336 protein-coding genes, 9 tRNA genes and 1 pseudogene (1 of these 346 cut by a window edge) are annotated in these 396,543 nt (G+C 42.7%); 167 read left to right on the top strand and 179 right to left on the bottom strand.

The window, feature by feature from the left end; translation table 11 throughout:
• Positions 1–50 precede the first annotated feature (50 nt).
• Both ACSLUR_RS06700 and ACSLUR_RS06695 read right to left on the bottom strand, forming a co-directional pair.
• Positions 51–126: transfer RNA gene (locus ACSLUR_RS06700), tRNA-Glu, on the bottom strand.
• Between the two features lie 61 nt (positions 127–187).
• Positions 188–263 (bottom strand) — tRNA-Ala (locus ACSLUR_RS06695).
• A gap of 333 nt (positions 264–596) precedes the next feature.
• On the opposite strand from ACSLUR_RS06695, the gene ACSLUR_RS06690 reads away from it, so the two are divergent.
• Positions 597–1,523 carry a gluconeogenesis factor YvcK family protein gene (locus tag ACSLUR_RS06690; RefSeq protein ID WP_448552933.1) on the top strand — a complete coding sequence of 309 codons (927 nt, stop codon included), beginning with the start codon at positions 597–599 and terminating at the stop codon, positions 1,521–1,523.
• A gap of 38 nt (positions 1,524–1,561) precedes the next feature.
• Here the strand turns inward: ACSLUR_RS06690 and dcd are convergent, their stop codons facing one another.
• Both dcd and apbC read right to left on the bottom strand, forming a co-directional pair.
• Positions 1,562–2,155, bottom strand: coding sequence for a dCTP deaminase (gene dcd / locus ACSLUR_RS06685; RefSeq protein ID WP_448552931.1), 594 nt, complete (start codon positions 2,153–2,155; stop codon positions 1,562–1,564).
• Between the two features lie 91 nt (positions 2,156–2,246).
• Positions 2,247–3,350 carry an iron-sulfur cluster carrier protein ApbC gene (gene apbC / locus ACSLUR_RS06680; RefSeq protein ID WP_448552929.1) on the bottom strand — a complete coding sequence of 368 codons (1,104 nt, stop codon included), beginning with the start codon at positions 3,348–3,350 and terminating at the stop codon, positions 2,247–2,249.
• A gap of 144 nt (positions 3,351–3,494) precedes the next feature.
• Here apbC and metG point away from each other — a divergent pair, with 144 nt between their 5' ends.
• The 3 genes from metG to ACSLUR_RS06665 all read left to right on the top strand — a co-directional run bounded on the left by metG (position 3,495) and on the right by ACSLUR_RS06665 (position 6,794).
• Entirely contained in the window at positions 3,495–5,561 is a 2,067-nt protein-coding gene (gene metG / locus ACSLUR_RS06675; RefSeq protein ID WP_448552927.1) for a methionine--tRNA ligase, read from the top strand.
• A 155-nt stretch (positions 5,562–5,716) separates the two neighbouring features.
• A complete protein-coding gene (locus ACSLUR_RS06670) occupies positions 5,717–6,115 on the top strand; it encodes a VOC family protein (RefSeq protein ID WP_448552925.1) in 399 nt (132 codons plus the stop codon).
• 49 nt (positions 6,116–6,164) lie between these two features.
• A complete protein-coding gene (locus ACSLUR_RS06665) occupies positions 6,165–6,794 on the top strand; it encodes an HAD-IB family phosphatase (RefSeq protein WP_448552923.1) in 630 nt (209 codons plus the stop codon).
• Between the two features lie 33 nt (positions 6,795–6,827).
• Here ACSLUR_RS06665 and ACSLUR_RS06660 read toward each other — a convergent pair whose 3' ends face one another.
• A complete protein-coding gene (locus tag ACSLUR_RS06660) occupies positions 6,828–7,811 on the bottom strand; it encodes a GlxA family transcriptional regulator (RefSeq protein WP_448552921.1) in 984 nt (327 codons plus the stop codon).
• 191 nt (positions 7,812–8,002) lie between these two features.
• Here ACSLUR_RS06660 and ACSLUR_RS06655 point away from each other — a divergent pair, with 191 nt between their 5' ends.
• From ACSLUR_RS06655 to ACSLUR_RS06610, 10 genes are all read left to right on the top strand, one after another.
• A complete protein-coding gene (locus tag ACSLUR_RS06655; RefSeq protein ID WP_448552919.1) occupies positions 8,003–10,126 on the top strand; it encodes a molybdopterin-dependent oxidoreductase in 2,124 nt (707 codons plus the stop codon).
• Positions 10,127–10,163: 37 nt separating this feature from the next.
• On the top strand, positions 10,164–11,120 hold the full coding sequence (locus tag ACSLUR_RS06650; protein WP_448552917.1) for a DUF1295 domain-containing protein: 957 nt from the start codon (positions 10,164–10,166) through the stop codon (positions 11,118–11,120).
• Between the two features lie 59 nt (positions 11,121–11,179).
• Positions 11,180–11,560, top strand: a complete 381-nt coding sequence (locus ACSLUR_RS06645) for a VOC family protein (protein ID WP_448552915.1) — start codon at positions 11,180–11,182, stop codon at positions 11,558–11,560.
• Positions 11,561–11,918: 358 nt separating this feature from the next.
• Positions 11,919–12,902 (top strand): oxygen-dependent tRNA uridine(34) hydroxylase TrhO, encoded by a 984-nt coding sequence (gene trhO, locus ACSLUR_RS06640; RefSeq protein WP_448552913.1) that lies wholly within the window; start codon positions 11,919–11,921, stop codon positions 12,900–12,902.
• Between the two features lie 346 nt (positions 12,903–13,248).
• A complete protein-coding gene (locus ACSLUR_RS06635) occupies positions 13,249–14,184 on the top strand; it encodes an alpha/beta fold hydrolase (protein ID WP_448552911.1) in 936 nt (311 codons plus the stop codon).
• 100 nt (positions 14,185–14,284) lie between these two features.
• Positions 14,285–14,680, top strand: a complete 396-nt coding sequence (locus ACSLUR_RS06630; protein WP_448552909.1) for a hypothetical protein — start codon at positions 14,285–14,287, stop codon at positions 14,678–14,680.
• 80 nt (positions 14,681–14,760) lie between these two features.
• Positions 14,761–15,027 (top strand): hypothetical protein, encoded by a 267-nt coding sequence (locus tag ACSLUR_RS06625; RefSeq protein WP_115999958.1) that lies wholly within the window; start codon positions 14,761–14,763, stop codon positions 15,025–15,027.
• Positions 15,028–15,121: 94 nt separating this feature from the next.
• Positions 15,122–15,523, top strand: coding sequence for an Rcs stress response system protein RcsF (rcsF, locus tag ACSLUR_RS06620; RefSeq protein ID WP_448552907.1), 402 nt, complete (start codon positions 15,122–15,124; stop codon positions 15,521–15,523).
• Positions 15,524–15,536: 13 nt separating this feature from the next.
• Positions 15,537–16,286, top strand: coding sequence for a tRNA (N6-threonylcarbamoyladenosine(37)-N6)-methyltransferase TrmO (gene tsaA, locus ACSLUR_RS06615; RefSeq protein ID WP_448552905.1), 750 nt, complete (start codon positions 15,537–15,539; stop codon positions 16,284–16,286).
• 8 nt (positions 16,287–16,294) lie between these two features.
• Positions 16,295–17,164: a DMT family transporter gene (locus tag ACSLUR_RS06610; RefSeq protein WP_448552903.1), complete on the top strand. Its 870-nt coding sequence runs from the start codon at positions 16,295–16,297 to the stop codon at positions 17,162–17,164.
• Positions 17,165–17,201: 37 nt separating this feature from the next.
• Here ACSLUR_RS06610 and ACSLUR_RS06605 read toward each other — a convergent pair whose 3' ends face one another.
• The 3 genes from ACSLUR_RS06605 to ACSLUR_RS06595 all read right to left on the bottom strand — a co-directional run bounded on the left by ACSLUR_RS06605 (position 17,202) and on the right by ACSLUR_RS06595 (position 21,179).
• Positions 17,202–18,365: a GNAT family N-acetyltransferase gene (locus tag ACSLUR_RS06605; protein WP_448552901.1), complete on the bottom strand. Its 1,164-nt coding sequence runs from the start codon at positions 18,363–18,365 to the stop codon at positions 17,202–17,204.
• A gap of 176 nt (positions 18,366–18,541) precedes the next feature.
• On the bottom strand, positions 18,542–19,912 hold the full coding sequence (locus ACSLUR_RS06600) for a metal-dependent hydrolase family protein (protein ID WP_448552898.1): 1,371 nt from the start codon (positions 19,910–19,912) through the stop codon (positions 18,542–18,544).
• A 313-nt stretch (positions 19,913–20,225) separates the two neighbouring features.
• Positions 20,226–21,179 (bottom strand): LysR family transcriptional regulator, encoded by a 954-nt coding sequence (locus ACSLUR_RS06595; RefSeq protein ID WP_448552896.1) that lies wholly within the window; start codon positions 21,177–21,179, stop codon positions 20,226–20,228.
• 171 nt (positions 21,180–21,350) lie between these two features.
• Here ACSLUR_RS06595 and ACSLUR_RS06590 point away from each other — a divergent pair, with 171 nt between their 5' ends.
• Positions 21,351–22,160 carry a hypothetical protein gene (locus ACSLUR_RS06590; protein ID WP_448552894.1) on the top strand — a complete coding sequence of 270 codons (810 nt, stop codon included), beginning with the start codon at positions 21,351–21,353 and terminating at the stop codon, positions 22,158–22,160.
• A gap of 3 nt (positions 22,161–22,163) precedes the next feature.
• Here ACSLUR_RS06590 and ACSLUR_RS06585 read toward each other — a convergent pair whose 3' ends face one another.
• Entirely contained in the window at positions 22,164–23,261 is a 1,098-nt protein-coding gene (locus ACSLUR_RS06585) for a sensor domain-containing diguanylate cyclase (protein WP_448552892.1), read from the bottom strand.
• 233 nt (positions 23,262–23,494) lie between these two features.
• Between ACSLUR_RS06585 and ACSLUR_RS06580 the strand changes: the two genes are divergently transcribed.
• Positions 23,495–23,746 carry a TIGR03643 family protein gene (locus ACSLUR_RS06580; RefSeq protein WP_448552890.1) on the top strand — a complete coding sequence of 84 codons (252 nt, stop codon included), beginning with the start codon at positions 23,495–23,497 and terminating at the stop codon, positions 23,744–23,746.
• Positions 23,747–23,877: 131 nt separating this feature from the next.
• On the opposite strand, the gene ACSLUR_RS06575 is transcribed toward ACSLUR_RS06580, so the two are convergent.
• From ACSLUR_RS06575 to sbcD, 5 genes are all read right to left on the bottom strand, one after another.
• Complete coding sequence (locus ACSLUR_RS06575) at positions 23,878–25,947, bottom strand: methyl-accepting chemotaxis protein (RefSeq protein WP_448552888.1); 2,070 nt, start codon at positions 25,945–25,947, stop codon at positions 23,878–23,880.
• Positions 25,948–26,872: 925 nt separating this feature from the next.
• Positions 26,873–27,355: an FKBP-type peptidyl-prolyl cis-trans isomerase gene (locus ACSLUR_RS06570; protein ID WP_448552886.1), complete on the bottom strand. Its 483-nt coding sequence runs from the start codon at positions 27,353–27,355 to the stop codon at positions 26,873–26,875.
• Positions 27,356–27,445: 90 nt separating this feature from the next.
• On the bottom strand, positions 27,446–28,333 hold the full coding sequence (locus tag ACSLUR_RS06565; protein WP_448552884.1) for a DMT family transporter: 888 nt from the start codon (positions 28,331–28,333) through the stop codon (positions 27,446–27,448).
• Between the two features lie 165 nt (positions 28,334–28,498).
• Positions 28,499–32,296, bottom strand: a complete 3,798-nt coding sequence (locus ACSLUR_RS06560; RefSeq protein WP_448552882.1) for an SbcC/MukB-like Walker B domain-containing protein — start codon at positions 32,294–32,296, stop codon at positions 28,499–28,501.
• Entirely contained in the window at positions 32,296–33,558 is a 1,263-nt protein-coding gene (sbcD, locus tag ACSLUR_RS06555) for an exonuclease subunit SbcD (protein ID WP_448552880.1), read from the bottom strand. The genes ACSLUR_RS06560 and sbcD overlap by 1 nt, the downstream gene beginning before the upstream one ends.
• Before the next feature lie 210 nt (positions 33,559–33,768).
• On the opposite strand from sbcD, the gene ACSLUR_RS06550 reads away from it, so the two are divergent.
• Complete coding sequence (locus ACSLUR_RS06550) at positions 33,769–34,224, top strand: methylglyoxal synthase (RefSeq protein WP_448552878.1); 456 nt, start codon at positions 33,769–33,771, stop codon at positions 34,222–34,224.
• A gap of 420 nt (positions 34,225–34,644) precedes the next feature.
• On the opposite strand, the gene ACSLUR_RS06545 is transcribed toward ACSLUR_RS06550, so the two are convergent.
• Complete coding sequence (locus tag ACSLUR_RS06545; RefSeq protein WP_116013849.1) at positions 34,645–35,406, bottom strand: LytR/AlgR family response regulator transcription factor; 762 nt, start codon at positions 35,404–35,406, stop codon at positions 34,645–34,647.
• A complete protein-coding gene (locus tag ACSLUR_RS06540) occupies positions 35,399–36,496 on the bottom strand; it encodes a sensor histidine kinase (RefSeq protein ID WP_448552875.1) in 1,098 nt (365 codons plus the stop codon). Before ACSLUR_RS06540 ends, ACSLUR_RS06545 begins: the two co-directional genes overlap by 8 nt.
• Before the next feature lie 465 nt (positions 36,497–36,961).
• Here ACSLUR_RS06540 and ACSLUR_RS06535 point away from each other — a divergent pair, with 465 nt between their 5' ends.
• The 8 genes from ACSLUR_RS06535 (at position 36,962) to ACSLUR_RS06500 (ending at position 49,305) form a co-directional block, all read left to right on the top strand.
• Positions 36,962–39,940: a TonB-dependent receptor domain-containing protein gene (locus tag ACSLUR_RS06535; protein ID WP_448552873.1), complete on the top strand. Its 2,979-nt coding sequence runs from the start codon at positions 36,962–36,964 to the stop codon at positions 39,938–39,940.
• Positions 39,941–40,394: 454 nt separating this feature from the next.
• Positions 40,395–41,528: a porin gene (locus tag ACSLUR_RS06530; RefSeq protein ID WP_448552871.1), complete on the top strand. Its 1,134-nt coding sequence runs from the start codon at positions 40,395–40,397 to the stop codon at positions 41,526–41,528.
• A gap of 766 nt (positions 41,529–42,294) precedes the next feature.
• Positions 42,295–43,812, top strand: coding sequence for a methyl-accepting chemotaxis protein (locus ACSLUR_RS06525; protein WP_448552868.1), 1,518 nt, complete (start codon positions 42,295–42,297; stop codon positions 43,810–43,812).
• A gap of 315 nt (positions 43,813–44,127) precedes the next feature.
• Positions 44,128–45,264: a porin gene (locus tag ACSLUR_RS06520; RefSeq protein WP_448552866.1), complete on the top strand. Its 1,137-nt coding sequence runs from the start codon at positions 44,128–44,130 to the stop codon at positions 45,262–45,264.
• A 17-nt stretch (positions 45,265–45,281) separates the two neighbouring features.
• Positions 45,282–45,701 (top strand): type 2 periplasmic-binding domain-containing protein, encoded by a 420-nt coding sequence (locus ACSLUR_RS06515; protein ID WP_448552864.1) that lies wholly within the window; start codon positions 45,282–45,284, stop codon positions 45,699–45,701.
• Between the two features lie 508 nt (positions 45,702–46,209).
• Positions 46,210–47,346: a porin gene (locus ACSLUR_RS06510; protein ID WP_448552862.1), complete on the top strand. Its 1,137-nt coding sequence runs from the start codon at positions 46,210–46,212 to the stop codon at positions 47,344–47,346.
• 9 nt (positions 47,347–47,355) lie between these two features.
• Entirely contained in the window at positions 47,356–47,772 is a 417-nt protein-coding gene (locus tag ACSLUR_RS06505; protein WP_448552861.1) for a type 2 periplasmic-binding domain-containing protein, read from the top strand.
• 396 nt (positions 47,773–48,168) lie between these two features.
• A complete protein-coding gene (locus ACSLUR_RS06500) occupies positions 48,169–49,305 on the top strand; it encodes a porin (protein WP_448552858.1) in 1,137 nt (378 codons plus the stop codon).
• Positions 49,306–49,469: 164 nt separating this feature from the next.
• On the opposite strand, the gene ACSLUR_RS06495 is transcribed toward ACSLUR_RS06500, so the two are convergent.
• The 7 genes from ACSLUR_RS06495 to ACSLUR_RS06465 form a co-directional block, all read right to left on the bottom strand.
• Positions 49,470–49,982, bottom strand: coding sequence for an outer membrane lipoprotein (locus ACSLUR_RS06495; protein WP_448552856.1), 513 nt, complete (start codon positions 49,980–49,982; stop codon positions 49,470–49,472).
• Between the two features lie 76 nt (positions 49,983–50,058).
• Positions 50,059–50,658, bottom strand: coding sequence for a penicillin-binding protein activator LpoB (lpoB, locus tag ACSLUR_RS06490; protein ID WP_448552854.1), 600 nt, complete (start codon positions 50,656–50,658; stop codon positions 50,059–50,061).
• Between the two features lie 62 nt (positions 50,659–50,720).
• Positions 50,721–52,265, bottom strand: coding sequence for a COG3014 family protein (locus ACSLUR_RS06485; protein WP_448552852.1), 1,545 nt, complete (start codon positions 52,263–52,265; stop codon positions 50,721–50,723).
• 215 nt (positions 52,266–52,480) lie between these two features.
• Positions 52,481–53,695 carry an ABC transporter permease gene (locus tag ACSLUR_RS06480; protein ID WP_115999936.1) on the bottom strand — a complete coding sequence of 405 codons (1,215 nt, stop codon included), beginning with the start codon at positions 53,693–53,695 and terminating at the stop codon, positions 52,481–52,483.
• 39 nt (positions 53,696–53,734) lie between these two features.
• Positions 53,735–55,051, bottom strand: coding sequence for an ABC transporter permease (locus ACSLUR_RS06475; protein WP_448552849.1), 1,317 nt, complete (start codon positions 55,049–55,051; stop codon positions 53,735–53,737).
• A gap of 56 nt (positions 55,052–55,107) precedes the next feature.
• On the bottom strand, positions 55,108–55,833 hold the full coding sequence (locus ACSLUR_RS06470) for an ABC transporter ATP-binding protein (RefSeq protein WP_115999934.1): 726 nt from the start codon (positions 55,831–55,833) through the stop codon (positions 55,108–55,110).
• 92 nt (positions 55,834–55,925) lie between these two features.
• Positions 55,926–57,209, bottom strand: a complete 1,284-nt coding sequence (locus tag ACSLUR_RS06465; protein WP_448552846.1) for an efflux RND transporter periplasmic adaptor subunit — start codon at positions 57,207–57,209, stop codon at positions 55,926–55,928.
• 210 nt (positions 57,210–57,419) lie between these two features.
• Between ACSLUR_RS06465 and ACSLUR_RS06460 the strand changes: the two genes are divergently transcribed.
• Positions 57,420–57,929, top strand: coding sequence for a GrpB family protein (locus tag ACSLUR_RS06460; protein WP_448552844.1), 510 nt, complete (start codon positions 57,420–57,422; stop codon positions 57,927–57,929).
• Between the two features lie 161 nt (positions 57,930–58,090).
• Here ACSLUR_RS06460 and ACSLUR_RS06455 read toward each other — a convergent pair whose 3' ends face one another.
• From ACSLUR_RS06455 to ACSLUR_RS06425, 7 genes are all read right to left on the bottom strand, one after another.
• The gene (locus ACSLUR_RS06455; protein ID WP_448552842.1) at positions 58,091–59,695 is read right to left on the bottom strand and encodes a methyl-accepting chemotaxis protein; all 1,605 of its coding nucleotides are present in this window, start codon (positions 59,693–59,695) and stop codon (positions 58,091–58,093) included.
• Between the two features lie 20 nt (positions 59,696–59,715).
• The gene (locus ACSLUR_RS06450) at positions 59,716–60,717 is read right to left on the bottom strand and encodes a cytochrome-c peroxidase (RefSeq protein WP_448552840.1); all 1,002 of its coding nucleotides are present in this window, start codon (positions 60,715–60,717) and stop codon (positions 59,716–59,718) included.
• A gap of 388 nt (positions 60,718–61,105) precedes the next feature.
• Positions 61,106–61,354 carry a hypothetical protein gene (locus ACSLUR_RS06445; protein WP_448552838.1) on the bottom strand — a complete coding sequence of 83 codons (249 nt, stop codon included), beginning with the start codon at positions 61,352–61,354 and terminating at the stop codon, positions 61,106–61,108.
• Positions 61,355–63,061 carry a PepSY-associated TM helix domain-containing protein gene (locus ACSLUR_RS06440; RefSeq protein WP_448552836.1) on the bottom strand — a complete coding sequence of 569 codons (1,707 nt, stop codon included), beginning with the start codon at positions 63,059–63,061 and terminating at the stop codon, positions 61,355–61,357.
• A gap of 24 nt (positions 63,062–63,085) precedes the next feature.
• On the bottom strand, positions 63,086–63,469 hold the full coding sequence (locus tag ACSLUR_RS06435) for a hypothetical protein (protein ID WP_448552834.1): 384 nt from the start codon (positions 63,467–63,469) through the stop codon (positions 63,086–63,088).
• A 243-nt stretch (positions 63,470–63,712) separates the two neighbouring features.
• On the bottom strand, positions 63,713–66,055 hold the full coding sequence (locus ACSLUR_RS06430; protein WP_448552832.1) for a TonB-dependent receptor: 2,343 nt from the start codon (positions 66,053–66,055) through the stop codon (positions 63,713–63,715).
• Positions 66,056–66,600: 545 nt separating this feature from the next.
• Positions 66,601–67,806 carry a PepSY-associated TM helix domain-containing protein gene (locus ACSLUR_RS06425; protein WP_448552830.1) on the bottom strand — a complete coding sequence of 402 codons (1,206 nt, stop codon included), beginning with the start codon at positions 67,804–67,806 and terminating at the stop codon, positions 66,601–66,603.
• 248 nt (positions 67,807–68,054) lie between these two features.
• Here ACSLUR_RS06425 and ACSLUR_RS06420 point away from each other — a divergent pair, with 248 nt between their 5' ends.
• Positions 68,055–69,422, top strand: coding sequence for an ABC1 kinase family protein (locus ACSLUR_RS06420; protein ID WP_448552828.1), 1,368 nt, complete (start codon positions 68,055–68,057; stop codon positions 69,420–69,422).
• A 268-nt stretch (positions 69,423–69,690) separates the two neighbouring features.
• On the opposite strand, the gene ACSLUR_RS06415 is transcribed toward ACSLUR_RS06420, so the two are convergent.
• The gene (locus ACSLUR_RS06415) at positions 69,691–70,179 is read right to left on the bottom strand and encodes a fasciclin domain-containing protein (protein ID WP_448552997.1); all 489 of its coding nucleotides are present in this window, start codon (positions 70,177–70,179) and stop codon (positions 69,691–69,693) included.
• Between the two features lie 244 nt (positions 70,180–70,423).
• On the bottom strand, positions 70,424–71,014 hold the full coding sequence (locus ACSLUR_RS06410; RefSeq protein WP_448552827.1) for a hypothetical protein: 591 nt from the start codon (positions 71,012–71,014) through the stop codon (positions 70,424–70,426).
• A gap of 279 nt (positions 71,015–71,293) precedes the next feature.
• Between ACSLUR_RS06410 and ACSLUR_RS06405 the strand changes: the two genes are divergently transcribed.
• Complete coding sequence (locus ACSLUR_RS06405; protein ID WP_448552826.1) at positions 71,294–71,476, top strand: DUF6435 family protein; 183 nt, start codon at positions 71,294–71,296, stop codon at positions 71,474–71,476.
• 103 nt (positions 71,477–71,579) lie between these two features.
• Here ACSLUR_RS06405 and ACSLUR_RS06400 read toward each other — a convergent pair whose 3' ends face one another.
• Positions 71,580–71,963: a winged helix-turn-helix transcriptional regulator gene (locus tag ACSLUR_RS06400; protein ID WP_448552825.1), complete on the bottom strand. Its 384-nt coding sequence runs from the start codon at positions 71,961–71,963 to the stop codon at positions 71,580–71,582.
• Positions 71,964–72,214: 251 nt separating this feature from the next.
• On the opposite strand from ACSLUR_RS06400, the gene ACSLUR_RS06395 reads away from it, so the two are divergent.
• Positions 72,215–73,135 (top strand): alpha/beta fold hydrolase, encoded by a 921-nt coding sequence (locus tag ACSLUR_RS06395; RefSeq protein ID WP_448552824.1) that lies wholly within the window; start codon positions 72,215–72,217, stop codon positions 73,133–73,135.
• A 145-nt stretch (positions 73,136–73,280) separates the two neighbouring features.
• On the opposite strand, the gene ACSLUR_RS06390 is transcribed toward ACSLUR_RS06395, so the two are convergent.
• The 7 genes from ACSLUR_RS06390 to rlmE all read right to left on the bottom strand — a co-directional run bounded on the left by ACSLUR_RS06390 (position 73,281) and on the right by rlmE (position 79,616).
• A tRNA-Leu gene (locus ACSLUR_RS06390) sits at positions 73,281–73,365 on the bottom strand.
• Positions 73,366–73,389: 24 nt separating this feature from the next.
• Positions 73,390–73,767, bottom strand: coding sequence for a preprotein translocase subunit SecG (gene secG / locus ACSLUR_RS06385; RefSeq protein WP_181901593.1), 378 nt, complete (start codon positions 73,765–73,767; stop codon positions 73,390–73,392).
• 3 nt (positions 73,768–73,770) lie between these two features.
• Positions 73,771–74,544 (bottom strand): triose-phosphate isomerase, encoded by a 774-nt coding sequence (gene tpiA, locus ACSLUR_RS06380; protein WP_448552823.1) that lies wholly within the window; start codon positions 74,542–74,544, stop codon positions 73,771–73,773.
• A 97-nt stretch (positions 74,545–74,641) separates the two neighbouring features.
• Positions 74,642–75,979: a phosphoglucosamine mutase gene (gene glmM, locus ACSLUR_RS06375; protein WP_116013889.1), complete on the bottom strand. Its 1,338-nt coding sequence runs from the start codon at positions 75,977–75,979 to the stop codon at positions 74,642–74,644.
• 2 nt (positions 75,980–75,981) lie between these two features.
• Positions 75,982–76,833, bottom strand: coding sequence for a dihydropteroate synthase (gene folP, locus ACSLUR_RS06370; RefSeq protein ID WP_448552822.1), 852 nt, complete (start codon positions 76,831–76,833; stop codon positions 75,982–75,984).
• A gap of 156 nt (positions 76,834–76,989) precedes the next feature.
• Positions 76,990–78,921 carry an ATP-dependent zinc metalloprotease FtsH gene (gene ftsH, locus ACSLUR_RS06365; protein ID WP_448552821.1) on the bottom strand — a complete coding sequence of 644 codons (1,932 nt, stop codon included), beginning with the start codon at positions 78,919–78,921 and terminating at the stop codon, positions 76,990–76,992.
• Between the two features lie 65 nt (positions 78,922–78,986).
• A complete protein-coding gene (gene rlmE / locus ACSLUR_RS06360) occupies positions 78,987–79,616 on the bottom strand; it encodes a 23S rRNA (uridine(2552)-2'-O)-methyltransferase RlmE (protein WP_448552820.1) in 630 nt (209 codons plus the stop codon).
• A gap of 138 nt (positions 79,617–79,754) precedes the next feature.
• Here rlmE and yhbY point away from each other — a divergent pair, with 138 nt between their 5' ends.
• Entirely contained in the window at positions 79,755–80,051 is a 297-nt protein-coding gene (gene yhbY, locus ACSLUR_RS06355) for a ribosome assembly RNA-binding protein YhbY (RefSeq protein WP_115999916.1), read from the top strand.
• Between the two features lie 218 nt (positions 80,052–80,269).
• Here yhbY and adk read toward each other — a convergent pair whose 3' ends face one another.
• From adk to ACSLUR_RS06320, 7 genes are all read right to left on the bottom strand, one after another.
• Positions 80,270–80,914 carry an adenylate kinase gene (adk, locus tag ACSLUR_RS06350; RefSeq protein WP_448552819.1) on the bottom strand — a complete coding sequence of 215 codons (645 nt, stop codon included), beginning with the start codon at positions 80,912–80,914 and terminating at the stop codon, positions 80,270–80,272.
• A 329-nt stretch (positions 80,915–81,243) separates the two neighbouring features.
• Entirely contained in the window at positions 81,244–82,455 is a 1,212-nt protein-coding gene (locus ACSLUR_RS06345) for a putative manganese transporter (protein ID WP_448552818.1), read from the bottom strand.
• Positions 82,456–82,587: 132 nt separating this feature from the next.
• Positions 82,588–82,887 carry a S24/S26 family peptidase gene (locus tag ACSLUR_RS06340; RefSeq protein ID WP_115999913.1) on the bottom strand — a complete coding sequence of 100 codons (300 nt, stop codon included), beginning with the start codon at positions 82,885–82,887 and terminating at the stop codon, positions 82,588–82,590.
• 30 nt (positions 82,888–82,917) lie between these two features.
• Positions 82,918–83,427 carry a superoxide dismutase, Ni gene (gene sodN, locus ACSLUR_RS06335; protein ID WP_115999912.1) on the bottom strand — a complete coding sequence of 170 codons (510 nt, stop codon included), beginning with the start codon at positions 83,425–83,427 and terminating at the stop codon, positions 82,918–82,920.
• Positions 83,428–83,455: 28 nt separating this feature from the next.
• Entirely contained in the window at positions 83,456–83,650 is a 195-nt protein-coding gene (locus ACSLUR_RS06330) for a hypothetical protein (RefSeq protein ID WP_448552816.1), read from the bottom strand.
• Positions 83,651–83,814: 164 nt separating this feature from the next.
• Positions 83,815–84,279 carry a DUF2753 family protein gene (locus ACSLUR_RS06325; protein WP_448552814.1) on the bottom strand — a complete coding sequence of 155 codons (465 nt, stop codon included), beginning with the start codon at positions 84,277–84,279 and terminating at the stop codon, positions 83,815–83,817.
• 10 nt (positions 84,280–84,289) lie between these two features.
• The gene (locus tag ACSLUR_RS06320; RefSeq protein WP_448552812.1) at positions 84,290–84,775 is read right to left on the bottom strand and encodes a plastocyanin/azurin family copper-binding protein; all 486 of its coding nucleotides are present in this window, start codon (positions 84,773–84,775) and stop codon (positions 84,290–84,292) included.
• 481 nt (positions 84,776–85,256) lie between these two features.
• On the opposite strand from ACSLUR_RS06320, the gene ACSLUR_RS06315 reads away from it, so the two are divergent.
• Positions 85,257–85,727 carry a GNAT family N-acetyltransferase gene (locus ACSLUR_RS06315; RefSeq protein WP_448552810.1) on the top strand — a complete coding sequence of 157 codons (471 nt, stop codon included), beginning with the start codon at positions 85,257–85,259 and terminating at the stop codon, positions 85,725–85,727.
• A 134-nt stretch (positions 85,728–85,861) separates the two neighbouring features.
• Here the strand turns inward: ACSLUR_RS06315 and htpG are convergent, their stop codons facing one another.
• From htpG to nhaR, 3 genes are all read right to left on the bottom strand, one after another.
• Positions 85,862–87,823: a molecular chaperone HtpG gene (gene htpG, locus ACSLUR_RS06310; protein WP_448552808.1), complete on the bottom strand. Its 1,962-nt coding sequence runs from the start codon at positions 87,821–87,823 to the stop codon at positions 85,862–85,864.
• A gap of 204 nt (positions 87,824–88,027) precedes the next feature.
• Positions 88,028–88,312: a hypothetical protein gene (locus ACSLUR_RS06305; RefSeq protein ID WP_448552806.1), complete on the bottom strand. Its 285-nt coding sequence runs from the start codon at positions 88,310–88,312 to the stop codon at positions 88,028–88,030.
• A 49-nt stretch (positions 88,313–88,361) separates the two neighbouring features.
• A complete protein-coding gene (gene nhaR / locus ACSLUR_RS06300) occupies positions 88,362–89,267 on the bottom strand; it encodes a transcriptional activator NhaR (RefSeq protein WP_448552804.1) in 906 nt (301 codons plus the stop codon).
• A 182-nt stretch (positions 89,268–89,449) separates the two neighbouring features.
• On the opposite strand from nhaR, the gene ACSLUR_RS06295 reads away from it, so the two are divergent.
• Both ACSLUR_RS06295 and nhaA read left to right on the top strand, forming a co-directional pair.
• A complete protein-coding gene (locus ACSLUR_RS06295) occupies positions 89,450–89,866 on the top strand; it encodes a hypothetical protein (RefSeq protein WP_448552802.1) in 417 nt (138 codons plus the stop codon).
• 198 nt (positions 89,867–90,064) lie between these two features.
• Positions 90,065–91,360 carry a Na+/H+ antiporter NhaA gene (gene nhaA, locus ACSLUR_RS06290; protein WP_448552800.1) on the top strand — a complete coding sequence of 432 codons (1,296 nt, stop codon included), beginning with the start codon at positions 90,065–90,067 and terminating at the stop codon, positions 91,358–91,360.
• Between the two features lie 57 nt (positions 91,361–91,417).
• Here nhaA and norR read toward each other — a convergent pair whose 3' ends face one another.
• On the bottom strand, positions 91,418–93,082 hold the full coding sequence (gene norR, locus ACSLUR_RS06285; RefSeq protein ID WP_448552798.1) for a nitric oxide reductase transcriptional regulator NorR: 1,665 nt from the start codon (positions 93,080–93,082) through the stop codon (positions 91,418–91,420).
• Positions 93,083–93,575: 493 nt separating this feature from the next.
• On the opposite strand from norR, the gene ACSLUR_RS06280 reads away from it, so the two are divergent.
• The 3 genes from ACSLUR_RS06280 to hmpA are packed head-to-tail and all read left to right on the top strand — an operon-like array spanning position 93,576 to position 96,335.
• Positions 93,576–93,860, top strand: coding sequence for a hypothetical protein (locus tag ACSLUR_RS06280; RefSeq protein ID WP_448552796.1), 285 nt, complete (start codon positions 93,576–93,578; stop codon positions 93,858–93,860).
• A gap of 1 nt (position 93,861) precedes the next feature.
• A complete protein-coding gene (locus ACSLUR_RS06275) occupies positions 93,862–95,091 on the top strand; it encodes an NnrS family protein (protein WP_448552794.1) in 1,230 nt (409 codons plus the stop codon).
• Positions 95,092–95,126: 35 nt separating this feature from the next.
• Positions 95,127–96,335, top strand: a complete 1,209-nt coding sequence (hmpA, locus tag ACSLUR_RS06270) for an NO-inducible flavohemoprotein (RefSeq protein WP_448552792.1) — start codon at positions 95,127–95,129, stop codon at positions 96,333–96,335.
• 176 nt (positions 96,336–96,511) lie between these two features.
• Here the strand turns inward: hmpA and recR are convergent, their stop codons facing one another.
• The 3 genes from recR to ACSLUR_RS06255 all read right to left on the bottom strand — a co-directional run bounded on the left by recR (position 96,512) and on the right by ACSLUR_RS06255 (position 98,295).
• Positions 96,512–97,117 carry a recombination mediator RecR gene (gene recR, locus ACSLUR_RS06265; RefSeq protein WP_116013919.1) on the bottom strand — a complete coding sequence of 202 codons (606 nt, stop codon included), beginning with the start codon at positions 97,115–97,117 and terminating at the stop codon, positions 96,512–96,514.
• A gap of 201 nt (positions 97,118–97,318) precedes the next feature.
• Positions 97,319–97,636, bottom strand: coding sequence for an Mpo1-like protein (locus ACSLUR_RS06260; protein WP_116013920.1), 318 nt, complete (start codon positions 97,634–97,636; stop codon positions 97,319–97,321).
• Positions 97,637–97,638: 2 nt separating this feature from the next.
• Positions 97,639–98,295, bottom strand: a complete 657-nt coding sequence (locus ACSLUR_RS06255) for a GNAT family N-acetyltransferase (protein WP_448552790.1) — start codon at positions 98,293–98,295, stop codon at positions 97,639–97,641.
• Positions 98,296–98,602: 307 nt separating this feature from the next.
• Between ACSLUR_RS06255 and ACSLUR_RS06250 the strand changes: the two genes are divergently transcribed.
• Positions 98,603–98,833: a DUF2789 domain-containing protein gene (locus ACSLUR_RS06250; RefSeq protein WP_448552788.1), complete on the top strand. Its 231-nt coding sequence runs from the start codon at positions 98,603–98,605 to the stop codon at positions 98,831–98,833.
• Between the two features lie 123 nt (positions 98,834–98,956).
• Here the strand turns inward: ACSLUR_RS06250 and ACSLUR_RS06245 are convergent, their stop codons facing one another.
• On the bottom strand, positions 98,957–99,322 hold the full coding sequence (locus ACSLUR_RS06245; protein WP_115999897.1) for a DUF3192 domain-containing protein: 366 nt from the start codon (positions 99,320–99,322) through the stop codon (positions 98,957–98,959).
• 171 nt (positions 99,323–99,493) lie between these two features.
• Between ACSLUR_RS06245 and ACSLUR_RS06240 the strand changes: the two genes are divergently transcribed.
• Positions 99,494–99,850, top strand: a complete 357-nt coding sequence (locus ACSLUR_RS06240) for a DNA-binding protein (RefSeq protein WP_448552785.1) — start codon at positions 99,494–99,496, stop codon at positions 99,848–99,850.
• Between the two features lie 40 nt (positions 99,851–99,890).
• Here ACSLUR_RS06240 and syd read toward each other — a convergent pair whose 3' ends face one another.
• Positions 99,891–100,463 (bottom strand): SecY-interacting protein, encoded by a 573-nt coding sequence (syd, locus tag ACSLUR_RS06235; RefSeq protein ID WP_448552783.1) that lies wholly within the window; start codon positions 100,461–100,463, stop codon positions 99,891–99,893.
• A gap of 67 nt (positions 100,464–100,530) precedes the next feature.
• Between syd and queF the strand changes: the two genes are divergently transcribed.
• Both queF and ACSLUR_RS06225 read left to right on the top strand, forming a co-directional pair.
• Positions 100,531–101,382 (top strand): NADPH-dependent 7-cyano-7-deazaguanine reductase QueF, encoded by an 852-nt coding sequence (gene queF, locus ACSLUR_RS06230; protein WP_448552781.1) that lies wholly within the window; start codon positions 100,531–100,533, stop codon positions 101,380–101,382.
• Between the two features lie 154 nt (positions 101,383–101,536).
• Positions 101,537–102,709 (top strand): GGDEF domain-containing protein, encoded by a 1,173-nt coding sequence (locus ACSLUR_RS06225; protein WP_448552779.1) that lies wholly within the window; start codon positions 101,537–101,539, stop codon positions 102,707–102,709.
• Between the two features lie 132 nt (positions 102,710–102,841).
• Here the strand turns inward: ACSLUR_RS06225 and ACSLUR_RS06220 are convergent, their stop codons facing one another.
• Complete coding sequence (locus ACSLUR_RS06220) at positions 102,842–104,629, bottom strand: M61 family metallopeptidase (protein WP_448552777.1); 1,788 nt, start codon at positions 104,627–104,629, stop codon at positions 102,842–102,844.
• A 339-nt stretch (positions 104,630–104,968) separates the two neighbouring features.
• Between ACSLUR_RS06220 and ACSLUR_RS06215 the strand changes: the two genes are divergently transcribed.
• From ACSLUR_RS06215 to ACSLUR_RS06195, 5 genes are all read left to right on the top strand, one after another.
• Positions 104,969–106,594 carry a GGDEF domain-containing protein gene (locus ACSLUR_RS06215; protein WP_448552775.1) on the top strand — a complete coding sequence of 542 codons (1,626 nt, stop codon included), beginning with the start codon at positions 104,969–104,971 and terminating at the stop codon, positions 106,592–106,594.
• A gap of 91 nt (positions 106,595–106,685) precedes the next feature.
• The gene (gene ppnN, locus ACSLUR_RS06210; RefSeq protein ID WP_448552773.1) at positions 106,686–108,080 is read left to right on the top strand and encodes a nucleotide 5'-monophosphate nucleosidase PpnN; all 1,395 of its coding nucleotides are present in this window, start codon (positions 106,686–106,688) and stop codon (positions 108,078–108,080) included.
• On the top strand, positions 108,077–108,880 hold the full coding sequence (gene xni, locus ACSLUR_RS06205) for a flap endonuclease Xni (protein ID WP_115999890.1): 804 nt from the start codon (positions 108,077–108,079) through the stop codon (positions 108,878–108,880). Before ppnN ends, xni begins: the two co-directional genes overlap by 4 nt.
• 169 nt (positions 108,881–109,049) lie before the next feature.
• Complete coding sequence (locus ACSLUR_RS06200; RefSeq protein ID WP_115999889.1) at positions 109,050–109,427, top strand: DUF3192 domain-containing protein; 378 nt, start codon at positions 109,050–109,052, stop codon at positions 109,425–109,427.
• A gap of 278 nt (positions 109,428–109,705) precedes the next feature.
• Complete coding sequence (locus tag ACSLUR_RS06195) at positions 109,706–110,713, top strand: isocitrate dehydrogenase (RefSeq protein ID WP_115999888.1); 1,008 nt, start codon at positions 109,706–109,708, stop codon at positions 110,711–110,713.
• Positions 110,714–110,869: 156 nt separating this feature from the next.
• On the opposite strand, the gene rlmM is transcribed toward ACSLUR_RS06195, so the two are convergent.
• The 4 genes from rlmM to gcvA form a co-directional block, all read right to left on the bottom strand.
• Entirely contained in the window at positions 110,870–111,958 is a 1,089-nt protein-coding gene (gene rlmM, locus ACSLUR_RS06190) for a 23S rRNA (cytidine(2498)-2'-O)-methyltransferase RlmM (protein ID WP_448552770.1), read from the bottom strand.
• A 10-nt stretch (positions 111,959–111,968) separates the two neighbouring features.
• Complete coding sequence (locus ACSLUR_RS06185; RefSeq protein WP_448552768.1) at positions 111,969–112,379, bottom strand: DUF423 domain-containing protein; 411 nt, start codon at positions 112,377–112,379, stop codon at positions 111,969–111,971.
• Between the two features lie 62 nt (positions 112,380–112,441).
• Entirely contained in the window at positions 112,442–113,188 is a 747-nt protein-coding gene (locus tag ACSLUR_RS06180) for an alpha/beta family hydrolase (RefSeq protein ID WP_448552766.1), read from the bottom strand.
• A gap of 38 nt (positions 113,189–113,226) precedes the next feature.
• A complete protein-coding gene (gene gcvA, locus ACSLUR_RS06175) occupies positions 113,227–114,144 on the bottom strand; it encodes a transcriptional regulator GcvA (protein ID WP_115999885.1) in 918 nt (305 codons plus the stop codon).
• Between the two features lie 307 nt (positions 114,145–114,451).
• Between gcvA and ACSLUR_RS06170 the strand changes: the two genes are divergently transcribed.
• Positions 114,452–114,736: a hypothetical protein gene (locus tag ACSLUR_RS06170; RefSeq protein WP_448552764.1), complete on the top strand. Its 285-nt coding sequence runs from the start codon at positions 114,452–114,454 to the stop codon at positions 114,734–114,736.
• A gap of 269 nt (positions 114,737–115,005) precedes the next feature.
• Here ACSLUR_RS06170 and ACSLUR_RS06165 read toward each other — a convergent pair whose 3' ends face one another.
• The 10 genes from ACSLUR_RS06165 to ACSLUR_RS06120 form a co-directional block, all read right to left on the bottom strand.
• Complete coding sequence (locus ACSLUR_RS06165; protein ID WP_448552762.1) at positions 115,006–118,263, bottom strand: WD40/YVTN/BNR-like repeat-containing protein; 3,258 nt, start codon at positions 118,261–118,263, stop codon at positions 115,006–115,008.
• A 97-nt stretch (positions 118,264–118,360) separates the two neighbouring features.
• Positions 118,361–121,630 carry a WD40/YVTN/BNR-like repeat-containing protein gene (locus ACSLUR_RS06160; RefSeq protein ID WP_448552760.1) on the bottom strand — a complete coding sequence of 1,090 codons (3,270 nt, stop codon included), beginning with the start codon at positions 121,628–121,630 and terminating at the stop codon, positions 118,361–118,363.
• Positions 121,631–121,975: 345 nt separating this feature from the next.
• Complete coding sequence (locus tag ACSLUR_RS06155; RefSeq protein WP_448552758.1) at positions 121,976–122,851, bottom strand: transporter substrate-binding domain-containing protein; 876 nt, start codon at positions 122,849–122,851, stop codon at positions 121,976–121,978.
• Between the two features lie 292 nt (positions 122,852–123,143).
• Complete coding sequence (locus tag ACSLUR_RS06150) at positions 123,144–124,808, bottom strand: reprolysin-like metallopeptidase (RefSeq protein ID WP_448552756.1); 1,665 nt, start codon at positions 124,806–124,808, stop codon at positions 123,144–123,146.
• Between the two features lie 698 nt (positions 124,809–125,506).
• Entirely contained in the window at positions 125,507–125,983 is a 477-nt protein-coding gene (gene greA, locus ACSLUR_RS06145) for a transcription elongation factor GreA (protein WP_115999879.1), read from the bottom strand.
• Positions 125,984–126,151: 168 nt separating this feature from the next.
• Positions 126,152–129,367, bottom strand: a complete 3,216-nt coding sequence (carB, locus tag ACSLUR_RS06140; RefSeq protein WP_448552753.1) for a carbamoyl-phosphate synthase large subunit — start codon at positions 129,365–129,367, stop codon at positions 126,152–126,154.
• A 22-nt stretch (positions 129,368–129,389) separates the two neighbouring features.
• Positions 129,390–130,541, bottom strand: a complete 1,152-nt coding sequence (carA, locus tag ACSLUR_RS06135) for a glutamine-hydrolyzing carbamoyl-phosphate synthase small subunit (RefSeq protein WP_448552751.1) — start codon at positions 130,539–130,541, stop codon at positions 129,390–129,392.
• Positions 130,542–130,885: 344 nt separating this feature from the next.
• Complete coding sequence (gene dapB, locus ACSLUR_RS06130; protein ID WP_448552749.1) at positions 130,886–131,689, bottom strand: 4-hydroxy-tetrahydrodipicolinate reductase; 804 nt, start codon at positions 131,687–131,689, stop codon at positions 130,886–130,888.
• Positions 131,686–132,177, bottom strand: a complete 492-nt coding sequence (locus tag ACSLUR_RS06125; protein WP_448552747.1) for a DUF6841 family protein — start codon at positions 132,175–132,177, stop codon at positions 131,686–131,688. Before ACSLUR_RS06125 ends, dapB begins: the two co-directional genes overlap by 4 nt.
• A gap of 112 nt (positions 132,178–132,289) precedes the next feature.
• Positions 132,290–132,910, bottom strand: coding sequence for an FKBP-type peptidyl-prolyl cis-trans isomerase (locus ACSLUR_RS06120; protein ID WP_448552745.1), 621 nt, complete (start codon positions 132,908–132,910; stop codon positions 132,290–132,292).
• 453 nt (positions 132,911–133,363) lie between these two features.
• On the opposite strand from ACSLUR_RS06120, the gene ACSLUR_RS06115 reads away from it, so the two are divergent.
• Positions 133,364–134,674, top strand: coding sequence for a Na+/H+ antiporter NhaC family protein (locus ACSLUR_RS06115; protein ID WP_448552743.1), 1,311 nt, complete (start codon positions 133,364–133,366; stop codon positions 134,672–134,674).
• 192 nt (positions 134,675–134,866) lie between these two features.
• Here ACSLUR_RS06115 and ACSLUR_RS06110 read toward each other — a convergent pair whose 3' ends face one another.
• Entirely contained in the window at positions 134,867–136,951 is a 2,085-nt protein-coding gene (locus ACSLUR_RS06110; protein WP_448552741.1) for a bifunctional metallophosphatase/5'-nucleotidase, read from the bottom strand.
• Between the two features lie 57 nt (positions 136,952–137,008).
• Between ACSLUR_RS06110 and ACSLUR_RS06105 the strand changes: the two genes are divergently transcribed.
• The gene (locus ACSLUR_RS06105) at positions 137,009–137,299 is read left to right on the top strand and encodes a protein-tyrosine phosphatase family protein (RefSeq protein ID WP_448552995.1); all 291 of its coding nucleotides are present in this window, start codon (positions 137,009–137,011) and stop codon (positions 137,297–137,299) included.
• A 102-nt stretch (positions 137,300–137,401) separates the two neighbouring features.
• Here the strand turns inward: ACSLUR_RS06105 and sohB are convergent, their stop codons facing one another.
• Both sohB and ACSLUR_RS06095 read right to left on the bottom strand, forming a co-directional pair.
• Positions 137,402–138,448, bottom strand: coding sequence for a protease SohB (sohB, locus tag ACSLUR_RS06100; RefSeq protein WP_448552739.1), 1,047 nt, complete (start codon positions 138,446–138,448; stop codon positions 137,402–137,404).
• A 136-nt stretch (positions 138,449–138,584) separates the two neighbouring features.
• Positions 138,585–141,005, bottom strand: a complete 2,421-nt coding sequence (locus tag ACSLUR_RS06095) for a VolA/Pla-1 family phospholipase (protein WP_448552737.1) — start codon at positions 141,003–141,005, stop codon at positions 138,585–138,587.
• Positions 141,006–141,275: 270 nt separating this feature from the next.
• Between ACSLUR_RS06095 and ACSLUR_RS06090 the strand changes: the two genes are divergently transcribed.
• Complete coding sequence (locus tag ACSLUR_RS06090) at positions 141,276–142,013, top strand: YciK family oxidoreductase (RefSeq protein ID WP_448552735.1); 738 nt, start codon at positions 141,276–141,278, stop codon at positions 142,011–142,013.
• A 216-nt stretch (positions 142,014–142,229) separates the two neighbouring features.
• On the opposite strand, the gene fadD is transcribed toward ACSLUR_RS06090, so the two are convergent.
• The 7 genes from fadD to ACSLUR_RS06055 form a co-directional block, all read right to left on the bottom strand.
• On the bottom strand, positions 142,230–143,885 hold the full coding sequence (gene fadD, locus ACSLUR_RS06085; RefSeq protein WP_448552733.1) for a long-chain-fatty-acid--CoA ligase FadD: 1,656 nt from the start codon (positions 143,883–143,885) through the stop codon (positions 142,230–142,232).
• Positions 143,886–144,106: 221 nt separating this feature from the next.
• A complete protein-coding gene (locus ACSLUR_RS06080) occupies positions 144,107–144,976 on the bottom strand; it encodes an alpha/beta fold hydrolase (protein WP_448552732.1) in 870 nt (289 codons plus the stop codon).
• A complete protein-coding gene (locus ACSLUR_RS06075) occupies positions 144,973–145,647 on the bottom strand; it encodes a M50 family metallopeptidase (RefSeq protein ID WP_448552730.1) in 675 nt (224 codons plus the stop codon). Before ACSLUR_RS06075 ends, ACSLUR_RS06080 begins: the two co-directional genes overlap by 4 nt.
• A 119-nt stretch (positions 145,648–145,766) precedes the next feature.
• Entirely contained in the window at positions 145,767–146,369 is a 603-nt protein-coding gene (locus ACSLUR_RS06070) for a Sec-independent protein translocase family protein (RefSeq protein ID WP_448552728.1), read from the bottom strand.
• A gap of 107 nt (positions 146,370–146,476) precedes the next feature.
• The gene (tsaB, locus tag ACSLUR_RS06065; RefSeq protein ID WP_448552726.1) at positions 146,477–147,169 is read right to left on the bottom strand and encodes a tRNA (adenosine(37)-N6)-threonylcarbamoyltransferase complex dimerization subunit type 1 TsaB; all 693 of its coding nucleotides are present in this window, start codon (positions 147,167–147,169) and stop codon (positions 146,477–146,479) included.
• Entirely contained in the window at positions 147,166–149,097 is a 1,932-nt protein-coding gene (gene yoaA, locus ACSLUR_RS06060) for a DNA repair helicase YoaA (protein ID WP_448552724.1), read from the bottom strand. The genes tsaB and yoaA overlap by 4 nt, the downstream gene beginning before the upstream one ends.
• Before the next feature lie 58 nt (positions 149,098–149,155).
• Positions 149,156–149,671, bottom strand: a complete 516-nt coding sequence (locus tag ACSLUR_RS06055) for a hypothetical protein (RefSeq protein WP_448552722.1) — start codon at positions 149,669–149,671, stop codon at positions 149,156–149,158.
• Positions 149,672–150,236: 565 nt separating this feature from the next.
• Here ACSLUR_RS06055 and hisG point away from each other — a divergent pair.
• The 9 genes from hisG to ACSLUR_RS06010 all read left to right on the top strand — a co-directional run bounded on the left by hisG (position 150,237) and on the right by ACSLUR_RS06010 (position 158,633).
• Positions 150,237–151,133, top strand: a complete 897-nt coding sequence (gene hisG, locus ACSLUR_RS06050; RefSeq protein ID WP_116013974.1) for an ATP phosphoribosyltransferase — start codon at positions 150,237–150,239, stop codon at positions 151,131–151,133.
• An 11-nt stretch (positions 151,134–151,144) separates the two neighbouring features.
• Positions 151,145–152,470 (top strand): histidinol dehydrogenase, encoded by a 1,326-nt coding sequence (gene hisD, locus ACSLUR_RS06045; protein ID WP_448552719.1) that lies wholly within the window; start codon positions 151,145–151,147, stop codon positions 152,468–152,470.
• Positions 152,470–153,624 (top strand): histidinol-phosphate transaminase, encoded by a 1,155-nt coding sequence (gene hisC / locus ACSLUR_RS06040; RefSeq protein ID WP_448552717.1) that lies wholly within the window; start codon positions 152,470–152,472, stop codon positions 153,622–153,624. Before hisD ends, hisC begins: the two co-directional genes overlap by 1 nt.
• Complete coding sequence (gene hisB, locus ACSLUR_RS06035; RefSeq protein WP_448552715.1) at positions 153,624–154,691, top strand: bifunctional histidinol-phosphatase/imidazoleglycerol-phosphate dehydratase HisB; 1,068 nt, start codon at positions 153,624–153,626, stop codon at positions 154,689–154,691. The genes hisC and hisB overlap by 1 nt, the downstream gene beginning before the upstream one ends.
• Positions 154,691–155,353 (top strand): imidazole glycerol phosphate synthase subunit HisH, encoded by a 663-nt coding sequence (hisH, locus tag ACSLUR_RS06030; protein ID WP_448552713.1) that lies wholly within the window; start codon positions 154,691–154,693, stop codon positions 155,351–155,353. The genes hisB and hisH overlap by 1 nt, the downstream gene beginning before the upstream one ends.
• A gap of 1 nt (position 155,354) precedes the next feature.
• On the top strand, positions 155,355–156,170 hold the full coding sequence (gene hisA, locus ACSLUR_RS06025) for a 1-(5-phosphoribosyl)-5-[(5-phosphoribosylamino)methylideneamino]imidazole-4-carboxamide isomerase (RefSeq protein ID WP_448552711.1): 816 nt from the start codon (positions 155,355–155,357) through the stop codon (positions 156,168–156,170).
• Complete coding sequence (gene hisF, locus ACSLUR_RS06020; protein ID WP_448552709.1) at positions 156,170–156,943, top strand: imidazole glycerol phosphate synthase subunit HisF; 774 nt, start codon at positions 156,170–156,172, stop codon at positions 156,941–156,943. Before hisA ends, hisF begins: the two co-directional genes overlap by 1 nt.
• A gap of 2 nt (positions 156,944–156,945) precedes the next feature.
• Positions 156,946–157,566, top strand: a complete 621-nt coding sequence (gene hisIE, locus ACSLUR_RS06015; protein WP_448552707.1) for a bifunctional phosphoribosyl-AMP cyclohydrolase/phosphoribosyl-ATP diphosphatase HisIE — start codon at positions 156,946–156,948, stop codon at positions 157,564–157,566.
• Positions 157,567–157,895: 329 nt separating this feature from the next.
• A complete protein-coding gene (locus ACSLUR_RS06010; protein ID WP_448552705.1) occupies positions 157,896–158,633 on the top strand; it encodes an abortive infection system antitoxin AbiGi family protein in 738 nt (245 codons plus the stop codon).
• Between the two features lie 185 nt (positions 158,634–158,818).
• Here the strand turns inward: ACSLUR_RS06010 and ACSLUR_RS06005 are convergent.
• A pseudogene (locus ACSLUR_RS06005) lies at positions 158,819–159,180 on the bottom strand (IS110 family transposase); the annotation flags it as partial.
• A 445-nt stretch (positions 159,181–159,625) separates the two neighbouring features.
• On the opposite strand from ACSLUR_RS06005, the gene ACSLUR_RS06000 reads away from it, so the two are divergent.
• From ACSLUR_RS06000 to ACSLUR_RS05970, 7 genes are all read left to right on the top strand, one after another.
• Complete coding sequence (locus tag ACSLUR_RS06000; protein ID WP_448552703.1) at positions 159,626–160,393, top strand: hypothetical protein; 768 nt, start codon at positions 159,626–159,628, stop codon at positions 160,391–160,393.
• Positions 160,394–160,707: 314 nt separating this feature from the next.
• Positions 160,708–161,025 (top strand): hypothetical protein, encoded by a 318-nt coding sequence (locus ACSLUR_RS05995; RefSeq protein ID WP_448552701.1) that lies wholly within the window; start codon positions 160,708–160,710, stop codon positions 161,023–161,025.
• A gap of 112 nt (positions 161,026–161,137) precedes the next feature.
• Positions 161,138–161,491, top strand: coding sequence for a hypothetical protein (locus ACSLUR_RS05990; RefSeq protein ID WP_448552699.1), 354 nt, complete (start codon positions 161,138–161,140; stop codon positions 161,489–161,491).
• Between the two features lie 59 nt (positions 161,492–161,550).
• Positions 161,551–161,952 (top strand): ACT domain-containing protein, encoded by a 402-nt coding sequence (locus ACSLUR_RS05985; protein WP_448552697.1) that lies wholly within the window; start codon positions 161,551–161,553, stop codon positions 161,950–161,952.
• 227 nt (positions 161,953–162,179) lie between these two features.
• Positions 162,180–162,503: a hypothetical protein gene (locus ACSLUR_RS05980; protein WP_448552695.1), complete on the top strand. Its 324-nt coding sequence runs from the start codon at positions 162,180–162,182 to the stop codon at positions 162,501–162,503.
• A gap of 277 nt (positions 162,504–162,780) precedes the next feature.
• The gene (locus tag ACSLUR_RS05975) at positions 162,781–163,083 is read left to right on the top strand and encodes a DUF6559 family protein (protein ID WP_448552693.1); all 303 of its coding nucleotides are present in this window, start codon (positions 162,781–162,783) and stop codon (positions 163,081–163,083) included.
• Positions 163,084–163,140: 57 nt separating this feature from the next.
• Positions 163,141–163,599, top strand: a complete 459-nt coding sequence (locus ACSLUR_RS05970; protein WP_448552691.1) for a GNAT family N-acetyltransferase — start codon at positions 163,141–163,143, stop codon at positions 163,597–163,599.
• A 218-nt stretch (positions 163,600–163,817) separates the two neighbouring features.
• Here the strand turns inward: ACSLUR_RS05970 and ACSLUR_RS05965 are convergent, their stop codons facing one another.
• From ACSLUR_RS05965 to rppH, 6 genes are all read right to left on the bottom strand, one after another.
• Complete coding sequence (locus ACSLUR_RS05965; RefSeq protein ID WP_448552689.1) at positions 163,818–164,219, bottom strand: MAPEG family protein; 402 nt, start codon at positions 164,217–164,219, stop codon at positions 163,818–163,820.
• Between the two features lie 188 nt (positions 164,220–164,407).
• Complete coding sequence (locus ACSLUR_RS05960; protein ID WP_448552687.1) at positions 164,408–165,259, bottom strand: thymidylate synthase; 852 nt, start codon at positions 165,257–165,259, stop codon at positions 164,408–164,410.
• Entirely contained in the window at positions 165,256–166,077 is an 822-nt protein-coding gene (lgt, locus tag ACSLUR_RS05955) for a prolipoprotein diacylglyceryl transferase (protein ID WP_448552685.1), read from the bottom strand. The genes ACSLUR_RS05960 and lgt overlap by 4 nt, the downstream gene beginning before the upstream one ends.
• Positions 166,078–166,229: 152 nt before the next feature.
• Positions 166,230–167,021, bottom strand: coding sequence for a sulfite exporter TauE/SafE family protein (locus tag ACSLUR_RS05950; RefSeq protein ID WP_115999841.1), 792 nt, complete (start codon positions 167,019–167,021; stop codon positions 166,230–166,232).
• Positions 167,022–167,094: 73 nt separating this feature from the next.
• Positions 167,095–169,353 (bottom strand): phosphoenolpyruvate--protein phosphotransferase, encoded by a 2,259-nt coding sequence (gene ptsP / locus ACSLUR_RS05945; protein ID WP_448552682.1) that lies wholly within the window; start codon positions 169,351–169,353, stop codon positions 167,095–167,097.
• A gap of 188 nt (positions 169,354–169,541) precedes the next feature.
• The gene (rppH, locus tag ACSLUR_RS05940; protein ID WP_116002335.1) at positions 169,542–170,048 is read right to left on the bottom strand and encodes an RNA pyrophosphohydrolase; all 507 of its coding nucleotides are present in this window, start codon (positions 170,046–170,048) and stop codon (positions 169,542–169,544) included.
• Positions 170,049–170,197: 149 nt separating this feature from the next.
• Between rppH and mutH the strand changes: the two genes are divergently transcribed.
• Entirely contained in the window at positions 170,198–170,881 is a 684-nt protein-coding gene (mutH, locus tag ACSLUR_RS05935) for a DNA mismatch repair endonuclease MutH (RefSeq protein ID WP_448552680.1), read from the top strand.
• A gap of 136 nt (positions 170,882–171,017) precedes the next feature.
• On the top strand, positions 171,018–172,445 hold the full coding sequence (locus ACSLUR_RS05930; RefSeq protein ID WP_448552677.1) for a sensor domain-containing diguanylate cyclase: 1,428 nt from the start codon (positions 171,018–171,020) through the stop codon (positions 172,443–172,445).
• Between the two features lie 18 nt (positions 172,446–172,463).
• Here the strand turns inward: ACSLUR_RS05930 and ACSLUR_RS05925 are convergent, their stop codons facing one another.
• The 3 genes from ACSLUR_RS05925 to ACSLUR_RS05915 all read right to left on the bottom strand — a co-directional run bounded on the left by ACSLUR_RS05925 (position 172,464) and on the right by ACSLUR_RS05915 (position 175,420).
• Positions 172,464–173,339 carry a D-hexose-6-phosphate mutarotase gene (locus ACSLUR_RS05925; RefSeq protein ID WP_448552675.1) on the bottom strand — a complete coding sequence of 292 codons (876 nt, stop codon included), beginning with the start codon at positions 173,337–173,339 and terminating at the stop codon, positions 172,464–172,466.
• Positions 173,340–173,406: 67 nt separating this feature from the next.
• Complete coding sequence (locus tag ACSLUR_RS05920; protein ID WP_115999836.1) at positions 173,407–174,582, bottom strand: mandelate racemase/muconate lactonizing enzyme family protein; 1,176 nt, start codon at positions 174,580–174,582, stop codon at positions 173,407–173,409.
• A 67-nt stretch (positions 174,583–174,649) separates the two neighbouring features.
• Positions 174,650–175,420, bottom strand: a complete 771-nt coding sequence (locus ACSLUR_RS05915; protein WP_448552673.1) for a class II aldolase/adducin family protein — start codon at positions 175,418–175,420, stop codon at positions 174,650–174,652.
• A gap of 118 nt (positions 175,421–175,538) precedes the next feature.
• Here ACSLUR_RS05915 and ACSLUR_RS05910 point away from each other — a divergent pair, with 118 nt between their 5' ends.
• Positions 175,539–176,330 (top strand): NRDE family protein, encoded by a 792-nt coding sequence (locus tag ACSLUR_RS05910; protein ID WP_448552671.1) that lies wholly within the window; start codon positions 175,539–175,541, stop codon positions 176,328–176,330.
• 32 nt (positions 176,331–176,362) lie between these two features.
• Here ACSLUR_RS05910 and ACSLUR_RS05905 read toward each other — a convergent pair whose 3' ends face one another.
• Entirely contained in the window at positions 176,363–176,539 is a 177-nt protein-coding gene (locus ACSLUR_RS05905; RefSeq protein WP_181901713.1) for a hypothetical protein, read from the bottom strand.
• A 270-nt stretch (positions 176,540–176,809) separates the two neighbouring features.
• On the opposite strand from ACSLUR_RS05905, the gene ACSLUR_RS05900 reads away from it, so the two are divergent.
• From ACSLUR_RS05900 to ACSLUR_RS05885, 4 genes are all read left to right on the top strand, one after another.
• Positions 176,810–178,033 (top strand): threonine/serine exporter family protein, encoded by a 1,224-nt coding sequence (locus ACSLUR_RS05900; RefSeq protein ID WP_448552668.1) that lies wholly within the window; start codon positions 176,810–176,812, stop codon positions 178,031–178,033.
• A 22-nt stretch (positions 178,034–178,055) separates the two neighbouring features.
• A complete protein-coding gene (locus ACSLUR_RS05895; RefSeq protein ID WP_448552666.1) occupies positions 178,056–178,721 on the top strand; it encodes a TetR/AcrR family transcriptional regulator in 666 nt (221 codons plus the stop codon).
• A gap of 172 nt (positions 178,722–178,893) precedes the next feature.
• The gene (locus tag ACSLUR_RS05890) at positions 178,894–180,954 is read left to right on the top strand and encodes a M13 family metallopeptidase (protein WP_448552664.1); all 2,061 of its coding nucleotides are present in this window, start codon (positions 178,894–178,896) and stop codon (positions 180,952–180,954) included.
• A gap of 328 nt (positions 180,955–181,282) precedes the next feature.
• The gene (locus ACSLUR_RS05885) at positions 181,283–182,107 is read left to right on the top strand and encodes an L-type lectin-domain containing protein (RefSeq protein ID WP_448552662.1); all 825 of its coding nucleotides are present in this window, start codon (positions 181,283–181,285) and stop codon (positions 182,105–182,107) included.
• A 142-nt stretch (positions 182,108–182,249) separates the two neighbouring features.
• Here ACSLUR_RS05885 and ACSLUR_RS05880 read toward each other — a convergent pair whose 3' ends face one another.
• Entirely contained in the window at positions 182,250–183,044 is a 795-nt protein-coding gene (locus ACSLUR_RS05880; protein WP_448552660.1) for a substrate-binding periplasmic protein, read from the bottom strand.
• Between the two features lie 503 nt (positions 183,045–183,547).
• Between ACSLUR_RS05880 and ahpC the strand changes: the two genes are divergently transcribed.
• From ahpC to ACSLUR_RS05860, 4 genes are all read left to right on the top strand, one after another.
• Positions 183,548–184,117: an alkyl hydroperoxide reductase subunit C gene (gene ahpC / locus ACSLUR_RS05875; RefSeq protein WP_115999828.1), complete on the top strand. Its 570-nt coding sequence runs from the start codon at positions 183,548–183,550 to the stop codon at positions 184,115–184,117.
• Positions 184,118–184,326: 209 nt separating this feature from the next.
• The gene (ahpF, locus tag ACSLUR_RS05870; RefSeq protein ID WP_448552658.1) at positions 184,327–185,907 is read left to right on the top strand and encodes an alkyl hydroperoxide reductase subunit F; all 1,581 of its coding nucleotides are present in this window, start codon (positions 184,327–184,329) and stop codon (positions 185,905–185,907) included.
• Between the two features lie 231 nt (positions 185,908–186,138).
• Entirely contained in the window at positions 186,139–186,573 is a 435-nt protein-coding gene (locus ACSLUR_RS05865; protein ID WP_448552656.1) for a CBS domain-containing protein, read from the top strand.
• A 28-nt stretch (positions 186,574–186,601) separates the two neighbouring features.
• Complete coding sequence (locus ACSLUR_RS05860; protein WP_448552654.1) at positions 186,602–187,063, top strand: GNAT family N-acetyltransferase; 462 nt, start codon at positions 186,602–186,604, stop codon at positions 187,061–187,063.
• 89 nt (positions 187,064–187,152) lie between these two features.
• Here ACSLUR_RS05860 and ACSLUR_RS05855 read toward each other — a convergent pair whose 3' ends face one another.
• The 3 genes from ACSLUR_RS05855 to ACSLUR_RS05845 all read right to left on the bottom strand — a co-directional run bounded on the left by ACSLUR_RS05855 (position 187,153) and on the right by ACSLUR_RS05845 (position 188,997).
• Positions 187,153–187,341, bottom strand: a complete 189-nt coding sequence (locus ACSLUR_RS05855) for a YgaP family membrane protein (RefSeq protein ID WP_448552652.1) — start codon at positions 187,339–187,341, stop codon at positions 187,153–187,155.
• A 91-nt stretch (positions 187,342–187,432) separates the two neighbouring features.
• On the bottom strand, positions 187,433–188,071 hold the full coding sequence (locus ACSLUR_RS05850) for a Crp/Fnr family transcriptional regulator (protein ID WP_448552650.1): 639 nt from the start codon (positions 188,069–188,071) through the stop codon (positions 187,433–187,435).
• Positions 188,072–188,154: 83 nt separating this feature from the next.
• Entirely contained in the window at positions 188,155–188,997 is an 843-nt protein-coding gene (locus ACSLUR_RS05845) for an AraC family transcriptional regulator (RefSeq protein WP_448552648.1), read from the bottom strand.
• A gap of 180 nt (positions 188,998–189,177) precedes the next feature.
• Between ACSLUR_RS05845 and ACSLUR_RS05840 the strand changes: the two genes are divergently transcribed.
• The 6 genes from ACSLUR_RS05840 to ACSLUR_RS05815 all read left to right on the top strand — a co-directional run bounded on the left by ACSLUR_RS05840 (position 189,178) and on the right by ACSLUR_RS05815 (position 192,798).
• Complete coding sequence (locus ACSLUR_RS05840; RefSeq protein WP_115999821.1) at positions 189,178–189,654, top strand: YHS domain-containing (seleno)protein; 477 nt, start codon at positions 189,178–189,180, stop codon at positions 189,652–189,654.
• 2 nt (positions 189,655–189,656) lie between these two features.
• Positions 189,657–189,968 carry a thioredoxin gene (gene trxA, locus ACSLUR_RS05835; RefSeq protein WP_115999820.1) on the top strand — a complete coding sequence of 104 codons (312 nt, stop codon included), beginning with the start codon at positions 189,657–189,659 and terminating at the stop codon, positions 189,966–189,968.
• A gap of 40 nt (positions 189,969–190,008) precedes the next feature.
• Positions 190,009–190,311 (top strand): BufA1 family periplasmic bufferin-type metallophore, encoded by a 303-nt coding sequence (gene bufA1, locus ACSLUR_RS05830; RefSeq protein WP_115999819.1) that lies wholly within the window; start codon positions 190,009–190,011, stop codon positions 190,309–190,311.
• Positions 190,312–190,386: 75 nt separating this feature from the next.
• Positions 190,387–191,334, top strand: a complete 948-nt coding sequence (locus ACSLUR_RS05825; RefSeq protein WP_448552645.1) for an MbnB/TglH/ChrH family RiPP precursor modification enzyme — start codon at positions 190,387–190,389, stop codon at positions 191,332–191,334.
• Positions 191,277–192,263, top strand: a complete 987-nt coding sequence (locus tag ACSLUR_RS05820) for an HvfC/BufC family peptide modification chaperone (protein WP_448552643.1) — start codon at positions 191,277–191,279, stop codon at positions 192,261–192,263. The genes ACSLUR_RS05825 and ACSLUR_RS05820 overlap by 58 nt, the downstream gene beginning before the upstream one ends.
• Before the next feature lie 91 nt (positions 192,264–192,354).
• A complete protein-coding gene (locus ACSLUR_RS05815) occupies positions 192,355–192,798 on the top strand; it encodes a DoxX family protein (protein ID WP_115999817.1) in 444 nt (147 codons plus the stop codon).
• A gap of 396 nt (positions 192,799–193,194) precedes the next feature.
• Here the strand turns inward: ACSLUR_RS05815 and kdsA are convergent, their stop codons facing one another.
• From kdsA to hemA, 7 genes are all read right to left on the bottom strand, one after another.
• On the bottom strand, positions 193,195–194,040 hold the full coding sequence (kdsA, locus tag ACSLUR_RS05810) for a 3-deoxy-8-phosphooctulonate synthase (protein ID WP_448552641.1): 846 nt from the start codon (positions 194,038–194,040) through the stop codon (positions 193,195–193,197).
• 16 nt (positions 194,041–194,056) lie between these two features.
• Complete coding sequence (locus tag ACSLUR_RS05805) at positions 194,057–195,304, bottom strand: DUF819 family protein (protein WP_448552639.1); 1,248 nt, start codon at positions 195,302–195,304, stop codon at positions 194,057–194,059.
• 14 nt (positions 195,305–195,318) lie between these two features.
• Positions 195,319–196,116 carry a SirB1 family protein gene (locus tag ACSLUR_RS05800; protein WP_448552637.1) on the bottom strand — a complete coding sequence of 266 codons (798 nt, stop codon included), beginning with the start codon at positions 196,114–196,116 and terminating at the stop codon, positions 195,319–195,321.
• Between the two features lie 129 nt (positions 196,117–196,245).
• Entirely contained in the window at positions 196,246–196,608 is a 363-nt protein-coding gene (locus tag ACSLUR_RS05795) for a SirB2 family protein (RefSeq protein WP_115999813.1), read from the bottom strand.
• Positions 196,609–196,715: 107 nt separating this feature from the next.
• Positions 196,716–197,591, bottom strand: coding sequence for a peptide chain release factor N(5)-glutamine methyltransferase (gene prmC, locus ACSLUR_RS05790; RefSeq protein WP_448552634.1), 876 nt, complete (start codon positions 197,589–197,591; stop codon positions 196,716–196,718).
• A 17-nt stretch (positions 197,592–197,608) separates the two neighbouring features.
• Positions 197,609–198,697 (bottom strand): peptide chain release factor 1, encoded by a 1,089-nt coding sequence (prfA, locus tag ACSLUR_RS05785; protein WP_448552632.1) that lies wholly within the window; start codon positions 198,695–198,697, stop codon positions 197,609–197,611.
• A 33-nt stretch (positions 198,698–198,730) separates the two neighbouring features.
• Entirely contained in the window at positions 198,731–200,002 is a 1,272-nt protein-coding gene (gene hemA, locus ACSLUR_RS05780; RefSeq protein WP_448552630.1) for a glutamyl-tRNA reductase, read from the bottom strand.
• Positions 200,003–200,805: 803 nt separating this feature from the next.
• Here hemA and lolB point away from each other — a divergent pair.
• The 3 genes from lolB to ACSLUR_RS05765 all read left to right on the top strand — a co-directional run bounded on the left by lolB (position 200,806) and on the right by ACSLUR_RS05765 (position 203,430).
• Positions 200,806–201,414: a lipoprotein insertase outer membrane protein LolB gene (gene lolB / locus ACSLUR_RS05775; RefSeq protein ID WP_448552628.1), complete on the top strand. Its 609-nt coding sequence runs from the start codon at positions 200,806–200,808 to the stop codon at positions 201,412–201,414.
• Between the two features lie 108 nt (positions 201,415–201,522).
• Positions 201,523–202,386, top strand: coding sequence for a 4-(cytidine 5'-diphospho)-2-C-methyl-D-erythritol kinase (gene ispE / locus ACSLUR_RS05770; protein ID WP_448552626.1), 864 nt, complete (start codon positions 201,523–201,525; stop codon positions 202,384–202,386).
• A 93-nt stretch (positions 202,387–202,479) separates the two neighbouring features.
• Complete coding sequence (locus tag ACSLUR_RS05765; protein WP_115999808.1) at positions 202,480–203,430, top strand: ribose-phosphate pyrophosphokinase; 951 nt, start codon at positions 202,480–202,482, stop codon at positions 203,428–203,430.
• Positions 203,431–203,705: 275 nt separating this feature from the next.
• On the opposite strand, the gene topA is transcribed toward ACSLUR_RS05765, so the two are convergent.
• The 4 genes from topA to ACSLUR_RS05745 all read right to left on the bottom strand — a co-directional run bounded on the left by topA (position 203,706) and on the right by ACSLUR_RS05745 (position 213,093).
• A complete protein-coding gene (gene topA / locus ACSLUR_RS05760; protein WP_448552623.1) occupies positions 203,706–206,390 on the bottom strand; it encodes a type I DNA topoisomerase in 2,685 nt (894 codons plus the stop codon).
• Positions 206,391–206,959: 569 nt separating this feature from the next.
• Positions 206,960–208,003, bottom strand: a complete 1,044-nt coding sequence (gene hppD, locus ACSLUR_RS05755; protein WP_448552993.1) for a 4-hydroxyphenylpyruvate dioxygenase — start codon at positions 208,001–208,003, stop codon at positions 206,960–206,962.
• A gap of 623 nt (positions 208,004–208,626) precedes the next feature.
• On the bottom strand, positions 208,627–210,396 hold the full coding sequence (locus tag ACSLUR_RS05750) for a DEAD/DEAH box helicase (RefSeq protein WP_448552621.1): 1,770 nt from the start codon (positions 210,394–210,396) through the stop codon (positions 208,627–208,629).
• 429 nt (positions 210,397–210,825) lie between these two features.
• The gene (locus ACSLUR_RS05745; RefSeq protein ID WP_448552619.1) at positions 210,826–213,093 is read right to left on the bottom strand and encodes an Ig-like domain-containing protein; all 2,268 of its coding nucleotides are present in this window, start codon (positions 213,091–213,093) and stop codon (positions 210,826–210,828) included.
• A 185-nt stretch (positions 213,094–213,278) separates the two neighbouring features.
• Here ACSLUR_RS05745 and ACSLUR_RS05740 point away from each other — a divergent pair, with 185 nt between their 5' ends.
• Positions 213,279–214,616 (top strand): dicarboxylate/amino acid:cation symporter, encoded by a 1,338-nt coding sequence (locus tag ACSLUR_RS05740; protein ID WP_448552617.1) that lies wholly within the window; start codon positions 213,279–213,281, stop codon positions 214,614–214,616.
• Positions 214,617–214,830: 214 nt separating this feature from the next.
• Here the strand turns inward: ACSLUR_RS05740 and ACSLUR_RS05735 are convergent, their stop codons facing one another.
• The 10 genes from ACSLUR_RS05735 to smc all read right to left on the bottom strand — a co-directional run bounded on the left by ACSLUR_RS05735 (position 214,831) and on the right by smc (position 227,615).
• Entirely contained in the window at positions 214,831–215,160 is a 330-nt protein-coding gene (locus ACSLUR_RS05735) for a YbaB/EbfC family nucleoid-associated protein (protein ID WP_116002332.1), read from the bottom strand.
• Between the two features lie 99 nt (positions 215,161–215,259).
• Positions 215,260–217,455: a DNA polymerase III subunit gamma/tau gene (gene dnaX, locus ACSLUR_RS05730; protein WP_448552615.1), complete on the bottom strand. Its 2,196-nt coding sequence runs from the start codon at positions 217,453–217,455 to the stop codon at positions 215,260–215,262.
• Between the two features lie 6 nt (positions 217,456–217,461).
• Positions 217,462–218,007, bottom strand: a complete 546-nt coding sequence (apt, locus tag ACSLUR_RS05725; protein ID WP_115999801.1) for an adenine phosphoribosyltransferase — start codon at positions 218,005–218,007, stop codon at positions 217,462–217,464.
• A 55-nt stretch (positions 218,008–218,062) separates the two neighbouring features.
• On the bottom strand, positions 218,063–218,440 hold the full coding sequence (locus ACSLUR_RS05720) for a response regulator (RefSeq protein WP_115999800.1): 378 nt from the start codon (positions 218,438–218,440) through the stop codon (positions 218,063–218,065).
• A 505-nt stretch (positions 218,441–218,945) separates the two neighbouring features.
• On the bottom strand, positions 218,946–219,731 hold the full coding sequence (locus tag ACSLUR_RS05715) for a M48 family metallopeptidase (RefSeq protein WP_448552612.1): 786 nt from the start codon (positions 219,729–219,731) through the stop codon (positions 218,946–218,948).
• A gap of 97 nt (positions 219,732–219,828) precedes the next feature.
• On the bottom strand, positions 219,829–220,398 hold the full coding sequence (locus ACSLUR_RS05710; RefSeq protein WP_448552610.1) for a hypothetical protein: 570 nt from the start codon (positions 220,396–220,398) through the stop codon (positions 219,829–219,831).
• 76 nt (positions 220,399–220,474) lie between these two features.
• Complete coding sequence (locus ACSLUR_RS05705; RefSeq protein ID WP_448552608.1) at positions 220,475–220,810, bottom strand: DUF3392 domain-containing protein; 336 nt, start codon at positions 220,808–220,810, stop codon at positions 220,475–220,477.
• Positions 220,811–220,812: 2 nt separating this feature from the next.
• Positions 220,813–222,846 carry an NAD-dependent DNA ligase LigA gene (ligA, locus tag ACSLUR_RS05700; protein WP_448552606.1) on the bottom strand — a complete coding sequence of 678 codons (2,034 nt, stop codon included), beginning with the start codon at positions 222,844–222,846 and terminating at the stop codon, positions 220,813–220,815.
• Between the two features lie 77 nt (positions 222,847–222,923).
• Positions 222,924–223,994 (bottom strand): cell division protein ZipA, encoded by a 1,071-nt coding sequence (gene zipA, locus ACSLUR_RS05695; RefSeq protein ID WP_448552604.1) that lies wholly within the window; start codon positions 223,992–223,994, stop codon positions 222,924–222,926.
• Positions 223,995–224,006: 12 nt separating this feature from the next.
• Complete coding sequence (gene smc / locus ACSLUR_RS05690; protein ID WP_448552602.1) at positions 224,007–227,615, bottom strand: chromosome segregation protein SMC; 3,609 nt, start codon at positions 227,613–227,615, stop codon at positions 224,007–224,009.
• Between the two features lie 194 nt (positions 227,616–227,809).
• Between smc and cysZ the strand changes: the two genes are divergently transcribed.
• A complete protein-coding gene (gene cysZ / locus ACSLUR_RS05685; protein WP_448552600.1) occupies positions 227,810–228,565 on the top strand; it encodes a sulfate transporter CysZ in 756 nt (251 codons plus the stop codon).
• 110 nt (positions 228,566–228,675) lie between these two features.
• The gene (locus ACSLUR_RS05680) at positions 228,676–229,377 is read left to right on the top strand and encodes a hypothetical protein (protein ID WP_448552598.1); all 702 of its coding nucleotides are present in this window, start codon (positions 228,676–228,678) and stop codon (positions 229,375–229,377) included.
• A gap of 143 nt (positions 229,378–229,520) precedes the next feature.
• On the opposite strand, the gene cysS is transcribed toward ACSLUR_RS05680, so the two are convergent.
• Positions 229,521–230,909: a cysteine--tRNA ligase gene (gene cysS / locus ACSLUR_RS05675; protein WP_448552596.1), complete on the bottom strand. Its 1,389-nt coding sequence runs from the start codon at positions 230,907–230,909 to the stop codon at positions 229,521–229,523.
• A gap of 205 nt (positions 230,910–231,114) precedes the next feature.
• Here cysS and ACSLUR_RS05670 point away from each other — a divergent pair, with 205 nt between their 5' ends.
• Both ACSLUR_RS05670 and ACSLUR_RS05665 read left to right on the top strand, forming a co-directional pair.
• The gene (locus ACSLUR_RS05670) at positions 231,115–231,606 is read left to right on the top strand and encodes a peptidylprolyl isomerase (protein WP_115999792.1); all 492 of its coding nucleotides are present in this window, start codon (positions 231,115–231,117) and stop codon (positions 231,604–231,606) included.
• Positions 231,607–231,668: 62 nt separating this feature from the next.
• A complete protein-coding gene (locus ACSLUR_RS05665; RefSeq protein ID WP_448552593.1) occupies positions 231,669–232,421 on the top strand; it encodes a UDP-2,3-diacylglucosamine diphosphatase in 753 nt (250 codons plus the stop codon).
• A gap of 115 nt (positions 232,422–232,536) precedes the next feature.
• Here the strand turns inward: ACSLUR_RS05665 and ACSLUR_RS05660 are convergent, their stop codons facing one another.
• The gene (locus ACSLUR_RS05660) at positions 232,537–234,432 is read right to left on the bottom strand and encodes a DUF885 domain-containing protein (protein ID WP_448552591.1); all 1,896 of its coding nucleotides are present in this window, start codon (positions 234,430–234,432) and stop codon (positions 232,537–232,539) included.
• 264 nt (positions 234,433–234,696) lie between these two features.
• Here ACSLUR_RS05660 and miaE point away from each other — a divergent pair, with 264 nt between their 5' ends.
• Positions 234,697–235,473 (top strand): tRNA isopentenyl-2-thiomethyl-A-37 hydroxylase MiaE, encoded by a 777-nt coding sequence (miaE, locus tag ACSLUR_RS05655; protein ID WP_115999789.1) that lies wholly within the window; start codon positions 234,697–234,699, stop codon positions 235,471–235,473.
• Between the two features lie 182 nt (positions 235,474–235,655).
• Here the strand turns inward: miaE and ACSLUR_RS05650 are convergent, their stop codons facing one another.
• From ACSLUR_RS05650 to ACSLUR_RS05640, 3 genes are all read right to left on the bottom strand, one after another.
• Positions 235,656–236,456, bottom strand: a complete 801-nt coding sequence (locus tag ACSLUR_RS05650; protein WP_448552589.1) for a hypothetical protein — start codon at positions 236,454–236,456, stop codon at positions 235,656–235,658.
• A gap of 123 nt (positions 236,457–236,579) precedes the next feature.
• The gene (locus ACSLUR_RS05645; protein ID WP_448552587.1) at positions 236,580–238,421 is read right to left on the bottom strand and encodes a M1 family metallopeptidase; all 1,842 of its coding nucleotides are present in this window, start codon (positions 238,419–238,421) and stop codon (positions 236,580–236,582) included.
• Between the two features lie 94 nt (positions 238,422–238,515).
• Positions 238,516–239,454, bottom strand: a complete 939-nt coding sequence (locus ACSLUR_RS05640; protein ID WP_448552585.1) for a flagellar protein MotY — start codon at positions 239,452–239,454, stop codon at positions 238,516–238,518.
• A gap of 197 nt (positions 239,455–239,651) precedes the next feature.
• On the opposite strand from ACSLUR_RS05640, the gene rnt reads away from it, so the two are divergent.
• Entirely contained in the window at positions 239,652–240,311 is a 660-nt protein-coding gene (gene rnt / locus ACSLUR_RS05635; RefSeq protein ID WP_448552583.1) for a ribonuclease T, read from the top strand.
• Between the two features lie 396 nt (positions 240,312–240,707).
• On the opposite strand, the gene ACSLUR_RS05630 is transcribed toward rnt, so the two are convergent.
• The gene (locus ACSLUR_RS05630) at positions 240,708–241,046 is read right to left on the bottom strand and encodes a Grx4 family monothiol glutaredoxin (RefSeq protein WP_115999785.1); all 339 of its coding nucleotides are present in this window, start codon (positions 241,044–241,046) and stop codon (positions 240,708–240,710) included.
• Positions 241,047–241,338: 292 nt separating this feature from the next.
• Here ACSLUR_RS05630 and sodB point away from each other — a divergent pair, with 292 nt between their 5' ends.
• The 4 genes from sodB to ACSLUR_RS05610 all read left to right on the top strand — a co-directional run bounded on the left by sodB (position 241,339) and on the right by ACSLUR_RS05610 (position 246,993).
• Positions 241,339–241,920: a superoxide dismutase [Fe] gene (gene sodB / locus ACSLUR_RS05625; RefSeq protein ID WP_115999784.1), complete on the top strand. Its 582-nt coding sequence runs from the start codon at positions 241,339–241,341 to the stop codon at positions 241,918–241,920.
• A gap of 257 nt (positions 241,921–242,177) precedes the next feature.
• The gene (locus tag ACSLUR_RS05620) at positions 242,178–244,112 is read left to right on the top strand and encodes a PrkA family serine protein kinase (RefSeq protein ID WP_115999783.1); all 1,935 of its coding nucleotides are present in this window, start codon (positions 242,178–242,180) and stop codon (positions 244,110–244,112) included.
• Between the two features lie 37 nt (positions 244,113–244,149).
• The gene (locus ACSLUR_RS05615; protein WP_448552580.1) at positions 244,150–245,427 is read left to right on the top strand and encodes a YeaH/YhbH family protein; all 1,278 of its coding nucleotides are present in this window, start codon (positions 244,150–244,152) and stop codon (positions 245,425–245,427) included.
• Between the two features lie 54 nt (positions 245,428–245,481).
• Positions 245,482–246,993: a SpoVR family protein gene (locus tag ACSLUR_RS05610; RefSeq protein ID WP_448552578.1), complete on the top strand. Its 1,512-nt coding sequence runs from the start codon at positions 245,482–245,484 to the stop codon at positions 246,991–246,993.
• 288 nt (positions 246,994–247,281) lie between these two features.
• Here the strand turns inward: ACSLUR_RS05610 and ACSLUR_RS05605 are convergent, their stop codons facing one another.
• From ACSLUR_RS05605 to ACSLUR_RS05575, 7 genes are all read right to left on the bottom strand, one after another.
• Complete coding sequence (locus ACSLUR_RS05605; protein ID WP_448552576.1) at positions 247,282–248,112, bottom strand: tetratricopeptide repeat protein; 831 nt, start codon at positions 248,110–248,112, stop codon at positions 247,282–247,284.
• Positions 248,113–248,198: 86 nt separating this feature from the next.
• The gene (locus ACSLUR_RS05600) at positions 248,199–249,026 is read right to left on the bottom strand and encodes a tetratricopeptide repeat protein (protein ID WP_448552574.1); all 828 of its coding nucleotides are present in this window, start codon (positions 249,024–249,026) and stop codon (positions 248,199–248,201) included.
• A gap of 219 nt (positions 249,027–249,245) precedes the next feature.
• Positions 249,246–249,956 (bottom strand): fatty acid metabolism transcriptional regulator FadR, encoded by a 711-nt coding sequence (fadR, locus tag ACSLUR_RS05595; RefSeq protein ID WP_116002328.1) that lies wholly within the window; start codon positions 249,954–249,956, stop codon positions 249,246–249,248.
• A gap of 272 nt (positions 249,957–250,228) precedes the next feature.
• Positions 250,229–250,609 carry a hypothetical protein gene (locus tag ACSLUR_RS05590; protein WP_448552572.1) on the bottom strand — a complete coding sequence of 127 codons (381 nt, stop codon included), beginning with the start codon at positions 250,607–250,609 and terminating at the stop codon, positions 250,229–250,231.
• A gap of 168 nt (positions 250,610–250,777) precedes the next feature.
• Positions 250,778–252,013: a sensor histidine kinase gene (locus tag ACSLUR_RS05585; RefSeq protein ID WP_448552570.1), complete on the bottom strand. Its 1,236-nt coding sequence runs from the start codon at positions 252,011–252,013 to the stop codon at positions 250,778–250,780.
• Between the two features lie 27 nt (positions 252,014–252,040).
• Entirely contained in the window at positions 252,041–252,736 is a 696-nt protein-coding gene (locus tag ACSLUR_RS05580; RefSeq protein WP_448552568.1) for a response regulator transcription factor, read from the bottom strand.
• 36 nt (positions 252,737–252,772) lie between these two features.
• The gene (locus ACSLUR_RS05575) at positions 252,773–254,038 is read right to left on the bottom strand and encodes a serine hydrolase domain-containing protein (protein WP_448552566.1); all 1,266 of its coding nucleotides are present in this window, start codon (positions 254,036–254,038) and stop codon (positions 252,773–252,775) included.
• Positions 254,039–254,157: 119 nt separating this feature from the next.
• Between ACSLUR_RS05575 and ACSLUR_RS05570 the strand changes: the two genes are divergently transcribed.
• The 4 genes from ACSLUR_RS05570 to dsbB all read left to right on the top strand — a co-directional run bounded on the left by ACSLUR_RS05570 (position 254,158) and on the right by dsbB (position 258,810).
• Complete coding sequence (locus tag ACSLUR_RS05570) at positions 254,158–254,352, top strand: hypothetical protein (RefSeq protein ID WP_448552564.1); 195 nt, start codon at positions 254,158–254,160, stop codon at positions 254,350–254,352.
• Between the two features lie 94 nt (positions 254,353–254,446).
• Positions 254,447–256,120: an AMP-binding protein gene (locus ACSLUR_RS05565; protein ID WP_448552562.1), complete on the top strand. Its 1,674-nt coding sequence runs from the start codon at positions 254,447–254,449 to the stop codon at positions 256,118–256,120.
• A 428-nt stretch (positions 256,121–256,548) separates the two neighbouring features.
• Entirely contained in the window at positions 256,549–258,135 is a 1,587-nt protein-coding gene (nhaB, locus tag ACSLUR_RS05560) for a sodium/proton antiporter NhaB (RefSeq protein WP_448552560.1), read from the top strand.
• Positions 258,136–258,291: 156 nt separating this feature from the next.
• Positions 258,292–258,810, top strand: coding sequence for a disulfide bond formation protein DsbB (gene dsbB / locus ACSLUR_RS05555; protein WP_448552558.1), 519 nt, complete (start codon positions 258,292–258,294; stop codon positions 258,808–258,810).
• 96 nt (positions 258,811–258,906) lie between these two features.
• Here the strand turns inward: dsbB and ACSLUR_RS05550 are convergent, their stop codons facing one another.
• The 3 genes from ACSLUR_RS05550 to psrA all read right to left on the bottom strand — a co-directional run bounded on the left by ACSLUR_RS05550 (position 258,907) and on the right by psrA (position 262,134).
• A complete protein-coding gene (locus tag ACSLUR_RS05550; protein ID WP_448552556.1) occupies positions 258,907–260,319 on the bottom strand; it encodes an SLC13 family permease in 1,413 nt (470 codons plus the stop codon).
• Between the two features lies 1 nt (position 260,320).
• Positions 260,321–261,331 (bottom strand): beta-N-acetylhexosaminidase, encoded by a 1,011-nt coding sequence (nagZ, locus tag ACSLUR_RS05545; RefSeq protein ID WP_448552990.1) that lies wholly within the window; start codon positions 261,329–261,331, stop codon positions 260,321–260,323.
• A gap of 182 nt (positions 261,332–261,513) precedes the next feature.
• The gene (gene psrA / locus ACSLUR_RS05540; protein WP_115999770.1) at positions 261,514–262,134 is read right to left on the bottom strand and encodes a TetR family transcriptional repressor PsrA; all 621 of its coding nucleotides are present in this window, start codon (positions 262,132–262,134) and stop codon (positions 261,514–261,516) included.
• A 1,311-nt stretch (positions 262,135–263,445) separates the two neighbouring features.
• Between psrA and ACSLUR_RS05535 the strand changes: the two genes are divergently transcribed.
• From ACSLUR_RS05535 to ACSLUR_RS05500, 8 genes are all read left to right on the top strand, one after another.
• The gene (locus ACSLUR_RS05535) at positions 263,446–265,305 is read left to right on the top strand and encodes a M2 family metallopeptidase (protein WP_448552553.1); all 1,860 of its coding nucleotides are present in this window, start codon (positions 263,446–263,448) and stop codon (positions 265,303–265,305) included.
• Between the two features lie 281 nt (positions 265,306–265,586).
• Positions 265,587–266,999 carry a pepsin-like aspartic protease gene (locus ACSLUR_RS05530; protein ID WP_448552551.1) on the top strand — a complete coding sequence of 471 codons (1,413 nt, stop codon included), beginning with the start codon at positions 265,587–265,589 and terminating at the stop codon, positions 266,997–266,999.
• Positions 266,983–267,567, top strand: coding sequence for a GNAT family N-acetyltransferase (locus tag ACSLUR_RS05525; protein ID WP_448552549.1), 585 nt, complete (start codon positions 266,983–266,985; stop codon positions 267,565–267,567). Before ACSLUR_RS05530 ends, ACSLUR_RS05525 begins: the two co-directional genes overlap by 17 nt.
• A 96-nt stretch (positions 267,568–267,663) precedes the next feature.
• A complete protein-coding gene (locus tag ACSLUR_RS05520) occupies positions 267,664–268,464 on the top strand; it encodes an SAM-dependent methyltransferase (protein ID WP_448552547.1) in 801 nt (266 codons plus the stop codon).
• 17 nt (positions 268,465–268,481) lie between these two features.
• The gene (locus ACSLUR_RS05515) at positions 268,482–268,748 is read left to right on the top strand and encodes a hypothetical protein (protein ID WP_448552545.1); all 267 of its coding nucleotides are present in this window, start codon (positions 268,482–268,484) and stop codon (positions 268,746–268,748) included.
• Positions 268,749–268,796: 48 nt separating this feature from the next.
• The gene (locus ACSLUR_RS05510; protein WP_448552543.1) at positions 268,797–270,542 is read left to right on the top strand and encodes a GGDEF domain-containing protein; all 1,746 of its coding nucleotides are present in this window, start codon (positions 268,797–268,799) and stop codon (positions 270,540–270,542) included.
• A gap of 353 nt (positions 270,543–270,895) precedes the next feature.
• A complete protein-coding gene (locus ACSLUR_RS05505) occupies positions 270,896–275,539 on the top strand; it encodes a PAS domain S-box protein (protein ID WP_448552541.1) in 4,644 nt (1,547 codons plus the stop codon).
• Positions 275,540–276,022: 483 nt separating this feature from the next.
• Positions 276,023–277,888 (top strand): methyl-accepting chemotaxis protein, encoded by a 1,866-nt coding sequence (locus ACSLUR_RS05500; protein ID WP_448552539.1) that lies wholly within the window; start codon positions 276,023–276,025, stop codon positions 277,886–277,888.
• Between the two features lie 223 nt (positions 277,889–278,111).
• Here ACSLUR_RS05500 and rimO read toward each other — a convergent pair whose 3' ends face one another.
• A complete protein-coding gene (rimO, locus tag ACSLUR_RS05495) occupies positions 278,112–279,563 on the bottom strand; it encodes a 30S ribosomal protein S12 methylthiotransferase RimO (RefSeq protein WP_115999760.1) in 1,452 nt (483 codons plus the stop codon).
• A 209-nt stretch (positions 279,564–279,772) separates the two neighbouring features.
• Here rimO and ACSLUR_RS05490 point away from each other — a divergent pair, with 209 nt between their 5' ends.
• Positions 279,773–280,561, top strand: coding sequence for an enoyl-CoA hydratase/isomerase family protein (locus tag ACSLUR_RS05490; protein ID WP_448552536.1), 789 nt, complete (start codon positions 279,773–279,775; stop codon positions 280,559–280,561).
• Between the two features lie 16 nt (positions 280,562–280,577).
• On the opposite strand, the gene ACSLUR_RS05485 is transcribed toward ACSLUR_RS05490, so the two are convergent.
• Complete coding sequence (locus ACSLUR_RS05485; protein ID WP_448552534.1) at positions 280,578–282,383, bottom strand: mechanosensitive ion channel family protein; 1,806 nt, start codon at positions 282,381–282,383, stop codon at positions 280,578–280,580.
• A 332-nt stretch (positions 282,384–282,715) separates the two neighbouring features.
• Positions 282,716–284,020, bottom strand: coding sequence for a methyl-accepting chemotaxis protein (locus ACSLUR_RS05480; protein WP_448552532.1), 1,305 nt, complete (start codon positions 284,018–284,020; stop codon positions 282,716–282,718).
• Between the two features lie 338 nt (positions 284,021–284,358).
• On the opposite strand from ACSLUR_RS05480, the gene ACSLUR_RS05475 reads away from it, so the two are divergent.
• Positions 284,359–284,538: a hypothetical protein gene (locus tag ACSLUR_RS05475; protein WP_448552530.1), complete on the top strand. Its 180-nt coding sequence runs from the start codon at positions 284,359–284,361 to the stop codon at positions 284,536–284,538.
• Positions 284,539–284,724: 186 nt separating this feature from the next.
• On the opposite strand, the gene ACSLUR_RS05470 is transcribed toward ACSLUR_RS05475, so the two are convergent.
• Positions 284,725–286,035, bottom strand: coding sequence for a methyl-accepting chemotaxis protein (locus ACSLUR_RS05470; RefSeq protein ID WP_448552528.1), 1,311 nt, complete (start codon positions 286,033–286,035; stop codon positions 284,725–284,727).
• Positions 286,036–286,432: 397 nt separating this feature from the next.
• Between ACSLUR_RS05470 and ACSLUR_RS05465 the strand changes: the two genes are divergently transcribed.
• Both ACSLUR_RS05465 and ACSLUR_RS05460 read left to right on the top strand, forming a co-directional pair.
• The gene (locus ACSLUR_RS05465; RefSeq protein ID WP_448552526.1) at positions 286,433–286,882 is read left to right on the top strand and encodes a hypothetical protein; all 450 of its coding nucleotides are present in this window, start codon (positions 286,433–286,435) and stop codon (positions 286,880–286,882) included.
• 145 nt (positions 286,883–287,027) lie between these two features.
• Positions 287,028–288,494 carry a S41 family peptidase gene (locus ACSLUR_RS05460; RefSeq protein WP_448552524.1) on the top strand — a complete coding sequence of 489 codons (1,467 nt, stop codon included), beginning with the start codon at positions 287,028–287,030 and terminating at the stop codon, positions 288,492–288,494.
• A 281-nt stretch (positions 288,495–288,775) separates the two neighbouring features.
• Here ACSLUR_RS05460 and speA read toward each other — a convergent pair whose 3' ends face one another.
• Both speA and speB read right to left on the bottom strand, forming a co-directional pair.
• Positions 288,776–290,734 (bottom strand): biosynthetic arginine decarboxylase, encoded by a 1,959-nt coding sequence (speA, locus tag ACSLUR_RS05455; RefSeq protein WP_448552522.1) that lies wholly within the window; start codon positions 290,732–290,734, stop codon positions 288,776–288,778.
• The gene (gene speB, locus ACSLUR_RS05450) at positions 290,734–291,702 is read right to left on the bottom strand and encodes an agmatinase (protein WP_448552520.1); all 969 of its coding nucleotides are present in this window, start codon (positions 291,700–291,702) and stop codon (positions 290,734–290,736) included. The genes speA and speB overlap by 1 nt, the downstream gene beginning before the upstream one ends.
• Positions 291,703–291,909: 207 nt before the next feature.
• Between speB and ACSLUR_RS05445 the strand changes: the two genes are divergently transcribed.
• Together ACSLUR_RS05445 and speE are read left to right on the top strand one after the other, a co-directional pair.
• Complete coding sequence (locus tag ACSLUR_RS05445; protein ID WP_448552518.1) at positions 291,910–292,872, top strand: adenosylmethionine decarboxylase; 963 nt, start codon at positions 291,910–291,912, stop codon at positions 292,870–292,872.
• Positions 292,862–293,725, top strand: coding sequence for a polyamine aminopropyltransferase (speE, locus tag ACSLUR_RS05440; RefSeq protein WP_448552516.1), 864 nt, complete (start codon positions 292,862–292,864; stop codon positions 293,723–293,725). The genes ACSLUR_RS05445 and speE overlap by 11 nt, the downstream gene beginning before the upstream one ends.
• A gap of 129 nt (positions 293,726–293,854) precedes the next feature.
• Here speE and ACSLUR_RS05435 read toward each other — a convergent pair whose 3' ends face one another.
• Entirely contained in the window at positions 293,855–295,927 is a 2,073-nt protein-coding gene (locus tag ACSLUR_RS05435) for a TonB-dependent receptor plug domain-containing protein (protein WP_448552514.1), read from the bottom strand.
• A 170-nt stretch (positions 295,928–296,097) separates the two neighbouring features.
• Positions 296,098–296,556: a hypothetical protein gene (locus ACSLUR_RS05430; RefSeq protein WP_448552512.1), complete on the bottom strand. Its 459-nt coding sequence runs from the start codon at positions 296,554–296,556 to the stop codon at positions 296,098–296,100.
• 370 nt (positions 296,557–296,926) lie between these two features.
• Here ACSLUR_RS05430 and ACSLUR_RS05425 point away from each other — a divergent pair, with 370 nt between their 5' ends.
• The 9 genes from ACSLUR_RS05425 (at position 296,927) to ACSLUR_RS05385 (ending at position 300,543) form a co-directional block, all read left to right on the top strand.
• Positions 296,927–297,541, top strand: a complete 615-nt coding sequence (locus tag ACSLUR_RS05425; RefSeq protein ID WP_448552510.1) for a 50S ribosomal protein L25/general stress protein Ctc — start codon at positions 296,927–296,929, stop codon at positions 297,539–297,541.
• Positions 297,542–297,556: 15 nt separating this feature from the next.
• A complete protein-coding gene (gene pth, locus ACSLUR_RS05420; RefSeq protein ID WP_448552508.1) occupies positions 297,557–298,141 on the top strand; it encodes an aminoacyl-tRNA hydrolase in 585 nt (194 codons plus the stop codon).
• Between the two features lie 80 nt (positions 298,142–298,221).
• Positions 298,222–299,313, top strand: a complete 1,092-nt coding sequence (gene ychF, locus ACSLUR_RS05415) for a redox-regulated ATPase YchF (protein WP_115999747.1) — start codon at positions 298,222–298,224, stop codon at positions 299,311–299,313.
• A 533-nt stretch (positions 299,314–299,846) separates the two neighbouring features.
• Positions 299,847–299,923: transfer RNA gene (locus tag ACSLUR_RS05410), tRNA-Met, on the top strand.
• Positions 299,924–299,931: 8 nt separating this feature from the next.
• A tRNA-Leu gene (locus ACSLUR_RS05405) sits at positions 299,932–300,016 on the top strand.
• A gap of 42 nt (positions 300,017–300,058) precedes the next feature.
• A tRNA-Gln gene (locus ACSLUR_RS05400) sits at positions 300,059–300,133 on the top strand.
• Between the two features lie 61 nt (positions 300,134–300,194).
• A tRNA-Gln gene (locus tag ACSLUR_RS05395) sits at positions 300,195–300,269 on the top strand.
• A gap of 65 nt (positions 300,270–300,334) precedes the next feature.
• Positions 300,335–300,419 (top strand) — tRNA-Leu (locus ACSLUR_RS05390).
• Positions 300,420–300,468: 49 nt separating this feature from the next.
• Positions 300,469–300,543 (top strand) — tRNA-Gln (locus ACSLUR_RS05385).
• A gap of 378 nt (positions 300,544–300,921) precedes the next feature.
• Here the strand turns inward: ACSLUR_RS05385 and ACSLUR_RS05380 are convergent.
• Complete coding sequence (locus tag ACSLUR_RS05380; RefSeq protein ID WP_448552506.1) at positions 300,922–302,091, bottom strand: FAD-dependent oxidoreductase; 1,170 nt, start codon at positions 302,089–302,091, stop codon at positions 300,922–300,924.
• 205 nt (positions 302,092–302,296) lie between these two features.
• On the opposite strand from ACSLUR_RS05380, the gene ACSLUR_RS05375 reads away from it, so the two are divergent.
• The 10 genes from ACSLUR_RS05375 to prsT all read left to right on the top strand — a co-directional run bounded on the left by ACSLUR_RS05375 (position 302,297) and on the right by prsT (position 317,161).
• On the top strand, positions 302,297–302,746 hold the full coding sequence (locus ACSLUR_RS05375; RefSeq protein WP_116014129.1) for a hypothetical protein: 450 nt from the start codon (positions 302,297–302,299) through the stop codon (positions 302,744–302,746).
• Positions 302,688–305,516: a ligand-binding sensor domain-containing protein gene (locus tag ACSLUR_RS05370; RefSeq protein ID WP_448552503.1), complete on the top strand. Its 2,829-nt coding sequence runs from the start codon at positions 302,688–302,690 to the stop codon at positions 305,514–305,516. The genes ACSLUR_RS05375 and ACSLUR_RS05370 overlap by 59 nt, the downstream gene beginning before the upstream one ends.
• A 100-nt stretch (positions 305,517–305,616) precedes the next feature.
• The gene (gene miaB / locus ACSLUR_RS05365; protein ID WP_115999743.1) at positions 305,617–307,071 is read left to right on the top strand and encodes a tRNA (N6-isopentenyl adenosine(37)-C2)-methylthiotransferase MiaB; all 1,455 of its coding nucleotides are present in this window, start codon (positions 305,617–305,619) and stop codon (positions 307,069–307,071) included.
• Positions 307,072–307,184: 113 nt separating this feature from the next.
• Positions 307,185–308,345, top strand: coding sequence for a PhoH family protein (locus tag ACSLUR_RS05360; protein WP_448552500.1), 1,161 nt, complete (start codon positions 307,185–307,187; stop codon positions 308,343–308,345).
• The gene (gene ybeY / locus ACSLUR_RS05355; RefSeq protein ID WP_448552497.1) at positions 308,329–308,811 is read left to right on the top strand and encodes an rRNA maturation RNase YbeY; all 483 of its coding nucleotides are present in this window, start codon (positions 308,329–308,331) and stop codon (positions 308,809–308,811) included. The genes ACSLUR_RS05360 and ybeY overlap by 17 nt, the downstream gene beginning before the upstream one ends.
• Positions 308,812–308,827: 16 nt before the next feature.
• Complete coding sequence (locus tag ACSLUR_RS05350; protein WP_115999740.1) at positions 308,828–309,706, top strand: CorC family transporter; 879 nt, start codon at positions 308,828–308,830, stop codon at positions 309,704–309,706.
• 29 nt (positions 309,707–309,735) lie between these two features.
• The gene (gene lnt / locus ACSLUR_RS05345; protein ID WP_448552494.1) at positions 309,736–311,295 is read left to right on the top strand and encodes an apolipoprotein N-acyltransferase; all 1,560 of its coding nucleotides are present in this window, start codon (positions 309,736–309,738) and stop codon (positions 311,293–311,295) included.
• Between the two features lie 123 nt (positions 311,296–311,418).
• Positions 311,419–313,107 (top strand): amidohydrolase, encoded by a 1,689-nt coding sequence (locus ACSLUR_RS05340; RefSeq protein ID WP_448552492.1) that lies wholly within the window; start codon positions 311,419–311,421, stop codon positions 313,105–313,107.
• Positions 313,108–313,442: 335 nt separating this feature from the next.
• Positions 313,443–314,246: an exosortase-dependent surface protein XDP1 gene (gene xdp1 / locus ACSLUR_RS05335; RefSeq protein ID WP_448552490.1), complete on the top strand. Its 804-nt coding sequence runs from the start codon at positions 313,443–313,445 to the stop codon at positions 314,244–314,246.
• Between the two features lie 131 nt (positions 314,247–314,377).
• Positions 314,378–317,161 (top strand): XrtA/PEP-CTERM system TPR-repeat protein PrsT, encoded by a 2,784-nt coding sequence (gene prsT / locus ACSLUR_RS05330; protein ID WP_448552488.1) that lies wholly within the window; start codon positions 314,378–314,380, stop codon positions 317,159–317,161.
• Between the two features lie 196 nt (positions 317,162–317,357).
• On the opposite strand, the gene ACSLUR_RS05325 is transcribed toward prsT, so the two are convergent.
• The 3 genes from ACSLUR_RS05325 to ACSLUR_RS05315 all read right to left on the bottom strand — a co-directional run bounded on the left by ACSLUR_RS05325 (position 317,358) and on the right by ACSLUR_RS05315 (position 326,595).
• Entirely contained in the window at positions 317,358–320,474 is a 3,117-nt protein-coding gene (locus ACSLUR_RS05325; protein WP_448552486.1) for an efflux RND transporter permease subunit, read from the bottom strand.
• A 24-nt stretch (positions 320,475–320,498) separates the two neighbouring features.
• Positions 320,499–321,731 carry an efflux RND transporter periplasmic adaptor subunit gene (locus tag ACSLUR_RS05320; RefSeq protein WP_448552484.1) on the bottom strand — a complete coding sequence of 411 codons (1,233 nt, stop codon included), beginning with the start codon at positions 321,729–321,731 and terminating at the stop codon, positions 320,499–320,501.
• Between the two features lie 334 nt (positions 321,732–322,065).
• Positions 322,066–326,595 carry a hypothetical protein gene (locus ACSLUR_RS05315; protein WP_448552482.1) on the bottom strand — a complete coding sequence of 1,510 codons (4,530 nt, stop codon included), beginning with the start codon at positions 326,593–326,595 and terminating at the stop codon, positions 322,066–322,068.
• 139 nt (positions 326,596–326,734) lie between these two features.
• Here ACSLUR_RS05315 and ACSLUR_RS05310 point away from each other — a divergent pair, with 139 nt between their 5' ends.
• From ACSLUR_RS05310 to ACSLUR_RS05275, 8 genes are all read left to right on the top strand, one after another.
• Positions 326,735–327,277 (top strand): N-acetylmuramoyl-L-alanine amidase, encoded by a 543-nt coding sequence (locus ACSLUR_RS05310; protein ID WP_448552480.1) that lies wholly within the window; start codon positions 326,735–326,737, stop codon positions 327,275–327,277.
• 177 nt (positions 327,278–327,454) lie between these two features.
• On the top strand, positions 327,455–327,709 hold the full coding sequence (locus ACSLUR_RS05305) for a hypothetical protein (RefSeq protein WP_448552478.1): 255 nt from the start codon (positions 327,455–327,457) through the stop codon (positions 327,707–327,709).
• 282 nt (positions 327,710–327,991) lie between these two features.
• Positions 327,992–328,948, top strand: coding sequence for a glycerophosphodiester phosphodiesterase (glpQ, locus tag ACSLUR_RS05300; protein WP_448552476.1), 957 nt, complete (start codon positions 327,992–327,994; stop codon positions 328,946–328,948).
• A 138-nt stretch (positions 328,949–329,086) separates the two neighbouring features.
• Positions 329,087–329,566, top strand: coding sequence for a hypothetical protein (locus tag ACSLUR_RS05295; RefSeq protein ID WP_448552474.1), 480 nt, complete (start codon positions 329,087–329,089; stop codon positions 329,564–329,566).
• Positions 329,567–329,757: 191 nt separating this feature from the next.
• Positions 329,758–330,348 (top strand): TetR/AcrR family transcriptional regulator, encoded by a 591-nt coding sequence (locus tag ACSLUR_RS05290; protein WP_448552472.1) that lies wholly within the window; start codon positions 329,758–329,760, stop codon positions 330,346–330,348.
• A 105-nt stretch (positions 330,349–330,453) separates the two neighbouring features.
• Entirely contained in the window at positions 330,454–331,053 is a 600-nt protein-coding gene (locus tag ACSLUR_RS05285; protein ID WP_116014157.1) for an MlaC/ttg2D family ABC transporter substrate-binding protein, read from the top strand.
• Between the two features lie 237 nt (positions 331,054–331,290).
• Positions 331,291–331,533: a hypothetical protein gene (locus ACSLUR_RS05280; protein ID WP_448552469.1), complete on the top strand. Its 243-nt coding sequence runs from the start codon at positions 331,291–331,293 to the stop codon at positions 331,531–331,533.
• Positions 331,534–331,592: 59 nt separating this feature from the next.
• On the top strand, positions 331,593–331,790 hold the full coding sequence (locus ACSLUR_RS05275) for a hypothetical protein (protein WP_115999727.1): 198 nt from the start codon (positions 331,593–331,595) through the stop codon (positions 331,788–331,790).
• A gap of 117 nt (positions 331,791–331,907) precedes the next feature.
• Here ACSLUR_RS05275 and ACSLUR_RS05270 read toward each other — a convergent pair whose 3' ends face one another.
• Both ACSLUR_RS05270 and ACSLUR_RS05265 read right to left on the bottom strand, forming a co-directional pair.
• Positions 331,908–332,744, bottom strand: coding sequence for a polyphosphate kinase 2 family protein (locus ACSLUR_RS05270; protein ID WP_448552467.1), 837 nt, complete (start codon positions 332,742–332,744; stop codon positions 331,908–331,910).
• A gap of 235 nt (positions 332,745–332,979) precedes the next feature.
• A complete protein-coding gene (locus ACSLUR_RS05265; RefSeq protein ID WP_448552465.1) occupies positions 332,980–334,641 on the bottom strand; it encodes a DUF3300 domain-containing protein in 1,662 nt (553 codons plus the stop codon).
• Between the two features lie 245 nt (positions 334,642–334,886).
• Between ACSLUR_RS05265 and ACSLUR_RS05260 the strand changes: the two genes are divergently transcribed.
• Positions 334,887–335,570, top strand: a complete 684-nt coding sequence (locus ACSLUR_RS05260; protein ID WP_448552463.1) for a cupin domain-containing protein — start codon at positions 334,887–334,889, stop codon at positions 335,568–335,570.
• Positions 335,571–335,682: 112 nt separating this feature from the next.
• On the opposite strand, the gene ACSLUR_RS05255 is transcribed toward ACSLUR_RS05260, so the two are convergent.
• The 4 genes from ACSLUR_RS05255 to ACSLUR_RS05240 all read right to left on the bottom strand — a co-directional run bounded on the left by ACSLUR_RS05255 (position 335,683) and on the right by ACSLUR_RS05240 (position 338,855).
• Positions 335,683–336,330, bottom strand: coding sequence for a DUF998 domain-containing protein (locus ACSLUR_RS05255; protein WP_448552461.1), 648 nt, complete (start codon positions 336,328–336,330; stop codon positions 335,683–335,685).
• Between the two features lie 71 nt (positions 336,331–336,401).
• The gene (locus ACSLUR_RS05250) at positions 336,402–337,760 is read right to left on the bottom strand and encodes an ATP-binding protein (RefSeq protein ID WP_448552459.1); all 1,359 of its coding nucleotides are present in this window, start codon (positions 337,758–337,760) and stop codon (positions 336,402–336,404) included.
• A gap of 142 nt (positions 337,761–337,902) precedes the next feature.
• Positions 337,903–338,580 (bottom strand): response regulator transcription factor, encoded by a 678-nt coding sequence (locus tag ACSLUR_RS05245; RefSeq protein ID WP_448552457.1) that lies wholly within the window; start codon positions 338,578–338,580, stop codon positions 337,903–337,905.
• Positions 338,581–338,621: 41 nt separating this feature from the next.
• The gene (locus ACSLUR_RS05240) at positions 338,622–338,855 is read right to left on the bottom strand and encodes a PepSY domain-containing protein (protein WP_448552455.1); all 234 of its coding nucleotides are present in this window, start codon (positions 338,853–338,855) and stop codon (positions 338,622–338,624) included.
• Between the two features lie 242 nt (positions 338,856–339,097).
• Here ACSLUR_RS05240 and ACSLUR_RS05235 point away from each other — a divergent pair, with 242 nt between their 5' ends.
• Positions 339,098–340,126, top strand: a complete 1,029-nt coding sequence (locus ACSLUR_RS05235) for a choice-of-anchor H family protein (protein WP_448552453.1) — start codon at positions 339,098–339,100, stop codon at positions 340,124–340,126.
• A 227-nt stretch (positions 340,127–340,353) separates the two neighbouring features.
• On the top strand, positions 340,354–340,869 hold the full coding sequence (locus tag ACSLUR_RS05230) for a hypothetical protein (protein WP_448552451.1): 516 nt from the start codon (positions 340,354–340,356) through the stop codon (positions 340,867–340,869).
• 79 nt (positions 340,870–340,948) lie between these two features.
• Here the strand turns inward: ACSLUR_RS05230 and ACSLUR_RS05225 are convergent, their stop codons facing one another.
• Positions 340,949–342,382 carry a GAF domain-containing sensor histidine kinase gene (locus ACSLUR_RS05225; RefSeq protein WP_448552449.1) on the bottom strand — a complete coding sequence of 478 codons (1,434 nt, stop codon included), beginning with the start codon at positions 342,380–342,382 and terminating at the stop codon, positions 340,949–340,951.
• A 270-nt stretch (positions 342,383–342,652) separates the two neighbouring features.
• Entirely contained in the window at positions 342,653–342,934 is a 282-nt protein-coding gene (locus ACSLUR_RS05220) for a hypothetical protein (RefSeq protein WP_116014172.1), read from the bottom strand.
• Positions 342,935–343,087: 153 nt separating this feature from the next.
• Here ACSLUR_RS05220 and ACSLUR_RS05215 point away from each other — a divergent pair, with 153 nt between their 5' ends.
• A complete protein-coding gene (locus tag ACSLUR_RS05215; RefSeq protein ID WP_448552446.1) occupies positions 343,088–344,239 on the top strand; it encodes an iron-containing alcohol dehydrogenase in 1,152 nt (383 codons plus the stop codon).
• Positions 344,240–344,308: 69 nt separating this feature from the next.
• Here ACSLUR_RS05215 and ACSLUR_RS05210 read toward each other — a convergent pair whose 3' ends face one another.
• Positions 344,309–344,926 carry a LysE/ArgO family amino acid transporter gene (locus ACSLUR_RS05210; protein WP_448552444.1) on the bottom strand — a complete coding sequence of 206 codons (618 nt, stop codon included), beginning with the start codon at positions 344,924–344,926 and terminating at the stop codon, positions 344,309–344,311.
• Positions 344,927–345,096: 170 nt separating this feature from the next.
• On the opposite strand from ACSLUR_RS05210, the gene ACSLUR_RS05205 reads away from it, so the two are divergent.
• Positions 345,097–346,005 (top strand): LysR family transcriptional regulator ArgP, encoded by a 909-nt coding sequence (locus ACSLUR_RS05205; protein ID WP_448552442.1) that lies wholly within the window; start codon positions 345,097–345,099, stop codon positions 346,003–346,005.
• 123 nt (positions 346,006–346,128) lie between these two features.
• Positions 346,129–346,971: a DUF417 family protein gene (locus ACSLUR_RS05200; RefSeq protein ID WP_448552440.1), complete on the top strand. Its 843-nt coding sequence runs from the start codon at positions 346,129–346,131 to the stop codon at positions 346,969–346,971.
• 155 nt (positions 346,972–347,126) lie between these two features.
• Here the strand turns inward: ACSLUR_RS05200 and ACSLUR_RS05195 are convergent, their stop codons facing one another.
• The 4 genes from ACSLUR_RS05195 to ACSLUR_RS05180 all read right to left on the bottom strand — a co-directional run bounded on the left by ACSLUR_RS05195 (position 347,127) and on the right by ACSLUR_RS05180 (position 349,200).
• Entirely contained in the window at positions 347,127–347,768 is a 642-nt protein-coding gene (locus ACSLUR_RS05195) for a LiaF domain-containing protein (protein ID WP_115999713.1), read from the bottom strand.
• A gap of 208 nt (positions 347,769–347,976) precedes the next feature.
• A complete protein-coding gene (locus tag ACSLUR_RS05190; protein ID WP_448552437.1) occupies positions 347,977–348,681 on the bottom strand; it encodes a DUF2817 domain-containing protein in 705 nt (234 codons plus the stop codon).
• A gap of 10 nt (positions 348,682–348,691) precedes the next feature.
• On the bottom strand, positions 348,692–348,952 hold the full coding sequence (locus ACSLUR_RS05185) for a DUF5062 family protein (protein ID WP_115999711.1): 261 nt from the start codon (positions 348,950–348,952) through the stop codon (positions 348,692–348,694).
• 44 nt (positions 348,953–348,996) lie between these two features.
• Entirely contained in the window at positions 348,997–349,200 is a 204-nt protein-coding gene (locus ACSLUR_RS05180) for a DUF3565 domain-containing protein (RefSeq protein ID WP_448552435.1), read from the bottom strand.
• A 525-nt stretch (positions 349,201–349,725) separates the two neighbouring features.
• On the opposite strand from ACSLUR_RS05180, the gene ACSLUR_RS05175 reads away from it, so the two are divergent.
• Both ACSLUR_RS05175 and ACSLUR_RS05170 read left to right on the top strand, forming a co-directional pair.
• Complete coding sequence (locus ACSLUR_RS05175) at positions 349,726–350,199, top strand: GNAT family N-acetyltransferase (RefSeq protein ID WP_448552433.1); 474 nt, start codon at positions 349,726–349,728, stop codon at positions 350,197–350,199.
• A 397-nt stretch (positions 350,200–350,596) separates the two neighbouring features.
• Entirely contained in the window at positions 350,597–351,451 is an 855-nt protein-coding gene (locus tag ACSLUR_RS05170; protein ID WP_448552430.1) for a YDG/SRA domain-containing protein, read from the top strand.
• Between the two features lie 267 nt (positions 351,452–351,718).
• On the opposite strand, the gene ACSLUR_RS05165 is transcribed toward ACSLUR_RS05170, so the two are convergent.
• A complete protein-coding gene (locus ACSLUR_RS05165) occupies positions 351,719–353,836 on the bottom strand; it encodes a TonB-dependent receptor, heme/hemoglobin family (protein ID WP_448552428.1) in 2,118 nt (705 codons plus the stop codon).
• Positions 353,837–354,243: 407 nt separating this feature from the next.
• Between ACSLUR_RS05165 and ACSLUR_RS05160 the strand changes: the two genes are divergently transcribed.
• The 6 genes from ACSLUR_RS05160 (at position 354,244) to ACSLUR_RS05135 (ending at position 360,402) form a co-directional block, all read left to right on the top strand.
• Positions 354,244–355,275, top strand: a complete 1,032-nt coding sequence (locus ACSLUR_RS05160) for a heme/hemin ABC transporter substrate-binding protein (RefSeq protein ID WP_448552426.1) — start codon at positions 354,244–354,246, stop codon at positions 355,273–355,275.
• On the top strand, positions 355,275–356,324 hold the full coding sequence (locus ACSLUR_RS05155) for a FecCD family ABC transporter permease (protein ID WP_448552424.1): 1,050 nt from the start codon (positions 355,275–355,277) through the stop codon (positions 356,322–356,324). Before ACSLUR_RS05160 ends, ACSLUR_RS05155 begins: the two co-directional genes overlap by 1 nt.
• The gene (locus ACSLUR_RS05150) at positions 356,317–357,201 is read left to right on the top strand and encodes an ATP-binding cassette domain-containing protein (RefSeq protein WP_448552422.1); all 885 of its coding nucleotides are present in this window, start codon (positions 356,317–356,319) and stop codon (positions 357,199–357,201) included. Before ACSLUR_RS05155 ends, ACSLUR_RS05150 begins: the two co-directional genes overlap by 8 nt.
• Before the next feature lie 72 nt (positions 357,202–357,273).
• Complete coding sequence (locus ACSLUR_RS05145) at positions 357,274–357,999, top strand: HugZ family pyridoxamine 5'-phosphate oxidase (RefSeq protein WP_448552420.1); 726 nt, start codon at positions 357,274–357,276, stop codon at positions 357,997–357,999.
• A gap of 291 nt (positions 358,000–358,290) precedes the next feature.
• The gene (locus tag ACSLUR_RS05140) at positions 358,291–359,034 is read left to right on the top strand and encodes an MBL fold metallo-hydrolase (RefSeq protein ID WP_448552418.1); all 744 of its coding nucleotides are present in this window, start codon (positions 358,291–358,293) and stop codon (positions 359,032–359,034) included.
• A gap of 54 nt (positions 359,035–359,088) precedes the next feature.
• Positions 359,089–360,402, top strand: coding sequence for a DUF2252 family protein (locus ACSLUR_RS05135; protein WP_448552416.1), 1,314 nt, complete (start codon positions 359,089–359,091; stop codon positions 360,400–360,402).
• Here the strand turns inward: ACSLUR_RS05135 and ACSLUR_RS05130 are convergent.
• From ACSLUR_RS05130 to ACSLUR_RS05110, 5 genes are all read right to left on the bottom strand, one after another.
• Positions 360,386–361,321: a M14 family metallopeptidase gene (locus tag ACSLUR_RS05130; protein ID WP_448552414.1), complete on the bottom strand. Its 936-nt coding sequence runs from the start codon at positions 361,319–361,321 to the stop codon at positions 360,386–360,388. The genes ACSLUR_RS05135 and ACSLUR_RS05130 overlap by 17 nt on opposite strands.
• A gap of 113 nt (positions 361,322–361,434) precedes the next feature.
• Positions 361,435–362,007, bottom strand: a complete 573-nt coding sequence (efpL, locus tag ACSLUR_RS05125; protein ID WP_448552412.1) for an elongation factor P-like protein EfpL — start codon at positions 362,005–362,007, stop codon at positions 361,435–361,437.
• A gap of 75 nt (positions 362,008–362,082) precedes the next feature.
• Positions 362,083–362,637, bottom strand: coding sequence for a VOC family protein (locus tag ACSLUR_RS05120; RefSeq protein WP_448552410.1), 555 nt, complete (start codon positions 362,635–362,637; stop codon positions 362,083–362,085).
• A 203-nt stretch (positions 362,638–362,840) separates the two neighbouring features.
• Positions 362,841–363,248 (bottom strand): DUF4019 domain-containing protein, encoded by a 408-nt coding sequence (locus tag ACSLUR_RS05115; RefSeq protein ID WP_448552407.1) that lies wholly within the window; start codon positions 363,246–363,248, stop codon positions 362,841–362,843.
• Between the two features lie 125 nt (positions 363,249–363,373).
• On the bottom strand, positions 363,374–363,508 hold the full coding sequence (locus ACSLUR_RS05110; RefSeq protein ID WP_448552405.1) for a hypothetical protein: 135 nt from the start codon (positions 363,506–363,508) through the stop codon (positions 363,374–363,376).
• A gap of 143 nt (positions 363,509–363,651) precedes the next feature.
• On the opposite strand from ACSLUR_RS05110, the gene ACSLUR_RS05105 reads away from it, so the two are divergent.
• Entirely contained in the window at positions 363,652–364,350 is a 699-nt protein-coding gene (locus tag ACSLUR_RS05105) for a hypothetical protein (RefSeq protein WP_448552403.1), read from the top strand.
• Between the two features lie 116 nt (positions 364,351–364,466).
• Here the strand turns inward: ACSLUR_RS05105 and ACSLUR_RS05100 are convergent, their stop codons facing one another.
• The 4 genes from ACSLUR_RS05100 to ACSLUR_RS05085 form a co-directional block, all read right to left on the bottom strand.
• On the bottom strand, positions 364,467–365,000 hold the full coding sequence (locus ACSLUR_RS05100; RefSeq protein WP_448552401.1) for an SRPBCC family protein: 534 nt from the start codon (positions 364,998–365,000) through the stop codon (positions 364,467–364,469).
• Positions 365,001–365,641: 641 nt separating this feature from the next.
• Complete coding sequence (locus ACSLUR_RS05095) at positions 365,642–366,394, bottom strand: sporulation protein (RefSeq protein WP_448552399.1); 753 nt, start codon at positions 366,392–366,394, stop codon at positions 365,642–365,644.
• 29 nt (positions 366,395–366,423) lie between these two features.
• Positions 366,424–366,717: a putative quinol monooxygenase gene (locus tag ACSLUR_RS05090; RefSeq protein WP_448552397.1), complete on the bottom strand. Its 294-nt coding sequence runs from the start codon at positions 366,715–366,717 to the stop codon at positions 366,424–366,426.
• Positions 366,718–366,786: 69 nt separating this feature from the next.
• A complete protein-coding gene (locus ACSLUR_RS05085) occupies positions 366,787–367,029 on the bottom strand; it encodes a hypothetical protein (protein ID WP_448552395.1) in 243 nt (80 codons plus the stop codon).
• Positions 367,030–367,241: 212 nt separating this feature from the next.
• On the opposite strand from ACSLUR_RS05085, the gene ACSLUR_RS05080 reads away from it, so the two are divergent.
• Positions 367,242–368,600 (top strand): serine hydrolase domain-containing protein, encoded by a 1,359-nt coding sequence (locus ACSLUR_RS05080; protein ID WP_448552393.1) that lies wholly within the window; start codon positions 367,242–367,244, stop codon positions 368,598–368,600.
• A gap of 3 nt (positions 368,601–368,603) precedes the next feature.
• Here ACSLUR_RS05080 and ACSLUR_RS05075 read toward each other — a convergent pair whose 3' ends face one another.
• From ACSLUR_RS05075 to ACSLUR_RS05055, 5 genes are all read right to left on the bottom strand, one after another.
• Positions 368,604–369,428, bottom strand: a complete 825-nt coding sequence (locus ACSLUR_RS05075; RefSeq protein WP_448552391.1) for an SDR family oxidoreductase — start codon at positions 369,426–369,428, stop codon at positions 368,604–368,606.
• 71 nt (positions 369,429–369,499) lie between these two features.
• A complete protein-coding gene (locus ACSLUR_RS05070) occupies positions 369,500–369,811 on the bottom strand; it encodes a putative quinol monooxygenase (protein WP_448552389.1) in 312 nt (103 codons plus the stop codon).
• A 129-nt stretch (positions 369,812–369,940) separates the two neighbouring features.
• Entirely contained in the window at positions 369,941–371,308 is a 1,368-nt protein-coding gene (locus tag ACSLUR_RS05065) for a leucyl aminopeptidase family protein (protein WP_448552387.1), read from the bottom strand.
• A 218-nt stretch (positions 371,309–371,526) separates the two neighbouring features.
• Positions 371,527–373,899, bottom strand: coding sequence for a TonB-dependent receptor (locus ACSLUR_RS05060; protein ID WP_448552385.1), 2,373 nt, complete (start codon positions 373,897–373,899; stop codon positions 371,527–371,529).
• Between the two features lie 743 nt (positions 373,900–374,642).
• Positions 374,643–375,536 carry a LysR substrate-binding domain-containing protein gene (locus ACSLUR_RS05055; RefSeq protein WP_448552383.1) on the bottom strand — a complete coding sequence of 298 codons (894 nt, stop codon included), beginning with the start codon at positions 375,534–375,536 and terminating at the stop codon, positions 374,643–374,645.
• Positions 375,537–375,718: 182 nt separating this feature from the next.
• Between ACSLUR_RS05055 and ACSLUR_RS05050 the strand changes: the two genes are divergently transcribed.
• From ACSLUR_RS05050 to ACSLUR_RS05020, 7 genes are all read left to right on the top strand, one after another.
• Entirely contained in the window at positions 375,719–376,165 is a 447-nt protein-coding gene (locus ACSLUR_RS05050; RefSeq protein ID WP_448552381.1) for a DoxX family protein, read from the top strand.
• 116 nt (positions 376,166–376,281) lie between these two features.
• Positions 376,282–377,262, top strand: coding sequence for a glutathione S-transferase family protein (locus ACSLUR_RS05045; RefSeq protein WP_448552379.1), 981 nt, complete (start codon positions 376,282–376,284; stop codon positions 377,260–377,262).
• Between the two features lie 35 nt (positions 377,263–377,297).
• Positions 377,298–378,011 carry a pirin family protein gene (locus ACSLUR_RS05040; RefSeq protein WP_448552377.1) on the top strand — a complete coding sequence of 238 codons (714 nt, stop codon included), beginning with the start codon at positions 377,298–377,300 and terminating at the stop codon, positions 378,009–378,011.
• A gap of 599 nt (positions 378,012–378,610) precedes the next feature.
• Positions 378,611–379,288 carry a response regulator transcription factor gene (locus ACSLUR_RS05035; protein WP_448552375.1) on the top strand — a complete coding sequence of 226 codons (678 nt, stop codon included), beginning with the start codon at positions 378,611–378,613 and terminating at the stop codon, positions 379,286–379,288.
• A gap of 66 nt (positions 379,289–379,354) precedes the next feature.
• On the top strand, positions 379,355–380,779 hold the full coding sequence (locus ACSLUR_RS05030; RefSeq protein ID WP_448552373.1) for a sensor histidine kinase: 1,425 nt from the start codon (positions 379,355–379,357) through the stop codon (positions 380,777–380,779).
• Between the two features lie 285 nt (positions 380,780–381,064).
• Complete coding sequence (locus ACSLUR_RS05025; protein WP_448552371.1) at positions 381,065–382,987, top strand: DUF1800 domain-containing protein; 1,923 nt, start codon at positions 381,065–381,067, stop codon at positions 382,985–382,987.
• Between the two features lie 24 nt (positions 382,988–383,011).
• Positions 383,012–384,400: a DUF1501 domain-containing protein gene (locus ACSLUR_RS05020; protein ID WP_448552369.1), complete on the top strand. Its 1,389-nt coding sequence runs from the start codon at positions 383,012–383,014 to the stop codon at positions 384,398–384,400.
• Positions 384,401–384,581: 181 nt separating this feature from the next.
• Here ACSLUR_RS05020 and ACSLUR_RS05015 read toward each other — a convergent pair whose 3' ends face one another.
• Positions 384,582–385,472: an alpha/beta fold hydrolase gene (locus tag ACSLUR_RS05015; RefSeq protein ID WP_448552367.1), complete on the bottom strand. Its 891-nt coding sequence runs from the start codon at positions 385,470–385,472 to the stop codon at positions 384,582–384,584.
• 300 nt (positions 385,473–385,772) lie between these two features.
• Between ACSLUR_RS05015 and ACSLUR_RS05010 the strand changes: the two genes are divergently transcribed.
• Positions 385,773–386,780 (top strand): alpha/beta fold hydrolase, encoded by a 1,008-nt coding sequence (locus tag ACSLUR_RS05010; protein WP_448552365.1) that lies wholly within the window; start codon positions 385,773–385,775, stop codon positions 386,778–386,780.
• Between the two features lie 48 nt (positions 386,781–386,828).
• Here the strand turns inward: ACSLUR_RS05010 and ACSLUR_RS05005 are convergent, their stop codons facing one another.
• On the bottom strand, positions 386,829–387,512 hold the full coding sequence (locus tag ACSLUR_RS05005) for a DUF4097 family beta strand repeat-containing protein (RefSeq protein ID WP_448552363.1): 684 nt from the start codon (positions 387,510–387,512) through the stop codon (positions 386,829–386,831).
• Positions 387,513–388,133: 621 nt separating this feature from the next.
• Here ACSLUR_RS05005 and ACSLUR_RS05000 point away from each other — a divergent pair.
• Entirely contained in the window at positions 388,134–388,841 is a 708-nt protein-coding gene (locus ACSLUR_RS05000; protein ID WP_448552361.1) for a PEP-CTERM sorting domain-containing protein, read from the top strand.
• A 189-nt stretch (positions 388,842–389,030) separates the two neighbouring features.
• On the opposite strand, the gene ACSLUR_RS04995 is transcribed toward ACSLUR_RS05000, so the two are convergent.
• The 4 genes from ACSLUR_RS04995 to ACSLUR_RS04980 form a co-directional block, all read right to left on the bottom strand.
• Positions 389,031–390,191 (bottom strand): helix-turn-helix domain-containing protein, encoded by a 1,161-nt coding sequence (locus ACSLUR_RS04995; RefSeq protein ID WP_448552359.1) that lies wholly within the window; start codon positions 390,189–390,191, stop codon positions 389,031–389,033.
• A gap of 218 nt (positions 390,192–390,409) precedes the next feature.
• A complete protein-coding gene (locus tag ACSLUR_RS04990) occupies positions 390,410–391,069 on the bottom strand; it encodes a nitroreductase family protein (protein ID WP_448552357.1) in 660 nt (219 codons plus the stop codon).
• Between the two features lie 540 nt (positions 391,070–391,609).
• Positions 391,610–394,768: an efflux RND transporter permease subunit gene (locus ACSLUR_RS04985; RefSeq protein WP_448552355.1), complete on the bottom strand. Its 3,159-nt coding sequence runs from the start codon at positions 394,766–394,768 to the stop codon at positions 391,610–391,612.
• Positions 394,765–395,928 (bottom strand): efflux RND transporter periplasmic adaptor subunit, encoded by a 1,164-nt coding sequence (locus tag ACSLUR_RS04980; RefSeq protein ID WP_448552353.1) that lies wholly within the window; start codon positions 395,926–395,928, stop codon positions 394,765–394,767. The genes ACSLUR_RS04985 and ACSLUR_RS04980 overlap by 4 nt, the downstream gene beginning before the upstream one ends.
• Positions 395,929–396,142: 214 nt before the next feature.
• Here ACSLUR_RS04980 and ACSLUR_RS04975 point away from each other — a divergent pair, with 214 nt between their 5' ends.
• Positions 396,143–396,543, top strand: the start of a protein-coding gene (locus ACSLUR_RS04975) for a hypothetical protein (RefSeq protein WP_448552352.1). 724 nt of this gene lie beyond the right edge of the window; only the first 401 of its 1,125 coding nucleotides appear in the window; its start codon is at positions 396,143–396,145; the stop codon falls past the right edge of the window.

Here is a 396,543-nt window from a genome sequence, read left to right as displayed (position 1 = left end):
TTAATGCTCACTTGGTCAACTGCCTGACCTAGAAGGCAGCTCCCAGAATGTGGCATCCCGTAGGGGATTCGAACCCCTGTTACCGCCGTGAAAGGGCGGTGTCCTAGGCCTCTAGACGAACGGGACACTGTTCATGCTCGTAACCTTTATCTTAAAAGACACCTTTAATTACCAACATTCTAGAAAATGGTGGAGCTATGCGGGATCGAACCGCAGACCTCTTCGCTGCCAGCGAAGCGCTCTCCCAGCTGAGCTATAGCCCCAGTTTTAGTTCGGTAAAACACCTTACTTAAACCAGCCTTTAGACAAGCGACCTAGTACTCGTCGAAAGCGAGGCGCATTTTAGGCATGCCCCTGATAAGTGTCAACACTTAATTTTAAAATAACTCGAAAAGAATCGAATTATTTGTTTGATCGTTCACATTGAAATCAATCTGCTTATTTTTTGTGTATTCAACTAGTTAGCGAGTGTGGTTTTGCTGAACAAATTTTGAATTGTGCTAGTATTCGCGCCCACTTTGACCTTGGTAAAGAGTCAAAACTTTATTTTTAAAGGCTTTAACGTTAAGGTTTAACTAATTGGTTAAGAAACACACATGACTATGCAACTAAAAAAACTAAATATTGTTGCTATTGGTGGTGGCCATGGCCTAGGTCGTGTTCTCTCCACTCTCTCTTTTATGCAAGATCAACTCACTGGTATTGTCACTACAACCGATAATGGTGGTTCAACGGGTCGCTTAAGAAAAAGAAGCTCTTCCATTGCATGGGGCGATCTGCGCAATTGTTTAACCCAGTTAGTGGATGAAAACTCGGTCGGTAGTCAATTATTTGATTTTCGCTTTGACGGTGAAGACGAGCTAGGTGGTCACAATTTAGGGAACTTGATCCTCTATGGTTTAGGACAAATTCAATCGAGCCCTATCGATTCGATTAAATTAGTGCGTCGTTTGTTACGTGTTAGAACACCGGTATTGCCAATGTCTGAGTCCCCTACTGACTTAATGGCCTTTTACCCAGAAGGTCGTTGCCGTGTCGGTGAGCTTTCAGTAGATGACATGCCAATTATGCCAAAGAACTTAATGCTAGCACCTTTGGTTAAATCTCCTCAGCAATGTGTAGACGCCATTAACAATGCAGATTTAATTATTCTCGGCCCTGGCAGTTTCTTAACAAGTGTCGTTCCGCCACTCTTAGTACGTGATATTGCGAATGCACTTAAGCAAAGAAAAGGTCACTGTGTATTTGTCGAAAATATTGTTGCTGAAAACAGCCCTGCCGCCGCGCTTAGCCTAGACGAAAAACTGACGTGGATTGAAGAAAATATAGGTTGTCTGCCAATTGATAGTGCAATTTGCCATCATAAAGAGGTGACATCAGATAAAATCAAAGTGATAACGCACAATATGGCAAGTAATGATGTGAAACATCATCATGATAAAGCAAAGCTTATTGAAGCACTCAATAAGTGCATAGAAGGTATTGAGCCTATTGCCCCATTAAAAATAGCCAATGCTAACTAGCATTGGCTATTGTCACATAACGCTATAACAGCATTTCCCTACTCTGACGCATCATCTTGGCTAATACGACTGGCTACAGCCCCCGTTTGCCCTTTATATTTAGCATCTACACGTTTGTTGTAAGGACGATCAGCTTCGCCTGACATGGTTTCAAAATTTAAAGCTGCAATTTTCATCCCCGGACGAAGTGCAAGCGGCAACTTGCCACTGTTATAAAATTCTAAAACGATCTGACCAGACCAACCTGGGTCAATACGGTGAGCGGTAACATGAACCATTAAGCCTAAACGCGCTAATGATGAACGGCCATCAAGCCAGCCAACAATATCCGCTGGTAAGGTTACTGATTCAAAAGTCACCGCTAGTGCAAGTTCGCCAGGGTGTAAAAAGAAGGCTTCGCCGTCTGGAATCACAATCTCTTCACTCATCACCGCATTCATTTGCGCTTGCACTTCTTCGCGTGGGCCACTTAAGTCAATAAACGGCGCGGTATTGTTTTTAAACACACGAAACTCATTGCCTAAGCGAATATCAACGCTGACACCTGAGATCATCGAGGCATCTGGCTGTGGCTCAATGACTATTTTGCCGTCAGCAATGCAGCGTTCAATATCTTTATCACATAATCTCATGGCGCTTCTTCTTATTTTGTTGTGTCTATTGGGTTTTCGTTTATTTTTTATTCTTGTGCGTATACATCGAATTGCTGGTTGTTCTTTGTAGCTAATCCAGCACTTCAATGTTAGGTGTCGCAGGGCTGCGCATATCAAGTAAATGGAATACTTTACTCGCTATATTGCGCGCTATTTTACGGTATTGATCACAGATGTCACTAGCGCTTTCACTATTAAATAAGCTCTCGCCTAAATCCGCTTCTTGCCTAACTTGAATATTGAGTGGTAATTGTCCTAGTAAGTCTATCTGATTAATTTCGGCAATATCCTTGCCGCCATCAAGGCCAAATAAATGCGAATGATGACCGCAGTTTTCACAAATGTGATAACTCATGTTCTCGACCACGCCAAGCACAGGTACTTTCACTTTATCAAACATGGCAATGCCCTTTTGCGCGTCAGCTAAGGCAATATCTTGCGGCGTGGTCACAATCACAGACCCCGCAACCGGTACTTTTTGGGAAAGCGTTAGCTGAATATCACCTGTTCCCGGTGGCATATCAATCAGCAAATAATCAAGTTCTGGCCATTGGGTTTCATTTAACAGCTGACTAAACGCCGTGCTCGCCATTGGGCCACGCCAGACTGCAGCGTCACTGTCTGGCACTAGATAGCCGATTGACATTGAATAAATACCATCAGCGTCAATGGGGATCATAGTTTTACCATCAACTGAGCTCGGTTTATCGTCTTGGCAGCCCAACATAGTCGGAATTGACGGACCATAGATATCAGCATCTAAAATACCGACTCGCGCCCCTTCTTTTTGCAAGGCACGGGCAATATTGACAGTCGTTGTCGATTTTCCAACACCACCTTTGCCAGAGGCAATAGCAATAATGTTTTTTACGCCTGCTATGTCGTGCTTGCGCACCGCTTCGATATTGGTTGAGGTAGTAAACTCAACGGTTTTACCAAGCTCATCAGAAAGGGAGTGTGCAATACTTGTTAACTCATCGCCCGCATAAAAAGGTAGTGTTATGGCAATAAGCAACTTATCTTTTTGCTGTTCACCAGCTAATTCGTTGGCTAAAGCTAATACACCATACGGAAACGCATCAGAGCGATAGGCATCAAGCACTGACTCAATAAGTGAAAGGTCTTCGGGATTAATGGGTTTCTTCTTACTAAAAAATTGACTTAAGCGACTCAAATGGACACCTGTATAAATAACAGTAACTAGGGCGAGTTAATTGAAAATAGCCCAGAATTGTTAATGAAAATAGCTGGTAAATTCTGTACCATTGCGCCATTGATTTCCACCTTAAAGTGCTTAGCACGCTAGTATCTAAAGAAAATGTCAGAATCTACACCTCAAGCTAACGCCCAAACTGCTGCCGCAGACAAGCGTAAAATCTTAGTGACCTGTGCCCTGCCTTACGCCAATGGCTCTATTCATTTAGGTCATTTACTTGAACATATCCAAACCGATATTTGGGTGCGTTTCCAACGTATGCGCGGCAACGAAACCTATTTTGTTTGTGCCGACGACGCCCACGGCACGCCGATAATGCTTAAAGCGCAAGAGCTTGGCATTACGCCAGAGCAAATGATTGACGGTGTGCGCGAAGAGCACATGGCAGATTTCAACGACTTCTTGATCAGCTTTGACAACTATCACTCAACCCACAGTGATGAGAACCGTGAGTTTGCCAGTGAAATTTACAATAAGCTAAACGCTGCGGGTCACATTAAAACGCGCACTATTTCACAGCTTTACGATGAAGAAAAAGGCATGTTTTTGCCAGATCGATTCGTCAAAGGCACATGCCCCAAGTGTAAGAGTGAAGACGAAAACGGCGATAGCTGTGATAACTGTGGCGCAACTTACTCGCCAACAGAAGTCATTAACCCTCGCTCTGTGGTATCAGGTTCAACACCTGTATTGCGCGATTCAGAGCACTACTTCTTTGACCTGCCAGCATTTGAGCAAATGCTAAAAGATTGGACGACTGGTGGTTCATTGCAAGAAGAAATGGCTAACAAGTTAAATGAATGGTTTGAATCTGGCCTACAACAGTGGGATATCAGCCGCGATGCGCCATACTTTGGTTTTGAAATTCCGGGTGCACCGGGTAAGTTCTTCTACGTATGGCTAGACGCACCAATTGGTTACATGGGCAGCTTCAAAAACTTATGTGATCGCGAAAACATTGATTTTGACAGCTACTGGAACGAGAACTCAGATGCCGAGCTTTACCACTTTATCGGTAAAGACATCATCTACTTCCACAGTTTATTCTGGCCTGCCATGTTAGAAGGCGCAGGTTACCGTAAGCCGACTTCTGTTTACGCACACGGTTTTGTGACGGTGAATGGCGCGAAAATGTCTAAGTCAAAAGGTACCTTTATTAAAGGCCGTACCTACTTAGATCACCTAAACCCTGAGTACTTACGTTACTACTATGCAGCAAAATTAACCAACCGCATCGACGATTTAGACTTAAACCTAGAAGACTTTGCCCAACGCGTAAACTCTGACTTGGTTGGTAAAGTTGTTAACATTGCCTCGCGCTGTGCTAGCTTTATCACTAAGCGCTTTGACGGCATGTTATCAAGCAATGTTGAAGACCAAGCATTGGCTGATGAAGTAATGGCCGCTGGTGACAAGCTCGCTGAGCTATACGAAGGCCGTGAATTTGGTAAGGCAATGCGCGAAATCATGGCACTTGCTGACAAAGTGAATGAATACATTGCAGTTAAAGAGCCATGGCAGCTAGTTAAAGACGAAACCAAGCAGCAAGAAGTTCAAGATATTTGCTCATTAGGTATTAACCTATTCCGTATCTTAATGATTTACTTAAAGCCAGTGCTTCCTGCCCTAGCAGAAAAAACGCAAGGTTTCTTAAACGACGAATTAGTATGGGACGGCCATAAAGCCCTACTTAAAAATCACCAAATCAACAAATTCAAAGCGTTAATGCAACGTATTGAAATGGATAAAGTAAACGAAATGATTGAAGCCTCTAAAGAGTCATTAGCAACGGAAAAAGCAGCACCTGCGCCTGCTGGTCCATTAGCTGATGACCCGATTGCACCAGAAATTCAGTTTGACGATTTTGCCAAAATCGACCTGCGCGTTGCCAAAATCGTAAAAGCTGAACACGTTGAAAAAGCAGATAAATTACTTCGCTTGGAATTAGACCTTGGCGGCGAAACACGCCAAGTGTTTGCTGGTATTAAATCAGCGTACCAACCGGAAGACTTAGAAGGTAAGCTAACGGTGATGGTAGCTAACCTAGCACCGCGCAAAATGCGTTTTGGTATGTCTGAAGGTATGGTATTGGCTGCTGGTCCTGGCGGCAAAGACTTATGGATTCTTAATCCAGAAGAAGGCGCCCAGCCGGGTATGCGAGTAAAATAGTCGCTAGCCTCAACCCAATTAACTATTTTAAGCCCATCTCCGCGATGGGCTTTTTTATGCTTACTATTCAGCACCCTATTAAAATTAGCCATTGAAACATTGCTATATTCGCCGTAGGCTTTGCCAATAATAACGGTAAAAAAAGCAAAGAAAGCATGCATATTGACCATATTAATATCAGTGCCCCAAAGGCGGTATTAGACATTGAAAAAGACTTTTTCTGTGAGGTGTTTCAGTTAACCGTTGGAGATCGCCCTAAATTTTCCAGAAATGGCTATTGGCTTTATGCAGCCCAAACTGACAACAAAGATAGTTGTGCCCTAGTTCATCTAACTGAAAGCGACGAGCATTCAGCTAGCCCAGTAAAGCACTATTTTGACCATGTAGCATTTCAATTAACAGGCTTAGCTCGATTACTGGCAAAGCTCGATGAGCTAGGGATAATCTACCGCACTGACTCACTGCCTGATATTGGCATGACGCAAGTGTTTTTCCATTCACCTGCGGGTATTGGCTTAGAAGCGAACTTTCTGAATGAAATAATTTCTCCTTAGTTCCTATCCGATCTTAAAAAGTAAGGTCTTTAAAAGTTAACTCCATAAAATGAAAGCAGTAAACAACCCTAACCTTGGCCTCGCGCTTTTTGATTTTGATGGTACCATTACCACCGTAGATACTTATACCAAATTTCTCCTTAATACCACGCCACTCTATCGCATTGTCGTTGGTGCACTTGTGCTGTCACCTTTTATTTTACTGCATAAGCTTGGCCGCTATCCGACCGCTAAACTAAGGCCTAAGCTCACTTTTTTTGCCTTTTGGCGCAGAAAAGTCGCAAGCACTAAACAACAAGCTAATAATTTTTCCGCCAAGTTTATGGATTCCGTTATTTTTGACAGAGCACTTACCGAAATTCGTTGGCATCAGACACAAGGCCATGAAATAGCGGTGGTATCTGCCAACGTGAATATCTACTTAGCAGCTTGGTGTCGCCGCCATCAAGTAAACTTGATTAGCAGCGAACTAGCCGTTCAAAAGCATTGGAAAAACCTACGTTACACTGGCAAGTACCTTAATGGCGATTGCAGCAATGAAAAGAAAGCACTCGCGGTCCAATCTCACTATGAGTTAGCCAACTACTCGCATATTTATGCATACGGTGACACGCAAGAAGATATGCCAATGCTCGCCCTTGCCAATAAGAAGTACTTCCAATGGCAAGAGATAGCCTGATTCATAAAAAACGGGCTCATAAAGAAGGAATAGTCAAAGCAGATTAGCTTTATAGCGGGCACGATAGTTACTGGGTGAAAGCCCAGTTTTGCGCTTAAACAACTTGGTAAATGAGCTAATGTCGCTGTACCCGACTGCATGAGTAATTTCATCAATATGCTGGTTTGATTGCACCAATAGCTTACTCGCGGCGTCAATACGAATCGCTTGTAAATATTCGGAGGGGGTTATTTTTGCAGCCTCTTTAAAGCGTCTTATCAAAGTACGATTAGACACACCAAATTGTTGACTCACCTCGCTAATAGCAATGGTTTGACTATAGTGGCTCTCTAACCATTCTTGCACCGCTTTCACGGTTTTGTCGTTATGATATTTTTTTGCGATTAACGGTGAGTAAGTAAGCTGCGCTGTTCGGCCAGTCTCAAGTACAAACGAGCGCGCAGTGCCTTGCGCAGTCTCGTGTTCACAAAAAAGCTCAATCAAGTACAGCCCTAAGTCGAACCAAGCCATACCGCCGCTATCACAAAGAATATTGCCATCATGAGTAATATGCTGCTCGCTATTTAACGAAACGTTAGGATAACACTGACTAAATTGCTCAGCTGATGCCCAATGAGTTGTGGCACTTTTACCATCAAGTAAGCCTGCCTCAGCCAAAAAAAATGACCCTGTAGAATTACTGCCAATTATCGCGTCACTGCCTTTTAAGTGACGTAAAAACGCTATTAACTCTGGATTTTGCGCTAACGTTTTGTCTATATCGCCTGCAATACTCGGTACCAGAAAAATATCGCTTTCGATGGTGTCGCTAATTGCGCAGTGCGGGCTAATAATCACATCGTTCATGGTGTAAATCGGTTTTTTCTGCCAACTGGCAATTCTCACCTGAAAACGCTTATCAACTGGCAGTTGGTGATATTTATTCCAAGAAACACCGGCCAAATTAAATAAATCGTTAATCCCTGTAAGTGCACTGGCAAGCACATAGTCAAACGCTAGTATCGTTACTGTGATCATCCCTTTGCTTTGACACCTTAAACGGTTAAAAAATGGCTAATTTCACCCAATATATGTCAATTATTACCGTTAGTCTTGGCTTATTTTACTGTCACACTAAATCCGTTACCTAAAATACATAGTCGAAAACACAACAATAAAAATTGCAGGCAGGCGTTAACTCATCCAGCGCCGGAACGAGGGCACAAACCATGAGCGACATTAAAACCCACTATCGCAACTGTAATATTTGCGAAGCCATGTGTGGTATCGAGATTAAGTACAAAGCCGAAAGCAAAGAGATTATCTCCATTAAAGGCGATAAGAACGACCCGTTTAGCAAAGGCCATATGTGCCCTAAAGCCCTTGCACTACAAGACTTTTACGAAGATAAAGATCGCCTAAAAAGCCCAATAAAACGCACCTCGAATGGTTGGCAGGAAATAAGCTGGCAGCAAGCATTTACTGAGATTGGCGAGAAGTTCAGCGCCATTCAAAATGCTTACGGCAAAAATGCATTAGGTATTTACCTTGGTAACCCCAATGCCCATAATTTTGGCAATTCACTGGTGTTGAAGCCATTTTCTAAAGCCATGGGCACATTAAATCGCTTTAGCTCGGCATCAACCGACCAAATGCCACACCACGTAGCCGCTAATTATATGCTTGGCAATGGTATGCTGATCCCAGTGCCCGATATTGACCGCACCGACTTTATGCTGATTATCGGTGCTAACCCTGTAGTTTCCAACGGCAGTATGATGACCGCGCCCGGCGTGTTAAACCGTTTAACCGCGATTCAAAAGCGCGGCGGTAAAGTCGTTGTTGTTGACCCACAGCGCACTAAAACCGCAAAAATGGCAGATCAGCACCTGTTTATTCGCCCAGAAAAAGATGCCCTACTGCTACTTTCACTGATTCACTGTATTTTTGCTAATAACCAAGTGCGGTTGGGTCATTTAAGCGACTATGTAAATGGCTTAGCTGAAATTGAACAAGTAGCAAAAGACTATGCGCCTGAGGTGGTCGCTGAGCACATTGGTATTAGTGTTGATCACATTACAACTTTAGCTGCTGAAATGTTTGGGGCTAAATCTGCTGTTTGCTACAGCCGCATGGGCGCGTCTACTCAAAGTTTCGGTGGCCTGTGTCAATGGTTAACAATCGTCCTCAATGTGCTCACAGGTAACTTCGATCGCGAAGGTGGTGCCATGTTCCCACTTCCTGCCTTTAACTTGCTTAGAGGCAAAACCGCTGGTCACCCAACGAATTTTGGCAAATACCAATCACGCGTTCAGAAGATGCCATTTTTTAATGGTGAATTCCCGACCGCAACTTTAGCCGATGAAATACTGACTGAAGGTGACGGCCAAATTAAAGCCATGATCACCATCGCCGGTAACCCTGTGCTGTCTGCACCTGATGGGCAAAAACTCGGTCAAGCGTTTCAGTCACTAGAGTTTATGGTGGCCGTTGATATCTACCTTAATGAAACCACTAAGCATGCAGATATTATTTTGCCAGCAACAACGGGGCTAGAAAATTCTCATTACGACATTTTCTTCCATAGCTTTGCAGTGCGTAATACGGCTAAGTACTCAGCGCCTTTGTTTGAAAAAACTGAACACCAACTTGCAGATTGGGAGATTCTTAACGGTATTGCCGAAGCCGTTACCGGTAAACCTGCCCTGCCTTATGCGCCAGAAATGATCTTAGATATGGAGCTAAAAGCCGGTCCTTACGGCAAGGAAAGTGATAGCAAGCAAGCACTAGATCTAGAAAAACTTAAAGAAAGTCCACACGGTATTGATTTAGGGCCATTACAGCCAAGCCTGCCAGAGCGATTATTAACTGCCAGCGGTAAAATAGAGCTCGCTCCTAGCTTGTTTATCAATGACTTACCTCGATTAAACAAACTAGTTCAATCACCTGCCATTAACCCACAATATCCGTTTGAACTGATCAGCCGCCGCCTCGTAAAAAGCCATAATACCTGGACACAAAACTCTGCCCGTTTAATCAAAGGTAAAAACCCAGTGACTTTGGAAATTCACCCCATAGATGCGGATAAGCTAGGCATTAACCAAGGCCAGCTTGTGGTGGTGTCATCGCCTGTTGGTGAAGTTACCTTGCCCGCCAGTGTCACTGACGATGTGCTCGCCGGTGTTGTGTCGATGCCGCAAGGCTGGGGGCATAATCAAGCAGATACGCAAATGACCACTGCCGCTACACAAGCGGGGGTCAGTATTAATGATGTTACCGGTGCAGATCGTGTTGACGTGCTTACTGGCAATGCCGCGTTTAATGGCACACCTGTCGCCATTCGGGCCGCTTAGAAAGAAAAGTAGCGCACAAGATATTAGGGAAAATAGAATGAAATACTTCGCACCGCTCGTACCGTTTATCGGCGGTTGGTTGTTGCTGATGAACACGGCTAACTTTAGCCAAATGGCGTTAATCAATGGCGCCCTGCAAATGTTGTTGTTTGCCTTGGTGGTTTGCATTCCAGCTTGGAAAACAGGCCGCATGTCATATGTTGATATCGGCTGGCCTTGGGGGCTAGCAGTGATTGGTATTGTCACTTGGCTGTATAGCGATGGCGAGCCTGTGCGTGTTGCTATGGTCAGTATCGCGTACATTTTCGCTGGCAGTCGCATGGGCTTAGGTGCGATCAAGCTATTAACGTCAGGTCATTTAAACACTGAGCTACCGCGCTATGAATTTCAAAAGCGTCGTTGGCATAAGCAAGGTAAAACGAATACCGCACTTGCCATGCAAATTGAAGCCATTTTACAAGGCTTTGCTAATGCGGCCTTCTTGGCGTTTCCCGCTTTTATTATTGCCGCTAATACGTCACCGCAAATATCCCCATTTGAAATTGTCGCCATCATCCTTTGGTTGGCAGCATTTGCGATGGAATCGGTGGCTGATATGCAAAAACTTTCATTTTTAAAAGCTGCCAAAACGAGCGGAGCAATAGGTAGCGTGTGTAATGTTGGACTTTGGCGCTATAGCAGGCACCCTAATTATTTCGCTGAATGGATGGTATGGAATGCACTACTGATTGCCACTATTCCTGCGTGGTTAGCCTTGTTTGGCCAAGAAAAGTTAATCACTAACATGCTGTTAGGCTTGGGCTTACTATTTGTTTCAAGAGTTATGTACACCACGCTGGTGACTTACACAGGTGCTGTACCTGCTGAATATTATTCAGTGCAAAAGCGCCCTGCTTACCGCCAGTATCAACAAGAAACAAATATGTTTTTTCCGGGGCCAAGAAAACTAAATATTACCCACAACAGTACTAACTCTTTAAAAACAAACGATTAGTCACAAAATTAAAGTAAATAACCACATACACAACTAACGAAAATAATAAGAGAGAAGCTATGTTTAGTCATATTATGATCGGCGCTAATGATATTGAAGAGTCTAAAAAGTTTTACGATGCCGTATTGGGCGCAATGGGGCACAAAGAAGGAGTTATTGACCCACTAGGCCGTTGTTTCTATTACACCGACAAAGGTATTTTTGCCTTATCAAAACCCATTGATGGCGAGCCTGCCTGTCATGGCAATGGCTCTACCATCGGCTTTTTCGCTAAATCGCCTGAAATCGCCGATGCATGGCATGCCGCAGGTATCGCTAATGGCGGCACCACGTGTGAAGAGCCTCCGGGTATACGCGAGGGCTTTGACGTTAAACTCTACCTTGCCTACTTGCGTGATCCTGCCGGTAACAAAATCTGCGCCCTGCATCGTTTTAAATAGTCGGCGCTTTCTTAAGTTACAAACGCTCAACAAAAAGTGAGCACAAATAAGCATAAAAAGCAGCGTAATGCTGCTTTTTTAATACCTGATTCACGCTTTCAGCGATTCAATAACTAGTATTTTTCTAACTGTAATACTTTGTTCATTGGCTTCCATTTCTTGATCCAGATCAATATAATTGCGCGCAAATATTCTTAGCTGATCGTTAAATAGTCGGTTTGCCACAGAATTTATCGAAGTAAGTACGATGTACCTGGTGTGCTAATTTAGTAGTTAATTGCCTAGCTAAAGTCGCCAAATACACGTGCAATTTTATAAACAAAGCACGGGAATTACGCTCCCGCCAGCCGAGGTAAATATGCAATACGTTGTTTGCGCAATGTACAAATTTGTTGCGCTTGAAGATTTTGAAGTTATCCGTCCTAAGTTGTTAAAAACAATGGAAGACAACCAAGTTTGCGGTACCCTTTTACTTGCCAAAGAAGGCATCAACGGTACAGTCGCAGGCTCTCGTGAAGGCATCGACGCCTTACTTACATGGCTAAAAAGCGACGAGCGCTTAGCCGACATTTCTTACAAAGAATCTTTCACCGAAGAAAAACCATTTAAACGCACCAAAGTTAAGCTGAAAAAAGAAATCGTCACTATGGGCGTTGAAGGCATTGACCCGCGCCATGTGGTAGGTACTTACGTTAAACCAAAAGACTGGAACGCACTAATTTCTGATCCAGAAGTATTCGTGGTTGATACCCGTAACGATTACGAAGTGCAAATTGGTACGTTTGAAAACGCGGTTGACCCAGACACCAAAACCTTCCGTGAATTCCCAGCTTGGGCAAAAGAGAACATGGACCCGACCAAGCACAAAAAAGTGGCGATGTTCTGTACTGGCGGTATTCGCTGTGAAAAATCAACGGCTTATATGAAAGAGCAAGGCTTTGAAGAAGTCTACCACCTTGAAGGTGGTATTTTACAATACCTTGAAGACGTACCAGCTGAAGAAACTATGTGGCAAGGTGAATGTTTCGTATTCGACGATCGCGTCACCGTAGATCACAGCCTAGAAGCAGGTAAATATGACCAATGTCACGCATGTCGTATGCCGATTTTAGCAGAAGACAAAGAAAAGCCAGAATACGAAAAAGGCGTTAGCTGTCACCACTGCTTTAGCTCAACCACCGAAGCGCAACGCGCTCGTTACGCTGAACGCGAACGCCAAATGCAATTAGCAAAAGAACGTGGCGAAACGCACGTGGGTTCAGACGCTGCAAAAATTTTAGAGCAACGTAAAGCTGAGAAAAAAGCACGCATCGCAGCACAACAAGAAGCTGCTAAAAGTTAATAAAGGCTAATCTGTGGCTGCTGTCTCAATTAGAGACAAGCGCAAGCCAATAAAAATATTACAAGGCGCATAGCACGAGCTAAGCGCCTTTTTTATGTCCTGATTATTCCTATTTTTGTCGGTAGCACCGAACTTATATGGCTTAAATGATCCTATGGCTAAGCCAAATTAGCCAAATCTCCGTAATGCCATAAAAAGAATGGTTGGAAGTTTCTAGCTAAAGGGATTAGCAATACTTATTTGCAACATAACTCATTAACCAATTGATAAAGTGACGTTTTACCAGTAGGTTAATCTTTGTACACCTCATAATCATTAAGTTAGATAACAACAATAAGGTAACAACATGAAGGTATTGGGCTGGCTACTGCTTGTCATTCTTGTGACTAGTATCATTTTAATTGCGGTTTATTGGCAAGCTGACAAATCGCTTGAAGAGCTCAAACCCAAATGGGCACCATCACCTTCACAATTTGTTAATGTACAAGGAATGCAAGTACACCTGCGCGATGAAGGGCCGCGCGATGATCCAAACCCTATTGTGCTTATTCACGGCACTTCTTCATCACTGCACACATGGGATGGCTGGACAGACGAATTAAAATCAACACGCCGCGTGGTGCGCTTCGATATTCCAGCCTTTGGCTTAACCGGGCCATCTCCCGACAATAACTACACCATCGAAAGCTACGCCAGTTTTATTGTTGCGATGCTCGATCACCTAAATATCGAACAAGGGGTGTTAGCAGGTAATTCACTCGGTGGCTATGTGGCTTGGGCAACCGCTGTTATCTACCCAGAGCGTGTAAGCCAACTAGCACTGGTTGACACCAGCGGCTATCCATTTACCCCTAAATCCACACCAATTGGCTTTATCGTTGCCAATACCCCAGTATTAAACAAGCTGATGGAAAAAGTGCTACCGCGTAGCATGATTGAAAGCAGTATTATCAACCTATATGGCGATCCTAGCATTATCACTCCTGAACTCGTTGACCGCTATTTTGACCTGACCGTTCGAGCTGGGAACCGCCAAGCGCTAGCGCAACGATTTCGCCAAACCAAACCCGGCCCTTACGCCGATAAAATCAGTACCATTACCCAGCCAACACTTATTATCTGGGGCGGCCAAGACCGCTTAATACCACCTGAGCTTGGTGATCATTTCCATCGCGAAATACCTGATAGTGAACTGGTGATGTTTGAAGAGCTAGGACACCTGCCGCATGAAGAAGCACCATTGGAAACTGTAATGGTATTTAAAGAGTTTCTTAGTAAGTAGCCGTAGCTTTACTAATAACTGAAATTGAAACTCTTAGATAAAACCAATAGAGATGATAAAGTGACTGCCATTGTAAACAATAGTAAGCGTTTTATAGTTAGTGTCTTATATAGAAAAATATAGTATTGCGAGTGTTAGGCGAATAGTTTTAAAAGTTTCCGCAATACTTGTACTACTTGCTATTGTCTATCAAACTTATTTTTTCATACAGCCAAGTGTCACCATTACCAATAACTCTCCATATGTGATTGAAAAAGCAAGTGTTACGCTACCAAATAGTCACTTGAATTTTGGCACCATCGCCCCGAATAACACTAATACCATCTACTATGCTCTCGACCAAAAAGATGGTGGCTATTTGTATCAGTTTACGCTGAACGCGCCATTGGCGAGGGAAATTGCTGGCGAGTGCGGCTATGTAACGCATAGTGAATATCATAAGCGAGTATCGGTTACCTTAGCGGCCAATTTATCGGTAGACTGTCACACAAATTAGTAAAAACGCTTTTAATGAAGTTGCCACTAATTAAATTGCCATGGGCGAGTCGATAAATAATTTTACTATCAAGGACTAGGATGAGCAGGTTACAATTTGCGACCCGTTGGGGGTTGTTGGGTATTCTTTTGGGTACCATCGCGTTTTTATTTAATTACCATATGGTGCCAACATCTTTACCCGGTTATGAAATCATCGCTGCGCCAGCGATGTGGGCATTAAGTTTTTTTAGCGAAGAAACACCATTTTGGCCTAAAATGGTGATTTTTATGTCGGGCCAATATATCGCTTACACCAGCTTATTTTGGTTGATAGCTGCTGCTCGTGATAAGCATCAAGCGCCCTAGTTACAACTTGATATAACTCAAATTTACCAAGACTCATTTAATGAAACTAATTAATCTTTTGTCGAATTGCTTATCGAACCGTTGGTCGAATAGCATGTCGAATCGCATACTAGCGCTAACCAGCATTGTAACTTGTAGTTTGCTACTCAGTAGTTGTGCGAAAATCAGCACCATCAATACCAATTTAGATCGCGAAAACTTCGCCCACTATTTTTCCCCTGCTGAAGTGAAAATATTTGAGTCTGAGCAAGAATTTCCCGGTAAGCACAAAATGCTAGGTATGGTGGAGGGAGCGCATTGCCAAGCCAAAGCACACTTAGCGTCTCCTGATAAAATTGAAGCGCGCACTGAGGCGCGCCGCAGCGCATTTCAACTAGGTGCCAATGCCATTGTTTTTTCAGGTTGCGCTGAAGTTGGTAATCAAGGCGATAATAGACAATGTCATGCCAGTGTTATTTGTTATGGCAAAGCCTATCAAGTCGAAAATCTAAACTAGTCAGGCAGCGTTAATGAATACAAGTTCAAGCAGGTTCAGCATTAGCTCGATAGGCACAGTTAGCTCACCTTACAAAGAAAAGTTTGCCATTCCGCGCCAGCCTGGGCTGGTTACCGCGGCAAAAGGCTATATTGAGCTGGTAAGCGACATCGATAGCAAAAGCATGGTGGAAGGATTAGAAGGTTACAGCCATATTTGGGTGCTCTTTATGTTTCATCAAAACCTTGCCCATGGCTGGAAAGCCAAAGTTAAGCCACCACGCCTTGGTGGCAATAAAAAAGTGGGTGTATTGGCGACACGCTCCACATTTCGCCCTAATGGCATTGGCATGTCGGTGCTGCCAGTCGAGAAAGTCGAGTCAATCACGCTAAAAAACAATCAAACGCAAACTCGCATTTACGTATCGGGCTTAGACTTACTTGATGGCACACCTGTTATCGATATAAAGCCTTACATCCCATACTCTGACAGCCTCGAAGGTGCTCAGGCAGGTTTTGCTGAGCAAGCCCCCGAAGCCAAACTTAGTGTGAATTTTTCGACAGAGGCACAAGCGATGTTGCAGGCGCAGCAGCAAAGTGAAGCGCAAGAGTTAGCCGTGTTAATTGAGCAAGTACTGGCACAAGACCCCCGCCCTGCTTATCGTCAAAACAAGCCTGACGACAATACTTACGGTATGCGCTTATACAACTACAATATTACGTGGCATTGTAGCTCGCTTACTCAAGTGCAAGTCCTCAATATCACCCCTGTTACAGCTGTTTAGCCTGATTTATGTCAACCAGCGCCTTTTTTGAATTACTATTTTTAGCCTCTTTGTGGGGGGCATCGTTTCTATTTATGCGTATTGGCTCGCCAGAGTTTGGGCCGTTTTTATTAGTTGCACTGCGCACCCTAACCGCCAGTTTATTTTTACTGCCAATTTTGGTTTCCAAGCGCCAACACCATCAACTGACTGGCCGTTGGACGCAAATTTTTATCATGGGCGCGTTCAATACCGCCATTCCATTTGCGTTATTTGGCTACGCCTTGTTGTCGTTGTCAGCCGGGGTTGGTTCAGTGCTCAATGCAACCGCGCCAATATTTGCCGCCATCGTTGGCTTTTTCTGGCTAAAAGACAAAATATCATTCGCTGGCATATTTGGCTTGTTACTGGGGTTTTTCGGCGTGTATGTCTTGATGTCAGGCAAAATAGCAAATGGTGGTGAGGCGCTTATTTTGCCCACATTGGCTGCGCTTGGCGCGACCTTGTGCTATTCAATTGCCACTAACTACACCAAACAGTATTTGCATGATTTAAAGCCACTGGCGCTGGCTGCCGGAAGCCAGATCAGTGCCACCATAATGCTACTGCCATTTGCACTGATGTTTTTGCCTGAAAAAATGCCAAGCAATCAGGCATTTTACTCAGTTGCAGCGCTCGGCATATTTTGCACGGGTATCGCCTACATTATGTTCTTCCGCTTGATAGCGACAATTGGCCCGACAAAAGCGATTTCAGTAACCTACCTAATTCCGGTGTTTGGCTTGTTTTGGGGCTATTTATTCTTAAGTGAGCCAATTACGCTGACTACGCTATTAGGCAGTGGCTGTATTTTAGTTGGCGTTGGGTTAACCACAGGGTTACTCTCACGCCGCAGATAACCTAAGCAACTAACATAAACTTATTCAGTAAGAAACGTTATTGATGCTTTCTGAACGGCAACTCGGTTTTTGCCTGTTTAGTATAGCGCTCAAGGCGCTCATGCTCGCGCGCGATAAAGTCACTAATCGCTTGATGAAATACGGGTTGATAGACTTGATAACTACCATAGATGTAAACAGGTTCAAAGCCTCGCTTTAGTTTGTGCTGACCTTGCGCACCAGCGTTAAAGCGAGACAAACCAAGTTTGATACAAAGTTCAATGCCTTGATAGTAGCAAAGCTCAAAGTGTAAATTGTTGAATGCTTGCTCTGCCCCCCAATAACGGCCATAAAGTTGTTCGTTATCATAAAAAAACAAAGCAGCAGCTACCGCTTTTTGATCACGATAAGCAAAAACAATCGCACTGTTTTCGCTCATACCACTCGTTGGTTGGGCTAAGGCATCAAAAAAAGCGGGCGTTAGGTACCCTTGATGACCAGAGCGCTTCATATAGGTTGCTTGATAAAAGCGATAGAACTCTCGCCAATGATCTTTAGTTAACTGCTCACCGACAAAGCTACGTATTTCAATACCTTGGTCAACAACCGCTTGGCGTTCTTTGCTTAGTGATTTTCTTTTGCGCGCCGTTAGTTGCGCCAAAAACTCTGAAAAATCACCGTAGTTTCGGTTGAACCAATGATATTGCACATCACAGCGCTTTAACCAATCATTGTCTGCTAAGGCCTCTGCATGCTGCGGGGTTAAAAACAAGCACTGAGCGGTTTGCGCATCAATTTGCTTAGCCAGTGAATTAATTGCCTGTGTTGCCTGCGACAATATATCGTTTTGATACTCTGCGAACTCCTCAGCAATACCAAAGCGCGCGCCAGTTACTGGCGTAAACGGGATCGCCGAGACGATTTTCGGGTAGTACTCAATTCCGTGCTGATAAAACGCATCAGCCCAGCTCCAGTCGAATAAATATTCACCGTAAGAATGAGATTTAATGTAAAGGATAACAATAGCAACGACTTGCTGGCTGTCGTCACTCAGTGCAAGGTGGCAAGGTTGCCAGCCGGTTTGCTTGCTAACACAACCTGTGCATTCTAATGTCGAAATGAAATTATACTGCGTAAAGGGCTGCGAAGATGGAAAACAGCGCTGCCAATCGAACTCGTCTATTGCTGCGCAACTGGTGAAAAATTGCGGATATAACTTCATTAACTTGGTTTTTAAATGGAAACGTGAAGCTAAGTTAAACTGGGCAAAACCGATTTATTGTTTGATTTTGCCCATCTAGCTTACTAACCAAATAGCTAACATAGTTTACTTATTTGGCTAACATTGCAGGTATAGCTTCTGTAAGACAATCGCCTAATTCAATTTAACGGCGATAGTTACTGCTTATATACTTTGCCGCCTTTCATCACAAAGTCAACATCCATTAACTCTTCAATGTTTTTTAACGGGCTGGCGTCTGTGGCAATAATATCAGCGTATTTACCAGCCTCTAGTGTGCCTAGCTTATTGCTCATACCGGCTAAATCCGCGGCATTAACTGTGGCTGCTTTTAGTACATCTTGCGTTGTCATGCCTGCTTGATGCATCAGCACCGCCTCTTTAGCGTTAGTACCATGTTTAGACACACCACTGTCGGTACCATAAGCGATTTTCACGCCCGATTGGTAAGCACGAGTGAAGTTTTTCAGCATGTCGGCGCCAACGCGAATGGCCTTGGCTTTGATTGGCGCTGACATAAAGTCAGATGTTTTTGCCATATTCACCACAGTATCACCCGCCAACAGCGTCGGCACTAAATAAGCGCCGGTTTGCTTGAATAGCTTTATGCTTTCTTCATTGGCATAGCTGCCGTGTTCAACGCTGTCAACGCCAGCACGAAGCGCGGCATTTATACCGTCTGCGGCGTGTGCATGGCTGGTAACTTTGCGTCCAAGCACGTGTGCCGCATCAACAATTGCTTTCATTTCATCATCAGCCATTTGCTGGCCAGTGCCTGTGGTTGTGTCAGATAAAACACCGCCAGTAGACGCTATCTTGATAACATCGGCACCATATTTAATGGCATGACGCACTGCCTTTCGGCATTCGTATGGGCCATCGCATAATGTTTCTGGCGATTTAAGTTTTAAGATATCAGGCGCCATGCCATCGACATCCAAATGACCGCCCGTTACTGACACACCAGCACCGGCAATAATGCGCGGGCCATCAACCCAGCCTTTGTCAATCGCATCACGTAACGCATTAATTTGTTCTGGTTGATTTAATAAATCGCGCACTGTCGTAAAACCCGCCATTAGTGTTTTATTGGCAAAGTAAACACTTTTCATGGCAATGTCGGCGTCTGACATTTGCACCGTTTCTTTGTGGTTGTTAGGACCAAGCTCACCGTGCAAATGCACGTGCATATCCATCAGACCTGGCATAACAAACGAGCTAGATAAATCGATTAATTGAGCACTTTCACCGAATTGGCTAGCTGCAATAAAACCTTTTTTCACTGCTGAGATCACACCGTCTTTGATTACTAGCGTTTGCTTAGACAGCGGTTTTTCACCCGGTACAGCCAATAACTGACCAGCATGGATCACCTTAGTATCAGCAAACGCAGGCAATGAGATAGCTGCACCTAGTGCCAGTGCTAACAATGAGCGTGAAGCCACTTTCGGTTTAGGTTTAGATTTGGTTTTATTTACAGCAGCACCATCGATAGAAGCGACTGACTGAAAGGTTGAATAGTTGAACATTGAAGTTTCCTTGAAGAAGATGTGTTGGTTTACACCAACTGATTTATTGTTTTTGTTATTTGTTCTGTTTTCTATTTTTTGTTTTTCTGGTTTTCTGCTTGAAGTTTTCGTAACTATTGCCTAGGTGATAAGGCGCAATTATTCGTAACACGTAAGATAGCAGTTTCGCAGATTATCGTAATGTTAGTTCATCCTAATTATCCTGCCACTGGTCAATTAGCGACTGCTGGAAGCTTAAAATTCATTGCATATCGTTTACTTTGGTGATGATTTTCACTGGTAATAAAAGCAAATTAAGCAACACAAGTTATTACTAGTTAAAGCCGCTGCCTAACATATTAAGTAATTCGGGTTGCCAGCTAATCGCTATTTGCTGCTCAGCTTCCGTTGCTACATCGGCAATATTAAGCGCAATAAGCTGCTGCTCCCTCGCCCAATAACTAGGTACATAGCCAAGATACAAGCCACTTTTAACAAGCTGAGCTAAGACACTCAGATCATCAGCAATCACAGGTTTGTTTCGTGGAACCAACTGTTCGTTCCAACCATCACACCCGATACCACGCAGTTCACCGCAATACGGGGAACGTTGCGGCACAACAAAGTCATATTCACTTAATTCGTTAACTGAAGGGTTCGTTTTTGCCAATGGGTGCCCTACTGCGCAGGCGACAACCATATCTAGAGACCCTAATGATAAGCGGGAAATATTGTTCGGTAATTGACCATTGATTTCCTCAGCCACTTGCTCCGTAACTAAGGCAATATCAGCTGTGCCTTTTAAAACTTTATCAACCGCAAGCTGCTCAAAGCAGGTATCAAATGTGATCGACTCACAAATAAGGTTAGGTGAATTAGCCTCACGCTTTACCTCACTGTTGTTCTGCTGATTTTGTAGCTGGTTTTGTTGCTTCTTTTGCTGCTTCTCTTGCTGATGGTTACTTCTCGCGATAACACTTGCCCAGCGCGCGAGAATAATTGCGGGACCTGCAACTCGAATATGGCGACTAGACTCACTGTCAAACAAGCCTTGTATTTGCTTAGCGTTTGTTACTAATTCTACTGCCTTAGGTAACAACTGCGCTCCCTGCGAATTCAGTTGGATGTACTTGCCAACGCGGTCAAACAACTGAGTATTTAAAGAGCTTTCAAGGCGTTTTAATGCCTTAGAAATAACGCTTGGTGAACTTTGAAAATGCGCAGCTGTTTGTTGCATATTTTGATTGTTAGCAAGCACTATAAATTTTTCTAAATCCGCTGTATCCATTATTTTTGTTTCTATTATTTAGCGTTAGGTATTAACTAACCGAACAAATAATTCACCTTTAATGCAAAAACATCATTTCCAAATAGGAAACAAATTAACCACATCGTAAACGATGGTTCAGCAAAAGTTCACTATAATCAACACATCATTACTCTACGAGAAATATTAATTTTGATTACCAAACATCCCTTATTGCATCGCACTAGACTATTTATCACTAGTGCCCTTTTAACACTGTTTCTCTGCCAACACTTTGCACTTGCAAGCGAGAAAGGTGGAGAACATAAACAACATCAACACCACGACATTGGTGTGCATGGCATGGTATTAGTAATGTTGGGAGACAAGCTGATTGCATCGCACTTACCGCTACATAAATCGATGCATGAACACCAGATAATTTTTACCACAAAACTCAGTGAACGCCCTGCCACTTCAAAGCACAGCCAAAACCAAAATAAGCAACACCAGCTGCCCCAAATAGTAGCCTCGATGAAAGCAGCATTGGCTAAAGGCCAATTAATCACACTATTACCTGAAGTGTTTTCACTGAAAAAACTACGAAATGGTGAGTTAACCGACTTTACCGCGACTATTTATCAAGGGCATTTTGAGCGAGGCGGAAAGCCTATCGCTAAACAGGTGAGCTTTGCGATTGACCAAATGCTTTATCAGCGAAAATTGTCAAACAAAGGTGTTAGTAATGGCGAGTATGATTTAATTAACATGGGCGGAGGTGATGTCTTGGCTGTGCATCAAATTGGTGATAAGCCCAGCTTTGATCATTTGGTGTGGTTAACCTCTACGAGTGAGAAGTTAGTGGCATTGCTAACTTCCATCACGACTGATGGAGAAAAGCTATCAGCCCAAAATAAGGCTTCGTTAAACGTACAATCAGAACTAGGAACGAGCCTAGAGCAACATCAAGGCCAGCTAGTGTTTAAGCAATCACTATATTTTGAAACTCAAGATTTTCGATGATTGCTAGATACTTTCTTGAGCATGCAGATTGACCACTTCCACGCGATTACGGCCTTTCTCTTTTGCTTTGTAAAGGCCATCATCAGCCGTAGCTATTAGCTTTTCAGCGCTGGCGATCACGCACTCTGCTGAAGCATTATGGTCGTTGTTGTCTATTGCAACAACACCAAAGCTTGATGATATAGACACCTGTTTGCCTTCAAATTCGAACAGGTGCTCACTCACCTCTTGACGAATACGTTCAGCAATAAGCGCTCCGTAATCGGCATCAGCATTAGGTAACACAGCAATAAATTCTTCACCGCCAAATCGGGCAATCCAATCAACATCTTCTCGAATACACTTGCGTGCAATGCTGACAAAGTCAGCCAGTACTTTATCACCTAGTTGATGACCATATTTGTCGTTCACTGACTTAAAATGATCTAAGTCGGTAAAGATAACGGTTATCGGATAATTTAATCGTTGGCTACGATGAATTTCTTTGCTCAAATTTGCGTCAAGATAGCGGCGATTGTACGCGCCCGTTAGAGGGTCGGTAATCGATAAACTTTGTACTTCTTTGGTCAACGCAATCATGCGGCGCGTCAGATAATAACTTAGAATCGCAAATGTGCCGAAGTGAATAAGAATAAATAGCGTATTAACAATTTTTACTGGCCAGTCAGTTTGCACAAATCCGGCAAACGGCCACACGTAAACCATGGCAAAAACAAGCGCTGTAACATACGCCAGCATATTCTTTAACAGCAACCTAAACGCGCCTATGTACAAGGCATTTGCAATTAATACGATGGTTGCTGTTGAAAGGAAATAGTAATCAGGCAGAATGGATACAGTCATGCCCGTTAGAAACGCGTCAAAGTTCATATTCATATGCTCTTGACGTTTTCCATCTCTGCTTTTCGCCGCCAACCAATAAGTGATATGCGGGTACAAAACCCCCAATACGAATAGCCAAAGATACTGTACTTGAAGAACATCCCAGCCCAGTTTTAAACCACAAATTAGCAACATAAACTTAGCCGCAATAATGCGCGGCAAGTAGTTTATTTTAATGATGGGGTGTTGCTTTATTTTTTCTGTCACAGTACGACTCACGCGTTGGCTTCCATGCTATAGCGTTGCTAATTTTTATTAGTTGCAATCGATAGTAACTGATCAAGATTGGTGCAACAAGCAAACTGAATATTTTTGCTTTAAAAACCAATAATTGGCTGGTTTTTTCGTGGGGTTTGTTAATGGTAAGTTAACGATTTTGTGTTCTTATTTTTCCTGACATACGTAATAAGCCAAATGCAATATTTCTCCTTTTTACGTGTGTTAAGAAACCTATGAATTTTTCTAATGAAGATACCTCAAGAATTATTGAAATGGCTTGGGAAGACAGAACCCCTTTTGAAGCGATCAGAGAAAATTATGGTTTAAACGAAACTAGTCTCATCAAATTTATGAGGCGGCAATTGAAGCCATCTACCTTTAAACTATGGCGAGCGCGTGTATCGGGCCGAGTAACAAAACATAGTAAGCTTAGGCCCAGCAATGTGTTGCGCGCATACTGCCCAACACAGTATAAGCGCGGTTAGCGGTTAATTTAAACGGGCTGCTATCAACCAACCCGATAATAAGCTGTCATAAGTGTATTAGGATATACAGCCGAACATCACAGATAGCCTTTTGTGATTTTTACTCATAGTTCGGCTGCATTAATGTTTTCTTAAACCTTAAATTGGCCAATAAGCCCAGCCAATTGTTCATTGGTCGTTGCTAATTCACGGCTACTCGCCATCGTTTGTTCACCGCCATGAGAAAGATCATGGACAACGGTTTGGATGTTGTTCATGTTTTGGCTAACCTCTTCTGTTACCGCACTTTGTTGCTCAGCAGCAGTTGCAATTTGGTTGTTTAAATCATTAATTTGAACAATTGCATCGGTCATGGTCGTTAAGCTCGTTGATACTTGCGCAGTATTGTTAGAGGCCAATGCACAGCTCGCTTGCGTTGCCTGCATAGCTGCAACAGCATTAACAGCATCACCTTGGACTTTGGCAAGGATCTGGCTAATTTCCTCGGTACTTGTTTGCGTGCGCGAAGCCAGTGCTCGAACTTCATCAGCAACCACCGCAAAACCTCGGCCTTGCTCACCTGCTCGCGCCGCTTCAATCGCAGCATTTAACGCTAATAGGTTTGTCTGATCAGCGATTTCGCCAATTACAGTCAGTACATTGACAATTTCTTGAGTATTGTCGTTCATGGTATTGATATTAGCCGCTGCCTGTTCAATTTCACGCTGCAACTTTTCAACACTTTCGGTTGTTGAGATAACTAGCTGCTGTGCTTCATTCGCTTCTTGTTCCGCTTGGTTAGTACTATGCGCTGATTGATTAGCGCTGTCTGCAACACTATTGGCAGTCGCACTCATTTCAGTAATCGCGGTAACCACTTGCTCTGTTTCGTTTGCATGGTTATTTAAGGCGATATGATTCTGCTCTGACTGAGCCGATAGACTATTAATATTGTCAGTAATATGGTGAGAAGATGCGCTTAGCTCTCGTAACATTTTTTGCAAATATGCAATAAAAGCGTTGACGGCATTGGCTATGTCATTAATTTCATCTTTGCCATTCATTGTTAGTCGAGAGCGCAAATCAGCTTCGCCACTTGATAGGCTCGCAATTCGCTCTTGCAGCAATGACAATCGATACGTTACACGATTAATAAAGTAGATAAACAGGCCGATCGCGACACCAATTGCAATTAATAGCAGAACAATATTTTGCACAGTTTGGCTGTTAAAGATTTCTTGCGTCGCGTATGTTAATTGCTCTTGAGCTTCAATAATATCGCTCTCATAGGCACCCGTTACAATAGTCCAACCCCAGTCTGGAAAGACATTACGCGCATAATTAATTTTGCTTTCAACTTTATCCGTTGCCGGGTTATTAAACGTTGTGTCGATATAAGCGTCGTTTTGCGTGCTGACACGTTTGGCAATTTTTTCTGTGTTACCAATCACTTTGCCAACAATAGACGCTTTCGGGTGAGCAAGTATCACACCATGGCTATCTTGCACCCAAAAATATCCGTTTTTGCCGTATTTTGCATGTGTGATCATCGCAAGTGCATTCGCTTGCTTTTCAGCTTGCAAGCTGGAAATGTACTCACCGGTAGCAATAACAATGTTCAAAGGTGCAAATAACATTGCCGCCGTGAGCTTATCTTCTACTTGGTTAGTCGTTGGATTAACAAACGCATATTTAGTAAAACCGATGGCACTTTCTAGTGCAACGTTAACGATATTTCGCGCGTAGTAGACACCGTTTTTATCCTGTGAATCTTTCGCAGAAGTGCCAATTAATGCAGGTTTTAACGTATGAGTTACGTAGTTAATAGAGTCTTTGTCATAGCTAAATACATAGCGATTGTTACCCCACGTATAGTGGTTTAAAAAGCTATAAATATGAGCCTTTGCCGCTGATTTAGATGATGTATTTTGATAGATTGATGACATCGTTTGGTAGATGACCGTCAGCTCCTCAGCTAGCTCTTTTTTAATCTGGTCTTGCTGGGCTTGCTGATAAAAAAGTTCGGTCGAAAGCGTAACCGTGTCAATTTGTGCTTGTAAGCTTTCTTGCAATGTTTTTTTTACCGAATTGCCAACGTTTTCAGATTCCGCCGTCAACACTATATTCTTAGTAACTAGTGTTTCGACAATAGAAATCCCTCCAATTAAAAATAAAGCGATGCTAGCTAGTAAAATTAGCTTAGTTTTGATTGTAAAATTCATGATGTTTCTTCAAATTCGTGATGCTTGTTGAGAAAAATGTGCACTACAAGCGCCAACTGATGCTTCAGTAAGCACTGTTGTTTGTTGATATGGTTTGTTGCTTTCTTGGCTAGTGCTTTACTTGGCTAATGGCTTAGCTGTAACACTCTAAAAACTATATAAAAGTCGAACTCTGTTCGGAGATGAGCATGCCAAACCCTTGGCAAGAGGCTTCTTCATAACACTACCTTGATGATGCTTTTTAAGCGGGTTTTCACACTTGTTAATACAAAGTGACACCACCGTAAAACGGGTGTGAAAATTACGTGAAGATTGTGAGTTAAGTAAGGCGTAGTTACACTGAACTTTTATCAGGGTTTACCCTTACTTTTTCACGTTTTGTAATCGAAATATTAACAAAGGTAAAACACAGTAAACACTTTTGTTACGGATACGTAATTTTTGCTGTTAAAACAAGCAGGTTAGAATATACGCATTAGTCCATAAGCATGCTTAACAATTGTTTTACTCGGCAGCAAGACCGGATAAAAAATCATTACGCTAAAGCACTTCAGCGGTAAATGACTAATGCACTTTTGTCGACTATTTTTACCGTTCGCAGAGAGACCATTTATCGAAAGGAAGGGAGCGAAATTACGAGCTTCGGTGTGATATTGAGATGGCTTAGATTATAGAAATTTGCTTGTGCAGGTTGTGATAACCAACCTAGTGCTATGCAAGAAGTTACAATTGTTTGAGTTTTTAAAAACAACATTTAGATAAGGTAATTAAAATCAGTTACCTAATACCAAGTATGTTTTTAACATTGTGGATTGAATGGAAACAATAGAAATAAAGTTAAGCCTAGTACAGATTTGCCTAGGCTTAACTTAAACAGGCTTTAAGAGGCATTCACAGAGGAACTTATAAAGCCTAAAAGCAAGCCTTAGTGCTGATGTCCGCCTACACCGTGAGCATGGCCATGCTCAATTTCTTCTTCAGTGGCGTCACGTACGTCTACCACTTCTAAATCGAATGTTAACGTTTTACCAGCCAGAGGTGGATTTAAATCACATGTCACCATAAAACGACCAACCTTTAATACGGTAACTTGGCGTTGCCCTTGTTCAGTGTGAACAACCGCTACCATGCCTGGCTTCCATACTTTAGCGCCTTGCAAGTGCTTGGTAGGAATACGTTGTACGGCGTCTTCTTGGCGTTCACCGTAGGCATCTTGCGGTTCAACAGTCACTGTAAAGCTATCGCCTGCACTTTTGTCAGCCAATGCGTTCTCAACACCGACAATCATATTATTGTGGCCGTGTAAGTAAGCCATTGGATCGCCGCCAGTAGAACTTTCTACCGTTTCGCCAGTTTCGTCTTTCATGGTGTAGTGAAATTGCACTACTTTATCTTTGGTAATTTGCATGATGTTTATTGCTAGTTTTGAAAATTGCGCGGGGAGTTTAGCAGATAATAGCGAACGACAGCAGTGCTATCTTTACTCCTCTAAAGCCACCTATGCTAAAAGCAAAAGTACAACAACACTAACAACAATCAACAACATGCCCAATATCTCTGCGGGTGTGGTTTTTTCTTTAAAAAGTCGATAAGTCAGCACCAGCGTGATAAAAAATTCCACCTGCCCTAGTGCTTTTACGTAGGCCGCGGTTTGATAACTAACGGCAGTAAACCAACCAATTGAACCAAGTAAGCTCGTAATGCCAACAAACAAGGCAAGACGCCAATTAATCACCATTTTTCTGAACTGGCTCGCGTCACGCATTAACAAATACAAACCTGCTAATAATGACTGAGCACTAATTAAGAACACCAGCGTTACAGCAGCATTAACCATAGGGTGACTGCCAAGCGCTAAGTTCGATTCACGGATCAGTAGTGTGGTAATCGCTAGCCCAAGGCCTGAGGCCAAACCATAGCCTGCGCCCGGATTGGTTAATACATCTTTAAGGTGAAATTTTACTTTCGACAGCAAAATAACCCCAACAACACCCAGAATTACCGATAACCAACCATAGCCTGACAAAGGTGCAGCAAATAACAAAGCGCCGATCACCGCCACTTGAATAGCCTCGGTTTTAGCAAGGCTAGTGGCAACGGCAAAATTTCGATATTGAAATGCAACCACAAGGCAAGCTGTGCCGATTAGCTGAGCAAAACTGGCGATAATGGCATACTGTAAAAACGTTGGGTTTAGCGCAGGCAAGGCTACTTGGTAATGATTGAGCGCCCACCACAAATACAGCCATGCAAATGGTAAAGCGAATATATAGCGAACGCCGGCTGTAGCAAGTGATGATAACTGAGCCGATAATTGCTTTTGACCAGCGGTTCGTATCGCCTGCATAAAAGCGGCTAATAAAGTGAAGGCTATCCAAGTTTCCATTAAAAATTCCAGTGATGTGCCAAGTCAGAGCGAGCACTTTTGGCGATGTTCCTCGCCAAACTTGTGATTAACATGTTAGGCGGAATTAACTACCGCCACCAATAACCTGACGTTATCACGGTTATTGACGGCGAAAGGTTCAACTTTGGTATGAGCGTAGTTTCGTTATTCGTTGGGCGAATAAGCAAACTGAGATGCCAGTTTACTAACCCCTAAACCGCTTATTTTTTCCACTTTGATTTGCGTAGCGATACGTTCTTTTAGGGTATCAATATGACTGATGACCCCGATCATTTTGCCGGCCGCGTTTAGATTGTCGAGTGCGTCTAAAGCGACTTCCAGCGTATCATTATCAAGTGTGCCGAAGCCTTCATCTAAAAACAGCGAATCGATTTGCGTTTTCGCGCTCACTAAATCAGACAACGCCAGCGCCAATGCAAGTGACACCAAGAAACTCTCGCCACCGGAAAGAGTTTTCGTATCGCGGGTTAAGTCCGCTTGCCAAGTATCAACCACCTCGAGTGCAAGCGACTCATTTGTTTGTCGCGTTAGCTGGTATCGGCCATGTAGTCGCATTAATTGCTTATTCGCCAAATGAACCAAGTACTCTAGGGTTAAGCTTTGAGCAAAGCGCCTAAATTTAGCCCCGTCTGCCGAGCCAATCAGGCCATTTAGGTGACTAATATCGTTAAGTGCAATCTGCTGTTTGGCAATATCTGCCATTAAGCTTTGTTGCTCGTCACGGCGCTTTTTATCTTGCTGTAGTTCAAAATCAAGCTGCGCCAACTTCGTTTGCAGTACCTTGAGTTCAGTTTCATCTTTCACTAGCTTTTCTGTCATCTCAGACAATGAAGTATTGCTGTCAGCTTCAACAGGCAAGCTAGCCAATTGCGATTGATACTCCTGTGCAAGTGCGCTTTGTTGCTGCTCTTTAACGTTGAGTTCGTCTGCCAAAGCCGTTAAGCGGGTAAATTCCTCTGCTGGCATGTTGGCATTAATAAAAGCCGTTTCATCACTAAATTCGCTCGCCACGAGTACTTCCTGCCACTTCGCTGTGGCAAGACTAACTTGCTCGTTCAAGCTTTGCACTTGCTTCGCTAATGATGTGTGCTGCCCTTGTGCATGTTGATGTGCATTGGCCGCCTCGTTGTAGGCTTTTTCAATCTGCTGTTGTTCACCTGCGATGGCTGACTCTTCCGTCGCAATATGCTGTTGCTCTTGTTCAAGGGTTGACTCGCCAAGCAATTGTTGCAGTTGTTGCGCTAATGCTTGCAACTGACTATCAATCACTTTGCCTTCCTCGATTAGTGCAGTGACCTGTTGCTGCTCAGCAAGCTGCTGTTGCTGATAACTAATTAAGGATTTTTCTACTGATTGAATATTGAGTTGAGCTTGCTCAGAAGCGGTTAGCTGCGTTTGATAATCCTGTATTTGCTGCTCTAGTTGCAGCAACCATTGACTAAACTCGCTTGCTTGCGGCATTGGCAATTCAAGCTGTGAAACTTGCTTAGAGATGCCTTGCCATAGTTGGCCAACCTCTGCGCCGGCCGCCGATAACTGCTCGCTAAGCTTTTGCTGCTCAGCCACTCGATGACTGGCTTGCTGACGGTTAACCGCCTCACTTTGATTTAACTGAGCAATACCTTGGTCAATATCGACTAATTGCTTTTGCAAGTTATTCTCTTGCTCTGTTAGCGAGACTAACGCCGACTGGCAATTCATGGTTTGCGACAGTTGTTGTTGAACACTTTCTAGCTCACCATCAAGTTGTGCAACCGAACAGACACTAGCCGACTCATTAACTGAGTTACTAGCACAGCCGTTAGGCGAACTATTTACGGCATTATGCGCTTGGTTAACTGCACTTGGAATAGTGGCATCAAGCTGTTGAGTAACATGCTGCCATTGCTCAGTGAGTTGATGACATTCTTGCTGTAGAGCCGCTATCTGGCTTTGCTCTTGGCTTAGCGTGCGTTGCTGGTGATGAAGTTGTTCTTTAAGTTCAATACCTTGCTGTTTTAGTTGTTCAACTAGGTTTTTTTGACCTGCTAGCTGTTGTTCCTCTGCCGAGCTGGTTAACGCTTGGTACTCTGCAATTGCCGGGTGCTCAGTAGCACCGCACAATGGGCAAGCTTGCCCCATTTGAAGCTCAGCACGGTGATCCGATAACTGCTTAATTGTTTGCTGCTGAGCAACTACTTTTTCTAACAAATCTAAGGTGTGCTTAGCCGCCTTGAACTCTTCACGTTTAGCAGTTAATGAAGACTCTTGCTGGCTAATGGTTTGATTGAGTTCAGCATTTGTTTGCTGTTTATCGTGCAGGCTCTGACTGGAATTGGCAAATTGTTGCGCGATTAATTTAAGTTGATTAAGCCCTTGTTGGTGCTGCTGCAATTGCTGAATAAATGCCTGTAAACTCGCTTCCGTCACAGGTAAAACTGGCTGCTTGGCTAACACAGGTAACCTAATACCCGCTAAGGTTTCTGCTCTTTGCTGACTTAATTCTTGCAGCGATACTTGAAATGCCGCTTTCTCTTTGGCCAAGTTTTCCAGTGTTTGGCTAAGTTGCTGATCTGCTTTTTCAGCCTCAGCTTGCTGAGCACTGAGCTCTTGTATCGTCTGCTCGGTATTTTGCTTTTCTACTTCCAGCGTTTGCAAACGATTGAAATCGCTTTGCCAACGGCCAAGATAACTCGGTAGTTGCTTAACATACAGATGCTCCGTTAAGTAAGCCTGAATGTTTCTGTGCTCAGCCGTTAATGCGTCAAACTCGGCTTTTTTGCCTGTTATTAAAACTTCAACTTTAGCTAAGCTGGATTTTTTTTCTTTTATAGCACTTTGCTTATCACTTTGTTGCTCAATCATATGCTGTTGGTTTTGCAACGTTGGCAAAATTTGCTCATTTAACCTTGCGACACGCTGTTTTAAGTTGTTTTGCCGCTCAGTTAACTTGTCTTGAGCGCTTGCACGCAATGCAGTTTGCTCAGCCAGCTGCTGCTCAGTTTGAGCAAGGTTCGATTCACTCGCTGTGAGTTGCTGTTGGCTATGTAGTGATTGCTCAACCAATTGCTGTTTTGCAAGGTACTTGTCTTGAATGGCAATCGCAGGCTTTGCAGCGGCTAAGGCTGTTAGCTCATCAGCGTGTTGTTTTTTTTGCGCTGCAAGCTCGGTTTGGCTGGCATCTAATTGTTTTTGCTTGTCTTGTAATGTCATGCGTTGCTGGCGAACTTGAATATCTTTTTGTAGCTCAGCAACGCGCTTTGTTTGCTCTTTCTCAACAGCATTTAACGATTGAAGTTCAGCTTGTAAGCTCTCCGCTTGCTCATCACTTAGTAACTCAACGCCATCGAGCTTAGCTTTTAGCAGTGCTAATGCTTGTTCACTCGCTTTTGCTTCTTGGAAAACCGTTTTAGAAATATCACCATAGATATCAGTGCCGGTCAGTTCTTCAAGTAGTTCAGCACGATCGTTAGCAGAAGCATTTAAAAAGGCTGCAAACTGCCCTTGCGATAACATCATTGATTTGGTGAAACGACCAAAGTCTAAACCAGTTAACTGGGCAATTTTCTGCCTTACTGCTTGCAGCTTTTCAGCAAGTATTTCGCCCGATAGTGTGGCTAATTCAGCCTTAGCAGGTTGTAGTTTGCCGTCTGCGGCATTTTTAGCGCGACGCTGGCTCCAAAATGCACGATAGCCCTGCCCTTTCACCTCAAATTCAACTTCTGCTAAACAAGAAGCGGTGTGTCGAGTCATCAATTGGTTATTTTTATCAGAAATAGTTAACCTTGGAGTTTGATGATAAAGCGCTAAACAAATCGCATCTAAAATAGTGGTTTTACCTGCACCTGTTGGCCCAGTGATCGCAAATAACCCATTGCCAGCAAAGGGCTCTTTGCTAAAGTCGATAAACCAATGCCCTTTTAACGAGTTCAAGTTCTCAAATCGCAGTGACAAAATACGCATTAGGCTTTGCCTACCGCATTCGATTCGACATGATTAGCATTAGTTTCAGCTAGCACTTGTTGATGCACTTGCTTAAAGAGCTCGGTTAGCCGTTCTTTTTGCTTCTCTTGCTCATCTGTTTGCCACTCTTCTTGTGCTAGGCGAGCGGTAAAAACATCACTCACAGAAAGTTCTTCTAACGTGACGGTACGCTGCTCGGCGAGTATTTGCTGACGCTCTTGTTTGCTGCGACGGATGAGCAACACTTCTATCGGTAGATCTTTCACTAATTCTTGCACACGCCCAGACAAATCTGCCAAGTAGCCTTGTGCGCTAATTTCAATATCTAACCACAGAGGTAAATCGGTTGTGATTTGCTCACTATACTCTTGCGCTAGCTGTTCAATGCTTGTCGCCAGCTCGTCAACACTGGTTTTGAGCATTGCCATTGGTTGAAAGCGAGGAATTGTCAGCGCTTCGACTACAACCGTTGATTGGTCATTAACGCTTACTAAATTAACCGTTTTATCATGCGACGCTTCATCAAAACTGAGCGGTATAGGTGAACCTGAATAGCGAATCGTGTTATTACCAGCAACTTTTTGCGGGCGATGAATGTGACCAAGTGCAATATAGTCGGCTTTGGGGAATGCATTTGCCGGGAAAGCTTCTAAGGTGCCTATGTATATCTCACGAACAGAATCAGACGTTTTGCTGCCCACTGTAGTGAGATGGCCTGTCATGATCACGGGCAGTTGGTATGCATTCGCCGATTCATAAAGTGTTTGATAATGCTCGGTAATTGCTACTTGCAGTTGCAATTGCTTGTCTGTTGCGCTTTGCCCCGCTTGACTTGTCACTAAATCACGAGGACGTAAAAAAGGGATTGCGCACACAACGCCTAGCGCCTTGCCACTGGCATTTTTAATCGTGACTAACTGCTGATCACTGTCGGCTGATGCCGTTGTTATCACTTGCGTATTCAGTGCTGCTAGCAATTGTTTCGACTCATTTAACATGGCAACAGAATCATGGTTGCCCGCTAGTGCAATCAACTGACAGCCTAATGTATTCAACTTATCAATAAAGTTAAAATACAGCTCGCGAGCATAGCTTGGCGGTGCGCTGGTATCAAAAATATCACCCGCTAAAATGATGGCGTCAACGCTGTGTTCAGTAACCTGTTCAAGCAACCAATTGAGAAATTGCAGGTGTTCATTGGCGCGGCTTTTGCCATAAAAGTGTTGACCTAAATGCCAGTCAGAAGTGTGAAGGATTTTCATCAAAAGCGGAGATTATTTTTATTTTTGAAAGCCCACAATTTTACCCGAATAGTGAATTTTAGATAGCGCTATTTTTAAATAGCCAACTAAAACCTTTGATGAAATATTTTATAACTGCTTTCTGTTCATAAGTGCGCTAAAACAAGTGTTACAGCTAAAAAATTACATCACAGTTGGCTTATTAAAGAACTCATCAGGGAAAATAAAACGATGGAATATAAAACAATCCAATCTAACGCACAAAAATCCGTGGCGCTGGTAGCTCACGACAACATGAAAGCCAGTTTAATTGAGTGGTCTAATACTCACATTGAACAGTTAAGAAATCACCAGCTATACGCAACCGGAACGACAGGCGCCTTAATAGCTAAACAAACTGGCCTAAGTGTAAGCCAACTCATCAGCGGCCCGCTTGGCGGCGATCAGCAAATTGGCGCGCTGATCACAGAGCAACAAATCGATGTGTTAATTTTCTTTTGGGATCCGCTAGAAGCGCAGCCACACGACCCTGACGTTAAAGCCTTATTGCGACTTGCCGCTGTTTGGAATATTCCGGTGGCCTGTAATATTGCCAGTGCAGATTTACTCATTACCTCTAGCTTGTTTAGCCAAGTATTTGAACGTAAAGTCCCTGATTATCAACGTTATATATCAAGCAGAACATAAGGTATAATTCTAAACAAGTCGTTGTTCTGCATATAAAAACATCTGATTCTGGCGATATTGAAAGACATCAATACCAATCCTTCAGGCCTGTTTTCCATCCATGTCTGCCACTTGTCCCAAATTTCAATCAGTTTATCCCAACGCCGTTGTTGATAAGGATAGCTCTTTGCCATACTGACAACGTCAAAGAGAAATATGAGATTCAACTACTCTCTGGATACATATTTTCGATGACATTGAGGCATGTAGTTTTGTGTTTATGATCTGTCAATTTTAAACACGATGATGACTTTACAGGGGGTGAAGTTTTGCCCCCTTCTTTTTTATGCCTAGTTTGTAGGTATGCTTTTTACAGTTCAGCGCTTTTTAACCAACATTTAAAAACTAAACTTCTCGCTTTTGCACCTTTGAACCAATTGACTACTGTTCACCAATCAATGCTTCTAGTTTACCTTTGTTTCTGCGCGAAAGCGTTAACTGCTCTCCTGATTTTAAAATCACGCTATAATCGCCATTTTCATTAGGTCTAAGCTCAATAACACTTGAGCGCCTAACAATAGTTGAACGATGAATCCGAACAAACACATTCGGGTCGAGTTGCTTCTCTAAACTGGTTAGTGTTTCTCGGTGCAGCACAGGCTTGTCATCAAACAAATGAACTTCGGCATAATTTCCAGCTCCTGCAATAAAGTTAATTTGATCAACATCGACGAGTCGAATACGACCGGGATCTTTCACCACTAAACGTGTTTTATAGGCTCGGTCTTGCTCGTCAACCATATGCTGAATAAGTTGCCCAACTTTTTTGAAGTTCGTCGGCGACTTACTCGCCACTTGTTGGCGGGCACGATCGAGTGCTGCATAGAATTTGTCATCATCAAATGGCTTTAACAAGTAACCAATAGCATTTAGCTCAAATGCCGTAATAGCAAACTGATCATAGGCGGTAGCAAAAATAATCACAGTATCATTAGGCAGCTGTTCGGCTAGCTCAATGCCCGTTTTTCCCGGCATTTGAATATCAAGAAACACTATATCTGGGTGATGCTCACTAAATACATCCAGTACCTGATTTCCATCTTGCGCTTCGTAGACGTGTCCAACGTCGGTTTGATTCGCCAGTAACAATTTTATTGTTTCGCGTGCTAACGGTTCATCGTCAGCAACCAAAATATTAAGCATCCAATACTCCAATCGGCATACAAAGATAAGTTTCAAAATAACCATTTTCCATCGGCGTCAGGCTCAGCTGAAAATCCAAATGGTAGAGCTTTTCCAAACGCTTTCGACAATTACTCAGGCCGATGCCAAAGCCTTTGTGTTCGTCTTTTTCTGGAATTTTATTGATCAATTTGACGTGTAAATATTCATCCTGGCAATACACAGACAATTTTAGTTCATTTTGATCGCTTTCTAACTGAGAGCCATGCTGAACAGCGTTTTCAACTAAGGGTTGCAACAGCATAAAAGGCACATCGAGTGGCAAGCATTGATCGTCAACTTCAACCGATGTTTTCAGCTTATGGGCAAAACGCATTTGCTGAATGGTTAAGTAGCTTTGAATAAACTCGACTTCTTGCTCAAGCGAAATCAGTTGATGCCGCTGATTTTCTAATACTTTTCTCAACATAAAGCTGAGTTCACTCAAGGCTTTGATGGCATTATTTTTGTTATCTAGGCGGATCAAACTGGCAATTGTGTTCAAAGTATTAAATAAGAAGTGTGGATTAAGTTGAGATTTCAGTGACTGCAACTCCACTTGCAACAACTGCTCACTGAGCTCTTGATTACGGCGCGCTTGAATTCGTGAGTGTTTGTAATAAGTATATGAATAGCCGGAGCACAACACCGCTAAATAAACGAGAAAGTCCATATGCAAAGGACTTAGTAGGAGTTGCGAAAATGCCTCGGCAAGTACGGTTGGGTTAATGTAACCATTATTAATTAGCGAAACTTCAACAATGGTTAAACCCCAATATAAAGTGAAAAACAGCAACATCACTGCACAGGTTTTGCCAACAAAGGTCACCAATCGTTCTACATCAAACGAAATCATTTGCGTGCTGGCTATAATTAACGGCGCTAATAGCGCCCAATTTCCCCACCATGGTAAATACTCTAACCACACTTCGAACCACTCTACAGGCCTGTTAAAGTGTAGGCTCATACGGTAGCTATTGGTTGCCGCCATTGAATTTAATAACAGCCAAAACAAGGCATTAGCTAGCCAAAAATATTTAGATGGTAAGTTGTCGATAAAGGTTTTAAACATAATCTATAACGCGGATGATTCTTCCTTGTAATTAACGCTCGCCTGATTTTTGTATCTCATGCGCCTATTAGTTAGCTAAACAGTTAGTTAAACAGTTAGTTAAACAGTTAATTACATACTTTATTTATATAGTTCTCACACTAAGGCTTAAATGACGCTGTCACTTTTTGCAAATTTACCACCTGCGCACCTATAAATTTTTCAACACCCATCTTAAAACTACATTAAAAATCATGTGGTTACTACCTTTCAGAAAGCAAATAATTTTCGCCTATTTAAATCAAGCTACCGTTTAAATCAGCTATGAGGCCAATAATCACTTTATTTGCGCCACTGATGGATTGGCTAATGTCTGTGCATTGCGACAGGAGTAACGTGGCTCTGTTCATTCGTACTACTAGCTTCGTAAGTGGTGCTGCTAAACGTGCGTCTCGACAACGATTATAAAAAATCAGGGAGAATATTATGTTTACAAAAACAAGCGTAGCGAAGTCAGTTCGCTTTGCGCTGATGTTTGGTGCAACCTCAAGCGCTCTCCTCCTTCCGCAAACCACTTTTGCCCAACAAGCTGAACAAAATGCTGAAGAAGAGATCGAACGAATTGCCGTGACGGGTAGCCGAATTAGGCGACCAGGTGCGGTATCTGCTAGTCCTATCGTATCTGTTGGTGCTCAAGAAATTGAGATGATACAAACCCCACAAATAGAAGAAGTTCTGCGTAACTTGCCAGCAACTATTCCAGGCGATGGCGGCAGTGTAAATAACGGTACAGCTGGTGCTGCAACGGTCGACTTAAGGGCTCTTGGTACCGAGCGTACTTTGGTGTTGATGAACGGTCGCCGAATGATACCGTTTAACTTCAACGGTATTGTTGATACCGCATCAGTGCCTGTATCACTGATTGAAAGTGTTGACGTAGTCACTGGTGGTGCGTCAGCGGTTTACGGTTCTGATGCTATTGCAGGTGCCGTTAACTTCGTAATGAAGAATAATTTTGAAGGTGTAGAGCTACTTATTAACCATTCAGAAACAGGTGATAGTGATGGCGATACCGACAATATTTCACTAACCCTTGGTTCTTCGCTGAGTGATGGTCGCGGTAACGTTGCACTTTCTATGAACTGGACTGATCGAAAGCCTGTAATGCTGGGTGATCGTCCACTCGGTTTACTAGGTATTGCAACCGCATCTGGCGGTGGCTACCAATCCTTTTTAGATGGTGAAGGCCCGGTTCCACCGTTAGATAATTGTGGCGGCCCGAATGTAACTACCTTTGAAAGTGGCGGTGGTTCTACGACCTCTATTCCTACACGTTTTGCCATCGTTGGCGGTGGAGCAGATGCTGCAGGCCAATTTAGAGAGGATAGAACGTTAGGTGATGATTGTAGCCGCTTTAACTTCAACCCGTTTAACTTCTATCAAACCCCGCAAGAGCGCTACGGTGCAACAGCTATTGCCCACTACGATATAGCTGAAGAACACACTGTTTACACCACTGCGACCTTTACCAATACACAGGTAAGACAACAAGTTGCACCATCAGGTACATTTGGTTCAACCTTTAATTTACCAATTGCTAACCCATTTATTGGCGATCAAGCACGCCAATGGATCATTGATGCAGGTAACCAAGCACTTGCCAACGGCTTACTGAATGATGGCGTGCAAAACTGGCAAGATGTAAATGGCAACGGGGTTGTAGACCAAGAAGATTATTTGTTAGTTCAACTTCGCCGTCGTACTTTAGAGCTAGGCCCTCGTACCACTAACTTTGAAACTCAGCTATTCCAATTAGTTGCTGGTATCGAAGGGGTATTGTATGAAGATTGGGAATACAATGTATCTTTCCAATACGGTGAGTCTAACCGAACCAATATTAGTGCGGGCTACACGAATGTAAGCAACATACAAAATGCCTTAGACAGTACTGATGGTGTCACTTGTAATAACGGTGACTCGACGTGTGTTCCAATCGACTTGTTCGGTGGTTTTGGCACTATTACGCCAGCAATGGCAGCCTACTCATCAGCTACGGCACTGATTAAGCAAGAATATTCACAAGAAGTATTCAATGCGAGTGTTAATGGCCCTGTCGATGCGATTGAATTGCCTTGGGCAGGCGCACCACTATCACTTAGCTTTGGTTATGAGCATCGCCGTGAAACTGGTGAAACTATTCCGGATGAGTGTTTAAAAGAAGCACCTACTAGCTGTTTAGGTGGTGCTGGTGGTAACACTCTACCGATTGCTGGTGGTTTCAAAGTCGAAGAATTCTTCGTCGAAGGTGTGTTACCTATTGTTGAAGGTGAAAGCTTTGCTGAATCTCTGGAAATGGAATTTGCATTCCGTACAGCGGACTACGACTCAGTAGGTAGCAACGAAACCTGGAAACTTGGTTTTAGCTGGCGTCCGGTTGATAGCTTGCTAGTTCGTGTGATGCAGCAAGAAGCAACACGTGCACCAAACGTGGGTGAAATTGCATCGCCATCAGTAACGGGTTTAGACAATGCGTTAATCGATCCTTGTTCGGTTGCTAATGCCGCAAACATTGACAGTACGTTGCGTCAGCTTTGTATTTCAACAGGTATGACAGACGCGCAAGTAGGTCGTGTTCAAGATGTTATCTCTGGACAAGTTAATGCTTTCCAAGGTACTAACCCAAGCCAACTGCCAGATGCTGAAGAAGCTGAAACCTTCACGGCAGGTTTTGTCTACACCAATGAAGAACTTTGGGATCTAGAAGTTTCTGTTGACTACTACGACATTGAAGTCGACAACAGTATTGGTGAATTTACTGCACAGCAAACCTTAGATGCTTGTTATCAATTTGGCATCGCCAGCGAGTGTGCAAAAATCGTTCGTATTGGTGGTGACTTGACCATTGCAGGCTCTGGCATTCAAACCTTTACCACCAACTTAAGCTATCGATTAGCCGAAGGTGTGGAAGTAGGTATTAACTTCGCTATCGGTCTTGAGGATTGGGGTGAATTGCGTTTTAACACCGATATTAACCATTATATCGCGAATGAACGCCAGTCTTCAGAAGTACTACCTGTGATTGATTGTTTAGGTGCATACGGTAACAACTGTTCGCCAACGCCTGAAACAACGTGGAACCAACGTATTACTTGGGATATGGAAGACTTCACTGTTTCAATGTTGTGGCGTCACTTAAGTGGTATCGATATGGAGCCAGCACAGGCGGCAGGCTCATTTGAAGCATTTAGATCTATTGATGCTTATGACTACATTGACCTATTTGCCAGCTACCACATCAGCGAGCACATCAAGTTAACCTTGGGTGTTGATAACGTAACGGATGAAGATCCACCCGTTGTTGGCGGCGAAGCAGGTTCTACAACCTTCAACTCAGGTAACACTTTCCCAAGCACATACAGCGCACTAGGCCGTATTTACAAAGCGGGGGTAAAATTTACTTTCTAAGACACTTGCTAAACCATTAGCAAAAAGAAAACCTGGAAGTAATGCCTGATTGCAAATGCCGGTGAGTTAAGGTTCAGCACTAACTCACTGGCATTTTTATTGTTACTAACTCTACTGTCACTAACTTAGTTAGCTGGCCTCACTTTGCGTTTTAAGCTATTGAAAAACTTCAGCAACACAAGTACTCGTATTGCTGCTCATATTTTCTATAAAGTTACAAAAGCGTAACTCAACGGTTACATTTTATTACATCGCCATATCTTAATTCGATTAGAATTCGTTCCGCTTTGAGCGCATAGCATATTCTGTTCTAGTTCATTCACAAAGATTATAAAACGTAACAAGTCACCAGTTTATCGCGCAGATGCATACCCGTTTTTACGCAGCCATCGACTCAAGCTCAAGCATCATTTTGCATTTTCAATAAACAACAAGATAAGCAGTAAGGTAGTACATGAAAAAAACGCTTGTTACGCTCGCTCTAGCAGCAGCACTTCCACTTTCCGCTCACGCAGAATTAAACTTCAACGGTTTTGCCAATGTTGTCGCAGGTAAAGCATCAAGTGGCGACGAACAATGGGGCTATGATGACGATGTTGATTTTAAACAAGATTCATTATTTGGTTTGCAAGCAACAGCTGACTTGGGTGAAGGTCTTAGTGCTACCGTGCAATTAATCTCTCGCGGTGAAGAAGATTGGGAAACTGATTTTGAATGGGCTTACTTAGCATATGATATCAGTGAAGAGACCCGCGTCATTCTTGGCCGTCAGCGTGCCAACTTATATATCTACTCTGGTTACCTTGATGTGTCTTACGCCTACCCTTGGATTACACCACCAGAAGGCGTATACAGCTTGCAGTTTACTTCTTTTGATGGTGCGAGTATTAGCCACTCATTTAGCCTGGGTGAATTCGACACCAACGTACAAGCAATTTACGGTTCAGAAAGCCGTGATGTACTGGTATTAGACAGCGACATTTACTCAACTTTTGACAATATTCACGGCTTTAATGCGACGTTTAACCGCGATTGGTTAACACTTCGCGCTGCCTATATTTCAACTGACATTTCTATGCCTCACCCGATCGGCACAGCAATTGCCGAAGCATGGAACCAAGTACCAGGGCTTGAACATGTAGGTACTGAATTAATGCTTGAAGATGACCAAGCACAATTCGTTGAAGCTGGCTTACAAATTGACTACAACAACTGGCTTGTTATCAGTGAATACACCCACACTGATTTTGATGAATCAGCATCTGATACTGAAGAGTCTTTATATGTGACCGTAGGTTACCGTTTTGATGATGTACTTGTACACGCAACTTATGGTCGTGATAAGAATGACGCCAACCCAACGGTTAACGAGTTACCTTACGGTATTAACGCGCAACTTGACGAATTGTCAGCAACAACTGCGCGTGTATTCAATGCCCGTACTGAAGATTCAAAAAGCTACAGCTTAGGCGCACGTTGGGACTTCCACGAATCGGCTGCATTTAAAGTTGAGTACAGCCGTTTAGAAAGTGACTTGACCAACGAAGACACAAACTTAGTGCGCACTGCACTAGTAACTGTATTCTAATATCGACTTAATCTGCCAAAGTAATTTGGCCAAAATAATCGGCTGTATTGTTAATGGTGACCCCATTAGGTTTCATTTTATCAATACAGCCGCATTCATCATTACATAAGCTCTTTACATTACAACTAGTTGCATCACGGGACTTTAATCTTTGTTGCTATCCCCTTTCGCTAATCACACCATCTTACAATCCAATCGATAAGAGCCTTTTGTTTACCAAAGAGCTAATCTGCTAGTAACCTTTTCGTCAAATTGGCTAAACACAAAGTAGCAATATTGTTACAACATCTCATTAACAAAAACCTAACCATCGGACGATTTTCCGTAAAATGCACTATTTTTAATCTAATGTTAATACCTTGTATCCTCTGCCAATTAACACTGACCAAGAATCAGTCGAAATGTGCATTATTCACCCAAGTTATTCTATTTTATAAAATTTATCGTGCAATGAAATGTTATCCGTATAATATCGTTCTTGATAGATGATGTAGATCAAGCAAAGATGGTAAGCGCTTACGTTAAACTGCATTTGCCATTTCACCTCATGGATAGTTCGCCTAACTACACTTTGTTACGTAATTACTCTAATTATTTGATTATTATTTAACCTTAGCCAATTTTTGTCAGAATTAAACACAATAACAAGGCAGTACAAAAAAATATGATTTCAATTAAATCAATTTCTATAAGAACAAAAGTCTTACTTATCCCATTAGTGGGTATGATTGGATTTTGCCTGTATTTAGCAATCAGCATATTGTCGATGAATAATACTGTTGATCAGTTGGAGCAAGCCTATAAAGTTGATTATCAACTGTTACAAGGTGCAGACCGCAACTTAGTAAAATTAGATAAAATCACAGAAAATCTGGGTAACGCGGTTACTTTAGGCGAAGAAGAATTACTTGATACTGCTGCTAGCCTTGCTGACGAATTCAGAGCGGGTATCAATGAGGGTAAAAGAGTTGCCCCTCAATCTGCACAAGAACTGACCAATATTCTTGACGACTTTAACGCCTATTTCACCACTGGCCACAAGCTATCAAGCCAGCTAGTGGATGGCAGCGCAGATTTTGAAAAAATTGGCGAAATATCAAAGCAAATGACCGCGCAACTTGATACTGTTCACGCCAAATTAGAGAAGTTTCAAAGCGAACGCTACGACAGCTTTAGCAATGCGTTTGATAGTGCCGCGAAAAGTGCTAGCACCACAAGTACAATGGGTTTAATCGTCGGTGCTATTACCATTTTTGTACTCTTCCTTGTGGCTGTCCCAATTGCTAATGCGATTTACCGCAACTTAAACAGCATCATTGAATCTATGCAGGATATTGCCAAAGAAAACGGCGACCTAACCGTGCGTTTATCAACCAGTAGTAAAGATGAAATTGGTGATTTAGTTTTTTGGTTTAATAGTTTTATCGAGAAACTGCAAACCGTTATTAAAGATGTAGTTGATACGGCTACACCTGTCGCGCAAACGTCAAGCCAAATTCAAGGTTTATCAGATCAGTCATTACAAGCGTTTTCTCGCCAAACAGAAAGTGTTGTTCAATCTCGCCAATCAGTAGAAGAAATGAGCCAAAGCATTGCTAGCATCAGCCACAATGCTGCCGACGCTGCTGAAGCAGCACGATTAGCAAGTGATGAGGCAGAAAATGGTCGCAAAGTCGTTGAGTTAACGGTTAAGCAAATTCAAACATTAGCTGTTGATATTGAAAGCTCAGCGGTAACCATCAATCAACTGCAACAAGATACAGAGCGTGTAAATGTAGTGCTTGATGTGATTAAAGGAATTGCCGAGCAAACTAACCTACTAGCGCTTAATGCCGCAATTGAAGCTGCTCGTGCTGGTGAACAAGGTCGAGGTTTCGCGGTAGTTGCTGATGAAGTTCGCAGCCTGGCATCACGTACGCAAGAATCTACGGAGGAAATCAACCAAATGCTGGCACAGTTGCAATCTGCTGCGGGTGAAGCGGTTGTTAAAATGGAAAGCTCCTGTGCAAGCGTTAATACTAGTGTTGATTCTGCTCATCAGGCAGGCGAAAGCTTAATTGCGATCAATGATAAAGTTAACATTATTAACGATATGAACGGTGCAATCGCAACGGCAACTGAGCAACAACATCAAGTATCTAGCCTGATGATAAGTCATGTTGAAGATATTCAAAGCTGTGCTGACGAAGCAACGCAAGTATCAAACGATGTCGCTCAAGTAAGTGATAAACTTGCTGATTTAGCAGGCGAACTGGAAGGTGTGACTAAGCAATTTAACGTTTAGCTATTATTTAAACCCTAGCAGCTTGATCAAGTTACAAGAGTTAATACTTTTAGTTGGCTTTAAATAACAAATATTAATGGTATATAACAACTCAGTTACAGTTTAACTTGCAATATAAATCATATTAATTGAGAATCGCCCCTTGCACTTTTAGTGCAAGGGGCGATTTTTTTTGAAAGTTTTTCTTTAAATCACAGCTCTTTTAAGCTGCTGAAGTCAACTCTTCAATAATCATGCGTTTAACGCCAAGTTAAACGGCACATTCGAAAACTCGAATTACAACTCTTTACAACGCTATACAACACAAAGGTACTCATGAAAAAAGCACTTTTAAGCAGTGTGCTATGCACCCTTTTATCTGCCAATGCTGCGCAAGCAGAAGTTAGTTTTAACGGTTTTGCCAACATTGTCGCTGGTCAAGCATCAAGCGGCGACACGCTATGGGGCTATGACGATGACGTTGATTTTAAACAAGGTTCACTATTCGCTCTACAAGCAAGCTCAGACCTAGGTGAAGGTCTTTCTGCGACCGCACAAATTATTGCTCGCGGTGAAGATGATTGGGAAGCTGATTTTGAGTGGGCATACTTAACCTACAGCTTCAATGACAATACCCGTATCCTTGCCGGTCGCCAGCGCACGCCGATCTACATGCTGTCTGACTATTTAGACGTGTCATACGCATACCCTTGGATTTCTCCACCAAACGGCGTTTATGATTTTGAAATCACGCGTTTTGACGGTATTAGTGCAATTCACTCGTTCACATTAGGCGAGTTTGATTCAAGTATTCACGCTATTTACGGCTCTAATTCAGAAGATTTAGTGGTAAGTGGTGTTGAAGTTACTGATACACAAATCGAAAATATTTACGGTGCGGCATTAACCTTTAATAACGACTGGTTAACCCTACGTGGTGGTTACTTTACCGCTAACTTATCGTTCTCGCTACCTATTTTAGACCCACTGCGCAACTCATGGACTAACGCAGGCTTTGAGCAAGTCGTCGCTGACTTAACCCTAGATGACGACAGAGGTGAATTCTTAGAATTTGGCGTTCAAATTGACTACAACAATTGGTCATTTATCGCAGAATACGTTGATAACACGTACGAAGGCACGCCACTAGGTGATGAAGAGTCAATGTTCGCGACGATTGGTTACCGCTTTGATGATGTATTAGTACACCTAACTTACGGTAAAGATGAAGAAACTCCAGCAAGCGTTACCAATGGTGTACCTTCAGGTGTTGTTCCTGAACTTGATCAATTAGTAGGTTTTACTAATCAAGTACTTGATGCACAACGCGAAGATTCTTCTTACTATACACTAGGCGCTCGTTGGGACTTTCATGACTCTGCGGCATTTAAAGTTGAATTCACGCGTTTTGACAACGATTTATTGAATCAAGATACCAGCTTAGTGCGCACTGCACTTGTCACAGTATTTTAAGATAGGACGTTAATACGATGATGAAGTTTATCAAACCACTTTCTATCGCGGCGCTACTCTTTGCAAGCAATGCTAGTTTTGCTGATGTTGCCGTAATTGTTAACCCAGCGAATGCAAATACTATGTCAGATAGCGATATCTCACGCGCATTTTTGGGCAAGCTAAAAAACTTTGCAGACGGCCAAACTATTAAAGCCGTTAACGGTAAAGCAAATAGCGACTCACGCGTAGAATTTGAGAAAAAAGTGCTGAAGAAGTCGCCGGCACAAGTAAAAGCATACTGGTCTAAGCGTTTATTCACGGGTAAAGGCAAACCACTTCAAGAGTTAGACGCAGACGCACAAGTGCTATCGCTAGTTGCTTCAACTCCTAATGCCATTGGTTATGTTGATGCAAGTGCGGTTGACGGTTCGGTAAAAGTACTTAAAACATTTTAACGACTAACTGAGTTAACGTTAGAGTTTCTTAAATTCAAGGGCATAAACCTACACTAGTTTATGCCCTTTTTTTAGCATTCTCTGTACTAAATTAAATTCAATTTAGTTGAAGTAGAATTTCACAGCTAGAGCAGCACAAACTCCCTACCAATAAGCAATTACAACAAATTTAGCAGTTAAGTTCATATCAACTTCAATATTCCTCTAACAAGAGAAGAATAAATAATAATTACCTTAGCTATTTTGACACTAGTCGATTACAAGTTGATACATAGATTTTACAAGTCCACCGCACAAAATTAACAACGCCATAACAAGTCATTGATTTACATTGTTTTAAATCAATTTTTGAACATTTTAGCCCTATTTTTAGAAAGCGCTTTCAGTATAATTCACCTCCTTAAAATTCCAGAGAAGACAAATAACCTGTCTTCTCTAACTCACTTAGTTTTGCCACAAGTGAACACTTTAATTGATTTACTGTGGCATAGAAGTAAATAGGTAAATTATGAAAAGATCTTTGCTCGCGCTAGCGTTAACCGCTGCCCTGCCATTATCCTCTGCTCAAGCAGAGTTGAGTTTTAACGGATTTGCAAATATTGTCGCAGGTAAAGCCTCAAGTGGTGATAGCCAATGGGGCCACGACGATGATGTTAACTTTAAGCAAGATTCTTTATTTGCGCTGCAAGCATCAACAGATTTAGGTAAAGGTATTGGCGCGACAGTACAAATTATCTCTCGTGGTGAAAACGACTGGGATACCGAGTTCGAATGGGCATATTTAAGCTATGACCTAACAGAAAACACACGTATCTTAGCGGGTCGTCAACGTGCACCGCTTTACATGTATTCAGGCTTCTTAGACGTTTCTTACGCTTACCCGTGGATCACGCCACCACAGGGTGTTTACGACCTTGAACTTTCTCGCTTTGACGGGCTAAGCGTTAACCACAACTTTACTCTAGGCGAATTTGACAGCAGCGTTCAAGCATTCTTTGGCTCAGAGACAAACGATGTGGAAGTCATCGACCACATGGTTGAATCTGAATTTGAAGACATCTATGGAGTCAGCCTAACGTTGCAACGTGACTGGTTAACACTGCGCAGCGCCTATGTACAAACAGACTTTTCACTGCCAGATGAGGGCGCCACTGAGCTAGGCAACGCATGGCGCGCAATCCAAGGATTCGAATTTATTGGCGATGAAGTCACTTTAGTGGAAGACGAAACGAAATTTGCCGAATTTGGTATCCAAATCGATTACAATAATTGGCTGTTTATTGGTGAATACACACACGTTAAATACGATAGCATGCCGTTAAAAAATGAAAAGTCATTGTACGTGACTGGCGGCTACCGTTTCGACAACCTGCTGGTACATCTAACATACGGTCAAGATGAAAACGAAGTTAACAATGCTATTAACCAATTGCCTTTTGGTATTGCGCCTGAGCTTGATGGTTTGTCTGCAGTGACTGAGCGAGTGTTTAGATTCCGCGAACAAGACAGTTCTTATTACACATTAGGCGCGCGTTGGGACTTCCACAGTTCAGCTGCACTAAAAGTTGAATACAGCCGCTTGGAAAACGACTTATCTAATCAAGACAGTAATTTAATTCGCACTGCGTTAGTAACTGTATTTTAAGGAAGTATTATGAAGTTATTAAAAACCCTATCGTTATCACTGTTGTTAAGTTTGAGTGCAGCGGCCTCAGCTGAAGTCGCCGTTATTGTCAATTCTGCCAATGGTAATAGCTTATCGGATAGTGATATTTCTCGTGCTTTCCTTGGTAAATTAAAAACCTTTGCTGATGGCCAAACCATTAACGCAGTAAATAGTAAAGCTGGCAATCAAGCACGTGGCGAATTTGAAAAGCTAGTACTGAAAAAGTCTTCCGCACAAGTTAAAGCTTACTGGTCTAAACGCCTATTCACGGGTAAAGGCAAGCCACTGAAAGAGCTTGCTTCAGATGCCGACGTTATCAGCTTTGTTGCTTCAACACCCAATGCCATAGGTTATGTTGATGCCAGCAGTGTTGATGGCTCAGTCAAAGTACTTAAAAGCTTCTAGCAAAATCTAGTACAAATTTGCCTTGCATTAGCAAAGTCCGCTAAATCTACTAAATCAGCGAAGTACATTATGACTTCGCTAGAATCCTTGCGGCCAAAATTAACCATAAAAGTACTATTGAAGTGCTCAAGCTAACCTCCAGAAGAGAGGTTATGGTTAGGAAAAAGCGCAGTAAAACAATTAGTTTTGAGTGACGGTATAGCTTAGCGACATCTGAAAATACAAAAATATTGAAAACAAAATTATCAACAACAAGCGACACAAAGCGCGAACAAATTTTTGCCAGCTAAGTGCTGGCAATAAGTAGTAATTTTATTAGCTAATTTTATCGCTCAATTCAAAATATCAGCCATTCAATTGGCGACTGAGCGAATAAATGTAATTCAAAGGAATATCATGAAAAAGTCTCTTGTTACGCTTGCTTTAGCAGCAGCACTTCCTCTGTCATCAGCGCATGCTGAATTAACCTTCAACGGTTTTGCCAATATTGTTGCAGGTAAAGCATCAAGTGGTGATACACAATGGGGTTATGACGATGATGTCGACTTCAAAGAAGACTCATTGTTTGCCCTTCAAACATCTGCAGATTTAGGCGATGGCCTTAGTGTAACAGCTCAAATCATTGCTCGTGGTGAAGACGACTGGGAAACTGATTTTGAGTGGGCATACTTAAGCTACAGCTTAAATGACCAAACAACAATAATGGTAGGTCGTCAACGTGCGCCACTGTTTATGTACTCTGAATACCTTGACGTATCTTATGCGATGCCTTGGATTACCGTACCAGAAGGACTTTACGCAACCGAGTTTTCAAGTTACGACGGTGTTAGTGTCAGCCACAACTTCTCATTCGGAGAGTTTGAATCAAGCATCCAAGTAATTGGCGGTGCTGAAACAACAGAAATGAATATTGCCGGTGACTTTATCGATGTTGATTTCAACAATATGTACGGTGCTAACCTTACTTTAACTCGCGATTGGCTAACCTTACATACAGCATTTTTATCCGCTAAAGTAAGCGTGCCTAACTCTCGTGCCGATGGTTTAGGCAATGCATGGCTCGCCACACCAGGGTTTGAATTTGTTGCTGAGCAGATTACTGTTGAAGACGATACCATGGACTTCGCAGAAGTGGGCATTCAAATTGACTACAACAATTGGTTAGTTATTGCAGAATACTCACGTCAAAACTACGAAACCATGACCATCGATAACGAAGAAGCCATGTATGCCACCATTGGCTACCGTTTTGATGATATTTTAGTTCACGCAACGTACGGCATGGTCGAAAACGAAGTTAACTCTGTTATTGACCAGCTACCTGTTGGTGCCGCAGAGCCTTTAGCTTCACAAGTTGATCTAACTCGTCAATTCTTAAACTTCCGTATGCAAGACAACACCTACTATACAATTGGTGCGCGTTGGGACTTCCACGAATCTGCGGCATTTAAAGTAGAGTTTAGCGCTCAAGACAATGAGCTAACTAATGAAGATACTAGCTTAGTACGCACTGCCTTAGTCACGGTATTCTAATCTCGCTAGAAAGTAGTAGTTTACAAAAAATGCAAAAAGCCAGACTAATTACTTAGTCTGGCTTTTTTACTTAAAGCTTTTATTCGCTACTTTTTAATCACTATTTTTTATGCGCAATAGGTTTAGGAGAGCCTATAGGATTAGTGAAACTCGTATAATGACAGCTACAACTGCTTATCAATTCTCACACTGCCGTTAGCTAGGTAAATCATCCGTATTTCATCACCAGCACTAAATAACATACGGCGATCATAATCTTGAATCACCATATATTGACTGCCATCTTCTAAACGAATGTTTAGTTCGATCAACTCTAATACACGCTCTTGTCTACGAGAGTGGTTGTTGTCAGCAGCTGCGGCACCTAATAGTGAGCCTAAAATGGTCGCTATCGCTTGCCCTGAGCCATCGCCAAATTGGTAACCTATCGCGCCACCAATGAGTGCTCCACCAAATACCTGCCAACCATTGGCTTGGTCTTCGCGAATTTCCCGCTCAGTAATTCGACGCGTCGAGAGTACTTCACCAAACAGCACTTGCTGCACAGGCACCGCCTGATTGCGTTGGTATTCACTCGCCTTTGCCATTCCCGTTAAACTAACAAACAAAATGCTAGCGAACATCAGTGGCAATAACAAAGACAATGCCTGAAATCGAATTATCACACTATTGTTCATTTGCTCACCTCTTAATTAGTTAGCTTTTTCAATGATGTATGCTTTCAACATATTAAAGCTTATAGTAACGCTGCTGCTACCAGCCGATTGAAGCTTTCTCGCGAGTTTTGCGAATTTCAGTCTCGTCAGCCCACTCAATAATGCCACTTTTTAGATCCATTAAACGCATCGTAAATTTATAGTAGACGTCTTTCTTATCTTCGTTAGTTTTAACAATACTTGATAAGTTGCCATATAGCATATATTCAGCGCCTACTTGCTGACCAAACTGAATCGCTTTACTTGGGTCAACTAAGCCGCCCGTTTGTTGGAAATCTAACTGCTTACGCACGGCTTCAACACGACTCATATCAACAAAACGGAACTTGCCAGAGCGCAGCACTTTAGTAGAAATTGAATCGGTAATGGATTCCGTATCAATATGCTCGCTGGTTTTGTTCTTTAAACGCTCAATAAATACCACTGGACGTTTGTTTTGAGTTAATGAACCAATAATCGGCGAGGCAATGAGAGAGTCGGTCATCTGATTAGCCACAGTTTGTAAATCAGTTGAGCCAAAATTGATATCTGTTGTTTCAACAGCGGTTGCATCACCATAGCTCACAACTTGCTTGCTTGAACAACCTGCTAACGCCATTACTGACAACGCTGATGCAATAAATAATGCTTTTTTCATAGTTAATTCCTTTCCGTTTTTCTTAAAATTTCTTCTTGAGCTTTGGTAAACAGTTAAACTCGCTACAGCACAGCCTGTTTGAATTGCCATACTTGCCCAATTTCTGAGATCACCACTAAGGTTATTTTATTGGGCGCTATAGTGACCATAGTGTCATTAGCCGCTAAATTTTTGCGATTAAAGCTAAGTTGATGCTCACCAGCTGGCAGGCCAGCTTTAATAATTTGAACATCGCCTGGCAGTGTTAGCCAACTGCGTGTATCGGCACGCTCAGACGCTAGGTTATACAACCCAGCCAAAATATTACCGACATCACCGCCCTCTTTGCTTAACTTTCTTCGCACTTGCTCTTTCGCCACTAAACGCAACACTTGACGACTCACGATTGACGGCAAACTCTCTGCTAATTGTTTAGCAACTAACGCTTGTAAATTAACGATGGTCTCAGCGGTTAATGTTTCTTTGCCCAGTTGAAGTTCAATTGCTCGAGATGACGCACTATTATTCCCATCGCTTATATTTGAATAGCCTTTTACATAGCTAGGCACCGACACACTGTAAAACCTTGGGTCGCCTCCGCTCGTCCAAATCGGTAAACGCACCGCTTGCTCTTGTTTAGCTTCAATCAGTGACTGTTCATAAACAACAACTAGCTGCCCTTGTTTATGACCTAACGAGCCTTGCTTAGTGTTTTGCTCACCGACTTTCTCACTGCCTTTCTGACCGCCTTTCTTACTGCCTTTCTTACTGCCAAGGACGCTAGTGCTTAATAACTGGTTAACATAAGCTTTACCAAGCTGTTGATTGTAGTATTCAAGGTCATTATTCATCCCTAATACTGAACCAAGCCTTAATACATCTCGCTGTAAATATTGATTATCCGGGAAGATTTCTAACGCCTTTTTATAGTCAATATAGGCATCGTTAAGCTGGCCAGCCGCTTCATAAAAAATGCCCGATAAATAAAATGTGTAGGCATTTTGAAAACCATTTTTTATCTGCCCAGCTTTGCTTGTTAATGCCGACATAGTGTTATCAAGGTAACTAAAATCAACATTCTGCTGCTCAGCATTCGCCTCAATAAGCTCATCTTCATATTGGACTAGTGCAGCTTCTTGGATCTGATTGGCGCGACGAACTTCAACCAGCGCACCTTCCAAGTCATGAGCTAAGGCATAATTAAGTGCTTGATAACCATGCATCATACTTTGCTCATAAGCAGGCATTTGATAAGCGATAGCATTGTCATTAGTCACTAAGGTATTCACACGCTCTAGACCTTGACCTAACCTTAACTTTGCTTGATTTCGCTGTGTCTCAAGTGCTTGATAGCTTTGCTCAAACCACCAACGACTTTGGTTTATATCACCTTGTAAAAAGGCCAATCGCCCCTGTTCGACTAACGATAATTGATAATTAGTATCGCCTGCATGCGCTTTGGGTACCTGTTGAATAGCGCTCGCAACATTCCCTTGAGACAGTGCTGCCCGAACAGGTTGGAATTGTGACGCGTAATCTTGAAATAGGTTATTCAGCTGCAATGTCGCACAACCAGAAACAACCAACAAAGAGCAAGCAATAAAAAGTCGCTTTGCAAGCACAAGCATAGAAAAAACAATTCCTTACCGAGAAGATATCAACCACTCTAACGAGTAATTCATGAATCCTAAATGAACGAGCCTCAATATAAATAAATTAGCGTTAGAAGATAAGCGTTGGCGTGTAAAATTTCGTAAAAATACGGGTTAGATGTCAAAAAGTATATCAAGAGGTGGAGCGTGAGTACCCGCTGAACACGAGCACTCACTTTTGTCTTGGCGAATTAAACCGTTCGAGTCGCAGTTGCCGGAGCGATACTTGTTGCTTTTCGGGCTGGCCCAAATACTGCGGCTTGACCAACAAGGCAAAGCACCAACATACCCACAGGAATATAGAACCAACTCATGGGGGTCAGTGACAAAGCGTTAACTAATACCATATTAAGGCCAATAGTTAATGCCGCCCCAAGCAATACACCGAAAGCGCTAATGATCAGGTTTTCCGTCATAAAGTAGCGTAAAATATCTGCCTTCGTCGCCCCTAACGCACGACGAATACCGATCTGCTTTTTACGGCGATTAACACTAAAACTAGCTAAACCAACAATACCTAAGCTGGTCACTATGGTCAGCGTAATGATCACTGTGCTCAGAATTTTAATCATCGCGTTATGACCGCGATAACTGCGCTCTCGCACGTAGTCTACGCTGCGCATATTTTGCACGACACGAGACTTATTGGCCGATAGCAATTCCTCAACTTGCTTCATCATTTCATCTCGCTGGCCATCCTCCGTGCGAATAAAATAAGTGCTTGAGTCGCGTTCTAAATACTCAGGCGATAAGAATGAATTGTCAACGTTATTCCAACCCACCCACGGTGCTTGGAGTTTATCGATAACACCAGTGATGATCATTGGTTCAGTGTCATTGATATAAACAGTTTTACCAATAGTTTGAGCGTAATCTAGATCGGGAAACAAACGCTTTGCCATTGCCTCTGTCACAATAATTTTATCCGGCCAGTCGCTTGCGCTATTGCCACGCCAGCGGATATCAGATGCGCTAAAATTCTCACCGGCGAGTAACTGCACATCAAGCGCATTAATACCGCGTTCATCAACCATATAAACCGCAGTACCAACGCCGTCATGCTCGGCGCCAGGTTCGGTTTGTAAGCCCATTGACCAGCCACTGCCACTCACCGGAATCGCATTGATCTGAATTGCATCAATCACCCCAGGTAGCGCGCGAATATTGGCTAAGTCTTCTTCAATGGTCGCTTTGGCGCTAAAGTTTTCAGAAAATCCACTGCTGTTCACGAAAAACGAATTCGCTTCGTCAATGCCACTGGGTCGCTTAGTTTCTTGACTGCGTTCAATAATGATAAATACAGAGTTGACTATAATCGCCATGGTAAAGGCGATTTGTATCGCTATCAGCAGTGCGCCAACTTTGTTGCGCAACAAGGCGCGAAATATAGGTCCTAATGTAAGCATTGTGTTGCTCCTATTTTATGCTTCTATGTTGCTGGCCAACTATTGGCTACTTAGCTGCGTCGCAGGTGCAATATTGCATGCTCGCCAAGTTGGGTATAAACCCGCTAATACACTGGCAACTATGGCAATACCAATGCCAGTAAATGCCATCACCCAGTCAAGCGACACTAAATTTTCGACAAAGTCACCGTATAAGGTCTTGATACCAACTAAGCCAAACATTGCCAGCGCTAGGCCCAGCAAGCCCCCGAGCAAACCTATAGTTGCGGCCTCAATAATGTGCTGTATAAATACATCGCGTTTCGACGCACCAATGGCACGGCGCAAGCCAATTTCGGCTGATTTCCCCATAAATTTGGCAAGCAGCAAGCCTACGGTATTAAGCAAACACACCACCAAAAACATAAACGACATCCACATCATCATTTTGGCGTCGTCTTCTACCACTTGTTGGTTTTCCATCCAGCCCATCACATCTAGCAATTGGTTATTCATGTCTCTTGGAAAACGCCCCAATGCTTTTTGCTCACTCACATAATTGTTTAGAAACGCCAGATAATCTGACTTTTCTTGCTCGCTATTTAGCTGAACCCACATCTGGTAGTTAATACACTCAGATTGCAAGAACGCTTTAAACCCTTCACCTTCTGGGCTTTTCCAACAGTTGGTGTTGCCCCAGTTAGGCAGCTCATAGGTTTCCTTTAGGAAAAATGGAATAAACACTTCTTCGCTTTCATCAAATGCGCCGTTGTTAACATCGTAGAACTTCGGCATGGGCTGCCAAGTATCAAGCACACCAACAACTTTGTAGTTTTGCCCCGCAAGCAATACCGTGCGCCCAATCGAGTTCTCACCGCCAAACAACTTATCGTTAATGCGCTTAGTTAACACAATCACCTGCTCTCGCTGCTGATCACTCGCAAGTTGCCAACCACCGCCAAACAAAAACGGTGTGTCGAACATGGTAAAGAAGTCACCAGTGGTTAGACGAATTGATGCTTGAAACGGATTAATATCTTGATTCTCAGGAACAATAATTCCGCCTGACTTTGCCATCACGACTTGTTTGCTTGCTTGTTGCGCGTTGAACAAATTATTGGCTTCTGTCCAAGTAATTTGGTTGGGTGGATCGCCATTGTCATCATTAAATGCATTGTGCGGATCCCAGCTGTCAACCTGCACGTAAAAAAGCTGAGTGCTTTTATCTGGAATGGGATTGGCCGACATTAAATAGTTTACGGTGATCGTGGTCATGCTCGCCCCTATGCCTAAGGCGATAGCAAGCACCATTAGCATGCTTAGCAGTGCATTCTTTTTAATGCTTTTCACGGCAAGTTTTAGGTAATAACCAAACATATTGCCTCCTGTTATTTTTCTTAGTAAATGTTCTCTAGTGAATGTTTTTTCTACCGCTAAGCTTGTGCAGCTGGCATAGCGACCACATCTGCCGCACTTGCCACAACTTGCTCGGTATCGATATCGCTCACTTGGCCATCTTTAACAAAAATATTGCGCGTAGCCTGAGTTGCTAGGTGCGGATCATGGGTAACCATGACAATGGTGGTTCCTGCTTTGTTAATATTTTTCAGTAGCTCCATCACACTTTGTGCCATCGCAGAATCTAAGTTGCCGGTTGGTTCATCAGCCAGCAAAAATCTTGGCTTACCAGCCAAAGCTCTGGCAATTGCGACACGTTGTTGTTGACCACCAGATAGCTGCGAAGGCAGGTGCTTCATTCGGCTCGCTAAACCGACAATTTCAAGGCTTTCCTCAATCCGCGACTTGCGCTCTTTGGCGTTAAAACCGCGATAACGCAACGGTACATCGACATTGTCGAACAAGTTAAGATCAGGGATCAGATTGTAGCTTTGAAAAATAAAGCCAATTTTTTCATTACGCAGTTTGCTACGCTGATTGTCATTGAGGTGACTAACGTCTTCGCCATCAAGCACATAACTTCCGCTGTTAAAGGTTTCTAACATGCCAGCAATGTTGAGAAAGGTTGTTTTACCTGAGCCTGACGGGCCAGTTACGGCGACAAATTCACCTTCATTTACCTGTAAATTAAAGTCACGAAGTGCATGTGTTTCGACTACCTCAGTGCGAAATACCTTTTTTATATTGGTCATGGTGAGCATGATATTCTTCCTTCTTATGTCGTTTTCTTTTGAGCAGTGGCTGATAAGCGTATTACCAGCCTGCGTAATATTTTTGTTGTTATAACAAGTAGTTAATTCGTTAACAGAATTTTGCTGGCATCGTTGAATTGGTCAGTACTGGAAACAATAATTTGGTCACCAACAGCAAGGCCGCTGCTAATTTCCACCATAGACAAACTGCGTGCACCGGTGACAATTGCCACTTTTTCAGCGCTATCGCCGATAACTTTGAAGGCAAATCGTCCGCTTGAGCTTTCTAAAAATTGACCACGGCGCACCATTAGCACATCAGCTTTTCGCTCCATCAATATACGAGTGGTTAAGCGCTGGTTTTGGCGCAGGCCAGGTGGTTGTGAAGTATCGGAGGCGGCAAAACGTACACGCCCAGTTACTTGATTGTTCTCGATTTCGGGCGAGATAGTAACTAAGTTAGCCGCATACGTTTCGCCATTAACTGTTACCTCAGCGGCCATACCAATGGCTAGATCATCGGCGTAGCTTTCGGGTATAAACACTTCGAGTTCAAATTCAGATAAATCAACAACGCTTAGAATAGGTTGGTCGCGGCTAACTTGGTTCTTTTGTTTTACTGCCAAGTTACCCACGATGCCGCTTACGGGGGAGCGCAGTATCAACTCATCAACTTTACGCTGCAGCTCTTTAACCAAAAGCGCTTGGCGGTCAACTTGCAGTTGGTTGGTTTTAATCTCAAACGCTAAGCTTTCGGCGTTCAGCGCAGCGTCTTGCTCTGCGTGTTGAAAAACAAACTGCGCGTTTTGTAGATCGTCTTGCGCTTTTTCGAAATCAATTTGGCTGATGGATTTAAATTCGTAGGCTTTGTCTGCACGACGCTTTTCTCGGTCTGCCGCCACTAAGGTGACTTTAGCCATGTCTACTGACTTTTGGTCTTCTAGCGCCTGCTTTCTTGCCTGAATTTTTTGTCGTTCGAGTTCGAGTTTTTGCTGCTCTAGGCTCGCTTGCTCTTGTTTCAGCTCATTGGTTAATTCAGGGCTGTCGATACTCGCCAATACTTGACCTTTAGAAACTTCATCGCCGGCGTCAACAGAAAAAGTAATTGTGCCTTGCCCTGTTGCATAAAGCCTTGGGCTAACCGCGGCAACGACTCGCCCTTGCACAGATAAATCTCTGACCAAGTCGCCGCGTTCAACGGTGGCGATACGCAGCCTGTCGCGCGCAATACTGGCTTCACCTGATGACCAACTGCTGATCGCAGGAGCTGCTAAGAAAAATAAAACAAGAATTATGGCAACGGATAAACCGCTTACTAACCACGTTTTTTTACTGGATTTTGGCGTCAGGACGACATCCTGTCCGCTAGTGTCTGCAATTTTCACAACGCTTTCCCGAAATTTGAATTAAAAAGAACAATCAAAGGGTAAGTAGCGGGGCGAATTAAAAAGGTTTAAAAATTTGTGTAATTTATCTGCATTTTTTGTAAGGTGCGTTTAACAATAACGGTTGTGATTCGCTACAAATGCGGCAAAAATCATAAGCGGTAGCACATACAAGCTAGTAAGAATTTTTTAGCATGACAAGAGGTTTAGTTGATTGAAATAGTAGATTACGACGCTCGCTGGCCACAATTATTTAGCGTCGAAAAACAACATATCGAGCGCATTGTTAGCCATTGGCTTTGCGGCACCATTGAACATGTCGGTAGCACTTCCATCGTTGGATTAACGGCCAAGCCTGTGATTGATATCATGGTTGGTGTGAAGTCACTAAATCATGCTCAAGATGCTATTCAAGTATTAGTCGACAGCGGCTACTGCTATTACCCTTACAAGCCTGAAGTGATGCATTGGTTTTGCAAGCCATCGCCAGAAATTCGCACCCACCATTTACACTTAGTCCCCTATCAAAGTCCGCTTTGGCATGAGCGCACCCTCTTTCGCGATTACCTGCGAGCACATCAGTCAGTAGCAATTGAATACGCCAAACTAAAGCGACAGTTAGCCATACAATATCCAGAAGACAGAGAGCGTTACACGCAAGGTAAGTGGCAATTTATAGAGCAAGTGTTGCGCCGAGCTCAAGAGGAAGGTAAGGCTTAGTCACAGCATTTGTAACGAGTGATTTTTATCAATTAGATTTTCGTAAGTTGGATTTTCGAAAATCAGTTGAGTTGGTTAAATTAGTAGAGCAACCCAGCCTTGTAAGCTGGGTTGGCTAGTTAGGTTAATATGACAGGTTATAAATATTGAAACGCTTTAAACTAGGCTAGTTTAAAGGTCGATACATTGGCATTAACGTGCTCAATCGCACTTAATACTTCAACGCTATTATCTTTCAAACTTAAGCTGTCTTTCGCAGTTTCATTGGCTATCAGCGTAATGCGATTCAAGAACTCATTAACTTCTTTCACCGCCAATTCCTGCTCTTGGGTAAAGCGCCCTACTTCGCCATTAACCTGTTGAATTTCAGTTAGTTTGTCGAGCACTTGTGATAACGAATCCGTCAGTGACAAATTCACCTCTCGACAAGAATGAACTTGATCACGGCCAACTTCCATCAAGTCTTTAGCTTCATTCGCCATACCTTGCACTTTGGCAATGGTTTGTTGAATGCTACTTGTAGATTCTTGCGTTTTTATCGCCAGCGCGCGTACTTCTTCTGCAACCACAGCAAATCCTCGCCCTGCTTCACCTGCTCGCGCAGCCTCAATCGCAGCATTTAGTGCAAGTAAATTCGTTTGATCGGCAATAACCTGAATAACTTCGATGACCGAGTTAATTTCGCCGCTTGAATTACTCAAGGAGAAAATAACGTCGCTGGCAGCTTCGACTTTTTCGGTCAGCAAGGCCATGCGTTCATTACTTTGCTCAGTAAGTTCAACACCTTGTTTGGTGTAATCAACGATTTCGTCAGATTGACGTTGCGCCGACTCACTTGATTCTGTGACTTGTGAACCGAGCGTCAGCACTTGGCTAATCGACTCGTTAACACGTTCAATTTCTACTTTTTGCTGCTCTGTGCCTTGTTGGGTACTATCAGAAATGCGAGAAAATTCTGATAACTTGCCATGAGTATGAATAACTGAGCCCGCTATCTCACTGACAATATGCTGCACCTTATCAATAAACGAATTAAATTCTTTACTGAGCGCGTCGATTTCGTCTTTATCATTGTTAACGAGGCGACGCGTTAAGTCGCCATCACCACGTGATAACGCAATTGCCGCGTCTTTAAGGCCATCAATCGGGCGAAGTAGATTTTTCGTTAGGTAAAACGAAACAAACAAGGCTGCCAATGTGAACACTAATAAAACGATTATCGAGCCTTGTACTTCACCCTCAGTCGCCTGCTCAACGTCATCAGCGATTTTCGCAGCATCTTCAAGCGTTTGTTGCGCAAATTCAGTTAACATTTGCGCAATTTCGGTTTGTTGCTGACGCAGCAGTCGCATGTCTTGCAATGATTGGTGACCTGAGGCTGATAAATGCAGCTCAGTTTGCTCAAACCAATTGAGTGATGAAGCGAGTAATGATTGCCCAAGTCCACGTGTATTATCGGTCAATGCATTTGCTTGAGCGTTATCAACCGCTTGATTAAATTCTTGTTTGAGCGCTTGGTACTTAGTGATAACTGAATTGCTATCACTTGGCATTGTCATCGCTAGCACATTATCCGCAAGCGCCGCCGCTTGTTTAAATTTATCGGCAGCGGTCTGGCTACTGACTACCGCTTGAAGTGGCTGATGGAACGCGTATATGGTTTGTTGGCCTTGCTGGAATAGTAGGTAAACCAAATAGACCGCTAGCGTACCAAAGGCCATAATTATCACGATAAAGCTCGATAGCAGTTTCGATTTAATTGTCATGATTGCTCCGTGAAAACGTCTTAATAAGGCAAGGTAGGAAGGCTAACGGCGGTATCTTCGCCGGTGAGTGTCAGCATAAACGCCTCAAGATCGGTAATATCTTGAGCTGACAGCGCGATAGGCACCATTTTTGTCGACAGCGTTGGACGCTTTACACCACCAGGGATGTAATGACCAATAACGCCTGTTAAATTCTCAAAACGACCGTCGTGCATGTATGGCGCGCGTTGACCTATATTGCGTAAGCTAGGGGTTTTAAACGCAAAATTCTCTTGCACATTGCCAGTTAATTGGCCACGACCTAAGTCATTACCTGGTAGGCCGATATCGTGAAATTGCATATCGGTAAAATTCCAACCGGAATGACAATCAACACATTTTGCTTTACCAACAAATAAGTCAAAACCACGTTTTGCAGCCGGACTAATGGCTGATTCATCACCATTTACCCAGCGATCGAAGGGGGCTTCACCAGAAACAATGGTGCGCTCAAATGTTGCGATTGCTTTAGCGATCGTATCTGCGGTAATACCTTCACTGCCAAACACTCGACCAAACCAAGTGCGGTATTGCGGCACTTGCGATAAGCGTGCGACTGCCTCGGGTAATGGCAAGTTCATTTCAACCGCACTTTCTATTGGCCCTTTGGCCTGCTCTTCTAGCGATGCCGCTCGGCCATCCCAGAAATATCGATCGCCCCAAGCGGCATTGATAATGCTAGGAGAGTGACGATCAAGTTGAGTGTTTTGATCCCCAACTGAACGCGCTGTTGCATCTTCCCAACCAAAGCTAGGATTATGACAAGTTGCACAGGTCATATTGCGGTTATTACTTAGCCTTGGATCAAAGAAAAGCATTTTGCCCAGCGCGGCTTTTTGCACTGAGTAAGGATTATCGGCAGGAAATGGAATGGTGTCTGGACGTTTAAATTGTTCTTTCAACAATGGGTTCGCCAGTAAAGAACCCGACAGTGTGATACTGATAGATACAACACTAGTCAACAATACACGGTACAACTGCAAAATCGTTACTCAACTTTTTAACATGTGTGAAAATTGAACGGCAATGAATACACTTTATTTCAATTTATTTACATTTTTTTACGATTAAACCTTCCGTGACTATTCTTCGTAAACAGTACTGAAAGTTTACATTCTATTTTCAATGAATAACATTAAATTCACATCTGACCTCTAATATCACAATAATTATCAATAGGTTATTGTTAACAATAAAGGTATGCGGCGAGTGATTATCGACCAATGTTCACAATGAGAAAGCGATAAGCTCGCTGTGATTATTTGGAAAGATAGCCAGTAACATTTATGTTACTGGCGTTTATGTTGCTGTGGTTTATGATGCAGATATTGTTTGAGTATCAGCAGGTTTAGTAAATTTACCTGCTAAGTATTACGAAATATGTGCTGAGTTATTGATGAGTTTTGCTCTAAATAAGGTCAATAAAGTGCCCAATACACTTGCGACCCCAAGGAAAACAAACACTCCGCGCAATGTGCCGAAATGATAACAAAGCAATACAGTTGCCACTACCAAAGCTAGCACAGACACTAGCTGCTTAACGATGTTCGCTGTTAACTTACCGCTTTCATCTGCCATTAATAAGCCAAAAAACGTGACTAATATTGCAATAATCGTCATTTAAACGGTCTCCTTAGCACTAGCCCGATTAGCAACAATCTGGTCAATCAACGTTGCGTTTGTGCTAGCTTGTGGTTTAGGGAAGTTTTTCATCAGCTTAAACAGGTATAAACCGAGCACTAAGCAAACTAGATCAATACCAGAACTTAAGTAATGACCTGCCGCTAGTTCACTGATTTTTTTGGTGCCTGTGACCAATAAATCAATCGGTAATACGGCGATAAGCAATGCTGCGGTTACATAAGCTAGCTGGCGCGCAAAGTGCTTTTCACAAGGTACCAGAAATGCCGCCACTATAATTGCTAACCAACTGATAAAAAATGGCCAGCCGATGATGCTACCAACATCGTTATTCCCCATGCCAAACTTAATCATCATTTGAGTTGGGAATAACAACATAGTCGCTACCACAAGGCCGCCACAACTGCCGACAATTAATCGATTAAAGCGTTGGTAAGTTTTCATTGAACAACGAGGGTTAGCCGCATTAACGCCACGCTCCATCCACAACATCAATCCGGTCAACGGCAGCAACGCTGTTCCTAAACCAAGTACAGCCCAAATTGCTTTCACTAAAATGCCACCAAAATTACCAAAGTGTAGTGGGTACATAATATCGAGTATTTTGCCTGTAACCCCTTCGATGCGGCCAAAGTTACTATAGCGCTCTACAAACTCCCCTCCAGCTTGATAAACAGCGGTTTGCGCGGCAATATTCTGCCCGCCAGCAATACCGACATACATTTTGGCACTAGCATCACCATAGCCCATTACGGTCATTGAACGGACAATGACTTCGTCGTGTAGTTCAAAGGCATGATCAAATGCTGAACCAATCGCCGTTGGTTGCTCAATATTTTGAATAATGGGTTCAGGGATAGCGGTAAAGGTTTCGACGAGCTTTTCTTGATCACCGCCAAATGACACAAATGCCGCAGCCGGTACTAAAACAACCACAGCTAAGCCTAAAAATGCGCCTGTAAATGCGATCACAGAGTTAAATAACAGCCCCCACACACCAATCGCTTTGTGGCCGTCATTAAGCATCAAGCTATAGCTTTTTCTTGGTCTAAACGTAAAAAGCTGACCAAGAATTTTACGGTGAATAAATATTCCCGTAACGATAGATAACATCATGGTAAGGCCAAGCACACCAGTGGTTAATAAGCCAATGGGGCGACCAAGGTGTAAGTCGGCGTGAAAATCGACAATAAAATCTGCCATATCTGATTCGTAGGTGGCGAAAATCTCCGACATTAACCCAGACTTTTCGCGCACCAGCTCATAGCTACGCGGATCGAATTCAAATGAAGTGCCGACAGGTGGGCTATGTTTCTGCTTGGCTTGTTCACCTTGTTCGCTTTTGGTGCCATCGATACCTGCGTCATCTGATGTAATTGGCTCACCATGATGGGATTCAAAAATAATCGCTAGATGCTTATTACCGCCAACTCGTGGCAGAAATATTAGTATTTCTTCTTGGTAATGTTCGGGTACTTGGGTCGCATATTCAGCGACTAATTGTTCAACTTTTGCCGTATCAACTTGAGCTAAAGTACGAATTTCAGGATTCGCCCAAATTTTAATTTCAGGTCGACCAAATACCGAAACCGCGCCAGTAAAGGCAATAACAAACAACAGAATGCCTGTGATAATGCCAACCCAACTGTGTAAGGTGTAGAGTTTTTTGATTGATTTACTTTTCATTTACTGAGGTTCCTGTTCCCTTGTTTACCCTGTTAAGGCGAGATAAGAGAGCACACCATGACTGACCGATAAGGTGATCATTAATGCCCATGGTTGCCACGCTTTTTCGGCCATATAGCTATATAGGCAGAGGCCAGTCCAAATAAAAGGAAATAATAGAATTGGCACACCGATTTGGTCGGCAGCACTAAAAGGTAAGTAAGTCGTCATCCCAGGTACTAACATCACGCAGGTCAGAAAAGCCATTAACACACCAGCGAAGTTACGACTTTTTATGCTCGTAAAAACACTTTTGCGAGTTGACTCAGTTAGTTCAGCATCCATTTTTATAGTTGATTTAACCATTAACAAATTAGCAACAAATGATATGATGACAAATCCATTATTGCAAATGCTAATCATTGTCATTTTTATACACCTTAGTGAGGTGAACTTTGAGAATAAAAAGGTTTGCGAACTAGGAGCAAAGCGCTTCAAGTCAATTTCGATTTTAGATAGCTTCGTCGCAGTGCAATTCCAACATAGCCTATTTCCGCTATCGATTGATTTAGCTTAAAAGGCTGCCATTAATCGCAAAATAGGTATGAAAAATAGCATGGGAAAAGAGCAAACCTTTTCCCATGAAAAGTACATTAAGTATGTTTAACGAGATTAAAACGTCGCTAAGAAACTAATATTGGCTTGTCGCGAACGGCCTAGCTGATGTTGACCATAGCTTTCGCTATTGCCTAGGCGGTCTGCGCCTGAGAAGTGCGTTGCGATATAGTCTTTATCAAGCAGATTACTAACATCAACTCTTATAGTGTAGTTATCCCATTCGTAGCTGGCATTAGCATTGAGTAACGCTCTACTGTCGTTCGTTGGATCTGCATCAAGCGCTAACTTTTGAGGTGTTAATGAAACTGCTGAATTTAAGTAAGCTGGGCTTTCATCGCGATAATTGGCATTAATACCTGCGCTGAACCCTTCGCCAAAGTCATAAGTAATGGCTACATTAGCCGTCCATTTGGGCGCATCAGCAAAAGCAAGACCAGATAAATCGATCACTTCTCCTGTCGACGGCAATATGTATTCAAAATCAGTAAACTCAGACTTAGCGTAACCAAGGCCTGCGGTAATAGTTAGCTGATCAGTTGGGTAGTAGTAAACTTCGGTTTCAAAGCCTTTAACATTTGATTCGCCCGAGTTGACTGTCTCCCTATCAAATGTTCCCGTAGATAATTGAACACTGATCTGTTGATCTGTCCAATCTGTGTAGAAAAAGTTGGTATTCCACATTAAATCACCGCCCTGCCACACCGAGCGAATCGATAATTCATAGTTGTCAGTATATTCTGGGTCATATGTGAAAAGACGAGATTGCGCAATATTGGTACCAACACCGCCAGAGCGATAACCGCGTTGGTAGACAAAACTTGCCGTTACATCGTCACTGGCATGATAACTAACACCAAGTTTAGGTAACCAAGCATCAAAATCAGCTGATGAAGGTGGCTCTACCCCTGAAGCATTCGCCGCTAAACCGTTTAAGGTATTGTTAATCGCACCAACAACTTGGTTCAATGGTGCTGGCAGCACAGCTGGATCGGGCAATGTATTGTTTATTCGGTACAAGGCTGTTGACGCATTGCTTTGCTCTTCTTCGTCGTAGCGAAGGCCTGCAAGTAGGTCAAACTGATCGTTGATATGCCAAGTTACATCAGCATAAATCGCCATGGTCTCAACTTCTTGCGCTAAAGTAGACGATAACCCAAGCTTGACCGGGTCAATGTCAGGGTACAATGGTAAAACAGCACCAATAAGTTCAGCTGGTAAGCCAAAACCTCCCAGCGATGGCGGCGCACCAAGTAATGTTGCTAATGGCGGTAAGCCGATACTGCTAAAGTGAATAAGACGCTCGCCTGAAGCGATATCATCAACATCGAGTTTCGAATAATAAGCACCAACCACCGCCTGAACTTCATCAGTTTGATAGGTAAATCGCAGCTCTTGACTAACAGTCTCGTCATTGCGGGTATATTGCTGATCGAGCACCAATTGCTCAGCAGTCAAGTCGCCATCCCAGTTATAGCCATATTCAGAATCACTGTAGGTGGTGACTGAGTATACCGACAGCTCATCCGTTAAATCCCAAGTCAGTTCTAGGTTGTACAAATCGGTATCTGTTTTTTGCCAAACAGGAGAGTTTTGCCACGATGTGCGATCAAATGGGGAACCGCCGTAATTATACAGTGACCACTGCGGACCATATTCCGTATCCATATTTGATAGCGTTAGCAGTGCGGTAAAATCTTCTGTGGGCTGAAATAACAATTTACCGCGCACCGTTTCGGTGTTTTCGAAGTTTGCGTCTTCTTTACGAGTAACGTTATAAATATCGCCATCGTATTGTTTGTCTTCATAACTCAAACGAAATGCCAACATATCGTCAACCAACGCACCACCACCAGCGACAGCAAACTCTTGTTGACCGTGTTCACCGACAGTTAATTTACCTTTGCCAGACCACTCGTAAGTTGGATCTTGCGTGCGCATAATTATTGCTCCTGCGAGCGCATTTCGACCTTGCAGTGTTGATTGTGGGCCACGGAATACCTCGACTTGCGCTAAGTCCCAAACCGATGTTGCACCGCTGCGAAGTAAGCGGAAAGGCAAAGGCGCACCATCTAAGTACATGCTAGTTAAATAGCTATTTCCGCCACCAGATACGTTAAAGGCATTAATGCCACGCATACTGAAACCTTGACCAAAGTCACCAGAGATATTTGGCACCACGTTGTAAATATCATTAACCGTTTTAATATTCAAACGCTCGAACTCTTTTGACGTAACAACGGCAACACTATTAACGGTATCTTTTAATGAACGATCAATTTTTTGACCCGTAACCACGATTTTTTCAACGTTTTCGTCGAGCAGTTCCTCGGCGAATGTAACATGAGAGAATGTGCTACAGGCCAACATTAGGCCCATTGCAACTTTGTTATATTTCATTATTTTTACTTACTTTTTTACTGATATGAGATGAAATTAAGCCGCAAGCATAATCATGGCGGCTACGGAAACTAGCCAGTAAAGGAGAGTTAGATGATTTCCTTATCGCGGCTGTATAGGGTATCCCCTAGCGAATGCTTTGTACCTGCACTAATTCAGCGGTTGTTCCCTTAACACAACTGCCAGACAGACAAGTAGCTCACCCAATCGCACGCCAATGATAATGATTTGCATTTTGATTGTAAATACAATGTAAATACTTTTAATGGTTGAAGTGATGAGTATTTGTAATTGTAACTAGTTCTAATGAATGGAATAAAATTGTAGCTAAACAAGTGAGCTCATCACTTAATTTTGATGAATGTAAATAAAACGACTGGATTGAATTGGGTTGAGTTAAACTGTGTAAAGAGAATAAAGAAAAGTAAATAAAGACAGATAAGTACATCTATTAGTCAGCGGCACAACCGCTGTGCCACATTGAGTTCTGCTAAAAAAGTTCTATCGGTAACGAGCAAGGCACCGAGCGTTCAACACGCAAAGAATTATTCACTAACAAAGCCACCGAACAATAACACTGTGATCACTAGGCAGATTGTTATTGCTGTTAAGGAAAACCACTTTCCCCATGTCATAGTGCGAGTTGCAGCTAACCAAAACTGGCGGCGCACTTTAGGCTCATGCTTTCCAACTTTGGCGATACGCATACCGTAAATATACGTACCTGTAATCGCTAATGTGCTGAGTAAAATGCCAAACACAAAATATACTAGTTTAGATGGTAAACCCGCAAAGGTACCAAAATGCAAGGGGTCTGCTGCCTCGGAGATGCGGGCATGTATTGATAAATCTTCCCCTTTATTTTTAGCTAACAGTGCCCCTGATATGGGATCAAAGCTAAGCATATTGGCGCGAGCTCTAACGAGGAGTGCTTTCCCCTGCCCTTGCAATTGCACACCGTTGCCATTGCGCTGTGGAAAAAAAACGCGCTCTACAGCTAACTCTGGGTACAAGGTTTTGGCACTTGCCATCATCTCGGAAAATACTGCCACAGTAGGCAGTACTTTGGCATCGAGTGCTTGTTCAGATAACGCTTTACCACGGTCGGGATATTGCGCGCGCAGCCCCCACACTTCAGCAAAGTACCAAATCCCCGTGATGGCAATCACAGCAATAAACCAAATACTCCAAACACCAGCCAAGCGATGAACATCTGCCCAGAATAGCTTGCGATGACTACGCCGTGGCATTCGGAAAAAACCTGTCCACCATTTGCGATAAACCACCAAACTGGTTATTAATGCAATTGCCAATAAAAAGCCCAATGCGCCGACTATGGTCACGCCAACTTTAGTGGGCACCATTAAGTGGCGATGGCTCATGCGCAAAAAACGCTGCCAGTTATACCAGCGCCCATCACCTAAGTACTCACTGGTAGTCGGATGAAAAAACATGCGATGCCTGATCTTGTCTTGGCTAAAAAACACCACTTCAGCCGCAAACCATGGGTTAATTGGCGCACGAATATGTAACAAGTGTTTATTCGGTTGCTGTGTTATCGCTGATTGATAGATTCTCGTCCATTCCATTGTTTTTACAGTATCGGAGTCAACACGCATTGCAGGATTAGTTAGCCAATCGAGCTCGTGTGAAAGCACCGCTAAGGTGCCAGTAACTAAAGTAAAACTTAACAAAACCGAGAGTTTAAAACCGACCCAACTGTGCACTTTAAACCACTGTGCTCTGTTCAATTAAAGCTCCTTACTTGGATATAAGAAAAATACGAGAGATGAAAAAAGGAGGTTATTCTAGAGGTGCGACAAAACACAATCAATAATGATTATTATTTATGTATGCTTTTGTGTTAATTAAATTCACATCTGAACTCTGTATCTAAAAGTGTGACCCATAATTTTTTGTTAACGCAAGCAAGATCACTTCTCAATGCGAAACCGTATAAAACAGTAAATTTCATCATGTAATTTAGCGTAAGTTTTATATGTCGAACCATAGGCCACAGAATAGTTCATTGTTAACTACTTCCAGCAAATCAAATGCTAAAAAAGTACCGACGTCACGTTTTTCCAGATTAACGGCAATTGGTGGCCTAGTAGCGAAAGTTGCTACGAATACGGTTATAGACGGCGCTAGGCAATGGGCACAAGGCGAAACCACCTCAATGAAAAGCTTGGTATTGCACCCCAAAAATATTGCTTTACTGGCGGACAAATTAGCACAAATGCGCGGCGCCGCAATGAAACTTGGCCAGTTATTGTCAATGGATGCCGGCGATCTGTTGCCACCAGAGCTAAGTCAATTACTAGACAGACTTCGCGCCGATGCCAAAGCGATGCCACACAAACAACTCTTATCGGTATTAAAGGCGAATTGGGGAGATAATTGGCTCGATAATTTTAGTCATTTTGAGCTTCAACCTTTTGCCTCAGCCTCTATTGGCCAGGTCCATCTCGCGTATTTGGAAAATGGTCAAAAACTGGCAGTAAAGGTGCAGTACCCAGGGGTTGCTAAAGCCATTGAAAGTGACGTGGATAATGTCGCTACTTTGCTTAAGCTTTCTGGTTTATTTCCACAGCACATTCAAATAGATGGCCTAATTGCTGAAGCTAAAAAGCAACTGTTGGTTGAAGCAGATTATCGACAAGAAGCTGACTTTATTGGGCGTTATAAAACCCATTTAAAAAGCGAACCTTTTTGTCTGCCCGAAGTATTTATCCCGCTCAGCACCGACTCAATCCTCTCGATGAATTTTATTGAAGGTGTTTCAATTGATAAATTGAGAAACGCACCACAAGCTGCGAGAGATAAAGCCGTTGAGCAATTGATTGACTTATTCTTTCGCGAGTTATTTGATTTTAACTTGATGCAAACAGACCCCAACTTCGCTAACTTTTTATACCAAGAAGACACCGAAAAAATTGCTTTATTGGACTTTGGGGCAACACGAAATATACCCACGCATATTAGCCAAGGGTATTTATCACTCATCAATGCAGCGATGCAGGTTAACGAATCGCAAATTATCGCATCAGCTAAACAGCTTGGCTTTTTTACCGACGACATTAGCGCAGACTACCTTGCACAAATATTGGCGATTTTTAAACTCGCCAGCGAGCCACTAACTTGCGATAACAGCTATGACTTTGCCAATAGCAATTTAGCGCAACGTATTAAAACACAAGGGATGAATATTCAACGACAGCAAGATCAGTGGCATACCCCACCAGTTGACGCCATTTTCATTCATCGCAAATTGGCAGGCATTTATTTGCTGGCGGCGAAACTCGGTGCCAAAGTGAATGTTAAAGCGCTGTTTATGCCTTACTCCAAACTTGCCAACAATGCTTAAATTAGATATACCTGCGCACATTACCTTTGCGTAAAGTATCTTTGCATAAAGTACCTTTCCGCAAAGTATTTATGCGTAAAGTATCATTGCGTAAAGTTTCATTGCGTAAGGCAATAAAAAGCCCACTCTGCATAAGCGCTTAGTGGGCAATTTCAATGTGTTTGATTTTAGCGGCGAGATGCAGCAGAGGATGAAGCGTTATCTGGCTTTGCTACTGCTAAATTATTATCTGTGCTCTCATCCTCACGCTATTTGCATGTGTGTTTGTCTAGTGGTGTCTCGCCACTGTGGCTTTGTCACTTGGAATAATTACGTTGTCGATAACGTGAATCACACCATTCGATGCTTTAATGTCGGTCTTGATAACTTTAGCATTGTCAACCATCACTTTGCCGTTCATCGCAGTAATGTCGATGCTTGAGCCTTGTACCGTTTTCGCTGCGTCAATATTCACTACTTGCTTGGCGTAAAATTTACTTGGCACAACGTGATAGGTCAGAATTGCTATCAGTTTATCTTTATTTTCTGGCTTAAGTAGGCTTTCTACTGTTCCAGCAGGTAATTTTGCAAAAGCTTCATTTGTAGGTGCAAAAACCGTGTAAGGGCCTTTACTTTTGAGTGTGTCAACCAATCCTGCAGCTTTGACTGCCGCGACAAGCGTGGTGAAGCTTTGACTTGATGCAGCAACATCAACAATATCTTTATTTTTCTTGTAGCCATAGCCACCAGCAGAGACCGCAAATGCAGAAAGTAACATGACAACAGATACAGCTTTAACCCAAATTTTTTGTAACGTGATCATTGTGATTTCCCGTTGATTAAATAATTTCGTTTCGACAAATTGTGTTAACAACAAAGAACTCTTCCCTCGCCCTTTGTTGTTGCCGCTGCGGTTATTCATGTTTACGGGCTTGCCTTTGCCAAAGATTACTTTTTATCTTGTCCCACAAACTATTTGCCGTAACAAATTATTTCTGAATGCAACATCAATATGGCTGCAATTATTGCCGCGCAGTTTGCTCATTATTAGCAATAACATCACGCAGATCATTAAGCGCATCAACAGCAAAACCTCTATCGTAGAAATAGAGAATTTCATTATTGCGACCTAACAAGATAACCCGCGCGTTATTCGGGTTTTCAGTACCCGTAAGCTGGGTAATTTTCTCTGCCTCTTGATAAACGGTGATCACCCCACCCCACAATTGTTTTGGAATTCCTTTACGCATACCGTTATTGATAAAGGTTTCAAACATGCGCGGTAACATGCCTTTGATGGTGGGTAGTTCGTATGCCGTTACTGGCGTTTGTGTCATATCAAGACCAATGAGCCAGCGATCAATATCAAACTGTGAATCTTGCACATAGCCAATTAATAGCAGGCGATGCTCGCCGGTTAAGTCGCGCGGCATTAACACTTGCTCTTGGTTTAAGTTCTCGCCAGTAACGGTAGGAAAAGTTTCATTAATCGGTGTTCGATTGGCAATAGGTGAAGAGCAGGCACTTAGCAAAGTAACTAACGTAATACCAAGCGCAAGAACATAGCGTTTAGAAGCGGCGATGGATGGTGAAGTTATCGAGCGATTTATCATTTTGTTATCCTAAATAATTCAATTTATTAGGATTACGTAAGCATTGTTGAAAGTGATTAAGTGTTAAAATTGATTAGGCGCAAAAACTGATTAATGATTACTTGAGGTAAAATAGTCAGGCCACTAATCAAGCACTAAACACCGTAAGAACAAATCTTTACAGCCTACTTCAACGTAACCTCTAACACTCGATATTAGTTTACACACTGACGGTAATCTAAAGCAGTGATGTACAACTAGATAACACGACTTAAGACGACTAAAGAAAGGGCAATTAATATGTTTTCTATTTTTAAACGCGACCCGATTAAAAAGCTGACTAAGCAGCACGCAATCAAGCTTGAGCAAGCTATGCATGCACAGCGCAATGGCGACATGAAATCATACGCCATGCTAACCGCAGAGGCAGAGCAAATCGCGAGTGAAATAAAAACGTTAGAGCAAGAAAAGCAGCCAGCCTAATTGCAAATTCAGTACACAAAACTATCTTAAGCGAACGAATCAACTAAAAATTGCTAAATCCAGCTACTCATTGCCAAATGCAATGACCACTGAGTTCGATACTTTAAGGTCTGTCGTCATAACTTTTACGGGCAGTATAAACATCTTGTAGGTGGTCATTTGCCCAAGACACAAGCCCCCATGCCGGTTTAGCAATTCCTCTACCTAAATCGGTTAACTCATAAACCACTTTTACTGGCACCTCAGGGTAAACGGTTCGCTCAACGAACCCATCACGCTCTAAATCGCGCAGTGTTTGTGTCAGCATGCGCTGCGAAATACCTTCAATACGAGATTTCAGCGAATTGAAGCGATCTGGCCCGTCCACCAAGCTAAAAATAATTAACAATGACCACTTATCACCAATATGAGCAACAACATTTCGGATAGGACAATGTTCGTCTTGCACAAAGACTCGGCGATCTTGTTGTTTTGTTTTTGCATTCATTCATTTTTTCCTATTATTTGCTAAGACTTTCTTTTGCTTTCTAGCTCACGACTATTGCTATATCCATCTCTTCGCTTTTCTTAAGCCTGCTAGCCTGCAAATCCATAATTTGCTAACTAATTCACCCACCACAGCCAATGATACGGTTACCAAAAGGTAACTAGCGAAGCTAAAACTGCCTTCTTGTTAGCCAATATAATTTATCGTACCTTAGTATACAACAGTAACCAACATCAAATATGGAAACTATTATGACTCAGGTACTTCTTAATACTGCAATAGCAAATTTTTCATCAACTTCAAACACAAGCACTACTGCTAAAGATATGTTTACGCCCAGCTATGCCATGATAGGTAAACACAAGGTTAGATACGCACAGTCGATCAAAGCCAATGCACCCAACTTAGTATTGCTTAATGGCTTCCCACAAAGTATTCGCATGTGGGAAAGCGCATGGCCGGAACTCGTTAAGCACTTCAATCTACTAGCCTTTGATATTCCAGGTTTTGGCTTGAGCTCAGCTGATAAAATAGATATGTCGCCAAGAGCATTAAGCGCTAAAATCATTGAAGTATTTGACTATTTCGATATTGATAAAGCCCATTTAGTCGGGCCAGATGTTGGTGTACCAGTTACCTTAGCAACGGCGATCAATTACCCCGAACGGTTAATTAGCATTAACATATTTGACGGTCCAGGCAGTAATCCACCTGCGATGTCCCCCATTCTTAAGGCAGTAATTAACTACCGACTGGTCAGATGGTTAGCAGCAGGTCTAAACAAAAAAGCGATTATGAAAACTAACTTTAATGCTGCGGTAAAAGACGGTTATCACCATTACCAACCGAACGAGCGCGCGATTAAAGAATATTATGAGATCACCCATAACGAACAGGCGCACCAGAATTCGATTGCGTTTTTCGGCTCTTACCAGCGTGATTTGCCATGGATTGAAGAGAACCTTACAAAAATTCAAACCCCGACATTAATCACTTGGGGCAAGCACGATCCCTTTGTGCTAGCAAGCAACGCCGATTACTTAGGCTCTCAATTACCTAACAATAAAGTAAAGATATTTGAAAATGCCTCACACTTTTCAGCAGAAGACGCAGGCGATGAATATGCTGAGCTGATAAAGGACTGGTGCCTTGGCGAGCACCAATTAAAATAATATTCACTAGATTAAGCTATCGCCGCCTCTGTGCGGCTTTTTTGTGCCTAATTATAGGGATTTTGACTACTCTATAAGGTTGCACTACTTAGGAAATTTAGGCAATAAAAAAGGGCTGCATTACTGCAGCCCTTTATTTATGTATTGGTGCGGATAGTGAGACTCGAACTCACACGCCTTACGGCACATCCCCCTCAAGAATGCGTGTCTACCAATTCCACCATATCCGCGAAATTTAATTCTGGCTGAATAGCCTAGTTAGGTACGTCGCTGTCGCTCTTGTCTTCGTCAGCCGCTGGTACGTCAGCGTTTTTAGGTTCAGCGCTTGCTGCTGGTACATCAGTTGGAATTTGTTGCTCAACTGGTGTTGATAGGTCGTTCCACTCGTCAGTCGCTTTAATACGGTTAGCTGTCAAGTTACCTAAAACAAGGCTGATTGCAAAGAATGCAACTGCTAACCAAGTCGTTGTGCGGGTCATAAAGTTACCCGAACCGCTTGAACCAAAAATAGTAGCAGATGAACCAGCGCCAAATGAAGCACCCATATCTGCACCTTTGCCTTGCTGAATTAGCACTAAGCCAATCAATGCAAGCGCTACAATTAAGTAGATAACAATTAAAATTTCATACAACATCTAACGAGTTCCTTTTGCCGCCGAACAAATCGTTTTGAATTCTTCGACTTTTAAACTTGCGCCGCCAATTAGGCCACCATCAATGTCAGGTTGTGCGAACAAATCCTGACAGTTTTTAGCATTAACACTACCACCGTATAAAATTGGTGTTTTTGCTGCGATGTCTTCGCTCGCATTTGCTAAAAACTTACGAATAAATTCGTGTGTTTGCTGTGCCATTTCAGGTGAAGCTGTTTTGCCTGTACCAATTGCCCAAACAGGCTCGTATGCTACAACAATATGACTAAAACGCTCAATACCTACTTCATCAATTACCGGTTGAAGTTGGCTTGCTAACACTGTTTCGGTTTGCTCGGCAGTGCGTTCTGCTTCGCTTTCACCGATACATAAAATAGGTACTAAACCTGCGTCTAACGCAGTTTTTACCTTGTGCGCCACTTGTGTGCTTGTCTCTTTAAACAAGCTGCGACGCTCTGAGTGACCTACAATAACATATTGTACTTTGCAGGCCTGCAACATGCTCACAGAAATTTCACCTGTGTAAGCACCTTGCTCAAATTCATTTACGTTTTGTGCACCAACGCTAATATGCTCACAAGCTCTTTCTTGTTCGAAAGCATCTGTTAATGCTGCTAAAAATGGGCTGCTAGGGCAAACAACGATGCTAACATCGTTCGACAAGCCTAAATCAGCTAAACCTTGACTCATTTCAGTTACAAGACCGAAACTACCATTCATTTTCCAATTGGCTGCAACAATTGCTTGTCTTTTCATCTTGGGTTCCCATTTTAGAGCGGCGAGATAGTAACTAACCTGCCGCTAACTTACAAGTATTTCCAACGATATGTTGACTGTTTGGCGATTATTCAACCTAACAAGCTAATTTTACTTGTTCTGCAATATCGTTTGCTAGCTGAGTGACCTCTTTGCGATCTGGTCCTTCCACCATCACACGAATAAGCGGCTCTGTACCAGATTTGCGCAATAATACGCGGCCTTTACCTGTAAGTTGTTCATTTACTTGATCAACTGCAGCAATCACATTAGCGGATTCAAGCGGATCGTTATCACCTTCAAAGCGCACATTCACCAATATTTGTGGCAACTTGGTCATGCCTTGGCGCAATTCAAATAATGATTTTTCGGTGCGGCAAATCGCGGTAAGTACATTAAGCGCAGCGATAATACCATCACCTGTTGAGGTATGATTTAGGTTGATAATATGGCCTGAATTTTCAGCACCAAGCTGCCAGCCATTTTCAAGTAGCTTTTCCATCACATAGCGGTCGCCCACTTTGCTTCGAACAAAAGGCACATCCAGCTCTTTTAACGCAAGTTCTAGCCCCATGTTGCTCATTAACGTGCCAACAACACCGCCAGATAATGAACCTGCCGCTAAGTCACTGGTGGCGATCACGTAAACTAACTCATCACCATCAACCACTTCACCGGTATGATCAACCATCATCAAACGGTCGCCGTCACCATCTAGTGCAATACCTAAATCGGCACCGTGCTTAACCACAGCTTCTTGGATTTGCCCCATTGAAGTAGCGCCACATTTGTCGTTGATGTTAGTGCCATTCGGACTCGTCGCAATTTCAATAACTTCAGCACCAAGCTCTTTAAATACATTAGGTGCGATATGATATGTTGCACCATTGGCGCAATCGACAACTATTTTTAGGCCTGCAAGTGAGTACTGACTTGGGAAGTTACTTTTACAAAATTCAATATAGCGACCAGCGGCGTCATCAATACGGGTAGCCTTGCCTAGTTTGTCTGACGCTACACAGGTCATCGGCTTATCAATTTCTGCTTCTATGGCTAGTTCCACCGCATCAGGTAGCTTTTCACCGCTTTGCGAGAAGAATTTGATGCCGTTGTCGTAATACGGGTTGTGTGATGCGCTGATCACGATACCGGCTTCGGCACGAAATGTTTTGGTTAAATAAGCAATACCCGGTGTCGGCATTGGGCCTAGTAAGCCAATGTTAACACCTGCAGCAGAAAAACCTGCTTCCAGCGCAGACTCAAGCATATAGCCTGAAATTCTCGTGTCTTTACCGACTAATACTTTCTTAGTGCCTTGCGCGGCCATTACCTTGCCCGCGGCATAGCCTAGTTTCATCACAAAATCTGGGCTAATTGGCGCTTTACCTACTAAGCCTCGAACACCATCAGTGCCGAAATATTTACGTTCTGACATACTTATCCTCGCGTCAGTTCTGGCCGCTCTGCAGCCCTTAATACAGTTAGTGCATCCACGGTTGCTTTAACATCGTGAACGCGAATTATTTTAGCCCCTTGTTGGGCGCTGATAATCGCAGCTGCCAAACTACCGGCTAATCGCTCATTAACGTCCGCATTTAGCAAATTACCAATCATCGACTTACGTGATATCCCGACCAGCACTGGCAACTCCAAAGCTTGAAAAGCTTTTAGTTCATGTAACAAGCGATAATTTTGTTCAAGTGTTTTGCCAAAGCCAAAGCCAGGGTCAACCAGTAACCTTTCTTTCGCAATGCCTACTTGTTCGCACGCTTCAATGCGCTGTTGAATGAAGTTGACGATATCTTTTGTCACGTCTTGGTAGTGCGGGTTGTTTTGCATAGTGCGCGGTAAGCCTTGCATATGCATTAAACAAATTGGAATATTGCTATTGGCAACGGCTGCTAAACAACCTTCATTTTGAAGCGCTCTGACGTCATTAATCATACCTGCGCCATGAGCAATTGCTTCGCTCATAACTTGTGCTTTGCTGGTATCAATCGACACTATGGTATCAAACCGCTGGTTAATGGCGTCAAGCACAGGAATTACGCGTGCTAACTCATCATCCACTGAAACTTCTGCCGCACCGGGTCGTGTAGACTCACCGCCAATATCAATAATGGCGGCGCCATCATTAATCATTTGCTCAACTTGAAATAATGCATCATCGAAGTTAGCAAAACGGCCGCCATCTGAAAATGAATCTGGCGTGACATTTAAGATCCCCATCACTTGCGGATGAACCAGGGAAAGCTGCTTGTTGGGACATGATAGATGCGTAGGCGTCATAGCGTTCAAATTCATTAATTGTTATTAGTATTTTAAGTCTAACCTTTAGTCGCTTTTTGTTGCCACTAAAAATAAAGCCCCGATAAACGGGGCTTTATATCAATTACAAAGTGCTTTGTATCGATTGCAAAGCAATAATCAATATACTAGATCAATTTACTTAGCAGGTAAATCAGACGGCTCGTCTAAATCAGGTGATTTAGGCTCAACCGATTCCTTTTCATCCACCTTGCTACCTGAGCTTGGCTTTGAACCTGAATTAGAGTCATCAAAGTCAGCTGGAGCACGAACTTCACGGCGCGCCATCAAATCATCAATTTGATTTGCATCAATGGTTTCGTATTGCATTAACGCATCTTTCATCGCGTGCAAAATATCCATATTGTCTTTTAAGATTTGCTCAGCGCGCTGATAGTTGCGATCAATAAAGTCTTTTACTTCGTCATCGATAGCTTTGGCAGTCTCATCAGACATATGCATTGACTTAGCTGATGTACGGCCTAGGAACACTTCACCCTCTTCTTCAGCGAATAGCATAGGACCCATTTTTTCAGATAGACCCCATTGGGTGACCATTTTACGCGCTAAGCCAGTTGCACGTTCGATATCGTTTGAAGCACCTGTTGATACCTTATCAGGGCCATAGATGATTTCTTCAGCGATACGACCACCGTACAGCGATGAAATATTACTTTCTAAATGCTGCTTGCTGTGACTGAAGCGATCTTGCTCAGGTAGGTACATAGTCACACCTAACGCACGACCGCGAGGAATAATACTCACCTTGTAAACTGGATCGTGCTCGGGCACTAAGCGACCTACGATAGCGTGACCCGCTTCGTGATAAGCCGTCATTTCTTTTTCGTCTTCGCTCATGACCATTGATTTGCGCTCAGCGCCCATCAAGATTTTGTCTTTAGCTTTTTCAAACTCTTCCATAGACACTAAGCGACGTGAACCACGCGCAGCAAATAGTGCGGCTTCGTTTACTAGGTTCGCTAAGTCTGCACCAGAGAAACCTGGTGTACCACGTGCGATAACTGATGCTTTGACATCATCCGCTAACGGTACTTTACGCATGTGAACTTTTAAAATTTGCTCACGACCGCGAATGTCAGGTAAACCAACCGTTACTTGACGGTCAAAACGACCAGGACGAAGTAATGCAGGGTCTAGTACGTCAGGGCGGTTAGTTGCCGCGATAACGATAACACCTTCATTACCTTCGAAACCGTCCATTTCTACAAGCATTTGGTTAAGGGTTTGCTCACGCTCGTCGTGACCACCACCAAGACCTGCACCACGTTGGCGACCTACGGCATCAATTTCATCAATGAAGATGATACAAGGTGCAGATTTCTTCGCTTGCTCGAACATATCACGAACACGTGATGCACCCACACCAACAAACATTTCAACAAAATCTGAACCAGAAATAGAGAAGAAAGGTACTTTTGCTTCACCAGCGATTGCTTTCGCAAGTAATGTTTTACCAGTACCTGGTTGACCGACCATCAAAATACCTGATGGAATGCGGCCACCTAGTTTTTGGAATTTGGTTGGGTCACGCAAGTAATCAACAAGCTCTGCCACTTCTTCTTTCGCTTCGTCACAACCAGCAACATCAGCAAAAGTGGTTTTGATTTGATCTTCGCTTAACAGGCGCGCTTTTGATTTGCCAAATGACATTGCGCCTTTACCGCCACCGCCTTGCATTTGACGCATGAAGAAAATCCATACACCAATCAGCAGTAACATTGGGAACCAAGAGATGAAAATAGAGGTTAAAATGCTTGGCTCTTCAGGTAACTGACCCTTAGCACGTACACCTTGTTTAACAAGATCATTGATTAAGTCGCGGTCGTAACCGCCAGGGATTACAGTAACAAACTGCTCACCACTGCGTTTGGTGCCTTCGATAACACCGTTGCGGTCAACGCTCGCTTCGCGCACTTGACCTTGTCTAACATCCTGAATGAAACGGGTATAGTCCATCTGTTGTTCATTACTACCACCCGGAGAAAAAGACTGGAATACAGACATCAGGACGACGGCTATTACCAACCATAAAATAAGATTTTTTGCCATATCGCTCAACTTAACAACCTCTTGCTGTTTATAAAAATGGTGCGACCAAACTGTTCATTAATTTACTACAATTTAAAACCAGTAGCTACTAGATAAACTTCTCTTGACCGTGCACGAGAAGAATCAGGCTTACGAGTTTTAACTACCTTGAAAACGGCTTTAACGTCTTTCATAAACTGATCAAAGCCCTCTCCCTGAAATACTTTGACCACAAAAGCGCCGTTTTTCTTCAAAACTTGATGACACATATCTAATGCCAGCTCAACTAAGTACATACTGCGAGCCGAGTCTGCAGCGTCGTTACCCGTAAAGTTTGCGGCCATATCAGACATCACAACATCAATATCTTTACCATTGATACGCTCTAAAAGCGCCTCAAGTACGGCTTCTTCACGAAAGTCACCTTGCAGAAAATCAACGCCTGCTATCGGGTCCATCGGCAAAATATCACACGCGACAACCTGTCCACCATCCCCAACCTGCTTAACGGCGTATTCAGACCAGCCACCGGGCGCTGCACCAAGATCTACGACCTTCATACCGGCTTTGATCAACTTGTCTTTATTGTTAATCTCTTCAATTTTGAATACCGCTCTTGAGCGAAGGCCAAGCTTTTGCGCCTTTTTTACGTATTCATCGTCAAAGTGTTCATCTAGCCAGCGCTTACTGCTGGCACTGTGTTTTTTCTTACTCACTAAATAACCTTTTTTGCTACTTTAAGTTGAAGTGCGAGGACACAAATCCGTACACAAAAACCAAAGTGCGGACATAGTAATACAGTCTAGATAAGGGTAAAATATGCGAATTCAAGCAAACTGTAACGAAAATTGTTAATGAGCCTAAATAAAAAACAAATCCAACATTTAAAAGCCCTAGCACACGACTTAAAACCCGTTGTGTTGCTTGGCAGCAATGGTTTAACTGAAGCGGTTGTCGCAGAAGTTGACTTCGCACTAAGCCACCATGAGCTAATTAAAGTAAAAATCCCAACAGATAACCGTGAAACAAAAGGGTTAATTGTTGAAGCGATTTGCCGCGAAACTGAAGCTGAAAAAGTACAAGTTATCGGTAAAACGCTAATTATCTACCGCCAATCTGAAGACAAGAAGATTCAACTACCTAAAGGTTAACACCGACTAAGTAATTGCATCTCAGTTGCTCATTTATTGCCGATGTAGCATTAAATGGGCGACTCCCCCTTCTCTCCTCTTTCTCATCTCTTTCTCCCCTTTGCTTAGCCGCTCATCGAAATCTATTTCGATTTTGCAAACTAATCTCAAAATTTAGACATAAAAAAACGGCTCATATAGAACCGTTTTAGAATATTAATGATTAGCTTTAAATAAGCTTAACCAAGCTGCTCCGCTAAAGTATTGCTCACCAATTCTACAGGTTGCGTACCGTCAATAGTTAAGTACTTGCAGTTACCAGCATTTGCTTCTACTTGGTAGTAATCAACAAGTGGCTTAGTTTGCTCGTGGTAAATTGCTAAACGCTTACGTACAGTCGCTTCTTCATCATCTGGACGAACAACTAGGTCTTCACCTGTTTCGTCATCTTTGCCTTCAGTTTTTGGCGGATTGTATACCACATGGTAAACACGGCCAGAACCTGGGTGAACACGACGACCAGCCATACGCTCAACAATCACTTCGTCAGCAACGTCGAATTCGATAACGCTGTCTACATCAACACCGTTTTCTTTCATTGCGTCTGCTTGTGGAATTGTACGTGGGAAACCATCTAATAAGAAACCAGCTTTACAATCGTCTTGGGCAATACGCTCTTTCACTAAACCGATAATTAATTCATCTGAAACTAATTGGCCAGCATCCATCACTTCTTTTGCTTTCTTACCCAGCTCAGTGCCTGCTTTAATCGCCGCACGAAGCATGTCGCCAGTAGAAATTTGAGGAATACCGTATTTTGACATTAAGAATTGTGCTTGTGTGCCTTTACCTGCACCAGGAGCACCTAACAAAATAATGCGCATATAAATCTGCCCTTAGAGTTAAAAACTTATTTGCTTGTGTAACTTAGTTAAACATTAACCAAGCAAATAAGTATCAAAATTTGAATCGTTATTAATTTACGTTTGTATTCTTGCTTAGATATAAGTAAGCGATTATTTATTCTTTGCCTAAATACGGGGTGACACTATACATTTTCGTATCTACGCAAACAAGTGGCATTTCATTGCTTAGATCAAAAAACCAACGTATTTATTTAGTTCCATAACAACTCGTTGATTTAAATAAATATTAAGCAATTTCAATTCGATTAGTTTATGCGTTCATATCATAAAAAATACGCTAAATACCTTTATTCGAAGACAAAATAATAACCATAGGCAACAATTAGCGCAGGAATAGCCGAATATAGCGTCGCGACAATGGCAACTTTTGGTGATAAAGCAATCGCTGGAAACAGTGCATCACCATCGTTACTGATGGCATTACCAAGCTGAGCAGACAGTGGAATTGCACCAGATAAGTATAAAGAAGTGGTGATAATTTGCGGGCCACAACCGGGGATCATACCCACTAATACGCCCATCAAAGGCGCAGCAGCGCCAAAAAGCTTAAAAGCATTGGTTAAGTCAAATTGGCCATAATGCATCACTAATTCAAAGCTCAAAAACGCCATTACTACCCAGCTAGTGACAAAGTTAGTATCAAGCGCCACTTTTTGAAAAGCTTTGCTCTGTTTTAGCTTTTTATCTTCTGCAACTATTGATTCAAAGTTAGTGACTTCACGAGTAACTGACCATAGAAAAATAAAAGTGAGTGCAAATAGCGCCCCTAATGCTGTTACATGGATATCGCTAACGCTAAATACACTGGCCACATCGACTTGCGCAGCCATCATAAGCCCGACAATTGCGCCTGGCAGCATTAACCACTGCCAAGCAAGGCCTTGGTAGCGCAACCGACGAGGCACAGTTTGACTGTGAGCTGAGCCTCGGCTGCTTGAGCATTGTGAGCATTGATCACTAATGGCGTTATCGACAACCGTCTTGCGAAGGAAATCTGGCCCGTGAATACGGTTAACCGCAAGTCCCGATAAAATTCCGACAACTAAAGACATTAATGCCACACCTAGCCCAGTGGGAGGCTCGGCGGCTAGAAGCAAAAATGCCGCGTCGCCCATCGTTGAAGTGAGTACAGCGGCAACAGCGCCAAATCCCATTCGCCCACTAACGTATTGAGTAATGACAACAATTGCACCGCCACACCCCGGTAAAACCCCTAAAACGCTGGCAATAACCACTTGTCGTGTCGCCTGATGGCGCTTATTTTTGGCAATGGTGAGCTGATAAATTTTATCAGCGAATAGGTGATAAACCGCAAGTGTTGCTGCGACAAAAACCGCTACTTGCCAGAAAGCATCCGCTAACACGGAAAGAGTGAGTGAACGTGTCTCGGTATTAACCAATAACACCATAATTACAACTGGAATTAACAAACGGCGGTAGTGAGGCACTAGCGAGCGCAGCGAGAATACATTTAATTTTTCTGATAAAGAAAATGGCATAAGGTACTTATGTTGTGGCGATATGGGCAAGCAAGCAAAGCAAATTTGCGTAGTTATGGCTGGACTTTTTATAGATGGCAGTGAACGTGCGCTGACGGTTTTGGCGTAAGAATGCAGAATGATACACAATAGTTAGTTTTTGGGTTTAAATATTCTGATCACTCGGCCCAATACTTGTGTTTTATTTGCAGGGCCAAGCACCTCTACAGGCACGCTTGCAGCATTTTCTCCTTTACTCCAAATCAAGCCATTGTGATCAACCACAGCAACGGTTTTCACAATAATCCCGTATTCAGGATGATCTATAAGCAAACGTTGACCAGGCTTTATTGGCATAAAGTTGAGCCATTTGGCGGCCAAAATAAAGCACCCCTGCGGAATAACGGGCGCCATACTATGGCCTTTAACTTTCCAAATTTTTAATCCAAGCATAGTGATCTAATCCAGAGTTAGAGCCAAAGCTTAACCTTCAGCCTTTAGGTCTGGGTAAACTAAGTTCTCACTTGGCGGATAAGGGCAATTTGCCGTGTAAGTTGCTACGCCTTTAGTTTGCCAAAAAATATCAGCAAATTGATTAACCTTGTCTAGTAACTTCAACGTTGCCGTGCGATCAATATGTTGTTTAGCGAATGATGCCGCTAACATAATTTCGTGGGTTAACTGGTGCAATTGGGGATGTGCATCAAGTTGCGGCTGTTTGATATAGTCGCCCCAGATAACCCGAATTTCTTCCTTAACAGTTTTGCCGTGGCTTTCTTTTTCGGCAACTAGTCGATTGAATGTTGCTTGTTGCTCAAAGCTTAGCTGTTCATGAGCTTTTAGTTCTTCCAGCAAATCAACCATACGAATCATGGTTAATACCGCTAGCTGAGCCGACATTGGGTCATAAATTTTGCAAGGTATATCGCAATGCGCAGACGCGGTATCAAAAGGATTTTTCTTATCAAGTTGGCTTAGTATTTCAAAAATCATTTTATTATCTCCTATCAATCAAGCATCGTTACTTTTGCTCTTTCGGATTACCTGCGTGTTTTTTCTTGATACGAGACGCTATGGCGAAAGCCAATCCAATTGGTGCTAGCCATAGTAAATGTATTAACATCGCCATCGGGTCACTGTGATCGTGACCTGGGTGGGCGAAAGATAAATTTGAAAAGGTTACCGCGATTAATAAGCATAAAATGCGCATTATCATTGTTGTTCTCCGTACTAATTAGCTATGTTAACTATCTGTATTGATTGGCTCAGTTTACTGGCTTAGTTGATTCGCTTAGCTGCTTATCTGTTCTACTTATCAGAGCTACTTATATGAGCTATGAAATGCTAAGAAATGTCGCGAAGCCTGCCATTAAATCCGCTTTAATGAATCTGCGAAGCGTCTTGATTTAACAATTGCTCCATCGATTCCAGCTTATCCTTGCAGCCTTCACAGATTGGATGTTTTTGTGCGAATTGCATTATTGGCGCTAAGGTCAAACTTAAACCTTTAAACGCGATAAGCTTGATGTCTTCGTCTTGCACTTCTGATTCAGTAACTTCGATTAAGTACTCATGTGGCACCATCAAAAATCGCAAGCTCACCTCTAATTTGCCCATTTCTTCATACAGTGATGACAGGTTGTGACAAGTGCATATCCAAGCCATCAGGGTATCAGCGCACTTTGGCGAGTTGCGGTATTGGTGGGCGAGCAAGTCATACGCTTCACTGTAAAAAAACTCTGCTTGTTGAAACTGCTGTTCGTGAAAAGATTCGTTACCCAGCTTCAACAATGATTGCCACTGGCTTAGGTCTTGATAATCGTGATTTTTATGACTGTGCTCCATGCGCCCTCTCCTACTTCACTTGCGCCAAATAACTTGCCACACGTTCTTTATTCATGACGACGCCAGCACCAACCGTTTCCCATTGTTTTTTCACATCGCCTAAATTGTCTGCACTATCAACTTGAATAACACCTAGCATGCCCATGACAAAATGCGGCGTGCATTTATAGAGGTAAACACCCTGCTCATTAAATGTGTAGGTGAACTTCTGCCCCATAGTGCTAGAAAACTTCTTTGCAGCACTAGGAATGGCAACAGATTCAACATTATGGGTTACATCGGCTGGCAAAAAGGTCACCGTATCGCCTTTCGCAATTTTTAAATAACCTGGAGACATCACCATGGTTTGACCGCTACCATCGGCAGTTAACAACTGTACCTCATGGTTTTTAGCCGCAGCGACATTATTGGCACACAATGCAAGCAGCGCACATAGCCCGATAAAGGTAAAGAATTGGGTGGCTAAATCACGCGCAGAATCTAATTTGGTTCTCATAGTGGTTCTCGTATTTGTCTGATGTTGTTTCACATATAGTCGCGTCACGATTCACGTATTGACGCTTTGAAAAATAACTTATCGAAATATCAGGCACTGACTTATCTTCTCTTGGTCTCTATGCACAGTGCCAACACCTAAATAGTAATCGTTATCATTTAGATCATCAATAACTAATTTGAAATTTTTACAAAGTTGTTTTTATAGCCGTTTTTCATAGCTGCTATGACCAGCCCGCAAATAACATGTTCAACAGCATCAATCGCGTCTGTCGACTAGGGTATTGGCTGTGGAAGGTAAGAGCTGGTGGCAAGTCGGTTCATAAAGAAAACGAGTAAGAGAGGTTTGCTAACACAACTAACCTAGTAAACAAGGTGCAAGTTGCTTCTCTTTATCGCCAGCTAGCTAATTTGATAAACTGAGCGCTTGCTAACTTCTGGCTTAGTTCAGGTTTAGAACAAGTCTAATTAGAACAGAGTTTATGAGCGTTAATATCCGCACTGGCACCATCGAAGAGGTGCTTACCATTAATAGTCAAATTCCTGAGTTTGACGCTAAATTAACCAATGAGAAGCTATCAAGCCGACTGGCTCATACGCCAAGCTTAATTTTGGTCGCTACTATGCAAACACGCGCGAGTATCACTGACCGAGATAAACAAGCATTAGTTGCCTATAAAATTGGCTACGCCACCAGCGGCAGCGAATTTTACAGTTGGTTAGGCGGCGTTGTATCCGCGTATAGAAAATTAGGGATTGCCAACCAGCTCAGAGACAAGCAAGAAAAATGGGCAAGTAAAAATGGATATCGTTACCTGCGGGTAAAATCAATGAATCGGTTCCCGGCCATGCTGCAGCTGTTAATAGCAAACGGCTATCGCATTGAAGGATATGAAGATAAGGGTACGCCTGATAACAGTAAAATATTGTTCTATAAGTTGCTCTGCGAATAGCCACCGATTAAGCTGCCACAACTTTAAATAGTGGCTGTTAGCCTTATTTAGGGCGGGTCACCAATATAAAAAAGGCGCCAAATGGCGCCTTAGTGTTTTCATAAAGAGCGATTATTCTCGCGCTTTCAGCTTGGTTACTTAGCTAAGCTCATCATTAGTTTATTCAGCTTAGCAACAAATGATGCAGGGTCGCTTAAGCTGCCGCGCTCTGCTAGTGTCGCTTGCTCAAATAACACTTCAACCCACTGGTTAAATTTGTCATCGTCTTGCTCATCGGCAACGTGTTTAACTAGCTCGTGCTCAGCGTTAATTTCAAAGATTGGTTGAGTTTCTGGCACTTCTTGACCTACAGATGCCATTAACTTTTGCATCTGAATACTCATATCATCTTCGGCAGTTACGATAACGGCTGGCGAATCAGTTAAGCGGTTAGAAATTTTAACGTCTTGTACTTTGTCGCCCAATGCTTCTTTCATTCGCTTGGCTACTGAATCAAACTCTTGCTCAAGTTTTTCTTGTGCTTCTTTTGACTCTTCATCTTCCATGCCGCTTAGGTCAACACCACCGCGCGCAACAGATTGAAGCTGCTTGCCGTCAAACTCAGTTAAGTGGCTTACTAACCATTCATCGATACGATCAGACAGCAATAAGACTTCAATGCCTTTCTTGCGGAATACTTCTAAGTGCGGGCTGTTTTTCGCTGCAGCGAAACTGTCTGCAACTACGTAGTAAATTTTGTCTTGGCCTTCTTTCATACGCTCAACGTAGTCAGGTAGTGACACGTTTTGCACGCTTGAATCTTCGTTAGTTGACGCAAAACGTAATAACTTACCAATTTGCTCTTTGTTAGCCATATCTTCCGCTGGACCTTCTTTTAGCACTTGGCCAAATTCGTTCCAGAATGATTGATATTGCTCTTGGTCTTTCTTACCTAACTTCTCAAGCATTTTAAGTACGCGCTTAGTACAACCCTTGCGGATGGCTTGCGTTACTTTGTTGTCTTGTAAGATTTCACGCGATACGTTTAGTGGTAAATCGTTTGAATCTAATAAACCTTTTACGAAACGCAGGTAAGTCGGCATAAATTGCTCTGCGTCATCCATGATGAAAACGCGTTGAACGTATAGTTTTAAACCGTGTTGCTTTTCGCGATTGTATAAATCAAATGGGGCTTTGCTCGGAATATAAAGTAGTGATGTGTACTCAGTTGTACCTTCTACCTTGTTGTGCTCCCAAAGCATTGGCTCTGCGTAGTCGTGCGAAACATGCTTGTAGAATTCTTTGTATTCTTCATCGCTAACATCTGCTTTTTCACGTGTCCAAAGCGCTGTTGCTTTGTTCACTGCTTCCCACTTGGCAGGCTCGGCGTCACGCGCTTCAATGGCAGGGCGAATCACATTACCTTCGTCATCTTTCTCTTCTGGTTGTGCTTCTACCGCTGGAATTTCTGGTGTTAGCATTTCAACCGATACTGAGATGTGATCTGAGTACTTAGTGACAATTGACTTTAAGCGCCAATCATCAAGGAATTCATTTTCTTCTTCTTTTAAGTGAAGAATAATGTCGGTACCACGGCCTGACTTTTCGATTTGGCGCGTGGTAAATTCACCCTCACCTTCACTTTGCCACTCTACACCTTCGCTCGCAGCAACACCCGCGGCACGAGAGCGCACAGTGACTTTGTCAGCAACGATAAACGCCGAGTAGAAACCCACACCGAATTGACCGATTAACTGTGAGTCTGACGCTTGGTCGCCAGATAGTTTTGAGAAGAACTCAGCCGTACCTGATTTTGCAATAGTACCTAAGTGAGCGATGATCTCGTCACTTGTCATACCAATACCGTTATCAGAAATAGTAACCGTATTGTTTTCCTTATCGGCACTTACACGTACGCGTAACTCACCGTCACCTTCAAAAAGATCAGCGTTTTGTAAGGCTTTAAAACGTAATTTGTCTGACGCATCCGCCGCGTTTGATACTAACTCACGTAGAAAAATCTCTTTGTTAGAGTAAAGTGAGTGAATCATTAGTTGAAGTAGTTGCTTTACTTCAGTTTGAAAACCATGAACTTCTTTTTGACCTGTCTCAGACATCTGAAACATCTCCTATCTGAACTCAAAATAACCAATATAGCGCTAATTTAGGCAAGCTAGCCGCTACGCTACTTTTTACTTAACAGGAGATATGGGGATAGTGTTTTTGAATTCAAGAAAATTTATGAGAGATTTTTGACGTGGGCTTTGACATCAACTTGATTGAGGTAAAAACAAGCAGGCATGCACTCGCCAATACAGGTATTATTCCGTCAGTACAGAGTAACTTTCAAATTCAACTTCTGCATAACTACCATCATCAAGCTTGAGGGTATGAAACGCTGGTTCACCCTCTTCATCGACAAAGTTAATCTCTAACCATAGTTCGTTGTACTCATCAATCATCCACACTTTATGCAGCAAATTAGAGTCCGCTAAGTATTGATAAAGCTGGTAGGTAGCATATAGCTCATGTTCAGGTTTATCAGCGATAGCGAGAAGATCCGCTGGTACAGAGATGACATTGATAAGAAAGTTTACTGTTTTCATAGTCCTGTATTTATAGCTGCATAACTTAAAGAAGATAAAATCTGTTGGTCTAATCAGTCCTATTAATACCTGCGGCAATTTTAACAATATTTGACACTAGCGGGTGAACAATACTGCCTTGAGGGGTAATGAGTTGATATTCCTGAGAGATATTTTCCGCTTTACCAATGTAAGCAACATTAAATTTACCCATAATCTCTTCTTTAATCATCAGTGGCGCGGGAAATATACCAAAACCATCCCGTCCTAGTGATTTCATTAATGCGATATCGGTAGCATAGACCGTAATATCAGGCGCTATTTTATTCACATCAAACCACTGCATTAAGCTGCGGGTTAAACTGCTGTTTTGACCAGGCATTACCACTTGAGCTTGATCCAAGCAGTAAGGAAAATTAGCGATAAGCTCATCAATATCGCCATCACTATGTGAGGCAAAAAAACCGATTTCGCTGTGACCAATATGCTGACAATAAAGCGGTAGATCTACATCGGCGATCAATGGTAAATCCGTCAAAATCATATCAAGCTTGTGCAGTGCCAGTTGACCAATAAGCTCATCTAAGTTGCCATCTTGAATGCCTAACTTTACATGTTGTTCACCCGTTAAAGCTGGTGATAACCATTTACTGGCTAATGTTTTAGGCAAGCCATCTGTCACGCCAACTCGGCACATGGTCGTTACGTGTTTCTCTCCCGACGCCACTGTGTGCAACCACTCTTGTGCCTTAGCAAACATATCGTCTGCGTAAGATTTAGTTAGGGCGCCAAATTCTGTTAATTCAAGACTACGTCCACGCTTGATAAATAACGGTCGATCTAATCGACCTTCTAAAGCAGCAATTTGAGCACTCACCGTTTGGGGCGCAAGGTTAAGTTTTTGTGCAGCTCGCGAGATGCCACCTTCATTTGCTGTCACCCAAAAATAGTAGAGATGGTTGTAATTTATCTGCATTCGCTGTTCCACGTATCCAGTCTAATTAATCGGCACTATTTCGTAAATTACGAAGTAATAGTCAGAAATATTCAGATTTTATCTTAACGAGAGTTAAATTAACTTTAAAGACCACATGGCTAATAATTGACTGGTCTGAGAATTGGTTAACCACTTCTATCGGTCAATTAATGAGGTGATTTATGCGTATTTCCATTGTAGTGGTTTTAACGATATTGTTCAGCTTTTCAGCGCCTTCTCTAGCGGCTAAATTCTCAGCTGAGGCGATGATAAATGAATGTTTATCCGACAATATATCGCAGCAGCAACAGGTAGGTTGTCAGGGCTTTTTCTATGGCCTTATCAGTAAAAAGCAAGCACTGCTTGAACCAGTAAAATCAAAGGGCCTAGTCGATCGCGCCTACAACAGCAGAACCAGCACCAGTAACTACAGTGTCGTCAAAACACGTAAGTATGGTATGGATCAAGTATGTTTGCCTGACGACATTGACTATCAGACATTCAAAAGTGTGCTAAAGAAAGCTGCGATTAATTACAACGCTCAGCTTGATGTGGAATCAGTCACCGACATTTTGGCGCGACACTACAGTTGCAAATAGCACGCAGTTAATAAATAGCACGTTAGCGCCACCAACTAACTTCACAACTGCGTTCAACGTGCCTATCAGCCCCATGCACTATATTTATTAGTATAAGTCCATAAGCTATTAACTCGCTTATCGCGCTTAAGGGCTTTCTCGTGATAACAAATCTTTCCTAACCGGAACTAAAGGGTAATTTCGACAACAGGTTAAGCTATGACCACGATTAAGAAGTTTTTGCAGCTGGAAGCTGCCGCAGGATTGATTCTTTTATTTGCAACGTTGTTGGCGTTATTAGTCGCTAATAGCGCTTTGTCTGTTTACTACGAGATGCTGATCCAAATTCCAGCAGGCATTCATATCGGTGGTCTAGCGATAAATAAGCCCATTTTACTTTGGGTAAACGACGGCTTAATGGCAGCGTTTTTCTTTTTGGTCGGTTTAGAGTTAAAGCGTGAACTGCTAGAAGGACACTTATCTGAACCTAAAAACACCCTACTTCCAATTTTTGGCGCTATCGGCGGTATGGTTATACCAGCGCTCATTTATTTAGCGCTTAATTATCACGATGAAGTAAACCGCATTGGCTGGGCGATTCCAGCGGCAACCGACATCGCTTTTGCACTCGGCATTTTAATGTTACTTGGCAAGCAAGTTCCTGCCGCACTTAAAATATTCTTAGTGACCCTTGCCATTATTGATGACATTGGCGCCATTATTATCATCGCGGTTTTCTACACTCAACAAATAGAAACCGTACCGCTGTTTATCAGCGCGATATGTTTAGTGATCTTAACTTTACTGAATAAGAAAGGGGTGTCTGACATACCCGCCTATATTTTAATTGGCGGTATTCTTTGGGTAGCTGTTTTGAAGTCTGGCGTTCATGCCACTTTAGCTGGGGTGTTACTCGCTTTCTTTATCCCAATGCGCGATAGCAAGAATCCCGACCACTCACCAGTTAAGCAATTAGAATCTAGCCTACACAGCTCTGTCGCCTTTGTTATTCTGCCACTCTTCGCCTTTGCCAATGCGGGCATCGACTTTCGAGAGCTCACCTCAGAGGCGATAACTCATCCAATCACCTTAGGTATTGCGCTTGGATTAGTAATAGGTAAGCCACTGGGTATTATGTCGATGTGTTTTGTTGCCATCAAACTCGGTATTGCAAGGCTACCTAAGGGTATTGGGTGGTATCATATTTTCGGTGTATCAGTGCTTTGTGGTATTGGCTTTACCATGAGTTTGTTTATCGGCTCGCTCGCCTTTGAAACCACAGGGAGCAACATTATTGTTGATGAACGCCTTGGTATTTTATTAGCGTCATTTATTTCTGCCATTCTTGGCTTTATGATCTTAAAAAATGCGTCTGCAACACAAACGTTAAGTGATGATGGTAATGATAGTCGCCAGAAAGAAAGCGGTTTATCTGGAGACAATACCAATAACTCTGATGATCAAAGTCACTTTGCAGCTAACAGCGGTAAAACCAATACATCCAGTGAGGCATAGTATGCGTAAATTGTGTGCTTTAATTTGGCACATCATTACTTTAGCTTAACTGGTAGACTAACGAACAACTTTATCAATATGAATATCAAGCCGTTTTGCAAGGCGTGTTAAGTTAGCGCGATCAACCCCTAGGTGCTTAGCAGCCCTGCTCCAATTCCCTTGATAGAAGGATAACGCACGACGCACCAGCTGACGCTGATAAGCATCAACATTTTCTCTTAAGTTTATTGGCGTATCGTCAAATTGCTTGTAATCAAAGTGCCCTTGTTCAAAGTGCTTGTTGGCAAATTCATTGCCAATTTCTGTTTGAGTAGAAACTGCTAACAAGTCCTCTTCTGTTGCTTGTTTCGAACCACTAAAACCACCAATTGGGGCTACTAATTCACTATCGTTATCCGTAATCGTTACTATCGACTCATAACGATTAGCAGCTGGCACTTTTGCACACGCCTTTAATGCCGCTCGATTTAATAAATGTTCTAATTCCCGCACATTACCTGGCCAAGCGTAATGCGTTAGCTGCAGCATAAGTTTGGTTGATAATTTTAACTGGCCGACACCAAGCTTGCGTTTTGCACGTTCAATAAAAAAGCCAGCCAGCAAGGCGACATCACCATGGCGATCGCGCAATGCAGGTACTTTGATCGGGTAAACATTTAGTCGGTGATATAAATCAGCGCGAAAACGGCCATTTTCGACTTCATCTTTTAAATTGCGATTTGTTGCCGCAATCACGCGAACATTGACAGTGATAACTTCATCTTGCCCGACTGGCTGAACCTCTTGGCTTTGTAGCACTCGCAGTAGCTTACTCTGCGCAGCAAGCGGCAGTTCGCCCACTTCATCAAGAAAAATAGTGCCGCCATCAGCAATAATAAACTTACCAGCACGCTTACTATCGGCACCAGTAAAGGCGCCTTTAACATGTCCAAATAGCTCACTTTCAATCAAATTTTCGGGTAACGCAGCGCAATTCACGTGAATGATTGCTGCTTCAGACCGACTCGATTGCTGGTGAACACTATGGGCAATAAGCTCCTTACCTGTGCCACTTTCTCCCTCAATCAGCACTGAGTAATTGGAAGGTGCTACCATACGTATCTCATGGTTAAGCTTTTCCATCGCAACACTATGTCCAATAAGTTCGGTATGAGCACCCGACATGCTTGGTTCGTTAATGGCACGCATTACCGCTTTAGAGTGATTAATGTTCGATTCGAGAGAGTTTAAGGTAAGCGCTGTGTGCAAATTAACCGCGACCATTGCACTTACCAAAGACAGCGCACGCTCAGATAAACCATTGAATATATTCGGCATTAAGCTATCAAGCGTTAATATGCCAATTAAGTTTTCATCGAAATAAAGCGGCAACCCCATGCAAGCGTGGATCGGTAAATCGCCTTCTTTGCTACTCAGCAGGCCATCATAGGGATCGGGAAGTGGCGAGTCAGCCGCAAATCGTATCGCTTCTTTTGCGTTGCAAATTTGGCTAAACCTCGGGTGCTCATCAATGACAAAACGTCGCCCCATGGTATCAGCACTTAACCCTTGGCTAGCTATCGGTTGCAAGCAATCACCTTTGATAACGAGCAAAGCGATAGCATCACAGGTAATAACCTTGCGAATTGCCGTTAGGACATCATCAAAGCGTTGCTCGTTTGCCGCGCTCTGTGCCAATTCAATAGATAATTCTAATAATTGATTGTCAGCTAAATTGTTCATTTGATGGTCGTTCTTTTGATTGCTGTTCTTTTGAATGCTGTTTTTTTGATTATTGTATTTTTAATTTTGTGCTGTGTTCATTATGTCCGTATGGAAACGACTAACTAGCTTCTCTCTAACTTTTTTTCTAATTAACTACCTACTTAACTACCTAACTATCAACGTATCTAGTTAAACCGTTAGCAGCTTTAAGCTAACTCAATTTAACTATATCAAATACACACAACCATGTCTTTATGACTCAAATATAAACTGTGTCATTTTGACTCTACAAAATCATTAAGTTTAGATATTTATATATATTTCAATACATTAAAAGATTGGCACTAGTCTTGATATGACTCATATAGGTAACGCTTTGATAACAAAGCCTCAAAAAGCCATTGTAAGGTCAATAGCGCGCAGATAAGCCCCGCTAGCACACTTAGAGTAATGAGGCCACGCAAGTTACAGATTTTAACAAAAGCATTAAACACGAAACGTCGGAGCCATTATGTACCCAACACCATATTCAAATTTTCTAATTGCTGATGGCAGTCAATTTGAACAAGCACAACTGAATTTTCAAAAATGCATTCTTATTGGCAATTGGATGATGCTTACTTCGTTAACTGTCACCTTGATGTGCGTTGCCATTACTTTTGGTTTTGATCATTACTTTTCCATTGCAAGCCAAGTCACTGCGCATATCGCGACAATCGTTTTCGCAGGTGTTTTAAAAGTGGGTTACGTTTTACGCTGCGTTGGTGTCCACGGGTTAGGTCACAAGGTGTTTTAAGATGATGATATCTGAACCACCTGTAAATGCTGAAAACAATACCTCAACTTTATCCATATTTAATGATCACCATCCACTATGGCAATTGTCATTTCGCGCCTTCTTTTTAGCGGCAAGCTTTTTTTCTGTAGTTGCCGTTGCGCTTTGGGTGGCATCGCTATCAGGTCTCAGTTTGTCGAGTCCAATTACTACTAAAGCTTTCTACTTACCCAGCTTAGTTTGGCACGCTCATGAGATGATTTTTGGTTTTGCCGCCACTGTTGCCATTGGGTTTATCTTAACCGCGGTGCAAACTTGGACAAGTTCGCCAAGCATTAGCGGTCGTCCAGTAATGCTATTGATCGCTATTTGGGTCATGGTGAGAGCGCTTCTTTGGTACAACACAATAACAAGTCTAGCTTTTGCCATTGCACTACAGAGCCTTTGGTGGCTCGCTATTATTGGCTGCTATACGCGTATTGTGTTGCGCGCGAAGAACAAGCGAAACTACTTGTTTATGCCTCTACTGAGTGCGCTAGCAACGGTCAATTTGCTCGTATTAGGCTGTGGTTTAGCAGGGAAAACTGATTTAGCACTGCATTTTGCACGCTCTGCTGTACTCGTTTTTACCCTAGTGATGGCAGTTGTTGGTGGCCGTGTAATCCCGTTTTTTACAGTTCGCGGCACTGGTACTGAGCCCACGCAGCCGCTACCTTGGCTGGAAATGGCGTTACTGCCAGTCGCCATTGTCGGCATCACTATTTTCATCCTTGGGCAGTTTATCTCCCTGCCAATCACGCCAGCCCTATTCATGCTATCTGCTGGCATACTGCATCTGGTGCGTGGTGCTCGTTGGTCAGGCAGAAAAACGTTGAATGTACCACTGCTTTGGTCGTTGCACTTAGCTTACTTATTAATGAGCCTGGGCCTTATCGCCCTGGGTTTGAGCTATCTTACCCCAATGGTTCAATTTAGCGCTGCACTACATTTAATCACTATTGGCGCAATAGGCTTGATGATCATTTCTATGATGAGTCGAGTATCACTAGGTCACACGGGGCGTGCGTTAATCACAAAACGCCGTGTCAATTTGACATTTTCCTTGGTAGCTGCCGCCGCACTAATTCGCTTTATCTTGCCACACCTAGGCCACACCCTGCTGAGCTGGCAGCTTAGCGCCTTGCTATGGGTTATCGCGTTTAGCTTATTTTTCTTCACTTACTGGCCAATACTTACTAAACCTCGTCAGTAAGCTCATTTTTAACGTTATAGTTTGTTGGAGTAGACATGCAATCTAATCAAGCCCTTTCCGTTCAAGATATTAGCCTAGTGCAATCATCCTTACCGCTTATTGAGCAGGCCGGTGATGCTGTAACAGCGCACTTTTATCAACGAATGTTTCACCACAATCCTGAGCTGAAAGATATTTTTAATTTAACCAATCAAGAAACCGGTCGACAAAAGGCGGCATTGTTCGAGGCGATTGTCGCCTATGCGAAAAACCTAGATAACATTAGCGTGTTAAAACATGCCGTTGAGCGTATCGCCAATAAACACGTGAGCTTTCATATTAAACCAGACGACTACAAAATTGTTGGTCATCACCTTATTGAAACCATGCGCGAGCTGCTGGGCGAGCATTTCACACAAGCGATTGAAAAAGCATGGTCAACCGCATATCAAGTACTCGCCAACTTGTTTATCAACCTTGAAGAAGAATTATATGTTGACCGTGAAACTGCGACAGGTGGTTGGCGTGGTAAACGTGCCTTCAGCCTAGTAGAGAAAACTCAAGAATCTGAGTTAGTCACAAGCTTTGTTTTTGAACCGATTGATCAGCAGCCTATAATGAACTACTGTCCCGGTCAGTATATAGGCATTGAGTTAAAGCCGACTACATCACCTTACAACGAGATTCGTCAATACTCGCTGTCAACTAGCCCAAATGGTAAGAGCTACCGCATTTCGGTAAAACGTGAGTTAAGCAATGTAAGCGAGCGCAATGGTGTGATGTCGAACTATTTACACGATCATTTAAACCTAGGTGACATTGTTGATTTACACGCCCCTACTGGCGACTTTTATTGGCAAGATCGTCAACGACCTGTAGTGCTAATTTCAGCTGGTGTTGGCATTACCCCAATGCAAGCCATGTTGGATACGCTCGCTCAGAACAACTATTCAAAACAGGTTATTTATTTACATGCCTGTGAAAACAAGGCGCAACACTCTTTTGCCAATCACACAGCAAAGCAATGTAAACAACAAGGTTGGCAAGCGTATACTTGGTATCGAGAAGGAGCCGCTGATCAACCAAACATCTTCACAGGTATAATGGATTTTTCAGTAATTGATTTACCGCTAGATAATAATGGTGATTTTTATCTTTGTGGGCCAGTTGGATTTATGCAGTTTGCCAAACAGCAACTACTCAAACTTGGTGTAGAAGAGTCATGTATTCATTATGAGGTATTTGGCCCTCACGCCAACCTTTAAGGGCTATGGGGTAACAAGGATTTGCGGTGTCGAGTTAGCCACACGCCACCGCAATACTATAGTGAACTATGTCCAATCTAAACCATACCAAAGCTACCCCATATCAAAGCTAACTTATACCAAAGCTAACCCATACCGAAGTTAACTTATGCTAAATGGAGCTATACCAAATAGAACTAAACCTGATAGCTTTTTCGACCTGACAATGCATGTGACAAAGTATTGCCATCAACATACTCAAGCTCGCCGCCTACTGGCACCCCATGAGCGATACGCGATAAATTGACTTCAAATGACTTTGCCATTTCAGCGATAAAGTGCGCAGTCGCTTCCCCTTCAACTGTTGGGTTGGTGGCTAAAATCACTTCCTTAATACCGCCCTGTTGTAGTTGTGCTTCAAGCAAGTCTAACCCCAAGTCTTCTGGGCCAATACCGTCGATTGGTGATAGATGCCCCATTAAAATAAAGTATCGACCTTGAAACTCACCCGTTTGCTCGATGGCAATAACATCTGCTGGGCTTTCAACAATACATAATTGCTCAGCATGCTGGCGACGCGGGCTTTCACAAATATCGCATAAGGTTTGTTCAGTAAAGTTACGACACTGCTGACAATGCCCGACCTGCTCCATTGCTTTTGCCATCGTTTCCGCCAGCTTAGCACCACCTTGACGGTTTCGCTCTAATAAGTGAAACGCCATACGCTGAGCAGTTTTGGCACCGACACCGGGTAAGCAACGAAAAGATTCAATTAATTCTTGGACAAGTGGGCTGAACTTCATAGAGATATAAATTAGGTCATTAAGGTCAAAAACGGGCAAAGTGTAGCAAGCTAAACGTCAGCAATACAATATAAATCAAGCCTATTCACGCGCATTGACATCTATTAGCACAGAGCCTAAGTAAATGAACGTCATCAACATAAAAAAGCACCAATTGATTCCATCAATTTGGTGCTTTCACTAAATTCGCAATTTATAACACTATTGTTTTGGGCTTTGGCGGTTCGTTAAAAACTCTTTAAGCATTCGCCAGTCACCAATAAAGCTGTACCAAGGATAGGTAAAGGTTGCCGGACGATTCTTCTCAAAGAAAAAATGTCCGACCCAAGCAAAGGCATAGCCGGATACAAGGGCTAGCAATACCAGCCACCAAGTTTGCTTAACAAAGGCTAATGCGAGTAATGCAAGTGCTACTGCGCTACCGATGTAATGTAAACCTCGGCAAATTTTATTTTGATGCTGCGAAAGGTAAAACGGGTAAAATTCTTCAAAACTTTGATATTTTTTGGGCGTTGCCATGCTTAGCTCCCCGTTAGTGTATTTTCTCTGTGATGCACCATGAGCGCACCGTTTACTTTACCCACTTGCACTTCTTTGATCAGCTCGTAATCTACGTCTTTGAAAAACTCTCGATACTTATCATTAGTGGCGTATACGGCAACACCTTGGCTATCAGGGTGCTCTTCAAGCACGGTATTAACTGCAGCCATTAAATAATGACCAAAACCGTGATGTTGATGCAGAGGATGAATAGCAATAAAGCTGAGCATATGGAATTTCGTTAAGGGCACTTGCGACATGATCAGCTTTTCTTTTTCCATCATTTGTTTGGTAGAGAAGTACCCTGCGTTTAACAGCATTTTTAGGCGCCAATGCCAAAAGCGTTCAAAGCCAACGCCATCATCTGGCCCATTTAAACAAGCAACGCCCACCATGGCCTCACCGAGATACAAACCAACCATCGGCTGTTTAGCTTGCCAAAACGCACCTAATTCTTCACGAATTGACGTACGCAGCCGTTGTTCGTAATCTTCTTTGTCGCCATGGAAAATTTCTAAAAAGACAGGGTCATCGTGGTAGGCTTGATACAGTAAAGAAGCGGCAAGCTTAAGATCCTCTGCGGCTAAATAAGTTGCTCGAATATCTACATCTTGTGGTGCGGATACCGTTTGCGTCATAGACTCCCCCATTTTTTAATTGCTTGATAGCGTGTGATTTGTGCTTTTATATTCATACCAATTAAAATAAGCATCTTTATCACGGCAATAGCGTACAAACCTGTTGTTAATTTATTGTAGTAGTACGTGCACTATTCGCTAATCGTTTTTATTTTTCTTGTTTGCAATACCACCATAGCAACAAGCGAAGAATTAGGTCAATAAACAATCAGTGTTCGCTTTTATTACTTTTCCTCTCACCCTTGTTAAGCTCCACTATAATTAAATAATAAAAAACACAATCTCGTTAGCTTTGAAAGGCCTATTTATGGACACTTCCTTACATTCAACGAATACGCTGTTTGCACAATTAGGGCTTGCAAATTCACCCGCTGAAATCAATGCCTTTATAGCCAAACATAAAGGCATACCCAGTTCAGTTAGGCTGGCGCAGGCAAGTTTTTGGAGTAAAGCACAACAAGATTTTCTTGAGCAAGCGATTGCGGAAGACGCTGATTGGGCTGAAATTGTTGATAGCCTAGATTCTCAGCTAAGGTAGCTTTAACTTCTGATATCAATTTAATTAACTGAAATACCAATTCAAAATAGCCGAAAAACAAGTACAAAAAAGCGCTAACGGTAAGGTTAGCGCTTCGGCTTTAAGGTTAGCTAGTTTGTCGATTTAAAGTTGGGCGTAAGCCATTTCACCCCAGCTAACTAACAAACCATCGCGGAAAATGAGTGGTGTACATTCGTCTTTCGTGGTGATGCCGTCTTTGTGTTTACGGTTAGTGCGGTAATAAAGTACTTGCACATTTTCACCGTCTTTTTGGTAAACCTCATTAAAATCTGCCACACCTAAACGTGATTGCACATCAGCAAAAGACGCATTCAATTGTAAGCGCGCGATCTTTTTACGGTTTTCGTATTCTCGATCACCTAAATCATAACCGTAGTGACCATCGTCACCACCCACTGAAACTACACAGCCACTCAATGCCATTGTTAGCGGTAATGCAGTTAATAATAAAACAAGTGACTTTTTCATCTTCTATAATTCCCTAAGTTTGATTATTATTGTTTACCACTCAGCAAGTCATGCACCAAGATTTCAAGGTGTTGATTTTGTTAATTTTTTAATGAATTCATCAGAGCTTTGAAATTTAGAACTTGGTCATATTTGCTAATACTTGTTAATTTTTTCACACGATTAAGCATTATGACGATTAAAGACGAAATTTTAGCCATCGCTAACCAACTCGCCAACGATGGACAAAGCCCAACAGTCGCGAAAGTGAAGGCAAAACTCAGCGAAGCGGCGCCATTACCCACGATTATTAACACCCTTAAAAGCTGGCAACATCAGCCAGAGAACATCAGTGTTGATAAGGCGAATAAGGATTCAAATAGTGCTGATAAAAGTAGTGAAAATATTCAAACGGTGGAGTTATCAGAGACGCAATTGGCACTGTTACAAGATAAGCTACAAAGTCATATCGAGAAGGCGGTTGCAGCAGCGGTTAAGCCGCTGCAAGAAGAGCTTGCTGAAATACAACAGCTACTTAAAGCTAAATAACCTCTGGCCTAGGTAGCGTCACAAAAACAATATTTTGCAATTAATCATAAATCACAGGTGTTAACTGGCTTAGAAATTCCGTTAAATTGTCTGCAAGTTTTTTATGGGGCGCTTTACCGACCTGCTCTACCCACACTTCACCTGTTTGGTTATCAAGCGATAAAATAAAGTCGTCTTGATCGGTAAGTGCAAAAAATATAGTCACATCTTGTTTAAGCTTACGCTTCATTAGCACATGGCCAATAATGTTCTCTTGTAGACGACCAAAGTCGGCTTCGCTCCAAGGAAATAATAAGGTCAAGTTGCCATCATCACAGCTTAGATCGAAACTTTCGCTATAAAGTGTCGTGAAATAAGTTTTGATATCGGGGTGTAATGACAATTCAAGCGCCTGCTCAACATTATCAAAAGACAATGGACTTTCTGTGCTTTCTACACTTGCCGGCTGCCAAAAGTTAGCATCAGTTGAGTATTCCCCTGCCAAGCATGGAGATGGCCATTCTTCGTCTTTTTCAATAACAGGTAAATGACCATGTTTGTCTTGAAAAGCCGACACAAAACTTGATGCTAAGGCGTGTAATTGTCTGCTTAATTCATTGTCTGGGCGTGTCATCTTGGTCAAAATCCTAGTAAAATAGCGCCATTAATTCGTTAACATTTCAATTTTTATTAAGCAGTTCATGGCAAAGTATCAAAACAGTGGCCTATTAGAAGGTTTAACGTTAGGAAAAGCAACAGATTATAGCGACCAGTATGATCCAAGCTTGCTGCAAGGAGTGCCACGTAGTTTAAATCGCGACGATTTAGACATAGACCAAAGTAACTTACCGTTTTTTGGTGAAGATATCTGGTATGGCTACGAAGTTTCTTGGCTGAATGCTAAAGGTAAGCCAGTCGTTGCGGTTGCAGAATTCCACTTTCCTTGTTCAAGCGATAATTTAATCGAATCTAAGTCGTTCAAATTGTACCTAAACAGCTTCAATCAAACGCGTTTTGATAGCCAAGCACAAGTGCTTGAGCATATGACCAATGACTTATCGAAAGTGGCAGGTGCTCATGCCACCGTGCGTTTATTTCCTGTCGATAACTGCCCACCTCTGGCTATCGCAGCGACCAAGGCCACTTGTATTGATGAGTTAGATGTCGAGATTGAACAATACCAATATCAGCCAACACTTTTAGCTGATGCGACAGACAAGGGCAAAAAACAAGTGACCGAACAGCTGGTTAGCCATTTATTAAAGTCGAATTGTTTAATTACCAATCAGCCAGATTGGGCCAGTGTTTATATTAGCTATACGGGCAATGAAATTAATAAAGAAAAGCTACTGAAATATCTCATCTCATTTCGTGATCACAATGAATTTCACGAACAATGTGTCGAACGCATCTATTGTGATATCCAGCAGTTTTGTAACCCTAAGTATTTAACGGTTTTTGCTCGCTATACCCGTCGAGGTGGCTTAGATATTAACCCTTATCGCAGTTCGCTGCCGTCAAACGCGCCGAGCTCACGCTCGCTAAGACAATAAAAAACTTTTACCTTTGGTTAACATTATCACCCATAAATAGCTTAACTTTTAGTCTATTATTACGCCTAGCTAAACTTTGCCATAGTGATCTGCGCTGCTTACCACTATGGCATCTTTTCAATAGAAGTAATCAACGCGTAAAGCGGAGGGTGTATTGACTAATCAAAGTTTACCTAGTGCTATCAGCCCAAATTTCCTCAATTCACAATGGCGATCGTACAGTTGGTTATGGCTGTCTATTTCGATTGTCCACTGGACTGTTTTCGCGTTTGTTTACAAGTTCCAGCTAATTACTGCGCCTGCGTATTTAACGAGTTTAGCCAGCTATTTAATTGGTATTAGCCATTTTGCGTATAAATTTAAAACACTAGATAAGCTAGATAAAACAACTGCCAATATCACTGTTGGCTTATCCGTTATTAATTGGTTACTTATTGCTAGTACTTTGGCGAATTTATGGTCGGTATACAGCGCGGCCGAAAATATTCTATTAGTTGCCTTTTTCAGTTTAGCAATAAGCATAACCACAAGTTTGCGGTTGCTAGTGATCAGCACTGTGCCTGTTATTGCGTCTAGCGTTTTCTATCACGTGTTTTATCTGAATACCGCAGGTTTGGAGCTCTTTGTAGCACTTGCCTTTTACCCCTTAATATTAGCGGCTCTAATTTCAACTAAATTCAGGTTTAGTAAAACGCTAAGCAAGCAAAACAAAGAATTAAAAAGGTTGAACAAAGAGCTGACACATTTAAAGAACACTGACCCGCTCACACAGTTGAACAACCGTGGCTTTTTCGATGACAAGCTCAATTATTTGGTCGATCTGCATCATCGTAACCAACAGCCATTGTCATTGATTATTTTAGATGTTGATTTCTTCAAGAAATACAATGACTCCCTCGGCCATCCAGCTGGTGATCAATGTTTAAAAATAATTGCTAGCACTTTATCGCGTGTGGCTAAACGCGACACCGACATAGTAGCGAGAATTGGTGGTGAAGAATTTGCAATAATTTTACCAAGCACAAACAAAGCTAGTGCCTGCCAGTTGGCTGACAAACTCGCCAACGCGGTTAGAGAAGAAAATATTACACATCCACAATCATCAGTGTGTGACTATGTAACCATCAGCTTAGGTGTAACACAGCTATTTAGTGACAATGTTGAGCAACCAACAACACCCCAAGAGCTATATATTCAAGCGGACACGGCGCTATATGAAGCCAAACAAAATGGTCGTAATGGTTATCAGCCTTTTACTGACGCAACTAGCGACAAAGACAGCTGCAAAGTAAGCGAAAGAACAAGCAAAGTATCTATCGCATGTTAATCCTGCTAAACGAACTGTATTAGTGCCTCTGGTGGCTTTTAAAACTTAAAGTACACACCAAGTTCAACAGATTTGATACATTAAAAAAGCACCCTAGGGTGCTTTTTTGTTTACTTAACGTTTAAGTTAACGCTATTTTTCAGGAAATGCTAAGCCTGTCCAGGCTTTATAGAAGGCTTTTTGTGCTTCGCTCGCGTCAGCCATAGGTTGCACTTTTAGCTTACCTGCTGGTAGCTCACCAAGTTTAACTGTTTTAGTGACAAGCTGATCACGACGGAAGAAAGTAAAGGTTACTTTTTGCTTTGGCTTAAAGTTGCTTAAGCGTTTAGTTAAGTCTTTATCTTTCATGCGCAAGCCATCAACGGCAACAATAATATCATCGGTTGTTAAGCCGGCACGCCATGCAGGGCTGCCTTTTTCAACACTAGTAATTTTCAAGCCATTAGTATCGGCTTTCGTAGCAATACCTGACCACGCCTTAGTTTTATCCGTTTTACCATAGCTGATCTCTAAGCCGGCTTTGGCCAGTAACTTGTCGAAGCTTGGCTTGGCATGGCCGTCGATATTTTCTGCCCACCACGCTTGATAATCTTCACCAGTCACGCGTTGTAGGATATTGCGAACGTCTTGGTCGTTAAAAGTTTTAGGAATACTAAACTCTTTGTATAAAATGTCGTGAACATTGCGGTAACTCTGTTTTAAGCCCGTTTTTTCTAGAATGTCGAAGTCCAACATCCAAGACACCAAGAAACCTTCTGAGTAAATATTCACACTATGGTTTTTGTGGTAATCACCGCCTTCGCTGATCCACTTATCAAAGCTTGCCTCAGCCACTGATTGGCTGTCACGACCCGGCTTTCTTAAATAGCTATTAATACGACGAGCAAGGTGATCTAGCCATTCTTTGCTAGTCATAATATCACCGCGCATCAGCAGTTGATTTTGCAAGTAGCTGGTTGAGCCTTCAGATAACCACAGTAAGTTAGAGTAGTTTTCACCTTGGTAATCGTACGGCACTAGCCCTTCTGGGCGATATTGCTTTACGTTCCACGTATGAACAAACTCATGTGCGGCAGTACCTAAAAAGCTAAGGTAATCTTTGCGCTCAGCAAAGGTATAGCGATCACGCTGAATAATCGTTGAGTTAATATGCTCAGTAGCACCACGCGCACCACTTGTGGCGTGAACCATGAATACATAACGATCGAACGGGAAGTCAGACCAAATGGTGTCACCATGGCTGACGATCTTTTCCAAATCCTCAACCATTTGCTCAGCATCGTAATTTCCTTTACCCCAAATCACCAGCTCGTAATCGCGACCATCAACATCGAACTTATAAAAGTCGTTAATGCCTGTTTCAATCGGCGAGTCGATCAACAAATCGTAATCGGCGGCAATAAACTGGTGCTTGTTACGGCCTTTTTTCAAACCTGACACACTGCGCCACTTTTTCGGTACTTTCAGTTGAATCACGTGTTTGTCGTCGCGGCTTTCATCGGTGTACATAACAACACCGGAGGCATCTAAAAACGCGTGGCTGTCGTCTACGTGACGTGTGCGGTAACCCAGTTGATTGGCATACACTTGGTAACTCACATCAACGCCGTCGCTTAAGTCACCGGAGATACGCCAAGTATCTTTGTCGATTTTCTGCCAAGTAAGGTCGCTATCTTTTACGTTGAATTCACGAATACCATTGGCAAGGTTTAAAATTTCATAACGCCCTGTGCGCCATGTTGGCAGTTTTAAGTCAATTGACGCTTGTGTTGACGCTGGTAACGCCATTTTAACTTTAGCGTAGTGATGCTCAGCTTTTGATAAATCAATGTTGACCTTAACATCGGCCAATGCAGATTGAGAAAAGGCGCAGGTCAAAAATAAAGCAATGGGTGACAAACGCTTAGTAATTTTGTTCATAATCAAACTATATTCTTAAAATAAGATGTTAAATAAATGTGTCGAATCATTCGATGGCGTAAGTTTACCTGCTTTGCCAATGATTACCATGTTAGTGCGCTTGAAAATTCGGGGCTTGGTCGAAAAATCTTAAATTTTTACAAAATCTCAGTGGGACAAATAGTTTTATTAACCGTTCTTATATACAGTGATATTATAAATTGAACTATTATAGTGAAAGTAACTGCTGTCGAAATTCATCAGGCTATAACGTAATTTTCAAACTCATTTTCAGGTACGAGCAATTTTATTGCTAACCAACATATTGAAAGCCCATTTTATTCAGGAAATCATTTACCCATGAGTGAAACGTCTGTTTTTCAGAGTCAACTTCGCCAACTCAAAGCCAAACTTGATGCCTCTATTCAAGCGCGTTCAACGCTAGAAGAAGACTTTAATAAACGTTCAACCTTGTTAACCGACTTTTTGGTTAAGCTGTCGCGTTTGTGTAAAGGACAAGATCTTGAATTAGACAACCGTATGGCAAAGCTACGCGCCATGCTAAAAAAGAGTGCGCCGCTAGCAGATGTTGAAAAAGAACTCGCAAACGTTTCTAAGCTGTTAAACAAACAAGCCAGTAAAAACGAGCTTAATATTCGCGACTTACACCAAAAGTTCCACGGCGCGGGTACGACACTGCAAAAAGCGAAAGGGTTGCCACCGCAGTCAAGACGCAGTTTACGAAGCTTATTAACCGAAAACTCAGACACTAAAGACACGGTTATTCAATATGTCCCGCAGTTAAGCGAACTACTGTCAATCTATGGCGAAGTGTTGGCGGCAAAAGACAGTATTCAAGTGAGCGGACAAGCTCATGCTGCAATGCAATCTAGTGCGGCGTCGCCGAAAAATCAACCGAATGGTAACCAGCCGGAGGCCGCTAAAAGTGCCAAGGGCTTTATTGAGCGTATTACCTCAATTCTAAGCAACATTAAGTTATCTGAGCAGCTGCAACAAAAGCTGAATCACTTAAAAGATGAGCTTGGAAATACACAGCATATCGATGATAGCTTGCTCAACAACATAGTGGCAGTATTAAATCTTGTTGCTGAAGATATGGAACAAGAGCGTAAAACGGCTAAAACCTTTTTATCAACGCTCTCTGGTGCGTTATCCAAAGTGCAGCGCGCGGTTAAATCTACCCTGTCAAACTCTCAAGGCCACCGCAGTGAACAAGAAAGTATTAATGAATCACTTAACAGCCAGTTAGGTGATATCGCTGAGATGATCGAATCTGCGCCGAGCCTCACTGAAGCCAAAGCGGAGCTGATGGCAAAATTTGAAACCATCACACAAACAATTGAGCAAAAAAATAGCTTAGAGCTTGGCTATTTTGAACAGCTAGAGCAACAGCTTTTAGCCATGCGTACCAAAGTCAGTGAATTGGAAAAACAAAGTAAACACTTTGAACAACGCATGCTAGAGCAACAGCGCATTAGCCTGCAAGATGCATTAACAAAGCTAAATAATCGCGCCGCTTTTGACGAGTATTTTGCTAAGCAAATGGTGCGTTTCAATCACAAACAGTTTGAGCTCGCAGTGGCGGTTATCGATTTAGATGACTTTAAACAAATTAATGACACCTATGGCCACACTGCCGGTGATAAAACCTTGCAAGTCATTGCTGCTACCTTGACCAAAGCGCTAACCAAGAATGTATTCATTGCCCGCTATGGCGGTGAAGAGTTTGTTTTAGTGTTTAACGAGTTAAATGAAAAGGAAGTAATGGCTGCGCTGGAAAACTTCCGTAAAACGATTGCTAAACTGCCATTTAAGTTCAGAAATAACAAAGTCAATATCACCACGTCAATTGGTGTTACTCACATTAAGCATGGTGACAATATTCACCTTGCCTTCGAACGCGCCGATGAGGCGTTATATCAAGCAAAACATCAAGGTAAAAACCGAATAATCTACGCACAATAAGTAAACAGGCGCTAGCTGCTATTGGCTTATCGCCATGGCACTAGTGGGATCGTCATTGCTTTTCAATGACCAATTGAATAAGGGGATCAGGATGAAAACTTTAATTAACCCTGTTGGCAACATGAATTTATTGTCACAAATAGAGATTGATCAATTACAAGAATCTGCAGAAAGTAAGCTTTTTCAGCTGTACCGTAATTGCTCACTAGCGGTATTAAATGTAGGTAGCCATACCGATGATGCAGAAGAAATTTATCAGCAATTTCTGGACTTTCACATCAATGTATTGCGCATCGAACGCGGTGTAAAATTAGAGCTAACCAACCCGCCACAAGATGCCTTTGTCGATAACAAAATTATCCGTGGTATTCGCGAGCACTTATCTGCCGTTTTGCGTGACATTCTATTTATCAATGATAAGTACGACGGACTGTGCGATAACCTTAGCTGCGAAAGTGAAAAAACGACGCATATTGTTTTTGATATTTTGCGCAACGCCAATGCCATTTTACCTGAGTCTGTGCCCGGTTTAATTACCTGCTGGGGCGGACATTCAATCAACACAACCGAATACAAATACACCAAAGAAGTTGGCTACCAACTTGGCCTACGCGGCTTTAATATTTGTACAGGTTGTGGCCCGGGCGCCATGAAAGGCCCAATGAAAGGCGCGACTATCGGCCATGCCAAACAGCGCAACCTTACTGGCCGCTATTTAGGGCTAACCGAGCCCAGTATCATTGCTGCCGAGCCGCCAAACCCTATCGTAAATGAACTGATTATTATGCCGGATATCGAAAAGCGGTTAGAGGCGTTCGTTCGTTTATCGCATGGCATTATCATCTTTCCTGGCGGCGCTGGGACTGCAGAGGAATTTCTTTATATTCTTGGCATTATGCTCAACGAGAAAAACAAAGAGCAACACTTACCCATTATTTTAACTGGCCCGAAAGAAAGCGAAGCTTATTTCCAAGAGATTGACAAATTTGTCGTTGCCACGCTTGGCGAGCAAGTGCGTAAGCATTATCGAATTATTGTTGATGATGCGCCAAGTGTTGCCCGCGCGTTAAGCGAAGAAGTGGAGCAAGTGCTCGCCTATCGCAAAGCCAAAGGTGATGCCTTTCACTTCAATTGGTCATTAGAAATTGATCAGGAATTTCAACAACCATTTGAACCAACCCATGAGAACATGGCAAACTTAACGGTAAAAACAGATATGGATACCGCTGCTTTAGCCGCCAACTTGCGCCGAATTTTCTCCGGTATTGTGGCTGGCAATGTCAAAGCCAACGGTATTAAGGCCATTAGGGAACATGGCCCGTTTGTAATTTCTGGGGAAGAGAAAATTATGTCGTTAATGGATAAATTGCTAGATTCATTTGTAAAACAGCAGCGTATGAAGCTGCCGGGTAGTGAATACATTCCTTGCTATCGCGTTGCACAAGGCGCTGATGCCGCTTCAACCATTCAGGGTCAGCCTGCATGACAGCACATGTTGTACTCATTGATGCGCTTAATTTAATTAGGCGCATTTATGCTGTTCAAGAGCGACCATTCCTGCTCAACAATGAGTTGTCGGAAAACACGAAACAGCAAGTGCTTCACAACACAGCGCAAGCGTCGGCGACCGCTGTTGCCAATATTTTGGAATTTTTAACACCAACGCATGGGGTTGCCGTATTTGACAGCGAGCAACCCTGTTGGCGTTATCAACTCTACCCCGACTACAAAAAAGGCCGCAAAAAAATGCCTGAGCATTTAGCAGCCAAATTAAGTGACATTCAAGATGCCTTGTTAAGCAAAGGTATTGATTCTATTGAGCCCGAGGAAGACGAAGCAGACGATGTGATTGCGACCCTGGCGATCAAAGTGGCGCTGCGAAACCAAAAAGTCACCATAGTCTCAACCGATAAGTGCTTTTTATCGCTGATTAATGAAAATATTCAAGTCTATGATTACTTTAACCGCCGCTTCTTAGACGATAACTATATCGAACAAAAATTCAGTGTAAAATCGAATCAACTAATTGATTTATGGGCATTAACTGGTGATAGCACCAATAAAATTCCAGGCGTGGCTGGCATTGGCCAAATTACCGCTGCGGAGTTAATTAAAGACTATGGTTCGGTCAATGCTATTTTGGCTGCAGATAAAATAAAATCGTCGGTCAAACAAAAGCTAGATCAAGGGAAGGACATGCTCAAACTGAGCCATCAACTGCTCACTTTAAAGCAAAATATTCCCCTAGGTTTTAACCTCAAAGACATTCGGCTAATGACAATTTAGTAAGAATTGGTTGGCCTATAAAAATTGTTGCAAATCATCAACAAGCTATTTAAAACTTGCCAATAACTCGCTATGCTAAGAGTCAGCTACAATAAATATTAAGGTTAGTAAGTGGCGGTTACAGTGGCTGATATTACTAATCAAAATTCCAGCAAATTCTTCTAGAGTTATGAGTAAAAAAGTTATCTTCCGTATTTTATTGGCATTAGCAGCTTACGGCATTTTTGTGTTGTTAGTGGTCAATTTTTATAACGACGACCCCGCCAATATGAAATGGGAAGATCGCGAAGCGTTCAACCGTCAATACATTTCAAAGCTACAGCTTGATAACTTTACTTTTGAACAGGCACTTGAAAATTTGGGCAGCCCAGATATCACTGAAGCGAAAAAAGTGGATAACGTGAACTATCAAGTGATGTTCTACCGCACTCAACACGTGAAATCAGATGGTATTACCACGCAAGAAGAGTGTACGCCACTCCTGTTTAGCAATGGCCTACTTACTGCCATTGGCAATGTCGCTTACGAGCAGTTTAAATCCCTTTAAGCTGCTCACTTGCAAAGACTAATTTATTTATCTGCTGAATTTTCACTAATAAAACGCCCTCATATAAAATTTGCCCACATAAAACTCACCACGTAAGTTTTCACACTAGCTTACAGCCTTAAGCCATGGTATAAAGGCGCGCTTTTTTTCACATAGCCTAACTAAATACTTACTTTAGCGCACCAAGCGCGCGTTTATTTCTTGCCAATTTGATGCTGGAAATAACGATTAGGCTATGCTTTGAAAAGACTTCTGACAAATCTTTAAAGGTACAATAAATGGCTAAGCAAACTATCACAGTAATTCCTGGCGACGGTATCGGTCCTGATATTATCGACGCAACGATCAAAGTATTAGACAAAGCAGGTTGTGATTTTGAATATGAATACGCTGATGCAGGCCTAGTAGCACTAGAAAAGCACGGTGAATTAGTTCCAGAAGAGACTTTAGAGCTAATTAAAAAGAACAAAATCACGCTTAAAGGCCCATTAACAACACCTGTAGGCGAAGGCTTTACGTCAATCAACGTAACATTACGTAAGCAATTCCAGCTATACGCAAACATGCGCCCTGTAATTTCGTTCAAAGGCACTAAAGCTCGCTACGAAAACATCGACATTATTACCGTTCGTGAAAACACTCAAGGTATGTACTCTGGCTTAGGTCAAAACGTATCTGACTGCGGTGAAACAGCAGAAGCGATGAGCCAAATCACTCGTGAAGGTGCTGAGCGCATTGTTGAATTTGCTTACGAAACTGCTCGCAAAGAGGGCCGTAAAAAGGTAACTGCGGTTCACAAGGCTAACATTCTTAAATCAACTTCTGGTTTATTCTTAAAAGTTGCTCGTGAAGTTGGTGAGCGTTACCCAGATATCGAATCTGCAGAAATGATCGTTGATAACTGTTGTATGCAGTTAGTAATGAACCCAGAGCAGTTCGACGTTATTGTTACCACTAACCTTTTCGGTGATATTTTATCTGACTTATGTGCAGGTTTAGTTGGCGGTTTAGGTATGGCTCCTGGTGCTAACATCGGTGACGACTGTGCAATCTTTGAAGCGGTTCACGGCAGTGCACCAGATATCGCTGGTAAAAACCTAGCTAACCCGACTTCAGTTATTCTTGCCGCTATCCAAATGCTTGAGTACTTAGAAATGGGTGACAAAGCACAAGCTATTCGCAACGCAATTACTGAAGTTATTGAATCAGGCGACCGTACAACCCGCGACTTAGGCGGTTCTCACGGTACAACTGACTTCACTGACGCAGTACTAGAGCGTTTATAATTAACGCTTGTTTGTTATAGATTGAGTGCTCTAGCTTATCTAAATAGCTAAAAGCACAAAAACAAAAAAACCGACTTAATTGTCGGTTTTTTATATCTACTTTCAGGCCAATTATTTAGTCTAATGACGTAGTTCTAAACGCCTAGGGTTAACTACTTAGCGCGCTAGTGGTGCTGGCGACAATAAACGAGCGTGTACCGTGATTTCTTCACGATCGTAATATAAATGCTTTGCGTACATCTCGTACCTAACATCGTGTTCAGCAAATCGGTCTTTGATCATTTGCAGGTCTTTTTGCACTTGCTGATAACGCCCTTTCATTGGCAACTTAAGGTTGAACATCGCTTCTTTACAAAAGCCATGTAGTAACCAGTCAGTCATAAGGTAAGCAACGCGATGTGGCTTTTCCACCATATCACACACTAACCAATACACATTTTGCTTGGCCGGTTTAAATTTAAAACCATCAATTTGATAATGTTTAACTTGCCCTGTTTCCATTAAAGATTCAGCCATTGGGCCATTATCGACGGCTGATACCATCATACCGCGACGCACTAGTTGGTATGTCCAACCGCCTGGCGCAGCACCTAAATCCACCGCATTTAAACCAGAAGTTAAACGTGATTCCCAATCTTTTTTCGGCACGAAGTATAAAAACGCTTCATCAAGTTTTAAGGTTGAGCGACTTGGTGCTTGTGATGGGAATTTTAAACGTGGAATACCCATTACATGTTGTGAGGTATTCGTGCCTAACGAGAAGCCTAAAATCACTTCTTTGCCAGATAAGAACAAAGCGTGCAGCACAGCGCCGTCATCGTCACCTTGCTCAGTTAATACTTTTTGCTTTCTTAGCGCTTGGCGCAGTGGTACTGCTAATTTACGACAAAACTTAGTTAGCGCTTTACCATCATTAGTGTCTGGCGTTTCCATTCGCAAATCGGCATATTGCCAATCGGTGCCTAGGGCTTCAACAATGGCTTCAACGCGGTTGTAGTCAGGCAGTTCAATTTTTTCCGTTAAGGTAACAAACCACTGACGGGTGAAAATCAAACGCTTTAATGGCAGCTTTTCCATTAAGGTTTCGCCGTCTTCTGCGTTATGCAGATGGAAAAATACTAAGCCTTGCTTTTTAACTATTTCCAAATAGCCGTAAATTTCGTTCCATGCCGCTTTTTCCTGAATTTCCGCACCACACTCTTTTTCAAAGCCTGGGCGGCAATATAATACAATGGAGGTTTTCATTTATTACGACCTATTTCAATTCTTCAATACGCTGGCTTTTTGCTGCACCCGTAACACCATAAATAGCAATACACAGCCATGCCAGCGCTAAACTTACGCCACCAAAAGGCGCCATTTTGCCAAGCTCAGGCATCATTAGTAAGGTTTTAAAGTATAAACTACCGCTAAAACCACACATGCCAGCCACCATTAGCCAACTACTTGCCGCTAATAATCTCGATTTAGCTTGTTGACGCCAAATCAACAGTCCTAACAGCGCTAAGGTATGTAAAATATGGTATTGGTGAGCTGTTTCCAATCGGGTTATCACCTCTGGCGATAAATGCCCGCCAGCGTGAGCGAGCCAAGCGCCGAATAATACGCAAAAACACCCACTAACGCCAATAAAAACCGCTAAAACGCGATGTTGCCAAGTAAACATTATATGTGCTCTCCATTTATAGGAATCAGCTAATTAGCGAAGCCTAACTGATTGGCTTGTGCTTAAGGCAAAACAACACTATCAATATATTCACTAATCGCATTAGCTGCCGTTTGGATATGCTCAGCATGCGTAAAGCCTGATTTTACCCTAGGTTTCAAATCATGATCGCCGTCTTCGAGAAAAGTGACTTGGCATTGAGCAGGTAAGTGATAGCTTTCAATCGCTTGCTTGTCACCAAGCTTGTCGCGACTGCCCTGCACTATTAATATCGAGTTATCTTTGTGGCGCTCAGTAAGCGGCGCCAAACGAGTTTTCTCAGGCTTACCAATTGGATAAAACGGATAGCCTAGACAAAACGTGCCTGCAATGTCTCGATTTAGCTTTATATCTTCTTTTAACTCGCCAGCTAGTGTTTCGCTGGTGATGGTTGCCGCGACGCGACTCCCCATAGATTTACCGCCAATAAACAAAGGAATTTTTGCCAATTCATTGGCATCAACGTCAGTGAAGTGCTCGCTCAACTGATTGATGATATTAAGAAAACAAGGTAATAACTTTGGCATGCGATCCGGCGGACGCTTTTTACCATCCGCCAAGCGTTTATCCATATAAGGAAAGTTAAAACGCAATACCGAAATATTGCGCTCAACTAGGTGCTGGCTGACCTTTGCCATAAACTCATGGCTTTTATCGGCACCAGCACCATGGGCAAAAATCACAATGGCTTTGGGGCTTGCTGCCTGCTCAATAATCACTGATGTTTGCTCAACACCCGCTTTTTCAGAAGTAGGTTTTTGTTTTGACAACTTTTTCTCGCTTGAATGTGTTACTTTGATTGAACAGCTTATAACAGTTGTCCATCTTCAATTTGGTCTTGCTCTTCTTCCACGGTTTCTAATACCCAATCGCGAAACGCAGATATTTTACCGACATCAGCCTGATGCTCTCGACAAACAATGTAGTAGGCATTATTACTGACCAATACATCATTAAACGGCGTAACCAAACGACCAGAGTCGATATCGGGCTTGGCTAGCACACTATGTGCTAACGCCACCCCCTGACCGTGAATTGCCGCCTGCAAAACCATCGAAGAGTGACTAAATATCGGGCCATGATTCACATTCACCCCTTTTACCCCCACTTCCTTAAACCAGCGCTTCCAATCACGACGGGAAGTATCGTGCAATAAGTTGTGTTGGGCTAAATCGTTTACGGTAAATAGCGGTTTTTTACCATTGACCAGTAGCGGCGAACAGACAGGGATCAAATATTCTGTATGAAGCTTTTCCGCCAGCACATTGGTCCAACGGCCACGACCATAATAAATCGCGACATCAACATCTTCCGTTAATGAGTTATCTGGTTGGTCTACCGCTTTAATTCGCACATCAATATCTGGATGCAAAATATTAAACGCATTTAAACGCGGTACTAGCCATTGAATAGCAAAACTTGGCTGCAAACTTACGGTGATCGCACCTTTGGCGCCACGGGCAAGCAGCTTCTCAGTAGCATCATGCAGGGCGGTAAAAATATCTTTGATATCGAGAAAATACGCTTGCCCTTCTTCTGTTAACAGTAAAGCACGGTTTTTACGCATAAAGAGCTTGATACCAAGATGCTCTTCCAATGATTTAATTTGATGACTGATTGCCGCCTGCGTCACAAAAAGCTCTTCTGCCGCACGGGTAAAACTTAGGTGCCTGGCAGCTGCTTCAAAGGCGCGAAGTGCGTTTAATGGAGGTAAACGAGAGGCCAAAATAAATTCGCTTCAAAGTGAAAGACTATAGCCTGAGATTATGACAAACAAATGAAAATTCAGCAATGATTTGCATTAGTTTTTCTAATGAATAACGTGAATTTATGTCAGTGTTATTTTTTAACCACCTTGCTTAGAATATACACCGTAGATGAAGGACAACATCTCTAGGCCTTATATATCAATAGATATGGCTATAAAACTTTAGTTGTGTTCCCAACCCACAACTTAGCGCGATAGAGATTGGTCCTTTGACATCTATAAGGAATATTGACGTAACTTATGTATGTAAGATAAAGGTACCATCATGAAAACAACTCTGCTTGCACTTATCACTGGCGCGCTCGCATTTACCGCAAATGCAGAGAGTGTCTACAATTCAACAGCTGCTGAAGCTGCAGTTGCAATTAACCCAGTTCAACTACAAGTTGTGGCGCAAGATTATCTTCGCCAGAGCTTAAACAATCAAGCACCACTGACGATTAAGTTAGACAACGTGCTAGTCACACAAAAAACCGATACGCACGGTAAGCAAACGGCAAAAGTAAAAGCTGAAACCGTTGCATTAAATCAGTTAATCGAAAGCGAATAAGTTAATTAGCTAAATGTAAGCTCGTTTTTCAGTCTAGATTTTAGGAGTTAGAGTCAGACCAAGTATCCCCAACCAGCTTGGTTTGGCTCTGAATCTAATAAACTTAGGCTTACTACTCAAAAAGCGCTAAACAATGTTTAGCGCTTTTTTAATAATCCTGTCTCGATCTTCAAATTAATATAAACCATCTAAAGAACAGAGAATTGGTATATAAGGCTAGAATGGCTTAACTTAATAAGCCACTTAGCCTATCAGGGTTACCTCAGTGCCTATTTCCCATCGGCTGGCATAGTGCCCGGTAACCAGTTACCACCTGCTTTGGCAATTGCTTCTTCTGTCAATTTCACAGATTCAGCTAACTGGGCAATGCGTTGGTATATATCAGCATAGCCTTCGCTCGCACGCTTAAAGCGCAGCTTTTGCTGGCCGCTAACAGGGCTGGTGCTTTCGCTACGTGACCACATAAGATAACCAATATAGCCATTAACTGACGTTGGCGTTGGCTCAGAACGTTTTGCTACTACTGAATCACCGTTTAGATCGAGCTTGATCTCTTGCAAGTCACGCTGCATTTGGTGAGCAAGTGCAAGCGTTGCTTGGTCAAGTGCCAGTGTTTCTGTGGTTGCAACCTTGATGTGCTTAATACGTGATTCCAGCTCACCTAGGTATTTACGCGCGCCAGCAATCGCATTGCTTAATCGGCCTGCTTTCATATCAAAGGCTAAGTCGGCTTTGCGATCTGTGCTTGGGAAGGTGCGGTTATCGATAGAAACCACTTCAAAGCTTTGCTCTTGATCGTATGGCGTTTCAACACCTTTTACGAGTTTAGATAGCGAAACCGTGTATTTACCCGGCACCACTAACCAGCCTGCATCTTGGTCGCCACTGGCATCAATTGGCTCAAAACCTGGGTAGCGTAAATCCCAATGAATGCGGTTAAAGCCTTTTTTCGCAGGTGCTTTGATACGACGAACAATATTGCCTTCATCATCGCGTACTGTTAGCAACAGGCTTGGCTTTTGCTCAAAGTCTTCTTCTTTGAGTGCATCCCAGCTTGGGTAGTAAACTGGCTTTTCATCTTTACGTAGTTCGGCTTCTTTTGCCTGACGCTGCGCCTTTAACGATTTGAACTCTTCGTTAATGTAGAAACTAAACGCTGCACCGTATTCTGGGTTTTCGGCAAAGTAGAAATCAGCACCGCGCATTGCTTTACCTGGCAATCCTAGTGGGCTGTGCTCGATAAATTGGAAAGCACGGCGCACTGGGAATAGTGTTGCGTCTTGCTTTTTCACCGCTTTGGCATCTTCACGCAATGGTGAGTAGTCATCTAAGATGTAGAAACCACGACCAAACGTTGCTAACGCTAAATCGCTTTCACGGCGTTGAATTTCAATATCACGCACGGCGATTGTAGGAATACCCGACTTTAACTGTACCCAGTTTTTACCGCCATTTTGCGTGAAGAAGACACCAAATTCAGTACCGACGAAAAGTAAGTCTTTATTTTGGTGATCTTGAGCAATGGTGTAAGTTGAGCCACGCACAGGTAAATCACCTGTAATGTTTTTCCAGCTTTTACCATTGTTGTCGCTGCGGTATACGTATGGTTTGAAATCGCCACGCTTGTGGTTATCAAATACTGCAAATACGGTATTTTTGTCAAATACTGACGCTTCCATATCTGCAACATAAGAGTTGTCTGGCACTTTTGAAGGCCAGTCTAATTTTGTCCACGCTTGGCCGCCGTCTTTGGTGACATGCATTACGCCATCATCACTACCCGTGTATAGCAAGCCTTCTTGCAATGGTGATTCTGTTAGCGCGATAAGCGAGCCGTAGAATGACGTTGAGGTATTTTTCGCTACCGTATCAACGCCCCAAACTGTGTCCATCACTTCTAACTTATTGCGGTCGATATTACGTGATAAGTCACCACTGATGGTACGCCAGTCGTCACCGCGATTATCTGATTGGAACAAGGTTTGTGAGCCGTAGTAAATACGTTCATTGTTGTGTGGGCTAATCAGCAGCGGCGAGTTCCAGTTAAAACGTTGGGCAACAGCTGGATCTGGCGTAACTGGTTGCATTTGCACACGCTCACCTGATTGCTTGTCGTAACGGGCTAAACCGCCGTATTGGTATTGCGAGTAGATAATATCTGGATTTTTCGGATCGATAACCGTTTTAAAACCATCACCAAATTGAGTAAACAACCAGTCGCTGTTTTGAATACCCGACTCTGTTGTGGTGCGATGCGGAGCGCCTAGAGAGGCGTTATCCTGCGTACCACCAAACACGTTGTAGAACGGGTAGTCGTTATCCACCGTCACTTTATAGAACTGAGTTAACGGCATATTGTCTTTAAACGTCCAGTTCTTGGCGCGATCCCACGATTCATAAACACCACCGTCACTACCAATGATCAAGTGATTGGTGTTGTTCGGGTCAATCCATAATGCGTGGTTATCAACGTGCTTGTGTGCTTCGCCTGCGCGAGTAAAGTTTTTACCGCCGTCTTCTGAAACCATTAAGTAGGTATCAAGCGAGTAAACACGGTGCGGATTTTTAGGGTCAACAACAATTTCTTGGTAGTACTGCGGGCTACCCGACACATAACTGCTTTGCTTATGCCAGCTAGCACCAGCGTCGGTTGAGCGATAAAAGCCTGATTTCCCATCTGCCGCTTCAACAATGGCGTAGATAATATTGCCATCGGTAGGCGCTACATCAATACCGATACGGCCTTTATCAACGCTTGGTAAGCCCTTTTCAATCTTGTTCCACGTTTTACCGGCATCGGTTGATTTATAAATGCTTGATTCTGGGCCACCATTGATCAACGTCCAAACATGGCGGCGACGCTGGTACGAAGTAGCGTAAATCACATCTGGGTTTTGTGGGTCAAAGGCGATATCACTCACCCCGGTGTGCTCGCTAATTTCTAGCACGTTTTCCCACGTTTTACCGCCGTCCGTGGTTTTAAATAAACCACGATCGCCGCCCTTGCTCCACAATGGGCCTTGCGAGGCCACATAAACAACGTCAGAGTTTCTTGGGTCAATTAAGATCTCGCCAATATGCTCTGAATTTTTCAGGCCAACGTTTTCCCAGCTTTGACCGCCATCAACCGATTTATATACCCCGTCACCATAGGCAACTGAGCGCTGTGAATTATTTTCACCAGTACCCGCCCAAATCACATTTTTGTTGTTTGGATCCATGGTGACATCACCATACGAGTAGCTTGGCATAGTGTCAGCAACTGCTTGCCAAGTAACGCCGGCATTGTCTGTTTTCCACATACCGCCAGAGGCAGTGGCAACAAAGTATTCTGCTGGGTTTTCTGGATTAAAGGCAAAGTCACTGACTCGACCACCAGTAACTGCTGGCCCCATGTTTCTTAATTTAATACTGCTATAAATGCTAGCGTCTGCTTTCTTATCGCCTTTCGCCGCGAATGCGTCGCTTGATGCGCCCGATAAGCCAAGCACAATTGACGCTGCGAGTAAAGAAGGTAGTAATCTCATTTCACTTCCTTAGTGTTTGTAAATTCTGTTCAGGTGATTAACGAAAAAGCCCAAATTGTTATTGGGCTTTTGATTTTTAATTCTATCTAGCTAATGACTAGTTAAGCGCGATTGGTTGAGTGGTTGATAACAAGCCTAAGCCAGATGCTTGGTACGCCTGTTTAAACTCAGTTAGGTCTTGTTGAATAAACTCATTCACTTTACCTACACCTTTGTCTAACTCAATTTTCGCTTTTTCTAGGTAGATTTCAGCAGTCGGTGATGGCTTACCGTAGCGACCACCTGCATAACCCCAAGCCATAAAGACATGTGATGTTACTTTATAAGTTTCATCAACTATGCCTGTGGTTTTTGGAATAGAACGTAGGTTTTTATCTAACTCACCAATTTTCTTGATCAGCTCATCGGCAGACTTCGCTAACTTGCTCGCAGGTAACTCGTCTTTATTTTCAGCTTTACCAAGGTCTTCGAGAGCCTTATCCGCCATGGCTTTAATCACTTCAATATCTTTTTTGCTGTCGTGCAAAGCATGAACCGCTTTAGTTAGCGTGCCGTACATAGCAACTGCTTGATGCTCAAGTGCGTAGCGCGCTTTCATATCCGCCATTGTGACATCAGTAAAACGAGGGTCTTTTAACACCTTAGCCGTGGTTTCAAACTCATTATCGTTAAGTTTTACATGAATGGTGTATGTACCCGGCACCACTTCAGGGCCAGCCGGCTTGATGTCTTTATCTTCTTTTGGCTCTTGACCCGGCATACGGCCTTGACCGTCCGACTCCAAGCCCCAAACAATGCGGTTAACCCCTTGTTTTAGTTTAGTGACAAAAGTACGAACCACTTCACCATTTGCATCTTTAACCGTGACACGAGCCTTTTCTGAAAGCGGTTTTTCATCCTTCTCTTCACCTTTACCGGCATCTTTGTTAGCGGCTTTTTTTGCTTTCGCTAACTGACGAGCTTTTTCTTTGTCTGCATCTGGGTGAGCTAAGTGATCACCTGATGCCATAACATTAATGGTGACACCGTAAACTTCATTGTCACCCACATAAGCAGCATCACCCCAGAAACGGGTTGAAGGTGCGCGGCTAGATACGTATTGCTGTCCATCGCCAACGCTCAATAGTTTTAATGATGAGTTAAACGACTTTTCATTTAAACCACGTAGCGGGCTGTAATCATCAATCACAATCACAGAGCGACCATGTGTACCTAATACCAAGTCATTTTCACGTTGCTGAATGGCCATATCCATCACAGAGACGGTTGGTACGTTCTGATCGTACTTGAACCAAGAATCACCACCGTCCGTTGAGGCGTATAAACCAAGCTCTGTACCTAAGAATAATAAGTCTTCATCAACGTGATCTTGTACAACTGATAAGGCATAGCCACGAATGTTTTTAGCCGTTAAGTTGGTAAACTTGCTACCGTACTTAGACGCTTTGAACACGTAAGGCTTCATATCACCGCGTCTGTGGTTATCAAACACAATAAAGGCTTCTTCTGGGTTGTGTAGCGATGGTTGAATATGTGGCACAAACGCATTTTTCGGCGCTTTGCGCGCTTTTTTCTCTACGCTCTTCCAAGTGTCACCGCCATCTTGTGTGACATGAATACGACCATCATCCGTTGCAACCCAAATTACCCCTTGTTTAATTGGGCTCGGTGCAATAGTAATAATTGCGGTGTGATTTTCCGCAGCGGTAACATCTGGCGTTAAACCACCTGACTCCTTGTAACGCTGCCAGTCTGGATTGTTAGTCGATAAATCTTTTGAGATCACTTGCCAGGTTTCGCCACGATCTGTTGATTTATGCACGAACTGGCTACCGTAGTAGATGGTGTCAGCATCAAATGGGTCTTGGGCTAGGCCAGCATTCCAGTTAAAACGCAATTCTGTGTCGTGATCAGGTGCTGCTGGGCGGATCAGCTTTTGCTCGCCAGTCACTAAATCGTAACGGTTTAAGTAACCGCCTTGTGATTGCACATAGCCTTTGGTGACATCATCTGGGAATGGCATAGTATCGAAACCATCACCAAAGCCGACTTCTTGCCAGTGCACATTGCGAATACCTGCAGTGTGGAAAACTTCCGCAGGGCCACGCCAAGAGCCGTTATCTTGTAAGCCGCCATACACATTGTAAGGCACAGCATCATCAACACGGATATGATAGAACTGAGAAACCGCTAAGTTTTGCACAAAGCGCCAACTATCACCTTTATCTTGGGTGATGGCGATACCGCCGTCATTACCTAAAATGAGGTGCTCAGGGTTTTTCGGGTTGATCCACAAACTGTGGTTATCAATATGAATAGTGTTACCTGTTGCACAACAATCAACTTTATCGATTTTGCTAAAGGTTTTACCACCATCAATTGAGCGGCGAATAAAGGTCGCGATATTGTAGATAATATCTGGGTTGGTTGGGTCTACTTCAATTTCAGAGTAATAGAACGGGCGATCGGCAACATTGTATTCGCTGTTCACTGTCTTCCAGCTATCGCCACCATCATCGCTGCGTAGTAACGCACTTTTTTCCGCTTCAACTAACGCATAAACCGTGCTTGGCTGGCTTTCCGCAATATCAAACGTGATACGGCCTAATTCGCCTTTTGGCAAACCATCAGCAGCCGTGCGTCGTTGCCAAGTTTCACCGCCATCAATTGATACATACATGCCAGAGCCCGGACCACCTGACTCAAACTTATCAGGCCAACGTTGAAACTGCCACATTGACGCGTATAGCTTGTTTGGATTGCTAGGATCCATTTTAATATCAGACGCACCCGTGACGTTATCTACGTATAAAATTTTCTGCCACGTTTTACCACCATCGGTGGTTTTATAGATACCTCTGTCTTCATTTTTTGACCAAAGTGTACCCATAGCTGCGGCATAGGCGATATCTGGGTTAGTTGGATGCAACGCAATTCGGTTAATACGCTCAGTAGTTTTTAAGCCCATGTTTTGCCACGTTTTACCACCGTCCATTGACTTGTAAATACCGCCGCCAATCGACGTTGAGTTACGGACATTACCCTCACCCGTACCTAACCAAACAATATCAGGGATGGCTGGATGTACTGCTAGCGCCCCCGTTGACGCCCACTCTTCGTCATCAAAAATCGGCTGCCAGTTAAGGCCAGCATTTTCTGATTTCCATACGCCACCTGATGCTGCGCTGGCATAAATAATATTTGGATTAGAAGGCACGGCTTCAATATCTGAAATACGACCACTGGTTGCCGCTGGGCCGATATGGCGTGCTTTAATACCTGATAATAAATCGGTGTCGATAGCTGCATAACTGCTTGAGGCAAATAACGCCGCCGAGACAAATAGTGAGGTTAAGGATTTTTTCATTAGAATTTATAACCTTAAAGTAATGAGTGAGTTAACTAAACGAATATAAAGCAGCCACGTAAAGGTCGCTACTTCAAAAAGTAATTTTTGTTTTTGTATTAATGCGTTATCTGTTTTGCTTTCTTTACTTGGTTAACGGTTAAGCTAGCATTGCACGAACAACACGCCAACAATGCGCAATCACTTGATTCAACAACTAAAAATCAATTTGCTAGCGATTCTTGCGCCAAGTAATTCATTGCAAACACAAAATTATCAACCTTTGAATATAGCTAATAAACATGATGAATGTATTCAATACACGATAAATATTGCGGTTTAAGCGATGAATTGCAAAATCTATCGTTATTGGAACTGACGGCAACTGGTTTGATATTGCTTGGAGTTTATTACTTGCGCAGTTTGCGCGGTAAGTAGTGGGTTTTTGAGTGTGTATATTCGTCGGTTATTAATATTAGCTTTAGCGAGCACACTCTTACTGTAAGGGTTTTGATTAAAAAATTGTTCGAAGCTGCCGTCAGCCATCATTTTATTTAGCCCGTACTCAATGCGTTCAGCGAGTCGCTTATCTTCTTTACTGACAAAAAAGAAAAATGGTGCCGGATAATAAAGTAACGACGATTGCTCGACGATTAACTCAGGAAAGCGCGCGGCTTCGCTATATGCTTCGTGTAAAGCACGAGGAAAATAGTCAAATCGCTGCTTGGTTAGCATCGAAAATAAACTATTGTGCTGCTTCGCGGTAATAACATTAAAGTTATTTGCTTTTAAAATACTGGTATCTGGCCAGTCTGCTCCTTGACCAGCAAGCAGATTTTGTAGATCAGACACCTTTGTTATTTGACTAAATCGCTCTCGCTCTCCTTGTCTGATCAAGAAAATACGACAGCCACCTAAGCCTTTGAACAATGGAACACGAATCGGCAGCAACTCACGCTCACGAGCTTTTGAAGTCATGGTCCAAGCGACATTGACAATATGGCGATGCTTGATGAGCTCGATCATATTGGTTTGCGTTTTACCTGCATCAACGCCATTGAGTTGATATGGCCCGAATCGGGATGATGACTTGTTCAACGCAAGTGCTAGTAGCTCTCGATAATACTTATCATAGGGTAAATTGTCTCGACCATGAGACGAGTAATTAACGACATCTAACGCGACTGCTGACAATGTTATCAGTGCCAAAATCAAAAACACTACAGACTTCATAATCATCATTGGCAGCTATCGCCTAATATCCATTTATGCAATCCACTCATGTCATTCTCACAATTATGTGCCGCTTATTAAATTAGCGGCTTTCTCAACGGCTTTTCACAGGCTTATCTTAACTTTGAATGAACATAGACCTGACAAATGAACTATCGCTTGCACAAGTCAGCCTTTATCTAAAACTATTTATAATTCAGCGTAATACGCACAGCAGAGTTATACAATTTTTATTCAGGCTTTTATCCTTTGATGTTTTCGCTGTTTTAATAATTAATACTACCCAAGGCTACTTTTGTAATTAACTTTCCCTGCGATTTCGAGTCAATTCTCGAGTAGCAAACGCCAGCACCGCTAATAACGCCAACCAAAAGTTCACACCACCACCTGATGACTTTTCAGGTTCAATCACTACAGGTGACAATTGAATAGCAAGCTGATCAAAAACCTGGCTACCATCAATTGCTTCTAATCGAAGCATGACAGTTTCAGCGGTGTTAATATTTCCAGCTGTGATAGTTACATTTTCACTGGCATTTGCGCTGGTAAATTCCATTATTTCTGGTGTTATCGTCAAATATTCAGAATCAAAGGCGAGTGCCAATAAAACGGGAATATCAAAATCAGCAGCACGATTCACTGTTAATGCTATCGACTGATTGCTTTCTAGTTCAACACTTTCAAGAGAAAAAGACAGGTTCTCTTGGCCAGCGGCGTCATTAATCTCTACCGTCAGTTCGTTAGCGCTTCCGTTGACATAGTCCCCGTAGCGAGCACCAATTTGTAATAATTCGGTCGGCTCTTGTTCATTATCGCCCAACGTTATTACTGTAATGGACTGGGTTGACTGACCTGCTGAGAAACTTATCCGCTGTGTGGCATTGATAAAGTCAACATCAGCAAGTGCTCCATTGAAACGAATATCACCATCGCTGCCTGCATCTCCGTAGGTATATAGTTCGACGCTGACGTCACGATCTAAGGTAATAACATTATTATCGCCATCCACTAAAGTAAGTGTCACTGTAACCGACTCGCCTTCGGCAATGCTTAATTTATCTGTGCTCACTGCAACAGATGCTATTTTTTCGCTTGCAGCCTGCTTATTGCCTAAATGGTTAGGCAACGTCACTAACTCATTTAGGACGCTAATGAAGTCGGCCTCACCTACTTTGCCGCAAGCTTCGCCATTAACTGAGATATCAGGGCTAGAATAAATGTTATGACGAGTATTCCAGTTATTTGAGGTACTCATAATCGTGCCTTCACCAGCACAGTTATAGCCTCGTGCGTCTGTTCGTACCGGAGTATCAGAGCTGTTGGCAATATCGTGATCGGCACCATCATTGTGCCCCCATTCGTGAGCGCCTAAAGTAGCACTGGTGCAAAACCCACCAACTTCCATGATGGCATAAGGGTTGTCGTAATACGCCCAGCCACAGAAATTATTGTCGGTTTGTGGGCGTAAAATGGTCAAATAATCTAACCCAAATCGCTCGCGAATATTTGATAACGCTGAGAATGCTTGGTCTGAATAGACATTCGCGAGAAACAAATTGATCGCGGTATCTGGCTCATTGGCCATAGGAAACGGTCCCACGTAAGAAACTTGTCTGCGAATCGCCAAGCCGCTATTAATCATTACTTGATTCGCCGCGCTAATTTGCTCGTCAATATAACGGTCTATTTCCGCCCGTCCAATTTGAGCGAGCAGATCTTCCGTGTAGAAAAAACCAATTTCGATAACATGCTGATTAGGTTCACTATTCGCCTTTTCACCAAACTCACTAATAGCATTGATGTTCGATTGTTTTGATAACTGGCTAGTGTTATGCAAGCGCTCTAGCATGTATACAGGTGCTAGAGCCATAGAGCTGTTTGTATGCTCGTAATTAGCAGACGTTTCTCCTGATTTTTTCGCGGAAAAAGGAATTGGCGTACTTGCTATGGCGTTAAAGTGACACATGGCAAATAGCAACAATATACTACGTGAAATATGTCGACGCTGATCGCTTAAAAAGCGAGGAACTAAAGAGCAGGGAAAAAGCTTTAGAGTAATTGAAGGAAGGTTGAATAGCATGACAATTTACAACTTTTATGACTTATATAACTTTCATTTTTAGGTGGCATTGGCTTTGGGTTGAACCTGATATTAGATCAATATCGCCAATAGCTTGAGAATTGTTATCGTATCAAAACTTGGTGACTAATTAGTGACAGTAAACCAATTTATTTAACCTCAGGTTTGGATAAGAAATAGTGAATAACAAATCACTTCAAACACTTATGTAAATTGTTGTCTTCTAGCGAGAGATTTTTGCTGATATCAAGGCAAATTTGCGCGTCAATAGCTAGTCTATTGCAAGTAAATTTAACGCAGGTAGCAGTAAAAATAGCCGCTAGAAGCACATTAGATATCCAGAGCTGAGGTTATTTACATTAGTCATACCGCTTAAGCGAGTATAATGTAATTTAATATTTACAATTGTTTAACACCTCTTACGACAAGATTAAAATCAAAAAACGCCGGCATAAAAAAACCGAGCTAAGTGCTCGGCTTTTTCAAATATCACCTTACTTACTATGTAAAATTTGCTAAGTAAAATCAGCTAATAAGAATCTACCATGCAGAATCTATTAAGTAAGTCGTAACTTAAGCTCTATTTACTTGTGATCTACAGAAATAATCTCGTATTCCACTAAACCTGCTGGAGTTTTGATTTCCACTTCAGAATCAACGGTTTTACCAATTAACCCACGAGCAATCGGTGAATTGACTGAGATACGGTTATTTTTAATATCCGCTTCGTCATCACCAACGATTTGGTAAGTCACTTCTTCATCGGTATCAATGTTTAATAAACCGACTGTGACACCAAAAATCACTTTACCTGTGTTAGGAATTTTTGTGACGTCAATGATTTGTGCATTACCCAGCTTACCTTCAATTTCTTGAATACGGCCTTCACAGAAGCCTTGCTGCTCACGTGCGGCATGATATTCAGCATTTTCTTTTAAATCGCCGTGCTCACGCGCTTCGGCGATCGCTTCAATAATTTCTGGGCGCTTTACTTGCTTTAAATGGGTCAGCTCTTCGCGCAATGCTTCTGCGCCTGCTGCCGTCATTGGAATTTGATTCATTCGAGGTGTATGTTCCTAAAATAGATAAAGGTGGCTACTAACCACCTTTATAAAATAATCGTATGCGAATAAGCATAACAAAACTGTCATGATTCGACAAAACTATCTTTCTCAGCCAAGGCTTTAGCCTAGTTTGTCGAATCTTACGTTATGCCGCTAAATTAACGACTAACAGCGAGCGTGTAACTCTTGAATAGAAGTTACTTTATCGCGGTCATCAGCAGCGTGCGCCTGACATGCTGCAAAAGCCGCATTCAAGGTTGTGGTATAAGCCACTTTATAGCGCAACGCACCGCCACGTAACACTTTTGAGTCTTCAATCGCCTTACGACCTTCAGTAGTGTTGATAATGTAGCTGTACTCACCATTTTTGATTCTATCAAGAATATGTGGGCGACCTTCGTGTACTTTATTCACTAAGCGACATGGTACGCCTGCTTCACCTAACATTACCGCAGTACCGTGAGTGGCGTCTAGCTCATAGCCTAGTTCAACCAACTGCTTACCAAGCTCAACTACGCGCTCTTTATCAGAGTTACGCACAGACACTAACGCACGACCTGATTTCGGTACCACTACGTTCGCGCCTAAGTTCGCTTTGGCATACGCTTCTTCAAACGTCTCACCAACACCCATAACTTCACCAGTTGAGCGCATTTCTGGACCAACTAATGGGTCAGAGCCGTGGAACTTGTTAAACGGAATCACTACTTCTTTTACTGAGAAGAACGGTGGAATCGTTTCTTTAGTAATGCCTTGTTCAGTCAATGACTTACCAGCCATCACACGTGCCGCAACTTTCGCTAATGGAACTGATGTTGCCTTTGAAACAAATGGTACAGTACGAGCAGCACGCGGGTTAACTTCAATTAAGTAAACCTTGCCGTCTTTTACCGCCATTTGCGTATTCATTAGGCCAACAACGCCTAGCTCAAACGCAAGTTTAGTCACTTGCTCACGCATCACGTCTTGCACTTCTTGGCTTAGGCTGTAAGCCGGTAATGAACAGGCTGAGTCACCTGAGTGAACACCCGCTTGTTCAATGTGCTGCATAATGCCGCCAATCACTACGTTTTCACCGTCACAAATAGCATCGATGTCTACTTCAACGGCATCGTCAAGGAAGTGATCAAGCAATACTGGCGAGTCGTTTGACACGCTTACCGCTTCGTTCATGTAACGGCGTAAGTCGTCTTCATCGTAAACGATTTCCATCGCACGACCGCCCAATACGTAAGATGGACGAACAACCAATGGGAAGCCAATCGTTTTCGCTTCTGATACCGCTTCTTCTAATGAAGTTACTGTCGCGTTTTCTGGTTGCAATAAACCTAAACGCTCAACTGCTTGTTGGAAACGCTCACGGTCTTCCGCACGGTCAATCGCATCAGGTGACGTACCGATAATTGGTACGCCAGCCGCTTCTAATGCACGAGCAAGTTTCAGTGGTGTTTGACCGCCGTACTGCACGATAACGCCCTTAGGTTTTTCAACGTTGACGATTTCTAATACATCTTCAAAAGTGATCGGCTCGAAGTACAAGCGATCAGACGTGTCGTAGTCAGTTGAAACCGTTTCTGGGTTACAGTTAACCATAATGGTTTCGTAACCGTCTTCACGCATCGCAAGGGCTGCGTGTACACAACAGTAGTCAAACTCGATACCTTGACCGATACGGTTAGGACCACCGCCAATGATCATGATTTTTTCTTTGTCAGACGGTGCAGATTCACACTCTTCATCGTACGTTGAGTACATGTAAGCGGTATCAGATTTAAACTCTGCCGCACAGGTATCAACGCGCTTGTAAACTGGGCGAATGTCAGCCGCATGACGTTTCTTGCGAATTTCAGATTCATTAACACCAATCACATCAGCAAGACGCTTGTCTGAGAAACCTTTGCGCTTCAAGCGTTTTAATGACGCAGCGTTTAAGCCCGCCATACCACTTTCGGCTAATGCTTTTTCCTCTAAAACGATGTCTTCAATTTGTACAAGGAACCAGCGGTCAATCTTAGTAGCATTGAATACATCATCAACCGACATACCTAAACGGAAGGCATCAGCCACGTACCAGATGCGATCAGCGCCCGCTTCTTGCAACTCGTGCATAATTTCAGAGCGTGCGTCTTTGTCGTTGATATCTACTTTTGGATCAAAACCGCTAGCGCCAACTTCTAAGCCACGTAGTGCTTTTTGCATTGACTCTTGTTGGTTACGACCAATTGCCATCACCTCACCTACCGACTTCATTTGCGTCGTTAAGCGATCTTCAGAGCCGGCGAATTTCTCGAAGTTAAAGCGTGGGATTTTCGTTACCACGTAATCAATCGTCGGTTCGAACGATGCAGGTGTTGCACCACCTGTGATATCGTTTTGTAACTCGTCTAACGTGAAGCCAACCGCTAGTTTTGCTGCCACTTTAGCGATTGGGAAGCCAGTCGCTTTTGATGCTAATGCAGATGAACGCGATACACGCGGGTTCATCTCGATAATTACAACACGACCATCTTTCGGGTTAACACCAAACTGTACGTTTGAACCACCAGTTTCCACACCAATTTCACGTAGTACCGCAAGTGATGCATTACGCATGATTTGGTATTCTTTGTCGGTTAGGGTTTGCGCTGGTGCCACTGTGATTGAGTCACCGGTGTGAATACCCATAGGGTCAAAGTTTTCAATCGAACAGATAATGATACAGTTGTCGTTCTTATCGCGAACCACTTCCATTTCATACTCTTTCCAACCGATTAACGATTCATCGATAAGTAACTCGTTCGTTGGTGATAAATCTAAACCACGAGTACAAATCGTTTCGAATTCTTCTTGGTTATACGCGATACCGCCACCAGTACCACCCATGGTGAAAGACGGACGAATAATACATGGGAAACCGATGCGCTTAGCTGTTTCTTTCGCTTCTTCCATTGAGTGCACAATTTCAGCGCGTGGACATTCCAAACCAATGTTTTTCATTGCTTGGTCGAAGCGTTCACGGTTTTCCGCTTTGTCGATAGCATCAGCAGTTGCACCAATCATCTCAACGCCGAATTCAGCAAGTACACCGTTTGATTCAAGCTCTAGTGCACAGTTAAGTGCAGTTTGACCACCCATGGTTGGTAAAATCGCGTCTGGGCGTTCTTTTTCAATGATCTTGCGCACAACTTCCCAGTGAATAGGCTCGATGTAAGTTGCATCAGCCATTTCTGGATCAGTCATAATGGTGGCTGGATTTGAGTTCACCAATATAACGCGGTAACCCTCTTCGCGCAGAGCTTTACAGGCTTGTGCACCTGAATAGTCAAACTCACACGCTTGACCGATAACAATTGGGCCAGCACCTAAGATTAGAATACTTTTTATGTCAGTACGTTTTGGCATAGTCTTGTTCTCTCTTACCCTGTTACTTGGTTGCGTTAGGCTTAGCTGCTTTAGCTTCATTAATGAGTTCAATAAAGTGGTCGAATAACGGTGCTGCGTCATGTGGACCTGGGCTTGCTTCGGGGTGACCTTGGAAGCTAAAGGCTGGCTTGTCAGTGCGGTGAATACCTTGAATTGTGCCATCAAACAGTGATTTGTGAGTGACGCGCAGGTTGTCTGACATATTGTCTTCATCAACGGCGAAACCATGGTTTTGCGCCGTGATCATCACTACATCGCGGTCAATGTCTTTCACCGGATGGTTGCCACCGTGGTGACCGAACTTCATTTTAATCGTTTTAGCGCCACTCGCTAAACCAAGTAGCTGATGACCTAAACAAATACCAAACACTGGAATATCAGTTTCAAGGAAAGACTTAATTGCTGCGATTGCGTAGTCACATGGCTCTGGATCGCCTGGGCCATTAGATAGGAAGATGCCATCTGGATTCATCGCTAGTACGTCAGCCGCTGGAGTTTGCGCTGGCACAACCGTCAGCTTACAGCCTCGGTCCACTAACATACGTAAAATATTGCGTTTGGCACCAAAATCGTAAGCAACGACGTGAAAGTCGAAGTTTTCCGGCGTAAGGTGGCCTTTGCCTAGCTGCCAGCTACCTTCTGTCCACTGGTATTGTTCTTTAGTCGATACGACTTTTGCTAAGTCCATACCTTTTAAGCCCGGGAAGCCTTTTGCTTCGGCTAGTGCCTTTGCCTCATCTAGGCTATCACCCGCTAAGATACAGCCGTTTTGAGCACCTTTTTCACGTAGAATACGTGTAAGTTTACGCGTGTCGATATCAGCAATACCTAAAATATTGTTGCGCGCTAGGTAATCGCTCAAGCTTTCTTCGTTTCTAAAATTACTGGCCAGTAAAGGTAAGTCGCGGATCACTAAGCCTTTAGCCCAAATGGTGCCAGACTCTTCGTCTTCTGAGTTTGTACCAGTGTTGCCAATGTGAGGATAAGTGAGGGTAACAATTTGTTCTGCGTAGGAAGGATCAGTCAGGATTTCTTGGTAACCGGTCATGGAAGTGTTAAACACCACTTCACCAACCGCCATTCCTTCTGCACCAATGGCGGTGCCGTTAAATATAGTGCCGTCTTCTAGCACCAAAATGGCAGATTTAGTCAATTTAGCCTCCGAAAAGAAGAAAGTAAACTTAATCGCTTTTAACGTTTTTTTGCGTATTTCTCGTTAAAAGCACTAAGCGCGAAAATTGTTCAATAATCCGTCTTTTGGCTTGCGAATCGCAAATTTTTGACAAATTCCGCGCATTCTACGCCCATTAGTATTTTTCGTCTAGTAAAATTAGAAATATTTAGCTTTTAAATGATTTTTATGACCAAACGGTCAAAAACCTATGTTTTCTAACCTTAAAACCACTTAATTTGTTTAGAAAATCAAGCTAACAAAAATAACTAACAAGCTGTTTTATATGATTTATTTAATCAATTTATGCCTTACATTCGGGTGTGTTATTTCAACCCCAGAACATCTTGCATATCGTAATAACCGTGCTTAGCCTTTGCTAACCAAAGTGCTGCACGCATCGCCCCTTGGGCAAAGGTCATACGCGAGCTGGCTTTATGGGTGATTTCGAGACGCTCGCCCAAATCAGCAAAAAATGCCGTATGTTCACCAACAATATCGCCAGCACGAACCGTTGCAAAACCTATTGTTTTGTTATCGCGCTCATCAGTGATGCCCTCGCGACCATAAACGGCGCATTCATTTAAATCACGGCCTAAGGTTTCAGCGATCACTTGCCCCATCTTCATCGCGGTACCTGATGGTGCATCTTTTTTGAATCGGTGATGCGCCTCAAAAATTTCTATATCAGTATAGTCGCCAATGGCCTGAGCGGTAATTTCCAAGAGTTTAAATAGCAAGTTAACACCAACACTGGTATTTGGCGCTAATAATACTGGCATGTCTTGGCCAGCCTGTTTGATCGACTCAACTTGCGCATCTTCAAAGCCGGTAGTGCCAATCACTAACGCTTTATCGTTGGCTTTGCACCACTCAATATTGCTCAACGTAGATTCAATCGAAGTGAAGTCGATAAAGACATCGGCGCTGCTTACCGCTTCAAGCGAGGTACTTGTCACCAAATCAAGTTTGCCAATACCTGCTAACTCGCCTAAGTCAAAACCAGCAAAAGAAGAATTTTCGCGTACCGTGCCACCAACAAGTTCAATTTCATCATGCTCTACAGCTGCTTTGATCAAGTTACGGCCCATGCGGCCGCTACAGCCTAAAATTGCAACTTTGGTGGTCATTTATCGGTTTCCTTATTATTTGTATCGTTAGCACTCGGGGTTAAAGTTAACTCATGAGCTAAGTCAGCAAGCTGACACATATCATGAGAAATAACGTTAATGATTCTATAGGCTTCTTGTTGATAGCTTAAATGATAAATTGCCGAAAATTCGCTAAAAAGGTTATTAGCTTGGTCATAAAAGCGCCAATCAATTTTCACTAAACTAAGTGTTTCATTAATATGCTGATAACTGGCATTACTGGCCTTAAATCCTGTGATGTTATGTTCAGCTAACATGGCAAAAATGCCACTAAACTCTTGATTGAAGCTTTGTTCGCTATCAAGCACGAGTACTTTGTCTGGTGTGCTTAATACACAAGGGAGTTGATAGCATTTAGCCACCGAAGTAATACTGGCCGTAGAGAAAGCGTGAATGTAATTTTGGTAGAAGGTAGCCAGCTGCTGGGCTTTGTTAGGGTTGTCTTGTTCTTGGCGCTGTTCGTTCATTCTTGTCTTGCGTAGTAAAGGTGCGTAGTAAAAAGTGCTGTTTGCTTTGGGTTATGATGCGAATTAAAAGAATTCCAGGCAAAGAAAAGCCGGGCTAGCCCGGCTTAATCATTTATAGGATGTCTAATAGTTCAACATCGAATACTAACGCTGAGTATGGAGGGATCGCACCGTGCGAACCACGCTCACCGTAAGCTAAGTTGTAAGGAATGTATAAACGCCATTTTGCGCCAACACTCATTAGTTGTAATGCTTCAGTCCAACCAGCGATAACACCGCCAACTGGGAATTCAGCAGGCTGACCGCGATCAACTGAGCTATCGAATACTTCACCGTTAATGAAAGTACCGTGGTAGTGAGTGCGAACCGTTGAAGCCGCAGTTGGTTTTTCACCTTCTGCGTCTGTTAATACTTCGTACTGTAAACCAGACTCAGTCACAGTTACTTCTGCACGCTCAGCATTTTTTGCTAAGAAAGCTTCGCCTTCAGCCGCTTTTTCTTTGGCTTGTGCTTGCTCTTGCTCTTGTAGTTTCTTAGAAACAACAGCAAATGCTTCGTTTAAGTCTTGCTCGCTTACTTGGCTGTCAGCAGCTGCTAATGCGTCAGCTAAACCAGCTTGTACTGCGGTTACGTCAAACTCTTTAAATGGGTTGTTGCGTAATTGGTCGCCCAGTTGACGGCCAACGCCGTAACTTACGCGTGCTTCGATTGATTCAAATTTGTTATCAGACATTTGCACTTCTTCATTGTAAAAATTGGCGGCAAGAATAGCACAGAGCGCCACCATAAAGTAGAGCTAATTCCGCTACGATTGATAAAAATAGAGGGATTATGTCGCTAAATTATTGAACCCAGTTTTTAACGAAATTTGGTTCATTACTAGCATCAGTTTAACATTATATACTTTTAGCCATCTAAACATCTAGATTGACAATAATGCAAATCACTTTATAATTTGCGTTATTCCTGAAATTTAATTTTTCAAACTGTTGTTTTGCCTTTCCCCTGATCGAGTGGAATGATATAAAAGTTTATTATTTAAACACTTTATAGTTGCATTCATGCATCACCGTTTGCCACACATGACCTTTACGTAGGCAGAGCAAGCAAGTCAAAACCAAGCGTTTAAAATTCAGCGCTTAAAGAGAATGGTAACAACCATTAACAATAAGAATTAGAGCATTATATGACTGAACAAACCTCACCACCCCGCCTCCTCAGCCTATTGCCGTTTGGCGTATTCCTCTCGCTCTTTATTGGTACGGGGATTGTCCTAACCCTGCAAGGTGTTGAGTTTGCGTTTTACCAGCTGCCAGCCAGCGTTGCCATCATTCCTGCCATCATCGTTGCAATAATGATGGGGAAGGAAACGATCAGCGAGCAAGTTAATCAGTTTATTGAAGGTGCCGGCCATAACAATATTATTACCATGGGGGTGATTTATTTGCTGGCAGGCGCGTTTGGCATGGTTGCGAAAGCAACAGGCAGTGTTGATGCGAGTGTGCAGCTGGGGTTAGCGCTATTTCCCGACTATTTAATCATTCCTGGGCTATTTATTGTTGCCGCATTTTTATCAACTGCCATGGGGACATCGGTTGGTACCATCGCCGCTATTGCCCCGATTGCCGCAGGCTTTATTGAAGCGGCGAGCCTAAGCCCTGCATTAGTTGCAGGTAGTATCATCTCTGGCGCTATTTTCGGTGATAACTTATCGATTATCTCTGACACAACCATTGCCTCAACGCGCACGCAAGGGGCGCGAATGAAAGACAAGTTCCGCGTGAACTTTAAATTTGCTCTTCCCGCCGCACTTATCTCTCTCGTGCTATTCACTTTCTTAGGAGGTAGTGCTGACTATCAAAGCGAGCAAGCGATCGACGTAATTGGCCTATTACCTTATGTCGTTATTCTTGGCTTAGCATTGTCGGGGGTGAACGTGTTTGTGGTTTTGCTGGTCGGTATATTATTAGCCGCAGCAACAGGCTTTGTCAGCAATGGCTACCAACTGTCTGCGCTCGCGTCTGATATCAACAAAGGCTTTGCTAACGTACAAGACGTATTTATTTTAGCGCTATTTATTGGTGGTTTAAGCGAGTTAGTACGCCGCCAAGGTGGTTTGCAAGCACTTACGGTAAGCTTAAAAAAATTAGCAGGTAAACTTAGCCCCAATAACCCTAAACGCGCCGCTGGTTTAGGTATTGCTAGCCTTGCTTTTAGTGCGAACTTTTTTACCGCCAATAATACAGTGTCAATTATTATCACAGGTGAAACCGCTAAAGAGCTCGCCGAGGATGGCAACATCAAAGCAGCAGAATCTGCTAGTTTACTGGATATTTTCGCCTGTATTAACCAAGGCCTATTACCCTACGGCGCACAAGCATTATTGCTTGGCGCAACTATTGGAATTTCACCAGTGGATGTGGTGGTTTACTCGTTTTACCCAATGATTTTATTCTTTACGGCGTTGATTGCATTCTGGCGCATTACAAGAAACTAATGTTCTCTTGTCTCTCGAAAACTAACCTAGACAAAGAACCTGTACAAAACAGCTCCATGAAAAAGGCTTGCTAATGCAAGCCTTTGTTATTTTCTGTGTTTACTTTTTGCTTTTGCTTTTGCTTTTAATTGGCACAAAACAATCACAATAATCTGTGTTTCGCCGCTATTTTTGATTGGACTTAATTCAACTTTATTTTAGCTTTAGCACGCTATCTAAAGCCACTTCTGACAAATTTTGAATTCGCGTATCTTGCGCTGCAGGCAAATCTTTTTTACCAAATACGGTACCCGCTTTTAAGTAGTGACTTGATAAGTATTCCGCCAATGCATCTTGCTCTGTACCATCATCCGTTATCTTAACCATGCCTGATTTTTGCCCCGCAACTTTAAGGTTCACAAGGTTCGCTGGCGCATCTGTTGGAAATTGATAACCATCTCCGCCGTCCACTAAGAAATCAAGCGTCACTAAACGAAATGTTTGCTCAGCAGCGACCGGATTAAGTTGGCCATCTTGAACAACAGCTACCATATTACCGCCGGGCAATGCGCCATTGTCATCTAGCACTACTAAATTTTGTACGCGCGAGTTAACCGCTTTGGCAGGGTCGAAACTAAACCGTATACCAGCCACTTGTGGAAAACGGCCTGGGGTTGCGCCAGCTCTGGTTGCCGACACGCCATATTCAATAATCCCCTTTAGCTGGCTACCAGTTACCGTTAAGTTATTTAGCGCGCTGTTAAATCGCAGTGCAATTTCCATATCGAGTTGGGTAACATCGCCTGATTTATTAATACCCTGTACACCTGCTGGTGGACTGCATACGACCTTAGCGTCAGTAGAGCCAGCCGGCACAACACAAGAGCCAATTGGCGCTCGGATACCACCACCATTTTTAAGAGAAATTGCGACACTTTTATCAATGCTTTGTGCATAGGCTAAGTTTGCATCCGCGGTAAGGTTACCCAGATTCGTTTCTTGAGTTCTTACTGACACCCGATCACCATTTAAATATACCGAGGTATTGCCAAAAACTGTGCCTAGCTTTGCTTGCAATGCTTGGTTTAAGGTGTTGGTGATTGTTTGTACTTGTGGAATGGCGTCGGCTAGCGTTAAGTTATGCTCGATTAAGCTTTGTTTATCCGTCGCGTAAGCACCATTAATGGTGGTATCGAGCGAGCTGGGTACCATCACGCCGTGCTGGTCAAATGTCACCACAAAACGCCCTAAATAGGTATAGTCACCATCGGTATTAACTACCACAACAGGTTCTTTTGACGCACTTTGATAAACAAGAGGATAATCGCCTTCAGCTACATCACCGTCGCGTAACCTATCATTCTCATCAGCCAAAATGGTATTAGAGCCGCCAGCAACAATAATATCGACACCGTCAAGTAAAGGCGCAAGTTGCTGTTCAATGGCAATTTGCTGCATATGTGCCAGTAAGATAATTTTGTTAATACCACGCTTTTTCAATGGCTCGACATGTTGTTGGATTTCGGCTGCAAGCCCAGCTATATCATCTTCATCGGCCGGAAGTACAATCATACCGCCTGTTTTCGTGATACTGCTAAGCGCAGGTGTTGAGGCGCCAACAACGCCAATCATTTCGCCATTAACCTGAATTACCGTACTGGCAGCTACCTGTCCTGTCTGATCGGTATTCATTAGGCCATTGTCAGCAATTAAAGGCGCTAAGTGTTTGTCGGTAGAAAAGTCTAAATTCGCCGATAGGTAAGGAAATAGAGCTCCCTGCCACACTTTACTGTCGTGCGTTTCAGGCGCAATTAACTCGGCAAATTCGTCTGTATTTAAATCAAGTTCATGGTTGCCAACAACAGTTGCTTGCACACCCATAGCATTAAGGTAAGCCACATGTGCTCGCCCATTTGCAGCCACGCCTAAAATAGGAGCCAAGGAGTCATCCCCGCCAACATTGTATTCGGGGCCAGGGATCCAATTGTCGCCAGAACTAAGTACCAGTGTGTTAGCGTATTGAGAGCGGAACGAATCTAAAAGTGCAGAAAAACGAACGGCATTGTTCAGAATATCGCGGCCGCCGTCAATATCGGCGAAATGCAATAGCTGTAACTGAAAGGCACCATCAGAACATTGAGCGAGTTGTTGGTTATCCTGTCCACAATGTTTAACTCGAGTAGCTAACTCAACATCATCTTTAGCAGCGTTTTGACTTTGATGATTTGCGTTATCACCACAACCTGTTAGCGCCAGCACGCATAAAATCGGTAATAGTGAGCTCTTCCAGTTTTTCATTTTTCTCTCCGCAATAGCTATTTCACAAAGTCCAAGTCTGCAAAGCAGCTAGGCAACATTTGTAATGAGGCAAAGATTAGCTACATCTATTTAACAAAACAACTGCAGTACGCCGAATTTGAAAAACCTTTTTGGGGACATGAAAGCTCAATACTCAACAACCAAGGGGCAGTTGCAGTTCACTGCAAAGGCGGCTCAGGCCGCACAGGGCTTGTAATCGCACTATTACTTTTGCAGCTCGGTTATAACAAATCTGAGGTTGTGGAAATGGTGCAAACTATTCGACCCAAAGCCTTAGTTAATCCAAGTCAAAAAGCATTTTTTGAAAGATTTCAGCCCATCATTTAGGTTATTTCCATTTAGGACTGCTAATTGAAAACATAAAAAAGGCGCTTAGTACATCAGCACTAAACGCCTTTCAAGCTAATCAATATAAGTTTGACTGCTCGATTAACTCGGGAAGATACGATTGCGCTGGATTAATCGCGAGATAAAGCTATCTGCTGACATTGAAGCAGCCTTTGATAGTTTTTCCGCTAAGCCTTTTTTAGTCGCATATTTTAGGCCGACAATCTTATGAGTTTTTGCTGCTGCAAATAAATAATCGTCGCTGGTTTGAATATCATCAACTAAACCCAATACTTTGGCTTTTGTTCCAAACCAATGTTCACCGGTAGCTACTTTCGCAATATCTAGTGACGGACGATGTTCGCTAACAAAGTCTTTAAATAACTGATGCGTTTCTTCTAGCTCTTCAACAAACTTCTCACGACCTTTGTCTGTATTCTCACCAAACATAGTAAGCGTGCGCTTAAATTCACCAGCGGTTAACTGTTCAAAGTCGATATCATTCTTTTTCAGTAGTTTATTAAAGTTAGGCACTTGGGCGATCACACCAATCGAACCTAAAATCGCAAATGGCGCGGCGATAATTTTATTGGCAACGCAGGCCATCATGTAACCACCACTCGCCGCTACTTTATCAACTGAAATGGTGAGAGGAATATCTCGTTGGCGAATACGATCTAGCTGTGATGAAGCAAGACCATAACCATGCACCATGCCACCACCTGACTCCAATTTTACAAACACTTCATCTTCAGGCTTAGCAACGGCTAACACGGCTGAAACTTCTTCACGTAAACCCGATACTTCTTTTGCGTCGATACTGCCATTAAAGTCTAATACAAACATTCTCGGTTTAGTTTTAGCGGCTTCGTCACTCCCCTTGTTCGCTTTCGCTGCTTTGGCTTTCTCTTTTTCAACTTTTTTATCTTGTTTCTCTTTTTCTTTTAACTCGTCTTTAGTTAAAAGTGCATGAGTAACCTCTAGTTCAACGTCTTCAAAATGCTCTGATAAATCTTCGATTTCCAGCTCACCTTTACGACCCTTTTGCTTCATCGCAGCACCAGCCCCGACAGCGACGATCACCACAACCGCCAACACAAAAGTGACTACTTTGGCTAAGAACAAACCGTATTCGTATAAAAATTCCAATGCTATCTCCAATTTTTCTAGCAACAGCCTGCCATGGCCGTATGATTTTGACTAATGACTTTACTACTATATATGGATGTTTTAGCAAAAAAAAAGCTCCCAATTGGGAGCTTTTAGCAATATTTCTTCTTGTTGCTTACATCACAACATCGCTGTTAGTGATTGAAACTAACTGTCCCATTGTCGCAAAGAAGGTAGCCACTTGACCTTGCATCTCAGCAGTTGCTGCCGCTGTTTGTGCAGGGTTAGTTGCTTCTGGGCGAATTGATGGGTCAAGAATTGACGCATGGTGACCGTAAGTGAAGCGAACCGCACCAGAGCCTTCCGTTGTTTCGCTAACACCTGGTAGGCCAAGTAGTGCAATCGCAGCTTCAGTACCTGATAACGGTGTTGAGCTCACTGTGTTAGGAATAACTTGGTCTGATAAGTTATCAGCGCCATTACCAACCACTTCAATTAAGTGTGTCGGCGTTTGTGTCATCGCCACCATACCTGCGTAGTTAGCTGGGTCGCCAGCATCTGTCACAGTTTGTGCTGCAAAGGTAAATTGTGCAAACGCACCATTTAATTCAGCTTGTTGTGCTGGTGTTAACGCTGCAAAGAAGGTATTGAACGCTTGCACAAGCTCAGCTTCACTTGGCTGACCAGGGAAAGTTGCGGCAACAAATGCTGCAAACTCTTCTGATGTTGCTAGCGTTAAGCTTGCTTTGATAAGACCGCTAAACGCCGGTGATTCAAGCAATAAGTTGGCAACACCAACACCTGGCATCGCAAACGAAGTTGCCGAAACCTTAAATAACGGGTCAACCGCAGGATCTAACGGTAAGTTTGCTAATGCAACTGTGTTGATACCAGAGATAGCACCTAATGAGTGGCCTAAGAAGTACACTTTAGAGCCGTCTAGTGAGATAGCAGCACCAGCCGCGTCAACACCGCCAGCAAAGTTAAGACCTAAGCGTAAACCAAGTGTATCAATAGTACTTTGACGCAAGTTGTCACGCGTTGTTAGCAAGTTGCCTAGGTTCATGTAGTGTGTTGCTGAAACGGTTGAAGCATTCAAATCGTCAACACCATCACCATCTAGATCAAAACCACGGCTACCGTGAATTGGATGGTCAATCGCTGCCGTTGCAATACCTTGGATTGCCAATGCACCGGTAATCGCTAGCATGTCTTCTTTTCGAGAAGTAATGCCGTGCTGTAAAATAGCAACAGGCCAACCTGCTTCTGGTTGTGTTAACGCTGGTAAACCTAAGCTTGCGCGGACCGCATTAGCTACCGCCATGTCTGGCGTAGTTACTTGCACATCAAGCGTCATATCTGCGCGCTTTTCTGGCATTGGGTTGAATTTTGTGATGTTACGCTCTGTATCTAAATCTAATACGCCACGTAAATCACGTAACCCTGGTGCTGCTAAACCTGCAGCTGCAGAAATTGCTAAACATAGGCCGTCACCTTCACTCACTGCGTCAGCCGGAATTGCACCTGGGTTTTGTGCAGCAAGACCGGCTAGCATAGCACCTGAGTCACATTGTGCTTTCCACCAATCGTTTACTGGTGCCAATGGGTTTTCAGCACTTGGTGTACCTAAGTAATATGGCAAAGTAATTGAGCCTTGCATCAGGTTAGCTGCTTGATAAACCGGCGCCAATTCAGCTGGTAGCGTTACACCTTGCGATGTTAATGCGTCAAATACCGAAATTGAGGTATCTTGAATAGCAATAGTCGGCACGTTGCCTAGTTGTAAGCCCGCAGCCATCACTTGTTTAACCGTTGCAACCGCATCAACCGTTGATTGTGTGGTCATTGCCGCGGTGTAAATAATGCTAGATTTATCAACACCAGCACCACTTACGGCATTCTCAAAACTATTTACTGCGCCTTGAAGTGCTAACTGAGAGTCAGTTGCTAGCGGCTTAGTCGCTAAGTCTTGCTGGACAAGCTCATAAGTAAAGGAACCAGCAACTGACTTACCAGTATCGTCTTGTAGTGAATTTGTTAAAACAATGAGGTAACCCGTTTTAGCTTTGAGCGGTTTTAATGGTACAACAGCTACGCCATCACCAGACATTTGCGAGATAAAATCAACGCCAAACGTTAGTTCACCAACTACCTGACAAGCAGCGCCTTGTGGCAATGCAGCACACTCTGCTGATGATGCAGTTGGGCCGCCAAATTCTGTTTCAAAAATACGTACAGATGCTGGGTTAGCAACACTGTTTGCATCTAAACTGACGCCTGGCGGTAAATCAACATCAATTCTAAATGGTTGAACGGTAGACCAACCATCAAGCGCACTAAGCGCAAAAAACGGATCTGAAGAATCAGTAGGATCGCTAACCGGCGGGTTTAACGTACCATCAGTGGTACCTAAGAAAAGTAAATCGTTTGGAACTGAAAGATCGCCCGCTGTCGGATCAAAAATTATACGGGCTGTTGGTGTGGTTACAGGGCCGTTTTCTGCGACCTCTTGTTCTACATCGCGAATGGTTTCATCATCACAGCCACTTAATCCAAGTGCACCAGCGATAGCGATACTTAGTACTAGCTTTTTCATTGCATCTCCCCAGAGTCTAGTCTATTTATTTTTTGCTTTTATCCATTTGACTTTGTTAGCTTTTTTCCCAAAAAAATTAGAGCTTTTACACTACTTCCGCCAACATATTAGACAATTTTTAAGCTACACAAAGTTGCACAAGAGCGCTAGCGTTTTTTTGTTTTTATCTCGCTTTTTCAATAAATCTGCTGAATCTTGGGAATTTTCACTCGTCATATCTGCTTAGGAAGCGTAAAATTACAGCACTAAAATCAATGTGATAATTACTCGATGTTTGACTACACAATTCAAAATAGCTGTTTGAAAGATAAAACAATTTTGATCACTGGTGCTGGTGACGGTATTGGTAAGCAAGCAGCATTAACTTATGCCGAGCTCGGCGCGACTGTTATCTTGCTTGGCCGAACGGTTGAAAAGCTCGAAAACGTTTACGATGAAATCGTTGCCGCAGGTAATCCTGAGCCAGCTATCGTTCCACTCGATATGAAAGGTGCGACAAAGCAACACTATATCGACATGACCAGTACTATTGTTGACCAATTTGGCAAGCTCGATGGTGCACTACTTAATGCATCAGTGCTGGGTGAGTTAACCCCATTTGTGAACATTCACGAACAAACGTTTGACGATGTCATGCAAATTAATGTCAAAGCACAAATGATGATGGCGCAAGCCTTAATTACAGCGCTACAAAAAGCTGACAAAGCTTCATTAGTATTTACTACTTCAACCGTTGGTGGCAAAGGCCGAGCATTTTGGGCGACTTACAGTATGTCGAAATTCGCCACTGAAGGAATGATGGAGTTAATTGCTGACGAGTTCGAAGGGACGAATTTACGCACTAACGCAATTAACCCAGGTGGTACGCGCACAGCGATGCGTGCAACAGCCTACCCAGGTGAAAACCCAGACACGCTGGCAACACCGAAAGACATTATGCCGCTATACGTTTACTTAATGTCAGACGATAGCGCAGCAGTTAATGGCCAAGTATTAAAAGCGCAATAGCGTTTGTAAGCTAGAGTTTGTGTTTGTAAGCTAGAGTTTGTAAGGTATAGGGAGTTAAGGCGCTAAGTACTTTTGCGCCACTTAGTTTTGCGTTAAGTACTTTTTACGTTAAGTACTTTTGCATTTATAACTATTATCTGCGCCTTTCATAGTAGCCACAAAAAAGCCGACAATATGTCGGCTTTTTTATTACGAAGTTAACTAACTGTGGGAGAACTACCTTAGTTCACGACGTAAAATTTTACCTACGTTGGTTTTCGGTAGATCGTCTCTAAATTCAATCAACTTAGGTACTTTATAATTTGTTAAGTGCTTAGCACAGTGTTCAATAATGTTCTTTTGCGTAAGTGAATCGTCTTTCTTAACGATAAACAGTTTAATGATTTCACCACTAACTTCGTGAGGCACACCAACCGCAGCAGCTTCAACAACACCTTCGTGCATCATTGCCACTTCTTCAATTTCGTTAGGGAAAACATTGAAGCCCGAGACCAAGATCATATCTTTTTTACGATCAACAATTCTAAAGAAGCCTTGCTCATCCATCTCAGCAATATCACCTGTCGCTAACCAGCCGTCAGTTAATATTTCATCGGTAGCTTCTTGGCGATTGTAGTAGCCTTTCATGACTTGTGGGCCACTAACACACATTTCACCCGGCTCATTCACGCCAGCAGTTGTGCCATCTTCACGCACAATTTTAATGTGAGTAGACGGTGCAGGTAAGCCAATTGAGCCATTAAATGCGGTTTGGTTATACGGGCTAATAGTCACCATAGGTGAACATTCTGTTAGGCCATAACCTTCAAGCAAACGCGTTTTTGTAACATCTTCCCAACGCTCTGCAACTGGACGTTGCACAGCCATACCGCCACCCAGCGATAACTTCAGTTTTGAGAAGTCTAACTGCGCAAAGCCCGGTGTGTTCACTAAACCATTAAACAGTGTATTTACACCTGTAATCGCGGTGAATGGGTATTTACCTAGCTCTTTAACAAAGCTCGGCATATCGCGTGGATTAGTGATCAACAGGTTAGTACCACCTAATGTCATAAACGTTAGGCAGTTCGCCGTTAGTGCAAAAATATGGTAAAGCGGCAGTGCGGTAACCACCAACTCTTCGCCATCTTTTAATACCGGACGAATCGCGGCCTTTGCCTGCTCTAAGTTCGCCACCATATTGCGGTGCGTTAACATTGCCCCTTTTGATACACCCGTGGTGCCACCAGTGTATTGTAAGAAAGCTAAGTCTTCACCAGCAATCTCAACTGGGTCTAACGTTAAGCTCTCGCCTTTGGCAATAACGTGGTTGAATTTAACGGTGTTTGCCAGTGAGTAACTCGGCACCATTTTCTTCACGTACTTCACAGCAAAATTTACTAACTTGCCTTTTAAACCACCTAGGCGATCACCTAAACCAGTTAAGATAACTTTTTCAACAGGCGTATCTGAGATAACTTCTTGCAAGGTATGAGCGAAGTTTTCAACGATCAACATGGCTTTAGTACCAGAGTCGTTCAATTGATGCTTAAGCTCACGTGCTGTGTACAGCGGGTTAACATTAACAACGGTTAAGCCTGCTTTTAGCGCACCAAATAAAGCAACAGGGTATTGCAAGGTGTTCGGTACCATAATGGCAAACTTGTCACCTTTCACTAAACCCAATTCCTTTTGCAGGTATGCTGCAAACGCACTAGCCTGTTCGGCTAATTCACTGTAAGTGATTTCTGCGCCCATATTAATAAAGGCGGTGCGCTGCGCGTAAATGCCAACGTACTTGTCAAACATTTCGACAATTGATGAGTATTTGTCGGGGTCTATTTCGTGTGGAACACCGGGTGGGTAACTTTTTTCAAGCCAAATTTTTTCCACAGTCATCTCCTCAATTCTATTTAGACACGCGTGATAATTATAATTTTTATAGTAATACCAATATGAATTGGCATGCGTTCGTCAGGCGGTTTGCGTAAAGATTTACGGTCTACTTTTACCTGAGCTTTTACTCGAAAGTTAGAGATGATTCCACACTTTGGCTAAAAATCCTAGTTTTTTGTGGAGTAACTTAGCGACAATTTTCCCGAATTTTGTAAATTTTACGGTACTTTTGTCGCGATTTGCTGCCAAAATGCGGTTATCTTTTCAGCAACCTGCTCGGGCGCTTCCATGTGTACATGATGCCCACCAGAGACTTTATGTACCGTTAAATCACTGAATAGTGCTGAGAATTCTTTGATGCCTAAATGCACCATTTCCAACCCTTTGTCACCGTAAACTAAATTAACGGGACACTGCACATCTGAAATAAGTTGTTTGGCTTGCTCTACGGTTAACCGATATGGCGAGGCATTTCTTAATCGGCTATCAGCACGCCAAATATAGCTACCACCTTGCTGCACTAAGCCGCGTTTCACAATTAACTGTGCTTGCTCATACGCCATATCTGACACCGCGACTCTTGCCTTAACAGCTGACTCTATCGACGGATGTTGATTTTTTTGCTTCGACAACCCTTTAAGGCGGCTAGTTAAACCTTTTCGCAATTGCTCTGTGGTATTTTCCGGCTTGTCTGAAATAAGCCCTATTGAATCAAGCAAAGTTAACGATTTTACTTTTTCAGGAAATGCAGCTGCAAACGCTGTAGCTACCATGCCGCCCATCGAATGAGCCACAATATCGACAGCCGGCCATTGCGTTACATCAAATAACTGAACTAAATCATAAACCCAATCAATAAAATGGTAGTGGGCATCTAAGCTTCGGTGCGACGAAAAACCATGCCCTGGCCAATCTAAGGCAATTAGCTTACGGTTTGGCAAATATGGCATGAGTGGTAAAAAACTGGCGGCGTTATCAAGCCAACCGTGCAAACATAAAGTGATTGGCTGCTCGTCATCGCCTGTGGTTAAGCCATGCAGTGACACTTCATTAATGTCGTAACATATTTCTTCTGTTGTTATTCTCAACTCGGTCTCTTATTGGATTGTTTTGCCAGTCGATATAACAAAACTACAGCGATTGCTAGCCAGATTGCAACCCATAAAATTTCTGGCACGCCAGTTAAGCCCGCGAGCGTTGCACCATCGCCGCGATGACGGCCATCTATCAAATACAATGGACTAAACAAGGCATTTAGCAGCACTGTTAGGCCGACTAGTTGCACACTAACATTTAACCAAGGATGGTGATAAAACTTCACTTTGAGCGCAAAAAGCGCAATTAAAACAGCGAGTATAATGAGCGTAAGTATATCTCTGACCCAAAAAATACAGCTCAATACCAAGAGTATTAGAATACTAGCGGTCACTAATTGAGTGACCCGCTGATTAACTGACGACAAGGAATAAATTGCCGCTCCCCAAATAGCCGCCCCGCTATACCCCATAAACGCTGTTAGTAATCGGCTGCCGCCTTGAGTAGAACATAAGCCAGCACCGTTGGGAAAAAGCTCTATTTGAATAATTTTTCCACCTGCAATAATTGCCGCTAAACCATGACTGATTTCGTGGAAATAACTTTCTAACCAATTAAATGGCAGAGAGACTATTGGCAAGTGACGCAAAGTTGCAGCAGCTAATAACAATAACCAAAAGCGGTGTCGATAAAAGAAAGAAGGTTGATGAAGCGGGCTAGTCACGACTGGCTCGATAGATTAGTTTGCAGATCATAGTGGAGGTTAAGCCATTATTTGGCAAGCACGTTTATGTAACTGAAATTGGTAATATTTAACGATATTCGGAGGCGTGCAGAAAGTTTTTAAGCGTATAAATCTACGCCAAGAATTTGCTCAAGGTTATCCCTTTCTTCTAGGCCTTCAACTGTTTGATAGGCTGAAATAGCCGTGCGGTTAGCGGCAGATGGCCGGTCGTACCCCGCAAATTGTCCCGATGAAGTGTCTTGTTGTTGGCGGTTTCTTTGCTGAAGGTTTAATCCCTGCTGCGGGTTAACATCTTGTTGGCGATTAAATTCCTGCTCAAAGTCGAGCTCTCGCTGAAGGCCTGCATCTCGCTCACTCGCTAAATCTTGCTGACGGCTTATCTCTTGCTGACGGCTTATGCCTTGCTGACGGCTCTGCCGCTGATTGCGCTCTTCTAAAAGGGCAATCGCCGCTTCGCTATAGTCTATACGATTTTGCCGCGCTTGCGGTTGATTTTGTGGCTGGGCTGATTGTGGTTGAGAGGCAGGAAGGTTTTGTGGCGAGTTTTGATCAACTCGCTCAGTATTACGAGCACGACGTATCTGCTCTATTTGATTGCCGTTATCGGTTTCGTTATTGCCAGTAACACGCTGCTGATTAGTAGCAAAAGCTCGGCTTTGGCGTGTTAGAGGTATCGCAGTATTAGTGTTATAGATTTCCATTGCATTAAGCTGGCATCAATTCTCACAAGATGTCCTAACGCAATGGGTGTTATACCACTTAACTAATACCTTCTTTTACAATAGCGTTACAGTCGTTATATAACAGACTACTCTCGCCCTGGTAGCTTTTTCCATGACACGGTATCACGCACATAAACAGGTTGTGCTTGCTCCGCAGGTAACGCTTTGCCTGCAATAAATTCTTGTTTGGCAAGCGCCAGCATAAATTGGGCGTTAGGATACATCACACTTATCTTTTCTAGGTTAGCACAAATTGGCTGAAAAGCTTCTTGATAGGCTTGCCATCCAGTGCCTGCGCCATATTTATATTCACTTTGCTCAAGGGATTGGGCAAATTGCTCCGGTGGAAGTACTCGCTCTTCTCCTACAAGTGCCATTAGCCCTTGCTCGTTTAACTGCCAGTTACTGCAATAAACTTCCGCCATTCGCGCATCGATAGCAATACTAACGGCCTCTTTGCCTTCTTGTTCATATGCCTGCTGTGCCATTGCCTGCATGGTCGAGATACCAATGGTTGGTAAATCGGCTGCAAACGCTAACCCTTGAGCAACACCAATACCAATGCGAACACCAGTAAAACTGCCAGGGCCACGGCCATAAACTAAGGCATCAAAATCAGTTAATTTCGCGTCAGCTTTGGCAAGTAGATTGTCTACCATCGGCAACAACACAATGCTATGTGATTGCGGGCATAACTCAAAATCACTAAATACTTGATCGTCTTTTAAAATTGCGACTGAACATGCTTCAGTCGATGCATCAATAGCTAGTAAATTCACCTTGATTGGGTCTCACTATGAATAGTTGTTAAAAAAGATGCCGCTTTGTCTAAATCTCGGCTGCGTCGCATTTCCGGCAAACTGGACAAAAATACCTGCCCGTATGGGCGATTAACAATGCGGTTGTCACAAATCACCAGTACGCCGCGATCGTTTACATCACGAATTAATCGCCCAACCCCTTGTTTTAAGGCGATAACGGCTTGGGGCAATTGAATTTCAGCAAAGGGGTCTTTACCCTGCCTTCGGGCGTCTTCACTTCGAGCTTGTAACAGCGGCTCATCAGGCGAGGCAAACGGCAATTTGTCTATGATAACACAAGTTAATTTGTCGCCTCTAACATCAACCCCTTCCCAAAAACTTGCCGTTGCTAGCAATACCGCATCAGGCTGGGCAATAAATTCGGTCAGTAAGTTGCGCTTAGCCATTTGCCCTTGCACCAAAAGCGGGTTATCTATTTTATCTTCCAGTAGCTCTGCCACTTGGTTCATCATGCGATAGCTAGTGAATAGCATAAAGCAGGCACCCGCAGCACTGTTAATTAACGGCACAGCTAATTCCACTAGCGCCAACGCCCTGCCCCTATCATTAGGTTCAGGCAAATAGCGTGGCACCACAAGCTGAGACTGATTTAGATAATCAAATGGGCTATCCAGCATTAGCGTATGCTCTTGTGATAAGCCCAGTGGCTTAGCAAAATGCTCAAAACCATTATTTACCGCCAGTGTCGCACTGGTAAAAATCCAACCAGCGCCAGACTCGCTCACTACTTGGCTAAACTTGTCGGCAATCGATAACGGGGTTTGATGCAACGTAATATGTCGGCGTGTTGTTTCGTACCAAAGGCTGACTTCAAAGGCGTCGATATTAGCAACGATGTCGTACTTAGATAACAGGGTAACGGCTCGCTCAAAACAATTGTCCACCAGCTCATTACGCGAGACATTCAGTTTGAGCACTTGATATAAAAAGTCTAAATCCGTTTTTAAGTGTTCAAACGCTTGACGAATGCGGGCATTGTGCCATTTCTCTCGCCAATTGCCGCGCTCAGGATCGTGAGCAAACAGCAAGCGAAAATCTTGGCAAGTTCGCTCAAGCTTTTCTGCGGCTTTACCCAATTGTTTCACGTCCGTAACGGTAGTCTTGTAGGCTTGAATAACGTCGCTACATAGCTCTTGTACTTGCCTTGTTGAAAACGACTCACCAAAATATTCGCTGGCAATATCGGATATTTGATGCGCCTCATCAAATATCACCACATCGGCTTTCGGGATTAACTCACCAAAGCCAGTGTCTTTCAAAGCCATATCCGCAAAAAACAGATGGTGGTTAACCACAACAACATCGGCTTCTATCGCCTTTTGACGAGCTTTAACCAAGTAGCAATCTTCGAAATGAGGGCAATCTCGCGCCAAACAATTATCAGCGGTACTGGTGATATGTGGAAATATGCTTGAGTCTTCGGCAACTGAGTCTAGCTCACCGATATCGCCTGCATGCGTGCTATTCGCCCAATGTTTGACCTGCACAAAGTCAGCTAACCCTTGCGCATCCAATACACCACGCGTGTGCTGAAATTGCTCCATTCGGTAGATGCACAAGTAATTGGCACGCCCTTTTAACAGCGCCATTTGCGCGCCCGTTGCTAACGCTTTGCGGATAACCGGAATATCTTTGTGAAACAGCTGCTCTTGTAGCGTTTTAGTACCCGTAGAAACAATCACTTTTTTATCCGACATCAAAGCAGGGATCAAATAAGCAAAGGTTTTACCGGTTCCGGTACCCGCTTCAACAATTAAGGTATGTTGCTTGGCAATCGCTTGTTCAACTTCTAGCGCCATATCAAGTTGTGCTTGGCGAGGGGAAAAACCATTAATGGCTTTTGCCAATAAACCACTTGATGAAAAAGCCTGTGCAACTGTGCTCATCTGCGCAAAATTACCGAGAAAATAACAAAGGCGCTATTATATCGGTAGATTGTGAGGATTAAACAAAAATATCTAAATGCTGGTCGTGGTCATCGTCATCACTGGCGTTTTCATCGGTTTTTTCGCTAGCAACAGAGTTACCAACTGTTGGCCGCTGGTAAACAACCTGGGCTAATGCTTCATCGCTTGGCACTTCGACACCTTCTTGTTCAACGCGTTTCTGGATGTTGCTATCTATTTTCGGCTGAATGGTATGAGGATGGGCTGCTGCATTTACAGGTGAATTAGTATGTTGGGCATTTTCCGATGCTACAGAGCTTTGTTTTTTATCTACTACTCCTTCATTATCCGTATTAGCATTTTGTTGGTGCGCTAACTCAGCATCAACTACTTCAGAGAATTGCTGTTTCGCGTGTTGGAATGTGGTGGTAGTTGTATCGTGAGCATCGAGATGTTCATGCTCTTCATCAATATTTTTAGATGGGCTTTGCTTGGTTAAGCGATTGACTTTGAGTTTTTTCGGTTGCAATCGATTTGGAGCAAGCTTTGCAAGCTGAGTCGTAAAAATATCCATTGTTTACTGTGCACCTTCTCCCGCTTATGTAGCTAATATAATGAAAGAGAATATCGTTGATGATGTTTTCATATTGGTCAGCGCTAATGCCTACTATTTATGACCACTATAAAAGCTAGAAATTCTCCCCCTGTATCGGCTGGTTTTTCTACAACATTAGCGCTAGCAGCAATAACTAACAACTTTTTGTCATAAAAGAATCATTTTTAGGGGTTGCGAAGCGCAACTTTAGCCAGTATTGTTATTTGCAAGACGCATACGAACAGTTATGCACTAAAAGACAGAAACGAATACTAAGCTACTTACAAGCTAAACAAAGGCAAATTAGATGTTATTAAACCTCAGCAAAATCCATCATCATCACCATCACACGGATTAGCCGCTCAGGTTTATTCGCTGAGGGCTATGGCTCTTTCAGCGGCATGCGAATTGAAGAATTCTAAAAACCCCGAAAGAGTCAAACTCTCTCGGGGTTTTTTACGTTTTATGGCCTAACGAATTAGCACTAAACAAAATTGACAACTTACAAAGCATTTTAAATTTATAATTATTTTAGGAAGGGAAAATGACTACAGAAACACGCTTACGCATCGCCATGCAAAAGTCAGGTCGCCTGAGCGACGAAACACAGCAACTACTTAAACGTTGTGGTTTAAAACTTAATGTCGGTGATCGTCGTCTGTTAGCACATGTCACTAACATGCCTATCGACATTATGCGTGTTCGCTCTAGCGATATTCCTGGCCTAGTGATGGACGGTGTGTGTGACTTAGGTATTGTTGGCGACAACACACTTGAAGAAACCGCACTAGAGCGTGAGTTATTAGGCCAAAACTCTGCTTACACTAAAACCACAGGCTTAAACTTCGGCGGCTGTCGTTTATCACTTGCGATGCCAGAAGAATTTAATTACACCGGCCTTGCCTCACTCGACGGTTTGCGTTTTGCCACTACTTACCCGCAATTAATGAAGCGCTTTGCTAAAGAAAACGGCATTAACGTTGATTTTTGTTTATTAAAAGGCTCTGTAGAAGTTGCGCCACGTGTTGGTTTAGCCGACGGTATTTGTGACTTGGTATCAACGGGTGCAACGCTTGAAGCCAATGGCTTAAAAGAAGTGGAAGTGATTTACCGCTCGAAGGCATCGCTTATCCAAGGCGTTGAACTTGCGCCAGAAAAACAAGCGATTCTCGATACCTTATTACCGCGCATTCAAGGGGTAATGAAGGCCAAAGAAAGCAAGTACATTATGCTGCACGCGCCAAAAGACAAACTAGAAGAAGTCAGCAACTTAATGCCAGGTAAAGAAACGCCAACAGTATTGCCATTAGCCGGTCGCGATGACTTAGTGGCAGTACACGTCGTTGCCACCGAAACTTTCTTCTGGGAAACCATGGAAGCATTAAAAGCACTGGGCTGTGACTCAATTTTAGTCATGCCAATTGAAAAAATGATGGGTTAAGGGCAAACACCATGGGCACACAATCTTTATTGTCATTACTGCCAACGACAACTTGGTCAAGTATCTCTGTTCAAGAGCAGCAAAACGCGCTGGCAAGGCCAGCGATTGCTGAAAGCAGCTTACTTGCCACGCAAGTCGATAACATCGTTAACCAAGTGGCTGAGCAAGGCGACGCAGCGCTCATCAACCTAACAGAGCGCTTTGACGGTATTCGCCTTGAAGCACTGAAAGTGACCGCAGCGCAAGTACAAGCGGCAGTTGATAGCTTATCACCAGCCCGCCTTGAAGCGTTGGAAACCGCTTACGGCCAAATCAAACGCTTTCACCAAGCACAGCAACAAGAAGATATCGTGGTAGAAACCTGCCCCGGTGTCACTTGTGTATTAAAAACTGAAGCCATTGAAGCGGTGGGTTTATACATTCCAGCCGGTAGCGCGCCATTACCTTCTACAGTATTGATGCTAGGTGTGCCAGCAGAGCTTGCTAATTGCCCGCGCAAAGTATTAGTCTCACCACCAAATAAAAACGGCGATATCGCCCCCGAAGTACTGGCAGCAGCAAAGCTTTGTGGCATTGATGAAATTTATGCCGTAGGCGGCGCGCAAGCAGTAGCAGCACTAGCCCTTGGCACAGAGTCAATCAAACCCGTCAATAAAGTGTTTGGCCCAGGTAACCGTTTTGTAACCGAAGCGAAAAAACAGCTTTCCCAAAAAATCCCCGGTTTTGCCATTGATATGCCAGCCGGCCCATCTGAAGTGTTAGTGATTGCGGACAGTGGTGCGAATGCTGATTTTGTTGCTGCTGATTTACTGTCGCAAGCCGAGCACGGCGAAGACAGCCAAGTGATTTTACTGTCAGATAGCGAAACACAAATTGCCAATGTGCGCGAAGCACTAGATCGCCAATTAGCGGAATTACCACGCGCCAACATTGCCCGTGCAGCGCTGTCAAAAAGTCGTTTGATTTTAACCGACGATATCGCGATGGCAGTTGAAGTCTCAAACCTTTACGGCCCAGAGCACTTAATTGTACAAACGGCTGAACCTGAAAGCCTAGTGGGTAAACTGCGTAATGCTGGCTCTATTTTCTTAGGTGCTTACACGCCAGAATCTGCCGGTGATTACGCCAGTGGTACTAACCACGTGCTGCCCACTTACGGCTACTCAAAAGTAGTCAGTAGTTTATCGCTTGCTGATTTCTCTCGCCGTTATACGGTGCAGCAAATTACCCGTCAAGGTTTGGCAAATTTAGCGCCCGCAATCATCGAGCTCACCGATGCGGAAGGTTTGATGGCGCACCAAAAAGCGGTAACCATACGATTAGAGGGTGAAGGCTAATGGCAACGAAAGATCTATCTAGTGCAGAAAAGCTCGCACGTTCCGAGCTTATCGAGATGGTGCCTTATCAGTCGGCACGACGCTTACAAAAAGCGGATGCAGATGCCGGAGCAAAAGACAGTGGCGAGCAAACCTTTAATAGCAAAATTTGGTTAAACGCCAATGAAGCGTCGGGGCCTGGTAAATACCAGCTAAGCGCAGATTGCATTAACCGCTACCCTGATTTTCAACCAGAAAACTTGATGGAAGCGTACAGCGACTATAGCGGCTTACCTGTTGAACAGTTACTAGCAACACGCGGTGCTGATGAAGGTATTGAATTGATTATTCGCACCTTCTGCACGGCATACCAAGACAGCATTTTAATCTGTCCGCCGACATACGGCATGTACGCCATTAGCGCCGAAAATCACGGTGCAGGTATTGTTAAAGTACCACAAGTGAATAATCAGTTGGATGTTGATGGCATCATCGAGCAACTAGATGACGTCAACGTAGTGTTTTTATGTTCACCGGGCAACCCAACGGGCAACTTGCTACCGAAAGCGCAAATTAAAGCCGTGTTAAAGGCAGCGCAAGACAAAGCCATTGTCGTGGTGGATGAAGCTTACATTGAATTTTCACCGGAAGATTCAGCGCAAAGCTGGTTAGCTGACTACCCTAACTTAGTAGTGCTGCGCACGCTTTCTAAAGCCTTTGCGCTTGCCGGTTTACGCTGTGGTTTTACGCTGGCTTCAAAAGAAATTATCACGCTACTAAGCAAAGTGATCGCCCCCTACCCTATTTCAGCGCCAGTTGCAGAAATTGCCAGCCAAGCGTTAACGGGTGATAACTTGCAGCTGATGAAAGCGCGCGTTGAAGAAACAAAAATACTTCGCCAAAGCCTAGTTAGCTGGTTAGAAACGCAAAGCTGGGTTGATGAAGTGTTTGCCAGCGACGCCAACTTTGTACTGTTTCGCACGCCATTAAAAACCGAAATTTTTGATGGGCTAAAAGCACAAGGCATATTAATTCGCGATCAATCAAAACAACTGCAATTGGAAAACTGCCTACGTATTTCTATTGGCAGTGCGCGCGAGATGGACTTAGTACAAAAAACAATGACAAATCTGGTCACAAACACTTCTGCGTTATCAGTACAGGAAACAAATTAATGAGTGGACAAAATATTTTATTTATCGACCGCGACGGCACGTTAATTGAAGAGCCGCCAGTAGACTTTCAAGTCGATACCCTAGAAAAATTGGTCTTCGAGCCAAAAGTTATCCCTGTACTGCTTGCCCTACAAGCAAAAGGCTTTCGCCTTGTCATGGTATCGAACCAAGACGGTTTAGGCACCGACAGCTACCCACAAGCAGATTTTGACTTACCACATAACAAAATGATGGATTTCTTCACCTCACAAGGGGTGATTTTTGACGATGTGCTGTTGTGCCCGCATTTTGAAGAAGACAACTGTAGCTGCCGTAAACCAAAGCTTGGTATGGTGTCTGACTACTTGCAGCAAGGTAAGGTTAACTTTGCCAACTCTTATGTCATTGGCGATCGCGAAACCGATATGCAACTTGCCGCCAACATGGGGATTCAAGGGCTGCGCTACAACCGTGACACCCTAAACTGGGACAATATTGCCGAGCAACTATTAACCCAGCCGCGCAAAGCAACCGTGACTCGCACCACCAAAGAAACCGATATCACTATTGATGTTAACCTTGATGGCACAGGTAACAGCATTAACACCGGCCTTGGCTTCTTCGACCACATGCTTGAGCAAATTTCTACGCACGGTGGTTTTGCGCTAACAGTAAAAGTAGACGGCGATTACCACATCGACGAGCACCACAGCGTAGAAGACACCGCATTAGCGCTCGGCAGTGCATTAAAACAAGCACTGGGCGATAAGCGCGGTATTGGTCGCTTTGGTTTTGTCTTGCCGATGGATGAATGCCGAGCCGAATGTGCGATTGATTTATCTGGCCGCCCTTGGCTTGAATTCGATGCTAACTTTACCGACAGCCGCGTCGGCACGATGTCAACGCAAATGGTATCCCACTTTTTCCGCTCATTAGCCGACAGCATGGCGGTAACCTTGCACCTTTCTACCACAGAAGGTAACTGTCACCACCAAGTCGAAAGTTTGTTTAAAGTCTTTGGCCGCGCACTGCGCCAAGCGATTACTGTGCAAGGTAGCGAATTACCAAGCACCAAAGGAGCGCTGTAATGCCAGAGCAAGCAAACAGCCGTTTTGTGATTGTTGATACCGGCTGTGCCAATCTTTCCTCGGTAAAATTCGCCATTAAGCGCCTAGGCTTTGACGCCGAAATTACCGACGATTTAACCAAGATTAAAGCCGCAGAAAAAGTGATTTTACCTGGTGTAGGTAATGCCAAGCATGCAATGGAAAACATTCGCGAGAAAAACTTGGTGGCCTGTATTCAAGGGTTAACGCAACCTGTTTTAGGCTTTTGTTTAGGTATGCAGTTAATGTGCAGCGACTCTCGTGAAAGTTCAGCGCTGAGCCATACCCTAACTTACAGTGAGTCAGGTGCTGATGATGGCGTGGAAATTATCGACTGTTTAGATTTAATCCCAACCTCAGTTGCTCCGCTTGAAGCAAACGGCCTGCGATTACCGCATATGGGTTGGAACACGCTAACGTCAGTAATTGACCACCCCGTATTTGCTGGCATCAATGTCGGTGATTACTTCTACTTCGTACACAGCTTTGCTGCACCAGTGAGTGATTACACTGCAGCGGCCTGTGAATACGGCAGCGCGTTTTCAGCGGCGATTGTTAAAGACAATTTTGTTGGTTGTCAGTTCCACCCTGAGCGCTCAGGCGCAAACGGCAGCAAAATCATTAAAAACTTTTTGGAGATGTAAGGTGCTGATCCCTGCAATTGATTTAATTAACGGCGAAGTGGTTCGCCTATACCAAGGTGACTACGAGCAAAAAACCAGTTACCAAACCTCTGCCGCCGAGCGCCAAGCCAGCTATGCTCAAGCGGGTGCGAAAGTAATGCACTTTGTTGATTTAGACGGCGCGAAAGACAGCACTAAACGCCAACTCACCTTACTAAAAACCTTAGTGAATCACCCAAGCATGATTATTCAAGTCGGTGGCGGCGTGCGTTCCAAGCAAGACGTTGAAGATTTATTAGCACTAGGCGCAGATCGCGTGGTGATTGGCAGCCTTGCCATTAAAGAGCCGCAACTAGTGCGCGAATGGCTAATCGAATTTGGCGGCGAGAAAATTGTACTTGCGCTTGATGTAAAAATTGACGAGCAAGGCAACAAAACACTACCAACCCACGGCTGGATTAAAGACAGCGGCGTTAACCTTGAAGAATTGTTAGACGACTACCTAGCCGCAGGCTTGATTCATGTACTTTGTACTGACATCAGCAAAGACGGTACGCTCTCAGGCAGCAATGTTGGCATGTACAGCGAACTTTGCAGCCAATACCCTAGCATTCAATGGCAAGCTTCTGGCGGAATTGGTTCGCTAGCCGATATTGAAGCACTTAAACCCACAGGCGTAAGTGGCGTAATTTTAGGTCGCTCATTACTAGAGGGTAAATTCACCTTAGATGAAGCGTTAGCGTTATGGCCAAACGACTTTAACAGCGCTGAATTTGCCCAAAACAGTGCCTCACAAGACAATGCCTCACAAAGCAATGCCACACAAGGAGCACAATAATGCTAGCAAAACGTATTATTCCATGCCTTGACGTGCGTGATGGCAAAGTAGTGAAAGGGGTAAAATTCCGTAACCACGAAATTATTGGCGATATTGTGCCACTCGCGCAAAAATACGCCGAAGCGGGTGCCGACGAACTGGTGTTTTATGACATTACCGCCAGTTCTGATGGTCGCGTAGTGGATAAAAGCTGGGTGAGCCGTATTGCCGAAGTGATCGACATTCCCTTTTGTGTCGCGGGTGGTATTAAATCAGAGCAAGATGCGCGTGAAATTTTAATGATGGGCGCCGATAAAATCAGCATTAATTCCCCTGCCCTGCAAGACCCAAGTTTAATTGAACGCTTAGCAGACCGTTTCGGCGTGCAATGTGTGGTGGTGGGTATCGACAGCTATTTCGACAAGGAAATGGGCGCTTACCAAGTGTATCAATTTACCGGCGATGAAAGCCGCACGCAAAAAACCAGCTGGCAAACCTTTGATTGGATTGAACGGGTGCAACAATTGGGCGCTGGTGAAATTGTTTTAAACTGCATGAACCAAGACGGCGTGCGCCAAGGTTACGATATTGACCAACTAAGCAAAGCGCGTGCGGTTGCCAATATCCCCTTAATCGCTTCCGGTGGCGCAGGCGAAATCGCCCACTTCACTGAAGTATTTAAACAAGCAGATGTTGATGGCGCACTCGCCGCTAGCGTATTCCACAAAGGCATTATTGATATGGCAGAGCTGAAACAAACACTAAAAGCTGCCGATGTAGAAATAAGGATTTAACCGTGATTGTGACACTCGAAAATTTTAATGAATTGGCTTGGCAGAAAATGGATAACCTACTGCCCGCTATTATTCAAGACAGCGCAACCGGCGCGGTATTAATGCAAGGCTTTATGAACCAAGAAGCGCTTAAAGTGACCTTAGAATCTGGCAATGCCACTTTCTTTAGCCGCTCTAAACAGCGCCTGTGGATGAAAGGTGAAAGCTCTGGCAACGTGCTAACGGTTAAGCAAGTGCTAGCCGATTGTGATCAAGATTCTATTTTAATCGCAGCAGTACCGCATGGCCCAACATGCCACTTGGGGACAACATCTTGTTTTCCTGAAGAAAAGCTCAGCCAGCAAAACTTCCTGTCTTACCTAGAGCGCTTTATTGGTGAACGTAAAAACGACCCCGTAGAAGAAAGCTACACTGCTCGCCTGCTCGCTAGAGGCACAACAAAGGTCGCACAAAAAGTGGGAGAAGAAGGCGTAGAAGTTGCCCTTGCCGCTGTGGCAGAAACCAAAGAAGATTTACTGGGCGAATGCGCCGACCTTTTCTACCACACGCTAGTATTACTAGAAGATAAAGGCGTTGAGCTAAACGAAGTAATGGAAGTGCTTCAGAAACGCCATAGTAAGTAGGTTTTAAACAAGCTATTACTTTTTCTTATCAAGCGTAATACGGTATGTAGAGTTCGTAAGCGTGCATTAGCTAGTAAACTTCTATTTAGGCTCCTTAACAACAAACTGTAGTGGCATATAGAAACCTTATCCCCTTCCAAAATGAGCGCGCACAATAGCGCGCTTTGATCTAACACACACTTTTGCGAGTTAATTAAGCAACTGAATAGCAAAAAAAATTCCTATTCGCTAAAGTACGTATCTTTTAAATAAGTATTAAAAGCTAGATGCAGAAAGCATGCAATGCTTTCAATTATACTGTCAGAACCATACATAAACCGGTATATTTTATGAAACCTAAATCAGACACACTTTTTCACTTCACTAAGAGTTTAGATACATTAAAGTTGATGCTTAAAAATGGCTTCTGGCCTAGGTATTGCCTAGAAGATGTTGATTGGGTAGACATTGATGATGCTAAGTTTGTAGCATTTCCTATGGTTTGCTTTTGTGACATTCCATTATCAAGGGTTGATGAACATGTCGACTTTTATGGCAACTTCGGTATCGGATTAACAAAAGAGTGGGCAATTAGCAACGGATTAACACCTATTCAATACGTTTCTTCTACTAGTGGAATTCCCGAAGCTTACAGACATTTAGTTGAGCTTTTAGATGACGGTACAAGTGATGCAAATATAGAAGGCTGGGTTTCTTTAAGGTATATGTTTGCCCATACAAAACCTTTAAAGGGAAAGATGTTAATGGGTCAAGAATTAGTCGAAAAATCATTTCATCAAGAATCGGAGTGGCGTTACGTTGCTAAGAATGAAAATGTTCGAGACTTTCTCGATAAGAATCATTACGAGTCAGAAGAGTTTGTTACTGATCGAAATGCCGAGACTAAAAAGCATTCCATGCTTAAATTTACACCCAAAGACATTAGGTATGTATTTGTAAAAAATGACAGTGATATTCCAGCAATTATTAACTTTATCCAATCTGAAATGGATGAATACCCGTCAGCTGATGTTAAAGTTTTGCTTTCGAGAGTAACCTCTTTAGAAAGCATTACGCTTGACTTGTAGAGCTAACTAGAGGCTATGGCGTCAATAGCTAACTTTTAGCCGCTGGCGCTTCCCACATAACAACGCCTACGTGCTTCAATTTTCTATCGCCATCATCTTTTTGATACATGCAATAATCGCCACTTTTTAGATTTTCCCGCAGCGAGCAATCGTTGATAGATTGCTTAAAACACCGATTCACTCGGGCAAAGAACTACTTGTCTCTCTTCGCTTTTTATCGTGACAAACCGCGTTTTGGGACGAGTAACCGCCTCATAAATGGCTTCGGCGTCGTTGGCATCATTTTTTCGTTGTGGCGATAAGGAATAACTAACTTTAAGGCCATAATACGTACTTCATGCCTAAGCTTAATAAACTCCCTCGCCCAGCAGTGTGCAACAGAGCAAGCTTCCATCCCAATCAGGCACGGTGGTAACTTAACAATTTGTGCTAACAGCTTGTTTCGGTTAACTGCTTTTAGTAATTGACACTTTTCATGACTATCGACACCGTGGGTACTGAAAACAGATTTGGCTAAATCGATACCAATTGCTTTAATTAGTGACATATGGGCTTTCCTCAATTGAAGCGAATAATCAACTTGACTATGGCACACTAGCTAGAGAAAGATGCCGAGCGAGGAGTCCATATTATTCGTATTGCATTGAAGTCGTTAATATTTCATGCAATTTGCAATATCGAAGACAGGTAAACTTAAAAGAAATTTTCTTCAACGTTAATGGATTAATTCAACGCCCTCTTTCCATTGGCCAGTTAACCTTTCAAGTATTGTTAAAATTTTTAACTTAAGTGTTTTTCCATTTGCTCAGGTGTTGGCGACGAAGTCCGGAGAGCAGGGTTAAACACCTAACAAGCAGTTCAATCGGACTCGTAACGCTTGTCTCGGTTTTTGCAAAAGAAGCAAAAACGCAAGCCAATCATTATAAGCTGATTAACTAAAGCGTTATGCATCAAATCACTAATTGCAGTAAACCTAAACCAAGGAGAAGAAAATGAAAAGTAAGTCAAAAACACTTGCAACTGCATTTATTGTGCTCACACTAAGTGCATGTGCAAATATGTCAGCAGAAAAGGTTGCTCGACTTAGCGTGGCTGTTTCAGAAGCAGATATGATCCCTGTTAAGAATCCGATAGCGGTTCAAACTATAGAGGTCTATGATAAGGCGCAGAAGAAACGAATTGAAGCTGATGTATTAGCACTAGAATCCAAAACAATTCGTAGGCGCTTAACCAGTACAAGAACATTTATCTCTGTTGAGAAGCGTGACTCAAGTGGCGGATTCTCTTATGTTGGAGCTGGAGGAAAAGTTTCAAAAGGTACGTATAGAGTTACTTTTGACTATACAAACTATATGAATCGAGATATCGACATTAATGAGACGACTACTGCAATTGGGAGAGTAGGCGTTGGCTTAAGGGTAACTGCAACCTTAGATACATCCAGCAAAGAAGTAGATGTTAGTGGCCTTCTACCCATCGGGCTAGCTGCAAAGGACAACAAAGTATCAGGCCAAATAGAATATTACGTTTATGGCATGAGCAATGACAAGATATCTGTTGCCGCTCCATCTCCTAAGACTTTAGATCTCAGCTCGATTCAAGAAGCTTTTGAAGCATCTGCTAAAACAAAAGTAATGTTTAATCTTGATGAGACTGTACTAGAGCCATACCTAATAGGCTTGGCTAAGGTTGATTCAAAGGATGCTCAAGAAGTCAGTAAAATAGCAACAGAAAAACTTTCCAAAAAAGCACAGCCATAAATGCATAAAAAGGCAAGCAAGAAGGACGCGCTGAAGCGCGCCTCTTCTTGCTGCATTGGGTGTCTTTCGTATTGCATTGAAGTTGTGAATCTTTCACACAATTTGTAATATCAAATACAGGCATACTTAGAGGGAGTTTTCTTTCGCGTTAATGGATTAATTCAACGCCCTACTTCCCATTAGCTTGTTAACCTTTTAAGTATCGTTACACATTTAAACTTAGGTGTTTTTCTAATTGCTCAGGTCTCACCGAAGCCCCCTAGAGCAAAGCTAAATACCTAACAAGGAAATCACATCATACTAAGGAAACATCATTGAATTATTCAAATTGGTTACAAAAAGTCTTTCCGCAATTGAATGAGACCCCAAAGGAAACGATTGACGCTTATGTTGAAGAAGCGATATCGGGTACTGAGCTTTTTAGAGAGTTTTTAAAAGTCTTAGGTGCGTTATTTTTTATTGTGCCGTTTAATTTATATCTTTATATTTCTGGTATTAAATCTGATAACAGTATTTTGTTCTGGTTCTTAGTACTTTGTTCCTTTGGAGTTGGTAGTTTTGTTGGCCTTTATTGTGAGCAAAAGCTAATAAAAAAACGCCTAAAGAAAATAGTACGCCTAAATCTTAGCTAATCAGCAATTTAACAAGAGCAAATGCCGCTGGCTTTTGCTCTTTCTTCGTTAGTTTAACCAAGTGCTATTGGCAGTTTAACGCGGGGTTATCAATATCAAGAATTAGGTGGCAATGGAAAGCTCTCATCAACAATGTGAACACGAGAAAAATTCGAAAAAATTGGGCTTAATCGCTAAAATCTTTTTTTCATCAATTGCCGTTTTGAGCGCTTTAATTTATCAACAATATCGATTTAGCGTTGACACTATTGAAGTTGAAATCTTCTCAAAAAATATTACATGGACAGAGTTTTGTGGCGAGTACCAATGCATTGAATCTCCGCAGTTCAACATTATTACATTGGAAGAGCACTTTACGACATCAAAAGATATTTACCATCAAATAGAGCCTAACAACACGTATTTTCTCAGCATCAAAGGCTGGACTTTGTTCAAGTCTAAAAGAAAAGTTGTAAAGGTTTACTAGTAAACATAATTTTAGCACTATGTTTGACAGCACTTATAGCAAAATAACAGGAAACAACTATGTCTGGCATCACTGATTTAGACGAGTTATTACGCGCTATGCGCCCCAAACTAGTGGGTTCAGAATTTGTATTCTGCACGGTTTCTGGTGTGCTAGCAGATTATGCTCAGCTAAACCCAGTTGCTACCTTTATTGAATCTGAAGGGTTAACTTTGGTGCTAGAAAAGTCAGCGGCAGAAGCCGCAGGTTTGTCGTTTGATGGCACATATCGCCAAATTACCTTAACGGTTCATTCTAGTTTGGAAGCTGTTGGCCTTACCGCAGCAGTTGCCAGCAAGTTAGCATCAAAGGGCATAAGTGCTAATGTTATCGCCGCTTATTATCACGACCATATTTTTGTGCAAAGCAGTAAGGCGGAAGCAGCAGTTTCAGCGTTAGAAGAATTTAGTGGCCATAGTTGAACTGAATGGGTTGAAACGAATTAGTTGAGTTGAATGAGTTGAACTGGATTAGTTGAGCTAAATTAGCTGAGCTGAATTAGTTAAGCTGAATTAGCTGAGCCATATGGCTGGCTAAGCATTTGGAGTGACACTCTACTCTGAATGATTTGTCTCGCTAATTTTACGTGTGTTTCACGTCACTGGTAGCAATGCCATAGAGACTCAATCCAAATAAAGTCGCATTTAATATGACTAGACCCCACTTCCTAAACCCTAAATACATTCTACTTATTGTTCTAATATCGGTATTTATCGCATTTGCCTTCTTTGCAAACGAAGCGAGAAAAGAAGTTTACTTTTTGTGTGGGAACTTTAAACAAGGCATTTCAATTGAAAGCGTAGAGCGGCAATTGGCCACTATTAGTTTATCGAGTTATCAAGTTGAACTTGGCGATCAAGGTAAACGTATTGTGCACAGTAGCTGGCTCAATTTTAATAGCATTGGCTGCACGATTGAGTTTGACGAACAAGATAGAGCCACAACGGTAACCTACATCTCGTTTACGCGCTAAAAGGCATATGCGCTGGCTGATACTGACTCTGAACAGCTAATGATCTGGCTAACGCTTGCTCTGAATAACGCCTAGCCTGACTAACAAAACAAGGGCTAGCCAAGTAAAAACTCAATGCTAACGTTAAATTGAATACTTTATTCATTTTGTAATCAATTTGTTACCAATTTGTTTTGATTTGATCGTTGCAAACGCCTAATACAGTTGTATAATTCTTGACCTTGAATTATGGGCGGCAATATGACGTCTGCCGCGTTGTAAACGCTAAGGAATAGCTATGTTTAGATATTGGTCATTAAAAAAGTACGGCACTAAGTTGCAGCCAACACTTGAAAAACGCTACGGTAAACAAGAGTTCTACTCAGCCCACCAAATACGTGCAACCGTCTATCAAAAAGATTTTAACCCTAAGTTCCTTCCGCTCGGGTATTTGCTTTTTCTAGAGCCCAGTGAGCTTGATAACGTGTTAGCAAGAGAGTTTCCTGAGATGAACATTGAGGAATACAAACAGGAAATTATTAGTTATTTAGCTAACAAAAGTTATGAAGGACACCTGCAAGTATTAAAACAAGCCAGCTAGTTGTTAAGACAAGCAAAACTGTGATTCAATATCGCCATTCTTTGGCGATATTGAATTATGATGAACTGGCAAATTAAGTCTTTTGAGCAGCTTACCACCAACGAGCTGTACGACTTTCTCAAACTTAGAATAGATGTGTTTGTTGTTGAACAAACCTGCTACTACCCTGACCTAGACGACCTAGATCGTCACCCTCAAACCTTGCATGTATTTCAGTACAATGGCGATAACATTGTGGCCTACTTACGTATTCTTCCTAAAGGAACCACTTATCAAAAATACAACAGCATTGGCCGCGTGATTATTGCTGATAGCGCCCGTGGCACAGGCTTAGGTCATGAGCTATTAACAACAGGCATCGCCACTTGCCAAGCGCACTTTAATGAAAAGGTGATTAAAATTTCAGCGCAAGAGCATTTGGCAAAATTTTATGGCCGACATGGCTTTAAACAAGTGACCGAAATGTACCTAGAAGATGATATTCCACATATCGGTATGCTGTTAAGTGATAACTAGATACTAATTAGATATTAGCCATGAAAAAACGCGCATAAAGCGCGTTTTTTAACATTTATTGCTTGATATTGACTATATGATATTCACTGCTTGATACTTTTCTGTATAACTAATTGTTATCGCTATGCCCTATTTACTGACGATAACCAAGGAGTTGCAGAAGGCAATTGGCGGTAATAGTCAATAGACTATTAGTTACAAGCCTGTGCCTCAAACGCTTATACGTAAGTCATCACCAAGAAAGTAACTGGCATTACAAGCAAGACAATAAAAGTTGCCAAGGTACCGATTTGGCGCGCTAGAGAAACCCCTAAAGTTTTAGTTAAGCCCATGGCATGAAGTACACGTCCTAGCAAAATGGTTAAGCCAAAAATGTGTAGCCACATTTCAGCCAAGCCAGCCAATTCCAGTACGGCTAACATAATTAATGCCAACGGCACATATTCAGTAAAATTAGCTTGAATACGAATGGCTTTTTCTAATGCTCTTACCCCATCACTGCCAATGCTCACTTTATGCTTTAAGCGCAATCGGCTGACATTGAATGACAAGGCAATAAATAATATTGCTAGCAAGCTGGTGTACAAACCCGTAATTGCTAACTCTGCTGAGATACTCATAGTGAAATCCTTATTGTTGTTATGTTTTTTTATTTAATATTAAAAGCTTATTGAAATTACTACAGTAAAAGCAAGCTAAATCATACGAATCGAGCGAACTATAGTCGAGACTAGGAGCCAAGCTCAGCGGATAAAAAAATAGGAGCAGTTATGCTCCTATTAAATTCAACTAGTCAATTACCCTGCTGCTATACCGAGAACGGGTATGCAATAGCGTCGTGATGCTCATAACCTTCTACTGAGAAGTCATCTAGCGTCACCCAAGTTTCAATATCTTCTAGGGTTTTAATATCCGGATTAATATTGAGTTTTGGTGCTGCAAACGGCTCACGCTTAAGCTGCACATTCTTCATTAGGTCTAACTGGTCTTCGTAAATATGTGCGTTAACGATTTTATGATACGCCATACCAGCTTTGTGACCAGTAATTTGCGACACTAACGCCAACAACACATACACTTGAATTTGATTAAAGTTGAGCCCTAGCGGCACGTCGCACGAACGCTGATAACTTGTGAGGTAAAGCGTATCACCTAACAAAGAAAAGTTGTGTGTGTGCATACATGGGCGTAAACAACCCATATGGAATTCACCAGGGTTGTAGAAAGATAAAATTTCACCGCGATCGTCAATACCGTTTTTCAGGTCATTAACCAGTTTCGCTAGTTGATCAACCACGCCGCCATCTGGCTTTGCCCAGCCGCGACCTTGCACGCCATAAACACGCCCCATATCATCGTCGCCTTTGCGATGAGGGTTGTTCAACCAAGCGTCGTTATCATTGGCGTTGGCATTCCACGTATTACAACCAATGGCACGAAAATCGGCAGCATTGTCATAACCGCGCAAATAACCAAGCAGTTCTGCAATCGCGGCTTTCCAAAAGCTCTTGCGAGTGGTGATTAACGGAAACTCGTTGTTGCCAACATTATATTTAAGTTCAGCATCAATAACGGTTAGGCAACGTTTGCCTGTGCGTTTGTTATCAACCCAAACACCTTCATCAACAATGCGCTGGCATAAATCTAAATACTGTCTCATTTGCTTACTCCAGCAATCGCCGCTTTTGCTTGCATATTACGACCAATCAAAATAATGGCAACGCCTGTTAGGATCATCGGGAAACTCAAAATTTGGCCTTGGGTAACGTTGGCAAAAATAAAGCCTAAGTGTGCATCCGGTTCGCGGAAAAACTCGATAAAGGTTCTAAATACGCCGTAACCAATTAAGAAAGCCCCTGACGCTAAACCAAGCGTTCGGGGTTTGCGCACAATCCAGTAAAGAATGGTAAATAACACCACGCCTTCAAGTGCAAACTCATATAACTGCGAAGGATGGCGCGGCACTGCTAGCGGATCATTTGGGAAGACAACGCCCCACGGCATATCGGTTTGGCGCCCCCAAAGTTCAGCGTTAATAAAGTTACCAATACGCCCCATACCTAAACCAATTGGCACAAGCGGCGCAACAAAATCGCCAACTGCTAAGAAGCGTTTATTGGTTTTGCGGGCAAATAAGAAAATTGCGGTAATTACGCCTAGCAAGCCGCCGTGGAACGACATGCCCCCTTCCCAAATTTTAAAGAGGTACATCGGCTCAACCAGCAAATATTCAAACTGGTAGAAAAATACATACCCTAAACGACCACCTAAAATCACCCCAAGGAAACCATAAAAAAGTAAATCGCTTACTTGGTCACGTGTCCATTCGCCTTTGCTGTTATCAGCAGCGCGATTAGCGATAAACATAGCGGCAATAAAGCCAATTAAATACATCAACCCATACCAGCGGATTGCTACCGGGCCAACACTAAAAATTACCGGGTCTATAGCCGGAAATTGAATAAATTCAGAGGACATGAAAATTCTTATAATTCCACCAACTTTGCATTGGCGATAGGTTGTTAAAATTTGATTAGATTATGCCTAGTTCCACGGGCAAATTCTAGCACTGCTCTGTGCTTGCTATCGGTTATTTGTAACATTATTACTTAGCAAGGTTTCAACGACAGCTAAAATGCCATTCTTATCGCCACGAGAATTAAAAATACCGCGAACCCTTTTTTTAAGGTTCGCACGGGTAATTTCGCTGAAAGTTTTACGCCATAACGCGCGAATAAAGATGACGTTAAACTGATTCCCACCAGTGCGGGCAAATATATATAGCCTAAGCTCCAACTCGGTAAGTTAGTTTGTTCAAGCCCTGTCACGATATAGCCAAGTGAGCCAAACAGCGCGACCACTAAACCACAGGCAGTCGCAACGCCAATGCTTTGCCGCATTTGCACGCCAAAATAACTCAGTAATGGAATTAAAATTGCCCCCCCTGCAATCCCCATCAAACTTGCCATAATGCCAGTAATTAAGCCTGAAACTTGAAACACAAACGCGCTTGGCATCGCTCTAGAGGTAGGTCGTTTAATGGAAACCAGCATGTAAACCGCTAACAAGCTAACCGCAGTGGCAAAAATGTAGGTTAATGTTTGGCCTGACAAGGTATCAGCGATAAAAGCGCCAAGTAAGGCGCCAACAGCGACCACGAGCATGATTTGCCGCGCCAATTCCCAAGGAATATTGCGATTTTTATGATGTGCACGAACCGCAGAGATAGAAGTTAATACGATGGTTGCCAGCGATGTTGCCAGCGCAATTGGCATAACAACCGATGAGTCAACGCCAGCAATGGGCAGTAAATAGACGAGTGCTGGCACAATCACTAAGCCACCACCTATGCCAAGTAAACCCGCTAGCAGGCCAACGAGGGCACCTAATACCAAACAAGAAATAAAAAACGTGGTTAGCATCTCAGCTCTTTAGTTTGTGTGATTGCTACGTTATGCCAGTTATCATATGCAACATGCAATAACGCAACGAAAGCTACATACCCGCTCTAACAAACCCGCCTAGGCCAAGTGACTCCAATTGTTCGCTCAGGTAATTGTGAACTTGTTGAGCATTACTGAGGGTTAATGCGTGTGACAACATGACTTTGGCGCGTTGCAATTCAACGTGGCGGATCACCCATTTAACGCGGCTAATGTTGTACGAATTCATGCTTAATTTATCGTACCCCATCGCTAATAATAGCAGAGCTCCTGCAGGCTCACTGGCTAATTCACCACATAAACTTAACGGCACCAGATACTTATTTGATTCTTGCGCAATAAAGTTGAGCGCTCGAAGCACCGCTGGATGATAGAAATCATAAATATTGGCAACCCGCGAATTGTTGCGATCTACGGCCAACAAATATTGGGTTAAGTCGTTACTGCCAACCGAGAAAAAATCTACGCGCTGGGCTAACTCTTTTAACTGATAAAGTACCCCCGGCACTTCCAGCATAATACCGACACTCGGTTTAGTCAGCTTTTGATCATATTCAGTACACAACTCGTGATACGCCTGATTAATTAAGCGCACAGCATCATCAACTTCGCCAACGCTGGAGATCATCGGCAGCATGATTTCTAAATTATTGCAGCCAATGTTGGCGCGTATCATGGCGCGTACTTGCAGTAAAAATATTTCTGGGTGATCGAGCGTAATGCGTATGCCGCGCCAGCCCAAAAATGGATTGTCTTCTTGAATGGGGAAATAAGGCAATGCTTTATCGCCGCCCACATCTAAGGTACGCATGGTCACGTTATGGCTTGGGAAGGCTTTTAAAACTTCTTGGTACCACACCGTTTGTTCATGCTCAGACGGGAAACAACTGCGATTCATAAAAGGGATTTCAGTGCGATAAAGCCCAATACCTAGCGCTCCGACCTTTTGCGAATGCTCAAAGCCAGCACTCAAACCGGCATTAAGTACCAGTTCAATTCCCCGACCATCTGGTGTTACCGCTGGTAAACCTATTACCGCCTTTACTTTCTCGGTTAATGCCGTTTCTTCTTCAATCAGGTGACGATATTCTTGAACTAACGTGGCATCGGGCGAGATAAATAAATCGCCGCTGTAACCATCCAATATCGCTTGTTGATGATCAAGATGGCTAAGCGACAATGAGCTAATACCCATTATCGCAGGCAGCCCCATGGCACGCGCTAGAATCGCTGCGTGTGAATTGTTAGATCCTGTTACCGAAACAATCCCTTGCAGACCGCGTTGCTGGTATTCAGCGATCATAGAGGCGGTTACATCGTCGGCGACTAAAATAAACTGCTCAGGTAATTTTTCATTTTCCAACGATAGCTGCTGTAAGTTAAACAGCACACGGTTACCTAAGTCGCGAATATCGCTCGCACGTTCGCGCAGATAGGCTTCTTCAAGCGCTTCAAACTGTAAGGCATAGTGATCAATTACCAGCTTTAACGCACTTTCAGCACACCAACCTGTTTTTATCTTGGCCTCAACCTCTTTGCCAATACTGGCGTTGTCGAGCATTTGCTTGTACATCTCGAAAATATCAAGCGTGTCTTGCGCGACGATGTGGTTGAGTTTCAAGCTCATAGCTTCAAAATCAACGCGCGTTTTTAGCACCGCTTTGTGATAACGCTCAATTTGCTCGGCACTGGCATACACTTTTTGCAGCGATAGTTTTTTTAAATCAGCTCTGGGCTGCACCACTCGCATTGGCGCCATGGCAACACCGGCAGAGCCCGCAATACCCGACAACTGTTGAAACGGCTGCAAGCCTGTTTGTGCCGCTTTGCCATGCTTTTCAGCATCCGCTAACACCGTCGCTAACTGCGCCGAGAGCGTAACTAGAAAGGCTTCTTCATTCTCGTTAAAGCTACGTGATTGCTTTTGTTGAATTGACAAAATGCCAATAACTTTACGCTGATGAATAATCGGTGTGCCCAGAAACGCCCGTAAGTCGTCTTCTTGAACTTCTGGTGCTTGCTTAAAATGAGGGTGCGCATGAGCATTGGCGATATTGAGCGGCTCTTCACGTTGACCAACTAAGCCGACAAGGCCCTCAGTGAAACCGATACGAGTGTAACCCAATGAGCCTTTAGCAAGGCCATCTGAGGCCATTAATAAGAAATGCTGATGCTGATAGTCAGCTAAGTAGATAGAGCAACAGTCGGTATTCATCGCCTGTTTTACTTGCGTCACAAGCTGTTGCAGCGCGATTTCCAACTCCGGTTCGCGGCCAAACTCCAACACAATGCGGCGTAACGTGGTTAACATGCAATTCCTTTTCTAAGCGCTTACTGCGCAATTTGCTCAGATATATTTGCTCTAATGTTTCTCTATAATGAAGTCGTGGTGATGGCTCCACATTGCTGCAGAATCTTAAGCAGAAGATACGGCAGAAGATAATAAAATCGCCCGCGATAAGCAGGCGATTAACACATAATAATAATCTTTTACGACAATCAGCTACGACGTTTTCTACGGTCATGACGATGAAAAGGCATTGCGCTTGAGGCAAATTCTTTCATCACTTTGCGATAAACATCCTTCTTAAAAGATACTACCTGTCTGACAGGATACCAGTAGCTTACCCAACGCCAATCATCGAACTCGGGGTGTGATGAGTGCATTAAATTCACAGCAGAATCATCTGCTACGAGTTTTAGCAAAAACCATTTCTGTTTTTGGCCAATACATACGGGTTTACTATCGTGTCTGATAAATCTCTTTGGTAATTTGTACCTTAGCCAATGCTTGCTTGTTGCAACAATTTTAACGTGTTCTGGCTTTAAGCCCACTTCTTCGTATAGTTCGCGATAAAGTGTTTTTTCAGCAGACTCGCCCTCATCAATTCCACCTTGTGGAAATTGCCATGAATGTTGCCCAAAACGCCTTGCCCAAAATACCTGTCCCCTGTCATTGATTATTACTATGCCGACATTGGCTCGATAGCCTTCGGCATCTATCACAGGAACTCCCAGCAACAAATTCGTTATGCTTTGATTCTTCCACAAAGTCATGGCCTGAGCAAATTATTTGCCAGATTATTTTTTGCCGCTGAATAATCAGGTTAGAATGTCGGCAAACTTAACCTCGTTGTTGTACCTTACGTCACTAAATGATTACCCCAAAAGAAAATATTCCCGATTCTGAGCACACATTAATAACCAAAGCACAAAGCCTTGCGGGCTTTACCCTAGGTGAAATTGCAGCACAAGCTGGCATTGAAGTACCTGCTAATTTGCGCCGCGATAAAGGTTGGCCGGGGCTGTTACTGGAATATACTTTGGGTGCTACCGCTGGTTCAAAACCAGAGCCTGATTTTCCAGAACTTGGCATTGAACTCAAAACGATTCCCATTAATCGCCAAGGCAAACCACTAGAAACCACCTTTGTAAGCGTCGCCCCGCTCACCGGCTTAGTGGGTGCGAATTGGCAAAATAGCCATGTAAAAAATAAATTAAAGCGCGTACTTTGGGTGCCAATTGTGGCTGAACGTGAAATGCCAGTCCCTGGTCGCATTGTTGGCATGCCTTTTTTATGGTCGCCATCACCAGAAGAAGAAGCGTTACTCGCTAACGACTGGCAAGAACTAATCGACATGATAGTACTCGGTGAAGTAGAAAATATTAGCGGCAAACACGGACAAGTGATGCAGCTAAGGCCAAAAGCCGCTAACAGCAAAGCCAAAACTGATGCCTTTGATAAACATGGCCGCCGCTTTAAAACACTACCGCGAGGCTTTTATCTTAAAATACCCTTTACCCACGGCTTAATTAAAAAGTACTTAAGGGTTGGCTAGCTTTAATAGTCAACGGTTTATGGCTGAAAATACCGTTTACTGTGGGCGAGCGCATGTTTATGTATAGTTGCAACCATAAGGTATCCCCAATATGATGAGGTCTAGTTTTAAACAGCGGTAAGTGCGGGTGCGTTAGATGAGGTTAACAAAGCGATTTGATCGACATGTAACCTTAATATTTATCACCACCGTTATCGTGCTGATAATTACCTCGTATTTCACCTTTAATAAAGTGATTCGTGATCACTTTAATCATCAGCAACAAGCGGTAGTGCCGCTATTGTCACTTGCAACCAATGAAATTATTCGCCCACTGACGATTTCCCACCATATCGCCAAAAATCACTTTATTAATCAAGTGGCTCAGGCAGACACGGTTAATATCGAACAACTTGGCTCTTACCTTAAGGGTATTAGCGATGCCTACGGATTGTTGGCATTTGTTGCTTTTGAAAAGCATAACTTCATGCTTGACTCAGACTACAAGCAATCGCCACTGACCAGCGATCGTGCCGAGTGGTTTCACCGTTTGAAAGACTCAGAGCAAGAGCAAATTGCCGATATCGGCAATGTAGAAAACCCACACCTTTATTTTGATGTAAAACTGCGCGATGCACAGGGCACATTTCTAGGCTTTGCCGGTGTCGGGGTCGATCTTGACCACTTCTCTGCGAGTTTTGGCACTTTTCGCGATAAATTTGGCTACGAATTATATGTTGCTGATCAGCAGCATAATATCACCATCACCTCATCATCACTGATGAAAACCGAAAGCCACCACCGCAAAGACGAAATTGTAAATTTAACCAGTTTGCCTTGGTTCGACTCTTTTGCTGCACAAGAAAAACAAGGGCGTTCAAGCGATATGGTTGAGGTCAATGGCAGTCAATACGTGATCAGTAAAATTGCGATTCCTGAACTTAAATGGCACCTTTATCTTGTCGCTCCTCCGCCTTATAAACAAAGTACTTACTGGCAGCAACTCGTTAGTACGGTTTTTGTCTTTCTGCTGGTGGTATTGGCGTTGTATTTTGCCTTTGAATATAAAAATACGGCGTTTAAGCATGATTTAGTCAAAGACTCTGAAACTGACTTTCTAACTAAACTCCCCAATCGCAGCTTTATTAACTGGAAAGCAGAAGATATTCGCAGTAAACATCGTTTTTTGTCTGTGGTAATTGCTGATATTGATAAGTTTAAAAGTATTAACGATCAGCACGGGCATTTGGCTGGCGATGAGGTGTTAAAGGTCATCGCCACTGAGCTGTCGAACTCACTGCGACAATTTGATGTCGTGGCTCGTTGGGGCGGTGAAGAATTTATTATTATGCTACCCGATACAGGGCGTAAGCAGGCATTTGAAATTGCCGAACGCGCTCGCCAAACCATAGCGAGCCGACAAATAAGGCTAGAAAAGCAATCGCCCATGGTTAACGTAACATTGAGCTTTGGCTTAGCAGAAGGTGATTTAAACGTAGAATCGCTAAATGATATTGTTAAACGCGCTGATCGCGCCCTTTATCAAGCCAAAGAAAATGGTCGAAACTGTGTTGTTATTGGCTAGCTGCTGCTAAATCAAGGCTTACGATAACTTGGTTACACTAATCACTTGACCAAATGTCACCGATTTTCCCGATGCAACGGTAACCGGCTGAGTATTCGCCGCTTCAAGGCAAACATACTCTTTTTCGCCACCTGCATGAACATCTGCCATACCTGCCGCCGTTTTCTGCCCAGGGTTCCATAGTACCCAATTGTTCACCTGATTAGGCATTAGATTAATTACTCGCTGCTTGCCAGCGTCGATAATCTTCATTGGCTGTTCAGAATAGTAAATGCGATCCAGCGGCCCTACTGCGTTTTCTAGCGAGACTTGCTGGCCTTTTTGTTCGCTAAGTTTGCAATCAAAAGGCACATTATCAAGGTTTGGAATAGTCACTTGAGCAGGGTGACTAACAGCAAAGTAGCTATGTAATGCGCCGGTAAATTCAATCGTATCTGGCGAATGGTTTTCAATGGTTAGTTGCTGCGTAAACGTTTCACCCAAGAAAAGTTTTTGCACCACTTTGGTTTTAAAAGGCCATTGTGGGTGCTGGTTTTCCCCTTGCCATACCATTTCAAGCTTTACACCTGCTTCAGTAATTTCTGAACTGCTTAGTTGCCAGACCACATTACGAGCAAAGCCATGATTTCCAGCCCCCTCAACGTTAGGGTGTGCACCAAACCAAGGCCAACACAGCGGAATGCCACCGCGAATCGCCTTGCCTTGTGAATAATCAGACGAATTCGATAGCCAAAAGACTTCTTCTTGCCCACTTGGCTGCCAAGCAAGTACTTGGCCGCCATACAAGCTAACGCGGGCACGACAAGATTGATGTTCAATCACTAACTGCGCTAGCGACTCCCCTAGCTTTTCTTGCTTGATACGGCCAAAGTTGTTCTCACCAATCAATGTCATATTAGCTCCGCGGTCTGTTTACAAATAAAGTGTCTAATTAAATGCTAAAGAGTTGCTGGCTAAGTGCTTATTTAACCGTAACGTGCGGTGAGCGCTTAACAACTTCATCGTTAAGCTCAATGCCGATACCCGGTGTTTCAGACACTTCAAAGAAACCATCAACTGGCTGTGGATCTTGAATACAAAGTTCACGGTTCCACGCTTTAATGGCGTAGGTGTGATGCTCGTGAATCAAGAAGTTTGGAATAGCCGTTTCTAAGTGTAATGACGCAGCCGTTGCTACTGGCCCGCCACAAACATGCGCTTGTACGCGAATATCGTAAGTGTCGGCATAGTCACACACTTTTTTCGCTTCGGTGAAACCACCACACAAGCCAACATCTGGTTGTAATACATCAATACTTTGATCTTCAAAATAAGGGCGGACATCCCAACGGTGGTACAAACGTTCACCACCAGCAATTGGCACATTGACGCGATCAGACACTTTTTTGTGCACTTTTGAATTTAAGTAGTTCACTGGCTCTTCGTACATCATACAACCAACCTCTTCGATCACTTCACCCATTTGAATTGCAGAAGCGGCGCCCATTAGTGAGTGTGATTCAAAAATAATATCAACGTCTTCACCCACAGCGTCGCGAATAGCGCGCAAGCGATCACCAAATAAACGCATTTGTGGCTTAGTAAATAACTTAGTGCGATCAAACGAAGATTCGCCATTGGCGTCATAAACAATGGGGTCTACTTTTACTGCGTCATAGCCTTCGGCCATCGCCTTTAATGCAGCTTCGGCATACTCGGCAGGCTCAATCAATTTTTTACATTCTTTATCCCAGTCGAATTGTAACTGGCTCGCGTAAGTGCGCAGTTTGGTATTCGTTTTACCACCAAGTAACTGATAAACCGGTAACCCTAATGCCTTACCTTTGATGTCCCAAAGCGCGGTATCAATAGCACTCATCGCCGCATAAAGCACAGGTCCACCGCCAAGTCCCCAGAAGCTTTCACGTAACATTCGCGACCACAATAGTTCGGTTTGAAACGGGTTAAAGCCAATTAATACCGCCTCGGCAATTTCTTTGATCATCGCAGCTGCAGCGCTATGACCCCAGTCATAAGCCAAACCAGCTTCACCTACTCCGTGAATCCCCTCGTCGGTATGAATACGAACAAATACCGGATTCCATGGTGGACGCTCAGGGCAATGGATATCAAAAATTTCTACGTGGGTAATTTTCATTGGGGATTCTCTGTTATTTATCTGAATTTATCTATTTTAACTGAAGCAAGACGCTGTCGTGCAGTTATTAACTTGCAAAGCTAGGGTCAAGGCGATAAATACGGCGCAACATTGCTGGCCATGATTTTTGCCCACCAGTTAAACCTGTATGTACGACATTCGCTTGTGCTTTGATGTTGTCGACAATGCTTTGGTCAACTTCAATCACTTCTTGGCCCGTCGCTTGAACTTGTAACTGTACTTGGCAAGCACGCGTTAAGTCATACATGTGCATAAACGCATCACCAATGGTTTTACCACAAGTTAAGCCACCATGATTGCGCAGTAACATAAAGTTAGCCGTGCCTAAGTCTGCCTGTAGGCGTGCTTTTTCATCTTCGTTTACCGCTAAACCTTCATAACCGTGATAGCTCATTGATGCCAACGCAAATGCCGAATATTGGCTAAGTGGCTGTAGGCCATTTTTCAACGTTGCCACCGAAATGAGTTCATTAGTATGCAAATGCATAACGCACATAGCATCGTGGCGCACTTCGTGCACTGCGCTATGAATGGTAAAGCCTGCTGGGTTGATTTCAAACGGGCAATCTTTATCTAAAATGTTGCCTTGCAGATCAATTTTCACCAAGTTAGACGCGGTGATTTCGTCAAATGCTAAGCCAAAGGCATTAATAAGAAACTCATCAGTGCCGGGAATACGTGCTGAAATGTGGGTATAAATCAAATCATCCCAGCCGTGCAAGTAGGCTAAACGGTAACAAGCCGCCAAATCTATACGAGTCTGCCATTCGGCATCTGAAACTTTATCTTTTAGGTTAAGTTGAGGAAGTTCGAACATGTTGTTTTCCACTATATCGTGCTGGCGACAACTTTAACGCACCCCAGACTTTTGTTAAAGGCTGTGATCCGCTAAGTTATAGCGATTACTCATAAATTAGCCGCCGACTTTAACAAATATGTGCATTTTGTTTATTGCCTTACATCAACATCCTAAATATCCGTTAATCATTGCGGCAAATCGTGACGAATTTAGGCAACGCCCAACAGCGGCCATGCATTGGTGGCAATCACCAACAGCTGACATTGAACCTTGTGTACTCGCAGGTAAAGATTTAAGCGCAGGTGGCACTTGGCTGGCGATTGCCCGCTCAGGCAAATTTGCCGCACTAACCAACTTTCGCAAGCTGCCAATTGATAATTCACGTCAATACACCAGTCGCGGTGAACTTGTATTAAAAGCGCACCAATTGGGAAAAGCTGAGCTAACCCAATTACTAAGCACGCAGTACCAGCAATATCAAGGTTTTAACTTACTATATGGCGATCAACATGGTTTAACCTGCTTTGATAGCGTTAATGATCAATTTACTGAGAATAAGGCTGGATTTTTTAGCTTGTGCAATGGTGCACTAGACGACATTTGGCCAAAAATGGCACGTGGTGAGCAAGCCCTTGAGCGCTTTATCGAAAGCCAAAACACTGGGGAGCTTAACCACCAAGACTTGCTCGCTTTATTGCAAGATAACCAAACCGCACCAGATAATCTATTACCCAAAACTGGCTTACCCTATGAATGGGAAAAGCAATTAAGCGCTATTTTTATTCGCGGCGAGGAATACGGTACTCGCTCTTCGTGTGTTTATACGCTGCGCGTTGACGGCATGGCACAGGTAACCGAAGTGACCTATAACACGAGTGGCAATGTTGACAGCCAAGTTGAGTTTTCTTGGCAAACTGAAAATAACTAACTTAAATCGCTGCTAAGTTAAAACACTAACCGTTAGCCAAAGGCATTTTTTAGAATTGCGATAAATAAAGAAGCAAACACCAGCACAATTAAAATTTTGCTGTACTTTTGTTGTGTCGGCTGATCGAGCGGTTTACCAAACTTTTCCCCTAATACCACCATAATGGCAACACTGATAAACACAAGGGCAAGAATAATAAGTAACGTCATGTGGAATCCTGATTAATGCATCCTATATTTATACCAATTTCAATAAATACTTGATTAGCGGCAAATGGCTTAATTTACGGTAAAAATACGTAAATTGGTTACTTTAGCGCCGTTAGGCATACGCAGTATCAAGTTTTGACTGTAAAACTAACAAGATTTGTTTACCATACGCTAAATAATACTAAGTTGAATAATTATTTGAGCACTCAGCGACAACTTAATCAACTTGATATAAGTATCAAAGCAAGAATCATCAGGGTTTAACCAGCCATGCCACAAAGTGCAGAGTTCAAACAAAAGCGTAGATTTATCATTAGTTTAGGTAAAGCGCTTCACAAGTTTGGCACTAACTCTTTTCGCTCTGAAGCACACCTGCAAAACGTCGCCAATTTTCTTGGCGTCAAAGCATCTTTTATTATTACACCGACCTCGCTTACTTTTGTCTTAATTGATGATGAACATCGCGAACATAATTATATTGTGCGAGTAAAACCCGGTGATTTAGACCTTGGCTCGCTTGCAAGAACTGATGAGTTAGTTGACGAGTTAAGCTCAGGTCAACGCAGCTTAGCCGAAGCAACTGAACGCATTGAAGAGATCTATAACAAACCCAACCCATACGGCAAAACCATCACATTTTTAGCATTTGGTGCGTCAAGTGGTGCCTTTGCCATGTTAATGCACACCAGTTGGAATGACGTACTTTGGTCAGGCTTACTCGGTTTGGTGGTTGCCCTATTTGTTTTCTGGTCTGAGCGCTCACAGCGAATTTCAGAGTCGCTAGAGCCTTTATCGGCATTAGTTTGCGCGCTAATTGCCTCTGCTGTGACTAATTACGATCCCCACATCAACATGGCGCTAGTGATATTGTCGGCCATTATCGTGTTTATTCCCGGTTTGTCGTTAACACTGGGCTTGTCTGAACTTGCTGCTCGGCACCTTGTGTCGGGAACCGCTCGCATAATGGATGCCATTATGGTGCTCTTTAAGCTGTATTTTGGCGCCGTTTTGGGTATCGCTATTGGTAACTTAATTTGGGGAACCGCTGAATTTATCCAGCCATCAGCTATGCCCAATTGGACTTCTTGGGTTGCGGTAACCATTTTATCCATGACCCTTGTCATCATGTTCCAAGTGCGCAAAAAAGATGCACCTTGGGGGATAATATCCGGCTATATTGCTTATGGCGCGACACTTTGGGCGACACCTTATTTAGGCTATGCGCTTGGTGCCTTTGCTGGGGCGTTTGCTTTAGGCGTTTACAGCAACTTATTCTCACGCGTGATGAATTTGCCAAGCAGTATTGTTATGCTACTTGGTCTGGTTGTATTGGTACCTGGCAGTAAAGTGTATATCGGATTAAACTCCGCTGTTTCCGGCCAAAATATGTTGAATACGCCAGATACCGCCTCGCAAACTTTTTTGATTTTTATGTCGCTTGTTGCAGGCTTAATTTTCGCTAATGTTGCGGTACGTTCACGCAATACGTTGTAAACAAGAAAGCTTTGTAATTTAAATGACTGCTAAATCAATCACTGACAAAGAACAAACTAAGCCACTGACTAGTCAGACGAGCACCAATACTTCAGCCAAAGGTAGCTACCACCACGGTGACTTGCGCCCTACTTTATTGCAAGCCGCGTCAGAAATGATTAATGCGGGCGGAGTTGAAGCGCTGTCGTTACGTAAACTAGCAGAGAAAGTTGGCGTGTCGCGTACCGCCACTTACCACCATTTTAGAAACAAACACGACTTATTGTGTGCTGTTGCGGCAGAAGGATTTTTGCGCTGGCAAGCCATAGAACAAGCAATATTCAACGATACAGAGCGGCCAATTAACGACAGGTATCGTCAATTTATCTTTAAATACATCGACTTTGCTGCCAACAACCCAGCAATTTACGACTTGATGTTTGGCCATACCCTGTGGAAAAACGATCATTCCAACCAAGAACTGCGCGACATCGCTTATCCAGTATTTCAACATCAGGTAGAAATGACCAAAGCTTGGCAGCAGGCAGGCATTTTACCGAAAGAGGAAAATACCTTGCGCCTCGCCCAAGTAACATGGGGCACTATGCATGGCATTGCACGACTACTAATTGATGGTATATACGCTGACGCTAATAGCATTGAAGAAATGTGTGAGTGCGCAGTCAATGTCTTTCTTGCCAAAAAATAAATAGCGTCGTTGTCAATGCGCTAACCTGATTTTCCAATAAGTTTACATATTTTGTAACACAATTAGCACATACAAAATTAACACACCATTAACTTTTGATAGCGCTTCCAGATCAGATTCATTACTATCTGGTGCGTTAAAACATTCCAAGTAGAAAATGTAGAGTCACTATATGAAAACAATTCTATCTTCTGCAATTTGTTCATCATTGCTATTGCTAGCTGGCTGTAACGCCACATCAGAATCAGCAACTACTGAAACAAGTTTCAAACAAACCGCACTTGCCTCTGGTATTAGCCAAGCCAATATGGACATGAGTGTTCGCCCGCAAGATAACTTTTACCGTTACGTCAACGGTGGCTGGTTGAAAGCAACTGAAATTCCAGGCGATAAAACGGCTATTGGTTCGTTCTACGATTTACGCGATGAAGCTGACGAAAACGTTAAAGCGATCATCGAAGAGCTAGCTGCTACGCCTAACTTGCAAGCAGGTTCAGATGAGCAAAAAGTTGCTGACTTATTCCGCGCTTATATGGATCAAGAAAAGCGTAATGGTTTAGGCATCATGCCAATTAAACCAATTTTAAATGACATTAAGGCTTTGAAAAACAAGTCTGATTTAATGGCGTTTTTTGGTCAGTACCAATCAGTTGGCGTAACTAGCCCAATGTATTTATACATTAGCGTTGATGCCAAAGACTCTAGCCGTTATGCAACCCATGTGTGGCAAGGTGGCTTAGGTTTACCTGACAAAGATTACTACTTTAACGATGCTGAGCGCTATGTTGATTTGCGCGCTGGCTACAAAGCTCATATCGTGAAAATGTTTGCGTTAGCTGGTTTTGACAATGGTGAAAAAGCGGCCGAAACGGTATTAGCATTAGAAACCAAGATGGCTGAATACCACTGGACACGTGTGCAATCACGCGACAGTGAAAAGCGCTACAACAAATTTGAAACAGCTAACTTAAAGAGTGTTTCAGAAAACATTGATTGGTCAGCATACCTAGCAGCTCAAGGTGTTGCTTCGCAAAAAGACTTAATTGTTAACCAACCAGACTTTATCGAAGGTTTTGGTAAAGTATTAGCAGAAACGCCACTTGCTGACTGGCAAACCTACTTAAAATTCCACACGCTAAGTGCCTACTCAAGCTACTTAACGGCCGATTTAGACAACGAAAACTTTGAGTTTTTCTCAAAACAGTTAAGTGGTCGTAAAGAGCAACGTCCTCAATGGAAACGTGGCGTTAGCGTGGTAAACAGCAACTTAGGTGAAGTGATCGGTAAAGTTTACGTATCACGCCACTTCAAGCCTGAAGCCAAAGCGCGTATGAGCGAGCTAGTGGAAAACTTACGTAGCGCGTACGGTAAATCAATTGACAACCTAGCGTGGATGTCTGACGAAACCAAGCAAGCGGCACAAGTTAAACTTGCGGCGTTTACCCCAAAAATCGGCTACCCAGACAAGTGGGAAGATTACTCATCATTGATGATCAAAGGCGATGACTTAGTGGGCAATATTATTCGCTCAGGTAAAGTATCGCACCAAAAAGAAGTCGAAAAGTTAGGCGGTCCAATTCGCAACTGGGAATGGGGTATGACACCGCAAACGGTCAATGCTTACTACAACCCAACCGTTAACGAAATTGTTTTCCCTGCGGCAATTTTACAACCGCCATTCTTTAATATGAGTGCTGATGATGCCGTAAACTACGGTGGTATTGGCGCAGTAATCGGTCATGAAATGGGTCACGGCTTTGACGACCAAGGTAGCCGCTACGATGCTGACGGCAACCTGCGTAACTGGTGGACTGAAAACGATTTAGCGGAATTCCAAAAGCGCGCTGCAAACTTAGTTGAGCAGTACGATGGTTACCAAGTGTTTGAAGACTTAAACGTTAACGGTAAGTTGACGCTAGGTGAAAACATTGGTGATTTATCAGGTGTGACTATCGCTTACAAAGCTTATAAGGCGTCGCTTAACGGTAAAGAAGCGCCAGTGATTGATGGTCTAACAGGCGACCAACGCTTCTTTATGGGTTACGCGCAAATTTGGCGTTCGAAAATCGTTGAAAAATCAATGCGTAATCGCGTAGCGACTGACCCTCACGCACCGGGTGAGTTCCGTGCGTTAGGTTCACTTTCGAATATGGATGAATTCTACGAAGCGTTTGATGTAAAAGAAGGCGATGCGATGTATATCGCGCCGGAACAACGCGTGAAAATTTGGTAGTAAAACCATAACGTATAGGTCAACTAATTCAGGTTTATGCTGACTTAGTTGGCCTACTACTCCAGTTTTAACCCTTACGGTAATTTCGCCCCACAGTTCCCATTTTTATCACTTGTCTCACCTTTTTAGCTCTCTCACCACCCTCATTTAACTTTGACAAAAATCGAACAGCTAGTTGCTCGCCTATTAGGTGTATCGGCTAACTATTGTAAATAACATGTTAATGCTTTACTAAATGGCATTTTTCGATTAAATTTCGCCCTGTTTAATACGCTAGCGATATTTGCTGGCAATGTTGTTATAAACTTTAGTAATGCAAGGATGAAGTATGAAGAAGTTAGCTAGTTTCATTACCGCAACGATGCTTAGCCTACCAGCAACAGCTGGTATGATCGTAAGCCAAACGGATTTTTCCGACACCTCAGCATGGCAACTTAATGGCGATGCAACGCAAAATAATGATCGCTTGGTACTCACTCAAGGGCTCTCACAAAGTGGTAGCGCCTTTTTAAGTTCATCGATTAACTTGTTGAACGACACCTCATTTAGTGCGTTTTTTACCTTTGAAATTTCTCAACCAGTGGGTTTAACCGACGTTGATGGCATACAAGGTGCTGACGGCTTAGTGTTTGTCGTACAAACAAATGACACCAATGTGGGGAGTCAAGGTTTAGGCATTGGCTATCAAGGGATTGCCAATAGTTTAGGCATTGAGTTCGACACTTGGACAAACACAACGCTAAACGATATTGATGGCAACCATGTCGGTATCAACCTTGGCGGTAACAGCCAATCAGTTGCACAAGCATCTGAAAGCGATGCATTTAATACCGGTGGTATTTGGTCCGCATGGATTGATTACAACGGTATTAATGATTTGCTGGAAGTACGGTGGTCTAATACAGGAACCCGCTCTAGCGATGCAGGTTTATCACTAAATGTTGATTTAGCTAATGAACTGGGCAGTAGCGATGCTTTCTTTGGCTTTACCTCTGGTACCGCAGCTGGTGGCGGCTTACACGAGATTGTTAGCTTTGAATTTCGCAATGATTTTGCGCCCATCAGTGCGGCTACGGCAATTGATGCGCCGCCAGCTATTGCGTTAATGTTAGCTGGCCTGATTGGCATCGGATATCGCAGAAAAGTAAAGTAGTTATATAACGTATTGATGCCAGTCCGCATAATCTTAGGTATGACAATGCTTGCATAGCAGGCGTTGTCATATTGCTTTTACAGTGCTTACTTAATAAGCACTACATTCCTCAGACAGTTCTTTAATCAAACCAGCGGCAAGCTTAATAATTGTCTACATATTGCTTAATAATCTTATCGATATCGCCAGCTTCAGCCATCTGTTCCAGTGCCATACGCCATTCTTCAATATCTGTTGATGACATGTTTAAACCACCAGCTAAATACAATTCAGGTTTAATTAGCACTTCATGTTCAACTAAGTTTTCTACTGGATAACTAGACTTTGAGGTTAAATAACGGGCTAAGTGGAATTCAGTAAACCAATGTTTTACCAATTTTTCTGCCAGTAAGCTTAAGCAGGCTTGTTCACTGGTTACCGCAATATAGTCTGTTTCACCATGGTTTTTCAGCCACGCTTCCATTGGCGTGTCGTAATGAACACAAAGCTTTGCACGATAATGCGGCGCTTCAGAGGCGATTGAATCTAATTGATCTGACTCGATTGCGCTGCCCGCCATTAACTGCTTGCCTTGGCTAGCTTTTATATGTTCTTGCCAACTTAACAAGCCCACTTTTATTGATACAACGGGCCCAATCCAAGTGTATAGGTGCTCGCGCTCTGGGGTGCGCGCTAAGCCCGCCATCAAGGTATTTGGTTGATGTGATAGGGTTGATAGCGCGCGCTTTAGTGGCAAAATTTTACGATCAACTTGATAACCTATGCTTTGCGCTGCTTGTGCGGCAACATCCATATTAATACCAACAACCTTATTTTCCTGCTGCCATGAAAACGGAGGAACTTCCGCCCCAATTAACGTGACTTTAGGTGTCGCATAGATGGCGGTAGATGCAGGTAAAATGGTGAAAACAACCAGCGGTCGTAATAACTTTTTCAACAGCTTAATGGTCAATGGCAAAGGTACTGCACTCAAACAAATAAAGGAAAGAATCCAACCAAGAATCAACCAATGGTAGCCTTAACCCCCTTCTACTGCAATTTAAGTTGGTAGCCTACATTTATTGATATTCTAGCGCGCAGCAAAACAAAGCGATTGAAATCTAATACGGCAAAGTAGTTAATGCTTGGGTGAGGCTCAATTTTATAGTTTTTTTGTGCCAATAATTGAGCACTAAACCATCATTTAGAAAAACGGTTCATTAATCAACTATGAATTTTTTAATTCAATTAGATGACAACCGATAGTTAACCAATCAAAAACACTTAATAACTATTTATTATTCAGTATGTTAATAAACAAGTGTTCATCGTTCACTTTTTTCGATTGCAACAATCTACTCAATTAATTTTGAATTAGACACAACTTCCCCTATCATTCTCCCCGTAACAAACAAACAGACTTTTTTAGTTCATTACAGAACAACTATACGGAGAACGAAAATGACTCAATCATTAATCAATACAAAATTACAACCATTTAACTCAACAGCTTTCCACAACGGTGATTTCGTTGACGTAACTGAGCAAGACTTACTAGGTAAATGGTCTGTAGTAATGTTCTACCCAGCAGATTTCACTTTCGTATGTCCTACTGAATTAGGTGACATGGCTGACCACTACGCTAAGCTTCAAGAAATGGGCGTTGAAGTATACTCAGTATCAACTGACACTCACTTCACTCACAAAGCATGGCACGATGCGTCAGACACAATCAACAAGATCAAGTTCCCAATGCTTGCTGACCCTACAGGTAAAATCTCTCGCAACTTCGGCGTACTAATCGAAGAAGAAGGTTTAGCATTACGTGGTACTTTCGTAATCAACCCAGAAGGCGAAATCAAAGTTGCTGAAATTCACGACTTAGGTATTGGTCGCTCTGCATCTGAGCTAGTTCGTAAGGTTCAAGCTGCACAATACGTAGCTGAGCACGACGGTGAAGTATGTCCAGCAGCTTGGACTCCAGGTGAAGAGACACTTGCTCCTTCATTAGACCTAGTAGGTAAAATCTAAGCTAGCCTTTAGGTTAACGCCTAGAAAAGCTCTACTTGCAGATAAGGCTTAGGCCTAAGCCTTATCTGCTGACTCAAAGAGTTTCTAAATGGCTTAGCTAGATAACAAAGCGTAACAGTAGTTCTCACTGTCACGACTTAAGCTAAGCCACCATAATCCCAATTTTATTAGCATTGCTGCATCAATTGATGTGAGCGCAGGAGTTGATCATGTTAAATTCAGACTTAAAAACGCAGTTGAAAACTTATTTAGCGAACATCACAAAGCAAGTAACATTGAGCCTTGCCCTTGATGACAGCGCTAAATCACAAGAATTAAAGCAGTTGGCAGACGATATTGCATCGCTATCAACACTTATCAAAATTGAAAACAGTACAGACGCAGCAGCACGTAAGCCGTCTATGAATGTTATCTCAGAAACTGGCACTAAATTAGCTTTTGCCGGTATCCCATTAGGCCACGAGTTCACGTCACTAGTGTTAGCACTATTACACTCAGGTGGTCACCCGATCAAAGTATCGGAAGAAGAAATTGAACAAATTAAATCGTTAGAAGGCGAGTTCCACTTTGACACTTATATTTCTTTAAGCTGTCAAAACTGCCCAGACGTTGTCCAAGCCTTAAACATTATGGCGGCAATTAACCCGCAAATTACCAGCACTATGATTGATGGTGGCTTGTTCGAAAGCGAAGTAAAAGAGCGCAACATTATGGCGGTACCAAGTGTTTACCTAAACGGTGAAAGCTTTGGTCAAGGCCGTATGTCATTAACCGACATTTTAAAGAAAGTTGATAAAAACGCAGGTGCTAAGCAAGCACAAAAGCTTAACGAAAAAGAAGCATTTGACGTATTAATCGTCGGTGGTGGCCCAGCTGGTGCTTCAGCTGCTGTTTACGCAGCGCGTAAAGGCATTAAAACGGGTATTGTTGCTGACCGTTTCGGTGGTCAAGTTTTAGAAACTGTCGGTATTGAAAACTTTATCTCAGTGAAGAAAACCGAAGGCCCTAAATTAGTCGCTAGCCTTGAAGAGCACGTAAAAGACTACGACGTTGACATTATGACAGGTGCAAAAGGCGTTAAGTTAAGCAAAGACGAGCTAGTCAACATTGAGCTAGACAATGGTGCCACACTAAAAAGTAAGAGTGTCATTGTTGCTACGGGTGCACGCTGGAGAAAAATGAACGTACCTGGTGAAGCTGAATACAGCGGATCTGGTGTAGCTTACTGCCCACACTGTGACGGCCCACTATTTAAAGGCAAAAAAGTGGCGGTGATCGGTGGTGGTAACTCAGGTATTGAAGCGGCGATTGATTTAGCAGGTATTGTTGAGCACGTTACTGTACTAGAATTTGATTCAAAACTACGTGCTGACGATGTATTGCAACGCAAAGCAAAGTCTATGGGTAACATTACAATTCTTACCCAAGCGCAAACTACCGAAGTATTAGGCGACGGTAACAAGGTAACTGGCCTTGCTTACACAGACCGTGCAACAGGTGACAGTCACGAACTTGAACTAGCAGGTATCTTCGTTCAAATCGGCTTAGTACCGAATGCTGAATGGTTAGATGGCGACATTGATTTAACTAACCGTGGTGAAATCATTGTTAACGAGCGTGGTGAAACGTCAATGGAAGGTGTATTTGCGGCAGGCGACGTAACCACTTCACCTTACAAACAAATCGTTATCGCTATGGGTAACGGCGCCAATGCTAGCTTAGCAGCGTTTGATTACTTGATTCGCCAGGTCGATGAAAAAGGCGAAGAATCAGTTGAAAAAGTGGCTTAATTTCATTTAAAAGCCAAATACGGCGTTATCGCCAAATTGAGAAAAGTTAAAAAGCAGCCTCGGCTGCTTTTTTTGTTTTTTGCGCTATAATCGGCGAAATAGTTATTGCTAACAGCGGTTTATGTCTGCCTTTTGAAAAACTTCCTGTACGGGTAAACCAGTGGTATTGTGCCAAACAATGGCAAAACAGATACAGCCTCTATTAGATAGCAGAGTGAGTAACGTAGACGAATGCTTAGTGTTGCAGAATTCATGACTCGCGATGTCATCAAAATTAATCTTGATGAGCGCCTGAACAAAGTTAAAGAGATCTTTGACCAATATAAGTTCCACCACTTACTTGTGGTTGATAACAACAATGCGCTATGTGGTGTACTCTCGGATCGCGACTTATTCAGAGCACTGAGTCCTAATGTTGGCCTTGCTTCTGAAACCGCAAGAGACGCGGCGACGCTAAATAAGCGGGTGCATCAAATCGCTGCTCGCAATCCCATTTGCTTACCAACAAGTGCCAGTCTTACCGATGTCGTCAAGCAGTTACATGAACACCAAGTAACCTGCATGCCAATTGTGGATGACAACAAACGACCTGTGGGTATTGTGACCACCAAAGATATTATTCGCTTACTTCACGACAAAATAGAACCATCAAACACCAACCTTTAGCCAAAGCCCAAAGCCCAAAGAGAGTATAATGAATTCAATAACTATTCGACCAGCAACGCTCAATGATATAGCTACACTTGAATTATTCGAGCAAGGGGTCATCAGCGCGGAGCGCCCTGTGGCTGACAACTTGCGCAGTGGTGATATTACCTATTATGACTTAGCAGCACTTATCACAAGCGACGAATGCCAATTATTGGTAGCTGAAACTAGCAGCAAGCTAATTGCCAGCGGTTACATTAAAGTTAAACCCTCGCCTGCTCACCACAAATACACAAACCACGGCTATATTGGTTTTATTTATGTAGAACCTGAATTTCGCGGCCAAGGCATTAGCCAACAAGTGATAAAAGCGTTATTTGATTGGGCTAAACAGCAAGGAATTACTGAAGTGCTGCTCGATGTTTATAACGACAACGCCCCTGCCATTAAAGCCTATGAAAAACTAGGCTTTAAAAAAAGCCTAGTGCAAATGCGAGTTGAAGTTTAATTGAGCTTGAGCGTTGCGCTCTTGTCTTAGCGTCTTTAAGCAGCGTCTTTAAACAAAAGCGCATGGCAAAACGAGCAAGGCTCAAGTTTTTATCCTTTGGTTTTGCTGGTCTTAATACCGAATATTGCATACGCTGGGCAAAATTTAACAAGACCAGTTGCCACTAAAACAGCACCAAGCCAAGCCCATAGCGGCCCGCCCATAATCACCCAAATAATAAGTAATGAACCTAATAAAACCCGTAATATGCGATCGATCGTGCCAATATTTAACGTCATTGATTTTTCCTCTTGTTATCCAAAAACTCTTAAAAGCTGGCTTCGAGTATATGGCGGGAAAAATTAGTTTCAGTGACTAATGTCACACAAGCTAATCGACAAACAACCTTAGTTGATCTGGGTCAATAAGCTGTATTTGTTTTCTCGACAAGGCAACTATTCCCTTGTCTTCAAACTGTTTTAATAAACGACTGATGATTTCACGAACGCTACCCAATTCATCGGCAATTTTCTGATGCGAGCAAGTAATAACCGGGCCTTGCTCTAATAAGTAGTACGCTAAACGTTTATCTAATTTTTTAAACGCGACAGCATCAACTAATTGCATTAAATGGGTAATGCGATATGAAAAAGTATGAAATATTTGTGCGCTAAAGCTCGGCTCACTCGCCATCAACTCTAAGAAAAGCGATTTAGGTACGCTAATACCTGATACCTCTGTTTCGGCAATACTGCTAGCTGGATAGCGATCGCCACTAAGTAAACAACTGATTGTTAAGATACATAGTTGCTCAGGGCTAACGCGATATAGTGTAATTTCTCGGCCAGTATCACTTTGCGAAAACACCCTTATTGTACCGCTGGTGACAATTGGCATCATTTGACACTCATTGGTTGTTTCAAATAAACGAGTACCAGCAGACACACTAAAAGTGCTGGCTTGCTCTTTAACAAGACTCATACTTGACGAAGAAAGACTATCGAAAATCGGACACGCTATCAGGTTCATTCTAATTCACTAAAGAGGTTAATTTCGCATATTCCAGTAATAACAGTTAACGCAAAGCATATTGTGCAACAGTATTTTTCACACTAGGTTTGCTGTGCTTCTTCCAAGGCTTTTTTCAACCAAGCTTTCGGCGATAGTTGACACGTTTTGTTAAAGGCGCGTGACAATGTTGACGGGCTTTCATAACCGACAAGTTGAGCACAATGGTCAACACTTTTACCGCTTAGCAGATGCTTTTGTGCCAATGAAACACGCCAGCGAGTCAAATAATCGTTCGGTGTTTCACCTAATACTTGCTTAAACAAGGGAGAGAATTTAGAGCGCGACATCAATGCCACTTCAGCCATTTCATCTAGTCCCCAAGGGTGAGCAGGCTCATTGTGCACAGCGCTAATCACTTTAGATAAAAATGGATGTGATAAACCCGCAAGCAAACCTTGCTCAATTTTACGCTCAGTAATTAAATGCCTTAATAGGCACACTATAAAAACTTCCATCAAGCGATTTAAAATAGTTTGCTTGCCTAAATTCTCTGACAAAGCTTCGTTCACCATCCACGCAAAGCTATCGTTTAGTGCCGTTGCTTGACGCAAGGGAAGAATGATTGCCTCTGGTAATGCTTGGGTTAGCGGGCTTTGCTGGCCAATACCATATTGTACGGTTGCACATATCACCTCAGCATTGTCAGACTCAGTTGCGCGTAAACGGTGCTGTTTAGGCCGAGGGAAAAATACAATACTTGGCTCATCAAGCAACTGCTCGCTACCGTCTGCATCAGCAAGAGTTAGGGTACCGCTATGCAATATATGTATATGGCCTTCAACATGGCTTTCATCACCAAACGCCGATAAACCACACAATTGGCCAGTGTAAAACACCCCAGCTTGAATACTAAAATCTTGAATAATTTGTGATAGTTGATCCATTGACTTGCTTTATCTTTAATTTTCAATCACTTAACTGAAAACCGTTTAGGTTTGGACGATTTGCACGATTTTTTGGACGATTGTAGCCCAAGCCGTTTCATTTCGGCAGTACTATTTTCATCACTACGACGCAGCAGCAAATTGGCTGCAATCGAATTTAAAATGATGAGGATATACAAAATGAAAAACTTTGCACTTAAATCAATTACTGCCAGCCTTTTATTAGCAGCTTCTAGCTTCAGCTTCGCCGCTGATGTTGAGATGAACGCAGATGCTAACGACTTAGCCATTAAAGGTTTTGATCCAGTGGCTTACTTCACAATGAATAAGCCGGTTGAAGGTGACATCAATTTTACTGCAACGCATAAAGGTGCCATCTACCGCTTTAGCTCAGAGTCTAACCGCGACAAATTCAGAGCAAACCCTGATAAATACGCACCACAATACGGCGGTTACTGTGCTTTCGGTGTGACGATGGAGAAGAAATTCGACACTGATCCAACAGCTTGGAAAATCGTTGATAACAAACTTTACCTTAACCTGAACAAAAATGTACAAAACCGTTGGGTGCAAGACACGCAAGGTAACATTGATAAGTCAGACGATATTTGGGGCGATATCAAAGATAAAACATTAGAAGAGCTTGCAGAGGACTAATAATGGCAGCAATTGAAGTAACCGATATTGATCATTTTGCTGAGTTAATCGCTAACAATGACAAAATCGTAATTGACTTCTGGGCACCCTGGTGTGCGCCATGTCGCGCCATGATGCCAGTATTCGAAAAAGTATTTAGTGGTGATGCCATCGAAGCAACAGGTGTTAAAGCAAATGTAGATGAACTGCCAATGTTGGCGCAAAAATTCGGCATTCGCTCTATACCCGCAATAATTGTTATCGAAAATGGCGAAGTAAAAACCCAAAGCTCGGGTCTAATGAACGAACAGGCTTTGCGCGACCTTGTCGCCTAGCCGTTCAGCCTAAGCATTAACGTTTAACAGGAGATTTTTTATGAAAAATCAATTAGCACTTTCAGCGGCACTTGCAGCGGTCGTATCTATGGGTGTCATCAACAGCGCTGAAGCTGCTGATAACGAGCGTAAACGCGCTCCCAAAGAGCGTTGCTACGGCATTAGCCCTGCTGGCCAAAATGACTGCGGTAACTTAGCAGGTACCCACTCTTGTGCGGGTCAATCAACCATTGACAACGATCCAGGCGAGTGGCGCTTAGTGAATAAAGGTAGCTGTGAGTCATTAGGTGGCATGCTACGTAAAGAAGCGAAAGCTAAATTTAAGGCGATGCAAAACAGCTAGCCGAGCCAAGTGGCTGCCTCGGGTAGCCACCAGAAAGGTTCAATTAAGACAGTTCATCATGTTGGGAAGGAAGCGATGTCTTATCAATTAACACAACGTCAAAACCATAAAAGCATCAGCAGCGAGCAATCGCAAGTACTACCTCTTATTGGTGTTGGTTTGCGTCATGTTCATTATCAAGACGCGCTGACTTCCCCCTTTAATATTGATTTCGTTGAAGTGCACGTGGAAAACTTCTTTGCAAAAGGAGGGATCACCCAAGCGATTCTCAACGATATCAAAGCGCAATACGCGGTTAGCCTACACGCAACTTCACTTGGACTAGGTTCAACCGAGCCTGTACCTGAACCACACCTAAAACGCTTTGGTGAATTAGTGGAGCAAGTTCAGCCAATACTGGTATCAGATCATGCTTGTTTTAGTTGGGGACAACTAAACGATTTAACGGTACACGCTGGTGATTTACTGCCTGTGCCATTTAATCAAGAAAGCTTGGCTATTATGGTGGCCAATGTAAACAAAGTTCAGCAACAACTTGGCCGTCGTATTCTCGTAGAAAACCTGTCTGCTTATATCACTCCAGCAAATTCGACCATGAGTGAAAGTGAGTTCTTGATTGAGCTCTGCCGACTAACAGATTGTCGTTTATTGTTAGATTTAAACAATTTAATGGTTAACGCAATTAACACTCAAGCTGCCAATTCGAAACAAAATGGCGCCCACGACAAAGCAACAAAACCCGTTGATCTTGCCTTGGCACAGTTATATGAGTTTCCAAGTCATGTGATTGGTGAAATTCACTTGGCGGGATGCAGCCCAGTTGGCGAAACAGGCGTAATGATTGACGACCATAGTCAGCCAGTGTCTGGCGATGTTTGGCGATTATACGAAACGGCATTAACGCGTTTTGGCGCAGTGCCAACCTTGATTGAGTGGGATATGGACTTACCTGACTGGCAGACGTTATGCCAACAAGCCCAATTAGCGAGAAAAATTGCCAAGCAGGTGTTGCCATGTCATTAACTAAACCATCAAGTAAACAATCAAGCAACGCGTTAAAGCATTATCAAAATGATCTATTGGCGGCAATTATGCAGCCAAATTCTGACGGCAATGGTTTTGACAACAATGATTTCGACAACGTTGGATTAACGATTTATCAAAACAACTTTTTAGCGAGTGCCAAACGTTCACTTGCTAACAGTTTTCCCGCTGTAAAAGCCTTGTTAGAAGAAAATTTTGATGTCGCTGTTAATCATTACTTACGAGCTCACTTAAAAACAAACGCCGATTGGGCCTTGATTGGTGAGCAATTTGCCAGCTATTTAGCCAATGAACCAGCATTACGCGCGTTACCATATCTTGGCGATCTCGCCGAGTTTGAGTATGCGATGTTTATTGCAGAGCGCGCCGGTGATAAAGCACTAGCACTTAGCAGTCTGTCATTGCTTGAAAAAGTGGATAGCCAACACTTAAAGATGAATTTTGCACCTGGTTTTGCCTTGCTAAATTCACCTTTCCCGATTGCTGAACTCCATTCTCTGCTCACTGCAGAGCATGGTAATGAGCAAGATGCCGAACAAGTAGCTGAACAGGCGATAAACCAAGCGTTCAATGCCTTACTTGAACAGCCGATGCAAACACATTATTTCGCTATATATCGCGTTGGCTACCAAGCGAAATCACTATCGCTATCAGCCGTTGATTACCTAGGCTATGAAAAATTCAGCTCGTCTGAGTCCATCAATGATGCACTCGTCGCTATCGAAGCGCCCAATTCGCAAGCAGAGCGTAGCCCTGAGCAAGGCAATGAGCATAAAAATGAGCACAGCCTTGATGAATTTGACTTATCGCACTGGCTTGCCGACGCCATTAAACATCAACTATTACTGGGCATTTATGAACTGAGTGATGTTAGCAATGGTTCAAGTACTGCCAGCAATACAAGTTAATCACCGCAACAACTTTAACGCACTGTGATACAAGGCTAACTAAGTTTTAATGTCACACTGCAAACCAACAAAATTTTACAATGAGGAAATTATGAATAGCAAAATTACCCTGCTAAGGGACTACTACAACTTTTTATTCGGCTTATTTGATTACTTGCAGGCGCCAGCCTTGGCATTTGCAAGGCTCTACATTGGCTGGATTTTCTTTAAAGCCGGCTTAAGCAAAATTGACGACTGGGAATCAACATTATTTCTGTTTGAATATGAATATGTTGTGCCGTTTTTATCCTATGAAGTCGCAGCCTACATGGCAACGATTGGTGAGTTAGTATTACCTGTATTGCTCGCGGCGGGTTTACTTACACGCTTTGCTGCAGCAGGTCTAACAATTGTAAATATAGTTGCTGTTATTGCCTACTTAGACATCTCATTAGCAGCAATTAACATGCATATTGTTTGGGGATTAGCACTAGCAGCCGTGATGTTACTAGGCGGTGGCAAATTCTCACTCGATAATAAGTTAAAAATAAGCTAAACACTTATTCCATATACATTGAAAAAGGCTAATAAATTAACTTTGTTAGCCTTTTTTGTTATTAGCGCAAGGGCGTTATAAAGTTAATGGGCTAAATTAAAGTTAATGGGCTAAATAAAGCAGTTTCTCTATTGGGTAATGGTTCAATTAGGTACTGGTGTTGGCTTACCAATAGAGCCTATAGCCATTGAAATTACTCCGCTAAGCCGATTGATAATTCAGTTCAATAGATCAGAGCAATTTCTTCAATACGTAATATTCTGAACAAACAATTTTCACAAGAAACAACTTTCGCAAAAACGAGTCGCAAACAAAAAAGCCACTGGTTGTTTAACAACAAGTGGCTTTTATTTTTTAGCTTGCACCAACGGATGCTACAAAAGCAAATTAAGGGGTTTAGCTCGCAGTATCTAGCGGCTCAAAACCTTTTACCAAGTCATCAATCGCTTTCATCTGTGCTAAATAAGGCTCAAGTTTATCAAGTGGCAATGCGCAAGGGCCATCACATTTCGCTTCATTAGGATTCGGGTGTGCTTCAATAAATAAGCCTGCGATACCCAATGCCATACCGCTGCGAGCAAGCTGCGCAGCTTGTGCGCGGCGACCATCCGCAGAATCGCTACGACCACCTGGTTTTTGCAAGGCGTGAGTCGCATCAAAAATTACAGGCGCTTGTTGCGTCATTTCATCCATTGCCAGCATATCAACCACAAGATTGTTATAACCGTAACAGCTACCACGCTCACACAACATAATTTGCTCGTTACCTGCCTCGCCAAACTTTTTGATGATATGACGCATTTCGTGAGCTGCTAAAAACTGAGGTTTTTTAACATTGATTGCCGCTCCTGTTTTTGCCATCGCAACAACAAGATCAGTTTGACGAGCAAGAAACGCTGGTAGCTGAATAACATCTACTACATCAGCTACGGGCTGCGCTTGATAAGGTTCGTGAACATCCGTAATGATTGGCACATTGAAGGTCTTTTTGATTTCTTCAAAAATTTTCATACCTTCGTCAAGGCCAGGGCCACGGTATGAGTTAACTGATGAGCGGTTAGCTTTGTCAAACGATGCCTTAAACACATAAGGAATACCCAGCTTTTGAGTAACTTCCACGTAGTGCTCACAAATTTGCATAGCCAAGTCGCGTGACTCAAGCACATTCATGCCACCAAAAAGCACAAAGGGCTTGTCATTTGCAACTTCAATACCCGAGACAACAACCTTTTCAATTGTCATAAGTTTTCCTTAAAATTTAACCAGCAGCAGCTTGCATTAACAAACCACAAATGTACGCCATATAAGTACCCACACCGTAGCCCAATACTGCAAGCAGCACGCCTACTGGCGCTAATGACGGGTGGAATGCCGAAGCCACCACTGGCGCAGAAGCCGCGCCGCCAACATTTGCTTGGCTACCTACAGCCATATAAAAGAGTGGCGCTTTGATAAACTTGGCTACTGTCAGCATCAGTGTTGCGTGAATGGTCATCCAAATCGCACCAATCACAAAGTAAATTGGCGTTTCAGCGATAGCGAGTACATTCATATGCAAGCCAATTGACGCGACCAAAATATAAATAAAGCTTTGCGCCACTTTAGAAGCACCATAAGCTTCAATTTCACGCACGCGCGTGAATGACAAGCTAATACCTATTGTTGTTGCAATAACGATTAACCAGAAGAACTTACTGTTTAAGCTAAACTCTTTTGCCCAAGGGAAGGTGTCACCAAAGTACGGGCCAAGAAAGTCAGCACAGAAATGCGCAAAACCAGTAATGGTAAAGGCAATCGCAATCATACGAATATAGTCATTTAACTGCGGCGTTTTGCTGTTTTGCGCTTGGTACTCTTCTACTTTAACTTTTAGCTCTTCAATAGCTGAGGTATCGGCACCAGTTTTAGCATCAATTTCTTTGTGTTTAGCGGTCATAAACAACAGTACCGCCATCCATAAATTGGCAACAATGACATCAACGGTTACCATCGCTGAGAAGATATCGCCACCAACTTCAAACATCTCTTTCATTGAAGCTTGGTTAGCACTGCCGCCAATCCAGCTGCCCGCAACAGTTGTCATACCGCGCCATACCGCATCAGGTCCATGGCCACCAATTGCTTCCGGCACAACAGCGCTCATAATTAAAATGGCAATAGGGCCGCCAATGACAATACCTAGCGTACCTGTTAAGAACATAATTAAGGCTTTAGGGCCAAGATTAATAATAGATTTTATATCGATACTAATGGTGAGCAGTATTAGACAGGCTGGCAATAAATACCGAGAGGCAACATAGTAAACATTGGAACTATGGCCATCAACGATACCAAACGTGTTAAGTAGCGAAGGAATAAAGTAGCACAGCAATAAGGCTGGTACATACTTGTAAAACTTACGCCAAAACGGATGGCTGCTATGCGCGGTTTTGAATACTGCACCTAAAATCAAGGTCAGCAAACCGAGCACCACCGCATCGTTAGTGATTAATGGGTTATGAGTCATTAAGGCTCCGTGAACTAATGTAAAATTGTATTGGAAATTTTTATATTATCTAATTGTATTTTTAGTATTTGGGCCGCTGGATCTTGCGGACATTCATTTACAAAATATTGATAATCATCGTACGCCACTTTAAAGCAATCGAGTTGATGAAGCAAAAATCCGCGATCGCGACGCTGGAATGGATCATCAGGCTTTAAGGTAATTAACACATCAACACAACGCAGCGCTTCTGTGTATTGTTGCGCGTCAATTAGCGCATTTTTCAACGCGCTAAGGTACTCCACCAACACCGCTTTGGTGTCCATGGATTCAAGATATTCTGAAGGTTCTTGCGGTAATTCGTCTAGGCGAGTGTCTAACTCTTCCCAGTTGAGTGACTCACCATTAAGCGGATCGAAAATAATGGCAAACTGCTGATCACAAATCAGCCTTAACATGACCTTTTCTGGTACAAAAACGAGGTCAATTTCAAAGCCACATTGTTCGCCTATCGTTTTAAATACAACGGCTTTTAGTACGGGGTGAATCTCACGGTGTGAAACTGCTTCAGCAAGTTTTAATGCAGGTACAGGCCAGCTATTTCTTTTCTTTTCAATAAACAATAAATCAAGAAACAGCAAATTAATGAAATGCTCAGCTTGTGCCAACGGCTCTTCTATATCCGCCAGCTCTTGCTCGCAATATTCCACCATTTCGTCAATCAGAGGGAGTACCGATGACTTATGTTCAAAGATAAATTCTTCAACAAGCATAACTGCACGCAGCAAGTCTTCTCGTTCGGTATTTATTTCAGACAACAACAAATCATTCATGAAAAGAAAAATTAGACCCAATAAAAACTAAAGGGACAATATGGGGATGGAAAACGGCAAATTAAAGGGCTGAATAAAATTGTTCAGCCCAACTGCTTATTTACTAGACGTTAACTGTCAAAAAAACAGTTAAAAGAAGAAGGTTTCTTTGGTATGAGCAATTTTAAATACCAGCATAACCCAGCCCATTGCACCAACATAACCGAAAATTTGCATGGTGCGATTACGGGCAAATTTTAAGGCGTAGATGCCAGTAAAAATATAAGCGACTATCGCCATTAGCTTTTCAGCTAACCACAATTGCTCTGTTGGATTCAACGCGAGTTTTACCGCCATCACAACACCAATACCAAGTAAAAATGTATCAATGACGTGCGGTGAGATTTTCACCCATTTTTTGTCCAGCATCTGCGGTGATTTCAGTAACCAGAAAAAGCGCAATGTAAAAAAGCTTACGCTGATAATTGCCAGCGTCATGTGTAAGTGTTTCATATTTCTACCTTAATGGTGTGCCCTAGAAAATTATTGTTATGGTAATAGGTTAAACAGCGAAACCCAGCCTGACTATGCTAAATTGGTCTAGGCTAAGTTCTGCTAACTTAAGCTAAGCATGCCCAAGTTATTCGATCATTGCCAGCTAAGTCTTGCTCAGTCAGTGCATTTTGATAGCCGTTAGCGGTCAGAATATCTCTTACTGCTGCTCCTTGCTGATATCCGTGTTCGAGATATATTGCGCCGCCGCTAGCAAGGTAATTTTTCGCTTCACAAACGATATGTTCAATATCAGCAAGCCCCTGATTATCAGCTACCAGCGCAGATTTTGGTTCAAATCTCACATCACCGGCCACTAAATGTGGATCAGCTTCATCAATATACGGTGGATTGCTCACAATGATATCAAACTTATCTTCATTGCTTTGCGCATTGACCGCGCTAAACCAATCAGACTGATAAATCTTAACGTGATTAAGCGCTAAATTTTCAGCATTTCGCTGTGCCAGTTTTACCGCATCAGGATTAAAGTCAACTGCGTGCACTTGCCAGCTAGGATTTTCTGAGGCCAATGCTAAGGCAATTGCACCTGTTCCTGTACCTAAGTCTAATAGTCGCAGGTTGCCTGTATCATGGTTTGACGAATGGTTAGCTAAAACCAACTCAATCAAGGTTTCGGTATCTGGACGCGGAATGAGCGTTGAAGGTGCAACAAAAAATGGCAAAGACCAAAACTCTTTAACACCAACAATATAAGCAATTGGCTCGCCTGCTAAACGTCTATCGAGCATTTGCTGAAATGCGCTTAATTGAGCTTCGGTGAGCGGCTTATCGTGCCAAGTAATAAGGTAAGTTAAGGTTTGCTCAAGTGCGTCGGCAAGTAGTACTTTCGCATCAAGCAAGGGGGAGTCTGAAACATCAGCAAGCTGCTTGCTTGCTGATGTTAAAACGACTTCTATAGTAGGAAGTACTTCACTGTTCAAAACCAAAACTCAACAGATTAGTTTTGATCAGCAAGTGACGCTAATAAGTCTGCTTGGTTTTCTTGAAGGATTGGATCCATCACTAACTGCAAGTTACCTTCAATCACTTCATTTAAGCGATATAAGGTTAAGTTAATGCGATGATCTGTCATCCGGCCTTGCGGGTAGTTATAAGTGCGAATGCGCTCAGAGCGATCACCACTGGCCACTAGGCTACGGCGTGAAGATTCTTCTTCAGCGCGGCGCTTATCATCTTCTGCTTGCTGTAGGCGCGCTTGAAGTACCGACATTGCCTGAGCGCGGTTTTTGTGTTGTGAACGCTGATCCTGACATTCCACCACTAAACCAGTTGGAATATGGGTAATACGGATCGCCGAGTCAGTTTTGTTAACGTGCTGACCACCAGCACCTGAGGCGCGGAAAGTATCAACTTTTAAGTCCGCTTTGTTAATTTCAATCGCCTCTGACTCTGGAATTTCTGGCATCACAACTACAGTACACGCTGAGGTGTGTACACGGCCTTGTGATTCGGTTTCAGGTACGCGTTGCACACGGTGACCGCCCGACTCAAACTTCATTTCGCCGTACACGCCTTCGCCGTTAATTTTGGCGATAATTTCTTTGTAGCCGCCCTGCTCGCTTTCATTCATGTTCATCACTTCCACTTTCCAGCCTTTTTTCTCGGCGTAGCGGCTGTACATACGGAAAATATCACCAGCGAAAATGGCAGCTTCATCACCACCAGCACCAGCGCGAATTTCAACGAAACAGTTGTTATCGTCGTTCGGATCTTTGGGCAGTAATAAAATTTGCAGCTCTTGCTCTAGCTCTTCAATGGCTGCTTTTGCCGCTTTGTGCTCTTCTTGCGCCATTTCGCGCATGTCGGGATCACTGTCTTTAAGCATTTCATTCGACATTTCCAAATCATCTTCAGCCGTTTGGAATGACTGGAACACTTTAGTGGTGCCTTCCAGTTGAGAAAACTCTTTTGACAAGGCTTTGAACTTTTCCTGATCAGCAATAGTTTCAGGATCAGACAATAATGCCTGCACTTCTTCAAAACGCTCAACTAAACCTTCGAGCTTGCGGTATACGGATTCTTTCATTTTGTTAATTGTCTTTTCTGATATCGCGAGAGTTTAGTTATTTGGCTTATCCAAATCAAAAATGTCGCGTAAATAAATGAGTTTATCGAGTTCGCCGCCCTGAGCAGCAGATTGCAATGCACTGGTTGGTGCATGCATTAATTTGTTTGTCAGCTTAGTGGCAAGTTCTGCCACCACCGCTTCTGGGTTTTTATTGTTATTAAGCTGCGAAAGCGCCTTTTCTAACAACACGTCACGCTCAGCCATACATTGCTGGCGATAACTTAATACTGCATCTTGAGTATTTAAACCGCGCAACCATGACATAAACACGCCCGATTGCTCAGTCACGATACCTTCCGCTTGCACTGCGGCTTTACGGCGGTTTTCAATATTTTTCGCGATAATGCCCTGCAAGTCATCAACCGTGTATAAGAATACATCTTCTAAATCGGATACTTGCTCTTCGATATCACGCGGTACGGCTAAATCCACCATAAAAATAGGTTGATGCTTACGCTGTTCTAGTGCGCTTTCCACCATACCTTTACCGATAATAGGTAAAGTACTGCCGGTTGAGCTAATGACAATATCGGCTTTCGCCAAGTAGTCAGGAATTTGCGCCAGGGTGATGACATCTGCGCCAATTTGCTTTGCCATATTTTCAGCGCGAGAAATCGTGCGGTTCGCTACTGTGATGCTACCAACATTATTGTCGTATAAATGCTTGGCAACCAACTCAATGGTTTCGCCTGCACCCACAAGCAGTACACGCGCATTTTTCAGGCTGGCAAAAATATGTTTTGCAAGGTTTACTGCTGCAAAAGCTACTGAAACCGCGCTTTCGCCAATTTCCGTTTCAGTGCGCACTTGTTTGGCGACACCAAAAGTCCGCTGGAACAAACGATCCATGACTAAAGCCATTGAACCCGCCGCTTTTGCTTGCGAGTAGGCTTGTTTCATTTGACCTAGAATTTGTGGTTCACCTAAGACTAACGAATCCAAACCACAAGCAACGCGCATCATGTGATTCACGGCTTGTTTGTCGGTATGCCAATATAGGCTTGGAATAATCGCACTAGCTGGAATATTGTGGTATTGCTCTAGCCAGTTAACGACTTTCGCTTGCGTTGCTTCTAGGCTAGCGTCTTGAACCAGATAAAGTTCAGTGCGGTTACAGGTCGATAAAATTGCCGCTTCATTACATTCCACTTGCGCCAGCATCTCTTGCAAAGCTGAGCTTAATTGGTCGGGGTTGAACGAGATTTTCTCTCGAACCGACACGGGTGCAGTTTTATGATTGATACCAACAGCAACTATGGACATATTTCGTAATTTCAGCCTAACGCAGAATGTAAATTTGGTCGTTCAAACCAAATATTGGGTAAGCGAGAGTTTTTCTTTACTCAGCTAAGTTCAAAAGGTTCAGCCAAATCAGCGTTGACTGTAAAGTGAACTAACTTAAGTATAGGAAAAATACCCAGAAAAAATTTGGCGCTAATTTTACGGAAAATTGCTCGTGATTGAAAGTGGCTTACCAACACTATATTTATAGATACCCAAACCACTTCAAGATGCTCGCTTCAGTTGAAATTAAAAACGATTTAGGCAAGGCATTGATTGCCAATCATGGTTGCCCCCTTATTAAAATCAATAACGCAGTATAAATCGTTTTTAAATCAACCCTTTGGGCGCTTCACAGGAACTTACTCTCATCGTTGCAGCTAATTGAAAGGGAGTACCATTCCTGCTAGCTGCGCCTTGATACTAAGCCCCTGTGTTAGCGCTGAAGCACGTATCTTGAAATGGTTTGGGTATAAAACTATCGAAAAAAACGAATAATCACTTAAGGTAACAAGGAGTTTGACGTTGATTTAAAAATAAGAACTAACCGCATTCTTATTTACTAGGTGAAGAATTAATCCACTTTACTTTTCAAACCCCGCTTTACTTACCAAACTCAATTCATTGGTGTTAGTTGCTAGCTATTTGCGCTACCATTTCGGCTAAGTAAACTTATCATTTAGTCACTTATACATTCCATGAAACAAGCTTTGCGATTAGTTATGTCTCGCCAATATTCGCCAGTAACACTACCATTAAATTTAGAGCTATTGATAGCTAGGACGATGAACAGTCAGTTGTTAATGGGGTTAATAATGTGCTTAACGCTAATGCTTGGGGGTTGCGCCCAGCTAGGTAGCTTTGGCAAACAACAAAACTATGATCCAAGCTCAGATCGCACAGAGCTACTAAGCAGTATTAATGACTGGCAAATAAAAGGACAAATTGCCTTTATTCAGCCAAGTAAACGTGAAAAGGCCAGTATTTTTTGGCAGCATGGCGAAGATAACCAATCACTTAATTTAACCACTTATTTAGGCATCAATGTGATGTCACTGGAAAGTATCAACGGTTCACATCAACTCACTATTGATGGCAAAGATTATCAAACTCGTAACCTTGACCAACTTATTTGGCAACTTACTGGCCTTACTTTTCCTAGCGATGCGTTAACACATTGGATCAAGGCCGTACCTTATTCAGACAGCGATGAAATAAGCTTATCGACTGAAAGCCAATTACCTGCAACCATCACTAGCTATTACAATAATCAGCAATGGCGAGTGCAATACAGTCGCTACAAAGAGTTTCAAGGCGTACAACTGCCAACTAGCATCTTAATTAAACAGCAAGGCTTAACCATTAAACTGGCAATAAGACAATGGCAAATTTGATTGTGCAGCTAAAGCTTTTCCATAATCAATCCGCTAAGCGGCTTGCTTCAATGAATGAAAGCCAAACTCAGTATTAACTTCTAACTACGAACGAAAGCCACCCGTTAAATGATAAATACAACCTACACATTACCTTCTCCGGCCAAGCTTAACTTATTTTTGCACGTTAACGGTCGCAGACCAGATGGGTATCACGAACTGCAAACCTTATTTCAGTTTCTCGACTACAGCGACACCATTTCACTGACGCTAACTGACGATAATAAAATTACCCTAGCGACACCAATTGATGGTGTCGCCGAAGCAGATAACCTAATTGTTAAAGCCGCTAAAATTCTTGAGCCACTAAAAAGTAATAGTTTAGGAATCAATATTGCCATTAACAAAGTGCTACCTATGGGTGGCGGTTTGGGTGGCGGCTCGTCAAATGCCGCGACTATTTTGTTGGCATTGAATGAGCTTTGGCAGCTTAATTTACCTCTGGAAAAACTTGCTGAGTTGGGCTTGTCACTAGGGGCTGATGTGCCAATTTTTGTGCGCGGCTTTGCTGCTTTTGCGGAAGGTGTTGGCGAACAATTAGTACCCGCAGCGCCTGCAGAGTGCTGGTACCTGGTGAGCAAGCCCGATGTGCACATTTCCACTCAAGAAGTATTCCAAAGTGATGATTTACCTAGAAATACTAAGAAAATTTCGGCTTTTGAGCTAAACACTGATCACCGTCAAAATGATTGCGAAGTGGCGGTAACAAAACACTACCCTGAGGTTGCCAAGCTGTTGGCGACATTGTTAGAATACGCGCCGTCTCGAATGACGGGTACAGGGGCATGTATTTTTACCACTTGTACCAGTGAGCAAGAGGCTTGCGATATTCAAGCTCAACTGCCTAACAACATTGAGTCGTTTGTCGCTAAAGGTGTCAACCAATCGCCTACCCATTCTGCGTTAGAAACACTGCGCAAAAATCTGGGTTAATTAACTGGCGAAATATGAATAGTTTGCTGATAGTTAAATCACGCTGGCTATCAGTGTTTACGTTTAATGTCATAAGCTTCTGAGGAACTTACAGTGCCTGACATGAAGATCTTTGCGGGTAACGCCACCCCTGAACTGGCTAAAAAAATTGCCGATCGCTTATATATCGGTTTAGGTGAAGCGAAAGTAGGTAGTTTTAGTGACGGGGAAATCAGTGTTGAAATCACTGAAAATGTTCGTGGTGCCGATGTGTTTATCATCCAATCAACCTGTGCACCGACTAACAATAACCTAATGGAATTGATTGTCATGGTTGATGCCCTGCGCCGCGCTTCTGCAGGTCGTATCACCGCTGTTATGCCATACTTCGGCTACGCTCGCCAAGACCGTCGTGTACGCAGTGCTCGTGTACCAATTACCGCTAAAGTAGTAGCAGACTTCCTTTCAAGCGTTGGTGTTGACCGTGTCCTAACTGTTGACCTACACGCAGAGCAAATTCAAGGCTTCTTCGATGTACCAGTAGATAACGTTTTTGGTACACCTATTCTGTTAGAAGACATGAAAACCCGCAATTTAGAAAACCCTGTTGTGGTTTCGCCTGATATCGGCGGTGTTGTGCGTGCTCGCGCAGTAGCAAAATTACTTGATGACGCTGATTTAGCCATTATCGATAAACGTCGCCCGAAAGCCAATGTTGCACAAGTAATGCACATTATCGGTGATGTGGAAGGTCGTGATTGTATTATCGTTGACGATATGATTGATACTGGTGGCACATTAGCAAAGGCTGCTGCAGCACTTAAAGATCACGGCGCAAAAAATGTTTACGCTTATGCAACACACCCAGTACTTTCTGGTAATGCAGCGCAGAACCTACGTGAATCTGTGATTGATGAAGTTATTGTGACTGACTCAATTCCATTATCAGATGAAATTAAAGCGTTAGGCGACCGTGTGAAGCAACTAACGTTGAGCGGTATGCTATCTGAAGCTATTCGCCGCGTAAGCAACGAAGAATCTATTTCTGCAATGTTTGAAGCTTAATCGCAGTAAACATTAAAGACTTTAAAAGCCGCGCTCAAGCAAATGCTTAGCGCGGCTTTTTTGTGTCTACACCTTACCGCTTCAATCTAGAATAGGCACAAAACAGCCTTCAATACATTGCGTTAACCCAGCAATCTATTTGCAGTAAACATTCCGAGGCATAGTGACTTACTGGCTTAGTGGCTTACTTAATGTTTTGTAATTTATGTCTACGATCAAAAACGGCCTCACTTGAGGCCGTTTTTAATTATTTAAACTCTTAACACTTGTCGATATTAAGCTTTCTTCTTAGCGGGTGCTTTTTTGGTTGCCGCCTTTTTAGCTGGAGCTTTCTTCGCAGCGGTTTTCTTAGTCTGTTCTTCCTGCCATTTGCCATCAATATACTTGGCCACCCAGCCAGTCGCTTTACCTTCGACCTCTGTCATGACGTACTGCTCTTTAGTTTTACGACTAAAGCGAACAATCGCTAAATTGCCCTCAGGGTCTTGCTCTGGCGCATCTGCTAAGTAATAAAACTTAGATGAAATTCTATCTCTAAAGCGCTTTAACTCAGCCACTTTAGGAGCACGTGTTTCACGCGATTTCGGGAAAGTGCTCGCTGCAAGGAAAATACCCGCCGCACCATCACGTAACACGAAGTGTGCTTCAGACTTTTCACACGGAAGCTCAGGTAACTGTACCGGATCTTCTTTCGGTGGCGCTGCTTCACCGTTAGCTAACAACTTACGAGTGTTTTTACACTCGCTGTTAGTACAGTCGAAGTACTTACCGAATCGCCCTGATTTTAGCTCCATATCAGAGCTACAACGATCGCACTCTAAAACTGGGCCATCATAGCCTTTAATCTTGAAGTCGCCCTGCTCTAGCTCGTAGCCGTCACAAACAGGGTTATTACCACAAACATGTAGCTTGCGCTTTTCATCGATTAAGTAACTGTCCATCGCCGTTGAACATTTTGGACAGCGATGCATCGCACGTAGCGCTTCAGTTTCCTCATCTTCCGCCAGCACGCTGACCGCTTCTTCACCTGGAATAAGGTTCATGGTGGTGGTACAACGTTCTTTTGGAGGCAGTGAATAGCCAGAGCAGCCTAAGAATACACCGGTAGATGCCGTGCGAATACCCATTTTGCGAGCACAGGTTGGGCAATCAATATCTGTCAGTACCGGTTCGTTGCTGCGCATACCGCCTTCTTCCGATGGCTTATCTGCGTTTTCTAACTGGCCTTTGAAGTTGGCGTAAAACTCGTTAAGTACCGCTTTCCACTGCGCTGAGCCTTCAGCGATATCATCAAGCTCTTGCTCCATATTCGCAGTGAAGTTATAGCTCATTAGATCTTCAAAACTTTCTGACAAGCTATCAGTGACGATTTCACCCATCTTTTCAGCGTAAAAACGTTTTTTCTCTAAGCGCACATAACCGCGATCTTGAATGGTGGAAATAATGGATGCGTACGTTGACGGGCGACCAATAGAGCGCTTTTCTAGCTCTTTTACTAGCGATGCCTCACCAAAACGTGCTACTGGCTTTGTGAAGTGCTGCGTTGGGTCTAGCTTATCAAGATTAACCGTATCCCCTACCGCCAAATCTGGTAGATGCTTATCATCACCTTTGTTAAGTTGCGGGTGAACTCTTGTCCAACCGTCAAATCGCATTACGCGGCCTTTTGCTTTAAGGTCAAAATCACCTGCACCTATGGTCAAGGTCGTTACGTCGTAACGTGCTGCGGTCATTTGACAAGCTACAAACTGGCGCCAAATTAATTCATATAAGCGTTTTGCATCAGCATCAACACCGTTTAACAATGCTGCTTCTAATTTCACGTTCGATGGACGAATTGCCTCATGCGCCTCTTGCGCATTACCTTTACTGCCGTAAACTTTTGGTTTTTCCGGTAAGTAATCTGCGCCAAATTCATCGGCAATAAAATCACGCGCCATCTTCACAGCGTCAGCACTTAAGTTGGTTGAATCGGTACGCATATAAGTGATGTGACCTAATTCATACAAACGCTGCGCTAAGCCCATCGTGCGCTTAACACCATAGCCTAGTTTAGTACTCGCTGCTTGCTGCAATGTTGAAGTAATAAATGGCGCTGAAGGCGAGCTTTTCGATGGTTTGTCTTCGCGTTTGGCAACCGCAAACTGCGCTTTTTCAAGTAGCGCAACTGCTGCCATGGTTTGCGTTTCATTGGTTGGTTTAAACGCTTTACCCTTCTCGTGGGTAACCGCTAGGGTTAATGTCGTGCCATCAGCTGTAGTTGTGTCAGCACTAACTTCCCAAAACTCTTCTGGAATAAAGGCTTTAATTTCGCGCTCACGTTCAACCACAAGCTTTACTGCGACTGATTGTACACGACCTGCTGACAAGCCTCTAGCGACCTTCTTCCACAGGAGTGGGCTGACCATAAAGCCGACCACGCGATCTAAGAAGCGGCGTGCTTGCTGAGCATTAACGCCTGGCATACTTAACTCACCAGGCGTAGCAAACGCCTGTTGAATGGCATTTTCTGTAATTTCATTAAATACAACGCGCTTAAACTTATCATCGTCACCACCGATGATTTCTTTTAAGTGCCACGCGATTGCCTCTCCCTCTCTATCCAAATCGGTTGCGAGGTAGATGGTGTCAGCTTTGTCGGCTAGTTTAGTTAATTCACTGACCACTTTTTCTTTACCTGGCAAGATATGATAAGACGCTTGCCAGTCTTTTTCTGGGTCGATACCCATGCGATTAACCAATGCTTGGCGGTCACGCTTGGCTTTGTATTTAGCCTTGGCCTCAGGCGACATTTTTCGTACTTCGGCCGCTGGCTTAGTAGCGACTTTTTTCCCGGTACTGCCCGTAGGCAAGTCACGTACATGACCGACACTCGATTTAACCACGAAGTCTTTACCAAGATATTTGTTAATTGTCTTTGCTTTGGCTGGTGATTCGACAATTACCAATGATTTTGCCATATGTTCTTTAATTCCTGCTTAGACAGCCGACATTTTTATGTATAAGCGATTTAACGCCGTCGAAAAAGTTAAGATGTGTGCGAGCTACAACTGGACTAACTTTGACGCGAGGCAGATAAAGTTTGTCTTAAATATCGTGTAAATAATTATTAGTAGATATATCCATAAATATGCAAGGTGACAAGCATTTATTCAACTTGACCTATGTAAATGCCTTATTTAGCTATAATATCCACCAGTTTTCGCGCATCATAATCGACTTTGCCGAAAAACTTAAGAGGCTATCGATAATAAAATTGAATCAGTAAGATTTCTAACCAGAAAACCAACAAACATTATCCAAGTGCCAGCCAATTAAGGTTTCTTAACGTTTAAGCTAGATTTCAATTTTTAAAACGCCACAGTTGAAATAACGTAAAAAATGGCTAAATGTATCACTAAAAAATTAACAGCAAGTTTAGATATTACGACTAATTTAATAGTGAAGTAAGTTGCTAAGACTAGCTATAAAAAAGAAAAAGCTGGCATGGCCAGCTTTTGCAAATTTGGAAAGGCTCAACTGAAAACAGCTATAGCACCCCTCGCTCCATTTGGTTTAACTCAATCGATTTAAATAACGCAGTAAAGTTACCTTCGCCAAAGCCTTTATCGTCAACTCGTTGAATCATTTCGATAAAGATCGGGCCGAAAATATTTTTGGTGAATATTTGCAATAGATATGAGTTTTCTTTTTGACTGTCTACCAAAATCTGGTGCTGACGAATACGTTCATGATCTTCTTTTACCCAAGGGATGCGCTTAAACACATCATCGTAATATTCAGGCACAATATTCAAGGTATCAATAATATCGCTATCTATTTTATCTAACGAACTCACTAAATCATCGGTAATAAACGCCAAGTGTTGCACGCCTGGGCCATTATACTCATCTAAGTATTCATCTATTTGATTATTATTGGTGCCCTTACCTTCGTTTATTGGGATAGAAAAATTACCGCAAGGGGATTGCAAGGCGTAAGAGACAAGTGCTGTTTTCTCGCCTTTAATGTCGAAGTAACGCACTTCTGTAAAGCCAAATACCTCTTTGTAAAAGTTCGCCCACTTTTCCATTGTGCCTTGGTAAACATTATTGGTTAAGTGATCAACCGCTTTAAAGCCTTTGTCTTCAACTTCAACGGGCTCTGGATGATCTTCAAAATCTTGCTGGTAAATTGAGCCGCCTAAACCAAAGCGATCAATAAAGTAAATCAAGCTGTCGCCAATGCCATAAATAGCAGGGTATGGCAGCTTGTTCGCGGCATTTTCTGCTGATTTAGCACCACGTTTAATTGCTTGTTCAAACGCGAATTCAGCGTCTTCTACTCGCCACCCCATAGAACAAATTGCAGGCCCATGACTTTTCGCAAACTCTTTAGAAAAACCCGACTGTTCATTGTTCAGTAAAAAATGGATATCGTTTTGATTAAAGTAGTCGATATCACGCCCTTTAAACTTTTTGGTTTTCGAGAAGCCAAAACCGTAAAAAGCTTTTTCCATAAAATCGCTGTCAGGTGTCGCGTATTCTGTAAATTCAATACCACACAATTTTAGTGGGTTAGCAACGTCATTCATTATTATCTCTCTGTGACCTGTTGTACCTTTCCTTTTATTATTCATGGAAAAACCCTGGTGAGAAGATAACCAGTCGCTAAGCGAAATCTAGTGATGTAAATCATGTGATACGTTTGTTTTGCAAAAAAACTGGCTAACATCTGGCCAGCCTTGATAGGCTCTGCAGCGGCACCGTAAGGTTATATTTACGCTCATATGTCTGGTCACCGTTCAAGCTCAGGAAGTGAACAAATAAGTTAACTGAAGAAAGTAAACAAACGAGCGTTTAAGATGGCTTAAATCGCGTTAGTAAAGGCAGGATTCTTATACCAATTGAATTAATTAGTTGATCAATTATGACGCAGGAAAAACGCTCAGAAACACAGGTTTTATACTCCCAGCAAAACCTAAGTACCTACATCCATGTAGGCAAGGTGTTATTTTTAAGTAACTAGTTGTTCTAATTTCAGAAATAACAACGCAGTTAATGAGTGTTTTAACCAGCCAGAAAGGGCAAGTATTTATTGAAATTGGTATTATTGCTGAACGTGACAGAAACGCATTAAAAAAGGCGCTGTAGCCTAGCTAGCAGCACCTTTTTGATTCTATTGTGATATAAGGCTCTTGTTAAGCCTTAATCTTAATTAGCCGTTGCTGCGACGCTCACGACGTTTTGGACGTTCAGTGACAACTGGCGCATCAGCAACTGAGATTTCTAACGCTTGACGGCGAATGCGAACACGCTTTAATTGCTTAAATGAAGCAGTCGGCATACCTTTTGGTAGTTGTACAAAGCTGTGACGTTCATGCAAGTTAATTGCACCAATGTAGCTGCTATCCAAAGAAATTTCGTTAGCAATTGCACCAACGATATCACCTGGCTTAGCACCGTGCTCTTTACCTACCTCTAAGCGGTATGTTTGCCAGTCAATATCATTACGTACTGGTTTTGCCTTACGTGGTGCACGTTCACCGCGACCATCGCGCTCACCTCGTTGACCTCGACCATCACGCATATCGCGACGACGCCCATCACGGCCACGATCATTGCGATCATTACGGTCAAATTCACGACGAGGTTTTGGATCTTCTTTTGGCTGAAGCGGTTGTTTTAATTGCTTTAAGTAAAGCAATGCTGCAGCTAAATCCGTCATTGAAACTTCTGATGTCTCTGCCATCTGCTCGATAATAGCGCGCATACCGTCAAGCTCTTTCGACGCAATAACTTCTAACAATTGTTGCTGAGTTTTTTCGATACGTGCTTTACCAATTTCTTGAATGCTAGGAAGTTCAAATGGATTAATCACGCCAGAAGTTAAACGCTCGTAATGACGTAATTGGTACATTTCTCTTGGGCGAACAAAAGAAATAGCGGTACCACTGCGACCAGCACGACCGGTACGACCAATACGGTGAACGTATGACTCATTATCACCCGGCAAGTCGTAGTTAATAACTAAGTCGATGCGAGGAATATCTAGACCACGTGCTACCACGTCAGTTGCGATCAGAATGGAAGAGTGACCATTTTTAATTTGATCAACCGTACGTTCACGCTGTGCTTGGTTCATATCACCATTTAACGCTACTGCAGGGTAGCCTTGGCGCTCAAGTTTTTCAGCTACTTCAACGGTGTCGTTACGGGTACGCACGAAAATAATCATGGCATCGTAATCAAAGGTTTCAGCGATACGCTCTAGTGCAGTTAGTTTGTTAATACCACTCACTTTCCAAGCAAACTGTTCAATATTTGCTTTCGCTTTTTTCACTGCCGCAATTTTTACGTGCTCAGGATCAGTTAAGAAACGATTAGCCACTTTACGGATTGCTGGTGGCATTGTCGCAGAGAATAACGCCATTTGCGTATCATCGTTTAAATGCTCTAGGATCCACTCAATGTCTTCTAGGAAACCCATGTTAAGCATTTCATCAGCTTCGTCTAACACACAAAGCTTAAGCTCGTTAAGTTTTAGGCTCTTGCGACGTAAGTGATCCATTAAACGACCCGGTGTACCAACAACAACTTGCGCACCGCGCTCTAATTGTTGGAATTGCGGGCCATATGATTGACCACCGTATAGAGTAGCAACACGTAAGCCTTTAATATTGGCAGAGAACGACTCAATCGCCTCAGCCACCTGGATAGCTAATTCACGAGTAGGCGCAAGCACCATTAATTGTGGCTTGCGAATACTTGGGTCAATGGCAGCAAGTGCAGGCAAACTAAATGCCGCAGTTTTACCCGTACCTGTTTGTGCTTCACCAAGTACATCACGCCCATCTAAAAGTGGCGGAATAGTTTGGGCTTGAATAGCCGTAGCTGATTCAAAACCAAGCTTGTTTAAGGCTGAAAGAATATTTTCAGGCAAGCCTAACGCATCAAAGCCAGTGACGGCATTGTTCTGTTCACTCATAATTTTTTATCTCTTGGCAGGAAGTCCTGCGATACAACTTTGAGGAAACCACCAAGAAGACTTGAGGCACATTCGAAAGGACAGCGTTTTCGCTGAACAAGGCAAGTCTATTGGGCGGATATAACCCCTACGAAATTTGGAATCTCTACCAGTCTTCTGCGCTAGTTATCGTTAATAGCGAATGCGGTAAAGATTGAGGCGCGCATTATACAGAGACTAAGTAATTTAGCAAGGTTGTTACGGACTGTAGTTTGTTAATAAGTGTAGTTCTAAAAACTTATCGATAAATTAAAGTACTAATTTAGCAAACAATAAGTTTTAAAGTTACTAAGCTTGGATGGTCGAAATTTTCGTTGTGTTAAATAACTTCGTAATGTTAGTTAAAAGAAAAGCCCCTATTGGGGCTTTAACTTCAATCAAAAGTTGGCACTATTGGTCGGTAAAGCAGCTTTGTACGCCACCAAACGGGCCTTTAAGTCCAACATTCTGCGTAGGTGGCACGACATCTTCTTCGGTTAAATCTTCGGCAGATGTCGGTAACGTATAGATAGTGAATTCTCTGCTTTCTGTACCTGTTACTCGGGTAGTTACTGCTAATTCAATATCAACCCACGAACCATAAGTTTGTGGATAGAGCACATCAATTAATGCTCGGCCTTGGTCGTCAGTTGTAACTTGCCCCGTCGCCGCAGCAATATTACCTGGTGTTAGGATACCGTCACCGTTGGTATCTTCACCTGGATCTAAGATACCGTTGAGATTGAGATCTTCATTTATACACGAAATTGGCGAGGTTAAGGTTGGATCATCCTCAGTAGGTTGACGGCCCGTTGTTACCCAAGATACAAAACTACCTGACTCGTCAAATAATTGAGCCCAATAGCCTTTGTAATAACGAACCGGAATTGCCGTAACAGTTAAAGTCACATTATCAACTGGCGTTGAATCTGCGTCCGTAGCAAAAACCGTGTACTGCTTGTTATAGGTGGTAATATCTAATTCTTCAATATTGTTACCTGTACCTAAAGTTAAGAACAACTCACGCCCTGCAACCGTTAAATTAACAGTATCAGATTTGTCTTGCTGATCTCTGACGGTTGCAGTCACCGAGACTCCTTCTTGTGAAGAAACCGCGTTTGATGTGTATACCGTTGAAGCACTGCCGTTGCTATCGGTAATTGCACTAGCAGGGAAAATTGAGCCACCATTGGTGTCGTCCAACGTGAAGTCAACTAGCTTACCTTTAACCAAGTTATCATTAGGGTCGCGCAGTGTGACTGAGATAACTGAAGTCTCGCCATTTGGCTCTACCGAGGCTGGAGACGCTTGCGCTACAACAGTTTCAACCGTTTCAGCAACAAACTCAAATGAGATTTGATTGCTTAATGCCGTATCACCTGAACCGCCAGTAAAAGTAACAACAGCAGGGCCTGCATTGTCTGCTTGCACACTAACAGATACTTGGCCATTGACTGTAGTGCCACTTAATGCTGAAAGCGTTCCACGAGTGCTGGTAAAATCAACTCTTGTGCCGTCAGCAACAGGTGTGCCGTTATCTAACCAAGTTAACGTTATATCAGCCGATTTTGACAGTCCAACATCAGGGGCTAAGGAATTACTCGGATTAACAACTAAACCATTGTTATTATCGAAGGCTGTAAATAAAAATGAGTCTGATTGCACTGAAACTTGTAAGCTTTCAGTCGTACCTAATGCCGCTGCAACAATTGAATTTGTACCGCCAGATAAACCAGTAGCGGTAAATATAGCCTGTCCGGTAAAGTCTGTTGTCACCATTGACGGTATATCTATTTGTGCAGATGAACCATTTGCCACTGACAAATCAACCACTTGGTTAGCAATACCATTGCCGTCACTGTCTCTAAGATTTAGAACATAATCGGTAGAGTCGTTAATTGCTAATGCAGATGAGCCGTTTAGTTGAATGGCCGTACCAACAACTTGAACCAATACGCTATCAGTTATGTTGCCACTTGAAGCTGTTATTGTAACGAGTCTATTTTCAGGGTTTCGCGTTGTTAGTTTAGCTGATGCAAGACCATCGGTTTCTGTTTCTGCTTTTTCAACTTCTAATTCGCCCGATGATACTTCAAAGCTTACCGTCGCACCTTCAACCAAATTATTTCGACTGTCTTTAACGAGGGCTGTTAATTGTACTTCCCCTGCGCCGCTTGACGCTATCTGAGGACTGTCGGCAAACAAAGTTAAACTAGTTACTTCAGGTCCTTCGTTGCCAATACTATCGCCTTGGCTAGTGAACACTATGTCTGCTGTTGATTGGGAATCATCATCATTTAATACAGACGCGGTGATTGTGCCAGCACCAGCAAGAGTTCCCACAACAACCTGTATGGTCGCAATACCTTCTGCATTAGTAGATGCAGCACCATTTTCTGGATTAAATGAAGCTAGCGTTGCTTCACTGACAATAAAAGAAACGAGTTTATTTGGAACCGGTTGGTTATCTTGCGTCACAGTTGCCGTTAGTTCAATTGGCGCTGCAGCAGAGACAATATCGTTATCAAGGGCAAGGCTTATCACAATAGGAGTCGTTTGATTTCCGCCCCCATTATCAGGATCTGGGTTTCCTTCTGAACTTAGACCACCATCACCACCGCCACAACCTACCAAGGTCATAAGCGCCATGGCAAAACTTAAGCGTCGAAACAGCTCCATACTGTCATCTCCATGTACATTTTTATTATAGATCTATCCCATCTTAACTGATAAAGATCGAAAAGGTCACTACCTAAATGCAAAAAGCCAGACCAGTTCAGCAATTAATTTAGTTTTTTCAATTAAATTTAACTGTTACTCTTACAGCCAAATTTCTATAACAATAATTGGTTGTATTCGATACCATGTCGTCAGATCAAAGTTCAAATCTAACGCGCCGCATTGTTACCGCAATGGTTTCAGGCATTTTACTTGGCGCCCTGTTGCAATGGTTAATGCCCAACGGCAAAGATTTTGTTATTCCACTCGGCCTTTTTGATTTTTCACTTCGCGCCTTTTTAGTGGATGGTATTTTTGAAGTTGTCGGTAAAATCTTTATTGCCAGCTTACAAATGCTGGTTGTGCCCTTGGTATTTGTATCGCTAATTTGCGGAACTTGCTCATTAAAGGACACCTCTAAGCTTGGAAAAATAGGCGGTAAGGCCGTTGGCCTTTATCTTATTACTACAGCAATCGCGATTAGCTTCGCGATGACCTTAGCCATGGTAATTAGCCCAGGTGAAGGGGTTAATATGGCGGCAGATACCACTTTTGCCAGTCGTGAAGCACCATCGCTTGCACAAACCATTATCAACATGTTCCCAAGCAATCCGTTTGCGGCCTTTGCCGAAGGCAACATGCTGCAAGTGATCGTTTTCGCATTGCTATTTGGTATTGCGATAGCCCTTTCAGGTCAAGCGGGTGAACGTATTGCAGGAATTTTCGAAGACTTAAATGTTGTTATTATGCGCCTTGTGACCATTCTAATGAACATCGCGCCATACGGCGTATTCTGTTTATTGGCAGGCCTGTTTACCGACTTGTCTATCGAAACCTTTGGTAACTTGATTGTTTACTTTATGGTTGTATTCTTCGCTCTAGTGATTCATGGCTTACTTACCTACCCTATTTTGCTAAAAGCATTTACCGGCTTAAACCCAATTATTTTCCTTAAGAAAATGCGCGAAGCCGCTATCTTTGCTTTTTCTACATCAAGCAGTAATGCCACAATTCCTGTTACACTTGAAACAGCTACGAAAAAGATGGGGGTGAAAAACTCTATCGCTTCATTTACTGTGCCGCTTGGCGCCACCATCAATATGGACGGCACTGCAATTATGCAAGGTGTTGCCACAGTATTTATTGCGCAAGTGTTTAACCAAGACTTAACACTCGTTGATTATCTTATGGTAGTACTAACAGCAACATTAGCGTCTATTGGTACTGCAGGTGTGCCAGGCGTTGGCTTAATTATGTTAGCGATGGTGCTAGAGCAAGTTGGTTTACCTGTAGAAGGTATTGCATTGATAATCGGTGTTGACCGACTACTAGATATGACACGTACAGCCGTTAATGTGACAGGTGACAGTATGGTATCGCTTGTTGTAGGGAAATCTGAGGGACAATTCGAATCAGATACTTACCACAACTTAGATGCTGGAAAAGATATTGAAAATATCGACTTTCATCATTTAAAAGACTAATTGTCAGCACTAGGCTGTATTAGCCACTCAATACTAAGCTATGGTTAAACCAGAAAGACGGTTAAGCCAGAAATATGATTAAGCCCGATTTAGTTCGGGCTTTTTTGTATCTGCTAAATTGCCCCATTACCTTTGAACCGAGTGATTTACAGATAAAAAAATAGCGCTTTACCTAATGATAGATGAAGCGCTATTTTACGAATTAATCGCTTACTTAGAACGGCATTTTAAAACCTGGAGGCATCTGCATACCACCAGTAAGGTCTGCCATCTTAGATTTGTTTTGCTCTTCTACGCGACGCACAGCATCGTTAAATGCAGCAGCAACAAGGTCTTCAACCATGTCTTTGTCGTCTTCCATTAAACTCTCGTCAATTTCAACACGGCGTACACTGTGAGAGCCCGTCATAGTTACTTTAACCATACCTGCGCCTGATTCACCAACAACTTCCATATTTGCCAGTTCTTCTTGTGCTTTTTGCATTTTTGCTTGCATTTGCTGGGCTTGCTTCATTAAATTGCCCATGCCACCTTTCATCATAATATGTCTCCAATACGTAGTTGTTGCCAAAGATAGTGACTCTTGGTAAACAATTCAAGGGAATTAGGATTTACCAAGTGGTTTTGTTGATCGATGCTTGCACTATCTTGCCACGATACTCGATTCATCGAGCACCGCTTGAAAGTTTGTTTGTAAATAGTTAACGATAGGGTCAGAGGCTAGTACTTGCTTAGCGTAATCATATCGTTTGTCATTGATTTGACTTTGAATTTGCAGTGGATCGTCAATAGTTTCGTCTACAACAACCAAATCAACCTGCATTGGCTGACTAAAATACTCAGACACAAAGCTGCGCAGCTGGGTTAATGCCGAATCAGTGATCAAATGCTTAGCTGACTGGTTTAACTCTAGTACCAGATGATTGTCAGTGGTTGCTTTGCCAATAACTGACTGCTGAGCCAAAATTCGTAAACGGCCATTGAGCGACATGGCGTCAATCATATTCGCCCATTTATCGACCTGGTTCGCTTTTTTGATTATTGAAGGATCAACCTGCTCTATCGCGAATCCCTGCTCTGGTAAAGTTTCAGGTGCAGGAACATCAGGTTTGGGCTTAGCTTGTGCTGCAAGAGTCTGACGCTCAGTCGCGTCGTCAGGCTTTTTTACCGACTTGCTCTCCAGCTTTTTCTTACGGCTTCGAAGCATATTTCGAGTCGCTAATGCCGATTCCACACTCGCACTTAACAAACCATCTTCTGAAGAAGCTTTGGCTGTTTCTGTTGCAGGCTTACTTGCTTCGGGCAACACATCTTTCGCAACATTTTGCATAATGTTCGCTGTTGCATCTGCAGTAGTTTCGAATGTCGCCTGATTGACAACCACTTCCTGTAGTTGCTGTTCTTGCAACTGTGTGTTTTGTATATTTGCTGTTTGTGACTGAGCTTGTTGCTCTATTGCCAGCAACTCTTGAGCAAGTTGCTGCTCACTTACCTCTTCATCCTTTATTTCGGCATGTGTTTGATTGGCACTGCTGTCGCCTTCTGCGACTGAAATAGATTCAGGGTGAGTTGTCGTTTCTTGCTCATTCTCTTGAGCCACCTGGCTCACGTGAGTCGCTTGAGCCACTTGAGCAGTCTGGGTAACTTGTGTCTCAGGTAGGGTGACTTCATCAAAGTCTGTTACAGTGGTGTCTTTCTCTGCGTAGCTTTCAGTTTTTTTCGGGCTAATAGCTGGCGCAGCAATATCGGCATCTGCCATCGGCTTAAAGGCTAATAGCCTCAGCAAAGTCATATCAAATGCAGCTTGTTCATCTCCTGCATAAGGTAAGTCTTTTCTGCCATTAAGCACGAGTTGGTAATACAGCTGAATATCTTGTGCAGACATCGCACCAGCAAATTTTTTGATTAGCTTGCTGTGCTCTGACGAAAGATCAAAATGTTGCTCGGTAATTTGGTACATCGCCACATGGTGCAACAACTGCAACAACTCAGCATGCAAGCGCTGGTAACTCGGCGCATAAGCGGCAATTTCTTGCGACAACGCCATCAATCCACTGGTATCTTGCTTAACCAAGGCGATAAGGATTTTATAAGGCCAATGCTGATCCACACCACCCAGCATGTGCTGCAAATTATCAACACTGATATGGCCTTGCCCTTGAGCAATGGCTTGATCTGTCAAACTAAGTGAATCACGCATACTGCCGCGAGCGGCTTTCGCTAGCACATTTAAGCTTTCAGCTTCGAATGTCACTTGTTCGGCGTTAAGAATTTTCTCTAGTTGCTGTTCAATTTGTACAACAGACAAGGCTTTTAAATGGAACTGTAAACAGCGCGATAACACGGTTACAGGTAGTTTTTGTGGATCCGTTGTAGCGAGGATAAATTTAACGTGTTCAGGCGGCTCTTCAAGTGTTTTAAGCAGCGCATTAAAACTGCTTCTCGACAGCATATGCACTTCATCAATCAAATACACTTTGTAACGACCACGTGTTGGCGCATATTGCACGTTGTCTAAAATTTCGCGCGTATCATCAACCTTTGTTCGCGAAGCTGCGTCAATTTCCAATAAATCAACAAAGCGCCCTTGGTCGATGTCTAAGCAAGTATCACACTTGCCACAAGGTTCAGTGCTAACCCCTTGTTCACAGTTTAAACTCTTAGCAAAAATTCGAGCTATCGTAGTTTTACCAACACCGCGCGTACCGGTAAATAAGTACGCGTGGTGTAAGCGTTGCTGGCTAATTGCGTTAACAAGCACAGAAACAACGTGCTCTTGTCCCATCAACTCAGCAAAGGTTTTTGGGCGCCACTTGCGCGCCAGCACTTGATAGCTCATTGGGTATTATTCGCCTTCGTACTGAATTAGCGTAGTAATGTTCAAGCCAAGCGCAGCTAGCTTTTCTTCACCACCTAAGTCAGGTAATGAAATAACGAACGCAGCATCTTGTGTTGTTGCGCCTACGCGACGAATTAACGCGGTAGTTGCTTCAATAGTGCCGCCAGTTGCTAATAAGTCATCAACAATCAGTACTTTGTCTTCTGGTAGTAAAGCGTCTTGATGAATTTCTAAGGTATCAGTACCGTATTCTAATTCGTAGTCTTGTGCGAAGGTTTCGCGAGGTAGTTTGCCTGGTTTACGCACTGGCACAAAGCCAACGCCTAATGCTAAAGCTAATGGCGCACCGAATAAGAAGCCTCTTGCTTCCGTACCAACTATTTTGGTAATCCCTTGGTCTGCATATTTATTTTTAAGCAGTTCAATTGTTAACGAAAAAGCTTGGTGGTTCTCTAAAATCCCCGTGACATCACGAAACATAATGCCTGGTTTTGGGTAATCTTCGATGGTGTGAATGGCACTTTTTAAAAGTGAAATATCTGATTCTGTCATTGCTTCATTTGAGTCTTAATCTTGGAGGTTAAGGATAAATGAATTTAAACAATTTTTACAGAGAGGCGACGCGAGTATTTTGCTTGTTCAGTTGGGCGATTAATGTTAGGAATTTAACATCATCTATGGGCTTGTCGAGAATACAATCACAAAGCGATTGTTCGATTAAATGCTTCATTGACTCACGACCTTGGGTGGTCATAAAAATGATGGGGATCAAGTGCTCGTCTTGACTGATGTTTTTTAGCAGCTTAACACCATCCATTAATGGCATTAAGTGGTCGATAATAAGCAAATCAAAAGGCTGCTCTTGGTATTTTTTATAACCGTCTAAGCCATTTTTCGCATTGGTCACATGGTGTCCACGGCCAGCGAGTAAGCAATTGATTTGTGCCAATACGGCAGCATTATCATCTACCACTAAAATGTTCATCGAGATATGCTGTGATCCAGCAGAACCTATTAAGCTAGGTAAGTGTACCAGCCCATTAGCATAGGTAATAAAGGCATTGAAACTAGGGCAACTAGAGCTAAAAACAAATGACGCTTTGACGCACTATCTTTGAAATTCTCGTTGTGAGACATCTTCTACTTCCTACACAGGTTAAAAACGTCGCGCATTATAATAGATGATTGATTTTATGAACAGAGATTTTGATCTAGATCAAGTTTATAACCAACATGTTGGCAGTTAATATGCAGGCTAAGTTACTGAGCTATTTATGTTAGTTGGTAGCGTTTGTGAGTTAAAAATAATACTTCAATTCCTCATTTAGCCTACTCTTTACCGAGACAGTGACAAGAAAGCTAACGACAAAATCTACAATTAACGCTGTGCAATCATGTTTTTTCAGGCTGATGTTATTAGCAATTTAAGCCCAGTAGAATCAATACTGGGCTTAAAACTAACTAAGGCCAATACGAGCCTATAAAGCTTATTAACGGCGACATTGCCCTTTAACAGATGCTTGATAATCTCCATTAACATTAGGCAAATTATTGGTTAACTGACGAATTCGTGTATCACTTGACGGGTGAGTTGATAAAAACTCTGGCGGCGCGCCCTTGCTCACCTTTGCCATATTACGCCAAAGCTGAATAGCCGCTTTTGGATCATAGCCGGCTTTGGCCATTAATTTTTGACCAACAATATCAGCCTCTGACTCATGCGTGCGCCCATAAGGCATCAACACGCCATATTGTAAACCCAGACCTAACCCAGCCATCCATGCATTTCGATTTTGCACATTTTGGCTAGCCAGTGCGGCGTCAGCAGCTTGCAAACCAATTTGCGCCAATTGGCCTGAAGACATACGTTCATTAGAATGCTGCTCAATAACATGGGCAACCTCGTGACCAATAATGGCTGCTAACTGTGCAGGTGTTTCAGCAACCTTTAGAATACCAGTGTAAACACCAATTTTGCCCCCCGGTAGCGCAAAAGCATTCACTTGCTCAGAGTCAAACACCACCACTTCCCAATCACTAGCCTTAGGCTGGCCTGGTAATTGTTGAATAATGTCGTCAGAAATACAGCGAACATATTGATTAGTCTTGCTGTCTTGGTAGATTTTCTCTTTTTCTTTTAACTGCTCAAACGAAGATGCACCCATTTTATTGAGCTCACCAGCCGAAAATAAGGTGATCTGCTGGCGTCCCGTTGATGATGTAGAACAAGCATTAATGAACAAGGCCAATGAGACTACTGCCAAACTACGTTTCATATGAATTCCTTCTACCTAACGTTATCATTTGTTTTTTATTGTGTATTGTTGTGAGGCTACTCACTAGCTTAAACAACTTGCTACGGTGCAATCTTAACTAGGGCAAAACTTTAACAAGCGTGCTTTCGTCTTTACTAACCCCGTAAATGTCTGATGGCGAAAAGCCCAAGGTAATGTGAAAATCTTTTGGCGCTAAGCCAAATGCCTTACGTAAGTCATCTGCTTGCTCCGAACTAAGTACCACAAAATACGCTTTCCCTTGGTCTTTTATGACACGCCCTAACCCTTTCACCTGAAATTTAATTTGACGACCACTGGCTAATAACGCGTTAACTTGCTGCTCACTAACCTCTTTGATCTCATAAGGGTTAATTAAGGTGACGTGAAACTTGCCATGGTCGCGGTTGGCTTGGCCAGCTCTAAGTGTTTTGAAAGTATCAGTTTCAATAGCCTGTAACTGTTGCAAATAGCCAGCGATGATGTCTTGTTGAACTATGCCACCGACGTAATTTAAACCCGCACTATCACTTAGTTCGCTAGCAGTGACAGTAATTGATTTAACCAAAGCTTCCTCACTTTTGTGTACCTTATGCTGGTCAGCCATAGCGCTGCTCACCAGTGTTGAACCCCATAAAACAACTAAAATACCTATCGCTTTTACATTCATTATTCTCTTCGCTTTGCTGTTATCGTTAGCCCATTATTTTTATTTTACGTTAGGGCTAAACTATTGTGTATAAAACCTATATATGCCGCTGTTTTTGTGCGTACATGCCTAGTCCAATAAACACAGATACCACAACCGGTACTAGGTATAGATCAGAAATTTGCGCCAATAACTCAGCTAAGAATCCACTTAGCCATACAGTTGCGGCACCATAACCAAATGCACAAACTAGAACAAAAATTAATGTGCGCACTACCAAGTGCTGGTTTTTAATGAGTTGGCGAATGGATTGAGAAATTTCACCGCCAAATAGTACCAGCAATGTCGCAATGATCGCCATTGCACATTGCCCTTGATATGGTCGAAACCACTGGCCTAACTGACCCGCCAATTCAATTAACTGCGCTTGCACTATTAAGCCTCGTGCTTAGCTAGCAAATCGACTAAATCTTGCTCAGTTAATACCGTTACACCCAAATCTTGTGCCTTGGTCAATTTTGAGCCAGCCTTTTCACCTGCAACAAGATAATGCGTTTTAGCAGAAACACTACCAGAAACCTTTGCACCCAAGGCCTGAAGTTTTGCTTTAGCCTCATTTCGCCCCATTTGCGACAAGGTGCCAGTCAAGACAAAAATTTGGTCGGTAAGTGGCTGCTCATCTGCCGATTTAACGGCTATTGCTGGCCAAGTTACACCTGCATTTAGCAACTTTTCAATAACCGCTAAGTTCGTTTCTTGAGCAAAGAAAGTTGCGATGTTATTGGCAACCACTTCACCAACATCAGATACCGATTGCAAAGACTCTCGGTTAGCCTGCTGCACCGCTTCTAATGTTAGATAGTGATTAGCTAGGTTCGCAGCCGTCGCTTCGCCGACTTCACGAATACCTAACGCATAAATAAATTTAGCAAGCGTGGTCTTTTTCGCTGTTTCCAATGAAGCAACGAGTTTCTCTGCTGACTTCTTGCCCATACGTTCTAAGCTGCTAATTTGTAGTTCGTTTAAATCAAATAAGTCAGCAGGGGTTGCAATCAGGTTTTCGTCTACCAACTGCTCAACTAGCTTGTCACCTAAACCATCCACATCGAATGCTTTACGCGAAGCAAAATGTTTGATCGCCTCTTTGCGCTGAGCACCGCAAATTAAGCCACCAGTACAACGCAGCACCGCTTCACCTTCAGGTTTAGTGACCGGAGAGTCGCACACAGGGCAAGTGTTTGGGAACACTACTGGCGTGGCATCATCTGGGCGGCGATCAACAACCACGCTAACCACTTGCGGTATTACATCGCCCGCACGTCGAATGACCACTGTATCGCCTTTTTGTAGTCCTAAGCGATCAATTTCATCTTGATTGTGTAAGGTCGCATTACTTACCGTTACCCCACCAACAAATACTGGCTTTAAGCGAGCTACCGGCGTAATTGCGCCAGTGCGCCCTACTTGAAACTCAACATCTTCAAGTAATGTAATTTCCTCTTGGGCTGGGAATTTATAAGCAGTTGCCCAGCGCGGTGCTCTAGCAACGAAACCTAGTTGCTGTTGCAGCGCAATATCATCAACCTTTAATACTGTGCCATCAATTTCATAGCTTAAAGCGTCGCGTTTATTAAGAATATCCTGATAAAACGCCTCGCATTCGCTAGCATTGGCTAAGAACTTCACCTCTGGACACATTGGCATACCAACCGTTTTAAGCTGGTTTAAACGAGCGAAATGAGAGTCAGCTAACCAATCTTGACCTTCATCGCTGACATAACCAATACCATAGGCATAAAAAGCAAGGTTACGCTGTGCGGCAATTTTAGAGTCTAGCTGACGTAGGCTACCAGCAGCGGCATTACGCGGGTTAGCAAATACCTTTTCACCTTTCGCTTTGGCGCGCTCATTAAGCTGCTCAAAGCTGGCTTTGGGCATGAATACTTCACCACGCACTTCCAACACCGCTGGATAATCAGTGCCCATCAGCTTTAAGGGAATTGATTTAATCGTGCGAATATTTTCCGTGATATTTTCACCTGTTGTCCCGTCTCCTCGCGTTGCCGCTTGTACGAGCACACCTTGCTCGTAACGTAAACTAACCGCTAGGCCATCAAGTTTAGGCTCTGCACAAAACGCTAGTGTTTTACTGCTTGCCAATCGGTCATTGATACGGGTAACAAAAGCCTGCCACTCTTCTTGGGAGAAGACGTTATCAAGCGATAGCATAGGTAATTGATGAGTCACTTGCGTAAAGGCTTTTAGCGCCTCTCCACCTACCTTTTGCGACGGTGAATCAATACTTTTTAGCGCCGGAAATTCTGTTTCGATAGCAATAAGTTCGCGCATTAGTCGATCGTACTCGGCATCAGGCACCGAAGGCTGATCTAGCACGTAGTATTCGTGATTATATTGGCGGAGTTGCTCGGAAATTTTTTCCACTTGCTGCTGTGCAGTTTCTAGTGACATATTCAATTCTATTCTTTGGTATAAGCGTGGTGAAAAAAGCCTCCAACTGGAGGCTTTTTATTTTCTAACTCATTCTATTAACTTTGCGCAATACGCTGTTTGCGGTCGAACTCTCTGATTTTACTCAAGTAATGCTGTTCAGTTTGCTTGGTCATCGCGCTGCGCTTGTCATCAAGGATCTGACCATTAAACTCTTGTGCAAGCTGTTTAGCGGCCGCTAACATTTGTTCAAATACTTCAAATGGATCACCCGCATTGGGCAAGGTCATAAACATGCTGACCCCTTGCGTCGTAAAGTTTTCCATATTGTCTAAATCAAAGGTGCCAGGGTTCATCATATTCGCAAGGCTAAAGGTAACTTTTCCGTTGCCTGCACTGTCTTGATGGCGGTGGAAAATGTTCATATCACCGTACTTCATACCCAGTGTCAGCAGGCTTGGCAATAATGCAGCACCAGACATTAATTGCCCTTGCGGCATTACCACAGATAACACAATAACTTCTGTTTCAATTTCTGGTTGCTCGAGCTCTGGCGTATTGTCAGACGCTTCAACTTCGTCAATTGGCTGAGCGCCGAAGGTTGGCTCTTTGCGATCACCCGCATCTGCAGTGTCAATGCTGTCATCAAAATTTAGCTCAATTTGGTTTTTCTTGAGCGCCGCACCGCTAGGTGCCTTGGCAACATTGGCAGCAGAAGCAGGTGTGGTAACTTTCGGTTTAGCTTGAGTGACCGGAGTTTGGTAAACGCTAGGCTCAGATTCTAGAACCAGCTCTTCGGCCGCTGGTGCTGCTTTTTCTTCCTCTGGCAACTCAGGAGCAACAGTTTGTTCAGCAATATCCACCGGCAAAGGTTCATCATTGTATGCCGGTGCAGGCGCTGGCTGATTAGGAATTTCTTCGTCTGCTGGCGGGTGTTCAATTTCGCCAGTTAGCGCAGAATCGGCAACAACTCTCGCCTCGCTTACGCCATCTTGATCGAACCCTTTGCCATCAAAGTCGCGCGACATCGGCTCAACTTTGGTGTCACTTGTTTTTAACTTATACGGATTTTTGTTTTTGCGAATAGTCCACAAACCGTGGATAAAAATGGCGGCAATTACAATTGCACTGATAATGATTAATGCGTTTCGAAAATTATCTTCCATCATCGAGCCTGTTTATTATGATACTTCTGCCATGGCGATTGCTTCATCTATGTCTACTGAGACCATGCGAGACACACCGGGTTCCATCATGGTTACCCCCGTAAGATGAGAAGCCATCTCCATCGCGATTTTATTATGACTGATATATATAAATTGCACAGTTTTAGACATTTCACCAACCAGATTACAAAAACGCTCAACATTGGCGTCGTCTAGCGGTGCGTCTACTTCATCCAGCATACAAAATGGCGCTGGTGTCAGTCGGAAAATGGCGAACACTAATGATAATGCCGTTAGCGCCTTTTCTCCACCTGAGAGCAAATGAATTGTACTATTTTTTTTGCCAGGAGGACGCGCCATAATGGTCACGCCAGTATCAAGCAAATCATCTGACGTTAATGCCAAATAGGCTTGCCCGCCGCCAAACACTTTTGGGAACAGTGCAGAAAATCCGTGGTTAATCTGCTCAAAAGTGGTTTTAAACTTCTGCCGACTTTCTTTATCAATCTTTGCTATTGCAGATTCTAACGTGGCAACTGCTTGAGTTAAATCCTCAATTTGTAAATCTATTTGATTTTTTCGCGTTTGTTGCAGTTGAAACTCATCAATCGCTGCTAAATTAACCGCTCCAAGCTCTCCGAGCTGGCGTTGCACTTGTTTTAGCTGTTGCTGATAACTAGTAAGTGAACCTGTTGGCTCACCAAACACTTGCTGTTGATTAAGCTCTTTCAACTCGCTTAGTGATTCTTTTGCAGCGTTTAATTCAAAAACAAGTTGCTCTTTTTTCAACGCTTGTTGATGAGCCGTATCGTTGTGCTGGTTAACTTTTGTCTCCAATTGGGCAATTTGCTGCGCTAGCTGCGACTTCTTAGCCTTGCTTTCATCCAATTGTAATTCAGCACTAGCAAGTTTTACTTTGGCTTTTTCCACACTTTCGTTGGCAGTAACGACTTGTTGCTCAAGCGCTGCCGTTTTGGGCAATTGTGCTAATTCTTGTTGATAGTGACCTAACTGATCATCCGTACTATGGCGCTGCTCACTGGTGTGTGCCAATTGCAATTCACTTTGTCGAAGGCTTAACGAGTGCTGTTGGTGTTGAAGCTGCAACTGCTGCAATTGTTGCTGCGCATCATTGAGTGCTTGTTGCTTCGCATGTTTTTGCGCAACTAGCGCAGCTAGCTGCTCTTGCAGCGTCCGTAAAGCTTGTTCACTTTGCTCGATAGCTTCGGCGCTTAGCGCTTCACTAGCTTGCCCTGCTTTGCTTTTTTCTAATGTTGAAATAGCACTTTGTTGTTCTAGCGTTAGCGCACCAAGCTCTTGAGAAACCTGAGCTAACTGGCGATTTCGTTGATCAACTTGTGATTGAGCAAAGTCATACTCGCTTTGCGCTTTTTGTAGCGCTAATTTTTGCTCAGCAAGCTGATTAGCAACAATGGTGTTTTGCTGTGCAAGTGACTGTTGCTGACCTTGTAGCTGTTTCAGTTTTTCTGACTGTGCATCAACAATTGGCGATAGCTCAGCCATTTGCTGGTTAAGCTCATCATACTCGCATTGCAAGGCTAAGCGGTTAATGCCTTGTGAAGCTCGACCTTTTGACAATATCGCCTTTGACCACATGGTGCCATCAGTGCTAATGATGTATTGCTCATCTGTTAGCGTATCCACTGACGCTAACATGGCTTGTAGCGAGGCTTCATCTTCTGCGACTTTAACTTGGTTGAGCAAAGGCACGAACCCGAGTTGAGTCGTTACTTTACTGGCTAGACAGCCAATATTGGCATGTTGGTCGAGGTTTTCTTGGTTAATTAACCAAAATCGTTCAGCAGTTTTTTTCTCATTGTTTTGAGAACTGTTTCGAGAATTGTTTTTAGAATCGCCTGCGCCGCTCTCTAGCGAATTCGAAATATTAGCTGATATAAGCTGGTAGTCATTAGCGCTAAGTAAATAAGCGTCCAACCATTGGCCGAGTACTTTATCTACAGCGGCCTGCCAATTTTTATCAACTGAAATCGCCTCGCGATAACTATTAAATTCAGTGATGCCTTGCGCCGTAAGCCAGTGCTCACATTCGCTTTGCCACTCTTCTTTTACCGCAAGTTGCTTGGTTAATTGTGCCAATTGCAGGTTGAAAGACAATTGCAATTGCTTGTTGTCAGCTAAGGCTAGCTCAGCTTGTTTAATATCCAGTTCAAGCAGCTTGTCACTTTGGGCTTTCGCGTTTAATTGAGCTTGGCTGTTAGTAATTTGGTCTTTTAATCGCTTAATTTGCTCTGTTAGCGCGCTCAGGTCTGCTAGTGGCTGTTCATTAAGCTCTTTGAATTGTAGTTGCTTTGCTTCTAATTGAGCAGTTAACTTAGCCAATAGTTCTTGGCTCGCCAGTTGAGCTTGTTGCTGCGCCAAACGCTGTTCTTGAACGGCTAGGCGCTCTCGGCTTTGCGTTTGCACAAGCTGTTCTTGTGATGCCACTTGCTGTTCAAGGCTCAACAGCTCAGCTTTAGCGCTAACAAGTGCTTGCTCTGCCGCTAATGTTTGTGGGGCAAGTGCCGCTAGTTTTTCCTGCCAGCTAGCAATTTCTTGATGGTACTGTTCGCTTTTGGCGACAATATCTTGCTGCTTTTGCAGATAACGGGCGACTTGCTTTTCATTATTACTCAATAAATGCTGAGCGGTGGCGAGTTCTTGCTGGTAACGACTGTGTTCTTGATTTGTACTGGTTAACGTATGTTGAGCGTCGCTAAGTGTTTTGTAATCTTGCTCTATCGCTTGTTCTTGTATTGATAGGGCAAGTTTGTGTTCACCTAGTGCGTTTTTCGCCTCTGCCATGTGCAGGTTTAACTCAGCAATCACGGTATTGAGCTTATCTAGCTGCTTTTGTGCAGATTGATATTTTACCGTTGCAATAATCGATTTCAGTTCACGTTCTTGTGCTTTTAACTTGCGATATTGGCCTGCTTGCTGCGCTTGCTGATCTAAAACATTTAGGTGAATGCCAATCTCTTGACTGATATCGGCAAGGCGCGACAGATTATCGCTGGTATGGCCGAGTTTTAGTTCGGTTTCACGGCGGCGCTCCTTGTATTTTGAAACGCCTGCGGCTTCTTCCACAAAAACGCGTAACTCTTGAGGTTTCGACTCGATCAGCCGAGAAATCATGCCTTGTTCAATAATCGCGTAGCTTTTTGGACCAAGGCCTGAGCCAAGAAACACGTCGGTAATGTCTTTTTTTCGACACTTACTGCCATTTAGGTAGTAAAGATTTTGGCCATCGCGATTTACCGTGCGTCTGATCGCCACTTCATTTCGCTCTGCAAGATTAGCCGCCAGATGAAAATTATTGGTAGGTAAGTCCTGCGTGCCTTCGCCCTGTGTTTCAAAAATGAGTTCAACACTCGCCTGCCCTATAGGTTTTCGCTCAGCTGAGCCATTAAAGATGACGTCAGTCATCGCATCGCCACGCAGATTTTTAGCTGAGCTTTCGCCAAGTACCCAACGTACAGCGTCGATAATATTTGATTTACCACAACCGTTAGGGCCAACGATCGCAGTCATTTGATGAGGAAAAGGAACTTTTGTGACATCGACAAACGATTTAAAACCAGCAAGTTTGATTTGTTTTAAACGCATATCTGGGTGAAATTAAGGCGATGCCGAGTTGTTCTTGTTATAGGTGCAATTTATCAAATTTTGTCATACTTTGTCACACCTAATTGCGCTTAAAGGTGGTCTTAGCCCTTGGCTCGCAATGAAATTTTCTTATAATCGGAAATATCACATTTATCACTGCGGCACTTTGCCCGTATGACACATTAAAGGCACATATGTTAGCAAACAGCGGTTCCGGCTATTTTTTTCAAGGTTTTAACTTGATTAACTCCAAAGGGTTAAGGCGTTTTGTATTAATTCCCCTAGCCGTCAACTTGGTCATTTTTGGGATCACTTTTTATTGGCTACTGCTGCAACTCAATGATTACATCTCACAATTATTAGGCTGGCTACCAGAGGCGTTAGCTTGGCTAGAGTATATGGTGTGGCCAGTTGCTGTTGTCGCAATTTTAATCGGCTTTTCCTTTATTTTTAGCGCTATTGCTAACTGGCTCGCAGCGCCTTTTAATGGCCTACTCGCCGAAAAAGTAGAAGCAAAATTAACGGGGCAGCAAGATAACAGCGGTGGCCTATCAGATGTGTTTAAAGATATTCCCCGAACGCTCAGCCGAGAGTGGTGCAAATTGCGTTATTATCTGCCACGCGCTATTGGCTTTTTTATTATCATGTGGATTCTGCCGTTCATTGGGCAAATAATTTGGTTTTTGTTTGTTTCATGGATGATGGCGGTTCAATACTTAGACTACCCATTCGATAATCACAAAATTAACTTTGAGTTAATGCGTGGCCGTCTCAATGAGCATAAAGGTCAAAGCTACAGTTTCGGCATAACAACGGCGCTGTTTTCAATGATCCCTTTTGTTAATTTAATTGTCATGCCGGTGGCAATTTGCGGTGCTACCGCACTATGGGTTGATCACCATAAACAAGAAATGAAGGCGCAAGTTAACACCCGTGACACGCAAATGTAAAAAGGAAGTCGCAACGAGAATTCTTTTTCATTTCAGCTATTTTGCCCAAAAAGGTTGACCCTTATATCGCTAACTTTTACAGTTAAATAAAAGTGATGGAGCAATTTTTGATGAAAGCTAAATTAACCGTTGGCGCCTTGTTAGCAATATGTCCTCTGGCTTGGGCTAGCGCGCAAAACACGGATGCAAATTCTACTGAACTACAAACTGCAGAAACACCTGTAGAGCAAGTAGCAAACGAGCCACAAGCCGTTGAAGAAAAAATGATTGATTTAGCGCAAGAATCAAAAGAGCAAGAGGCTCCATCTGATAGCTCTGTGCCTCCTACTGAAGAAACGACTGAAGTAGCAATTGAGGTAACAGAAGAATTTGAATCCTCAGTAGCTGAAATGCCCACTGAAGTGCTCAGTGACGAAGAACAAACAGATTTATCAGCCACCTTAGATGACCTGTCGAGTGACGTTCAAGCTGAAGAAGCCACTATCGAAAGTTATGTAGACGATACACCTTACAATTTTGTTCGCCCTGTCCCTGAAGAAGGCGATGTTTTTATTCCTGTGCTCTCCGATGCAAAAGTCTTTGCGGAGTTTATCGATGAACTACCTGCTGTAGTGAATTTTTTTACGATGGCTAGCGAAGACGAAATTATTGCTTTTTACAGCGAAAACTATGGTGAGCCTGTTGAGCAAGAACGTAAGCGTGGTCGCTTAAATGTTACCTTTTACCTGCAAGATGTAGCGACGCGTGTGGTGATTTCGGAGCAAGATAATCGTCGCCAAGTGGATGTATTGCAAGAGAGTGCAGCACTGTAGCTTTAACCTATCTATAGCTAACAAGTTAAAACACGAATACACGAACAATAAAAAGCCGCAATTACTTATTTGAGTAATTGCGGCTTTTTTAGTTTCTGCCTCTGGCAATAGCTACTTTCGCAAAAGCTAATAGCTTTCTTTTGTTAAGCTTTGCGCCAAGTCGTTTTACCAGCGCTATCTTCTAGCACAATATTCATGGCTTTGAGCTTATCGCGTGCTTCATCGGCAAGCGCCCAGTTCTTATCTGCACGCGCTTGGTTACGTTGAGCGATCAAAGCTTCAATTTCGGCGACTTCGTCACTATCACCGCCACCTTGTAAAAACTCAGCAGGGTCTAGCTGTAAAATGCCAATTAAGCCACCTAAGCCTTTTAGGGTTCCAGCAAGCTCTACCGCTAATGATTGCTCACCTTGTTGCTTGGCAACGTTAAGCTGCTTTGCCAACTCAAATAACACAGCAATCGCTTGTGGCGTGTTGAAGTCGTCATCCATCGCGGCACAGAACTCCGCAACTTGTGGATGTGCCTTATCAAGCACAAACTCTGCTGGCACATCAACATCACGCAACGCAGTGTAAATTCGCTCAATAGAAGCTCGTGCTTGATCAAGATTTTCCGTCGAGTAATTTAACTGGCTACGGTATTGACCAGAAGTTAAGAAAAAGCGCGTTGTTTCAGTATCGTACTTTTCCAATACTTCACGAATGGTAAAGAAGTTGCCCAGTGACTTAGACATTTTCTCTTGGTCCACTTGTACCATACCCGTGTGAATCCAGTAGTTCACATAAGGTGTGTCTAATGCACAGCAGCTTTGAGCCACTTCATTTTCATGATGTGGGAATGACAAGTCAGAGCCGCCACCGTGAATATCAAAATGGTGACCAAGCTCTTTCGCATTCATCGCAGAACATTCAATGTGCCAGCCTGGGCGACCATTGCCCCAAGGTGATTCCCAGTATGGCTCGCCAGGTTTTGCCGACTTCCACAACACGAAATCTAGTGGGTTGTTCTTGGTTTCATCAACATCTACACGCGAGCCGGCTTGCAACTGTTCTAAATTTTGGCCACTTAATTTACCGTAATCTTTAAAACTTGAAACATCGAACAACACATCACCACTGCCAGCCACGTAGGCGTGTTTCTTGGCAACAAGTGTGTCGATCATCTCGATAATTTCGTTCATGTGTGTGGTAACACGTGGTTCGATATCTGGGCGCAGTAAATTCAAGGCATCAAAGTCTTGATACATTTCCGCGATATTACGCTCGACTAGCTCTAGCGGCTGCTCGCCATTTTCCTTCGCGCGCTTGATGATTTTATCTTCAACGTCAGTGATATTGCGCACGTAGTTAACATCGTAACCAGAAAACCTTAAGTAACGAACAATGTTGTCAAAGCCAATATAGGTTCTAGCGTGGCCAATGTGACACAAGTCGTAAACGGTAACACCACAAACGTATAACCCCACCTTGTTGGCTTCAATAGGTTTAAACACTTCTTTTTGTCGAGTTAGGGTGTTGTATATTTGCAACATTGTGTTTTGGTTTCCTTTAGTACAAACAAATTAATAAACATAACCTTGGTGGCAAGAAGCAAGCTTTTCAATTCATCATGCCTCAGCCCAGCGCGCCATTGTAACGTATCATTTATAGTCAAACCACAGCCTAGCTTAGACAAAACGAGAAAAAGCGAATTAATTACGCTACAATCTGCCAACACTTTTAAAACAGGATAAATTCATGATTACTTTTAAAACAAATTTAGGCGATATCAAAATCAAATTAGACTTTGACAACGCTCCTGTTACCGCAAAAAATTTCCAACAATACGCTGAAGACGGTTTCTACAATGGCACTATTTTTCACCGTGTAATTAAAGGCTTTATGGCGCAAGGCGGTGGTTTCGCTTCAGGTATGGACGAAAAAACAACGCGCGAGCCAATTCAAAACGAAGCAAACAATGGCCTAAGCAACAAGCGTGGCACATTAGCAATGGCACGTACGCAAGATCCACACTCAGCGTCTGCTCAGTACTTTATCAACTTAGTTGACAACGGCTTCTTAGACTTTAAGAGTGAAGACATTCAAGGCTGGGGCTACTGTGTATTTGGTGAAGTCGTTGAAGGCATGGAAGTGGTTGATAAAATGACCACAGTTGAAACAGGTCGTTTTGGCTTCCACGATGATGTGCCAAAAGATGAAATTATCGTTGAAGAAACCATCGTCGAATAATTCGATAGGTTAAGTACCTATGAGAGTGGTTAAGTTAAACACTTAGCCACTTTTTATAATTGATGAGCAGTTCAAACACCACCTCCCCCGTCAGCTACTTTATTGCTGACTTGCACCTCGCTGACAACAGGCCAGATATTACCGCTTGTTTTTTATCATTTATGCAAAACCAAGCACCTAACGCTGAAAAGCTGTTTATTTTGGGTGACTTATTCGAGTATTGGCTCGGTGACGATGACGATAGTCCTTTTGTCGAAACGATAGCAAACGCGTTAAAAACACTTAGCACACAAACGGATATTTTCTTTATCCAAGGCAATCGCGACTTTTTATTGGGCAAAGCATTTGCTAAACGCAGTGGTATGACACTGCTGCCGGATGTTGAAAAAATTTCACTTTACCAGCAAGAGCTAATTATTTTACATGGCGATACCTTATGTACTCGCGATCTTGCTTACCAAGCGTTTCGAAAGAAATCGCGCAGTTGGTGGTGGCAAGGCATTATGAAAAACTTGCCCTTGTTTTTACGCAAACGTATTGCTGAAAATTATCGCAAGAAAAGTGCCGCTTCCACTGCGATGAAATCTCAAGATATTATGGATGTCACTCAACAAGAAGTTGAACGCGTCATGGCAGATATGCAGGTTGATTTGATGATCCACGGCCATACCCATCGCCCTGATGTGCACCACTTTACCAGCAAAAATGTGGCACGCACGCGTGTTGTGTTGGGTGATTGGTACGACCAAGGTTCATGGCTTAAGTTTACCCCACAAGGGTACGAGTTACTAAACCAGCCATTTGACCGCAAATAGTTGAACAGTTAACTGTTGAACAGCAAGTAGTTAAGCACTGATAAAAGACAAAAGCCCGCGCATTGCCAAAACTGTATTTGTAATAACAACTTGCGGGCTATTAATCACTAATAAACTAGCCTTTTAGCTTCACGTTATTTACCCAACGTTTAACGCGTTTTTCCAATAGTGGCAGTGGCATCGCGCCGCCGCCCAGTACTGTATCGTGGAAGCCTTTGATGTCAAAACGCTCTTTTAGCGACTCTTTGGCATATTCACGCAGCTTTAGAATCTCTAGCATGCCAATTTTATAGGCTGTCGCTTGCCCCGGCCAAACAAGGTAACGACGCACTTCTGAAGTCACCGCATCTTCAGCAACTGGAGAGTTAGCTTTAAAGTAATCAATCGCTTGTTGCTCTGTCCACCCCTTGGCATGCAAGCCTGTATCTACCACTAACCTTACTGCGCGCCAAATCTCAGTAATCAAACGGCCAAAATCAGAGTAGTCATTTTCATAAGCACCCATCTCTTTCGCTAACAGCTCAGAGTATAGTGCCCAGCCTTCTACATAAGCGGTAAACTGCGCATTAGTGCGGAACTTTGGAATACCGGTTAGCTCTTTTGCTATAGAAATTTGCATGTGGTGACCTGGATTACCTTCGTGATAGGCAATGGCTTCCATTTCATTTTTCGGCATAGAGCGCATGTCTGAAAGGTGAGCGTAGTAAACACCGGGGCGAGAGCCGTCAGCGGTGCCTGGGAAGTAATGCTGAGCAGCGCCATCTTGCTCTCTAAAAGGTTCAACACGTTTTACCACTAAATCAGCTTTGGGCAAAATGCCGAAATAATTCGGCAATTGGCCTTTAATGTAGTCTAAGTACGCTTCGGAGTCGGTAATATAACCTTGGCGACCTTCATCAGTATTGGGGTAAAAGAACTGATCATCGGTTTTAATAAACTGGAAAAAGGCTTGTAAATCTCCTTCAAAACCAACCTTTTCTTTAATCGCTTTCATTTCACCAATTAAACGCTCAACCTCAGCTAAGCCAAGTGCATGGATCTCTTCTGCGGTTAAATCTGTGGTGGTGGAATGCATGAGGCGCATATTATAAAAATCAACGCCATTTGGCTGCTTAGCGACACCAGTGGCGATTTCATCAGCATTGGCGATATCTTTTTCAAACCAAGCAACTAAGGCTTGGTAAGCAGGTAAATAGTCATTAACGAGCACGGCTTTGGTTTTCGCTAGCAACTCTGCTGCCTGTGTTTCATCGAGCTTACCCGCTTCGGTCAATGCCTTTACTTTTGCTTTTGCATCGGCCCAAAGAGGCGCATCCTGTGCGTTTTCATCATTGCTAAAAGGTAGCCCCGTGATCACGTTTTTTGATTGTTCAATCACACCTTGGTAGGCAAACTTTGGAGGTCTAACACCATATTCAGCATGCTCTTTGGCGCGCGCAAGCAAACTTGTTAATGCGCTTGATAAGCCAACAATGCGTTTGTTGTACGCTTGCATGTCACTAACGTCTTCAACTTTATGAAAATTAATCATAAATTGGGTTAAAAACGCTTGTGCGCCATTCATTTGAGTAAAGACATAACCGTTTTTCGGAAACTCAGCCGCTTCTTTTGCTTGCTGATATTGATAAAGCCATAAGTCGTAAGACTCTTTTGCGTCATCGTCTAATTTTTCGTAATTAAACTTCCCCTTTAGTTCGTTCACACTCGCCGCTTGCCAATCCAATAACGCTTGTTCTTCTTCACGAGTCATGGCATTAAATTCGTCATAGCGATCTTTGCGGCCAAGGAAGGTCATCATTAACGGGTTCATTTGTAATTGCTGTTCGTATTTTTCATCGAACCATATATTTAGCTTTTCAGACTCCGTCATAACCGACTGAGCAATACTCGATGGATTTTCTGCGGCATTTTGGGCGATGGCTTGAGCATTTGAGTTTTCACCAGTGTTATTACTTGGTTGGCAAGCTGCCAATACGGCGACAGCACAGGCAGTGAAAATAAAGGTACGCATCTGACTTCCCTATATCGTTATTATCGTTTTATTGTTAGCTATTGATAATAGCCAACTTTTTAAACGCCTAGCAAGAAAATATAGACACTTATGCTTTGAAGAAAATCAAGCGTGATAGGTAAACCAGACTTACTACGGCTTTTTAACTATGCTTCTTTAATTTAGGCCGTTTAACTAAAAACGACACAGATCATTTTTTATTGGCAGCCAACAAGGTAAAATGCCGCCTCTTTTATTATCTGATCAAGCAACGAATTACTCTCTATGCAAGCTGAACACCAAGCATTACTTGAACCAATAAACCAGTTTTTACAGTGCTCAACACCTCAAGCGTGGATCGAAGCCGCGAAAAAGCCCGAAAATTTACCAATGGTGCTACTGGATCATCTGGTTTGTGAGTTAAAAGCTGGTCAGCAAGCGATGTACTTAATTCGCAAGTATGCCGTAGATAAAGAAAGTGGCGACGCTTTGCTTAAGTGGTTAGAACCATTTGAACGCTTAATTTATAAAAAAGAAGGCGATTGGCGCGAACTCGCCGATAAAAACAAATTATCTAAATCCGTGCTGCCTAAATCTAATTCGCCTTACGGCCAGGATTTAATCGATAAAATGGTCTTATTGATTAAAGAAGAGCTACATCATTTCTATCAAGTGCTAGAAATCATGGACGAATACAATATTGAATATCGAAGCATTACGCCTGCTCGCTATGCTAAAGGGCTAATCCGCAACGTGAAAACTTATGAGCCAGACACGTTAATCGATAAGCTCATTATTGGTGCCTATATCGAAGCGCGTTCATGTGAACGATTTGCCGCACTCGCGCCACACGTGGATAAGCGACTTAGCGATTTTTATATCTCGCTATTAAGAAGTGAAGCACGCCACTACCAAGATTATCTAGCACTTGCTAAACAAATCGCTGGCGAAGGGAATGAAGATAAAGTAGAAGAGCGAATTAAGTTCTTTGGTGAAATTGAAGCTGAATTAATTTCGTCGCCAGATACTGACTTTAAATTCCATAGTGGTGTGCCGGCGTAAAATTAACCTCTGCTACAAACAAGTTTTCCTGGTCGCTTGGCTAAACACACAGCACAGCACAGCACAGCACAGCACAGCACAGCACAGCACAGCAAAAGGCTAACAGCCCAGCGCGCTACTAAATCACTAATTAGCGCGCTCTTGTTGTACTCTTCTCGACTCTTATATTCTCGCCTCTTATTTTAAGGCTTTAATTGTCTTATTCGTGAAACCGACATGAGTAATAGTAAGCCCGCAGCTAAATAGCTTGGCTCTGGCACCTCAACAAGCGATGCTGATAGTGCTGTGCCATTAACCCTGATGTTTCTAAAAGCAATTGCTTCAGTGCCACCATTGGTATTAGCAGAAATTCTTATCCCAAGCGTGCTTCCAGTGTTAACTATCATTTGGCTAAATGATGTAAAACTATTGGTTAGGTTAACGCCGCTGACAGCCATAGGATCGTCCAACGTCGTCGTATTGCCATTTTCCAGTTGATAAGTTTGCTGGCCTGCGTTGTCAGCAGTACCGGAAAGCATTAACTGCCAAGCACCACCATCTAATTGGTATTCAATCGAGAAAATATCACTTGGTTCAAAATCTCCCATTGCGGCAATATCAATTGCCAAACTTAACTGATTAAAACCATTAATATCAAACTGCCAAATAGCATTAACATCGCCACTCAGATTATCGGGATTAGTGGTATCAACTATGCCAAAAAATGGCACAGCGTCTGCTGCTTTAATGATGCCTAAACTATCATTGGCTGAGGCCAATGAATCATCTAAGAAAACAAGTGGTATTGAGCCTGCTCCCCGGCGATAAATTTGAGCACCATCACTTGATGAGCCAAATGCATCTGTAAATGCATTTTGATAACTAATTAGGCCTACCGAGGCTTGGTTAGATAGGTCTCGTCCAATTAATGTAGCCGAGGCAGAGGTTGCAGTTAAGGTACAAATGAGGCACCAAAGTGCAAGCAGAAAAGCTTGTGTTTTCATAAACTAATATCCTTATTGTTGTTGATGTAATCCATTTACAACAAGCATTTTAGTCCAGAAAAATAAAACCGCCACTCGAATTAGCTCAGAGGTGGCGGTTTTGACTAGTTAAAGTAGTAATTTTTACTTTAAGATTGTATCAACTGTACCTTGGGCTAATGGATGGTAACCTGGGCGAGCTTGCTGATAAACACGTGTTGCCCACGCTTTACCTTGCTCGGTTTCTGCTAACTTTTTATAAAGTGGCACAATTAATTTACGACGACCAATGCCCACCAAGTATTTTTCCATTGCGGGATAAACGGCATCGTAACCCGTACGCAGCGCTAGTAAATACCAAGCGTGGGCTTTTTCAGCATTGGTACTATTGGTTAGGTTGAACTGCTTATCTAATGCTTGCATTTGCGCTTGGCTGATCGTTAACGGCAAGTTATTAATGAAATGCAACCATTGGTGCACAGTCCACTCAGTTGTTGGCAGTGCGTCTACTGACAATGTTCCAGTAATGAAGTCATTAATTTGCGCGTCAATGATGGTAAATGCATTTGATTTTGGCTTTGGCACGTAGCTTGGTAAACCTTGCTCAAAAATCCATTCGTTAATCTCTTCTTGAGAAACAATACCTGGGTGCTTTGCTAATAGCTCAGCGTCAATGTATTTAACGAATGCTGCAGTGCCAAGCGGTTGGAAAGCATGGTCGTCAAAATACTTGCGTACAAACTTATCAAATATTTCACGGCCAAATTTTTGCTCTAGGTAAATCAGGAATAACTGACCTTTCGTGTACGGTACACCAGAGAAAGCGTCGTCTGGGTCTCGACCCGCTAAATCAATGTATAGTTGGGTATCACCTGGCGCTAATTCTGCAATTTCATAGCTTAAGCCTTGTGCGTCTAACGATTGCTCCATCACAGCGCGATCTCGACCAAACACACGCTCCATGATGCGGTTTTCAACATAGCTGGTAAAACCTTCGTTTAACCATAAATCGCGCCAGCTCTCGTTCGTCACTAAATTACCTGACCAAGAATGTGCTAACTCGTGAGCGATTAAGTTGACCAAGCTTTTATCACCGGCAATAACGGTTGGAGTGATAAAAGATAGTCTCGGATTTTCCATGCCACCAAACGGGAAGCTAGGTGGCAAAATTAATAAATCGTAACGGCCCCAACGGTATTCACCATACATTGCTTCCGTTGCATCAATCATGGCTTGGGTGTCATTAAACTCAGCAACCGCAGAGTCAACTAAGCTAGGCTCGGCGTAAATACCGGTAATGTCACTCATTGGTTTGAACACCAAATCGCCTGCTGCAATCGCAATTAAGTAAGGCGGAACAGGTTGTGGCATATCAAAGAAATAGTCGCCATCGCGCTTAGTGTCTGGATCATTATTGGCACTCATCACCGCCAACACGTTATCAGGCGTTGAAATACGTGCTGTGTATGTCATTCGAACACTTGGCGTGTCTTGCACAGGGATCCAAGAACGAGCGTGAATTGCTTGGTTTTGGCTAAACATAAATGGCAGTTTTTTACCCGTAGTTTGCGCTGGCGTTAGCCATTGTAAACCCGAAGCCTTGGCGGTCGATTCGTAATAGATTCTGAGCTTGTCAGCTTTAATACGCGCATTGACTGTTAATTTGCTGCCCAAAACCTTGTCGCGAGGTGCCAGTGTATAGTCAGCTTTTTGCCAAGCACCACCCGTGCGCTTTGCCATCACGCGATGAACAATCAAGTCACGTGTATCTAAGTAAATTGGCTGCTTGTTATCGACTAACCACTTTAAATCTAGCTCGGCAAATCCTTTTAACGCCTTGTTGTCAAAATCAATGGCCAAATCTAGGTAAGTATGCGTGGTTATTACTTGGTCATAATTTGCGTAAGTATAAGCATCTTTCGTTTGTGCAAATGCGCTGCCAACCAGCCCAGCACAAAACACTAATGCCGTTATTATTCTTTTCATTAGTTTTTCTCGTGAATGAAGGAGACAAAAAAATATGGCTGTAAGTTAACCCTAACCTACAGCCATATTCAATATTTGTTAGCAGTATATGCTATTAGAATTCGATCGGCTTTTCCATGTGAATAACCACACGACGGTTCTGGCCGCGACCCAAGATAGTTTCATTTGATGCAATATGGCGCTTTTCACCATAGCCTTTGGCTTCGATACGGCTTGTATCAATGCCGTTTTTTACAAAATATTCGCGAATTTTATTCGCACGGCGTTTTGATAACTCTAAGTTATTCCAACGGCCACCGTAGCTGTCTGAATATGCATCAATCAACACCAGTTCTAACTCAGTGTCTAGTTTTAAGTACTGTGAGATCATCGCCATTCTGCGCTCTGATGCTTTGGTAAACTTGTCACTGTTTGATTGATAATTAAGTACGGTATACGAAATATCGTCGAAGCTATAATTTAATAAGTTGCCAACACAGCCAACAAATTCTTTGTAAGCACGCATAAAACGCGCATTGGATAAACCAACAGATATTTTGTCGTTTTCGCTATACCAATCGTTATAGTAAAACGTTGGATTCATGCCCTGCTCAAGTTCGCTTAACATAGTCCACGCAACTTTCTTATCTAAACTCGGTGAAAATTGCTTGTATAGCTTCATATCAGCGATAGTGTAACTGTTCATGCCAGGGCGATAGTTCGGCGCGACAGATCTTAACTCAGCAAGCGAGTAGTTATCTGGCAAACGCAGCATATCAAGTTCAAACAGCATGTTATTATTGCGGTTTGCTTTACTGACAAATTTAGCTTCGCCGTAATTGGGAATGTTGTGCGATAACGTACAATTTAATCGAGAATTATTGGTAACCTGCCAGTGTGAATTTTCCAAAGATGCAGTATATTGACGAACACCAGCATTAGCAGTACTTGCGGTTAAGATGGTAGCCACAGCAAGGCCAGTACCCAAAATAGTACCTAGATTTTGAGTTACTTTTGTTGAACGACAACTTGTATCTAATTTGAAAAATGACATCTTTTGCGAAACCTTGCCTAGCGTGGAAAGCAACAAATTATTCATAACAGGAACTTACATTCTTTATCCGACAGGTTTTTATCGGCATTTATTTCACTAACTTTAGCGATAATTCACGCATTTTTAAATTGCTAATGTCGAGATTAACATGATTTTTTGCGATAATGCCTCGCAATTTAGGCTAGATCAAAAAAAGCATGTCAGACGTTGTAAACACTAATGCCGAACCCATCACTGAAAAATCACTTTTTGCGCAACGGTTTCGCGGTTATTTCCCTGTTGTTATTGATGTTGAAACCGCAGGTTTTAATGCCAAAACAGATGCCCTATTAGAAATTGCAGCCAGCGTATTATCACTTGATGAAAACACTGGTGAATTGAGTATCGACGAAAGCATATGTTTTAACATTGAACCGTTCGAAGGTGCAAACTTGGAACCATCAGCACTGGCTTTTACCGGTATTGACCCTACTCACCCACTGCGCGGTAATGTCCAAGAAGCGCATGCACTCAAAGAAATATTTAAATTAGTTAGAAAGAAAATGAAGGCAGCAGGTTGCCAGCGCGCCGTGATGGTTGCCCATAATGCCGCCTTTGACTTAGGTTTTCTTAATGCAGCAGTAGAACGTTGCAACATTAAACGCAGTCCGTTTCATCCTTTTGTAAGCTTTGATACCACTACCTTATCTGGCCTTGCCTTTGGACAAACCGTATTAGCAAAAGCATGTGAAGCCGCACAAATCGATTTTGACAATAGCGAAGCCCATTCAGCCCTGTACGATACAGAAAAAACAGCAGAGCTGTTCTGCACAATTGTTAACAAGTGGCGTAGTTTAGGCGGTTGGCCATTAGGTTAATACCAAATTGAATAATTATTTGATCACTCAGCGAGAATTTAAAGGCTCATAGACAAGGTTTGGCGTGCAGAGAATGGTAATTCCCCTTTTTTGAACGAAAAGCAAACGCCATAACGCAGTATATGAGCCTTTAAAACTCGCCCTTGGGAATGCATAAGCAGCATAATAACTGCACAAAATTCACTTGATGTAGAACGACTATATCGTCATAAATTTCGTTTGTTCTAATACTGCTTATGTCATTCTGAGAGGCTAAATAATTAATCAAATTGGTATAAAGCATTTATACAAATTGTTATTGAACTCTTAATGACAGAACAGACAATAAAAAAGCCCGATTGAGCGTTTCAATCGGGCTTTTTTCTATTTATAAACTATTAGTACAACAAGAAAATACTATGAGTTTTCTTCGGTATTCATTTTAGCCGCAGCTTCTTTAATAACGGTTTGCAGCTCACCCTGTTGGAACATTTCTAGAATAATGTCACAACCGCCAATTAGCTCGCCTTCAACCCATAGTTGAGGGAATGTTGGCCAATCAGCATATTGTGGAAGTTCAGCACGAATATCTGGATTTTGTAAGATATCAACAAAAGCGAATTTTTCACCACAAGACATTAGCGCTTGAGCCGCTTGCGCTGAGAAACCACAGCTTGGTAGTTTTGGCGAACCCTTCATGTAAAGTAAAATAGAGTTCTCAGCAATTTGCTGTTTAATGCGTTCAATCGTTTCCATAATAACCTCTTGTGATAACTACGCGTTGACTATGCACATAACTATGCGATAACAATGATTGATATGGGCAGTTAACGATATTTTCAACACCAACCTACCAACAAATAAAAATCATCTATTTTATAGCGTTAAAGCCTTGATAATAGCGCTAGCAATACCTATAAATTTCGGTACACTATGCGTGGCTTCAAAAAACCTGAGTATTTTACTAGGTTTTTCAGAAAAACAAACCTATAGATGAGTTTGTTTAAGAATAAAATTTTCTAATCAATATAAATTTCTGGAGAATAACATGGCTATTGAATTACCAGCTTTACCGTATGCAATGGACGCATTAGCACCTCATATTTCACAAGAAACTTTAGAGTTCCACTACGGTAAGCATCACAACACTTACGTAGTTAAATTAAACGGCTTAATTGAAGGTACTGACTTTGCGGGTAAATCTCTAGAAGAAATCGTTAAGTCTTCAGAAGGCGGCGTATTTAACAACGCTGCACAAATCTGGAACCACACTTTCTACTGGAACAGCTTAAGCCCGAACGGTGGCGGCGAACCAACAGGTGCACTAGCTGACGCAATTAACGCTAAATTCGGTTCTTTTGAAGAATTCAAAGCGGCATTCAACGACAAAGCAGTAAACAACTTCGGCTCAAGCTGGACTTGGTTAGTTAAAACAGCTGATGGCGGTGTAGACATTGTTAACACTTCAAATGCGGCAACACCATTAACTGAAGACGGCGTAACTCCACTAATGACTGTTGATTTATGGGAACACGCTTACTACATCGACTACCGCAACTTACGTCCTAGCTACCTAGAAGCATTCTGGGCGTTAATCAACTGGGAATTTGCTTCAGCAAACTTTGCTTAATTGACCCTGTGTAAGTTGATCTTGGTTTAGCCACCAAGCGTAGCTAAACTAACACACAATATTTATCGAAAGCCGACATTGTCGGCTTTTTTTATGTCGCAAATTCAGCGTCTTAAATACACTTAGTGAGCAAAGAAAATTACAAAAAACTGTGAGTTTTTTTCGCCGAAATCTAAAATCCAACTAAGCTTATAAATATATCCCCTGTTTTGTCGGTCTTAATTATTGTTGCCTTAATTTAGGTATGGGAGACAGCTATGAGCATTTTCACGCACTACCAATCTCGCTATGAACAGGCGCAGCAAGAAGAATTTTCTCTGCAAGAATTTCTCAATATTTGTCGTTCAGACAAAATGGCCTATGCCAGCAGTGCAGAACGCTTACTCAGCGCCATTGGCGAGCCAGAAATGATTGATACTTCCACTGAGCCCACGCTCAGCCGGATATTTTCTAATCGTGTTATTGCTCGCTACCCCGCATTCAAAGATTTCTATGGTATGGAAGATGCCATAGAACAAATTGTTTCCTACCTAAAACACGCGGCACAAGGCTTAGAAGAGCAGAAGCAAATTCTTTACTTACTTGGCCCCGTTGGTGGCGGTAAATCATCTTTAGCAGAAAAGCTGAAGGCGCTAATGCAGCAAGAGCCCATATACGTATTAAGCGCTAATGGTGAGCGTAGCCCAGTTAACGATCACCCTTTTTGCTTATTTAGCCCTGACGCCGATGGCAAAATTTTACAAGAAGAATATGGCATTCCAGCCCGCTATTTAACGTCTATTATTTCGCCATGGGCAGCTAAACGTCTGCACGAATTCAAAGGCGATATTGCGCAATTTAAAGTGGTTAAAGTATACCCGTCTATCTTGGATCAAATCGCCATCGCGAAAACTGAACCTGGGGATGATAACAACCAAGATATTTCGGCATTGGTAGGTAAAGTCGATATCCGCCAATTAGAGCATTTTGCTCAGAATGACCCAGATGCCTACAGCTACTCAGGTGCGTTATGCCGCGCAAATCAGGGGGTGATGGAATTTGTTGAGATGTTTAAAGCACCAATTAAAGTGCTACACCCGCTATTAACCGCAACACAAGAAGGTAATTACAACCCAACGGAAGGATTATCGGCGCTACCTTTTAGCGGTATGATTCTAGCGCATTCCAATGAAAGCGAATGGCAGACTTTTAGAAACAATAAAAACAATGAAGCGTTTCTCGACCGCGTTTATATTGTAAAAGTGCCTTACTGTATGCGTATTTCTGAAGAAGTTAAAATTTACAGGAAACTAATTGAAAACAGTGAGTTAAAAGAGGCACAGTGCGCACCAGACACATTAGAAACCCTAGCGCAATTCTCAGTGTTATCACGCTTGAAAGAGCCTGATAATTCAAGCATTTATTCAAAAATGCGAGTTTATGATGGGGAGAGCCTAAAAGACACCGATCCTAAAGCTAAATCTTACCAAGAGTATCGCGACTATGCGGGTATTGATGAGGGTATGTCAGGGTTATCAACCCGCTTCGCCTTTAAGATTCTATCGCGTGTGTTCAACTTCGATCATTTAGAAGTGGCTGCCAACCCTGTGCACCTGTTTTACGTGCTCGAACAGCAGGTAGAACGTGAACAACTTCCCAAAGAGACCCAAGAGCGTTACTTAGAGTTTATCAAAGGCTACTTAACGCCGAAGTACATCGAGTTTATTGGTAAAGAAATTCAAACGGCATATTTAGAATCGTATTCAGAATATGGTCAAAACATATTTGACCGCTATGTCACCTATGCCGATTTCTGGATTCAAGACCAAGAGTATCGCGATGCTGAAACAGGCCAACTATTTGACCGTGAGGCATTAAATAACGAATTGGAAAAAATCGAAAAGCCGGCAGGCATTAGCAACCCCAAAGATTTTCGTAATGAAATCGTTAATTTTGTACTACGCGCAAAAGCGAACAACAATGGTAAAAACCCTAATTGGACAAGTTACGAGAAGCTGCGCACAGTCATTGAGAAGAAAATGTTCTCAAATACGGAAGACTTGCTGCCGGTTATTTCATTTAACACCAAAACTTCAACTGACGACCAACAGAAACACGACGATTTTGTCGAACGTATGATGAGCAAGGGCTACACCAAGAAGCAAGTGCGACTGCTATCTGAATGGTATTTGCGCGTAAGAAAGTCGTCTTAGCAAAGATGTAATAGCTAGGCCGTTAAGGAGTTGCAGTATGGCGAACTTTATTGACAGACGATTAAATAGTAAGAATAAAAGTACGGTTAACCGCCAACGTTTTATTCGCCGCTATAAAAGCCAGATCAAAAAGTCGGTTTCCGATGCCATCAACAAGCGCGGTGTCACTGACGTTGATAGTGGCGAAAGCATTACTATTCCTAAAAAAGACTTAAGCGAACCTATATTTCATCAAGGCAATGGTGGTATTCGCGACCGCGTTCATCCCGGTAATGACCAATTTACGCCCGGCGATCGCATTAATCGGCCACCACAAGGTGCAGGCCAAGGCTCAGGTAATGGCAACGCGAGTAACTCTGGCGAAGGGGAAGACGATTTTGTCTTTTCGATTTCCAAAGATGAATACCTTGATTTACTGTTCGAAGACTTAGCACTACCTAACCTTGAAAAGAATCAACTGGACAAGTTAGTCGAATATAAAACTGTGCGCAGTGGCTTCTGTGCTGAAGGTGTGCCAGCAAATATCGACATTGTGAAATCACTGCAAGGGTCTATTGCTCGTCGAATCGCCATGACATCAAGTAAACGCCGCGAGCTCAAAGAATGCCAAGCGGCGCTTGCTAAGCTCGAGGCCGACCCACACGATCATATTCAAGAAGAAAAGGCACTCAAGCAGCAAATAAACGAGTTAAAAGAAAAAATCAGTAAAGTGCCTTTTATTGACACCTTTGATTTACGTTATCGCAACTATGCAAAACAAGCCGTTCCAACGTCAAAGGCGGTAATGTTCTGCTTAATGGATGTCTCGGGTTCTATGGATCAAGCAACGAAAGACATCGCTAAACGGTTTTATATTTTGCTTTATCTCTTTTTAACACGAACCTACAAAGAGATTGATGTGGTTTACATACGTCACCACACCCAAGCGAAAGAAGTCGACGAACAAGAGTTTTTCTACTCACAGGAAACCGGTGGCACTATCGCGTCGAGTGCACTTGAACTGATGACTGAAATTATACAAGACAGATACAGCGCAAACGATTGGAATATTTATGGTGCGCAAGCATCTGATGGCGACAACTGGGCCGACGATTCACCGCTGTGTAAACAGTTATTAATGAATAAAATTTTACCTAAATCTCGTTATTTTAGTTATATCGAAATCACGCAACGTGCGCATCAAACCTTGTGGCACCAATATCAAGAAGTGGCTAGCCAATGTAGTTATTTTGCCATGCGCCATATAAAGTCAGTTGAAGATATTTACCCAGTATTTAGAGAGCTGTTCAAAAAAGACGAAAAATCTGCCGCATAACCAAACTCAACGCTGCAATAGCGATAGAGCGAGATAAAGTGATTAAGGAGCGTTATGACCACACGCAAACCATTAGACGACAGCCCAGATTGGACATTTGAAAAGCTCGAACAATATCAAGCGGAAATTGCGCGCGTTGCCGAGCATTACCAACTCGACACTTACCCCAACCAGATTGAAGTGATTACTGCCGAGCAAATGATGGACGCTTACGCTAGCGTTGGTATGCCTATTGGCTACAACCATTGGACCTTTGGCAAAAAGTTTATCCAAACAGAGCGCACCTACAAGCGCGGTCAAATGGGTTTAGCTTATGAAATTGTAATCAACTCAGATCCCTGTATTTCCTATTTAATGGAAGAAAACACCATGACCATGCAGGCACTTGTCATGGCGCACGCTTGTTATGGGCATAACTCATTTTTCAAAGGAAATTACCTGTTTAAATCATGGACAGATGCAAGTTCAATTATCGACTACTTACTGTTTGCAAAAAACTACGTTGCCAAATGTGAACATAAATATGGCATTGATGACGTTGAAGCAACATTGGATGCCTGCCATGCGCTCATGAATCACGGCGTTGATCGCTATAAACGTCCGCAAAAGATATCGTTAGATGAAGAATTAAAGCGCCAAGAAGAGCGGGAAGCTTACTTACAATCACAAGTGAATGACTTGTGGCGAACCCTGCCAACTCAATCAACGGAAAAACAAAAAAACAAAACCCGTTTTCCAAGTGAACCGCAGGAAAATATTTTGTATTTCATCGAGAAAAATGCCCCCTTGCTCCAGCCATGGCAACGGGAGATTGTCCGAATTGTTCGCAAAATATCTCAGTACTTTTACCCGCAAAAGCAAACTCAAGTAATGAATGAAGGTTGGGCTTGTTTTTGGCACTACACCATACTGAATCATTTGTATGATGAGGGGTTACTAAGCGACAAATTTATGTTGGAGTTCTTGCATAGTCACACCAACGTTGTTACGCAACCAGAATACAATAGCCCCTATTACTCTGGCATTAACCCCTATGCATTGGGGTTTAATATGTTTATGGATATCCGTCGAATATGTGAAAATCCAACAACTGAGGACAAACGTTGGTTTCCTGATATAGCGGGCACTAACTGGCTTGAAACAGTGCATTTTGCTATGCAAAACTTTAAAGACGAAAGTTTTATTAGCCAGTTTCTTTCCCCAAAAATCATCCGTGATTTCAAGTTATTCCATATTCATGACAACGACAAATTTAATTACATTGAAGTTGGCGCAATACACAACGATATGGGCTATCAGCAGATTCGTTCAACGCTATCTAACCAATATAATTTAAGTAATCTAGAGGCTAATATTCAGATTGTGGACGCCAATGTTAATGGCGATCGTTCACTAACGTTAAAGCATACGCCATACAACAAAGTACCACTTGATGACTCAAAAGATGAGGTACTTAAACATTTACACTACTTGTGGCAATTCGACGTTAAGCTGGTGCAAGAAGATGAGTTTGGTGATGAAATAGCGCTAGCGAGTTGCCCACTAGCGCAAGAAGGTGAAACATAAAACCAATACCTAAGAGACTTACACCTCAAAAGAAGCCACAAAGGATTTTGCTAAACAAAGATCGTTTTACAATCGACCATTGCCGCCGCCGTTACCTATTCTGCTATAGCTGACGAACAAAAAGGAGTAATCAGAAAGCCCTTCAACACCATCACTAGCAAAGTGAATCCAAACCTTTTAGTCACTGTTAACGCAAATGAGCAAATTAACGCTAATTCAAATTACCACGCAAAATCGATGCATCGCAGTGCCATTAGACTGCGATGCCCTATTCTTCGTCGGTTAACATTAACCACCGTTGACTTCTTTGCCAGTAAAGCCTTGTAAGAATAGGTTAGCAAAATCTGTTGAATCGGCGATATCTGCACGTTGCATACAAGTTAAACGCTCGGCACAAGTCTTCCCTTTGAAGCGCGTTCCTGTCGCTTTAATTCCTTGCCTAAAGGTCATCAATTGCTTATTGAAGGTTGTTTGCAGAGGAGGAGAAGTAATAGTAATAATTTCGATATTATCGTCATACCAAGCGAGTTCACCATCTTTTTTAGCCACCAACGGTTTTTCGTTCATCTTGGCATAAAGCTTTGGAAAGGCCTTTTCTGGTGTTTCGTATTTGGCAGTAATAAATTTAATAACATTCGGGATTTGCTCATACTTGCGAGCGTATGATTTAGCGAAATGATCATCGGCAAGCGCAAGATCCTGCACGCCATATTTTTCATCTAAGAACATCATACCGAGTAAAAAGTCTGCACCGTCGTATTCATACTTAGCGGCTTTTTCAAGATAGTCTTGAGCGTCATCAATATCTTGCAATTCCTTACTGGTCATAAAAATATAACCTGCTTTAAATTGCGCCGAGGTATAACCAGCACGAGCAGCCTTTTTAAAGTACTTTAACGCCATTTTTTCATTTTTAGGCGTACCATAGCCGTGGTGATAAAATTGCCCTAACGTTAGCATTGCCAGAGAATGCCCGCGTTTAGCAGCCTTTTTGTATTGCTTGAAGTAATTAATACAAGAGTCTGTATTACATTCATCTATTTTTTCTGCAAATGCCGGCGTTGAGCCAAGCATCATAATGGCGACCAGTGTGCCAATAAAGAGTGAGTGTTTTATCATCTTATGCCTATCCTTGATTAACAATTTAAAGTTCTATGTTCCTGCACGCTCATAAGTAAACATTTTAAAGCAAGTTTAGGTGTTTACTATTGCGCATAAGCATTCCCGCTAAAACCATCTAAAAACAGGTGCCTAAAATCAGTTGCGTCGGCAATCTCTGCACGTTGCAAGCACGTCAAGCGCTCGACACAGGTTTTGCCTTTAAAGCGAGTACCTGTTGATTTAATGGCTTTGCGAAAAGTGACCAGTTGTCGATTAAATGTTGTTTGCAAAGGCGGAGAAGTAATGGTGATAACCTCCACACCATCGTCATACCACGCCAATTCACCATTTTCATTCGTCACTAGCGGCTTTTGATTCAACAAACTGTAAAGTTCAGGAAAGGCTTTATCCGGCGACTCATATTTGGCATTAATAAACTTCACCACATTAGGTAGTTGCTCGTGTTTTCTTTGATAAGCATTGGCGAAATGATTGTCAGCTTTAGCCAAGTCTTGAACGCCGTATTTTTCATCTAAGTACATCATACCTAAGAGGAAGTCGGCACCGTCATACTCGTATTTTGCTGCCTTTTCTAGGTAATCTTGAGCTTTATCTAAATCTTGCAAGTCCTTGCTAGTCATATAAATATAACCAGCTCTAAATTGTGCAGAGGTATAACCAGCACGGGCAGCTTTTTTGAAAAACTTTAACGCCATTTTTTCGTTTTTAGGTGTGCCATAACCATGATGATAAAACTGACCTAAGGTCAGCATCGCCAGTGAGTGTCCGCGCTTGGCGGCCTTTCTGTATTGTTCGAAGTAGTTGATACACGTATCGGTATTGCACTCGTCTATTTTCTCTGCAAGTGCACTACCACCGAGAAATTGCATAAGCACAAATGCTGCGCCAAAGATGGTGATTCTTTTAATCATGTTCATTCCTTTACTAAATCAACAGAGTCCTTTAACAGCTTAGCTCATCGTTGATATTTTAGTCATTCCATTAAACTTTAGAGGTACTATACCCATAAATAAACACCGTTTATCACCATTAACCAACCACTTATCACAATGAAATATTTATTTACATTTACCCATAAAAAAACGGGTAAAGGCTAAGCCTTTACCCGTTTTTTTTCGAACTAATGTGTTTTATTCAGCGAGTTCTTTTAACACTTCATCTTTCAATTCAAGCCATAACTGGCCAGATTCAACACCGTATTTACGTACCGCAAATACTGATTCGTCAAATTTGCCAGCCTTAGCTAAATCGATTAAACGCTGGTAGTAGCCACGAGAAATTTCTCGACCTCTTGGGTGTTGGAAATATAAGCCACCCAAACGAGAATACAGCCCTCTAAAGCCATTTAAGATCAGTAAGTAAATAGAATTGCCCGACGCCATTACCAGCTCTTTGTTAAGTCGATAATCGAAGTCAGCAAACTTTTCACCGTCATCTTCAACTTCTTTATAAGCTTCTAATAGCTCAATAGTTTTTTCAGGATTGTTCTTAATCGCACCACGCACATAAATTGCGCTAATATTAGTGCGCGCTGACATTAAGTTATCAACTAGCTCTGGAATACCTTCGTGATCAAGCTGTGCTAAGGTTTCAAGAATGTTAAGGCTAGATGTTTCCCAGAAGTTATTTACTCTTGTTGGTTTACCGTGCTTAATCGTTAGCCAGCCATCACGTGCTAATCGCTGTAGCACTTCTCGTAAAGTTGTACGAGTAACACCAATAAGTTCAGAAAGTTCGCGCTCAGCGGGTAAAATTGAGCCAGGAGGAAAGCCACCATTCCAGATAGATTCAACAATGTACTGCTCTGCAAAACCTGCTGGACTCTGTGCTTTTATTACCATTTTTTTCTTAGCCTCAATTGCCTGCTTCTTTAATTCAGACTGATTGTACCAGAACATCCAACTTGTACAACCAGTTAAGTTATCAGCTATTGTGTGGCGAGTGCCGCTTAGAATGGCGATTCACGGTAGGTTGCAATTTTGCCCTCCACTTTTGATAGCGAATATAAGTTGAATTAATCTCCTTAATATCAACCTAGCGTGACCTAGAGTGAATATGGAGAAACTAACAACTTCGTTCCTATGCCAGCCAATACCCTACTCAATGCCATTCATTAAGTAGGAGCTTGTAGCAATTCACCTATTTTCATATGAATAAAGTAAACGGTTGTCGTTATGCCCGCGATAAAAAGCGACAAGTAAGCTGTGCCGGCAAATATTGGTGGTGAAAACAAACTACTTAGTCCTTCAACTGTGCTGACTATTCGCGCATTGCTTTCCGCTAAATATATACTAGAAGAGAGCGTTGCCATTGAAGCTAATAGATAAAGCAGCGTTACCAACCATTTGGTCTTCCTTGTCAATAAACTCCTGCCAGCAAACGTTGCGACTATGGTTGAAAACGTAATGGTTAGCCAAACTTGAAACTGGGTTGAAACTGCATCCTCATTTAGCCTGATTAGTTGCACTGCATCATGCACCGTTAATGCTTCCATAATTTACCTATTAATGTGTTTAAACCCCTAGCTGCAGTGCTTGCCAATATCTACAGCCAACTTAAGTAGATAAGTCTTAACATTCATTGAAGAGTTAACTACGCTTGTTAGCTTAACATCACAAGGTAAATTGAAAGTAAACTGATCTAAGCCAAAGCTAAGCCAAAACTAAACCAGAGAGATAATAGCGCTGAATTTGTCTTGATTCGTTTGATAAGAAGCGACTAACGAGAAGCGTTTGGTAAGGCGTGAGACTAAGGCTAATCCAATCCCAAAATGCCGCTCTTGCAGCTGATATTCAGACTGATCTGCCGCTAAATTTGAAAAAACAAGTCGTTTGTTTTTAGCCTCTATATGCCAAATAACGTTTGTTCCCTCTGCTTTGCCATGATGAACTACATTATTAAACAGGTTAAAAATAATGAGCTCTAGTACCTCTTCTGGCATTGCAACGTCATAGTTGTTGTCTGATATCAGTTCAACAGAGATACCGTGAACTTTACATGCATCATCTAGCTGAAGTATGGCTTGTTTTATTGTCTTGGTGACATTCGTTGTACCGCTGAATGGCTGCTCTGAGGTAAGCCATAATAAACCACTGCTAAGCCGATTCATTCGATTCATCGATTTCTCAAGTCTTTGTACAGCGCCAGTGCCTGCTAAATCAGGATAAGATGCAGTTAAAAGCTCAACAGAATTTTTAATCACTTGCAAAGGTGTGCGAAGCTCATGAGCCATGCCCTGATTAAACAATTCTTGTTGCGATAATAGCTCTGCTTTTTGTTGCAATGCCTGCTGCAATTCCAACGCTATATGTTTGACGTCTTGTTCTTTAAGCTCTTCGATTAACTCATTTCCTTGTTGAGAGGAGTACTCTGCATGAGTAAAGATATGGCTAAGTTGAGAAAAGGGTTTCAATGCGTAGCGTGCAGATACATTTGCCACCCAAAACGTTAACAACACCGTTGGGATAAGCAGTACCAATAGAATAAGCAGAACATCGTTTAATGCTTTATCCACCACAGAAACATCAGTGGTATCGTATAACAGGGTACCTTGCGCCGTTGTCAAATAATGATAGTGGCGTTGCTCAACACTAAACTCACCAACTTCGCTGCTTTGATCAAATTCAAAATATCGCAACTGCTGAACCAAATTCGGCGCCAACTCTCCCAAGCTGTCGATTAGCTGAATATCATAGGGCAGCGACTCACCCTCTATAACCTTGGCATGGGCCAGCGCTAATCGGTCATTAAACAAGGCATCTTCGAATGAATAGGTGATCAACAGTGTCGCTGCCGTAAACAGCAAAACAATGCTAAATGTAAGGCCGGAAATAGTAGTGACTAGTCGACTAAATAAGGTTTTGGTACGAGCCTTTTTCATCCAAGTTTCTGTTGACATATAAGCTATCTACCCTATCTACCCTATCTACCCTATTGCGCTTTCGTCTATATCAAATTTATACCCAACCCCGCGCACTGTGGTGATAAATTCTTGGCCAAACTCACTTTTAAATTGTTTTCGCATTTTATAAACATGTGCTCGCAGTGGATCACTGTCAGGGGTTTCTTCCCCCCACAAGGAACGATGAATAGCAGACGTTTTTACCGCCGACGGGTACTGCTCCATCAGCAACTTTACAAACTCAAAGCTAACCTGATGTAGTTGTGTGCAGTGACCTGCCACTGACAACGTCATGTCATCAAGTGTTAGCGTCACGCCTGCTCTTTCGATAACAGATAGCTTTTGGTGCGCATGCGCCGCCTTTGCCAAACAAACGGCAATACGCGCCGATAATTCAGCAAAGGAAAAGGGTTTAGCTAAATAATCCCATGCCCCTGAATCAAAGCCCTTCAAGATGTCAGTTTCTTTTGAACGCGCCGACATAATAATGACAGGTACCGCGGTTAAGTGTTCAGTTAATAGTGAACGGCAAACATCTAAACCGTCCACATAGGGCAAATTTAAATCAAGCAGAATAAGGTCGTAATGATTGCTTTCAATCAGGTGTAGAGCTTGTCTTCCATTGTAAGCGAAATCAAGCTCGTACCCTTTAACCGATAGGTACTCAGCAATCCCCTGAGAAATATCAATATCATCTTCGATTACTAGTATTGCCGTCATCTAATGCCTATTTATTATTTTTAGTTCTTAACTGTTTTAACTTTTCTTATTTGCATCAGCCAGTGAGCCAATCAATGGATATACGTGCTCTATCATCCATTTTTCCATGCCAACCCAGCCGTCCTCGACCTGAAACATCACGACAACTTGCAATTCATTTATTGGGTCAACCCAGAATACCGTACCGCCAAGCCCAGACCAAAAGAAGCTGCCTTGCGCTCGGCTGTCACCAGCCACCTCTTTTACACCAATACCGTAGCCAAAACCAGCACCATGGTATACGCGCGGCAAAAAGTGTTTGTCTAAGCCTTGGATGTGAGAGCTAACCATGCGAGAAACTAATTCTTCTGACAGTATTCTCCGCCCTTCGAACACGCCGCCATTTGCCAACATGTCCGCGAAATTAGCAAAATCTTGCGCGGTTGATACTAGCCCACCACCCGCTGAAATTAATCTTGGTTTAGTTAAGAATTCAGAATCTTGCGCCTTTTCGACAAACAAAATGTTCTCTTTGTTAAAGGTGTAGGCCTTTTCAAAGGTACCTGCATCATACTCATACATGTCAACCAAACGACGATGATCTGCTTGTGGTACATAGAATCCCGTATCTATCATTTTTAAGGGTTCAAACAAGTTATGTTGGAAATATTCCTCAAGTGGCTGATTGGTGACCGCTTCAATGATGGCACCTTGAATATCGCTCGCGATACTGTATTCAAATTTACTGCCTGGTATAAACTTCAAGTCAATTCCTGATAGGTCATTGATCAAGTCAGATAAGTCATTGCGCCTCGACAAGGGATTGGCGATAAGGTAGCGAAAATCCACCCAATTTTTAATACCGCCGCCATAGCCAAACCCCGCAGTATGGCTGAGTAATTGATGTACCGTGACTCTTTGGCGTTGGCCTTGATACTCAAATGGTTTAAATGCAGGTAGATAGTCTCGAATATCGGCCTCTAAGCTAACAAGTCCTTTATCAACTAGTTGCAATAGCGCTACTGCAGCTAATGGCTTAGACATAGAATAAATTCTAAAAATATCGTCTTTAGCAATGTTTCGTTCATAATTGATGTTCACTTTGCCATAGGCCCGATGTAAGACGAGTTTATCTTGATGCTCAATATGAAGGACAACCCCAGGTAGCTGGTGCTCGGCTATCAGAGCATTTAATTTCTGCTCAAAATCACCAACACCAGACACATTATTTTGATCTGCGTGCACAGAAGTCGTGCCTAACGAAAATACTGAGCATACCGCGCAGCCAACTAATAGTGCTTTCTTTAACTTTTTCGACAACATAATTTATTAATTCCCTATAGGTATTGTTTTATGTGGCCTAAGTTAACGGGTGCAATGTGAATTCAATGTAAATTGCTAGATGCTATTGCTAGTAGTGGGGAAGTTAAAAAGCTAAAGCAATGAAATTTACCTATCAGGTCTGCATTAAAACTATCAATGTGCATTTGCTGTCAAAGCAATTACCGAAAAACAATGTACAGAGAAATAAGGTACGGAGAAACAATGTACCGAGAAATAAAGCACTTAAAGACAAGGCACTGATTGATTACGAACAAGATCAAGCAGCTCTATGGAACCCTGTTAGACAAACCTAAACCATTGAATTTAAGTTTAAAAAGTTCTTGCCGTTTGCTTCATAGATAACTATTACTATATAGCGAGCAAAATTTATACAACAATGGAGTAGGCATGTCACAAGATAATTCTAACAATACCGCACAAAGCAATGTTACTTCACCTATATCGATGCTTTATCATTGGGAAAGCGAGCATCCTGATATGCTTTATATGACCCAGCCAGTTAATGGCGAATACATCGAATTCACTTGGAAAGAAGCCATCACCGAAGCACGGAAAGTCGCTGCGGCATTGCGCGCCAGTAACTACCCTAAAGGCAGTCGCATTGCTATTCTTTCTAAAAACTGTGCCCATTGGATCATTGCTGATATGGGGATAGCAATGGCAGGTCATGTGTCGGTACCAATTTTTTCAACCGCAGGCAAAGACACAATACATTACGTATTAGAACATGCGGAATGCCAAATGATTTTTGTTGGCAAACTGGATGACCCTAAAGCTTCAATTAGTTACCTTCCAGACAACGTCAAACAAGTTGCTTTTCCGTATGAAGGTGCAGATGTACCAATTTCCTGGGAAGAATTCACTAGTGTTGACCCCATCGCTGACAGCCCAGTGCCTGATATGGATGATATTTTCAGTATTATTTACACTTCTGGTAGTACTGGGCAACCCAAAGGTGTTGTTCACACATATCGAACTTTAAGCTGGGCAGCCAGTAACTCAATTCATGTGTTGGGTGTAAGTACCGAAGATCGCGTCATGAGTTACCTACCACTAGCACATATCACCGAAAGAGCCTTGATACAGCTCTCTGGGTATTACTCAGGTATTAAGTTGTACTTCGTTGAATCACTCGATACTTTTACGCGCGATGTAAAAAATTGCGAGCCAACGCTGTTTGTCTCAGTACCGCGCCTATGGACAAAATTTCAAATGGGTATTTTGTCAAAAGTTCCACAGAAAAAGCTCAACTTTTTACTAGCCTTACCTATTATTGGCAAGAAAGTCGCGTCAAAAATAAGAAAACAATTGGGGTTAGACTCCGCAAGACACTATGCCTCTGGCTCGGCACCTTTAGCACCAGCCACAATAGAGTGGTTTGGAAAAATCGGCATTGATATTTGTGAAGCATGGGGCATGACAGAGAACGCAGCCTATGGCACGAGTTGTATACCGTTTAGAAAAGAAAAAGTCGGCTCAATCGGCAAAGCCTATGACGGTGTAGACATGCGTATTGCCGAAGATGGTGAAATTCAATTGAAAGCCCCTTGCAACATGATTGGCTACTACAAGGATCAGGAAAAAACCTCTGACGTATTTACCAATGATGGCTACCTAAGAACTGGTGATAAAGGCGTTGTTGACAGTGATGGGTATTACCGCATCACAGGTCGATTAAAAGATATATTCAAAACCGCTAAAGGCAAATATGTCACACCCGCCCCCATCGAAGCGAAAATTATGGAAAACTCCAGTGTTGAGCAAGTTTGTGTAACTGGCACTAACTTAGCCCAACCAATTGGCTTACTTGTCTTGTCTGAAGATGCCAAAAAAGAAAGCAAGGCGGATAACGAGGCAAGCTTGCTTGAGACCTTAAATAGCATCAATCAAACGCTAGAAAGCCATCAACGACTTGATCGCTTAGTGGTATTTAACGAAGAGTGGTCAATTGACAATGACTTGCTGACACCAACATTAAAAGTTAAAAGGCACTCGATAGAAGAGAAATTCGCCGATATCATCGCTCACGCCCACAGCGATAAAATTGTTTGGACAAATTAACCTGCAATTAGCGCCCGCTATAAACTCGTCGAACGACAATGTTCGACGAGTTTTCATCATAAACGTTTATTTGGGAAGTCTTTAGCTAGACATAAGCATGTCAAAATGAAATTGCGGCCTATAAACCAGACTTTTAGAGTGCTTACTCACCAACTAACCATAAACAAACTTACCTTTCTCACTCTCTATATCGACAACCAAGCTTTAGAGTATTTACTCGCCAGCTACTGAAAACACAAACAATCCAATAAATACATTGACTAGCAAGCAGTCATACGACAGATCAAGTAAACTGCAAAAAATTGTAGCCAGCCCTAATTATGTCTATTTTTATATGATATATTCTGCCAACTTTGTCGAAAAAAGTATCGATAAACCTATTGTTATAGGCGCGATACTTTTCAAACTAAATATCTAAAAGGTTAGTTATGCAGCAGTCAGTTATGAGTGCGTTTTTCAAAAACTTCCTCGGTAATTCGCCGGAGTGGTACAAATACGCCATTATTGCTTTCTTAGTTATTAATCCCATCTTATTTTTCTACGTTAGTCCTTATGTTGCCGGTTGGGCACTCGTTCTAGAGTTTATTTTCACCTTAGCAATGGCACTAAAGTGTTACCCTCTGCAACCAGGCGGCTTACTCGCTATCGAAGCGGTAGTTATTGGCATGACCTCGCCAGAGCAAGTACTCCACGAACTTATTGTCAATATTGAAGTACTGCTGCTACTGATCTTTATGGTTGCAGGCATCTACTTTATGAAGAACCTGTTACTGTTTTTATTCACTAAAATCATTACGACAGTGCGCTCAAAAACGATGGTGTCTTTACTATTCTGTTTTTCTAGCGCCTTCTTATCGGCCTTCTTAGATGCGCTAACGGTTATTGCGGTAATCATCAGTGTCGCGGTTGGCTTTTACTCGGTTTATCACAAAGTTGCCTCAGGTAAAGAAATTGCACACGACCATGACCACACCCATGATGGTGATGTACATGACGTGTCACGCAACGACTTAGAAGACTTCCGCGCTTACTTGCGTAACTTGCTAATGCACGCTGGTGTCGGTACCGCGCTAGGCGGTGTTTGTACCATCGTTGGTGAGCCACAAAACCTAATTATTGGTCAACAAGCTAACTGGGAATTCGTTGAGTTCGCTATTCGTATGTCACCTGTTACTGCGCCTGTATTTATTGCTGGTATGCTCACTTGTGTGTTACTCGAAAAAGTAAAATGGTTTGGTTACGGCGCGCATTTACCAGAGAGCGTGCGTTCTATTTTGCAAGATTTCGATGCTGAGGAATCAAGAAAGCGTACGACTCGCGATAAAGTAAAACTAGTGATGCAAGGTATCGTCGGTGTTTGGTTAATTATCGCATTAGCACTTCACCTTGCGGCCGTTGGCCTAATCGGCTTAAGCGTTATTATTTTCGCAACAGTATTTACTGGGGTAAACGAAGAGCACCAAATTGGCCATGCATTTGAAGAGGCATTGCCATTTACTGCACTACTGGCCGTATTTTTTGCCGTGGTTGCAGTAATCATTGACCAACAATTATTCACGCCAGTTATTGATTGGGTATTAACCTTTGAAGGTAATATGCAGCTAGTGATGTTCTACCTAGCAAATGGTTTCTTATCAATGGTTTCTGACAATGTATTCGTTGGCACGGTGTACATTACCGAAGTTAAGAAAGCCTTGCTAGCGGGTCACATTACTCGTGATCAATTCGACATGTTAGCAGTTGCCATTAACACGGGAACAAACTTACCAAGTGTTGCAACACCAAATGGCCAAGCTGCGTTCTTGTTCTTGTTAACTTCAGCTTTAGCACCGCTGATTCGCTTATCATACGGTCGTATGGTGGTCATGGCTCTGCCATACACCTTAGTGTTAACAACGGTTGGCCTAATTACCATTTCTAGTGGTTTCTTAGAGTCAAAAACACAAGACTTCTACGATGCTGGTATTATCCATCATCATAAAGCTTCGGAAGCGCAGGTCCCTAGCGGACACTAGTCGCAAAACTTATTAACAAAAAGCACCTTTACGGTGCTTTTTTTTCGCGCCCTGTTCGATACAATGCCCTCAATACAACACCTTCAATAAAATGTCGTTAGACCAATTGAATGATTATTTAACGATTGGTATTCGCTATAACTATAAGGAAACTATGTGAATTTTATTAGTAATCTCGCCACTAAAAAACCAGCTTGGGGATTGTTAGCCATTTCGGCGTTGGGTCTAGAATTCGCGGCCCTGTATTTTCAATATGTGATGGACTTAGCACCTTGCATTATGTGCATTTATCAGCGGGTGGCAATTTGGGCGATCTTTTTTGCTGGCGTTGTTGGTTATCTCGCCCCTAATCAATTAGTTGCTCGACTAGCTGGCTATGGACTGTGGGGAACAGGCGCAATTTGGGGCCTAATTATCGCGCTTGAACATGTCGAAATGCAAAGCGCAACCTTATCACTGTTTTTTACCTGTGACTTTACACCAAACTTCCCAAGCTGGGCGCCTTTGCATGAATGGTTACCAGCATTGTTCGAAGCAACAGGCGATTGTGGTGAAATTAGCTGGCAATTTTTAGGCTATAGCATGCCGCAATGGATGGTTGTGGTTTACGGTGTTTATACTGCATTGCTTGCAGCTGTGCTAACGACACGAATTGCCGTTGCCAAAAATCTTTAATTAAAAACAAACAGTTAAAGTCAATAAGCTACTTTACAAAAAATTAGAGCGCCTTTCGGCGCTCTTTTACTAACTGCACTTTGAACTAAACAGCAATTAGACAAGCAGCCAATAACAGACACCTGTGGTGACTGTTACGGTGAGCAAACTTAATACAAAGCCTTCCCTTACCATATCTTTGATTTCCAACATATTCGTACCGTACGCAATAGCATTAGGCGCAGTCGCCACAGGCAACATAAATGCGCAGCTTGCACAAATTGTTGCTGGGATCATAAAAATACGTGGGTCCTCACCTACCGATAAAGCCGCGGCCGCTAATATTGGCAACAGTAGTGTTGCCGTGGCTGTATTGCTGGTAATTTCGGTTAAATAAGTTACTACTAAACAAATTACCAACACCATAGCGATCAACGGAATAGTTGCTAATGAAGATAGCCATTCACCAATCAGAGTACTTAAGCCAGAGCTCACAAAACCTTTTGCAATCGCAATACCACCAGCAAATAGCAATAACATCCCCCAAGGGATTGTTTGTGCCGTTTGCCAATCAAGCAGCCTTCCCTTCTGACCGGTTTCTTGGTCTACTCGGCCATTTGGCACAATAAACATGATCACCACAGCAGCGAGTGCGACAGTGCTATCACCAATACCTTTTAACCCCAATAAGCCAGTCCAGCCGCCAAAAGGCTCTTGTCTAGTGATCCAAGCTAAGGCGGTTAAGCCAAACACCCAAAGCACACGTTTTTCTTCTGTACGCCACGGCGCTAGTTTAGGTAAATCGATATCTAACGAGGTATTCACATTTCTGGTCAGCCAGAGTGCCATTAAAGGTAATGACAGCAACACTACTGGCACACCAATTTTCATCCAGGCCAGAAAGCCCATTTCTTGACCTACATTTTCTTGATAAACCCCCATGAAAATCACATTGGGCGGCGTACCTATTGGGGTTGCAACGCCACCTAAGCTAGCGGCATAGGCAATACCAAGAATAAGCGCACAAGCCAGTACTTTGTTGTCTAGTTTGCTGATAATCGCTAACGCAATTGGCAGCATTATTAACGTGGTTGCTGTGTTTGAAATCCACATACTGAGCATTGCGGCTGACAGCATAAACGCAAATACCAAGCGTTTTCCGCTGCTTAGCCCAACCATATTAATCATGTAGATTGCTAGGCGCTCATGCACTTTGCTGCGCTCAAGCGCTTTTGACAGCATAAATGCTCCCATTAGCAGTAATATCACGTGACTACCTAATGCTGATGCAGCAGTTTTATGATCTATCACGCCAAACAGTGGCAACAATGCAAAAGGTACGAGCGATGTAACTGGAATAGGTAAGGCTTCACTGACCCACCAAATCACGGTTAATAACGTAATGGCAGCGGCTGTTGCAGGTAATTGTGGTAAACCTGCGGCTAGCAACAACACATAACTGACGAGCGAGACCACAACACCCGTCAGCAAATAAAAATACTTGTTAGTCAATACAGATGCTAAGTTCATTTTATGAAATTCCTAACGCTGTTCGGGCTTGCTGCCATTCTTTAATTTGCGTTAACTGCTCATACTTAACAGGGCTTTTTGAAAGCATTCTTGCCAATCTTGGCTGGCTGGCTTGTTGCACTTGAATATTGGCTTTATCGATAACCTCAACTGCTGCGGCTCGATCATTGCAAACTAACAACATATCGCAACCTGCGGCTTGGGCGGCTTCAGTGCGTTCGACAAAGCCACCAATTGAACCAGCACCAGCCATTGACAAATCATCACTAAAAATAACACCGTCAAAATTTAATTGGGCTCTTAACACTTGTTGTAACCAGAATGACGAGAAACCAACAGATTTATCGTCAAATGCTGGGTAAATCACATGCGCTGGCATCACGGCATCAACTTTTTTAGCGTTGATAAGTTGGCGAAAGGGTTCCATATCAATACCTAAGATCTCAGCACGATCACGATTATCTATCGGCAAGGCAATATGAGAGTCTTCTTTAACACTGCCATGCCCAGGAAAATGTTTGGCGGTGCACTTCATGCCTACCGAATGCATACCATGAATAAAGGCGTCGGCGAGTTGATAAACAGCATCAGGCTGTGAATGAAAAGCTCGATCACCAATCACGTCGCTAACGTCATTGATATCCAGCACAGGAGCAAAACTGATATCAACGCCAACCGACATCACTTCCAATGCGATTAGCTGCCCACAAGCATTGGCCAGCATTGATGCCTGCGCGAGGGAGTGGCCAGCTTGTTGCCAAAGCTTTCCCATGGCTGGAATAGCAGAAAACCCATCGCGAAAACGTTGCACTCGCCCCCCCTCTTGGTCAACAGCGATTAAAATATCATGTTGCGCTGCGTGGCGAATATCGCGGGTCAGCTCGGAAACTTGGGCGAGAGACTCGTAGTTACGGCTAAATAAAATAAGCCCACCAACGAGCGGATGAGCCAAAATTTCCTTATCTTCTTCAGTGAGTGATGTCCCTTCGACATCGAGCATGATAGGTCCAATCATATCCTTGGTGCTCTTAAGGCATTAAAAAAGCGATATTTAATCATATTAAATATCGCTTGGATAATAAAAGGGTTATGCCGGGTTTATTGCAGCACTTTCGTCAACAAATAAGCGTCAACAACTAAGCATCAACAAATAATCGACAGTCAGTAGTCGATAATCAGTAGTCGACAATGAGTCTAACGAACTGGAGCCGCCACGCCTGAAGCGACATAAGGAATGACTTGTTGAATCAAATCTTCAACGCCTAAGTTTTTACTAAAATCGTTTTTCGCAATATCAAGCAAGGCATCGCTAGAAGACATAGTAAATACGATAGTGCCCATGGTGAAGTGCAGACGCCAGAACATTTGTTCTGCAGTCAAGTCTGGGTAGGCTCGTTGCACCGCTTGAACAAAACGTTCAATCACATTTGGATACTGGGTAGTTAAAAACCAACGTAAAAAGCCTTGGCTATCGGTGTAGCCACGCCCCAATAACTGCAAGAAAATGCTTGTGCCGTTTTCTCTTAATTCGTTTAACGACAGTAAGGGCTGAACAAATGCAGAAAACACTTGGTGCAGTGTTGGCGCTTCTTGGTCGTAAACATCAACTAGCGCTTTTTCTAGCTTCGGCGCCAACTCATTCATATATCTTGAAATTACTGCTTTAATCAGCTCTTTTTTCGAACCAAAATGATAATTTACCGCAGCTAAATTAACCTCAGCTTGGCTAGTAATTTCTCTTAGCGATGTTCCGTTAAAGCCCTTTATGGCAAAAAGTTCTTCCGCTGCATCTAATATTTTATTTTTTGTACTCATACCCTGCGCGCCTACTGCTTAGACAAATGCCGTTTAAACGTACAGTTAAAACGTGCGTTTAAAATAGCGTACCTAAGACGCTGCCGTCAATTAATATAGCGAAAACAAAAGAACTGAAACAAACTAGAAGTAATTAATTGGAGAGATTAAATAACACGGGCGTAAGAATGGGTTAATCGTTCTACGAAAAACTTAGGGCGTGTTGATCTTTCGAGATTGAATTTTGTTCAATCTAAACGCTTTCTGATCGCGGCGCTCGCTTTGTCGCATAGTCGTTCTATGTAAAAATCGAGCAACAATGAGCAGGAAGCGTTTAAGTGAACCGGCAGGGCAGCGTCTGTTTGAATTTTCTACTGTGTTGGCACTTATTTATGGAGAATGACTACACTGCACAAGTGCCGCCTTGTATAAAACCCAAACAGACTGCTGCAAAAACAACCCTGAAAGATCAACACGCCCTAATACTTTTTTAAATATCCGCGGAACTTTTTAGGCGTGTACACCTCAAACAGTATACACATGACTTCTCCCTGGCTCGGCGACCTGATCTGTCAATCGGCACTGAGCCATTTTTTTATTCGAAAATCGCCCTTAGCGCTCACCCAAAATGTATCAAACTGGCGACCAACTATTACACATTTAAACAAATCACCAACAGTAAAAAACACAAGACATGGCTAATATATCACCATCTTTTCAAGGTGAAGCTTGTTAAGTGACTTTGTTATACTCTCCTTCTTTTGGCCCAGCACCTATCGCTGGGCTTTTTTTTGCGTTAACGTTTTTGCTCGACATTTCAGCGCATTTTTCAAACAACTCTTGTACTAAAAGCACGCTAATAAATTTTTAACACTTTGATTTTTATGACCTTAACTCAAGGCTTGTTGAGAACTTTGTCTTTGGTTATTAGTTAGATAGAAAAAAGATGATAAAAATTCAGCCAATTAACGCATAAAGGTCTACAATTAAGTTTACTTAGTCGTAAATCAAACAAGAAAGTCTGTAAAGTAGTGAAGAATAGTTTTCACTATAGACAAATTCTTGAGGGGTTCGCTACTAAGTGACATGCAATACTTCCTTGTTTCATGAAATCCCAGCCGCGTAGCCTAAAAACTGCGCGGTTGTTCTTTATAGTTTACCTATATTTTACAGCTTACTCTTATATACTTGGCTTAAGATAGTTGGCTTAATATAGCTGGCTCAAGACTACTCAAACCAGCCTCGACAAAACCTCTAGCGCGCTTGCGATTCTTTAAAAATAATCTCACTGCTTTATACTTGCCTTACTTTTAAAATAATAAAGCTCAAACTATGAACAAACTATTCAAAGTCACAGCTGTTGCTGGTGCACTTGCATTAGCCTTAACTGGCTGCAACCCTTCAAAGCAAGCTGAATCGAACCAACAGGCAAGTGAACAGGTAAAAACTGCCACACAAACTCAAGCATTAAATGCCAAAGACGTAGATGCTTTCTTAAGCCGTGTTGAGAAAGAAATTCAAACGCTGAACGTTGAAGGTGCACGCGCTGAATGGATTTACCAAAACTTTATTACCGAAGACACCGCTGCGTTGTCCTCTGCTGCGGGCAAGCGCTCAACTGAAGCAGGTGTTAAGTATGCAATGGAAGCGGCAAAATTTGATGGTGTGGAAGTCGCCCCAGCGCAGCGTCGCAAATTAGAAGTGTTGAAACAAGCACTGGTTATTCCTGCGCCGCAAGATTCAGCAAAAACAGAAGAACTCGCTAATTTAGCTGCCGAAATGGGTAGCATGTATGGTAAAGGTACCTATACGACCAAAGCAGGTGAAGAATTAAGTTTAGTCGCAATGTCATCAAAAATGGCAACATCACGCGATTACGATGAATTACTTGAGCTTTGGCAAGGTTGGCGTACGGTTAGCCCAGACATGAAACCGCTCTATGAGCGTCAAGCAGAGCTGGGTAATGAAGGCGCACAAGCCTTAGGTTATGCCGATGTTGGCGCCATGTGGCGTTCTAAATACGATATGCCTGCGGATGAGTTTGCCAAAGAGCTAGATCGCTTATGGGGTCAAGTAAAGCCACTTTACGACGATTTACACTGTTACGTTCGCGCTGAATTAGGCGAACATTACGGTGAAGACAAAGTGCCGCAAGACCAACCTATTCCAGCTCACTTACTGGGTAATATGTGGGCTCAGCAGTGGGGCAATATTTATGATTTAGTTGCACCAGAAAATGCAGATCCTGGTTATGATGTTACTGAGCAGCTTGCCAAGCATAACTATGACGAAATTCAGATGGTGAAAGGTGCAGAAACCTTCTTCACTTCACTAGGTTTTGAGCCATTACCAGAAACATTCTGGACACGTTCGTTATTCACTAAGCCAGCGGATCGCGACGTAATGTGTCATGCATCGGCGTGGAGTATGGACGGCGCCGATGATATTCGCATTAAAATGTGTATTCAAAAAACGGGTGAGGAATTTGCCACCATTCATCACGAGTTAGGCCATAACTTCTACCAACGCGCTTACAAAAACCAACCAGTATTCTTCCAAGGCTCTGCTAACGACGGTTTCCACGAAGCCATTGGCGATACCATTGCGCTTTCTGTGACACCTAAATACCTTAAAGAGATTGGCCTAATTGATACCGTGCCAGACGAATCAAAAGACATTGGCCTATTGATGAAAATGGCATTAGACAAAGTTGCCTTTATCCCATTTGGTTTATTGGTTGATCAATGGCGTTGGAAAGTGTTCTCGGGCGAAGTAACCCCAGAGAATTACAACCAAGCTTGGTGGGAACTACGTGAGAAGTATCAAGGGGTAAGTGCTCCTGTTGAGCGCCCTGCTGATGCTTTCGACCCTGGTGCGAAATACCACGTACCGGCGAATACACCGTATAGCCGCTATTTCCTTGCGCATATTCAACAATTTGAGTTCCACCGTGCGCTGTGTGAGATTTCTGGCAATACTGACGCGATTCACCGTTGTTCGATTTACAACAATAAAGACGCAGGTGAAAAGCTTAACAAAATGCTAGAAATGGGCATGAGCCAACCATGGCAGCAAGCCTACAAAGTCGTAACTGGCAATGAGCAAATGGATGCAACCGCTATCCTTGATTACTTTGCGCCACTGCACACTTGGTTAAAAGACCAAAACAAAGGTCGCCAATGTGGCTTTTAATGACTTAAGCCTAAGTTAATTAGAACAAGCTAAACATTAATAGAAACGCCTCGAATTAATCGAGGCGTTTCTCATTGTAAGCCTTAAAAAGCTCTCCCAACGGCAACTAGTAGATTAAGAATTGAGCTTGTTCAACTATTAACAAAGCAACCATTATCAAAGCAGAAACTAACGCTAACTCCACTTTCTTTTTGCACGTCACCTCGCTATGCTTATCCGGTTTTATAGCGTCCAAAAGCGCTATTTCCAAGCAGTAACGAACGACAAAAAACAACAATAAAATGAAAAGTATTACGCTTGAACTCACCAATGTATATGCCAAAGGTGACTTTACCGCGACCGTTTATCTTGGTAGCGAGCAAAGCACGGTCAATTTAATTATTGATACCGGCAGCAGTACCTTAGTTGTCGAACCAAATAATTACCAACCCGCTCAAGATAAGAATTTAGTTGCGACACCTATCGTACAAGAAGTTAATTATGGGTTAGGAGGCTGGGCGGGTGCCGTCGTGCATAGCCAGCTATGTTTTACCTCAAGCGAGGCTAAAGCTAGCAAAGCTAAAACTACAACTAACACTCATTCAAACCTTGGCAATCAAAAGACAAACAAAGCACTGGTATGTAATACCTCAATTGCAGTAGTTGAAGCTGAGCCAACCAAAACGTTTGGTGATGCCGACGGCATTTTAGGGCTCGCCTATCACCACTTAAATAAAAGCTTTGATCTAACAGAGTTTTATAACGAAAAACAAATTAGCCCCGCACTTAGCCTACCTTGGCCGTTTTCAATCGGTGATAAAACACTAGCTACCCAATTAGCAGATATTAAAACATCGAGTAAACAATTGTTAATTGACAATTCAACACAATTTAAAAGCCTTAAGGCATTCAAAGCTTTTTTGTGGCAGCAGCCTGAGCACGATATTAAGCCGTTTTTTACTCAGATTGCCGATCAGCATTTAGTTGATAACCGTTTTAGTTTTTATGCCAAGCGCTCAAGTGTTCATGTAGCAAGCGAAAATATCAGTGCAGTCAGCCCAACCACGAAGCAAATAGAAGAGTTAGTAGCAGACCCACTTAATCAAGGGCGATTAATCTTAGGTGGCAGCGAAGCGCAGACTGACCTCTATCGTGGCACATTTAAAACTATCAAGGTTTTTCATGATGTTTATTACAACGTAAAACTGCATTCGGTGCAGGTTGGCAATAATACGCCGATACTAGCCGAGCCATTAGCACCTAAAGATGAGAAGTCTTATTTTACCAACGCCATTATAGATACTGGTGCTAGCCTAACGATATTGCCTCAAGGTTTATTCCAACAAGTTACCGAACAGCTTAGTGAAATGAACCCTAAGTTTGCTAAGTTGCTAGCACCATTTGCAGAAATCAATCAGCAATACTTGGGCGTTGACGCTAACCAATTAGAGCTAACCCAATGGCCCGATTTAACTTTTCGATTTATCGGTGAAGACGAAAAAGATAGTGAACTTGTGGCGCTAGTTTGCCCTCCTAGCCACTATTGGCAAATTAATACACCAGAAAAAGATAAAGCCTGTTTTAAACTGCTCAGCCAGTTACCTAACTGGCCAAACCAAAGCATTATTGGTTTACCGCTAATTACCAACTACTACACAGTATTTGATAGAAGTGTTAACGGCACAGGAGTGATTAGATTTGCACAGCAAAGCTAAAACTATACTGACGTCAGCCAAGACAAAGAATAGTTTTGAAACAAAAAGATTACTTGTACGCCCACTCAATAGCCAAGATAAGGCACTTTTTGTCGAAATGCACACAAATGAAAAGATCATGAAGTACACAGGGGGTGCAGTATCACCAGAGGCAGCACATGCTAAGTTTGTAACCTCGTTAAGACTTAATCAAATAAAAGATATTCAGTTTAAAACATGGACAATAGTTTCCTTACAATCGAATAGCCCAATTGGTTTTCAAGTACTGTATAAAACAGACGAATTACCAAATGACCAAGCCGTTGAAATTGGCATTATGATCGCGCGACATGCCCAAGGTAAGCAAATACCGGAAGAAGCAATGGGCGGCTTGATGCAGTTTGCTTTTAGCTACTTAAACATACAAAAGATTATTGCTCGCTTTTCAAAGCAAAATATTGCCACGAAGAGGTTTGTAAAAAAGTTGGGCTTTGTTTTCGACGACAATTTGGAAGAAGACGATAGTAGATATTCCTATTTCGATTGTCAGTCATGGAAAAAAACAATTATTAATAACACCTTTTCATAATTTCCACTTTCTTAAGTGTGACTATTTAAACAGTTCTTGATAGCTGCTATGTTAGTCGCAACACAATCATAAAAATAATAAAAAGCTACAGTTTAGATGTCTGGAAGTTTAGTTTGCGTAGGAGTTGGTATTACCCTTGGCGCACATATCAGCCCTATTAGTCGCAGTCATATCGAACAAGCCGACAAAGTTTATCTATTAATGTCTGATGGTTTTGTTGAAAGTTGGGTTAGCTCAATGAACAACAACTGCCAAAGCCTACAACCTTTTTATGACGAAGGTAAATCTAGGCATAGCACCTATCAAGAAATGACCAACGAACTAGTTTCTGCCGCTCAGTCAGGACTAAAAGTTGTGGCCGCATTTTATGGTCATCCAGGCGTTTTTGCCTGCGTTTCACACAAAGCTATCGCCGCTTTGGACAAACTAAATATTCCTGCAAAAATGGAAGCTGGCATTTCAGCAGAAGACTGTTTGTACGCCGATCTAGGCATAGACCCAGGTAAAACCGGGTGCATTCATTACGAAGCTAGCCAATTTATGCTTTACCAAAGGGCTGTAGACACTGCTGCACATATGGTTTTATGGCAAGTAGGTATTGCGGGTGACGTAAGTGTTAGCAAATATTCAACGGGCGATGAATACGCGCAAGTATTGGTGGATTTGCTGTTAAAACATTATCCTGCTGACCACCAAGTGATACTCTATGAAGCGAACACTTTACCTACTGAAAAAGTACGAAGAGATAAAGTCAAATTGAGCTTACTCGCGAAAGCCAAATTAAATATGCAAACAACTTTGGTGATTCCACCTAGTACAGACCTAATACCCAATAAACCTATTCGGGAAAGTTTGAATAAATTGGATAAAACTTCTTTTTTAACCCTAGTTCAATAACAAAGGAAAAAATAATAATGACAGATATAATTAACTTGCTAGAAAAACTGGGGAGTGATGCATCTCTAGAGTCAATTATCGAAAGCGTTCAAAACAGCGATGTGCTCTCCACTAACGAAAAAGAGCTACTAGCAAGTATTGCCAATGAAAAGTCGCTCCAGCCTGAAATAAAGTGTTTTATCATTGCCCCAGCTGAAGATGATGACGATAATCAAGAATCACCAAAAGAAGATGATGATAAAAAAGAAACAGAAAACTGTTTATCTTTAATAGCAAACGGGTAATCTCAGTAGGCACTGACACCCAGTGGCAGTGCCTAACAATTGAAATTAATGATTTTATTTAAAATTCTAGCTTTCATTTCACTATTTACTGTTTCTACAGTTTGGGGAAAAACGCCTGAGATAAATGCGTTGCTTGCGCAGGCTGAAAACGTGCGCCAAGAAAACCCTAAAAAATTTAATGAAACAATAAACCTGTTAGAGTCCAAAGCATTAAGTTTTTCTCACGAACAAAGGATGAATTACTATGTGTTAAAGGCCTACAAATTAACCATAATGGGGAATTACGCTGAAGCGGAGCAACTTCTTGATACCGTCTCAAAGAATTCATCAAACAATGAACTAATATTAAGGGCAACTTATGGCCTGATTAGTGTTTATCTAGCTAAAAAAGATTGGACTAACGGTTTCCTATTTGTAGAAAAAACATTACAGCAAATAAAGCAAGTTAATAATAGTCCTCATACCATTTATGGGTTGCTAACTGTTATTGTTTTTTATAATCAAATTCAGCAATTTGAATTATCGCTAAGTTATATCAAGACGCTAAATACAGAACAGTTAACACTAAAAAACAAATGTTTTGTGGAGCAGCTGAGATTAGAGGCAAGTCAAAACAAAAACTTTTCGTCAGTTATTCAGATATTTCAAATGGAAGAAACTATAAAAACTTGCGAAGAAGCTAATTGGCCTGTTGCTGCTTCAGTCGTCAGAGCCTATTTAGCCAAAAATCACCTTGAAAGCGGTAGTCCTCAAGAAGCTATTTTGTCATTAACCCCCTTTATTAACGATGTGCTTGCAACTAAGTTTTCATTAGCAATCATTGATTTTTACAACACATTAGCTAAGGCCTATTACCAGCTTGGTAAAGCTGAAAAAAGTAGCCATTATGCTGATTTAGCTATCGAGAATATTACTCATAGTAACACTAAACAGACAGTTGACGCTTACCACCAGAAATACCAATTGGAATATGACGCACAAAATTTTGAAACAGCACTGGATTACTACATTAAATATGCGGAAGCAGACAAAGCTTACTTAAACGATATTACAGCTAGAAATGTTGCTTTCCAGCTCGCACAGCATCAAGCTATACAACAAAAAAACCAAATAGAACTCCTCAACAACCAGAATGAGCTCTTAAACAATAAAAATGAGTTGTTGCGGGTTGAGCAATCATTAGCCAGAACTGAAGCTGAGAACACAAAACTTATTGCCTCATTATTAATGGCCATTATCGCACTGCTTGCCTTCTTTGGTTATCGTTCGTGGCGCACGCAACGACGCTTAAAAACGCTAGCTGAGTTTGACTATTTAACTAAGGTTTATAATCGCGGACACTTTATGACGCTAGCCGAAGAAACCTTAAAGCTAGCTACCAAAGCCAAACAAACTGTTACTTGCATTATTTTCGATTTAGACAAATTTAAAAAGATTAATGACCAATACGGCCACTCAGCAGGTGACCTTGCATTAAAAGCAGCGGCAAGCGCCGCGCACTCGTGTGTACGAGACAACGACATCTTCGCCCGTTTAGGTGGTGAAGAATTTGTAATTTTGCTCCCAGGCTGTGATACCAGCGCAGCTTGTTATGTCGCAGAAAAGTGCATGCGTGCCTTTGAAGCAATCGATACCAGTGATTCTGGCCATGATTTTTCAGTTACGGCAAGCTTTGGTATTACCACCAGTAAAATATCCGGCATGGCTATTGATGATTTAATTGCTGATGCCGATAAAGCGCTCTACCAAGCAAAAAATAATGGCCGTAATCAATACCGAATTTACGAACCATAATGCTTACTCACAACCACCCTGCTTAACGAGCGTAAATTCAATAAATTTCGTCATACCAAAACGAATGCAAAGCAATTGATATATCGCCGCTTTGCTGCTCTACCCACTTTATTGGTTTAAGCTTGCCTAGCTACTTGCATTTCTGGCACAAACTTTTGTAAATCAGATGTATATGTCTAAAGGGGTATCGAACTGCGAACTTCTCTCTAAGTTCAAACATAGGCTACTTGCTCTTTAAAGCACGTAACATATTCCTAAAAAATTACGCGATATAAACCCTACACACGGCTAAATATAAACTAAGCTTTTCAATAGCATCGAAAAATTTAGCGCTGCAGGTTAATTGCTTCGTAATGATCCCAAAATTCACTCACGCAACATATAAAAGCTTGTTAGCTATCCTTGTTTGGCTATTTACCAGCTCAACCATTATCGCTGGTGAAACAACGAGTCATTCAGCTCCACCCAATGTGCAGATGGCACAAGCAGGATTTAAGCCTTCAGCATCATCTGCCGCTGATCTTTTGCCCGCTAATAACAGTTCAGAAAATAGCTCTACACATAATGCACGCAAAGACGCCACTGTGTTTTGGATAATGGCACTTTTTTGCGGGATTGCAGTATTGATTATGGCTTGGCTACTTTTCGCCCATAGACGAACGCAGCAATCGTTAATTCATGCCAATTTATCGCTTGAGCAACAAGTCGCACTTCGCACAACTGAATTACTCGACAACGAACGAAACTTTCGCGGCCTGTTTGACTCTTCCCACGTCGCCTTAATGGTCATGATCCAACACAAAATGGTTGATTGTAATCAAGCGGCACTTACCCTTTATGGCATTGATGACAAAGAGCAGCTTGCCAATGTCTTTCCGTTTGGCGTTTCGCCAGAGTTCCAACCTGACGGTTCAAGCTCGCAAGAGATAGTCGATATCAATATTGCCAAAGCCAAAGAAACGGGCTTTAGTTCGTTTGAGTGGGAGCATATTCGCTTTGGTAACCAAAGATTTTATTGTGAAGTAAACCTGCAACCTATCGACTGGCAGAAACAGGCAGGCATTTTATGCACCGTACGCGATATTACTGCCAAAAAGCTCGCCGACCGACTAAACCGTAAAAATGATATTCGCCTTAAAGTTGCGGCAGAAGCGGCAGAACTCGCTGATTGGGAGTGGACACCATCGCTTAAGCGTCTTAGCGGATCAGAAATGCTCGCCAAAATCGTAGGGATAAAGCCTGGTCGTATTAACGTTAACAAAGTGCTATATCCGCTCGTTAATCGAAAAGACCTTGCGAGCGCACTGCGCAGGCTTAAACGCTTTAGAACCGGCGATGATATTTTTTGCAAATTTGAAGTAAGGCTTAAACATGCTGGCGACTCTGACTATCGATGGATTGCCACAACATTGCGCAAAGCCGCCTCGCACACTTACCAGCTGGTTGGGGTTAGCCAAGATATCACCCGTTTTAAATCTGCCGAGCAACTGTCGATAGACAATCAAAAACGGTTGAACATTGTGCTTAATGGTGCAAACGCCGGTATGTGGACTTGGGATGGCGAAAACAACACCTTTACAACCAATGAAACGTGGACGCAAGTGCTTGGCTATGAGCCTCGTCAGCTTAATTTGTCTTTAGGGGAAGATGTTGAAAAATGGGTGGAATTAATCCACGTTGATAACCGCGATGAAGTACAGCAATTATTCAACGACTATATCGACAATAAGGTTGATGAACTGCGCGTTGAGTGCCAGATGAAAACACGTCAAGGCGAATGGCGCTGGTTTCTTGTTAACGGCAGTGCGCTAGCTCGAAATGAGAAGAACAAAGCGTTAAAAATTTCAGGATTAATTGTCGATATTACCAAAGCTAAATCGATGCAATTGCAGCTTGAGTCTTCACGCGAGATTGCCGAGCAAGTCGCAAAAGAGCGGGAAATTATCATCAATACCATTCCTGGTATTGTTTACACCTGCCGCCTTGACGAAAACTGGAGTATGTTGTTTATGAGCGACATGACTGAACAGCTACTCCAAATTCCCCCCATTAAATTTTTATCTGGCGAAGTCAGTTTTGCCAGTATTATCCACCCTGATGACAACGACAGAATCACTAAAGCGGTTTATGACGCTGTTGCTCGCCATCAGCCGTATAGCGTTGAATATCGATTATTCCGCGCAGATGGCGAACAGCGCTGGGTCTATGAATGTGGTCAAGCATCGTATGATTGTGGCGGACGACCCAAAGTATTGCATGGCACCATTATCGATATTACCGATCGCAAAGAGTCAGAAGAGCTATTTCACGCGCTGATTGAGTCGGCACCAGAGTGCATGATGGTCATCAACCAAAAACGAGAAATTGTATTGGTCAATGCACTCGCGCAAGAATTGTTTGGCTATTCAAAGAAAGAGTTTTTGGGTCGCTCTATCGATATGCTGATCCCCGACAAAATAAGGCCAATACATCAAGTTCACGTTGAAAAGTACATGGATAATCCGTCGGTGCGTGATATGGGCGCTAATATGTCGCTTTCCGCACTGCACGCCAAGGGCTTTGAATTCCCTGTTGAAATTAGTTTAAGCCCGCTAAACACGGGTGAAGATATGCTGATTTGTGCTTCCATTCGTGACATTTCTGAGCGCAAGCTTGCCGAGCAGCAGTTGCTCAGTGCCAAAGATACCGCCGAACAAGCGACGCGTGCTAAGTCAGATTTTCTTGCCAATATGTCTCACGAAATTCGCACACCAATGAATGCCATTATTGGCATGTCACATTTGGCATTGCAGCAATCACTACCCACCAAAGCACAAAATTACATTCAAAAAGTAGAGCTAAGCGCGCAGTCGCTATTAGGCATCATTAACGACATACTAGATTTTTCGAAAATTGAAGCCGGCAAGCTAGATATTGAACAAGTGGACTTCAGCTTAAATGAGGTTATTGACCACTTCAGCAATACCTTTGCCCTAAAAGCTGCGCAAAAGAACATCGAATTGCTTATTGATTTACCGCGCAATACGCCAACTAGCTTGGTTGGCGATCCGCTTAGGTTAAAGCAAATTCTGATCAACCTTGGTAGCAACGCGATTAAATTTACAGACAGTGGTGAAATTAAGCTAAAAGTCAGCAGTGAATTACTACCCAAAAGCAATGCTAATGTCGCATCGGTTGACTCGCTCTCACTTAACTTTAGTGTCTCAGATACTGGCATTGGAATGACTGACGAGCAGCAAAACCGATTATTTCGAGCGTTCTCACAAGCGGATAGCTCGACCACACGAAAATACGGCGGTACGGGTTTAGGGTTAACCATTACTAAGAACTTAGTTGAGTTGATGGGTGGTAAAATCTCGGTGAGCAGTAAAAGCCTTGAAGGCACGACATTTGAATTCAACTGCACATTCAAATTAAGTGACAAAACACTAGATGAAAAAATCGTCGTGCCTGCGCATTTGTCTCAGTTACATGTATTAGTTATCGATGACAACGAAAGTGCCCGAGAAATACTGTCAGAAATGCTCAATCAACTGGGTTTTCAGGCGCAAGCCGTACACTCTGGACAACAAGCACTCGCCTTGATTAATGACAATAAAACCTTGTTTGACCTCATTTATGTTGATTGGGTTATGCCAGAAATGGACGGCCTTGCTTTTGTTAAAGCACTGGCTGAACAGCCACACTCAAATAAACTGCCGAAACTGGTGATGATGACGGCGTATGATATTCAGGATATGGCCGAAAAAGCGCAGCAACGCTCAGTAAGTTATGACGCATCCTTAACCAAGCCGACGAGCCCAAGCCATCTATATGAAAGCATTTTAGAGGCATTTAGCCACCACCAAGAAGAAGCGATTGCACCACAGCTGCAACAAAGTTCGCTAGAAGCGGTGCAACATTGGCCTGAACTTTCAGGTAAACGAATACTGCTGGTTGAAGATAACGAGTTTAACCAAGAGTTGGCAAAAGATTTACTGACTGGCGAAGGCATTATTGTTGACCTTGCTGAAAATGGCCAAATCGCATTGAACAAACTTAAACCCGATATTTATGATGCTATTTTAATGGATTGCCAAATGCCTGTAATGGATGGCTATACCGCGACCAGTCATATCCGCAAAAATACTGCATACGACCAACTTCCCATTATCGCCATGACTGCCAACGTTATGCAGCGCGATGTTGAGCGCACATTAGCGGTAGGTATGAATGCACACATTGGCAAGCCAATTGAAGTGCGTGCGCTCTTTAGCACATTATCTCAGTGTATCTTCCCAACTGAAGTAGCTACTCATTCACCGACAGAGCAACTTGCGCAGGATAAAGAGCAAACACCTGTAAAAACCGCTACAACAAAAGACGCGCATGCCCAACAAAACGCACCACTACCAATAATTGCAGGTGTTAATTCTAAACAAGGGTTAGCCACGGTTGCTGGCGATATTAAGCTCTACCATAAATTGCTTCATCGATTTATTGATGGCTACCAAAACTTCCCTGACGATTATCAACAGGCAGATCTTGAAACCAAAATCCGTATTGCTCACAGTTTAAAAGGCACTTCCGCTAACATTGGCGCCAGCGAGGTGCAACAACTAGCAGCGCAATTAGAACAAGACCTAAGCGCTGAAGTAGACACTAAGGCGTTATCACTGCTCGCGACTAAACTTGCCAACAATCTATCTCATGCATTGACATCAATAACTGAATACCTTGACCTTATTGACCAAGCAAATGCAAATCAGCAGCCTGAAAACCACCACGATCCTGCAACTAAACAAACGAGCATACTTTCAGACGTTGAAGTAACTGCACTGCTGCAAGAAATCATTGATCTGGCTGAGGAATTTGACAGTGACGCCGTTGATAAATTGGCAGCATTGTTAATGAAAATTGGTGACAGCCCTTTACGCCCCAAATTAGAACAAGCCAATCAACAACTCAGTAGTTATGATTTTGAAGCAACGGCTGCCATCTTAAAATCCATTGTTTAATTATGTATGGAATTTAGCCATTCCTAAAGTTGAACTGAGTATGATTAGGAATCGTAGCTGATTATCAAAATTCACCTGCCCTTGAACACTCAGGAAATAGTAGTTAGTTGAATATTGCAGCTAAATCATGGCTATAAGTGAGTAAAGTGTATCTAAATAGCAAAAAGTCGACTTTTCAACTATTGTTTTTTACTAGCTAAGCGCCTGAAAGCTCAGCGTAAACTTTGTTCGCTTAGTCACACTAGTGTCATTAATTTATTGAACTATATATAGAAATTATTTATTAATAAGTTATGTCTAAGTGTAAGTTGTAACTCAATCCGCTTGCAGTTTAAGCGTTAAAGGAAACACGTGGTAAGGGCAATTATGATCAAGAAAAATATCTTTAAGTACATTTCTTCACACTTGAATCTGTTTATTATACTTCCCTGTATATTGCTTGGTGGCGTGGTTTTCTACGATGTTTATCACTCCTATAATCGCATGAATAACGCGTACGATTCAGAATACAATGCATTTCTATCGCATAGCATCTTAGGTGTTGTTCACGAGGTTCAAAAAGAACGAGGCATGACTGCTGGCTTTATTGGTTCATCAGGGCAAAAGTTTGCCACTGAATTAAGGCAGCAAAGAAGCTTAGTTGACAGCGCACTTGCCAAAATTAAAACCGACAGCAAAGCATGGCCGCTCAGTGCTGATATGCAAACATCGTATGATGACTTTCTTGCTGCTTTTGCCAATCTGCAAGCAACTCGCCAATCCGTCAGTAGCTTAAATATTCCAACCGCTGATGCGCTGCGTTTTTACACCAATATTAATAATAAAGGTTTGCACGTGGTGATTATGGCTTCAAAGCTGAGCTCTAACCAAGTCATCTCGTCAGAACTTTTTAGCATTTACAACTTCTCAAGTGCCAAAGAATCGGCTGGCATAGAACGAGCTGTGCTGGCAAATGTACTAGCAAAAGACCAGTTTACGCCGCAACAACGCGCAAAACATACCGAATTGATGACCAAGCAAGAGGTATTTTTATACGAAGCGTTTGAGTCAGCAACGCCAGAGCTTTTAAACTTTTTCCAGCAAGCTACGAGTAGTTCAGCAGCGCTAAATGTTAAGCAAATTAGGCAGGCAGTCGCCGATAAAGACAGTAACTTTAACATTCAACCACAGCTTTGGTTTCAATATGCGACTGAGCGTATCAATGCCTTAAAAGACGCGGAAGAAAAAGCACTATCGGTAGTTGATAAAACCGCAATTAAGGTTCAACAAGAGGCGGTGGTTGTATTGGTGGTAGAGCTTATTGTACTGGCCATTGGCGCACTAACCACCATTGGTATTTACATTTCTCTTAGTCTGCGTAACCGTCAATCAGCCAAGATTAAAGAAGGCATCGACATTGCCCTGCACCACCGTGATTTACTGCACGAGATTAAAATTGTGAGCTACGACGAACTGGGTGAAGCTGCTCAAGGTATTAATTCACTGACCCAGTTGTTTGCCAAGGATTTAAAACAGTTTTCAAGTACGGCAAAAGATATTAGTCAATCTACAAGCGAAACTGCCTCGGCTATTGAGCAAAGCAAAGTGAATTTAACGGAGCAACACTCAGGCATTCAGTTAATTTTTTCTGCTGCTGAGCAAATGAACAGCAATGTTGCGGGAATAGCGAGTGCCATGCAAGAAAACAGCGAGTCTGTCTACAAAGTGGCTGAAGAATCTCAACAAGGCAAAATTACGGTAACAGAAGCGGTGAGCGTTATTCAAAATGCCGCGGAAGATATGGCAAAATCAGCTGAAGCGATTAATCAATTAAATGAGCGCGTTGGTAGTATTACCGACATGGTTCAACTGATTGGTGGCATCGCTGAGCAAACCAACCTGCTAGCGTTGAACGCCGCGATTGAGGCCGCTCGTGCCGGTGAGCAAGGACGAGGTTTTGCGGTTGTCGCCGATGAAGTTCGCTCGCTTGCCAGCCGCACACAGCAGTCAACCGAAGAAATATCGCTGGTGGTTGATGAGTTGCAAAAAGGCTCAACGCAGGCATTTGATATTATTAACCACGGTAAAGAAAATGCCATGGCAGCTTCCCATCAAGCCGAGCTGATCAAAGCTGCGCTAGATCGGATCACGACTCAGATTGATGAAGTGAAAAATGTTACCGATTCAGTAACCGTGAGTACTAAAGAGCAAGCGCAGTCTATTGAAGAAATTAACACTAACATTGAAAATATCTTCCAACAAGCCACAGAAAACGTGAGTGGTGCTGAGCAAATTGCTGTCGCTGCCGTTACCATTGCCGATTCAGCAGTGGATATGGACAACCAAATAGAGAAGTACAACTACTCCTAATATACAGCTGAATCCGAAGCTTGTTTCACTTTAGTTTTTTTACTGAGGTTAGCAACCAAAGTCTGGAATAAGAAAGCACAATTATAAACGCCGTTATTGGGAGCAATAACGGCGTTTTTTATCTACTCAAAACAAATATCTAGCTTAATGGCGTAGCCCTAATGCTTAGTTCTTTTAAGTAATAGAAAAGCGTGAATAACTTGCTTTCAGCGGCTTACTTTAGTTACTCGTCTTCAACTCTTACGCCCCAAACATCGTGCTCGTCGGCATGAATAATTTGCACCCAAATTTGATCGCCTGGCTGTGCATCGTAATCGTCTGATAAGTAAACCTTGCCATCAACTTCTGGTGCATCCATGTATGAGCGACCAACAATACCAAGTTCGTTTACTTCATCAACTAGTACTAGGTATTCTTGGCCAATACGATCTTGCAATTTTTGAGCACTGATTTCAGCCTGCACAGCCATAAAACGCTGTAGCCTATCTTCCATTACTTCTTCTGGCACATGATCAGGCAACTCATTGGCGGTTGCACCTTCTACTGGCGAATACTTAAAACAGCCTACGCGATCTAGGCGCGCTTCACGTAAGAAGTCCAATAGTTCTTCAAACTCTTCTTCTGTTTCACCTGGGAAGCCAACAATAAAAGTTGAACGAATCACCAACTCTGGGCAGATCTCGCGCCATTTTTGAATACGCTCAAGTACACGCTCAGAGCTGCCAGGGCGCTTCATCAATTTTAAAATACGCTTGTTGGCATGCTGAAATGGAATATCAAGGTACGGCAAAATTTTACCTTCTGCCATTAGTGGAATAATGTCATCCACGTGCGGATATGGGTAAACGTAATGCAAACGCACCCAAATACCGAGTTTTGAAAGCTGTTCACATAACTGTTTAAGATGAGTTTTTACTGGCATACCCTCGTAAAAATCCATCTTGTGTTTGACATCCACACCGTAGGCCGAGGTGTCTTGTGAAATCACTAATACTTCTTTAACGCCCGCATTCGCTAAACGCTGTGCTTCACCTAAAATATCGCCCATTGAGCGAGAGTCTAAATCTCCTCGCATTGACGGAATAATGCAGAACGTACAACGATGGTTACAGCCTTCCGATATTTTCAAATAAGCAAAATGCTTCGGTGTCAGCTTAACACCGTGATCCGGCACAAGATCAACAAACGGGTTATGCTGTGGTTTAGCTAGGTGCTCATGAACTTGCGTTAACACTTCTTCATAAGCGTGTGGGCCAGTGACGCCGAGTACATTTGGGTGAATTTCCGTAATCTCGTCTTCCTTCGCTCCTAAACACCCTGTCACCAGTACTTTGCCGTTTTCTTTCAGCGCTTCGCCAATGGTATCGAGTGATTCTTGTACGGCTGCATCAATAAAACCACAAGTATTCACAATCACCATATCAGCATCGTGATAGCTAGGCACAACGTCATACCCCTCAGTACGTAACTGAGTCAAAATGCGCTCGGAATCAACTAAGTTCTTCGGGCAGCCAAGGCTAACAAAACCGATGCGCGAGCCCTGTGTTTGGCTATGGTCAACTTCGCTGGCTTGCTCAGCAATTACTTGGTTGGGAGTATCTAGCGTAGTGGTTTGCTTGATATCAGTTTGAACAGTCGGTGCTGGATTATTCGGATCGAATTGTTCAACAGTCATAGTGTGCCCTTATGTGTCGAAGTCATAGTGATACAGAGATTTTAGGGCGCGGATTATACAGTAATCCATGACTAATATATACCAAGATAACCATTACTAATTTTGATCATCACAACGCAACCCTATGTCTCAATTGACAAGGCTTAATAGACTCAGTAACGTCACACACAAATAATTATCATCCTCTTACTGAGCAACAAGTGACCATAATGAATTATCAATACCTAACCTTCACCATCGAAGATCGCCTTGCCACTATTACCTTAAATCGTCCAAAAGCGGGTAACACCCTTAACCTAGAGTTTTCTAAAGAGCTTGAGGATGTGACTCGCCTTTGCCAAATCAACAAAGACATTGGCGCAGTGTTAATTAATGCCAATGGCCCGTTGTTCTGTGGGGGTGGCGATCTCGATTATATGGTGAATGGCGAAGATAACGTTGAGCTAGCATTGAAAAAGTTAGCCGATAGTCTTCATGTTGGATTTGCCAGTATTGCCCGTATCAATGTGCCAGTGATCGCGGCGGTAAATGGTGCGGCAGCAGGTATTGGTTTAAGCCTAGCATTAATTGCTGACATCACCATTGCGTCTGAAAAAGCGGTTTTCGTACCTGCTTATACCGCGATTGGTGTTAGCCCTGATGGCGGCTTAACGCATATGCTGCCTCGTATTATTGGCAAAAAACGTGCGCAAGAAATGCTGTTATGTAATCGTAAACTATCGGCCCAAGAAGCTGAAAGCTGGGGCATGATCAATCAAGTGACTAGCGCAGATGAATTAGCCGACGTCGCTCTGAAAACTGCGAGTCAACTTGCGCAAGGGCCAACGTTAGCACTGGCGAGCATTAAGTCATTGTTAAACGCTAGCAGCACGCAAACCATGGAATCTCAAATGCATTTAGAAGGTATTGCGTTAGCCGCAAATTCTGTGACTGAAGATGGCCAAGCCGGTATTACCGCATTCTTAAATAAAACGAAACCTGAATTTAAAGGCCGCTAATAATACCGGAAAACATTTAAGTTTCAGGTGCTTGCGCTATGGTTGAACTTTCGGGTTCGACCATATGCAAGTGCACATCTTGCTGCGGGAATGGAATGCTAATACCCTCACGATCAAAGCGCAGCTTGACCTCTTTGGTAATATCCCAATAAACATCCCAGTAAAAGTCGGTTTTCACCCACGGCCTTACAATAAAATCAACAGACGAAGTGTTTAAGGTATTCACCTTAATGATAGTTTCCGGCGATTTAAGCACGTTCGGGTGGCTGGCCACAATTTCCGCTAATACTTGTTCAGCCTTTAATAAATCGTCTTTGTAGCCAATACCAAATACCATATCAACGCGGCGAATGCGCTCTTGTGTCACATTCTTGATCACATCACCCCAAATTTTACTGTTTGGAATAATAATGATTTGATTATCGAATGTGCGTATTGTGGTATTCACCAAACTCATATGGCTAACCTTGCCATTAACGCCGCCTGCATAGACAAAGTCGCCTTCGTCAAAAGGTTTGTAGATTAACAGCATCATGCCAGAGGCCAAGTTTGACAAGGTATCTTGCAGCGCAAAACCAATAATAATACTGGCAATACCAAAACCTGCTAACACTGGGGTAATATCAATACCAATTTGTGACAGGCCAATCATAATGCCGATAATTAATACCACCTTACCCGACATATTGACGAAAAAATCTTTCATTAATCGCGACATGTTCACTTGCTTTGCACTGGTTGCGCGGTTAACTGCAACTGCGGTTAGTTTGGCGAGCTTACTGGCGATAAATACAATAAATGCGAAGATGAGTAGTTTAAACAGATACTGCACACCATTGTTCATCAGCCAATTAACAAATTTTTCTCCCAAGTTTGCGAAAATACCGCCTAGCACTTTGAAGTCGAGAATTTCGTAGGTTAGCTCCCCCGTAGATTCAAACATTAGCTGCTGATACTGTGAGGTTTCAATACCGGCATTTTTCGCCAATTTAATCATCGCTTTAAGACTTTTTAGTGCAATGGTTAATCGCTGCGACACTGCTAGCAATGACACTTCAAGATTTGCTTTTTCCGATAATGGGCTCGCTGAAATTTGCTGTTGCAGCACTTGGCGTTGACGGTGGTAGTAATTAATTGATGCCGCTAGCATTCTTATTCTACCCTGCAGTTTTACATTGAAGTTTCCTTGCGCATTCACGGTTGCCACTTTTAACGCATTTAACCAAGTAATGTTTTCTGCGCTCCACTGATAAATAAGGTCAATCAGTGCTTGCAGCTCACCATAGCTGTTTAGCACCAGTAATCTTTGCTCAGCAGGCGCATTGCTTAGGTTTTCAGAAACATCTTGTGTTTTGGTATTCAGAAAATTAATCGCACTTTCAACATATTGGACTTGGCTTCTAACAAGCTCTTGAAGAGCTTCTGTGGGAATAGTTTCACTTTTTATCGCTTCGTCAATATCGCGCCTTAATTCAAGGTTCTTATGAAACAACTGCAATTGAATAGCACTAAAGTCATCTCCTTTAGCTTGGCCTAAGCTTTCTGTTAAGGCGATCAGTTCGGCTTTCAGCGCTTCAATTTCAAGCGCTAACTTGGTCGACTGTACTGGTGTTTTTGACTGCTGCAAAGAATCATCGGGAAGATCATCTACGCGTTCTGTTATCTGCTCGCTAGACTGTTCGTTTGCAATTTTATTTGATTGTGAATTTGTTTGTTTAAGAGGGATTGCAAGTGTATGTGTGGTTAGCATAAGCACGCTAAAAGCAAGCGTGGACGCCATAACGTCGCGCATTAACCTAGTGATAATTACGTTAAACTGCATAAGCCCGGCCCTAATTACTATTTTTCTTGTCAGCCCATTGAATAGGTAACTGATTAAAATCTTTATTATTAGTAGTCTAGGACATGATCTGGGTAATTTAGCTAAGCGCGCAATTTTAATCGCTGAAAACCAAGAGTAATCTTCGCAATAAAGGTCTAAGTGGGTAGCGCTTAACTAAGTGCTGAAAATGTGAAGTGCCTAATTACTGCGTCAAGCTTGGCTGCAATTAGGCTTTACTATGGCTGTACTTAGGGTATCGTGCGCTAGTATTACTATGGAGTCGTGTTAGAGACAAACAAGACAAGGAAGGCAAAGGGTTAATCGATAAGCCATCAAGAAAGATTATCAACCGAGCTAACGATCCCTTGCATACCAGCATTAATTTCTTTAAATACCCCGTCAACTTGCGCAATTAGCGCTGCGCCTGCTTCTGACTTTTCCTGTGTCAATTGAATATCTTCATTCAACGATGTTGTCATTGCTTGGTTATTTTTCACTACCTCAGAAATTTCCGCTGTAGAAGCGCTTGTTCTCGCCGCTAAACTTCTTACTTCATCAGCAACTACCGCGAAACCTCGCCCCATCTCACCAGCTCGCGCCGCTTCAATGGCCGCGTTTAGCGCAAGTAAGTTGGTTTGATCGGCAATGGATGAAATCGTATTGACGATATCGCTAATTTTGTCTGACTGATTCGCCAATCCAGTAATATTAGCAGCCAAGTTTTCAACGTTTCCGGTAATTTCATCCATGATGTTCACCGAATCATTTAACACTTCTTTCGCCACTTCAGAGACTTGTTCGGTTTCTACAACAGTTGATTGCACGGCTTCTGACGCATTTTTCAGGTTAGCAACTCGCGCGGTAATATCAGACGCAAACTTAACAATTCGAACTAGCTTACCCGTATTGTCAAAAATAGGGTTGTAACTCGCCTCCAACCAAACCACATCGCCATTGGCTGTGCGACGCTCAAACATGCCTTGAACAAACTGACCACTGTTGAGCTTTCGCCAAAACTCAGCATACTCAGGGCTTGAAGTAAGTTCTTTTGAGCAAAAAATCTTATGATGCTTGCCTTTTATTTCATCCAAGCTGTATTGCATGGCTTGCAAAAAGTTGTCATTCGCTTCGAGAATGGTGCCATCAAGTGCAAAGGATATTGTCGCGGTAGAGCGATCCAGCGCTGAAAGCACGCCATTTTGCGTGTCCGCTCGTTCAACGAACTCTGTGATATCAGACGCAATTTTAACGATTGAATCAACCTGACCTTGCTCGTCTTTTACTGGAATATAACTGGCCTCTAGCCAAACTTCTTGATTGTTCTTAGTGATTCGTTTGAATTTATCGGTAAATGACTGACCTTGCGATAACTTTTGCCAAAAGCTTTGATAGTCACTCGATTGACTGTAAGCCCTATCGCAGAATATGCGGTGGTGTTTGCCAAGCACCTCATTGCGGGTATATCCAACAACGTTTAGAAAGTTATCGTTAACATCAATGATGGTGCCATCAGGCTTGAACTCTATAAAGGCTGTTGAGTCTTTAATGCTATCCAGTACATTTCTTGCCTTTAAATCTTCCTGATTCTGAGGAGCTATCTCTTGTTCAACTTTTTTAAACTTAGAAAATAGATTCATATAATTCCCCTAGAACGAATAAGCGGTATAAGAAGTATTGCAGTAAATAGCATTACTGGTTGAAAAAATGACCGCGGGATTCTCTACCGAGTCTGTTACAGATTTATGACAAAGCAGAGTATTTAGCGGTGGTCAAACCATTGAAGAGTCCTATACAACATATTGCTTGGCCGTTTTCATAGGCCAGAATATCTTGGGTTCTTCTTTAACATTCCAACTGAGCTTATACGCAGGCAGTCAACAATTAGTTCTTTCACTGGGAACAAATTTAGGCATACATGTGCAAGATTTACATACGCTAACTGGAACACGTTCTCTCTGCCATTGAAATTATCAACATGCAATTAACGGATGTTATTTGTCAAAACGAACACGCCTGCGATCGCTTTAGCGAAGTTGCAGAGCAAATTGACATGATGAAAGCTGGTGCGGAAAAAGCAGTGCAAGGCTCTGCCAACAATATCCAAATTGGTCAGCAAGTACTTGAGCTAATTGATGATGTCAGGGCAGCCTCGTAACTAGCAGCGAGCAATTTTAAGCTAAATGGAGATTAGTAATAACCACCATTTAGCGATTTTCGGAATTTTTTAATGCAGCGAAAAACTCAATGCAACGAGAGAGCATAAAAGCTCTCTCGTTTTTATAAATCGTCGCTTTTAAAAGTCTTATTTTGTGGCTCGATATTTTTCCGTAACTTAACCAGACTAGTTGGAAAGATTTTCCACCGCTGTAACTATCCCTGACATACCAGCATTGATTTCTCTAAACACACCATCTACTTGCGTGATCAATGCACTGCCAGCTTCTGATTTTTCTTGCGTTAATTTAATATCCTGAGAAAGTGAAGTCGTCATTGTTTGGTTGTTCTTAACCACTTCAGAGATCTCAGCGGTTGATGCACTTGTTCTTGCTGCTAGGCTTCTTACTTCATCAGCTACCACGGCAAAACCACGTCCTAAATCTCCCGCTCTTGCTGCCTCAATTGCGGCATTTAATGCCAGTAAATTAGTTTGGTCGGCAATCGACGAAATGGTATTAACAATATCGCTGATTTGATCTGATTGGTTCGATAACCCTGAAATATTAGTGGCAAGGTTTTCAACATTGGCAGTTATTTCATCCATTGTTGCCACAGAATCATCTAGCACCCCTTTGGCTAATTCTGACACTTGCTCTGTTTCTGCAACTGTTGACTGCACGGCTTCCGAAGCATTTTTCACGCTTGCTATGCGGTCGGTGATATTTGATGCAAATTTTACAATTCTGATTAATTTGCCTTGGTTATCAAAAATTGGGTTGTAGCTTGCTTCGAGCCAAACAACATCACCAGCGGCATTGCGACGTTCAAACATGCCTTGCACAAACTGCCCACTGTTCAATTGTCGCCATAATTGTGTGTACTCTGGGCTAGCAACAAGCTCTTTCGAACAAAATATTTTGTGATGCTTTCCTTTGATATCTTGAAGCGAGTATTGAACGGTTTGAAGGAAGTTTTCATTCGCGTCAAGAATGGTGCCATCAAGAGCAAAAGAAATTACCGCACTCGATCTATTTAACGCCGAAACCACACCATTTTGAATATCTGCAGCCAGCACATAGTCGGTAATATCAGTTGCAATTTTAACGATAGAAATGATCTGGCCATGCTCGTCTTTCACGGGGTTATAGCTAGCTTCTAGCCAAATCGCTTGGTTGTCTTTCGTAAAGCGTTGGAATTTATCAGTAAAAGCATGCCCTTGTGCTAGTCTTTCCCAAAAGTTTCTGTACTCACTTGAATTGCTATACGCTGGCTCACAAAAAATTTTGTGATGCTTTCCGACTATATCAGTTAAGCGGTAGCCCATCGCATTTAAAAAATTACTGTTTGCATCCACTATGGTGCCTTGTGGGGTGAACTCGATAAATGCAGTTGAACTCTTGATGCTCTCTAATATATATCTTGCCTTGATATCGGCTTGTTGCTGAGCAGTCACAGTGTGTTCAATTTTTTTTGTAGTTCTAGGAAAAAAGTTCATACAGATCCTTGATGATTATACTCACGGGGCGAGCATGAGAAGATACAGACAATTTCATCAAAATTCCTGATATAAATTAAAGATTGCTACCTTTTGTTACAATTTAATTACATCTTGAATACTTTTTGTACCAACAAGTTCAAAATATGGATTTATGAATAAGCAAGTAACAAGCAATTAACCGTCAAATCGATGCCTTTTCCTGTAATTTCGAGATAAAAACACTGAACGTATCATTTGCTTGCCAGCCATCAAAACGCTAAATATTGACCAATCGGGCAATAATATTTTTGTCTTCTATACTTGCTCCAACCTATTTTCGCGATCGCGTAATAGGCGAAGCTGTGTCGTAAAGGAGATTAAAACAAACAAAAATTCAAACAATCGGAGACTAACAATGAAAAAAGTAATGGTTTTTATCGCCAGTATTTTGCTTAGTTGTTCCGCAGTAAGCAAAGAGAGATTAAAAGTATTTACAGACTACGACCTAGGTACTGATATTTTTTCAATTACAACGGTTAAAATTGACCCAAATATGGAAGATATTTACCTAGCTGGGCTCAGTCAGAGTTGGGTAAAGGCAGTAAAAATTCAAAAAGAGCTTGGCTATATTAAAGATTGGCGAATATACGCTAGCGACCTGCCACAAAGTGGTCATTTCAACATGGTATTAATGGTGGTGTTTGAACAAGCCAATGACATGGAGCCTAACAAAAAGCGCTATGATGCCTTTATGAAGAAATGGGGCGAAGCCAATCAGAAAAAATCCCAACAAATTTCCGCTAAATACCCTGAAGTTCGCACACTAACGGGCGAATACCGAATGCGTGAAATTATTATGAAGTAACATTTCTCAAGGCTCCTTTAAATGCAAGGAGCCTCACTTAGTAAACCTTCTCTCTACAAATCGCATATAAATCAAACATTAACAGTTAACAATGGCTGTGGTAGTTTACTTATCAAAGTTGTTTAGTTTTAGGAAGTTAACGTTAATGAAAATAAGGAACACCCTACTTTTTTTATCCGGCATAGCATCATTTCACAGTTCAGCTGATACCCTTTGGTCTCATGTTTTACAAACCGATATCAAGTATATTTACCAAACCATTCAAGATAATCATCCTGGCTATATTGACGATCAAAACACCTACTTTAAAGACTGGCTAGAGCAAGGCTATAAAGAAGCAATGACGGCTTCTAAGTCCGCGTCTTCACTTAATGATGTAATGACAACTATTCAAACTTACATCGCTGGTTTTAGTGATGGCCACCTCTATTTGAATCTAAGTTATCAGCCTAAAACCATTAGCTGGGCCGGTATACAAATTAAGAAATTCGGTAACGACTATCGCGCAAATTATGTCGATGTGAATCATCAAGAAGTTATGCCCCAAAAGATGGCAAAACTGGTCTCATGTGACAATATACCCGTTGAAAATATCGTCAACGATGAGGTCTTAAAATATCGCTTTAACAACCCTAAGTTGGATTTCCCAAAAGTTTGGTTTGCACCCAAAGTTTTAGTCGATGATGGTATCGGACATAGAACCCGTTTTAGCTCATGCAAGTTTGAACAAGAAAGTGAAGCGAAAGAGATTAAACTGAGCTGGAAAAACACACATTACGCTGACTATGTTCAACACGTAACTAATAAAAGTTTAGTTCCTGATCAGTTTAGTTTTGAGCAATATGGCGATAATCAATACTGGCTTCGCCTTCCAAAGTTTTACCCGAATGCTGAAGAGCAAGAAGCACTAAGATCGGTAATCGCAAGAACAAAATTAGTGACTAAATCCAGCGCACAATTCGTGTTAGATGTGCGAGGTAATGGTGGTGGTAACTCTGAGTGGGGTGTAGAGGTTGCGCGTGCTATTTATGGTGACGACGTTATTTCGCAGCATCAGCAAGCACAGCCAGATAACAGTTATGCCCTTTGGCGAGTGAGTAAAGACAACGCCAATTACCTATCCTCGATTGAGCCAATGCTAAAGCAGCAATTTGGTGAAGATAGTGATATGTACAAGGAGTTTTCGCGGCTAGCAAGTAGAATGAAAAATGCCCTTACACAGGGGAAAAAATTGCTAAGACAAAGCGAGGAGAGTGAAGCTTCTAGTGTGACTAATAAAAATGTGAACCCTATTGAAGCAGCAAATAATCCTAAAGTATTACTGTTAACCGATAGCAGCTGCGGTAGTGCCTGTTTAGACTTTGCAGACCTTATGCTTAACATTCCCAATGTTTACCATATAGGTCAAGAAACAAGTGCCGACACTGTTTATATGGATGTACGCAGTATCGACTTGCCCAGTGGCCTAGGCAGATTTTCATTGGCACAAAAAGTGTATCGAGACAGGCTTAGAGCCCACAACCAAAGTTATAAACCAACGTTTTTCTTTGATGGTGATATTAACAATACCGAACAAGTGGTGACTTGGGTAAAAAGCTTAAGTGTAAATTAAGGGATTGCGATTAGAACTGTTCGATGGAAAGGGAGCATTAAATGCTCCCTGACATTTCTCTAAAAACTACCCTGCCTGTTCAGGAATCAAACCAATTCTGTACATTAAATAATTTGATGCTCGGCCAGCAGATTTTTCTTTAACCAGTTGGTTAGGTTTTGCTTTTACTTCGACAATTGTTTTTCATGTCTTCTTTAACTGCCGAAAAATTTAACTAGTGAATTAACTGGTGAACAAGGCGTATAAGAAGACATGAAAAAGTAAGAATACTGCTCGAAACGTTATTTCAGGTAGGTGTAACCATCTAAACAATCTTCATAGAAATCGATCCAGTTCACCCCTTCGCGTGGCTTAATTTGGCCTCGTTGAATTTGCTTGTCGATTTCTTTTTTGATCGTTTGCGCCATAATCTCTGGCGTGTATTGCATGGTTGATAGCACACCCTTGACTGACGTGCCTTTGACCACTTCTTCAATGTAAAAGTCTTTTGGATCGTCATCGTAACTGACAATATGTACTTCGTTTAAACGGCCAAACAAATTGTGCATATCACCCATTACATCTTGATACGCACCCGTTAAGAAAATACCAATAAAGTAATCTTCTTCTTTGTTAAGCGAGTGCAGCGGTACATTGCTGGCAATTGGGTTGCCTGTCGCCTCATCACCGATGAATTTGTCAATTTTGCCATCGCTGTCGCAGGTGATATCCACTAGGCTGCAAAGCTTAGTGGGTTGTTCATGATGGCGAGAGATTGGCACAATCGGCAATACTTGATCAATTGCCCAAGAGTCCGCAGCCGATTGGAAAACCGAGAAGTTAGCCAAATATTGCGACGAGAGCATTTCTGGAATTTCTTTAAGCTCTTCTGGCACAAATTCTTGTTGCTGCGCCAGCACATCAATGGTTTCCAATGTGCGCCAGTACATCACTTCCACTTTCGCCATTTCTTCAAGCGAGAGCACATCGAGCTTAAACGCTTGCATCGCCTGCTCTTTCAACTGGGCAATATCATTAAACGCTTCTTGGTAGTTATCTTGTGTTAAGCCTTTTTCGATATCACGTAAATTGCTGACAATAATATGTTCGCCCGTTTCTTTACGTGTACTGTACTCGGCGCCGCGTGGGTGAATTTCACCAATGACTTTGGTCACTACACACGAGTGATGCGCTGTCATGGCGCGACCACTTTCACTTACTAAATGCGGGTGAGCAACGCCAGCTAAGTCACAGCTTTGTTTAAAGCCATACACAATATCGGCAATATATTCTTCTAAGCCGTAGTTGCAGGAGGAATCATTGGTGGATTGTGAGCCGTCATAATCAATAGCTAGGCCACCACCGACATCCACATATTCCAGTGGCACACCTTGTTTAACAAGCCGCGAATAAACCAAAGACGCTTCTTGTACCGCTTCTTTAATGGCACGAATATCGGTTAGCTGGCTACCAATATGAAAATGCAGTAACTTTATGGTATCGGCCATGCCCTCTTGTTCAAGCAAGGTCACGGCATTTAAAAGTTCGGCAATACTCAGGCCAAACTTAGCGCGCTCACCACTTGAGCTTTCCCACTTACCACGACCTTTCACCATCATTTTTACCCGCAGTCCAATAATAGGTTTAACGCCAAGCTGTTGGGAAAGCTTGATTAGCATGGTTAGTTCGCTGAACTTCTCGACCACAATCACCATATTGCGATTGATTTTTAAGCCGAGTAAGGCAAGGCGCAAATACTCTTCGTCTTTGTAGCCGTTAAGGATCGTCAGTGAGTTTTTATTGGTGTTATAAGCAAGCGCTGCAATAAGCTCTGGTTTTGAACCTGCTTCAAGGCCATAGTCAAAACGCGCACCGGCATCGACAATTTCTTCGATGACTTCACGCATTTGGTTCACTTTGACCGGAAATACCCCTAAGTAGCGACCTTCGTAATCCGCCTCTTCAATGGTGCTGCGAAACGTGCGATTTAAGCGCTCTACTTGTGAACGTAATATATCGTGAAAACGAATAACGGCAGGAAACTCAATGCCCTCTGCGGCCATTTCATCGACGATTTCACGTAAGTTAATTTTTAGGTTGGGTTGGTCGTAGCGCGGCGTAACTTGTAAATCGCCCTGCTCACCTATAGCAAAATAACCGTTACCCCAACGGTTTACTCGGTAGATTTTCTCGGCGTCATCAATAGACCAAGGCGTAATGGTGTTCGACAATTCTTGTGTAGCTAAATCATCACGACTCATTAGTTAGCCTCCACAGTTTTTTCAGCAGCTGAATTAGTACATGAGTTTAAACAAAGCAGTAATTCACGTACCACTTTGGCAGCAAACACATCGCTGTTACCTGTGCTGTCAATTTCAGGTGAAAGCTCAACCACGTCGCAGCCCACAAAATTTTTGCGCTGTAAAATTTTGCACAAGCTGACAAACGAATGAAAATCTTCACCGCCCGGCTCAGGTGTGCCAGTGCCAGGGAAAAAGCTGGGGTCAAAATAGTCTAGATCCAGTGTTAGATAAATCGGTCTGTCATCTGCTATCGCTTCTACCGCCGACAAAAAGTCTGCGCGACTTTGCATTATGGTTTGGTTATCACGCATCCAATCATATTCTTCTTTAGTACCTGAGCGAATACCGTATTGAATCAGCTGGTTTTGCTCGGTGAAATGGTCGCTCACTCGGCGAATAATCGAAGCATGCGAGTAGTGATAGCCCAAATAGCCATCCCGTAAATCAGCATGGGCGTCTAAGTGGAGCAACACAAGATCAGAGTATTCTTGTAAATAACGTGTGATTGGCGCGTAAGAAATAGAATGCTCGCCGCCAAGGGTTACTACTCGTACCTTGTCTTTAGCTAATGAAATATCCGCAAACACTTCATTAAAGGTACTGTTGGCTTGCAGGTATTGCGTTTTAATATGCTCGGGATCTGTGTCTTCGGTGATATTTATATCAATCGGTAAGTTGCCTAAGTCGCTAAAGCGGTAGTTTTCCAAATCATCGTCTAAATATGGCGAGTATGACTCAATGCCGTCAGAAACTGCTCGTAGCGCATTGGGGCCATGTTTAGTGCCTTTGCGAAAACATGCCGTGCCATCAAACTCAAAACCAATTAAATGGGTGGTATTTGCATTGATCTCCAACTCAGTAGATGACCATTCAAACGGCACAGGTGCCTTAATTAACGGGGTGTTGATCGTTTTTAAGCTAGTCACTGATTCTACCCAAATATTAACTCACAAAATTTTGCGCAATTATGCAAAAATTCACGAATAAGTATAGTATTTTTTAGTACGCCAAATAGTAGCTAAAATAACAGCCCAATAGCGCTATTTAATGGGCGATAAAACATAGTTGTAAACCACAAAATAATTTGTAAAATACCGCACCATTTTTTTGCGTGTTGCTTTAGAGGGCAAGTCGTGTTTTTTGAAGGTTCAGAAAAAAAAGCCGAAATATTAGTTAACCCCAATACATTAAACTTGTTAACTGATATTGATAATGAATTTTGGGCAGCATTAGTCAATTGCTGCCATGCGCAGATTTTATCAAGCATTGAAAACGAGCACTGCAAGGCATTCTTATTGTCGGAGTCCAGCTTGTTTGTTTGGCATGATCGCATGCTTATTCTTACCTGTGGTGTCACTCAGCTAATTAACTCGGTGGATTACTTTGTTAAACACCAAGGCAAAGACGCCATTACGCATCTTATCTACCAGCGTAAAAACGAATATTTTGCGCAGGCGCAGCCAAGCTGTTTTGGTGATGATATTAAGCTGCTTGCCAGTCATTTTCCGGGTAAAGCCTATCGCTTTGGTGAGATGGACAGTCACCATAACTATGTGTTCCATCTCGATAACGACTTTGTTGCCGACAAAAGCGATAAAACTTATGAGTTGCTGGCTTATCAAATTAGTGAGCAAGCCTCGCAGCATTTAACCCAGCCAAATTTATCGGCTGAAGAGATCCGCGCTTATTTGAAAATAGACGAACTATTACCGGGCTTTGCAATTGACGATTTTGTGTTTGAACCATACGGTTATTCACTCAATGCCATTAAAGGCCGTGAGTATTTAACCATTCATGTCACGCCACAGGCCGATAGCAGCTATATCTCGTTTGAATCAAACCTTAATTTGGTTGCACTCGCGCCACAAATTTTAGCGGTATTAGCGCCAGCATCGTTTGATTTAATGAGCTTTAATGAAGCTGATTTTGCCGAGCAAATTCAGACAACTATCCCCTCGCAATACGTGAGTAAATCACTGGTGAGCAAAACCTTAACCAATGGCTACCTAGTTAACTTCGCCAACTTTATTTTACCGAGCGAGCAATTTTCAGCGCCAATTGAACTGGATATTTCAGGAGAAAATCATGCACTCTAATTTATGGGTAGAAGAAAAATTTGAAGACTTTTTAGGGCTAAAGTTTAAAGTCGAGAAAGTGCTATTTTCTGGCAAAAGCGAATTCCAAACCGTTGATGTGGTGGAAACTAAAGGCCACGGTAAAATGCTACTAAATGACGGTTTGATCATGGTCACTGAACGTGATGAATTTGCTTACCACGATATGATCACCCACGTACCTTTGTTTGTGCACCCTAACCCGAAAAATGTGCTGGTGATTGGTGGCGGCGATGGTGGTACCGCGCGTGAAGTGATCCGTCACCCATCCGTTGAAAAATGTACTATGGTGGAAATTGACGGCATGGTAGTTGACGCCTGTAAAGCCCATATCCCACAAACAGCCAGTGCATTAGACGATCCGCGCATTAACCTAATTATTGGCGATGGCGTTAAGTTCGTACAAGAAACAGACGAGAAGTTCGACGTGATTATTGTCGATAGCACAGATCCTATCGGCCCTGCCCAGCCATTATTTGGCGAAGCTTTTTATCGTGATGTATTTAGCTGCTTAACCGACGATGGCATTGTCGTTTCACAAGGTGAGTCTTCATGGTACGCCCTAGAAATTCAGCAATCGTTACTGAAAGTGCTCAACGCGGTATTCCCAAATAACTACCTGTATAGCTTTAGCAACCTCACCTATCCAGGCGGTTTGTGGAGCTTTACCTTCGCTTCGAAAAAGTACCACCCAGTTAATGATTTTAACCCAGCACGTGTAGCAGCAAGTGGCTTAGAGTTTGACTACTACAACGCTGCACTTCACAGCGCCGCTTTTGCCTTGCCTAGCTTTGCGCAAAAAGGATTGGCTGGCCTTATTTGCAATGGTAAATAGGGATAATAAGAAATAATCCATCGCTAGGTATGTATTCACTAGTTAGCTAGCAAATAACGAACAAGGGCATTCAAATGAATGCCCTTTTTATTATCAATTTTTCTCTTTACTTTATTTTCCTCTATGGCGTTAACCACCAAACTGAAAGCGTACACCTGCATTAACGGTAAAACCATCGTTGCGTGACCAAATATCGGTTGTCCAGCGGCCACTAGGTGCTTGTGCTGGCAGCAGTAATGGATCTTCTTTGGTTTGGCGCACATTCAGCAGATTTTCCGCATTCACAAACCAACTCACCTTACCAATAGTAATTTGTCCCAACAAACCTAAGTGCCAATAAGCATCACTTCGCTCGCGATATGGGTTGTTTTCAAGCGCTTGCGTACCGGTGTAGTATGCCTCAAAACCGAGTAAATGGCTGCCGTGCTCTTCCCACATCACCACTAATCCAGCTGAATGCTGTGGCGTTAACGTAACTGGTGAACGGCCTGATGCCAACAAATTAGGTTTAGTAGCATCGGTATATAAGTAGCTACCTGTAAATTTAATGTCGTGCCAGCGATAACGCAGCAGTAATTCTGCACCACTAATGCGGCTCTCACCTTGTGCATTAACTATCGCAACTTGTTTACCACTATTAGCTTCAGCAATGTTCGCGGCGTTTCTTTCGGCCTTGCCTTCAACAATGTCTTGTAAATTATTGAGCGTCGCTAGTTCAGTAACATTATCAATATGAGAAGCAAAGAAAGTAACGCTAGTTTCGACGTCACCAAGCGCATAGCTAACATCTATTGACGCAGTTGACGCTTGCTCTTCTTCAAGATCGGTCAATGGTGCTAAACGCGACAGCCCAGTTTCATCAATATCTTCAATAAACGGTGTTGGTGCGTAAAAGCCTTGACCGAAAGCACTGCGAATCGTCCAATTATCAGGGCTATAAAGCACAGAAATTCTCGGGCTAAATTGAGTGCCATATTCACTGTGCCAATCTGCTCTAGCGCTCAGTGATAGCGCAAGCTCGTCACTGGCATCATAATCTAGTTGCGTAAATAAACCGGGGACATCGTAGGTGTAGTTAAACTCTGAAAAAGTCTCAGAATCAAATTGCTCTGACTGAAATGCCGCACCAATTAACCATGCCGCCTGATCGCCATAGCCTGAAACGCTGGACTCGATTAAATAGCTTTGATGCGAATCATCTTCAAACACAGTGCCATATTGATGCTCATGATCTTGATTCATCGCCGAGCCACGCACATTTAAGTTCAATGTTTCATTTAGCGGTGCATCATAAATAAAGCCAAGATCGGTGCGCACTGTGTCTTGATCTTGCGCAAATGGATTTCCATCTGGCGCAGTCGCCTCTTCGCGCGTGCCACCTGTGCGCTGCTCTTTCATCGCCCCTAAGGTTAAATAAAGATTGGCACCATCTTCCCCTTGCCAGTAAAAACGCGGACGCACTGTCGCGCGGTCATAACCGGCCATATCAATCCAACCGTCATCGTCGAGATCTTCTTCTTTTTGATGGTGAACGCCAGCGGTTACCGAAGCGCTAAGCGCATCTGTGATAGGTGACGCGAAATAAGAAGTAATATCTTGCCCATCTTTTGAGGTTAAGTTGACCAGTACCTCTCCTTCAGCCTCGTTGCTAGGCGTTCGTGAAATTAAGTTGATCACACCACCTAGTGCCGAACCACCATAAAGCGACGACGCAGAGCCTTTGATAATTTCAACGTTCGCTAAATCTGTTGGGGGGATTTGTAACAACCCGATAGACGCTGTTTGACCGCCATATAGCGGCAAACCATCACTGAGCAATTGCGTGTAACGGCCATACAAGCCTTGCAAGCGAATATTGGCACTGCCAAGCGCTGGCGATGTGGTTTGCACACGCACTCCCCCAGTTTCGGCCACTAACATGGAAATATTGCCCGGACGCATTAATGCTTTTTCTTGCACTTCTTCGCCATTTATCACTTCGGTTCGAGTGGCGGATTCAGTGACAATACGCCCTAAGCGGGATGCAGTCACTTGAATACGTTCAACGCCGTTATCTGAATGCTCGTGATGGTCTTCATGATGATGAGCACTCTCTTCTTGGTGGCGGTTATGTTCATTGTGTTCGCCATGTTTTTCACTGGCGATTGATATGGCTGGCAACATCGCGACAGCAATGGCTAGGCTAATTTTATTCAAAAGCATTTTTTACCTCGTGAATGCTTAGGTATTTAACTGGGCTTACGTGTAAAGAGTTGCTCATGGCAACAAGGCACGTTTTTTAGTGTGTAGTGTTTAATGATTTAGGCGCAACGCCGTTTCTAGCGATTCATTCTAGCTATGCAGGAAAAAATCCAAAGCTTGCGCAGAAATTTTTAAGCAGCGCTTATGGGCGGGCGATAAAGCGAATTAGATATAAAATAGGTATGTGTAAACTGGTAATTATAGATTGGGTTAGCGGCAAAAATAGCTGCTGAGTTGCCAATAAAAGCCGTTAAATAAAGAGGTGCTGAGCACATACTGCCAGCACAAATACAGGCATCGTCACTACAATCGATATTGCAGCTAGGCTCACAATTCCCGTCGCAGCAGTCACTGTGTTGTTCAGTGCCGACTTCTTTGGTATGAGCTACATCATCGTTTAACTTAGCCGAAGCTAGCACATTTTGTGTTTCGCCTGCTGTCTCGTCAGGGGCGACAATGAGATCAACAGTGGCTATCGGATCAGCATTAGTGGTATCAACACTTAAGATGTCATCAACCACTGCCGCCTGAGCGACAAAAGCAAACAATAACAGTAAGGTGACAAAAGCTCTAAGTGACGGGTAATACATAAAATTCTCAAAATAACAGCGCTGTATATTCTAGTACCAAGCATTTATAAAAGGAATGGCTGGTACAAATTTATGTACTTACTAAATTTATGTGCTTACTCTTGTTAAAATCGCTGTTATTGTCATTACCCTTGTTACGATTTTCGTTTTACTGTTATCTGTTTTTTACAGTCACCGTTTCTACAGTCAGTTCGCGGCAATAATCCCTTGGCTTTTAATTGGCTAAAATGCTATGATGCCGCGCCTTTTTATTCTGGCTAAGATTTAAGCTTGGTTAACACTAAGTTTAAATTAGTTAAATTAAAAGGTTTTCAGGTTGTTCTTGGTCGCAAAGAGCAACAATTTTTGACTTATTAATAGAGTATTTATCATGACTGATTTATTTACTTTGGATGCTGAAGTACGTACTGACCTAGGGAAAGGTGCGAGCCGCCGCCTACGTCACGCGAACAAAGTTCCAGCTATCCTTTACGGTGAAGGCAAAGAGCCTGTATCTTTAACACTTGCTCACAACAAAGTATTCCGTGCGCAAGAAGAAGAAGCATTCTACTCTCACGTATTAACGTTAAACGTTGACGGTGAAAAAGTTGAGTGTTTATTAAAAGACATGCAACGTCACCCGTACAAGCCACTAGTAATGCACATGGACTTCATGCGTATTGATGCTACACACGCTGTACACACTAACGTTCCAGTTCACTTCTTAAACGAAGACGCTGCTGCGAAGAAAGGTGGTTCTGTTGCTCACCACATCGCTGAAATCGCAATTACTTGTTTACCAGGTAACTTGCCAGAGTTCATCGAAGTTGATTGTGCAGACTTAGAAGTTGGTCAAACACTTCACCTATCTGACGTTAAATTCCCAGAAGGCGTTACTTCTGACGAATTAGCTAAAGGTGAAAGCCACGACCAAGCTGTTGTTACATTAAACGCTCCTAAAGGCGGTAACGACGAAGCTGCTGAAGAAGAAGCAACTGAAGAGTAATCATAACGTTCGTTTATGACTATTCAATTAGTTGTGGGGCTGGGTAATCCCGGCCCCGAATACACAAAAACTCGCCATAACGCTGGCGTCTGGTTCGTTGAAGAACTTGCTCGCATCCATAACATCTCCTTAAAACCCGAAAAGAAATATGCTGGCCTGTATGGCAAAGGGCAAATTGCGGGTCAACTTGTTCATTTACTTATTCCAACCACTTTTATGAATCGCAGTGGTCAAGCGGTGGCACCGTTGGCGAATTTTTTCAAAATTCCCGTTAGCGAAATGCTGGTAGCACACGATGAAATGGACATGACACCGGGAGTTTGTAAAATAAAAATGGGTGGTGGCCATGGTGGTCATAATGGCTTACGAGACATTATCGCCAGAATGGCAAATAATAAAGATTTCTACCGTTTGCGCATTGGCATTGGTCACCCCGGCCATAAAGATCGCGTAACCGGACACGTACTTGGCAAAGCACCTGCTGCCGAGCAAACGTTAATTGATCAAGCGGTTGATGAAGCAAGCCGCTGCTTTGAAATTTGGCTAAAAGACGATTTAAAGAAAGCACAAAATCGCTTACACAGCTTTAAAGCTGCCTAGCTCAGCTTTCTAGTGTTAGCCAAAAGCACTGACAAAAATTAATTTGCCGCACATCGGCGATAACGAGATAGGAAAAAATCATGGGTTTTAAATGTGGTATTGTTGGTTTACCAAACGTAGGTAAATCTACTTTGTTCAACGCATTAACAAAAGCGGGTATTGAAGCAGCTAACTTCCCGTTCTGTACCATCGAACCTAACACGGGTGTGGTACCTGTACCAGATCCTCGCTTAGATCAAATTGCCAAGATTGTTAGCCCTGAGCGCGTTATCGCAACCACTATGGAATTTGTTGATATTGCGGGTCTTGTAGCTGGAGCTTCAAAAGGTGAAGGTTTAGGTAACAAGTTCTTAGCCAACATTCGTGAAACAGATGCGATTGGCCATGTGGTACGTTGTTTTGAAAACGAAAACATTGTTCACGTTGCGGGTAAAGTTAGCCCAAGCAGCGATATTGACGTAATCAACACAGAATTAGCCCTTGCTGATATGGACACGGCTGAGCGTGCTCTACAAAAACAAGCGAAAAAAGCCAAAGGTGGCGACAAAGACGCTAAATTCGAAGTACCTGTGTTAGAGAAAATCTTAGCGCACGTAGAAGAGGGCGAAATGATCCGCTCACTTGAGCTAACAAAAGAAGAGTTAGCTGCCGTTAAATACCTTAACTTCTTAACCGTTAAGCCAACTATGTACATTGCCAACGTTAATGACGATGGTTTTGAAAATAACCCATACCTTGATGAAGTTCGTGAAATTGCAGCTAAAGAAGGTGCTGTTGTAGTACCTGTATGTGCAGAAATTGAAGGTGAACTTTCGGAAATGGACGAAGAAGATCGCGAGATCTTCATGGAAGAAATGGGCTTAACTGAGCCTGGCTTAAATCGCGTGATCAACTCTGGCTACGGTTTATTAAGCTTACAAACTTACTTCACTGCTGGTGTTAAAGAAGTACGCGCTTGGACTGTGAAGCAAAATGCAACGGCACCGCAAGCGGCTGGTGTAATTCACACTGACTTTGAGAAAGGTTTTATCCGCGCTGAAGTTGTTGGTTTTGACGACTTTATCGAAAACAATGGTGAGTCTGGCGCGAAAGAAGCGGGTAAATGGCGCTTAGAAGGTAAAGACTACCTAGTAAAAGATGGTGATGTAGTTCACTTTAGATTTAACGTTTAAGTTAACGCTTAATCTAGCGTTTATCTTAATGATTGAAGAAGGAGCCTAATGGCTCCTTTTTTCTTTTCAGTATTTGAGCAATTAACTCTCTATTTGCCATAGCCTGACAGTTCTAACAAAGCGCCTGCTTATACTTATTTATATAACTGCTTATTTACATCCGCGTATATGAATACAAATCACTGGCTAAGAACAAGCTGCCAGCAGACATAATTTATTGATAGTTAAAAATAGCTAATACGGCTATTGCTCTTCTAATACTAGTTTTACCATTACTTCGTTAAATATACCGGTGCATTAACTCAAACTTCTTAACTCATCTCTTTTAACTGTGTAGTTATACTTCTAAAATATAAAAACAAATTACGCGTTAAATTGGTCGTAAAAACATGCTTCTCGCGTAGTAATTAAACGCCTTGTTGGTAATTTGTCCAAACAAACCAAAGTAGTCATATTTTTGCAAAAAAACGGTTGACGAGCTGCAATCAGATTTGCATAATACGCGCCACTTGCTGAGAGGCAAGATTGTAAATGGCTACATAGCTCAGCTGGTTAGAGCACATCACTCATAATGATGGGGTCCCAAGTTCAAATCTCGGTGTAGCCACCATTTACAATGCGGGAGTGGCGGAATTGGTAGACGCGCTGGATTTAGGTTCCAGTACCGCGAGGTGTGAGAGTTCAAGTCTCTCCTCCCGTACCATTTTAATAACAGGCTGTCTGTTATTAAAATATGAAACATCGTTGGGGTATAGCCAAGCGGTAAGGCAGCGGGTTTTGATCCCGTCATTCTCAGGTTCAAATCCTGATACCCCAGCCACTTTCATAGCCTAGGCTAAAGTTGTGGTGAGTATAAATCATCGATGTTTTGCCCTTAAGATTGGGGTATAGCCAAGCGGTAAGGCAGCGGGTTTTGATCCCGTCATTCTCAGGTTCAAATCCTGATACCCCAGCCAATCTTAAGAAACAGCATGTACTTATGCGAGAGCGGTAACTCTATAAAAATACAATATTACTAAATGCGGGAGTGGCGGAATTGGTAGACGCGCTGGATTTAGGTTCCAGTGCCGCGAGGCGTGAGAGTTCAAGTCTCTCCTCCCGTACCATTGAAAACTAGTAATATCGTTCAGATATTACAAATCATCTCAATATAATTGGGGTATAGCCAAGCGGTAAGGCAGCGGGTTTTGATCCCGTCATTCTCAGGTTCAAATCCTGATACCCCAGCCAACTTTCTCTACGTGCTTTTCAGTACTTAAATTCCAAAAAATTACTCGGTTAAATAATTGCTAAAGTTTAACCCGATAACTTTGTTCAGTTATTTTTGAACTATCTGTTTTGAGATCTACAAAGAAACTGCTACTTGTAACTGTGATCTCATTGAATTTTACGAAAAAGAATCGCAGTGTACACGATTAAGCCTCAGATTCCCTATTTAAGAATAATGCTTTATCAACGCTTCTTAGTCAGAAGGGAAAATTTAATATGACTATAGGCAGTTTGTTTGGATGGGAGAGAATAAATGCCGTTAAATACTTTTTATTAAAGATGTTTTAACAGCAAAGCGCCGAATGAAAGATAGAAGTGAGTAAATCAAAGGGCTTTAGGTTAAAGCCCACAAGCATACGCTAATACTTTGTTTTTAATCGCAGGCGTAATACGCTGCGCCGTGAATAAGCCGATATTGCGAACCGCTTTTAAAACTGGTGAGTCATTAGAGAAAGTAGCGTATAGGCCGTCCATTGCCGACATCATTAATAAGTTGTCTTTTCTGCGCATTTTTTCATAACGATTCAATACACTTGAAGCATGCCAGCTAGTGCCATTTGCAATAGCATCTGCAATCGCATTACGAAGCGCAAGCACATCTTTAAAACCAAGATTCACCCCCTGCCCCGCTAGTGGATTGATTGTATGGGCAGCATCTCCTAGTAAGACAATATTGCCTTGCACATATTTATTTGCATGTTGTCTGGTTAATGGAAAGTAGCCTTTATCAACAACTTCAACTTTACCGAGCTTCTCTGGGAAGTATTGCGAAATTTGCGCAGTTAGTTCTTTATTATCAAGCTGTGCTAATTGTTTTATGCGGTCTCTATCTTCGTACCACACTAAAGAGGCATTGTGCCCTGGCATTGGCAGCATGGCTAATGGTCCAGATGGCGTAAACTGTTGCCAGGTGATGTCTTGCTGAGACCGCTCAGTTTTCACATTTATCAACATTGCTGATTGCTGGTAATTCCAACCAGTACAGCCTATTCTTGCTTGTTTTCTAACAAACGAATTAGCGCCATCAGCAGCTACCACTAACCGCGCGATAAAATTCTCCTTCGCAGTTTCTACTAAAACACTATCGACTTGCTGATTAATATTAGTTATTGGTTGCCCCAAAACTAACTTAATCCCCTGATGTTGCTCCACTTGCTGCCATAGTGAGAGTTGAATTAATCGATTCTCTACGATATGACCAAGATGCGATTGATTAATCGCGTCGGCATTGAATTCTGCATAAGCGAGCTCTGACTCCCAAACACCCAACCGACGATAGGGGCAAGCACGCCATTGCAGTATTTGTTGCCATGCGCCTAGATCTTTGAGCAAGTTTTCAGAGGCTACCGATATCGCCGAAACGCGCAAATCGAAAGCTTGTTCATGTGAAAATTCTTGTGGCTGATGTTGCTCAAACACTACGACCTTGAGGCCAAGCTCAGCAAGAGATAAGGCAGTAGCAGCACCAATCATACCGCCACCAACAATAAGTACATCGTACTGTTGCATAATTTAGTTTTAATTAACTTAGAAAAATCGTGTTTAGTTTAAAAGGTATTAACGATCTTGGCGAGTACCATCACAGCACTGAAAGCGCTTTTTATTTGATAAGTATCAATATTTAACACTCCATGCGAGTTATCTCTTCAAGAATTGAAATTAACGATTATACTCAAGTTGGCAATTCTGCCATTTCAATAATTAAGGAAAGATTATGTCTGCATTAAAAGAAGAAAAAATTGTCGCTCCGGATATTAAACTCGTATACGACCTAACAGAGAAACCAAATCTTACTAATTTACAAGCGAAACCTGATCGCGCTGTGCTTGCCAACATGCGACTTGATTTAGTGTTACCAGAAGATAACATCATGACCGTTGATATAGATTTTGATACCACAAGTGGCTACCATGGTAATACGATGATGGTAATGGATGACTTTGGTGTCGAAATGCTAGCAACAGCATTTGCAGTGAAGTATGGACAAGAACAAGCTGACGTTGTAACAAAAGCTTGGCAACAAAAACAACAACAAGATGATCCAAGAAAACCAACTTATTTACTGGTGCAAAAGCCTGAGTCTGAAGGCGCTTTACCAAAAGTCTATGCGATTTGCGGTACGAAAAAGCACGAAAACGACATTGCGCCGGACAGTATTATCTAATTTTCCACAAGCTATGTGGCAGCGCTTGCTGCCACTTTCACTATTGCCTATTTTCGTATCTTTACTTTTCCCATCAACTGCGAATGCCCAAGTAGACAACCTAGCAAAGGTTTATAGTATAACCCAAGACAGTTACGGCTTTGTTTGGCTAGCTGGACATCAAGGGTTAACGCGATTCGATGGCACCAACAGCATAACGTTTTCCGCCAACGATCCTAACTGGCAACTTCCCTTCACTTGGACACATGAAATAGAGCCACATGGTGACAAGTTTATTGTTTCTTCAGAAAGCTTAGGCACTTGGCTTTTCGACCCTAGCAATGGTCAGTTTGAACAACTGAATATTAATACGGAGCGCTCAAGCCATTATCATAGTATCGAATTTAAAGGGAACTATTACATCTCATCTGGTAAGCGTGTATACAAACATGACAGTAACACTAGCTTAACCAAAGACATCTTCAAGGGGACAGCACCAACACATTTAGTCAAAACGTCGAACCACCTATACATGGACGCTGGTTATGAGGGTGCTTATATTCTAAAAGATGAGAAATTTAACCAATTAATTAGCGAGAAAGTAAATACGATCGCCGCGGTTGGCCAATACCTTATCGTAGTTACGCCCAACCAAATATATACGTATAACGGTGAGCGAATCGTCGCCTCGACTCCTACAACTGCTGGCATTAATGGCTTAGCAAAAGAGCACCATACAAATAACTTTTTTACCATTTCAAACGAAGGCGAAATCAAACGTTATAGAGCTGAGAACCTTACGGAACTGCCACATAACTACGAGCACGCAGATAAAGGACGTGTCAAAGCAGCCTATCATGATAGCTCTAAAGTCTTATGGCTGGCCTCTAACCTAGGTATACAAAGGCTTGTTGAAAGTTCTTTGCAAAATCATCCCGTGACTTTTGATGTCGCTAATAACTCTAATGAGATATCCGTATTTTCCGGAGAGTTAGTTATTGGTAGTTATGGTCAAGGTTTGCATGCCTTTGACCCGAAATCGACTATTTTTCCAGCCAACATTAACGAAGCATTTACGACCAGTGCAAAACGAGTCATGGATTTACAACCCGTCGGTGACGACCTGTTCATTGCGACATTTGATGGGCTTTGGCAGTTCAGTGCTAAAAATGAAAGTCTAGAGCGTGTGCCATTTACCAATAACAATAAACTACTGATAAAACTAGCATATCAAGATGGCCTACTTTATTTAGGTAGTAACTCTGATGGTCTTTATATTTATGATGTAGAAAAGCAGGTAATCATAGATCATGTCAATAAAGACAAAGGCTTAACATCAGTTGAAATCATTGACATTCTCCCTTTTGACAATGGTGATGTATGGCTAGCGGGTACCAAAGGCATTTCAATCTACAATCGCTTTAGTAAGTACATTAACAATGTGCCAAATCTTGGCCCAAACAAAGTCATTTCACTCGAACATGCTAACGGCAAAATATTTGCTGGCACATTAGGAGACGGTATAAACATACTAGACCGTCAAGGGACTTTACTATCTGTGATTGCTCAAGGTATTGAATTTACCTACAGCTCAACGATTAAAAACAAAATTTGGATCGGCTCGGCGGTTGGCCTATACACAATAGACCCAAGCACTCATGAAGTCGCCCTAATTCCTACAACAGAAAAATATTCATTTTCTGATGCTGCTCGCTTAGTTGGTGACTCAGTGTTTTATGCCCATTTTGGCGGTATATTAGAAGTCCCCATTGAGCAACGAAACACTTATAGCGCCGATGTTTATATTGGCAAAACAATTGTTTCTGGGCGTCAATATCTACAAAACCAAGAAATTAACATTTCATCTGCTAGTGACGTGGTGTCGTTTGATTTGGTCAGTTTAGATTATCGCCCAGGCCAAGCAAAAAAATTCAAGTATAAGCTCAATAATGGCGCCTGGAATCATATTAATGGTAACCAACTAACCTTAACGGGGTTGGCTTCTGGTCGCTACAACATCGAAATAATGGCAACCAATAGTTTAGGCCAGTGGAGCGAGAAACGAGCCTATGCCAATATTAATGTTGCTTACCCATGGTATTGGACACTGCAAGCTCGCATTGTATATGCTGTTACCTTAATTTGTCTTATTGCATTGTTTTCTTGGACATTTTATTTACGAACGCAATCCATTCGAAAAATCTATTTGCTGCTCGAAACAGAAGTAAAGCGCAAAGGGAAAAGCGCATTGTCAACACAACGAAACTTGCAATCAATCGTTACCTTGCTGCATGAAAACAAGCAAGAACAGGCAATTGAAATCGCCGAACAATGTATTAGCCAATTTGCTAATGAAGAATCTGAAGAAACGCCAGACGCTCTTTACGGCAGTAATTTGAATATCGCGGTGCCCTATTTCGCTGAATTTTTACATCGTAAATATCATGTCAAAATGACGTACGATTTGTATGCCAAAAACGAGCAGTTGAGCTACGAGCTCCAAGCCAATATTTATAAACTAATATACGAAGCCGTAACCTGTGCGATACTGCATGGTGACTCCAGCCACTTCCAATTAACGCTAAAAGAATTCAAAGATAAGCTATGGTTAACCATCAGCGACGACGAAGACAGCTTTACTCATTTTAATAGCAAGGTTACGTTTAATATGTCGATGTATTACATTCGACAAATAGCCAATAAGTACAAGGCATCTGTTAATACCTTTGAGCCTAAAGACGATAAAGGCAGCCAAATAGTGATTAGCTTTCCGATGCGTCTTACTAGTTAACACGAAAGCCTATTGCCCTAGAACCCTCATAAAGAGTAAAATACGCGACCTTAAATTCTCCAGCAAAAACTGGAATCAATTTTCTTATGGGCACGTAGTTATGAGTAAAAAGTTATATATTAAAACTTGGGGCTGTCAAATGAACGAGTATGACTCGCAGAAAATGGCAGATTTACTGGATTCAACACACGGTTTCTCATTAGCCGAAGAAGCAGAAGACGCCGACGTAATCTTACTCAATACCTGCTCTATCCGTGAAAAAGCGCAAGAAAAAGTATTTCACCAGTTAGGTCGCTGGAAGTTACTGAAAAATGACAACCCAGATTTGATCATTGGCGTTGGCGGCTGTGTTGCGTCGCAAGAAGGCGATGCTATTCGCGAGCGTGCACCCTATGTTGATATGGTCTTTGGTCCACAAACCCTTCACCGATTGCCAGAGATGATCCAACAAGTATCTGGCGAAAAAGCGCCAGTTGTTGATGTTAGCTTTCCAGAAATTGAAAAGTTTGATCGCCTACCTGAGCCAAAAGCAGAAGGCGCAAGTGCGTTTGTTTCTATTATGGAAGGTTGTAGTAAATACTGCACTTTCTGTGTTGTACCTTACACCCGTGGTGAAGAAGTTAGCCGTCCGTTAGATGATGTATTGTACGAAATCGCGCAATTAGCGGAGCAAGGTGTACGTGAAGTTAACCTATTAGGCCAAAACGTAAATGCTTACCGCGGTGAAAACCATGACGGTACTATCTGTCGCTTCTCTGAGTTATTGCGCTTAGTGGCAACCATTGATGGTATTGACCGTATTCGCTACACCACATCGCATCCAGTAGAATTTACTGACGATATTATTGAAGTCTACAAAGACGTACCTGAATTGGTTAGTCACCTACACTTGCCAGTACAAAGTGGCTGTGACCGTATATTAACGCAAATGAAACGTGGCCATACTGCACTTGAATACAAGTCGCAAATTCGCAAATTGCGTAAAGCGCGCCCAGACATTTGCATGTCGTCTGACTTTATTGTTGGCTTCCCGGGTGAAACTGATTTCGATTTCGAGCAAACCATGAACCTGATCAAAGATATCGACTTTGATTTAAGCTTTAGCTTTATCTATAGCGCTCGTCCAGGTACGCCAGCAGCTGATTTACCTGACGATATCAGCGAAGAAACCAAGAAACAGCGCCTACAGATCTTACAAGATCGCATTAGCCAGCAAGCGCTGCGCATTGCACGCCAAATGTTAGGCACAGAGCAACGTATTTTGGTTGAAGGTCCATCGAAGAAAAACCCAATGGAACTTCGTGGCCGTACCGAAAACAACCGTATCGTGAACTTTGAAGCACCGCACCACGTAATTGGTCAGTTCGTTGATGTTGAAATTACTGACGTATACGCTAACTCATTGCGCGGTAAGCTGGTTCGTGAAGAAAAAGACATGGGTTTACGCATTGCGCATTCACCGTCTGATATCTTGGCTAACAGCCATCATGAAGCCAATGCAGCGGCAAGCACCAATGGCACCGACGACTTGGGTGTTGGCACGTTTACGCCTTAGTAAATATGCTATCGGCATAAAAGCTTCTTTGCTTTTATGCCGCACTTTATTTAGTTACAGGCTTTTCATCTTTAACACGCACAGACAACACAAAAAGACAAACGGAAGATTTCTTGAGCACAGATAACAGCACTTTGCTAACCTTAGAGCCCGTCGACAATGCCCGTCAGGCAAACCTTTGTGGCCCACTAGACGATAACTTAAAAACCATTGAACGCCGCCTTGGTGTAGAAATTAGCTATCGTGGCAACGAGTTTAAAATTGTCGGCAGCCCATCCAACACGGAAGCGGTTTCTGACTTGCTCAAAGAGCTATACGTTGAAACTGAAACCGTTAAAGGCAAGATGAAAACCATTACTGCTGAGATGGTACATTTAGGCATTCTTAACGCCAATGTGTTAGAGCAAGCGCCAAGTAAGGTTGATGTCGACTATGAAAAAATGGTCACCATCAAAACTAAGCGCGGTATTGTAAAACCGCGTAACCTGAATCAATCGGCGTACGTGCAAAATGTTATTACGCATGATATCAGCTTTGGTATTGGCCCAGCAGGGACGGGTAAAACGTACTTAGCGGTTGCCTGTGCGGTAGATGCGTTAGAGCGCCAAGAAATTCGTCGTATATTGCTAACACGTCCAGCGGTTGAGGCCGGTGAAAAATTAGGTTTCTTACCAGGTGATTTATCACAGAAAGTCGACCCTTACCTGCGCCCACTTTACGATGCCTTGTTTGAAATGCTTGGCTTTGAAAAAGTCGAAAAACTGATTGAACGCAATGTCATTGAAATTGCACCACTCGCTTACATGCGTGGTCGTACATTAAACGATGCCTTCATTATTCTGGATGAAAGCCAGAACACGACGGTTGAGCAAATGAAAATGTTCCTGACCCGTATTGGCTTTAATTCGCGCGCGGTGATCACAGGTGACATTACCCAAGTTGATTTACCACGCGGGCAAAAATCAGGTTTACGCCATGCCATTGAGGTATTGCAAAACATTCCAGGTATTAGCTTTAACTTCTTCCAGTCAAAAGATGTTGTGCGCCACCCTGTCGTTGCGCGTATCGTTGAAGCATACGACGCCCATGACACTAAAATGGCCAAGTTAAAAGCTGAGCGTAAAGCCCAAGAAAGTGCGCAAAAGCAAGCAGAATTAGCCGTACAAGCAGCGGCAGCGAATATTGTTACTGCAGCACAAGAGAATACTCAGCAAAGCGCTAGCCAAGAACGGCCAAACACAGAGCAAAAGACATCTAATGACGATAACGCTTGATATTCAGCGAGCCGTTGCAGCGGATGTAACCGCAGGCTTAGTTGAGAATAACCAACTGCCAAGTAATGAAGACTTTCAGCGCTGGGCAGAAGCTGCGCTGCTTCAATACAACAAGCCATTTGAGCTTACCATACGCTTAGTCGATGCGGCTGAAAGTCAGTCGCTCAACCATACCTATCGCGATAAAGACAAACCCACCAATGTGCTGTCATTTCCATTTGAAGTACCTGAAGGTATTGAAATGGACTTGCTCGGCGATCTGGTTATTTGCGCGCAAGTGGTTGAAAACGAAGCAAAGGAACAAAATAAAACCCGTGCTGCCCATTGGGCACATATGACCATTCACGGATGCTTGCATTTACTTGGCTTTGATCATATAAGTGATGACGAGGCGGAAGAAATGGAAGCCTTAGAAATAGACATTCTAAAAAATCTTGGGTTTAATAACCCCTACGAATTAACATAGGAAACTAAACAGCTCCATGAGCGAAGACAACCCCCACTCTAGCAACGGCTCTGCAAGTAAATCATTTCTCGACAAAATCGTTCAAGCATTTACTGGAGAGCCGCAAAATAAAGAAGAACTCGTTGATGTGATAAATGACGCAGAAGATCGCGAGTTAATCAAACCAGAAACCAAGCAAATGATTGAGGGGGTTCTGGAAGTTTCCGAAATGCGTGTCCGTGAGATCATGATCCCACGCTCGCAAATTGTCTCATTAGACATAAACCAGCCATTGGCTGATTTCCTACCTATTATCTTAGAGTCGGCGCACTCGCGCTTTCCTGTCGTTAATGACGATATTGACCACGTAGAAGGCATTCTGCTGGCGAAAGACTTACTTGCTCACGCTTTTAAAGAAGATGGCGATAACTTTACGTTAAGTGATTTAATTCGCCCAGCCATGATTATTCCCGAGAGTAAAAAGGTTGAATCACTACTTAAAGAATTCCGCGCTAAACGCTACCACATGGCAATAGTCGTTGACGAATATGGCGGAGTTTCTGGGCTTGTAACCATTGAAGATATTCTAGAGCTAATTGTTGGTGAGATTGAAGATGAAACCGACGACGAGTTAGAAGAAGAAATCAAACACTTAGCCGGTAATGTTTATCAAGTAAAAGCGTTAACTGACTTAGAAGATTTCGACGATTACTTTAACTGTGAGTTCGATGAAGCGGATTCAGATACTATCGGTGGTATTGTCTTGCATCAATTTGGCCATATGCCGCAAAAAGGCGAAGAAGTCGCCATTGGCGACTGGGCCTTTAAAGTAATGTCTGCCGACAGCCGTCGCCTTCAGGTATTGCAAGTTACCGTCCCGAAAGATCACGAAGTGAACGGTAAAGTCGCCGACTAGTAGCTGTTTAACTTACCTATTGCCTATCAATGATCCTTAGCACACTCAAAGGTACTGCCAGCCGCGTCAAATCGGCCAGCTTAGTCTGGCAAAACTGGCTAAGCTTTATTGCTGGCTTAGCCATGGTATTCGCGTATGCCCCTTACAGCCAATGGTGGCTAAGTTTTATTGTGCTGACCTGCTGGGGCACGCTAGTACATCGCCAAACACCGAAGCTCGCCGCCGTGCGCAGCTACTTCTTCGGCCTTGGTTGGTTTGGTGCCGGGATCAGCTGGGTACATGTTAGCATTGACCAATTTGGCGGTCTGCCATTAATTGCCTCGCTTGGCTTAATGGCGCTGCTATGTGCCTATTTAGCCCTATTTCCAGCACTCGCTGGCTACCTTAGTGCAAGATGCTCAACCAACCGACAGCTTAACTTACTACTGTTCCCTAGTATTTGGCTGCTATCCGAGTGGCTGCGCGGCTGGGTATTAACTGGCTTTCCATGGCTTTCAATTGGCTATAGCCAACTCAATTCTCCGTTGGCAAGTCTCGCCCCAATAATTGGCGAAGTGGGTATCAGCTTCATAATGCTGGTCTTGGTGACCAGTGCACTTAGCCTGTATTTCAAGCAACAAATTAAACTAGCAAGTGCGCTGCTCGCGAGCTGTGTACTAGGTATTATTGTCAGCCAGCAATTAACCTTTGTGAAACCTTCAGGTGAAACGAAATCAGTCGCACTGGTGCAAGGCAATATCGCGCAAGAGCTTAAATGGGCACCAGAGCAAGAGTGGCCAAGCATGTTAAAGTATTTAGATTTAACACGTGCCAACTACGATGCCGATCTAATTGTTTGGCCAGAATCGGCGATCCCCAAAGTAGAGCCACTAGCTGGTGAATTTCTTGATATGGCTAATAGCGCTGCCGCGCTTAATGACACTGCGATTATTACCGGTATTATTAATTACAACTTTGAAACCAAAGAGTATTTCAATAGTTTAATTGTCTTAGGTAAGGAAAGCGCTACCGATACCAGCGGCAGTTATTTCTACCCAAATGCCAACCGCTTTTATAAGCACCATTTATTGCCGATTGGTGAGTTTGTGCCATTTCAAGAATGGTTACGACCTATTGCACCGTTTTTCAACCTGCCAATGTCATCCTTTAACCGTGGCAATTACATTCAACCGAATTTAAAGGCGAATGGCTTATCTATTACACCGCTAATTTGCTTTGAGATTGCCTTCCCGGAGCAACTTTACGCTAATTTTAAAGCTGACACTGACATGTTGCTGACCGTTAGTAACGACGCTTGGTTTGGCACCTCTCACGGCCCACACCAGCATATGGAAATCGCACAAATGCGCGCCTTAGAATTTGGTCGCCCATTAGTCCGTTCAACCAATACTGGCGTAACCGCAGCGGTTGATCATCAAGGTCAGTTTATTGCTCGCATTCCACAGTTTGAAGAACAGGTACTTAAAGCCGATGTAGCGCTAGTAACAGGTTACACCCCGTTCAGCCAATATCAGCGCTATCCAACCTATATTCTGGCAACACTTTTATTTTTACTTATCATTAGCGTCAGTCGAAAAACAAAACTTTAGTCAAAAAGCTGCTGCTATTCCTAACATAGTTTCTAATACAGTCACTTATTGCTTTTTTCTTTGCTTGATGGATATTTGATCATATGATGAAACGCTAAAAGGAATAACAATAAGTGAGCCACTATGAGCTTGACCTCAAGGTTTAATCTGCGCCGTCTATCTGCCCTGCTTTTATCGTCGGCAACTCTGCTAACGTCAGTGACTGGTGTAACATCAGCCAACGCAACCACAACGCTAATTCACAATGTTAAAGGCTATACCATCAACGATGGAAAGCTGACAGAATTCTCTGCCATTGAGTTTACTGACGATAAAATTGACAATATTTATGCCGCTAAGCCAAGCATCATCCATAGCTCAGTAAAACTTATCGATGGGCAAGGAAATACACTATTGCCGGGCTTAATTGACGCCCATGGTCATGTCTTAAATTACGGCTTAAGCCTAATGCAAGTGGACTTGGTCAATTCCAAAAGTGAACAAGAAGCTGTTGCGCGCGTTAAAGCGTATCGTGATAAAAATCCTGAACAGCGTTGGATACAAGGGCGAGGCTGGAACCAAGTACAATGGCCAGTTGATCAATTTCCAACGGCTGCATCACTCGATAAGCTATTTCCAGACACTCCGGTATTCTTAGGTCGTGTCGACGGTCATGCTGGCTGGGCTAACAGCAAAGCAATGGCACTCGCTGGTATTACCAAAGAGACTAAAGCCCCTGTTGGTGGCGAAATTATTAAAGATAGCCAAGGCAAGCCAACAGGTATATTCATTGATTACGCGATGAATTTGATCACAGAAAAAATTCCGCCCCTGTCTAAAGCAGAGCAAAAGCGTGTTCTAGTCAAAGCCATGAAGGCACTAGCAAAAGTTGGCTTGACCAGTGTTCATGATGCAGGCGTGACCGCAGAGCACATTGAGCTTTATCAAGAGTTAGCAAACAATAAACAAATGCCCATTCGCGTAAATGCCATGCTCTACCTACCAAGCCCTGGCTGGCAACAAAAGCTGGGTGACGGCCAATACGCCTCAGACGATCATTTCTTTCAATTTAATAGCGTAAAAATACAATCTGATGGTGCATTGGGGAGTCGCGGTGCAGCATTGCATGAAGACTACTCTGATCAACCGGGAACTAAAGGGATATTACTGCATAAAGATACAGATTTAGCACACTATATTCGCACAGCTATGGCTAAAGGCTATCAGGTAAATACTCATGCGATCGGCGATCATGCCAATACCTTAACCTTTGATCACTATGCCAAACTGATTGAGCAATCCGGCAGCCAGAAAATGCGTCATCGCATTGAACATGCACAAGTACTTCGACTCGATGATATTCCAAAATTTGCGAAGCTAAATGTTATTGCGTCTATTCAAGCCACTCATGCGACCAGCGATAAAAATATGGCGCAAGACAGAATAGGCAAAGAACGACTCAAAGGTGCCTATGCTTGGCGCAGCTTACTTAACGCTGGTGCTCGTATTGCCAATGGCTCAGATTTCCCCGTAGAGCCAACCAATCCATTTTATGGCCTTCACGCATCAATTACTCGTCAAGACAGAAACAACCAACCGTTAGGAGGCTGGATTTCGGAAGAGGCTCTAACCACGGTAGAAACCCTAAAAAGTTTCACGATTGACGCCGCTTATGCTGGCCATCAAGAAGTTATGCTAGGTAGCTTGGAAGCTGGTAAACAAGCTGACTTTATTCTCATCAAAGAAGATTTGTTTGCTCAGGAACCTAGTACGATTTGGCAAAACAAAGTGCTTGCAACTTGGGTGGCTGGGAAACCAGTTTTCACGAAATAGGCTTGTATCAGGTGTTTCTGGATTAAGTATTTTTCAATAATAAAATTGATCGTCCAAATAATTGAAAATGCATATAACAAACAATTTATGAAAAATCGTAAGTTCTCTCTATTAAAACAATGTCACAACAATGTTAATATTACGTCATTAGTTGCCAAAGCAATTGTCATACTATGTGTCAAAGTGCTTTACAATTAATGCTGTGGCTAGCTAACAAGCAAACATAGACTTATGTAAAATATAGATTTTTTATAATTTGCATATTAATTGCATTAAACAAAAAATTAACGGCGCTAATTAAAACTAAATAAAGTTTTCTGAATACGGAGTTCAGTATGTTTCTAAAGCCAAGTAAATGGATACTTTCAGGACTAGTTGTCGTAGCTAGTTCGTTCGCTAATGCGAGCACATTAACATTGAACGTTGAGAACGCAACACAAAATGGTTCGGGTTTTGGCAATAGCTTTACCAAGAATTTTAGTGCTAATGGTGAAACTCAAACACTAACAATTACTGCATGGGCTGATACAAAAAGTGCTGATGGCTCTTCCACTGATTTACTGATAGAGGCTGCAGAAATTGGTGACTATCCAGGAGGCTTAGGTATTTCTAATGACACTTCTGGGGATGGCCACACCGCCGATAACTATCAATCCAATCCAAACGAGCGTGATTACGATTTCTTCTTGCTTGATTTTGGTGATTTGAGCGTTACGTTGAATTCAATTACTTCAGGCTACTTGCAGTATGGTGCAAGTTCAACTCAGGTATCTGTGGCGGCAGTTACAACAGGAGATTTAGCCGATAAAACGTGGAGTCAGGTAGACAATAACTTTTCGTTAAGTTCAGGCTACGGTCAATTTATGGGAAATAGTGGCAGCTATTATGTTAACTCATTCACTTCTGAAGCTGGTGAAGATTTGAGCTCTGCCAGCTCAACAAGGTGGATCGTAGGTGCATTTAATCATCATTTTGGTGGTGATGCTAGCTTAGAAAGTAATGATGGTTTCAAATTAGCTAGCCTTGGTTTTACTACAACCAAACCAAACAAACCAGGCACCTCTATTCCTGAGCCAGCACCACTTGCTTTGATGATAGTTGCGCTAGTTGCTTTAGCCAGAAGAAAAATTAATAAATAAATGCAGATATAACTCAGTGTAACTCGTTGGGTTGATGCTTTGACAAAAGATGGCTAACGCCATCTTTTTTTATTTTAAGTTAGAATCACACATACTAATATTAAGTTAGCTGTTTATTGTTAGGTTATCCCATGCTCCGAAGTTTTGCTCTATTACCTTTGCTTGCTAGTTTTTCAATACTTGCATCAAACGATCTTGAAAAAGCAATTAGCGCGTATCAAGTCGATGATATTGAAGCGGCATACATCCACTTAAAAAACACGCTAAATAATAATGGTGAAAATTTGCCAGCCAAAGTACTTATGGGCAGAGTACTCTTGCGCAAGGGGTTATATTTAGAAGGTATTCAAGAATTTAATGACGCACTTGCTGCGGGTGCTGACGCGAACCAGTTTATCTTTGAGCAAGTAAGAGCAATGTTACTGTTAGGTAAAAACCAAGAGCTAATTGATTTATTAGGTAGCCTTACATTAAACAAAAAAAATCAAGTCGCTACTTTGCAAGTTAAAAGTAATGCATTCATTGCGTTAGAAAAATATGAGCAAGCATTAGGAGCACTAAAGCAGGCTGAAAAGCTAAGCCCCAAAGATATAGGCGTAATTAGTTCTCTTGCTAATTTTTTCATTGCCGAGCGCTCATTTGAGCAAGCTTGGCAGTATATCACGCTACTAACAACGCTTGTTCCTGAGAATAATAAAACATGGAAGCTTAGAGCTGATTATTTTACAGCTAAAGGTAATACACGCGAGGCGTTAGAAAATTTAGAAAGAGCACATCAGTTGGCTCCTGACGACCCTATCGTAATGCGCGCATTAGCGCACAAATACACCGATGAAAAGCAACACGAAAAAGCATTAAAGTTAGTTGAAACCATTATCGAGCTTACACCGAATGACCCCTATGCCCGCTTATTGAAAAGCCAGCTGTTAACGCGTACTAATCAACTCGATGAAGCACAACAAGTACTTGAAGATATCAGCGCAAAGCTGTCTTTACTAACAGAAGCACAAAAAAGCAGTAATGCATCTTTAGCTTATATTTCAGGGGCTGCGGCTCTTATGCAAGGTAACTTGGAGCTCGCACAAAATGAGCTCGCTTTCTACACTAGTTACCAACCTAATGACGTTGCTGGGCTTAATATGCTAAGTGCGATATATCTGCAGCTAGGTAAAGTCGACAAGGCTCAAGAGCTATTAGAGCGCAATGAAAAAGTTGTACTAAAAGATTTAGGCTTATCATTAAAGCTGTTTAAAGTGTACTTAAGTACCAATAAAATATACAAAGCTAAAAGTGTCCTTGAAAGCTTGTCGAGTACATTCAAAGACAACAGCCAAATTCTTATCGCCCAAGCTAATTACCTTGCTAAAAGTAAGCGCTACGAAGAAGCGATGACATTGCTTAATAGCCGACAGCCAAATGCACCGAGTGCAAGTTACACCCTTACAAAGGGGCTTATTTCGTTGGAAATGGGTAACTTTAAACAAGCACTCGAAGTAGCAGATAGTTTGCTTGCAATAAGCTCAGAAAACATCGACTTTATTAATTTTAAAGCTGTCACCTTACTAAAAGCCGGTAGACCAGACCAAGCAGTATCGCTGTTTACACAAGTGCTTGATAGCACGCCTGAGCATTATGCGACTAAGTTTAATCTCGCAAGCGCTTTAGCAGCAACAAATGAACACAGTGAAGCTTTGAGGATAGTTAATTCATTGACTGAACAAGGTCACGGAGGCTCAGCATTACTCCTGTTAAAAGCCAAATTAGCCCGTGACACCAATCAACCGCAACTTGCAATTACAACAGCACTTAAATTGCTGACAACCTCGCCAAATAACGTTGATACGATTGCGTTTTTAGTCGAGGTTTATTATCGTACAGGTCAATTTAAAGAAGCTTTAACACACGTAGAGCGCTTAAATGATTTAGTTTTCCTTGAACCTAATCATTTGGCATCTAAAGCGAAAATACTTATTCAATTACAAGATTATCAAGCAGCCCAACAAACATTGAAAGTACTACTTGGGCTCGCTCAGTCAGCAAATGACTTCTATCAGCTGAGCTTATTACAAAGCCAAGCACAAGATTTGGAAGCCGCTTATCATAGCATCGAGCAAGCGATAGAGAAATCGCCAGTTGAGCCTGTTTTGCACTTAACACAAGCGAAACTAGCAATTGAAATGAAACCAGTTGTTGAAAGTCAGCGCTTATTAGACAAGCTATCACAGAACTATCCAGAAGATGCCAATGTATATCTGTTGCAAGGCGACTTGCTATTTAAGCAAGGAAAGCAAAAACAGGCCTATGCTGCTTATCGCAAAGCACTCTCACTCGATAATCAATTTGAACAAGCAGCAGCTCAACTATACGTGTTGGCAAGTCAGGGAGTTAATAGCAGGCAGTTTAGCCAGCAGATGGAAAAAATATTAACGAATAAGCGAGGAACAAAGCTAATGCGAAACTTTCTTGCTGATTTTTACTTGAATCATCAACAACTTGATAAAGCTAAGCATCATTACAAATTACTCGCAGAAGCAAGCAATGGAAACAAAGCGGTTTTCTATAACAACCTGGCAAATATTTACCTTGATGAAGATATCGACACAGCTAAAGCCTATGCCGATAAAGCGTTATCTTTAATGCCAAATTCAACGGCAATCATGGATACATACGCCTGGGTGCTAGCTAAGCAAGGTAGTTACACTGAGGCACTAACAAAGCTTAGAAATGCTAATGCGCTAAACTCTGAAGATCCTGTCATCTCTTATCATATCGGCTATACCTTACATAAATTAAATCGCGATGGCGAAGCAAAGCTTGAGCTGAAAAAAGCCGTAAGTAGTACGCTAGATTTTAAAGGTAAGAGTGATGCGCAAGACTTGCTACGTTTCTTAGAAGTTGGTGAGCAAGGCAACTAAACCTTGTATTTCTTAATGACTAACATAAAGCCAAAGGTGCTACAGCTAAGGGAGCTAATAATATCTAGGCGACTGCCACACACTAGGCTTGCCAAACACTATCCAGGCTGTGAGTCAAGTCTGAATACAAAAAGCGGCAAAGATTATCTGCCGCTTTTTTGGTTTTTGGTTTTTGGTTTTTGCTTATTAGGTGCGCTTAAGCACTCCTGTTAGCTTTTGATTTCGTTGCCATTCGCATTTGCTGAATAACACTATAGAAATATGGCACTAATAAAGTACCTAAAATAGTTGCGGCTAACATGCCAGCCAAGACCGTCAAGCCAAGCGATATACGACTACCAGCGCCTGCGCCAGAGGCGAAAACCAAAGGCAGCACCCCAAGCACAAATGACAAGGCCGTCATCAACACCGCTCTGAACCTCAGTTTAGCTGCTTGCAAAGCCGCATTGAAAACGCTCTCTCCTTTAGCATGCAACTCCATAGCAAACTCAACAATTAAAATAGCCGTTTTCGTCGATAAACCAATTAACAAAATTAACCCTACTTGCGCATAAATATTATTCGCCATGCCAACGGTATACAAGGCCAACATAGCACCAAATATCGCAATAGGCACGGCTGCAATTACTGAGAAAGGAATTGTCCAACTTTCGTATTGAGCAACTAAAAATAAATACACAAACACTATGGCTAAGCCAAATAAAATAGGGGCTAAGTTACCAGCCTCTAGTTCTTGCTTTGATTGCCCCGCCCATTCAAATACATAACCGTCAGGCAATTGGCTGGCAAGCTCTTCCATCACTGAAATCGCCTGACCAGAAGAGTAACCATCGGCAGCTTGTCCAGTAATCGAAGCACTGCGATAAAGGTTAAAGTGATTAATGCTAGTTGGCCCAAGGTTTGGTGTTAACTTCGCAAGCGTTGTTAAAGGCACCATTTCACCGTCTTGATTGCGCACATAAAAATAATGTAGATCTTCTGGCTTCGCACGGTAGCTACTTTCTGCCTGAATAGTCACGCGATAGGTGCGTCCAAATTGGCTAAAGTCATTAATATATAAAGAGCCCAATTGTGCTTGCAGGGTCGTAAAAATATCTGACAGTGCAACCCCTTGCGCTTTGGCTTTGTTGCGATCCACCTCTAATTGATACTGTGGCACACTGGCGCGATATGTACTAAAAACTCTATTGAGTTCAGGGCGAGCATTAGCTTGAAAAATTAACCCATTCATTACCTGAGCAAGCTCTGCTGGGCTATTTCCTTGACTATCTTGAAGCTTAAACTCAAATCCTGAGCTATTGCCCAGCCCAGGAATAGGTGGCGGGTTGAACATCATAATTTGTGCATCCGGTATCGCCCAAAGTTGCCCCATTAATCGTCCTAACACTTGCCTTAAACCAAGCTCGGGCGTGTTGCGCTCTTCCCAGTCTTTAAGCATAACAATAGCCATTCCCTGATTCGCACCTGCACCGCCGAGCATAGATGAACCAGCCACCGTAATAACGTCAGTAACAGCAGGATCAGCCTTCAAGATAGGCGTAATTTTGTCGATAACCGCTTCAGTTCGATTGGCCGAAGCAGCATCTGGAAGTTGTATATCAACAAATAGATAACCTTGATCTTCTCCGGGAACAAATGCTGTGGGCACATTAGTCGTTAGCCACCCAGTCGCCGAAAAGCCAACTAATACCAGAATGCCTACACGTGCACTGCGTTTTAAAATGTACTGTACACCATTAGTATAACTTGCGGTGAGTTTGTTAATTGCTCGCTCTAATGGCTGCAACCAGCCAATAGGCTTCATTTGCTTTTCATCTAGCAATAAAGTGCAAAGTGCAGGGCTTAACGTTAATGCATTAAGCGATGAAATTAACACGGCAAACGAAATTGTCACTGAGAACTGTTTGTAGAGCTCCCCTGTAATGCCCGGCATAAATGCAACAGGTACAAACACCGCAAGCAACACTAAGGTGGTTGCAACAATAGGCCCTGACACTTGTGACATCGCCTTAGCAACAGCTTCTTTAATCGGCAGTTTTTCTTCTTTTAACAAACGTTCGACGTTTTCAATCACCACGATAGCGTCATCAACCACAATACCAATGGCAAGTACAAGCCCAAATAACGTAATGGTATTTATCGAATATCCCATTAGCATCATAAAGGCGAAGGTACCTATTAGTGACACAGGTATAGCGATTGAAGGAATAAGGGTTGCTCGCCAATTTTGTAAAAAGAGGAAAACAACCAGTATTACCAAGCCTACCGCTTGGTATAGCGTCACAATAACTTCATCGATAGAGCGAGTGATAAATTTAGTCGTATCGTAGGGAATCGCGTAGGCCAAGCCGTCAGGGAAGCGCTGTGAGAGCACATTCATTTGCTGTTTTACTAGCTCGGCAACTTGCGTAGCGTTTGCATCTGGCAACTGATAGATCACCAAAAATGCAGTTGGCTGGCCATTTAATCGCGCTTCTATTGCATAGTTTTCTGCACCTAACTCAATGCGCGCGATATCCGACAAGCGGATAAAGTTGCCGTTACCCTGCGCTCGAATAATAGTATTTTCAAACTCTTTAGCCGTTTTTAATCGCCCTTGTGCTTGTATCGCATACTCAAACTGTTGGTTTTCGGCAACAGGACTTGCGCCAAACTTACCTGCGGCAACAATAACGTTCTGCTCTTGTAAAGCTTGTTTAATCTCAGTAACCGTTACCCCCAAAGAGGCCATGCGATCAGGTTTTAACCAAGCCCTCATACTGTAGGTCATTTCCCCCATCACAGTCGCCGCCGCTACGCCAGGAATGCGTCCCAAAGGCTCAGTAAGTTGATTCGTTGCGTAGTTGCTCAGAAACAGTTGGTCTATGGTGTCATTTTCCGCGTAAAGGTTAATCGCCATCAACATGTTAGAAGACTTTTTCTTGACACTAACACCTTGACGCGTGACTTCTTGCGGCAAAGAACTTTCTGCCAATGCAACTCGATTTTGCACATTGACTTGGGCAATGTCGCCATCGGTACCCACTTTAAAAAACACATTAATAACTGCAGTGCCATTATTTGAGGCAGTCGATTCAATGTACATCATGTTTTCCACGCCATTGATTTGTTCTTCAATAGGGCGAATTACCGCTTCCTCGACCACTTGGGCACTAGCACCAGGATAAACAGCGCTTATTTCTACTTGTTGTGGTGTGATCTGCGGGTACATGTTGACAGGTAACAAGCCCATCGCAATAACACCCGCCAAAGAAATAACAATCGCAATAACAATGGCAAATTTAGGGCGTTGAATAAAAGTATTACTGATCATAATTGTTCTGTCCTAAGCCCTGATTTATTCCTTAACCTGATCTTGTATTGCTAAATCAGAAATCACGCCGGTGGTTGGGTCTACCTGCTTTTCTACAAGGGTAACTTCACTGCCAGAGCGGACTTTTTGCAGCCCCTCAATGATCACTTTGTCACCAGTGGCCAAGCCTGATTCAACCACTCGCATTGCGTTTATTTGGCGCCCTAAAACCAATTGTCGCTGAACCACCTTGTTGCCGTTATCAACGACCAACACCGACTCACCTTGTTGGCCTAACTGCACAGCAATTTGCGGTACCATGGGCAATGCTTGTTTGGCATTTCCTTCGACCAATAGGGTGACATATAAACCTGGAACAATAAGGCCTTCAGGGTTTTCAAATTGAGCTCTTAATTCAACGGTTCCCATACCTGCATCAATTTTAGTATCGGCAAAAACAAACTGCCCCTGACCTTGATAAATAGTATTGTTAGGGAGTTTTAGCGATAGAGTGAAGCCTGCTTGTTGTGCTTGTGTTGCTTCAGAGCGTGACTGCAAGTAGGTGATATATTCACTCTCATCTATCTGGAAATTTACGTACACGGGGTTGGTCGCTTGCAAACTCGCTAATTCACCTGAACCGGGCCCAACAATATTGCCAATATCTTGGACTATTTTACCAATCTGCCCTGCAAACGGTGCATGAATGCGAGTATAGCTAAGGTCTAATTCTGCTTTTTCTAGTGCCGCTTGTGCAGAGCTCACCGCCGCTTTTGCTTGTAAGTCTTCTGCAATCAGCTTGTCGAGATCAGATTGTGAAATAAAGCCCTGAGGAGCAACTTCCTGACCGCGAGCTAGATTGCGCTTAGCTCGCTCTGCGGCTGATTGCTTACTTTCAAGTTCAGCTTTTGCTTGGGTCAGTGAAGCTTGGTAGGTTGAATCGTCAAGCTCAAATAGCAATTGATCTTTATCTACTGTGCTGCCTTCTTCAAAATGTTTAGCAATTAACTCACCCTCTACCCTAGCCACTATACTAGCCTGCTGCGAAGCTTGCGTTCTCGCGACAAAGTCTCGCACAAAACCAACAGGTTCAGCAGTAATACGATATACCGAAACCGCTGGTTTGGGCGCGGCCGAAGGTTGCGCACTTTCTTGGCTACAAGCCAACAGCATGGCAAGCAAGCTCAGTAATATGCTGTGTTTAACAGTTTGCTTTATTCTTTGAAGAACCAAAGGCTTGGCTACGTAGACTTCAGATTGGATGCTTTTTTGCAACATTTACTCAACTCCGTGCTATTAATTAAAAGCTTGAGACTTTAGATGGGTTAAATAGAAAAAGTTCGACTTGTTTAGCGTTTTATTTAACACATTGCTTAACAAGTAAAAAACTGATTGTTAGTTCGATTATGGCACCACACGATGGCAATCGCGAGTAACAATTTTTTAACAAGCAACAAGATCACAATTGAGCGCGATAAGAACAGTCTATTGAATGTAAGTTGGATATCTAATCTAGCCTAACCTAACCATAGGGTTATGCCAAACACTTCAATCATTGAAAACAAACACTGCCTGGCTAAAGCCTGCGCTAATAACTTAACTGATAACCGCACTAGTTAAATTGGCTGCGAATTAAGTTAGCGCTATTGGTCATACTCGCAATTGTTGTTAATACCCCAGCAATTGAGCCGAAAATGATAAACAGAGATTCACCGGAAATTAAGGCGACGGCACCGAGTAACAAGGCAATACTTAACACAATTGGCACGCGATAATTCTTCCACACTCCCTGCTCACTTAGTTTGAACAGTTTTCCCATCACCTCTGGCGGCTCAGCGTTTAAGACAAAATAAGCGAAACTGTCATTCACCAAGCGAATATCGTCATTATCAACACGGATAAGCCCATTTAGAGCCAAGTGCTCAACCATTTGACTATTATTTGGATTTAAATAGCGTTTTTTTGCTAGGTTAAATAAGGCAAGTTTTTCCGCATTTGAACACAATTCCCATTTAAATCGATAAAAAGCCTCTGCATGAATTAGTATCAAATTAATCGTTGCCCATTTTTTCTGAGTTGCCAATAACGGTGAAACGTCTTCGCTGAGAGATTGCGGATAAACATAGGATTTCTTTGTTCCCGCATTTTGCTCATCGGCTAGTTCAGCCAGCGCGTCTATTGATTTAAGTTCCGGAAAATGTGCTAACTCACGCGCGAGTAATGTCTGGTCAACATCGGTTGAGAAAGCCTCTGGCAATTTAAAGTTAAAATCCATTAAGCATTCTGACCAAGATAAATACTCAATATGCTCGAGCCGCATTTCATCGCTTTCAGCTTGTGCTAGTGCATCTTTTAGAGCCACCCTTTGTAAACAGTGAAAACCACTGTACATGCAAAAATCGTTAATTTTTTTATCCAGTACTAAGCCTTTTAGATCAATGATGATAGAGAGCAAATGCTGGCGCAGCCCTCTTTGCTCCAAACAGGTTTCCAAATCCCATAATTGCACTGATAAGTTTGATACATTCTGATTATTGTCAACGTCGCCATCAACGCAAATTTTGAGGTTAGGTAATTTTATCTGCTGGTCAACAATGGCGGTAAGCGCAGGGCTTAGCGCCGCTAATTTTTTCACAAAAGGATTATCGAGTTTATCGCCTTTGAGCAGGCTGGCATATAAATTCAATTCAACCCCGTTTAAGCGAATATTATCGCCTTTAATGAGTAAGTTAGCGTTTCTCTTATCTGTTGGAATATCTGCTAAGTCTTGGCTTAATTTTTCAATATGGCGCAGAAAATCCATGCCGAAATACATAAACGTCCACAGCACCTTACTGTGCAGTAAATACCAAATAACACTCAGCAAAAATACAAGGCATATCATCAACATACTGTAACCAAGCATGGCTAAGAATGGCTTCTCTAAATTCAGCTGTACGCTCTGTGCTGCTGGCTTAGGTAACATGTAGGCTTGTAGCCAACGCCATAATTGCTGATTACCCACAGCTGTTGCGAAATTTGGAAAGTCCTCTGGAGTTACACTGTTGTTGGTGCATTTAGCATGATTTAAGTAATTTTTATCTCCTAACATCAACATTGCGGGTTGCTGTTGGTAATTGGTAATGGAATTAGGAAATAAAGTCAGCGCTTGTTTAGTGACTTCCTCTCGCTTAGCGTTAATAAGCGCACACTGGTAATTTTGTTGTTGCAAGGCGACACCGTGAAACGATGCCTCGCTGGTCGCTGAAAGGTACCAAAATACAATGACGAAAATCGCTGATACGGTTATCCAAAGCTTAGCGGGAATGTACTTCATCGCTCGTGCTAAGCGGCGAATATCTTTAAACAAATGATTCGGTAAACGCTGCCAAATAAGACTAATGCCATACAGCACCACACCTAAAATGACCAAAGTTAATGGTAAATACCAAATCATTTCATCAAGCGGTAAAAGCTTAACAACCGCACTAATGGTTACGACCATCACGATAATATTAGTGGCAATAAAACCCAGTCGGCGTTGTAACTCATAGCTAATAATAACTGGCGAGTGCATCGTCGCTTTTGCATCACTGCTAACATCAGTATTGGCGTTAGTATGAACTCTAGTACTAGCGTTAGCTGAAGAATTTGAATGCTCAGTATTTGTAACCTTGACACGGCTATTTACCGCCATGCTTAACCCTTTAACTAAGGCAAAACTGACCAGCATCAAGGTTGTGATCACTAGCATGTAATAAATAAATTTATTCGTTTGAAACCAAGTTGTTAGCTCGTTTGGCGCAAAGACCACCAGTGCCCATTCGTCAATAACAGTCGGGTACAAATAAAATGTACCCGCTTTCCCGTGGTAATTGCCTGATACCCTTACCGCCTTTTCTTCAGCTGATGACGAATAACCAGAAGACTTTATCCACTCTGTTAACCCTTGCTGGTTATTGCCACTAAAAAAGATGTTCTCGTTAAGTGCTCGATCAGCCTGTGAATGAAACAGTACTTGCCCTGAGTTTCGGTCAAGAATCATATGTCTAAGATCGGCAAATAATGGACTGGGGGTGAGTTGTGCTAGGTGCTCAAAGTTAAGGTATTTTCCCTTAGCCTGCTTGTCACTTTCTTCATCGAAAACCGCAGCCAATTGAAAATATTCCATTGCGGGTATTAATACATCGGCAATTAATACTAAGCTACCTTCGCTTTGCGCATCCAAATATTCGAACAAGGGCATGGATAAGGTGGTGCCCGTTGTGCCATTAGTAATGTTGCGCAGCCGCTGCATGTATACATTACGCATAGTTCTGGAGGCTGCCGTGATGTTTTCGTTCAATGGCAACTGCCAGCCTTGCTGATCGCGTACCTTTTTAAAGTATTGACGGTGCGACAAGTTAATAGTTCTTGGCGTACTAAAGTTTTCACGATAATAAAGCGATGGTAGCGCAGGGTTGCCATAGCGGTTCACCGCCAACAGGGAAATCAAGCCATTAGGCAGCGCTAGAGGTGCCCTTTCATCGACAAGTTTAATACCTGTTGGTTTATTGTCTGAATTTCGCGTTAGATTCAGACTTTGAGCGTAAACTCCCACAGATGGCAGATTTGCAACGCGGCACGGTAGTGTATTGGTAATATTGCTTACTACCTGTTGATATGCGAGCCCTTCTTTATCTTTATTTAACTGTTCAAATGACGTGTACTCAGCCTGTAATTTTGCTCGCTGCTCTTGTTCGTCTTTACTTTCTTTATTTTGCGTAACATTAGTTGAGTTGTCTGACTGTTGGCTAACAGCTAAACAGGTACTTAGATCGTCAGATACGCCCTTTTCTCGGTTCGCATTTACCGCATAACTTACCAGTAGACTCGTTTGTGATGTGTTGCGGCAATATGCCCCCTGCTCACTTTGTTTCACGAAAATTGGAATAGAGTGGCTGTCTTTCACATTCTTAGGAGACTGCAAATCAAGGCAATAGCTGCCGAGTTCACTTGGCTGCGCAATCAATTGGCTTAATTTCTGATAAAAAGGCCGATAACGGTGCACCGCATTAAATATGCCATATATTTCAGTATTAAACTGATCAGCAAGCGCCGTAATGTATTTTTGCGTGGCATTCGCTTTTACATGCGATAAATACTTACTTTCGACGCTGGCCAACACCAAAGCAAGTGATGCACTGAAGGCCAAATAGCAGGCAAGCACAACAAAACCGCGAAAGAATTTGGTGGTGGATTGGTTTTTAGGTTGCAGGTAAAGGCGAAGAATGGCGACTAGTACGCATAATGTTAGAACAGAGATAACGATCAGCGGAATATTCCACTTGCTAGTGGCACGCTTGGATAATTCGATGTTTTCGACAAAACCAACAAGCGTTAACGTCGTCGCTTGAACATAATTATTGTCGTTTTCTTGGTTCTTGTCTTTCGCTGACTTTGGATAGGCAAGCTCTTGCTCAAGTGTGAAGGGAAAGACATAAACCCGATAATCACCGTGCGCTAATTCAACATCAATATGCGAAGAATGTGACGGCAAATTAACTTTCTCTCTGTTTTGCAGCGCAGTTTTGTTGCTAGTTGTCGAGAAAATACTTTGCTGATTTTTAATAAAAGACTTAGCAATAAAATTCAAATCGCTAAAAGATATTTTGGTTTCATTACCTAACGTGGTTAGCACTTTGTCTTGAGCGTTGACGATCAAGATTTTACTAAAGACTGCGCCAGCTTTCGGTAGAATGTCACTATCACTTAGGCTTGCCAATTCACTCTGCTCGCTCCCTTCACCTTTTTGAACCACTAGCTTTTTAGCTTTTAACAAATAAACCGCATTTTTAAACGCCGACTTCCTATCGCTAGCATTAGCCACTTGACTTTTATAACTGGCAAATAGGCCTCGAATCGCAGTGTCTGACTCGCCATTTCGGTGGGCGCTGCGCAGTTTATTGAGGTTGTTGTTAAATTCCACCGACGCCTCGTAAAGAAGCCGATAGTTTTCATTATTTACATGACTATTGCGCTGGCCGATATCGTGAAAGAAGTAAAGTGTGACAGATATGACGATAAAAGCGGGGATTAACAACCATTTACGAGGCCGCTTTAAGGGTGCAGATGTGGCATTCGCCGCTTGTCCTGAGGATTGTGCTGCTTGGTTGGCTTCCATGCATGGTCTCCGGTCGCTTTATTAACTATCGAACAATATCGCCATAACGCAAGTAAAACGCGGGCTAGACGTGCAAAAACAAGAAAATAGATTATGCTCAATGGACAGCGATTACCGTCACGGCATAAAGGAACACACCATGAAACTATGTGCATTGGTTGTAGGACATAAAAAGAATAACCCTGGCGCTAAGAATCAAGGCGCAGGACTTAGCGAGTTTGAATTTAATGAACAGTTAGCGATTGATATTGAAAGAAAAGTATCAAGCGTCACCGTCCAACGAGTGTACCGACGTACCTACCGCCAGCTGCCATCAGACATTGATGAACTCGCCCCAGACTTTATCGTTAGCCTGCACTGTAATGCGTTTAATCAACAAGCAAGTGGCTGCGAAATGCTGTACTACCACAGATCACAAAAGGGCAAAGCCATGGCCGACATTCTCCAAACTAAAATACAAACAGCGCTTGGCAATAAAGATCGCGGCCTTAAAGCCCGGAGTGCAGAAGATCGCGGTGGATACTTGCTTCGTTATACCAGCGCCCCTTGTGTTATTACTGAGCCATTTTTTATCGATAACGACGAAGAACTCGGTAATGTTCAAACAAATTATGACCAACTGGTTGCGGCCTATGCAGAAGCTATTGAAGCAATAGCAGTGAGCGATGCAATTGTGACATAGATCTTTTACCTTAATTCACTCGTTTATTAGATATACAAGAGCTGTATAAACGCGTGCAAGGCTCAGTTGATATGCCATTTAACGGTCACTACGCTTAACAGGTTAAAGTTTGACCAGCCATTACCGATAAAGAGTTATATGTAGGCTAATCAACTGTAAGGACGCTAGGTAACTATTATGTTTAATCCGATAGAACAAACTGTTAGTACTAGGGTAACCGGTACATCGGAAACCCATAAGAAAAGGAAATCACTGCAAACTTTTTTACGAAATAAGTTTGCAGATGACGATGGCAGTAATGGACAAGAATGGAGCGGCGAAGAACGCCGTCAAGGTGATGATCGTCGCCAAAAAAACATGATAGGCCAACGCCGCCTCGACAGTCGTAACAAAACCGATCGCCGTCAAGCTCAATTTTCAATTGAAGTTTAATTCATCAGCCTGTCACAATAATTGGTTAGTAAGTTATGTATATCAGTTAGCTAGCAGAATTCCAGTCGCATTAATGCTAGCTCAACTAATCAACAAACACGTATACGATTAACAAATACTTACTTATAAATGATGAAATACCGCTCACTATCCCTATCAAAATCTCTGTTTTTTACTGTGCTTTTAACCCTAGTGATGGGTTTTCAGTCAACTGCAAGCACTGAAAAATTAGACAAGGCACACTCAAGCTCCCAGCAACCATCTGCATTCCCGCGAGTACCAATGACTATCATTGCGCATCGCGGGGCTAGTGGTCATTTGCCGGAACATACCATGGCAAGTAAAGCACTGGCTTATGGTATGGGGGCAGATTTTATCGAGCAGGACGTTGTCATGAGTAAAGACGACCATCTTATTGTTCACCACGATTTAACCCTAGATGCCACAACGAATGTCGCAGCACAGTTTCCCAATAGGCACCGCCAAGATGGTCATTTCTATGTGATTGATTTCACCTTAGCAGAGCTAAAAACCTTGTCAGTTTCAGAGCGTGTCACCACTTCCGGCAAAGCCAAATACCCTAATCGATTTCCAATTAACACTGGGGAATTCAAACTACACACATTGGCTGAGGAGCTAACGTTAATTCAAGCACTCAACACAAGCCATAATAAGCAAGTTGGCATATATCCAGAAGTGAAGTCACCATGGTTTCATCACCAAGCCGGAAAAGATATCAGCCTTGCTGTTTTGCAAACGTTAAAAGCCTTTGGTTACACACAAAAATCTGACAAGGTATTTTTGCAAAGTTTTGATGCCAATGAGCTAATGCGCATCAATAGTGAGTTGCTGCCCAAATTAAAGATGGACATTGCTTTAGTGCAGCTTATCGCATTTACTGACTGGCAAGAAACCAAACAACGTGTTGGTGGCAAATGGCAAAACTACAGCTATGACTGGATGTTCTCAGCACAAGGGGTAGCGCAAGTTGCTCGCTATGCCGATGGTATCGGCCCGTGGTTTCCAATGCTTGTCGATGACAACTGGCAAGCTTCCGCGCTGTTAACTGAGGCGCAGCGACTGAATATGACCATTCACCCATATACCTTTCGCGTTGAAGATACACCTAAGCGCTTTGCGAGTTTTGAACATTGGTTGCAGTACACCAACAAGAAACTGGGCATCACTGGAGTTTTTACTGATTTTCCTGCTCGCGCAAAGTCGGCATTGATGCACTGAGTTGTGTAAAGCATCTGACTATTTAACTTATTAACGCCGTATAAGCTGATAGAATAATGCAGATATTAGCCACACAACACTAAGTTATCGCTAGGTGCACTGCGCACTGCTAAATTAAAAACTAAATTGAAATTATCAATGAAATACCCAATTCGATTAGTAAGATATATAGCACTGGTTGCACTCGTTATTGTTACCAGCGTTAGCGGCCAAACACACACCAACGCTCCCAAACAAGAGATAACCGTTAACCCCGGCAAGTACTTCAATTACTACCATATTCAGTTTGATTTAATTCCTAACCAGTACCGCATTAATACACGTTATGGCTTTAATCCTGGTGGGCAGTTTGAAGTATTTATTCCCAAGGAGCTATTCCCTATACCCGCACCAAACTGTCGTGAACATATTATTGTACGTATGCCCTACTCTAATAACACACATCAGAAAAAAGCTTTGTTTGAAAGGCTCTCGCAAGCAAAAGAGGCAACTCGCGTAACACTTGAGCTGAACCCTTACCTCAACATTGTTACCGAATCACCACTTGCTCTTGAGTTAACTTATTGCAATGTGTTTTTTCGACATAAACATGGTGATTACTACGACAAGCTAAACTAGCACCCGCAATTAATCATTATTAATCATTAACTTAAAGCTAATTGACTGCGGTTAACTTAGGAAATCGCCGCATATGAAAACTGCACCCAAGCGACATTTCGTCCAAAACTGACTAGGTTATAACTTTTTTTCATTTCCAACAGACCGACTGGTCGGTTAATATATTATCAAGCTAGTCAAGGTAGAGACTCATGAGAGATCCAGAACAAACGCGGCAATTGATACTAGAGGTCAGTGGTGAAGAAATTCGTAAAAACGGATTTCAAGCGACGAGTCTATCGACAATTTTGTCTCGCTGTCATATCTCAAAAGGTGCGCTTTACCATCACTTTGCAAACAAGCACGAGCTTGGTTATGCGGTGATTGAAGAAATATTTACACCAATGTTCCTTGCTTCATGGGAGCCTGCGGTTACACAAGCCGATCCAATTCAAGGGCTTTGTAATTTTTTTCATGACTCAGCAAACGATATGAGCTGTGAAGACGTAGTATGTGGTTGTCCACTCAACAATTTATGCTTGGAAATGGCAAGTGTTGATGAAGGGTTTAGACTGCGTACTCTACTGATGCAACAAAAACTAAACACGCTTATTTCTGAGAACTTAAGACGAATAAGCGGTCAATTGCGAAATGATATTGATTATTCTCAGGTCGCATATTTTATTGTTTCGGTGTTTAACGGCTCAACAAGTTTGAGTAAAGGCACGCAAGAAAAAGCATTGTTCCAAACCGTGATGGCGGAACTTTGCAATTATATTCAGTCGCTTAGACGTAGCAACTAACCAAAACAAACAAGATCAATGAATTTACTGCTCGCTGTGGTCATTTTTTGTATCTAATTTTTAACAGACCAACTGGTCGGTTTAACTGATATTAAGGGTTTTATTATGTATAAGGTATTAACTACTATCGTATTGCTGATTAGCAGTATGTTTACGGTGCAAGCGGCTAGCGTGTCGCCATACCAAACACTGGAGACTACAGGCAATAGCTTGTTTAACCGCATCGCCCAACAACAGCAAGAATTAGCGAAATTCCCTGATTTAATGCGCACTATTGTTGAAGAAGAATTAATGCCACATGTCGACTACAAATATGCAGCATTTCGCATTCTAGGTAAGCAATTAAAGAAAACCACTAAAGAAGAGCGCAATAAATTTGCCGACGCAATGCGCCATTACTTAGTTAGAACTTATGCTACGGCATTAGCCAGCTATACCGACCAACAAGTGATTTATGAGCCGGAAAAATCTTTTGAAGGCAAACGTGTTGTTGCGGTTTCAACGCGCATTATTGATAAGGATGCACCTGAAATTGAGATTCAGTTCAAAATGCGTCGGAACAAGAAAACAGGCCAATGGAAAGCATTTGATATGGTCGTTGAAGGTATCTCATTGCTTGAAAGTAAAAAAGCAGAACTAAATCGTAAAATTCAACAACAAGGTTTGTCACAAGTTACGCTAGAGCTAGCATCTATCGCAAAATAACTTGGCTTAATAATTGTTAAATCAGTGTTGTTAATTGAACTTATTGATTAAAGCATTCCACCTAAACATTTTTTCCTTTACTCTCTTCGGGCCACATTACCAATTGGAAATGTGGCTCTTTTTTTACCGCAAAATGGCTATTTACCTGCTTCCACTCATTAAGAGTCCTACTCACTATGAATTTTAGATATCAGCCGATATACTGCTGATTAACAGGCAACGTAATGGAGGCTAAGAATGTCTGGAACGACTATGGTTGTGCTTATCGTGTTTATTTCTGTCGGCTTTGGTGTAATGTACGACATATATCAAAAGCACCTACGTTTTAAAGAAAAGTCACTGAAATACAACGCGGAAAATAGTAAAGAGAATGCTGCGCTCAAATCACAAGTCGCACAATTAGAAGAGCGTGTACAAGTATTAGAAAAAATCGTGACTGATGAAGGTTATACTGTGAATAAGGAAATCAACGGGCTATAGCTCGTTGCAAATGCGATATCGAAATAAATTGAGTTTTCATACCAGTTAAAGGTCTAAAATTGAAGTTAATTATGCGTAGCGAGTTTGACGACTTGCGCCTTAACGACGCCCATTGCTTTGACACAGACAGCAATGGCGATAAACAAATTGTGCGAATTTACTGCGGTGAAACATTAATAGCGAAGCGAGTGAAACATAAAAAGTCGATCCGCTACTTTGGTATCCAAGGCTATCAGCAATATCTCACCAATACCTAACCTGAACCTAACCTAGCCAACAACGACTAACTAGCCTAGCCTGCGCAACTAGTTAAGCTTATATCGGCCAGTTCAGGTGATTACTTTTCTAATGACTATTGTGAATTACTAGTATAACTACGATTCACCCAGTGCTTTTTCTGCGGCTTTAACAACGGCTTCGTCAAGCTCAGGAATACTCGTATCAACGCCCGCTTCCATCGCTTTAACCACTGCTTTTAGCACCGCAATACGCGCATACCATTTCCGGTTGCCTGGGATCACTTGCCACTGGGCATGATTTGTATTGGTAAATTTAAGCATATCGTTAATGGCAACATGATAATCATCCCACTTTTCACGATTGCGAATATCTTCTTCGGTTAGCTTCCATCGCTTAATAGGGTTGTGCAAACGTTCTTTAAAGCGCTTTAGCTGTTCATCGCCACTAATGTGCAAAAACACTTTGACAATGCGCACATCATCATCTGCCAACAAACGCTCAAACTCATTAATTTCTTGATAAGCTCGCTGCCACTCATTAGGTTTAGCAAATTCCTCAACCCGCTCTACTAATACACGGCCATAATAAGAACGATCGAAAATCGCAATACCACCTGGCGCTGGCAATTTGGTTTGGAACCGATATAAATAATGCTTTGCTTGCTCAATTGGATCCGGTGCCGCAATGGGATAAACCGTAAAGCCCCTTGGGTCTAACTTTTCCGTCAATCGACGGATAGCGCCACCTTTGCCGCTGGCATCCCAACCTTCGAAAACAATTAAAGCACGCTTACCTTGCCTAAAATACGCTTGTTGCACTTGCAACATTCGTTGCTGCCATTTTTTAAGCTGCTTTTCGTACTTGGGTTTGTCTTCAATCGCTTGCGTTAAATCTACAGCTTCAAGTTGTTCGCTTGGTAAGACTTTGATGTCAGAAGGTAAATGCATGGAACTAAAAATAAATAGGGTCAAGTAAACTGACTATAGAAGAAGACAAATCTCACCACAAGCACAGGATAAACATGCTCAGCCCTAATTATTAACTACTTGATATTTATCAAGCTATCGAAGCGTTATGGCTATAGGAGTTGATAGCAAAAGGCGAGTGCCTAGTGCTTAGTTTGCATTTTTAATTGCACTAAACACCGCCAATTACTTCCCTGAACTGAAGAATAGTTGCCCGAGATTAACTTAATGCTGGCATTACTTAATGCTGACGTTGTTTTCGACTCTGAGAGCGACTTGCACTTTGCCTGCTCGACGTATGATTGCGTTTCTTATAATTACTGCGCGCATAATTTTTTGCAGGCTTACTTGCCGACTTGCTATAGCTTTTTCGACTTTGTTTCACCTTTTTATAAGCACTGTTTTTGTAACCGCCGTTTTTACTTGCTTTTTGATACTTCTTGTTAGCATTGCCAGCAGCCTGATGACGCAATTGACTATTGATATTGGCAACTGGCTTTTTCTTGTTATTGGCGCTGGCAAAATATTTCTTAGCTGGGCGACTAGCTGATTGTTGACGAATGGTGCTATTTACTTGAGCAGGTTTCGCTTGAACACGCTTTATGCCAGCTTTAGAGCTGGTAGTGTGACGGTTTGACTGGTTGCGCTTAAAGTTGTCACGCTTAGCTGATCGGCGATCTTGTTTATGCACAAGCTTCGCACTATTTCGCTGATACTGTTTTGGCGCACTGGTTTTAATCACACTGGTTTTTGACGCACTGCTGCTTCGTTTATTCAAATCGCCTTTTACACGTTTAAAAGTGTCATGTTTACGCTTGTAGTTATGTTGCAGAGCATTGTGCTTATGGGTTTTTATCCCCCTCTTGCCGCTAGTTGAGCTTTTGCTGACATAACGCACCGCGTGATTACGCTTATGAGGGTACTGGCTGCGATATTTTTCTTTAACCACTGCCGTGCGATAGGCAACATTGCGACGGTGGTAAGGTTTATGGTGCCAGCGTTTGCTATAGCCGCTATATAAAATGTGATGGCGTTTGCGGTAATAGTGGCGATAGTGATTGTGGAAATTTCTACGATGATTGATCACCACATAGCCGTTATGCCAATGAAATGCGCTGAAAAAGAAGCCAACACCAATATGAACACCTCGGTGCCATGTAATAGGCCAATAATCATGGTGATGGCGGTGAAACTTATAGCGGTGTCGCCAGTAAACAGGTGGGTAATGACGCCAGCGCCAATCGCCATAAACCACACGAGTGTCGTAATATGGCACATAAACCACTTCTGGTTCACGCGACACAATCACTATTTTTTCTTGCTCGTATTCAACATCAACTTTATCAATCGCGTCTAAACTTCCTGCTTCTTGAGCTTGCAGGCGCAGTGACTGAATACTATCGAGCACATCTTGCTCTTGGGCTAAAAACGCATCCCCAAGTTGTCGCAGCCAAGTTAAATCTTTATTCATTTGCTCAAGCACAGTCTCAAACGGCACTAACGCGATAACACTTGCATCCCAGTCCTGCTGCGAGGCTCGTTCGCTTAGTGTTTGTGTTGAGACATCTCCTTGCAGCTCACGCCAACGGTAAGCTTCAACAACCTCTAGGGGGTAGCTAGCAGCGATCAGAATGTGGCTAAGTAAGCTGTCGGGGTACAAAGCAATGGGTGCCAAAAGCTGTGCTAATTGTGCTTGAGAAAGCAATGCTTGCTCATCACGGTTAGCAGAATTGTGTTTTTTTGATTGGTGATTGTCTGACGAGTGCTCATTCGATTGATAGGCGCTATCACTGTAATCAATTGCATAAGAATCGATTGCGAGAGCCACTGTGCTAGTGAAGGCTAATCCACTCGTTAGCGCAGCAGTCAGCAATAACCTGGGGTTGAACAAGTGAGTTTTCATAATAAAAATCCCTCTCTTGACGAGTTGCCTTTTACTATAAAAACCGCAAGCTGAATTATTGCTGAACAATTTTCGAGCAAATGCCGAGCAGCTCATATTTACTCTCTAGCTTACAACCTTCTCGCTCATAATGTTGTTGCTAAAGACATGATTTATATGAGCCAAAACAAACAAGAATAAGTCGCTGCTCAACTGCTTGTTATAATGTTTCTATACGGTAATAAATCCAATCGAAGTAGCAACACATGACTGCAATTAGCAATTTGAACATGAATTTTGAACAGCGCGTTGTTGTATCAACAGCACAGCAAAGCTGGCTGGCTAGCCCCAAGGCTGGAGTATGGCGCAAACCTTTGGCCCGAGAAGAAGCAGAACAAGGCCATGCAACTAGCATAGTGCGTTATGACGCTGGCGCTTCTTTTTCAGAGCATAATCACCCGTTAGGTGAAGAGATTCTGGTATTAGATGGCGTATTTTCAGATCAAACCGGTGACTATCCAGCGGGTACTTATATTCGTAATCCCAAAGGCTTTGTGCATGCCCCGTACTCTGAGCATGGCTGCACGTTATTCGTCAAATTACATCAATTCCAAGAGTCTGACACCGCACAAGTCAGGGTGAATACGCAAACAGCAGCTTGGTTACCTGGCCAAGGCGGATTGCAAGTGATGCCATTGCATGAACACGAAGGAGAGCACGTCGCTTTAGTGAAATGGCCTGCAGGTGAGAAATTTAAACCTCACCGCCATTTTGGTGGTGAAGAAATATTGGTGTTATCTGGTGAATTCAAAGACGAGTTAGGTAGCTACCCTATCGGAACCTGGCTGCGCAGCCCCCATATGAGTCAGCATCACCCGTTTGTAGAGCAAGAAACGATTATTTGGGTAAAAACGGGGCACCTGCCTTTTGATCCATACCAACCCGTTTAAAATGTTTAATAGCTCCATCAAGCAATAATCAGCAGATAACAAACAGCTAGTGAGCTCGCTACCTAATAAAGCAATTGCCTAATAAAGCAATTGCCTAACAAAGCGAGCAAAGCTAACTCTGGACTAATATGACTGAGAATGCACTTAGCCAGATTAATTTTATCCAGTAAGAAATTCGCTGGTATAGGCCAACCTTACTTGCTATGCCAGCATCTTTTTGAGCTTGTGATTGTTTAACTGATTTTGCCATTTTTACTAAATAGTAAGTTGCCAATATCACCGTCAGTACAGACGCAATTCTAAACCATGTTGGCAGAGCTAAATTATCACCGCTAAATGCCACCAACATGGGCGCAATTAATAACGAGAGCAACATAATAAAGCCAGCCCAAGAGTGGACTTTGCAGCTGTGGGTTGGCTCCTTTGTATACGGGTCTCTATCCATAGGGAAATAGCCCGCAACCCAAGTGCCTAGGCCATGAATAATAATTAAATAGCCAGTTGACTGTATTGCTATATCGGAGCCAGCACGCGCTTGAACGTACCAGCCAAATACACAAAAAATTGCGCCTAAAGGATAGTTATTGATCAGCGGTGATAGTTTCTCTGTTGGGCTGCCAGCCGCCCCCAGTTCGCTACAGAATTGATTGCTGTGATTGTAATTGGGATAGAACTTGGCCGCGATATAAACGCCAATGGTTATCCAAATAGTCGCAATAAGCCCAGATAAACCTGCGATAACTTCTAGAGCGTTGATCAAATTTGTCTCCATACAAAACCATGAGAACCATAAAAAACTGGGTTAACTGAGCTGCAACCCAAGCGCTAGCTTCAGTTGATGTGAAATGATAACTCAAACAGTGCTCCACCTAATTCGGCATCACGTTTGATATCAATTTTTCCTTGGTAGCTAGTCACTATATCTCTGACAATCGCTAATCCGATACCATGACCCTGTTCATAGGTGTCAGCCCGCACACCGCGCTGCATAATGCTGTCCCGTTTGTGCTCAGAAATACCGACCCCGTCATCCGCTATCGATAATGTTAAATACTTGGCACTCACATTCACCGTTACCGCCACTTTTGCTGTCGCGGCTTTGTATGCGTTGTCGAGCAGATTACCAAGAATTTCCATTAAATCGGCTTCATCGCCTTTGAATTTAGCGCCGTCAGCCACTTCAACAGCGACGGTGACTGTTTTATCACGATAAATTTTTGCCATAGCTGACAATAACTTATCGATGCAAGGCTTAACATCAACACTCAAGCGCCAAGCTGACTGGCCAGCACTTTGCGCGCGCTTCAGCTGGTGTTCGACAATATGGTTAATCTTGCTGACTTCTTGCTGAATTTCACTAGACACCGCTTCGGCACTGCTAATCGTCGCTAAGGGTGTTTTTAAGCTGTGCGCTAAGTCCGCAAGCGCATTGCGGTAACGGAGTCGTTGAGTCTGCTCGTTAGCTAGCAGATTATTGAGCTGACTAATTGCTGGCTTTACCTCTATTGGGTAATCACCTGCAACTGACTCACTGTCGCCCTGCTCGATGGTTTTTAGTTCGTGAGTTAGTTGTTTTAACGGTTTTAACGTCCACGACAGCCACCACCACATCACGGCGGCAAAAACAATGGCAATAATCGCCAGCCAGATCAGCAGTTGCTGACGAAACGCTTTTTGCGCTGCCATATAATCTTGCTGGCTTTTAGCGATGTGTAAGGTTAACGGCATATCTTGGTTAAGATCGGCAAAGTTAACAGAAAAGCTGGAAACAAACATCGCTTGCTCTGCGAAAGTCACCGAGTAAAATGCCCGCTCCCCTTGCGCAGGGTAAAACAAGTTATCCATTGAGGTAATATTAAGTGCGGAGTCAGAATGCCAAATCAAGCGCTGATTTGTTGTTTCTGTAGGCGTTCCTACTATCGGTATTTGATCGGAAATAAGCGCATACAAGCCAGAGTCAATCACATTAAACTGACTTTCTTGAAAGTTGGTTGGCGTTAAAAGTTCACCGTCGATGTAATCAGTTTCAGCCAATATGCTGTAGCTATGAGCGGTTAACTCCTGTTCAACGGCTTTTAACAAATGCTTGGCAAAAGCATCATCAAGGGTAAAGCCTATAGCCGGTAGCAATACAAATAGCATTACTACGGCACTGGCGATTAGTCGGGATTTTAACGAAGGTACGTCCATCACCTACTCTTATTGGCATAAATATTGGAATAAAAATTCTGAGCTAAGTGGCATTCGCTAGCGTAAATTTGACTCGAGCACAAATTCACTCGAATACAAGTTAACTGTCACTGGTTAGCTGCCATTAGTTAACTATCAATGTTTAACTATCAATGGTGCGCAAACGATAACCTTGACCACGTAAGGTTTCGATAAAATTATGTTCACCCTCAGGGTCAAGTTTCTTACGCAAGCGCCTGACAAACACTTCAATCACATTTGAGTCTAAGTCAAAGTCTTGATCATATAAGTGTTCGGTCAAGCTCGTTTTAGAGACTACTTTGCCTTGCTGTAGCATCAGGTAAGCAATCAGTCGGTATTCATAACTACTCAGTGACACCTCTTGATCGTTAACCAATACTTGATGGCTCGCTGTATTGATACTCAGCGCGCCGCTCGTTAATACAGGGCTTGCTTGCCCTGCACTGCGGCGAATAAGTGCGTTCAGTCGAGCGTGTAATTCTTCATACTGAAATGGTTTGGTAAGGTAATCATCAGCGCCAGCGTCTAAACCTTGCACCTTATCTTGCCAGCGATCGCGCGCTGTTAGGACAATGATCGGGAACTTAATATCAAGCTCCCTAAGCTCAGTGATCAATGAAATACCATCTCTTTTCGGTAAACCAATATCAATCACTGCAGCATCGTACGGGTGCTCACTGCCAAGGTATAAGCCTTCTTCGCCATCAAATGCCGAGTCAATACTAAACCCTTGCTTAGCCAGTGAAGATTTTAAATTTTCATGTAGCTGTTGATCGTCTTCAACAAGTAATAAACGCACAGACAACTCCTCTATTACTGTGAGTGATTAAGCAAAATCCATTAGCCTTTTATTTTGCCACTACCATCAACAAAAACACTGACAATACGGCCGTCTTTTTTGATCAACTTAACGCGATAGCCATTACCGGACTGCTGCACTTTAAGTACTTTACCGCCAAAGCGCGACTGCACCTTTTTTGCCGCTTGCTGAGCCGTAACCCCTTTCGAGCGACTTTGCCCGCCTTGCTGCTTATCAAAATAAGGCTGAGCAGTCGCCGTAGGCGTAGTCGCCAACAGCAAACAGCATGAAATGAATATTAACGCCAACCTTGTCATAACAACCTTATTTTATTGCTTTATTTTACAGAGCTTATCTAATCACTTTAGTGTAAAAGAATGCAATCGCAGATGAAATGTTTTTGCCAATTTTGCCTTAGATTAGGAGAAATAAACTGAACATTTGCTGAACTCAAAGTTCAGTTTTTATTCAGTTGTGCGTTGCTTTAATAAGCCTCAATTGCAACAGGAGGCACAAGATGAATACTGAAATTACAACTCAACATTCTGCCAACAAAGCACGCCTATTGGCCATGAAAAAACAGCATAAAGGTAAGCATGCGGCAATAAAGCAGCTACTGCGCAAGCGCCAAGCTAATCGACAAGAAGTACGCTGGTTTAAATTTGTTGCTTGTATTTGGTGTTTGCTATTTATTGCACTGACTGCCGAAGCCAACGAGCAAACTCAGCATACATCTACAACCGAAGAGGCAACAATTGAAGAGACATCAACGACGCTTGCCAATCAACTGCTAGCAGCAGAGCAGCCAAGTGAGTTTCAGCAAATTAAGGTTGTTGCTGATTACACTCGCGAGCTGCAAAGTATTGATAATGATAGTAACAGCAATATCAACGGCGTTAATCAATTACCTTCAGCAGCAAATCAAAAGCTTAGTGAAGCGCCGTTGCTACCAGTTAGCACCAGAATTTCTCGTGCCGAGCATCAAGCAGCCAAAGCACTAAGCCAATTACCGACCAGTAAGCAGAAAATCGAAATAAAGGCCGCACGTAGTTTTCGTCAAGAATTTAGTATATTTGACGCTGTTACGCGCTTGTTTGATGACATTGACGCCGACGGATTCTTTCGCACCTTTAGCGTGACTTTCGATGCCGATGTTTATACCTACAATGGTGTTAATGAAGCATTGGTATACGCCGATATCTATCTTCGCCAAAACGGCAGAGACTGGGAATACTTCTACTCGACCGATAACTTTATGATCTTTGGTGAGTCAACTGACGACCAATACGAAGTATTAAGCACGTTAGCCAGTGGCTACCAAACAGATCACTATGATGTGCTCATTGACCTTTACCAAGTGGGTTACAGCAATATTGTTGCCACCTACAGCAGTGATGACAGCAGCAGTTTATACGCTTTACCGCTTGAAAGTGAAAACTACGATGTTTATTACGAAGAAGAAATTCATGTCCATGGCGGCAGTTTTGCATGGTTTGGCCTAGCCATCATTGGAGCAATGCTGTGGCGACGCCGTTCACAGTATTAATGAAAGTTGAAATACTTGCGCTGGCGAATACCAAGTTAGTTTGAAAACTTAGGCCGGAATATTATATATTCAGTGTAGTTGTAGACTCGATTGAAAATTAGATTGTAAAGTGGGCTGCTAAGTGAGTGCCGCTAGAAAAATTGCAGGCATTAGGCACTTACTCATGCAAGCATAACCACAAGCACAATTACCCTAGGATTATTTGAATACCAATAAGGATAGCTAGCATGTCTGCCTCGGCAATTGCGTTAACCGCATATATCACTGCGCTTGGCGAAAGCATACAAGACGTAAATGATCAGCGCTTATCACTCACAGAAACATCGCTGACAATTGAATACCAAGACACTCATATTCCGTTTAGTCATAGTCAATGGCGAGTACTTAATCACACGGTATGCTTTGATAACGACCGTAACTCACCTGAATATTCTGACTGTACCGTTAAGGCCAAGTCATTATTCAATCAAATATGTTCGGCACTATCCAATCGCACAAGCCCGTACTGGCATCATCAAAATTATAAGGAAATGTATTGTCAGGCTGCGGTTAACTTCCAACCTATGGTAGCCACTATCTCTTATGGCGACAGCACGCAATTATCGGCACAAGAGAAAAAATGTAATCAACTGATTTTAAAAGCACTTGTTAACCAAGACGCCAAATCAATTCAAGAAAAAAATGCTGCTTGTGACGCTGTTCATAGTAAATCTCAAGCGCCAGTTGTCAATAAGCCCGAGTAAAGCACTCAGGCACTAAATTAGGTCCAGCTAGCTACTCTTGACTAACTTTTGTTAACGAAAAGCCCTTAACTAACCTTTGTTAACTCACTAGGCTAAGCCCTGGTAACGTAATTTCGAAGCGAGCGCCTACTGGCGAGTTTTGTAATTGAATTCGACCATTGAGCACGTTACCCATTAAGCTGCCCACTGTTGTCAAACCCAAGCCAATCTTGTTGCTATTGCGCTGCGTGGTATAGAAAGGTTCAAAAACTTTATCGCTATGTTGCTGATCAATACCACAACCATCATCTTGATAGTTAATAACAATTTCATTGCCTTTGCGTATCGCACTAATGTGAATATTGCCCTGTGCTTTGCCAATAAAGCCATGGGCCAATGAGTTTTCAATTAGCTGATAGAACACTTGCCACAAACACTCTTTCACACAAGTGATAGGCAATTCCTGCGAGTCAATAAACAATTGATGATCGCCTAATACGCTATGCAAACTTGCCTTAACTTCCGCAAAAAAAGTGCTCAATTCAAACGTTTGTTGAACATCACTGACTTGCTTGGCATCCAGCTGCTGGAATTGGCTCAGCAGCGAATCTGCTTTAATGAGGTTTTTCTTATTAATTTCAGAAAGCTGATGCAGTTGTGTAAGGTGCTCTTCAAATGCGCGGCGAGACATAACACCGTTTTCTAGCGCATCAAACAACTTCTCAATTTTATCAACAATCGCGCTAACCGTGGTCAAGCTATTGCCAATTGGCGTGCTAATTTCATGGGCAAAACCACACAATAACGCATTAGTGGTTAGCATTTTCTCTTCTTCAATTCGCTCAATTTGCTGTCGAGCTTGTCGTTCGATACGATTGGCAAGTGCTTTATTTGTCGCTTCAAGTTCGCTGGTGCGTTCATCAACCGTCAAACTCAATTTCGTATTGGCATCCAACAATTGCTGACGATTATAATCGTTCTCAAAAACAACCGCGGCGAGGTTGGCGCTTAACTCAATAAACTGAATATCTTCATCAGTAGGCTTGCAAGGTGTGCTGTAATACATTGCAAAAGTGCCATATACACGACCATCTTGACCAATAATCGGCTCAGACCAACATGATTGTAAACCAGCTTCTAGCGCCAAACCCTTGAATTGCACCCAGTATGGATGCGTATTGATGTCTTCAACGATGACGCGCTGCTCAATAAAAGCGGCTGTACCACATGAACCTACGCCCATACCAATGGTAGTGCCATTTAACGCTTCGCAATAAAAATCAGGCAGTGAAGATGAAGCAACGGAGTGCAAGGTTTTCGCTTCGTTATCCAGCAATAGCACCGAACAGTACATATTGGGGTTATACACTTGTGCTTTATGGCATAAAGTATTTAGCACAGAATCAAGCGAATCACCCGATGCCACCATGCGTAAAACTTCATTGCGCCCTTCTTCAAGCTCCATAGCTCGTTGCCAATAGGCAAGTTGTTCATTTAATGAGGCGGTATTGATTGGGCGTCGAATTTGGGTCATGGCTACAACTTAAGGTTACTACTTAACACACAGCAATTTGCTAGGCTCACATCCTAGCACTTTAGCGGATTTTAAATCTACCTTCACCAACAACACTATTTTATTTTGATATAAATCAATCGATTAACTTATTATTAGGCTAATTTCCTGTGAGCGTGACAAATGCAGTTCGAATATTGCTTTTTATAAACTTTTCAAGCATTTGCTAACTCAATACCACCAATAACGAACAGCAGCATATTTACAGGTGGCAGCAATCAGTTACAGTAGCTAACTTTTCTTCTGCTCAGGCTTTGTATTCTGAGACTTTGCTTGCTGTAAACATTGAGCTTGACGATTTTCGCGAGTAACCAGTAAAAAAGTAAGATACATTTTGGTGGGTAAACTAAATATTAAACCAAGTGCAATACATGCGGCACTAAGTACCATACCTGTAACTCCCATGGTCTGAGAAATATTAGTATAACTGATCAAGTAGTGGCCAAGTAACAACAGGCAAATACCAATAAGAATACAAATTTTAAGAACTTTTATGGTTTTTTCTTCGGACATAAGCTTCTCTCCACACGCCCTTCTAAATCACCATAACATAAGCCTGTTTAGTGACTTTGATTCATATCATCTTATTGATCTTTTCCGAATTCGCGCCATATTACTCAATAACTTCGCTCAATAATTTCTAACTTTCTGCTCAAAGGATGCGCCATGTTAAATTTTAGCTACAGCAATAACACCTGTATTCATTTTGGTACACAGCAAATTGCTAAACTTGCTTCTGCCATTGATAAAAACCACAAAGTACTGCTGGCTTATGGCGGCGGTAGTATCAAAAGTAACGGCGTACATCAGCAAGTTTGTGACGCCCTAGCAGAACACCAAGTTGTTGAATTTTCAGGAATAGAACCTAACCCAAGTTACGAAACAACAATGAAAGCTGTTGAGCTGGTCAAATCAGAGCAAGTTGACTTTATTCTTGCCGTCGGTGGCGGCTCAGTCATTGATGGCGGTAAATTCATTGCCGCAGCAGCAAAATTTGACGGTGAACCTTGGGACATTCTCGCCAAAAATGCCAAAGTGGCTGATGCTGTGCCACTAGGTGTCGTACTCACTTTACCGGCAACCGGCTCTGAATCGAACAGCTTCGCGGTCGTTTCGAAATTAGCAACGAAAGACAAATTCGCCTTTGGCTCACCACTGGTACAGCCCAAATTCGCAATTTTAGACCCAAGCGTGATGGCAAGCCTGCCAGAACGTCAAATCACCAATGGTATTGTTGATGCGTTTGTTCACGTAATGGAGCAATATCTGACGTATAGCGTTAATGCCAAAGTCCAAGACAGATTTGCCGAAGGTATATTGCAAACACTGATTGAAGAAGGCCCTAAAATGTTCGCTGAGCCCGATGCAGACACGCGCGCCAATGTGATGTGGAGTGCGACTATGGCGCTTAATGGCTTAATTGGTGCTGGCGTGCCACAAGACTGGTCAACCCATGGCATTGGCCATGAAATTACTGCGTTATACGGCCTAGATCACGCACAAACATTAGCGATTATTTTACCAAGAATGATGTGGGAAATGCGCGAGGAAAAACAAGCGAAGTTGCTGCAATTTGCACGCAGGATTTGGCACATTGAAGAAGAAAACGCCGACGATGCAATTCGTCTTGCCATTGCTAAAACCGAGCAGTTTTTCCAACAAGTAAAAATGAAAACGCGATTAAGTGACTATCAACTTGAAAGTGAAGTTGTTGATGCTTTAGTAGCGCAATTAGAGCGCCATGGTCAAACTGCGATGGGCGAAACCAAAGCGGTTACCATAGAACGTAGCCGAAAAATTATTGAGCTAAGCCTATAATAATAGGAAGTAGCTAATAAGCGCTTTGTTAAAACATGACTCTTAACAAAAGCGCTTTGCTCACCTTTTCTAGCTAAATAAAAGTGGCTTTATCAAGCTGTATGCAATTACCCACATAATCACAGCAATTATTAGGTTAATAGCTCGCTGCACATGCGCTTGAGCCAACCACGGTGAAAGTTTAGCTGCACCAAGTGATAAGGCGTAAAACCAAGCCAAAGACGCCAATATCGTGCCTAACCAAAAAATGTACTTATCATCCCCTTGGTATTGACCACTGATACTGCCAATAATCACCACAGTATCTAGGTAAACATGTGGGTTTAATAAGGTTACTGCTAACGTTGTAAAAATCACCACCTTTCGTTTACTTGGAGCGGCACTTTTAGCCGCTTCAACCGCTTGCGCATTGATTGCGTCACGAAAAAACATTGCCCCGTAAACACTAAGAAAGATAACGCCTGCCCAAGTAATAACTTGGTAGGCTAAATCGTTACTTGCAATCAAAGCTCCACCACCAAACACGCCTAACGACATCAATAAAAAGTCACAAACAATACAAACCGTTGCTGCAGTTAAGTGATGATTTTTCTTAATTGATTGGCTCAGCACATACGAGTTTTGTGCGCCAAGCGGCATAATTAGCCCCAACGTAATAACAAAGCCTTTGGCTAAGGTAGTAAACATATTTATTTCAAACCAAGAGTAATTTCGAGATGTGTGAACAATAAGCCTCGCCATAAGTTAAGTAAAATTAATAAATTTAATTTATCATTAACTTTATTAATACTATTGTTAAAACTATTGCTAATATCGGTTTAGATACATCACGTTTTCACGATTAGGCTGTCACTGCGATGAAATTACAATTTGATTATAAATTACTGGCCGCGCTTGAAGCCGTAATTGCCGAACAGAGCTTTGAAAAAGCGGCTGACAAGCTTGCCATTACGCAATCAGCAATCTCTCAGCGCATTAAACAGCTAGAACAACATGTTGCACAGCCCGTAATTATTCGAACCAGCCCGCCGGTGGCGACAAGTATTGGCGAAAAGCTGCTCAAGCACTACAAACAGGTTAGCTTGCTGGCACAAGAGCTAGTGCAAGAAATACTGCCAAATGATCAACAAGAAGCGCTGAGTATTTCAATTGCGATTAACGCCGACACCCTCGCCAGCTGGTTTATTCCAGCCATAACACCGTTACTAAAACAAGAAGCTATTGTATTAGATTTACATATTGCCAACGAAGCGGACACCCAGTCATTACTCACCAAAGGCAAGGTTTTCGCCGCCATTAGTAACCAAGCGAAAAGTGTTGCAGGTTGTAAGGTTGAGCATTTAGGGCAACTAAACTATTTACTGTGCGCCAGCCCAGAATTTACCCAACGCTATTTTCAAGATGGGCTAACACAAAATGCCTTGTGCAAAGCGCCTGCTGTAACCTTTGATGCCAGCGACAATATGCACCACCAATATCTGAATGAACAATTTGGCATGAATAAAGGACAATACCCTTGCCACCGCGTCGGTTCTTCAGAGGCATTTGTGCACTTTACCTTGTCTGGCCTTGCTTATTCATTGCTGCCGATCACCCAAGCAAAGCCCTATTTAGCCAGTGGTGAATTAATTAGCCTTGCCCCCAAAAAGCAGCTAATACAGCAACTTTATTGGCATAGCTGGGTGCTGGAGCGCGGCAGTTACAAGCGAGTCACAGAGCATGTGGTTGATTATGCTAAGCAGATACTCATTGCTAGCTCGCACTAGTTGGGTGCCATTTATCAAAGCAAGCTAAGAAAAGTAAACCCAGAAAAGTAAATTTATGTAAAGGCTGAATAGCTTTTTCAACAATCGAGGTCTTTAAGTCAAATTTTTGAAATAGTGAAAAATATGACAACTCCCCTCAACAAACTAATTTATGTGTTGTTATTAGTTGCTTCTGGACTGATGGCAGTTAGTACCCTATTGATTGGCAGTGATGCCAGCATAACCCGCGTAACAGACTTCTTTGGCCTTTCAGGTGGCTTTATCTCAGCAAATGGCCACATCATAGCAGCATTGGGTTTTGCCCTTATCTCAATGCTAGCTTTGCTTGTACTTGTCAAACCAGAGCACAAAAAACTGAGCCAATTAACGGGGCTTGCGTTAGTCGTTATTAGCCTAGTGCCTTTAATCAGCTTGTTCAGTGAGCAGCGCTGGATCGCATCACTTGGTGGCTTCCCTGCAATTGGCTCTGGTCAAGGCATTATCAAATACTTTGCATTGCTCGCGCTGGGTATTCACTTGCTTGCTGAAGATAAATTAACTCTAACTCAACAACGCTTAGTGCAAATTTTACCTGTTGTGCTGGTATTGCTATGGATTGGCGGCATGAAATTTACTGAGCTAGAAGCGAAAGGAATTGAGCCACTGGTTGCCAGCTCGCCACTGATGAGCTGGATGTACCAAGTATGGTCGGTACAAACCACCTCTAATATCATCGGTGTATACGACTTAATTGCGCTGGCAGCATTGTTACTGTCATTGCGAATTCACGCTTTATTTATTCCGGCTGTGTTGATGTCTGGTGCGGTAATGCTGACCACGCAGAGCTTTTTATTCACTTGGCCTGACGCCCTATCAGCCGAATCCCTTTTGTCATCAGGCGGTCAATTTCTGATTAAAGATTTATGGTATTTGGCGAATTTGGTGTTTTACTACCAGCTAACAAAATTAGCACGCATCATTGAGTAAAAAGTGAAGTAGAAAAATACGCTAAAAAAGGCTTAGCTGTTGTTTAAAAGTAAGTAACTTAAAACTTGCAAGCTAAGCCTTTTGTTTCTCTATTCGAAAGCCTATTCTAAAATCTATTGAAAAATCGTGTATTCGAAAACCAATAATTAACTTAGTTAGCCAAACATACCTTTTAAGCTGTCGGCAAAGGCAACAAAGCGTTCCTTCAATGATTTTTTCAACTTGATATCAATACCACCAAAAATCACCAATCCTTCAATCACTAGTGTTGGGCCATCATTGGAAACCATGGTATTGGATTTATTATCAATACCGCCAAAAATGCAAAACGCTTTAGTAACTACGTTTACACCTTCAGGAATATAAATATCGTCGCCACTGAATAAGCTAAAAATTTTAACGTGAGTTTGTCGATAGCTAAATTGCGCTTGGCTAAAGTCAATATCGGAGCCAGAGAATATACTCAACACGCGAATTTCTTTTGCGACTTTCCATGCGCCAGAGCGATCGCTACCACCAAATATACTCACTAAGGTATCGCGCTCAGCGGCTGGGTCGTTATCAAAGCTAAAGCCCAAATCTTGCTTTTTCGAATCGACGTACTCTTTATCAACGGCCAGGTCTAAATCGGCAGCTTGCTGAAAAATTTCCTCGTTATCATCACTTTCCATCGCAATATCCAAACGCCGCTCAAATGCTTCATAGCTCAGCTCGCCATGGCTGTAATTCATTATCAATTTATCAATCACTTCATCACGAACGGTTTGCGTAGGTCTGTCTTGAATGGCAACTGGCATAATCATTCCTTTACTTATTTAAGCTGATTTTAGGTTACAGCAATATTTGATAGCTTGAGAATTAAGCAACACTTAGACCAACAACATTATTACCTAATTTTCAATAAGTTAACTATTTCCAAAACAACTAAACCTAATAGGTTTTTTACGTTTTTTGGTCAATTTGACCACTTTATTCGTTTACTAGCATATTCTGAACAGGCCACTTTCAAGCTTTCATTAAATCAATTAGGCCCTGTTTAAAACGAGGAAAAATGCTTTGACTATCAGCACCTTCTTGTTCTTCAATACATATCACACCAGTACCGAGATCGTTTGCACCATACTCCCCTAAACTGCCAGGCGTTGGGTAACCAATATCAGGTTGCAATGGATAGCCAGAAGACTCAGCTAGCATGTTAGCTGCAGATTTCGCACTTTCACCAGTATAAACAATTGATGGTTGCCAACTATGAAAATGCACAATTAACCTTGGCTTGGTTTGTTCAATTAGCGTTACGAGCGCACTAATTTCAGGCTCAGAAGCTGGCGCAGTGCCTGGAAAATAGCGCTCATCTTCAAACGCTGGGCTCCAACACTTTGATGGGTAATTGCGATTTAAATCAACCCCTCGGCCATTAGTGCGTTTATTGCGCTGATAGCCATCAGGGTTCAAGCAAGGAATTAGCAGCCATGGCGGCGATATATTTTCTGATTTCAGCCACGCTAGCCATTCATTGGCGAGTACCACGCCTTCGGGCTCATCGCCATGTACGCCACCAATAAAAAGCACAGGTGATGCAGCTGACAATTGCTCAGGGGCAGCGCTGCCATAAAGCGAGATAGTTTGCCCAAGGACAGAACTTGCCCAGTTCGTTTGCTGCCAAATATTCTTAGTTCCACCTACAGTCGGCGGCTTTGAACTTATCGTCATGGAGTGTTACTTATTGCAGCAGCGGATGGTTATCCGGCAATTGATTCATTATCCATTTAACTAAGCGTTTCTTAATGTTAAGTAGGTTTTCATCCTGCGCTGGCAATGGAATAACCAACTTGTCATTAACCAAAAGCCGATAAATACACTCAATTTTTACATCGTGAGAGTCAGACGCGCTAAATTGCTGATAGCCACGCTTTTTCGCGTAAGTTTCGCCTACCGTTAGTGCTTTTTTTAGCAGCTCTTTCTCATGTTTAATTTTTTTCATTGTTATTCCTTAACTACTTTTTGCCCAGCATACTGATGCGCTAATCACCAATCACGAGGCGCTTGTTCAACACATTTCACACAAAACAGCGAAAACCCTAATTTGCTTGCTCGCCCTTGCTCTGTCGTTACCCATTCACGAACTGTCCACGGCGGCTGGTGGCGAACATGTTGATTATGACCGCAGGCTAAACGTGCCACCCAGTGCTGCTCTTCGTCTTGATGATAACCAACAATCGGTTGTTGCATTGTGCCTTGTACCTAAAAAAATATACCTAAAAAATATACCTAACAAATTGATTACAAAATCAGTTTATACAAACTATCAGTGAACAAACATTAGCAGGAGAATCAGAGATATGGAATGAAAAGGAGAAAAGTGTTGAGTTAGAAGTTATCAGCAAAAAACAAAGCCTAATTTGGGTGTCAATCACATTAAATTTTGATGAATAGCTCTAAATATCGTCTGAAAGGCAGTTATAAGCGATAAACGGACGTTAAAATCATTCTATTTAAGACTCATAAATTTCAAAACTTCTCCACTCATAATTCCTAGATGCTTACTAACATTCAGAAATCATTAGTTACTTTAACAGTCACACGAATGCTATAGTTGCAATCGCCTAACGGCGAAATACAAATGATTTTACTAGGTAATTTTTTGAACACGATTGTAATTCAATCCTAGCAACATTCGATTGCTAGATTTTACTTCCCTCGAAAACACTGTTGTTTTTGAGAAGCTTTTTATTGTCAAAATATGAGTAAACACAATTGAAAACACATACATATATTCGTGCAATGAATCCGTCTGATTTACCAGCAGTAAAGTTAATTGTTGAAGATAACCAAATGTTCCCATCTGAGTTTTTAGATGAAATGAGCCAAGCATTTTTCGGTAAAGAATCAGAAGAAAAATGGTTTGTTACTGAAGATTCAAACAAGCAAATCCTGGCATTAGCCTATTGCGCCCCTGAAAAGATGACAGAAGGAACTTGGAATCTGCTTTTAATCGCTGTATTGAAAAAGCATCAAGGTAGTGGTGTGGGTAAACAGCTCATGCAATATGTTGAGTCAATACTTATCGAGCAAAAAGTTAGAATCTTGCTGGTTGAGACGTCAGGGCTTCCAGGCTATGAATTAACTCGTGAGTTCTACCCCAAGTGCGGCTACACGCAAGTCGCAGTTATCCCTGAGTATTACGACAAGGGAGACGATAAAGTTGTGTTTTGGAAATCACTAACTTAGAACGGCAAATTTAAGGCACTTTATTAATAGTGCCTTTTTTTTTAACAATCGCTTTTTCTTGTTTGCTATGGATAGGGCTTAAAGTTACAAGACTGTAAATGGCATTTTAGCGGAGTTCGACTTAGAGCGAAGAACGGACATTGACCTAGAAATTATTGAGAATTATCTGCAAATCCCCCAAGAACACATCGCAACAGCAGTTAACACAATGAAATTGTTGAATAAAAATGGTATTTACCATGAAGTCTCTGTAATATCTCGACAAAGATAAATAAGTACTTTCATTTCTTAGGTAAGAAATTGAATTAACTGAGGTTTATGGTTGCTTAATTAGATAATCGTAGTCGGTATTACTGAGATGTCTACAAACTAAACTATTATGCATATAAGGAGTAAAATGCGAGTTTTTGGAGAAATAAAAGGAGTAAACCCCGGCGATTTATTTGAAAATCGTATAGCTCTGAGAGAAGCAGGGATTCACCCTCCAAATCAAAAAGGTATTAGTGGTTCTTCATTCGTAGGTGCTGATTCTATAGTCCTTTCAGGTGGTTACGAAGATGATGAAGATTACGGTGATGTAATAATTTATACAGGTGCTGGTGGTCAAGAAAACAATAAGCAGATTGCAGATCAAAAGCTAGAAGGTGCAAATTTAGCATTAGCTAAAAGCAAAATAGAAAACCTCCCCGTTAGGGTAACACGCGGATACAATCACAAACACGACTTAAGCCCAACTAAAGGTTATCGATATGCTGGTTTATATTATGTTGATAGTTATTGGTGCGAGACAGGAAAGTCAGGATATAAGGTTTGGAGGTATAGGTTAATTGCTCAAAAATCATTCACGGTTGAGCACGCGTTAAATGAGCCAACCGGTGAATATTACGTACCGGGGCGAAAGCCTTCAATAGTTAACCGCATAGTGAGAAATTACCAAAAAGCTCAAAACGTAAAATCATGGTACGGGCACCAATGTCAAGTGTGTGGAATAGCAGTTGAAACTAGTGCAGGTTTATATGCTGAAGCTGCACATATTAAGCCTTTAGGTGAACCGCATAACGGACCTGACATAGAAAGCAACCTTTTATGTCTATGTCCAAATCATCATGTAATGTTTGATAATGGTGGCTTTGCAATAAATGACAATTTAGAGCTTATTGGTATTGAAGGTAAGCTCCGACTTGCCAAAAAGCATCGTATTGATTTTGAATTCATAAAATACCATCGAGAGCAATATCTTAAAAATACATAATAATGCAATCAAACGGAATTATAGAAGCTGGCTCGCTGCTTCGCGCTAAGCATAGCTACCTTCTATAATCCATTTATTGTGGTGTTATCAAAGTCCACTTTTAGCACAAATCCAATGACCAGATTTGATTGCTCTCTAACAATCGATTCTAACTCAGATTTATTCAGCTAAGCTGAGCTAAGCAACAGGTGTGCTCCCTGCCCATCCTTGGGCAGTTAACTCCTGTAGAAGCACGGGTCGCTAGTAAATCGGTATATGATGCAAGTATTAGAAGCTATAGCTCACTTGCGCTGAAACATTGCGGCCAGCTTGAGTGTATTGGTTCAAGTTGGCATTCGCTGCTTGCCCCGCAATACTGCTGTAAGGGGTATATTCTTTATCAAACGCATTGGTAATTGCCATATCTAACGTCCAGTTAGCCACTTGGTAGCGCGCAAATAAGTCAACTAGTCCATAACCCGCTGCCGTGGCTAAGTCGTTTCCTTGGCTATCGGTTGGTAAGTCTGTCATGCGTTTCGCTAATCGCCATGCGGCTGTTAACTGCCAGTCATTTAAGTCGTAGTTCACACGAATATTACCGTTTAACGGGTTTACTGTGGTTAACGCTTGGTCGGTTTCTTTATTTTCACCGTCTGCATATGCCGCACTTATCGCGACTGACAAGCTGTCGTTAAACCAATATTCACCTTCTAACTCAACCCCTTGAATTTCAGTTTCGCTAACATTTTGGTATTGGAATAAGCTTTTGCTTACACCTGGGATAAAGGTTGGCTCAGTGCCAACAAGCTTAGTTTCAATAAAGTTGTCGAATTGGCTGTAGAACGCAATGGCATTAAAGCGCCAGTCATCATTACCAGCACGTAAGCCAAGTTCAAATGAGTCGCTCTCTTCAGCGTCAAGATCATTATTCGGTAAAATTTGGTAGAAAGGCTCTACCCCATGGCTTTGATACGCTTGATCATGTGGCGGAATTTTAAAGCCAGCAACATATTGCGCATAAACAGAGACTTGCTCATTTAACTGATAGATTGCCGCCAGCTTAGGTGAAAGCGCGGTTTCACTGTAATCATCTAACTCTGCGGTGTTAAAGAATTCGTTACTTTTCGCTTCTAAGTTGTAGTAATCAAAGCGAGCACCTGCCACCAAAGACAGGCCCGAATCATTAAATTTAATCGTGTCTTGTAAAAACACCCCAGCTAACGTGGTATCTGCACCAGGAAAGGCTTTTTGCGGCTCGTTGCTAAACTCTGCGCTGCCGTCTGCGCCAACGCGGGTTTTAAAGCGCGGTCTTAGCGTGTCGTATTGATCGTAATCTAGGCCGTAAACCAGTTGGTGACTAACATTATCTTGTGCGATTTGTTTGGCGAATACGTTGCGTAAACCAACAATGTCTTGCTCAAAATCGTAAGCATTGTAGTCTAGCGACGCACTGCCTCGCACCGCTCTAACTTGCTCACTTTCTTGTTCATAGCGGCTGAAATACGCCTGACTTTGCCAGCTATCGTACCAAGCTGTTTTCGCTGTTGAATGAAAATCAACACTTACCGCCCAGCTGGTATCATCATTTTCGGTACTATTGGTGGCACTAACAATTTGGTCAACATTTTGCTGATAATAATCCAAGGTAAATTTAATGCTGTGATCGTTATCTAGCTGCTTAAAGGTTTTTAGCAATAACGAGCGGCCATCACTGTCGTAACCGGGTAATTCCTCATCAAAGTTTTGTACTTCACTGCCGCTTTGTATGCCAACTACGGCACTTGTCGCCCAGTCACCTAGGTAAGTAGCACCAGTTAAGTTAAATTCCGTTTGCTCGCTTTCACCTTGATAACCCGCACTTAACGCTAAGTGTTGTTTTTCAACGCCAAGGTAGTCTAGTGGGTCTTTAGTGCTGATCACCACAATACCGCCTAAACCATCAGAGCCATACAATGATGAGGCCGCACCTTTAGCGACTTCAACTTGTTTAATGCTGTAACTGTCAAAATAGCCACGTCCAACAATTAACGAACCACCTCCGGCATAAGCATCGTTGGTGCGACGACCATCTTTAATGTAGACCAAGCGGTTGCCGCCAACACCGCGCACAGTAATACCTTGTGCCTGTGCGCCATTACCTTCAACGCTAATACTTGGATCGTAACGGAACATAGTATTTAGGTTAGTGATTAATTGGCGTTCAATATCTTCTTCGGTCACAACGGTAACACTACCGGCAACATCACCCAAGTTTTGCTCGATGCGGGCGCCAGAGACGATAATATGTTCGACGATGGCATCATCGTCTTCTGCGAATGCAGTAGGCGCTAAAACGCTGGTTGCACCCGCAAGCGCAAGTGCCAAAGGAGATAGTGAAAAAAGTGACTTATGTTTATGTTGTTTCATGATAATTCGTTAATTTATTGTTGTTATCGCGATGAGTGTTTGCTGTGTTGTTATTAACTTTGCTCATCAGCCGACAGGGCACTATCGACGCGAGCCAATTAAAAATTTTTATCAAAAACACTAGGGCGAATTTATTGCTATCTAGCTTCCCGCTGACGACATTTGCTTGAATGGCTCATTTCTCTACAGGTTGCTCTGAACTTATCAAAACGGTTCAGAAACTCCCTCTATTCCAAAATAACCACTTGTTGCAAATAATTCTCATTCCAATCTCGAGAGCTGTACGATAGCAATGAATGAAAATCAGATCAAATAAAAATCATTATCATTTGCGATTATTGGGTTTTGTTGTGATAATCCCCGTTATTGAATCCGCTCATAGCAAAAAAATAAACGAAGGAGGTTTTGTGAATTCTTTTCATCACAAGGCTAAAGCCCTTATAGAATCTACGACCAACGAATTTTTTCAGCACTTTGGCTGGCACACTATCAAACAAAAAATTAGGCACTGTATTAGGAATAAAACTGACCGAAGCTTTAGGCTTAGCGCCAGCAATAGCCAGTTGGCAAAGTTTGCGCATCAAGCCAAAACATCAATTTTACTGTTGTGTTTATTCACTAGCTTGCCAAGCTCGGCTGAGCGCCTGATCACTGCAGGTGGAACGATCACAGAAATTGTTTACGCGCTTGGCGCAGGCGACCAAATTGTCGCGGTTGATCAGTCAAGCACCTACCCTGCTGCTGCAACGAAATTACCCATGATTGGTTACTACCGCGATCTTGCGAGCGAAGGGGTATTAGCGCAAAACGCTGATATGCTGCTTGCCATCGAAGGGGTTGGCCGAGCCAATGTGCTTAAACAAATCGCCAGTGTCGGCGTGCAGGTTAAGGTGCTTAACAAACCAGAGTCGGTTGAAGAGCTTTATGCATTGATTGACGAATTGGCGCTAATTCTCAACAAATCCACTCAAGCCAAAGCATTAAAGGAAAAAATTGCAGCGTCACTGCCACAAAAACAGCAACTAGGCGGTAATGCGGTATTTTTGCTGTCGGTTGGGAGCCGAGGTTTAGTGGCGGCAGGCCAAGACACTGTGCCTAATTTGTTATTTGATTATTTAGGTATCAACAATATTGCTGGCGAGCATAACGGCTATAAAACACTTGGTCGTGAAGCCTTGCTTACCGCGAACCCTGACTTTATTGTCGCCGCTTCGCATAATGTGGTGAGTCTCGGCGGCAAGCAGGCGTTCTGCCAGCAAGCTGCATTGGCACTAGTTCCAGCAGCAACCAAGTGTCGATTACTGGTTGTCGACGGCCTTAAAGTGCTCGGCATGACCACACGACTTGCTGAAGCGTTAGCAGAGGTAAAAACTTACGCATTAACGCTTTATCAGCAAAAACCTGACGGACAATTCTCAACTAAAGTGAGCCCGCAATAATGAGCACAGTTGCTCAAGTGCTGGTAAAACAGCAACGTCACAGTTTTATTTGGCAGGCTGCAATTGTCGGCTTGATGTTGATACTAGCGGTAATTGCACTGGCGTATGGCCCTGCTGGCTGGGATTGGCGCTTGGCGTTTGCATGGCCATTTAGCCCAGAAACCTTTGGCTTTACCGAACTGCAATTGCAGGTTGTTATGCAAATTCGTCTGCCGCGCTTATTTATCGCCATATTAATCGGCGCGGTATTGGCACAATCAGGCACAGCAACTCAAAGCTTGTGCCGAAACCCACTAGCAGAGCCGAGTATTATTGGTATTAGCGCAGGTGCCGCGGTGTGTGCCGTTGCGGTGATCGCTTTCGCGCCGCGCTTTGGCTACTCGCCGGATATCATATTACCTTATGCCGCCTTTGCTGGCGCACTACTCACTACTTGCTTGGTATATTTGCTCGCCAACCGCAACGGCGATATGCAAGTGATCACCTTGATTCTGGTGGGAGTAGCGATCAACGCCTTAGCCATGGCCTTGATTGGTTTGTTTAGTTTTTATGCCGATGATAACGCGCTGCGCTTAATCAACTACTGGACGCTTGGTTCATTAGCGGGTGCTACTTGGCCTGGTATTTTACAGGCGCTACCGTTATTGCTGTTAAGCCTTGGCGGACTTTATTGGCGCCAATCCCAAATAAACATCTTGCTACTTGGTGAATCAGAAGCCAAATACTTGGGCATAGATACGGTGCGTTTAAAGCGCGAAATTATCGTTTGGGTGGCGCTAGGCATAGGTGCGGCGGTTGCACTTGCTGGCATGATTGGCTTTGTTGGTTTGGTTATGCCGCATATTGCTCGCTTGCTGGTGGGGCCTAACTTAAAACAAATGTTACCACTGGCAATGCTATTGGGTGCCTTAATGCTATTGCTTGCCGACTGGCTCGCTAAGGTGCTTGTTGCCCCTGCTGAACTGCCTATTGGTATTATCACAGCGCTGATTGGCGCACCGTTATTTGTTTACCTGCTGCTTGAACAGCAAAGGAGCAATCATGGTTAGTGAAAAAAGGCTGCTGGCCGAAATTAATCAATTGGTGATTAGCTTTCGCGAGCTCAATATAACACGTGGTCAGCAACGTATATTGAGTGATGCCACAGGTCATATCTTTAGTGGCGAATTAGTCGCCCTCATTGGCGAGAATGGCGCGGGTAAATCAACGTTACTGCATGCACTTGCAGGCCAAATTCCAGCAACTGGCTGTATTGAATTACATGGCAAAGCATTGTCTGATTGGCCAGTTCCTGAGCTGGCGAAGTACCGCGCGGTACTTAATCAGCATAACGCTTTGCCATTCGCCTTTTCAGTGCCAGAGCTTGTCGCCATGGGACGCTATCAGATGATTGAAAGCAATGCTGAGCGCAACGACAAAGTTGCGCGGTATATTGCTGAAGTAGAGCTATCGCATAAAGTCAGCCGCAAAGTGAATCAGCTCTCTGGTGGTGAATTACAGCGCTTGCAATTTGCGCGCTGCCTTGCACAACTTGACGCACCAGTTAAGTCGGCAATCCCTGAATCTAAAATAGATGAACTGCAAACAGCTGAGTCAAATAATCAGGAGCAGCAAGCACCAAAGCTAATGCTATTAGATGAACCGACCGCCGCGCTGGATTTACGCCATCAACACAGCTTACTTAAGTCAGTGAAGTACTTTACCGAGCAAGGCAATAGCGCCATTGTCGCCATTCACGACCTAAACTTAGCAGCCTTGTACGCAGATAAAGTGATGCTAATAAAAGATGGCAAACTGGCTTATCAAGGCAGCCCACAAGCGGTCTTAACTAGTGAAATTTTAAGCCAAACGTATCAAACCCCAATTAATGTAATGCCCTACCCACAGGCCAATGTGCCTATGGTCTACTCGGCAGTAAACCAATAAAAAAGCGCTAGCTGATGCTCGAACTAACACCAATATCAAGCAGAAAGCTCGCGACGAGTAAGGAGAAGAACAATGCGTAAGCAAGCTTTATTTGAAGCGAAACAATTTGTCAGAAGTACCGGAGTTGGTGTTATTGCCACTCACTCAAATAATTTAAAAGGTTACCCGTTTGGCTCAGTCAGCCCCTATTTATGCGACAGTGATGGCAGCCTTTACTTTTATATTAGCGATATTGCCCAGCATGCGAAAAACCTAACGCTAGATCCGAAAATGTCGATCACCATTTTTAACCAAGCTGAGCAAGGCGATCAAAACACCCAAGGTCGGGTCACTATTGTTGGTGATACCACTCCCGTGGATCCTGAGCTACAAACTGAGCTTATCGACAAGTACGTGCGCCTTTACCCAGCAGCCGAAAGCTACAAGCAGGCCCATGATTTCAAATTATGGCGATTGAACGTAAAGCGCGTTCGTTATATTGGCGGCTTTGGTAAGATTTTCTGGCTAGAAAAAGACGAGTGGCAGGCACCGGAAAGCCCATGGGACAACGCTAGTGAGCTACATATGATTGAGCATATGAATGAAGATCATCAAGATGCTATGGCCTTGATGTTAAAGCAACATTTTAACGTTGAAGACGAACAGCCAGTGATGGCGGGTGTGCTTGCTGACGGTTGTTTCTTACAAAGTAAAGAACGTAACTTCTGGCTCGACTTTGAACAACCTTGTGAAAACTCTACCGATGTTCGCAAAGCTTTGGTGAAATTAACGCACGATGCACGAGCGGCTTTAGCTTAATCAACTTTCTAATTTAGCAGCTCCCCTTTACTAGCAGCTAACTCACCGCAAAATATTGAGTTAGCTGCCCTACCCGCCAGTTATCAAACCATCTATCGTTGTCTTAGGGCTATTCTTTTGTCTGTTTTCTAATCTCATCCGACCAGAAATTGATGTTTAGTCGTGTTTTCGATAATAATATCGACATTAAAAACGGATAAAGACGCTTATCAACACATTATGACAATTAATGCGCCAGTCTCAGAAAACGACGCTTGCGTCTCAACTAAAGTCTTATCAAAGAACACTACTTTGTTTGAGTTAGCTGGCTATATTCAGTCAATTTATCTCGTCAAACAAGGTGACGAACTCTTGTTACTTGACGGCTGTTGCCGCGCCGATATTAAAGTGATTCGCGAATTTATTGAACACACTTTATTGCTGCCTTTAAGCGCATTAAAGCTGGTAGTCGTTACCCATATGCACCCCGATCATGCAGGTGCCGCTCATAAACTTCGCAAGCTAACTGGTTGCCAAATCGCCGCTGCGAACGTTGACGGTCATTGGTACAGTGGCCTTGATGGTAAGCTGATGCACTTAACCGACATTGCCTTAGCCAACTGGGTTGGGCAACGAAAAGGCAAAGGTAAGCGCAATTTATGGTACAACCCGAAACTCTCACCAGACATCAAACTTGATGATGGCCAGCCATTGCCAGGCTTTGGTGACTGGCAGGCATTATTTACTCAAGGCCATACCGACCGTGACTTATCCCTGTATCACCAGCCGACAGGCAAAGTTTATGTGGCTGATTTAATGGTGACGGTAAAAGGCCGCTTTATCCCGCCATTTCCTTTGTTTTACCCAAATCGCTATCAAGCTTCACTTCATCGTATTAAAGATCTGTCACCCAGCGGCATTATGCTGGCGCATGGTGGCGAAGTGCATCCTGATGATGATGATTATCAGCACTTATTTGAACGCGCCCCGAAAGTGCCACTCACTCATTGGCGTTCGGTAAAAATAAAGCTTAAAAAAGTGCTCTTTGCTCGCTAAGCTATTAACTTAGCTATTCGCTCGAAAAGACAATACTTTACAGGACGGCGCTTTATGGATCGCAGCACCTTTATCAGCCAATGTTTACAGCAAACCGATAACGCCCTGCCGCATGAGGGCATCGAAAAGCACCGCAAAATGGCAACCAGCCCGTTTGTTTTTTTTCGCGGCTCAGCACCTCTATTTTATGCAGATATTCAAGCGGGCAATTTAGCACTTCCCGAAGAGCTATCCTCACTGCCATTAACGAATATTATGGGCGATTGCCATGCCTCTAATTTTGGTTTTTTAACCGAAGAGGGGGCACACGGCGATACGGTAATTTTCAGCCCGAATGATTTTGATGATGCCTGTATTGGCCATGCGAGTTGGGATCTTGCGCGCTTTATTACCAGTTTGTTTTTAACACAACGTCATTGCCAAGGGATAAAAGCAGGAGAAATTTCCGCAGAAAAAGACTATTCAACCAAACCTGTTATTGCTATTGAAGATTGCCACAAAGCCGCCAATAGTTTTTTAACCCGCTATCTTGATACTTGTCAGCAGTGTATTGATTCTCCACAGCAGCGTAACCAGGCCCTTACCGAATTTACCGAGCAACACTTATTACACAAACATTGGCTTAAAGCACAATCGCGCGCCGCTAATGGCGACACTTTCTACAGCAAAAGTGCATTAGCTAAAGCCATTAATTTAACCGATGACGGTATTTGCTTTGCTAACTTGCCAGAGAAATTTGCCAAGCTTGACGAGGGTGATTATCAAGCGCTGTACCAACAATTTAGGCCATATGTTGACGATCACATTCACGATATTGTCGCCCGCTTAAACGCAGGTACTGGCTCAGTAAATATGGGTCGCTACTACTTATTAGTTGGCCCGAAAACATCGCCACAAAGCCAGTTATCACTCTGTCATATTGTTGAAGTAAAGCAGCAACGTAAAGCCGCACCACTCGCTTATTTTGACGACTTATCACCGGTAAATCAGCTTAACGCTGCGCATCTTACGGTAAATTGTCAACGCCGGATGCAGCGCAACCCAGATTTGGTGCTCGATGAAGTTGAATGGCAAGGGCATCATTGGTTAGTGCGCTCTCGCCACCATGCGAAAGTGGGCATCAAACCTGAACACATTGGCTTAGGTAAAAAAGCGACGAGTAAACAAGGCTTTGTGCAATACGCACAGTCATGCGGTCAGGCGTTGGCATTGGCTCATTGTAGGGGCGATCGTCGCTCAACCCTATTTGAGCAAGCGGTTGTAAATACGCTGCCAGAAGTGACCAGCAGTTTAATTAATGCTTGTCAGCACTATGCCGAGCAAGTTCAAGCAGACACAAAAGCGCTTAACGTTATGCTCGCTCAATAACATAATCCAAGCCACTCGTAATCGCTGCCACTTGCGCCAAAATACAATTTTCATCGTCGACTTTCGGGCTGTCTGGGTAAACTTCCGTTGTCGTCGCGAAATTGGCGTTGGCAAGCCCAGCACATAAACCTAACTTTTTGTAGGCATAGTTAATCACGCCGTGTTGCTCTAATGGCGCGCCGATAATCTCACCATTTTCGTCAGCAGGCGCGATATGAGTAACTTGAGCAACAGCGGCAATAATAGCTTGCTGAAATGCTGGCTGTGGATTTTCGCTATCCCCTACCAAGTAAAAACCATCAGGAATATTCCAGTTGGTTTGGGTAGCCCCTTCACGCGCAGCAAGTGCTGGTCGAAACTCACTGTTATCAGAATCTGTAGTTTCATGCAGGTCAATATGAATATCAAACTTACCCCCTAAACTTGCGACATAAGCCATGGCCAACGCCGACTCTTGCGCAGGGCTTTCTTCATAAAACGAGCGATTTGGATCAATCGCCTCAGGATTCCAGCGATTAATGGTTTCATAACCCCAAGGGCTTAAACACGGTAGTACCAGAATATTATAATGGGCAGCGTAATCAGCCATTTTGGTTTCGGCAAAACGTATCGCCCCTTGCACACCGCTGGTTTCATAACCGTGCACACCACCGGTGACTAAAACCGTTTTTTTCTCATTTGACCAGTTTGCGCTTTTAATTGCCCACAACTTGTAGCCACCTGTGTGATAGGCCAAAGTGCCATAGCTTTCAACATGAATTTCGGCATTACTTTCGACAGTTAAGTCGCTCGCTAGTTTATTAATTTTAGCTTCAACTTCATCCTGATAAGAGCGCTTAACTGACTGGTTTTCAAGCCATAAAGCGCGCTCCTCGTCGCCCCATTTCTGGCCAAGTTTGCCAATTGGATACTGTGACATGATCTATTACCTTTTTCTTTTGTTTACGCGATATAACTAACGCATAGTGTTTTAGGCAAGAAAAAGCGAGCACATGGCTCGCTTTCGAATATTTTACATTTATGCCTGCTTAGCTACTTGTCAGCACGGCTCATAAAGCGTTTTTCTTCCGTATTTACTTTAATGCGATCACCGTTAGAAATATGCTCTGGTACCTGCACGATTAGACCCGTTGATAAGGTGGCAGGCTTGGTACGAGACGTTGCTGATGCGCCTTTAATTGAAGGGTCAGTTTCAACAATATCTAACTCAACACTCGATGGTAAGTCTACGCCTACTGGGCTGCCATCAACCAAAATGACTTGCAAACCTTGGGTGCTTTCGTCGATAAATAGCACTTCCTCAGCAATTGACTCTTTGTTCATGTTGTAAGGCGTGTAGTCTTCATTGTCCATAAACACATACTCGTCACCATCAATGTATGAAAACATTGCAGGACGACGCACTAAGTCAGCCATGTTCAACATGTCTACATCTTTAAAGGTTTCATCAACTTTTTGACCAGTAACCACATTGTACATACGCATTCTGTACAAGCTACCACCAGCGCGACCTTGAGGAACAGAGCGCTCAATATCTTTAACAAAATAAACGCCACCGTTGTATTCAATTGCCGCGTTCTTCTTAATTTCACTCGCCTTTGGCATTGTGTAGATTCCCTTATTTAAAAAGCAGGTATTTATAACTGGCGCAACGTTAGCATAAAAATTTACTGATTACGATTAACGGCGAACGCGATGAATAAACTCTAGGCGGTTGCCACTTGGCTCACGAATCATCATATGTTTCGTTGGCCCTTTTCCAAGGTTTTCTGGCGCAAATTCAATTTTTACACCTGGTGCTGATTTTAGCGTTTCGTGGAGTTGATTTAACTTGGCTAAGCTGTCTACCTGAAATGCTAAATGGTGTAAGCCAACATTAGTTTTACGGTTGAATGGCGTTGCCTGCTCACCATTAGTCGTTTGCCATAACGTAACAGTTATCGAGCCATTATTTAAAAAGTAGGCGGGATAGTCTGAATCTTTACCTAGCACTTTAAAACCCAGCGTTTCAGTGAAAAATGTTTTTGAGCGCTCAAGATTAGAAACCGCAAGCCCTACGTGATCAACACCACCAATTGGGCTCGTTTGCTGGGCAACCTGCGCTTTTGGCTCAGCAGCATAAGCCTTAGTGCTGCAAACAACGGAGATTGCAGCACTAATAAGTCCAGCAGTAATCGCACCAGTAAAGACACTGGCAGTACCTAGGCGGTTTAGGCGAAAAAGATTTGTTTTCATCGGTGATCCCTTAGTTATAATTTTCCGATAAGAACAGTTTAGTTAAAAAATATATTCAACTACTTGATGAGTATGCGATGACTGGCTGGCTTTTTCCGACCAATGGTTATTACGAGTGAATTTCTCAAGGAGCCATTTTGTTCCAGCTAAAGTTTTTTTTGACAGCTAAAATCAAGTGCCGTGAAGAAGCAGTCTTATACACACTATTTAATAAAGTAACCAATTGCTCGCCAGTCGCCGCTGCTCTTAGTCAGAGTCAAAGTTTCGATGGCTTTCGCTTTATGCTCAAATTGAGTCTGAAAGGTGACTACCAGGTAGTCACCATCTGGGGCACCTGGCAGAGCTCTGTGGCTTTGTTTGGAATATGGCTCACGTAAGAGCACCTTGCCTAAAGGTGCTCTTACACTATTAAGCGCTTGTTGCCATTTTGTTGCTGATAACTGGCTTTTAAACAGCTCATCGGCCTGCTGCCAGCTCTGGCTATATTGGCCAGTATCAATTAGCTGCAACCAATCTTTACCGGCATTGATACCTGCACTAGCTTCCTCATTTGCAAATGCACTCGCAGCCAAAGACAGACTTAGCATTAAAATGAAGATAAATTTTCTCATCGTAATTCCCTTTATATTTACTTTAGGCTAGCGCGATACAACTAGCGCGCAACCTGCGCAATGACAAAATTAAGCCTAGTTTAATAATTCTCGTCCGGCAAAATCACGAACTAAACAGTAAATTTCTAGACCGCATTATTAAGCGATGTTGAAATTGTCGATAAATCGGTTGCATTGCCTGCTGACTGTTCGCACAGGCTATTAACCTCATCTACTTGCACCACCATGTTGTTAACCTGACTACTGACATCTAAGGTCACGGTAGATTTTTCTATTTGAATTAATACTATGCGCTAAACATTGCTTAACTTGACTTAGCTTGCTTTGAAAAAAATCTACCGGACTTTATATAACCGTCTATTCTTTATTGGCGGTACCCAAACGGATCACAGGAGACTGATAAATGAACATTTGTAAATTTGGATATGCAGTACTCGTCGCACTAGTAACAATAATAGGACAAGCACAAGCTAACTTGATTGTCCTAAATGAAACTGACTTTCAAGCCAACATAGGTAGTGTTGTTGTCGAACAAGAACTCTTTTTAACTAATATTGCAGGTGCGCCAAGCATAACCTTTGATTCTGGCGTGACCTCTGTGGCTGTAGGTGGTAACCCAACGTCATTTGGTGATAACAGTATTATTGACGATACGGCTTTTGGTGATGGTGATGGCGAATTTGTGAGTGCTGTCGGCCCCGCTGGCGTTTCGCCAAACTCAATTACATGGACTTTTGACTCTGATATTACTGGCTTTTTTGGAAGCTTTGAGTCAGTGACTTTTGTTCGTATGCAGTTTCTTGATGCATTGGATAATGTGCTAAGAACCGTCGATTTCGAGGATGTTTTTCCACCAAACCCTACACAGGGATTAGACGGATTCCTTGGCTATATCAATACTGCAAACCCGTTTAATCAAATTCAATTTACCGCATTACCCGGTGTAAACTTTGAAATATTCTCGGTAAATTCTTTCCAGTTTACCGATGGTACACCAGTGCCAGCGGTCGCAGTCCCCACACCAACGAGTCCACTGCTTTTCTTAATTGCTTTCATATCTGTACTTCTAGTTTCACGACAAAGTGGAGGCACACCAAGTTAGTGGTATATGACATATATTTGGAACAAGCCTAAAAGAGGTTTAACATCTAGTTAAGCCTCTTTTACTTGCAAGCTGATTCAATTCGAACAATGCCAGCAAAAACTAATGGGCATGTTCTACTCTTCCATTATCACTTTCAAATTCTCCAAGCCAAACTGCAGGTCATCACCAATCACTTGTTTAAAATCGATAAATAAAAACATGAGATTCATTGGGTAATTTAAATGCCCTTGAAAGCCCCAGCTAACTTGAGTTTCTGACCTGCTCACCGCTTCGGTGGTCATATAAGCGGGTGAAGTCGCCTCAAATGGTTTGATAAACCTAAGCTCATAGTCAATTTTTTCTCCTTCTTGGATAGCAATAATTTCTTGCTCACCAGTGCCGACATCTGGGTGCTCTGACTCCCAGCGAGAAACAAAGCCAACTTGTGCATCGTCGCCACGAAAGGTTTTTACCATGTTGGGATCAATTTGCGCCCACTTACTATAAATATTTTGATTTTTTAAATACTTTACGTAATCAAATACTTCTGCTTTAGGCTTGTTAATAATGACTTGTCGCTCTACTTCGTAGCTATTGGGTAGGAATAAGGCAACGATTAACGGAAATGCGATAATAGCGCCAATAATTAAAATGAGCTTTTTTAACATGATTTGAACATCCCGTTTCAATATTAGAATTGTTTTGGCTTGATATATGCTGAATCTAGTTAGCTTTGCTTCTTAGCAGTAAATATTTGTTATTTAAAGAACAGTTTCGCCTAGCCAACCCAGCAATCTAAAATTCAACAAGATCTGACGTATAAAGCCAATATTGTTTTAGCAGTTTGGTTGAGCAGTATTTATTTTGCAAATTTAGGTGAAATAAATGCACTTAGAAATGAACAGACAGGCGGTTATTTACCAGTAAAAAAATAGGCTTCATCCTTGAAGCACAAAGGAAGTGCGAAAAAGATAAAACGCACTGGGGTATTGGGAGAAAAAATTCATTCAAAAACACTTCGCTAACAATCGCTCGCGTTTAATTTGCGTAAAAACGTCTGCTCGCTTGGTACTGATACTATTGACCTAGCATTTGTGAAAATACTTTCACATTTTTTTATTCTTTTACCAATTACTGTAAATCCTTTAAAAACTTCCCGTTTAGTGGCTGAGCTTTGCTATTCTCAGCACTCGAAAAGCCGCCTATTCAACAACATTAAAAAAAGCGCGTTGCATCAAGCTAACGCGCTTTTTTACTATTAGTTTTTTACTACTAACGGTTAGATTAAACTCGATAGAGTTAAGTGTTTCTAAGCTAGCAGTCGCTCTACATAGGGGCGAACGGCACTTACTGTTGTGCAATGATTGGGAATAGAAACACTGCGGTAGCCATCGCCTAAAAATGCGCGGTCAATTTCAATTAATACGTCCGTTTCACTGCCGTTATCAACAAAAGTCACTTCCAGTTCGCGAGCGCCAAATAGCGAACGACTTTGCGGCTTAAACTCATATTCTTGGTAGCAAGGTAAGTGAGAAGCAAAACCATGCCCACGTACCTGCCCTGCTTCAATATCAATTTTAAATAATGAGTAGCCGCTTTGTTCCACTAACTCTAACACCGCTAATTGCGTGGCTGAAGGGTGAATAAACAAGCTGTCTTTATCTGAGCCGTCTAATCCATTTTTAATGTCTAAGCCGGTTTGCAGCCAAACTTTTGAAACATGTTGGCCAAACAGCTCAGTCGCTGGTGTTTCTGGGTGCAAGGTTAAAGTAAATTGACGGGTAATGACTTCACCCGGTGCAACCGTAATATTGAGCTCTTGATGCCAATGCTGCAGCACAATGCTTTTATTGTAAGTCACTTCTTCATCACCAACATCCGCTTCGGCTTTAGCCTGTGCCATCACCGCAAGTTCTAGCCCGTTTAGCTCTTGCGCAACTTCACCACCAGTAATGACCACTTCAACATCGAAGTCATCGCCAGCGCGCATTGTATCTGACAGTAAAATCGCATCGACTTTTGCTTTACCAATACCAACACTGGCTAATAGTTTCTTTAACATGATTAATTCCTTAATTTGACTAGAACGCGTTAATCGCTCACTTCACTTAAATCTATAATTTGATAGTGCCTTGTAACATTTTGGCTGATCTTACCCCAATGGGACTGCTTTACTCGGATTTGGTGTTGTTCGAACGCCGCTTGATCAACAAATTCTTCATACACATTAAATCGGTTCGCATATTGTTGCGCGGGCTCGATATTAAAGACCAAGCAGCCGGGTTCAGCTCTGGTCACTTCGATATGGCGTTCAAGCGCTTCTTTAACTAGGCTCAATTCACTTAAAGGCACTTCAATATAGCCTTGTAAAATTACCTTGGACATGGGGATTGGTACCTTTTTGACGTTGTTGTTATGGCAGTTAACGCTTTGATTAGTATACGAATGGTTGAATTAGCTAAAACCATTAAACACCGCAATTACAACAATGGTACCAATAAAGGTAACGACGCCAGTAAACAGGCAATGGTTTTTCATTTGCTGCGATACTGGGCTTCTTGGATACGTACCTAAACTCATCAGTTTTAACACGCTAAAGCCTACCCCGTAAAAAAGACGATCAGCTATAAGCTCAACCACAATGTAGCGAACAAGACTCATTATAAATCGACCAATAGGTGCTAGTGCTTCTTCCATAATCTTCCCTGCCTGATATTTCTTTTGGCTAGTTATTTATCTAGCCACCTCTTTATCTAGTTAACTGTATAAGGGGGGCTCATTATTTTTTCAATGGCTGAAATTGTAAAATAAATTGACCACAGCAAAGACATTCTAATGTGTAACTTTTTATTTTGTTGACTTGCCGTTAGAATGAGCGGCTTTGTTAATCATTCGCTGAGTTTCGTTTGTTGTCTTTAATTCACTTATCTTGTCGTCGCCCTATTGTTAAGCTTTCAGGTGTTAACCCAAAAAGCCTAATACAATGGCTAGGCGCGCTATCGCTAGGCTTGATGGTAAATGGCTATGCTCAAGCAAACGAGGCAAGTTCAAAGCAACGAGTACAAACGCAGTCAATTACTAGCTTTAACAACACATTAGCAAGAAAAGTTAGGCATACGCTCGATAAATACAGTATTCCCGGCGGTGCTTATGCCATTGTCCGCGGCGACCGTATCGCAGCAATTGAAACCTTTGGTCATATCAACAAAGAAAAAAGCCAAAAAGTGAATTACAGTACGGTGTTTCGATTAGCGTCAGTGTCGAAACCTTTTGCGGCAACACTCACCACCATGTTGGCACATGAACAAAAGCTATCGCTGAACGACCCGATCACAAAATACGTTCCCCATTTTCAATTAAAAACTACGGGGAAAGCAGAAAAGATAAAGCTCAAACACATTCTCAGCCATACCAGCGGCTTAATGCCAAATACTTACGATAACCTACTCCATGAAAAGTGGAGCATGGACAAGGTGATAGGCCGTTTTAATCGCCTTGATCCCATATGTGAGCCAGAAAAGTGTTATGGCTATCAGAATATTGCCTATGGATTTTTGCAACCGGCCATCGAAGCTAGCCAAGAAAAGAGCTATGCCGAGCTGCTCGAAGAAAAAGTGTTTAAGCCGCTAAACATGGCCAATGCCAGCGTTGGTATTGGGGTGTATCGCAATAACAGCAACACCGCGAAGCCTCATATTTTACGCAAACGTATTAAAACCGGTAAAAAAGACAAACAAGGTAATGCCATCAGGCGTTATGTGTGGCGTGAAGTTTATGTTTCACCTGATTACTACAAAGTTGAGCCTGCCGCTGGCGTAAATGCCAGTATCACCGATTTGGCTAACTGGTTAATTGCCAACCTAGGCCACAAACCAGAAGTGCTTTCACCGGCATTGTTGGCGGATTTGACCACGCCACGTATTCGCACTCGCAAAGACTTGAAGCGACGCCACTGGCGCTCACACCTTAAAGATGCCCACTATGGTTATGGCTGGCGCGTTTATCAATTTGATGATTACCCGATTATTTACCATTCCGGCTGGGTTGAAGGATTTCGCGCCGATATTGGCTACTCGCCTGACTTAGGTGTGGGATTTGCGATACTAATTAATGCTGAGTCTAATGCGATTAATAAAATTTCCAGCGATTTTTGGGCAAGTGCAGATAAAATTGCTGTACCCCAGCAGGCCAATAATTTCGCTCAAACAACAGAATCACACAACCAAGCTAAAAGGCATGAAGGCAAAGCATTTGCCAATCACTTTTAGCCTTTAGCCTTTAGACAAAATGCTATCTAGCCAGCGTGTTGGCAGCAGGCGCTTGAGGTAAGCAAACAAATAGGTTGGGAAAGTGACGCGATAACGAACTTTCGGGCGCTGACTTTCTAGCGAATGAATCAATGCTTTAGTCACGGCAATCGGTTCTAAAGCAAATTTTGCATTCGACTCTTCTGCCGCCAAACGCTCTAGCTGCTGTTCATAGCTAGCACGGTGAATGCTGTTTTCAATATCAATATTGGCCTTAAAGGCTTTTAGCGCGTTCGCACGAAATGCGGTATTAATAGGCCCCGGCTCAATCAATATCACTTTAATATCAGTATCTAGTAGCTCAAGGCGTAATGTATCGGTTAGCCCTTCCAGTGCATATTTTGACGCGTTGTAAGCGCCGCGATAAGGCATCGAAACAAAACCAAGCACTGAGCTACATTGAATAATACGGCCATGCCCCTGCGCGCGCATTATTGGTAAAACTTGTTTGGTCAGTTCATGCCAACCAAAAACGTTGGCATCAAATTGCGCTTTTAATGCATCGGTTGGTAAATCTTCTAATGCCCCCGGTTGACCGAATGCGCCGTTATTAAACACATAATCTAGCGTGCCACCAGTAATCGCTAAAATCGCCGCCAAAGTGCTAGATATCGAGTCTGTATCGGTATAATCAAGATGGAAGGCGTTGAGCCCTTTTGCTTGTAACACCTCTATATCTTCAGAGTTACGCACGGCCGCAAATACTTGATAGCCACGAGCATCTAGCGTTAATGCCGCATGTAAGCCAATACCGGACGAACAGCCGGTGATCAGAATCGATTTAGTCATATTAATCCAAATTAAGTGTTTAAAAATCGACTGGTTAAAGCCAAAAGTTTAAATAAGTGCGACAGGCAACCTTAGATCACTACTTGCGTCATTTCTGCAATAGTAAATGAAGCGACCGCCCCTTCCACTGCTTTTAAATAAGCTTGCAACGCTTCAGCCTCCATATGTGCTTGCCAACTTGTTCTATCTTGCCATGTTTCATAGAACATAAAGTGCGCGGCGTTCTCATTGTCTTGATGTAAGTCGTAGCGTAGACAGCCGTCTTCCGCCAATGTTGGTTTGATCAATTTCTTCAACTCAGATTTCACCAGCTCAATATGATCAGGCTGGGCATAAATATGAGCAATCACCGTTAGTGGCTTAGAGCCTTGTGAAAGTGGCATGGCCTAGTTCCTTGATACCAATTAAAATTGTTGGATAGATAAAAAAAGCGACAGGCTTATGTTAGCCTATCGCTTTATAACTTGCTGCTTTTTCTTACGATTTTTACTTAGCTAACAGCTAAACTAAAATTAACTAAAACGTGATTGTAAGTAACTAAATACCGCGCGAATACCAAAGGCTTCACCACCTTTTGGTCGGCCCGGCAAGGCACGAACGTTGTAGGCCATCACATCAAAGTGACACCAGTCAGTCTCTTTCGGTAAAAACTCTTGAAGATAAAGCGCTGCGGTAATCGCGCCGCCAAATGGGCCATTGGCACAGTTGGTCATATCGGCAATATCACTTTTTAGCATATCGCGATAAGCTTGGTGCAACGGCATACGCCATACTGGGTCTTGCACGCCTTCACCTGCTTGGCTAATACCGTTTGCCGTTTCATCGTTTGTCGCAAAAAAGCCTGGTAACTCAGTACCTAAGGCGACACGCATCGCACCTGTTAAGGTGGCAAAGTCGATAATAAGTTCAGGCTTTTCATCTGCTGCATCGGCTAATGCGTCACATAACACTAAACGCCCTTCCGCATCGGTATTATCAATCTCTACATTTAAGCCAGTGCGGGTGGTGATCACATCGCCCGGTCGAAAGGCATTACCAGCAATAGCATTTTCAACTGCGGGGATCATCACCCGCAATTGCACGTTTAAACCAAATGCCATGATCATCCGCGCTAAGCCGAGGACATGAGCTGCGCCCCCCATGTCTTTCTTCATTAAGCGCATACCTGAGGCTGGTTTTACGTCTAAACCGCCACTATCGAAACATACACCTTTACCCACTAAGGTCACTTTCGGTGCATCACTGTTGCCCCAACGTAAATCTAATAGGCGCGGTGCATGACAACTAGCGCGACCAACCGCATGAATGGTTGGGTAGTTCTCTGTCAATAACTCGTCACCAACAACTTCACTAAAGCTGGCACCAAATTCTTCTGCTAACGCCTGACACGTTTGCGCTAAATGCTGCGGCATCATATCGGCTGCTGGCGTATTGACTAAGTCACGCACTAAAGCAGTGGCTTCACTTAGCTTAATTGCGTCATCCACTAATGCCTGCTCACCAACAGCTAAGACAGGCAATGTTTTCGCATTTTTATCATTGGTAAGGTAGCGGTCGAAACGATAGCCACCCACACACCAACCAAAGGCAACCGCTGATTTATTGGCTTCATCCGTTTCCAATAAGTACTGACCGGCAGGTAGCTTATTGACCAAATCGCCACAAGCAAAGTATTCGCTGGCATCATTAACCACCATAACGGCGGCCGCTAAGCTACCCAACTCATTTGGAATTGTAGCTGCACCTTTGCCCTGATAGCCTGTAGTTGCAAGCCAAGCTTGCGTTGCTGCGGTTTGTTTAGCCAGCCATGCATCATATGCATCAATAGTCAGCACGTATAATGGAATGCCCGTGCTTTGCGCGTTAATTAGTTGTGACATAAGAATTCTCTGATTAGATGTTCTTTATAAAAATTAGTGCAACGTTAAACAAATTGCAGGCAGAGGTAAACGGTTGATGATGAAGAAACGAGTAGTTGAATGCTTTCTCTTCTACCTAGAAAGCAGATTCAATGATTTAAGCAATGAAAATTACTGCGTTAACAAAAAAAGGGAGCGACTTACTCGCTCCCTTTTTTCGCATTTAAAGCGACTTTAGGTTAAAACGATTTTCTAAAGGTTACGCCAAAAGTACGCGGCTGATTAGTGCTAAACCCTAAACGAGCGCGGCCACCACGCTCACGATCAAGTGCTAAATTAGCATTTTCATCGGTTAGGTTGTTAATGTAAGCCACTAATTCCCAGTCTTCATAGATTAAGCCAGAGCTAACATTTAGCACTTGGTAATCATCAAGCTCAATGTCTAACTCAGTCACTTCAGTACCTGTTGCCCCGCCAAATGCTAGGCCAGACACAAAATTACCGGCACCTGCTACCTGGTCACTCGGCTGAGTAATTCTATCACCAACGTATTGCAATGACGCAGAAACATAAGTGTATTCAGAGCCAAACAGTGGCTTGGCTAAGTCATAAGTACCCGCAATTGAGAATTGCACCTCAGGCACTGATGCTAAACGGTTACCGTCTTGCACCCCACCTAATACTTCACCCGCGGAGTTAAGTACCGTCGAGTCAAATTCCGCCTCTAATACTGAGCCAGAAAGGGTTAGATATAGCTGCTCGGTTGCTTGGCGTGTCACTTCAAATTCAACACCTGCGGTATGCGCTTCAGGTACGTTAAATGAAATACGTGATGAACATGAGCCCGCATCTAAGGTAACTTGTAGGTTATCAATGTCGGTATAGAACACAGCAACATTAGCGCTCCACTTTTGCGTTTGTGCTTTCGCGCCAACTTCATAGTTGACTAGCTCTTCGTCGTCATAAGACTGGAAGTCACCAAACACGGCTAAATCTTGCGGATCACACAAGCTGCGGTTAAGTGGGTCGTTAACACCACCTAAACGGAAACCTTGTGAGATTTGCGCGTTCAGGTTTACCGTTTCGTTTAAGGTGTAGTTTGCAATTAGCCTTGACGTGAAACCGTCTGACTCGGTTGAGTCAACTTGATCATCACCATTAGAGAACACACCACCTGTAGTAAAGCGTCGAGTTTCTTCATAATCGTAGAAACGAGTGCCTGCAGTTAGTACTAAGCGATCGCTGACATCGTAGTTAATTTCCGCAAAAACAGCCACTTGCTCTAAATCATAAGGCAATACGGCATTGTAAGGTGAATCACTTGGGAAACCATTGGCTGTCGCCGCAGCAACGCCTGCACCTAGTGCTTGGTCAGTAAAGGCATCGTAACCTGGCGTTGGTAAAAACTGGCCGTATTCTCGTTGAGTGTCTGAATAAAATGCACCAACTAACCACTGAAACGCGCTGTCGGTGTTTGAGCTGAATCTTAACTCAAAGGTATCTTGCTCGATATCCGTGCGATCTTGTAAGTTTGACGGTAAAACAAAAGCTTCTTCAGGAAAGCCTAAATCAATACTGATGCTACCGGTTAGCGCACTGGCATCGCGACTGACTAAAATTTCGCGATCTGTGTAGCTATAAACAAAGGTCGCATCAAAGGTATCTAAATTCAACTCGGCGGTTAAATCAACAATCGTGGTATCGTCTTCAAAGCTTTCATCTAGTAATAAAAACTGCTCACGCTCGCTAAAATCAATTGCAGTGCGTGTTGTGGTAAACGGGTTAGCATAAAGGTTAAATGCTTCCTGACGATTAAAGCCATCGGTTTCAATGCTTTGGAAAATCACCCGTGGTGTGATCGTCAGGTTATCTAACGGCTGCCATTTTAGTGCGATACGACCACCGGTGCGATTACCACTGTTCACATCATCGTCTTTGCCATCAGGTGTGAAAGCATCAATAAAACCTGCATATTCGGTTGAATAGGCAACGGCGCGAAGCGCTAAAGTATCATCCACAAGCGGCACATTGATCATACCTTTAAGGTGACCGCCAGCTTCACCGTCTGTTAGTTTATTAACATTACCTTCAAATGAGCCTTCAAAAGTATCTAACTCTGGCTGGTTGGTAATGTAACGTACGGTACCGCCAATTGAGCCTGAGCCAAATAGCGTACCTTGCGGGCCACGCAGGGTTTCAACGCGGTTTAAATCATATAAATCAATATCAGGGGTAAATAGTGATAAAGAAATCACGCTTTCATCAAGGTAAACCCCGACCTGCTCTTTTACACCGGGTTGGTCACGAACAATCTGACCGGCAGAGACACCACGAAGCGCCACTTGGCTTTGCCCTGGCCCTAAGTTTTGAATAGTAAGACCCGCAACATTACGAGAGAGCTCTTCGAGGTTAGTCGCACCAGCACGTTCAATATCCGCTTGGGTTTGCGCGTTAACAGAGAATGGTACTTCTTTAATACTGGCAGCACGTTTGGTGGCGGTTACAACGATTTTTTCAACTTCGTCGCTGTCGTTTTGCTGTGCATACACTGGAGAGGCCAATGTCCCTAAGACCGCGCTGATCAGCGCAGGCAACTTGGCTTTTTTATACATGTTTTACTTCTTCCTTCAAAGGTTACTAACTAACACCTTTCAGATAACGAGTGGAATTCCCCCCTGAAAAGTCAATACGCTATCGACTTGTTATTGTTTTTATTGTGTTGATTCTAGGGCGTGTTGATCTTTCAGAGTTGGTTTTGCAGCAGTCTGTTTGACTTTTATACAAGGCGGCATTTGTGCAGTGTAGTTACTCTCCATAAATAAATGCCAACACAGTAGAAAATTCAAACAGACGCTGCCCCTTTATTTTGTGTTGAGGGGGTTCATCTAAACGCTTCCTGCTCATTGTTGCTCGCGTTTTGCATAGAACGACTATGCGACAAAGCGAGCGCCGCGATCAGAAAGCGTTTAGATTGAACAAAATTCAATCTCGAAAGTTCAACACGCCCTAACATTTAGAGCTAAGGTTCTAATGTTGAGCGCTCGATAGATATAAATGAAAAAAATTCACCTTGCAATCATTATTTACTTATTTTCATCTTGCTAAGTCGTTGATAAATAATTGTAAATCATGATTCGCAAAATTTACAATTATTTAAGAAAGGCGCACAAAACTAGTGAATGATTGCTGTAACCGAGCCTGTAGAATGAAGATAACAGCGAATAATAGGACCCAGAGAATGTGTGTTCAGAACCCAATCTAATAGCGATTGAATTTAGCGTGCGCTAGCTGCCAATATGAGAGCTTGATGACGCGAGCAACAGCACCAAAGCAAACATTTGAAGCTCGAACACTACTAACTATTTGATTCAATAATCCTGCTTGTAAGTGCCTGTAGCCCCTTACCTTTGTTGACGACTTTCCATGCTAAATAACAATCAGCCTCAACAGGCGCATTTTCTGAGGGAATAATCACTAATGCTTTCTGGCTGACTAACTCGGCAATTCTGGCTTGTGGTAAAAAGCCAACGCCGAGACCCGCTTTAATGGCAGCGATTTTTTGATGAACGCTGGTAACGTAAAAATGTTGGCTCTGCTCAATTACATTACTGGTCCACGGAATCGCATTACGGGCAGAATCATGCACAATTACTGTACGAAAATCTTCAATATCCGTGGTACTAACCGGCTGAGATAAACGCGCAATAGGATGATTTGGTGCTGCCACTAACACTTGCGATAAGCTCCCCAGTGAAAATGTTCGAATACCTTGATGATTTGGCACAGGTGAAGGCGCACCAATCACTAAATCCACCTTATCTTCTTGTAAGGCTTCCCATGTGCCATTCATTACATGCTCGCTAATATCGACCTCAATATTGGGGTAGTCAGCCAAAAAGCCAGCCAAGGTATTCATCAGCGGCTGGCAATCTAAAATAGAGTCGATACCGATACGAATTTTCGGCTCCCAGCCATGTGCGATGGTTTGTGCCTGCTCGCTAATTTTACTGACGGCGCCAAGCACTTTTCGCCCCTCTGCCAGCAAATGTCGGCCTGCGGGCGTCAGCACAGAGCGGCGGCCTTGACGGACAAACAAGGTAATGGACAGCTGTTCTTCAAGCTTTTGAACGATATAAGACAGCGCCGATGGCACTTTGTTTAGCTGCTCTGCCGCGGCTGCAAAGCTGCCACGATTATCGATAGCATCTAGCACTAGTAAAGCTTCTAAGGTGATCGGGCTTTTATACATTTTTACTCCATTGATTAGGCGACACCCAATCATTCAAATTTTTTGAACATATTAGTCAAATAATGCCGGTTATTCCATCCAATTTAAGCTCGTAGAATACCCTCAACGCTTAAGGAGAGCAGATGTAAAACACTCCTTAACGAGCAACTAAAAGACATTAAACGAATACTGAGGATTAACTAATGAACACAGCAACAATCAAAAACTTATTCACATCAGAGCAAAATATTTCAACACTACCACTTCGCCTAATCGCCGGCATTATCTTTGCGGCCCATGGTGCACAAAAGCTTTTCGCTTGGTTTGGTGGTTATGGCCTTGATGGCACTGGTCAATGGATGGAATCAATCGGCTTAGCACCGGGCTACTTAATGGCGCTAATGGCAGGTAGCGCGGAATTCTTTGGCGGCCTGCTACTCATTGTCGGCTTATTAACTCGCCCTGCTGCATTAGCACTAGCGTTTACTATGGTGGTGGCTATTTTCAGTGTACACATTCAAAACGGCTTATTTATGAGCAACAACGGTTACGAATTTGGTTTGTCATTATTGGCCATCAGTGTCGCATTGGTTTTTCAAGGTGCTGGCCGCTTCGCGCTAGATAACTTAGTAGCAAGTCGCATTAAGTAGTTATACCAGCACTGAACTATTAATTGTAATTATCAATAGAAAGCGCGCCAATTGGCTACCTTTTATCACCAAGGCGCGTATTAATACCAAACAGAATTAACAGCAGGAGCAAGATCATGGGCTTATTAGTAAATGGTAAATGGCAAGACAAATGGTACGATACAAAAAACAGCAAAGGCTCGTTTGAGCGTCAAGAAAGCCGCTTTCGCCACCAAATTAGTGATGCACCTGATGCACTTTATCAACCAGAAGCAGGACGTTATCACCTCTATGTCTCACTGGCGTGTCCATGGGCACATCGCACCCTGATTTTTCGCGAATTAAAAGGCTTGCAAGATATTATCAGTGTCAGTGTCGTCGAAGCAGAAATGCTAGAAAACGGCTGGGAATTTGGTGAACAAGGCAGTCAAACGGCTGATCCCTTGCACAACTTTGACTACCTTTATCAAGTGTATTTAAAAGCCGCACCTGATTATGAAGGCCGCGTGACCGTGCCTGTGCTGTGGGATAAAAAAACGCAGACCATAGTTAACAACGAGTCGAGCGAAATTATCCGTATCTTTAATACCGCCTTTAATTCGCTGACCGGAAACCAGAATAATTATTACCCAGATACGCTGCAATCTCGCATCGATGAGATAAATGACGAGATCTATGACGCAATCAATAATGGGGTTTATCGCGCCGGTTTTGCTACCACTCAAGCGGCTTATGAAGAAGCCTTTTTTCAGCTATTTGAAAAACTAGACTGGCTCGAACAGCACTTAGCCAGTAATCGCTATTTGGTCGGCGATAGCTTAACCGAAGCCGATTGGCGCCTATTTACCACACTGATCCGCTTTGATGCCGTGTATCACGGCCACTTTAAGTGTAACCGCAATAAACTCAGCGAGTTTCACCATATCAGCAACTATGTGCGCGAGCTTTATCAAGTAGCGAATGTCGCCAGCACAGTGGATTTTGACCATATTAAAGTGCACTACTATGCCAGCCATCGCACCATTAACCCAACACTAGTGGTCCCTGTTGGCCCTGTGCTGGATTTTGATGCTCCACATGATCGTACGCAGTTGAATGCGCAAAGCAGTAGCGAATAGTGCAATCGTGCATAAAGCAGTTAAGAGGAGTTCCTATGATTAAACATATTCCCTATCAGCAGCTTGGCAAAGCAGATCACGGCTGGTTAAAAGCTAATCATCACTTTAGTTTTGCTCATTATTACAACCCAAAACGTATGGGCTTTGGCACTTTACGTGTGATTAATGACGACTGGGTTGCAGCAGGAACGGGGTTTCCCCCTCACCCACACAAGAATATGGAAATTATTAGCTTTATTCGCTCTGGTGCCATCACCCATCAAGACAGTGTTGGCAATAAAGGCGTAACACCAGCCGGTGAAGTACAAGTGATGAGCGCTGGCACAGGTATTGTGCATTCAGAATACAATTTGAGTAAAGAGCCACTGACCCTTTATCAAATCTGGATCGAGCCAAATCAACATAATGTTAAGCCACGCTGGGACAGCAAGCGCTTGTCGCAAAAGGCGAACAGCGATAGTTTACCTTTGCTTGTTTCTGGCTTTAAAGAAGACAAAGACAAGGCGTTATTTATTCACCAAGAAGCCAGAATATTTGGTGGCAAGCTTGCCAAAGGTACTCAGCTTGAACATGAAATTACTCACCAAGCCTATATTCTCGCGTCATCCGGCAGTGTCGATATTATTGACGGCAACAATCGCATTACCTTGGCAAAAGGTGATGGCGCTGAGGTAACTCGCCAGCAGCAAATCGTCATTGAAGCACATTCAGATGCCGAGCTAATTATTATTGATGCACCTGTGCACTAGCGTGAGTAATAGTACCTTCAACTTAATGTTGAATCAGGCATAAAAAAGGCGAACCCACTTGGAGTTCGCCTAAGTACTAAAATCAATAAATGATGAAAGCACTGCATCTTCAAACTAGCTGTTTATAAAAACAACAAAACTTCAAACATAACAACCCTTCAAAGTTGTTATGTTGTAACAATAATTTATCTATCGAAAAAACTCAACAATATTTTTGCAATATTATCACAAAATATCACCTGTAATTTATTTTACCAATGACAAACAAAACAACAAAAGTCTTTATAAATATACAGCGAAATAGAAAACAGTTAGTTAAGTACGTTACCAGCATCGTGATATAGTTACAAAAACTTAAGTGTGCAAGGTAAACGATAATAATCTCAGGTCAACTAATGTAGCAGCTAAGCTGCGTACTTTTTTACTAGCTTCTGCTAATTGACACTCTTTATTAGCCTAGTAACATCATTTTGATAAATGATGAACAGTCTTTTTATCCCTCAAATACACCAACGCCTAAACCATACAAAATTGTATTAATCTCTCGTCGCTAATTGCGTTACTATGTTGTTCAGCATTAAGTTATAAAAGCTTGAATAATGAGAGTATTACTTGTCGAAGATGATATTGACACAGCCGACTTTATCGTACGAGGCTTAAGTCAGTCGGGCGAATTTACACATCATGAAACCACAGGTAAAGGCGGCATTATTTCAGCGACAACGGCAGATTTTGACGTCATCATCTTTGATCGATTACTACCCGATATGGATGGCGTAGATGCAATTCGCGTGTTACGACAAAGCAAATTACTCACTCCCATTATTGTGTTAACCGCATTAGCAGAAACAAACGAACGAGTCGCAGGGCTTGAAGCGGGTGCCGACGACTACCTAGTTAAACCTTTTGCCTTTAGTGAGTTACACGCCAGACTAAAAGCACTAGCTCGGCGACAACCATTGCAGCCGGTTAATCAGCAGTTGCGACTTGGTGATTTAATTGTTGATCGCACAACGAGAAAAGTGACTCGTGCCGGACAATCAATCACATTGCTGCCACGAGAATATCAAATTCTGGAATATCTGCTCCTCAATACGAACCAGTTAATCACAAAAACGATGCTACTAGAAAATGTGTGGGGATTTAGTTTTGATCCCAAAACTAGCATAGTGCAAACCCATGTTAGTCGATTACGCACGAAACTGGATAAACCTTTTGCATATGATCTGATAAAAACAGTACGTGGCAGCGGTTATTTAATTAGTGATGACCACTAACTTAGTGCAAGTTAAAAAACCTTTACCAATAAACTCAAGCACAATTAACACAAGCATAGATGGCGAATGACAAAGTACAATGAACAACTAACATTTTTGCGTAGCCCCCTATTTCTTTACGCGCTTGTATTCGGCGTACTTGCTGCACTTGTCTTAACCCTTGCGCTGGGTATTCGTGCGTTGTGGTTTGTTGAGCACGAGCAACAAATGCTCAAAGAAGAGTTACTTGAATTTAAACAAGAAATTTTAGATATTTACCACGAAGACGGCGCCATGGGTGTGCGTGAAGAGTTTGGCCTTGAACGACTGCATCCTTGGAACATTGAGGATACTCGCGAACACTTCAGCGAAAATGAACTGGTATTCTCTGTCCTCAATAAACGCGGTCAGCTAATCGCAGGTGCTACGCTCGGGAGTGACTTTAACACACCTTGGCAACAACTGAGTTTCGAACTAGAAGAAGAAACTGTTGACATCATCAGCCACCACTTTGCCGTCGGAGAACAATTCCAAGTCGGCTTATCCCGTGTCACTTCATGGATAACTGAAGAAGCTTGGCATGAGTTTACGCACTTTGCTCTATGGTTATGGCTAACCATTCCGTTGCTTTTTAGCCTATTCGGTTTTTTCATCGCAAAGCGACAAATAAGAACGACTTTGCAATTAACGACAGAACTTGAACAGCTAATCACGGCCTCAAAACTGGCTCCGTTAACTATGGGTAAAAGTTCGGCAAGCAAAATAGCGTTAGAGCCTATCAGTCACGTTCGTTTTAGCATTAATCAGCTGATTGCAAAAATGTCCGCAATGCATCAAGACATTGAAACTATGTCAGTCGGCATTGCACACGATTTAAAAACTCCTCTATCGCGAGTCGCTAACCGCTTGCAGTTAATGCAGCAAGACATCGATGACCCTCGTATGACCGCCGAGCATTTGGAGCGATGCATCGAACAAGTTAATGTTGTTATTTCGACGTTTACCAGTATTGTTCGTTTAAGTGAGATTGAATCTGGCCAGCGCAAACAGAGTTTTAGCCGATTAAATTTATCCACACTCATTCAAGAAATGGCAGAAAACTATGACCCCTTGTTTTCTGATTCAGGTCGTACGCTCGACATCTCTGTCGTTGATGATGTTTATTGCTCTGGTGACAAAGACTTGTTAAATCAAATGCTGAACAATTTACTGGAAAATGCACTTGAATACAGTGAAGTAAACGCCAAAGTTTGGATTAGATTACAACACCATACCTCAGGCGTATTGTTGCAAGTAGGAGATTCAGGGCCAGGTATTAGCGCGAGTGATCAAGAACGTGTTTTCAGTCGCTTCTATCGTGGCGATATTAGCCGAAATAAGCCTGGTAATGGCCTAGGGCTCAGCATTGTTAAAGCTATTGTTAATCTGCACGATGCGCCAATTAGCATACTGCCTAAACAAGCTGGAGTAACTGGCGCAGTATTTAATATTGTTATTCCTATCTCGCACTAATAGCAATTGACTCAATAGCTGCTATTTCAGCAGATTACGCGCCGATAATGCCAAAAACAATTGCTATCCGCTCCTAGTTATCCGCACATAAATTAAATCGATAAAAGCCCAATTTTTGATTGCCACATAAATTCTGTGCCGTATGGGGATTTCTCGTTCTTACTCCACCAAGCATACAAATTTGTATGCTTGCAATCGTTGCTTTGTATAACACTTGCTCAATAAAAAGTCCTACACTGGATTTGAAACTTTGTGTTAAACGCCTTACGGTAAAGGAGTAGTAGAATGAGACAAAGAATTATCTACATTGGGCAAAAAACTGGCATCGCGGTGATGCTAAGCATCGCAATGACTATTGCCGGCTGTGGTGGTTCTTCGGGCAGCGAGAATGCAGGTGATGAAAGTGATATTAGTGGCATCAATAGCTCAATCAACACTCCTCCCACAACACAGCCAGATAATAGCAATGACAGTGACGCTTCTGGAGACAATAGCGCCAATTCTGGTTCAGAGCCGTCAACAGGCAGTGATTCAGACACCACTGTAGTCAGCGCAAACACTGCTGATGATGTTTTTTCGAGCACCAACAGCACGGCACGTTTTCTAGGGCAAGCAACATTTGGTGCAACGCCCGAACAACTGACACAACTTGTTAACACAAGTGCCTCTGAATGGTTTAAACAACAAATAAGCCTTACACCATCTTTAGTGCTACCAACAGTAGAAAGCTACCGCCCAGAAGACGAAGAAGATGACTTTAATCTATTTTACATAGAAGCGACGAGCTTTGGCTTTTGGCAAAATAGTATTATGGCAGCCGATCAATTGCGCCAGCGTATGGCTTTTGCCCTTTCGGAAATTTTAGTTGTATCAAATGGCGGCGGAGAAGTGCTTACCGATGTGCCAGAAGCTGTTGCTAGCTACCAAGATATTCTTATTCAACAGGCGTTTGGTAATTACCGAGAGCTATTAGAAGCGGTAACTTATTCTCCTGCCATGGGATACTACTTAACCTACTTGGGCAGTGAAAAAGGGGATGAAGCAACTGGGCGAATGCCTGATGAAAACTATGCACGCGAGCTAATTCAGCTTTTTACCCTGGGCGTTGTTGAATTAAATCTAGATGGCACCGTTAAATTAGACGATAACGAACAACCTATTGAAACCTACACCAATCAAGACATTACCGGATTAGCACGAGTTTTCACTGGGCTTAACTTAAACGAAACGCTAGTGGAAGAATCTATTGGTCGAGCATTTAGTGCCCCTATGCAAGGGTATGCCGAGTCGCATTCAAGCAAAGAAAAGTCATTTTTAGGCTATACGATTCCTGCTAATACAGCGCTGCAATCGTCTATTGATTTAGCGTTAGATCATATTTTCGCTCACCCTAACCTAGCTCCTTTTGTCAGTAAGCAATTAATTCAACGCTTAGTGAGTTCAAATCCAACGCCAGCATATGTTGAGCACGTAGCCAGTGCATTTAATACCGGCAGCTATCAACTGCCAGACGGAGTTGTAATTGGTGCTGGTCAGCGCGGTGATTTACAAGCAACATTGGCTGCCATTTTATTTTACTCAGAAGCACGTGCAACGCCCTCCTCTACCAGTGGAAAAATCAGAGAACCAATATTGCGCTTTACCCATTGGGCACGAGCATTTAATGTCAAAAATATTACTCCTCAATACCAATTGTTGCTATGGGATACCAGTGCAAGTAGCGCCTTAGCGCAACACCCTTATCGTTCACCCTCAGTATTTAACTTTTTCCGACCTGGTTATAAAGCCCCAGGCAGCGAATCTGCCAGCCAGGGGCTGGTATCACCGGAATTGCAAATTACCAATGCCAGCTCTATCCCAGGCTATATCAACTTTATAACTTATTTTATTACCAGCCAGCAGCAAGATGCTGACTTTGAAGAAATTGTCGCTGAATTAGCGGAGCTAGGTAGGCAAGTAAGCGAAGATGAAATTCGAAATAGCTTTCGCGTTACCTATGAAGCTGAACTCGCGCTAGCAACTGATGCTGCCGCACTACTAAATCACTTGGATACTTTGCTTGCTGCCGGCAGTTTATCCACAGACACTCGTCAGCACATTATCAGTACGATAGATACCATGAAAGATAGTGACTACGATGATATCGACATTGTACATATTGCAATTCTGATGGTAATGACCTCAACCGATTATCTATACCAACAGTAACGTGACGCAGTAAGGAATTTCAAAATGAACAGACGTAACTTTTTAAAAGCAAGCTCCCTATCTGCTAGCGCAGCAATGACGGCTTCAATGGCTGGTCTAGGCACACTGCTAAACAGCCGAAATGCGCAAGCTGCTGAAGAAGACTACAAAGCGCTAGTGTGCGTGTTTCTGTATGGCGGTATGGATAATCATGACACCATCATCCCCTATGACACTGAAGGTTATAGCCAGTGGTCACAAATTCGTTCATCTATGCTAAACAACTATAAAACACCTAGAACAAGAGAGAACCTGCTACCTATTGCTAGCTCGGCAAGTCGCTTTGGTGAGCGTACTTTTGCTTTGCCGCCAGAAATGAAAGGATTACAACAATTGTATCAACAGGGTCATATGGCGGTTGTTGGCAATGTTGGTCCTTTAGTTGAAGCAACGTCAGCAACAAGTTTCAATAACGATACAGCTCGGTTGCCAGCCCGTTTGTTTTCTCATAATGATCAGCAGTCGACGTGGATGTCGGGTGCTACTGAGGGAGCACAATTAGGTTGGGCTGGTCAATTAAATGATGCGCTTATTCAGTCAGGTCAACAGTCTGTGAACACCTTCTCAGCGATTACAACTTCGGAAACGGAGTTACTGCTCACAGGAGAACAAACGACGCCATTTCACGTGCAAGGTGATAGTGCCGTTAGCCTAGATATACTCGATGAAACTGACGGTGCTCTGCAGGCTCAATTGCTTTCACACTTTAGTGGTCAAAACGCTAATCACGGCGCAATAATTCAGCGAGACTTGGCTGGAAAAATAAATCAAGCATACCAAGCCAATAAGCTTTACAACCAAGCACTAAACTCCACTAGCAGTAGTAATCTTACGATGCCAAATACGAGATTGGGGCGTCAGCTTGGTACAGTTGCAAAAACCATTAATGCTCGCAGTCAGCTGCAAAGCAAGCGCCAGCTCTTTATGGTTGCCATCGGAGGATTTGATACCCATTCAGGTCAAGCACAAAGCCTACCTCAACTTCAACAAATGCTAGATGACGCAATACTTGGCTTTTATCAAAATATTTCAGCGTTAAATCTAGCAGACAAAGTTACTTTGTTCACCGCGTCTGATTTTGGTAGAACGCTAGCTGTTAATGGTGATGGCACCGATCATGGCTGGGGAGCACATCATTTTGTTGTTGGTGGTGCAGTAAACGGTGGTCATGTGTTTGGTGATATACCGCCAGCGAGTTTCAATCATCAGTTTGATGCTGGTAGTGGGCGATTGATTCCAACAACCTCAGTTGAGCAGTATGTCGCTAATTTCGGCGCTTGGCTGGGCCTTAGTGAAGCAGAGCTTGCGACCGTATTTCCAAACCTAACAAACTTTGCAGAACGGCCAACCCTTTTTAAAACCGAGTTGGCCTAGCAACTATAGTTAGCTGCTAGTCATAAAGTGTATATGGGGCTTGAGCAAATTTAGCCCCATTGACGTCCACAATGCTTACAACGATGCCCAAGTATTCATTGCCCCTGTATAAAATCTCTAGCTGAAAATCATCTGAAGGTTTTTATTCCTCCAATTAATCAATCAAACACATTGAAGAAGGTTAAGCAGGCTTTTCGTGAGGAGCTTGCCCATGATGAAAATCAAAAAAGGCATCCAGTACTTGTTTGGGCGCTTCTAACTGTGGATAGTGCCCAATATCGTTTAACTCACACACATCGGCGTCAGCGATTAGCTCTCCAAATCTAGCAGCCATATGTGCCCCTGAAATCGGGTCAGTCATGCCACAAATATATTTAAGCGGAACTTGAGCATTGGTTAATGCGCCCACCCAACGCTCACGATTTTGCTTGCGCTGAACAATATAGTGAATCAACTTAGGCATTATTCTTCGGCCATTATTGTGCATCAGCAATTGCCATAAGCCATCAAGCACCTCTTCACTTGGTGGCGTATTTTTCCCAAAGATTTTATGGAAATTGCGTTTTAACGCTGATTTAGTGGTGAATAAGGTAACAACTCTGCCAAGTGGCGACAGCAATAGTTTTTGCAACAATACAGGACGATGTGATTCAGGAAACAAACCACCATTAAGTAAGCAACAACTAAGAATTTTAGGGTCGGCAATTGGTTCAAGTTGGCGAGCCAACAACTCTTGAGCAACCGTGTCACCATAGTCATGAGCCAGTATATGGTAATCAGTCACATCAAGTTTTTTTAACAAGCTAGTGAACAAGCTCGCTTGCTCACGAATAAGATAGTCGACACCGATTGGTTTGTCGGAGAAACCAAAACCTAGCATGTCTAGGGTGATGAGGCGAAAGTGCTGCCCTAGTTTGTTCCAAATAGGCTGCCAATCCCAACTAGCACTGGGGTAACCATGAATAAGTACCAATGCTTGCCCATGCTTTAATCCCCCTTGGCGAACAAATATATTTTGTCCATTTAATTTAACCAGCTCGCCCGCTGCTTGCCAGGCTGATAATGTATCCATATCGCATCCTTTCGCTATACTGCTGTGATACTGAACGTATGCAACTCCTGCTTGATTATTCGCGCTGGCTAGTTTGAATTAAACTTTAGAGCATCAAGAGAAAAGCGAATAAAAGTATTATTGAGTGCATTGTTTTGTGTTAATTGTATACAGTGTAACCAATTGTCATGATGATTTCATAATTAAGATTCACAATTTGCAAAATAGTTCTGCCAACGTATCGTAGATTAATAAGGTATCTAATTTTATTGCGATTAATGGCGGTTCGTTCTTTTCATTTTGGGAATAGATTTATCATCAATGCAGTCTGTTATTACCAGCCATGGCATCAAACTAAGTTATCAAGATAGAGGAGATAGAGCCGCGCCAGTGATTATTTTGATCATGGGTTTGGGCGCACAAATGACAGTGTGGCCAGACGAATTGTACTTTGGCTTGGTTGATAAAGGTTTTCGGGTTATCCGTTTCGACAATCGTGATGTTGGCCAATCTAGTCAGCTTGATGAATTTGGCGATCCTAGCCTAGTGAAAAGCTGGCTGAGTACTCGCTTCCCTTCTCGCTTAAAAGTGCCCTATTTACTAGAGGATATGGCGGGTGACGTTTTGGCATTAATGTCATCCTTAAAAATTAAGAAAGCGCACTTAGTGGGCGCCTCTATGGGCGGGATGATTGGACAAATCTTAGCAGCGCAGCATAAAAAGCGAGTGTTAAGCTTAACATCAATTATGTCGTCTAGTTCGAGCCCGAAAATTTCTTCTACCAATATGAGCGTCTTTTTAAAACTTGCCAAAAGACCACAACCAAATGCTCGTGAAGCAGTGATCCAATATCACATGAAAATGAACCGTTTAATTGGCAGCCCTAAGTACCCTGCCAAAGAGCAGGAGCTGCGTGCACAAGCAAAGAAGAATATTGAAAGAGGCTATAATCCCGGGGGCTTTAAGCGCCAACTCGCGGCAATTACCGCAAGTGGTGATCGCCGTAAACTCGCGCAGAAAATAAAAGTGCCAACGCTAGTTATTCATGGTAGTGCGGATCCCGTCATTCCATTGAGTGCAGGAATAGAAACCGCCAAACATATCCCCAAAGCGAAACTTAAAGTTGTTTACGGCTTAGGGCATGACTTTCCAGTGCCCTTGATGCCTAAACTCGCCAAATGGATCACAAAGCACGCCGTTAAAGCCCAAGAAAAGTCACAAGAAAGAGCGCAAAAAAAGTCACAAAAAAAATCGCAAGAAAAGTCACAGGAAAAATTACAAAAAAAGGCGCTACAAAAGGCCAAGAAAAAGCAGGCTCAAGCAAACTAGCGCAGTTTACCTCTCACCTGCCATTAAATTCGATGCTTTCAATCCAACCTACATACGTTTTGCATTCACGTTAGACAAATTAACGCTGCCAGAGCCGTCGCTTAGCAAATTAAAGCTCGTGGCGTTGCTAACATTGATACTGCCTGAGCCATCTCTGACCGTCACTTGCCCTGTCACATCGGATACATGGATACTGCCGGAGCCGTCGTCAATGCGCACGTCGCCATCGATAAGTTCTATATCAATAGAGCCTGAACCATCCTCAATGGCTAAAGCGGTGTGATTGTTTGTTGTTTTAATACTGCCCGAACCGTCTTCTATCTTGCTCACACTTGCATTGTCGATAACCATACGACCTGAGCCGTCTTTTATCTCGGTAACTAGCTGTGCGGGTAAAGTAACAGTGACATCTATACGGGTATCACTGCGACAATTATTCGCAGCGAGTTGGGCGCGTTGTTTATCGCTATTTGCATAATCTAGCGACAGACAATATTCCTCACCCGCGTCTACTTGGTAAATCTCCGCAGACACATTGATATCATCCACCTGATCACCGATTACAATAAGGCTGCCTGCACCTGCGTCTATTTCAAAGTGCTCAAGTGCTGATGCATCTATTGTTAAGCGCTTAGTCTCAACATATTCATAATCATTGTTCCATCCGGCAACCGCATTCGTTGCCGATAAAAGCGCCACCGTCAACGCAGTAATAGAAACTATTTTTTTCATTATGTTTTCCTTTTCTTACTATTCAAGCCACTGATTCGAGCTAACTATTCGAGCTACTAGTTCGAGTTTTGCAGCTGACGCTCGCAGAGTTCAGTGCATTTGTTTAATACACCTTAGATGCGGTGTATTTAAGAAAGGTTTAAATACTCCCCATATTTTTTGTTGCTCTCTGCATTTAACTATTAGGGCGTGTTGACCTTTCAGGGTTGTTTTTGCAGCAGTCTGTCTGGGTTTTATACAAGGCTGCACTTGTGTAGTGTAGTTATTCTCCATAAATAAGTGCCAACACAGTAGAAAATTCAAACAGACGCTGCCCCTTTATTTTGTGTTGAGGGGGTTCATCTAAACGCTTCCTGCTCATTGTTGCTCGCTTTTTACATACGACTGCATGGATGCAGGAGGTAGAGCGACTCAGGAGACAAAGCCGAGAATGACTATGCGACAAAGCGAGCGCCGCGATCATAAAGCGTTTAGGTTGAACAAAATTCAATCTCGAAAGATCAATACGCCCTTATATTTACTATTTTTTAACAAGTTGGACAGTTTAGCCATATTTTGCCTTTAGCTGAAAATTTATACTTAGCAGCAAAGGAAGACACTAAGGTTGGATTAGGTAAGACAATGGCTACTCTATTGAAGCGCATGCTAATTGCGTCATCATTGCTAAGTGCAAGCTTCGCAGCTAATGCATCATTAATCACAAACGGAAGCTTTGAGCAGTTATTATTTGATGACAGTAGCAAAGCACAGGGGCAAATATTCAATACAAATCTTGCTGATTTCACTCAGAGAAATAGGGCTTGGGATGTGTTTTATAATTTACCCGGTTGGCAAACCAGTTATGGTAATGGCATTGAGCTACAGAAGAATGTTGTAACTAATTCACAAGATGGTCAATATCATGTTGAGCTTGATTCGCACACCAGAGGCGCCTCAAATTCAGCAATGACGCAAATCATCGATTCCTTAGTGATTGGTCAAAATTATCAGCTTGAGTTTTATTACAAGCCAAGAACTAATCGTGATAACGATAACGCTATTCATGTTTATTGGCATGATGCGGATGTTAATTTTGATCAGAGTTTGCAAGCTAAACATATTGCCGATGGCAGCCGCAGCGCGATTCCAAACTGGCAGTTGCAAACTGTGCAATTTAAAGCAACGGCAACAGAAATGGCATTAAGCTTTGCTTCGGTGGGTGCTCAAAACACACTAGGCGGTTTAATTGATAATGTTTCGCTTGTTGCAGTTAGCGAGCCCCCTGTTATTGCACTTATGCTAGGCGGCGCAGCGTTATTTGGCTTTAGACGCAGACAAGCGAATAAGTAATTTATTTACTTGTCAGTATTAACCGATTTCTCGAACTTTCTTGGTCATAGGCCAGCCCCCACATTTGGCTGATTAAGAAAGTTCACTCTCGGTTTAATGTATAAAACGTATTCAGTTATTTCCTCTTCTTTTTACTTTCCCTCTTTAGACCTCTCGCTTTAAGCTTGCTTGCCTTTTAGGCCTTAGTTATCAAGCAGTACTGCCTTGATTTATAAATTCTTGATATATCGTTTCAAAACCCTCAATACCAAGTAGCTCAGCTTTCTCAAACAAATCATCAACGCCCTGATGTTCAGTTGCGATGCGATACAAACAATTGAGCAATAACATCATCAGTTTACTTTCATGGCTCGCTTTACTTTTACCCAAACAAATTTGTTCTAGTTGATTAAGCTGTTTAATGATTCCTGCATCTAAATGCCAAATGGAAAGTAATAACGAAGACGCGCCAAATAAACTTAACGACAAGCTTTGCTGTAGGTGATGATTAAGCGTTGATAGTTCATCAATACCTAATACCGAGTGCACGATTAACGCCTGGTGCTCTGTACTTTGATGCGCGAGCAAAAAGATACCTAACAAACCAAATACCAACATTTGCTCAGCTAGCGCATGATCGGCGAACCACGCAGAAGTTGTTTGCTTGCGTGTTAGTTGCATAAGCTTGGGAGCGAGCTCAAATGCTTGGCAATAACGTTCGATAATCATAGGGTCTACATGGTGGTGCAGCGCATCTTTGACAGCGTATAAAACTGCAAGATTGACCACCGTTGTTATTCCTAAATTTCTTCCTATCGCCTCACGTAAGTCTGCTGGCGTTTTGCCATAAATGGCTTTGCTGGCAAGGCCGATAACTCGTCCGGAAAATACAGGATCTTTTTCGATAATGGCAACCGCGCAGGCCAAGTCAAGCGCCCCACTGTCGCTTTCGGCGAGCAATTTAGCACAGCTATCTGGCATTGGTGGCAAGTCGTTGGCAATAGCAATTAAATTCTGGCGGCGCTGCGCCCCGTGGTTTAACGAAAGCTCTCGAAACCTTGATGGCGTAATACCAAACTTTTGTCGAAAAGCACGTTCGAAAGTCGCGCGCTCAGAGTAGCCAAGTGATATTGCCAGAGCTTCAATCTTGGGTTTCTCAGTAAGCAAAGCCTTAACGCAAAGTTCATTAAGGTATTTTTGTTGGATTAGTTTATAGCTGGTTTCTTCTTGTGCGAGTTTGCGACGAAACGAAGTCATACTCATAGACAAAGACTGCGCGCACTGCTCAATTGTCAATGCCGCTGGCACTGAGCTTTCCGCTAATAAACGAACAACAATCTCAGTTAACACAAGGTTCGGTTGCTGATCCACAAAGTTACCCAAATTGGCGATTAAAGTGGCGATATTATGTTTGCTTAGCGACCTAACAACAAGTCCTTATTAACAAGAGATTAACTGAACAATTAGACGGCAGATAATATATATTTTTTGTGAGCTATCAACCCTACTATACAAAAATGCCTATCGATACAAACGGTACCGATAGGCATTTGATTTTTAAATATTTAAATTGATGAGCTATTAAAAGCTTATAACACAGTAATGGTTGCTTCTTGAGGCAAGCGAGCTTTTGGAAGACCGTAGTTATAATCTTCACCATCTTTGTGATAACCCATTGCTAGCGCAACGTCACACACGTGGCCGTCTAGCTCTTCAGCAAAAAGCTCACTGATAAGCGCAGGGTCAACACCTTCCATCGGTGTAGAGCCAATACCTAAACGCGCTAGCACGTGTAGTGTATTGCCTAGTGCTAAGTATGTTTGCGCTTTAGTCCAATCACTGTTGATACCATTTTCATCGGTATTTGCTTCAGCAAAACCAAACGCGCCATCTAACATGTCATTGTATCTTTCTTCAGGTAAGTGACCAGAAGACACTTCAACATCTACCACTTTACGGTAGTCATCTTTTGTATAGCTTGGGTTGTAAGCGAATAAAATCACGTGCGATGCTTCGGTTGCATGTGGTTGGTTAAACTGATGCATGTTTGCAAATGTGTCGTGGAAACGTTTTTTCGCTTCATCTGTTTCAAGAATAATAAACTTCCACGGCTGTGAGTTAATAGAAGACGCTGATAAGCGAAGTGACTCTTTAATCACTGCCATATCTTCAGCCGAAATTTTCTTGCTTGCATCGTATTTTTTAACGGTGTAACGATCGCTTAAATCTTTGATAATTTGATGAGACATATCTTTCTCCACTACTTTGTCTGCTATTGCTAATGTGACATTCACTAGCAGCGAGACCACCAGAATTTGTCAACGGCGCGCAGAATACAGAATTCAACCGTGGCGAAAAATACAGAAATTGGAAAAACTTTATAAAGGAATAATTGATAATCCCATAACCTTTTGTTTTTAAATAACAATAACAAACATGGGTTGGTATCCAAATTACAAAAAGAAACAAGTTTCATTAGCTTAGTAACGCTTTTGCAAGTAAAACTAAACAATAAGTATCGATACACCTAGGTCTTTTAATCCTTTAAGCAATAGCGATTCGCTATTGGCAATATACACTCGGTAATAAGCACTTGGCTCTGAACATTGACGCTGAACATTCCGGCACTGGAGGGTGGCTACCTTTTACCATAAACTGAACGTAAGCCAGCTAAGCTCTTTCAAACCAAACTAACTTTGACGTTATAAGAGTAAAGAGTAAATAAAAAGCCGCCCCCTAATATCAGTAAGAAGCGGCTTTCTATTTTCTCATTTCTGACAATTTATACCTTAGCTCGTTTGCGCCAATTTGGGCTGTGCGGCCATGGCAGGTTTGTCACCTATAACCGCCACCAACAAGGCAGGTAAGAAAGTTAAACTCAACAACGTAGATACCAAAATACCACTCAGCACAATAATGCCCACGCCGCGATATAACTCAGTTCCTTCGCCAGGAATTAAAACGAGCGGTGCTAGGCCAAATATGGTCGTTGCGGTTGACATTAAAATGGGCTTCAGTCGTTTGTTGACAGCTGCAATCACTGCTTCCTTCGCAGCCATACCTTGGTCAATAACAAAACGGCGCGTTTGGTCAACAATCAAAATAGGATTATTCACCACAGTCCCGAGCAAGATTAAAAAACCAAGCATGGTGATCATATCAAAGGGTTGATGGCTCGCCGAGATACCCATTGACGATATCAAGCTATTAACACCATTAACCGCAACCAACCCCAACAAGCCGCCAGCCATGCCTAATGGCACTGTTGCCAAAATGAACATAGGGTAACGCCAGTGAGTAAAAATGGCGACCAAGAGCAAATAACTTAACACCAAGGCGATTAAGAAATTTCCAGAGAGTGAGTTTTTAGTTGCCTCTAATTGATCAGCTGCACCACTGATGCTCACGTTAATACCTTGCGCGATTTTTCCATCACGCCAAAGGGTAGGCAAAAGCTGTTCACGCACAATTTGCTCAGCAGTTTCTAGGGCAACAATGCGCGGCGGAATAATATAAACAGTAACGGTTCGGTTACCATCGACACGGCGTACCGAGTTACTGTTCTTGCTCTCTTTCAAGTCAGCAAGTGCGTGTAATGGCAGTACTTGCCCAGCAGATGTAACAATCGGAGTGACGGCAAGTTCTTCCAAATTTTGCTGATTGCCCGCACCGCTAAACATGAAAATATCAATTTTATCGTCGTTGAGAATAAACTCATCGACATAGGCACCATCGCTCATTGCCGCAACCGAGTAGCCAAAATCATTATTGTTGATGTTGAGCTCAGCCAAGCGGTGCCAGCGAGGTTTAATTTCAATCAACGGCTGGTCTAGTGTTAGCGATCTTGGCTCTGAATTAATTTGCGGATTATCAAAAAAGACATTGGCCTGTTCATAAACCGCCTCTGCTGCTTGGTATAACTCGGTGATGTTGCTACCTGAGATATCAACCGCGACTGCTCGTGTACCACCGTCATTACTTGAGATAATTGAACCTCTTGCTGAGAATGCGCGCATATTGTCATAACTGCGGAACTTTTCCGTTATCGCCGTCATCATGGCATTAATATTATCAGGCTCAACAGGAGCGCTTAGCAGCCAAATTCGCCCAACCGAAACCGACATTGAATAATAAGCCAGTGGCGGCATATTGGTTTTGCCACTGGCATAGTCTTCACCACCTGCCTGCACATACTGATCAAAATAGGCTCTAAGCTCAGTGCCAATTTTTTCCATTTCCGATAAGTTATAGTTAGGCGGCGCTATCATCATAGAAAACGCTTTCGGCTCCTCACCTTCCGGCAAATACTCTGCTGCTGGCATCAGTAAATAGGCAGCGCCTAATGTGGCAACAATAAACGCAAGCGCGGCACTTCGAGCTCTTGATTTACTCTGTGTAAACCACATTGCCAAACCAAGCCATCGTTTTGATAAAGTAAACTGCTGCCCTTGTTTGAGATCTTCTTTTTTGCTGATATTGGCCAGTGCCGCTGGCACAATAAATATCGCCACTAACATTGACGCGATAATTGCGCCTGAAATGGCAATAGCAATATCTGAATACAGCTGCCCAGCTTCTTGCTCAACAAATAAAATGGGCGCAAAAACTAATACCGTTGTGGAAGTGGAAGCCAGTACCGCAGGCCATACTTCACTAACGCCAGTAATAGCCGCTTTAACTTTGCTAACCCCTTGCCGTTTCGCCTGAATAATCGCTTCTAATACAACAATGGTATTATCTACTGTCATGCCAATGGCAAAGGCAACGCCTGCTAGTGAAATCACATTGATTGTGCGACCAAACATCATTAATGCAAAAAATGCTGCAATAGTGCAAATTGGAATCCCCATCACGCCCACTAAGGTGGCTTTACCTGAGCGTAAAAAGAAGTACATGACTAAGGTGGCTAACAAGGCACCTAATATTAAGTTAACCCATACGTTATTAAGCGAACTTTGCACGTATTGCACGTCGTCACTGGTCAGCTTTAATTCCAAGCCATTTTGCGCCAGCAGCTGACGGTTAATATCGTCAACAACAGGCAGCATGGCTTCTTTAATGGCTAGTACATTCGAGCCGCTCTCTCGCCTGACTGATAAACTTAACGTGCGTTCACCATCGTTGAACGATAATCGACGTGTTTCAAAATGATCTAAGGTCACTTTTGCAACGTCTTTGAGCAGAATGTTGGCATTATCACGACGAGTAATAACTAAATTTTCTAACTGGCTAAGTTCTTCAAAGCGACCAATCACACGTAATAAATAGCGGCTAGCACCACTTTCAATATCGCCAGCTGAGCTGTCTTTATTGCGATTGCGAATTGCCGTGCGTAATTGCGGTAAACTAATGCCACGCTGTGCTAAACGAGCAGCATCAACTTTAATTTGAATCTGTCGCTGTGCCCCGCCGCGCACGCCAACTTCCGAGACTCCTGACACGCTCTCCATGCGCGGTCGAATATAATCCTCAGCAAAATCTCGTAGTAAATCCACATCCAGGTTCAACGGGTTACCTTGCACGGGTTTTAACACAAAGTACATAAAGGCATTGCCAGAAAATGAGCTAGAAAATAAGCGCGGCTGATCAACGTTTTCCGGATAGGCTGGCACTTGGCTAAGCGCATTATTCACGCGGATCAAAGCATCGTTCGCATCAACACCAAAGGGAAACTCCAACTCAATTCGCGCTTGCCCCATTTCCGCATAAGAAACCATGCGTTTAAGGTTTGATAAACTGCGCAAGTAACGTTCTTGCTCAATGAGTATTTCTTTCTCAACATCTTGCGGCGTTGCCCCCGGCCACCCCGTTTGTACTGTGATAGTACGCACTTCAAGATCAGGGATCATTTGCACAGGAATATTAAGTGCCGCCGCCAAGCCAAGAATGGTAGTGATTAATGCAATTACCGCGACTAAGGTTCCGCGACTAACCGCTGATGCTATCATTGCTTCGCTCCTTTGATGCGATTAACAGCCAATAACGCGCCATCTTTTAACAAGGCAACTCCAGTAACCACAAAGTCGCTATTGCTAGGTGCGCCAGTTACTGCAACTTGCTCCCCTTGCGTTTCAACCACTTTGACAAGGTGGCGCTTGGCGCGATTTTGCTCAACGGTAAATACGCTACGACCACCATCAGGGTGCTGTTTTATTGCCGTCTTCGGCAGCCAAATTAAACGACTAAGCTGATCTTGCGTATTAGGTAAAATAATGTCAGCACGCGCTGACATGCCAGCAACCAAATTCTCATCCAGCGGCAAGTCAACATAGCCCGTGATGGTTCGACTGGTGTTGCTGGCATCACTGACAATGCGACTTAACGTTGCCCTTATCGGTGGGTTTGCGATATTGGTTGGCGCTGCATCGGGGGTCACATTAACCCCAATTATTTGGCCATTTACACTGTTTTCACGGTTTGTGAGGTTAGCACTCGATAGCTGGCTAAAGTATTCTTGTGGAATGGCGAGTTTAAGCCTGAGCTTTGCTTGTTCAACTAAGGTGAATGCGGGGCGCTGCTGGGTAATCCATTCACCGAGATCAACATGGCGTTCACTAATCACACCATCAAACGGTGCATACAAACGATGCCGATTTACAACTTCTTGCTGCTGAGCAACTTCAGCCTGTACTCGCTTAAATTCAGCATTAGCAATCGCGACACCAGACTCCCGTTCCGCCATCAAGGTTTCAGCAACCAGTTGCTTTTTCGAAAGTGTCACCACTTCTTCATACAGCCGCTGTGCTTCAATTAACGCAGCTTGAGCAGCAGCTAGCGATGCCTCGCGCTGCGCCAAGGTTAGCGCAGCAAGTTTGTCATCAAGCACCAACAAAGGGTCACCTTTGGCTACATAGTCACCCGCTTCAACTAGCATCGCAGCAACAACGCCCGCTTCTAAGGTTGCCAGTTGTGCATGCTGACGCGCTTCAATTGTGCCTGTAAGTGACAAGGTTTGTCGCAACGCTTGCTCCTCAGCTTTTAGCACATCCACTTGCGTTGGCGTTGCGTGCCCGTTTTGCTCTGCTGCGATTGCACTTGTCATGGCGTCAATACTGCCCCCGACAGTTAGCAGCAGTAATATCGCGATCTTTGTATGTTTAGCTATCAAAGTATCCAACCTTTAAATGATAATTATTATTAAATACGCTAGTAGAGTAAAAGATCCGCATATGATTTGTAATATGCAGGTATCTTATTTACGTTTTCTTTACATAAGCTGATTGCGTTAAATCACAATTAATTGAATAAATTGCCGATTTGCTGTGCACTTATCTATAGCTTAGCTAGAATACGAGCTAACACGTCCAAAAAAAGTCGAAAACATGCTTCACACTGCAAAACCCAGAAAATTAGCCCTTGCCATAGCACTAATTACCGCTTCAACTAATTATTTTATGCCTACATACGCACAAGCTGTGAGTGCTTCACCAGAAGTTAACATTGGCGGCGCTGTCCGCCTAAATTACGGCTGGCGAGACTATGACAATGACTCTAACGGTAAATTTGAAATTGAGCTGTTTCGAATAGACGCCGATGTGAGTCAAGACAAATGGTATCTTGATGCTCAATTTCGTTGGTATCAAGACTTTGATGCCATTCATCATGCTGAAGTTGGCTACAAAGTAGATGAAAACAACACAGTTATTGCTGGTGTTACGCAAGTGCCATTTGGTATCGCACCATACGCTTCAAACAGTTTCTGGTTTACTGGTGCTTACTATGT

The sequence above is a fragment of the Thalassotalea montiporae genome (assembly GCF_053485855.1).
The sequence above is the reverse complement of the archived record's forward strand: the minus strand, read 5'-3'. Positions and strand labels throughout refer to the sequence as shown.

Excerpts from the sequence above, each read along its gene's own strand:
- ACSLUR_RS06690 (WP_448552933.1), top strand. The coding sequence starts at position 597 with ATGACTATGCAACTAAAAAAACTAAATATTGTTGCTATTGGTGGTGGC.
- dcd (WP_448552931.1), bottom strand. The coding sequence starts at position 2,155 with ATGAGATTATGTGATAAAGATATTGAACGCTGCATTGCTGACGGCAAA.
- metG (WP_448552927.1), top strand. The coding sequence starts at position 3,495 with ATGTCAGAATCTACACCTCAAGCTAACGCCCAAACTGCTGCCGCAGAC.
- ACSLUR_RS06670 (WP_448552925.1), top strand. The coding sequence starts at position 5,717 with ATGCATATTGACCATATTAATATCAGTGCCCCAAAGGCGGTATTAGAC.
- ACSLUR_RS06665 (WP_448552923.1), top strand. The coding sequence starts at position 6,165 with ATGAAAGCAGTAAACAACCCTAACCTTGGCCTCGCGCTTTTTGATTTT.
- ACSLUR_RS06660 (WP_448552921.1), bottom strand. The coding sequence starts at position 7,811 with ATGATCACAGTAACGATACTAGCGTTTGACTATGTGCTTGCCAGTGCA.
- ACSLUR_RS06655 (WP_448552919.1), top strand. The coding sequence starts at position 8,003 with ATGAGCGACATTAAAACCCACTATCGCAACTGTAATATTTGCGAAGCC.
- ACSLUR_RS06650 (WP_448552917.1), top strand. The coding sequence starts at position 10,164 with ATGAAATACTTCGCACCGCTCGTACCGTTTATCGGCGGTTGGTTGTTG.
- ACSLUR_RS06645 (WP_448552915.1), top strand. The coding sequence starts at position 11,180 with ATGTTTAGTCATATTATGATCGGCGCTAATGATATTGAAGAGTCTAAA.
- trhO (WP_448552913.1), top strand. The coding sequence starts at position 11,919 with ATGCAATACGTTGTTTGCGCAATGTACAAATTTGTTGCGCTTGAAGAT.
- ACSLUR_RS06635 (WP_448552911.1), top strand. The coding sequence starts at position 13,249 with ATGAAGGTATTGGGCTGGCTACTGCTTGTCATTCTTGTGACTAGTATC.
- ACSLUR_RS06625 (WP_115999958.1), top strand. The coding sequence starts at position 14,761 with ATGAGCAGGTTACAATTTGCGACCCGTTGGGGGTTGTTGGGTATTCTT.
- rcsF (WP_448552907.1), top strand. The coding sequence starts at position 15,122 with ATGTCGAATCGCATACTAGCGCTAACCAGCATTGTAACTTGTAGTTTG.
- tsaA (WP_448552905.1), top strand. The coding sequence starts at position 15,537 with ATGAATACAAGTTCAAGCAGGTTCAGCATTAGCTCGATAGGCACAGTT.
- ACSLUR_RS06610 (WP_448552903.1), top strand. The coding sequence starts at position 16,295 with ATGTCAACCAGCGCCTTTTTTGAATTACTATTTTTAGCCTCTTTGTGG.
- ACSLUR_RS06605 (WP_448552901.1), bottom strand. The coding sequence starts at position 18,365 with ATGAAGTTATATCCGCAATTTTTCACCAGTTGCGCAGCAATAGACGAG.
- ACSLUR_RS06600 (WP_448552898.1), bottom strand. The coding sequence starts at position 19,912 with ATGTTCAACTATTCAACCTTTCAGTCAGTCGCTTCTATCGATGGTGCT.
- ACSLUR_RS06595 (WP_448552896.1), bottom strand. The coding sequence starts at position 21,179 with ATGGATACAGCGGATTTAGAAAAATTTATAGTGCTTGCTAACAATCAA.
- ACSLUR_RS06580 (WP_448552890.1), top strand. The coding sequence starts at position 23,495 with ATGAATTTTTCTAATGAAGATACCTCAAGAATTATTGAAATGGCTTGG.
- ACSLUR_RS06575 (WP_448552888.1), bottom strand. The coding sequence starts at position 25,947 with ATGAATTTTACAATCAAAACTAAGCTAATTTTACTAGCTAGCATCGCT.
- ACSLUR_RS06570 (WP_448552886.1), bottom strand. The coding sequence starts at position 27,355 with ATGCAAATTACCAAAGATAAAGTAGTGCAATTTCACTACACCATGAAA.
- ACSLUR_RS06565 (WP_448552884.1), bottom strand. The coding sequence starts at position 28,333 with ATGGAAACTTGGATAGCCTTCACTTTATTAGCCGCTTTTATGCAGGCG.
- ACSLUR_RS06560 (WP_448552882.1), bottom strand. The coding sequence starts at position 32,296 with ATGCGTATTTTGTCACTGCGATTTGAGAACTTGAACTCGTTAAAAGGG.
- sbcD (WP_448552880.1), bottom strand. The coding sequence starts at position 33,558 with ATGAAAATCCTTCACACTTCTGACTGGCATTTAGGTCAACACTTTTAT.
- ACSLUR_RS06550 (WP_448552878.1), top strand. The coding sequence starts at position 33,769 with ATGGAATATAAAACAATCCAATCTAACGCACAAAAATCCGTGGCGCTG.
- ACSLUR_RS06545 (WP_116013849.1), bottom strand. The coding sequence starts at position 35,406 with ATGCTTAATATTTTGGTTGCTGACGATGAACCGTTAGCACGCGAAACA.
- ACSLUR_RS06540 (WP_448552875.1), bottom strand. The coding sequence starts at position 36,496 with ATGTTTAAAACCTTTATCGACAACTTACCATCTAAATATTTTTGGCTA.
- ACSLUR_RS06535 (WP_448552873.1), top strand. The coding sequence starts at position 36,962 with ATGTTTACAAAAACAAGCGTAGCGAAGTCAGTTCGCTTTGCGCTGATG.
- ACSLUR_RS06530 (WP_448552871.1), top strand. The coding sequence starts at position 40,395 with ATGAAAAAAACGCTTGTTACGCTCGCTCTAGCAGCAGCACTTCCACTT.
- ACSLUR_RS06525 (WP_448552868.1), top strand. The coding sequence starts at position 42,295 with ATGAATAATACTGTTGATCAGTTGGAGCAAGCCTATAAAGTTGATTAT.
- ACSLUR_RS06520 (WP_448552866.1), top strand. The coding sequence starts at position 44,128 with ATGAAAAAAGCACTTTTAAGCAGTGTGCTATGCACCCTTTTATCTGCC.
- ACSLUR_RS06515 (WP_448552864.1), top strand. The coding sequence starts at position 45,282 with ATGATGAAGTTTATCAAACCACTTTCTATCGCGGCGCTACTCTTTGCA.
- ACSLUR_RS06510 (WP_448552862.1), top strand. The coding sequence starts at position 46,210 with ATGAAAAGATCTTTGCTCGCGCTAGCGTTAACCGCTGCCCTGCCATTA.
- ACSLUR_RS06505 (WP_448552861.1), top strand. The coding sequence starts at position 47,356 with ATGAAGTTATTAAAAACCCTATCGTTATCACTGTTGTTAAGTTTGAGT.
- ACSLUR_RS06500 (WP_448552858.1), top strand. The coding sequence starts at position 48,169 with ATGAAAAAGTCTCTTGTTACGCTTGCTTTAGCAGCAGCACTTCCTCTG.
- ACSLUR_RS06495 (WP_448552856.1), bottom strand. The coding sequence starts at position 49,982 with ATGAACAATAGTGTGATAATTCGATTTCAGGCATTGTCTTTGTTATTG.
- lpoB (WP_448552854.1), bottom strand. The coding sequence starts at position 50,658 with ATGAAAAAAGCATTATTTATTGCATCAGCGTTGTCAGTAATGGCGTTA.
- ACSLUR_RS06485 (WP_448552852.1), bottom strand. The coding sequence starts at position 52,265 with ATGCTTGTGCTTGCAAAGCGACTTTTTATTGCTTGCTCTTTGTTGGTT.
- ACSLUR_RS06480 (WP_115999936.1), bottom strand. The coding sequence starts at position 53,695 with ATGCTTACATTAGGACCTATATTTCGCGCCTTGTTGCGCAACAAAGTT.
- ACSLUR_RS06475 (WP_448552849.1), bottom strand. The coding sequence starts at position 55,051 with ATGTTTGGTTATTACCTAAAACTTGCCGTGAAAAGCATTAAAAAGAAT.
- ACSLUR_RS06470 (WP_115999934.1), bottom strand. The coding sequence starts at position 55,833 with ATGCTCACCATGACCAATATAAAAAAGGTATTTCGCACTGAGGTAGTC.
- ACSLUR_RS06455 (WP_448552842.1), bottom strand. The coding sequence starts at position 59,695 with ATGACAATTAAATCGAAACTGCTATCGAGCTTTATCGTGATAATTATG.
- ACSLUR_RS06445 (WP_448552838.1), bottom strand. The coding sequence starts at position 61,354 with ATGACGATTATTGCAATATTAGTCACGTTTTTTGGCTTATTAATGGCA.
- ACSLUR_RS06440 (WP_448552836.1), bottom strand. The coding sequence starts at position 63,061 with ATGAAAAGTAAATCAATCAAAAAACTCTACACCTTACACAGTTGGGTT.
- ACSLUR_RS06435 (WP_448552834.1), bottom strand. The coding sequence starts at position 63,469 with ATGACAATGATTAGCATTTGCAATAATGGATTTGTCATCATATCATTT.
- ACSLUR_RS06430 (WP_448552832.1), bottom strand. The coding sequence starts at position 66,055 with ATGAAATATAACAAAGTTGCAATGGGCCTAATGTTGGCCTGTAGCACA.
- ACSLUR_RS06420 (WP_448552828.1), top strand. The coding sequence starts at position 68,055 with ATGTCGAACCATAGGCCACAGAATAGTTCATTGTTAACTACTTCCAGC.
- ACSLUR_RS06415 (WP_448552997.1), bottom strand. The coding sequence starts at position 70,179 with ATGTTACTTTCTGCATTTGCGGTCTCTGCTGGTGGCTATGGCTACAAG.
- ACSLUR_RS06410 (WP_448552827.1), bottom strand. The coding sequence starts at position 71,014 with ATGATAAATCGCTCGATAACTTCACCATCCATCGCCGCTTCTAAACGC.
- ACSLUR_RS06405 (WP_448552826.1), top strand. The coding sequence starts at position 71,294 with ATGTTTTCTATTTTTAAACGCGACCCGATTAAAAAGCTGACTAAGCAG.
- ACSLUR_RS06400 (WP_448552825.1), bottom strand. The coding sequence starts at position 71,963 with ATGAATGCAAAAACAAAACAACAAGATCGCCGAGTCTTTGTGCAAGAC.
- ACSLUR_RS06395 (WP_448552824.1), top strand. The coding sequence starts at position 72,215 with ATGACTCAGGTACTTCTTAATACTGCAATAGCAAATTTTTCATCAACT.
- tpiA (WP_448552823.1), bottom strand. The coding sequence starts at position 74,544 with ATGAAAAGACAAGCAATTGTTGCAGCCAATTGGAAAATGAATGGTAGT.
- glmM (WP_116013889.1), bottom strand. The coding sequence starts at position 75,979 with ATGTCAGAACGTAAATATTTCGGCACTGATGGTGTTCGAGGCTTAGTA.
- folP (WP_448552822.1), bottom strand. The coding sequence starts at position 76,833 with ATGACGCCTACGCATCTATCATGTCCCAACAAGCAGCTTTCCCTGGTT.
- ftsH (WP_448552821.1), bottom strand. The coding sequence starts at position 78,921 with ATGGCAAAAAATCTTATTTTATGGTTGGTAATAGCCGTCGTCCTGATG.
- yhbY (WP_115999916.1), top strand. The coding sequence starts at position 79,755 with ATGAGCCTAAATAAAAAACAAATCCAACATTTAAAAGCCCTAGCACAC.
- adk (WP_448552819.1), bottom strand. The coding sequence starts at position 80,914 with ATGCGCATTATTTTGTTAGGTGCTCCTGGTGCAGGTAAAGGCACACAA.
- ACSLUR_RS06345 (WP_448552818.1), bottom strand. The coding sequence starts at position 82,455 with ATGCCATTTTCTTTATCAGAAAAATTAAATGTATTCTCGCTGCGCTCG.
- ACSLUR_RS06340 (WP_115999913.1), bottom strand. The coding sequence starts at position 82,887 with ATGCTTGGATTAAAAATTTGGAAAGTTAAAGGCCATAGTATGGCGCCC.
- sodN (WP_115999912.1), bottom strand. The coding sequence starts at position 83,427 with ATGATTTTTGAAATACTAAGCCAACTTGATAAGAAAAATCCTTTTGAT.
- ACSLUR_RS06330 (WP_448552816.1), bottom strand. The coding sequence starts at position 83,650 with ATGATAATGCGCATTTTATGCTTATTAATCGCGGTAACCTTTTCAAAT.
- ACSLUR_RS06325 (WP_448552814.1), bottom strand. The coding sequence starts at position 84,279 with ATGGAGCACAGTCATAAAAATCACGATTATCAAGACCTAAGCCAGTGG.
- ACSLUR_RS06320 (WP_448552812.1), bottom strand. The coding sequence starts at position 84,775 with ATGAGAACCAAATTAGATTCTGCGCGTGATTTAGCCACCCAATTCTTT.
- ACSLUR_RS06315 (WP_448552810.1), top strand. The coding sequence starts at position 85,257 with ATGAGCGTTAATATCCGCACTGGCACCATCGAAGAGGTGCTTACCATT.
- htpG (WP_448552808.1), bottom strand. The coding sequence starts at position 87,823 with ATGTCTGAGACAGGTCAAAAAGAAGTTCATGGTTTTCAAACTGAAGTA.
- ACSLUR_RS06305 (WP_448552806.1), bottom strand. The coding sequence starts at position 88,312 with ATGAAAACAGTAAACTTTCTTATCAATGTCATCTCTGTACCAGCGGAT.
- nhaR (WP_448552804.1), bottom strand. The coding sequence starts at position 89,267 with ATGCAGATAAATTACAACCATCTCTACTATTTTTGGGTGACAGCAAAT.
- ACSLUR_RS06295 (WP_448552802.1), top strand. The coding sequence starts at position 89,450 with ATGCGTATTTCCATTGTAGTGGTTTTAACGATATTGTTCAGCTTTTCA.
- nhaA (WP_448552800.1), top strand. The coding sequence starts at position 90,065 with ATGACCACGATTAAGAAGTTTTTGCAGCTGGAAGCTGCCGCAGGATTG.
- norR (WP_448552798.1), bottom strand. The coding sequence starts at position 93,082 with ATGAACAATTTAGCTGACAATCAATTATTAGAATTATCTATTGAATTG.
- ACSLUR_RS06280 (WP_448552796.1), top strand. The coding sequence starts at position 93,576 with ATGTACCCAACACCATATTCAAATTTTCTAATTGCTGATGGCAGTCAA.
- ACSLUR_RS06275 (WP_448552794.1), top strand. The coding sequence starts at position 93,862 with ATGATGATATCTGAACCACCTGTAAATGCTGAAAACAATACCTCAACT.
- hmpA (WP_448552792.1), top strand. The coding sequence starts at position 95,127 with ATGCAATCTAATCAAGCCCTTTCCGTTCAAGATATTAGCCTAGTGCAA.
- recR (WP_116013919.1), bottom strand. The coding sequence starts at position 97,117 with ATGAAGTTCAGCCCACTTGTCCAAGAATTAATTGAATCTTTTCGTTGC.
- ACSLUR_RS06260 (WP_116013920.1), bottom strand. The coding sequence starts at position 97,636 with ATGGCAACGCCCAAAAAATATCAAAGTTTTGAAGAATTTTACCCGTTT.
- ACSLUR_RS06255 (WP_448552790.1), bottom strand. The coding sequence starts at position 98,295 with ATGACGCAAACGGTATCCGCACCACAAGATGTAGATATTCGAGCAACT.
- ACSLUR_RS06250 (WP_448552788.1), top strand. The coding sequence starts at position 98,603 with ATGGACACTTCCTTACATTCAACGAATACGCTGTTTGCACAATTAGGG.
- ACSLUR_RS06245 (WP_115999897.1), bottom strand. The coding sequence starts at position 99,322 with ATGAAAAAGTCACTTGTTTTATTATTAACTGCATTACCGCTAACAATG.
- ACSLUR_RS06240 (WP_448552785.1), top strand. The coding sequence starts at position 99,494 with ATGACGATTAAAGACGAAATTTTAGCCATCGCTAACCAACTCGCCAAC.
- syd (WP_448552783.1), bottom strand. The coding sequence starts at position 100,463 with ATGACACGCCCAGACAATGAATTAAGCAGACAATTACACGCCTTAGCA.
- queF (WP_448552781.1), top strand. The coding sequence starts at position 100,531 with ATGGCAAAGTATCAAAACAGTGGCCTATTAGAAGGTTTAACGTTAGGA.
- ACSLUR_RS06220 (WP_448552777.1), bottom strand. The coding sequence starts at position 104,629 with ATGAACAAAATTACTAAGCGTTTGTCACCCATTGCTTTATTTTTGACC.
- ACSLUR_RS06215 (WP_448552775.1), top strand. The coding sequence starts at position 104,969 with ATGAGTGAAACGTCTGTTTTTCAGAGTCAACTTCGCCAACTCAAAGCC.
- ppnN (WP_448552773.1), top strand. The coding sequence starts at position 106,686 with ATGAAAACTTTAATTAACCCTGTTGGCAACATGAATTTATTGTCACAA.
- xni (WP_115999890.1), top strand. The coding sequence starts at position 108,077 with ATGACAGCACATGTTGTACTCATTGATGCGCTTAATTTAATTAGGCGC.
- ACSLUR_RS06200 (WP_115999889.1), top strand. The coding sequence starts at position 109,050 with ATGAGTAAAAAAGTTATCTTCCGTATTTTATTGGCATTAGCAGCTTAC.
- ACSLUR_RS06195 (WP_115999888.1), top strand. The coding sequence starts at position 109,706 with ATGGCTAAGCAAACTATCACAGTAATTCCTGGCGACGGTATCGGTCCT.
- rlmM (WP_448552770.1), bottom strand. The coding sequence starts at position 111,958 with ATGAAAACCTCCATTGTATTATATTGCCGCCCAGGCTTTGAAAAAGAG.
- ACSLUR_RS06185 (WP_448552768.1), bottom strand. The coding sequence starts at position 112,379 with ATGTTTACTTGGCAACATCGCGTTTTAGCGGTTTTTATTGGCGTTAGT.
- ACSLUR_RS06170 (WP_448552764.1), top strand. The coding sequence starts at position 114,452 with ATGAAAACAACTCTGCTTGCACTTATCACTGGCGCGCTCGCATTTACC.
- ACSLUR_RS06165 (WP_448552762.1), bottom strand. The coding sequence starts at position 118,263 with ATGAGATTACTACCTTCTTTACTCGCAGCGTCAATTGTGCTTGGCTTA.
- ACSLUR_RS06160 (WP_448552760.1), bottom strand. The coding sequence starts at position 121,630 with ATGAAAAAATCCTTAACCTCACTATTTGTCTCGGCGGCGTTATTTGCC.
- ACSLUR_RS06155 (WP_448552758.1), bottom strand. The coding sequence starts at position 122,851 with ATGATGATTATGAAGTCTGTAGTGTTTTTGATTTTGGCACTGATAACA.
- ACSLUR_RS06150 (WP_448552756.1), bottom strand. The coding sequence starts at position 124,808 with ATGTGTCACTTTAACGCCATAGCAAGTACGCCAATTCCTTTTTCCGCG.
- greA (WP_115999879.1), bottom strand. The coding sequence starts at position 125,983 with ATGAATCAAATTCCAATGACGGCAGCAGGCGCAGAAGCATTGCGCGAA.
- carB (WP_448552753.1), bottom strand. The coding sequence starts at position 129,367 with ATGCCAAAACGTACTGACATAAAAAGTATTCTAATCTTAGGTGCTGGC.
- dapB (WP_448552749.1), bottom strand. The coding sequence starts at position 131,689 with ATGACCACCAAAGTTGCAATTTTAGGCTGTAGCGGCCGCATGGGCCGT.
- ACSLUR_RS06125 (WP_448552747.1), bottom strand. The coding sequence starts at position 132,177 with ATGAACGAACAGCGCCAAGAACAAGACAACCCTAACAAAGCCCAGCAG.
- ACSLUR_RS06120 (WP_448552745.1), bottom strand. The coding sequence starts at position 132,910 with ATGTCTGATAACAAATTTGAATCAATCGAAGCACGCGTAAGTTACGGC.
- ACSLUR_RS06115 (WP_448552743.1), top strand. The coding sequence starts at position 133,364 with ATGACTGAACAAACCTCACCACCCCGCCTCCTCAGCCTATTGCCGTTT.
- ACSLUR_RS06110 (WP_448552741.1), bottom strand. The coding sequence starts at position 136,951 with ATGAAAAACTGGAAGAGCTCACTATTACCGATTTTATGCGTGCTGGCG.
- ACSLUR_RS06095 (WP_448552737.1), bottom strand. The coding sequence starts at position 141,005 with ATGAAAAAGCTAGTACTAAGTATCGCTATCGCTGGTGCACTTGGATTA.
- ACSLUR_RS06090 (WP_448552735.1), top strand. The coding sequence starts at position 141,276 with ATGTTTGACTACACAATTCAAAATAGCTGTTTGAAAGATAAAACAATT.
- ACSLUR_RS06070 (WP_448552728.1), bottom strand. The coding sequence starts at position 146,369 with ATGGAAATCTATAACACTAATACTGCGATACCTCTAACACGCCAAAGC.
- yoaA (WP_448552724.1), bottom strand. The coding sequence starts at position 149,097 with ATGAGCACAGTTGCACAGGCTTTTTCATCAAGTGGTTTATTGGCAAAA.
- ACSLUR_RS06055 (WP_448552722.1), bottom strand. The coding sequence starts at position 149,671 with ATGGATATTTTTACGACTCAGCTTGCAAAGCTTGCTCCAAATCGATTG.
- hisG (WP_116013974.1), top strand. The coding sequence starts at position 150,237 with ATGACTACAGAAACACGCTTACGCATCGCCATGCAAAAGTCAGGTCGC.
- hisD (WP_448552719.1), top strand. The coding sequence starts at position 151,145 with ATGGGCACACAATCTTTATTGTCATTACTGCCAACGACAACTTGGTCA.
- hisC (WP_448552717.1), top strand. The coding sequence starts at position 152,470 with ATGGCAACGAAAGATCTATCTAGTGCAGAAAAGCTCGCACGTTCCGAG.
- hisB (WP_448552715.1), top strand. The coding sequence starts at position 153,624 with ATGAGTGGACAAAATATTTTATTTATCGACCGCGACGGCACGTTAATT.
- hisH (WP_448552713.1), top strand. The coding sequence starts at position 154,691 with ATGCCAGAGCAAGCAAACAGCCGTTTTGTGATTGTTGATACCGGCTGT.
- hisF (WP_448552709.1), top strand. The coding sequence starts at position 156,170 with ATGCTAGCAAAACGTATTATTCCATGCCTTGACGTGCGTGATGGCAAA.
- ACSLUR_RS06010 (WP_448552705.1), top strand. The coding sequence starts at position 157,896 with ATGAAACCTAAATCAGACACACTTTTTCACTTCACTAAGAGTTTAGAT.
- ACSLUR_RS06000 (WP_448552703.1), top strand. The coding sequence starts at position 159,626 with ATGAAAAGTAAGTCAAAAACACTTGCAACTGCATTTATTGTGCTCACA.
- ACSLUR_RS05990 (WP_448552699.1), top strand. The coding sequence starts at position 161,138 with ATGGAAAGCTCTCATCAACAATGTGAACACGAGAAAAATTCGAAAAAA.
- ACSLUR_RS05985 (WP_448552697.1), top strand. The coding sequence starts at position 161,551 with ATGTCTGGCATCACTGATTTAGACGAGTTATTACGCGCTATGCGCCCC.
- ACSLUR_RS05980 (WP_448552695.1), top strand. The coding sequence starts at position 162,180 with ATGACTAGACCCCACTTCCTAAACCCTAAATACATTCTACTTATTGTT.
- ACSLUR_RS05975 (WP_448552693.1), top strand. The coding sequence starts at position 162,781 with ATGTTTAGATATTGGTCATTAAAAAAGTACGGCACTAAGTTGCAGCCA.
- ACSLUR_RS05970 (WP_448552691.1), top strand. The coding sequence starts at position 163,141 with ATGATGAACTGGCAAATTAAGTCTTTTGAGCAGCTTACCACCAACGAG.
- ACSLUR_RS05965 (WP_448552689.1), bottom strand. The coding sequence starts at position 164,219 with ATGAGTATCTCAGCAGAGTTAGCAATTACGGGTTTGTACACCAGCTTG.
- ACSLUR_RS05960 (WP_448552687.1), bottom strand. The coding sequence starts at position 165,259 with ATGAGACAGTATTTAGATTTATGCCAGCGCATTGTTGATGAAGGTGTT.
- lgt (WP_448552685.1), bottom strand. The coding sequence starts at position 166,077 with ATGTCCTCTGAATTTATTCAATTTCCGGCTATAGACCCGGTAATTTTT.
- ACSLUR_RS05950 (WP_115999841.1), bottom strand. The coding sequence starts at position 167,021 with ATGCTAACCACGTTTTTTATTTCTTGTTTGGTATTAGGTGCCCTCGTT.
- ptsP (WP_448552682.1), bottom strand. The coding sequence starts at position 169,353 with ATGTTAACCACGTTACGCCGCATTGTGTTGGAGTTTGGCCGCGAACCG.
- mutH (WP_448552680.1), top strand. The coding sequence starts at position 170,198 with ATGATTACCCCAAAAGAAAATATTCCCGATTCTGAGCACACATTAATA.
- ACSLUR_RS05930 (WP_448552677.1), top strand. The coding sequence starts at position 171,018 with ATGAGGTTAACAAAGCGATTTGATCGACATGTAACCTTAATATTTATC.
- ACSLUR_RS05925 (WP_448552675.1), bottom strand. The coding sequence starts at position 173,339 with ATGACATTGATTGGTGAGAACAACTTTGGCCGTATCAAGCAAGAAAAG.
- ACSLUR_RS05920 (WP_115999836.1), bottom strand. The coding sequence starts at position 174,582 with ATGAAAATTACCCACGTAGAAATTTTTGATATCCATTGCCCTGAGCGT.
- ACSLUR_RS05915 (WP_448552673.1), bottom strand. The coding sequence starts at position 175,420 with ATGTTCGAACTTCCTCAACTTAACCTAAAAGATAAAGTTTCAGATGCC.
- ACSLUR_RS05910 (WP_448552671.1), top strand. The coding sequence starts at position 175,539 with ATGTGCATTTTGTTTATTGCCTTACATCAACATCCTAAATATCCGTTA.
- ACSLUR_RS05905 (WP_181901713.1), bottom strand. The coding sequence starts at position 176,539 with ATGACGTTACTTATTATTCTTGCCCTTGTGTTTATCAGTGTTGCCATT.
- ACSLUR_RS05900 (WP_448552668.1), top strand. The coding sequence starts at position 176,810 with ATGCCACAAAGTGCAGAGTTCAAACAAAAGCGTAGATTTATCATTAGT.
- ACSLUR_RS05895 (WP_448552666.1), top strand. The coding sequence starts at position 178,056 with ATGACTGCTAAATCAATCACTGACAAAGAACAAACTAAGCCACTGACT.
- ACSLUR_RS05890 (WP_448552664.1), top strand. The coding sequence starts at position 178,894 with ATGAAAACAATTCTATCTTCTGCAATTTGTTCATCATTGCTATTGCTA.
- ACSLUR_RS05885 (WP_448552662.1), top strand. The coding sequence starts at position 181,283 with ATGAAGAAGTTAGCTAGTTTCATTACCGCAACGATGCTTAGCCTACCA.
- ahpC (WP_115999828.1), top strand. The coding sequence starts at position 183,548 with ATGACTCAATCATTAATCAATACAAAATTACAACCATTTAACTCAACA.
- ahpF (WP_448552658.1), top strand. The coding sequence starts at position 184,327 with ATGTTAAATTCAGACTTAAAAACGCAGTTGAAAACTTATTTAGCGAAC.
- ACSLUR_RS05865 (WP_448552656.1), top strand. The coding sequence starts at position 186,139 with ATGCTTAGTGTTGCAGAATTCATGACTCGCGATGTCATCAAAATTAAT.
- ACSLUR_RS05860 (WP_448552654.1), top strand. The coding sequence starts at position 186,602 with ATGAATTCAATAACTATTCGACCAGCAACGCTCAATGATATAGCTACA.
- ACSLUR_RS05855 (WP_448552652.1), bottom strand. The coding sequence starts at position 187,341 with ATGACGTTAAATATTGGCACGATCGATCGCATATTACGGGTTTTATTA.
- ACSLUR_RS05850 (WP_448552650.1), bottom strand. The coding sequence starts at position 188,071 with ATGAACCTGATAGCGTGTCCGATTTTCGATAGTCTTTCTTCGTCAAGT.
- ACSLUR_RS05845 (WP_448552648.1), bottom strand. The coding sequence starts at position 188,997 with ATGGATCAACTATCACAAATTATTCAAGATTTTAGTATTCAAGCTGGG.
- ACSLUR_RS05840 (WP_115999821.1), top strand. The coding sequence starts at position 189,178 with ATGAAAAACTTTGCACTTAAATCAATTACTGCCAGCCTTTTATTAGCA.
- trxA (WP_115999820.1), top strand. The coding sequence starts at position 189,657 with ATGGCAGCAATTGAAGTAACCGATATTGATCATTTTGCTGAGTTAATC.
- bufA1 (WP_115999819.1), top strand. The coding sequence starts at position 190,009 with ATGAAAAATCAATTAGCACTTTCAGCGGCACTTGCAGCGGTCGTATCT.
- ACSLUR_RS05825 (WP_448552645.1), top strand. The coding sequence starts at position 190,387 with ATGTCTTATCAATTAACACAACGTCAAAACCATAAAAGCATCAGCAGC.
- ACSLUR_RS05820 (WP_448552643.1), top strand. The coding sequence starts at position 191,277 with ATGCCAACAAGCCCAATTAGCGAGAAAAATTGCCAAGCAGGTGTTGCC.
- ACSLUR_RS05815 (WP_115999817.1), top strand. The coding sequence starts at position 192,355 with ATGAATAGCAAAATTACCCTGCTAAGGGACTACTACAACTTTTTATTC.
- kdsA (WP_448552641.1), bottom strand. The coding sequence starts at position 194,040 with ATGACAATTGAAAAGGTTGTTGTCTCGGGTATTGAAGTTGCAAATGAC.
- ACSLUR_RS05805 (WP_448552639.1), bottom strand. The coding sequence starts at position 195,304 with ATGACTCATAACCCATTAATCACTAACGATGCGGTGGTGCTCGGTTTG.
- ACSLUR_RS05800 (WP_448552637.1), bottom strand. The coding sequence starts at position 196,116 with ATGAATGATTTGTTGTTGTCTGAAATAAATACCGAACGAGAAGACTTG.
- ACSLUR_RS05795 (WP_115999813.1), bottom strand. The coding sequence starts at position 196,608 with ATGAAACACTTACACATGACGCTGGCAATTATCAGCGTAAGCTTTTTT.
- prfA (WP_448552632.1), bottom strand. The coding sequence starts at position 198,697 with ATGAAAGAATCCGTATACCGCAAGCTCGAAGGTTTAGTTGAGCGTTTT.
- hemA (WP_448552630.1), bottom strand. The coding sequence starts at position 200,002 with ATGTCCATAGTTGCTGTTGGTATCAATCATAAAACTGCACCCGTGTCG.
- lolB (WP_448552628.1), top strand. The coding sequence starts at position 200,806 with ATGAACAGTCAGTTGTTAATGGGGTTAATAATGTGCTTAACGCTAATG.
- ispE (WP_448552626.1), top strand. The coding sequence starts at position 201,523 with ATGATAAATACAACCTACACATTACCTTCTCCGGCCAAGCTTAACTTA.
- topA (WP_448552623.1), bottom strand. The coding sequence starts at position 206,390 with ATGGCAAAATCATTGGTAATTGTCGAATCACCAGCCAAAGCAAAGACA.
- hppD (WP_448552993.1), bottom strand. The coding sequence starts at position 208,003 with ATGAATGACGTTGCTAACCCACTAAAATTGTGTGGTATTGAATTTACA.
- ACSLUR_RS05750 (WP_448552621.1), bottom strand. The coding sequence starts at position 210,396 with ATGAGTGAACAGAACAATGCCGTCACTGGCTTTGATGCGTTAGGCTTG.
- ACSLUR_RS05745 (WP_448552619.1), bottom strand. The coding sequence starts at position 213,093 with ATGGAGCTGTTTCGACGCTTAAGTTTTGCCATGGCGCTTATGACCTTG.
- ACSLUR_RS05740 (WP_448552617.1), top strand. The coding sequence starts at position 213,279 with ATGTCGTCAGATCAAAGTTCAAATCTAACGCGCCGCATTGTTACCGCA.
- dnaX (WP_448552615.1), bottom strand. The coding sequence starts at position 217,455 with ATGAGCTATCAAGTGCTGGCGCGCAAGTGGCGCCCAAAAACCTTTGCT.
- apt (WP_115999801.1), bottom strand. The coding sequence starts at position 218,007 with ATGACAGAATCAGATATTTCACTTTTAAAAAGTGCCATTCACACCATC.
- ACSLUR_RS05720 (WP_115999800.1), bottom strand. The coding sequence starts at position 218,440 with ATGAACATTTTAGTGGTAGATGATAATGCTGCCGTATTGGCACAAATC.
- ACSLUR_RS05715 (WP_448552612.1), bottom strand. The coding sequence starts at position 219,731 with ATGAAACGTAGTTTGGCAGTAGTCTCATTGGCCTTGTTCATTAATGCT.
- ACSLUR_RS05710 (WP_448552610.1), bottom strand. The coding sequence starts at position 220,398 with ATGAATGTAAAAGCGATAGGTATTTTAGTTGTTTTATGGGGTTCAACA.
- ligA (WP_448552606.1), bottom strand. The coding sequence starts at position 222,846 with ATGTCACTAGAAACTGCACAGCAGCAAGTGGAAAAAATTTCCGAGCAA.
- zipA (WP_448552604.1), bottom strand. The coding sequence starts at position 223,994 with ATGATGGAAGATAATTTTCGAAACGCATTAATCATTATCAGTGCAATT.
- smc (WP_448552602.1), bottom strand. The coding sequence starts at position 227,615 with ATGCGTTTAAAACAAATCAAACTTGCTGGTTTTAAATCGTTTGTCGAT.
- cysZ (WP_448552600.1), top strand. The coding sequence starts at position 227,810 with ATGTTAGCAAACAGCGGTTCCGGCTATTTTTTTCAAGGTTTTAACTTG.
- ACSLUR_RS05680 (WP_448552598.1), top strand. The coding sequence starts at position 228,676 with ATGAAAGCTAAATTAACCGTTGGCGCCTTGTTAGCAATATGTCCTCTG.
- cysS (WP_448552596.1), bottom strand. The coding sequence starts at position 230,909 with ATGTTGCAAATATACAACACCCTAACTCGACAAAAAGAAGTGTTTAAA.
- ACSLUR_RS05670 (WP_115999792.1), top strand. The coding sequence starts at position 231,115 with ATGATTACTTTTAAAACAAATTTAGGCGATATCAAAATCAAATTAGAC.
- ACSLUR_RS05665 (WP_448552593.1), top strand. The coding sequence starts at position 231,669 with ATGAGCAGTTCAAACACCACCTCCCCCGTCAGCTACTTTATTGCTGAC.
- ACSLUR_RS05660 (WP_448552591.1), bottom strand. The coding sequence starts at position 234,432 with ATGCGTACCTTTATTTTCACTGCCTGTGCTGTCGCCGTATTGGCAGCT.
- miaE (WP_115999789.1), top strand. The coding sequence starts at position 234,697 with ATGCAAGCTGAACACCAAGCATTACTTGAACCAATAAACCAGTTTTTA.
- ACSLUR_RS05650 (WP_448552589.1), bottom strand. The coding sequence starts at position 236,456 with ATGAAAACACAAGCTTTTCTGCTTGCACTTTGGTGCCTCATTTGTACC.
- ACSLUR_RS05645 (WP_448552587.1), bottom strand. The coding sequence starts at position 238,421 with ATGAAAAGAATAATAACGGCATTAGTGTTTTGTGCTGGGCTGGTTGGC.
- ACSLUR_RS05640 (WP_448552585.1), bottom strand. The coding sequence starts at position 239,454 with ATGTCATTTTTCAAATTAGATACAAGTTGTCGTTCAACAAAAGTAACT.
- rnt (WP_448552583.1), top strand. The coding sequence starts at position 239,652 with ATGTCAGACGTTGTAAACACTAATGCCGAACCCATCACTGAAAAATCA.
- ACSLUR_RS05630 (WP_115999785.1), bottom strand. The coding sequence starts at position 241,046 with ATGGAAACGATTGAACGCATTAAACAGCAAATTGCTGAGAACTCTATT.
- sodB (WP_115999784.1), top strand. The coding sequence starts at position 241,339 with ATGGCTATTGAATTACCAGCTTTACCGTATGCAATGGACGCATTAGCA.
- ACSLUR_RS05620 (WP_115999783.1), top strand. The coding sequence starts at position 242,178 with ATGAGCATTTTCACGCACTACCAATCTCGCTATGAACAGGCGCAGCAA.
- ACSLUR_RS05615 (WP_448552580.1), top strand. The coding sequence starts at position 244,150 with ATGGCGAACTTTATTGACAGACGATTAAATAGTAAGAATAAAAGTACG.
- ACSLUR_RS05610 (WP_448552578.1), top strand. The coding sequence starts at position 245,482 with ATGACCACACGCAAACCATTAGACGACAGCCCAGATTGGACATTTGAA.
- ACSLUR_RS05605 (WP_448552576.1), bottom strand. The coding sequence starts at position 248,112 with ATGATAAAACACTCACTCTTTATTGGCACACTGGTCGCCATTATGATG.
- ACSLUR_RS05600 (WP_448552574.1), bottom strand. The coding sequence starts at position 249,026 with ATGATTAAAAGAATCACCATCTTTGGCGCAGCATTTGTGCTTATGCAA.
- fadR (WP_116002328.1), bottom strand. The coding sequence starts at position 249,956 with ATGGTAATAAAAGCACAGAGTCCAGCAGGTTTTGCAGAGCAGTACATT.
- ACSLUR_RS05590 (WP_448552572.1), bottom strand. The coding sequence starts at position 250,609 with ATGGAAGCATTAACGGTGCATGATGCAGTGCAACTAATCAGGCTAAAT.
- ACSLUR_RS05585 (WP_448552570.1), bottom strand. The coding sequence starts at position 252,013 with ATGTCAACAGAAACTTGGATGAAAAAGGCTCGTACCAAAACCTTATTT.
- ACSLUR_RS05580 (WP_448552568.1), bottom strand. The coding sequence starts at position 252,736 with ATGACGGCAATACTAGTAATCGAAGATGATATTGATATTTCTCAGGGG.
- ACSLUR_RS05575 (WP_448552566.1), bottom strand. The coding sequence starts at position 254,038 with ATGTTGTCGAAAAAGTTAAAGAAAGCACTATTAGTTGGCTGCGCGGTA.
- ACSLUR_RS05570 (WP_448552564.1), top strand. The coding sequence starts at position 254,158 with ATGAAATTTACCTATCAGGTCTGCATTAAAACTATCAATGTGCATTTG.
- ACSLUR_RS05565 (WP_448552562.1), top strand. The coding sequence starts at position 254,447 with ATGTCACAAGATAATTCTAACAATACCGCACAAAGCAATGTTACTTCA.
- nhaB (WP_448552560.1), top strand. The coding sequence starts at position 256,549 with ATGCAGCAGTCAGTTATGAGTGCGTTTTTCAAAAACTTCCTCGGTAAT.
- ACSLUR_RS05550 (WP_448552556.1), bottom strand. The coding sequence starts at position 260,319 with ATGAACTTAGCATCTGTATTGACTAACAAGTATTTTTATTTGCTGACG.
- psrA (WP_115999770.1), bottom strand. The coding sequence starts at position 262,134 with ATGAGTACAAAAAATAAAATATTAGATGCAGCGGAAGAACTTTTTGCC.
- ACSLUR_RS05535 (WP_448552553.1), top strand. The coding sequence starts at position 263,446 with ATGAACAAACTATTCAAAGTCACAGCTGTTGCTGGTGCACTTGCATTA.
- ACSLUR_RS05530 (WP_448552551.1), top strand. The coding sequence starts at position 265,587 with ATGAAAAGTATTACGCTTGAACTCACCAATGTATATGCCAAAGGTGAC.
- ACSLUR_RS05520 (WP_448552547.1), top strand. The coding sequence starts at position 267,664 with ATGTCTGGAAGTTTAGTTTGCGTAGGAGTTGGTATTACCCTTGGCGCA.
- ACSLUR_RS05515 (WP_448552545.1), top strand. The coding sequence starts at position 268,482 with ATGACAGATATAATTAACTTGCTAGAAAAACTGGGGAGTGATGCATCT.
- ACSLUR_RS05510 (WP_448552543.1), top strand. The coding sequence starts at position 268,797 with ATGATTTTATTTAAAATTCTAGCTTTCATTTCACTATTTACTGTTTCT.
- ACSLUR_RS05505 (WP_448552541.1), top strand. The coding sequence starts at position 270,896 with ATGATCCCAAAATTCACTCACGCAACATATAAAAGCTTGTTAGCTATC.
- ACSLUR_RS05500 (WP_448552539.1), top strand. The coding sequence starts at position 276,023 with ATGAATAACGCGTACGATTCAGAATACAATGCATTTCTATCGCATAGC.
- rimO (WP_115999760.1), bottom strand. The coding sequence starts at position 279,563 with ATGACTGTTGAACAATTCGATCCGAATAATCCAGCACCGACTGTTCAA.
- ACSLUR_RS05490 (WP_448552536.1), top strand. The coding sequence starts at position 279,773 with ATGAATTATCAATACCTAACCTTCACCATCGAAGATCGCCTTGCCACT.
- ACSLUR_RS05485 (WP_448552534.1), bottom strand. The coding sequence starts at position 282,383 with ATGCAGTTTAACGTAATTATCACTAGGTTAATGCGCGACGTTATGGCG.
- ACSLUR_RS05480 (WP_448552532.1), bottom strand. The coding sequence starts at position 284,020 with ATGAATCTATTTTCTAAGTTTAAAAAAGTTGAACAAGAGATAGCTCCT.
- ACSLUR_RS05475 (WP_448552530.1), top strand. The coding sequence starts at position 284,359 with ATGCAATTAACGGATGTTATTTGTCAAAACGAACACGCCTGCGATCGC.
- ACSLUR_RS05470 (WP_448552528.1), bottom strand. The coding sequence starts at position 286,035 with ATGAACTTTTTTCCTAGAACTACAAAAAAAATTGAACACACTGTGACT.
- ACSLUR_RS05465 (WP_448552526.1), top strand. The coding sequence starts at position 286,433 with ATGAAAAAAGTAATGGTTTTTATCGCCAGTATTTTGCTTAGTTGTTCC.
- ACSLUR_RS05460 (WP_448552524.1), top strand. The coding sequence starts at position 287,028 with ATGAAAATAAGGAACACCCTACTTTTTTTATCCGGCATAGCATCATTT.
- speA (WP_448552522.1), bottom strand. The coding sequence starts at position 290,734 with ATGAGTCGTGATGATTTAGCTACACAAGAATTGTCGAACACCATTACG.
- speE (WP_448552516.1), top strand. The coding sequence starts at position 292,862 with ATGCACTCTAATTTATGGGTAGAAGAAAAATTTGAAGACTTTTTAGGG.
- ACSLUR_RS05435 (WP_448552514.1), bottom strand. The coding sequence starts at position 295,927 with ATGCTTTTGAATAAAATTAGCCTAGCCATTGCTGTCGCGATGTTGCCA.
- ACSLUR_RS05430 (WP_448552512.1), bottom strand. The coding sequence starts at position 296,556 with ATGTATTACCCGTCACTTAGAGCTTTTGTCACCTTACTGTTATTGTTT.
- ACSLUR_RS05425 (WP_448552510.1), top strand. The coding sequence starts at position 296,927 with ATGACTGATTTATTTACTTTGGATGCTGAAGTACGTACTGACCTAGGG.
- pth (WP_448552508.1), top strand. The coding sequence starts at position 297,557 with ATGACTATTCAATTAGTTGTGGGGCTGGGTAATCCCGGCCCCGAATAC.
- ychF (WP_115999747.1), top strand. The coding sequence starts at position 298,222 with ATGGGTTTTAAATGTGGTATTGTTGGTTTACCAAACGTAGGTAAATCT.
- ACSLUR_RS05380 (WP_448552506.1), bottom strand. The coding sequence starts at position 302,091 with ATGCAACAGTACGATGTACTTATTGTTGGTGGCGGTATGATTGGTGCT.
- ACSLUR_RS05375 (WP_116014129.1), top strand. The coding sequence starts at position 302,297 with ATGTCTGCATTAAAAGAAGAAAAAATTGTCGCTCCGGATATTAAACTC.
- ACSLUR_RS05370 (WP_448552503.1), top strand. The coding sequence starts at position 302,688 with ATGCGATTTGCGGTACGAAAAAGCACGAAAACGACATTGCGCCGGACA.
- miaB (WP_115999743.1), top strand. The coding sequence starts at position 305,617 with ATGAGTAAAAAGTTATATATTAAAACTTGGGGCTGTCAAATGAACGAG.
- ybeY (WP_448552497.1), top strand. The coding sequence starts at position 308,329 with ATGACGATAACGCTTGATATTCAGCGAGCCGTTGCAGCGGATGTAACC.
- ACSLUR_RS05350 (WP_115999740.1), top strand. The coding sequence starts at position 308,828 with ATGAGCGAAGACAACCCCCACTCTAGCAACGGCTCTGCAAGTAAATCA.
- lnt (WP_448552494.1), top strand. The coding sequence starts at position 309,736 with ATGATCCTTAGCACACTCAAAGGTACTGCCAGCCGCGTCAAATCGGCC.
- ACSLUR_RS05340 (WP_448552492.1), top strand. The coding sequence starts at position 311,419 with ATGAGCTTGACCTCAAGGTTTAATCTGCGCCGTCTATCTGCCCTGCTT.
- xdp1 (WP_448552490.1), top strand. The coding sequence starts at position 313,443 with ATGTTTCTAAAGCCAAGTAAATGGATACTTTCAGGACTAGTTGTCGTA.
- prsT (WP_448552488.1), top strand. The coding sequence starts at position 314,378 with ATGCTCCGAAGTTTTGCTCTATTACCTTTGCTTGCTAGTTTTTCAATA.
- ACSLUR_RS05325 (WP_448552486.1), bottom strand. The coding sequence starts at position 320,474 with ATGATCAGTAATACTTTTATTCAACGCCCTAAATTTGCCATTGTTATT.
- ACSLUR_RS05320 (WP_448552484.1), bottom strand. The coding sequence starts at position 321,731 with ATGTTGCAAAAAAGCATCCAATCTGAAGTCTACGTAGCCAAGCCTTTG.
- ACSLUR_RS05315 (WP_448552482.1), bottom strand. The coding sequence starts at position 326,595 with ATGGAAGCCAACCAAGCAGCACAATCCTCAGGACAAGCGGCGAATGCC.
- ACSLUR_RS05310 (WP_448552480.1), top strand. The coding sequence starts at position 326,735 with ATGAAACTATGTGCATTGGTTGTAGGACATAAAAAGAATAACCCTGGC.
- ACSLUR_RS05305 (WP_448552478.1), top strand. The coding sequence starts at position 327,455 with ATGTTTAATCCGATAGAACAAACTGTTAGTACTAGGGTAACCGGTACA.
- glpQ (WP_448552476.1), top strand. The coding sequence starts at position 327,992 with ATGACTATCATTGCGCATCGCGGGGCTAGTGGTCATTTGCCGGAACAT.
- ACSLUR_RS05295 (WP_448552474.1), top strand. The coding sequence starts at position 329,087 with ATGAAATACCCAATTCGATTAGTAAGATATATAGCACTGGTTGCACTC.
- ACSLUR_RS05290 (WP_448552472.1), top strand. The coding sequence starts at position 329,758 with ATGAGAGATCCAGAACAAACGCGGCAATTGATACTAGAGGTCAGTGGT.
- ACSLUR_RS05285 (WP_116014157.1), top strand. The coding sequence starts at position 330,454 with ATGTATAAGGTATTAACTACTATCGTATTGCTGATTAGCAGTATGTTT.
- ACSLUR_RS05280 (WP_448552469.1), top strand. The coding sequence starts at position 331,291 with ATGTCTGGAACGACTATGGTTGTGCTTATCGTGTTTATTTCTGTCGGC.
- ACSLUR_RS05265 (WP_448552465.1), bottom strand. The coding sequence starts at position 334,641 with ATGAAAACTCACTTGTTCAACCCCAGGTTATTGCTGACTGCTGCGCTA.
- ACSLUR_RS05260 (WP_448552463.1), top strand. The coding sequence starts at position 334,887 with ATGACTGCAATTAGCAATTTGAACATGAATTTTGAACAGCGCGTTGTT.
- ACSLUR_RS05250 (WP_448552459.1), bottom strand. The coding sequence starts at position 337,760 with ATGGACGTACCTTCGTTAAAATCCCGACTAATCGCCAGTGCCGTAGTA.
- ACSLUR_RS05235 (WP_448552453.1), top strand. The coding sequence starts at position 339,098 with ATGAATACTGAAATTACAACTCAACATTCTGCCAACAAAGCACGCCTA.
- ACSLUR_RS05230 (WP_448552451.1), top strand. The coding sequence starts at position 340,354 with ATGTCTGCCTCGGCAATTGCGTTAACCGCATATATCACTGCGCTTGGC.
- ACSLUR_RS05225 (WP_448552449.1), bottom strand. The coding sequence starts at position 342,382 with ATGACCCAAATTCGACGCCCAATCAATACCGCCTCATTAAATGAACAA.
- ACSLUR_RS05220 (WP_116014172.1), bottom strand. The coding sequence starts at position 342,934 with ATGTCCGAAGAAAAAACCATAAAAGTTCTTAAAATTTGTATTCTTATT.
- ACSLUR_RS05215 (WP_448552446.1), top strand. The coding sequence starts at position 343,088 with ATGTTAAATTTTAGCTACAGCAATAACACCTGTATTCATTTTGGTACA.
- ACSLUR_RS05210 (WP_448552444.1), bottom strand. The coding sequence starts at position 344,926 with ATGTTTACTACCTTAGCCAAAGGCTTTGTTATTACGTTGGGGCTAATT.
- ACSLUR_RS05205 (WP_448552442.1), top strand. The coding sequence starts at position 345,097 with ATGAAATTACAATTTGATTATAAATTACTGGCCGCGCTTGAAGCCGTA.
- ACSLUR_RS05200 (WP_448552440.1), top strand. The coding sequence starts at position 346,129 with ATGACAACTCCCCTCAACAAACTAATTTATGTGTTGTTATTAGTTGCT.
- ACSLUR_RS05195 (WP_115999713.1), bottom strand. The coding sequence starts at position 347,768 with ATGCCAGTTGCCATTCAAGACAGACCTACGCAAACCGTTCGTGATGAA.
- ACSLUR_RS05190 (WP_448552437.1), bottom strand. The coding sequence starts at position 348,681 with ATGACGATAAGTTCAAAGCCGCCGACTGTAGGTGGAACTAAGAATATT.
- ACSLUR_RS05185 (WP_115999711.1), bottom strand. The coding sequence starts at position 348,952 with ATGAAAAAAATTAAACATGAGAAAGAGCTGCTAAAAAAAGCACTAACG.
- ACSLUR_RS05180 (WP_448552435.1), bottom strand. The coding sequence starts at position 349,200 with ATGCAACAACCGATTGTTGGTTATCATCAAGACGAAGAGCAGCACTGG.
- ACSLUR_RS05170 (WP_448552430.1), top strand. The coding sequence starts at position 350,597 with ATGCGAGTTTTTGGAGAAATAAAAGGAGTAAACCCCGGCGATTTATTT.
- ACSLUR_RS05165 (WP_448552428.1), bottom strand. The coding sequence starts at position 353,836 with ATGAAACAACATAAACATAAGTCACTTTTTTCACTATCTCCTTTGGCA.
- ACSLUR_RS05155 (WP_448552424.1), top strand. The coding sequence starts at position 355,275 with ATGAGCACAGTTGCTCAAGTGCTGGTAAAACAGCAACGTCACAGTTTT.
- ACSLUR_RS05150 (WP_448552422.1), top strand. The coding sequence starts at position 356,317 with ATGGTTAGTGAAAAAAGGCTGCTGGCCGAAATTAATCAATTGGTGATT.
- ACSLUR_RS05145 (WP_448552420.1), top strand. The coding sequence starts at position 357,274 with ATGCGTAAGCAAGCTTTATTTGAAGCGAAACAATTTGTCAGAAGTACC.
- ACSLUR_RS05135 (WP_448552416.1), top strand. The coding sequence starts at position 359,089 with ATGGATCGCAGCACCTTTATCAGCCAATGTTTACAGCAAACCGATAAC.
- ACSLUR_RS05130 (WP_448552414.1), bottom strand. The coding sequence starts at position 361,321 with ATGTCACAGTATCCAATTGGCAAACTTGGCCAGAAATGGGGCGACGAG.
- efpL (WP_448552412.1), bottom strand. The coding sequence starts at position 362,007 with ATGCCAAAGGCGAGTGAAATTAAGAAGAACGCGGCAATTGAATACAAC.
- ACSLUR_RS05120 (WP_448552410.1), bottom strand. The coding sequence starts at position 362,637 with ATGAAAACAAATCTTTTTCGCCTAAACCGCCTAGGTACTGCCAGTGTC.
- ACSLUR_RS05115 (WP_448552407.1), bottom strand. The coding sequence starts at position 363,248 with ATGAGAAAATTTATCTTCATTTTAATGCTAAGTCTGTCTTTGGCTGCG.
- ACSLUR_RS05105 (WP_448552403.1), top strand. The coding sequence starts at position 363,652 with ATGAACATTTGTAAATTTGGATATGCAGTACTCGTCGCACTAGTAACA.
- ACSLUR_RS05100 (WP_448552401.1), bottom strand. The coding sequence starts at position 365,000 with ATGTTAAAAAAGCTCATTTTAATTATTGGCGCTATTATCGCATTTCCG.
- ACSLUR_RS05095 (WP_448552399.1), bottom strand. The coding sequence starts at position 366,394 with ATGTTAAAGAAACTATTAGCCAGTGTTGGTATTGGTAAAGCAAAAGTC.
- ACSLUR_RS05090 (WP_448552397.1), bottom strand. The coding sequence starts at position 366,717 with ATGTCCAAGGTAATTTTACAAGGCTATATTGAAGTGCCTTTAAGTGAA.
- ACSLUR_RS05085 (WP_448552395.1), bottom strand. The coding sequence starts at position 367,029 with ATGGAAGAAGCACTAGCACCTATTGGTCGATTTATAATGAGTCTTGTT.
- ACSLUR_RS05075 (WP_448552391.1), bottom strand. The coding sequence starts at position 369,428 with ATGACTAAATCGATTCTGATCACCGGCTGTTCGTCCGGTATTGGCTTA.
- ACSLUR_RS05070 (WP_448552389.1), bottom strand. The coding sequence starts at position 369,811 with ATGCCACTTTCACAAGGCTCTAAGCCACTAACGGTGATTGCTCATATT.
- ACSLUR_RS05065 (WP_448552387.1), bottom strand. The coding sequence starts at position 371,308 with ATGTCACAACTAATTAACGCGCAAAGCACGGGCATTCCATTATACGTG.
- ACSLUR_RS05060 (WP_448552385.1), bottom strand. The coding sequence starts at position 373,899 with ATGTATAAAAAAGCCAAGTTGCCTGCGCTGATCAGCGCGGTCTTAGGG.
- ACSLUR_RS05055 (WP_448552383.1), bottom strand. The coding sequence starts at position 375,536 with ATGTATAAAAGCCCGATCACCTTAGAAGCTTTACTAGTGCTAGATGCT.
- ACSLUR_RS05050 (WP_448552381.1), top strand. The coding sequence starts at position 375,719 with ATGAACACAGCAACAATCAAAAACTTATTCACATCAGAGCAAAATATT.
- ACSLUR_RS05045 (WP_448552379.1), top strand. The coding sequence starts at position 376,282 with ATGGGCTTATTAGTAAATGGTAAATGGCAAGACAAATGGTACGATACA.
- ACSLUR_RS05040 (WP_448552377.1), top strand. The coding sequence starts at position 377,298 with ATGATTAAACATATTCCCTATCAGCAGCTTGGCAAAGCAGATCACGGC.
- ACSLUR_RS05035 (WP_448552375.1), top strand. The coding sequence starts at position 378,611 with ATGAGAGTATTACTTGTCGAAGATGATATTGACACAGCCGACTTTATC.
- ACSLUR_RS05030 (WP_448552373.1), top strand. The coding sequence starts at position 379,355 with ATGACAAAGTACAATGAACAACTAACATTTTTGCGTAGCCCCCTATTT.
- ACSLUR_RS05025 (WP_448552371.1), top strand. The coding sequence starts at position 381,065 with ATGAGACAAAGAATTATCTACATTGGGCAAAAAACTGGCATCGCGGTG.
- ACSLUR_RS05020 (WP_448552369.1), top strand. The coding sequence starts at position 383,012 with ATGAACAGACGTAACTTTTTAAAAGCAAGCTCCCTATCTGCTAGCGCA.
- ACSLUR_RS05015 (WP_448552367.1), bottom strand. The coding sequence starts at position 385,472 with ATGGATACATTATCAGCCTGGCAAGCAGCGGGCGAGCTGGTTAAATTA.
- ACSLUR_RS05010 (WP_448552365.1), top strand. The coding sequence starts at position 385,773 with ATGCAGTCTGTTATTACCAGCCATGGCATCAAACTAAGTTATCAAGAT.
- ACSLUR_RS05005 (WP_448552363.1), bottom strand. The coding sequence starts at position 387,512 with ATGAAAAAAATAGTTTCTATTACTGCGTTGACGGTGGCGCTTTTATCG.
- ACSLUR_RS05000 (WP_448552361.1), top strand. The coding sequence starts at position 388,134 with ATGGCTACTCTATTGAAGCGCATGCTAATTGCGTCATCATTGCTAAGT.
- ACSLUR_RS04990 (WP_448552357.1), bottom strand. The coding sequence starts at position 391,069 with ATGTCTCATCAAATTATCAAAGATTTAAGCGATCGTTACACCGTTAAA.
- ACSLUR_RS04985 (WP_448552355.1), bottom strand. The coding sequence starts at position 394,768 with ATGATAGCATCAGCGGTTAGTCGCGGAACCTTAGTCGCGGTAATTGCA.